Origin of the sequence: Streptomyces sp. NPDC059582, assembly GCF_042735715.1 — a bacterium.
In the GTDB taxonomy this organism is placed as follows: Bacteria; Actinomycetota; Actinomycetes; order Streptomycetales; family Streptomycetaceae; genus Streptomyces.
In genome coordinates this window covers 1-338,603 of the sequence record NZ_JBHWCC010000002.1, presented here as the reverse complement: position 1 = coordinate 338,603, position 338,603 = coordinate 1, and the positions used below count along the sequence as shown (strand labels likewise).

The window sequence follows — 338,603 nt, the reverse complement described above, 5'->3', positions numbered from 1 at the left end:
GCAACGGGGTGCGGCCCTTCGCCGTGTCCCTTCGCCGTGTCCCTTCGCCCGGGGCCGGCCGTTGCAGGCCGCCGAGGTGGACCTCGCGTCGCTGGTCGCCGAGGCGGTGTGGGGCGCGCGCCGCGGGCGACCGCCACCACCGGCGGCTGGGATCGCGCCTCGCCGCCTCGCCGCCTCGCCGCCTGGCCGCCTGGCCGCCTTGCCGCCACGCCCCTGGACCTCGGCGACGAGGCCCGCCTCCGCCAGGTTGCGGCCCGCCTGCCGGCCGACGCGCGGGCGCGCCCGCCCGTCGGCACGAGGGGCGTCGCCGGCGTGGAGAGCAGCGGCTCAGACTGCGTCGTCCGCGTCCGCGACGACGGCCCCGGCATCCCGGCCGACCTCCTCCCGTCGGTCTTCGAACGCCGCACGCGAGGCGACGCCTCCCGTGCCCGGGCCGCCGGCGCGGCGGGCGGCTCCGGACTCGGCCTCCCCGTCGCCGCGGCGATCACGGCCGCGCACGGGGGCCCCGTCGACGTACGCGGCGAGCCGGGCCGTACCGACTTCACGGTCGGGTTGCCGTCAGTGGTGCAGGACGTGGCACCACCGGGCGGCGACCGTCACGTCCTGCACCACTGATCCCCTCCTGCCGCGTCTCTCCCGCACTCCCGCGCACCCTCGCGGCCTCCTCGGCCGCCCCGGCCCTCAGTAGTTCAGCCAGTCCGCCCCCAGCGCCTCCCGCACCGCGTCCAAGGCCTCCTCCGTACGGCCCCGGACGTCGAGGAAGCAGCCGTCGACCTCGCGCAGCAGCACGTCGGGACCGCTGAACCAGCGCAACCCCGGCCCCACGCGGGGGAGTTCGCAAAACGCCTCGGCGAGGTCGAGGTCATCGTCGACGAGCGGGGCGTGGTCGGTGAGCCCGTCCTCCAGTTGCAGCAGCTCGGACATGACCATCGAGACGCCGGCCGAGGACAGACTCGGCTCCCAGGGTTCCCAGCGCTCCTGCGACTTGTCGGCGAGGTCCGTGCGGATCACCGTGCCGGGGTCCTCGCGCTCCAGGTCCGTCAAGGGCACTCCCCAGAAGGCACACCCCTGGTTCTCCACCCGGTACACCAGCGCCCCGTCGGACACGTACAGCCGGTCGGGTGCGAGCAGCGTGTCGTGATTGCTCGTCAGGTCGCGACGGCGCCCGAAGAGCAGATACGCCTCCCTCAGGGCAACCGGCAACGACACCCCCAACCGCCGCTCGGCCGCCGTCAATTCGTCCGGGCCGTACCCGTCGCCGGGCTCCAGGGGGCGCCCCCAGAACGCGGCGAAGTCCCGGACGAAATCCCAGGCCAGGTCGCGGTCGCGAAGCGCTCCGGCCAGCCTTTCCCCCATGTCGGACACTGTCTCCATGCCCGCACCCTACGGCGGCCCACCGACAACCCGGCGCGTCAGCCGTTTACATCCGCGTCATCCGGCGCTACCTTCCGCACCAGTGGGGTGGGAGCGCTCCCATAACGGTGGACCGGAACCCGCCCAGGAAGCGCTCCCACCCCATCCTCCGCGCGCGCGTTCCTCACGACCGCCGAGCGAGGGGACGAAGTTCACCAGCTCCCGCGACGTTCCGATGGCCGACCGGACAGTACCGGCCGGCCCGTCGGTGTCCGGCCTCCGAAACGGCGACGCCACCTACGGGCGGACAGGACGTGATGGTGCACAACGCCGACCGGAACGGCTCGCTGGGTCGCGGGTGGAGCGCGGCGTCCGGCCACGTCGCCTCCGGCTCGGGAGGTGACGGCGCGACGAGTCTTCCCTGTCGGGTCGGCTGACCGCCGCTCTGGGCGGACCCGGTGGACAGTGAGCCGATGTCCACCGGGTCCGCGAGCCGGTCGGTCCCAAGGGGGGGAGTGTGGGCGTGACCGGGTGGAACGTGGCTTGGGTGACGCTGCGGTGCGACAACGTTGTCTAATGGTCTGCACATGACTCTACCGCCTCAACGGACAACGATGTCAAGTGACTTGGACTGCTCCGGCCGGGTGAGTGCGGGGGCGTGCCCGGACGGCCGTACGCGCTCTTCCGTGGTACGGCTGGCGCACGCTACTGTCCCTGCGGCTTGTGCGACCTGTGGTGCGCGACCCGTCCGGAGGAGGAGGGGCCGCGTCATGCGTTTCCGTCCCGTGTCTCTGCTGCTGGCCGCCGCGCTCGCGGCCGGCGGCAGCACCCCCGCCCTCGCGGCGACCGCCGCGCCGCCACCCGTCCTGGTCAAGGACCCGACCCCGTACGTCGATCCGCTCATCGGCACGAAGAACGGCGGCAACGTCTTCCCTGGCGCCGTCACCCCGTTCGGCATGTTCTCGTTCAGCCCCGAGAACACCAGAGGCGACGCCACGCGCACCGCCGCGCCCGGCGGCTACCAGTACGACGCCACCCGCATCCGCGGCTTCAGCCTCACCCACATGTCCGGCACCGGCTGCGCGGGCGGCAGCGGCGACATCCCGCTCTTCCCGTACGCGGGCTCGGTCACCTCGTCCCCGGCCGCCGACACCAAGGACGCCGTGTACGCGGCCGACTTCAGCCACGCCGACGAGACCGCCGAGCCCGGTCACTACAAGGTGGGCCTCGCCTCCGGCGTCACCGCCGACCTCGCCGCGACCGCCCGCACCGGCTCGGCGCGCTTCACCTTCCCGGCCGACAAGCCCGCCTCCCTGCTGGTGCGAACCGCCAACTCCGAGGTGGGGTCGACGGATTCCACCGTGACCATCGACCCGGCCGCCCGTACGGTCTCCGGTTCGGTCACCTCCGGCAACTTCTGCGGCTATCTCGACCCCGAGGGCCAACGCGCCTACTACACCCTGTACTTCACCGCCCACTTCGACCGCCCCTTCAAGGCCAACGGCACCTGGCAGGACGACCGGCTGACCCCGGGAGCCACCTCGGCGAGCGGCGGCACCGGCGGCTTCTCCAACGGCGGCCGGCCCGTCGCCGGCAAGGGGGCCGGCGGCTACGTCGAGTTCGCCCCCGGCACCGGCCCGGTGAACGTCAAGGTCGGCATCTCCTACGTCAGCCGGGCGGGTGCCGAGGCCAACCTCAAGGCCGAGAACCCGCCTGGCCGTTCCTTCGACACGGTGCGCAAGGAGGCCGGCCGGGCCTGGCGGGACCGGCTCGCCGCGATCCGGGTGGGCGGGGGCACGGACGCCGAACGCACCACGTTCTACACCGCGCTCTACCACGCGCTCCTGCACCCGAACGTGATCAATGACGCCGACCGCCGCTACCGGGGCGACGACGGCAAGGTGCACCGGGTGGGCGGCGGCCACCGGGCGCAGTACGGCACGTTCTCCGGCTGGGACGTCTACCGTTCCCAGGTCCAGCTGCTCACCCTGCTCGATCCGCGCGCCGGCTCCGACATCGCGCAGTCGCTGTACGAACTCGCCCGCCAGAACGGCGGGGTCTGGGACCGCTGGCTGCACGGCGCGAGCGGCACCCACGTCATGAACGGCGACCCGTCGCCCACCGCGCTGGCCGGTATCCGCGCCTTCGGCGGCACGGACTTCGATCTGCGCGGTGCGCTCGCCTCGCTGGTGAAGGCGGCCACGGTGCCGACCGAGGCGGACCTGTCGGCGGCCGGGAAGCCGGTGCTCTCGGTCGGCCAGCGTCCGTCCCTCGACAAGTACCTGAAGCTGGACTACATGCCGTCCGTGTCCAACGCCTGGGGCGGCGCCGCCGAGACGCTGGAGATGTCCGGCGCCGACTTCGCGCTCTCTCAACTCGCCACGGCCGCAGGGCAGAAGGACACGGCTGTCGCCTTCTCCCGGCGCTCCCAGTGGTGGCAGAACAACTTCAACCTCGCCGCCGACCCCACCGGCGGCTACATCGCCAACCGCAAGGCCGACGGCAGCTGGGTCACCGGCTTCACCCCGGGCACCGGCAACGGTTTCGTCGAGGGCACGGCGGCCCAGTACACCTGGATGGTCCAGCACAACCCGGCCGGTCTGTTCGCCGCGATGGGGGGCCGGGACAAGGCGCTGGCCCGGCTGGACACGTTCTTCCACGACACCGACGGCGGCTGGGCCTTCACCGGCAGCGGCGGCGACAAGTCCGAGCTGGACAACGAGCCGTCGATCAACGTGCCCTACCTGTACGACTACGCCGGCGCGCCCTACAAGGCCCAGGAGACCGTCCGCGCGGCGATGAGCGCTCTGTGGTCGACCCGGCCCGGCGGGATCCCCGGCAACGACGACCTCGGCGAGATGTCGTCCTGGTACGTCTTCTCCGCGCTCGGCATGTACCCCCAGGTCCCGTCCCGGGCGGAACTCGTCCTCGGGTCACCGCTGTTCGAGCGGATCGAGATCCACCGGCCGCACGGCGACGACATCTCCATCCGGGCGAAGGGCGCGGCGGCGGACGCGCCGTACATCCGGTCCCTGAAGGTCGACGGCCGCGGCACCGACCGCCCGTGGTTGCCCGCCTCGCTGGTGCGGGACGGCGGCCGCCTGGACTACACCCTCTCGGCCACCCCCGACCGCACCTGGGGCAGCGACCCCGCCGACGCCCCGCCTTCCTTCCGGGACGGCGAACAGCCGTACCAGATCGGGGTCGGCCCGACCACGGCGACGCTCGCGCCGGGCGGCAGCACCGAGCTGAACATCCGGGCGCTGGCCCTGAACGGCGGCACCGGACCCGATGTGCGCTACCGCGTCGAGACGCCGGCGGGGGTCACGGCGACGCCCGCCGAGGGCACGGTGACCGACGGCTCCCAGGACATCACCCTGACCGCCGACGGCGCAGCGCACCAGGGTTTCTACGACGTGCGGGTCACCGTGACCTCGGGCGACACGTCCTACGGGCAGCCGGTGGCCCTGACGGTCGCCGCCCCCGGCACCCTGCTCGCCGCGTACAACAACACCGGTGTCTCGGACGACACCGGCGACCACGACGAGGCGGACTACGACGGCGGCGGCTGGAGCTACTCGCGCCAGGCCCTCGCCGCCGCCGGTCTCACCCCGGGCGGCCAGGGCACGGTGGACGGACTCACCTTCACCTGGCCCGACTCGCCGGCCGCCCGCCCGGACAACGTGTCGGCGGCCGGACAGACCATCGAACTGGCCCGGCCCGCCGGCCGGTTGTCGTTCATCGGCAGCGCCGTCAACGGCAACCAGCAGACCAGGGCGACCGTCACCTACACCGACGGCGGCACCGACACCGTCGACCTGGCCTTCACCGACTGGACCGTCGGCGGCGGGGCGGGCACCGTCCAGTACGGCAACGAGGTCGTGGCCAGGGCCGCGTACCGCAATGTGGCGGGCGCGGACCGGGATCCGGTGGCGACCTACGTCTTCGCCACCAGGACGTTCACGGCCCCGGCCGGCAAGGCCGTCGCTTCGGTCAGGCTCCCGGACGACACCGATCTCCACGTCTTCACCCTCGCGGTGGGCTGACGACGCCCGGAAGGTGTGCCCTCGCCCGTTTCGGTGGCGGGGGCACATCGCCGCGTGCGAGCATCTCCGAATGGGGAAACGGCCGCTGTTGCCCGAGGAGTTCCGGGCCGAAGCGCGTACGGCTTTCGCGTTCCTGGTGGACGGCGAGGGCTTCTGGCCTCCGGAGGACATCGACGGCGGACTGCGGTACCGGCGCGCGGACCTGATGGTGCGCGTCTGGTTCCTGGGCGGCGCCGAGTCCGAGGTGCTGACCAGACTGATACCGGTGGCGCCGGACGGCACCCGCGGGCGTGGTGCCTGGCTCGACGACCTGTACACGGCGGCGGAGTGCGGCCCGCCCCAGGACGTCCCCGTCTTCGCGGCCACCCGCAGAGCGGTGGTCCGGCGGGTCCATCAGCACGCGGACGCCCTGCGCAGACTGCTGCCCCGGCTGCCCGCCGTGCCGTGAGCCGCCCGCGCACCCGCGTCCAGACGTACGAAGGGGCGGGCCCGTCTCCGGACCCGCCCCTTCACCCGCGGTCATGCTGTCAGGGTCATGCCGCGGGTGTCATTCCGCCGGATTCACGCCAGCAACTCCACCTCCGACAGCGTCGACTCGCCGTCCAGGACCAGGCGGTAGTGCGCGTACGAACCCGGTGACCGGACCGAGAAGGCGCGGGTCTGCCGGTCCCAGGCGAAGGACTCGCCGGAGCGCCGGTCCAGAGTCCGCCAGGTCGTGCCGTCGGACGAACCCTGAAGGGTCCAGCCGGTCGGCGCCTTCGTGTGATCGGCGGACGAGGTGAGCGTGTACTGGACGCCCTTGGTGCCCGTGGTGACGGGCAGGTCCACCGAGGACACCGTGGCGTCGCTCGCCGAGGTGTTGTCGAACAGGGCGCCCGTACCCTTCAGGGCGTCCGCGCGGGGCGTCGGCACCTGGTCGTCCTGGGTGATCGACACGGGTGCCGCGTTCCTGCCGCTGCCCCAGGAGGACGGCTTCGACCCCATGGAGAAGTCCAGCACCCCGCCCTTGGCGAGCAGCGAGTGGGGCAGCGAGGTCGACGTCCAGGTACGGCCGTTGACCTTCAAGCCCTGTACGTACACGTTCTTCGTGCTGTTCTTCGGCGCCTTGACGACCAGGTCCCGCCCGTTCTCCAGGTGGACCGTCGCCTTCGTGAACAGCGGTGAGCCGACGGCGTACTCGCCGCTGCCCATCACGAGCGGGTAGAAGCCGAGCGCGGAGAACAGGTACCAGGCCGACTGCTCGCCGTTGTCCTCGTCGCCGTGGTAGCCCTGGCCGATCTCGCTGCCGGTGTAGAGGCGGGAGAGGACCTCGCGGACGTTCTTCTGGGTCTTCCATGGCCGGCCCGCCGCGTCGTACATGTAGTTGACGTGGTGCGCGACCTGGTTGGAGTGCCCGTACATGCCCATCCGCACGTCCCGGGCCTCGGTCATCTCGTGGATGACACCGCCGTAGGATCCCACGATGTCCGGCGAGGCCGTCTCGGGGGTCGCGAAGTAGGTGTCGAGCTTCTCCGCGAGGCCGCTGCGGCCGCCGTAGAGGTTGGCGAGACCGCGGGAGTCCTGCGGCGCGGTGAAGGCGTAGCCCCAGCCGTTGGTCTCCGTGTAGTCGTAGCCCCACACGCGCGGGTCGTACGTCGAGGAGTCGACCCGCCAGTCGCCCTTCTCGTCGCGGCCCTGGAAGAAGCCGGCCTTCGGGTCGAAGAGCTTCACATAGTCCTGGGCACGGTTGAGGAAGTACTCAGCTTCCTCCTGGTAGTGATTCTGGCCGGTCTTCTTGTAGAGGGCCTGGCCCATCTTCGCGATGCCGTAGTCGTTGAGGTAGCCCTCCAGCGCCCACGACAGGCCCTCGTGCGTGTCGGTGCTCGTGTAGCCGAGGAAGGGTGAGGTGGCCATGCCCTTGCGGCCCACGCCCGAGGACGGCGGCACGACGGTCGCGTTCTTCAGCGCGGCGTCGTAGGCCGCCTTGGCGTCGAAGTGGACGCCCTTGACGTACGCGTCCGCGAAGGCGACGTCCGAGGACGTGCCGGTCATGAGGTCCGCGTACCCGGGCGAGGACCAGCGCGAGGTCCAGCCGCCGTCCTTGTACTGCTGGACGAACCCGTCCACCATCTCGCCCGCCTGACTGGGCGTCAGCAGCGAGTAGGCGGGCCAGGTCGTGCGGTAGGTGTCCCAGAACCCGTTGTTGACGTACACCTTGCCGTCGACGATCTTCGCGCCGGTGTGGGTCGGGGTGTCGGGGCCGGGCATAGGCGAGAACGGGGAGGCGTACTTGTACGTGGAACCGACCTTCTCGAAGCCGGAGTTGGGGTAAAGGTACAGCCGGTACAGGCTGGAGTAGAGCGTGGTCAGCTGGTCCGGGGTGGCGCCCTCGACCTCGACCTTGCCGAGCACCCGGTCCCACTGGCCGCGGGCCCGGTCCCGGACCGTGTCGAAGGGAGTGCCGTCGGGGATCTCCTGGCGCAGGTTGTCCTTCGCCTGGTCGAGGCTGATGAGCGAGGTGGCCAGGCGCAGGGTCACCGTGCGGTCGGCGCCCGCGTCGAACCGCAGGTACCCCTTGACCCCGCTGGACGATCCGTCCTTCACCGGCTTGTCGAAGACGCCGTAGACGAACAGCCGGGTCGCGCCGGTCGACAGTCCGGACTTCACGTCCGAGTAGCCGGTGACGGTCCCGGTGGCCGGGTCGAGGGTCAGCCCCGCCTGGTCGGTGACGTTGTCGAAGAGGACGCTCGCGTCGTCCCCGGGGTAGGTGAAGCGCAGCGCCGCCGCGTGGTCGGTCGGCGCCATCTCCGCCTTCAGACCGTTCTCGAACCGCACCCCGTAGTAGTACGGTCGCGCGGTCTCGTTCTCGTGCCGGAAGGCCAGCTGGCGCGCCGTACGGCCGGTGTCCGGGGTGCCGGAGGCGGCCGAGGGCATCACCTGGAAGGTCTGCCGGTCGCCCATCCAGGGGCTCGGCTCGTGGCTCGCGCTGAACGCCTGGATCATCGGCAGGTTGTCGGCGTTGTTCGCCCGGGCGTAGTCGTACAGCCAGCTGAGCGAGGACGCGTTCGTCACCGGCGTCCAGAAGTTGAAGCCGTGCGGCACGGCGGTCGCGGGGAAGTTGTTGCCGCGGGAGAAGCCGCCGCTGGAGTTGGTGCCGCGGGTGGTCAGCGCGTAGTCCGAGAGATGGGCCCTCGGCTTCTCCGGCGCCACGGAGCGGATCTTCACGTCGTCCAGCCAGCCACGGAACTTCGCCGGGCCCGCGGGGGAGTCGTACGCCACCAGGATCCGGTCGACCGTCCGTCCGGCGGCCACCGACCCGATCCGCGAGGCGACGTTGTTCCACTGATTGACGTAGAGCGACTTGGCGGCGCCCTGCCCCCGCGGGGTGAGCGGGAAGCCGTGCTGGTCGGTCGCGCCCAGACCGCTCAGATAGGTGCCGTCGGTGAAGGCCAGGTCCACGGCGACGTTCGTGGCGTCGTAGTCGCGGTCACCGTCCGCCATGGACGGGAAGATCCGGTAGTCCAGCTCGGTGTCCCGGCCGACCGCCACGTTCACGTCGAAGACCTTGTTGTACGAGTACGCCCGGCCGTTCGCGGTGTGCCGTCCGGCGTAGCGCAGGGCCTTCTTCCCGGTGAAGCCGGCGCCCGACTTCGCGGTCGGCGAGCCGCTCGGGCCCCGGTCGACCAGCGACAGCATCTCCGGCGGCACGGGACCGCCGCTGCCGCCCGTGGAGAACTGGACGTCGGCGAGCTGGAGGATGCCGGAGGCGCCGTTGTTCTTCGTGATGTCCAGCCGGAAGTGCTGGTAGGCGGCGGCCGGTTCGGCCAGGTCGTACGACTTGGTCTGGAAGCGCTCGGGGAAGGTCTCGCCGGAGCGGGTGTCGAGGGTCTTCCAGTCCGTACCGTCGACGGAGCCCTGAAGGGTCCAGTCCTTCGGGTCGCGTTCGGCGAAGTCGTTCGCGGAGGTGAGGGCGTACGTCTTGATCGCGAGCGGCTTGTCGAGGTCGAACTCGGCCCAGCCGGTGGCCTCGAAGGCGAGCCACTTGGTGCCCGGCTCGCTGTCGGCGAGGTTCTCCTTCACCTCGCCGCCGCCGGTGTTCTCGGCGGAGGCCCGTACGTCGGTGACGTGGTCGGTCACACTGCCCGGGATACCGGTGCTGTAACCACCGTCGACGCCCGAGGCCCGGCCGCTGCCGTCCGGCGCGGTGTCGACGGTGTTGAGCCAGTCGGGAGCCGGGTCGCCCGCCTCGAACGAGGAGGCGAACTCCCGGTCCGCGGAGGCGGTCGCCGGTAGCGCGACCGCCGCTCCCTGCGCACCCACCGCCATGACGAAGGCGGCCGCGAAGGCGACCGCCGCACCCCATCTGTGCCGAGTTCTGTGCCGCATTCGAGGAGCCCTCCCTGCACTGGACAACGTTGTCAAAAACAGGCGCAGGGACCAGTAGTGGGTGAAGTGGCCTGTGATGTCAAGGGCGTTGACAGGGGCATTCGGGGTCTATGTCGCGGAATTTTCCGGCAAGGTACCCACAGGCGGCTCATATTTCCGGGAGGTCTCAACTCGGAAAAGACCCATGGCCAACGTTGCATTCGATCTTGCTCTGTTGGCGGGAAGTGGACTATACCTGTCGGCGATTCGATGAACTGCTGCACGTCCAGTACGACCCTGCTTGACCTGACCGCGGTGCCGGGAGGATCCGGTTCACCGCCTGAGTCCTGTTAGAAGGCGAGGACTTGAGCATGGGATCCACTTCCGCAGAGAACCACGGTTCCGAACGACCCGAAGGTGTCGGCCGGCGCGCTCTGATCCAGCGCTCCGCCGCGCTCGGCCTGATCTCCGTACCGACGATGAGCTTCCTGTCCGCCTGTGCCAGCGGTGGAGGCGACGATTCCGGAGATGACAACACGCAGGGGAAGGGGAAGACCAGCAAGGACAACCCCTTCGGCGTGGAGAAGGGCGGCAAGCTCGACGTCGTCATCTTCAAGGGCGGCTACGGCGACGACTACGCCAAGGCGTGGGAGGCGGCCTTCCAGAAGGCGGTCGGCGTCACCTCCACCCACACCGGTACCCAGGAGATCGGCGGCAAGCTCCAGCCCCGCTTCAACGGGGGCAACCCGCCGGACATCGTCGACGACTCCGGCGCGCAGCAGATCAAGGTCGACGTGCTCTACAAGAACGACCAGCTGCTCGACCTCGCCGAGGTGCTGGACTCGCCCTCGATCGACGACCCCTCCAAGAAGGTCCGCGACACCCTGATCCCGGGCACCACCGACCCGGGCCTCCAGGAGGGCAAGGTCGTCGCCCTCAACTACATCTACACGGTGTGGGGCCTGTGGTACTCCGGCAAGCTCTTCAAGGAGAAGGGCTGGGAGGAGCCCAAGACCTGGGACGACTTCCTCGCGATCAGCAAGGACGCCAAGTCCCAGGGCATCGGCGGACTGGCCCACCAGGGCAAGTACCCGTACTACATCAACGTCGCCATCATGGACCTGATCGCCAAGAAGGGCGGTCTGGACGCCATGAAGGCGATCGACAACCTCGACCCGAAGGCGTTCGTCGGTTCCGACGCCGCGCAGGCGGCCATCGAGGCGATCTACGAGGTCGTCGAGAAGGGCTATCTGCTGCCCGGTACGAACGGTCTGACCCACACCGAGTCCCAGACCCGCTGGAACCAGTACAAGGCCGCCTTCATCACCTGTGGCTCCTGGCTGGAGAACGAGCAGCTCAAGCAGACCCCGGACGACTTCGACATGAAGTTCATGCCGATGCCCCTGCTGCCCGACAGCGCGATGCCGTTCGAGGCGATCCGGGCCGGCTCCGGCGAGCCGTTCATCATCCCCAAGAAGGCCAAGAACCTGCCCGCCGCCAAGGAGTTCATGCGGCGGATGCTGTCCAAGGAGTGGTCGACGACGTTCGCCAAGGAGGCGAACTCGCTGACCATCCTCAAGGACGGCGTCGACGCAGGCGTCCAGCTGCGGCCCGGCACCCAGTCCACGGTCGAGGCGTCCAAGGCGGCCGGCGACAACACCTTCCGGTTCCTGTACACCGAGTGGTACAGCGAGATGGGCGCCTCCATCGAGGCCGCGTCCAACGAGCTCATGGCCAAGCGCATCCAGCCCAAGGAGTGGCTGAAGCGGGCCCAGGCGGCGGTCGACAAGGCGGCCAAGGACCCGGCGTCCAAGAAGAACCACCGCGACTGACCGCGCTCGACGAGGCGGAACCCGGGCCGGAATCCTCTCCGGCCCGGGGGAGGACACCAGGGGCAGGAACGCCATGCGCAAAGGGCAGTACAGGTTCGTCGCGGGATTTCTCTTCGTTCCCGTGGCGCTTTATCTGATCTTCGTCATCTGGCCGTACATCCAGACGTTCGGTTATTCGCTGACCGACTGGAAGGGGCAGTCGCAGTCCTTCAACTTCGTGGGCCTCGACAACTACAAGGCCCTGTTCCAGGACGACGTCTTCCTGAAGGCCATCTGGCACAACATCCAGTTCCTGGTGTTCATCCCGGTGATCACCATCCTGCTCTCGCTCTTCTTCGCCTTCATGGTGAACGCGGGCGGACGCAGCCGTTCCGGCGGTGTCAGCGGGGTCGCCGGATCCAAGTTCTACAAAATCGTCTACTTCTTCCCGCAGGTGCTGTCGCTGGCCATTCTCGCGGTGCTGTTCAACGCGGTGTACCGCAGCGACGGCGGCGGCATGCTCAACGGCCTGCTGATCAAACTGGGGCTGGTCGACCCCGACACCCCGGTGGAATGGCTCAACGAGCCCGGCATCGTCCGCTGGGCGCTGATCCTCGTCGTCGTCTGGCACGGGGTCGGCTTCTACCTGGTGCTGTTCTCGGCCGCCATGCAGTCGATCCCGAGGGACATCTACGAGGCCGCCCTCATCGACGGCGCCGGCCGCGGTCAGTCCTTCTTCCGCATCACCCTGCCGCTGCTGTGGGACACCGTCCAGACGGCCTGGGTGTACCTGGGCATCGTCGCGATGGACATGTTCGTGCTGGTGTCGTCCATGACGGCGAGCATGGGCGCGTACGGCGGCGGTCCCGATCACGAGAGCGACGTGATGTCGACCGTGATGATGCGCAACTTCCTCTACTTCGGCAAGAGCGGCTATGCCTGCGCCATGGGCGTGATCATGCTGCTGCTCACCCTGGTCCTGTCCGTGGTCACACTGCGCGCCACCCGCCGTGAGCGCATCGAGTTCTGAGCGGGAGAGACGACGACGATGAGCGCACCCATCAAGGAGACCGCACAGGTCCCCGCCCAACGGTCCGTGGGCAAGATCCCGGCCCGCCCCGACGGTCGGCGCGGCGAGGGCGTCGTACTGAACGCCTTCTCGCACGGGTTCCTCGCCCTGTGGGCCCTGCTGATCGTCCTGCCGCTGCTGTGGCTGGTGTTCAGCTCCTTCAAGACCGACGTCCAGATCGGCGGCTCGGCGTTCGGCTGGCCGCAGAACTGGTCGCTGGAGGTGTTCTCCCGAGCCTGGGACAAGGGCATCGGGGACTACTTCCTCAACACCCTGATCGTGCTGGTCTTCTCGGTGCCGCTGACGATGCTCTTCGGCTCGATGGCCGCGTACGTGCTGGCCCGCTACCAGTTCTGGGGCAACCGCTTCCTCTACTACTTCTTCGTCGCGGGCGCGATGTTCCCGGTGTTCCTGGCCCTGGTCCCGCTGTTCTTCATGGTCAAACGCCTGGACCTGCTCAACACCTACCAGGGACTGATCCTGGTGTACGTCGCCTACTCGATGCCGTTCACGGTGTTCTTCATGCACGCCTTCTTCCGGACCCTGCCGACGGCAGTCTTCGAGGCGGCGGTGCTCGACGGGGCCTCGCACACCCGGACGTTCTTCCAGGTCATGCTGCCGATGGCGAAGCCCGGCCTGATCAGCGTCGGGATCTTCAACACCCTCGGCCAGTGGAACCAGTTCATCCTGCCGACGGTCCTGATGCAGCCGCAGAGCGGCGACGATCCCGAGCGTTATGTGCTCACCCAGGGGCTGATCCAGCTCCAGCAGCAGGCGGGCTACGCCTCCGACCTGCCCGTGCTCTTCGCGGGCGTGACCATCGCGATGATCCCGATGCTGGTGGTCTACCTGTCCTTCCAGCGTCAGGTGCAGTCGGGTCTGACGTCGGCGACGTTGAAGTAGCCGTCCGGAAGTGGTCGCGCGCACACCGTTCCCGAGATCGGGAACGGTGTGCGTCGGCGTGTGCAAGACCCCGGATACTGTTCAACCTCTTGACGGGAGGCGACCCGAACGGCTCAGCTTAGAGTTCACTAGTTGGACATAGACGGGGCCTCATCGAGGCGGTCCCGCGCGCAGGAGGTCGTCGTGGAGACTCCGGGGTCGCAGTCGTCGCTGCACCGAGCCAACCTGGAACGGGTCGTGCGTGCCGTACGGCTGGCGGGATCGCTGACCCAGGCGGAGATCGCGAGGACGACGGGTCTGTCGGCGGCGACGGTCTCCAACATCGTCCGTGAGCTCAAGGACGGCGGAACGGTCGAGGTCACGCCCACGTCGGCGGGTGGCCGCCGGGCCCGCAGCGTCTCGCTGAGCGGTGATGCCGGCATCGTCATCGGTGTCGATTTCGGGCATACCCATCTACGGGTCGCGGTGGGCAATCTCGCCCACCAGGTGCTGGCCGAGGAGTCCGAGCCGCTGGACGTGGACTCCTCCTCCGCGCAGGGCTTCGACCGGGCGGAGGAGCTGGTCAACCGCCTGATCGCGGCCACCGGCGTCGACCGCTCCAAGATCGCCGGCGTGGGCCTCGGCGTACCCGGCCCGATCGACGTGGAGTCCGGCACCCTGGGCTCGACCGCCATCCTGCCCGGCTGGACCGGCTCCAGGCCCGCGGAGGAGATGCGGGGGCGGCTCGGCGTGCCCGTCCACGTGGACAACGACGCCAACCTCGGCGCCCTCGGTGAACTGGTCTGGGGCAGTGGCCGGGGGGTGCGTGATCTTGCTTACATCAAGGTGTCCAGCGGGGTCGGCGCGGGCCTGGTGATCGACGGGAAGATCTACCGCGGTCCGGGCGGAACCGCGGGGGAGATCGGGCACATCACGCTCGACGAGTCCGGCCCGGTCTGCCGCTGCGGGAACCGGGGCTGCCTGGAGACCTTCGCGGCGGCGCGCTACGTGCTGCCGCTCCTGCAGTCGAGCCATGGCACCGATCTGACCATGGAGGGCGTCGTACGGCTGGCCAGGGACGGGGACCCGGGCTGCCGTCGGGTGATCGGCGACGTGGGCCGCCATATCGGCAGCGGTGTGGCCAATCTCTGCAACCTGCTGAACCCGAGCCGGGTGGTGCTGGGCGGCGACCTCGCCGAGGCCGGTGAGCTGGTCCTGGGGCCGATCAGGGAGTCCGTGGGGCGCTACGCCATCCCCAGTGCGGCACGTCAACTGTCCGTGCTCCCAGGGGCACTTGGCGGCCGTGCGGAGGTGCTCGGCGCACTCGCGCTCGCCCTCAGCGAGATGGGCGATTCGACCCTTTTGGACGGCACGTTGTCCGCCGTTAGCCCTGCCTTCACTTAGAGAACGAAACACGCCGTTGCCAACCCGTTAAGTATTTACTTCTTGACGTCGCACGTGTGGCCGAGTTGACTTCCAGCCACCTCGGCCGCAGCGTTGCGGCCCTGTCAGGGAGGCACCCCCAATGAACGCAACGATGCGTAGAGTCGTGATCGGCACCGCCGCGGTTTCGATGGCCCTTTCCGTGGCCGCCTGTGGCAAGGCCGGTGACAAGGACTCGGACAGCAGCAGCAGCTCCTCCTCGGGCGGCGGCAAGACCATCGGTCTGCTGCTCCCCGACAGCGTCACCGCTCGCTACGAGAAGTTCGACAAGCCGCTCTTCGAGGCCAAGGTCAAGGAGCTGTGCTCGGACTGCAACGTCGAGTACGCGAACGCCGCCGGTGACGCGGCCAAGCAGGCCCAGCAGGTCAGCACCATGATCACCAAGGGTGTCAAGGTCCTCGTGATCAGCGCCCAGGACTCTGCCGCCATCAAGTCCTCGATCCAGACCGCGGTGGACAAGGGCATCAAGGTCATCGCGTACGACCGTCTCGCCCAGGGCCCGGTCTCGGCGTACGTCTCCTTCGACAACCAGAAGGTCGGCGAGCTCCAGGGTGAGGCCCTGCTCGCCTCGCTCGGCTCCAAGGCCACCCCGAAGTCGAAGATCGTCATGATCAACGGTGACGACGCCGACCCGAACGCCGGCCAGTTCAAGGCGGGTGCCCACAAGGCCCTCGACGGCAAGGTCGACATCGCCTACGAGCAGTCCGGCCTCTGGAAGGACACCGTCGCCGCCCAGAAGATGTCCGCTGCCATCACGCAGCTGGGCGCCAAGAACATCGCGGGCGTCTACTCCGCCAACGACGGCATGGCCGGTGGCATCGCGAACACCCTCAAGGGCGCGAAGATCAGCGGCATCCCGCTGACCGGTCAGGACGCGGAGCTCGCGGGTATCCAGCGCATCGTCGCCGGCACCCAGTCCTCCACCGTCTACAAGGCCTTCAAGCCGGAGGCGGACGCCGCCGCCCAGCTCGCGGTCAACCTGCTCCAGGGCAAGGACATCAAGTCCCTGGCCACCCAGGAGCTCACCAGCGGCTCCGGCGACAAGGTGCCCTCGCAGCTGCTGACCCCGGTCTCGGTCACCAAGGACAACATCAAGGACACGGTGATCAAGGACGGTCTGTACACGGCCGCCGACATCTGCACCGCGGACTACGCCGCGGCCTGCAAGACCGCCGGCCTGCAGTAAGCACGCTCCCCTCGGGCGACCACTCGGACCACGAGTGGCCGCCCGAGCAGTGACCGCTCGGCGGTCCCGCGAACCTGTCCGACGCCTGCCCCACCTTCACACCCCGCTGCGGGGCGGGCGTCGGACGGAACCGTTGCCAAGCGCAGCGGATACGCGCATGTTCGTTCTGTAATCCTCGTGCATTTCGCACATCCCTCCGCGCCTGTTCTCTTGCGCGGCATCCCCGCCGGTCAGGCGGCGAAGGAGATGGTTCACGTGTCCGCTACGCCCGTGCTGGCGTTGCGCGGAGTCTCCAAGCGATTCGGTGCGGTCCAGGCACTCACCGATGTCGAGTTGGAGGTCCACGCCGGAGAAGTGGTCGCCCTGGTGGGCGACAACGGCGCAGGAAAGTCGACCCTGGTCAAGACGATCGCGGGTGTCCACCCCATCGATGAGGGCGTCATCGAGTGGGAGGGCAAGCCGGTCAGCATCAACAAGCCGAACGACGCCCAGGGACTCGGCGTCGCGACGGTCTACCAGGACCTCGCCCTGTGCGACAACCTGGACGTGGTCGGCAACCTCTACCTCGGTCGCGAGCTGCTGCACCGGGGCGTCATCGACGAGGTGACGATGGAGCAGAAGGCGCGTGAGCTGCTGAGCACGCTCTCCATCCGCATCCCGAGCGTGCGCATCCCGATCGCGAGCCTCTCCGGTGGCCAGCGTCAGGTCGTGGCCATCGCCCGCGCCCTCATCGGCGACCCCAAGGTCGTCATCCTCGACGAGCCCACCGCCGCTCTCGGTGTCGAGCAGACCGCGCAGGTCCTCGACCTGGTCGAGCGGCTGCGCGAGCGTGACCTCGGCGTCATCCTCATCAGCCACAACATGGCCGACGTCAAGGCCGTCGCGGACACCGTCGCCGTGCTGCGCCTGGGCAAGAACAACGGCTCCTTCTCCGTGAAGGACACCAGCCACGAAGAGATCATCGCCGCGATCACCGGAGCCACGGAAAACGCCGTGACCCGTCGTGCGGGGCGTCGCAGCACGGAGGCCGCAAAGTGAGCGACACGTCCAAGGTTTCCAAGGCGGAGGCAGAGGTGGAGCAGCAGACCACGGTCGCTCCCGCCGACGACCCCACCGCCGCTCCGGTCGCCGTCGTCGACCCGCGTCTGCTGGTCCGTGAAGAGGGCCTCAAGGGCTACCTCACCGAGTTCAAGCGCAAGGTGAAGGGCGGCGAGCTGGGCTCGCTGCCGGTCTTCATCGGCCTGATCATCATCTGGACGATCTTCCAGGTGAAGAACGACCGCTTCCTGAGCGCCGACAACCTGTCGAACATCAGCTACTTCCTCTCGGCCACCGGCATGCTCGCCATCGGCCTGGTGTTCGTCCTGCTGCTCGGCGAGATCGACCTCTCCGTCGGCTCGGTCAGCGGTCTTGCGTCCACGGTCTTCGCGGTGTTCGTGGTCAACCACGGCATGAACGCCTGGTTGTCGGTGGTCCTGACCATCGTGACCGGTGTCCTCATCGGCGCGCTGCATGGTTGGTTCTTCGCCAAGATCGGTGTGCCGGCCTTCGTGGTCACACTGGCCGGCTTCCTGGGCTGGAACGGCCTGATGCTGTGGCTGCTCGGTTCGAGCGGCACCATCAACATCCCGGCCGAGGACGGCCCGGTGCACCTGCTCGGCCAGAGCTCGTTCTTCATGGACCAGGCCGTCATCGGCGCCTACATCCTGGCCGGCCTCGGTGTCGTGTCGATGCTCGCCGGTTCGTTCATGGACCAGCGCCGCCGCCGGGCCGCAGGGGTGCCCTTCCGGCCCACCAGCGAGATCCTGCTGCGCGTCGTGGCACTCGCCGTGGTCTCCTTCGCCGCCGCGGCCGTGCTGAACAACGCCTCCGGTGTCTCCAACGCCCTGGTGATCTTCCTCGCCTCCCTGGTTATCGTCGACTTCGTGCTGCGGCGCACCACGTACGGCCGCAAGATCTTCGCGGTCGGCGGCGGCATCGAGGCGGCTCGCCGGGCCGGTATCAGCGTGCCCATGGTCCGCATCACCGTCTTCGCCATCTCCGGCGGTTTCGCGGCGGTCGGCGGTATGTTCTTCGCCGGCCAGACCGCGAGCGCGACGCTGAACGCCGGTGGCGGCAACACCCTGATGCTCGCCATCGCGGCGGCCGTCATCGGTGGTACGAGCCTCTTCGGCGGACGCGGAAACGTCTGGTCGGCCCTGCTGGGCATGCTGGTCATCCAGTCGATCCAGACCGGCCTGGACCTGCTCAACATGAACACGTCCATCCAGTACATGATCACCGGTGCGGTGCTGCTGGGCGCGGTCGTCATCGACTCCGTCTCGCGCAAGAGCCAGAAGGCCGCGGGCCGCGCGTAACACTCAGCCGGGACCGACCGCGGGCAGTCGCGGCCGGTCCTGGTGCAAGACCCTGTGCCCGGCGCCAATGGCGGTGCCGGGCACAGGTATGTCCCCACCACGGCACTAACCGGGGCACTTCTTGGGTACGGCCGTTCGCGTGACCTACGACGCACAGCCCGGGCGTCGGCCGCAAAGGCGGAACATTAGACTCGACAAGCCCGGCAACAGCTCGATCAGCTCTACTGCAAGGAGGCACGGGTGCCGCTGCTGACCCACATCAGGGGACCGCGCGATCTGGACCGGCTCAGCCCGGAGGAGCTGGCCCAGCTGGCAGAGGAGATCCGGACCTTCCTCGTCGACGCCGTGTCCAAGACCGGCGGCCACCTCGGCCCCAACCTCGGTGTGGTCGAGCTCACCATCGCCCTGCACCGGGTCTTCGAGTCGCCGAAGGACAAGGTCCTGTGGGACACGGGCCACCAGTCCTACGTGCACAAGCTGCTCACCGGCCGCCAGGACTTCTCGAAGCTGAAGATGAAGGGCGGCCTCTCCGGCTACCCCTCGCAGGCCGAGTCCGAGCACGACGTCATCGAGAACAGCCACGCGTCCACGGTCCTCGGCTGGGCCGACGGCCTCGCGAAGGCCAACCAGCAGCGCAACCGGGACAGTCACGTCGTCGCGGTCATCGGTGACGGCGCGCTGACCGGCGGCATGGCCTGGGAGGCGCTGAACAACATCGCCGACGCCAAGGACCGCCCGCTGGTCATCGTCGTCAACGACAACGAGCGTTCGTACGCCCCCACCATCGGCGGCCTGGCCAACCACCTCGCCACCCTGCGCACGACCGACGGCTACGAGCGCTTCCTCGCCCGGACCAAGGAGGTGCTGGAGCGCACCCCCGTCCTCGGCAGGCCGCTGTACGAGACCCTGCACGGCGCCAAGAAGGGCCTGAAGGACTTCATCACCCCGCAGGGCATGTTCGAGGACCTGGGCCTGAAGTACGTCGGCCCCATCGACGGCCACGACATCGAGGCCCTGGAGTCCGCGCTCGCCCGCGCCAAGCGGTTCGGCGGCCCGGTGATCGTCCACTGTCTCACCGAGAAGGGCCGCGGCTACCAGCCCGCCCTCCAGGACGAGGCCGACCGCTTCCACGCGGTCGGCAAGATCCACCCCGACACGGGCCTGCCGATCGCCTCCTCCGGCGCCGACTGGACCTCCGTCTTCGGCGAGGAGATGGTCGCGCTCGGCAAGGAGCGCGAGGACATCGTCGCCATCACGGCGGCCATGCTCCAGCCGGTCGGCCTCGACCGGTTCGCCAAGGCCTTCCCCGAGCGGGTCTACGACGTCGGCATCGCCGAGCAGCACGCCGCCGTCTCGGCCGCCGGCCTCGCCACCGGCGGCGTCCACCCGGTCTTCGCGGTGTACGCCACCTTCCTCAACCGCGCCTTCGACCAGGTGCTGATGGACGTGGCCCTGCACAAGTGCGGTGTCACCTTCGTCCTGGACCGGGCCGGCATCACCGGCACCGACGGCGCCTCCCACAACGGCATGTGGGACATGTCGATCCTCCAGGTCGTCCCCGGCCTGCGGCTGGCCGCACCGCGCGACGCCGACCAGGTCCGCGCCCAACTGCGCGAGGCCGTCGCCGTCGAGGACGCGCCGACCGTGGTCCGCTTCTCGAAGGGCGCCGTCGGCCCCGCCGTACCCGCCGTCGGCCGGGTGGGCGGCATGGACGTGCTGCGCGAGCCGGGCACGGACACCCCCGACGTGCTCCTCGTCTCCGTCGGTGCCCTGGCCCCGATGTGCCTGGAGATCGCCGGTCTGCTCGACAAGCAGGGCATCACCACCACCGTCGTGGACCCGCGCTGGGTCAAGCCCGTCGACGAGGCCATGGCCCCGCTCGCCGAGCGGCACCGGGTGGTCGTCACCGTGGAGGACAACTCCCGGGTCGGCGGCGTCGGCTCGGCGGTCGCGCAGGCGCTGCGGGACGCGGGCGTCGATGTCCCGCTGCGCGACTTCGGCATCCCGCCACGCTTCCTCGACCACGCCTCCCGCGCCGAGGTCATGGCGGAGATCGGGCTCACCGCCCCCGACATCGCCCGCCAGGTCACCGGCCTGGTCTCGAAGCTGGACGGACGGTTCGACCGGCCCACCGCCGAGGTCGACTCGGTCGAGCCCGCCCGTGACTGACGGCTGACCAGGTACGCGGACTCGCCCGCATGGGCCGGTTTCTCCCCTGTGAAGGGTGGTGGAACCGGCCCATTCGCGTGAAAAGACCCACGCCGGGGCATACGCATGTCGCCCCCTCTCGATCATGTCGAGGACGACCAGCGTGGGAGGTACACCCGTGAGCAGCACCCTCTTCCGGACGAAGAAGGTCGAGCAGTCCATCCTCGATACCGAGGAGCCAGAGCACGCGCTCAAGAAATCCCTCTCCGCGCTGGACCTGACCGTCTTCGGCGTCGGCGTCATCATCGGCACCGGCATCTTCGTACTGACCGGCAAGGTCGCCAAGGAGACCGCGGGCCCCGCGGTCGCCCTGTCCTTCGTCGTGGCCGGCGTCGTCTGCGCCCTGGCCGCCCTGTGCTACGCGGAGTTCGCCTCCACCCTCCCGGTGGCGGGATCCGCGTACACCTTCTCGTACGCCTCCCTCGGTGAACTGCCGGCCTGGATCATCGGCTGGGACCTGGTGCTGGAGTTCGCGCTCGGCACCGCGGTGGTCGCCGTCGGCTGGTCCGGCTACATCCGCTCGCTGATGGACAACGCGGGCTGGCACCTGCCCGCCGCGCTCGGCAGCCGGGAGGGCGCCGACGGCTTCGGGTTCGACATCCTCGCCGCGGCGCTCGTCCTGGTGCTGACCGGGATCCTCGTGCTCGGCATGAAGCTCTCCGCGCGGGTCACCGAGGTCGTCGTCGCCATCAAGGTGGCCGTCGTCCTCATCGTGATCGTCGCGGGTGCCTTCTTCGTCAAGGCCGCCAACTACAGCCCGTTCGTCCCCGAGCCGCAGCCGGTCCCGGCGGGCGCCGGCCTCGAGGCCCCGCTGCTCCACCTGATCGCCGGCTGGGCCCCGTCCAACTTCGGTGTGCTGGGCATCTTCACCGCCGCCTCCGTCGTCTTCTTCGCCTTCATCGGCTTCGACGTGGTCGCCACCGCCGCCGAGGAGACCAAGAACCCGCAGCGGGACATGCCGCGCGGCATCCTCGGCTCCCTGATCGTCTGCACCACCCTCTACGTCGCCGTGTCGATCGTCGTGACCGGCATGCAGCACTACAGCAAGCTGTCCGTGGACGCCCCGCTCGCCGACGCCTTCAAGGCCACCGGGCACCCCTGGTTCGCGGGTGTGATCAGCCTGGGCGCCGCCGTCGGCCTGATCACGGTCTGCATGATCCTGCTGCTCGGCCAGACCCGGGTGTTCTTCGCGATGAGCCGTGACGGGCTGCTGCCCCGCTTCTTCTCCCGGGTCCACCCCCGCTTCAGGACCCCGCACCGGCCGACCATCCTGCTCGGCGGGATCATCGCCATCCTCGCGGGCTTCACCAGTCTCAGCGAGCTCGCCGAACTGGTGAACATCGGCACGCTGTTCGCCTTCGTGGTGGTCGCACTCGGGGTGATCATCCTCCGCCGCACCCGCCCCGACCTGCCCCGCTCCTTCCGCACCCCCTGGGTGCCGTTCCTCCCGATCGTCTCGGTCCTCGCCACGCTCTGGCTGATGCTGAACCTCCCCACCGAGACCTGGCTCCGCTTCGTGATCTGGATGGCGCTCGGCTGCGTCGTCTACTTCCTGTACGGACGTTCCCACAGCCGGCTCGGACGGCAGGAGGGGATGACGGCCGATCGGACCGTCCAGCACGGCGAGTAGTCGCACATCCGATCTCCCGGCCCCGTATGTCACTTTTCAGTGGGACATACGGGGCCGGATAGCGTGCTCCTCATGTCTGCCGCCCCGCTCGTCACGCCACGCTCCGTAGCCGCAGTCGGAGCGAGGGCGTCGTACTGGCGGCGGCTGCTGCCCCTGCTGGCGCTGCTGGCCTGCGCCACCCGCCTGCCGTCCTTCGCGCACCCGCTGTGGAACCCCGACGAGGGCTACCTCGCCGTCCAGGCCCGGCTGCTGGCGCACGGCGGCCGGTTGTACGAAACGGTCGTGGACCGCAAGCCGCCGCTGGTGCCATGGCTCTACGAGGCGGCGTTCGCCCTGTGCGGCTCGGACTCCCTCACCTCCGTACGCGTGCTCGCGGTGCTGGCCCAACTGCTCACCGCCGTACTGCTCGCCTCGCTGGCCCGGCGCCGCTGGGGCGACGGCGCGGGGCGCACCGCCGGCGTCCTGTATCTGCTGGTCTCGGTCGGGCTCAACCCCGAGGACGCGCAGGCCGCCGGGTTCGAGGTGTTCACGCTGCCCTGCTCGGCCGCCGCGATGTGGTGCGCGGACCGGCGCCGCTGGACCACGGCCGGGATCGCCGTGGCCTGTGCCTGCCTCACCAAACAGACCGGCGGTGCGGTGCTGCTGCCGGTGCTGTGGCTGTGCGGTCCCGCCCGGCCGGCCCTGCTGCGGCTGGCGGCCGGGGTGGCGGCCCCGGTGCTCTGCGCCGCCCTGGCCACCGACCCGGCGGGGTTCCTCTTCTGGACCGTCACCGGGTCCGCAGCGTACGCCTCCTTCACCGGCTCCGAACTGCACGTCCTGGCCCGGGGGCTGACCAACACGGCGATCCTCGCGGTGGCCTGCGCGGGCCTGCTCCCGCCCGTCGTACGGGTCCTGCGCACCGCCCGTACCGGCGCGGCGGACCTCTGGCTGTGGCTGGCCTCCTCGGCCGCGGCGGTACTGCTCGGTTTCCACTTCTTCGGCCACTACTACCTGCAACTCATCCCGCCGGTCGCCCTGCTGGCCACGGCCGCGCTCCAGATCCTCCCGCGCGAGCGCCGTGCGACCGCCCTGTTCGTCTCGTCCTGCTGCTGCGCCCTGTTCCTGACCTGGGGCCTGCTCGCCCCGCGCCCCGAACTCGCGCACGCGCAGCGCGTCGCCGCCGCCGTCGCGCACCGCACCGACCCCGCCGACCGCGTCCTGTTCTGGGGCATGCACCCGGAGACGTACTGGCTGGCCGACCGCGCCCCCGCGAGCCGCTACCTCACCGCGGGCCTCCTCACCAACTACAGCGGCGGCCGTGACGGCCCCCAGGTCGGCGAGAAGTACGCCGTCCCCGGCACCTGGACGGTCTTCCGCGCGGAACTGGCCCGCCGTCCCCCGTCCCTGATCGTCGACGACTCCCGCGGCAAGCCGTACGCCCCGGACCGGCTCCCCAGCCTGCGACGCCTGCTGGCGGCGGGATACGAGGAGGTGGGAACGGTGGACGGGGCGGTGCTGTACGGCCGGGTGGCGGGGGAGTGAACCGCCCGCCCCCGCCCGCCGTCAAGCCCGTACCGTCCGCGGACCCGTGACCTCCGCGCCCAGGTCCGTCACCCGGCGGCGGAGTTCACGGTCGGCCGTGACGACCAGGCGGGGGCGGTCCGGCGTGCGGGCGACGAGGGTGACGATGTGGTCGTCGCCGCTGCCGGGCGCGGACTCCACCGTCACGCCCGGCACGGACTCCACCCCGCGGGCCGCGCCCTCGACCACGAGGACGATCCGCACGGGGCCGTCGTGGCCCGGCAGGCCGTCCGCCGCCAGCCGGTCGCGCAGTCGTTCAGCGGCGCCGCGCCGGTCGCGCCACCAGCCGTCGGGCACCGACCCGACGACGTTCGCGGCGTCGACGATCAGAAGGAGGCTCCCGGCGGTGTCGTCCATGGGGCCAGGGTCGCACGGTGACCGCCCCGCATGGAGTGAGGAGGCCGACGGGGAATTAGAGTGATCCGGTGAACGGAGACTGGTTCATACGTGGCCGCGACGGCCGACTCGGTGTCTATCTGTCCTCGGGCGACGCCGCCCTGTGCCGTGCGGAGCACGGCCCCGGCGGCTCCTGGGCGCCCCCGCGCAAGGTCGGGGGTGACCAGAAACTGCATCCCGTCCTGGCGATCGGCCAGGGCGCCGACCGCTATGCCCACCTGGTCTCCTGGCGGCCCACCGCGCCCGGCGAGTCGGGCCTGGTGCACTCCGCCCACTTCCAGCCCCGGCTGGCGGCCCTGGACTGGACCTCGATCGGGCACCCCGACAAGAAGGGCGACCGCACGGGTGCCCCCGCGGTCGCCGTCGACGCCCAGGGGCGCGCGCACGTCTTCGTCCGCAACAAGGCCACCGGGGTGAGCATGCGCGCCCAGAAGGAGAAGGGCGGCTGGGACCCGTGGCGCGACCTCAAGGGATGTGACGTCGAGGGGGAGCTCGAGGCGGTGACGGGCGAGTCCGGCCGCGTCGAGCTGTACGCGGCCGTCCCGGGCGCCCTGCTGCACTGGCGGCAGGAGGAGCCGGCCGCCCAGCCCGTCCTGGAGGAGGCGATGGAGGCCACGGTCCGGCCGGGCACGCTGCGCGCCCTGGCCACCTCGCCGGAGAGCACCACCCTCTTCTACACCGACGACTCCGGTGACGTGTGCGCCTGGCGCCCCGGCGGCAAGCCCGTCGCCGTACTGGCAGCCGCCGGTTCGGGCCCCGTCGCCGCCGTGCGCTGCGAACTCGACGGGCACGACTGCACGGTGCTCGCGCAGCGCTCGGCCTCCGGCCGGGTCGCCTTCGCCGCCTACCCCACCCAGCAGGAGACGGCCGGCGCCTGGTGGACCGAGTCGGGTCCCCAACTGCCCGCGGACGCCGTGGTGTCCCTCGCGGTGGACGAGGACGGCCGGGTGGCCGCCGCGGCCCTCTCCCCGTCGACCGGCGACCTGCTCGTCACCCGGCGCAAGGACGAACCAGGGCTGGCACTGGAGGCCTGGCGCTCGGTCTGACGCGACGGACGCCGGGGGCACGGCGTCAGGTCTGCGACGGCGGGCGCCGGAGGACTGGCGTCCGGTCCGGCACCGCCCGGTGGTCCGGGCCTCGATCCGATCGACCGCGCGGTTCACCGAGGTCAGGCCGAGGCCGAGGCGCGGGCGCCGACGGCGGTGGGGACGACGGCGGTGGGGACGACCGGCGGGCCGCCGTCCGCCGCAGGTCCCTGGGACGGACGCGGCCCGCGGCCGGTGGGTCAGGAAGTCCCGCCGGTGGCCGGGGACTTCCTCGCCGACTCGGGGATCTCGGAGTCGGTGCGCAGCGCCTTCCACAGCGTCGAGGCCTGCGGCTCGGCGGCCACGACCCGGTTCGGGTCGATCGTGTCGTACGACACCGGAAGCATGATCGTGTCCATGGTGGACGGGTCGACGCCGTTCAGGCTGCGGCCGAACTCCGCCAGCTTGGCCAGCGAGGCGAGGTCGGAGTCGGTGGTGAGCGCCGCGGTGAGCTCGTCGGCGACCTTGTACGCCTTGGTGGGGCTGCCCAGCAGGTCCTGCTTCTTGATCTCGGAGAGCAGGGCGAGCATGAACTGCTGCTGGAGGCCGATGCGGCCGAGGTCGCTGCCGTCGCCGATGCCGTGCCGGGTGCGGACGAACTCCAGGGACCGGGTGCCGTCCAGCCGGTGCGTCCCGGCGGTCAGGTCGAGGCCGCTGGAGGAGTCGTGGATGTCCCGGTCGACGGTGACGGGCACCCCGCCGATCGCGTCCACCAGCCCCTTGAAGCCGGCGAAGTCGATCTCCACGTAGTGGTCCATCCGGATCCCGGACATCTGCTCCACGGTCTTCACCACGCAGGCCGAACCGACCTGCGAGTAGATGGAGTTGAACATCACGCGCTTCGCCGACGGGACCGTGGAACCGTGCGAGTCGGTGCACGCGGGACGGGTCACCAGGGTGTCGCGCGGGATGCTGATCGCGACGGCCTCGGTGCGGCCCTCGGGTATGTGCATCACCAGCGCGGTGTCGGAGCGCGCCCCGGAGACCTTGCCCGTCTTCAGGGCGGCGTTGGCGCCGGCGCGCGAGTCGGAGCCCAGGACCAGGATGTTCTGGCCGGAGGTGGGCAGCTTCTCCGGCCGGTCGTCGCCGATGGCCTGGGAGAGGTCGACGCCCTTGATGTTGCCGTCCAGGTCGTTGTAGAGCCAGTAGCCGGTGCCGACGGCGGCGAGGGCGAGGACGGCCAGCGAGAGCAGGATCCATCGGCCCGTGCGGCGCCGACGGCGTGGGGTGCCGCCCTCGGCGGAGCGGGACTTATCGCTCGGGCTCTCGACGGCTGGGGTGGTCATCGGATCGGTGTCCTCGTTTTCCTGGTCTTCTTCTCGCCACCCGTACCGGGAGTGCTCGGGTGATCGGACAGACCGGCGACAGGCGTCCGGCGTTGTACGCCAGTGATCCAAATCACCCCGGCGCCTACGTGTACTTCGCCCGGCCTCCCGCCGCCGGACGAGGTCCCGAGAGCACGAGGTGCCGAGAGCACGAGGTGCCGAGAGCACGAGGTGCCGAGAGCACGAGAGAGGGCCTCCGCCGGAAGCGGAGGCCCTCTTCGCGTGTCCCGTACGGGCTGTTACGCCGGAACCGACGCCACGCCCGGCGCCAGGAACTTCTTGCCGTTCGCGCGCTCGGAGACACCCTCACGGTCCAGGTACGGCGTGATGCCGCCCAGGTGGAAGGGCCAGCCGGCGCCGGTGATCAGGCAGAGGTCGACGTCCTGGGCCTCGGCGACGACACCCTCGTCGAGCATGAGCCCGATCTCCTGCGCCACCGCGTCCAGCACCCGCTCGCGCACCTGCTCCTCGGTCAGGACGACATCGCCCTGCTTGAGGAGAGCGGCGACCTCGGGGTCCAGCTCCGGCTTGAAACCGTTCTCGGCGGAGTAGACGTAGAAGCCGCGCTTGCCCGCCTTGACGACGGCGGCGAGGTTCGCGGAGACCGTGAAGCGGTCCGGGAACGCCCGGTTGAGGGTCTCCGACACATGCAGGCCGATGGCCGGGCCGACCAGTTCGAGCAGCACCAGCGGCGACATCGGCAGGCCCAGCGGCTCGACCGCCTTCTCCGCGACCTCGACCGGGGTGCCCTCGTCGATGACGTTCTGGATCTCGCCCATGAAGCGGGTGAGGATGCGGTTCACGACGAACGCCGGGGCGTCCTTCACCAGAACCGCGGTCTTCTTCAGCTTCTTGGCGACGGCGAAGGCCGTGGCCAGCGAGGCGTCGTCGGTCTGCTCGCCGCGGACGATCTCCAGCAGCGGCAGGATCGCGACCGGGTTGAAGAAGTGGAAGCCGACGACCCGCTCGGGGTTCTTCAGCTTCGACGCCATCTCCGTCACGGACAGGGAGGAGGTGTTGGTGGCGAGGATCGCGTGCGCCGGCGCGACCGCCTCGACCTCCGCGAACACCTGCTGCTTGACCCCGATCTCCTCGAACACGGCCTCGATGATGAAGTCCGCGTCCGCGAAGCCCTCGGCCTTGTCCAGCACACCGGACACCAGCGCCTTGAGGCGGTTGGCCTTGTCCTGGTTGACCCGGCCCTTGCCGAGCAGCTTGTCGATCTCGGCGTGGACGTAGCCCACGCCCTTGTCGACGCGCTCCTGGTCGATGTCGGTCAGCACGACCGGCACCTCGAGGCGGCGCAGGAACAGCAGCGCCAGCTGCGAGGCCATCAGGCCCGCGCCCACGACGCCCACCTTGGTGACCGGGCGAGCGAGCGACTTGTCCGGCGCACCCGCCGGACGCTTGCCGCGCTTCTGCACCAGGTTGAACGCGTAGATGCCGGCGCGCAGTTCGCCACCCATGATCAGGTCGGCGAGCGCCTTGTCCTCGGCGTCGTAGCCCTGCTGGAGGTCGCCGTTCTTGGCGGCGGCGATGATGTCCAGAGCGCGGTAGGCGGCCGGAGCCGCGCCGTGCACCTTGCCGTCGGCGATGGAGCGGCCGCGCGCGACCGCCTGGTCCCAGGCCTCGCCGCGGTCGATCACCGGGCGCTCGACCTCGATGTCGCCCTTCAGCACCTGGGCGGTCCAGATCAGCGACTGCTCCAGGAAGTCCGCACCCTCGAACAGGGCGTCGGCGATGCCCAGGTCGAAGACCTGCTGGCCCTTGAGCTGCTTGTTCTGGTTGAGCGAGTTCTCGATGACCACCGAGACGGCCTTGTCCGCGCCGATCAGGTTCGGCAGGATCGTGCAGCCGCCCCAGCCGGGGACCAGACCGAGGAAGACCTCGGGCAGCGAGAACGCCGGCAGCGACTTGGAGACCGTGCGGTACGCGCAGTGCAGGCCGACCTCGACGCCGCCGCCCATCGCCGCGCCGTTGTAGTACGCGAAGGTCGGGACCGCGAGGGCCGCCAGGCGCTTGAAGACCTCGTGACCGCCCTTGCCGATGGCGAGCGCGTCGTCGTGGTTCTTCAGGAGCTCGACGCCCTTGAGGTCCGCGCCGACCGCGAAGATGAACGGCTTGCCGGTGATGCCGACACCGACGATCTCGCCGGCCGCGGCCTCCTTCTCGACCTGGTCGATGGCGGCGCTGAGGTTGGCCAGCGACGCCGGGCCGAAGGTGGTCGGCTTGGTGTGGTCGAAGCCGTTGTCCAGCGTGACGAGCGCGAAGCGCCCGGCGCCGTACGGCAGGTCGAGGTGGCGTACGTGCGCGGACGTCACGACCTCGTCGGGGAACAGCTCGGCCGCACCCTTCAAAAGCTCAGCGGTGGTGCTCACTTGTCCCCCTCGAAGTGCGGGTTCTCCCAGATGACCGTCGCGCCCATGCCGAAGCCGACGCACATGGTCGTCAGGCCGTAGCGGACGTTCGGCTGTTCCTCGAACTGGCGGGCCAGCTGCGTCATCAGACGCACGCCCGAAGAGGCCAGCGGGTGGCCGTACGCGATGGCGCCGCCGTACTGGTTGACGCGCGCGTCGTCGTCGGCGATGCCGTAGTGCTCCAGGAAGGCGAGGACCTGGACGGCGAAGGCCTCGTTGATCTCGAAGAGGTTGATGTCCTCGATCGACAGGCCCGCCTGGGCGAGGGCCTTCTCCGTGGCGGGGATCGGACCGTAGCCCATGACCTCCGGCTCGACGCCGGCGAAGGCGTAGGAGACCAGGCGCATCTTCACCGGCAGGTTGTGCTCGCGGGCGAAGTCCTCGGACGCGAGGATCGAGGCGGTGGCGCCGTCGTTCAGACCGGCCGCGTTGCCGGCCGTGACGCGGCCGTGCACGCGGAACGGGGTCTTGAGGCTCGCCAGGTTCTCCAGCGTCGTGCCCGGACGCATCGGCTCGTCGGCGGTGACCAGGCCCCAGCCCGTCTCACCGACCTCCGCGTTGGTGTTGCGCACCGAGATCGGCACCAGGTCCTGCTGGATCTTGCCGTCGGCGTACGCCTTGGCGGCCTTCTCCTGCGAGCGCACGGCGTACTCGTCGGCGCGCTGCTTGGTGATGGTGGGGTAGCGGTCGTGCAGGTTCTCGGCGGTCATGCCCATGAACAGGGCGGACTCGTCGACCAGCTTGTCGCTGACGAACCGCGGGTTCGGGTCCACGCCCTCGCCCATGGGGTGGCGGCCCATGTGCTCGACACCGCCGGCGATGACGGCGTCGTACGCGCCGAAGGCGATGGAGCCGGCCGTGGTCGTCACGGCGGTCAGCGCGCCCGCGCACATGCGGTCGATCGAGTAGCCGGGGACCGACTGGGGCAGCCCGGCGAGGATGCCGGCCGTGCGGCCCAGCGTCAGACCCTGGTCGCCGATCTGCGTGGTCGCGGCGATGGCGACCTCGTCGATCTTCTTCGGGTCGAGGCCCGGGTTGCGGCGCAGCAGCTCCCGGATCGCCTTCACGACGAGGTCGTCGGCGCGGGTCTCGTGGTAGATGCCCTTCGGGCCCGCCTTGCCGAACGGGGTGCGGACGCCGTCGACGAAGACGACGTCCCTGACGGTACGAGGCACGATGGCTCTCCTCCAGATGCGGGATGGCACTGCTGCGCGGCACACGCGGCTGAGCGCGCGCTCACCTCACCATGCTACTTACGAGTAACCACGCTGCCCAGCCCCGGAGGCGGGAGCGGCGAAGGTCACATCCGAGGTCTCCGCACGCCCGCACCGGATCTTGGCGCGATCTCGACGTCCCCGCCCCGCGTGGGGGCCCCGCACCGCGCGACCGGCCCTCGAGAACCAGCCGTCGTGGTACGACGAAAAGGCCCCGCGCGGCGGCCAGGGCGTGTTTCGAAGGTCCCGTCCGGCCCGCGACGCCAGGCACCGCGCCTCGCCGTGTTATCCGTCCGCGTACGCCCAGTACGCGGACGACCCTCCGCCTCGCGACGCATCGCACCGGACGCCGCGGGCCCCGCCCTCCGGGCGGGTGACGCCACTTACGAAACCCGCCCTAGGCGCCCTCGACGGACAGTGCCTCCACCAGCACCGGCGTCACCTGCTCCACCTGCCACGGCCGCGCCCCGTACCCGGCGAGAGCACCGGCGACGGACTCGGCGTCCACGCCCTTGGGCGGCTCCCAGCACACGCGCCGCACGGTGTCCGGCGTGATCAGGTTCTCCTGCGGCATGGCGAGCTGTTCGGCCAGCGCCGACACCGCGGCCCGCGCGGCGGACAGCCGGGCCGCCGCGGCCGGATCCTTGTCCGCCCACGCGCGTGGCGGCGGCGGTCCCGTCACCTGCTGTCCCGGCTGCGGCAGCTGCGCGTCGGGAATCTCCTTGGCGCGGTCGACGGCCGCCTGCCACTGGTCCAGCTGCCGGCGGCCCATGCGGTGCCCGAACCCGCTCAGCGCGGCGAGGGCGTGCGCGTTGGCCGGCAGGGAGAGCGCGGCCTCGACGATGGCGGCGTCGCCCAGTACCTTGCCCGGCGAGATATCCCGGCGCTGTGCGATCCGGTCGCGGGTCTCCCACAGCTCGCGCACCACCGCGAGCTGGCGCCGCCGCCGTACCTTGTGCATTCCGGAGGTGCGCCGCCACGGGTCCTTGCGGGGCTCCGGCGGCGGGGCCGAGGCGATCGCGTCGAACTCCTGCCGGGCCCACTCAAGCTTGCCCTGCCGGTCCAGCTCCTTCTCCAGCGCGTCCCGCAGGTCGACCAGCAGCTCCACGTCCAGGGCCGCGTACCGCAGCCAGGGCTCGGGCAGCGGGCGGGTCGACCAGTCGACGGCGGAGTGGCCCTTCTCCAGGACGAAACCGAGGACGCTCTCGACCATGGCGCCCAGGCCCACCCGGGGGAACCCGGCGAGCCGGCCGGCCAGCTCGGTGTCGAACAGCAGAGTGGGAACCATGCCTATCTCGCGCAGGCAGGGCAGATCCTGGGTGGCCGCGTGCAGCACCCACTCCACTCCGGACAGCGCCTCGCCCAGGGCGGAGAGGTCCGGACAGGCCACGGGGTCGATCAGTGCGCTGCCGGCGCCCTCGCGGCGCAGCTGCACCAGATAGGCGCGCTGGCCGTAGCGGTAGCCGGACGCGCGCTCGGCGTCGACGGCGACGGGTCCGGACCCGGCGGCGAAGGCGGCGATCACCTCGGCGAGGGCGGCCTCGTCGGTGATCACCGGCGGAATGCCCTCGCGCGGCTCGAGCAAGGGGACCGGCGCCCCGGTAACAGAAGATCCGCCGTCGTCCGGAGGGGCGCCTCCGGTGGTTCGCAGTGACGTGGCTGCTGCGGTTTCTTGGGCGTCGGTCACATGTCAAGGGTATCCGTGTATGGACAGCGCCCGCCGACGGAACGTTCCGTCGGCGGGCGCTTGAGGGGCGTAAACCAGTCATGTGTCACACGTGTCAGTGAATCCGGTCGATGAATTCGGCCGAAGGTTTCGCTCCGCGGGGTCGGTCGGCGAGGTCGGTCGGCGGGGTCGGTCAGTGGATGATGCCGGTCCGCAGCGCCACCGCGACCATCCCGGCGCGGTCGCCCGTGCCGAGCTTGCGGGCGATGCGGGCGAGGTGGCTCTTGACGGTGAGCGCGGACAGGCCCATGGAGACGCCGATCGCCTTGTTCGACTGGCCCTCCGCGACCAGTCGCAGCACCTCGACCTCGCGGCCGGACAGTTCGCGGTAGCCGCCCGGGTGGCTCGGGGCACCCGGGGGGCGGCGGTGCAGGCGGGCGGCGGCGGAGCCGATGGGGGCGGCGCCGGGGCGGGTGGGGAGTCCGACGTTCGTACGGGTGCCGGTGACGACGTAGCCCTTCACACCGCCCGCGAGGGCGTTGCGCACGGCGCCGATGTCGTCGGCGGCGGACAGGGCGAGGCCGTTGGGCCAGCCCGCCGCGCGGGTTTCGGACAGGAGGGTGAGGCCGGAGCCGTCGGGCAGGTGGACGTCGGCGACGCAGATGTCGCGGGGGTTGCCGATGCGGGGACGAGCCTCCGCGATGGACGAGGCTTCGATGACATCACGCACACCGAGCGCCCACAGATGACGGGTGACGGTGGAGCGGACGCGCGGGTCGGCCACGACCACCATGGCGGTGGGCTTGTTCGGGCGGTAGGCGACCAGGCTTGCGGGCTGCTCGAGGAGAACGGACACCAGGCCTCCTGGGTGGGGGACGGTACCGGCTCGTGGGGAAGAAGCCGGGACGAACCGTGCTTTCAAGGTCACAGTCGTCTTCGGCAGCAAACCCGGTGGCCTTTAGAGAATGATCACGATCTAGTGAGTAACAATCTGTGCAATTCGGACATGCGATCGATCATCCGAAGATCGAATCGTTTCGGTCGGAGCCGATTGGGTGTCGGAAAGTGGCCGTATCGACAAAGAGATCGCCAAGACGGGCGGCCGAACGAGCCGAGCGGGGATCGAGAGGAGCGTCGAGAAGAGTTCGAGAACGGATCGTGGGCGGATCGAGGGCGGGGAGTCGTGGTCCGGAGCGGGCGGGAAACGCGCTGGAGGTGGGCTGGAGGTGGTCAGCAGCGTCGGGCGGGCGTCACTGCGACTGCGGCCCCCGCCGCTGCGGCAGCGTCACCACCGACGCGTCGCCCGGACCGGCCGGCGGCAGGCCCGCGACCTGGGCCAGCAGATCGCACCAGGACGCCAGGTGTCCCGCCGCGTCCGGCACCCCGCCCAGGCCCTCCCGGGGCGTCCACGAGGCACGGATCTCGATCTGCGAGGCCGCCGGGCGCGCGGACAGCCCGCCGAAGTAGTGGGAGCTCGCGCGTGTGACGGTGCCGCTCGGCTCGCCGTACGTCAGGCCCCGCGCCTGGAGCGCGCCGGTCAGCCACGACCAGCACACCTCGGGCAGCAGCGGGTCGGACGCCATCTCCGCCTCCAGCTCCGCGCGCACCAGCGTCACGAGCCGGAACGTGCCGTGCCAGGCGTCGTGCCCGGCCGGGTCGTGCAGCAGCACCAGCCGGCCGTCGGCCAGGTCCTGGTCGCCGTCGATGACCGCGGCCTCCAGCGCGTAGGCGAACGGCGCCAGCCGCTGCGGGGCCGGCGTCGGCTCCGCCTCGATCTGCGGTCGCAGCCGCGCGGTTCTCAGCGCCTCCACCGCGGCCCGGAAGGGCGGCGGAGCCGTGCTCGCATGCCGGGCGCCCTCCCCGGTGTCCTTCGCGTCGTCCATGTCGCCAGCGCCGTCCGACAGTCGTCCCTGAGCCGCAGCCATGCGGGGAAGATTAAGGGGAACCGAGGCTTCGTGCAGGGCAAGACACCCCCACGGCCCTCCGCACCCCGGCGCACGGCGCCGCGCCCCCGGCCTGGGGGCGCCCCCTCGCCGTGCGAGACTTGCCGTTGTGAGTGCCAACGGAAGCCCCACGGGCAAGCAGCCGACAGCAACGTACGACAGCCCCTTCCTGAAGGCGTGCAGGCGTGAGCCCGTGCCGCACACGCCTGTGTGGTTCATGCGGCAGGCCGGGCGCTCCCTGCCGGAGTACCGCAAGGTGCGCGAGGGCGTCGCGATGCTCGACTCCTGCATGCGCCCCGAGCTGGTCACCGAGATCACGCTCCAGCCGGTGCGCAGGCACGACGTGGACGCGGCGATCTTCTTCAGCGACATCGTCGTCCCGCTCAAGGCCATCGGCGTCGACCTCGACATCAAGCCCGGTGTCGGACCGGTCGTCGAGCACCCCGTCCGCACCCGCGCCGACCTGGCCCGACTGCGTGACCTGACCCCCGAGGACGTGCCCTACGTCACCGAGGCGATCGGCCTGCTCACCGCCGAGCTCGGCGCCACCCCCCTCATCGGTTTCGCGGGCGCGCCTTTCACCCTCGCGAGCTACCTCGTCGAGGGCGGCCCGTCGCGCACGTACGAGAACGCCAAGGCGATGATGTACGGCGACCCCGAGCTGTGGGCCGACCTGCTCGACCGGCTCGCGGACATCACGTCCGCGTTCCTGCGGGTCCAGATCGAGGCGGGCGCGAGCGCGGTCCAGCTGTTCGACTCCTGGGCCGGCGCGCTGGCCCCGGTGGACTACCGGCGCTCGGTGATGGCCGCCTCCGCGAAGGTGTTCCGCTCGGTCGAGGAGTACGGCGTCCCGCGCATCCACTTCGGCGTCGGCACCGGGGAACTGCTCGGCCTGATGGGCGAGGCGGGCGCGGACGTCGTCGGCGTCGACTGGCGGGTGCCGCTCGACGAGGCCGCCCGCCGGGTCGGGCCCGGCAAGGCGCTCCAGGGCAACCTCGACCCGACCGTCCTGTTCGCCACCCGCGAGGCCGTCGAGGCCAAGACGCGGGAGGTCCTGGACTCGGCCGCGCACCTGGAGGGTCACGTCTTCAACCTCGGTCACGGTGTCATGCCGTCCACCGACCCGGACGCGCTGACCCGCCTCGTGGAGTACGTCCACACCCGCACCGCCCGCTGAGCGGCCTCACCACGTGTGCCGGGGCCGCGCCCGCCTGCCGAACAGCAGGCCACGCGGCTCCGGAGGCGGTGGTGTTCCCGGCCGCAGCGGCCAGGCCAGCAGCATCCCGGCGAGGAAGCCGACGACGTGTGCCGCGTACGCCACCGTGCCCACCTCGGACACGCCCTCGCCGGACGAGTACAGCGCCTGCAGCACGAACCAGAAGCCCAGCACCAGCCAGGCCGGCAGCCGCAGCGGCAGGAAGACCAGGAACGGGACGAGCACCCACACCCGCGCCTTCGGATACAGCACCAGATAGGCGCCCAGCACACCGGCGATCGCCCCGGACGCGCCGATCAGCGGGTCGGTCGAGTCGTCGTTGAGCAGCGCGAAGCCGTACGAGGCCGCGTAGCCGCAGGCGACGTAGAACAGCGTGAACCGGATGTGTCCCATGCGGTCCTCGATGTTGTTCCCGAAGATCATCAGGAACAGCATGTTGCCCAGCAGGTGCAGCCAACTCCCGTGCAGGAACATCGCGGTGAACACGGACAGCGGCGGCGACTTGTCGTAGTCCGGCGCACCGGCCACACAGCCCGGGCCCTGCGCGCCGACCCCGATGTCGCCCGTCGGGACGGTCTGCGGCAGCTGATGGTGGATCAACTCCCGCGGCACCGCCGCGTAATGGTCCAGGAAGGCCTGGAGATGGCAGAGCTGGGCCAGATCGCTGCCGCCCGCCACCGAACCGGCTATGCCGGGTGTGGACAGGAACACGAGGAGGTTCGCGGCGATCAGCGCGTACGTCACCCAGGGGGTACGGCGCACGGGGTTCACGTCATGAACAGGGATGACCACAAGGGACTACTGCCCGCGACGGGCCCGTCGAACCGGTGAACGCGGGCCCGCAGGCGTGCGTATGTCACGTCGACCGCCCGCGGTGCGGGGAAGGCGTGACATGGGGACGACGTGAGGATCAGGCGATGAACGACCGAGTTACTCCTCAGGCGCTGCCTGCGATGCAGGCCATGCCGGACGGCGAGGCGGAGCTCTCACTGGTGGTGCGGCTGCCGTGGGAGGACGTCGCCCGGCTGGGCCAGGAGGCGGGGCGGCTGGCCGCCCAGATGCAGCGGCCGGTGACGCTCGACGAGGCGGTGAGCAACCGACTGAGGACCATGCGGCCGTCCGCCGCGCACGCCAGGCCCGCGGGCGAGCAGCCGACGGCCGGCACGGCCGCGGCCACGACCGCGTCCGTGGCCTCCCTGCCCAGGATCAGCGGAACGGCCTGAGGCCCGCGGTCCCGCTAGTACGCGGCCACCTTCGCCGCGGCCTTGCGGGCGGCCACCAGGACCGGGTCCCACACCGGTGAGAACGGCGGCGCGTACCCCAGGTCCAGGGCCGTCATCTGTTCCACCGTCAGGCCGGCGGTGAGGGCCACCGCCGCGATGTCGACCCGTTTCGCCGCGCCCTCCCTGCCGACGATCTGCGCGCCGAGCAGCCGCCCCGTGCGGCGCTCGGCGAGCATCTTCACGGTCATGAGGGAGGCTCCCGGGTAGTAGCCCGCGCGGCTGGTCGACTCGATCGTGACCGCCTCGAACCGCAGGCCGACGCGGTGCGCGTCCTTCTCGCGCAGCCCGGTGCGCGCGATCTCCAGGTCGCAGACCTTGCTCACCGCCGTGCCGACGACGCCCGGGAAGGTGGCGTAACCGCCGCCGACGTTGCTGCCGATGACCTGGCCGTGCTTGTTGGCGTGCGTGCCCAGCGCTATGTGGCGCTCCTGGCCGGAGACCAGGTCCCGCACCTCCACACAGTCGCCGCCGGCCCAGACGTTCTCATGCCCGCGCACCCGCATCGCCAGGTCGGTGAGCAGGCCGTGGTGGTGCCCCAGGGGCAGTCCGGCCGCCCGCGCGAGGGTCGTCTCCGGGCGTACGCCGATACCGAGCACGACCACGTCGGCCGGGTACTCGGCGTCCTCGGTGGCCACCGCCCGCACCCGGCCGTCGTCACCGGTGAGCACCTTGGTGACCTCGGTGTCGTTGACCATGGTGATGCCCAGGCCCTCCATGGCCCGGTGCACCAGACGGCCCATGTCGGGGTCCAGCGTCGACATGGGCTCCTTGCCGCGGTTGAGGACCGTCACCTCGTAGTCGCGGTTGATGAGCGCCTCGGCCATCTCCACGCCGATGTAGCCCGCGCCGACGACCACCGCGCGGCGGCCGCGCGTGCGTGCCAGGGTGTCCAGCAGAGCCTGGCCGTCGTCGAGGGTCTGCACACCGTGCACTCCCGGCGCGTCCACGCCCGGCATCTCGGGACGGATCGGCCGGGCACCGGTCGCGATCACCAGCTTGTCGTACGACGTCCAGTACTCCGCGCCGGTGTCGACCTCACGCGCGCGTACCCGCTGCCCGGCCACGTCGATCTCCGTGACCTCGGTGCGCAGCCGCAGGTCGATGTCCCGCTCACGGTGCTCCTGTGGCGTACGCGCGACCAGCTGGTCGCGGTCGCCGACGTCGCCGCCCACCCAGTAGGGGATGCCACACGCCGAGTAGGAGGTGAAGTGGCCGCGCTCGAAGGCCACGATCTCCAGCTCGGCGGGGCCCCTGAGACGGCGGGCCTGGGACGCCGCTGACATTCCCGCGGCGTCCCCGCCGATGACGACCAGTCGCTCTGCCCTAGGGCTCACACGGCTCATGCTCATACGAACACGCTACGGGGACAGGGCATTTCAGTCCCGCTCAGCCCTGCTGGACCTCGGTACCGCGCGACCCGGTGCCCTGCGACCCGGTGCCGTGCGACTCGGCCCTGCGCGACCGCCGGGGCCGCAGCAGGCGCAGCCACACCAGTACCAGCAGCGCCGCCACCGCCGCGAACGGCAGCACCGCGCCGAACGCCATCGCGATCCAGCGCAGCATCGTCACGAACGCGTCCCAGCCGCCCCCGAGCGCGTCCACGAACCCGGGGTCGTCCTTCTTCTCGACCTTCTTCACCGGCGTCCCGGCCAGCGAGAGCGTGATGGTGGCCATGCTCGTCCGGTCCTTCAGGGACGCCTGCTGGGCCAGCAGCGACTCCAGGTCCGCCTCGCGGGAACTCAGTTCACCCTCCAGGGTGACCACGTCGCTGAGCTTGGTCGCCCGGTCCATCAGCTCGCGGATCCGGGCCACGCTGACCCGCTGCGTCTTGACGCGGCTGTCCACGTCCACGACCTGGTCCGTGACGTCCTGGGCCTTCGCGGTGCGCTGCAGGAGCTTGCCCGTGCCCTCCAGGTCGGCGAGGACGTCGTCGTACCGCTCGACGGGCACCCGCAGGACGACCCGGGTCTGCTCGCCGCTCACCTCGTCCCGGGTGGTGGTCTCGTCGCCGACGTAGCCGCCCGCGTTCACGGTGGTGGTGCGGGCCGCGTCGAGGGCCTTCGGCACGTCCTTGACCCGCACGGTCAGGGAGGCGGTGCGGATGATGTGGCCGGCGGACAGCCGAGGCGGCGTCTCGGCCTTCGCGCCTGACCCCTGGCTGCTGTCCGCCGCCCCCTCCTGGGCCTGAGCCCCGGGGGCGACGGCGGCCTTGTCGGAGGAACTGCCGGCGCTCGAGTCGTCCCCGCCGGCGCTGCACCCCGCGAGGGCGAGGGACGAGGCGAGCAGCAGCCCGGCCAGGGCCTGGACGGGGCGCGGGACGGAACGGGATGTGGAACGAAGCGCGGGACGGTGTGCGGGCATGTGGGTCTCCCCCGGGTCGTGACGACTGACGTTCCTTCGACGCCCGGGCGGCCCGGGACGTTGGCGGCGGACGGTTCCGATGCGGTCACGGTCAGGACTCGCGCAGGACACCGGGGCCCGGCGGGAGTGTCGGCGGGGTCTGAGAGAGTGGACGACATGAGCGCAACGGGTACGGGCACCAGGCACGTCGTCGTCATCGGGGCCGGGATCGCGGGGCTGGCCGCCGCGCACCGGCTGCTGGAGCGTGGCGCGCGCGTGACCGTGCTCGAGGCGTCCGACCGGGTCGGCGGCAAGCTGCTGCCCGGCGAGATCGCGGGCGTGCGCGTGGACCTGGGCGCGGAGTCGATGCTCGCCCGCCGACCGGAAGCGGTGGCGCTCGCGCGCGAGGTGGGTCTCACGGACCTGCTGCGGCCGCCGGCCACCGCGACGGCCTCGATCTGGACCCGGGGCGCCCTGCGCCCGATGCCCAAGGGCCATGTGATGGGCGTCCCCGGCACCGCCTCCGCGCTGGCCGGGGTCCTGTCCGACGAGGGCCTCGCCCGCATCGACCGCGACGCCGACCTGCCGCGCACCGAGGTCGGCGACGACATGGCGGTGGGGGAGTACGTGGCGGCCCGGCTCGGCCGCGAGGTCGTCGACCGCCTGGTGGAACCCCTGCTGGGCGGGGTCTACGCGGGCGACGCCTACCGCATCTCGATGCGCTCGGCCGTCCCGCAGCTGTTCGAGGCCGCGCTGACGCACGACTCGCTGACGGAGGCGGTCCGCGAGATCCAGGCGAAGGCGGCGGCGAACCAGCAGACCGGGCCCGTCTTCATGGGCATCGTCGGCGGAGTGGGCCGGCTCCCGCTCGCCGTCGCCGACTCGGTGCGCTCCCGGGGCGGCGAGATCCGCCTGAACAGCCCGGTGCACGGCCTGCGCCGCACCGGCACCGGCTGGGAGATTTTGGTCGACGGCCGCACCGAGCGGGCCGACGCCGTGGTCGTCGCCGCGCCCGCCCCCGCCGCCGCCCGGCTGCTGCGCGCCGACGCCCCCGGGGCCGCCGCCGAACTGGACCGCGTGGACTACGCCTCCATGGCGTTGGTCACCCTCGCCTACCGACGCGGAGACACCGCCCTGCCCGAAGGCAGCGGTTTCCTCGTCCCGCCCGTCGACGGGCGCACCATCAAGGCGTCCACGTTCGCCTCCCGCAAGTGGGGCTGGATCGCCGACGAGGACCCGGAGGCCGTCGTGCTGCGCACCTCCGTCGGGCGGTACGGCGAGACGGAGATCCTGCAACGCGACGACGCCGGTCTCGTGGACGTCTCCCGGCGCGACCTGAAGGCCGCCACCGGCCTCGACGCCACCCCGCTCGAGACCCGCGTCACCCGCTGGACCGACGGCCTGCCCCAGTACCCGGTCGGCCACCACGCGCGCGTGGCCCGCATCCGCGAACACGTCGCCGGCCTCCCGGGGCTGGCCGTGTGCGGCGCGGTGTACGACGGTGTCGGCATCCCGGCCTGCATCGCGAGCGCGTACGCGGCGGTGGACCAGTTGCACGGTGACGCGCGCCGGACGCGGGAGCTCACCGCCAACCCGGTGCAGAGCCTGCACGGCGGAGCGGGAGAATAGCCCCATGAGTGACGACGCCCCCACCACCGAGTCCGGCAGGATCCCGAACAAGGGCAAGCTGGCCAAGGACCTCAACGAGGTCATCCGCTACACCCTGTGGTCCGTCTTCCGGCTGAAGGACGTGCTGCCCGAGGACCGCGCGGGTTACGCCGACGAGGTCCAGGAGCTGTTCGACCAGCTCGCCGCCAAGGACGTGACCGTCCGCGGCACCTACGACGTGTCCGGCCTGCGCGCCGACGCCGACGTCATGATCTGGTGGCACGCCGAGACCGCCGACCAGCTCCAGGAGGCGTACAACCTCTTCCGCCGGACGAAGCTGGGGCGGGCCCTGGAGCCGGTCTGGTCGAACATGGCGCTGCACCGCCCCGCCGAGTTCAACCGCTCGCACATCCCGGCGTTCCTCGCCGACGAGACGCCCCGCGACTACGTGAGCGTCTACCCCTTCGTGCGCTCCTACGACTGGTACCTGCTGGCCGACGAGGACCGCCGCCGGATGCTCGCCGACCACGGCAAGATGGCCCGCGGCTACCCGGACGTCCGCGCCAACACGGTCGCCTCGTTCTCCCTCGGCGACTACGAGTGGATCCTGGCCTTCGAGGCCGACGAGCTGTACCGCATCGTCGACCTCATGCGCCACCTGCGTGCCTCCGAGGCCCGTATGCACGTCCGCGAGGAGGTCCCGTTCTACACGGGCCGCCGCAAGGACCTGACCGAGCTGGTCGCGGGCCTCGCCTGATCAGTTCCCGCCGGACGCCCGGCCCTTCGGCGGCTGGGCCTTCGGCTCCTGGTGCGGCGCGCAGGACGCGTGCCGCACCGGAAGCCGGCCCTCCAGCAGATACGCGTCCAGGTAGCCGTTGACACAGCGGTTGGGCCCGCCGCCGACGCCGTGCGTGCCGGCGTCCCGCTCGGTCACCAGCACCGCGTCCGCCAGCCGCCGGTGCAGCTCCAGGGCGCCGTCGTACGGTGACGCCGCGTCCCGTTCGGCGGCCAGGATCAGCGTCGGCGGCAGTTCGCCCGGCCCGGTCCGCACGTCCAGCGGCTGCTGCCTGGGCACCGGCCAGAACGCGCACGGCAGGTTCGCCCACACGTTGTCCCAGGTCTCGAACGGCGCCACGCGCGCGAGCCGCGTGTTGTCCCGGTCCCACACCTTCCAGTCCGTCGGCCAGGGCGCGTCGTTGCACTCCACGGCCGTGTAGACGGCGTTCGCGTTCTCCGCCTCGGCCGCCGCGTCCGTGACCGGCGCCGCCTGGTCGATCAGCGGCTGCGGGTCGCCCTTCAGGTACGCCGACAGCGCCTCCGCGCGCGACGGCCAGTAGTCGTCGTAGTACCCCGCCTGGAGGAACGCGTTCTGCAACTGTCCGGGGCCGACCTTGCCGCCGGCCGGCTCCGCGGCCAGCCGGGCTCGCGCCCGCTCGTAGCTGTCCGCCACCGCGGCGGCCGTCGTGCCCAGCCCGTACACGTCGTCGTGCCGGGCCGTCCACTCCCGGAAATCCGCCCAGCGGCTCTCGAACGCCGCCGACTGGTCGAGGTTGTTGCGGTACCAGACCTTCTCGGGGGCGGGGTTCACCGCCGCGTCGAACACCATCCGGCGTACGTGCGAGGGAAAGAGGGTCGCGTACAGCGCCCCGAAGTAGGTGCCGTACGAGGCGCCCATGAACGTCAGCTTCGACTCGCCCAGCGCGGCGCGCAGGACGTCCAGGTCGCGGGCGTTGTTGAGCGAGGTGTAGTGGCGCAGCGCGCTGCCCGCCCGCTGCGCGCAGCCGTTCGCGTAGGCCCTCGCCTGGGCGACGCGCTCCAGCTTGTACGACTCGGAGGGGTGGATGGGCGCGGGCGAAGGTCCCTTGAAGAAGTGCCGGGCGTCCTGGCAGGACAGCGGCGCGGAACGGCCGACCCCGCGCGGGGCGTAACCGACCAGGTCGTAGGCCGCCGCGATGCGCTTCCACTCCGGGACCATGCCGATCAGCGGGAAGTACATGCCGGAGCCGCCGGGGCCGCCGGGGTTGTAGACCAGGGCGCCCTGCCGGGGCACCCGGCGCTTGCTGTTGTGCGGATCGCGGTGGGTGGCCGGCATCCGGCTCACGGTGAGCTCGATCTGCTTGCCGTTCGGATGCGCGTAGTCCAGCGGGACGCTCACCGTGCCGCACTGGAGGGTGCCCGGCGCGTCCTGCTCCTTGGTGCACGCGCCGAAGTCGACGCCGGCCGCGGCGGCGCGCGCCGCGGCCACCGCGGTGCCGCCACGCTCCGCCACCGCGCCCGAGGCGCCGGAGCTGCCCCCGGCCGGGCCGGCGGTGAGGGCGGTCAACAGCAACGACCCGGCGGCCGAGTAGACGACGGCTGCTCTCATCGCGGATCCCTTCAGTGCACACGGAGGTGACAAAAGGGATGGTTCGTGCGGGTGTGGGGGAAGGCAAGCACCATCCGCCGGTGTCGGCGCCAATGCCTCCGTGCGCCCCCGGCGGGGCGCGGGCGCCCGTCAGTCGGGCCAGTCCCGCGCACGCTGCTCGAAGGCCGCCCGCAGCTCGGGCTCCCCGATGGCGCGGACGCCGCGCACGGCGACGGACGTGAGATACGTACGGTCGTCGCCCGCGTCGCCGGTGTGCAGCGTCAGGGCGCCCAGCAGCCGCTGCCCGGCCGGGGAGGCCCAGCGCGAGTACGGGTGGACCTCTACCCGCGCTATGGCCAGGCAGCTCAGGGTGAGGGCGAGGGGCAGCGCGAACCAGAGCGCGACCAGGGTGCGCGGCAGGTCCGGCTGGCCGGGCATCGCCAGCGCGACGGCGCCCACCGCCGGCACGAACAACGCGGCGGCCCGCACCTGGCGGACCCCCGCCGCCACCGTCGTACGCGCCCCGTCGGGCACCGCCAGGCCCGCGTTCACCAGTCGGTCGGCGAGGGTGCGCACCGCGTCGGCGGCGGCCGCGCCGGCCCGTACGGGAGCGATGCGGGACTGCCCCTCGGGCCCGATGGCCCCGATGACGGACCGCTCGATGTCGTCCCGGCCGCGTGGATCGACGACGGTGGCCCACCCGGTGTGCGCGAGCAGCAGCCGCTGCTGACGGGCCATCGACACCAGCGTCAGGTCGGCGACCCGCGCGGGCCCGCCGGAGAGGAACGCGGCCTCGTAGAGCGTCAGATCGTGCGCCCGGGCCGTGCCCGCGTCGACGGCGGCCGCGCGTACGGCGGCCCGGCACAGCCGTGTGCACGCCGTGGCGGCCACGGCCCACGCCAACAGCAACAGAAGGACCCAGAACATGCCGCGTTTCTATGCCAAAGGCAGGGGGAGGCGCCACGCACTTTTCGCCATCCGGACGGAGTGTTGTCTGTCCGTGACGTTCCGTTTTGGCGGCCGTGGCGCCGCGCACCGGCCGACGCGGCCCGGTGCGCGGGCTCAGGAACCGTCCCGCGGCGGCGGACTGGAGGCGGCCGGCGGAAGGGAGTAGCTCGGGGAGGGCAGCGGTGTCGGCGTCGCGGGGACGGCCCGCACCGGGTCGGCCGTCGGGCCGGGCGGCGCCGGGGAGCGGGTGATCGGCGGCGTGCTCGTGGCGGCCATGTCCCGGGCCAGGGCGTCGAAGTCGACGTACCCGGTGGCCTCCAGGACCTTGATGTGGTCCAGCACCGTGGTGTTGGCGTCGTCGGCGAGGGCGCGCACCAGCGAGTTGCGGGTACCGGCCCGCACCTGGGCGACGACCGAGAACACCCTGCCGTGCGCGAGCCGCAGGATGTTGGCGAACCGGCGGTCGTAGTCCGTGCCCCGCGCCGCGTCCAGCTCCGTCAGCCAGCCCCGCTGCTGCTCGTTGGGCTCGTCGGGCAGCGCCAGACCCAGCCGTGAGGCGACGTCGCGCACCCGTGCGTCCAGGAACGTGTGTCCCTCGACGAGGTGCTCCCCGGCCGTCCGTACGGCCCGCGTGGTGCCCTTCCGCTGCGCCTGCTGCCCCGCGGGCAGCTCCCACAGACCGGCCAGCCGGACCTTCGTGACGAACTCCCGGTCCAGAGCGGACAGCGGCCCGTAGCGCGTCGGCACGGACTGGGCGTTGAGCACGTCCACGCCGGTCCCGGACCGGTCGGCGTACGACCAGATCGGGAAGACCAGCGCGATGAGGGTCGCGGTCAGTCCGGCGATGATGAGGCCGGTGCCACTGAACAGGCCTCTTCCGGTGACGGGGGGTCGGGGTCGCATGGTGCCTCCTGGTACGGCACCGCACGCTGATGGGCTTCGTGTGCGGAATGGGCATGCTACTGCGGGCTGCCCACCAACTGCCGTACGGGGGCGAAGCGTTGTATCGGCGGACATTGGGGGCGAATGGCGGAGCCGGGATGGGGTGCATAGCGGGCGGAAAGGGGGCCATCCGGCCGCCGTGGCCCAGCGCCGGGCGTGAGGTGTTAACCCCGGCACACTCGCGGACGTACGCGTCCCCCGCGGCGCACTCGTCGGCTCATCGCCGGCTCAGTGGTCCGCGCAGCACCTGACGCGTCGCGCGGGCGAGCCGCACCCCCGGCCGGGTGGAGCGCGGCGCCGGGCCCGACCGTTCCAGCCACCACTCCCGCAGCTCCCGCCGGGTCCGCCCGTCCGCCGGACCGTCGGCGAGCAGCAGCCGCTCGACGAAGTCCAGCGCGTCCCGCCGGTAGCCGCCCGTCATCGGATGCCGCTGGGCGTAGCCGAGGAACGCGGGCCGGTACCCCTCGCCCAGGATCTCCGGCAGCTCCGGCGCGACCTTCGCCACCACGTCGGCCCGCTTCCCGGCCAGCGACCGCGCCTGCACGCCCAGCCGGACCCGGTCGAACCCCTCGGGCGCGGGCGTCCCGGCGACCAGCGCGGACAGCAGCGCGGTCTGGGTGAGGGCCAGGCGCTGACGGGCGGGGCCGACGGAGGAGCAGCCCGGCGCTTCCCGCGCCGGCCCGACCGCCCCGACCGCCCCGTTCGCCTCGTTCGGCCCGTTCGGCCCGTTCGGCCCGTCCACGGGCGCGTCGGCCGGTGCGACCCCTCGCACCCGTCGCCCTCCCCGCTCCCGTCCCTGTTCCCGCTCGTCTTCCCGCTTCTGTCCCCGTCCCTGCTCCCGGCCCTGCTCCCGTCCCTCTTCCAGCGCGTCCCGGATCGCGCCCAGTTCCCGCTCCAGCTCCGTCGCCCCGGGAAAGTTCTCGTCCCGCTCCAGCAGCACGCCGGGTGGCGACACCCGGGACGCGAGGTCGGCCAGGATGTCGAGGACCGGCCGGGGCACCGGGTGGGCGTGGCTGTCGTGCCAGACGCCGTCCCGTTCGAAGCCGCCCGCGACATGGACGTAGGCGATGGCCTCCAGCGGCAGCTCGGAGAGCGCCTCGGCCGGGTCCTCGCCGCGGTTGACGTGGTTGGTGTGCAGGTTGGCCACGTCGATGAGGAGCCGTACGCCGGTGCGGTCGGCCAGCTCGTACAGGAACTGCCCCTCGGTCATCTCCTCGCCCGGCCAGGACAGCAGCGCGGCGATGTTCTCGACGGCGAGCGGCACGGGCAGCGCGTCCTGCGCGATACGGACGTTCTCGCACAGCACGTCGAGGGCGTCCCGGGTGCGCGGGACGGGCAGCAGGTGGCCGGCCTCCAGACGCGGGGAGGCCGTCAGCGGCCCCCCGGCCCGCACGAACGCGATGTGTTCGGTGACCAGCGGCGAGCCCAGCGCCTCGGCGCGCTCGGCGAGGGCGGTCAACCGTCCCTCGTCGGGACGGTCGGCGCCGCCGAGACCCAGCGAGACGCCGTGCGGGACCACCGTCACCCCGCGCTCGCGCAGCCGGCGCAGCGAGTCGGGGAGGTGGCCGGAGCACACGTTCTCCGCCACGGCCTCGACCCAGTCGATGCCCGGCATGCGCTCCACGTCGTCGGCGATCTCCGGCCGCCAGCCGATTCCCGTGCCGAGTCGCTCCATGGTCCCCCTCCTCCGTGCCCCCGGTCGGGACCGCGTCGTGGCCCCTCGGTGGTGACGGGGGTATGGCCCCGGCGCCCGGCGCCGAACCCCGCCGCACCCGGGTTCAGAGCAACATTTGAGGTTCTGCCGGGGCTGCCCGGTCGCCCGTGGAGCGGCGCGACGGTCCCGCCGAGGCCGTTCTCGGCCCGGCTAGCGCAGGGCGGGGTGCTCCGCGACCACCGTGCAGCTGCCCGGCGCGATCTCGGTGAAGCCCGCGTCCCGCACCAACGGCAGCCCGCTGCCCACCAGTTCGCGCCAGCGCACGGGATCCGCGGTGCGTACGGAGAGCGGGAACCCCGCGTCGCGCCAGGCACCGCGCTCCTCGTCCGACAGTTCCCACCAGGCGAGTTGCGCGCCGTGCCCGGCCTGGGCCATCGCCTTGCCCGCCGACATCTCCACGTCCGGGTTCAGCCACAGCACGGGCGTGCCGGGCTCGGCCGCGGCGGGCGGTCGCGGGTCGTCGAGGTCGGTGCCGGAGACCTGGAGCTTGGCCAGTTCCTTCGGCCAGCCGTCCAGCGGTACGGGCGGGAACACCCGTACCTCCGCGGACTTCCCGGTGACCGAGATGCCGGGCAGCGTCTCGGTCCGCCGCCATTCGGCGCCGCGCGCCCGCCGCACGACCTTGCGGATACGGGCGTCCTGCCAGTCCCGCATCACCTGCGCCCACTCGCCGTCGCCGACCGACCGCGCGTCGTCCAGCATCACCAGCACCGCTCGGGCGGCGGTCTCCAGCGCGTCCGTGCGGGCGGGCGGCTCGGCCCGCTCGATCCGCACGACGAGCGGCAGGACGAACTGGGGTACCTGGTCGCGCGCGCTGGGCTCGGACCGGAAGGGGCTGTCAGGGACGGGCGTCGGATCAAGGCTCACGACAGTCAACCTTAAGGGGCACGAGAAGATACCCCCATGGAACGTGATCTACGGCTGGACGACGTGGGCCGCCGCTACGGTTTACGCGGCCCCTGGATCCTGCGCGGCGTCGACCTGACCGTCGCCCCCGGCACCCTCGTCCGGCTGGAGGGCGCCAACGGCACCGGCAAGTCCACCCTGCTGCGCCTCCTCGCCGGCATCGACGCCCCCACCGAGGGCCGTGTCACCGGCCGCCCGCGCACGGCGTACGTTCCCGAGCGCTTCCCGCCCGCGCTGCCGTTCACCCCGGCCGGGTACCTCACCCACCTCGGCACCGTGCACGGCCTGTCCCGCGAGGCGGCCGCCCGGGCCGCGCGGCAGTGGCTGGAGCGGTTCGGCGCCGCCGCCCACGCCCTTACGCCGATGGCGCGGCTGTCGAAGGGCAGCAGCCAGAAGGTCGCGGTGGCGCAGGCGCTGCTCGCCGAACCGGGGCTCCTGGTGCTCGACGAGGCGTGGACCGGCCTGGACGCCGACGCCCGCACCGAACTGGAGCGGGCCGTCGCCGAGCGCACCGCCGCCGGAGCGGCCGTCGTCTTCGTCGACCACGACCCGCGCCGCCTCGCGGGTGCGCCCGACGCGACATACACGGTGCGCGACGGCGGGCTCGAGCGCCGTACCGAACGAGCCGTCCCGCCGGTGGGCGCGCAGGTGCTGGTCGAGGCGCGCGGACCCGCCGGCGCGGTCCCGCCCGCAGACGCCGCCCGGTGGATCACCGCCGCCGACGAGAGCGCGCCGGGCATCCACCTGCTGACCGTCCCCGCGTCCCACTCGGACGTCCTGCTCCGCGCCCTGCTGACCGCGCGCCCGCCGTGGCACGTGGTGAGCGTCGGTCCCACCGAGGGGAGCCGCCGATGACCGCGCTCGTCCGCTACCAGGCCGCCCTGCTGCTCCGCTCGCAGCGCTGGCTGCCGCCGTTCGTCCTGTACGCGGTGTTCCTGGGCATCGGGGTCCAGGGCGGGCAGCCGGTGCTGGACTCACTCGGCTGGGCGGCCGCGGCCCTGCTGCCCGTCGGCGCGTGGCTGGTGCGGATCTGCGTCGGCAACGAGCCGCCCGCCGCCCGTGGCGTGGTCGCGGCCGCGGCCGGCCCGGCCCGGGCGCACCTGGCCTGTCTGCTGGTGGCGCCGGCCTGCGCCACCGCGCTGGGCGTGGCCGCGACCGTCGTGGTGACGCTGATCAGCGATCCGGCGAGCGCCGACCACCGCACCCGGGTGCCCCCGCTGCCCGCGGCCGGTGCCGGGCTGCTCGCCGTCCTGGTCTGCGCCCTGCTCGGTACGGCCGTCGGCGCGCTCACCGCCTGGCCCGTGCTGCGCTCGCCCGGCCGCGCGGTCCCCGCGCTGCTGCTCGCGGCCCTGCTGGCGCTGGTGGTGACGGGTTCCCCGGCGCAGGCGGCGGTCGGCGGCCTGGTCACGGGCTCGCAGTCCGGCGAGGTGCCGGTGTCCGCGCTGCCGCTCGTCGCCGCCGTCCTGCTCGCGGCGGCGGCGACCGCCGTGGCCTGCGCGCTCACCTCACGCAGGGCGCCCTGAGGCGCCGGACCCGGCTCAGCCCGAGCACGCGGTGCGCTGCGCCTCCTGCCACTCGCAGACCGGGCAGAGCGTGATCCCCTTGTACGACTCCGAGTACTCCGTCGGCTTGCGGCACAGCACGCACTCCGCGTACGGCGGCCCGTCGGCCGTCGGCGGCCGGCCGGTCGCGTCGATGACGCAGTGCGCGTCGTGGCCGCCGTCGCTGCTCTCGCCGTGGTCGCTCATGTCCCCAGCGTACGAGCCGTCACCGCCGTCCGTCGGCGGCCCCGATCAGCTGGGACACCTTCACGAACCGAAACCCTTTCGCCCGCAGCTCCGGCACGATCGTGCGCACGGCCCGCTCGGTCACCGGGGCGGCGCTGCGCGTGCAGTGCATGACGACGACCGACCCCGCCTTCACCCCCTCCAGCACCTGCCGGGCCACCGCGTCGGCGTCCGTCGCGAACGCGTCCCCGCTCACCACGTCCCACTGCACCGCGGTGACACCGGTGGCGCTCACCGCGCGCAGCGCCCGCTGGTCGTAACAGCCGCCGGGGAAGCGGAAGTAGGGCATCGCGTTGGTCACGCCCGCCGCGCGGAAGGCGGTGTAGGCCCGCTCCACGTCCGTGCGCATCCGGTCCTCGGAGACGGTCGGCAGGCCGTAGCAGTCGCCGGTGAAGGCGTAGTGGCTGTAGGAGTGGTTGGCGATCTCGAACTGCGGGTCCCGTCCGATCGCCCGGGCCTGGTCCGGGTACTCCTCGGCCCACCGGCCCGTCATGAACACGGTGGCCGGCACCTTCAGCGAGCGCAGTGTCGTGATCAGCTGCGGATTGTCGAAGCGCTCGCCCGCCGCGGCTCGCGCCCCCTCGTCGGCGGTCATGTCCGCGTCGAAGGTGAGGGCGACCACCTTGTCCGGCGTGCGCGGACCGTTCTTGAAGACGGGCGTCAGTCCGGCGGGACCGGGGGCGAGGGTCGGCGGCCGGGAGACGGTGGCGGAGGGGGCCGGCTGGGCGGGACGGGGAGCGGTGGGGGCGGCGGGCGGCGCGGTGCCGCAGGCGGCGAGGGCGGCGCCCAGGGCACAGGCGACGGTGACGCGTCGTACCAGAGTGATCATAAATGTGACGATATGTCTGGAATCCTCATATTCCCTCCACCGGGCCCCGCGCCCGTCCCGTGCTCACCCGGCCAGGCCAATGCCGCCCGGGGGAGGCGGCGGTGGTGGTGGCGGTGGCGGTGCGGGCTGTTGTTGGGCCTTCTCCAGGAAGCGCAGCAGTTCCACCGGGAACGGCAGGACGAGGGTGGAGTTCTTCTCGGCGGCGACCGCCACCACCGTCTGGAGCAGCCGTAGTTGCAGCGCGGCGGGCTGCTCGGACATCACCCCGGCGGCCTCCGCCAGCTTCTTGGACGCCTGGAGTTCGGCGTCCGCGTTGATGATCCGGGCCCGCCGCTCGCGGTCCGCCTCGGCCTGCCGGGCCATGGAGCGCTTCATCGACTCCGGCAGGGACACGTCCTTGATCTCCACGCGGTCGATCTGCACGCCCCAGCCGACGGCCGGGCTGTCGATCATCAGCTCCAGCCCCTGGTTGAGCTTCTCCCGGTTGGACAGCAGATCGTCCAGGTCGCTCTTGCCGATGATGGACCGCAGTGAGGTCTGCGCCATCTGTGAGACCGCGAAGCGGTAGTCCTCGACGTTGATGATCGCGGCCGGCGCGTCGACGACCCGGAAGTACACGACCGCGTCGACCCGCACCGTCACGTTGTCGTGGGTGATGCCCTCCTGTGCCGGGATGGGCATCGTCACGATCTGCATGTTGACCTTGCGCAGTCGGTCCACCGCGGGGAGCACCATGGTGAACCCCGGCTCGCGCACCTCACGGATCACCCGCCCGAGCCGGAAGACCACTCCGCGCTCGTACTGTTTGACGACCCGCGCGGCCCCGGCGACGTACACCACACCGGCCGAACCGGCCACCGCCACAGCCGTCAGCAGCTCCTGGAGCATGTCGACCCCCTTCGGCGGAGGACCGGAATGTCTGCTCCTGTAACGATATGCCCGCCGTCCGGTCCGGGGCCACGCCCCGACCCCGGACCGGACGCCGCCCGCGGGTCAGGTCGCGGTCGTCCGCACCGGCTCCGGCCCGGCCGCGGTGGGGCTGCCGCCCGCTGCGAGCGAGGTCGAGACGTGGGGGAGCCGCCCGGCCCAGCTCTCCAGCGCCTTACGGCAGGCGTGGTCCATGTGGTGCAGCCCGGACAGGTCCAGCTCGACCGGGCGGTCCTGGGGGAGCGCCTCCAGGCTGTCGAGGATCTTCGGCAGCCGCAGGAAGGTCGCGTTGCCCGACAGGGACGCCTGGACGGGCCCCGTGCCCTTGTCGACGACGTCCAGCCTGACGTGCGAGGCCTCCAAGGCGGTCTTGGCGACGGCCAGGGCGAGCCCGATGAGGACGCCCTCGAACATGCCGACCACGACGATCGACACGGCGGTGACCATCAGCACCAGCGCCTCGCCGCGGTGCTCGCGCCACAGCCCGACGATCTCCCGAACGGGGATGAGCCGGGTACCGGCGTGCACCAGGATGCCCGCGAGGGCCGGGATCGGGAGGTGGGCGAGCACGTCGGGCAGCAGCGCGGCGAACAGCAGCAGCCACAGGCCGTGCAGCACCCGCGACAGCTTGGTCCGCGCGCCCCCCCGGACGTTGGCGGCGCTGCGCACGATCACGGCGGTCATCGGCAGCGCGCCGAGCGCACCGCACACCGCGTTGCCCGTGCCCTGCGCCATCAGTTCCTTGTCGTACGCGGTGCGCGGCCCGTCGTGCAGCCGGTCCACGGCCGCCGCGCAGAACAGCGACTCGGCGGACGCGATCAGGGTGAAGGCGACGACCGTGCCGAGCAGGCCGAGGTCCGCCAGGTCGCCGAAGGCGGCCGGGGACGGCGGCTGGATCGAGCCGAGCAGGCCCCGCACCTCGACGGTGGCCACCGGCAGGTCGAGGGCGAGGGCGGCGAGTGTCGCCAGGCCGACCGCGGCCAACGGGCCGGGAACCGCGCGCACCCGCCGGGGCAGCCGCCGCCACAGGACGAGTACGGCGACGGTTGCGGCGCCGAGCGCGAGCGAGGCGAGTGCCGTGGTGTTCCCCGGGGCGTCCGCGAACGCCCCGGGCAGCCCGGCCATCTTGCCGAGCCCGGACCCGGGGGCCTTGGCGCCGAGCGCCGAGTACAGCTGCCCGGCGATCAGCACCAGTCCGATACCGGCCAGTATGCCGTCGACGACCGAGACCGAGATGGCCCGGAACCAGCGGCCCAGTCTGAGGGCGCCCATCAGGATCTGGAGCGCGCCCGTGGTCAGCACGAGCACGCCGAGCGCGGGCAGTCCGAACTCCCGTACCGCCTCGTGGACCAGCACGGTCAGGCCCGCGGCCGGGCCCGACACCTGGAGGCTGCTGCCCCGCATCAGCCCGGTGACGATGCCGCCCACGATGCCGGTGACGAGCCCGAGCTCGGCCGGCACCCCGGAGGCGACGGCCACGCCGACGCACAGCGGCAGCGCGACCAGGAAGACGACGAGGGAGGCGGCGAAGTCCTGCCGGAGATGGGGGAACCGGGGTGACGGGTACGTGGCCGCGGCCACGCTCACAGCGCCTCGAAGGCGTCGGTGTCCGCTCGGTGTTCGCGCACGGCCCCGGTGTGCACCTCGTAGTACCAGCCGCGAAGCCGCAGCCGACCGTCCGTCAGCCGCTTCTCCACACACGGGTAGGAGCGCAGCCGCAGCAACTGGGCGAGCACGTGGTGCTGCACGGCCTCGGCGACGGTCGGGTCGGCCGGGTCCGCGGCCGCCGGGTGGCCGGCGGCATGCGCGAGCCAGTCGCGTACGGCGGGCACGGCGTCGAGGTCGTCGCCGCGTACCAGCGCGCCGACCGCGCCGCAGTGCGAGTGGCCGCAGACGACGACGTCCTGGACGCCGAGCACCTCCACGGCGTACTCGATGGTGGCCGCCTCGCCGGTGGGGCGGCCGGTGGCGTACGGGGGCACGATGTTGCCCGCGGTGCGCAGCTCGAAGAGCTCGCCGGGGCGGGCGCCCGTGATCAGGGCCGGTACGACCCGGGAGTCGGAGCAGGTGATGAACAGGACCTGGGGGGACTGGCCCTCGGCGAGCTCGGCGAACTCCTCAGGGCGCTGTCCGAACGTACGGGCGTTGTCGATGAGGGGCTGCATGCGGGGTGACTCCTCCTGGCGCGCGGCGGGGCGCGTCGGGCTTGCAGGACAGGGTGGGGGGACTGCTCTGCCGTGCTCAGCAGCGGAAGACCTGAAGTGCTGCCGGAGAGGGTGCCGTCGAGGTTCTCGACGGGCGGCGGTACGCGATGCCGGTCGTGGGTGGCCGGTGCGCGGGGTCGCGCGCCGGCTGTGCGCGCCCGGGTTCCTGGGGCGCCGGTTCCGCGCCGGTGGTCACGCGGGCCCGGTCGCGGGTGCGCAGGGGGCCGGCCGGGTTCCCGGACGGGGTGCAGTCGCGGAAGGTGACCGCTTCGTCGCGCGGTGCCAGGTCCGTGGGGGTGTGCTCGGGCCGGGCTTTGGCCTCGGCGTGACGGGCCGTGTGCGCGGGTGCGAAGGAAACGGTGGGCGCGAAGAAGGGGAGCGCCAGCAGGACGGCGGTGAGCAGCGAGATTCCGGCCCGGGCCGTCGCACCTCGGAACATGCGCCCCCCTTCCGGCGGTTCACACCTCTAGTCCGGACCAACGGTTGGTCAATGGCTGGTCAAGAAACACGGTAACCCTGCAAAGTTGTTTGCAGGGTCGACGCGACGTCGCGACGCGAAGAAGAGTGAAAAGCGCGGGTCGCCTGGCCTGAACTGACCCTTGACCCGGGAAGGCTGATCGGCTGTCAGGCCTCGACGAGGCGCTTGGCGTCGCGGGCCAGGGCGGTCAGCCGGGATATCGCCCGGAAGTACTTCTTGCGGTAGCCACCGTTCAGCATCTCCTCGCTGAACAGCCGGTCGAAGGGCTGACCCGAGGCGAGGACGGGCACCTCGCGGTCGTAGAGCCGGTCCGCGAGCACGACGAGCCGCAGGGCCGTCGACTGGTCCGGCACCGGGGTCACGTCGGTGAGGCACACCGCCTTCAGGCCGTCGGTGAGGGCGCCGTACCGGCTGGGGTGGACGCGCGCGAGGTGGGCGAGCAGATGCGGGAAGTCGTCGAGCGAGGCGCCGTCCGTGGCGTACGCGGCCTTCGTCACCTGTTCGTCGGAGTAGGGCGCCGGCGCCTCGGGCAGGCCGCGGTGGCGGTAGTCCTCGCCGTCGATGCGCAGCGGGCGGAAGCGGGCGGACAGGCCCTGGATCTCGCGCAGGAAGTCGGCGGCCGCGAACCGGCCCTCGCCGAGCTTGCCCGGCAGGGTGTTGGAGGTGGCGGCGAGCGCGACACCGGCGTCGACGAGCTTGCCGAGCAGGGTGGACACGAGGACCGTGTCGCCCGGGTCGTCCAGCTCGAACTCGTCGATGCACAGCAGACGGTGGCCGGAGAGGGTCTGCACCGTCTGCTGGAAGCCGAGCGCACCGACCAGGTTCGTCAGCTCGACGAAGGTGCCGAACGCCTTGAGCGCGGGCTCGGCCGGGGTGGCGTGCCAGAGGGAGGCCAGCAGGTGGGTCTTGCCGACGCCGTAGCCGCCGTCGAGGTAGACGCCGCGCGGGCCGGTCGGGGCCTTCGGCGCCCTGGCCTTCCCGAACCCCAGGAACCCCCGCTTGCCGACACCGGCGGTCCGCGCCCCGCCGAGCCCGCCGGCGAAGTCCTCGAGGACCCGTACGGCCTCGGTCTGGCTTGGCTGGTTCGGGTCCGGGATGTACGTGCTGAAGCGGACCGAGTCGAACCGCGGCGGCGGCACCATCTCGGCGACCAGTCGGTCCGCGGGGACACGCGGCTCACGGGCGCACAGGGACGGCGGGGCCGCGTCGGCTATCGGACTGAGACCGGGGGCGGGGGTGGAGGACGACACGGTTCAACTCTATGCGCCGTGCCAGACTGCTCGGCATGCGACGCCTGTTCCCTGTGACCGACCAGACAGCACCCCGGGCCTGCGGTGAGACGCAGGGGGCGCCTGATGCGGGTCCGGCCGGGGCCGACCGTGAGTGGGGCCTCGCCGAGCTGGCCGCCGCCTACGCCTATCCCGAGGCCGCCCCCGCGCCCGGAGCCGCGGCGCCGGGCCCGCAGCCCTGGCTGCGGGCCAACATGGTGTCCACGCTCGACGGGGCCGCCCAGCACGACGGCCGGTCGCAGCCCATCTCCCACGCGGCCGACATGCGGATCTTCGGCACGCTCCGGGCGCTGGCGGACGTGGTGCTGGTGGGTGCGGAAACGGTACGCCAGGAGGGTTACCGTCCGGCACGCGCGCGTGCCGAGTTCGCGGCGGCGCGCGAGGCGGCCGGGCAGGCCCCGGCGCCGGCGATCGCGGTGGTCACGGCCGCCCTGGACCTCGACTTCTCGCTCCCGCTCTTCACCGCCCCCGAGGTCCCCACCCTGATCATCACAGGCGCCGCCGCGGCCCCCGACCGGATCGCGGCCGCGGAGAAGGCCGGTGTCCGGGTGCTGATCGCCGGTGACGGCGTCGGCGTGGATCCGGCCCGCGCCGTCAGGGTGCTGGCCGGCCTCGGCCACACCCGGCTGCTGACCGAGGGCGGCCCGCGGCTGCTGGGCCAGCTGGTGGCCGCCGGAGTCCTCGACGAGCTGTGTCTGACCGTCGCCCCGATGCTCACCGCCGGCGGCGCGCAGCGCATCGCGGGCGGGCCCCCGGTCGTGGTTCCGCAGCGATTCGCGCTCGTGTCCCTACTGGAGGAGGACGGCTTCCTGTTCAGCCGGTACCGGCGGGTTTGACGGCCCTCGGCACGGGCGGTGACCACAACGGCGGAATGCGCCGTTCCGTTTAGCGTCCGGCGGGCACACTGATTCCGGCAGTACCCGTGCGATCACGGGGCAGGATGGTTTCCGCAGGGCCGGGTACGGCCCCACGGAGGACAGAGGGCCCGCCGGGCTCTCGAAGGAGAAGAGGCGCCTGGTGTTCACAAGCGTTCTGATGATCGAGAAGGCACTGACATCCGCCGACGTGGAGTTCGTGACCACGCTGCACGGGGACGAGGTGGTCTTCTTCCACGTCCTGCTGCAACCGCGCGGCGACCAGGCGGACCGCCTGCTGCGCGCCATCGACGACATCGCGCTCGGCGATCTCGACGACGCCGCCCGGGAGGGCGAGACGCCGGAGGGGGAGGCGGCGAAGGAGCCCGCCCAGCAGGCGCTGGCGGTGTCCCTGACGGCCCTGCGCGGGGCCGGCAGCGAGGCCGACGGCCGGCTGGTCGAGGACCATCCGCTGGACGCGCTGAAGGCCCTGGTCGACGAGGTCCAGGCCGACGAGGTGATCGTCCTGACCGATCCGCACTACGTGGAGGAGTTCTTCCACCGTGACTGGGCGTCCAGAGCCCGCCACAAGGTGGGGGTGCCGGTGCTGAAGCTGTTCTCGCACAGCAAGGCGTGAGGGGTACCGGTGACCGTGTCGGGCCTGCCATACGCTTAGGGCTCACGATCGCCGCACCACTCCAGGGAGACGCACATGGCCCCGGGCCTTCCTACCGCCATGGACCGACCGCACTTCATCGGCATCGGCGGCGCCGGAATGTCGGGCATCGCCAAGATCCTGGCCCAGCGCGGGGCGAAGGTGGCGGGCAGTGACGCCAAGGAGTCGGCGACCGCGCAGGCCCTGCGGGCGCTGGGCGCGACGGTGCACGTCGGGCACGCCGCCGAGCACCTCGCCGACGACGCCACCTGCGTGGTGGTGTCGTCGGCGATCCGCGCGGACAACCCGGAGCTGGCCCGCGCGGCGGAGCTGGGCATCCCGGTCGTCCACCGTTCGGACGCCCTCGCCCGGCTGATGGACGGCCTGCGCCCGATCGCGGTCGCCGGCACCCACGGCAAGACGACCACGACGTCGATGCTGGCCGTCTCGCTCACCACGCTGGGCCTGGACCCGTCGTACGCCATCGGCGGGGACCTGGACGTCCCCGGCTCCAACGCGCTGCACGGCGAGGGCGAGATCTTCGTCGCCGAGGCGGACGAGTCGGACCGCAGTTTCCACAAGTACGCGCCCGAGGTGGCGATCGTCCTCAACGTGGAGCTCGACCACCACGCCAACTACGCGTCGATCGAGGAGATCTACGAGTCCTTCGAGACGTTCGTCGCACGCGTCACCGAGGGCGGCACGCTGGTGGTCTCGGCGGACCACGAGGGCGCGCGGGAGCTGACCCGCCGGGTCGCGGCGAGCGGGGTGCGGGTGGTGACGTACGGCGAGGCCGAGGACGCGGACGTGCGGATCCTGTCCGTCGTGCCGCAGGGGCTGAAGAGCGAGGTCACGGTCCTGCTGGAGGGCCGGGAGCTCACCTTCGCCGTCTCCGTCCCCGGCCGGCACTACGCGAGCAACGCGGTGGCCGCGCTGGCGGCGGGCGTCGCGCTGGGCGTGCCGGCGGCCGAGCTGGCCCCGGCCCTGGCCGCCTACACCGGCGTCAAGCGGCGGCTCCAGCTGACGGGCGAGGCGGCCGGAGTCCAGGTCGTCGACTCCTACGCCCACCACCCCACGGAGATGACGGCCGACCTGGAGGCGATGCGGGCCGCCGCCGCGGGCGAGGCGCGCATCCTGGTGGTCTTCCAGCCCCACCTCTTCTCCCGGACCCAGGAGCTCGGCAAGGAGATGGGCCAGTCCCTGTCCCTGGCGGACGCCTCCGTCGTCCTCGACATCTACCCGGCCCGCGAGGACCCGATCCCCGGCATCACCAGCGAGCTGATCATCGAGGCGGCGCGGGCGGCCGGCGCCGACGTGACCGCGGTGCACGACAAGGCCGAGGTCCCGGAGGTCGTCGCGGGAATGGCCAGGCCCGGTGATCTCGTTCTCACCATGGGCGCGGGTGACGTGACGGACCTGGGCCCGCAGATCCTGGACCGCCTGTCGCGGGCCTGAACAGAACCGAAGGGGCTGAGCTTCATGTCGTACGACGTCGAAAAGCCGGACGAGCAGTGGCGTGCGGAGCTGACCCCGGCCGAATACGCCGTGCTGCGGCAGGCCGCCACCGAGCCCGCCTTCACCGGTGAGTACACCGACACCAAGGCCAAGGGCGTCTACTCCTGTCGCGCCTGCGGTGCCGAGCTGTTCACCTCGGACACGAAGTTCGAATCGCACTGCGGCTGGCCGTCCTTCTTCGACCCGAAGGACACGGACGCGGTCGAGCTGATCGCGGACCGCTCGCACGGGATGGTGCGGACCGAGGTGCGATGCGCCCGGTGCGGGTCCCACCTCGGCCATGTGTTCGAGGGGGAGGGGTACGCGACCCCCACGGACCAGCGGTACTGCATCAACAGCATCTCGCTGCGGATGGAGCCGGACGCGAGCTGAGACGGCGCGGGCGGGCCGCCGGATACGGGCGGCCCGCCCGCTTTTCGCGTAAGGGTCAACTGTCTTGAACCGCACGTCTGACGGGGCTCACAGCACCTTGCGTTGCACCAGTGCCGAGAGCACGAGCGCGCCCGGGACCAGCGGCAGCCAGACCGTCAGGACGCGGTAGCCGACCACGGTGGCCGTGGCCAGGCCCAGCGGGGCGCCGAACGCGGTCATGGCGAACACCGTGGCCGCGTCCACGGGTCCGATGCCGCCGGGCGCCGGTACCGCCCCGACCGCGGTGCCGGCGGCGAGGAACGCGAACACCACCTGCGCCCAGGACAGCGGCAGGCCCAGCGCGGAGCCGACCGAGGCGACCACACATCCCTGGAACACCGGCGCGACGGCCGCGCCGCCCCAGAGGGCGAGGACGCGGCTGGGCCGGGTGTGCAGCAGCCGTGCGTCGGACAGGGCGGTACGCACGAGGGTCAGCGCCGGCCGGCGCAGCGGACGTACGGCTGTCACGAGCAGTGCGCCGGCCAACGGGCCGAGCACCACGCATCCGGTGACCAGGAGGAGCGTCCCGTCGTCCGGGACGAGTGCGCCGAGCTCCAGCATGTCCGGGAAGGCCAGCACGAAGACGAGCAGGACCGGAATCTTCGCGATCGGCTTGACCAGCGAGTACAGGGCGATCGAGGCGGTTCCCCGGGCGAGCGACACTCCCTGGTTCTGAAGAAACCGCAGGGTGACGGCGTGCGCGCCGACGCTGGCCGGGAGCACATGGTTGGCGGCGCCGGCGGCGAACTGGGAGGCGAGCAGCAGCCCCGGGGGCAGCCGGTCAGGTACGGCACCCTGCCGTACGCACGCGGCGGTCACCCAGCCCAGGCAGGTGAAGAAGATCGCGAGCAGCAGCCACCAGGGGTCGGCCGAGGCCAGCCGGGCGGCACCGCCCCGCATGCCGGGCCAGTCGACCGCGGCCCACACCCCGATCAGCAGGATCGGGAGCAGGACCGCGGCCTGGTGGACGAGCCGGGCGGTCGCCGGGGAGCGGACGAGGGACACGGTGGTGGGGGAGGCCGGGGCGGGGAGCGGCCCGGGCGAGTCGTCGAGCGGGAGCAGGGACACAGCGGGAACGTTCCCGGCCGGTGTGACGGAAGGGTGTCCGGCAGCCGACGGAGCGCGGGCGCGCGAGCGTCACTGTCGGGGCGCCCCACGCCACGCCGCCGCGAGCACCCCTGACCTCGTCGCCTCACGGGGCTCGGCCACGGGGTGGCCACGGAGGGTGGCCATGGGTTCGGCCGCGGCGGCTCGTCCGGCGGAACTCGTGCCCGCCCGCGGCGGGCCGGTCGGTGGCCGATGCGGTTGGCGGTCGGGTTTGTCACGCTTTAGAGGTGTCCAGAGTCGCGCGATGGTTCCGGGTGCACCGCGAGCCCGGACAGCAGGACGGCGTCCGTCGCGCGATGACACCCGTCCCGGGGGACGACCCGGCGGCGCTGCTGGCGAAGCTGCGGGCGGTGGCGGCCAAGGTCGGTACGACGCTGGACGAGGAGGCCACCTGTGCCGAGCTGACCCGGGCCGCCGCCGGACACGCGGGTGGCAGCGCGGCCGTGATGCGTGTGGACGGCCCGGCCGTGGCGGGCTACGAGTCGATCGCCGGGGACGCGGACGTGCTGCCGGACGCCCGGTGGGCCACCGAGGTGGCGCGCGACATGGCGGCCCCGGAGCTCGGCGGGTGGGGTGAGCAGCGCGTCGGCGACCCGGCGACCGGCCGCTTCCACGCGGCGCTCTGCGTGCCCCTGGCGACCGGCGACCGCCGCTACGGAGTCCTGGTCTGTGCCCGGGACGGAGCGCCGTTCACGGACACCGAGACGGAGTTTCTCGCCCTCCTGGCCGAACGGGCCGCCTCGCACCTGTGGCACGCCCGTGAGCACGCCCGTGTCAGCCGCACCGCGGGCGACCTGCAACGCGCCCTGCGTGCCGAACCCGGCCGGCCGCACCCCAACCTGGACGTCGCCGTGCGCTACCTGCCCGCCGGTCAGCAGGCCCTGGTCGGCGGCGACTGGTGCGAGACCGTACGGCTGCACTTCGGACGTACGCTCCTGGTCGTCGGCGACGTCATGGGGCACGGCGTGGAGGCCGCCGTGGACATGGCCGCCTACCGCTCCGACCTGAGGGCGCTCGCCGCCACCGACCTCCCCCCGCACCGGGTGCTGCGCCAGCTGGACGCCCTCGCCGCCGACCTGCCCGAGCGCAGACCGGCGACCTGTCTGATCGCCCGGGTCGACCCCGTACGCGGACAGCTCACGGTGTCGGGTGCGGGCCATCTGCCACCCGCGGTGATCGACGGCGAGGGCGGCACCTCGCTGCTGCCGGTGTCGGTCGGGCCGCCCCTGGGCACCGGGTTCGGCGGCTACGAGCTCGCCACCTACCGACTGGCCGAGGACCAGACGCTGTTGCTGTTCACCGACGGGCTCGTCGAGCGGCGCGGCGAGGACATCGACCGGTCGCTGGACCGGCTCGCCGAACTCCGGTTCCCCGTCACGGCCGGGGTGGAGGACATCCTCGACTCGGTGCTCGGCCGACTGGACGCGAGGCACGCGGAGGACGACGTGGCCCTGCTGGCCGCCCGCCCGCGCCACGCCGCGCCGCACTGAACCGGGCTCACACGTCCGTGTCCCCCAGGCACTTCGCGCCCTGCGGGATCGGCTCGACCGCCCTGCTGAGCTCCACCAGTGCCGTGTCGGTCCCGGCGGCACGGTCGGTGAGGGTGAGCTCGACGGCCGGGTCGCGGCCGTAGGTGACGAGCACCTTGCGGCCGTCGCCGAACTCCGCGTCCAGCAGGATCCAGTCCACGCCGTCGACGTTCACGCACTTGTCGACCGTCGGCCCGGGCGGCCGCAGCCCGCAGCGCAGGACCACCGCGCCGTCACCCCAGGTCGTGACGCCCGCCGCTCCGGGGTCCGACCGCCGCTGCCCACCCAGGCTGGACGGATAGCCCCGGGCGATCGCCGCGCACCGCGGGTCGTCACCCCACTCGGCCGCCGTCACGACGGGCCCGGCCGAATCCACCTCGCGCACCACGAGCACCGACCCGGCGATCAGCCCGGCCGCGCCCAGACACACGGCGGCGCGCACCCGCCGAGAACGAACCCTCATCGTCCGGCGTCTCCTGTCCCCGGCGGCTTCGCACCGTCGGGCGGCACGCTACGCCACGGTTCCAGCGGGCCGGCGCCCCGGGCTCAGTCGCGGTCGTGGGTGAGCGGGAGGGTGACCGTGAACACCGTGGCGCCGGGCTCGTCGCCCAGTTCGATGGTGCCGCCGTGCGCACGGACCAGGGCGCCGGCGACCGACAGTCCGAGGCCGCTGCCGCCGCGGTCCCGGCTGCGGGCCTTGTCGACGCGGTAGAAGCGGTCGAAGACCCGTTCCCGGTCGGCGGCCGGAATGCCGGGGCCGGTGTCGGCGACCCGCACCAGCGCCCGGCCGGGGACGACGCGCAGTGCCATGGACACCGGTGTGCCGTCCGGGGTGTGCACGGCGGCGTTGGTGAGCAGGTTGTCCAGCACCTGCCGGATGCGCTGCGGGTCCAGGCGCGGCCGCACCGGCGCCGGACCGGCCGTCACGGTCAGCGGGTGGTCGGGATGGCTCGCGCGGAACGCGTCGGCCGCGTCCTCGACCAGTTCCACCAGGTCGGCGTCCCGCATCCGCAGCGGCGCCTCCACCTCGTCCGCGTCCAGCCGGGCGAGCAGCAGCAGATCGTCCAGCAGGAAGCCCATCCGGGCGGCCTCGGCACGCAGCCGGGCCAGGTGCCGGTCCCGTTCCTCGGGGGCGTTGGCGGCCGCGTACTGGAAGAGGTCGGCGTAGCCCCGTACCGACATCAGCGGCGTGCGCAGCTCGTGCGAGGCGTCCGCGACGAACCGGCGCAGCCGCTGCTCGGCCTGCGCGCGCACCGCGAGCGAGTCGTCGATGTGCTCCAGCATGGTGTTGAAGGCGGTGCGCAGCTCCTCCACCTCCGGGGCGCCGCCCGGGGCGTCCGCGCGCAGCGGCAGCCGGGCCGCCGACCCGGTCAGGTTGTGCGAGGCGATGCCGTGCGCGGTGTGCGCCATCTCGCTCAGCGGGCGCAGCCCGCGCCGCAGCAGCGCCCGCCCGGCCACCACCAGCGCGAGCAGCGCGAGCACGAAGGCCACCACCTGCACGGTGATCAGCTGCCGCATGGTGGCGTCGATGCCCTCCATGGGCGCGGCGGTCACCAGGACCACCCCGGGCCGGACCTCGCAGGCCCGCAGCCGGTAGGTACCGGCTCCGTCGATCCGCACGGTGCGCTGGATCTCGTAGTCCGCGTGCGCGCGGGTCCTGGCGAGGGCGGTCAGGGTGCGGCTGTCGGACGGCACCTCGGCCGGGGTGCGCAGCACGGCGGAGGCGTCCGTCACGTCGTACACCGCGGTGTACCAGCCGTAGTACGGCTGCCGGGTCACCGTGCCGTGCGCCGCCGCGTCCTTGGACTGCACGACCTGGACCAGTTTCATCTGGGCGGCCAGCTGATGGTCCAGGTAGTCGCGCATGTACATGGTCAGCACGGTGCCGACGACGGCGAACACCACCAGCGACAGCGCGCCCAGGCCGAGCGCCAGCCGGGTGCCGAGGCGCAGCCGGCGGTAGGTCCGCCGGAACCGTCCGATGGCCGCCCTCACTCCGCCGCCCGGCGTATCACGTACCCGAACCCGCGCACGGTGTGGATCAGCGGATCGCCCGTGGCGTCGAGCTTGCGGCGCAGCCGGCTGACCACCAGCTCCACCACGTTGGAGCGGCCGCCGAAGCCGTACTCCCACACGTGGTCGAGGATCTGCGCCTTGGTCAGGACGGTCGGCGACTTGCGCATCAGGAAGCGCAGCACCTCGTACTCGGTGGGGGTGAGGGTCAGCAGCCGGCCGTCGCGGCGCACCTCACGGGTGTCCTCGTCCATCGTCAGGTCCGCCACCCGCAGCACCGACCGCTGGAACCCGGGCCCGGCGCTGCGCCGCAGCACGGTGCGCAGCCCGGCCATGAGCTCCTCCACGGCGAACGGTTTGACCAGGTAGTCGTCCCCGCCCCGGGTCAGTCCCGCCACCCGGTCGGCGACCGTGTCGCGGGCGGTGAGGAACACCACCGGCACCATCGTGCCGGAGCCGCGCAGCCGGTCCAGCACACCGAAGCCGTCCACGTCGGGCAGCATCAGGTCGAGCACCACGATGTCCGGACGGAACTCGGCGGCCCGGCGCAGCGCCTCCTCGCCCGAGTTCGCGGTGACCGCGTCCCAGCCCTCGTAGCGCGCGACCGTCGCCACGAGGTCGGCGATCGGCGGGTCGTCGTCCACGACGAGAAGTCGTACCTTTTCCACCCGCTCATACTGCTTCACTCGGCCGTCCGCGCCAGAGCGGGGGCACCGCCGCGACCACTTCGATAACCACTTGAAAGATGAACGACAGCAGAACGACAGCTCCGTACGGACAAGCTCGGATACCCCGGACCCGATCTAGGAGCCATCGCCTGTGACGACCGTCCAATCGCCCCCTGCGCCCCCCACGGCGATACGCCCCAGGGTGGTGGCCCGCACCGGCCTGTACGCCGTGCTGGCCGCGAACGTGGCCGTGGTCGCCGCCTTCTTCGCGCAGGCGGGCTTCGCCTCGAACGCCCTGATCGTGCTGGGCCGGCTGGCCGGTCTCTACGGCGCGCTCCTGATGGCCTTCCAGCTGGTGCTGGTGGCCCGGCTGCCCTGGCTCGACCGCCGCATCGGCATGGACCGGCTGACCTCCTGGCACCGCTGGACCGGCTTCGGCATCCTGTGGACGCTGCTCGCGCACGCCGTGTTCATCACCTTCGGCTACGCCGAGTCCTCCGACCTGGACCCGGTGAGTCAGGTGGTCGACCTCGCCGAGACGGTCGAGGGCGTGCTGCGGGCCGTCGTCGCACTGGCGATCATCATCGTGATCGGCGCCGTCTCGGCCCGCTACGCGCGGCGCCGACTGGCCTACGAGACCTGGCACTTCATCCACCTGTACACCTATGTCGCGGTGGTGCTGGCCTTCACCCACCAGGTCGCGGTCGGTACGACCTTCACCTCGTCGTCCGCCGCCACGGCGTACTGGTACGGGGTGTGGGGCGTGGCGCTCGGCGCGGTCGTCGTCGGCCGGGCGGTGCTGCCGCTGTGGCGCAACCAGCGCCATCGGCTGCGGGTGTCCGCGGTCGTCCCCGAGTCCGACGACGTCGTCTCGATCCACGTCACCGGGCGCGACCTGGACCGACTGCCCGCGCGGGCCGGCCAGTTCTTCCTGTGGCGGTTCCTGACCCGGGACCGCTGGTGGCAGGCCAACCCGTTCTCCCTGTCGGCCGCCCCGGACGGCCGCACCCTGCGGCTCACCGCCAAGACCGCGGGCGACGGCACCGCGGCCCTGCGGCACCTGAAGGTCGGCACGCGCGTCTTCGCCGAGGGCCCCTACGGCGCCTTCACCACCCTGCACCGCACCCGGCCCGACGCCCTGCTCATCGCGGGCGGCGTCGGGGTCACCCCGATCCGGGCGCTGCTGGAGGAACTGCACGGCCACGCCGTGGTCATCTACCGCGTCGCCACCGACCGGGACGCGGTCCTCTACGACGAGCTGCGGGAGCTCGCCCGCGTCAAGGGCGCCGAACTGCACCTGGTCACCGGCCCGGTCAGCCCCGACAAGCTCGCGCCGGGCGAACTCGCGCGGCTCGTGCCGGACATCACCGACCAGGACGTCTTCCTGTGCGGACCGCCGCCCATGATGAACGCCGTGCTCGCCGGCCTGCGCGCGCTGGACGTGCCCAAACCGCAGATCCACTTCGAACGCTTCAGCCTCGCGGGATGAGGGAGACGAGGGAAACACCGTGAAACGAGCCGTACCCGTCCTGGTCCTGAGCATCGCCGGGCTGATCCCGGTGTGGCGCTACGAAGCGTCCACCGGCACGTCCTCCAGCGAGGTCGCCGCACCCGCGCCGACACCCTCCTCGACCTCCTCGTCGTCCTCGTCGTCCTCGTCGTCCACCTCGGGTGCCTCGTCGCAGGTCGTCGCGGGTTCGACGGTGACCACGGAGAAGGGGGTCGTGCAGGTGGAGGTGACGTTCGAGGGCGAGAGGATCGCCTCCGTACGGATGCTCCAGCAGCCGAACCATCCGCAGACGACCGCCGCGGTGCCGCGGCTGATAGAGGAGACGCTCCAGGCGCAGAACGCCGACATCGACACCGTGTCCGGCGCCACGATCACGACCGACGGCTACAAGGAGTCGCTCCAGGCCGCGATCGACGCGCGGGGCGCCTGACGTGCGCCGCGTCGAACACGTCATGGGGTTCCCCGTCTCGCTGCGGATCGACGACGAACGTGTCCCCGAGGGCATCGGGGACACGGTGTTCGCCTGGCTGCGCGAGGTCGACGAGCGGTTCAGCCCCTTCAAGGCGGACAGTGAGGTCTCCCGCCTCGACCGGGGCGAACTGTCCGCCGACACGGTGAGCGCCGACCTCGCGCGGGTGCTCGGCCTGTGCGAGGAGTACCGGGTCGCGACCGCGGGCGCGTTCGACGTACGGCTGCCGGGCCGGGGTCTGGATCCCTGCGCGGTCGTGAAGGGCTGGTCGGTGCAGCGGGCGGCGGAGCTGCTCACGGGCGCCGGTCTGACCCGGTTCTGTCTGAACGCCGGGGGAGACGTGGTGACGGCGGGCGGCCCATGGCGGGTCGGCGTACGGCACCCCGACACCGCCGACCGGCTCTGCACCGTCCTGGAGGTCACCGGCGGCGCGGTGGCGACCTCGGCGCGCTACGAGCGCGGCGACCACATCGTCGACGGCCGCACGGGCCGTCCGGCCACCGGTCTGCTCAGCGTCACCGTCGTGGCCCCGACCCTGACGGAGGCGGACGCCGTGGCCACGGCCGCCTTCGCGCTGGGCGAGGAGGGCGTCGAGTGGGCCGCCGCGCGGGCGGGCTGCGAGGTGTACGCGGTGGACGCCGGCCGACGGGTCCTGCGGACACCGGGACTTCCGGTGGCCGGAGCGAGGCCGGTACCGGCGTAGCGGCGGGCCGTCGGCCGGAGTCCGACGGCCCGCGCGCGAGGGGAATCAGCCAACTCGCGGGAAGCGGATGGCTGGTCCCGCCGGAGGGGCGGGAGTGTGCCGAAGCCGAGGCCGGGAACCCGCCTGCCGAAGTGCTGCAACAATCCCGGTCTAGACTCTCCCCGCAACGGCCTGCGCAACGACGACCGTGGCCGAAAAAGGGCAGTTTTCTGCCAAACCCGAAGGGTATTCGGCGTTTTGATACGGATAGATTCAGTCACCAAGCGGTACCCGGACGGCACGGTCGCGGTCGACCGGCTCTCGTTGGACATACCCGACCGCTCGATCACCGTCCTCGTCGGTCCGTCGGGCTGTGGGAAGACCACGACGTTGCGCATGATCAACCGGATGATCGAGCCCAGCGAGGGCACGATCCTCCTGGACGGCGTCGACATCCAGCAGCAGCCGGTCAACACCCTGCGCCGCTCGATGGGTTACGTCATCCAGAACGCCGGGCTCTTCCAGCACCGCACGATCGTCGACAACATCGCCACCGTGCCGCGGCTGCTCGGCTGGAGCAAGGACCGGGCGCGCTCGCGGGCCCGGGAGCTGATGGAGCGGGTCGGTCTGGACGCCGCGCTCGCCAAGCGCTATCCGTACCAGCTGTCCGGCGGACAGCAGCAGCGCGTCGGAGTGGCCCGGGCCCTCGCCGCCGACCCGCCGGTGCTGTTGATGGACGAGCCGTTCTCCGCCGTCGACCCCGTCGTGCGCAAGGGACTCCAGGACGAACTCCTGAGGATCCAGGAGGAGCTGGGCAAGACCATCGTCTTCGTCACGCACGACATCGACGAGGCCATCAAGCTCGGCACGATGGTCGCGGTGATGCGCACCGGTGGCCACCTCGCCCAGTACGCCCCGCCCGCCGAGCTGTTGTCCGACCCGGCCGACGCCTTCGTCGAGGACTTCCTCGGCGCCGACCGCGGCATCCGGCGGCTGTCCTTCTTCTCCGCCGCCGGGCTCGGCCTGCTGACCGCGCCGATCGTCGCGATCGACGCCACCGCCGAACAGATCGCCGCCCGCGCCACCGAGGAAGCCCCCTACCTGCTCGTCACCGGCCTGGACGGCCGGCCGCTCGGCTGGAGCGAGCCGAAGGCCCTCACCGCGGGCGAGATCCGGGCCGAGCAACTCCTGTCGTACGGGCGGCCCTTCGAGGCCGGCAAGGACTCGCTGCGCGCCGCGCTCGACGGCGCCGTGCTCTCGCCCACCGGCTGGGCCGTCGCCGTCGACCACGAGGGCCGGGCGACCGGAGTGGTCTCCCAGCAGACCATCGGGGAGGCGATCCGCAGCGCCCACGCCGAGGGACGTACGGCCCGCGAGGCCGGTACCGAGGCGGTCTCCGGCGCCGGCGGCCGCACCGCCGGGAAGGCCGTCGGATGAGCGGCCTCCTCGACATCCCGAGCGACCTCCAGCACAGCTACTTCGGCCTCGTCGGCCTGCATCTGCGCGAGGCCCTGCTGCCGGTTCTGGCCGGTCTGCTCGTCGCCCTGCCGATCGCCCAGATCTGTGTGCGCCTGCGCTGGCTGTACGCGCCCGTCCTGGGCGTGGCGACCGTGCTGTACGCCATCCCCTCCCTGGCCCTCTTCGTCATCCTCATCGACTTCACGGGCCAGAGCGAGCTCACCGTGATGATCCCGCTGGCCGTCTACAGCCTGGTGGTGTTCGTCCCGGCGATCGTGGACGGCGTCCGCTCGGTCCCCGAGGAGACCCTCGCCGCGGCCACCGCCATGGGCTTCGGGCCCGTACGCCGCTACCTGCTGGTGCAGTTGCCGATCGCGGCGCCCGCCATCATCGCCGGACTGCGGGTGGCGACCGTGTCGAGCATCTCCCTGGTCAGCGTCGGCATGCTGATCGGCAACCAGGGAGCCCTGGGCAACCTGCTCAACGACGGCATGATCTACCACCAGCCGCGCCTCATCTGGCTCTCGGTGACCGGCACCGCCGTCCTGGCCATCCTCGCGGACGCCGTCCTGGTCGTCGTCCGTCTGCTCCTGACGCCCTGGATGCCCCGCGGCACCCAGAAGGCCCGCCCCGCAGCCGAGGCCCGGCCCGAACCGGCCGCGCCCGTCCTGGAGGACGCCGTCCGATGAACGTCATCCACTTCATCAACGCGTTCTTCAGCGACAACGCCCACTGGCACGGCTACGACGGCATCCCCACCCGGCTGCGCGAGCACCTTCAGTACTCGCTGATCGCGCTCGCCGTCGCGGCCGCCGTCGGACTGCCGGTGGGTCTGCTGACCGGCCACACCGGCCGCGGCGGCAACGCGCTGGCGCTCATCGCCACCGCCGCCCGCGCGCTGCCCAGCTTCGGCCTGCTGGTGCTGATGTTCATCCTGCTCGGCTTCGGCCTGGTGCCGGTGATGATCCCGCTGGTCGTCCTCGCCATCCCGCCCATCCTGGTCACCACGTACGAGGCGGTCCGCTCCGTCGACCCCTCGCCCGTGGACGCCGCCCGGGGCATGGGCATGGCCGAGTCCCGAGTCCTGTTCCAGGTGGAACTGCCGGTCGCGCTCCCGCTGATCCTCAGCGGTCTGCGCTCGGCGGCCATCCAGATCGTCTCCACGGCCACCATCGCCGCGTACGTCAGCCTCGGCGGCCTCGGCCGCTACGTCATCGACGGCCTCTACCAGCGCAACTACGAGAAGGTGGTGGGCGGCGCCACCCTGGTCGCCGCCTTGGCGCTGACGACCCTCGCGCTGTTCTGGGCGGTCAACCGGATCACGGTCTCGCCGGGCGTGCGCAGGAGCGGCTGAGCCGGGCCGGAGTCAGCCCTCGGTGCGCGCCAGCGCCAGCTCCAGTACGACGAGCAGCGCGTCGCGCACCGAGCCGCGTTCCCGGGCGTCGAAGACGAGGACCGGGACGTGCGCGGCGACGTCGAGCGCCCAGCGGACCTCGTCCAGGGTGTGCTCGACCTTGCCGTCGAAGGCGTTGACGGCCACGGCGAACGGGATCTGCCGGTGCTCGAAGTAGTCGACGGCCGCATAGCAGTCGTCCAGGCGGCGGGTGTCGACGATGACCAGCCCGCCGACCGCGCCCTCGACGATGTCGTCCCACATGAACCCGAACCGCTCCTGGCCGGGCGTGCCGAACAGGTACAGCTTCAGGGTCGGGTCGATGGTGATGCAGCCGAAGTCCATCGCGACCGTGGTCGTGGTCTTCCGCGGGGTGTGGCTGAGGTCGTCCACCCCGGCCGCGACCTCGGTGATGGCGGCCTCGGTGGTCAGCGGCTCGATCTCGGAGATCGCGCCGACGGCGGTGGTCTTGCCCACGCCGAAGCCGCCCGCGATCACCATCTTCACCGGCAGCGGCGGCCGTACGGCGCTCTGCGCGGCCGCGCTCCGGGTGAGCGGTTCAGTCGGTGTCACGGAGTACCCCTCGGGAGTCGGGGATGGCCCGCAGGCCATCGATAACCCTGCGCAGGACGGACGCGTCGTGGGTGACGCCCACATCGGGCACGTGCACCGTCAGCTGCCCGGCGGAGCGCAGGTCCTCGGCGAGGACCCGCACCACGTTCAGATGCAGCCGCAGCCGGGCCGCGATCTCCGCGATGGACTGCGGCTGCCGGCAGGCGGCGACGATGTCGTGCCGTTCGAAGGAGAGCCGGTCGAGTCCGTCGAGCCCGGTGACGGTGGCCACCAACTGGGTCTCGACGGGCATCGCCCGTCCGGACTCGGCCTTCTCGCCCGCGCCCGCCACCCGGCCGGCGGTGACCAGGAACGGCCGTACGGCGGGGGCGGGCCCGACCGGAACCGGGGCCGGGTCCGGAGGAGGTGCGACGCCGTCCGCCATGAGTGGCTCTCTTTCCTCTCGCGACCGGGCGGCGACCGGGCGGCGGCCGGTCAGCGCCGGGACGCGGCGCCGACGCTGTTCTTGAGTTCGAGCACGAGCTGCGGGCTGAGCGCGGTGCCGGCCCGGTTGGCGAACACCGTCATCTCGTAGGCGATGTTGCCGAGCTTGGCCTCCTTGTCGGTGACCACGCCGAGCACGGCGCCGCTGCCGATCGCGGAGACCAGGACGTGGCCGCCCTCCAGGTCGATGATGACCTTGTTCAGGCCGCCCAGACCGTAGTTGCCGGAGGCCCCGGCGGCCAGGCTGGTGATGCCGGAGACGATCGCGGCCAGCCGTTCGGAGTCGGCGGGCTCGCGCAGCTCGGAGACGGCGATCAGCAGCCCGTCCGAGGACACCGCGATGGCGTCGACCACACCGGCGGTCTCCGTCGCGAAACGGTTGAGCAGCCAGGTGAAGTCGGCTGCGGCGGCCTGCAGATCGGTCGGCGCGGGGCCGCCGCCCGACGGCGTGTCACCTGTCGACGTGCTCACTGCTCGGCTCCTTCCGGGAGGTGGTTCGGGTCATGCGCCCCGCGCGGGGCGCGGGGGGTCTCTGCGGGTTCGGGCGGCGCGGGGTGCGAGGCGGTGTCCTGGTGGGCGCGTTCCACGGCCGCCTCGAACTCCTCCAGCGCGGAGCGGACCGCCTCCGCGTCGGACGGCCGGGGTGCCTGCCGGGCGGACTGCTGCGCCGCGTCCACGGTGGTGTGCAGGGTGGCACCGCGGACCCGGCGGCGCAGAGGGCGGGCCTCGGTCGCGGCGGTGCCGTCGTCGGACGTGGGGGCCTCGCCGCGTGCGCTCGGGACGAGGGGGGCCCGGTCGTGCGTCGGGTCGGGCTCGCGCCGGGGGACACGGCGGGGGAGGTGACCGGTCCGGTCGTCGTCCGGCGCGCTCGTCGTCGGCGCGGGCGCGGCGGGCGAGGGCCGGGGTCCCGAGGCGGGCGCGGGGGCGGTGCCGGACGGGTCGTCGGCGCGGGCCGTACCGGAGGGCGGGCCCGAAGGCGCACCGGAGAGCACATCTGACGGCATGCCGGACAGCGCGCCTGAGAGCGCGCCCGAAGGCGGGTCGGAAAGCTTGCTCGACAGCGCGTCGGACGGCGTGTCCGACGGCGGTCGCGAAGCCGTGCCCGCGACACCGGAGAGCACCGCGCTCATCGTCAGCAGCAGCGACGACGGAATCGTCACCTCGGCCGTCACCCCGCCGCCCTGGGTCCGGGAGAGGGTGACGCCGACCTCCCAGCGACGGGCCAGGCTGCCCACCACGAACAGGCCCAGCACCTTCGTCGGCACCAGGTCCAGACGCTCGCGGCGGATCAGGCGGCCGTTCTCCTCGGCGAGGCGATCGGCGCTCATGCCCAGGCCGTGGTCGGCGATCGTGATCGTCGCACCGGCGTCACCGGATCGTACGGTCACCTCCACCGGGCTGCCCACGGGCGAGAACGACACCGCGTTCTCCAGGAGTTCGGCCACCATCAGCGTCAGGTCGCCGATGATGTCCGGCTCCACCATGACCTCGGTGGCGGCGTGCAGCTCGACCCGCTGGAAGCCCTCGATCTGGCCGAGCGCGGCCCGTACGACGTTGGTGAGGGCGGTGGGGCCGGAGTCCAGCACGGTCTCGCGGATGCCGGCGAGCAGCATCAGGCTGTCGGAGTTGCGGCGCAGCCGGACCGCGATGTGGTCGATGGAGTAGAGGCGTTCGAGGAGCGCCGGGTCGGTCTCCCCCCGCTCGACCGAGTCGATCAGCGCCAGCTGGCGGGTGGTGAGGTTGCTGACCCGGCGGCCCACGTTGCCGAACATCTCGGCCACGTTGCGGCGGCTGAGCACCTGACGTTCCAGCAGGGCGACGGCGGTGGCCTGCACCCGGTTGAAGACCTCGGCCAGTTCGCCGATCTCGTCGCGGGCGGTGACGGGTATCGCGCGCAGCAGCGGCGCTCCGTCGTCCTCGGCGTCGTCGTCGGCCACCCGGGCGAGCTCGCGGCCGGCCACGTCGGCGACCTCCTGGGCCGCGCCGGTGAGCGCCTGCACCGGACGCACCACCGAGCGGCGGACCGCCACGGAGAAGGCGATCCACACGGCGAAACCGATCAGCGCGAGGTTCAGCAGCAGAGCGGCGCGCCACTGGGCGCTGGTGGAGGCGTCGTCGGCCCGGTCGGCGATCTGGTCGATGAGCGCGGCGGTGATCTTCAGCCGTGCCTCGGCCTGGTCGCGGTAGCCGGGGTAGGAGGCGATCGACGCCCGAAGGGCCGTACGGATCTCCGCGGGCGTCTGGACCTGGAGCGCGCTGGGGTCGACCTGGAGTTCGGCGTAGTGCTCGGTGATGCCGGCCTGCGCGGTGTTGTGCTCGATGGCGCCGAGCGCGTCGGCCTGTTCCTCGGAGGCGAACCGGGCGAACCGCTCGGCCTGGTAGGTGTACAGCTCGTAGGAGCCGACCGCGCCGGTGAACTCGATGAGCGCGTTGGCGTCACCGGTGCGCGCCGAGAACACACCGGTCTCGAAGGCACCGTGCGCCGCGTCGGCGCGCAGCAGGGAGTCGAGCAGGTTGCCGGTGAAGGTGGCCGCGAGAGCGGCGTTGCGGTCCAGGTCGAGCCCGCTGATGAGCCCCTGGGCGGCGCCCGCGTACGCCGGGTCGATGTTGTCAGCGGGCAGGTAGTCCTGCTCGACGGTGTCCCGCAGGCTCTCCAGGCCCTCGATCTCCTTGAGGGCCTGCGCCTCGGCCTGCGGCAACCGGTCCCCGAAGGTGGCGCGCACCTTCTCGACCTGGGCCTCGACGGCCAGCTGCGCCGTGCGGTAGGCCTCGGACGAGGGTGTACCGCCGTCGAAGGACGCCTGGTGCCGCACGGACAGCAGGATCGCCTGCTGGTGCTCCGCCTGTACCCGGGCCACGAGCTCCGCGACCTGGGTGCTGTCGCGGACCAACCGGGCCGCCGACGTCGCCTGGTCGGACTCCCGCACGAGGTTGGTGATCAGGTAGGCGAGCAGCACCGCGACCACGGTGAGCGGCACACCGACGAGGATGTTCAGCTTGCGCCGGAAGGGCCACCGGTCGGCGAAGTCCCGTACGCCCCTGCGCGGGGGCGGTGGCGGCCATGGGGATCCCCCCTGCTCGAGCGAGGCCGAGAGCGTGGGGGAGGGCGCGTCCACCTGGTTCGTGGACACCGGGCCTCCTTCGTCGGTGCTGCACGGTGCGTGACCTGGCACGTGACCGGATTCGTTCGATTCGGACAGATGGTATTGCGCCACGCGACGCCAACTGCCGCGACACTACCTTCTCTTTGATCGATCAAGGTCCTCGCTCTACGTCAAGAATCAGTCACAACCCGCCCCGTGCGGCCTATGTCCGCCTCGTTCATACGCCGTTCACAACAGGCCGTACATCGAAGCGAATCGGTGACCGGAATCCTCTTGACTGACCGAGAAGCCGCTGGATTGGATCAGGACAGAGTTCTGAACCGGCTTCTTCACCGAAGCTTTCGCCAACCTCCGAGCCCGGAACGGGAATCGTGACTTCCAACGCCCACAGCAGCAGGTCCATCCGGAGACACCCCGGCGCGGTGATCGTCGCGCTCGCCGCGACGACTGCCCTGCTCGCGGGATGTTCCTCCTCCGACAGCTCCGACGACCCGCTCGCGGGCGGCAAGCCGGACGGCAAGACGGTCGTCGTCGGCTCGAACAACTTCGCCGAGAGCATCCTCCTCGCCGACATCTACGGCGAGGCCCTGAAGGCCAAGGGCATCAAGGTCACCTACAAGCCGAACATCGGCAGCCGCGAGACGACCTACGGTCTGCTCAAGAACGGCTCCCTCACGGTGCTGCCCGAGTACAACGGCGCACTGCTGGCCTACCTCGACCCGAAGGCCACGCCGAAGACGATCGAGGCCACGACGGCCGCGATCGGCGCCAAGCTGGACGCCAAGCTGGAACTGCTGGACCCGGCACCGGCGCAGGACAAGGACTCCGTCACGGTCAACGCGGAGACCGCCAAGAAGTACCACCTGACGTCCGCGTCCAGCATCGCGGACCTCAAGAACATCGCGAAGGACCTGGTCATCGGCGCCTCGCCGGAGTTCCAGACCCGGCAGCAGGGCCTGGTGGGCCTGGAGGACGTGTACGGGCTCACGTTCAAGTCCTTCAAGGCGCTGGACGCGGGCGGTCCGCTGACCCAGGCGGCGCTGAAGAAGAACACCGTGCAGGCGGCGGACCTCTTCACCACCGACCCGACCATCGTCAAGGAGAAGCACGTCGTTCTCCAGGACCCGGAGAACCTCTTCGGATTCGAGAACGTGCAGCCGCTCGTCTACAAGGGCGGACTCTCCCAGGAGGGCGTCGCCGCGCTCAACGCGGTCGCGGCCAAGCTCGACACGAAGGCGCTGCTGGACCTGGACACGCAGGTGCAGCTGGAGAACAAGGACCCGCTGGACGTCGCGAAGGCGTGGCTGACGTCGGTCGGCCTGGACTGACCGCGCACGACGTCTGCCGGCCATGACGGACCCGACGCAGCCACCCGCGCGGCCGGGCCCCGTCGTCCTGGACGGCACCACCCTCACCGTCGGCGAGCTGATCCGGCTCGCCGACGGTGCGGCCGTGCCCGAGGTCGCCCCCGAGGCACGTGAACGGGCCGTGCGTTCCTGGCGCACCGCCCAGCACCTCGCCGCCACCGGCCGACTCTACGGCCGTGGCACCGGCGTCGGCGCAGCCCGCTCGGTGCTCGTCGACGAGGCCGACGAGGCGGCACACGGCCTGCGCCTGCTGCGCAGTCACGCGGGCGGCGCCGGCTCCCTCCTGCCCGCCCGTCAGATCCGCGCGATGCTCGCGATCCGCGCCAACCAGCTGCTCGCCGGCGGCTCCGGTGTGCAGCCCGCCTTCGCCGACGCCTTGGCCGAGGCCCTGCGCCTGGGCGTCCACCCCGCCGTCAACGAGTACGGCGGCCTCGGCACCGGCGACCTGACGGCCCTGGCCCAGACGGCCCTCACCCTGATCGGCGAACGTCCCTGGCTCAGCGACCCCCTGCCGGGGGCGACGGAAGAGCGGCCCGGCGGGGCGGCGGCCACCGCCCGCCCCGCGGCCGGGCAGCCGTGGGGTTCCGGACCGGACATCGCACCGCCGCCCGGCGCGGGGGACGGGCCGGCGTCGGCGACCCCGACCTCGGTCGGCCTTCAGCCGGCGGAGGGGACGAGGACCTCACCGGCGGCCGGGCAGGCCTGGACGGCCGGACCGTCGGACGGTGCGTCCGCCGCGGCGGTCGCCGTGCGCCACGGGGAGCCGGCCGCGGACCAGGCCCGGCGAGGGGCCGCGACGGCGGGCGTCGGCAGACTGCCCGCACCCGTCGTGCCGCAAGCCGGTGACGCGTTGGCGCTGCTCAGCAGCAACGCCCTCGCGCTCGCGCAGGCGGCGGTCGGCTGGCACGAGGTGGACGTACTGCTGCGGGCCACGCATGCCGTGGCGGCGCTGTCGCTCGCCGCGGTGTCCGGGTCGCTGGAGGCGTACGCCGAGCCGGTGCACGCGCTGCGCCCCTACCCCGGGGCCGCCAGGACGGCCGCGGAGGTGCTGCGGCTGCTGTCCGGGGCGGCGGACCGGCCACGGCCGGGCGACGGGCGACGCGTCCAGGACCCGTTCGGCTTCCGCGTCTTCCCTCAGGTGCACGGCTGTGCGCTGGACGCCGCCGACGGACTGCGCCGGGTCGTCGAGGTCGAGGTCAACTGCCCCTCGGAGAACCCGCTCGTGACACCCGGTGGCACTCGGGCCCACCACCACGGCGGCTTCTTCGCCGCGCCCCTGGGCCTCGCCCTGGACGGGCTGAACCTCGCCCTGCTGGGGACCGCGCGCCTGTCCGCCGCCCGGCTGACCGCACTCGGCGACGCCGACCTCACCGGCCTCCCCGCGTATCTCGCCGCTGGGGCCGCCGGCAGCTCGGGCATCATGATCCTGGAGTACACGGCCAACTCCGCGCTCGCCGAACTGCGTTCGTGCGCCGCACCGGCGTCCGCCGGGCACACCGTGGTCTCCCGCGGCCTGGAGGAGGCCGCCAGCTTCGCCACCCAGGCGGCCCGCCAGACCCTGCGCGCCGCGGACGCCCACCGCACCGTACTGGCCTGTGAACTCGTCGTCGCCGTACGGGCGTTGCGCATGCACCCGGTCCCGCCGCCGCTGCCCGCCTTGCTCCTGGCGGGCGCCGCCCTGCCCGCCGACACGGACGACCGCCCACTGACGGCGGATGTGACGGCGGCGACGGAACTGCTGCCGCTGCTGGCCGAGTTGTGAGAACCCGACAGTCTCGGTGGCCGACGTGAACGGTCGTGTCCCGCTGTTCGGCGGCCGTGGAGACGGGGTCGACGCGCGGCGTGCGGCCCGAGTGGCGGATGCGGCGCGTCGGGTAGTCGTACGAGCGGAACGACGACCAACTCGGGTCCGTCAGGCCTGCCGTTCGGTAGAACGCCGCATCCTGGGCGAACGTCGACGTGCCGTCGTCGATGTCCAGCCGCGGCTGGTGGTCGTGGTGCCGCAGACAGCGAAGCGGATGTGGCGAGTGGGCGTCGATCATGGAGTCCGGCTCGGCCGGATCCCGGCCGTCAGGGCCCGTCCTGCCGGGGACGGCCATCCCGCGTCCCCGGCAGGCGTGGTGTCAGAGGTCGAACTCGTGCGGCGGGAGGTCGAGCGTGAAGCACGCCTCGCGCACGACGGCCTGCTCCGTCTTGTCGAAGTCGCCGTCGGCGCCGCCGATGACGATGCCGATCTGGATCACGGCCCGCGCCTCGGCGGGCTTCTTCTTCGCCTTGGCGATCTCTTGCAGCACGCTCACCTTGCCGAAGGCGAAGTCGGCCGTCAGCTTGTTCAGGTTCTCCTCGAAGCGGCGCCGCAGGTCGTCGGCGGGGAAGTTCTGCAGCACCTCGTTGGTGGAGATCAGCTGGGCGACGCGCTGCCGCTCGGCCGGGTCGATGGTGCCGTCCGCCGCCGCGACCAGCGCGCACATCGCCATGCTCGCGTCGCGGAAGGCGCCGCTCTTGAGATCGTTCTTCTTCGCCACCAACTGGGTCTGCATCGTCGACGCGGACTCCTTGATGCGGTCCCACAGGGCCATGAGAACTCCAAGTGTTCGTAGCCATCAGTCTCTACAGCACCGTAGAAACTAACGAGCCGGACGATAAGTTCCGGTGACTTCAGGACACCTGGATCAGGGGGATCAGTACGCGCTCGGCCGCGTCCGACGCCGGCGAGGCTCGCCCGCCGGGCCCCGGTTCAGGCGGGCCGCCCGGCCCCGTTCAGCGGCGCGTCGCCGGGCCGGTGGAGTCGTTGCGCGGCCCGCGCCTCGCGTCGCCGTCGGCGGCGGCTGCGGCGCGGCTCCTGGTCGGGGAGCCAGCCGAAGGCCAGGCAGCTGCCGACGATCCCGAGGAGGAGACCGACGAAGAAGCCGCCCAGGTTCGAGGTGATCCAGGTGCCCAGGGTGAGCAGGACGCCGGTGATCGAGTAGAAGAGCCGCTGGGTGGGGTTGAAGAGGATCAGCAGCCCCAGCAGCACCATGAGGGCCGGGAGCAGATAGCCCGCCAGGCCCTGCATGCCGATGTGCATCACGACCTTCAGCGACGCCTTCTCGGTGAGCAGGATCTCCGCCCCGCCCAGGGTGAGCAGCAGCCCGCCCCAGAACGGCCGGCCCGCCCGCCAGCTCCTGAAGGCAGGCCTCAGTCCCTGCCGTGGACGGCTCGGCATCGGCTCAGCATGCCTTGTCGCTGAAGCTCAGGTGGAGGTTCGGCAGTTTGAACACACCGGCCGTGGTGGCGTAGTTGGTCTGCCGCAGGTTGCCGATGTGCACGGTGTCGGCCTGCTGGCTGAAGACGCCGATCGGGCCCTGCACCCCGGCCTTGTCCAGCGTGCTGGCGTCGTTGCCGATCTCGATGCCGTTGAACTCCGCGTTGCCGGACAGGACCGTCGAGTCGGTGGTGAGGTCGCTCGCGACCACCTTGTCCTCGCCGTCGCCCGCGGTGATGCGCAGGTTGATGCCACCGAGGTCGACGCTCTGGCACAGCTTGGTGAGCGTCGCGTCCTTGATGGCGGAGGTGACGACCAGCACCTGGCCGCCGGTGTCGCCCGTGTTCGGGCTGCCTTCCGCCATGGTGTCGAGGGCGCCGAACTGCTCGAAGCCGGTGCCGTCGAGGTCGGTCGCGGTGACCGTGAACGGCATGCCGGAGATCGCGAACTGCACACCCAGCGCGCCCTGGGCGGTGAGGACCGCGAGGCCGGCCGCGGCCAGAACGGCGGGAACCGCCATCACCGCGGCCCGGCGCATACGGACGCGACCGCGTCCGGCGGGGCCTTGCGGAACCTCGGGCGTTGCTGGTGCGGAACCGCTTTCCGGGTTCCCGGGGGTGTGGTCGGCGGACGAGGCCATGTCTGCTCCCGTGGGCATAGTCAGTGCGGGTCGGGCTTCGTGGCACGTTGTCCTGGCGCGGACAGCGGCTGCCGCGTGTGTCTCCTCGCAACTCCCGGCGTTCGCAAGGGCTTTCACGGTTACGCAGCAGTAGCCGCCGAGGAAGTTACCGATGGTTACAGTGGGGGGTCAAGAGAGATGTGGAAAAAGGGTGTCGGTTGTGTTTCGCCTGTGGATCAAGATGTCCTGAAGGCCACGCCCGAACCGTTGATTAACGCCAACTTCCTTGTTCTGTATTGACGTTGACGGACCATCAGGTCTACAACTGCCCCTGGCTCAGCCCGGATCCGTGGCGCCGGATCCGTGACGCGGCGAACGCCCGCGTTCCCGGCCTCCGTCCGCAGTGACCCACGAGTCCGATCCCTCCTCGGCGCCGCCACGGTCGCTTTCCCCGCGAACCGTGACCGGCCGCCCTTCCCTCCGGCCCGGCCGCAGGCTCCCCCCACGGTCGTCGGCCGCCGGCCGGTGGCTGCCGTTGCCGGCCCGTCACGTACGGAGAAGGCGTCACGGGCCGGCGATGGCGGACGCGTCCGCGCGTCCTCACGCACGCCACCACCCTCCCTCGACCACCCCCCTCAACCCCCCATCAGCCCCCCACCCGGAGAAGAGGCACCCGCTATGCGCACCCGCACCCTCCTCACCCTCGCCGGCGCCGTCGTCGCCCTGACGCTGCCCGCCGCCGTTCCCGCCTCCGCGGCCGACACCGCGGTCCTGACGACCGGCGGTGCCGGCGGCACCGCCGTCGCGAGCGGCGACACCCTCGTCGCGAACCTGGCGAGCGGTACCGCCGCCACCCTCTACTCGAGCGCGACCGGCACGAGCGGCGTCTCGTGCGCCTCGTCGCAGTTCACCGCCACCGTCGGGGACAACCCCACCGCGCCGGGCACGGCCACCGAGTCCCTGACGGCGCACACCTTCGACTCCGCCACCTGCACCAGCAACGTCATCGGCGTGATGGGCGTCACCAGCATCACGGTCGACAACCTGCCGTACACCACGGCCGTGGCCTCGGACGGCACGGTCACCGTGACCCCGGCGGCCGGCTCCACCATCCAGACCACGGTCAAGCTGCGCACCCTGCTGGGCAGCATCAACTGCGTCTACCAGACCGCGGCCCTCTCCGGCACGGCGAGCAACACCGACAACAGCATCACCTTCGCGAACCAGCGGTTCACGAAGACGTCCGGCTCGTCCCTGTGCTTCGCCAACGGCTTCTTCACCGCCAAGTACGCCCCGGTGACGGACGGGGGATCGCCGGTCTACGTCAACTGATCCGCCGTCGACGAGTGGTTCAGCGTCGACGCAGCCGCAGGAACAGGGCGGCGCCCCCGGTGAGCACCAGCACCGCGGCGGCGCCGCCCGCCACGAGCGGCGCGGAGGGACCGGAGCCCGGGGCGGTGCTGGAGGCCACCGGCGTGCTGTCGGCGGCCGACGTGGCCGCGGGCCGGGAGGTCTGCATCACCGGAGCCGTGGACGCGCTCGCCGAGGGCGCCTCGCTCTTGCGTGCCTCGGCGGTCGGGGACGGGCGGACGCTGCCCGCGCGGGCCGGTGCGCTCGCGGCCGGAGTGGATTTGGCCGCGGCCGGGAACACCACGTCCGAGCAGGAGTAGTAGGTGTCCGGCGTGCTGCTGTTCTGCCAGACCGTGTAAAGCACCTGACGTCCTGTCCGGTCCGAGGGCAGCCGGGCCGAGAGGTGGTAGGCGCCGTTGGTCAGCTTCGGGTCCTTGACCTGGGCGAACGGCTGGGTGGGAAGGTCGGACCAGGTCAGCGGCTTGGTCGGGTCGTAGCCGGGCTTGGTCAGGAACAGCTTGAACGTGCCGTTGTGCGGGATCGTCGAGGCGTACGTCATCGTCAGCGTCCCGCCCGGCGACAGCCGCGTCGACGGCCAGTCCGAGCGGGCGAGGTCGAGACCCCGGTAGGCGGCCAGGCCCGCGCTGCACAGCTTCCCGTCGGGGATGACCTGGCGGTCCCGGCCCGCCACGTTCGCGACCCGCAGGTTGTCCCAGGCGGCGAAGGACGTGCCGTTCGTGGCCACGGCCGCCCGGCAGGCCGCGGAGCCGGTCGAGCCGCCCTCGGGCGAGCAGGCGAACACCCGGCTGGCCGGATCCGTCGGTGCGCCGTGCGCCAGTGCCGGTGCCGCGGTCCACAGACCGAGCAGGAACGGACTCAGGGCGGTGGCCACCAGGGCGGTGCGGCGGTGTGTGCTCATCCGGGACATCCGGAACGTCTCCTCGGCCGAGGCGGGAACGGTCTGTTGAGTGCAGTACGGCGGCCGGGGCCCGCGCGTTCAGCCGACGACCGGTCCGCCGTGGGCGAGGAGGAGGCCGAGGTGCGGCGGTCGGCGGTCGGCGGTGGCGGGGGAAGGGGTTTGCGGACGGCGGGAGAAGGGGTCTGTGGACGGCGGTGGTGGGGGAGAGGGTCTGCGGACGGCGCTCGGGAGTCTTCGCTACCCGACCGGTACGTCGACCGCCGCCAGGATCCTGGCGCCGCGGTCGGCCCCGCTGTCCAGTGCGGGCAGCAGGCCCGGCACCGCGATGCTCGGCAGCATGTGCGCCCACAGCACCGACAGCCGGCCGCCCAGGTCCGTCCGGTCGGTCAGGGCCCGCGACATCAACTGGATGCCGGTGAACGCTCCGACCAGCAGCTCCACCGTGTCCCTCGACCGTACCGTGGGCAACAACTCGCCCTGTCCGCGGGCCTCTTCCATCAGCTCCGTCAGCCGCTCGGCCCACTGCCGGAACGGTTGCCCGTGATCGACACCGGACGGCGTCGCCTGGTCGACCGCGAGCCGCACGCTGCCCCGCAGCAGGGAGTTGCCCAGCAGCCGCACGCCGACCACGAAGGTCATGTCGATGATCTCCTGCAACTTGCAGGGATGCGGCGGCACCGCACCGAACGGCACCTGCTCGTCGAGCACCGCCTGCGCGAGAGATTCCTTGGAGGGGAAGTGGAAGTACAGGGCGCCCTTGGTGACTTCCGCACGCTCCAGCACCATGGCGATGGTGGTGGAGGTATAACCGTGCTCGTCGAAGACCGCGCCGGCGGCTTCCAGGATCACTCGGCGCGTCCTGATGGCGCGCTCCTGTCTTGCCATAAGAGCCCCTCCGCACCGCCGAGTCGGCCGACCCCCGCGATCTGGTGCCGGACCGGCCCGATCATCGGGCGTCGTCCACTGATCTCATTGAAAACAAACCGGTCGCCTCGTACTCTAACGCTTACTCGTGCGGACGTTTCGCCGTCTGCCGTGGCCTTCGGGGGACCGTAGGGAGGGACATGCAGCGACCTCGCCAGGGTGCCGGGACCCCGTCCATGACGGCGACGGTTCCCCGCGAACTCGTCCACCGCGCGGCGGTGGCGGAGACCCTTCTCACCGGCTGGAGCCGGACCGGGCCCGACCGGTTCCAGGTGTCGGCGCAATGGCCGCGAGCACACGAGTTACACGTGTCGTCCGACCGTACCTCGTACGATCCGCTCCTGGTCGTGGAGACCGTACGGCAGAGCGGGACGCTGATCGCGCACACCGAGTACGACGTGCCCCTGGGCCACCACTTCGTGCTCAACGAGTTCCAGGTCGAGACGTTTCGCCGACATCTGGCCGTCGAGGCGCTGCCCGCCGAACTGACCGTCGAGGTCGCGTTCACCGACGTCCGCTACCGCGGCACCCGCCCGTCGGCCGCCCGTTACACCGCGGACGTCCTGCGCGCGGGTGAACGCGTCGCGCGCGCGGACGTCGCCTTCACCTGTCTGAATGATGCCGTCTACCGGCGGCTGCGTGGCGAGCCGTCCCGTTCCTCCGCCGTGCCCCTGTGGCCCGGTCTGCCGGCCACCGGCGTGGAACGCGTCAGTGCGGCCGATGTCGTCCTCGCCCCGACGGACGCCTCGGACCGCTGGCAACTGCGAGTGGATACCGCACACCCCGTTTTCTTCGACCATCCACTCGACCATGTGCCCGGGATGCTGCTCCTGGAGGCGGCCCGGCAGGCCGCCTGGTGGTGGACCGACGGGAAGCGGGCCCCGGTGGCTTATCACGCCCGCTTCCATCGGTACGCCGAGCTGGACAGTCCCCTCTGGATCGGACTGACCAGCGAGGACGGGACCGAGCTGCAAGTCGTGGCCGAACAAGGGGAGTCGACGATCTTTGAGTGCCGGGTGGGGACGGCGGGACGGTGAGTTATCGTGTGCAGGGAGTCAAAACAAACGGCATGACCCGTTCTTTGCGGCCCCTGGGAGTGTCCAGCCGATGGCGAGGCAGTTACGCGCCGAACAGACCCGCGCGACGATCCTCACGGCCGCCGCCGACCTGTTCGACCGGCACGGCTACGAATCGACCAGCCTGAGCGACATCGTCGAGCACGCGCGGGTCACCAAGGGCGCCCTGTACTTCCACTTCGCGGCCAAGGAGGACCTGGCGCACGCGATCATGCAGCTCCAGTCGCAGGCCTCGCGGCAGGTGGCCGGCCAGGTCGACGGCCGGGGCTATCCGTCGCTCGAAGCGCTGATGCGGATCACCTTCGGCTTGGCGCGGCTGTCCGTCGAGGGCCCCATCACCCGGGCCGGGCTGCGGCTCGCCACCAGCGGGGTCGAGGTGCGACCACCGCTGCCGCACCCGTTCACCGAATGGCTGGACCTGGTCACGCGCCGCCTGCTCGGCGCGGTCCGGGAAGCCGACGTGCACCCGGACGTCGATGTCGACGCGGTCGCCCACTCCCTCGTCTCCTTCTTCGTCGGCACCCGCGTCGTGGGCCGCTCCCTGGAGCCCGTCGCCCGACTCCCGCGCAGAATGGCGGAGATGTGGCACGTGCTGATCCGGGGCCTGGTCCCGGTGCCGCGCCGCCCCCGGTACCTGACGCTCGTCACCCGGCTGGAGCGGGAGATCAGCGTCGTGTGATCAGGGTGAGCAGCTACGGTGAGCCGCATGCCCGACACCCCCGCCCCACCCGTGATCCTCGGTGACGAACCCGGCTCCTTCCCGCACAGTGTGCTCGCCGAGCGGCATCCGGCGATCATCCGGCAGGTACGGGACGCCGTCCCCTACGGCCCCCAGGTCGGCCGAGCGCTCGACGCGCTGCTGGTGAACTGCACCGAGGGTGTGCTGGAACCGCTTCCCGCCGAGGCGCACGACCGGGACCGCTGGCAGGCGTGGGGCCTCGGGGAGTACGCGGGCCGATCCTGGTTCGACGTGCCGTGGCTGTGGTCGGAGAGCTACTTCTACCGCCGACTTCTCGAAGCCGTCGGGTACTTCACGCCCGGTCCCTGGCAGGGCATCGACCCCTTCCGCCCCGCCAAGCTCGCCGAACTCGACGCCCCGGAGACCGACGCGGAACTGGCCGCCCTCGACGACCTCGCGATCCGTCCGGCCGACGAGCGGGCCAGGGCCCTGCTGCACGGCTCGCTGTGGGGCAACCGCGCGGACCTCGGCTTCCGCCTCTCCGCTCCCGGCGGTCACCCCGCCGACACCGTCCCGGCCCTGGTCGCCGACGACAGCGAGTCCCTCTGGTCGCTGCTCCCGCCCTCCGGCACCGGCACCCTCTGCCTGGTCGCCGACAACGCGGGCCGCGAACTCATCCCCGACCTGCTCCTCGTCGCCGAACTCCTCGAACAGGGACGGGTGGCGCGGGCGGTCCTGCACATCAAGCCGTACCCGTACTACGTCTCCGACGCCACCACCGCCGACGTGGTCGACGGGGTACGCCGGCTCGTCACGGCGCCGGGCGCGGCGGCCGCGTACGGGCGGCGCGTCCGGGACGCGATGGCCGACGGCCGGATCCAGCTCCGCGCACACCCCTTCGCCTGCGCCCCGCTGCCGTACGAGGCGATGCCCGCCGACCTGTACAAGGAGTTCGGCGCGGCCGGACTGACCGTCGTCAAGGGCGACCTCAACTACCGCCGCCTGGTGGGTGATCGCCGATGGCCGCCGACCACCCCGTTCCCGGACGCCACCGCCTACTTCCCGGGCCCGGTCGCCGCCCTGCGCACCCTGAAGTCCGACGTGATCACCGGCCTCGACGCCCGCACGGAGGCCACGCTCGACGCCGCGGAGGGACAGCGGTGGCGGACGAGCGGGACCCACGCGCTGATCCAGGCAAGGATGTGAAAGCGGCTCAGACGACCTCCATGGGGAGGGACTTGAGCCCGTTGATGAAATTCGACACCAGCCGTGCGGGCGGCCCGGCCGTCCGCAGCGCGGGCAGCAGGCGCAGCGCCTCCCGGTAGAGCACCCGCAGCTGCAACCGGGCGAAGTGCGCGCCCAGACAGACGTGCGGGCCGTCACCGAAGGACACCTGCGGATTCGGCGCCCGGGTCAGGTCCAGCCGGTCCGGGTCGACGAAGACGCGCTCGTCGCGGTTGGCGGAGGCGTGGAAGACGACCACCTTCTCACCGGCGCGGATCCGCCGCCCGGCCAGCTCCGTGTCCCGCGCGGCCGTACGCCGGAAGGTGAGCACCGGCGGATGCCATCGCAGCAACTCGTTCACGGCCGAGGAGAGTTCGGCCTTCCCCGTACGCAGCTCCGCGCACGCCGAGGGGTGTTCCGCCAGCGCCAGGAGCCCGCCCGGCGCCGCGCCGCGTACGGTGTCGTTGCCCGCGACCGTCAGCAGGAAGAAGAACATCTCCAGCTCACCGTAGGCGAGTTCGCCGTCGAGGGCCAGGGTGGTCAGCACGTCGTCGGCGGGGTGCCGCCGCTTGTGCGCGGCCAGTTGCCGCGCGTACGCGAACATGTCCCGCAGCATCGCGGGCGAACGCGGATCGACCGGTCTGCCGTCCGCGTCCAGGACGGGGGCGGCGGCCTCGTCGGGGTCCTGGTAGCCGATGACCCGCCGCGTCCAGTGCAACAGCAGCCCACGGTCGCTCTCCGGGACGCCCAGCAGGTCGGCGAGGTTGAGCAGCGCGTAGTCGTCGGTCACGGCGTCGACCAGGTCGACCGTGCCGTCCCCGCCCCGGGCCCGCTCGACGGCCCCGGTGAGCAGGACGCGGGCCCGTCGGCCGGCGAGCGCGGTGAACCGCTCCACGCGGCCGGGTGTGAACGCCCGGCTCACCAGCCGGCGCGGCCTCCCGTGCGCGGGCGGGTCCTGGTTGAGCATCATGCGCCGGATGAACGGCAGGTCGTCCGGGTCCGGGTCCCGGATCTGGGTCGCGCCGAGACAGGAGGAGTACGTCGTCGCGTCCTTCAGGACCCGCACGACGTCCGCGTGCCGGGTCACCGCCCAGAACCCGGGTCCCGCGGGCCAGCCCAGCACCTCGGACTCCCGCTGCCAGGCCACGGGGTGGTGGTCGCGCAGGACGCGGTAGGCGTCGTACGGCACGCCGACGGCGTACCGGCGGGGATCGAAGACGTCGGGGACGGGCGGCGTCTCACGCGGAGGCACCTCACGTGGGGTCCCCTCGTGCGGAGGCACCTCACGCGGGGTCCCCTCGTGCGGGGTCACGGCGGCCCGGGGCACCTCGCGCGGGGTCACGCCCGCCCGTCCTGGTCCGCCTGTCCGTCCCGGTCCGCGCGCTCGTCCTGATCCGTCCGTCCGTCCTCCTCCGCCCGCAGGAAGTCCTCCACCACCCGGAGCAGCTCCAACGGGGTCTCGTCCATGGGGTAATGGCCCGCGCAGGGGAGTTCGCGCAGTTCGGCGCGTGCATACCAGGCCAGCCAGGTCCGCCGCAACAGATCGGCGGACAGCGCCGGATCGAGGGCGCCGACCACGGCGAGCGCGGGTACGGTGGCGCCCTCGACCTGGTCGTGGAAGTCCTCGCCCGCCCACGAGTCCAGCCAGGCGCGGAACGCCTTCCGGTCGCTGCGCGCGAGGGAACCGGTGACCATCCGGTCCAGCCAGGCAGCGGGCCGACGGCCGCCGGTGGTCACGTCGATGATGGCCCGCCGGTTCTCCGGGCTGTCCGCCGCTTCCGCGAACAACGCCCACTGCTCCGGCGGCAGGGGCATCCCCGACGCGGGCACCGGGGAGACCCCCACCAGCCGCCGCAGCCGGTGCGGGGCCACGGCGAGGAGCCGTTGCCCGACCGTGCCGCCCATGGAGTGACCCACCACCGAGAACCGCTCCCAGCCGAGCCGGTCGGCCAGGGCCACCAGGTCGAGGGCCGCCTCGGCGGTGGTGTACGCACCCACCGCCTCCTTGGCCCGGCCGTAGCCGCGCAGGTCGACCAGGGCGTACTGGAAGGTCACGCGGTCGAGGTCCGGCAGCACGGCCGCGTACGCGGAACGGTCGGCGAACCAGCCGTGCACCGCGAACACCTTGTGGGCGCCGTCGCCGTGCAGCTCATGGGGGAGCAGGAAGGAGGTCATGCGACCACGGTGGCCCGGGGCGGGAGGCTCGGCAAGAGCGCGTACGGCGAAGCGATCCGATGGCGAAAACCCGGCGATTCGGCCCTGATTCACGCGATGGTGTGATCATGTCCGGGCCGGTGGATGGGGGTCGAGGGGCGCGGGTAGGGCCCGGCCATGACCCAACCGTTCCAACTCCCGCACTTCTACATGCCGTACCCCGCGAGGCTGAACCCGCACCTCGACGAGGCGCGCGCCCACTCGACGACGTGGGCCCGCGAGATGGGCATGCTGGAGGGATCCGGGATCTGGGAGCAGGCCGACCTCGACGCGCACGACTACGGCCTGCTCTGCGCCTACACCCACCCCGACTGCGACGGCCCCGCGCTGTCGCTGATCACCGACTGGTACGTGTGGGTGTTCTTCTTCGACGACCACTTCCTCGACATGTTCAAGCGCACCCCGGACCGCGCCGCGGGCAAGGCCCACCTGGACCGGCTGCCGCTGTTCATGCCGCTGGACCTGACGGCCGCCGTGCCGGAGCCGCAGAACCCGGTCGAGGCGGGGCTCGCCGACCTGTGGGCGCGCACGGTGCCGTCGATGTCGGCCGACTGGCGGCGCCGCTTCGCCGTCGCCACCGAGCACCTGCTGAACGAGTCGATGTGGGAGCTGTCCAACATCAACGAAGGGCGGATCGCCAACCCGGTCGAGTACATCGAGATGCGCCGCAAGGTGGGCGGCGCGCCCTGGTCGGCGGGGCTCGTGGAGTACGCCACCGCCGAAGTGCCCGCCTCCGTCGCCGGGTCGAGGCCGCTGCGGGTGCTGATGGAGACCTTCTCCGACGGCGTGCACCTGCGCAACGACCTGTTCTCCTATCAGCGCGAGGTCGAGGACGAGGGCGAACTCAGCAACGGCGTGCTGGTCCTGGAGACCTTCTTCGGCTGCACCACCCAGGAGGCCGCCGACACCGTCAACGACATCCTCACCTCCCGGCTCCACCAGTTCGAGCACACCGCCCTCACCGAAGTGCCCGCCCTCGCCCTGGAGCGAGGCCTCACCGCGGGCGAGGTCGCGGCGGTGGCGGCGTACACGAAGGGGCTCCAGGACTGGCAGTCCGGCGGCCACGAGTGGCACCTGCGTTCCAGCCGCTACATGAACAAGGGGGCGGTGTCCGAGGCGCCCTGGCGGAGCCTGGCCGGGCCCGGCACCTCCGCCTCCGACATCGGCGCGCTGCTCGCCTCCGCCGCCGCGGAACGCCTGCGGGCCTACTCCCACGTGCCCCACCAGAAGGTGGGCCCTTCGCTGCTGCCCGACTTCCACATGCCGTTCCGGCTGGAGCTCAGCCCGCACCTGGACGGCGCCCGGCACCGCCTCACCGGGTGGATGCACCGCATGGGCCTGCTGGAGGAGGGCGTCTGGGACGAGGACAAGCTCGCGGCGGCCGATCTGCCGCTGTGCGCGGCCGGCCTCGACCCGGACGCGACCCCCGACTCCCTCGACCTCAGCTCCCAGTGGCTCGCCTGGGGCACGTACGGCGACGACTACTACCCCCTCGTCTTCGGGCACCGCCGCGACCTGGCCGCCGCGCGCCTGGTCACACAGCGCCTGTCCGCCTGCATGCCCGTCGCCGGTGAGGCGGTCCCGGTCCCCGCCAACGGCATGGAACGCGGACTGATCGAGCTGTGGGCACGCACCACGGCCGGCATGACCCCCGAGGCGCGGACCACCTTCAAGAACTCGGTGAACGTGATGACCGGGAGCTGGGTGTGGGAACTGTCCAACCAGCTCCAGAACCGGGTCCCCGACCCCGTCGACTACCTCGAGATGCGGCGCGCCACCTTCGGCTCCGACCTCACCCTGAGCCTGTGCCGGCTGGGCCACGGCCCCGCCATCCCACCGGAGCTGTACCGCAGCGGCCCGATGCGCTCCCTGGAGAACGCCGCCGTCGACTACGCCTGCCTCCTCAACGACGTCTTCTCCTACCAGAAGGAGATCGAGTACGAGGGCGAGATCCACAACGCCGTCCTCGTCGTGCAGAACTTCTTCGGCTGCGACTACCCGAGCGCGGTGCGCGTGGTCGGCGACCTCATGAACCAGCGTATGCAGCAGTTCGAGCACGTCACCTCGCACGAACTGCCCGTCCTATGTGACGACTTCGACCTGTCGGAGGAGGCGCGGAAGGTCATGCGGGACTATGTGGGCGACCTCCAGAACTGGTTGGCGGGCATCCTGAACTGGCACCGGGCCGTCGACCGCTACAAGTCCGCGTATCTGGCCCGCCGAGCGCACGGGTTCGTCCCGGACCGTCCGCCCGCTCCCGCGCTGACCCTCAACTGAGGCCGCGCAGGCGCCGCGCGGTCTCCTCGGCGAGCTCTTCGGCGGCCTTCGCGCCGGCCTCCGAGAGTTCGCCGCGTATCGCGTCACCGGCCGCCAGGACCGCCTGGGCCCGCGCCCGACGGTCCGCGTCGGCCGGGGCGTCGGCGAGGGCGTCGGCCACGGCGTAGTGTTCCGCGGCGATGAACCGGCCGAGGTTCACCCGCTGCCAGTGCCGCAGCGAGTCGTCGCCGGGAGCCGCCAGCACACTCCGGACGGCCGCCAACGTGCGCTCCGCGTGGTCCGGCCGGCCGGTCTCCCGCTCCAGGCGGGCCTGGGCCAGCCGGGCCGAGACCCGGCCCCAGGCCGTCTCCTGGAGGGCGGCGAACAGGCGCTGGGCGCGCAGCGCCTGGACGAGGTCGCCGAGCCGCTCGAACGCGTGGGCGAGTGCGCCCAGCGGGGACGGGTTCAGCCGATCCGGTGCGTCGGGGCGCCGGAGCAGGCTCTGATCCATCTCCATCTCGTCCAGCCGGTGGATCAGCGCGACCCGGGCGAGCTCGGTCAGGCCCTGGTCCGCGGCCAGGTCGGTCCAGGTGAGCAGCGGTTCGTCGGCGGGGTCGGTGCCGAACAGCGACTCGTCGAGGTCGCGCGCCCAGGCCCGCAGCGCGGTCCCGTCCGCGGCCGGCTCGGGTATGCCGCCGAGCCCGCACCAGGTGTCGAAGTCCGTGTCCCGGGCCTCGTGCAACAGCGGCAGGTCCTCGGTCAGGCCGTGCAGACCCACCAGTACGGTGGCCAGCCGCAGTTCGTCCGTCATCGACGATCGCGTCTCGTGCCGCAGCAGGTGGCGCAGCAGTTCGAGGTCGCCGTCGGCGCGGTCGAACTGGGCGGCGCGCAGGGCGAGGCGACGCCGCACCCGGTCGTCGGCCACCGCGTCCCACGCCTCGCGGTCGCCTGCCCTCAGCAGTGCCAGGTCGGCTCTGCCTCGCGCGAGGACCGGTTCCCACAGGGGTGGGCGGACGAGCTCGGCGAGCGGCCGGTAGGCGTGGTGCTCCGCCCCGTTCAGCAGCACGAAGTCGGGTTCCGTACGCAGCAGCGCGGCATGCAGCGTGCCCACGAGCTCCACCGGGGACCGCTCGGGCAGCCCCAGCGCGGCCCGCAGTTCGGCCCGCTCCTCGTCGATGCCGTAATCCTCCCGGATCTCGTCCTCGACCTCCCTGACCCGTGCCAGGATCCGTTCCTCGCCGTCGTCCGGGGACAGCCGCAGACAGGCCCGCCAGCCGGGGAGCCCGATCAGCACCTCCAGGGCCTCGTCGGCACCGGACCCGATGATCCCGGCCGCGCCCTCGGAGTCGGCGTACAGCACGGAGCCGTCCGCGCACACGAAGTACGTACCGCCCGTGTCGTCCCCCGCCACCGGCTGCAGCGGTCCGCCCGAGGCGAGGCGGACGTCCTCGACATGGCCGTGGGCCGCGCGGGCGAGGTCGAAGCCGAAGGGGAAGGCGGCCAGGCCGGCCAGGTGCGGATGCCGCCGGAGCAGCTGCAGGGCGTGATCGGTCATGTCACAGAACGTAACAGCCGCCACTGACAACGGGACTTCGGGACCTTCGGTGCCTTCGGGACTCCTCCTGTTCGACTCGCAGGCCGCTGTGCCGCTGTGCCGCTGTGCCGCTGTGCCGCTGTGCCGCTCTGGCGTCGTGGCGTCGTGGCTCTTGCCGACGTGGCGTCGTGCCGTCAGGCCGGAACGAGGAAGGCCGGGTCGGCCCGTGCGGGCCGACCCGGCCTTCCTGTGTCAGGCGAGGTGATCGGAAGAGGTGATCAGGTGATCAGGTGATCAGGCGAGATCGAACCGATCGAGGTCCATGACCTTCGCCCAGGCCGCGACGAAGTCGTTCACGAACTTCTCCTTCGCGTCGTCGCTCGCGTAGACCTCGGCGACCGCACGCAGCTCGGAGTTGGACCCGAAGACCAGGTCGGCCCGGCTGCCGGTCCACTTGACCTGACCCGAGGCGTCGCGGCCCTCGAACGTGTGAGCGTCCTCGGACGTCGCCGTCCACGTCGTGTCCATGTCGAGCAGGTTGGCGAAGAAGTCGTTGGTCAGCGTGCCGGGGGCCGAGGTGAGGACGCCCTGCGACGACTGCCGGTGGTTCGCGCCCAGGACCCGGAGGCCACCGACGAGGACGGTCATCTCGGGCGCGCTCAGGTTCAGCAGGTTCGCCCGGTCGACCAGCAGGTACTCGGCCGGCAGCCGGTTGCCCTTGCCGTAGTAGTTGCGGAACCCGTCGGCGGTCGGCTCCAGCGCGGCGAACGACTCCACGTCGGTCTGCTCCTGCGACGCGTCCGCGCGACCCGGCGCGAAGGGCACCTCGACGTCGAAGCCGCCGTCCTTGGCGGCCTTCTCGACGCCCACGGCACCGGCGAGCACGATCAGGTCGGCGAGGGAGATCTGCTTGCCGCCGGACAGGGAGGCGTTGAAGGACTCCTGGATGCCCTCCAGGGTGCGCAGTACGGTCGCCAGCTCGTCGGGGTCGTTGACCTCCCAGCCGCTCTGCGGCTGGAGCCGGACGCGCGCGCCGTTGGCGCCGCCGCGCTTGTCGCTGCCGCGGAAGGACGAGGCCGACGCCCACGCGGTGGACACGAGCTGCGACACCGACAGGCCGGAGGCGAGGATCCGCTCCTTGAGGGAGTCGATGTCCTCGGCGCCGACGAGCTCGTGGGTGACCGCGGGGAGCGGGTCCTGCCAGATCAGCACCTCGGACGGGACCTCAGGGCCGAGGTAGCGCACGATCGGGCCCATGTCGCGGTGGGTCAGCTTGAACCACGCGCGAGCGAAGGCGTCCGCGAACTCCTCGGGGTTCTCCAGGAAGCGACGCGAGATCTGCTCGTAGGCCGGGTCGAGGCGGAGCGCGAGGTCGGTGGTCAGCATCGTCGGGGCCAGGCTCTTCGACGCGTCGTGGGCGTGCGGGATGGTGCCCGCGCCGGCCCCGTCCTTCGCCACCCACTGGTGGGCGCCGGCGGGGCTCGTCGTCAGCTCCCACTCGTAGCGGAACAGGTTCTCGAAGAAACCGTTGCCCCACTGGGTCGGCGTGCTGGTCCAGGTGACCTCGAGGCCGCTGGTGATCGCGTCGGCGCCCTTGCCGGTGCCGAAGGAGTTCTTCCAGCCGAGACCCTGCTCCTCGATGGAGGCGGCCTCGGGGTCGGCGCCGACGCTGTCCGCCGGGCCCGCGCCGTGGGTCTTGCCGAAGGTGTGACCGCCCGCGATCAGGGCGACCGTCTCCTCGTCGTTCATCGCCATCCGGTGGAACGTCTCACGGATGTCGCGGGCCGCGGCCAGCGGGTCCGGATTGCCGTTGGGGCCCTCCGGGTTGACGTAGATGAGGCCCATCTGGACGGCGCCGAGCGGGTTCTCCAGCTGGCGGTCGCCGGTGTAGCGCTGGTCGTCGAGCCAGGTGGTCTCGGGACCCCAGTACACGTCCTCGTCGGGCTCCCACACGTCGGCGCGACCGCCGGCGAAGCCGAAGGTCTTGAAGCCCATCGTCTCCAGGGCGACGTTGCCGGTGAGGATCATGAGGTCGGCCCACGAGATGTTCTGGCCGTACTTCTTCTTGACCGGCCACAGCAGACGGCGGGCCTTGTCGAGGTTGCCGTTGTCCGGCCAGCTGTTGAGCGGGGCGAACCGCTGCTGTCCGGCGCCGGCGCCGCCGCGGCCGTCGCTGATCCGGTAGGTGCCCGCGCTGTGCCAGGCCATACGGATCATGAGCGGGCCGTAGTTGCCGAAGTCGGCCGGCCACCAGTCCTGCGAGGTCGTCAGCACCTCGGCGATGTCCCGCTTCACGGCCGCCAGGTCGAGGTCGCCGAACGCCTCGGCGTAGTCGAAGTCCTCGCCGAGCGGGTTGGCCACGGCGGGGTTCTTGGCCAGGATCTTCAGGTTGAGGCGATTCGGCCACCACTGGCGGTTTCCGCCGCCCTGAGTCGGATGCGCGGCGCGGCCGTGCGCGACCGGGCAACCACCTGCGCCCTCCGATTTCGCGTCGGTGACGATTGCGTCGTGGTTCTCGGACATGGGAATCCTTCTTCCGGACGGGGCGGATCACGGTGCGCGGGTGCTGCTGCGTGTGGTGGAACAGCGTGGGGGACAGAACCCGAGGGGACGGTGGGGCGCGGGGAAGGCCGTGGCGGGCCTCGCGATCGCATCCTCGTCTCCCGTCGTACTGGAGCCTTCCTGTCCCTTGGCTATCGCCAGATCCGATCCTACGATGGACAGAGTCTTAGTCAAGAAGCATGCCAAACCCATATCCAATAGGAACCCGGATGTCCACTGGTAAAATCCGGTGACCCACCGAACCTGAAAAGGTGAAACCGATATGAGTGACCTGCTGGAGCGACTGCGAGGACGTGGCTGGCGGATGACCTCCCAGCGACGTGTCGTTGCGGAGGTCCTCGACGGCGACCACGTGCACCTCACGGCCGACGAGGTGCACGCCCGCGCGGCCCGGCGGCTGCCCGAGATCTCCCGGGCGACCGTCTACAACACCCTGGGCGAGATGGTCTCCCTCGGTGAGGTCATAGAGGTCTCCACCGACGGCCGCGCCAAGCGCTACGACCCCAACGCGCACCACCCGCACCAGCACCTCGTCTGCTCCCACTGCGGCACCGTCCGAGACGTCCACCCGACGGGTGACCTGCTGGCCGACCTCCCGGCGGTGGAGCGGTTCGGCTTCGTGGTGTCCGAGGTCGAGGTGACCTACCGGGGGCTGTGCCCTTCCTGCGCCTAGGCGCGGACGGCCGGGCGCGACCCCGGCGTCGTGGTGCGCTCGAAACGGATGCTTCCCGCTCCGGACCCCCTCGCAGTCTCACTCGTTCGTGTCTCGTTCCGTGCCGGTGCTCCGGGTAGAGCACCAGCCGGAGGCGATCCATGGAACAGACTGCGTTGCGTCCCAAGCCGATGCCCGGCCAGGAGCCGCCGGGCGGTGCGAGGTCCGGCGGCCAGTCCCGGCGTCCGCATGCCGCGCGACGCCGTGGCCGACGGCTCACGACTGTGTTGTTCGGCCTGTTCGTCGGGGCCGTGCTGGTGCTGTCCGGGGTGGGGCTCGGAACCGTGGGGGCCACGGTGATCGGCATGAGCAAGCTCGCGGAACTCCAGCGTCAGGCGGCGCAGCGGCACGGTCCGGGGGTGCCCGGAACCGCGTCCGCCCCGGGCCGCCCGGGCGCCGCCCCCTCCCCGGTGCCCTCCCCGTCGCCCGACGGCCCCGGCGCGACCCTCGGCGTGGAGGCGGTGGACGCCGAGAAGGCCGGGGCGATGGTCGTCGGCGTCCATGTTCCCGGGCCGGGCTACACGGCGGGACTGGTCCGCGGCGATGTCCTCCTCGCCTTCGGCCGGACCCGGGTCGACTCGGCCGCCGATCTCGCGCGCGCCGTCGCCCGGGCCCGCCCCGGCGCGGAGGTCACGCTGACGATCCGGCACCGCAGCGGCGGCTACCAGCAGCTGACGGCCGTCCCGGGGGTCGTGACCTGACCGTTCGCAAGGGCCGTTCCGGGGGGCGTCACCCGACCGCCCGCAAGGGCGGTCCCGGGGGCGTCACCCGACCGCCCGGAAGTGGCTCGTGAGCCGCCCCTCGTCGTCCAGCACGTGAAAGGCCAGCCCGACCGGCGCGTCCCGGTCCGCGACCTGCTCGCCCTCCCAGGGCAGCCGCAGCGTCCAGGTCACCCCGGGGCCGACGACCAGCGGCCGGCCGGCGAAGGAGGTGGCGGCCCCGGTGTGCGCGTGCCCGGTGACGAACCCGGCGATCTCGGGCCTGCGCTCCACCAGCGCCGCCAGTGCCGCGGCGTCCTCCAGCAGGTAGGAGTCGGGCAGCGGGTGGTGCAGCGTCACCGGCGGATGGTGGAAGGCGAGCAGGACCGGCAGGTCGCCACCGAGGTCGTCGAGCGTCTCCTCGATCCAGGCGTACGTGTCCTCGTCCAGGGCCCCTTCGTCGCTCCCCGGGATGCTGGAGTCGCACATCAGTACGGCGCCGCCGTCGAAGACGTGCACGCTGTCGACCGGCCCGTCGGCCGGGGGCAGTCCCAGCAGCGCCTTGCGGTACGGGGCACGGCTGTCGTGGTTTCCCGGGCAGGTCAGCACCGGGAACGGCGCGTCGGCGGCCCGCAGGCCGAGCAGCCGGGCGGCCTCCTCGTACTCCGCCTCCGTGCCGTGGTCCGCGATGTCCCCGGTGACCAGCAGAGCGTCCACCCGGCCCGGCAGGCCCCACAGCCGGTCGCGCACCCGCTGGGCACGCTCCGTCGCGCGAGCGCTGCCGTCCAGATGCAGATCGCTGATGTGTGCGAGTACCAGCACGGTCGTCACCCTCCCCTATCCGTTAATGGATAGCTGGAATCTAACCATTAGATCTGATGGTTGATCAATCCTTGTCCGCTCGGTGCTGTGGGGTGGCGACGGGCAGAGCCGCCGCACGTCCCGGCCCGTTCCCGGCGGCGGTCGGCGCGATGTGCCCGTTCGGCTCCGCCGACCGGCTCGCGCGGGCCCCTCCGGCCGGGCAGGATGCTGCCCGTAGTTCCTCTTCGCCCGCCCAGGGAGGCCCGGATGTCCGGCAGTACGGCCGCGCTCTTCACCGCCGACGACTACAGGACCCGGATGGACCGAGCCGCGCGCACCGCCGCGGACGCCGGGCTGGCCGGGCTCCTGGTGGCCCCTGGGCCTGACCTCGTCTGGCTCACCGGCTACGCGCCGCCCGCGGCCACCGAACGGCTCACGCTGCTGGTCCTCGCCGCCGGCCAGGACCCGGTCCTCGTCGTCCCGACGCTGGAGGCCCCCGACGCGGCCAAGGCCACCGGCGCCCCCGTCCTGACCCTGCGCGACTGGACCGACGGCAAGGACCCCTACGCCATGACCGCCGGCCTCCTCGACGTCTCCGGCCGGTTCGGGGTCAGCGACAACGCCTGGGCGATGCACCTGCTCGCCCTCCAGAGGGCGCTGCCCGGCACTTCCTACGCCTCCCTCACCGACGCCCTGCCGATGCTGCGCGCCGTCAAGGACGCGGCGGAACTGGAGCTGCTGGCGGCCGCGGGTGCCGCCGCGGACGCGGCCTTCGAGGAGATCCGCGACGTACGCTTCGCCGGCCGCCGGGAGTCCGACGTCGCCGCCGACCTGGCCGGCCTGCTGCGGCGCTTCGGGCACTCCCAGGTCGACTTCACCATCGTCGCCTCCGGCCCGAACGGCGCCAACCCGCACCACGAGGTGGGCGACCTCGTCATCGAACGCGGCGACATGGTCGTACTCGACTTCGGCGGCCTCAAGGAAGGTTACGGCTCCGACACCAGCCGCACGGTCCACGTGGGCGAGCCGACGGACGAGGAACGGACGGTCCACGACCTCGTGCGCGCGGCCCAGGAGGCGGGCTTCCGGGCCGTGCGCCCCGGCGTCGCCTGCCAGGAGGTCGACCGGGCCGCCCGCAAGGTCATCGAGGACGCCGGGTACGGCCCGTACTTCATCCACCGCACCGGCCACGGCATCGGCGTCACCACCCACGAGCCGCCCTACATGATCGAGGGCGAGGAACGGCCCCTCGTGCCCGGCATGTGCTTCTCCGTCGAACCCGGCGTCTATCTGCCCGGCCGGTTCGGGGTGCGCATCGAGGACATCGTGGCCGTGACCGAGGAGGGCGGCCGCCGCCTCAACGACACGACCCGCGAGATGGTCATAGTGGACTGAAGACGCGATCCGAAGGATCTCCAGGATCTCCAGGAGACCTCACCCTCGACCACACCACCGAGCGACGGCGCGACCCATGACCCAGGCACCGACACCCACCGCGGACATCGTCCGCCGACTGATCCGCTCCCTCACCGAGGGGGGCGAGGAGGACGGCTACGGCACGGCAGGCAGGACGACAGGCAGAAAAGGCAGGGCGGGCGCGGAGGGCGAAGGCGGCGGGGCCGGCCCGGACGGCACCGTCGCCGGACCCGACGTGCGGCCCGTCACCGAGGGCGGCGAGCACTCCACGTGGTGGGTCGGCGGTCGGCATGTGCTGCGCCTGGCCACCGACCGCGAGGCGACCACCCGCCGACGCCGTGAACTGCGGCTGCGCGAACTGGTCCGGCCCCATGTCCCCGTCGCCGTCCCGACGAGCGTGGCACGCGGCGACTGGGCGCCCGGACTCGCCTACACGCTCGACACCAAGCTGCCCGGCGGCTCGGCCGAGGAACACGACGTGTCCGCGTTGGGCGAGGCCGACCTGGCCGGACTGCTCACCGGGCTGCGTGAGGTGCCCGCCCGGCAGGCCGAGACGCTCGGCGTGCCGCGTACCGCCCCGCGTTCCCTGGAGGCGCTGCGCCGGATGGCCGTCCCGGCCGCGGAACTCCTCGGCGCGGCCGACGAGTTCGACCCCGCGCCGCTGCACCAGTTCACCCCGTCCGGCGCGGCCCAGCTCGTCGCCCAGCCCGGCGTGGCCGTCCTCGTGCACCACCACCTCAGGGGCGAGCACCTCGTGGTCAGCGCCGACGGCCGGGTGCGCGGCGTCCTGGACTGGACCGACGCGGTCGTCGGCGACCCCGCGGAGGACATCGCCGGGCTCGCGCTCGCCGTCGGGGCCCCCGCCGCCGTACGCGCCGCCACCCTCGCCGGCTACGGCGCCCGCCCGTGTCTGCGCGGCCTGTGGCTCGCCCGCTGCGACACGGTCATCCGCCTCGCCGAGCGCCTGGAGGGCCGCGACGACAGCCCGCTGCCGCTGCTGCGGACCCAGCTGCGCCGCGCCTGGGAGGCGATCCTGCTGGAGCGGGTGACGGAGATCCGGGAGGAGGACCCGGACGAGAAGGAGGACGACCTGTAGCTCCCGAGCCCGCTCACGGCTCCGGTGGGCGACCTCCCCGCCCTGCGGTCCGCCCCCCGTTCCGCCCCGCCGCCCCTCAGCCCTGTTCCAGCACCACGCACGACTCCCCGGGCACGAGCAGCACCCCGTCCGGCCCCGGCTGCTCGACCGGTTCCCAGGCGGCGAGCACCCGGGCCGGGCGGGTGCCCAGGGGGATCGACGCGGTCTCCTTGCCGAGGTTCACCGCCACGCGTACGTCGCCACGACGGAAGGCCAGCCAGCGGGCCCCCTCGTCGTACGCCACCTTCGTGTCGGCGAGATCGGGATCGGTGAGGTCGGGCTGGGTGTGCCGCAGCGCGAGGAGGCGGCGGTACCAGTCCAGTACGCGCGCGTGCGGCTCGCGCTCCGGCTCGGACCAGTCCAGACAGGAGCGGTCGCGCGTCGCCGGGTCCTGCGGATCCGGTACGTCCTCCTCGGCCCAGCCGTGCGCGGTGAACTCCCGGCGCCTGCCTCGGCGTACGGCGTCCGCGAGCTCCGGATCGGTGTGGTCGGTGAAGAACTGCCAGGGCGTGCCCGCGGCCCACTCCTCGCCCATGAACAGCATCGGCGTGAACGGAGCCGTCAGTGTCAGCGTGGCCGCGCAGGCCAGCAGTCCGGGGGAGAGGGTCGCGGCCAGCCGGTCGCCCTGGGCGCGGTTGCCGACCTGGTCGTGGGTCTGGCTGTAGCCGACGAGCCGGTGCGCGGCCACGCGGCTGCGGTCCAGGGCGCGGCCGTGACGCCGGCCCCGGAAACTCGAATACGTGCCGTCGTGGAAGTAGCCGCCCATCAGGGTCTTGGCGAGCGCCGCGAGAGGGGCGCGCGCGAAGTCCGCGTAATAACCCTGGGACTCCCCGGTCAGCGCGGTGTGCAGGGCGTGGTGGAAGTCGTCGCTCCACTGCGCGTGCAGGCCGAGACCGTTCTCCGCGCGCGCGGAGATCAGCCGCGGGTCGTTGAGGTCCGACTCGGCGATCAGGAACAGCGGTCGGCCCGTCTCCGCGGCCAGGGTGTCCACGGCCCTGGACAGCTCCTCCAGGAAGTGGCACGCGCGCGTGTCCGCCAGCGCGTGCACCGCGTCCAGCCGCAGCCCGTCGATCCAGTAGTCCCGCAGCCACGCCAGCGCGCTGCCCAGCAGGAACGCGCGCACCTCGTCCGAGCCGGGCGCGTCGAGGTTGACCGCGACGCCCCAGGGGGTGTGGTGCGTGTCGGTGAAGTACGGGCCGAACGCGGGCAGATGGTTGCCCGAGGGGCCCAGATGGTTGTGCACCACGTCCAGGACCACACCGAGGCCCAGCTCGTGCGCCCGGTCGACGAAGCGCCGCAGCGCCGCGGGGCCGCCGTACGGCTCGTGCACCGCCCACAGCGAGACCCCCTCGTACCCCCAGCCGTGTCGGCCGGGGAAGGGGCACAGGGGCATCAACTCGACGTGTGTGATGCCCAGTTCCACCAGATGGCCGAGTCGCTCGGCGGCCGCGTCGAGGGTGCCCTCGGGTGTGTACGTGCCCACGTGCAGCTCGTACAGCACCGCCCCGGGCAACGCACGGCCCGCCCACTCGGCGCGCCAGACGTGACGCCCGTGATCGACGACCGCGCTCGGTCCGTCCGGTCCGTCCGGCTGCCGCCGCGAGCGCGGATCGGGCCGCACGGGGCCGTCGTCCACCGCGAACCCGTACCGCGTGCCGTCTTCCGCCTCCGCCACACCGCTCCACCAGCCGGCCCGCGTCGGATCGCGCTCCAACGCGCGCGTGACGCCCTCGCAATGGAGCGTGACCCGGTCGGCCTGCGGTGCCCACACCTCGAACTGCACGGACGGTTCCCCTTCGTCTGCTGACCGTGATGTAGCCCGTCCATGGTCCTTCAAACGCGATCAATCCGCCGGTGAAAGCATCCTTTTGCGGCGGGTGTCGTAAGGTACGCGCGCGTGAAGACCGTTTTCGTGTTTTCTGGACACCCGGGGTTCGCTGACCGACAATCACGAGCGTGACGTCGTCTTTCGAGTTCCACACGTACCCCGCGCGGTTGTCCGACGCGGAGCGCGACCGGGCGCTGAAGGTGCTGCACGACGGCGTCGCCATGGGCCGTCTCTCCCACGACACGTTCATCCGTCGCATGGAACTGGCGCTGGCCGCCCGCCGGTCCGACGAACTCGCCGTGCTCACCGCCGACCTGGCCACGGAGAGCCGCTTCGCGCGCGCGGTGTTCGGCACCGTCGAGGCGGTCTCGGGTTTCACCGTACGACTGCGCCGGGCCTGGCAGGCCGAGAAGCTCCCCAAGCTGCTGCTGCCGCACCCGGGCGCCGGCCACGCGCTGCGCATAGGCAGGGACCCGGCCAGTGGACTGCGGCTCACCCACGAGACCGTCTCGCGCGTGCACGCCGAGCTCAGCCGCCAGGGCGGCATGTGGGTCCTGCGCGACCTCGGCTCGACCAACGGCACGACGGTGAACGGGCGCCGGGTGATCGGCGCGGCCGTCGTCCGGGAGGGCGACCAGATCGGCTTCGGGAGCATCGCGTTCCGCCTCGCCGTGGACTGAACGGCTCCGCACAGGCCCGCGCGGAGTCGAATTCCCTTGCGTACCGCGGTGTTGACGTACCCGTCGAGCCATGACTGACTGTGCGTACACCATGCACATCAGGTGAACCGACGGCACCACTTGTGGAGGTGTGCCCTGCCGCCACTCCTCCGCTATCCGACCGTGGACGAACTGGGCACCCGGGCGGCGGCACTGGTCGCCGGACGCCCCCAGGACGCCCGGCTGCGCCGGATCGGGACCTCACGCGCGGGAACACCGCTGTGGCTGCTGTCCGTCGGACACGGCACCCGGCAGGCCCTCGTGGTGGCCGGACCGCACGCGAACGAACCCGTGGGCGGCGCCACCGCCCTGCGGCTGGCCGAACGCGTCCTGGCCGACCCCGGGCTCGCCGACGGCGCCGACGCCACCTGGAACCTGCTGCTGTGCCTGGACCCCGACGGTCTGCGCCGCAACGAGGGCTGGCTGCCCGGCCCGTACACCCTCGGCCACTACTTCCGGAACTTCTTCCGTCCCGGCTTCCTCGAACAGCCCGAGTGGCTGCCCGACGGCGCGGACGCCGTCACGCTCCCGGAGACGCGGGCCCTGCTCGACCTCCAGGACGAACTGAAACCTTTCTTCCAGTGCTCGCTGCACGGCGTCGACGTCGGCGGCGGCTTCGTCGAGCTGACCCGTGACCTGCCGGGGCTCGCCGGACGCCTCGCCCACACCGCGGCCCGGCTCGGCATCCCGCGCGAACTCGGCCCCTACGACACCCTGTACTGGCCCAGCCTGGGTCCCGCCGTCTACCGGATCCCGCCCCCGCGCCGGGGCGACCTGGCCGCGGCCATCACCGAGGCCGCCGTCGAGTCCACCTGGTTCCACCCGCACCGGCACGGCACGGTCACCGCCGTCGTCGAGGCCCCCATGTGGGGTGTGCCCGCCGTGGAGGACGGCTCTTCGCCGGACGACCCGGACGACTCGCTGCGCACGGTGAGCCGCGTCCTGCGGCACGACACACGGCTCCTGGAGCTGCTCCTCGGCCGGATCCGGCCGCACCTCGACGACGCGCCGGACGTGGCGCGCCTGCTCGCGCCGGTCGACGACTATTTACTCGTCTGCCCCGGCCTGGCCGACGCCTGGGACCCCGACACCAGCGATCCCGGGCGTCCGCTGCCGCCCCTGCACTCCGCCCACCTCGCCGCCCTGCGGATCGCCGGACGGCGCCTCGCGCTGCGGACGGCGGGACTGCTGCACCAGCTCGTGCGCAACGCCGGCCGCGACCCGGCCGGCGCGCTGCCGGACCTGGACCGGCTCATCGACGAGTGGTGCGCCGACTACCGCGACGGCTGCGGGGCTCGCTGGATCCCGGTCGGGCGTCAGGTGGAGTACCAGTCCCGCGTGGTGCTCGCCGCGTTCGAACTGGCCGCGGGCCACCCCCGCGAGGACTCACCTTCGGGCGACCGGGGCCGGCGCACGGAGACAGCCGTGCCGATGCCGCTCGAATGACGCACCCGCGGCACCCACCACACCTGCGGCACCCGGCACATCAGCCGTACCCGGCACATCAGCCGTACCCGCGGCGCCTGGTGCAGGCGCATCCGGCGCAGGGGCCGGCGCCTCACGCGGCCTGGTCGCGTGCGTGGAGGGCGGCGGCGACGACGGTGCGGGACTGGTGTTCGACCTGGTGTTCCAGCGGGACCCAGCGGGCGCGGAAGCGGGCGGCGAACGCGTCGCTCCAGGTCGCCACGAGCCGTTCCAGCCGTGGTGCCGCGTGGTCGTCGCTCTCCTGGAGGACCCGCAGCAGCATCGCCGCCGCCCGCAGCGGCAGCCGCCGGGCGAACGCGTCGACGCTGCCGACGTACGCCATCGTGGTGTCGGCCGGAGGCGTGCGGATCCAGTCGTCGGCCAGCCCCGGCACCAGCTCCAGCACCCAGTTGGCGGCCCGCAGCAAGGGCCCGTCGACGCCCTCCAGGCGCGGCAGGGCGTCGGTGAGCACCCGCTCCACCTCCAGGGCGTCGCGGCGCAGCCGGTGCGCGAGACGGCGTATCGCGGCGGCGGGAGCAGGGTGCGGCGCGCGGTCGTCCACCAGGTCGCTCGCCCACATCGGCACCTCGACGACCGCGGTCAGACCGCCGTACCGGTGGGCGTGGTACCAGGTGCTGTGCCGAGCGTCGTCCGGCATGCTCGGGTACGCGGCGTCCGTGCCGGGCGCGGGCATCACGTGCACCCCGGGGCCGCTGGCCGGCCAGCCCGCGGCGTCGGAGGCGCCCGTCTCCACCGGGATGTGCAGCTCGGCCGCGGACTTGCCGAACGGCTCCGCCAGACCGGGGATGTCCTTCGTCAGCTGCACCCAGCTGCCACCCAGGTCGGTGCCGTGCAGGGTGACCTGGAGGTAGGGGCGCAGCTCGTCGATGACCCCGGTCAGGGCGCGGGTCTCGGGCGGCAGCCGGTCGGGCGGCAGCACGGACGGCGACCACTCGGGCTGCTCCGGACCCGCGGGACGGAAGAAGCCGAGGTGGTAGTCGAACAGGCTGCGCGGAGCCGGGGTCACATGCAGGCTGGCTCCGTCCGGGTCCGCGCACAGCAGGAAGTGCCAGGAGGTGTCGGCCCGCAACTCCCGCTGGTCCATGATTTGTTCGGCGAGGGCGAGGAGGGTGGAGCCGCCGGCCGGTTCGTTCGCGTGGGCGCCCGCGACGACGAGGACGGCACGTCGCGCGTGCCCCACGGACAGCAGGCGCAACGGCCGGCCGGCCCGGGAGAGGCCCACCTGACGCAGCGTGCACAGGCCGGGTACGCGAGCGGCCAACACCCTTGCGTGCATGACCATTTCGGGAACGCTGGGGTAACGCTGCTCCGGCAGGAGACTCACCCCCGATTGGTCCGCCCTGCTTCGCAACCGCAGTACCCCATGGACTCTGTGAACTGTCAAGGACACCGAGGGGGAGGCTCCAGGGGGCGCCCAGGAGCGTTTACCGCCGGCAGGCAGTGCGGTGGGCGCCGGCAGGGGGCCGGGGCCGTCCGGGCCCGACGCGGTGTCCGCCGCTCGGCGCGGTGCGGCGGCGCTCGGCGCACACCCCGCGCCGTGGCTCGTTCCCGTACGCCGGCCCGGTGAACGGCGCCCCGGGAGCGCATGTGGGCGCACGCCGGGCGCGAGGACGACTCCAGGGCACGCGGCGGCGACGGACACGCCGGGGCGGGCACCTCGGCGGACCACCACCGGGTCGTGAGGCCGGGCACCTCAGTCGACTGTCACCGGGTCGTGAGGCCGGGCACCTCAGTCGACTGTCACCGGGTCGTGCGGCCGGGCACCTCGGCGGACCGCCACCGGGTCGTGAGGCCTGGCACCTCGGCGGACCGCCACCGGGTCGTGCGGCCGGGCACCTCGGCCGACTGTCACCGGGTCGTGCGGCCGGGCACCTCAGTCGACTGTCACCGGGTCGTGAGGCCGGGCACCTCGGCCGACTGTCACCGGGTCGTGCGGTCGGGCAGCTCGGCCGACCGCAACCACGCCGTGCGGCCGGGCACCTCAGTCGACTGTCACCGGGTTCCTGCGCCGGGACGCGTCGGCGGTAGCCGCGCGTCACGCGTCGCCGGTGGCGTCCGTGTCCCCGGCCGGCCCGTCCGCGTCGACCCGTTCCAGCAGGGCCACCGGCAGCGGCCCCAGGAGCTCCGCAACGCGCGCGTGCCCCTCGAACTCCCGCCCGGGGTCCAGTACGTCGGCCCACCGCCCCGGCGGCAGCGGCAGCCGGGTGTCCTGCCAGCCGCCCGCCTCCGCCAGCCGCAGGGAGAGCCGGGTCACGGCCGTGACGACCGTCCCGGAGCGTACGAACGCCAGGCAGTGCGCCGCGGCCGGGCCCCCGGCGGGCAGGGGCGCGTACGCCGCCGCGTCCCCGAAGGCGGCGGGGCGTCGCCCGCGCAGCCGCAGGGCGGCCGTCGTCACCCTGCCCTTTTCGCCGGGGTCGTCCGGCGGGAACCGTACCGGCCGCCGGTTGTCCGGGTCGACCAGCGCCCGGTACTCGGCCTCGGTGCCCTGGTACAGGTCGGGGACGCCGGGCATCGTCAGCTGGACCAGGGCCGTTCCCAGCACGTTCGCCCGGATGTGCGGCCCCAGCGTGTCCCGGAAGGCGGCCACCCGCTCGCCCGGCGCCCCGCACGGCCCCGCCGCGACGAACCGCGCCACCGTCTCCTCGTACGGTGGCTCCTGCTCCGTCCAGCTGGTGTACAGGCCGGCCTCGCGCACATGCTTCAGCAGCGCGTCCTGGACGCGTTCCGGGTTCGCCGGACCGAGCCCGAACGCCGTCTGCCAGGCCGCCCACGCCAGCTGCGCGTCGGGCACGCCGTCACCGTCCCGGGTCACCTCGGCCAGTACGTCGGCCCACCGCTCGGGGCACTCGGTGAGCACGGCCAGGGCCGCGCGGACGTCGGCGCTGCGCTTGGTGTCGTGGGTCGACACGACGGTCCCGCCGAGCGGCCAGTCGCGCTGCAGGCGCGCGCAGTAGGAGTGGAAGTCCTCCGGGGAGACGGCGGGGTGCCCCGGGTTCCCGCCCACCTCGGTCGCCGACAGCAGCGGCACATAACGGTAGAACGCGGTGTCCTCAACGGACTTGGCCCGCAGCGCGGACGCCGTCTGCGCGAACCGCGTACGGAACTCCGTATGGCCGTCCGCGTCCCCGTGCCGCCCGAGCAGCAGCCCCCGTACGACATCGACCGCGGCGGCCTCCTCGGGGACTAGGAAGGCGAGCCGGGCCTCGGCCGCGGCCTCCTCGGTGACGACGGCGGCCGCGTCACCCGAGGTGTACGGCCGGTAGACCTCCATGCGGACGAGCAGCTCCTGCAACGCCGTACGCAGCGCCCAGGGCGCGCGGTCGCGCAGCGCCAGGTCCGGTGACGTCGCGCAAAGGCGGTCCGCCACCCGGGTCAACCGGTCGACCTCGGCGGCCAGTTCGTGCGAAAGAACCCGGTACGCCGCCCGCCGTACCGTCGCCGCCCAGTCGCCGCCGCGGTCCGTCTGCGGGGCCGCGAACCGCCGGTAGTGCCCGAGGAGTTCCCCGGCGCCCGCCGGATCCGTGAAGAGGCCGTCGACGTGCCGGAGGGCGTCGTAGCCGGTGGTGCCCGCGACCGGCCAGGAGGCGGGCAGCGGCTCCCCGTCCGCGAGGATCTTCTCCACGACCGTCCAGCGGCCCCCGGTCGCCTCGTGCAGCCGCCGCAGATAGGCGTCGGGGTCGGCGAGTCCGTCGGGATGGTCGACCCGCAGGCCGTCGATGACGCCCTCGTGGAGCAGCTGGAGGGTCTTGGCGTGGGTGGCGTCGAACACCTCCGGGTCCTCGACCCGCACCCCGATGAGTTCGGAGATGCTGAAGAAGCGCCGGTAGTTCAGCTCGGTACGGGCCAGCCGCCACCACACCGGCCGGTACCACTGGGCCTCCAGGAGCCGCGGCAACGGCAGCTCCGCGGTGCCCTCGCGCAGCGGCAGGACGTGGTCGTAGTAGCGCAGCACGTCGCCGTCGATCGTCAGATGTCCGAGCTCCGAGCCGAGCGGACCTCCCAGCACCGGCAGCAGCACCTGTCCGCCCTGCGCGTCCCAGTCGATGTCGAACCAACGCGCGTACGCCGACTTCGGTCCCTCCCGCAGCACCTCCCACAGGGCGCGGTTGTGCCGCGGGGCCATGGCCATGTGGTTCGGCACGATGTCCACCACCAGGCCGAGCCCGTGCTCGCGCGCGGTGCGCGCCAGCGCGCGCAGCCCCTCCTCGCCGCCCAGCTCGTCCCGTACGCGCGCGTGGTCCACGACGTCGTAGCCGTGCGCCGAGCCCGGTACGGCCTCCAGGACGGGGGACAGATGCACGTGCGAGACGCCGAGCGAGGCCAGGTACGGCAGGACCGCCGCCGCGGCCCCGAACGGGAACTCTGGCTGCAACTGCAGCCGGTAGGTGGCGGTGGGCACCGTCGGGTCAGGTCGCTCAGGTGTCATGGAAACCTACGTACCCGCCTCGCCGCCTTTCGTGTCATCCGCGCGCCCACCTCCGCCCGTACGCCCCCTCTCCGCCGCCGATACTGCCGCTGCCGCTGCCGCTGCCGCTGCCGCTGCCGCTGCCGCTGCCGCTGCCGCTGCCGCTGCCGCTGCCGCTGCCGCTGCCGCTGCCGCTGCCGCCGTCCCGCCCGTCGGCCGCGCGGCGCGCCTAGGTGGGCCGCCGCAGCACCGTCAGGCTTCGGTCCACCAGGGTCAGCCGGTCCCCGGCCTGCACCCTGGCGCTCGTCTCGGCCGGCACGCCCTCCGCGAGCGCCGTGTCGACCACGACCTGCCACTGCCGCCCGTGGTCGACCGGCACCACGAAGTCCAGCCGCTTCGGAGAGGCGTTGAACATCAGCAGGAAGGAGTCGTCGGCGATCCGTTCCCCACGCGGGCCGGGCTCGGAGATCGCGTTGCCGTTGAGGAACACCGTCAGCGCCGACGCCTGCGCCGAGTCCCAGTCCCGCTGGGTCATCTCCTTGCCCTCCGGAGTGAACCAGGCGATGTCCGACAGCTCGTCGTGGGTGCCCTCCACGGGCCGGCCGTGGAAGAAGCGCCGCCTGCGGAAGACCGGATGGTCCTTGCGCAGGCGCACGACCGCCCGGGTGAAGTCCAGCAGCTCGCTGCCCTCGGCGCCGGGCCACTGCACCCAGGCCAGCTCGCTGTCCTGACAGTAGGCGTTGTTGTTGCCGTGCTGGGTGCGCGCGACCTCGTCGCCGTGACTGATCATCGGCACGCCCTGGGAGAACATCAGGGTGGCGACGAAGTTCCGCATCTGGCGGGCCCGCAGCGCCAGGACGGCCGGGTCGTCGGTCTCGCCCTCCACACCGCAGTTCCAGGACCGGTTGTGGCTCTCGCCGTCCCGGTTGTCCTCGCCGTTGGCCTGGTTGTGCTTGGCGTCGTACGCCACCAGGTCGTGCAGCGTGAACCCGTCGTGGCAGGTCACGAAATTGATCGAGGCCAGCGGGCGGCGCCCGTCGTCCTGGTACAGGTCGGACGACCCCGTCAGCCGGGACGCGAACTCCCCGACCGCCCGCGGCTCGCCGCGCCACAGGTCCCGCACGGTGTCACGGTACTTGCCGTTCCACTCGGTCCACAGCGGCGGGAAGTTGCCCACCTGGTAGCCGCCCTCGCCGACGTCCCACGGCTCGGCGATCAGCTTCACCTGGGAGACCACCGGGTCCTGCTGCACCAGGTCGAAGAACGACGACAGCCGGTCCACCTCGTGGAACTGCCTCGCCAGGGTCGCCGCCAGATCGAAGCGGAACCCGTCGACGTGCATCTCGGTGACCCAGTAGCGCAGCGAGTCCATGATCATCTGAAGGACGTGCGGGGACCGCATGAGCAGCGAGTTCCCGGTGCCCGTGGTGTCCATGTAGTAGCGGGCGTCGTCGGCCAGCCGGTAGTACGACGGGTTGTCGAGACCCCGGAAGGACAGCGTCGGGCCCAGGTGGTTGCCCTCGGCGGTGTGGTTGTAGACCACGTCGAGGATGACCTCGATGCCCGCCTCGTGCAGCGCCCGCACCGCCGACTTGAACTCCAGGACCTGCTGGCCGCGGTCGCCCCAGGAGGCGTACGCGTTGTGCGGGGCGAAGAAGCCGATCGTGTTGTAGCCCCAGTAGTTGTTCAGCCCCATGTCCACCAGCCGGTGGTCGTTGACGAACTGGTGCACCGGCATGAGCTCCAGCGCGGTGACCCCGAGCGAGGTGAGGTGCTCGATGACCGCGGGATGGGCGAGCGCCGCGTAGGTGCCGCGCAGCTCCTCGGGCAGGTCGGGGTGACGCATCGTGAGGCCCTTCACGTGAGCCTCGTAGATCACCGTGTGGTGGTACTCGGTGCGCGGCCGCCGGTCGTCGCCCCAGTCGAAGTAGGGGTTGACCACGACCGACGTCATCGTGTGCGGCGCCGAGTCCAGATCGTTGCGCCGGTCCGGGCTGCCGAAGTGGTAGCCGTACACCTCCTCTCCCCAGCGGACCGAGCCGCTGACCGCCTTCGCGTAGGGGTCGAGCAGCAGCTTCGCCGAGTTGCAGCGCAGGCCGCGCTCGGGGGCGTACGGGCCGTGTGCCCGGAAGCCGTACCGCTGGCCCGGCATCACGCCAGGCACGTACGCGTGCCGTACGAAGGCGTCGCTCTCGCGCAGTTCGACCGCCGTCTCCGAGCCGTCGTCGTGCAGCAGACACAGCTCGACTCGGTCCGCGGCCTCCGTGAAGACCGCGAAGTTGGTGCCGGCGCCGTCGTAGGTGGCACCGAGTGGGTATGCCTCTCCAGGCCAGACCTGCATGGACACGACTCTTTCAGTTGTACGGCGACGCTGGGGGCGCCTTGGCGCCGAGTGTCCCCGAAAGTAATGGAACCACCTGTGACTTACGTCCCTCTTACCCAACGACCAGTGCATACGCGATATGCCGAACCAGTGGGGCAAACACATACTCCCGGGGATGTAGCGGGGAGTAGGGGGAAGATGTGCGCGAGACAGTGCACCGCCATCTGGGAAAGGTGGTGGCCGGTGCGGCCATGGCGGTGGCGGGGACCGCCGTCATGGTCGGGATCACTCTGCCGGGCACGGCGGGGGCCGACGAGACCGGAGCCGGCAAGGGAGGAAAGAGCGGACAGACGACCGGGCAGGCGGCCCAGGACCAGGGCGGCGGCGCGGTCGCGCCGGGTGTCGTGGCACAGGCCCCGGCCGAGGGCGAGAAGGGAACGGGCCGTGACCCGCTGACCGACGACGAGGTCGAGCAGGTCCAGCGGATCGCGCTGAACCGGCAGTTGCTCGTCAACGGGGAGAACGTCGAGGGCGCGCGCGGCCCGCAGCGCCTCGGCGTCGAACTCGCCGACCCGGAGACCGCGGAGCTGGACGACCCGAACGCGCCACGGCGCGCGGACGTCACGTTCTACGACTACCGGACCGACACGCTCGTCACCAGGACCGTGAACCTCGCCACCGGGAAGGTCGAGCGGACCAGCACACAGCACGGCGTCCAGCCGCCGCTCAGCCGTGACGAGCAGACCGAGGCCGCCCGGGTGCTGATCGCCGATCCCGCGGGCGCGGGCCTGAAGGCGGACTACAAGGACGCCACGGACGAGGAACTGACCTCACCGGACCAGTTGCAGCTCACGGGCATGGTGTACCTGGCGTCCCCGGGTGCCCAGCCGGCCGCCCTCGACAAGTGCGGCGAACACCGCTGCGTCCGGCTGTTCCCGAAAGTCAAGAACGGGCCGTGGATCGACGCCAGGACGCTCGTCATCGACCTGAGCACCCGCAAGGTCGGCAAGCTCGCCCACTGAGGTGCCCTCCGTTCGCATCGCCCACCCGTTCCTCCTGTAAGGGAGTCACTTCTTCATGCGCGTGAACAGAATCGGCCGGGCCCGGAAGGCGGCCGTGGGGCTGTCCCTGGCGGCGCTGGCGGCCGGCGTGACCACCGCCGCCGGACCGGCGGCCGCCCAGCCGAAGGCGGCGCCCGCGGCCACGGCGTCGTGCAGCACCACGTACCGCATCGAGCAGAAGCTCGCCGGCGGCACCACCTGGCGCATGTGCTGGCGCTTCGAGAGCAGGTCCGGGCTGGTCCTGGAGGACGTCTCCTACCAGCCGCCCGGCGAGGCCGCTCCGATCAAGGTCCTCAACAGCGCCGAACTCGCCCAGATCCATGTGCCCTACGACGACGGCAAGAACGAGTTCAACGACGTCACGGACTACAACTTCGGCTCCGGCCTGGTGAACCTGGACCCGGCCGAGTGCCCTGGCGGCACCCTCCGGGTGGTCAAGGTCCCCGACGGGATGGACCCCGCGCACCCCTTCGTCAAGGGCCTGTGCACCACGACCCGTTCGCGCGGACACGCCTACCGCATGCAGGCCGACACCGGCAACAAGGTCTACCAGGCCCAGGGCGAGGACCTGCTCGTCTACTCGGTCAACAAGGTCGGCTGGTACGAGTACATGACCGAGTGGCGCTTCCAGGACGACGGCACGATCAACATGAACGTCGGCGCCACCGGCAGCCTCTCGCCGTACGACTACGACGCCGGCGACGGCCGCGGCTGGCCGCTCGGCAAGGGCGCCAAGTCCTACGCCACCAGCCACAGCCACAACGTCTTCTGGCGGCTCGACTTCGGTCTCGACGGCTCCTCCAAGGGCCGTGTCGAGCAGTACGACTCGGTCGTCAGCCCGCCCAGGGCCGGCCAGCAGGGCCCGACCAACAAGACCACCCGCACCCAGATCACCAAGGAACTCGCGGGCGACGCCAAGAACATGCGCTGGTGGCGCATGGTCAGCGCGACCGGCAAGAACAAGGACGGGCACGCCCGTTCGTACGAGATCGTCTCCGGTCCCACCTCCAAGTACCCGGGCCGCCCGTTCACCAAGCACGACGTGTACTTCACCGAGTACAACAAGTGCGAGCAGTACGCGAGCAACAACCCGCTCGCCTGCGGCACCGGGCACGGGAAGTCGGTCGACACCTGGGTCGGCGGACAGACCCTCACCCACCCCGTGGTGTGGATGAACGTGGGCTTCCACCACATCGCGCGCGACGAGGACCAGCAGCCCATGCCGGTCCACTGGCAGGGCTTCTCGATCGCGCCCAGGGACGTGACGGCTATGAATCCGCTCACTCCGGCCGAACTCGCCGGGCAGAACGGTCAAGTGGATCCCACCAGTTGAGAAACGACCCTGTCCATCCGGCTGCACCGCCGACCGCTCCCGGAGTACCCTTCCTTGATCGTTGGGACGGGGAAGCTCGGGGGAGCGGAAGGCGGTGCGCGGGTGGGCTCGGGAGGGCTTGAGTTGCCCCCTGGTGACGAGGGTCACGAGGGGAACTCGGCAGACGTCCCGCCCGGCACGGTGTCGCTGGCGCGGCCGATGGAGACGAGTTCCATCGGGCCGGAGCTGGACTGGGACGCCGACGCCTGGCGTGAGGTGCGTACGCGCGCCCAGCGAGCCGGCCGGGCCTACATCTGGCTGAACCTCGTCGAACAGCGGCTGCGCGCGGTCGTGGCCGCTGTTCTGCGTCCCATCTACGAACCCGTCCACGGCGACGAGTGGGTGGTCGCCGCGGCCGGGCCCGCCGGCCAGGAGTGGGTGCAGCGCGCGGTCGCCGTGCGCGAGGTCAGCCGCCGCAAGGGCTATCTGCTCGACCCGGCCGACGACAACGTGATCAGCTTCCTCACCCTGCCGCAGCTGCGAGAGCTGATGGTGCAGCACTGGCCGTGCTTCGAGCCCTACTTCGACGAGCGCCGCGACGTCGAGCTCGCCCTGGACGAGCTGGAGGTCACCCGCAACGTCGTCTCCCGCAACCGGGCCCTGTCCGAGGCCGTCCTGAACCAGGCCGAGCGGGCCTCCGCGCGGCTCCTGGAGATGCTCGACGCCGGCGGTGACGTGCCCTCCGCGCGGCGGCTGCCCGTCGACGCGGTCGAGGACCTGGTCGGCGACCGGTACGCGGACGTGGTCGCCGTGCACTCCGACCGGGTGCGGCTGCTGCGCCGGTTCCCGGCCGAGGACATCTTCGGTGGCGCCCGCCGGCTCGACGCCATCGGCATCGGCCTCAACCTGCTCGTGCAGAACTTCTCCGGGCGACGCCTGGTGCGGCTGGCCGAGGCGGGCGCGCGGGTGCGGCTGCTGTTCCTGAACCCGGCCTCCAGCGCGGTCAAGCGCCGCGAGCGGGAACTCGGCCTCAAGCGCGGCGAGCTGAGCCGGGCCGTGGAGATGAACATCCTGCACATGCGCCGGGTGCGCTCCCGGCTGCGCGACCCGGACGCCTTCCAGATCCAGGTCTACGACGAGACCCCGCGGTTCACCGCCTACCTCGTCGACGGCGACGGCTCGGACGGCATCGCCGTCGTGCAGTCCTATCTGCGCCGGACCCGGGGCATGGAGGCACCGGTGCTGGTGCTGCGCAACGGCAGCCGGCTGGTCAAGTCGGACGAGGTGGACGAAGGCGGACTCTTCTCGGCATATCGCGAGGAGTTCGAACTCGCCTGGGCTGATTCGCGGCCCGTGTCCTGAACTGTCCGTTCCTGGTGCGGGTAAGCGGAACGCGGTCCTCGGATTGTCAGTGGCGCATGCGATCGTGGAGACCACTGGGGGAAAGCACCACCGAGAAGGGGGGCCATCATGGCCTGGCACCGCGAGCTGCTGATCGGCTTCGACCTGGAGACGACGGGGACGGACCCGAGTGAGGCGCGCATCGTCACGGGAGCCGTGATCGAGGTCAGAGGCGGGCAGCCGGCAGGACGCCGGGAGTGGCTGGCGGACCCGGGCGTGGAGATCCCGGCGGACGCGGTGGCCGTCCACGGCATCAGCAACGAACGCGCGACCGCCGAGGGCCGACCGGCCGACCAGGTCGCCGACGCGATCGCGGACGTCCTCACGACGTACTGGAAGACGGGCGTCCCGGTCGTCGCCTACAACGCGGCCTTCGACCTGAGCCTGCTCTCGGCCGAACTGCGCAGGCACGGCCTGCCGTCCCTGCGCGACCGCCTGGGCGGCCTCGACCCCGCCCCGGTCGTCGACCCGTACACCATCGACCGCTGGGCCGACCGCTACCGCCGCGGCAAGCGCAACCTGGAAGCGGTCTGCGCGGAGTACGGCGTCGTCCTCGACTCCGCGCACGACGCCGCCGCCGACGCCCTCGCCGCGGCCCGGCTCGCCTGCGCGATAGCCGACCGCCACCCCAAGGTCGCGGCCCTCGGCCCGGCGGAACTGCACCGCCGCCAGATCGAGTGGTACGCCGACTGGGCGGCGGACTTCCAGAGCTTCCTGCGCCGCAAGGGCGACGCGGACGCGGTGGTGGACGGCACCTGGCCGCTGCGCGAGCCGGCCGACGACCGGGTCTGAGCGGGGCGGACCCCGACCTGCCCTGTCCTGCCCGGCCCCGTCTGGCTCGGCCGGCCGGATCAGGCCGGTCCGGCGATGCGCGCCACGCGCGGAGCGGCGAGCCGGGCGTAGTCGGCGCCGGAGACGACCAGGGACCGGTCCAGCCGGGCGGCGTTGAAGTACAGCCGCTCCCGGGCCACCACGTCCGGGTCGGCGACGAGTTCGAGCCCGGGGTCGAAGGCGAACGGCAGCACGGTCCCGGGGACGGAGCGGGCCAGCCGCTCGGCGGTCTCCGCGTCGCTGAAGCCGACGTAGCGCGCCGCGAACAGCTCCCGCACGGCGTCCAGATCCACGCGCCGGTCGCCGGGGACCACCGCGAGCACATGGCGGGTGGTGCGCCGGTCCACCTTCACCCTGAGGACGATGCACTTGGCGGCCTCGGAAGCGGGATGACCGCGCAGCGCGCACACGGCCTCGGTGGCGCCCTCGGGCTCGTGGTCGATGAGGCGGTAGTCGGCGCCGGAGGCGTCGAGCAGGGAGATCAACCGGTCGTAGGTGTCGTGGTCGGACATGGGGAGTCCTTCTCTGGATGCGGGCCGGGGCGGCCGTCGGGGCCGGTTTCTGTGCGCGGGCCGACGCGGGCGGCGGTGTGCGCGTCGACCGGGGGGCCGGCGTGCGGGCCGGGGCGGCCTTTGCCGCCGCTGCCGGGCATGGGAAGGGGCACGGGGGCGGGTCCGGGCGATGTGCTCGGCGTTCTCGTGCGGTGGGCGCGTTCCACGGACTGCCCCCAGTAGGTGCCGGCGACCATCAGTGCCGCGCCGAGGCCGGTGAGCGGGCCGAAGCGTTCGCCGCCGAGCGCGACGCCCACCACCGCGGCCCAGACGGGTTCCGTCCCCAGGAGCAGGCTGGCCCGGCTGGCGGAGGTGCGCTGGACCGCCCAGGTCTGGGCGAGGAACGCGAACACGCTGCAGAACAGGGCGAGATACAGCAGCTGCGTCCAGGTCGCGGCGTCCGCCCGGGCGAGGCCGGACAGACCGGTCGCGGCGGCCGGCGGCAGGAACAGCGCCGTACCGATCAGGGTCTGGAGCACCGTCAGATGCAGGGGCCGGACCGCCCGGCGCGCGGTGAACCGGCCGACCAGCGCCACGTGCACCGCCCGCACACCGGCCGCGACGAGCATCAGCAGATCGCCCGGACGGGGCGCGTGGAAGCCATTGCCGGACATCAGCAGGCCGACGGCCAGCACACACACGCCGGCGGCGGCGTAGAAGGAGGGAGGCAGTCCGCCGGGATGACCGGAGCGGTCGAGCAGCGGGGTGAGGACGATGGTCAGGCTGATGATGAGGCCCGCGTTGGCGGCGCTGGTGTGGGCGACGCCGTACGTCTCCACCACCAGCACCGCGGCCTGGGTCATCCCCAGCGGCAGCCCCGCGCGGACCTCGTCGCGGGTCCATCCGCGCGGTCCGCCGCGGGCGGCGCACATGACGCCCAGACAGGCGACGGCGGAGAGCGCGTACCGCGCGAACAGGACGGTGAGCACGGGCAGCGCGGCGACGGCCGTCTGGGCGGACAGATAACTGGAACCCCAGACGAGCGCGACCACGAGGAGTACCGCGTCGGTACGGCGGGCGTCGGACACCCGCCCACCGTGCACCGACACGTCCCTGAAGCCCAGAACCAGTTTCTAAAACGATCTTTTAGCGTACCTACACTGTGCCCGTACACTGCGGAAATGGACGAACGGCAGTTGCGGATCCTGCGCGAGCTGGGCGAACTCGGCAGCGTCACCGCGGTCGCCGAGGCGCTGCTGGTGACGCCGTCGGCGATCTCACAGCAGCTGCGGCTGCTCCAGCGCTCCCTTCCGGTGCCGCTCACCGAGCGCCACGGGCGGCGGCTGGTGCTCACCGACGCCGGACAGGCGCTGGCGGGCGCGGCCGTCGAGGTGGAGACCGCGCTGGCCCGGGCCCGGCACACCGTGGCGGAGTTCGTCGGCCGGCCGGACGGCGAGGTGTCGGTGGCGGCGTTCCACAGCGCGGGCTCGGCCTTCTTCCCGCTCCTGCTGCGGGCCTGCGCGGGGTCCGGCGCGCCCGCACTCGGCCTCGCCGACGAGGACGTACCGCAGGAGGAGTTCCCCCGGCTGACCCGGGAGTACGACCTCGTGCTCGCGCACCGCCTCGACCACGCCCCGCCGTGGCCGCGCACGGTGACCGTGACCGGGCTGCTGCGCGAACCGCTCGACGTGGCGATGCCCGCCGGTCATCCGCTGGCCGCGAAACGGCGCGTGACCCCGCGGGACGTGGCCGACGAACCGTGGATCACCGCGCACGACGGGTTCCCCGTCCTGGCGACCGTCGAGGCGATCGCCGCCGCGGCCGGCCGCCGGGTGCGACTGGCCCACCGCATCAACGAGTTCACGGTGGTCGCCGAGGCCGTCGCCGCCGGGGGCGGCATCGCGCTGCTGCCCCGCTGGACCATGCGCCCGCACCCGGCGCTGGTCCTGCGGCCGCTGAGCGGCGTCCAGGCCAGACGCCATATCGACGCCCTGTGCCGTCCCGAGCGCACGGCCCGGGCGGCGGTCCGCACGGTCCTGACCGAACTCCGCCGCGCCGCCCGCACGATCCAGAACCGCGACACGAGGGCCGCGACCGGGGACACCCGGGACACCCGGGCCGCTCCGGGCACCCCGGAGAGCCAGGACGTCCCGGACACCTGACCGTGCCCCCGCCCGTCACGCACCACCCGATCCGCCCGCCCCCGAGGGGCACGGCAGGCTCACCGGATACCCGGTGCGACCCGCACGACCGGGGTGTCTCAGATCAGAACGGATACCACCGCACCGTCTCGTCCCCGTCCCGCAGGGACGCCACCCGGCGCCGGAACTCCTCCAGTGCCTTGGGGTTGCTCGGGGCGTGCTGGGCGACCCAGGCGCAGCTGGCGGTCTCGCGGGCGCCGCGCAGCACCGAACATCCCGCCCACTCGCGCACGTCCCAGCCGTAGGCGCCGATGAAGGAGTCGTAGGCCTCGGCCGGCAGGCCGTAGCGGTCGCGGGAGAGGGCCATCACCACCAGGTCGTGCTCGCGCAGGTCGGCGGAGAAGGTCTCCAGGTCGACCAGGACGGGCCCGTCCGGCCCGATGTGCACGTTGCGGGGCAGCGCGTCGCCGTGGATCGGTCCGGGCGGCAGCTGCGGGGTGAGCGCGGCCGCGGCCGTCGCGAAGCCGTCGCGGCGCTCGCGCAGATAGGCCGCGTCCGCCGGGTCGATCGCGGCACCGGCCAGCCGCAGCCAGCGCTCCACCCCGCCGAGCAGCTCGCGCGGCGGCAGGGCGAAGTCGGGGGCGGGCAGGGCGTGCACGACCCGTAGCAGTTCGGCCAGATCGCGGGGCTCGGCGGGTCGTACCGGATCGGGCAGCCGGTGCCACACGGTCACCGGGTGCCCCGCCACCAGGAGGGCCTCGGGTTCGGCGGCCCGCACCGCAGGGACACCCGCCTCGGCGAGCCAGGCCGCGATGGCCAGTTCGCGCCGGGCCCGGTCGAGGAGTTCGGCGTCGCGGCCCACCTTGACCACCAGGTCACCGGCGGCGAACACCGCGTTCTCGCCCAGGGCGAGCAGTGTCGCGTCCCCGGCCGGTGCCGGTGACACCCCTGCCGCGGCCAGTACCTCCCGGGCCCGTGCCTCGTCCATCGTCCGCCTCCGTGTCCGTACTAGCTGTCCCGACAGGTCGGCTCCCGCCGACCCGGTGTGCCGGATCCGGCCGGCCCGATGTGCGGGCGCACACACCGTCGGGATCCCGCCAATCGTCGGCCAGTCTCGCATCCCTACAGGTCGGGCCGTGTGCGCGGTGTCTTGACGGGACGCACCGCCTTCACGACCATGACGGGGCCCACCCGAGCCGCGCGAAGGGGCTGATGCAGTGACGTCGGTGCTGCAGGCGGGGCGCCGGCCGCGACGAGGGCCGGGCCCGGCACGGAACGAGCGGCGGCCGGCGGGCGGCCACGGCGCCTGGTTCCTGGTGCTGCCCGCGCTGATCCCGATCCTGGTGCTGAGCGTCGGACCGCTGCTGTACGGGATCCTGCTGGCGTTCACCGACGCGCAGTCGGGCCGCACCGCGCCCACGCAGTGGATCGGCGCCCTCAACTTCCGCGACCTGCTGCACGACACGCTGTTCTGGGAGTCGTTCCGGATCGGGCTGGTCTGGGCGGTCGGGGTGACCGTCCCGCAGTTCCTGCTGGCCCTCGGCCTCGCCCTGCTCCTCGACCAGGACCTGCGGCTGCGCTGGCTGGCCCGGGCCCTCGCGATCATCCCCTGGGCCATGCCCGAGGTCGTCGTCGGCGTCATGTGGCGGCTCGTCTACAACCCCGACGCGGGCATCCTCAACGAGACCCTGCGCGACCTCGGCCTGGGCGACGGCCGCGACTGGCTCAGCGGCCTGGCCACCGCCCTGCCCGCGGTGATCGTCGTCGGCGTCTGGGCGGGTCTGCCACAGACCACGGTCGCCCTGCTGGCCGGACTCCAGAACACCCCGCGGGAACTGCACGAGGCTGCGGCGGTGGACGGCGCGGGTGCCTGGCGCCGCTTCCGTACGGTCACCTGGCCGGCCCTGCGCCCGGTGGCCCTGGCGATCACCGCGCTCAACCTGATCTGGAACTTCAACTCCTTCGCCCTGGTCTATGTGCTGACCAACGGCGGCCCCGGCGGCCGCACCCGCCTGCCCATGCTCTTCGCCTACGAAGAGGCCTTCCGTTATGGCCAGTTCGGGTACGCGGCGGCGATGGGCTGTGTGATGGTCGCGGTGATCTCGGTGCTGCTGGCCGGCTTCCTCGTGGGCCGGCTGAGGGGAGACGCACGGTGATGAGGACCCGTCCGGTGGCCCGCGCCGGCCAGTACGCGGCCCTGCTGGCGTACCTCGTCTTCCTGGCCTTCCCGCTCGTCTGGCTGCTCTCCATCGCCTTCAAACCGCCGCGCGAGCTGGCCGACCTGCACCCCACCTGGATCCCGCGGCACCCCACCCTCGCCAACTTCCGACAGGCCTTCGACGAACAGCCCCTGCTGCACGCCGCGTTCAACTCGCTGCTGGCCGCGTCCGGGGCCGCGGTGATCGCCGTGTGCGTGGCGACCCCGATGGCGTACGTCATGGCCCGGCAGCGGGGCCGCCTCGCGCGGGCCGCGTCCGGGTGGGTCGTGGTCAGCCAGGCGTTCCCGTTCGTGCTGGTGATCATCCCGCTGTTCCTGGTGCTGAAGAACCTCCGCCTGATCGACTCGCTCGCCGGGCTGGTCATGGTGTACGTCGTCTGGGCGCTGCCGTTCGCGCTGTGGATGCTCGTCGGATACGTCCGTGCCGTGCCGGCCGAACTGGAGGAGGCGGCCGCGGTCGACGGGGCGGGACGGCTGCGGACGCTGGTGTCGGTGACCGCCCCGCTGCTCGCGCCGGGGATCGTGGCGACGGCGCTGTTCGCGTTCGTCACCGCGTGGAACGAGTTCTTCTTCGCGCTGGTCCTGCTCAAGTCCCCGGGGAAACAGACCCTGCCGGTCGTCCTCACCCACTTCATCGGCGCGGAGGGCGTCGCGGACCTCGGCCCGCTGGCCGCCGCCGCCTTCCTCGCCACCCTGCCCTCGCTGGTGGTCTTCGCGGTCGTGCAGCGGCGGATCACGGGCGGCATGCTCGCCGGGGCGGTGAAGAGCTGATGCGCGCACGCCTGCTGACCGTGGTCCTGCTGCTGCTTCTCGCGGGCTGCACCTCCGGGGGTGGTCACGACGACGGCCGGATCACGCTCCGGTTCCAGTCGCTGGCCTGGCAGCAGGAGTCGGTCGAGGCCAACAAGGAACTGGTCGCGGAGTGGAACGCGGCCCATCCGGACGTCAGCGTCGAGTACGTACAGGGCAGTTGGGACAGCGTCCACGACCAGCTCCTGACCGCCTTCGAGGGCGGCGAGGCGCCCGACGTGATCCACGACGCGTCGGACGACCTCGCGGACTTCGCCTACGGCGGCTACCTCGCCGACCTGACCGACCTGCTGTCCGCACGCCTGAAGTCCGACGTCCCGCAGCGGAGTTGGCGGACGACTACCTTCGGGGACGGGATCTACGGGGTGCCGTTCCTCCAGGAGCCGCGGGTGCTGATCGCCAACGCGGCCTGGCTGAAGCAGTCCGGAGTACGGATCCCGACCCCTGAGGATCCGTGGACCTGGACGGAGTTCAGAAGTGTCACCCGGAAGCTCGGTGACGGCGACGGCGGCAGGTACGGGGTGGCCTGGCCGCTGAAGGAGCCCGTCTCCGCCACGCTCAACCTGTCCCTCTCCGCGGGCGGGCAACTGTTCCACCGGGACGCCGACGGCAGGGTGACCGTCCGCTTCGGGGCGGCCGACGCGGTGGTGCCGAGCACGATCCACGACCAGGTCGACACCGACCACAGCGCCCCCGGTTCGACGCTGGGCAGCGGCGGCTCGGACACGCTGCCCGGGTTCTTCGGCGGCCGGTACGCGATGGTCCCGCTCGGCTTCTCCTACCGCCAGCAGATCGCGCAGCAGGCACCCGAGGGCTTCGACTGGCAGGTGCTGCCCGCCCCGGCCGGCGCCGACGGACTCGCCCAGGGCGTCAGCCCGCAGACGCTGTCCGTCGCCGAGGACAGCCCGCACAAGAAGGAGGCGGCCGCGTTCGTCGACTTCCTGCTGCGCCCGGAGAACATGGTGCGACTGGCCCTCGGCGACTGGATGCTGCCCACCGGCACCGAGGCGCTCGCGGACCCCGCCCTGCACACAGCGAAGGACGGCTGGTCCACCGGCACCGCCCTCGCCGCCCACCTCCGCCCCGCCCCCGCGCAGTCGGTGCGCGGCTACCCGGAGTGGAAGGACAAGGTCGCCACCCCCGCCTTCCAGGAGTACTACAGCGGAGCGATCGGCCTGGACGAGCTGCGCACCCGCCTGGAGCGGGACGGGAACCTCGTCCTGGCCCGCTACCAGCGCTGAGGCCGGCCACGAGCGCTGACGCCCGCTACCGGCGCTGACGAAGGGTTCCGGAGCCGAACGCACCGAACGCACGGTTCCGGCCGAACGCACCGCTCCGGCGCTGGACGCGTAGTGCCGCACTTGCCCCGCTCCCGTGCCGCACTTGCCCCGTGCCGCACTTGCCCCGCCCTCGTTCCGCACCTGCCCCGCTCCGTACCGGCCCCGCCCCCGCTCCGTGCGCATTCCAGTTGCACGAGACGTATCGTCTCGCTTACCGTCGACGGCATGACCACCCCCGCGCACATCGCCATGTTCTCCATCGCCGCCCACGGCCACGTGAACCCGAGCCTGGAGGTGATCCGTGAACTCGTCGCGCGCGGACACCGGGTCACCTACGCGGTTCCGCCCGTGTTCGCGGACAAGGTCGCCGCGACCGGCGCCGAGGTGAAGCCCTGGCACTCCACACTGCCCGGGCCCGACGACGACCCGGCCGCCTGGGGAAGCACGCTGCTCGACAACGTCGAGCCGTTCCTGGACGACGCCGTCCAGGCACTGCCCCGGCTGGCCGAGGCCTACGACGGCGACGAACCCGACCTCGTCGTGCACGACATCGCCGCCTACCCGGCCCGCGTCCTCGCGCACCGCTGGGGCGTGCCCGCGATCTCCCTCTCGCCCGCCATGGTCGCCTGGCAGGGCTACGAGGAGGAGGTCGCCGAGCCGATGTGGGCGGAGCCCCGCAAGACCGAGCGCGGACGGGCCTACTACGCCCGCTTCGGGGCCTGGTTGGAGGAGAACGGCATCACCCTGCACCCCGACGCCTTCGCCGGGCGTCCCGACCGCTCCCTCGTGCTCATCCCCAAGGCCCTCCAGCCGCACGCCGACCGGGTCGACGAGCGCGTGTACACCTTCGTGGGCGCCTGCCGTGCCGACCGGGCCGCCGAGGACGAGTGGCGGCGGCCCGCGGACGCCGGGAAGGTGGTGCTCGTGTCGCTCGGGTCGGCCTTCACCAAGCAGCCCGGCTTCTACCGGGAGTGCGTACGGGCCTTCGGCGACCTGCCCGGCTGGCACCTCGTGCTCCAGATCGGCAGGCATGTCGACCCGGCCGAGCTGGGCGACATACCGGCAGGCGTCGACGTACGGTCCTGGGTCCCGCAGCCCGCCATCCTGGAACAGGCCGACCTGTTCGTCACGCACGCGGGCGCGGGCGGCAGCCAGGAGGGACTGGCCACCGCCACGCCGATGATCGCCGTACCCCAGGCCGCCGACCAGTTCGGCAACGCGGAGCTGCTCCAGGCCCTCGGTGTCGCCCGGCGCCTGTCGACCGAGGAGGCCACCGCCGAGAACCTGCGCGCCACCGCCCTGTCCCTGGTCGACAACCCGGAGGTGGCCCGTCGGCTGAAGGACGTCCAGGCCGGGATGGCTCAGGAGGGCGGCACACGACGGGCGGCCGATCTCATCGAGGCCGAACTCCCCGCGCGGCGCGCATGAGTGAGGGCCCGTCGGTTCCCCCGGGATACCAACGGGCCCTCGGTCGGGGGCGTCAGACCTTCAGCGGCTCACCCTCGTCCCGCACCGGGGCGGCGGCCACGGCCTCCGTCGACTCGTCGTGCGTGAGGTCCGGCATCCGGTCGAGCCACTTCGGCAGGTACCAGTTGCGCTCGCCGAGCAGCGCCATCACCGCCGGGAGCAGCACACCCCGGATGACCGTCGCGTCGATGAGCACCGCGGCCGCGAGGCCGACGCCCATCTGCTTCATGGACTGCATGGACAGCGTTCCGAAGATCGCGAACACGGCGACCATGATGACGGCGGCACTGGTCACGACACCGGCCGTGGTGACCACACCGTGCTGGATCGCGTCCTTCGTCGTACGGCCGCGCAGCCGGGCCTCGCGGATCCGCGAGACCACGAACACGTGGTAGTCCATCGACAGGCCGAACAGGATGACGAAGAGGAACAGCGGCAGCCAGGTGACGATGGCTCCGACGCCCTCCGCGCCCACCAGCGAGGCGCCCCAGCCGTGCTGGAAGACGGCCACGAGGACGCCGTACGCCGCGCCCACCGAGAGCAGGTTCAGCGCGATCGACGTGATCGCGACGGTCAGCGAGCGGAACGACAGCAGCATCAGCAGGAAGGCGAAGACCACGACGAACGCGAAGACCGGGACGACCGAGCCGACCAACTGGTCGTTGAAGTCGTGGTTGCCCGCGACCTGTCCGGTGACCGGCGCCTGCACACCGGCGACCTTGCCGAGCGTGGCGGGCCGTACCTCGTCGCGCAGCTTCTCCAGGCTCGCGCTCGCCTTGTCCTGGTCGGAGCCGCCGACCAGCGGGACGTAGACGAAGGCGACGTTCTGCGCGTCGTGCAGCTTGATCTCGACCGGGCCGCGTGAGGCGCCCGAGCTGATCGCCCGCTCCTTGAACTGGGCGAGCGCGCTCTTCACCTCGGGAGCGTTGATGTCCCGCGCCTTGACGACGACCTCGGCCGGCTCGGAGCCGCCGGGGAAGGCGTCGTTGAGGCGGTCGTAGGTCTGCACGATGGACAGCGAGTCGCCGAACTCCTGGTCCAGGGTGAGGTTCTGGGTCTTCATGCCGACCGCGGGAGCCGCGATCGCCAGCAGGGCGCCGGTCGCGACGACGACGGAGACGACGGGCTTGGCCAGTACGCCCTTGAGGACCGCGGTCCAGAACCGGCTGTCTCCGCTGCCGCCCCGCCGACGTCGGCCCAGGAACGGGATCCTGCCCTTCTCGACCCGCCCGCCCAGCAGCGACAGCAGCGCGGGCAGCACGGTCACCGAACCGACCATGGCGACCGCCACGACCATCAGCGAGGCCAGACCCATCGCCTCGAACTCGGCGAGCCCGGTGAAGAGCATGCCGGCCATCGCCACGCACACCGTGACGCCGGAGACCACGATCGCCCGGCCGCTGGTCGCGGCGGCGATCCGCAGGGCCGTCTGCGCGTCCCGGCCGGCCTCGCGCTCCTCGCGCTCCCGGCGCAGGTAGAACAGGCAGTAGTCGACGCCGACGGCCAGACCGACCAGCAGCATCACGGAGTTGGCGGTGTCGCTCATCGGCATCACATGGCTGACGACGCCCATCAGGCCCATCGTCGCCATGATCGCGGTGATCGCCAGGGCCACCGGCAGCAGCGCGGCCACCAGCGCACCGAAGGCGATGAGCAGAATGCCGAGGGCCACCGGCACCGCGGAGAGCTCGGCCTTCTGGAAGTCGTCCCCGAACGCGTCGTCGAACGTCTTCATCATGCTGGCGCTGCCGATCTCCTCGACCCGCAGCGACGCGTGCTTCTTGCCGACGTCCTCGACGGCCTTCAGGACGGGCTCCACCCGCGTCCCGGCGGTCTCGGAGTCGCCGCGCATGTCGAACTGCACCAGCGCGCTGCGCCCGTCCTTCGAGATCGTCCGCGTGTCGTACGGCGAGGTCACGTCCGTGACGCGGCCGGTGGCCTCCACCGCCGCCACGACATCGGCGACCGCCGCCCGGAACTCGGTGTCCGTGGCCTTGACGCCGGCGTCCTTGCCCTGGATCAGGACCGTCTCGCCGGCCGGCTTCTCGATCCCCGCGTCCTCGATGATCCTGGCGGCGGTGTGCGTCTCGCCCTTGAGCTGGTCGCTCTCGTTGACGTCGACGCGGCCCGCGGCCGAGCCGAGCCCCATCGCCAGGACGACGAACAGCACCCAGATCCCGACGGCCGCCCATCGGTGCCGGGCGCTCCAGCCCCCGGCCCGGGCGGCGAGACCCCGCACCCGTACATCTCCGTTCCCCATGACGGGCCTGCCCCCTCGTCTGCGGTGACAGCCCCTGCCGCCACCTTTCGTTTCGAAGGTATGGGGCGGATAAAGGCATCTCGTCGTACTGCCCGGTGACGTGCGGCGGGCCCGGCTCATCCCCTCGGACCGCGCCGTCTCCGCACTGGGGACGACGACGGCCCCTTACACGCATCCGGGCCCGTCGGGGACGTGGATCAGGGGTGTGAGGTTGTGCCGCATGCTGACCAGTGAGTAACTTACGTTGCCCGGCCCGGGACCGGCCGGGTCCGAGCGGTCGTCGTGCCGACCCCCACGGGGCACGACGACCGCTCTAGGCTGTGCGGATGACGACGTACGCGGCACTGCTGCGCGGTATCAACGTGGGCGGCAGCAAGAAGGTCCCGATGGCGGACCTCCGCACCCTGATGACGGGCCTCGGGTACGACGGTGTGCGCACCCATCTCCAGAGCGGCCAGGCCGTGTTCACCTCCGGCGACGGCGACGAGGAATCCCTCGCGGCCGAGCTCGCGGGGGCGATCGAGCGGCACTTCGGCTTCCCGGTCGGCGTCATCGTGCGCGACCACGCCTACCTGAAGGCGGTCGCCGACGCCTGTCCGTTCCCGGCCGCCGAACTCCAGGCCAAGCAGCTGCACATCACGTACTTCTCCGAGCCCGTCGACGCGGCCCGTTTTGCCGGGGTCGAGCCGGCCGCGTACCTGCCGGAGGAGTTCCGCCTGGGTGACCGCGCCCTGTACCTGTACGCCCCGGACGGCCTGGGCCGCTCCAAGCTCGCCGAGCAGTTGTCCAGGCCGCGGCTCACCAAGGGCCTGACCGCCACCACGCGCAACTGGAACACCGTCGTCAAGCTGGTGGAGCTGACGGGCTGAGCGCCCGCGGGCCGGTGGCCGCCCGTTGCCCCCGGGACAAGGTCGACTCCGAGCGCCCGGACCCCCGCCCGTGCGAGGCTCCTTCCGTGCGCGACAGCCTCCTCGAACACCACGCCCCGCGCGGGCAGTTGCCGCAGGAGCTGGTCGCCCGTGTGCGAGCGGGCGCCGGCGGCCGGAACCCGCGGCAGGGCGCCACGTGGAGCGCTGAACCGGAACCGGGAAGAAACACCGGCCCGTCACGCGCGTGCGGCCCCGGGAATTCCCGGGGCCGCACGGTCATCACCTCACGTCGATGGAATCGAGGTGGGAAGTGGTCCAGGGGTTGCTGGAATTCCCGAAGAAGTTGTACCGGTAGTCACCGTCCGCGGTGGCCCTCACGGTCGTCCGCAGATTTCCCTTGCGGTCGGTCGTGACCGTCTTGAGCGTGGCGAAGGTGTCGGTCCCCTTCTTGCGGAACTGCAACTTCACCGGCTGTCCCGTGTAGGGGACGCTCCGTCCGTCGGTCCAACTGGCGTGCGTCAGGCGTCCGGTGACGGTGAGGGTCCTGCCCTTCTTCACCGGCTCGGGAGCGGCGTCGACGGTCAGCTGCGCGGAGCGCTGCACCCGGGCGGTGCTGAACGCCTCGCGCAGGATGTGGTCGCCGTCGTTGGCGACGGCCGCCGTCCACACCTTCCAGGTCCCGGCGAGGGAGTTGGAGAGGTCGGTCCTCGCGTCGACCACGATCTTGACCTCGCAGGTCGACATCGTGGCGGTGACCTTGGTGCAGTTGCCGACCTGCCCCCCGCCCAGGTTCGGCAGGAGCATGCCGTCGGCGTGGCGGAGGTCGGGCCCGTGCCACAGAGCGGCGTAGGCGTCCTGGATGCCGGAGTCGTCGGTGGCGGTCACGGAGATGGTGAACGTCTTCTTCTGGGTGGCGGCGACCACGACGTTGTTGGCACCGCCGACGCTGATGCCGTAGATCTTCGTGTCGCCCCGCGACTCGTCTCCCGAGGCGGCGGCGAACGCCGTGGTCTTCGAGGCGGAGACGCCCGGCTTCGGCTCGGCCTGGGCGGCCGGCACGGCGAGCGCGGAAAGGGCCAGCGCGGCGGTCACGATGCCGACGGAGGCGGATATGCGCATGTATTTCCCCACGTTGGAGCAGGGCCGGAACTCCCTTTTTCGAGACCCGGGTCCCTGTCGTGTTTCTGTAGTCGATCGACTCGACAGACGAGACAGGGGGAGGAAGCCAACGGTTGCCCGAAGATACGACATTTTTCCGGAGGGGAATCTTCTATTTCTTGGCGCCCTCCGCGCCTGAACCACAGGTGAACGAGGACCGGTCACCGAGGAAAGGCCGGCACGGCCAGGGGCAGGTCGGCGGTCACCGTCCCGCCCTCCGGTGTCGCCCGCAGGGTGAGCGTGCCGCCGATCTGTTCCACGCGCTCGTACATAGAACGGATCCCCACGCCGTGCGGCCACGGCCCGCGGTGGCAGCCGGTGTCCGTCACCGTCACCCGCAGACACGCCGTCCCCGTCAACTCCAGGGTGAGAGTGGCGCTGTCGGCGCCCGAGTGCCGGGCGACGTTGGTCACCGCCTCCACCGCGACCCGGTACGCGGCGACCTCGACCGCCGCGGGCAGCGGGGGCAGCTCCGGGGCGGTGACCGCCACGCGCAGCGGACGGCCGCCGGGTCCGCGCAACGGCGCGATGCGCTGGCGTACGGCGTCGACGAGGCCCAGTTCGTCGAGGGCTCCGGGGCGCAGACCGTAGACGATCCGGCGGATCTCGGTGATCGCGTCGCCGACGTCGGAGCGCAGCCCGCGCAGCATCTCCACGGCACGCTCCGGGTCCCGGGCGACCAGATTGACGGCCGCGTCGGCGGTGTAGGCGATGCCGGTGAGGGTCGGACCGAGACCGTCGTGCAGATCGCGGCGCATCCGGCGGCGCTCCTCCTCCAGCACGGTCACCAACCGGCCGCGGGAAACGCGCAGTTGCTCACTCAGCCGGGCCGCGTGCAGCGCCTGGGCCAGTGGCGCCGCCACCAGCTCCACCACCGCGGCCGCGGCCCGCGGCAGCCGCAGATGCCCGGGCGGCAGCCAGACCACCAGGTCGCCGACGTGCTCGCCGCCGGCCCGCAGCGCCGTGAGCGTGGTGTGGCCGTCGTCCGCGCTTCCCACGGCCCCCGCCGTGGCGATCGTCGAGCCGTCCTGCTGCAGGGCGATGCCCGGCACGCCGAGCGTGGCACGCAGGGTGTGCAGCCACAGTGGCGGCGGCGCCCCGGCGGTGAGGTCCGTACCCAGCCGGGTCAGCGTCTCGACCGGGTCGGCCGATCTGCCGAACAGCATCTCGTCCATGCTCGCCTCGATCCGTAGCCGTACCGGCTGGTACCCGGCCGCGATCACGGCCGCCAGCAGCGCCGGTGTCCCCTTGCCCGGTCGGGAGCCCAGCGCCAGTTCCCACACCGCCGCGACCCCCTCGTACACCGAGGCGCTCAGCGCGAGCATCACGATGAGGACGGCGGCACCGCGCATCACCGCACGCACGTCGGCCCGGCGCGGCGCGACCAGCGCCACCGTGATCGACAGCGGCAGGATCAGCGACAGCGCACCCGTCGCGACGACCGTGGTGACGGGCCCCATCGGCAGGGAGTTCTCCGCCGCGAAGAGCAGCATCCCGCCCAGGATCGACGCGGCGCCGCCGAGCACCACCCACAGCACGCGCCGCCGGTCGTCGCCCGAGGTCACCTCGAACAGCACCCAGATCCCCGCGCACACCGCGGTCCCGGCGGCGATGCCCGTCGTGACCAGAGCGGCCGGCTCGCCCCACACCGCCGCCGCCGCGCAGCCCGCCCCGGTGCCGACGACGGCTCCGTCCGCCCAGCGCAGCAGCCGAGAGGACGGTCGTACCTCGACCACCCGCAGGGCGGCCAGCGGCACCGTGACCGTCGAGGCGACCATGGCCGGCACCACGGCGAACCCCGGGGCCCCGGCGGCGAGGACGAGCGGCGCGCCCAGCAGCGCCACGGCGGACCCCGCCAGCAGCCGGGCGGCGGCGCGGCCCCCGCCGTGGGCGGCCACCGTGCCGGACGACACCGCGAGACCGCAGCCGAGCAGCACCGCCCAGATCACCCACCGGCCGGACGACGAAGGCGGCGCGAACCACAGGGACGCGATCGCCGTCGCGGCGAGCAGTACGAGACCGCTCCAGGGGACGAGCCGACGGCGGCGCGGGCTCATGTGCCGTCGCCCGGCACGGCATCGCCGCCCAGACCCTGCCGCCGGGCCAGGATCACGGCCTCGGTCCGGCCGTTCACCCGCAGCTTGGTGAAGATGGCGGACAGGTGGTTCGCCACGGTCTTGGCGGCCAGGGCCAGTTCGGCGGCGACCCTGCCGTTGCTGTGGCCTCGGGCGACGAGATCCAGCACCTCGCGCTCTCGGACGGTCAACTCCGGGAAGGGGAGGAGGGGTTCGGGTGCCGGGTCCAGCCGCCCGAGCAGCCGGGCCGCGACACCGGGGCCCATCACGAACTGGCCCGCCGCCACCGAACGCAGACTGGTGAGGATCTCCTCCTGCTCCGCCCCCTTGAGCAGATAGCCGCGGGCCCCGGCCCGCATCGCGGACACCACCGTCGCGTCGTCCTCGAACATCGTCACCACGAGCACCGCCACGCCGGGCAGCAGCGCGGCCAGCCGCCGGGTCGCCTCGACCCCGTCCATCGCCGGCATCTGGATGTCCATGACGACGACGTCGGGGCGGCTCAACTGTGCCTCACGCAGGGCCTCTTCACCGTTGCCCGCCTCCGCCACCACCTCCACGCCGGCCAGCGAGGCCAACAGGGCGCTCATGCCGCGCCGTACGACGGGATGGTCGTCGGCGACGAGGACCCGGATCGGGCGGGCAGCGGGGGACGTCATGTCCCGATGATGGCCGAGAAGCGTCCGTGCGGGGAGGGCGCCGATTCCCCCACGGCCCGGGAACTCCTCCCGGGCGAACGGGACGATGAGGTGATGCGCGGTGCGGGGTCCTTCCCCGATGCTCGGTTCACCGGGTCGCCATGGCGGCGGCCCCGAGGCCCGTACGGGGGGAACCGACATGAGTGGGACGGAGGCGGTGGGCGCGCTCACCCGCAAGAACAGGGTGGGCCTGGTGCTCGCCGGGCTGCTGGGGCTCCTCGACACGACGAACTTCCTCAGCATCCCGGCGGACGACTCGGGCGGCGACGGGCCGCCGTCGGGCGTGCTGTTCGCCGACGGCATCCTCGGCCTGATCACGGTGGTCGCCGTCGTCTACACCTGGCCCACCGCCGACCGCACCGGTTCGCGCGTCGTCGCGGGCTCCCGGATCATCTCGGCGATCACCTCCCTCCCCGCGCTGTTCGTCAGCGGGGTCCCGGCGTGGGTGGTGGCCGCGGTCGCGCTCTCCGTGATCGTCACCGTGTTCGTCACGGCCCTGGTCCTGTCCCGCCCGGCACCGACACCCGACCTGTCGACACCGTGAGGGCGACGAGTGAGGTGTGATGCGGGGAGGGGGTGACGTCACGACGCCGCGGGGACGGCGACGTGACCGCGGCTCGACTCCGGTATCCGGGGCCACGGGGGAGTGGCGGACACCGGAGCCGAGCCACGCCGTACGGAGAGGGACTTCGGTTCTGGAGCCGGCTTGCCCGTCGATGCCGGGCGGAGAGGGGCTTCGGTTCTGGAGCCGGCTTGCCCGTCGATGCCGGGCGGAGAGGGGCTTCGGTTCTGGAGCCGGCTTGCCCGTCGGCGCCGTAGGCAGAGGGACTTCGGTCCTGAAGCCGACCTCCCCGCCGATGCCGGGTGGACAGCGGCTTCGGTCCTGGAGCCGACTTCCCCGCCCACCCCGCCGGACAGGCACTCCGCTCCCCCCGGAGCCGTCGTTCCGCGCCGGGCAGGCGCTACGCCCCCATGGCCGCCAATGCCGGCGTACGTGCCGCGTCGTACCGTTCCAGCAGGACCCGCGCCACCTCCGGAGCCGGGCCGAGCGCCTCGGCCAGGACGTCCGCGTCCGCCGCGCCCCGCGCGATGCGGTCCGGCAGGAAACCGGGGGCCAGGACGTAGGGGGCGACGGCCACCCGCTCGCACCCCAGCGCCCGCAGCTCCCGAACCGCGTCCTCGGTGCGCGGAAGGGCCGCGGAGGCGAACGCGGGCCGCACGGCGCGCCAACCGGTGCGCCGCCACTCCCGCGCGATGTCCGCGATCACCGCGATCGCCTCCGGGTCGGTGGACCCCGCCGAGGCCAGGACCACCCCGGTCGAGGACTTGTCGGCGGGCGTCAGCCCCGCCTCGTACAGGCGGCGTTCCAGCGCGGAGAGCAGCAGCGGCGACGGGCCGAGCACCTCCGCCTGCCGGATCCGCAGCCGCGTCGGCGCCTCCCGCAGGACCGCCGGGATGTCCGCCTTCGCGTGGAACGCGCGGGTCAGCAGCAGCGGGAGGGCGACGACATCCCGTACGCCCTCCGCCGCCAGCGACTCCAACACGCCCCGCACGGAAGGGATGTTGAAGTCCAGGAAGCCGGTCTCCACACGCAGCCCCGGCCGCAGCGACCGTACCCGCCGGACGAGGGCGTGCACGGTCGCCGCATGCCGAGGATCGCGGCTGCCGTGGGCGATGACCACGAGAACGGGGCGGGGGACCGGACGGCGCATGGGGCGACTCAGCTCTTCACCAGCAGACCACGGCTGCGCAGCACCCACCGCTCCAGCGGGCTGAAGATCAGCAGGTCGATGGCGATACCGACGAACAGGATGAGCAGGATGGCCTCGAACACCATGGCCATGTCGCCGTTGGTGCGGGCGTTCTCCAACAGCTGGCCCAGACCGACGCCCAGGTCGGGGAAGACCGCGATGATCTCCGCCGCCATCAGCGAGCGCCACGAGAACGCCCAGCCCTGCTTCATGCCGGCCACATAGCCCGGCAGCGCGGCAGGCAGGGTGACGTGCCAGATCCCCTTCAGACCGGTCGCGCCCATCGTGCGGCCCGCGCGCAGGAACAGCGGCGGTACCTGGTCGACACCGGACACCAGACCGTTGGCGATGGAAGGGACCGCGCCGAGCAGGATCACCGCGTACATCATCGAGTTGTTCAGACCCAGCCAGATCACGGCCGGCGGCACCCACGCCACCGACGGCAGCGACTGGAGCCCGGACAGGATGGGTCCGATGGCCGCGCGGACGAACTTCACGCGCGCCACCAGCAGCCCCAGCGGGGTGCCGATGAGCAGCGCGAAGCAGAACCCCAGCAGACCGCGGGAGACGCTGGTCCAGATGTAGTCGAGCAGGTTGCCCTGGAGCCAGGCGTCCTGGACCGTCCGCCAGACCGCGGCCGGAGAGGGCAGCTTGGTGGGATCGTCGACGATCTTCAGGGTGATCAGACCCTGCCAGACCACCAGGACCACGAGGACCGCGGTGATCGGCGGCACGATCTTGTCGACGAAGGTCCGCCGCAACGACGTACGCCCGGTGGCCGTGGCCTCCAGCGCGTCCAGACCCGCCCCGATGCCGGGCAGGTCGGCAGGCTCCGCCGTCTTCGTGTCAGTGCTGGCCATGGCGGCGGATCTCCCCACGCAGGACTTCGGTGATCTCGACGGACAGTTCCGCCACGGGGGCGTCCTCGATGCGGCGCGGCTGCGGAATGTCGACCGTCCACTCGCGGGCCACCCGGCCCGGACGGGAGGACAGCAGGACCACGCGCTGCGCGAGCCGCACCGCCTCCCGCACGTTGTGCGTGACGAACAGGACGGAGACCCCGGTCTCCGCCCAGATGCGGGTCAGCTCGTCGTGCAGCACGTCCCGCGTGATCGCGTCCAGCGCCGCGAACGGCTCGTCCATCAGCAGCAGGCTGCTCTCCTGCGCCAGCGCGCGGGCCAGCGCCACCCGCTGCCGCATCCCGCCCGACAGCTCGTGCACCCGCTTGCCGTACGCGCCCTGCAGCCGGACCAGTTCGAGCAGCTCCTCGGCCTTGCCGCGCCGCTCGGGCTTCGCCACGCCCCTCATCTTCAGGGCGAGTTCGATGTTCTTGCCCGCGCTGAGCCACGGGAAGAGCGCGTGCTCCTGGAACATCAGGGCCGGGCGGCCGTCCGTCGTGATGGCGCCGACGGTGGGCCGGTCCAGGCCCGCCACCAGGTTCAGCAGCGTGGACTTGCCGCAGCCCGAGGCACCCAGGAGGGTGACGAACTCGCCCGGCGCGACATCGAGGCTGATGTCGTCCAGGACGAGCTGCTGCCCGCCCGGTACCGCGAAGGACTTCGAGACGTGCTCGAGGCGTGCCGCCTGTCCGACGGTCGCGTCGGCCTTGGCGAGGGTCGTGGCCATGGTCGTCACCTCCTGGGTACTCATCGTGGGCGGGTGTCAGCCGACGCCGAGACCGGCGTCGTCGACCGCGCTGCCACCCTGGGCCTTGAGGACCTTGTTGAGCAGAGTGAGGTCGTAGATGCCCGCGAGGTCGGGCTTCTCCAGCAGACCGGCCTTGACCGCGTGGTCCGCCTCGGTGCCGAGCGTGGCGGCGAGCGGGTCGTCGGTGAACTGGATCGAGGTCCACGCCGGGTCCAGGACCGCGGCCGGCAGTGCCTTGCCCGAGTCCGCCTCCAGCTGCTTGTTCGCCGCTGCCTTCGCCTTGTCCGGGTTGGCGTTGATCCACTTGTTGGCCTCGACGGAGCCCGTCAGCACGGCTTCGACGACCTTCGGGTGCTCCTTGAGGAACTTCTGCGACACGATGATGTTCGTGATCACGAACTTCTTGTCGGGCCACAGCGTGGCCTCGTCGAGGATCGCCTTGCCGCCCTCGGCGACCAGCTTCGAGGCCGTCGGCTCCGGCACCCACGCACCGTCGATGGAACCGGCCTTGAACGCGTCCGGGGTCACCTTGTTGTCGCTGCGGACGACCGTGACGTCACCCTTGCCGCTCTGCGCGTCGACCTTCCAGCCCTGCTCGGCGATCCAGTTGAGGAACGCCACGTCCTGGGTGTTGCCGAGCTGCGGAGTCGCTATTTTTTTGCCCTTGATGTCCTTGAGGGACTTGATCTTGTCCGGGTCGACGACCAGCTTCACCCCGCCGGACGCCGAACCGCCGACGATGCGCAGGCTCTTGCCGGCGGACTTGGTGTAACCGTTGATCGCCGGAGAGGGGCCGATCCAGCCGATGTCGATGGAACCGGCGTTGAGCGCCTCGATCTCGGACGGACCGGCGTTGAAGGTGGCGTACGAGGCCTTGGTGGCGCCGAGCTCCTTCTGGAAGATGCCCTGCTGGCGGCCGACCAGCGCGGTCGCGTGCGTCAGGTTGCCGAAGTAGCCGATCTTCACGGAGTCCAGGCCGTCGATCTTCTGCGACCCGGCGGCGACCTTCTCGTTCGCGTTCGTGTCCTTGGCGTCGGATCCGTAACCGCAGGCGGCGAGGGTCAGCAGGGGCAGCGCGGCGATGACCGCGAAGGCGGAGCGAAGAACTGATGTGGCAGGCACGGGAGGCTTTCCTCTCGTTGGCCCGGCGGTCACGTCTCTCAGGTCGTGGCCGGGAGTTCGGCGGACGGTCTTCGTCGTTTCCGAGACGGCGGGTGGGGGGACAGGGCGCGCAGGCGGTGCGCGTACGTCATCGCGCACATCGCGCGACTCCGCCCTGCCCGCTGCCGAGGGCGCCGCTGCCGACGCGGCCGCCCTCCTTCGCGAACGTCGAGTAGAAGTCGTTGGTCCGCATGCTCAGAAGTCCCAGCCTTCGTCGTCGGACTCGTCCTTGACGGGGTCCGGCGCGGCGAAGGACTCGCCGACCATGCCCGCGGTGAGCGTGGTGCCGTCGCTAGGGTCGATCAGGATGAACGAGCCGGTGCGGCGCGAGTCGGCGTAGGAGTCGACCGGCAGCGCCTCGGCGGTGCGGATCTTCACCCGGCCGATGTCGTTGGCGACGAGCTGTCCCGGGTGCGGGTGCAGGGACAGGTCGTCCAGCGTGAGGCGGGACGGGATGTCCTTGACGATCGCCTTGACCGTACGGGTGCCGTGCTTGAGCAGCACGCGGTGCCCGACGGACAGCGGCTGGTCGGCCACATGACAGACGGTCGCCTCGATGTCCTGCGTGGTGGGCGGCGCGTCCTTGCTGGGCACGATCAGGTCGCCGCGCGAGACGTCGATGTCGTCCTCCAGCAGGAGGGTCACCGACTGCGTCGTCCACGCCAGGTCCACCGGCGCACCGAGCAGGTCGATGCCGGAGATCCTCGTCGAACGGCCGGACGGCAGCACCGTCACCGACTCGCCGACCCGGAACGTACCGGCCGCGATCTGGCCCGCGTAACCCCGGTAGTCCGGGTGTTCGGCGGTCTGCGGCCGGATCACGTACTGCACGGGAAGGCGGGCGTGGCAGTGCGCCAGGTCGTGGCTGACCGGCACCGTCTCCAGGTGCTCCAGCACCGTCGGACCGCCGTACCAGTCCATGTTCGCGGACGGCTCGACCACGTTGTCCCCGGCGAGCGCCGAGATCGGGATCGCGGTGACCTCGGGGACGCCCAGCTCGGTCGCGTACGCCGTGAACTCCTCGGCGATCGCGGCGAACACGGACTCCTGGTACTCGACGAGGTCCATCTTGTTGACGGCGAGGACGGCGTGGGGCACGCGCAGCAGTGCGGCGATCGCGGCGTGGCGGCGGGTCTGTTCGACGACGCCGTTGCGGGCGTCGACGAGGATCACCGTCAGTTCGGCGGTGGAGGCGCCGGTCACCATGTTGCGGGTGTACTGCACGTGGCCGGGGGTGTCGGCGAGGATGAAGCGGCGTCGGGGTGTGGCGAAGTAGCGGTAGGCGACGTCGATGGTGATGCCCTGTTCGCGTTCGGCGCGCAGACCGTCGGTGAGGAGGGCGAGGTCGGGTGTGTCCTGTCCGCGGCTGGCCGAGGCGCGTTCGACGGCTTCGAGCTGGTCGGTGAGGACCGACTTCGAGTCGTGCAGCAGGCGTCCGACCAGGGTGGACTTGCCGTCGTCGACGGAGCCCGCGGTGGCGAAGCGCAGGAGGGTGGTGGCCGGGAGTGCCTCGGTCGTGGTGGCGCTCATGTCTAGAAGTACCCCTCGCGCTTGCGGTCTTCCATCGCGGCTTCGGACATCTTGTCGTCGGCGCGGGTGGCGCCGCGTTCGGTGAGCCGGGAGGCGGTGATCTCGGTGATGACCTGTTGCAGGGTCGCCGCGTCGGAGTCGACGGCGCCGGTGCAGGACATGTCGCCGACGGTGCGGTAGCGGACCTGCCGCTTCTCGACGTGTTCGCCGGCCTTGGGGCCGCCCCACTCGCCGGCGGTGAGCCACATGCCGTCGCGTCGGAACACTTCGCGTTCGTGGGCGAAGTAGATCGGGGGGAGTTCGATGTGTTCGCGGGCGATGTACTGCCAGACGTCGAGTTCGGTCCAGTTGGAGAGGGGGAAGACGCGGACGTGTTCGCCGGGTGCGTGGCGGCCGTTGTAGAGGTTCCAGAGTTCGGGGCGCTGGCGGCGGGGGTTCCATTGGGAGAAGGCGTCGCGCAGGGAGAAGACCCGTTCCTTGGCGCGGGCCTTTTCCTCGTCGCGGCGTCCGCCGCCGAAGACGGCGTCGAATTTCTCGGTCTGGATCTTTTCGGTGAGCGGGAGGGTCTGGAGGGGGTTGCGGGTGCCGTCGGGGCGTTCTTTGAGGGTGCCCCGGTCGATGTAGTCCTGGACGGACGCGATGTGCAGGCGGAGTTGGTGATTCTGGACGGTGCGGTCGCGGTAGTCGAGGACCTCGGGGAAGTTGTGTCCGGTGTCGACGTGGAGGAGGGAGAAGGGGACGGCGGCGGGGGCAAAGGCCTTGACGGCCAGGTGGAGCATGACGATGGAGTCCTTGCCGCCGGAGAAGAGGATCACCGGTCGTTCGAACTCGCCCGCCACCTCGCGGAAGATGTGCACCGCCTCGGACTCCAGCGCATCCAGGTGGCTGAGGGTGTACGGGCCGGCCGTGCCCTCTTGGCCCCCCCTGACCTCGGCTGCGGTCGTCATGCCAGTCCCCTCTCGCTGAGCAGCGCGTACAGCGACGCCGCGGACTCCTGCACGGTCTGGTTCTGGGACTCGATCCGCAGATCGGGTGACTCGGGCGCCTCGTACGGGTCGTCGACCCCGGTGAGCCCCGTGAGCTCGCCCGCGGCCTGCTTGGCGTACAGGCCCTTCACATCGCGTACCGAGCACACCTCGACGGGGGTCGCGACATGCACTTCGAGGTACGCGGCCCCGCTCTCCTGGTGCCGCCTGCGCACCGCGTCCCGGCTGTCCGCGTACGGCGCGATCACCGGCACCAGGGCCTTGACGCCGTTACGGGCGAGCAACTCGGCCAGGAAGCCGATGCGCTGCACGTTGGTGTGCCGGTCCTCGCGGCTGAAGCCGAGGCCCGCCGAGATGAACTCGCGGACCTCGTCGCCGTCGAGCACCTCGACGCGGTGGCCGTCCTCGCGCAGCCGGCCGGCCAGCTCGTACGCGATGGTGGTCTTGCCGGCGCTCGGCAGACCCGTGAGCCAGACGGTGGCTCCGGTCGTCACGTGTGTCTCCTGAATCTGTGTCATGGGGGTCAGCCGTGCAGCCCGCACTCGGTCTTGGCGCGTCCGGCCCAGCGTCCGGCGCGTGCGTCCTCGCCCTCCAGGACGCGACGGGTGCAGGGGGCGCAGCCGACGGAGGCGTAGCCGTCCGTCAGCAGCGGGTTGGTCAGTACGCCGTGTTCGGCGACGTACGCGTCGACGTCGTCCTGGGTCCAGCGGGCGATGGGCGAGATCTTGACCTTCCGCCGCTTCTCGTCCCAGCCGACGACCGGGGTGTTCGCCCGGGTCGGCGACTCGTCACGGCGCAGGCCGGTCGCCCAGGCCTGGTAGTCCTTCAGCCCCGCTTCCAGGGGCTGGACCTTGCGGAGCTTGCAGCACAGGTCGGGGTCGCGGTCGTGCAGCCGGGGACCGTGCTCGGCGTCCTGCTCGGCGACCGTCCGCCGCGGGGTGAGGGTGATGACATTGACGTCCATCACGGCCTCGACCGCGTCGCGGGTGCCGATGGTCTCCGGGAAGTGGTAGCCCGTGTCGAGGAACACGACGCCCACGCCCTTGCGGGCGCGGGACGCGAGGTGCGCGACCACCGCGTCCTCCATGGAGGAGGTCACGCAGAAGCGGCTGCCGAACGTGTCGACCGCCCACCGGAGGATCTCCAGCGCGGAGGCGTCCTCCAGGTCGCGGCCCGCCCGCTCGGCGAGGGCCTTGAGGTCTTCGGTCGTGCGGTCTTCCTGAGCGGTCGTCATATCTGCTCGTCCCCTCCGGCGTTGGAGTCCCGAAGTCCGCGGGCCAGCAGCCCGAGGAACTTCAGCTGGAATGCGCGGTTGCACGCCCCGCATTCCCAGGCGCCGTGCCCCTGCTCGCTCGGCCGCAGGTCCTCGTCGCCGCAGTAGGGGCAGTAGAAGGGGGCCGCGCGCTCGCTCATGAGGCCTCCTCCGTTTCGCTCGCCGCGGTCACGACAGCGACTCCTCGCCGGCGCGGGCGGCCCAGGTCGCGAACCGCTCGCCCTCCTCGCGTTCGGCCTGGAACCGCTTGAGCACACGCTCCACGTAGTCCGGCAGCTCCGCCGAAGTGACCTTCAGGCCACGGACCTTGCGGCCGAACCCGGCCTCCAGGCCCAGCGCGCCGCCCAGGTGCACCTGGAAGCCCTCCACCTGCTCGCCGTCGGCGTCCACGACGAGCTGCCCCTTGAGACCGATGTCCGCCACCTGGATACGGGCGCAGGCGTTCGGGCAGCCGTTGATGTTGATGGTGATCGGCTCGTCGAACTCGGGCATACGGCGCTCCAGTTCGTCGATGAGCGAGGCGCCGCGGGCCTTGGTCTCGACGATGGCGAGCTTGCAGTACTCGATGCCCGTGCAGGCCATGGTGCCGCGCCGGAACGGGGTGGGCCGGGCGGTCAGGTCCAGCGCCTCCAGGGCCTCGACCAGCGAGTCGACCTGCGCCTGCTCGACGTCGAGGACGACCATCTTCTGCTCGACGGTGGTGCGGACCCGGCCCGAGCCGTGCGCCTCGGCGACCTCGGCGATCTTCGTCAGGGTCGTACCGTCCACGCGGCCGACACGCGGCGCGAAACCGACGTAGAAACGGCCGTCCTTCTGGCGGTGCACGCCGACGTGGTCGCGCCAGCGGGCGACCGGCTGGTCGGGGGCGGGACCGTCGACGAGCTTGCGCTCCAGGTACTCGTCCTCCAGCACCTGGCGGAACTTCTCCGCGCCCCAGTCCGCGAGCAGGAACTTCAGCCGGGCCCGGGTGCGCAGCCGCCGGTAGCCGTAGTCGCGGAAGATCGAGATGACGCCCTCGTAGACGTCCGGGACCTCGTCCAGCGGGACCCAGGCGCCCAGGCGCTGGCCGATCTTCGGGTTGGTGGACAGGCCGCCGCCGACCCACAGGTCGAAGCCAGGGCCGTGCTCGGGGTGGTCGACGCCGACGAAGGCGACGTCGTTGATCTCGTGGGCCACGTCGAGGAGCGGTGAGCCGGAGATCGCGGACTTGAACTTGCGGGGCAGGTTCGAGAAGTCCGGATTGCCGATGATCCGGCGGTGGATCTCGTCGACGGCCGGGGTGCCGTCGATGATCTCGTCCGCGGCGATACCGGCGACGGGCGAGCCGAGGATGACGCGGGGCGTGTCACCGCACGCCTCGGTGGTGGACAGGCCGACCGCCTCCAGGCGGTTCCAGATCTCGGGCACGTCCTCGATCCGGATCCAGTGGTACTGGACGTTCTGCCGGTCGGTGAGGTCGGCGGTACCGCGGGCGAACTCCTGCGAGATCTCGCCGATCACCCGGAGCTGCTGCGTGCTCAGCCGGCCGCCGTCGATCCGGACGCGCAGCATGAAGTACTTGTCGTCCAGCTCCTCCGGCTCCAGGATCGCGGTCTTGCCGCCGTCGATCCCGGGCTTGCGCTGGGTGTACAGCCCCCACCAGCGCATCCGGCCGCGCAGGTCGTTGGGGTCGATCGAGTCGAACCCGCGCTTGGAGTAGATCGTCTCAATGCGTGTCCGCACATTGAGACCGTCGTCGTCCTTCTTGAACTGCTCGTTGCCGTTGAGCGGGGTGAAGTGACCCGCTGCCCACTGACCCTCACCGCGGTGACGGCTCACCTTGCGGCGGGGCGCTGCGGCAGCAGGATTCTCCGGGGTGGCGGCCATGGTTCTACGTCCTTCGGGACAGGCGGAAAGCGGCTCTAACCTGTGCGTGCGGGCGCACGGAAACGTGTTGCGCGTGGCTCGGCGCAGGGGGAGACCAGAGCGGGGACAACGGCGGTGCTGCGGCTCGTCAGCCCACCGGACAGATGGCGCTGGACATGCGGCCGAGGTCGACGTGCCGCCGACTCACCAAGGCGATTCCAGTTCCAGACATGACGGAAGCGTGTCACGGCGATCTGGACACAGTCCAGCTTCGTCCGTCATGTGGACACCCTGGTCCCACATGTCGGGACGTGGGTGTCTTCGGTCACATGGCGTGCGCGCTGCCTTGTCAGCCCAGGTCAGGCGGGGTAGGCGCCCGACCAGGGGCCCGGCGCGGCGACCTGCGGCTGTTCCTCGACCTTCGTGTCGAACAGCTTGAAGCCCCGGCGCAGGTAGTTGTCCATCGCGTGCTCGCCGTCCAGGCTGCACGTGTGCAGCCAGACCCGCTTGGTCACCGGCAGTCCCGGCCGGCGGTCCGCGAGGTCCCAGGCGCGGGCGGCGCCGTACGCGAGCAGGTGCCCGCCGATCCGCCGCCCGCGAAAGGCCGGGATGAGCCCGAAGTAGGCGATCTCCACGACCCCGTCGTCCTGCGGCTCCAGCTCCACGTACCCCGCCGGCGTACCCCGGTCGTAGGCGACCCAGGTCTCGACGCCCGGACGGTCCAGGTGCTCCTGCCACCGCGCGTACGGCCAGCCGAGCCGGTCGATCCAGTGGATGTCCCCGCCTACGGACGCGTACAGGAAGCGGCTCAGCTCGGGCGAGGGGACCTCGGCGCGCACGATCCGGACGTCGCCCTCGGGCGCGGCGGCCGGGAGGACGTCGGTCGGCGCGGTCTGCTCCAGGGACCAGGTGGTCACGGCGATGTTGGTCATGCCGGACAGGGAACCATCTAGTCCAGAGATCTGTCGATCGAGGCCAGCGGCAGCGCGAAGAGCACCCGCGCGGACTGGGACCAGACCTCGCCGGTCTCCTGCCAGTACGAGAGGGACTCCGTCTGCGGGCTCCAGCAGCGGCGCTTCCCCTCGGATCCGCACTTCGTGGCCTGGGCTCCGTCGGTGTCCTGCCGCCACAGACCGCCGGGTCCTTCCCCGTCGGCGGCCGCGCGGCTGACGTACCAGTGCGCCCCGTACGACAGCACGCCCCGGACGTCGGAGGTCCGCGTCGTGTAGGCCTCGGTCGCGTCCGCGCCGCCCGTGACATCGGTGGCGAGGAGTCCGGCGCGGCCGGGGGCGGTGTCGAACGAGTAGCGCCACAGGCGGGCGCGCCGGTCGCCGCCGTCCAGGGTCCACTCGCCGGCGACCAGGCTGTCCGGGGTCGTACTGCGGTCCAGGGAGATGCCGCCGGGACGCGGGGCTCCGTCGGCGCCGGTCAGCCGGTAGGAGCCGACGGCCGGCAGCACGTACCGGTCGCCGTGGGCCGACCAGCCGTCGGTCACCCGGCCGATCGCCTCGGCGTCCACCGTGGCGCGCTGGACGCGGTTCATGTCGTAGACGTACAGCGCGGCACGGTCGCCGTCGCCGGCGGTGACCAGCAGCTTGTCCTGGTACCAGACCATGCCGGAGACCGGGGAGGCGAGCCCGCGGTAGTCGCGGCCGCCGTCGACCGGGACGGCGAGCAGCGCCCAGGTGTAGCTGAGCTGGTCCAGGTCGTTCGCGTCCACGAAGGCGACCCGGGCCAGGCCCCGGTCGGCCGCCGAGCCGCCGCGGCTGGACCAGCCGGAGAGGATCACGCGGTTCGGGCCCCAGCGGCCGTCGTCGTCGGCGTCGCCGGAGGTGGTGACCGCCCCGGGCCGCCACGCGGCGGTGTCCGCGGCGTTCCAGCAGTAGGCGCGGGTGGCCGACGGTTCGACGGGCAGTGCCCGCTTCTCGTCGGAGGTGCAGTCGGCCGCGTCCCGCAGGGTGTGGTCGGCCCCGGCGAGCACGGCGCTGACCCCGACGGGCCGCCCCATCTCCCCGGCGAGCCGGTCCAGGTCCGCGCGCGGCACCAGGTTCTCCGTCAGCCGCAGCCGGGCCGTCTCGGCGGACGAGGTGAGCGGCTTCAGCGCACCGGGATCGTCGGCGACCGTGGCCTGCGAGGCGCTGATCATGGTCGCGGCGGCGGTGAGCGCCAAGGCCGTACCGGCCAGGAACGCCCGCGCCGCTTGGCCCCGCCTGCGCCGGCGGTGTCTGCCACGTTGCTTCATCCGACCTCCCGAGGCGAGCCAACTGCGCCTGACGATCAGTACGTTGACCGAGGAGCAGGTGGGGTGGCCCGTACAGGGGATGCTACGGCAGGTGGGCACTGCCGGGGACGAAGACCCCGCAAATATGCGGAAGATGCCACCGGTTGAGTCACTTACGGTAGGCCGGTCGGCGTGCGCCTACGGCCGGGCGGTCGACGCCCGCGTCCGCGTCACCGCCGGCGCGGTGGAGTGAGGGAGCAGGTCACGGGGGTCGTCCGGCAGCAGGACCTCGACGTCCGCGTCCTCGCAGAAACGATACGGCTGGTGTTCCAGCAGGCCCCCGAGGTACCTCCGCACCCGCGACATCTCGGCCCGCACCGTCACCGTACGGCCCGGGTCGCCGAACAGGTCCCCGGCCAGTCCCGCCGCACTGCGGCCCGAGGGGTGCACGGCCAGCAGATAGAGCAGTTCGGCGTGCCGGGGGCTCAGTTCACGGCTCCAGGAACCCGCGCCGCCCGACACCGTCACCGACCAGCTGCGCGACCGTCCCAGGTCCAGCACGACCCGGGTGGCCGCCCGCGGCAGCGGCTCGTCGGCCGCCCGCACCAGCCAGCCGTCGGCCAGCGGCTCCACCGAGCACAGCCCGATCTCCGGCAGCCACCGGCGGCTCGTCGACAGCGACTTGGGCAGCGCGATCCGGTTCGTGTACGGCATTCCGGTCACGGCCACGGTCCAGCCGTCCTGGTCCACCACCACCGCCCGCTCCCCGAGCCGCGCGAGCACCGGTGCCGCCACCGCGCGCAGCCGTTCCAGCGAACCCTGGTGCAACTCCCGCAGCCGGGCCTCGGCGAGCTTGGCCACCGCGTCGACCCAGGAGAGCGTGGCCGGATGCATCGTCTCCAGCGGGCCGCTGACATCCACCACCCCGAGCAGCCGGCCGTCCCGGGGGTCGGTGATCGGCGCGCCCGTACAGGTCCAGGAGACGAGACTGCGCGCGAAGTGCTCCGCGGCGAACACCTGGACGGGACGGCGCACCACCGCCGGAGTGCCCACCCCGTTGGTGCCGACGGCGTCCTCGCTCCAGTCCGCGCCGGGTTCGAACCCGAGCCCGTCCGCCTTGCGCAGCACCGGCGCGCAGCCCTCGCGCCACAGCACCCGGCCCTCCGGGTCGGCGATCACCATGATGTGGTGGGCTGCATCCGCCACCTGGAGCAGCCCCTCGCGCAGCACCGGCAGGACGTGCCGCAGCGGGGACTCCGCACGGCGCCGCAGGACCTCGTCCGGGGCGAGCAGCCCCGACCGGAACGCGTGCTCGGGATCCACGCCACCGCGCAGCACGCGCCCCCAGGACTGCTCGATCACCGGGCGGGGGGCCATCCGCGCGGGCCGGCCGGCGAGCGTGGCGTCGCGCACGTCGCTGAGCAGCCGGGCCGCGTGCGCCGCGTCGACGGGGGCCGATCGCGGTACGTTCTTCGGCGACTTCGCCACTGGGGCCTCCCGGAAACGGTCCTGCGACGACCGGAGAAGTCAAGCCCCGCGGCCGACGGTTTCCGGTCCTGTTCCGCCGGTTCGGGCGGTGCCTCACATACTGCCGTCCGCCGATGACGGAGGGGCACAGTCCGGACACAGAAACCGGCAAGTTGCAACCCCCTGCAACCCTGGTGAACCCCCGAGGGGTGGCTGAAACTTGAGCAACGCCGTCCCGAGCGGCGTTCCTGGCCTCGCAGGGCCAACTTCGCGGGGGTGGTGCCGTGTCGGCGCAGCACCACCCCCGCGTGGTCACCCGGGCGGCCCGTACCGGTCAGGACACCGGCCGGGCCCGCTCCACGACCGAGGCCAGATCGAGCGTGTGCGGCAGGGTCCCGAAGGCCGCGCCCCGGTCGCCGCCCAGCCGCGAGGCACAGAACGCGTCCGCCACCTCGGGTGTCGCGTACCGCACGAGCAGCGCGCCCTGGAGCACCAGCGCCAGCCGTTCGGCCAGCCGCCGGGCCCGCCCCTCGATGCCCTCCAGATCGGCGAGTTCGGTCAGCAGGTCCTTGATCGCCCCGTCCAGCCGGTGGTCGGCGCCACGCGCCCGCCCGACCTCCTGGAGGTAGGCGTTCAGCGCCTGCGGCTCCCGTTGCAGCGCCCGCAGCACATCCAGCGCCTGGACGTTGCCCGCGCCCTCCCAGACCGAGTTCAGCGGCGACTCGCGCACCAGCCGGGGCAGGCCCGACTCCTCGACGTACCCGTTGCCGCCCAGGCACTCCGCGGCCTCCACCGTCACCGGCGTGCACCGTTTGGTCACCCAGTACTTGGCCGCCGGCACCGCGATCCGCAGCAGTGCCCGCTCCTGCTCGCCGCCGTCGTCGTAGGCGGCCGCGAGGCGCAGCGCGAGGGTCGTCGCCGCCTCCGACTCCAGCGCGAGGTCGGCCAGCACATTGCGCATCAGCGGCTTGTCGAGGAGCCGGCCGCCGAACGCCTCCCGGTAGGTGCAGTGGTGCACCGCCTGCGCCACGGCCTGCCGCATCAGTCCCGCCGAACCCAGCACACAGTCCAGCCGGGTCGCCGCGACCATCTCGATGATGGTGCGCACCCCGCGCCCCTCCTCGCCGACCCGGCGCGCCCAGGTCCCGTCGAACTCCACCTCGGACGAGGCGTTCGACCGGTTGCCCAGCTTGTCCTTGAGGCGCTGGAGCCGGAACACGTTGCGCGAGCCGTCCTCCAGCACCCGCGGCACGAGGAGACACGTGAGGCCCTCCGGGGCCTGCGCCAGCACCAGGAACCCGTCGGACATCGGCGCCGAGCAGAACCACTTGTGCCCGGTCAGCGCATACGTCCCGGACTCCGAGAGCGCCACCGCGGCCGTCGAGTTGGCCCGTACGTCGCTGCCGCCCTGCTTCTCCGTCATGCCCATCCCGAACAGCGCCCCGGCCTTGGAGCCAGCGGGCCGCAGGTGACGGTCGTAGACGGTGGACGTCAGTCGGGGCTCCCACTCGGCGGCGAGTTCCGGCTCGTGCCGCAGGGCCGGCACCGCCGCGTGGGTCATCGACAGCGGGCAGCCGTTGCCGGCCTCGACCTGCGTCCACACCAGGAACCCGGCCGCCCGCCGGACATGCCCGCCCGGCCGGACCCACGCCCCGGTCAGCCCCGCCGCGACGCCCTTGCCCAGCAGCCGGTGCCAGGCCGGATGGAAGTCGACCTCGTCGATCCGCTCGCCGTAGCGGTCGTGCGTGCGCAGCCTCGGCGGATTCTCGTTGGCCTGAACCCCCCACTCCTGGACCTGAGCCGACCCGGCGGCCCGACCCAGCGCCGCGAGTTCGTCGCGTGCCTCGTCGAGCACCGCCGGGTCGACATGCCGTTCGACCGCCTCCGTCAGCGCCCGGTCGGCGGAGTAGACGTCGTATCCGGTCAGGGGCGGGGGCTGGTTGGTCACGGTGTGCGTACTGCCTGCCATGCCCCGGAACCTACCCCGTGCCGGGACGGTGATGACCGCGCTGACACGGCGGGCGGCATCTCCGGGTCAGCCCAGCGGGGAGAGGGCCGTCTCCAGTGGGTCCTCCGTCAGCACCTCCTCCGGCCAGCCGGGGCGGTAGACCGTGTCGAGATAGCGTTCGCCGAGGTCCGGGGCGACGGCGACCGCGGTGAGGCCGGGGCGGCCGTGGTGCGCCAGCCACTGGTCGGCGCCGCTGACGACCGTGCCGGTGGAGCCGCCGAACAGGAAACCCCGTCCGGCCAGCCGCCGACAGGTGCGGACGGTGTCCGGCTCCTCGACGCGGACCACGTCGTCGACGTAGGACGGGTCGAGCAGCGGTGGCGGCACGCTCGTGCCCAGACCGGGGATCATCCGGCGGCCCGGCGGGTCGCCGAAAGTCACCGAGCCGACGCTGTCGACGGCGACCACCCGCACCCGGCGCCGCCACTGCCAGAACCAGCGGGCGCAGCCCATCAGCGTCCCGGTCGTCCCGGCTCCGACGAACAGCACGTCCAGATGCGGGAACTGCCGGGCGATCGCGGGCGCCGTGGTGCGGTAGTGCGACCGCCAGTTGCCCGGGTTGGAGTACTGGTTGAGCCACACGTACCGCTCGTCCGAGGCGCACACCGCCCGCACGTACGCGATCCGGGCGCCGAGGAAGCCGCCGACCGGGTCGGGTTCGCGCACGATGTGCACCCGGCTGCCGAGCGACTGCATCAGCCGGACGGTCGGCTGGTTGCAGCGTTCGTCGGTCACGCACAGGAACCCGTAGCCCCGGCTCGCCGCGATCATGCTGAGCGCCACGCCCAGGTTCCCGGACGAGGACTCGACCAGGACCGAGCCCGGCCGCAGGACGCCGTCGCGCTCGGCGGCGTCCACCATCTCGCGAGCGGCCTTCAGTTTGATGGATCCGGCGAAGTTGAAACCCTCGCACTTGAGGAAGAGCGGCAGCCCCAGTGCGGCCCGCAGGTCGACGTAGAGCTGCTCCTCGTTGAACTCCGAGGGATCGGAGATGACGGGCATGGTGTCCCCCTGTTCCCGCTGCATGCCCCGCCGGTCATCCGTGCCGGCGCAGTTCGTGGAAGAAGTTGTCGACGACGTGCAGTTCGCCCCGCCGGGCCACCTCGTCGTGGACGTACCTGCCGACCGCGAGGTCGAGGACGCCCAGCCCGAAGGGCGAGAACACCACCGTCCGGTCCGTCGGGACGGACGCCCGTCCGGTCAGTACGTCGTGCAGGGTGCCGTCGAGGAAGTCCCGGTTCCCCGTGACCTGTTCGACGAGGTGCGGTGAGGTGTCCGCCTTCAGGCAGTGTTCGACGTCGTCGACGAAGTTCGCCGACGCGAGCAGGATCCTGGGATCGAGGTCGCGCAGCGACACATTGAGCACCAGCGGATGGTGCGCGAACCAGGCGGGGTCGTGGACGTGCGGCCGGGCGGCGACGGTGGCGAAGACCAGCAGGTCGCTCGACCGGACCAGCGCCTCCGCGCTGTCGTGCACCGTGATCCGGCCCTTGGTCCCCGATCTCTCCAGATAGCCGCGGAATCCGGCCGCGCTGTCCGCGGACAGGTCGTGCACGCCCGTCTCCTCGAACTCCCACCCGGTGGCCATGAGATGGGTGTGGATGTAGCGCGCGATCAGGCCGGTGCCGACGAACCCGACCCGGACCGGACGCGTCCGGGATCTGCTCAGCCGGTCCGCGGCCAGCACCGCCGAGGACGCCGTCCGCGTGGCGCTGATGACCGAACTCTCCAGACAGGCGAACGGATAGCCCGTGTCGTGGTCGTTGAGGATCAGCACCGCCGAGGCCCGCGGCAGGCCCGAGGCCGTGTTCTCCGGGAAGCTGGAGATCCACTTCAGCCCGTCCACCCGCAGCGGACCGCCGAGCGAGGCGGGCAGCGCGATGATCCGCGCCGACGGCCGGTCCGGGAAGCGCAGGAAGTACGACGGCGGGTTCACCGACTCGCCCTCGCCGTGCAGCCGGTAGACCGCCTCGACGAGTTCGGCGACCTCCCGCTCGCGGCCGTGCAGGGCTTGCTGGACCTGCTCTCCGGAGATGACCGCGAACGGCGGTGCGTCCCTCCGTGCCGATGTCGTCGTCATACCGTCCCCATCTCCGTCGCGGGCGTGCGGCCGGCCGGCCGGACCGGGTCACCGAGCGCGGCGAGCACCTCACGTGGACCGGTGAAGGGTTCTCTGCCATGTGCGGTACGGACGTTGTCGACGAGCAGCAGATCGCCGGAGCGCCACGGCTCGCGCACGGTGTGCGCCTCGTACACCTCGTTGATGCACTTCACGATGTCCTCGCCGATCGGGTCGCCGCCGCCGAACCGGGTGCTGAAGGGCAGCCCGTCCGGGCCGTAGACGTCGACCAGGTACTCGCGCACCTCGGGTTCCATCGTCCACTCGCTCAGGAACGCGATCTGGTTGAACCAGCAGCGCCCGCCGTCGACCGGATGCCGGAGCACGGCGCCGCGCCGCTGCCGGGTGCGCAGCGAGCCGTCGGCCTGCCAGGCGAACTCGATGGCGTGCGCGCGGCAGTAGCGCTCGACGGCGGCACGGTCGTCGGTGCCGAACGCCTCGGCGACCGAAGCGCCCAGCTCGTCGTGGTACGTCCGGGCCAGCATCCAGCCCTCCTTCTCGAACCGGTCGGTCAGCTCGGCGGGCAGCGCCGCCAGGACCGCCGCGGCGTCGGCGAGAACGGTCGCGCCGCCCTCGGCCGGCGCCTCCGGGCAGGCGAACAGCAACAGGCTGGGGAATTCGAGGGCGTAGCTCATCTCGTGGTGCATGCACATCTGCTGGCTCGGCGGCCACTTGGTGGAGGAGTACACGCCGTCCGTGTACGTGCGGCGGGGCGCGAACGGCTCCCGCTCCGGCATCAGGGTGTCCGTCAGCCGTCGGAAGACGGCCGCGCAGGTGTCCGGATCGCCCAGGCCGAGCCCGCGCACCAGGACACGGCCGTGCCCGGCGACGACCGTCCGCAGCGCATCGCGGTGCGCGCCCGCCCAGGCGACGGGGTCGCCGCCGGGATCGGCGTGCAGGAGCGGGGGACTGCCGGGGACCAGGACGGGGTCCGGGAGGAGGGTCGGAGACGAATGGGCCATCTCGGTTTTCCTTTCGGTGGTGCGGATGAGCTGTGGTGCTGGGTGAGGAGGGACAGGGTGAGGAGGGGGTCGGAGGAGGGTGGAGCTGGCGGCGGGCCGGGGGGAGTGGGGGGCGTCGGGGTCTCAGGCCGGTGGTTCCAGCAGGACCGCCAGGTCCGCGAGGACCGGGTGGCGGGTGACGTCCTTGAGGGTGATCGCGCGGTCCAGGGCGATCGCCAGCCGCACGGCGGCCAGCGAGGTGCCGCCCCGGTCGAAGAAGTGGTCCAGGCGGCCGATCCGGTCGGCCGGGATGCCGAGCACCTTCGACCAGGCGGCGGCCATCCGGTGCTCGCCCGGCGTGTCCGGGCCGCCCTCGACCGCACCGAGTTGCTCGGCGAGCGAGCCCAGGGTTCTGCGGTCGATCTTGCCGTTCGCCGTCAACGGCAGCCGCTCACGCCAGTGGACGGCCGACGGGACCATGTAGGCGGGCAGCGAGGCGGCCAGCCGCTCCCGCACGGCCCGCGCCTCCACCGGCTGCGACCCGGTGCAGAACGCCACCAGCCGCGTGCCCCGTACGACGACCACCGCGCCGTCCCGGACACCGGGCACCCGCAGCAGCGCGTTCTCGACCTCGCCGAGCTCGATCCGGAAGCCGCTCACCTTCACCTGGCTGTCGCGCCGTCCCAGGAACTCCAGCTTCCCGTCCGGCAGCCAGCGCCCGTGGTCACCGCTGCGGTACAGCCGCTCGCCCGGGCGGTGCGGGTCGTCCGTGAACGCGGCCGCGGTGCGCTCGGGGTCGTTGACGTACCCGCGTCCGACGCACACGCCCGAGAACACGATCTCGCCGGGCGCCCCGAGCGGCACGGGCGAGAGATTTCCGTCGACGACGTACACGCGCACGTTCGCGATCGGCGGCCCGAGCGGCACCCGCTCCCGCTCCGGCACACCGTGCATGACCTCGTGGTTGGTGTCGTCCGACGTCTCCGTCAGCCCGTACGCGTTGACCAGGCGGACCCCGGGCCGGGCCGCGAACCAGCGCTGCACCAGCTCCTTCTTGACGGCCTCCCCGGTCACCGACACGCAGGCCAGGTGCGGCAGTTCGCGCGGCCGCTCTTCCAACTCGGCGAGCACAGCGTCGAGATACGACGGCACGACCTGGAGCACCTCGACGCCGCCACGCTCGATGGTGTCCACGAACAGGGGCACGTCCAGGATCGTGTCCTGCCCGACCAGCAGCGTCCGCCCGCCGGCCGCCGGCCCCGCCAGCAGCTGCCAGAGCGAGATGTCGAAGCACTGCGGCGCGGTCTGCGCGACCGTCGTCCCCGGGCCGATCCCCAGGTCGTCGACCTTGGCGAGGATGTGGTTGAGGAAGCCCGCGTGCTCGCACATCGCGCCCTTGGGCTCGCCGGTGGAGCCGGACGTGAAATAGATGTAGGCGAGTTGACCGGCGGAGACGTCCACCCCGAGGGCGGTGTCGGCGTGGCCCTCGGCCCACGCGGTGTCGACCAGGAGGGTGGGGGCGTCGACCGCGGCCTTGTCGAGGGTGTCCGTGCTGCCCCGCTCACTGACGACGATCCGGCAGCCGGCGCGGGAGAGGACGGCCGCGATCCGCTCGGCCGGGAAATGCGGTTCGACGGGCAGATACACCCCGCCCGCCTTCAGCACCCCGAGGACGGCGGCCATCCAGTCCAGGTCGCGTTCCATGACGACGCCGACCACGTCCTCCCGGCGCAGGCCGCGGGCCAGCAGCGCCCGGCCGATCCGGTTGGCGCGGGAGTCGAGCTCCCGGTACGTCCACTGCCGCTCGCCCTCCACGGCGGCGATCGCGTCCGGGTGCAGCGCCACCCGCTCCTCGAACAACTCGTGCACCCGCCGGTCCGGGAGTTCGCGGTGCGGGCCCGCCATCTCGTCGAGCTGCACGCGCCGTTCGTCCCCGGAGAGCAGGCTCTGCCGGTCGTGGTCGGCGTCGGGATCGGCGGCGATCAGGCCGAGGGCGGTGAGGTGGTAGCCGGCGACGCGGGCGGCGGCCGGGGCGTCCAGGACGTCGGTGCGATAGCGCAGCCGCAGCATGCCGTCGCGCACGCTCACGTGCAGCACGGTGTCGTCGGCGGGTACGTGGGCGCCGTACGGGTCGAGTACCGTCTCGGCCCCCGGATCGCCGCCCGCGACCGCGGTGTCCATCAGCGTCCGCCATGCGCCGGGACCGGTGAACAGCCGGTACGGAAGCGGCTGTTCACCCCGGGCCGGGACCAACCCGGTCGTCACCTCGCGCTCGCCGGACAGTGCGGCGAGCACCTTGGCGTGCGCGGCGAGCAGTGCGCGCCAGGATGTCGGCACGCCTTGCGGCAGGGGTACTTCGTGGGTCGCCGTGCCCGGCACCGGGGCGGTCGTCCACCTGGGGATCGTGTCCATCGTTCCTTCTTCTCCGTCTCGTCAGGCGCGGCGCAGGGCCACCGCGGGATTGCCGCCCCAGTGCGCCCGCGGCGGTACCTCCTCGCCCTTCATCAGGAAGGAGTCGGCGGCGAGCATGGCGCCGTCGCCCAGCGCGACGCCGTAGTGCACGAGTGCGCCGGTGCCGAGGGTGCTGCCGGCGCCGATCGTGATGTGCTCGGACTTGAAGGTGCCGTCCTCCTGGGAGTGCGACTGCACCTTGCTGTGGGCGCCGAGCGTGCAGTCGTCGCCGATGGACGTCAGCGTGCGCTCGGTGATGTAGCAGCCGTCGTCGAAGACCCGGCGGCCGAGCCGGACGCCCAGCAGCCGCCAGACGACGTTCTTGAACGGCGTTCCGTTGAACACGGCGAGGTGGTGGTCCGGCACCTTCCACAGCCGCTCGTGCCACCAGAAGTACGGGTCGTAGATCGAGCACAGCCGCGGCCGCAGCGGCCGGAACCGGCCGATCACCCGCTCCACCAGGGCCCAGTAGCCGGTGGTGAACATCAGCGCCAGGATCATGGCGGCGCCGATCAGCAGGCCGCCCGCCTCGCCGTAGACGCCGGACAGGTCGACGGCGGCGAAGCCGAGCACGGTCAGCAGGCACCAGTGCAGCCACCGCAGGAACAGGAACAACCCCATCGAGCGCAGGTTGTAACGGTTCTTCGCGGCCAGCCGGCGGCGCAGTTCGGCGCCCTCGCGGAAGTGGTCGAAGCGGGTGTCGCGCTCCACCGTGCGCGGGATCTCGAAGCTCGGCGAGCCGAGCAGTCCGACGCCCTCGCGGACCTCGCCGTCGAGCGGGACCATCACCTTGGTCGCCAGCAGACAGTTGGCTCCGGTACGGCCGCCCGCCGGGTAGGCGATGTGGTTGCCGAGGAAGTTGTTCGGCCCGATGACGGCGCGCGAGACACGGAAGGACGTGGCGGAGAAGTCGGCGTTCACGACCGACAGCCCGTCGGCGACCATCGTGCCGCTGCCGACGGTGACCAGGTGCGGCGTCTCGTGCACCACCTCAGAACCGAAGTTGGAGCCGGTCTGTTCGACGTGCGACAGGTCGTAGCCGATGGCCCGCAGGTACCCCACGATGTACGAGCTGTCGCCGAACAGCCAGGTGAAGAACCGGGCGTTGGACGTCCGGGCGATCGCGCGCTGCACGGAGTAGTGCAGACCGTAGAGCGGATAGGTGCGGTCCGGTCGCAGCAGCGGGCTCAGCAGGCGGGGCACCAGGGACACGGTGGCGAAGCCGAGGACCACGAAGGCCACGAAGAGCGCCAGGGACAGGCCGAGGGCCTCCCCGTAGAAGCGGGCCGTGCCCAGGTCCTGGGTGTCGGGGTCGATCAGCCGGTCGAGCGCGGGCACCAGCGGCAACAGCAGGTACGTTCCGCCGACCGCGACCGGGATGTACACCAGGAGCAGCTGGAGCAGCCCCGCGAGGCCGTAGAGGGCCCGGCGCCCCTTGCGGACGGTTGCCGCGGGCACCCGTACGTAGTCCACGTCCGTGCGCTGGGCGGGCGAGCCGTGCCGGTGTTCGCCGGCCGGGACGTCGACCCCGCCGTAGAGCGCGGAGGCGTGGCCGAGCTGGGCGCCGTCGCCCATCGAGGTGCCGATGTCCAGGACGGTCTTCTCGCCGACGTACACGTCCCGGCCGAGGGTGACCGGGCCGGTGCGGATCCGGCCGGCGTGCGCCTGGTAGCAGAGGAAGAAGGAGTCCTTGCGGATCACCGTGCCGGAGCCGACGGTCAGCAGGTCGGTGCAGACCGGCACGGAGTGGGAGAGGACGGTGACGCCCTTGCCGATCCGCGCGCCGAGGGCCCGCAGATAGAGAACGTACAGCGGGCTGCCGGCGAACAGGACCATCGGGTTGGCGTGCAGCAGCGACTTGACGGTCCAGAAGCGGACGTAGGCCAGGCTCCAGACCGGGAACTCGGTCTCCTTCCACCGGCCGACGAGCACCCACTTGGCCACCACGGGCACCGTGCACACCCCGGCGAACACCGCACCGCCGAAGGTCACCGAGCGCAGATAGACCCCGATCACGGAGTCGGCGTCGGAGACCCAGGTGTAGCCGCGGGCGGTGACGAGACCGACGATGAGGCAGTACGCCGCGAAGACGACGAACTGGAACGCGCCGCACAGCAGATAGCGGCCGGTGCTTCCGGGCAGTGGAGCGGGGGCCTCGACCGGGGCGGGGGTGTCGGCCGGGGCGAGGGCGAGGGCGGCGGCCAGGCTGCGGATCGTCGGATGGCCGTAGACGTCCCGCATGGACACCGCGGGCAGGTCGGACCGTTTCCTGACCCGGGCGCAGAAGTGGGCCATGACCAGGGAGTTGGCTCCCAGGTCGTCGAAGAAGTGGCTGTCGACGGGGACATGATCTCTGCGGACGACCCCGGCCAGGACCTCGGCCAGGACGCCTTCGTCGACGGTGGCCCGGACGGTGCTGGGCTTGCTCACCACATGTGCTCCTTGCTGCTGCTTGCCTGATGCCGGTCGAGGACCGGGGGAGTGACCGCCGCGCGCGCCCGCCGGGCCGCCGCGGCGACCACGGTCTCCAGCGGCCCCCGCCCCCGGGCCTGGCGCCATACGACGGCGAAGAGCGGGGCGCCCGTGGCCAGCGCCGCGTACAGCGGGCCGGGCGAGTCGCCCAGCACGCCCGTGGCGAGGACCAGTACGTGGGCGCTGTAGAGAGTCAGGGGCATGCTGCCCGCCGCCGCGAGCGGCGCGAGCACTCGTGCGACCGGGGCGGACCGGGTCAGCAGCAGGACCCCGCCGAGCAGGGCCGCCGCCGAGCCGAGGGTGTGCAGCATGTCGAACGGTGAGGTGGAGTGCGGGGCGCGGGAGACGAGCGACCACCAGGTCGCGCCGTCGGGCGCGTCCCACAGCACCTCGTCGCGCGCCCGGTGCCAGGGGATGCCCGCGAACTCGGCCTGCCACAGGTGCCGCAGCCCGCCCAGGCGCAGCAGCCATACGGTCCCGGTCAGCCAGGCGGTGGCCGCCAGCGCCAGTCCGCCGGCGAGCAGCCGGGCCGCGACCCGCCGCGAGGTCAGGTCCAGTCGCCCGACGGCGAGCCCCGCGCAGACGTACGCCGTCCAGGCGAGCACCGGATAGTTGCCGTACACGAGCAGGTGGGAGAGCAGCCCCAGCGGATCGGTGCACAGGTCCACGAGCGTCGGGTCGCCGGCGAAGGCCGGTTCCGGCAGCGTCCCGTCCAGTCCCAGCACGGCGACCGGGCCGGTCACCGCCAGGGCGAGGGAGAGCGCGAGCAGGGTGCGCGGGCGCAGGCCCAGCAGGGGCAGGGCGAGCAGGAACATCAGGGCGTAGCAGGCGAGGATCACGTCCACGTCGAGGTCCGCGGCCCGGGAGACGAAGCCGAGCAGCAGTCCGATCAGGCCGACGACCGCCGCGCGGGCCGCCACCGCGGCGCGGGCGCCGCGGGCGGCCGGGCCGGTCACCGGGCGCGGGCCGCCCGTGGTGAACGCGAGGCCCACCCCCGCCATCAGCGCGAAGGCCGCCGACGACCGGCCGCCCGCGATCGTCCAGGCCCAGGTGGGCGAGCCGTCGTCCCCGAACGCGCCGAAGACGTGGACCGAGAACATGCCGAGCAGGGCGAGCCCCCGGGCGGTGTCGACCCCGGCGATCCGCGGCGCGGCGGAGCGCCGGCCGTCGCCCAGGAGTGGCGGCGGCGCGACAGGCGTCAACGGATGCGGTACCGGCATGGTGATTTCTCCGGAGCGGAATATGGCGGAAATGGCGCCGGGCGTCCACGGTGGCGCGAGAATTCGGGGCACCGGACATAGGTGTGCCCCAAGAATGTTCGAGTGGTAATCGTTCGCAAAGCATGTTCGGAAAATGTGTTCGATAACTATGTGGAGTGGCCGCGTGAAACAGGTCGTGCGTGAAATGGCGTGGTGCAGCACGGCATGACCCACGTGGTGTCACGTGGGTCACGGGTAACGCGGCTGAATCGGGTCCTGGTCAGAGACCCCACTTGTCCCCCGTGTCGTGTGCGCCGAGCCGTCCTCGGAGCGCGCAACGAATGCAATGAGAATTCTTTCGAGCCACTTAGAACGGGTCAAGGGCGTTTCAGTCATTGGCGATTTCGCATCGGCCATCCATTCGCTCGCCGAGTTGTGCGGATGACCCGTACACCGCTCCCACCGGGAAACTCACCGGACGGGCGGGACGTGTGCCGTGGCCGGTTCCGGTTCTCGCGGGGGTACAAAATCAGCCATCGCGGACATGACAGAAAAATGGTTCGATTTCACCTGGGGTATCTGGTGGGTTGCCCATCAATTTCTGCCGCATTGCGCTGCGGGAGGGAGCGCGAGGGAGGGGAGCGACACCACGGGCGCCGTCGGTCCGACCGTCAGACCAGGGGTGAGTGCAGCCTCGCGCGGCGGATACCGTTAGGACGTGCAGCCAGTAAGCCAGTCTCCCGAGCAACCCGAGAGCCCGTCCGGGCGCCTCCACCGGGCGCGTGCCCTCTACCGGAACGTCTCCAAGCGCAGGACCGCCTGGCTGCTTCTCAAGGACACCGTCAACTCCTGCATCGAGTACCGCATCCTCGGCCTCGCGGCGGAGGCGGCGTTCTTCTCGCTGCTGTCCGTCCCGCCGCTGCTGCTGAGCCTCATCGGCCTCCTCGGCTACGTCGACGACTGGACCGGCACCGACAGCATCAGCGGCCTGGAGAGCAACATCCTGGAGGCCTCGCGCACTGTGCTGTCCGACAAGGGCGTCACGGAGATCGCCCAGCCGATCCTGGACGACGTGATGAAGGGCGGCCGCCCCGACGTCATCTCCATCGGGTTCCTGTTCGCGCTCTGGTCCGGCTCCCGCGCGGTGAACGTCTTCATCGACACCATCACCGTCATGTACGGCCTCGACGGCGTCCGCGGGATCGTCAAGACCCGCCTGATGGCCTTCCTGCTCTTCATCGTGGCGCTGCTGATCGGCTCGGTCGCGCTGCCGCTGATGGTCGCGGGCCCGGACGCGGTGGTGCGGATCGTGCCCTGGTCGACCACGGTGGTGCAGGTCCTCTACTGGCCCGTGGTGATCGTCCTGTCCATCGCCTTCCTGACGACGCTGTACCACGTGTCCGTGCCGGTGCGCTCCCCGTGGATCGAGGACGTGCCGGGGGCCCTGGTGGCGCTCGCGATGTGGGTGCTCGGCAGCTTCCTGCTGCGGATCTACCTCCAGAGCACCATCGAGGGCGCGACGATCTACGGCTCCCTCGCCGCGGCCGTCGCCGTCCTGCTGTGGATCGGTGTGTCCGCGTTCGCCGTGCTCGTCGGGGCCGCGGTCAACGCCGCGATCGACCGTGTCTGGCCGGCCGCCGCGACCGCCGCCGCCCGCGCGGCCAACGAACGGCTGCGGGGGGAGGTGGCCGCGGAGTACGTCGCCCGTCTGACGGCCGCACGGACCTACGACGACGAGGCCTACGACGATCCCGACGACCCCGACATGCCGTCCGAGTTCCCCGAGCGCTGGTCCCGCTTCCTGCCCCCGGAGGACGTGACGGGACGACTCCGCACCCACGCGAAGACCCCCCCGAAGGGCAACAACGCCCACACGCAGGAACCGCCCGCGGAGAAGTGACGAGGAGGGCGGCCGCGTCCGCTCGTCGGGTCGGCCGCGTCCGCCCCGGCAGACCGACGCCGAGGGCGCGCCGGCCCGGCTGCGGTGGCGGGCCGGGCCCACCAAGGCGGCGCGGCTGCGGCGCCACCGGGCCCCGCTTCCCTCGTCGCGCGGCTGCGCGCCCGTCCACGGCGTCGGCGGCGGGACCGTCGCACCTGGCCCACCGGGCTCTGCTTCCCTCGTCGCGCGGCTGCGCGCCCGTCCACGGCTTCGGCCGCTCGTGGCGGGACCGTCGCACCCGTGGGCGGCGTAGCCTGGTCCACGTGTACGTGGAGCGGCCCGCACGGCTGAGCGGCGCGGTGGTGTGGACGAACACCCCGTCGGCGCCGGGCGCCCGACCCGTGCTGCCCGACGGTTGCATGGACCTGCTGTGGAGCGAGGGCCGGCTGCTGGTCGCCGGCCCCGACACACGGCCGTACGTCCCCGAAGGCGCCCCCGCGCGCTGGGCGGGGGTCCGCTTCGGCCCCGGCGCCGCGCCCGTCCTGCTCGGCGTCCCCGCGCACGAACTGCGCGACCGGCGCGTGGAGCTGGCCGACCTGTGGCCGACCGCGGCGGTACGGCGCCTGCGCGCGCGGGTCGACGCGGCGACCGACCCGGCGGCCGCGCTGGACGGGATCGTGTCGGAGCTGGCGGCGGCCACGGACCCGCCCGACCCCCTGCTGGCCCGGCTCGTCGCCGCCCTGGACGCGGGCCGCCCTGTCGCTGTGACCGCCGACGAACTCGGCCTCGGCGCCCGCCAGTTGCACCGCCGCTCGCTGGCCGCCTTCGGCTACGGGCCCAAGACGCTGGCCCGCATCCTGCGCCTGCAACGGGCCCTCGCCCTGGCCCGGGCCGGCGTCTCCCAGGCGGAGACCGCGTCCCGGGCCGGGTACGCCGACCAGGCCCATCTGGCCCGCGACGTAAGGGAGCTGACGGGTACGACGCTGGGCGAGCTACTGCGGTAGCGGTGCGAAAAGGTCGACGCCGTTGCCGTCCGGGTCGAGCACGACGGCGTAGCGCTGCCCCCAGAAGGCGTCCCACGGCTTCAGTTCGCCGCGGTACCCGGCGCCCACCAGCTCCTCGAACACGGCGTCGACCTCGCCCGGTTCGTCGCAGCGCAGCGCCAGCGAGGCCCGGCCCCCCCCGGACGGCGCCCGCCATTGCGGGTGGAAGGAGCGGACGGTGTCCTCGGTGTCGAGCAGCAGCCGTAGCCCGCCCGGCAGTTCGGCCTCGGCGTGCGGCTCCCGCTCGGCCCCTTCGGGGAACGCGAACCCGAGCCGGCGGTAGAAGGCGACGGAGGCGGCCAGGTCGGCGACGACCAGCCCGATGGCATCGAATCGTGGACTCATGAGGCCACCGTAGGCAGCGGCCGGGCCGCCGGTCTTGAACGAAACGGACGCGCCGCTCAGCCGAAGGTCACCGGCCCCTGGGGCGTGCGCACCGTGAACGAGATCCCGACCGGCCCCTTCGTGAGCGGGAGCTCCGTACCGAGGGCGGCCAGCAGCGGCCGGATCCCGTCCGGGTCGGGCGCCGTCGCGGACAGTGCCAGCAGAGGAGTGACCGGCAGACCCGACGCCGAGGGATGGACCGAGGCACCCCAGTCGATGAGGAACGGCACCGGGCCCGAGGGATGCGCCGCGGCCCCGTCGGTCAGACGCCACTCCAGCAGCGTGCCGTCGGGTCGGCGGCGGCTCATCGCCCGCACCTCACCGAGGTCGTGGCCACGGGCCCGCGCGGCCGCGACCGTCGCGTCCAGGTCGGACGGGGCGATCGCCCAGGTGACCGTCCGCGGGCCGGTCAGGCCGTCGACGCCGAAGGGACGCGGACCCGACGGTGCGGACTGCTCCGGGTCCGGACCGATGATCTCCAGATAACCGGTGCCGCCCAGACCGACCAGATGGTTGCGGGTGCCGAGCCCGACATGGACCCCGCCGGGAACGGGCGTCACACCGGTACGCCGGGTGAACTCGGCGACGGTCGCCGCCAGGTCGGGCGTCGCGAGGACGAGGTGGTCCAGCAGTGGGACGTGGACGTCGGCATTCATGGCGCCAGAGACTACGCGCCCCGGTGGACGACGCCCCGGGAGTCCCCGGCCGACCCGCATAGGGTCGGTTGCCATGACCACGCTGCCACGCCTGCTCGTGTACACCCGCACCACCGACTACCGTCACGACTCCATCCCCGACGCCGTCGCCGCCGTACGCGCCCTCGGCGGATTCGGGACGGACCACACCGAGGACCCCGCCGCCCTCGAACGGCCCCTGGACGCCTACGCGGCCGTCGTCTTCCTCTCCACCAGCGGCGAGGTCCTGACCCCGGCCGGCCGTGAGCGGTTGGCCGGGTACGTCGAGTCGGGCGGCGGCTTCGTGGGCGTGCACGCGGCCGCCTGCACCGAGTACGACTGGCCCTACTACGGCGAACTGCTCGGCGCCCGCTTCGCCCGCCACCCCGAGTACCAGCCGGGCAGGGTCGTCGTCGAGGACCGTGAACACCCCGCCACCCGACGGCTGCCCGCCGTCTGGGAGTTCACCGACGAGTGGTACGACTTCCGGACCAACCCGCGTGCCGCGGTACGGGTGCTGGCCCGCGCCGACGAGTCGTCGTACGCCGGGGGCGGCATGGGCGACGACCATCCGCTGGTCTGGTGCCGGGAGCAGGGGCTCGGCCGGGTCTTCTACACGGCCCTCGGCCACTCCTGTGCCGCCTGGCTCGACCCGGACTTCCGGGCCCAGTTGCGCGGCGGGATCGGCTGGGCGGCCCGGTTGGCGGACGCGTGACGTTTCTCCGGTGAACCGCTTGCGCCGATGGGGTGAGCAAAGCCCGTCCAAGGGAAGAGTCCTGGCTCGCTATAGAGATCCTCCTGTCTTGGCAAAGGGCGTCGTGTCACGACGATCCGCACGGCGCAACGTGTTCAACCACCATGGGAGGAAGCGGACCTTGACGTACGGGAAGAAGCTGCGGGAGCAGATCGCCGGGCCGGGGACCACACCGCTGATCGGCGTGTACGACATGTACTCGGCGTCGATCGCGGCCGACCACTACGACGGGATGTTCGTCTCCGGCTTCGGCTTCGCGGCCTCGCACTACGGGCTGCCGGACATCGGATTCATCGCCTGGCCGGACATGATGGCGTTCGTCCAGCGGCTGCGGGGCGCGTTCCCGCGGCACCACCTGCTCGTGGACATCGACGACGGGTACGTCGACCCCGAGGTCGCCTGTCACGTGGTGGAGGGGCTGGAGCGGATCGGAGCCTCCGGGGTGATCCTGGAGGACCAGAAGCGGCCGCGCCGGTGCGGGCACGCCGACGGCAAGCAGGTGCTGCCGTTGCACGAGTACCTGGCCAAGCTGGAGATGGTGCTGGCGACCCGCCGCGACATGGTCGTGGTGGCCCGCACCGACGCCACGGACGAGCACGACATCCTGAACCGGGCCAAGACGCTGGCGGCCACGGACGCGGACGTGGTCCTGGTGGACGGGGTGCGCAGCGTGGAGTGGATCCGGCGGATCCGTGACGTGGTGGGCGACAAGCCGCTGCTGTTCAACCAGATCGCGGGCGGCAAGTCCCCGCGGCTCTCGCTGACCGAGCTCGCGCAACTCTCCGTCGACGTCGCGATCTACAGCACGCCGTGTCTGTTCGCGGCCCACGAGGCGATGCACTCCGCGCTCGCCGCCCTCAAGGTGGCGGACGGCCGGTTGCCCGCGGTGGACTCCGCGAGCGGGGTCGGGGTGCAGGCCGCCACCGAGCTGCTGGAGCGCAACATCGCCCGGCTGCGGTCGGAACCCGAGGGCGTGGGCGTGTGAGCCCTGCCGGTCCGCCGCGACTGCGTACGGCCGCGGCACTGGCGGTGGCCCTGCTGGGAGCCGCGGCGGCGCCCGCCACGGCCGGCGGCGCTCTGATCACCGTGATCGACAACTCCCACGCCGACTCGATCCTCGAGGTCGACCGGGCCGCGAACGTCCAGCAGGGCAGCAGCGGCACCGCGGGCAGTGATCATGAAGGCAGTGCCGTCGACACGGTGGAGGCGCTCATCGGGGCGCAACGGCACGGGGACGACGACTGACGCACGCTCCGCAGGTGACGACGGCCGGGTACCGCACTCAGCGGGGCCCGGCCGTTCGGTGTCTGGTGCGCGGGGACTGACGCGCGGAGCGAGGCGGATCGTCTCCGCTGAGCGTCTGGGTCAGTCCTCGCGAAGATCCGGCCGCCCGGCCTCGTCGAGCTCGACGTCCTCGGGCTCGTCGACGGGGGCGGTGACGGAGATGCGGCTGTCGGCGTGGCCGACGGCGGCCCGGGCGGTGCCGGCGCTGGTGAGGGTGGTGAGAATCGCCGCCGCGAGGGCGAGCGCTGCGGTGATGCGGGGGGTGAGGTTCATGCCCGGGAAACGATCATGAACGGTCCGGGTCACATGACGGTGGCCGGCGTGGCCACCAGGTCGGAGCTAGCCGGCCTTGCGCCGAGCCGCACCCCTGCTCGGGACGGACGCGGGCGCATCCTCGAACAGGAAGGACTCGTCCTCTCCGAAGTCCGGGCTCTGGAAGGGGTTCGTCACCGGGCGCGGCGAGGCCGCGACGGCATGGCCGGGCGCCCCTTCCGGGGCGGAGAACAGCGAGGTCAGGTCGATGAGAGGTCTCCCAATCGGTACAGGGCCACGAAGGCGCCTGGCGTGCCGTGACCGGGCACGACGGTTCTACAGCTTGCTCATCTTGCTGTACGGGCTCAAGATCCGCTGCTGCGCCGAACCGAAGTCCACGAGCACTGCGATCCCGTCCTCGATGCCGATGACCCGGCCGAGTCCGTACATGTCGTGCGTGACCTGGTCACCCACGGCGAAATGCCTCGGCGGCGGCGCGACCGGGGCCTTGAAGGGGCTGGTGGGCAGATATCGCTTCGGTGCAGCTGGCTTCGTCATTGACTCCAGTATGCGCCTACGCATGCCCGTCCGCTGCGGCCGTCGGCATTCGTTGCTCGACAGAGACAGGACGTATGAGCCCCTTTGCGCGGGATCGCAGGGTGCGAAAGGCGTTGACCTGTGCTTTCCTCGGCGGCGACCCCAAAAATTCACCATGTGCCGCACGTCACGGTCCATTGACCCCGATCGGGTTTCGGCGCGACCGCAGCACCGTGACCGGTCTGCGACGGTCGAGGCGGACGGAGAGCGGACGGCGACAGGAGCCGCCGCGAGCCGGGACGTACCCGACAGCGGCGGTAGTTGACCGATGTCGCTCACCATTCCCGCCATCGGACCGTGAGCTCATACGGTTCGAGCCCGTGTCGGGCGGTCGACGCGTGGACATCGACGCCGTGCTCCGCGAGGGCCTCGCCGACGGAGCCGCACAACTGCTCGCGCTCGTCGGTCTCGAAGGCGTGATTGTCATGGGATCGGTCGACTCTGTGGAGGACGAGGACGAGGACGAGGACGAGGACGACGACACGCTCCACCACGGCGAACACCGGGGAGTCGTCTTCCCCGGCCGACGAGGGCAACTCGCGTCGGCCTGCCCGGCGGGCGCCTTCGCGGTGGGTGACGAGAACCTGCCCCCCGGGCTTGGCATCTCGGCTCCTCGGGTATCACCGGCGCATGTCGGCCTGGGACGCGAGCTTGTGGGTGGGGCGCCGGGTGGATGCCCTGCTGCCGGGCGTGGTGCGGCGGGTGTCGGCGGGGGGCCACCCGCAGCCGCGGTGGCTGCCGCGGCGGGTGCTGACGGTGGTGTCGGCCGATGTCGATGTCACCGTCGGCGCCGGGGCGGTCTGGTTCGTCCTGCGCCCCCGGTCGGCGCGGGCGCGCGAGCACACCGCGCTCCTGGAGTGGTACGGCGGGCAGTGGCGGCATCTGGGCGGCGGAAACGGCCCCCTGGACGATCCCGTGGGTCTCGACGTGATGGAGGTCCGTGCCGGTGGGGGAGTGCTCAGCCGCACCCGCCGGCACGACCCTCCGCGCTCCTCCGAGACGGCCCCCTGGATCGCCTGCGCCACGATCCACCTCGGCCGGGACGTCGGCCACCTTCTCGTCGGGAACCGGCGGTTCGACGTGGTCGGGAACCGGCGGTTCGACGCTCCCGAGCGGCGCGGGCTCGTCGTCGCCTGGATGTCGCCGCCGGGCAGCCGTGGCGTCCGGCCTGCCGTCGTGGCCTTCGGCCGCGACGGCACCGAGCTCTCCCGGCTGGGTCCCCACGACAGCCTCGACACCCACGCCTGGGCACGGTTGCGGGAGGAGGGTGTGTAGCCGGCGTCCTCAGCTCCTCGGCGGAGCCGTACTCGATCGTTCCACCAGACGGGTCGACAGTTCCGTGCGGATGGCCTCCGGGTGGTGTCCGTCCATCATCCGGATGACGCGCCGACTCACTCGCGGAGCTCCGTAGCCGTCGTGATCAGAAGGTTCGCCGCTGTCGCGGCCCGGTGCCGCTTCCCCGTCGCGGCCGGGGGCTCCCGTACCGGCGTGGTCCGGTCCCGGCCGTGGACATCAGGCGACCCTGGCCAGGTCCGCGAGCCGTACCTCGTGGGCCAGCGGAAGCCCCGTGGCCAGGCGTTCCAGCTCCGCCACGACGATGCGCCCGAGCCGCTCCAGCTCATTGCCCAGCGAGCCCGCGATGTGCGGGGTGAGGAAGACGTTGGGGAGCCGGTAGAGCGGGGAGGCGGCGGGCAGGGGTTCGGGTTCGGTGACGTCCAGGACCGCGTGCAGCCGGCCCGAGACCAGCTCGTCGGTGAGGGCGTCGGGGTCGACCAGCGCGCCCCGGGCCGTGTTGATCAGTACGCCGCCGTCCCGGATCAGGGCGAGCCGGGCGCGGTCGAGCATGCGGTAGGTCTCGGGGAGGTCGGGGGCGTTCAGGCTGACGATGTCGCTCCGGCGCAACAGCTCCTCCAGCGAGAGCGGCTCGGCGCCGAGCGCGTGGGCTTCGGCGGTGTCCACATAGGGGTCGTGTAGGAGGACCTCGAAGTCGAACGGACGGAGCAGTTCGAGCAGTCGGCGGCCGACGCGTGAGGCGCCGATGATCCCGATCCGGCGGCCGAGGTTGCCGGCGGCCGCGGTGTCGGCGGGGGAGGGCCGGGCGTGGGTGGCCCGGAAGCGGTCCCGGTGGGCGAACGCGTCCTTGCCGGCGAGCAGGATCATCGCGAGCGTGTACTCGGCGACCGGCAGGGCGTTGCCGGTGACCGCGCTGGAGACGGCGATCCCGCGCTCCCACAGGGCGTCGCCGACCAGCGGGCGCACGGAGCCGGCGGCGTGCAGCACCGTGCGCAGCCGGGGTGCCGCGGCCAGGGCGTCCGGGTCGAGGCGGGGGCAGCCCCAGCCGGTGATCAGTACCTCGGCGGCGGCGAGCGCCGGGGCGGTGACGGGGTCGGCGAAGTCCCGTACGACGAGACCGGGGTCGATCTCGGCCGTCTGCCGGAGCCGGGCCAGGAGGGGCGCCGGGAAGAGCGGCGGGAGGTGCACCGGATCCATGGCGAACACGGCCCGGGGCAGCGGGGCGCTGGGCATGACTCTCCTGGGAGACGCGGGAAACGTTGTCGGAAAGCGCCTTCTACGGTAGGTCGGGGCGGATAGCCGGTCAATCGACCGGAAGGGACGGAAGGGGGCCTGTGAAGCGGCCCATGAAGGGGGCTGCGGCACAGGGGTGCGCCCGCGAGCACGGAAACGGTTACCCACGCGGCCGCTGACGGTCACCGTGTACGCCGAACGGCCCCGGCGTACGCCGAACGGCTCTGTATCGGGCTCGTGCGACGGAATACCGCGCGCTGCTGTGGTGCTCTGTCCATACCAGTGCATCTGCGCGGCGAAGGGCTGGTGGGCACATGACGGCAGGCCGGGCGAACCCCGTGGTCAGGACCCCGTACGGGGCGGTACGCGGCAGATACGAGCGAGGCGTCGCGGTGTTCCGGGGCATCCCGTACGCGGCACCACCCTTCGGCCCCCGCAGGTTCCGCCCACCGGTACCGCCCGAGCCCTGGGACGGGGTGCGCGACGCGCTCGACTTCGGGCCCACGGCCCCGAAACCGCCGTACTCGGAGGCCTTCGCGCAGTACCTGTCCGACCCGGTCGTCCCGGGCGAGGACTGCCTCAACCTGAACGTCTGGACGCCGGAGCCGGACCCGGCCGCCAGGCTCCCGGTCCTGGTGTGGCTGCACGGCGGCGCGCTGACCCGCGGCTCGTCGGCCGTGCCCGTGTACGACGGACGGCCGTTCGCCCGGGACGGCGTCGTGTTCGTCTCCGTCAACTACCGGCTGGGGGTGGAAGGCTATGGGCTGTTCCCGGATGCCCCCGCCAACCCCGGCCTGCGTGATCAGCTCGCCGCCCTGGAATGGGTGCACGCGTCGATCGAGGCCTTCGGCGGTGACCCCGGCCGGGTGACCCTGTGCGGGCAGTCGGCGGGCGCCATCAGCATCGGCGCGCTGATCGCCGCCCCGCAGGCGCAGGGGCTCTTCAGGCGGGCGGTGTTGCAGAGCGGGCCGCCCGAGGCCCTCGACCGGGAGAAGGTGCGGCGGGTGGTGCGCCGGATGGCGACCCGGCTGAAGATCCCCGCCACCGCAGAGGCCTTCGCCGCGGTCGACCCCGCGCTGCTGCTCAGGATCCAGGCCGAGGTGGGCCGACTCAGCAGCCCGGTGCTGGGCGGGCCGGCCTTCGGGATCGTCGTCGACGGCGACCTCGTACCGCGCGACCCGTTGGAAGCGCTCTGTGACAGCGGGACGGGGGCCGCCGCCCCGGACGCCGACCTGCTGCTGGGCTGGACCCGTGACGAGTACCGGCTGTGGCTGGTGCCGGGCGGCCTGCTGGAACGCGTCGACCGGCTCGGACCGGTCGCGCTGGCCGGGGCCATGGCCCGTTGCCGCTGCGGCAGCGAGGTGGTGCGCGGCTACCGCGCGCTGCACCCCGACGCCGGCACCGCCGAGATCGTCGGCCAGCTCGTGACCGACCACCTGCTGCGGATCCCGCTGCACCGCCTGGCCGACGCCCGGCCGGGATCGGCGTACGTCTACGAGTTCGCCTGGCCGTCGCGGCGCGCCGGCCTCGGCGCCTGCCACGCCCTGGAGCTCGGCTTCGTGTTCGACACCGGAGATGTCCCGGAGGCGCGCAAGCTCGCCGGGGAGGGCGCCCCGTCGGAGCTGGCCGACGCGATGCACGCGGCCTGGGTGCGGTTCGCCGTCGAGGGCGACCCGGGGTGGCCCGCATGGGACGACACGCATCCGGTGCAGGTGTTCGGCGACGGCAGCCCGCGTATCGCCCACGGCCCACGGGATGCCGAGCGCGCCCTGTGGGCGGCGGACGTCAGCCCTGCGGAATCCACACCCGCATCGGACCCTCCTTCCGGTTGGCCCATCCGTAGTACGGAACTGCGGTCAGCGGTACGGCGGTTCCGTCGCTCCGGCGGCGTCCGTCGGCACTGATCACCCGCACCCCGCCCAGCAGGTCCGGATCGTGCCGGACGGCGAGGGCGGAGCCGGACGGCAGTGTCAGGTCGTCGAAGCGGACGCCGGACGGCTGGTCGACGCCTTCCAGGCAGTAGACGAGCGGCCCCCGCTCCAGGGCGACGCAGCCACGGGCGGCGTCCACGCGCGGGTCGGGGTGGACCAGCCGGGGGATGAGGTCCAGGTCGAGCGTGACCGTGTCCCCGGACCGCCAGCGGCGGCGCATCCGCAGCCATCCCGCGCCCACCCCGACGGCGGCCGGAACTCCACCGCCACTGCCACCGCCCCCGGTGACACCGATACCGCCGCCCGCGCGCACAGCGCCCTTCGCGGCGCCGTGCGATGTGGTTGTGACGCCGTCCGGGGTGGTCGCGCCGCCGTTCGACGTGGTCACGGTGCCGTCCGGTGCCGTCGCCGTGAAGTCGGCGCACCAGGACGGGATCCGCAGGGAGAGCGTCCAGTCGGTGTCCGCCGGTGCGTCCTCGACGGTGACGGCGATCCGGCCCTCCCACGGGTACTCGGTGGCCACCCGGACCCGGCCGCCGCCCGCCTCGTACACCCCCGTGGCGTACTGGTGCAGCTGGAGCCCGGCGCGGTCCCCGCTCGCCAGGTAGTGGGGCAGCGCGGCGAGCAGCCGCATCGCGTTCGGCGGACAGCAGGCGCAGCGGAACCACGGGGTACGGCGGGCCGTCCCGTCCGCCGCGCCCGCGCCCTCGTACTCGTCGCGCACCTGGAGCGGGTTGACGTACAGCCAGCGGGTGCCGTCCAGGCCGACGCCCGCGAGGAAGCCGTTGTAGAGGGTCCGTTCCACCAGATCGGAGTACTTCGCCTCACCGGTCAGCAGCGCCATCCGCCAGGACCACTGGACCGAGGCGATCGCCGCGCAGGTCTCCGCGTAGGCCCGGTCCGGCGGCAGCTCGTGCGGATCGCCGAACGCCTCGCCGTCGTGCCGGGCGCCGAGCCCGCCGGTCGGGTATGTCTTGGAGGACACCATCGCTTCCCACAACCGCTCGGCGGCCGACCGCAGTTCGGGGTCGCCCCGCTCGGCGGCCAGGTCGGCCACCCCGGCCAGCAGGTACAACTGCCGTACGGCGTGCCCGGAGACCGTGCGGGCCTCCCGCACCGGCACCTGGTCCTGCCAGTAGGCGTTGCCCAGCCGCGGGTCGGCGTCCGCGGCGAGCAGGCCGTGGCCGCGCCGGTCCACGAAGTACGCGGCGAGGTCCAGCCAGCGTTCCTCGAGGGTCTCCCGGTACAGCTCCACCAGCGCGGTCTCGACGCCCGGATGCCCGCACACCCCGTCGATGGCCCGGCCCGGGCCGAAGAGCGCCTCGACATGCACCGCGAACCGCACCGCGACCGCCAGGAGGCGGAGCTGCCCGGTCGCCCGGCGGTGCGCCACCGCGGCCTGGATGAGATGGCCCGCGCAGTACAGCTCGTGCCCCCGTCCCAGCTCCTGCCAGCGCTTGTCGGGCCGGGCCAGCTGGTAGTACGTCTGGAGGTAGCCGTCCGCCTCCTGCGCGGAGGCGAGCAGCCGGATCAACTCCTCCACCTGCGCGGCGACTTCCTTGTCGTCGGGCCGCTCGGCGAGCTGCCAGGACGCCGCCTCCAGCCACTTGTGCACATCCGAGTCCTGGAACGGGAAGTCCCCGGTGAAGTCCCCCCGGCCGCTCGCCGCGGCCCGGAGGTTGGCGAGATTCCCCGCCCGCTCCAGCTGCGCGGGCCCCCGCGGGATGCTCGTCTCGGCGTTGACCCGACGCCGTTCGGCCCAGAATCCGCCGGTGACGTGTGCGGCGGACGGTGGGCGCAGGGCGGTACGGGCCCGGCGGGTGAGGCGGATGGGGCCGGAGCTCATGCGGGCACTCCCGTGTCTGCCGGGCGGTCGGGGCGAGGCGACCGGTTCCTGTCCCGGGCAGCGGCGGAGGCGATCCGGGACGCGACAGGATCCTGCCCCGGTGCGGGACGGGGTTACCGTTCCTCGACCGAGTCCCGTACCCGCACATGTGTGCCCGAACACGGCCCGGTTGCCAAGGCACGCGGCATCCGCCCGTCCCGGCCGCCGCGCAAGTGCCCGGCGACTGTGCCGGGTTCGCCGCCACGCAAGTCCTCCGCGACTATGCCGGATTCAGGGTCCTCGCGATCGACGCGATCGCCTCGGGGCCCACCCGGCAGCAGCCGCCGATCAGACGGGCGCCCGAGTCCCGCCACCCCGTGACCTGTTCGGGGGCGAAGGTGGAGCGGCCCGTCCAGGCGCGGGCCTCGGCGTTCCAGCCCTCGCCGCTGTTGGGGTAGGCCACGACCGGCTTGCCGGTGACCTGCGCCGCCGTCGCGACGGCCGCGTCGACGTCCTCGGGGGCGCAGCAGTTCACACCGACCGCGATGACCTCGTCGACGTCGGCGGCCAGGGCGAAGGCCTCCGCCAGCGGCTGCCCGGCGCGCGTGCGGCCGTCCGCGACGGAGTACGACAGCCAGGCCGGCACGCCGAGCCCGCGCACCGCCCGCAGAAGCGCCCGGGCCTCGTCCGTGTCGGGGACCGTCTCCAGGGCCAGGACGTCGGGTCCGGCGGCGGCCAGGGTCTCCAGACGGGGCCGGTGGAAGCGCTCCAGCGCGTCGACGCTCAGGCCGTAACGGCCCCGGTACTCGGAGCCGTCCGCCAGCATCGCCCCGTACGGGCCGGCCGACGCGGCCACCCAGAGCGCGCGGGTCGCGCCCTCGGCGCGGGCCCGCCGGGCCGCCTCGCGGGCCAGCTCCACACTCAGCCCGAGCAGCCGGGCCGCCTCGTAGCGGCCGATTCCGCGCCGGGCGAAGCCCTCGAAGGTGGCCTGGTAGCCGGCCGTGATCGCCACGTCCGCGCCGGCCTCGAAGTAGGCGAGGTGCGCCTCGGTGATCGCCTCGGGCCGTTCGGCGAGCAGCCGGGCCGACCAGAGCTCGTCGCCGAGGTCGTGTCCGGCGGACTCCAGCTGGTTGGACATCCCGCCGTCGAGGACGACGACACCGCCGGCGAGGGCCTCGGCAAGGGTTTCGGCGGTGGCGGCGGGGGTGTCGCTGGTCATGCGACGACGCTAGTCGAAGAGGCCGGCGACAGCCGCACCCGTCCGCCGGGTGAACAGATCGACGTCCGATCCGTCGACCTCCTCCGGGCGTGCCCCCACCTTTTCGTGGCGAACCAGTCCCTCTGGCAGGGCGTCGCCGTCAGCCAGTGCACCTGCAACGGCGGCGGCAACCAGAAGTGGTGGTTCAAGGACCTGGGCGGCGGCTATTACTCCCTGGTGGGCCGGGGCAGCTCCCTGTGCCTGACGGAGAACGCCACCGACGTCACCCAGGAGGACCGCACCGGCGCCACCACACCCGGCAGTGGACGCACCCGAACCTGAGCACACGTCAGGGCGCGTCCCCGCCGGGACCGGGGCGCCCCGGTTCCCCGCCGAGAGGACGACACCCCTGATGCGGCTCCCCCCGCCCGACCGCACCCTCAGCCCCCGTACCGGCCTCACCCGCGCCCACTGGGAGGCGGCCGCCGACGCTCTGCTCGCCGCGGTGGAGCCGTACGCCACCGAGGACCGTGCCCTCTACCACCTGCCCGGCGACCACGAGAGCTGGTCGGGCCGTCTCTCCGACGGCCTGGAGGGCTACGCCCGTACGCTGCTGCTGGCCGCCTTCCGGCGCGACGAGAGCGTGCTCGGGCGCTACGCCGAGGGCCTCGCGGCAGGTGCCGCGGGCGGCTGGCCACGCATCGACGACCGTGGCCAGCCCCTGGTCGAGGCCGCCTCGATCGCGCTCGCCCTGCGGCTGACGCGCCCGCTGCTCTGGGACCGCCTGGACGACGCCGTGCGACAGCGGGCCGCCGACTGGCTGGCCGACGCGCTGACCGCCGAAGCCTGGCCCTGCAACTGGGAGTTGTTCCCGGTGACCGTCGGCGGATTCCTCCAGGAGATCGGTCACGAGCCGGACGCGGCCCGCAAGGCGATCGACCACGGACTGGAACGCATCGAGGAGTGGTACGTCGGCGGCGGCTGGTACACCGACGGTGACGGACGCAAGTTCGACTACTACAACGGCTGGGCGATGCACCTCTATCCGGTGCTGCACGCCTGGCTCGCGGACGACACCCGACTGCTCGACCACTACGGCGACCGCCTGGAACACCATCTCGAGGACTACGCCCGCCTGTTCGGCGCCGACGGCGCCCCGATGCGCCAGGGCCGGTCGCTGACCTACCGCTTCGCGGCGGCGGCCCCGCTGTGGCTGGGCGCGCTGACCGGCCGTACGCCGCTGTCGCCGGGCGAGACCCGCAGGCTGGCGTCGGGCGCGCTGACGTACTTCCTCGACCGGGGCGCGGTCGACGAGCGGGGACTGCTGACGCTGGGCTGGCACGGTCCCGACGAGAGCGTCCTGCAGGGCTATTCGGGCCCGGCGTCCCCGTACTGGGCGAGCAAGGGCTTCCTCGGCCTGCTCCTGCCGCCGGACCACGCCGTGTGGACGGCGGCCGAGGAGCCCGGGCCGACGGAGCGGACCGACGCGGTGACGCCGGTCGCCGCCCCGAACTGGCTGGTGCAGTCGACCCGTTCGGACGGCCTGGTCCGGCTGCACAACCACGGCAGCGAGGACGTCCGCTACGACCCGTACTACACGCGCCTCGCCTACTCGACCGTGACGGCGCCCTCGACGTCGTACGACAACAGCGTGGTCGTCGGCCACGATCCGAGCCGCACCGGCATCGAACCGCTGGGCGTGGGCGACGGCTGGGCCGCCTCGCGGCACACGACGGCCTCCGGCGCCCGGGTCACGAGCCTCGTGCTCGCGCACGGAGCCGCGGAGGTACGGGCCCACCTGGTGGCGGGCGCGGAACCCGGCACGCCGGTGCGGCTGACCGGGTGGTCGGCGCCCGAGGGGGTCCGAGCCGAGCTGCTGCCCGCCGTGGGCCTGACCGCCGGACTCACCGGCGTCACCGGCGTCACCGGCGACGGTGACAGCCTCTTCGTGGCCCTGGCCCGGCTCACCGCCGAGCCGGATCCGGATCCGCTGCCCGGCCTGGTGTCGGTACGGGGGAGCGGAGCGGGGGAGTGGGAGGTGCGCTGGAGCCAGGGGCCCGCGCTGCGGGTACGGCTGGACCGGGACGGGGTGGACGTCGCCCCGCTTCAGAGGCGTACCGGAGAATCCCCCGCATGACTTCCGCGATCCGTCACCTCACCATCGACTGCGCCGACGCCTACGCACTCGGCAGCTCCTGGTCCCAGGTTCTGGGCCGTCCCCTGCACGCCGACGACCACCCCGGCGACCCGGAGGCACTGATCGAGGACGCGGGTCTGCTGTTCGTCACCGTGCCCGACGCCAAGACCGTCAAGAACCGCGTCCACCTGGACCTCCAGCCGCAGGACCGCACCCGCGACGAGGAGGTCGAACGGCTGCTCGCGCTCGGCGCGCAGCTGGTCGACGACCGTCGCGACGAGGACGGCACGGGCTGGGCGGTGCTGGCCGACCCGGAGGGCAACGAGTTCTGCGTGGAGCGCAGCGCGCAGGAGCGCGCGACCTGAGACAGCGGTACGGGAGCGCGCCCCGGACACTTCGGCCGGCGCCGAAGTGACGCGCGCCTAGCGTGTCGGCATGACCGACAGTTCGCAGGACGGACCCGCTCGTGCCGACGGACCGAGGCCCCGCGCCGATCTCGCGGGGGACCGCCGATGACCGCCTTCGCCGCACTGCACCACGCCGACGAGCCCCTTTTCCTGCCCAACGCCTGGGACCACGCATCCGCGCGGGCCCTGGCCGCCCGCGGTTTCCCGGCGATCGGCACGACGAGCCTGGGGATCGCCGCGGCCGCCGGGCTGCCCGACGGCGCCGCGGCGACCCGCGACTAGACCACGCGGCTCGCCGTCGCGCTCGGCTCGGAGCCGTTCCTGCTGTCGGTCGACGCGGAGGGCGGGTTCAGCGCGGACCCCGACGAGGTGGGGGAGTTCGCCCGCGAGCTGGCGGCGGTCGGGGCGGTCGGCGTCAACCTGGAGGACGGACTCGGGCCCGCCGACCTGCACGCCGCGAAGATCGCCGCGGTGAAGAGGGCCGCTCCCGGACTCTTCGTCAACGCGCGCACGGACACCTACTGGCTGGGCGACGGCGACGCCCGGGAGACCGTCTCCCGGCTGGACGCCTACCGACAGGCGGGCGCCGACGGGGTGTTCGTGCCCGGCCTCACCGATCCCCGCCGGATCGGCGCGCTGCTGCGCGTTCTCGACGTCCCCCTCAACATCCTCTACTCACCCACCGGTCCCACCGTCGCCCACCTCGCCGCGCTCGGGGTGGCCCGGATCAGCCTCGGCTCACTGCTGTACCGGCGGGCGCTGGGCGCGGCCCTGGAGACGGTCGCGGACATCACGGCCGGCCGCGCGCCCCGGGGGACGACGCCGACGTACGACGAGGTGCAGGCGTTCGGCGGCGAACCGTCTCGGCCGGGGTCCGGGCCGTGAGCCCGGCGGCGCCGTACCCCGGGTCGGTCGCCGGGTCCGTCGGTCCTCGGGTCGGCCGTTCCCCGGGTCAGTCGGCGTGCCGCTCCTCGCGGGGCCAGTGCTCCAGCGCCACGTGCAGGGCGTCGACGGCGCGGTCCCAGGACTGCTGTACGTCACGGGGGGCGCCGAAGCCGCCGCCGGCCTCCAGGGCGCAGTAGCCGTGGAAGGTGCTGCGCAGCAGGCGGACGGCGTCGGTGAGGTCGGGTTCGTCGAGGCCGTAGGCACGGAGCATGCCGTAGGTGATCTCGGCGGTGCGCAGCAGGGCCGGGGAGCCGGCCAGGAGGGACTGGTCGACGCGGATCTGGGTGGCCGCGTACCGGCCCGGGTGCTCGAGGGCGTACGCGCGGTAGGCGTTCGCGAAGGCGGCGAGGGCGTCCTTGCCGGCCCGGCCGGCGACGGCCGCCGCGATCCGGTCGATCAGTTCGCCGCCCGCGCGCAGCGCGAGCCGGGTGCGCAGGTCCTGGAGGTTCTTGATGTGCGAGTACAGACTCGCGTCCTTCACCCCGAAGTGCCGGGCCAGCGCGGACACGGTGACGTTGTCGAAGCCGGCCTCGTCGGCGAGGTCGGCGGCCGCTGCGACGACCCGGTCGGTCGTGAGGCCGGCTCGGGCCATGGGGACTGCCTCCTCTAGGTCGCTGGGCTCCATCCTAGAGGGTCTAGGCTGGAGCCCGGCCTAGGCGGCAGGCGGTCGGAGTGTCAGCCGACCGGCGCGTACGGCACGCCGGGACAGGGTGCGGCCCTTGTCGGTGCCGAACGCGGCCGAGGAGATCCTCGTCCACCCGTTCTTCTGGCCCTCCGTCAGCGTCACCGACGTCAGGTGCTCGCCGGACTCGCCGGACTCGCCGGACTCGCCGGACTCGCCGAACTCGCCGTACACGGGAACACGGCCGGCCGGCTGGGGAATCGGCCGGCCGTGCGGGGACGGGGCGGGGTGGTCAGGGGGTCATCATGTCGCTGAGAAGACGAAGGAGAACTCCGTCGGCTCGGCCCGCAGGAAGTACTGCGGGAGCGGGCCCGGGCCGCAGGACTGGGAACCGATGCCGTGCTGGCCGTGGTCGAGGTTGACCCACACCGTGTCGCCGGACGTGAGGTCGGTCAGGTGCGCCGCCAGGTCCAGCTCTTCGGTCGTCCAGCGGCGGGCGGAGAACCAGAACTCCGGCTCCCCCTCGATCCGCAGGCCGCCGATCTCCACCCAGCGGACGTCGGCACGCGCGCCGTTCTCCTGGGGGCGGACGTAGGGCGTCTGGAGGTCGTCCACGACGGAGTCCCAACGGTGCAGCAAGGACGCCGACTTGGTGTCGGGGTACGCCTCGCCGGGACCGCCGCCGTACCAGCGCACCCGGTCCGCCGAACCCGGGAGTCCGAGGCGGACGCCGAGCCGGGGCAGCGGCAGCGTCCAGTGCCCCTCGGGGGTGACGGACACGGTCAGCCGCAGCCGGTCCCCGTCCGAGGTCCAGCGGTACACGGTGCGCAGGCCCAGGTCCCGGGCGGCCGGTGCCACCCGGGTCCGTACGGTGAGCGCGTCGTCGTCCGACTCCATTTCGTCCAGTCGGTGTTGCATGCGGTGCAGGCCCAGCTTGCGCCACAGCACGCCGTGACGGGCGTCCGACTGCCAGGCGGCGCCGTCGTCGTTGTCGGTGGTCGCCCGCCACACGTCCAGGCGCGGCCCGCCGACCTCCACCCCGCCGACCGATGTCAGCGTGCCGGTACGGGCGTCGAAGACACCCGGGCCGAGGGAGATCCGCTCCTCGGCGAGCACGGGCCGTCGGGTGGCCGCCAGGGACACGGCGGGGCGGGCCGTGACGGGGAACTGGCCCCAGGCGACCACATGGCCCTCGGGCGCCCACGGGGTGTCGGCCGCGAGCAGCGCCCGTACCGTGCACCGTGTCTCCGCGCCCCGCGCGCCCTCGGGCGGCCGCGGCAGCTTCACGTCGGCCGACTCGCCCGCCGCCAGCGCCGGCACGGACAGCGGGCCCGTCTCGACGTCCTCGCCGTCCACCTGGTAGGACCAGGTGAAGGCGAGCGCGGCGAGGTCGGCGAAGTCGTGCTTGTTGGTCACGCGCACGGTACCGTCCGAGCCGCCCTCGATGCGGACCGGCTCGATCACCTTCTTGTACTCGACGAGGCCGGGGGAGGGCTGCCGGTCGGGGAACACCAGCCCGTCACAGACGAAGTTGCCGTCGTGCAGCTCCTCACCGAAGTCGCCGCCGTAGGCGAAGCCCAGCTCCGGGTGCCGGATGCCATGGTCGATCCACTCCCACACGAAGCCGCCCTGCAACCGCTCGTACTTCTCGAACAGTTCCTGGTAGTCGGCGAGTCCGCCGGGGCCGTTGCCCATGGCGTGCGCGTACTCGCACTGGATGAAGGGGAGTTCGCGGCGCTTGCCCGGTCCGCCGTCGTCGCCCCGGCCGATCTCCTCGAGCTCGGCGTGGAAGACGTACATCCGTGAGTACAGGTCGGTGTCCCGGCAGGTGCGGTCGCCCTCGTAGTGCACGAGTCGCGAGGAGTCCCGGCCGTGGATCCACTCGGCCATCGCGCTCAGACCGCGCCCGGTGCCGGCCTCGTTGCCGAGGGACCAGACGACGACGGACGGGTGGTTCTTGTCCCGCTCGACCATGCGGGCCGCGCGGTCCAGCAGCGCCGGGGTCCACCGGTCGTCGTCGACCGGGTTGTTCCGCCAGCCCTGCTCGGTGAAGCCGTGGGTCTCCAGGTCGCACTCGTCGATCACCCACAGGCCGTACTCGTCGCACAGGTCGAGGAAGGCCGGGTGCGGCGGGTAGTGCGAGGTGCGGACGGCGTTGATGTTGTGCCGCTTCATCAGCAGCACGTCCGCCCGCATGGTCTCCAGGTCGAGGGCGCGGCCCCGCTCCGGGTGCCACTCGTGCCGGTTGACGCCCTTGAAGAGGACCGGCCGCCCGTTGACCTTGAGCAGGCCGTCCGCGAGCCGCACGGTCCGGAACCCGATCCGCAGCGGCACCCGTTCGCCCTCGGTGACCAGTACGCCGTCGTACAGCCGGGGTGTCTCCGCCGTCCACGGCCGCACCGGGACCGTCACCGGCTCGCCGGTGCTGACATCGATGTCGAGGTCGGGCACGGACACCCGGCCGTCGACGTCGGAGTCGACGCGCAGGGTGCCCTCGCCCGTGACGTGGTCGTAGGAGGCATGCACGAAGAAGTCGAGGGCGCTGCCCGCCGGACGGTGCAGCAGGGTGACGTCACGGAAGATGCCTGGCAGCCACCACTGGTCCTGGTCCTCCAGGTACGAGCCCGCCGACCACTGGTGGACGCGGACCGCGAGCACGTTCCCGGCGGGCTTCAGCAGGTGCCCGACCGCGAACTCGTGCGCCAGCCGGGAGCCCTTGAACTCGCCGATGTCCGTGCCGTTCAGCCAGACCCGGGCGCACGACTCCACGCCGTCGAAGCGCAGCACCGCACCGCCGTCCGCGGGGTCGGGCCAGTCCGCGGGCAGGTCGAAGAACCGCAGGTGGTCGCCGGTCGGGTTGTCCGTCGGGACGTGCGGCGGGTCGACCGGGAAGGGGTAGAGGTGGTTGGTGTAGACGGGCGAACCGTGCCCCTGGAGCACCCAGTGCCCCGGGACCGTCACCTCCGCCCAGTCCCCGTAGTCGTAGTCCTCCTCGGTGAAGGAGTCGTCCTGCGCGTCGGCGGTCGGCGACAGCCGCAGGCGCCAACTGCCGTTGAGGGAGAGTGACGAGGCGTCCGAGGACGCGTACCAGGCGCGGGGCGGCAGGAGCCCGCTGCCCGGTGCGACGTCCTCGACGTAGTCGATGGCGGAGGTGCGGAAAGACATCGTTCTCCAGATCTCGAGAAGCGCCGGGGCCCTGGCCGATGACCAGCGGCCAGAGGAAGGAGTTCCCCTCGTTGATGAAGGTGATGGCGGCGATCGCCGCGAAGAAGTTCAGCGAGTCGGGCACCACGACGCGCCAGTACGCGCCCCGGTAGCCGAGCCCGTCCACGCGCGCCGCCTCCTCCAGCTCCTTCGGGAACCCGAGGAAGTACTGCCGGAACAGGAAGCAGGTGAAACCACTGAAGAGGCGAGAGGAGGGCGGCGAGGCCGGTTGCGAGGTACAGGCCAGTGGAGCTCATGACCCCGCCGCGCCCCGCTGCGCCGTGCCGCACGCGCCGCGACCGGCCGGACGGCGGGGCCGTCCTCCTCGGCTCGGGTGCGATCCAGGTCACCTGGACTCCGCACGCCTTCCCAGTCGGACGACGTCTGTTCGAAGAGTTGCATCCGGTCCGGAGTCACGAACAGGGTTCTTTAGCACGGGAGTTGAAGACTCCCGGTCCAGTCCCCGCGGCCCTCGGTTCAGGCCCCCGCGGCCTCGGTCCGGAGTCGGCTACCGGATGGCCCGGCCCTGCTCGGTCCCGGCGTCGCAGGTGTACGGGACCGCCTCGCGCGACCGCGGCTGCCGCAGGACGGAACGGATCTGTCGGTGTGCGTCGACGTGCATCCCTTCCGTCGTCATGCAGGGGGCGCGGTACGGCTCCTTGCGGGCGTGGTGCGCCTGGTGAGCCGCTGGCCCACCGACTGCAGGGCCCCTTCGAGAGCGAAGGTCGCCGCTCCCAGGCACACCGGGTCGGTGGGGATGGGGGAGAGGACGATCTCGGTCGCGGCCAGCGGACGCCGCAGCGCGTGCCGGGCGACGGCCGCGCGTACCTCGCGGACCAGCGGTTCGCCGAGCCGGGCGGCGACCCAGCTGCTCAGCACGACCACCTCGGGGTTGAGGAGGTTGACCAGGTCGGCGACGGCGGCGGCGAGGTAACGGGCGGTGTCCCGGACCACCTTGACCGCGACCGGGTCGCCGTCGGCCACGCCCCGGGCCAGCGCGTCGACGGTGGCGGTCTGGTCCTCGGGGTGCAGCAGGGGGCTGCGCGGGCTCAACTCCCGCAGATTCAGCATGATTCCGGGCGCCCCGACGTACGTCTCCACGCAGCCGTGGTTGCCGCAGTGGCACAGCCGCCCGTCCAGCACGAGCGTGGTGTGACCCCACTCGCCGGCGCTGTTGCTGACGCCCCGGTGCAGTCCGCCGCCCAGGAGGAGCCCGGCGCCCACACCGGTGCCGAGGTTGACCACCACGGCGTCCCCGCGGCCCCGCGCGGCCCCGAACCACAGCTCGGCGACCGCGCAGGCGCGCAGCGGATTGTCCAGGTACAGCGGGTACGCGAGGTGTTCGCCGAGCAGGTCGAGCAACGGCACGTCGTGCCAGTCCCAGTTGGGCGCGTACTCCGAGACCCCGTTGTCGCGGTCCACCTGCCCCGGCACGCTCACCCCGACGCCGAGGACACGGGCCGCCTCGACCCCGGCCTGCGCGACCACCGAGCCGACGGCGGCGGCGACATGGCTGACCACCTGCTCCGGCAGGCTCTCACCGGGGCGCATGTCCTCCTCCGCGCGGGCCAGCACGTTCAGCGCGAGGTCGAACAGTTCGACATGGACGTACGTCTCGGCGATGTCGACGCCGATCAGCGCGCCGCCGGAGGTGTCGACGGCCACCAGACCCCGGGGACGCCCGCCCGCCGAGTCCTCGAAACCGACCTCCGTGATCATGCGCAGGTCGAGCAGCTCACCGACGAGGGTGGCGACCGTGGCGAGACTGAGCCCGGTCGCGCTCGCCAGCTCCTGCCGCGAGGTGGGGGACGCGGCGATGATCTGGCGCAGCACCTCGTAGCGGTTGGCGGTGCGGATGTCACGTGAGGTGCGCTTCACCGGAGCCCCTCCCTTCCGGTCCGGGGCCGGGGCCACCTCGGCACCGGCGCCGCGTCAGGCTATGGGGCCACCGAGGCTTTCGACAAGGGTTAGGAAAGGGGGTTTATTAAGTGCATCAAGTCAGTCGCCCAGAACGTCCCGCACGAAGGCGTTGGTGAACTTACCGGCCGGGTCCAGCTCCCGCGCCAGCGCCCGGAAGTCACCGAGCCGCGGGTAGCGGCCCCGCACCACGTCCGCCGGCACGGTGTGCACCTTGCCCCAGTGCGGCCGCGGCTCGAAGGCGTCCAGCGCCTCCTCCACCCGCCGCACCACCGGCAGCACCACGTCCGTGTCCTCGACCCAGGTGAAGTGCAGGGCCACGGTGTCCCGCCCGTACGCGGGGCTCAGCCACTGCTCGTCGGCGGCCACGGTGCGCACCTCGCAGGTCTGGAGCACGGGCGCCACGGCCGTCCGGATCGCGTCCAGCGCGTGCAGCGCGTCCAGGGCCCGGGCCCGCGGCAGCAGGTACTCCGACTGGAGCTCGGCACCGCTGCTGGGCGTGAACTCCGCACGGAAGTGCGGCAGCCGCTCGTGCCACGGCCCCGGCACCCCGAACTGCTGCGTGCAGTTGACCGCGGGCATCCCCGGCACCGGGTGCAGCGCCTCGGTGGCGGGCACGGCCCACGGGAAGTCGGCGAGCGGCTGGTCGGTGCGCCGCTTGAGCCACACCTGCCGGAAACCGGGCTCGCGCCAGTCGGTGAACAGGCTCACGCTGTACGCCGCCGCGGCCACCGTCTCGAAGTCCAGCCCGGCGAGCGGGAGTTCGGTGAACAGATGCTGCTCGACCTCGAAGGAGGGTGCCAGGTCGAGGGTGAGCGCGCTGACGACGCCCAGGGCGCCCAGCGAGGTGACGGACCCACCGAACCGCGCGTCCCCGCGCCCGATGACCGTCGTCGACCCGTCGGCCGTGACGATCTCCACCTCTCGCACGGGTGCGGCGAGCGGGCCGTTGCCGACCCCCGAGCCGTGGGTGCCGGTCGCCACGGATCCGGCCACGGAGATGTGCGGCAGCGACGCCATGTTCGGCAGCGCGAATCCGTGCCCGTGCACCTGACGGGCGAGCTCCGCGTACCGGACGCCGCCGCCGACCCGTACCGTGCGGGCGGTGGTGTCGACGTCGATCTCGACAGGCAGCGCGTCGAGCGAGAGCAGCACTCCGTCGGCCCCGGGCTCGGCGATCTCGTTGAACGAGTGCCCGCTGCCCAGCACCCGCACCCGCGCGCTCTCCGCCACGACCGCGCGCACCTCGTCCGACGAGCGCGGGCGGCGCACCTCCTTGGCGGCGTACGTGATGTTGCCCGCCCAGTTGCTGACGGTCTCGGCCATGCGGTCGTCCCTCCGGAGGAGATCGGGATCCAGGGTTCCTCGGTGAACCTACCGTGGCGACCTGGCCGGTCACGGCCGGGAAGGGGCCGCGTCGGCCGGAGTCGGAAATCGGCGTTGTGTCCGGTCTGCGCGCCACGCGGGGGGACCCGGCACCGGCTGCCCGGGACCGTGGGCATACCGTGAGGAGTCGTACACCCGAGCCGGAGGAGAAGTCGGGATGGACAGCCGTACCGCGCTGGTCGAGGATCTGATGGAGCGCTTTCCGCATGTGCCGCGGGAGGCGGTCTTCAAGGAGGACCTGCTCCGGGGCGGCGTCGCGTTCGACCCGTCGGCCCTGAGCGACAACGAGGACGGCGAGGTCAAGCCGAAGTCGTACTTCATCTTCTCGTTCGACCACGGCACCCTGCCCGAGCTGGGAGAGGCCGCGCTGCGGCGGCCGCCGGAGGAGATCATCCTCACCGGCGGACCGTACGGCCTGCGGCGGACCGTCGTCTCCGTGCGCGTGAACCCGGCTTCGCCGTACCGCGTGGCCGCCGACGAGGAGGGGCAGCTCGGGCTCTACCTCGACGGCGCGCGTGTGGCCGATGTCGGCGTGCCGCCCATGCCCGAGTACTACCGGCACACCCTCTCCAACGGGAAGTCCGTCATGGAGGTGGCGCCCACCATCCAGTGGGGCTACCTGATCTACCTGACCGTCTTCCGGGTCTGCCAGTATTTCGGCGCCAAGGAGGAGTGCCAGTACTGCGACATCAATCACAACTGGCGCCAGCACAAGGCGGCCGGGCGGCCGTACACGGGCGTCAAGGACGTGGAGGAGGTCCTGGAGGCGCTCGAGATCATCGACCGCTACGACACCCAGAAGGCGTCCACCGCGTACACCCTCACCGGCGGCGCGATCACCAAGACCGTCGCGGGCCGCGACGAGGCCGACTTCTACGGGCACTACGCCAAGGCCATCGAGGAGCGCTTCCCGGGGCGCTGGATCGGCAAGGTCGTGGCGCAGGCGCTGCCGAAGGACGACGTGCAGCGGTTCAAGGACTACGGAGTGCAGATCTACCACCCCAACTACGAGGTGTGGGACCGCCGGCTGTTCGAGCTGTACTGCCCGGGCAAGGAGCGCTACGTCGGCCGCGACGAGTGGCACAAGCGGATCCTCGACTCGGCGGAGATCTTCGGCGCGCGCAATGTGATCCCCAACTTCGTGGCCGGCGTGGAGATGGCCGAGCCCTTCGGGTTCACCACGGTCGACGAGGCCATCGCGTCCACCACCGAGGGCCTGCGCTTCTTCATGTCGCACGGCATCACGCCCCGCTTCACGACCTGGTGCCCGGAGCCCACGACTCCGCTCGGCAAGGCCAACCCGCAGGGCGCGCCGCTGGAGTACCACATCCGGCTGCTGGAGGCCTACCGCGCCACGATGGACGAGTTCGGCCTGTCCTCCCCGCCCGGCTACGGCCCTCCCGGCCCCGGCAACGCGGTGTTCTCCGTGAGTTCCTTCATGGACAGCCTGCCCGCGGCGGAATCCACCGGGGAATCCGTGCCGGAATCCACGGAGGGGATCGCGTCGGTGTGACGCGTGAGGCGAACGGTGAGTGGAAGCGCGGTCGCAATCCGTACAGTGGGACGGAGTTGAGGGTCCCCGTACCGGGCCGGCCGACCGCGCGACCGCACGTCATGACATCTGAACAGGGCGCTTGTCAGTTGTGACGGAGACGTGAAAGGCTCGGGCTCTGCCGCGAGGTTCCCCCCAACTCCTCTACCTCTATGGTGAGTTGACCTTGCTTGTGGATGCAGGAGACCCATGCCCGACCTGCCGACCCCCAAAGACGCCGCCGAGGCCGCACTGTTCTCGGAGTGCTGGGACGCGGTCCTTTCCTACGCCGACCTCTGCACGGCCGGTTCCACCGCGGCCCAGCAACTGGCCAGGGACGCGTTCGCACTCGGCATCCGCGAGGCCCGCGAGAGCGAGGCGGGGACCCGGCGCGGCGCCGGCCGCCGCCCCTCCGGCCTGCCCCGGATCCCCCTGCTGCTGACCGCCGTACGCACCACGGCGGCCGCCTGGGAGGTTGCCGGGCAGGGGCACAAACTCGACCCCGACCTGCGCCTGTGGCTCAACTCGGACAAGGCCGCCCGCTACACCGGACCGCCGCTGCGCCGCCCCGTCGCGCTGCGCGGCCTGCGCGACATGCAGGAGCCGGACGCGGCGCTGCTGTGGCTCGCGGAGGTGGAGGCGCTGCCGCTGCGGGCGGTGGCCCGCAGGCTCGGCCTCGACCCGGCCGCCGCGACCGAGGAACTCAACCAGGTGCGCGGCCTGTTCCGCGACCGCTGCCACCGCAACCACCTCGACACGCCGCTCGACACGGAGTGCCGCAGCTATGTCCGGCTGCTGGACGCGGTCACCCGCTCGCCCTCGGCCGACACCCCCGAGGACCTCTCCCGGCACCTCGCCACCTGCGTGGAGTGCGCCGAGGCCGCCGCCTGTCTGCGGCTGCACGGGGGCGGACTGCCCGCCGCCCTCGCCGGCGGAGTGATCGGCTGGGGCGGCCTCGCCTATCTGGAGCGCCGCCGCCGGGCCGTCGAGGTGCGCCTCGGCGCCCCCCGCCCCGACGACAAGGACACGGAGCGCGAGGAGCCCAAGGCCGGCGCCCACAAGGCGCGCGTGGTGCGCAACGGACTTCTCGTGGCCGCTGTCCTGGTCTCCGTGCTCGCGCTCGCCGTGTCGCTGATGCCCTTCGACGGCAACGGCGACGACATCGCCACGGCCGTCGGCGACGACCGTCAGCCGGTCGCCGACCCCCGCCCCTCCTCGCTGCCGTCCGCCGGCGCCACCGCGTCCGCCTCGGCGGCCCCCGGCTCCGACTCCCCGCGCCCCTCCGCCGGCGCCACGTCGGCCACGCCCCGCCACGACAAGCCCGACACGGAGCCCCAGGGCACCTCCACGTCCACCGCGGCCGGCAACGCGCCCGACCCCGGGGTGAGCCAGGCGCCGGTCTGCCACGTCCGGTACCACCTCGACACCGAGTGGCCCGACGGCTTCCAGTCCACGGTCACCGTGACCACCACCCAGGCCCTCGCCTCCTGGCAGGTCGCCTGGTCCTTCCGGGACGGGCAGCGGGTCGGCCAGATGTGGGACGCGACCGTCGCCCAGAACGGCTCCCGCGTCACCGCCACCGCCGCCGACTACAACAAGTCGGTCCCCGCGGACGGCACCCTCGCCTTCGGCTTCCTCGGCTCCTGGCAGGACAAGAACTCGGCCCCGTACGACTTCACGCTCAACGGCCACGACTGCGCCCGGTCCTGAGACGCGGGGGACGCCCTGTCCGGGGCGAGCGGATGACCGACGGCGGTGGTCGGCAGGGCTTCGCGCCGGACGACGAGGTGCGGGAACTCGCCTCGGCGGCACCGGCCGCACGGGCCGCGCTGCCGACGGACTGAGCGGCCTCCGCGGGGCCCCGTGGCCGAGGCGGCGGGCGTCCGCCCCGTGTGTTGCGTACGGCGCACGCTCCGGGACCCAGGACCGGCGACCTCGCCCGCGGCAGGACCCTGCGCCAACCGTGCGGACGCCGCCTCGCTCCTCCGGTTGAATACCTCTGTGGCAGCGGACTTGGACTTCGACGAGGACGACCTGCGGGCGCTGGCCGGGGCACGCTCCTTCGACCGGGGCCGGGGGTATCTGGCGGCGGTGACCGCCGTGGAGGTGGGCGACGGCTGGATCACGGCCACCGTCCACGGGACGGACGTCTACCAGGCGGAACTGACCCTCGACAGGCCCGACGGCCTCGCGGGGGAGTGCGACTGCCCGTACGGCGTGGAGGGCAACTTCTGCAAGCACCTGGTCGCCCTGGGGCTGACCGTGCTCGCCGAGCCGGAGGCGGTGCCGCGGCAGCGCGGGCGGGCCCGCGCCCGGGCCCAGGAGCTGGACGCGTGGCTGGCCGCGCTCACCGGGGACGAACTGCTCGCCCTGGTACGGGAACAGGTCGCCGGGGACCGGCAGTTGGCGCGCCGGCTGGAACTGCGGGCGGCGAGCGCCCGAGGCGACCTGGCCGAGGTCCGCACCCGGATCCGGGAACTGTTCGACACCGCCCCCTTCGCACGGTACGGCTATGTCGAGGACGCCGATGCCCGCGCCTACGGCGCACAGGCCGCGCAGGCGGTGGCGGCGATCGCCGCGCTGACCGCCGCCGGGCGGCCCGCGGAGGCGATCACCCTGTCCCGGGAGGCGATGCGACTGCTGAGCGAGGCGCAGGACGCGATCGACGACTCCGACGGCCACCTGGGCCGTATCGGATCCGCGCTCGCCGAGGCCCACCTCGACGCGTGCCGCGCGGGCCGCCCCGACCCGGACGAGACCGCGCGGTGGCTGGTCGGCCATCTGCTTGGCGAGCTGGACGACCTCACCGGCGTCGACCTCCCCGACTACGAGGACGTCCTCGGCGCGCAAGGCGCCCTGCGAGTGAAGGAGTTGGCGACTTCGGCCTGGCGCCGCAACCGCACCGGCTGGGCGGAGAAACACCTGATGGAGCTGCTGGCCCAGGCGGAAGGAGACATCGACGGATGGGTCGCCGTGCACGCGGCCGACCTCGCCCCGGACGGCAGCACCCACCTGGCCGTCGCCCGCGCGCTGGACAGCGCCGGCCGCCCGGACGAGGCCCTGCGCTGGGCCGAGCGCGGTGTCGAGGAGTCGCCCGCCGACAGCACCCCCGACCTCGCCCTGATCGACTACCTCTGCGACCGCTACACCCGCGCCGACCGGCTTCCCGACGCCGTCGCCCTGCGCCGCGTCCACTTCGCGGGCCACCGCACGCTGGCCGCGTACCGACAACTGCGAACGGCGGCCCGGGCGACCGGCCGCTGGCAGGCCGAGCGGGAACAGGCGCTCGCGCTGCTGCGCAAGGACGCCGGACAGCGCCGGCAGTCCTGGCACGGCGGCCCGGTCCTGGTCGACGCCCTGCTCGACGACGGTGACGTCGACGCCGCATGGCGGGCGGCGGCCGAGACCCGCGCGCACGACCGGCAGTGGCTCGCCCTCGCCGACCGGGCCCGCGCCGCTCGTCCCGCCGACGCGCTCACGGTCTACCTGCGGCTGGCCGAACCGCTCGGGAAACAGACCGGCAACGCCGTCTACGAGCAGCTGACCGGTCTGCTGCTCGGCATGCGTGACTGCCATCGGCTGCTGGGCACCGAGGCCGAGTTCACCGCGCACCTCGCCGCTCTGCGGGCCGGTCAGCGGCGCAAGCGGAACCTGATGCGGCTCCTCGACCAGCACGGCCTGTGACCGCCGACGCGGTCCTGCGCGCGGACACCGCGTTCGCCACCTCGCACGATCCGCCGCAGCGGCAGGCGGCGGTGTGGTGACAGCCGGCCCGGATCACCGAGAGCGGGGTGGCATGACCCTCGGTGATCAGGCGCTGTCTCGATCCGGCCGGGCCACGGGAGGCCCAGGGCGCGTCAGAGCTTCCCGCCGATCTCGCAGGCCTGGCACGGCGGCCGTCCGCAGGTGCACTGCATGAGGGCGTCGAGGACCTCGTGGTCGTGGTAGAGGCACTCGTCCTTGCAGGTGTGCCGCGGGATGAATCCTGCCGGGATCTCGCCGGGCCACGGCTCGTGGCCCTCCCGGCAGCGGACGAACCGCTCGGGATCGGCGGAGTGCAGTTCGTGCATGCTCGACCGTGCCTCGTCCTCCAGCTCACGCACTCGCTCCACCAGAGCCTTGAGCTCGGTGGCGATGCCGGAATACCGGTCGGCGCCGGTCCTCACGTGCGCGGCCCGCAGAGCCATCGCTGCGTTTCCCAAAAACCGGCCGGCATCCTGAAGGTCGGTCACGTGGTGCATCTGAATTCCGGTCACGCCCCGGACCCACACTGCGTCCATGCTCACTGATCCACCTTCCCGGCGTTCGCCTGGTTTTCTTACGAGAGATTAGGCGCGGCGCCGGTATCTCCGATAATGCAAAGCAACTATTAATGGACGCTAAAGCCCTGGCCCGTGCCCGTCCAGTAAATTGTTCGTGAATCGGCTCACAGCCGGGGTGATGGATCTTCTTGAATCTTCCGTCGAATTCCTGTCCGCCGGGCGCTCACCCCGCCCGTGCCGGTCGTCCGGCGACCGTGCATGAGCTCGCTCACGTGCCGGCGAACCCTCCGCCCCGGAACAGGGCGCGCCTGCACCGAGAGTGCCGACCCGGACACGTGCGGCGCTCAACCGGAGACGTGGACGGCGAACGCCGTCCACGGGAAATGTTTGCCCCGGCGCCCGGAACGCACCGCCGGAGCAGGTCGTGACCATTGCCGGCGTCGGTTTCCGCGGCGTCTGCGCGACGTTCTCCACATTCAGTTACGAGTTGTTCCACTGTGTGAGAAAGGGCAGGTCGGCAGTTCCTTGCTGTATGCCGTTCCGAGTCTCACGGCGGGTCTTTCGGCAGCGGCGGCGACGCTCGTCATCGGTTCGTTCCGAGAAGGTCCGTGCCCGGCCGCCCGGCACTTGACACGTGGATTTACGAGACGTCTCCTTGAAGGTAGGAAATGCGCTGTCGCGTGCGCTACTTGGGGCGCACCGCACGCACTCGGGTTGGCCCGTGTCCACCGGCGTCCGGAGGCTGCTGATGGCGACCTACGAATACCTGTGCAGTCGCTGTGGGGCGTTCGAGGTGAAATTGCCGATCGGTACAGCGCCCACTGGTTTCGGCTGTCCTGCTTGTGCAGGTAATGCGAAACGCGTCTACTCCTCGCCAGGCTTCGCGCGGACCTCACATGCGGTCGCCTCCCTCCATGCTCGGGAGGATCGGTCCCGTGAGGTGCCGGAAGTTGTCTCCGAAGTGCCGTCACGCGGGCGAGTGCAACAGCAGGCGCACCCTTCGCTCTCGCGGTTGCCGCGTCCCTGAGGGCGCCGGCCGACAGGAGTCGAGCCGTAGTCGGCGGCCCGGGTGCGCCGCGATATCGCTCCCTACGCGGACTTAGGAGGTGCGTCCCGTGGGAAATGTGGGGCTGCTCTTCGTCGGTGCGGTGCTCTACGTGAACGGGCTGTTGCTGCTGGGGAAGGTCGACGCCAAGTCCGCAGCAGTGTTCAACCTCTTCGTGGGTGGACTGCAGGTGTTGACGCCGACCTATCTCATCTTCACGGCAGGCGACGACTCCATGAAGATTCTGGCGGCATCAGGGATTTACCTGTTCGGATTCACCTACCTGTATGTGGGGATTGTGCTGCTCGCCGGAATCGACAACATCTGCGTCGGCTACTACTCCCTCTTCGTGGCGATCGTGGCCCTGGGGTATTCGTTCGCCAACTTCCACCTCTTCAAGGACTACCCGTTCGGAGTCATCTGGCTCTACTGGTCCTTCCTGTGGTTCCTGTTCTTCCTGCTGCTCGGTCTCAAGAAGACGGAGTTGTCCGACTATGTGGGCTGGGTGACGGCGATCGAGGGCTGGGTCACGGGTGTCATTCCCGCGGCGCTGCTGCTCTCCGGTTACTGGAAGCACACCACGGAGATCGCCATCGCCCTCGGTGTCTTCGGTGTCGTCGTGTTCGCGGCACTGTGGCCGCTCACCAGGAAATCGCGGCAGCCGGCCCCGGCCGGATCGGCCGGAAGCACGGGCACAACGTCCTGACCGGATCGAAAGTGAGAGGCTGTCATGCCCGAAGTCGTATTCAGTGTGGACCAGAGCAAGTCGATGCGAGAGCAGGACGTTCCCGGACACAACAGGTGGCACCCGGACGTCCCCGCCGCCGCCATGGTGAAGCCGGGATCGGAGTTCCGTATGGAATGCCGTGACTGGACCGACTGCCAGGTCGGGAACAACGACTCCGCCAACGACGTACGTGACATCGACCTGACCATCCCCCACATGCTCAGCGGCCCCATAGGCGTGGAGGGCGCCGAACCCGGCGACCTGCTCGTCCTCGACATCCTCGACCTGGGCCCCGTGCCGCAGCAGACAGGCGACGCGGCGGGCCAGGGCTGGGGCTACACCGGCATCTTCGCCAAGGCCAACGGAGGTGGCTTCCTGACCGACTATTTCCCGGACGCCTACAAGGCGGTATGGGACTTCCACGGACAGCAGGCCGTCTCCCGCCACCTTCCCGGGATCCGCTTCACCGGAATCACCCACCCCGGGCTGTTCGGAACAGCCCCGTCCGCCGAGATGCTCGCCCGCTGGAACGCCCGCGAGCAGGCGCTGATCGACACCGACCCGAACAGGGTCCCCCCGCTCGCCGTACCGCCCGACGCCGTCAACGCACTCGCCGGCACGGCCACCGGAGACGTCGCGCGGCGCATCGGCGCGGAAGGCGCGCGCACGGTGCCGGCCCGCGAGAACGGAGGAAACCACGACATCAAGAACTTCACGCGCGGTTCGCGGGTCTTCTACCCCGTACACGTCAAGGACGCCAAGCTGTCGGGAGGCGACCTGCACTTCAGCCAGGGCGACGGGGAGATCACCTTCTGCGGCGCCATCGAGATGGGCGGCTTCATCGACTTCCACGTCGACCTGATCAAGGGCGGCATGGAGACGTACGGCATCTCCACCAACCCGGTGTTCATTCCGGGCAACGTCGAGCCGAGGTACACGGAGTTCCTCACCTTCATCGGGATCTCCGTCGACCACGACACGGACACGAACTACTACCTGGACGCGACGCTGGCCTACCGCCGGGCCTGCCTCAACGCCGTCGAGTACTTCAAGAGGTTCGGCTACAGCGGAGAGCAGGCCTACCTGCTGCTCGGCTCGTCCCCCATAGAGGGACGTATCAGCGGCATCGTCGACATCCCCAATGCGTGCTGCTCGCTGTACGTACCCACCGCCATGTTCGATTTCGAGGTCCGGCCCAGCGCCGCCGGCCCGATGAAGGCCGACCGCGGTCGGTGCGCGCTGTCCACCTCCTGACCTGACCCCCGCCACGGCCCCGCGGTCCCGGTTGCGGCTCGGCCCTGCACGTCATCGCCGTTCGCCGGAGCCGAGACGGCGGGCTGCGGCCCGGAGCTCGTCCACGCAGGAAGACGTCCGCCGTGCAGCGTGAGTTCCGCCGCACGGCGGGCGCTTCGGCGAAAAAGAGTTGGTCTTCGGCCGAGACGTGCGGCTAGGGTTGCCCATGTCCCGCGACGGCCAGTGGCCGCCGCTGTCGACCGAGTGAGTGAGTAACGGGAGGTGTGACCGATGGCTGTCTCTGTGATGGGCGCTGCCCGCAACCAGAAGTTCATCAAGTCCACCTCCGTGGCCACCGGCTGACACACACTCACCTTTTCTCGCGCCTGAGCGCGCGACCGCCGGGGCCACCCTGTGAAGGGTCTCCCTTGACTTCCACCTCTGTTTTGACCGCTCTCGCTCCCTACGGCTGGGACGAGGCATGGGCGGACGAGTTCGCCCCCCACGGCTCCCAGGGGCTACTGCCCGGACGCGTGATCCGGGTCGACCGCGGGCAGTGCGACGTGGTCACCGCCGACGGGGTCCTGCGCGCGGACACCGCGTTCGTCACCCCGCACGACCCGCTGCGGGTCGTCTGCACCGGCGACTGGGTCGCCCTCGAACCCGTCGGCAACCCGCGCTACGTACGGACGTGTCTGCCGCGCCGTACCGCCTTCGTGCGCTCCACCTCCTCCAAGCGGTCCGAGGGGCAGATCCTCGCCGCCAACGTCGACCACGCCGTCATCGCCGTGTCCCTGGGCGTCGAACTCGACCTCGGCCGGATCGAGCGGTTCCTCGCGCTGGCCTGGGAGTCCGGGGCGCAGCCCGTGGTCGTGCTCACCAAGGCCGACCTCGTGCCGGACGCGGTGGGGCTGTCGTACCTCGTCCAGGACGTGGAGACGACGGCGCCCGGCGTGCCGGTGCTGACCGTCAGCGCCCTGGACGGCGACGGGCTCGACGTGCTCGTCGCCCTCGTCTCCGGTGGTACGTCCGTGCTGCTCGGGCAGTCCGGCGCGGGCAAGTCGACCCTCGCCAACGCGCTGCTCGGGGAGGACGTGATGGACGTACAGGCCACACGGGACATCGACGGGAAGGGCCGGCACACGACGACCACGCGCAACCTGCTCGCCCTGCCGGGCGGCGGCGTACTGATCGACACCCCGGGGCTGCGCGGGGTCGGACTGTGGGACGCCGGCAGCGGCGTCGGGCAGGTCTTCGCCGAGATCGAGGAGCTGGCGCGTGCGTGCCGGTTCCACGACTGCGCACACGAGAGCGAGCCGGGGTGCGCGGTGCTGGCCGCCGCCGAGACGGGGCAACTGCCCGAACGGCGACTGGAGAGCTACCGCAAGCTCGTCCGCGAGAACCAGTGGATCGTCGCCAAGACCGACGCCCGGCTCCGCGCGGAGATCCGCAAGGACTGGAAGCGCAAGGGTGCGGAGGGGCGGGCGGCGATGGAGGCGAAGCGGGGGCGGGTGCGGTAGGGCGGCCGGGGTGGTGGGCCGCGCGGCCCGGCGCCGAGTGCTGACGGTGCTGGGGGCGGGTGGGCCGCGCGGCCCGGCGCTGACGGGTGCGGTCCGCGCCCACCCGTGCCGCCCCAGGCGGCACGCATGCCCGCGGACGGACCGGACTGACGGCTGGGTGCGCCCGCGTGCCTGGGGCTGGAGCTGGAGCTGACGAGGCTGGGTGTGCCCGCGGGCCGGCGGGGGACGACGTCCGTGGGGCGGCGGGCCGGCGGGGGGCGGACGTCCGTGGGTCGGCGGTTACGGGTGTCGTGTCCGATTTCCGCCAGCCGCGTGTCCCGGGCGTCGCTCACACTGGACCCTGTGATGGACGAGGACACCAGGTACGAGGCCGTGCGCAGTCGGGACGCGCGTTTCGACGGCGAGTTCTTCTTCGCCGTCGAGACGACCGGCATCTACTGCCGGCCGAGCTGCCCGGCCGTCACTCCTCGGCGGCGCAACGTGCGGTTCTTCGCGACGGCCGCCGCCGCGCAGGGCTCGGGGTTCCGGGCCTGCCGGCGGTGCCGGCCGGACGCCGTGCCGGGCTCGGCCGCGTGGAACGTGCGGGCCGACGTCGTGGGCCGGGCCATGCGCCTGATCGGCGACGGCGTGGTCGACCGGGAGGGCGTCGGCGGGCTCGCCGCACGGCTGGGCTACAGCGCCCGGCAGGTACAGCGGCAGCTCACCACCGAGCTCGGCGCGGGGCCGGTCGCCCTCGCCCGGGCGCAGCGGGCGCACACCGCGCGCGTCCTGCTCCAGACGACCGAGCTGCCGGTCACCGAGATCGCCTTCGCCTCGGGGTTCGCCAGCGTGCGGCAGTTCAACGACACCGTCCGGGCCGTGTACGCCTCGACGCCGAGCGACCTGCGGGCCGCCGCGCCCCGGGGCGGACCGCGGACCAGGGCCACGCCCGCCGCCGGGATCCCGCTGCGGCTCGCCCACCGCGGGCCGTACCAGGCCGGTCCCGTCTTCGACCTGCTCGACCGCGAGGCCGTGCCCGGCATCGAGGAGGTAGGCGGCGCCCCCGGCGACCGTACCTACCGACGCACCCTGCGCCTTCCGCACGGCAGCGGGATCGTCGCCGTCCACGAGCGGACGGGAACGCAGCGGGGGAGGACGGTGGCCCACGCCGGCGGCTGGCTCGACGCCCGGCTGCACCTCACCGACCCTCGCGACCTCACCACCGCCGTACAACGGCTGCGGCGGCTGTTCGACCTCGACGCCGACCCGTACGCCGTCGACGAGCGGCTCGGCGCCGACCCGCGGCTCGCCCCGCTGGTCGCCGCCCGCCCGGGGCTGCGCTCACCGGGCACCGCCGATCCGGCGGAGCTGGCGGTACGGGTACTGGTGGGGCGGGCGGCGGCCGAGGCGCTCGTGCGCGACTGCGGCAAGGCGCTGGACGCGCCCTGCGGCACGCTCACCCACCTCTTCCCGGAACCCGCCGCCCTCGCCGAGGCCGAGCGGGACGGCGACGGCCCCCTGGGCGCGCTCGCCGCCGCCCTCGCCGACGGGACCGTACGGCTGGACGCGGGCGCCGACCGCGACGACGCGCAGCAGGCGCTGCTCGCCCTGCCCGGCATGGACGCCCGGACCGTCGCCGTCATCCGCACCCGTGCCCTCGGCGACCCGGACGTCGCGCCACCCGGCGTGGACGTCCCCGACACCTGGCGCCCCTGGCGCTCGTACGCACTGCACCACCTGCGCGCAGCGGGGGAGCGGGACGAAAGGGAGAAACGATGACCAGCCCGACCTACTGGACCAGCCTCGACAGCCCCCTCGGGCCGCTGCTGCTGACCGCCGACGCCGACGGCGTGCTGACCTCGCTGTCGCTGCCCGGCCAGAAGGGCGGACGCACCCTCGACGACCTGGACGTCGCCCGGCGGGACGGCGTGCCCTTCCGCGAGGCGGCGGCACAGCTCGCCGCCTACTTCGCCGGGGACCTCAAGGAGTTCCGGCTGCCGCTGCGCGCCGAGGGCACGGCCTTCCGCGAGCAGGTGTGGGACGCCCTCGACACAGTGCCCTACGGGGCGACCACCACGTACGGCGAGATCGCGGCGCGGATCGGGGCCTCCCGGGCCGCCGTGCGGGCGGTGGGCGGCGCGATCGGCGCGAATCCGCTGCTCGTCGTCCGCCCCTGCCACCGGGTGATCGGGGCCGACGGCTCGCTCACGGGATACGCGGCGGGCCTGGAACGCAAGGTGCGGCTGCTGACCCTCGAAGGCGCGCTGCACCAGGGGTAGGCCGTACTCCAGGGGCGGGCCCTACCCCCACAGCACCGCGCCCAGCCACGCCCCCATGATCAGCAGGCAGGTGAACAGCTCCGCCAGGACGCTCCAGCCGCCCGCCCGCATCGCCGTGCGCACGGCGGCCCGGGCCGCGCCGGAGCGCCCCAGACGGAGCCGCTCGCAGAGATAGATGCCGCCCAGGAAGCCGGGCACCGCGCCCAGCACGGGGATCAGGAAGAAGCCGGCGAAAGCCCCGGTCCCGGCGTACACCGCCATGCGCGGGGTGGCGCCGCTCTCGCGCAGCCGGCGGGGCGGCAGGGCGCAGCGCACCACCTGCAGGAGGGACAGCGCAGCGGTGGCCCCCACCAGGACGCCCCAGGCGAGCGGCTGCGGATCCTTCAGCGTCCACCACAGGATCCCGGCCCACACCAGCCACGACCCCGGCACCCCGGGCACCAGCACTCCGCACAGGCCGAGCAGGATGACGAGGCCGACCAGCAGGAGCTCCCACACCGCCATCTGCCCAGCCTGCATGAGTCCGAGGAGAACCGCAGGTCAGTCGCGTGCCACCCAGCCTCGCGCGTACGCGTGCCAGCCCAGCTGGAGCCGGGTCGTCGCCGCCGTCAGCTCCATCAGCCGCTTCACCCGGCGCTGGACCGTCCGCAGCCCCAGGTCGAGCTGTTTGGCGACACTCGCGTCGGTCAGCCCGGCCAGCAGCAGGGAGAGGATCTCCAGGTCGGCGGCGTCGGGGCCGTCCGGCTCCCGCTCCGTGACCCCGCCCGCCCCGAGCCGCAGCGGCAGGGCCTGCCGCCACACCGACTCGAACAGGCCCGACAGCAGCTCCAGCAGTCCGCTGGCGTGCACGACGAGCGCCGCGGGTTCGGAGGCCCGCGCGGTCAGCGGCACCAGGGCGAGGCTGCCGTCGGCGATCACCAGTTTCGTCGGCACCTTGTCCACGACCCGAACCTGTTCGTCGCGGCCCAGCGCGGCGGACAGCTCGGTGATGCCGTGCGGCTGGTCGAGCACCGCCCGCTCGAGCACCACGCGGTAGCGGACCCCGCGGTCGGTCGCCTGCTCCTCGGCGTCGTTGTCCATGCCGGTCACGGCGACCGGGCGGTCGGTGACCAGCGCGCACACCTCCTCGCTCGCCCCGAGCTGGAGCTGGAGGAAGCGCTGGGCGACGGCGGCCGCGCCGGTCACCACCTCGACCAGGTCGTGCACGGCGGGTTCGGCCACCGCCGCCCGGTACTCCTCGGCGAGCAGCGCCGCCGCGAGTTCCGCCTTCTCCAGTTCGTGCCGCCGCTGGGTGAGCAGCGCGCCGAGCGCCACCCCGGGCGGGGCTGCGACCCAGCGTCCGGGCCGGGCCGAGGACTGGGCCGCGAGTCCGTGCCGCTCCAGCCGGCGCAGGGCACGCTCGGTGTCGTGTTCCCCGAGCGTCAGCCGTCGGGCCAGATCGGGCACGTCGGCGGCGCCCACGGACACCAGCACGCGGTACGCCGACTCGTGCGTCTCGTCGAGACCTATCGCTCCCAGCATCAGGTGTTCGTCCCCTCCCGAAGACTTCGCGCGAGACTCCCCGGGCTCTCCGGGCTCCGGGCTCTCCGGGCTCCGGGCTCTCCGGGCTCCGGGCTCTCCGGATTCTCCGGGGCTCCCGGGCTTTCGCACGGCTTCCCGGACCCCGCCCCAGCACTTCCCGCAGGAAGGAACCGGCGGTCCGGCAAGTGGCGGAAACCGGCCACGGCGGAAACCCGCCTCGGCACATCATCGCGGTACCAACGGTCACTCTGCCAAGGTGGCGCCACGGCAGCGCAAGAAGATCATCGGACAGGGTGGTCTTCAGGAAAGTGGCGCACACTCCGGCCGGGGCGGGCCGAGGTGCCCGTACGCGGCCTTCCCGAACGTGGCCCGGGTCCGGGATCGCGCGCGAGCGCTCAGGGGACCGGCCCCGGGGCCACCGGACGTCGCCGGGCGGTTCTCCCGTGGGGGGTGGAACCGCCCGGCGACCGTCACGTACTGGCGTTCTATTTTAGAGTCGATCCACGCTCGCCCACTGTTCGCATCGCTGTCCGACACGCCGGTCCTCGCGGAGAGACAGTGCGGGATTTTCCTGATGCCCCGTTTTCATCAGGCCCCCGCGGTGGACAATTAGGGGCATGAGCCAGCAGGGGGGAAGGCCCACCGGTCATGAGGACGACTGGTGGAGGCAGCTGTACGACGACTCCACCGAGGACACGGGCCCCGCGGCCGCGCCCGCCGACTCCCTGGACGACCGGTTCGCCTCGGCTGCGGGGACGCTGGGCGACGGCGAGACGGCGCCCGAGGACGCGGCCGAGCGCGGTGCACCGCCACGCCCCCGCGCCTCCTGGGAATCTCCGCCCACCGCCGAAGGCGCGGTGCCCTTCCCGCCCGGCCCGATGCCGCCGGGCTTCGAGCAGCGGACCCCCCGGGACCGTACGAGCTCCACGACCGGCCCCGCCGCACCGGCCGGTCCGCCCGTCCCCACGACCCCGCCCGCCGTGCCGCCCGCCCCCACGGCCGCCCCCGCCGTGCCCGTCGGTGCACCCGTCCCGGAGACCGGTTCCGGCGACGGCGCCCTCACCGCCGCGGAAGGTGCCGTGGTGCCGCGCGTGCGCACCGCCACCCACCTCGACCTCCCCACCGTCGGTCACGTCGGCTCCGGCCCGCCCACCTACGACGCCGAGCCCACCACGCTGCCGCCCGCCGACCCCGACGACCTCGACGACCTGGTCGCGGACACCGTGCTCGACGGGGCCCGCTACGGCGTCTGCACCCTGCGCGCGGTCTCCGCGCGCGGAGACTCGGCGCGCTTCCGGGGCGAGCCGCGCCGCGACGCGCTGCTCACCGCGCGCTTCGGTCACGGCGAGACGGCACTGGTGCTGGTGGCCATGGCGACCGGCGCCCGCGCCACACCCGGCGCGCACCGGGCGGCCGCCGAAGCCTGCCAGTGGATCGGCCGGGCCGTGGGCCTCAGCCACGCCAGGCTCGCCGCGGACATCCGGGCCGGCCGGCGCGGCGACCTCAAGTCCGGGCTGCACCGCCTCACCGACCGCAGCCTCGGCAAGCTCCGCGCCAGCGCCGCCGAACAGGGCATCGAGCCCGACGAGTACGCGGCCGGCCTGCGCTGTCTCCTGCTCCCCGCCGACCCCGGCTGCCGTACGCGCGTCTTCTTCGGCGTCGGCGCGGGCGGCCTGTTCCGGCTGCGGGACGGCGAGTGGCAGGACATCGAACCCCGGGTCACCGACGCCTCGGGCGCACCGGTCGTCGGCTTCGGTTCGCTGCCCGCCGAGACCCCCGAGGGCGACCGGCTCACCATGGACCTGGGCATCCCGACCCCTCCGAGCCCGTACGAACCCGCCCCGGAACCACCCCGCGAACCCTTCCGCTTCCGCGCCTCGGTAGCCCGGCCGGGTGACACGCTGCTGGTGTGCACCGGCGGCCTCGCCGAGCCGCTGCGCGGCGAGCCCGAACTCTCCGGATACCTGGGCGGACGGTGGTCGGGCCCGGTGCCGCCCGGCCTCGCCGCCTTCCTCGCCGACACCCTGGTCCGGGTCAAGGGTTACGCGGACGACCGTACGGCGGCCGCCGTCTGGGAGGCGTGAGAGCAGCGGCTGTGTCTCCATGGAAGTCGGGCACGAGGCATTCGACGCCGACCGGAGGGCACCTGACAGCCATGGCCAAGCAGAACGTCGCCGAACAGTTCGTGGACATCCTCGCCCGCGCCGGGGTCGAACGCCTCTACGGCGTCGTCGGGGACAGCCTCAACCCAGTGGTCGACGCGGTCCGCCGCAACTCCGCCATCGACTGGATCCATGTACGCCACGAGGAGACGGCGGCCTTCGCGGCCGGCGCCGAAGCCCAGCTCACCGGGAAGCTGGCGGCCTGCGCCGGCTCCTGCGGACCGGGCAACCTGCACCTCATCAACGGGCTGTACGACGCCCACCGTTCCATGGCCCCGGTGCTGGCCCTCGCCTCGCAGATCCCGTCCAGCGAGATCGGTCTCGGCTACTTCCAGGAGACCCACCCCGACCAGCTGTTCCGGGAGTGCAGCCACTACAGCGAGCTGATCTCCAACCCGAAGCAGATGCCCCGGCTGCTCCAGACCGCCATCCAGCACGCGATCGGCCTCGGCGGGGTGAGCGTCGTCGCCCTCCCCGGCGACATCGCCGACCAGCCCGCGCCCGAGAAGACCGTCGAGACCGCGCTCGTCACCTCCCGCCCCACCGTCAGGCCCGGCGACGCCGAGATCGACCGGCTGGTCGAGATGATCGACCGGGCCGACAAGGTCACCCTGTTCTGCGGCAGCGGCACGGCGGGCGCGCACGCCGAGGTGATGGAGTTCGCCGGGAAGATCAAGTCCCCGGTCGGGCACGCGCTGCGCGGCAAGGAGTGGATCCAGTACGACAACCCGTACGACGTCGGCATGAGCGGACTGCTCGGCTACGGCGCCGCCTACGAGGCCACCCACGAGTGCGACCTGCTGATCCTGCTCGGCACGGACTTCCCGTACAACGCCTTCCTGCCCGACGACGTGCAGATCGCCCAGATCGACGTCCGGCCCGAACACCTCGGCCGGCGTTCGAAGCTGGACCTGGCGATCTGGGGCGATGTGAAGGAGACACTGCGCTGTCTCACCCCGCGCGTGCGCTCCAAGAACAACCGGCGCTTCCTCGACACCATGCTCAAGAAGCACGCGGACGCGCTGGAGGGCGTCGTCAAGGCGTACACACGCAAGGTGGAGAAGCACGTCCCGATCCACCCCGAGTACGTCGCCTCCGTACTGGACGAACTGGCGGACGACGACGCGGTCTTCACCGTCGACACCGGCATGTGCAACGTCTGGGCCGCCCGCTACATCTCGCCCAACGGCCGCCGCCGTGTGATCGGTTCCTTCTCCCACGGCTCGATGGCGAACGCGCTGCCGATGGCGATCGGCGCGCAGTTCACCGACCGCGGCCGGCAGGTCGTGTCGATGTCCGGCGACGGCGGATTCGCCATGCTGATGGGCGACTTCCTGACCCTGGTGCAGTACGACCTCCCGGTGAAGGTCGTCCTGTTCAACAACTCCGCCCTCAGCATGGTCGAGCTGGAGATGCTGGTCGCAGGCCTGCCCTCGTACGGCACCACCAACAAGAACCCCGACTTCGCCGCCGTCGCCCGCGCCTGCGGCGCCCACGGGGTGCGTGTGGAGAAGCCCAAGCAGCTCGCCGGTGCCCTGAAGGACGCGTTCCGGCACAAGGGGCCGGCCCTCGTCGACGTCGTCACCGACCCCAACGCCCTGTCCATCCCGCCCAAGATCAGCGCCGAGATGGTGACCGGCTTCGCGCTCTCCGCGTCGAAGATGGTGCTGGACGGCGGTGTCGGACGGATGGTCCAGATGGCCCGCTCCAACCTGCGCAACATGCCCCGGCCGTAAGGCCGGTTCAGCGGTACGGCGTCCACTCGCGCCCGGAGGTGTCGTACATGTACCGGGGCAGCCCGCCGATGCCGCTGGTGCGGAACGGGCGGCCGTGGTCGTCGATGCGGACCGTGCCGGTGCGGCCCTGCGAGGACCAGTCGAGCTCCAGGTACCACCGGCAGTCGCAGGTCTCCGTCCGCGCGGTGACCAGCAGCACCTCGGGGTCCTGCGCCGACACGCGGTAGGGGAGCTTCACGGCCGGGATCGGCGCGCCCATGTCGTCGCCGGGTACCGAGTGGGCGACGGGGCGGTCCTTGTCCAGGTCGACCGCGAAGTAGCGGGGGCTGATCGAGCCGCCGCAGCCCTGGTCCATGGCGTAGTCGGTACCCGGCGCGGGGGCGGCCCGGCCGACGACCCGCACCCGCAGCGCCTCCAGGACGACGGCCGTGGCGGACCGGCCCTGCACCGAGATCCGCACGTTGGTCTCCCGGCCGTGCACCGCACCCTGCGCCGCGGCCCAGGTCCCGGCGTCCTGCGCGGCCGGCGGCGGCGGAACCTGCGCCGGGGGCCGGTCGATGACGTAGTCGTGGCCGCACTCGAGCGCCCAGACCTGGGAGTCGGCGCTCCAGGCGAGGGGCACGGCGGCGCCCGGGGCCGAGCCCGAGCCCGAGCCCGGGGCGGATGCCGACGCGGTGGGGCTCCTGCCCGGCGTCTCGGAGGAGGTCGACGTACGGCCGGGTGCGGGGGAGGGGGAGCCGGCGTGCGGCGACGGGGAGTTGTGCGCGGTGGTCGGGGACGGGGTCGTACGGGGTCCGCCGGAGGAGTGGGCGGCGCCGGCCGACGGGGAGCGGTCGTTCGACAGGGCGGACAGGCCGCCCAGGGTGGCGAGCAGCGCGCAGGCGACGGCGGTGGAGACCATGAGCCGACGGCGGCGCAACCTCGGGCGGCGCAGCGCGGAAGCTCCCTGCGGAGGTGCCGCTTGCGCCGGGAACGCCGCTCCTGCCGACGGAGCAGCTTCCGATGAAGGTGCCGTCACCGCTGAGGATGGCGCTTCCGCCGAGGGCGCCGCTGCCGCGGAGGCATCCGCGTGGCTCTCCACGGATGACGGGGGGTGCTCGGCGGGCCGGGGCTCCGTCTCCCGATCCGCCGTCCCCTCCCGAGACTCCGCGGCCTCCGAAGCCTCCGCCGTCCGGCCACGCTGCCGTGCCGTCACCGCCGCGAGCCATCGCCGGTGCAGTTCGAGCCGTTCCCCGGGTGACGCTCCGCAGAAGACCGCGAGCCGTTCCACGGGGGCGAAGTCCACCGGGACCGCCTCCCCGGCGCAGTAGCGGTGCAGCGTGGAGGTGTTCATGTCCAGGCGGCGGGCCAGCGAGCCGTAACTCCGGTCCGTGCGCCCCTTCAGCTGCCGCAGCAGCGCCGCGAACTCCGCGACGTCGTCCTGCACCGTCACCGCTGCCCCCGTCCTCGTCATCCCAGGCACTCCATATACCTGCACGTCAGAAGGGATGGGATGGTTCCACCGTGGCCGATCGGGTGTCTGCTGTTGCGCCGGGTCGCCGGGACCGCCGATGCTCTTGGTGTCGCACCGACCAGGGCCGGACCGACCAACCGGTGTCGCGGCGACCTTCCACACTCATGCACTCACTCACGGGGACACCCATGCCCAGACACACCCGAGAAGGCGCGCTCAGCGCGCTGGCCGCCGCAGGCCTCGCTCTCTCCGCCGTGCTCGCCGCACCGGCGCACGCCGCGCCGAAGGCGCCCGGCTTCCTCTCGGCCGCGGACCTGCCGCCGCACCCCTCGTCGTCCTGGACGGCGGGCAGGGTCACCGCCGGCGTGCCGGAGGCCACAGACCGGGACACCTGTCTCCGGGCCCTGCCCGGTCACCAGCGGGCCTGGCACCGCGACTTCCGGACCGACCTCGACACGGGAGCCCGCCAGATCACCGTGGTGCTGCCCGACACCCGTTCGGCCCAGCACCTGGTCTCGGCGCTGAACAAGGACATCCGGTCCTGCCCGGTACGGGTCGAGGCGGCCGACCCGGAGCTCGACGTGACGATGAGGGACTACGGAAAGCTCTCCGTCGAGGAGGGCGCCCACGTCTACGGCCTGCACACCGAGACCTCCTGGGGCGCGAGCGACATCCGTCTGCTCTCGGCCGGCCGCGACGGCCGCACGGTCACGGTCGTCGACTGGGGTCAGCTGGGCGGTTTCGCGGGCGCCCCGGTGAAGGCCTTCAAGAAGACGACGACCACCGCCGTCAACAAGCTGAACTGACCGCACGACCCGGGCCGCCCTCTCGCCACGGGGGTCGGGAGGGCGGCCCCGCACCCACAGCACGACCACACGACGACGACCACAGTTCGACTCGAAAACGGGGAACACACATGAACCGCAAGAGCATCACCCGTCGGCGTACGGCCCTCGCCACCGGTCTCGCCCTTGCCCTGGGCCTCGGCGTCACCGCCCAGGCCTCCGCCGGCGCTCCGCGCAGCGTCAGCGGCAAGCCGTCCGACAACATCACCCGCATCGCCGACTTCTACGGCGCCTACATCGACGCCGTGACCGACGAGGGCGGCGGCGCGCTGGCCGACGCGCTCCGCAAGCACTACTTGACCCCCGCCTTCCAGAAGGAGCTGGCGGCCTGGGAGGCGAAGGAGCACGCGAACGGCGTCCTGCGCGCCCAGAACGTCCCGCTCGCCTGGAAGGTCACCGACAACGGCACCGCCGACCACACCGAGGCCGTCGTCACCCTCACGTGGAACTCCCAGGACACCACCACGCTGATCGTCGACATGACCCGCGGCAGCCACAAGATCTTCCACATCGGCGAGCGGGGCGTCGGCGGGAAGTAGCGGCGCCTACGCCGGCCGCAGCCGCACCGTGAGAATCTGGAACGGCCGTAGCTCGAAGGTCAGGTCGCTTTCGTGCAGCGGCCGTTCCAGCAGGTCCGTCACCTCGGCGCGGCTCACCGGGAACCCGGGCGTCAGCGTGGCCCGCGCCCGCCCGCCCCGGGACTCGTACAGCCGTACCACCACATCCCCGCCGCGGTCCTCCGCCCTCTTCACCGACTCGACGGTCACGGCGGGATGGTCGACGCGGACCAGGGGTCGCACGACCGGCGCCTGCGCCACTCGCAGCGGCAGGTTCAGCGCCAGTCCCTCGGCGACCGCGTCCCCGATGTCCGCCCCCGGCAGCAGCGCGTACGTGAAGCGGTGCGGGCCGAGGTCGGTCTCGGGGTCGGGGCTGTGCGGGGCACGCAGCAGCGTCAGAGGGTGCGGGTCACGTCGTGGCCGTACGTCGAGTCGTTGAGGACCGCCACGCCGTAGCCCTCCTCCGCGACCCGCAGCCAGCGGTGGGCGCAGATCTCGAAACGGGCCGCGTCCCAGGATGTGTTGGCGTGGGTGGGACGCTGGACGTGACCGAACTGGATCTCGGCGGCGGACCGTTCGGCGTGCACGTCGACCGGGAACGCGGCCTTGAGGACCTTCTCGGACTCCTGCCAGTCGACGTCCGTGACGATGTCGAGGCGGCGGCTCGCGGCCGTCAGGCGGATCTCCTGCGTGATCCGGGAGCGGCCGAACGTCCGGGTGACCCGCACGGTCGCCCGTAGCGGCCCGTCCTCCACCAGGTCCACCGCATCGGCGTCCGTCAGGTCCGTGTGCCGGCGCCGGTAGTGCCGGTCGATGTCCCAGGCGTCCCAGGCGTTGGGGTGGTCGGGATGCAGCTGGAGGAGGTTGCCCCGGCCGCACAGCACCTCCCGGTCGGCCCGCAGGTCCCGTACGGACTCGATCAGCCCGTCGGCGTCGACGCGGACCCGCAGCCACGCGTTCTCCAGCACGACCGTGTCGCCCGCCCGTTCGGCGCGGACGTGCCGGGTCGCCGGCGGCGCCGGGAGCGCCGTGCTCCCCAGCCCCGGCACCGTCACGACGCCGTCCTCGACCACCTCGGTCCGCTCGTACGGCGAGGCGTTGAGCACCGCCCGCTCGCCCGGCCCCAGCGCCCGCACCGCCTCCGCGGTGAGGTCCGCCAGCTCCGCCAGCACGCGCGCGTACGTCTCCCGGGCCTCCCGGTGCACCCACGCGATCGACGAGCCCGGCAGGATGTCGTGGAACTGGTGCAGCAGCACCGTCTTCCACAGCCGGTCCAGCGCGTCGTGCGGGTAGGCGTACGACGGACTGCGCACCGCCGCCGTCGTGCACCACAACTCCGCTTCGCGCAGGGCGTGTTCACTGCGCCGGTTGCCCTGTTTGGTCTTGGCCTGAGTGGTGTGGGTGGCCCGGTGCAGTTCGAGGTACAGCTCGCCCGACCACACCGGCGCCTGCGGCCCGTACTCCTCCTCGGCCGCCGCGAAGAAGGCGGCGGGCCTGTCGATCTCCACCCGTGGCGAGCCCTCCAGCGAGCGCAGGCGCCGCGCCTTCTCCAGCATCTCCCGGGTGGGACCGCCGCCGCCGTCGCCCCAGCCGAACGGGACCAGGGAGCGGGTCGCGCGGCCCTTGTCGGCGAAGTTGCGCTCCGCGTGGGCGAGTTCGCGGCCGTGCAACTGGGAGTTGTACGTGTCGACGGGCGGGAAGTGGGTGAAGACGCGTGTGCCGTCGATGCCCTCCCACCAGAACGAGTGGTGGGGCATGCGGTTGGACTGGTTCCAGCTGAGTTTCTGGGTCAGGAACCAGCGGATTCCGGCCAACTTCGCGAGCTGCGGGAAGGCGGCGGTGTAGCCGAAGGAGTCGGGCAGCCAGATCTCCTCGGTCCGCACGCCCAGCTCCTCGGCGAAGAAGCGGCTGCCGTGGACGATCTGCCGGGCCAGCGCCTCACCGCCCGGCATGTTGGCGTCCGACTCCACCCACATCGAGCCGACCGGCGCCCAGTTGCCGTCGCGCACCGCCTTCCTGATGCGTTCCCAGATGTGCGGCTGGTGCTCCTTCACCCACGCGTACTGCTGGGCCTGCGAACAGGAGAAGACCAGCTCCGGGTAGTCGGCGGCGAGCGCGGTGACGTTGGCGAAGGTGCGGGAGGCCTTGCGGACCGTCTCCCGCAGGGGCCACAGCCACGCCGAGTCGATGTGGGCGTGTCCGGTCGCCGAGACGCGGTGCGCGCTGGCCGACGCCGGACGGGACAGCACGTCCGTGAGGGCCGCGCGGGCGGCGGGCGCCGTGCCGGGCACGTCGTGCAAGTCCAGCGTGTCCAGCATGTCCTCCAGGGCACGCAGGATCTCGTGCCGTCGCGGACGGTCCGTCGGCAGCTCGTGCATCAGCTCCGACAGCACCTCGATATCGAGGACCAACTGCCACACGTGCTCGTCCAGTACAGCGAGTTCGGCAGCGCGGAATCGGTAGAGGGGCCGATCCCCGGCGGTCAGGACGTCTCCGAGGAGGGTCGGTTCGAAGCCGTGCAGTACGGCCGGGTTGGCCGCCGCCTCCAGGAGCAGATGGACCGGCTCCCCGCCCCGCGCGGGGTGGCCGACGGTGAGGTGGCGGTTGCGCGGGTGAATTCCCTTCAGCGGCACTCCGGCGGCGTCGTAGAGCAGTCCCTCCGCCTGGAAGCCGGGCCCGTCGCCGGTGAACCCGGGGTCGACGACCGCCTCCACCCGGCGGCCCGCCCACTCCTCGGGGACCTGCCCGGTGAGCCGGAACCAGCTCGTCGACCAGGGCTTTCCCCACTGGGTGCCGGCCGTGAAGGGCTCGTAGGCCGCCTGAAGTGCCTGGTCCACCGGCACCGGCTCTCCCGGCACGTGCCACACGGACAGGACCAGCGGCAGCCCGGGCCCGTACTGCGCGGGCCGCACGAACTGTCGCAGGGCGCGCTCCAGGCGCGCCTCCACCTGGGTTCGGTCGTCGTGCACGGCGCTCTCCTCGGCGGCTCGGACGGCAGTGTCGGATGTCCCCTACCCGTCCGGACGGCCGGGCGGACACCTGCCCCGGCATTTGCCCGGGGCGCCCGCGTACGTGGCCGAACACCCGGTCGTCGGGGATCCGGCATGACTGGCGCCGTGCCCGTGGGGCATGGATCCCCGTGAACGTGTTCGAGCTCGAGGGGAACCGACATCGGCACACGGGCGGGGGTCATGAAGAGGCAGGCACGAGGGAGCGGTCCCGTGGCGGTCGGGGCCACCTCGGCGGACACGGGGGCTGTGGGGGAAGAGGCCGACGGGCAGCGGGCGCCGCGGTCGCAGTTGCGGCGCAGACTGGGGCGGGCCGATCTCAGGGCGGTGCCCGAGACCCGCAGGGCGCTGCGCGAACTGCTGCGGCACTGGGGGAAGCCGGGGCGGTCGGAGATCGCGGAGCTGCTCGCCAGCGAGCTCGTCACCAACGCGCTCGTGCACACCGACCACGAGGCGCTGCTGACCGCGACCGTGGGTCCGGACGGGCTCCGGGTGGAGGTGCGGGACTTCGTGGCCCGCAGGCCTCGGCTGCGGGCGCCGGACACCGGCGACGGCACGCACGGCCGGGGGCTGATCCTGGTGCAGTCCCTCGCGGACGCGTGGGGCGTGCGGTCGCACGGGGTGGGCAAGGCGGTGTGGTTCGAGCTCGGCGCGGGGCCGGCGTAGCCCGACGCGCGGGCCGTGTGGCGCGACGCGCTGGCCGCTGGCCGCGGCCCGTGTGGTCGGGCCTGGTGACGTGTCACGTGTGGTCATGACGCACGGGAGGGGGGTGCGGCTCGCCGGAGCCGTACCCCCCTCCCGTGCTGCTTGCTACCGGGCCGTCGGCTCAGCCGAACTGCTGCTCCAGGTCCTTGAGTTTGCGCTCGAGGGAGTCGAGCCGCGGCAGGGCCATGGTGTCGTCCTCGGCGGTCAGATCGACGGTGATCGGGTCAGAACCGGTCCGGACGGGCTGGAGGGACGGACGTGAGCGCACGGGCAGCTCCAGCTCCGGTGTCGATATGGCAGGCTCCGCGGCGGCGCGCTCGGGACCCCGCTCCAGGGCCTGCGCCTCCAGCTGGCGGCCGCCCCGCCCGACGAACCCGCGGTGGCCCCGGCTGATCGCCTTGAGCTGCGCGCGCTCCACCCGCTCCTTGTCACGCCGCAGCAGCCGGGCCGCTTCCTTCTGGCGCTTGTCATCGCGTACCTCGTCGACCGCCTCGTCCAGGCTGCGCACACCCTCCAGCAGCATCAGCGACCATGCGCTGTACGTCTCGCGCGGGGCCCGCAGCCAGCGGACGATGCGGATCTGCGGCAGCGGACGCGGCACCAGACCCTGTTCGCGCAGCGCGGCCCGGCGGGTCTGCTTCAGCGCGCGGTCGAACAGGACCGCGGCGGACAGGGACATGCCGGAGAAGAACTGCGGCGCACCGTCGTGGCCGATGCCCCGGGGCGCGTGCACCCAGTTGAACCAGGCCGCGGCACCCGCGAAGGTCCACACGAGTATGCGGGAGCCGAGGGCCGCGTCACCGTGGCTGGCCTCGCGGACCGCGAGCACGGAGCAGAACATCGCCGCACCGTCCAGACCGAACGGCACCAGGTATTCCCAGCCGCCGGAGAGCCCGAGGTTCTGCTCACCGAAGCCCACCAGGCCGTGGAAGGAGAGCGCGGCGGCCACGGCCGCACAGCAGAACAGAAGGACGTAGGAGGCCGTGCCGTATATGGCCTCCTTGCGCCTGCGGCGCTCTTCGCTGCGCTCCCACGAGTCGTCCGCGCTCGTGTCCTTCCCCGAGGAGCGCTTACCGCGCGCGAGCACCGCAACCGCCGCCAGCATGCCCAGGAGCAGTACGGCGCCGGGAAGCAGCCAGTTCAGCGATATGTCGGTCAGTCTCATCTGGGGTCCCTTGCATTGGGATAGGGCGTAACGCCCGCCATAGTGGCCCAATTCCACCGGCCCTCAGGGGGTTTCGGGGCAAGAGGCCGCCAAGGAAGTGCAAGGGGATGCCCAGGGCGACGTTCTGCTCGAACTGCCGCGTGAGGGGCGGGAGTTGAGTTCGAATAAGACTACCCGTACGGGTGGTTCCACGGAAAGTTCCCGCGGCAAGTGAGGAAGTTGTGAATTACCTGTAACCGTAGGGGAGCCGGGTCCGCGGATGATCTTACGTCACGCGAGGGCGTGCTCCGCCCGTCCGGCCCTGAGGCCCGATCAACTCGCCGCGACTGCCGTCAGCTTGGTCACCCGGTCCGCGTCGCAGGTGCGCGGGCAGGTGGCGCAGGTGTCGTCCGGGTCCAGGGTGTAGAACATGCAGCAGCTCGCCCGGTCCCGGGTGGGCAGCGGCTCGCCGTCCGGACCGGTCAGCTCACGGAAGGCGGCCGCGCCGACGTACGGCTTGGTCGCGCCCGGCAGCAGCCGCTCCAGCTCGCGCGTCGCGCGCGGCTTCTCGTCGAGCAGCTCGGCGATGTACCAGAGGCCCTCGACGACCTCGTCGGTCACCATGCCCCACAGCGCGCGCCCGCGCCGCCGCATGCGGGGTCCGAACCCGGCGAGCACGGGCTCCATGTGCTCGGCGACCGCCGCGCGCACCTCCGCGCGCAGGGCCTCCTCGTCGGCGACCACCCGGGCACCGGGCAGCGCCGCCGCGGGATCGCCCGGCAGGCAGGCGAAGGAGTCGACACGGACCGCCGCGCGGCCGGCGACCCGGTCGTACGAGAGATGCGTCACGGGCAGGCGCGGCACCCGGCGGTGCAGGAACCACGGGACGGTGACCAGGAGACAGACCGGCCACGCGTACCGGTGCAGTCCGAAGCTCGCCACGACGTCCGGACGGGCCCGCTGTCCGTAGTCCCGCACCACCTGGGCGTCGTCCCAGGCGAGGAAGGCCTCCAGCTCCGCGCCGCCGTCCGCGAGGCCGGCGGCGCGGACCCAGCCGTCGCCCTCGGGGGCGGGCTCCCCGGCGCCCAGCTCGGTGACGGCCAGATCCGCGTAGACCTCGGTGAGGCGGCTGTACGCGTCCGTGAAGGCCGACGTGGGCAGGGGCATCGCGGGACCACCGATCCACGGTCGATTACGGATGATTAGAGGTAAGGGTTACCTTACCCCGCGGGGTCGGGATTTGAACGGGGCGGTTCTGCGCCTAAGGTGCTTGACGGACGAGTAACAACCCGTCGTAATGACCCCAAGTACCGACAAGCCCGGAGGAGGGCCCGTGGAGCAGAGCGCGCAGGGCTCCGCCCGGACGGGGAACCCCGAGCTGCGTCCCGGACAGGCCCGGGTGCCGGCGCAGCCGCGGGCCGCGGACCGCGGCCGCGAATGGGAGGCACCATCGGCCGGCGCGGCCCGTGGTGAGCACACCCACAGCGAGCAGCCGATCCCCCGGCCGCGACCCGTCGTCCAGCGGTCCTCGGTGCGGGGGCAGATCGTCGACGCGCTGCGCACGGCGCTGGCGGCGGGCGAACTGGCGCCGGGCGAGGTGTACTCGGCGCCCGCGCTGGGCGAGCGATTCGGGGTCTCGGCGACGCCGGTACGGGAGGCCATGCAACAGCTCGCGCTGGAGGGGGCCGTCGAGGTCGTCCCCAACCGCGGGTTCCGTGTGATCCAGCGCGACGCGCGCGAGTTGGCCGAGCTCGCCGAGGTCAGGGGGCTGATCGAGGTCCCGGTGATGCTGCGCCTCGCCCGCGCGGTGCCGGCCGCCCGGTGGGCCGAGCTGCGTCCCGTCGCCGAGGCGACGGTACGGGCCGCGTCGACCGGCTGCCGTGCCACGTACGCCGAGTCCGACCGTGCCTTCCACCGCGCGGTGCTGTCCCTCGCGGGCAACGAACAGCTGCTGCGCATCACCGACGACCTTCATCGCCGCGCGCAGTGGCCGCTCGTCGGGGGGCCGGCGCGGCAGCGGCGCGCGGAGCTGGTGGCCGACGCGGCGGAGCACATGGTGCTGCTGGACGCGCTGGCCGCGCAGGACCTGGACGTGGTCCGATCTCTGGTCCGCGAACACTTCGCGGGCGCATCCTGACCCGACGGCGAGCCGCGTCGCACCCCGCGCCCGCCGCCCGTACCGGGGGAACAGCCCGACCCGGCGCCGACAACGCACCGCCCGAGCCCACCCGCACCGCCCCAGCGACACACCTGCCCACCGAGGGGCTCCGCCGCCCCGGCCGTGCGACTGCCCGCTGTTCGGATCGCGGCCGTCCGCTGATCGGCCCCGCGGTACCGGCGGCGTGACCGTCCGCTGTTCGGCCCGCGCCCGTCCGCCGAGGGGCTCCGCCGCCCCGGCCGTGCGACTGCCCGCTGTTCGGATCGCAGCCGTCCGCTGATCGGCCCCGCGGTACCGGCGGCGAGACCGTCCGCTGATCGGCCCGCGACCGTCCGCCGAGGGGCTCCGCCGCCCCGGCCGTGCGACTGCCCGCTGTTCGGATCGCGGCCGTCCGCTGATCGGCCCTGCCGTACCGGCGGCGAGACCGTCCGCTGATCGGCCCGCGACCGTCCGCCGAGGGGCTCCGCCGCCCCGGCCGCGCGACTGCCCGCTGTTCGGCCCTGCCGTCCCGGCGGCGAGACCGTCCGCTGATCGGCCCGCGGCCGCCCGCCGATCGGCCCGCAGCCGTCCGCCGAGGGACCCCGCCGCCCCGGCCGCGCGACTGCCCGCGGATCGGCCCCGCGGTACCGGCGGCGCGGCCGCCCGCTGTTCGGCCCGCGACCGCCCGCTGATCGGCCCGCAGCCGTCCGCCGAGGGACCCCGCCGCCCCGGCCGCGCGACTGCCCGCTGATCGGCCCTGCCGTCCCGGCGGTGCGGCCGCCCGTCGACCGGCCCCGTCGTTACGCCGTCGCGGCCGGTGGAGGTGGGGTCAGTTGGTGGGACAGCCAGGTGGGGACGCCGCCGAGGAGGCGGTACAGGCGGCGAGCCTCCTCGCGCAGGCGGGACGCCTCCGGTTCCGTCTCCGCGTCCGCCAGCGAGGCCAGCGCGGGTGCCGTGCCGACGAGATAGCCCAACTCCTCGCGGATCCGCAGCGATTCGGCGAAGCCGTGCCGGGCCTCCGCCAGTTCGCCGTCCCGCAGGGCGAGGCCCGCGAGGTGGCGCCAGGTGAAGGACAACAGCAGCGCGTCGGAGTGCGCTGCGGCGCCCGCGTGAGCCCGGCGGTAGGCCGCGCGCGCCGCCTGCGGGGAACGGGACAGGTTCTCGGCGAGCAGCCCCCGCCGGAAGTCCAGCAGCGCCCGCGCCGCCACCCCCGGAGGGATCAGCGCCGCCGCCCGCCCCAGCGCGGCCCGCGCCTCGTCCGCCCGGTCACGCACCCCGTGCAGCGTGGCCGCGTAGGCGAGTTGCCCGCGTTCGCAGGCGGCCGCGCCGCGCTCCTCGTCACCCGCCGCCAGCGCCTCCGCAATGCGCAGCGCGTCCTCGGCGTCCTGCCAGCCCTGCTCGGTGTACAGACACCGCTCGACCAGCAGCCCGGCCCGCTGGAGCGCGGCTGCCGCGCTGTCCGGTGGGAGCAGGGCGGCCGCGTCGGCCCAGCAGGCGCGTGAGCGCAACCGCCATACCGCAATCTGGAGAGGATCGTCACCAGCGGTCGTTCCGTTACCAGACATGGCGGTATGCGCCACGTTGCCCTCCCCGAGCACGCCATCGAGCCTTGAGTGGTGGCGGCATTCCAGCACCAATTCCGGGGCCCGGCCAAGGGGGTAGGTGAAGGATTTCACAAAGTCGTGGGAAGGGAGGACACTTGATCCCCTTCCGTCCCACGGCCCGGTGACCTCAGCTCATGCGCAGGGCCAGGAAGAAGTCCAGCTTGTCCTCGAGCCGGGACAGGTCACGACTCGTCAACTGCTCGATCCGTCCGACCCGGTACCGCAGCGTGTTGACGTGCAGGTGCAGCCGCGAGGCGCACCGGGTCCAGGAGCCGTCGCATTCGAGGAAGGCCTCAAGGGTGGGGATCAGCTCGGCTCGGTGGCGCCGGTCGTACTCGCGCAGCGGGTCAAGGAGACGGGCGGTGAAGGCCCGGCGGACGTCGTCCGGCACGAACGGCAGCAGCAGCACGTGCGAGGCCAGTTCCTGGTGGCCCGCCGCGCAGACCCGGCCGGGCCGCGCCGCCGCCACCCGGCGGGCGTGCCGGGCCTCCTCCAGCGCCCCGCGCAGCCCCTCCGCCGAGTGCACGGACGCGCTGACGCCGAGCGTGAGCCGCCCGTCGTCGTCGAGGCCGGCCGCCAGCGGGTCCCGTACGGACTGCAGGAGCGCGTCGGCGAGGACCCCGGACTCCGAGCCGTCGTGCTCGCTGGACACGGCCGGCAGCGGTACGAGCGCGATCGCCTCGTCGCCGGTGTGGGCGACGGCGATGCGGTCGGAGGGCTCGGGGCCGGTGGCGAGCGGGTCGACCAGGATCTCCTCCAGGAGCGCCTGGGCGACCGGACCGCCCTCGACCGCGCCGCCCTCCCACTCGACCCGGGCCACGACCACCTGCCAGTGCGGGGCCGCCCCCAGGCCCGGCAGCAGCACCGGTGCCGCGACCCGCAGCCGTGCCGCGATCTCGGCCGGCGCGGCACCCGTCTGGACCAGTTCGAGGATCTCCTGCGCCAGCCGCCGCCGGACCGTACGCGCCGCGTCCCGCCGGTCCCGCTCCACCGCGATCAGCTGGGTGACGCCCTGGAGCAGGTCGAGCCGCTCCTCGGGCCAGTCCCCGGCGTCCGCCTCCACCGCCAGCACCCAGTCGGACAGCACGGTCTCGCGTACGTCCCGGGAGCCCTGCGCGGCACGGCCGCCGCTGCGGATCGGGAACAGCGAGTACGTGGCGGAGCCGAGCGTCACCCGGTGCGGTTTGCGCCGGCCGGTGCGGGTCGCGTTCAGGTGCTCGGCGGCGAGACCCGCGCACACCTCGGGGGGCAGCGCCGGGCCCGCCAGCTTGGAGCCCGCGATGAGCCGCCCGGCGGGGGAGAGCACCCAGGCCCGCAGGTCCAGGTCCGAGCCGAGCAGGTCCAGCACCACGTCCGGGCCGCCCCCCGCGGGGCCCGAGGTCATCAGCCGGCGGTGCCGGTCGACCACGGCCGCGAGGTCCCCGGCACGCTCGCCGGACACCTGCCGCACCACGTGCTCGGTGATCGTCGCGAACGCCACCGACTCGTGCACCGCGAACAGCGGCAGCCGGTGCCGGGCGCAGGCGACCACCAGGTCCTCCGGCACATATCCGAACTCGGCCGTACCGGCGGCGACGCCCGCCACCCCGGCCCCCGCCAAGGCCCGTACGAACGGCTCGGAGTCCTCGGCGTCCCGGCGCCAGGCCAGCCCCGTCAGCACCAGCTCACCGCCCGCCAGATAGCGGCTGGGGTCCTTGAGGTCGGTGGTCATCACACCGCGCACGGTGCGGTCCAGCTCGTCCTCGCCGCCGAGCAGCCGCAGACCCAGCGCATCGGTGTCCAGCAGTGCGCGCAGCCGCATTTCGTCGCCGCCGTTCTTTGTCTCGAAATCTACGATGAAGCGTGAAGGGTGTTGGGTGAGGGGACCCGGCGAGCGGGTCCTCGGCGCGGGAGGCCGCCGGTCCGGAGCGGCCGGGCCGAGTCTCACGTTTCCACAGGAAAACCAGGAGGTTACTGAGGACCTCCGTTCATACGAATCTACAAGATGCCCGCGTTGGCCAGCCAACTCCTTCATGGTTTCGGTGACTGACCCCGTCGGAGTACGGCGCGGTGTACTGAGCCCACTCTGCGTAAACAGCACATGAACGAGCCGGGGCCGCCGCACCCGATCCGGCTTGATCTGGACGACTGAGACGACTGGGACGACTCGACGACTCAGACGACTCACGAGACGAAGAAGAGAGCCGGTCATGGACTTCCTTCGCCCCGCCAGCTGGGAGGAGGCGCTCGCCGCCAAGGCCGAGCACCCCACCGCTGTGCCGATCGCGGGCGGCACCGATGTGATGGTCGAGATCAACTTCGACCATCGCCGGCCCGAGTACCTGCTCGACCTGAACCGCATCGACGACCTCTGCGCATGGGAGGTCGGCGAGGAGAGTGTGCGGCTGGGCGCCTCCGTCCCCTACTCGAAGATCATGGAGAACCTGCGGGGCGAGCTGCCGGGCCTGGCCCTCGCCTCGCACACGGTCGCCTCGCCGCAGATCCGCAACCGCGGCGGCGTAGGCGGCAACCTCGGCACCGCCTCCCCGGCCGGTGACGCCCACCCCGCCCTGCTCGCGGCGGGTGCCGAGGTCGAGGTGGAGTCGGTGCGCGGCACCCGGCTGATCCCGATCGACGCCTTCTACACCGGCGTGAAGCGCAACGCGCTCGCCCCCGACGAGCTGATCCGCGCCGTCCACGTCAGGAAGGCCGACGGCCCGCAGCAGTACTCCAAGGTCGGCACCCGCAACGCCATGGTCATCGCGGTCTGCGCCTTCGGCCTGGCCCTGCACCCCCGCACCCGTACGGTCCGCACCGGCATCGGCTCCGCCGCCCCCACCCCCGTCCGGGCGAAGGCCGCGGAGGAGTTCCTGAACGCGGCGCTCGACGAGGGCGGCTTCTGGGACAACGGAAAGATCATCACCCCGTCGGTCGCCAAGCAGTTCGCGGACCTGTGCGCCGCCGCCTGCAACCCGATCGACGACGTCCGGGGCACCGCGAGCTACCGCCGCCACGCGGTCGGCGTGATGGCCCGGCGCACGCTGACCTGGACCTGGGAGTCGTACCGCGGCACCGACGGCCGGACGTATCAGAAGGGGAGTGTCGCGTAATGCGCGTCAATTTCACGGTCAACGGCCGTCCGCAGGAAGCCGACGACGTCTGGGAGGGCGAGTCCCTGCTGTACGTGCTGCGCGAGCGCCTGGGCCTGCCCGGCTCCAAGAACGCCTGCGAGCAGGGCGAGTGCGGCTCCTGCACGGTTCGCCTGGACGGTGTGCCGGTCTGTTCGTGCCTGGTCGCCGCGGGCCAGGTGGAGGGCCGCGAGGTCGTCACGGTCGAGGGCCTCGCGGACTACGCCAGGCAGCGTTCCTGCGGGACCGGCGCGTGCGGCACCTCGCTCGACGCGGCGCAGCGCTGGGCCGCCAAGGGCACCGACTCCCTGACCGGCGAAGGCACCGGGCTCTCCCCGGTCCAGCAGGCGTTCATCGACGCCGGCGCCGTCCAGTGCGGCTTCTGCACCCCCGGCCTGCTGGTCGCGGCCGACGAGATGCTGGAGCACAACCCCGACCCGACCGACGCGGACATCCGCGAGGCGCTGTCGGGCAACCTGTGCCGCTGCACCGGCTACGAGAAGATCATGGATGCGGTCCGCCTGGCGGCCGCCCGGCAGGCAGAGGCGGTCTGACCGTGTCCTCCCCCAAGCGCTCGACTTCGCTCGAACAGGGCACCGCCCCCGTCGGCACCCCCACCAAGATCACCCAGGGCTCCCCGGCCAAGGGCGGCGTCGGCGAGTCCACGCTCCGCCCCGACGGCACCCTCAAGGTCACCGGCGAGTTCGCGTACTCGTCCGACATGTGGCACGAGGACATGCTCTGGGGCCAGATCCTGCGCTCCCCGGTCGCGCACGCCGAGATCGTCTCGATCGACACCGGCGAGGCCCTCGCCCAGCCAGGCGTCTACGCCGTCATGACCTACGACGACCTGCCGACCGACGTGAGGAACTACGGCCTGGAGATCCAGGACACCCCGGTCCTCGCGCACGGCAAGGTACGCCACCACGGCGAGCCGGTCGCGATCGTCGCCGCCGACCACCCGGAGACCGCGCGCCGCGCCGCCGCCAAGATCAAGGTGGAGTACCGCGAACTGCCGGTCGTCACCGACGAGGCGTCCGCGACCGCGCCCGACGCGATCCTGATCCACGAGGACCGCGACGACCACCACATCGGCCACGTCCCGCACCCCAACATCGTGCACCGCCAGCCGATCGTCCGCGGCGACGTCGAAGAGGCCGCCAGGAAGGCCGACTTCGTCGTCAGGGGCGAGTACACCTTCGGCATGCAGGACCAGGCGTTCCTGGGCCCCGAGTCCGGTCTCGCCGTGCCCGCCGAGGACGGTGGCGTCGACCTCTACATCGCCACCCAGTGGCTGCACTCCGACCTGCGCCAGATCGCGCCCGTGCTCGGCCTGCCCGAGGACAAGGTCCGTATGACGCTGTCCGGCGTCGGCGGTGCCTTCGGCGGCCGTGAGGACCTGTCGATGCAGATCCACGCCTGCCTGCTCGCCCTGCGCACCGGCAAGCCCGTCAAGATCGTCTACAACCGTTTCGAGTCCTTCTTCGGGCACGTCCACCGCCACCCCGCGAAGCTCTCCTACGAGCACGGGGCGACCAAGGACGGCAAGCTCACCCATCTCAAGGCCCGGATCGTCCTGGACGGCGGCGCCTACGCGTCGGCCTCCCCGGCGGTCGTCGGCAACGCCTCCTCGCTGGGCGCGGGACCGTACGTCGTCGACGACGTCGACATCGAGGCCATCGCCCTCTACACCAACAACCCGCCGTGCGGCGCCATGCGCGGCTTCGGCGCGGTCCAGGCGTGCTTCGCCTACGAGGCCCAGATGGACAAGCTCGCCGACAAGGTGGGCATGGACCGGGTCGAGTTCCGTCAGCTGAACGCGATGTCGCAGGGCGCGCTCCTGCCGACCGGGCAGCCGGTCGACTCCCCGGCCCCGGTCGCCGAACTCCTGCGCCGCGTCAAGGCGATGCCCCTGCCGCCGGAGCGCCAGTGGGAGAGCAGCGAGGGCGCGGACGTACGCCAGCTGCCCGGCGGCCTGTCCAACACCACGCACGGCGAAGGCGTCGTACGGGGGGTCGGCTACGCGGTCGGCATCAAGAACGTCGGCTTCTCCGAGGGCTTCGACGACTACTCGACGGCGAAGGTCCGGATGGAGGTCGTCGGCGGCGAGCCCGTCGCCACCGTGCACACCGCGATGGCGGAGGTCGGCCAGGGCGGTGTCACCGTGCACGCCCAGATCGCCCGCACCGAGCTGGGCGTCACCCAGGTGACGATCCACCCGGCGGACACCCAGGTGGGCAGCGCCGGTTCGACCTCGGCCTCGCGGCAGACGTACGTCACCGGCGGCGCCGTCAAGAACTCCTGCGAACTGGTCCGGGAGAAGGTCCTGGAGCTGGGCCGTCGCAAGTTCGGCACGTACCACCCCGCCTGGGCCACCGCCGAACTCCTGCTGGAGAGCGGCAAGGTCGTCACCGACGGCGGCGAGGTCCTCGCCAACCTGACGGACGTCCTGGAGGACGAGGCCGTCGAGGTCGAGGCCGAGTGGCGGCACCGCCCGACCGAGGCCTTCGACCTGCGCACCGGCCAGGGCAACGGCCATGTCCAGTACAGCTTCGCCGCGCACCGCGCCGTGGTCGAGGTCGACACCGAACTCGGCCTGGTCAAGGTCGTCGAACTGGCCTGCGCCCAGGACGTCGGCAAGGCGCTCAACCCGCTGTCCGTCATCGGCCAGATCCAGGGCGGTACGACCCAGGGTCTCGGTGTGGCGGTCATGGAAGAGATCATCGTCGACCCGAAGACGGCGAAGGTCAAAAACCCGTCCTTCACGGACTATCTGATCCCCACCATCCTCGACACGCCGACCATCCCGGTCGACGTGCTCGAACTCGCCGACGAGCACGCCCCGTACGGGCTGCGCGGCGTCGGCGAGGCCCCGACCCTGTCGTCCACCCCGGCGGTCCTCGCGGCCATCCGGAACGCGACGGGTCTGGAGCTCGACCGGACGCCGGTACGCCCGGAGCACCTCACCGGAACCGCGTAGCCCTGCACAGGGCCGACGTCCGCAGTACACCCAGTAGTTCGTCTCGGGCCGTCCCCCGGGTCGTGCACCTTCCCAAAACCCGCGCCCGCCACGGCGGTCGCGCGGGTGCCCCTATGAACCTTGGGAGACGGCCCATGACCCAGCAGTCAGTGGAGCCCAGGACCACCGCGGAGGAGGCGGGCGCGGGCAGCCGCGTCCCGGCCGGCCGGTCCTGGCTCGACCGCTACTTTCACATATCCCGGCGGGGATCCACGCTCGCGCGCGAAGTGCGCGGCGGCGTCACCACCTTCATGGCGATGGCGTACATCCTGCTGCTCAACCCCCTCATCCTGTCCGGCAAGGACGCGGCGGGGGACACACTCGGGCAGCAGCCGCTGATCACCGCCACCGCGTTCGCGGCGGCCCTGAGCACGCTGCTGATGGGCTTCCTCGGCAAGGTGCCGCTCGCCCTCGCCGCCGGACTCTCCGTCTCCGGCGTGCTGTCCTCGCAGGTCGCCCCGCAGATGACCTGGCCGCAGGCCATGGGCATGTGCGTGCTGTACGGCGTGGTCATCATGCTCCTGGTCGTCACCGGCCTACGCGAGATGATCATGAACGCGATCCCGTTGGCCCTCAAGCACGCGATCACCATGGGCATCGGCCTGTTCGTCGCCCTGATCGGCTTCTACAAGGCCGGGTTCGTGCAGCAGGGCGAGGCGACCCCGGTCACCCTCGGCCCGACCGGTGAACTCGCCGGCTGGCCGGTCCTGCTCTTCGCCGCGACCCTGCTGGCCATTTTCATGCTCCAGGCCCGCGGGGTACCCGGCGCGATCTTGATCGGCATCGTCGGCGGGACCGTGCTCGCCGTCGTCCTCAACGGACTCGGCGTCATCGACCCGAAGCAGTGGGCGAGCGGTGCACCCGAACTGCACGGCAGCGCGGTGTCGATGCCGGACTTCTCGATCTTCGGGAAGGTCGAGTTCGGCGGCTGGGGCCAGGTCGGCGCGATGACCGTCGGCATGATCGTCTTCACGCTCGTACTGGCCGGCTTCTTCGACGCGATGGCGACGATCATCGGGGTGGGCACCGAGGCCGGGCTCGCCGACGGTCAGGGCCGCATGCCGGGCCTGTCCAAGGCGCTGTTCATCGACGGCGCGGGTGGCGCGATCGGCGGCGTCGCCGGAGCCTCGGGCCAGACCGTGTTCGTGGAGTCGGCGACGGGCGTCGGCGAGGGAGCCCGCACGGGCCTGTCGTCCGTGGTCACCGGACTCTTCTTCGCGGCCTGCCTGTTCTTCACCCCGCTGACGGCGATCGTCCCGGGCGAGGTCGCCGCGGCGGCCCTGGTGGTCATCGGCGCCATGATGATGATGAACGCCCGCCACGTGGACTGGGCCGACCGCGCCACCGCGATCCCGGTCTTCCTCACCGTCGTGGTCATGCCGTTCACGTACTCCATCACCGCGGGCGTCGCGGCCGGAGTCATCAGTTACGTCGCCATCCGGATCGCCCAGGGCAAGGCCCGGGAGATCGGGGCCTTCATGTGGGGCCTGACGGTGATCTTCCTCGTCTACTACGCCCTCCACCCGATCGAGGGGTGGCTCGGCGTTCACTGAGCCGGCCGCCGGAAGTCCGGCCGAGGCCCGGTGCCTCGCCCGCGGGTCCCGGTGACCCGCGCCGAAGCCCTCCCCATCTCACCGCCAAGGAGACCGAGACATGCTGGACATCGCCGAAGAGCTGCACCGGTGGGTCGAGCAGGGCCGTGACTTCGCCGTCGCCACCGTGGTGGCCGTCGGCGGCAGCGCACCCCGCCGGCCCGGCGCCGCGCTCGCGGTGGACGCCGACGGCACGGCGATCGGCTCGGTCTCCGGCGGGTGTGTGGAGGGCGCGGTGTACGACCTGTGCCAACAGGCGCTGAACGACGGCGAAGTGGTACTCGAGCGCTACGGCTACAGCGACGAGGACGCGTTCGCCGTCGGGCTGACCTGCGGCGGTGTCATCGACATCCTCGTCACCCCGGTGCGGGCCGGCGACCCCGTCCGCCCGGTGGTGGCCGCCGCGCTGGCCACCGCCGGCGCGGGGCGGGCGGCGGCGCTGGCCCGGATCGTGCGGGGCCCGGCGCAACTCACCGGCCGCGCCCTGCTCGTCCGCCCCGACGGCTCCTACGACGGCGGCTTCGGCGCCCACCGGGAACTGGACCGCACGGTCGCGGCCGAGGCGGCGGCCCTCCTCGACGCCGGCCGCACCGGCACCCTGGAGATCGGAGAGCAGGGCTCACGCTGCGGAGCACCGCTCACGGTCCTGGTCGAGTCGTCGGTCCCACCGCCCCGGATGATCGTCTTCGGCGCGATCGACTTCGCGTCGGCACTGGTCAGGGTCGGCAAGTTCCTCGGCCACCACGTGACGGTGTGCGACGCCCGCCCGGTGTTCGCGACCCGCACCCGCTTCCCGGAGGCCGACGAGATCGTCGTCGAGTGGCCCCACCGGTACCTGGAGCGCACGGACGTCGACGCCCGTACCGTCCTGTGCGTCCTCACCCACGACGCCAAGTTCGACATACCCCTGCTGCGTCTCGCGCTGCGGCTGCCGGTCGCCTACGTCGGCGCGATGGGCTCCCGCCGCACCCACCTGGACCGCAACCGCCGGCTGCGGGACATCGGGGTGACGGAACGGGAACTGGCGCGCCTGCGCTCTCCCATCGGCCTCGACCTGGGCGCCCGCACGCCCGAGGAGACCGCCCTGTCGATCGCGGCCGAGATCGTCGCCGACCGGCGTGGCGGCAGCGGGATCTCCCTCACCGGCGCGCACACGCCGATCCATCACGACGTGACGTCGGTGCCCGCGGGCCGGATCGGTTCGGTCGCCTGAACCAGGTCTCCGCGCACCGCGGGACCCGTGCCCCGGCCCGCCGTCGGCCGGGTGGTCCGGCGGACCGTCGGCTGGTCCGGCCAGGCGAACGCGTATCCTGCCTCGCCGCCCCGGCTCACCCGCACCCAGCGCAGCAGTTCGCGGGCGATGCCCGCGTTGCCCATCGCCCAGCCGGTCTGCGGTTCGAGGTCGCTCGGTGCGGCCCGGTGCTCGACGTTCGACCAGCGGGCGCCGTCGGCGTCCCGGGTCGCCCGCGCGGCGAGGTCCTCGACCAGGAGCCGGGCGAAGTCCGGGGCGTCGCCCTGCTCGGCCAGCCGGTCGCAGGCCAGCGCCAGCACCCCCGAAGTGCCGCAGCAGCGCCCGTTGTTGTCCCAGAAGCCCGGACGCAGCCGGCGCGGCAGTCCGCAGTGGGTCACGGTGTGCCAGCAGCGGTCGGCGAGCTCCGACCAGACGGGCTCGGCGAGCGCGTCCCTGAGCAGCCGGAAGACCTGGGCGTCCCCGGCCGGTCCGTGGCACCAGCCGTAGCTGTACCGCTCGATCAGGTCGGGGAGGTACTGCGGGTCGGAGTGGGGGGCGAGGAAGCCGGCCGGTCCGGCCTCGTCGCGGGCCACGACGTCCGCGACACCGGCCCGCGCCAGCTCGACCAGGTCCGCCCGGCCGAGGTCCGAGCCGACGCGGGCCAGGGCGTGGGCGATGCCGAGGGTGCCGTGCGAGACGTGATGGAGGCGGGCCGGCGCGCCGCGGCGGAACTCCCAGGTGGCACCCGCCGAAGTCGCCTCGGCCGTACGGACGTAGGGCTCCAGGGCGAGGACGGCGAGGTCGGCGTCGCCCGCCGCCAGCGCGCCGAGGCCGATCCCCGCGTTGCCGCCCATCAGCTCGAACAGCTCACCCCAGCGCGTTCCGTCGAAACGGGACCGCACGCGCTGCAGGGCCCGGTCCGCCGCGGCGCCGGACGCGGGGTCGGCCAGGTCGCGCCCGACGGTCCGCAGCACCAGGGCCATGCCGGTGAGACCGAAGTACAGGGAGTCGTCGGGATGGTCGTCGACGGCGGCGGCGAGAGAGCGCGCCGCGCGCAGGGCGGCGTCGGCGTACCTGTCGTCGCCGAAGTGCCGCCAGGCCTCCAGGAGCGCGGGGACGACTCCGGCCGTCCCGTTGTAGAACATCGGGTCGGTCTCGGCGTCCGAGGGCCTGACCGGCCAGGCGAGGCCGCCGTCCCCGGTGTCCCGCGCGGCCCCGAGCAGCCACCGCAGGGCGTCCGCCGCGAGTGCCTCGGTCTCCTCCACCGTCCCTGTCCCTGTCCCTGTCCCCGTCCCCGCCGTCATGCGCCCACCCTGACATGCGACGGACCACCCGCACCAGGAGTTTCAGCCGCGCAGTACGAAGCAGCGCAGGTCACCCGGCTGCAGGTCGTACCAGTGGCCGCGCTGCCAGCCGTCGACGAGGGCGCCGACGTCGGCCGGGGTCAGTCCGATGCGCCGCCGCTCCTCGGGCAGACGGTCCGTCAGCGGAGTGGTCACCACCCAGGTCCCGCCCGGCGAAAGCAGTCCGCGGACACGCTCCACGGCCCCACGCCGGTCCGCGAGGAACGGCAGCACCAACCGGGTCGTCACCAGGTCGAAGGAGCGCGGTGGCAGCCGGGCCGCGACCTCGGCGGCGTCCTCGAAGTCCAGGCGGCGCGCCTCCAGAAGCGGTTCGAGGCCCTCGTACCGGTCGCGCGTCGCCGCCACCGCCGAGTCCGTCGCGTCGACGGCGAGGGTGCGGAAGCCGAGACCGGCGAGGGCGGCGGCGTAGCCGCCCAGGCCGCAGCCGACGTCCAGGGCCCGGGCGTCCGGGCCCGGCGGGACGGCCCGGGCGAGCAGCCCGATCTCCCGCGCGTCGGGGCGCCGGAAGCCGGACCCCGCCGCGAAGTGCGCCTCCCAGTGGAGCAGGGCCTCCGGCGTCATGGCCGCCGCAGCAGGCGGTTGACTGCCCGCCCGAAGACCGAGCGCGCCGCCGCGTGCAGCAGCGGGTCGAAGAGGGACGGCAGCGGGCGTACCCGCACCTCCTCGCGCCACACCACGCGGGCCCGCCCGCCCGGCCCCGGCCGCACCTCGATCTCGGCCCACCCCAGCACGAGCCGGCCCCGCTTCTCCAGCCGGCACCGGCCCGGCCCGTCACCGTCCGGCGGCTGCCAGCGGGTGACCTCCATCCGGTCGGCGAAGGAGAGTGGGCCGATGCCCGTACGCGCCACGATCAGGGTGCCCTCGTGGGTGGGCGGGGGTGTGACCACGGTGACTCGGGTCAGGGGGACCACGTCGCCATGCCGGGGCCACTCCGTGAGCCGGCGCCACGCCTCGTCGAGGGAGAGCGGTGCCGTGCGTTCGAGCTCGAAGTTGACCACGGGACGATCGTAAGCAAGCGATCAGGGCCACCTGCGTGTTCGTCCCCGAGTCACCCGTTTCGCCCAGTGCGGTGTCGACAAGGAGACGTACACAGGAACAGTGCGGGCGATGCGTCGCGTGGACGGGCCGGGACGGGCCCGGAGGCCTACCATTTTTCCCACGGGCGGGCAATCCGCCTTTCTCCAGGGGGAGTTGGTCGTCATGCCGCTGAAGACCCATGGCGTACTGGTCGCGCGGGCCGTCGACACCCGGCGCGAGGGTGCCGTCGACTCACCGCACTATCAGATCCACCTCACGGACGACGTCGGCACGCACTACCGCGCGTCGGTCAACGTCCTCTCGCAGGAGCGGCCCTCGGAACTGCTCTACCTGGTCGCCGACGACTTCCGGCATCCTGTCACCGACCGCCTGGCCGCTCTGCCGAGCGGCTGGAACACCCTGCCGTCCGGCCCGGGCGGCCCCCACCTCGACTTCGTGCGCGGCAACCTCTTCGATCCGGCGCTGATGCGGACGCTGCCCCCGGACGTCACGGGCCCCGACAACGACCTCGCCGACCTCCTCGACCACCAAGTGCTGCGCGCGGTCGGCGCTCCGGACGCCCGGCTGTACGTGTTCGGCGAGCGCTGGGGACCCGAGACCGCTGTCGAGGACAAGGTGTTCGGCTTCCTGCCGGGCAACGGCGTCCACGACATCCACATGAACCAGGGCAACAGCCGGCGCTTCCGCGGCGACGACGGGGTCTGGCAGGACGGCGGGCTGCTGCTGCACTTCCCGGACCGCTCGCGCTGGACCGGCGTCTTCCTCGCCTTCCAGAGCCAGTCCTGGCACACCGACGACGTCACCGGCCACGCGCTCGACGACGTCGACGGTTCGCGCGGCGAGCCGGGCGGGCAGCCGGTCCGGGTGGTGGCGGCGCTGGTCGACCCGCGCGGGCCCGCCCCGGAGGCGGAGAGCGTGACGCTGCTCAACGCCTCGCCCGACCCGGTCGACCTGACCGGCTGGCGGATCGTCGACCGGATCGGGCAGGGCTCCGCGGTGCCGCCCGGCGCGCTCGCCGCAGGCGCGGTCCTGCGGGTGGATCTGGCCGGCGGCGCCCGGCTGGGCAACCACGGCGGCGAGATCACCCTGCTCGACGCGGCCGGCCTGAAGGTGCACGGCGTCTCGTACACCGCCGAGCAGGCCGGACGGGAGGGCTGGACGGTCGTCTTCTGAGGCGCCCCCGCGCCGCCTCAGGGCCGGTACACCTTCCCGGGTTCCGCCGTGCCCGGCGCCAGCAGCTGCGGCACGGTCACGAAGACGTACCCCCGCTCCTTGAGCGCGTCGATGATCCCGGGTACCGCGGGCACGGTCCCCTGGTAGATGTCGTGCAGCAGGATGATCCCGTCCCGGGAGGCCTGGTCCAGGACGCGCTTCTGTATCAGGGCGGAGTCGGTCGTCGTGTAGTCCTTGGCGGTCACGCTCCACAGGACCTCCGACATGCCGAGTTCGCGGCAGATGTCGTGCACGGTGTCGTCGGTGCGGCCCTGGGGCGGGCGCATCAGCGTCGGCCGGTGGCCGGTGAGGCGCTCTATCTCCTTGTTGGGCCGCTCCAGTTCCGCGCGTATCTCGGCCGGCTTCAGCTCGGTGAGGATCTTGTGGTCCCAGGTGTGGCTGGCCACCTCGTGGCCCTCGTCGGCCATGCGCTGGACGAGCTCCGGGTACTTCTCGATGTGGCGCTTGCCGAGCAGGAAGAAGGTCGCCGGGACCTTCTTCTCCTTCAGGATGTCCAGCAGGCGGGCGGAGTTCTCGCTCGGTCCGGCGTCGAAGGTGAGCGCGATGCACTTGGCCTCGCGGCAGTCGACGGTCCCGTAGCGGGCCTGGGTGGTGGGATGGGCGCGGGCGGCGCTCGGCGCCGTGGTCTCGAGCCGGGTGCACCCGGTCAGAGCCAGCGCCAGGGAAGCGGCCGCCACCGAAATGGTGAGGGCACGCAACCCGGCCCCCGTTTTTTTCATCTTCATGGTCAGAGAAGGCATGCCGTGACTATACATAAGAGGTATACACGGGATTTATAGTGCCTTATCGGGCGCAAAGCGCCCGCATCCGCGTGATCCGTCGCCGTGCTCGGGGCCTGCGCCTGGAGCGGGTGGTCGTAGTGCCGGACGTGCCGACGGGGTGGTTGGGGCGACGCGTAGGGGATTCCAGGTGTCGGTCACGCTCTGACCCTGTCCTAGATTTCGAACATCGTTCGTGAAATCGATCGCGGGCGAGATATGGATGACATGTGACTGTCAACGATAAGGGCGCGAGATGGACAGTGGAAACCGATCGGTTTACGATGCTGGAAACCGATCGTTTTCCACTTCTTGGAGACTTACATGACCACGCTCAAGGACGCTTCTGTCCTCGTCACCGGCGGTAGCCGCGGTATCGGTCGCGCCCTGGTGGAGGAGCTGTACGCCCGCGGCGCCCGCACGGTCTACGCCACCGCCCGCGACCCGCGCACCGTGACCCACCCAGACGCCGTTCCGCTGGCGCTGGAAGTGACGGACCCCGCCTCCGTCGCGGCCGCCGCCGAAGCGGCCCAGGACGTCACCGTGCTGATCAACAACGCGGGCGTCGCGGCCGGCACCCGCTACCTCGACTCGCCGCTCGACGACGTGCGCCGCGAGTTCGAGATCAACTTCTACGGTCCGCTGCTGGTCACCCGCGCCTTCGTGCCGGTCATCGAGCGCAACGGCGGCGGCCATGTCCTCAACGTCCACTCCGTGCTGTCCTGGATCGCCAACAGCAACACCTACGGCGCCACCAAGGCGGCCATGTGGTCGCAGACCAACTCCCTGCGCCTGGAGCTGCGGCCGCGCGGCATCGACGTCACCGGGCTGCACATGGGCTACGTCGACACCGACATGACGGAGGGCATCGACGCGCCCAAGACCAGCCCCCACGACATCGCCGTCGCCGCACTCGACGGCGTCGAGGCGGGAGCGCACGAGGTACTGGCCGACGACCTCACCCGGTGGGTCAAGGCGCAGCTGTCCGGCGACGTGGACGCGATGTACCAGGAGCTCGCCGCGCGGTGACACCGACGCGGACGCGGACGGGGACGGGGACGCCTACGCCGACGCCGTCGTGCAGACCCGGGTGGGCGCGCGGCGGTTGCGGCCGGGTTCACCCTCCAGCTGGCCTGCGTTGCGCCGTTCGGGTCTCCCGAGTGGGCCGGCGCCGTCCCGGTCGGCCACCGTACTGCGGGTAGGGACAACAACCGCTCGCGCCGTCGCCCTACACCGCGCAGGGGCAAGGGGTGAACGATGGCCGGCAGCACGCACGCCACCCGGGACGCGCTGCGGCGACCCGGTCCGCCACCAGGGGCCGCCGTCACGCCGTGGGCCGGTGTCAGGCCGTGGGGAGCGGCCCTCGCACCCCGGCGGGCCGTCGGCACGTGGTGGCGGGCCGCCGTCAGGCCGTGGCGGGGGAGCGGTGTCGCGTGGCTCGGTGCGGTCGCGGCCGCCTTCACCCTCGCCCAACTGGTCCTCGTACGACCGGGCATGGGCCTCGGCTGGGACGAGACGGTGTACGTCAGCCAGGTCAGCGGCCACGCCCCCGCCGCCTTCTTCAGCGCGCCCCGCGCCCGTGGCGTCCCCCTCCTGGTCGCACCGATCGCCGCCTGGTCGGCGTCCACCCCGCTGCTGCGCGTCTTCCTGGCCGTGCTCTCCGGGCTCGCCCTCTTCCTGGCCCTGCGCGTCTGGCGCGGACTGTTCCCGGCCCGCGTACTCGCCCTGGGCGGCGCCCTGTTCGCCTCGCTGTGGGTGACGCTCTTCTACGGCCCGCAGGCCATGCCCAACTACTGGGTCGCGATCGGCGCCCTGATCTGCGTCGGCTGCTTCCTGCGGGCCGGGGCCGCCCCCGGCCCGCACGGCCGGGCGGCCGTGGGAGGCGTGCTCGCGGGCGCGGCCCTGATGGCGTGGATGCGTCCCATGGACGCCGTCTACGTTGTCCTGCCACTGCTCGCGCGCTGCCTGTGGCCGTGGCGGCGCGCGAGCGGCGGGTACCGCCCGGTGTTTCCCGCCGCCCTGCTCGCCGGCCTGGTCGCCGGGGCGGCGGAGTGGGTGGTCGAGGCCTACCTCGGCTACGGCGGCCTCGCCCAGCGCCTGTCCGACGCCTCCCGCCTCCAGGGCGGCCTCGGCGGGCACCTCGCCGTCGGCGACCAGTTGCGCAGCCTGGGCGGGCGCGTGCTGTGCCGCCCCTGCACCGGACCGATGCCCGGCCCGGCGGTGACGGCCTGGTGGTTCGCCCTGCCGCTGCTCGCCGTCCTCGCCGCGGTCGTCGCCCTGCGCGCCCGGCGCCCGGCACCCACCCTGCTGCCCCTGGGCTGCGCCGCGACTGCCGCCGTCCCCTACCTCTTCCTCATCGGCTACGCCGCTCCCCGCTTCCTCCTCCCCGCCTACGCCCTGCTCGCGATCCCCGTCGCCGACGGCCTCGCCCGCCTGGCCGCCGCACCGGGCCGGACCCGGCGGCCGGTCGCCGTCACCCTGTTGACGCTGGGACTGGCGGGCCACCTGGCCGTCCAGTACGCCGTTCTGGAGAGCACCGTGCACCGCACCACCGCCGCCCACCGCGACTGGTCCCGCACCGCGGCCGCGCTCCGCCTCCTCGGCGTACGGCCGCCCTGCCTGGTCACCGGCTACCAGGCGCCCCCGATCGCCTTCTACGCCGGGTGCGCCTCAGCGCCGGCCGTCGGGCACGACGCCCGCACCACCGCGTCCGCGGTCGCCCGCGCCGCCCGCACCACACCGGTCGCCGCCCTCGCCGCGCCCGGCGGGCCTCCACCGGCCTACGCCCGTTCCTGGCCGGCCGGGCACGCGGGCGGCCTGTCGGCGTACCTGGCCCCCTACGCGCAGCGGAGGCGGTGACGATGACCGCGACCGAGCCGGCGCCGGTCCGGGGCCGACGCCGGTACTGGCAGCTGGGCATCACCCTGGCCGTAGCCGTGGCGGCCTGCGCACTGCTCGCCGCCCACCGGGACACCCTGAACACCGGAGCCGACCGGCTCGCCGCCGCCGACCGGGAATGGCTCCTGGCGGCGGGCCTGGCCGCCCTCGCGACCTGGGTGTGCGCGGCCGTCGTCCAGCAGGGCGCGGTCGCCGAACGCCTCCCGCCCGGACGGCTCGTCGCCACGCAGTTCGCGGCGTCCGCGGCCAACCACCTGCTGCCGGCCGGCACCGGCGCGACCGCCGTCAACCTCCGCTTCCTGACCCGGTGCGGGCTGTCCACCACCCGCTCGGCGACCGCGCTCGCGGTGAAGGCGGCGGCCGGCGGGATCGTACGGCTCCTCCTCGGTATCGCTCTGTTGCTCACCTCGCCCGGCACACTGCGCCTCACGGCCCGGGTGCCGCACCTTCTCGTGCTGCTCCCCGTCGCCGGCTGCGTCGTCGCGGCCCTCGCGGCGCTCGCGCTGAACCGACGCCTGCGCGCCTGGGTGCGGCCGGCGGCCGGCAAGGTCCTCGCCGACGTGCGCGAGGTGCACCGGCGCGGGGCGCGGGCGTGCGCGCTGTGGGGTGGCTCGCTCGCGTTCGCGCTGCTGCACGCCACGGTGATCGTCGCGGTCGTCCACGCCCTCGACCTGCCGCTGTCCGAGGGCCGGGTCGTCATGGCGTACCTGGTCGCCAGCGGCGTGGCAGCCCTGCTGCCCACACCCGGCGGACTCGGCTCCCTGGACGCCGCACTCGCGCTCTCCCTCACCGCGGCGGGCGCTCCGAGCGCGGCGGCAGTCTCCGTGGTCTTCGGCTACCGCCTGCTGACCGCCTGGCTGCCGATGGCCCCCGGCCTCCTGGTCCTGGCAGTGCTGGCCCGCCGCTCGGCGGTGTGAGCGGTGCGGGACTACAATCCTGTAGACGATCTACGACACTGTGGACGAATGCGGGGGAGGATCGTTGCGATGACCGACGCGAAGGACGAACGCCGACCGGCAGGTGAGCTGGAGGCCGCCGTCATGGCCGTGCTGTGGGCCGCCGGCCTGCCGCTCACCGCGTCGCAGGTACAGCTCGAACTCGACTCCGGCCTGGCCCGTACGACCGTGACGACGATCCTGACCAGGCTGCACGAGAAGGGCGTCGTGGCGCGGCAGCGACAGGGCCGTGGCTTCGCCTATCGCCCGGCCCAGGATCCCCAGGGGCTGACCGCCCGCCGCATGCACAGCGAGCTCGACCGCGACAACGACCGCGAGAGGGTCCTCGCCCGCTTCGTCGCCCAGCTCGGCCCGGACGACGAGCGGGTCCTGCGCCAGCTCCTGGAAGGGGACGGGACATGACCGCCACCCTGCTGATCGCTCCTCTCCTGCTGCCCTTCGCGGTGCCACCGCTGGCCCGGCGCGCACTGCGGGGCGCGCGCCCCGTCGTCGCGCTGTGGACACTCACCGTCTGCGCGCTGGTGCTCGCGGGCGCCTGCGTCGCCTCGCTCGGGGCCCTGGTCCTGACCGGACTGCTGCGGCTGCCCGCTTTCGCCGCGCTCGGCGAACTGATCCACCCCCTGCGCGCCCCCTCCGACCTCGTCCTCGCCCCCGCCGCCGCACTGGCGATCGGCGCGCTGACGGTCGCGGTGGTGACGCTCGGGCGTTCCGCGCTGCGCCAGTCGAAGGCGCTGCGCCTCGCCCGCCGGCAGGCCGGCCGGCACCCCGCCGCGGGCGACCTCTGTGTCGTCGACTCCCCTCAGCCGGACGCCTACGCCCTGCCCGGCCGCCCGCACCGCATCGTCGTCACCACCGGCATGCTGCGCAGCCTCGGAGCCCGGGAGCGCGAGGTCCTCTTCGCGCACGAGCGCGCCCACAACGCCGGCGGACACCACTACTTCCTGGCCGCCGCCGAACTCGCCGCGCACTGCCATCCCGCGCTGCGCTCGGCCCGCGACGCGATCCGGCTGGCCGCGGAACGTGCCGCCGACGAGGCCGCGGCGACCGCAGTCGGCGACCGGCGCCTGACCGCCCGCGCCATCGCGCGCGCCGCCCTGGCGGGCCACGCCGCCGACTCGCCCCGTCCGTCCTTCGCGCCCGCGGTGTCGACCGGACCCGTCCCCCAGCGGGTCGCCGCCCTCCTCGCCCCGCCCTGCCGCCCCTCCCGCGTCCCGCGCGCCGTCGCCCTGCTCCTGGCCGTCTGCGCGCTGCTGTCCGGTGTCGCCGCGTCGACCGGCGTGGTGGACTTCCACCACGAGGTCGAGGTGGCCCAGGGGGAAGCCGCCCGCTGACCCGCGAGCGTGCCTGGTCGCCGGCCGCGGGGGCCCGGGTGGAGAGGGGCGGCTCGGCGCCGGGCCGGCCGATGTGGTCGGGACGCAGGTGGGCGAACGCCGCCGTCCCGATGCCCTGCGGGGACCGCCCGAGCACGGACGGGCCTCCCGGGGGGCGTGCCGCCGTGCGCAGCGCCCCGGTAGGGATGGCCGGGGTCTTCCGGTAGCACGCGGGCCGAGCCCGGCATCGATCGAGGCGAGCGTGCGTACGGGGCGCGGGGACGGCCGGGGAGCGGCGGTCGGGGTCATCGGTGGACGTATGCGGGTGGTCACCCGGCCCCGGTACGGAACAGCGGACCTGTGAGGGACAGGTCGCCGCCGAACTGCGTGAGCTGGGAGGCGGTGACGCCCGCGAAGGTGACGGTGCGGGTGGGGGCGGCAGCGTCCGACAGCCAGGGAGGTACGGCGTCGGGGGTGATGGTGACGGTGCGGTCCGGCGGGAGCGGGGCACCGTCCAGGGCCGTGACCTCGCCGGACAGCTCGTGGAGGTACACGGTCACCACGCCGTCGCCGCCCCGTCCCTTCAGCGTGGACGTGGTCGCGGGCCTGGTTCGCAGGCGTGCCGCCGCGCTTCCCCGGCCCGCGGTCACGTCGAGGTCGAGGGCTTCCACCGACCGTGCGGTGAACTTCAGCACCCGGGTGGCGCCGGCTCCGGTGCGTACGGTGACCACGCCGTGGAAGGTGAGGGCGCGCAGGACGAGCCGGTCGGCGCGCAGTGTCCACGAGGCGCTCGCGAGGCGCGTCGGCGGAGGGGCGGGTGGAGCGCTCGCGGCGGTCGGTGCGGCGCTCGCCGACGCCTGCGTGACATGTGTGGGCGCGGCCCGGGGGCCGACGACGGTGGGCGGGGCAACGGCCGGTCGGGAGGTGGTGCCCGTGGGGACCGGCGTGCCGCCCGGTGGCGTCGGCGCCGTGTCCGTAGGTGTCGTCGGTGCGCTCGCCGGTGCCACAGGGCTGCCGGGACCGGGGAGCGGGGACGACGGCCGGGGTGCGGGGAGGTGCAGGACCAGGGGTACGGCGGCCACGGCCAGCGCGCAGGCGATGGGCTGCGGTACCCGGCGGAGCACGAAACCGGGCGAGGGAACGCGGCCCAGGGGGTGAGGTCCGGGCTCGGACGGGGCCGTGGTCTGTTCGCTGCCGTTGTCAGTGGCCACCTGTCTCGTCTCCCGTGCCGGCGTTGTCGTCCGCCGCCGGAACGGCCGTGAACACGTGGTTCTCCGTTGCTGTTGCCGCTGTTGCCGCCCCCGCGGTCGGCTGCTCGGCGGTAGCGGTAGCGGTAGCCGTAGCGGTGGCGGCAGCGGCGGCCGGCGGCATCCAGGCGCAGGCCAGGGAGCCGCCGATCAGGCCGGAGATCAGCCCGAGGAGGAGGCCGCCGAAGTTCGCGACGGGCAAGGAGACGACGGCGAGCAGCAGGGTGACGATCCCCGCGAACACGCGATGGTGGGGGTGGTACCAGAGGGTGATCCCCAGGGTCATGAGCAGAGCTCCGATGATCAGGGAGCCGGCTCCGGACGTGGTGGACAGGGCCAGCGGGACGCCGCCCAGGTCCAGGTTCGCGTAGGGCCAGTACAGGATGGGCAGCGCCGCCGTGAAGGTGAAGAATCCGGCCCAGAAAGGGCGTTCACCACGCCAGGTCCTGAACCTGTCGCGGGCGCGCGCCACGGTGACGTGCGGCAGCGGCCGTCCGGCGAAGAATCTGGTGCTCATGTGTCGTCCTGATCGGCGGTCCGTCGTGCGCGTGGTCGTGCGAGGTGGGCGGCGGCCTGAACGCACGGTCCGCCCGCTGGAGTCAGGAGCACGAGTGCCGGCCCCGCTCGATCCGCAGGCGCAGGTTGGGAATGTTGAAGGTGGCGGCGGAGACCGCGACCGTGGTCACGCTCACGTCGTTCAGGGTGACCGACGTGGCCTGCTGCCCGAGGCCGCTGGGGTCGAAGAAGCGCGAGTCCCGGTCGCCCGGATCGATCGGTCCCTTGGTGATCGCCCCCTGCGCGATGCCGATGTCGACGTTCCGGAAATCCGCCTGCCCGGCCGCCACCAGGGTCGCGTCGATGAACAAGTTCGTGGCCTCGGCCGGACGTTCGTCGCCGCCGGTGAGCGTCACCGTGTACGTGCCCAGCACCGGCAGGTCGAGCGTGGCGGACTCGCACAGGCCGGAGACCGTCGCCTGCCGGGCCCCGGTGACCAGGACGGGCACGAGTTCGTGCTTCTTGGTCACGTCGACCATGGTGTAGATACTGAGTCCGCGAGCGGTCAGCGTGTCAGCGGTGACCTGGAATCGATAGCCGGAGATGAGGAACGACGCGGCCAGCGCCCCCTGTGCCATCGCGATGCCGAGGACCGCGCAGGCCGTGACGCCGGGTACCAGGACTGCCGCGAAACGCCGCCACCGGGTTCTGCCGACGCGGTGCGACATCCCGTCTCCTTCACTCGTGAGGTGGGTCCGGCGATGTCCGGGCACTACGAACTTCGCAATACGGATTTAAGTCCCCCTGTCCGGTGTCGGATCCTAGGCTTCTGGGCGCGGCAACCCCCTGCACGTCAGGCCCGCCGTACGGGTGACGCAACTTGTGCTGGGCCCTTCGGGTGACCAGCGACCCCCGGCCTTTCGAGTGCGTGCCGGACGGGACCACAGGAAGCCGGCCGGGCGGTCCTCGACCGAGTCCGAGGCATGGTGACGGGGGCGGCGGGCGGATCGCGGTCCGCCCGGGACAAAAGTGGCGGCGGGTGAGGCGCTGGCGTGGAATGGAAGGGCCGGGGGCGAAGACGTGGAGGCGTCGTGGGTGTGACACCGCTGACCGAGATCCTCGCCAAGCCGTTCGACGAGCGCTACGCCGTACCGGCCATCAACGTCTTCAACGACCTCACCCTGGAGGCCGTGCTGGCGGCAGCGGTGGAGAACAGGTCGCCGGTGATCGTGCAGACCTCCGTGAAGACGGTCAGGTCCATCGGCAGCGACGTGCTCTACGCCATGTGGACGTCGATGACCGCCGGCATCGAGGTGCCTGTCACCCTGCACCTGGATCACTGTCCGGAACGCGAGGTCATCACCGAGTGCCTGCGCCGGGGATGGAACTCCGTCCTCTTCGACGCCTCCAAGCTGCCGGTCGAGGAGAACATGCGGCAGACCGTCGAGGTCGTCGCGGAAGCCCGTGCGTTCGGCGCCGCGGTCGAGGGCGAGATCGAGTCGATCACCGGTGTGGAGGACGGCGTCGGCAGTGACACCGCCGCCGAGCAGCAGGATCTCGCGGTCGCGCTGGAGTTCCTGCGGACCACGCGGGTCGACGTCTTCGCTCCGGCGATCGGGAACGCGCACGGGTCGTACAAGCAGGCGCCGGTGCTCGACGCCCAGCGCGTGTCCGACCTCGTGGCCGCCTATCCGGTGCCGATCGCGCTGCACGGCGGCAGCGGACTGTCCGACGAACAGTTCCGCGACCTGATCTCCCGGGGGTGCGCGAAGGTCAACATCTCGACGGCGCTCAAGGAGACGTACATGAAGTCGAACCTGGCCTTCCTGCGGACGGCTCAGGAGCGGCAGAAGTGGGATCCGCCCTCGCTGTTCCGGGCCGTCCGGCAGGACGTCGTCGAGCTGGCCGGTTCGCTGATGCGTCTCTTCGGCAGCGCCGGGCGGGCGGCCTAGCCGTGCCGGCCCTCGTCTTCGACTGCGACGGCGTCCTCGCAGACACCGAACGCGACGGGCATCTGCCCGCCTTCAACCAGACGTTCGAGGAGTTCGGTCTGCCGGTGCGGTGGAGCGACGCGGAGTACGCGCAGAAGGTGAAGGTCGGCGGCGGCAAGGAGCGGATGCGGACGCTGCTGACCCCCGACTTCGTCGCCACCGCCGGTCTGCCCTCCGACCCGGCCGCACTCGACGAGCAGGTCGCCGCCTGGCACCGGCGCAAGACCGAGATCTACACCGGGATCATCAGCAGCGGACGTATTCCGCCCCGGCCCGGCGTGCGGCGGATCGCCGAGGCGGCATACGAGGCCGGGTGGCCGCTCGCGGTCGCGTCCACCTCGGCGGAGGCGTCCGTGCGCAGCGTGCTCGAACTCGCCATGGGCCCGGAACTGGCCGCCCGCTTCGCTGTCTTCGCCGGGGACGTGGTCCAGCGGAAGAAGCCCGCCCCGGACATCTACGCCTTCGCCGTGCGGCGGCTCGGTCTGGACCCCGCGGACGTCGTCGCGATCGAGGACAGCCGCAACGGGATGCTGGCCGCGCTCGGCGCCGGGCTCGCCTGCGCCGTCACGACCAGCGCCTACACCGGTGAGGAGGACTTCACAGGAGCCTCCCTGGTGGTCACCTCGCTCGGCGATCCGCCGCCGCGGGAGACCGTCGCCCGGGTACTGAGCGATCCGCGCGCAGTGCACCCGGGGCCGTATGTGGAGCTCGGGGACCTGACCGGTCTGCTCACCGCCGACGCCGATCCCGGTGTCCGCGGCGACACCGCTGCCGACTCCACCCCATCCGACCCCCGACCGCACTGACTTCGCGGCAGTCAGGAGAGACATGTCAGCGCCATCGTCATCGCCGTCGTCGGCGTCGCCCGGCGGCGACCTCACCTTCGTCGTACGGACGATCGCCCGCACCGCGGTGGACAACGAGCGGGACTTCGGCGACCTCGACTCCGTCGCGGGGGACGGGGACTTCGGGTACTCGCTCGCCCGCGGTTTCGAGATCGTGCTCGCCGACTGGGACGACCTCGTTTCTGACGCACCGGCCGAGTTCCTGAAGAAGGTCGCTCTGGTGATCTCCAAGCGGGTGGGCGGTACGTCGGGGCCGCTGTGGGGCACCGCCTTCCTGCGGGCCGCAGGCGCCGTGAAGGACCGGCCGGAGCTGAACGCGGCGGACGCGGTGGCCATGCTGCGGGCCGCCGCGGAGGGGATCAGGACGCGGGGCCGGTCGGACCTCGGCGACAAGACACTGCTGGACGCGCTGATCCCGATGACCGACGCACTGGAGCGGCGGCTGGCCGCGGGCGAACCGGCGCCCGGCGCCGCGGAACTGGCCGCCCTGGCCGCCTCGACCGCCCGTGCCGCGGCCGACGCGACGACATCCATGCAGGCCAGACGCGGCCGCCAGAGCTACACCGGGGAGCGCAGCATCGGCTCACCGGACCCGGGCGCGGTGGCGATCGCGGTCATGGCGGAGCGCGTCGCCGCCGAGTGGGACGCACGCGACTGACGCGACCGGCTGGACCAGGAGGAGTTACGGCATGAAGAAGTTCGTCAACGACCCGAAGGACTACGTCGCCGAGATGCTGGAGGGACTGGCCCTGGCCAACCCCGACACGCTGACGTACGTCCCCGAGTACAACCTGATCATGCGTTCCGACGTCCCGCAGCGGAACAAGGTCTCGATCGTGCAGGGCTCCGGATCCGGTCACGAGCCCGCGCATGTGATGACCGTGGGGAAGGGCATGCTCGACGCCGCCTGTCCCGGCGACGTGTTCGCCGCGCCGCCCGCCGACTTCGTCTACGAGACGGTCAAGCTGGTCGCCTCCCCGATGGGCGTGCTGCTGCTGGTCAACAACTACACCGGGGACCGGATGGCGTTCGAGATGGCCGAGGAGCTGTCCCAGGCCGACGGGGTGAACGTCCGTACGCTCTTCATCGACGACGACGTGGCCGTACAGGACTCGACGTACACCGTCGGCCGACGCGGGGTGGCCGGCAACTTCTTCGTGATGAAGGCCGTCGGCGCGGCCGCCGAGCGGGGCGCGGACCTCGACGAGGTGTACCGGATCGGCGAGAAGGTCAACTCCGTCACCCGCACCATGGGCATGGCGCTCACCGCCTGCACGCCGCCGGCGAAGGGTTCGCCGCTGTTCGACCTGCCCGAGGACTCCGTCGAGATGGGCGTGGGCATCCACGGTGAGCCGGGCCGTGAGCGCGAGAAGCTCCGGTCTGCGGACGCGATGGTGCGCGAGCTCGTCGACGCGGTCGTGGACGACCTGCCGTTCGCCTCCGGTGACCGCGTCGCGCTGATGGTCAACGGCCTCGGCGGCACCCCGATCGGCGAGCTGTACCTGGTGTACGGACTGGCCCACAAGCAGCTGGCCGAGCGCGGCATCGAGGTCGGGCGCAGCTATGTGGGTGAGTACTGCACCTCGCTCGACATGGCCGGCGCCTCGGTGACCCTGGTCCGGTTGGACGAGGAGATCTTCGAGCTGCTGACCGACCCGGCCGAGATCCCGATCCGGGTGTTCTGAACCGACCCCGGCCGGGCCGTCGAGCCGAGGTCCGGTGCGCTCGCGTGTGGTCGTGCCGTTCGTCTCGCGGGATGCCAGGTGGTCCCGTAGGGTCGCGGTGTCGCACGACAGGCCGAAGTCGCGGGCGCGTTGCGACTCGACCGATCAGGAGTGCCCATGTCAGGACAGTTCGAAGCAGTGGTCGAGGTCGATCGGCCGGTCGAAGAGGTGTTCGCCTACCTCGCCGACGGGCGCAACGATCCGCAGTTCAGCCCTCGGGTGCTCAGGATCGAGCGGGTCCCGGACGCCCCGACCGCCGTCGGCACGGTCTTCCGGAGCACGGTCAAGGACGCCGGGATGAAGAGTGCCCGGGAGTTCCGCATCACCGAATTCGAGGCCCCGGCGAAGCTGCGGTGGGCCGAGGTGTCGAAGAACAGCGTGATGGCGCGCGAGGGCGGCTACGACCTGGAGCCGCTGGCCGACGGCAGGACCCGGGTCCGTATCTTCAACGTCCTGGAAGGCCACGGGCTGGGCAAGCTGCTCGTCGGCCTGGGGCTCGCCGCCGCCCGCAAGGACGCCCCAGCCTTCGGCGTGCGCATCAAGACGGCGGCCGAGGCCGCGATCGCTCCCCGCTGACGCGACCCGGACGGCCGGACGGTCGCACGTCCGGGCCGATCCCGTCGGCCTTGACCGCGCATCGGCGGACATCGCGGAGGCGGAACCCCTCAGACGGGGAACTTCATCAGGGCCAGCGGTGCGGAGGTGGGCCGGCCCGAGCCGCCCACGGGCTCGACGGTGACGCCCATGCCCGAGGCCCCGTCGACGGTGCCCCGCATCAGGACCGCCTGGTCAGCGCGGCCGGGGTCCATCAGGCCGGCGGAGCGCATCGTGCCGCCGTCGTCGAACCACAGCTGGTAGACCTTGCCGGCGGGCGGACGCGCCATCCCGGAGACGACGAACACCGCCTTGTCCCGCTCGCGCGAGACGACCACCGTGCCGGTGGCGCCGTCGGCCAGCTTCGCGGCCCGGGTCGCGGCGTCCGGCGCGCTCAGGACGGCGGCGATCTGCTCCGCTCCCTGTTCGGCCCGGTGAGCGCGGCTCAGCGCGTCCTCCGCCTGCCGGTGCTGCCACACGGTGGTGCCGCCGAGCACGGTCGCTGCCGCGAGGCAGGCGGCCGGCGCCCAGCGCGACAGCAGGCGGGTGCGCCGGCCAACGCGGGCGGCGAGCGGCCGCGGGGCGGCGCCGGGTGCCTCCTGCCGGACGGTCGTGATCCGGCGCAGCACCTGCTCCCGCAACTCCCGGCGCGGCGGCACCGACACGGCGAGGCCCAGGCGGGCGGCGGTGGCGGCGAGTTCGGCGGTTTCCTGCGCGCACGGCTCACAGCCCGCGAGGTGCTTCTCGAACGCCTCTCGCTCGTCGCCGGACAGGGCGTGCAGGACGTAGGCCCCGGTCATCCGGTGCAGGTCGGCGGTGATCACGCGGTCACCCCCAGGCAGTCGCGCAGCCTGATGAGACCGTCCCGCAGCCGGGTCTTGACCGTGCCCAACGGCAGCGCCAACGCCTCCGCCACCTGGCGGTAGGTCAGCCCGCGGTAGTAGGCGAGGGTGACGGCCTGGCGCTGGATCTCGGTCAGCGTCCGCAGACAGCGCCGCACCTGCTCCCGCTCCAGCCGCGCCTCCACCTGCTCGGTCACCTCGTCGTACTCGGGTGTCCGTTCCAGCAATGCGGCTTTGTGGTCCCGGGCGGCCGCGGCCTCCGCCGAGCGCACCCGATCCACCGCCCGGCGGTGCGCCAGGGTGAGGATCCAGTTGATGGCCGTCCCGCGGTCGGAGCGGTAGCGGGGAGCGGTGCGCCACACCTCCACCAGGACCTCCTGGGCCACCTCCTCCGACTGCGCCTGATCGCGCAGGACCGCCCGCACGACACCCAGCACCGGCCCGACGACCGTGTCGTAGACCGAGGCGAACGCCGGCTCGTCACCGAGGGCCACCCGGCCCACCAGCTCCTGCAGGTCCGGAGCCTTCGACGGATTGCTGCCGATATACACGGCTTCCTTCACTGCGCGCCCTCCACGGCCGGGACATCTCCGGACGTAATCCGATCCTGCGCGGGCCGGGGATTGGTCGGGGCGACGATGTTGTCGAACCCGCCGTCCGACAGCTCCGCGCAGGTGGACGAGCGAGGGGAAGCGGCCGAGCTCGCGCGGACCGACCGCCGGGCGCGGTGGGGTGGCCACCGTCAGCGGCCGGGCAGGCTGACCACGAACCGTGCCCCCGGAGTGTGCCCGGGGTCGTAGGTCACCTCGCCTCCGACGGAGCGAGCGAGGCGGCGGGCCAGCGGCAGGCCCAGGCCCGCTCCGCCGTGCCCGTCGCCGGGGTCCGCCCGTCGGCCGGGCTCGAAGAGACGAGCCACGAACGGCGCCGGCACGCCGGGCCCGTCGTCGGTGACGTCGATGCGTACACCGTCGGACACCTGGCGTGCGCGGACGGCGACGCCGGACAGCGCGTATCGGCAGGCGTTGGCGAGGAGGGGGCTGACGATGCGGTCGAGGAGGGCGGGTGAGACGCCGACCATCGGGCAGGAGCCTTCGACGGTGACCGTCAGATGACCGGGCACGTGCAGAGCTTCGGCGAGTCGGCGCAGGGCGGGAAGGGGCTCGGTGGTGCCCGGAGCGGTGTTCGTGCCGTCGCGTGCGTCGTCCAGGAGGGTGTCGCAGATGGTGCGCATGGACTCGGCGGCATCGGCGATGACCTGGTGACTGGCGCGGGTCTGGTCGGGCGTGCGGGGACGGCTCTGCCACCACTCCAGTTCGGCGATGATCCGGCTCAGTGGCGTACGCAGCTCGTGCGAAAGTTCCCCGGTGAGCTGCTGCTCGTGGCGCAGCAGTGTGCGGATCCGGTCCAGTATGGCGTCCAGCGACGTCCCGAGGCGGGCGAGTTCGGCCGGGTGTCGCGTGCTGCCGAAGCGTTGGCCGGAGGCCACGGCGCTCCACTGGGTGGCCTGGTCGGTCATCGTGCGAACGGGACGCAGCGCGCGTCCGACGGCCAGCCGGGTCAGTGCGTAGGTACAGGCGAGCATGACGGCGTCCAGGGCGAGCGATCCCCGGAGCAGGGTGTCGGCGGAGCTCCGGTAGGGGGACAGGTCCAGAGCGGTGATCACGGTGGCGTCGCTCCTGCCCCGGGAGATCGGGTACGAGCACAGCCGGAACGGTCCGTGGACGTCGACGGTGACGCACCTCTGCCCGTCGCGCCCGGCGCCCCCGGCGAGTCGTGCGGCCACGTCGGCCAGCGGCCGGCCGGCCGGTGGTGCTTCCAGCAGGCGCGGACCGGCGTAGATCCACACGTTCGTGTCGAGGAGGTCGTCGTGCGAGGTCTCCAGCACTCGTACGGTCCCGCCCGTCGTGTCGACGGTGGTCGCGACGGCGGCGGCGTGGGTGCGCAGTTCGTCGTCCGCCTGGTGCTGAAGGCGTTGCTGGGCCGCGGTGTCGAAAGCGACGGTGAGGACCGTCATCAGCAGGGTGGCCGTGGTGAGTGCCACCAGCGACAGTCCGCCCCGCAACGTCTGGGGCGTCACGCGGCGCAGAAGTCCGGCCGCGGCTCGCCGTGGCCCGTGGCCCGTGCGTTTCATGACAGGCGGTGCCCGATGCCGCGGGCGGTGCCGATCGTCCGGTCGCTGCCCGCCTCGCGCAGCTTGCGGCGCAGCCGGGTCAGGTACTGGTCGAGGGTGTTGTCGTGGACCCGGGCGCCCTCGGGCCAGCCCGCCCGGACCAGTTCGCGGCGCCGTACGATCCCGCCGGAGGCCGCCATGAGCGCGGCCAGGATGCGGAACTCGGTCGGTGTGAGATCGACCTGGCCGCCGCGGACGCTCAGTACGTGCCGGACCGCGTCCAGGGCGAGATCGCCCGCCGTGACCGTGGCCGGTGGCGCGGCGCGTTTGACGGCCGCCCGCAGACGGGCCGCCAGTTCGGCGAGGTGGAACGGCTTGGGCAGGTAGTCGTCGCCCCCGGCGGAGAATCCGGCCAGCCGGTCGGGGAGCCGGTGACGGGCGGTCAGGAAGATGACGGGGGAGAGGAATCCGTTCGCCCGCATCGCCTGGCAGACGTCTCGCCCGTCGGCGTCGGGCAGCCCGACGTCGAGCACGGCGGCGGCGACGTCGTCGGTGGCCAGCCGCAGGGCGGTGGCGCCGTCCGGCGCCGGCACCGTGTCGAAGTCCTCGTCGCGCAGCCCGCGCATCAGGACGTCACGCAGGGCGTGATCGTCCTCGACGACCAGGATCGTGTGGCGCATGGTCCTCCCTCTGTGGGCGTGCGGTGATCCCCGTACCGGGGGTCAACCGTTCGGGCAGCCACCGGGCCACGGCGCACAGGCACGCGCCCAGCCAGCCCAGGGCGAACAGCCAGCCGCCGGCGACATCGGTGAACCAGTGGACGCCGAGGTAGACGCGTGTGAGTCCGACCAGGGCGCCCCAGCCGGCGACGGCCAGGACGACGGGAGTTCTGCCCCGGGGACCGCGCACGCAGACGGCGATGACGAGCAGTCCGGCGGTGAGGGCCGCCGTGGTGGTGTGACCGGACGGGAACGCCCATCCCGAGGCGGCCGTCTCCCAGTCGGCGCCGGGCGGCCGGGGCCGGGCGACGAGGGTCATCACCCAGTACCGCAGTGCCTGCCCCGTCCCGAGACAGGTCAGACAGAGCGCCACGGCCGTCACGCGCTGCCGCGTGGTGCGTCCCGCGATGATGCCGGCCAGCACGGCCAGCGCGTATGGGACGACACCCGTCCCGGTGTCCGTCACTCCGCGGGCGAACGCCACCGCCATGTCCGGCCGATGGGTGACGGACCAGGTCAGCAGGTCGCCGTCCGCGAACATCGGCACACCGTCGTGGCCCGCGACGACCAGGGCCAGCACGCCGAACGCCGTCCAGGCGCCCAGGCCGCAACTGCCGGCCAACTCGGTGACATCGCCCCGCCTCATGACGCCACCACCAGCGGACGCAGCCGTGTGGCCATGACGCGCAGGGCGAAGGGCTGCGAGACCCGACGCAGTACGGACCGGGCGAGGAGCGCGACCAGGGAGCCCACCAGCACCCCTGCCACCACGTCGTGGGGGTAGTGCACGCCGATCCACACCCGGGAGGCGGCCATCGCGCAGGCGGCCACCACCGCGACCGCGCCGAGCCGGCGGCGGACGAACAGCAGGGCGACGGCCGCCGCGGCGGCGATGGCCGCGTGATTGCTGGGGAAGGACCAGTCACCGGGCGCCGGACACGCCTCCAGCGTGCTCACGCGCAGGCCGTGGCAGGGACGGTCCTCGCGCACCAGCGCCTTGAGCGCCGTATCCACCCCGAAGGCCACGACCACGACGAACGGTACGGCGAGCGCCGTCACCGAGGCCGCGGCTCCCACCCGCCGGGCACGCCACCAGCCGATGGCCATGAGCACCGGGAACAGAGCGAGCCCGTACGTCGACCACGCCGACACGGCCGTGTCCAGCCAGGACGGAGAGCGCCCGGCGAGGTTCACCACATCGGTATAGGCCGAGCCGTCCAGGGACGAGCCGACGAGAGCGATGATCATCCCCGCGACTCCCTCGCCTTCGCGGCCCGGCGTGAGCGGAACACCTCGGACACGACCGGAATCAGTGACAGGACCACGATCGCCGCGACCATGGGCAGCAGATAGCGGTCCACGTTCGGCACGGAGGAGCCCAGCGCGCACCCCGCCAGCACCAGACCCAGGCTCCACACCAGGCCGCCCGTCACCTGCCAGAGGGTGAAGGTCCGCACCGGCACCCCCAGCGCACCCGCCATGGGGTTCACCACGGTGCGCACCACCGGAACGAAGCGGGCCAGTGTGATCGCCTTCGCGTACCCGTACCGCTCCAGCAACTCCCTCGTGCGGTCGGCACCCTCGTGCAGGCGGGCCGAGCGGCTGCGGGCGAGCAGCGCGCCGCCGGCTCTGCGGCCCAGGAGGTATCCGCACTGCGAGCCCGCCAGAGCTCCCACCGCCGCCGCCAGCAGCAGCGGAGCGAGCGACAGCTTCAGGCCGCGGTCGGCGGTGCCGGTGCACAGCAGGCCGGCGGTGAACAGCAGGGAGTCGCCCGGGAGGAAGAACCCGATCAGCAGGCCGGTCTCGGCGAACAGCACCACGGCCACGCCCAGCACTCCGAAAGCGGACAGCAGTGACTGGGCGTCGAGCACATTGACGGCGAGCTGTGCCGCCAGGTCCATGGAAGTGGTCATGATGGGGAGCCCCTTCGCACCGGCCGTCGGGCGAGGCGGAATGACGCCGACGGTCGACTACAGTTCTGTAGACGGTCTACTGAACTGTAGACGATGTTGTGGCGGCAAACGTTCCCCGCCGCGGCGCAATGAAGCGGACGTGTGCAGCGGGTCTGTGCAGCGGACCTGTGCGGCGGGTCTGTGCAGCGGACCTGTGCGGCGGGTCTGTCAGGTTGCCGTCTCCGGGCGGTAGCCGTGGCCACGCAGGGTGGTGATGCGGGGCAGCCGGGCGGTGGCGCCCCTCGCCCGCGATCTGGCCGTCTCCCTCGGCGGCAGGCTCTCCCTGCCGAGCGGGAGCCCGGCCACGTTCACCCTGCTCGTCCCCCGGTCCGCCAGGACACGGCGGACGAGGGCGCCGGCTGAGCCAGCGGTACCACCCGGCAGGGCTGCCGACAGCGCTGTTCAGGATGTGTTCAGGCGGTGATCGCCAGAATCTGATAACGCGTCAGTCGTCGTCGGGCGGCTGCCGTTCCCCCACCGCATCAGGGAGTGCCCGACCATGGAGAATCCGGAAGTCCACCCCGACCTCGACGAAGCCGCGAGCACGCACCGGGCGAGCGCATGCCCGACCCGGTCGGTGATGAAGAAACTGCCCGAGGTCACCCTGGCCTTCTGGGTCATGAAGATCGCCGCGACGACGCTGGGCGAGACAGCGGGTGACCTCTTCGCGCAGACCCTGAAGATCGGCTACTTCCTCACCACGATCGCCCTGTTCCTGCTGTTCGTGGTGACGCTGGTCGCGCAACTGCGCTCCCGCCGCTACAACCCGTTCTTCTACTGGACGGTGATCCTGTCGACCAGCATGGCCGGCACCACGATGTCCGACTTCATGAACCGCGATGCCAGTGCCGCGTTCCTCTCCGGCGACGCCACCTCACTGGGCTGGGGCCCGCAGGGCCTGGGCCTGGGGTATCCGACCGGCGCGGCGATCCTGATCTCGATCCTGGTGGCCGTCTTCGCGGTCTGGAAGCTCAGCGGCATGACCTTCCAGATCCGCGACATCGTCACCTTTCGCGGTGAGGCACTGTTCTGGTCGGCGATCCTCGTCTCCAACACCCTGGGCACCTCGATGGGCGACTTCCTGTCCGACAGCTCCGGCCTCGGCTACGCCGGCGGCGCGGCCCTGGTGACCGGCGCCCTGCTGGTACTGGTGGCCCTGATGAAGGTGCCCGGTGTGCCGAACGTGCTGCTGTTCTGGATCGCCTTCGTCCTCACCCGCCCGCTCGGCGCCACGGCCGGCGACTTCCTCACCAAGCCGGTCGCCAAGGGCGGACTGAACCTCGGCACCATCGGGTCCTCCGCCGTCCTGCTGGTCGTCCTGTGCGGCTTGATGGCCTACGCCCAGGCGCGGGAGAGGAAGAACACGCCGGTGCAACGGCAGGTGGTCTCTTCCTAGCGTGCCCGACGGGGAAGACCCACGGTCCGGACGGCAGTACCGCGGTACTGCCGTCCGCCCGCCATCGATCCCCGGGGTACCACGGTCTCCGGCCGTCCCACTCGTAGCGTCGTAGGTGACAGGACCGGACAGGTCCGGCATCACCACGCGAGGGAGCGGTGATGATCGAGGCGCGACAGCTGACGAAGCGGTACGGGGAGACGGCGGTCGCGCCTCGCTGAGACGCGCTCTCCAAAGGTGCCGTCGGCTGCGCGGGCCGCGCGCCTCAGCAACCGCACCGTGACGGCTGTGGCCGGGTGACGATCCGGCTCGCGGCCGCCTTCTGCAGCAGCCCGTAGGCGAGCACCGGCAGGAGGAGATGGGGCTTGCCGGGCAGCGAGGCGGTGATCAGGACCGCGCTCGCGCTGCTGTTGTTCATGCCGCATGCCAGCGTCAGCGACGAGGCCACCGCCGCCTCCAGTCGCAGGACGCGGGCGGCGACGCGACCCAGGGCGAACGAGAGCCCGCAGACCAGGCAGGCCACCCCGAGCGCGGCGGCGAACAGCAGTGGGCGGGGCCGGGCGAGCACGGCGCCCAGCGCACCGCAGGCGTTGACGTAGGTCAGGACCAGCGAACCGGCCAGGGCCGACGGCGCCACCGTCCCGCGGAGACGGCCGAGCCACCGCGCCGGCAGGACGAGCGCGCCCAGCAGGCCTCCGGCGCAGGGCAGGACCACGGCCGTGAGCGCGAACCCGCCCTCGGCCAGCCGGCCGGTGGCGGCGAGTGTGTCCGCGTAGCCGCCGCTGAGGAGCGGCGCCAGGGTCGCCAGCAGGAAGGGGGTGGTGAGCGGACTGGCGAGGGTGGAAGCCAGGACGAGGCCCACCATCGTCGGCTGGTCGCCCTCGCCCTTGTCGGTCCACACGGTGGCGCCGGCGGCGACGGGCATCGCCACGGTCAGGATCATCGCGGTCAGCAGCCCGCTGCCACCGTCGGTGTCCGGGGTGCGCCGCAGCAGGAAGGCGACGAGCGGCACCACCGCCAGCGGGATCGCGAGGTGCAGCATGAGCCCGGCGAGCAGGGCCGTCGGCCGCCGCAGCAGGTGGCCCAGCGCGCGCACCGGCACCTGGAGCCCGGCCGAGAACAGGACCAGGGACAGCAGGAGCGGTCCCGTGTGCACCGTCAAGTGCGTCAGGGGCAGGGCTTGGGGGCGGCGCAACCACAGCCCCGGGCCGGGCAGGAGGAGCGCGGTGGCGTAGGCGAGGACGACGGCACGGCCGAGCCGGACGCGCAGCCAGGACGCGGCGCGTTCCGTGGGAGGGCGGGGCTCAGTCGTGGGGCGGGCAGCGGTCGGAGGGGTCACAGCGGCCTTCTTCCGGCACGGGGGCGGGGGCGGGACGGACTCCCGGTATGCGCTGCTGTGAGGCGTCCACGGGCTCATGGTGAACGGACGGCGAGTGCCAGGGCGGCAGCACACCGCAGCGGTCAGGAAGCGTTCAGGCAACCGCTGGCACCGTCGGGTTCATGACCTACGAAATCTCCGAGACACCCGATGCCGAGCGCGGCGCCCCCGCCCGCGACGCGTGCCGGCCGCGCTGGAACAAGGTCCCCGAAGTCACCGCCTACTTCTGGGTCATCAAAGTGCTGTGCACCACGGTCGGCGAGACCGCGGCCGACCTGCTCGCCGACCAGGCCGGCCTGGGCCTGACGGGCGTGTCCGTGCTGATGAGCGCGCTGCTGGCCGTCGTCCTGGTGGTGCAGTTCCGTACGACCGCCTACCGCGCGGGCGTGTACTGGCTCGCCGTCGCCCTCATCAGCGTGGTCGGTACCCTGGTCAGCGACAACCTCACGGACAACATGGGCGTCCCGCTGGAGACGAGCACCACGGTCTTCGCGCTCCTGCTCGCGGTCGTCTTCGTCGCCTGGTACCGGCGCGAGCGGACCCTGTCGATCCACAGCATCGACACCACCGGCCGTGAGTCCTTCTACTGGTCGGCGGTCCTGTTCACGTTCGCCCTGGGAACGGCGGCCGGCGACCTGGTCGCCGAGCGCATGGCCCTCGGCTACCGGCTCTCCGCGGTGCTGTTCGCCCTGGCCATCGCCGCCGTGGCGATCGCGCACCGCACGCTGGGGCTGAGCGCGGTGTGGAGCTTCTGGATCGCCTACGTCCTCACCCGTCCCCTGGGCGCCTCGATGGGCGACTATCTCTCCCAGCCGACCGGCGACGGCGGGCTCGGCCTCGGCACGGTGGTGACGAGCGCGCTGTTCCTGGCGGTCATACTCGGCCTCGTCGTTCATCTGGCGGTGACGCGCAAGGACGTCGGGCAGCCGCGCTGAGGTGCCGGGCGGGCGGGCGGGCGGCCGCCGACCGGCCGCCCGCGCGCGCCGGTTCAGACGGTCGCCGCGGTGAGCGGCCGGGCGACGGCGAGGGCGGCGCTGTAGCGGCGCAGCAGGAGGGTGGCGGTGGCGGCGAGACCGGTGAGGAGGCCGAGCCAGATGCCGAGGGTGTCGAGGCCGAGGGCGTAGGCGAGAAGCCAAGCGGCGGGCAGTCCTACGGCCCAGTAGCCGATGAGGGTGATCCGGAAGCCGCTCCTGGTGTCGTCGAGCCCGCGCAGGAGTCCGACGCCGATGTTCTGCGCACAGTCGAAGAACTGCAGGAAGGCGGTGACGATCAGGAGGTGGGTGGCGAGGGTGAGGGCCTGGCCGGAACCGCTGTCGAGGAACGGCGCCAGCACCAGGCGCGGCACCGTCAGGTACAGCACGCCGACGCAGGTCATGACGGCGGCGGCACAGGCGAGCGCGGTGTTCTTGATGCGCCGGGCGCCGTCGTGGTCGCCGAGGGCGAGCTCCCGGCTGACGTTGATGGACGCCGCGTGGGACAGGCCGACGGCCACCTGGAAGACGATGTAGACGAGTTGGTTGACGGCCGTGTGCGCGGCCAGCGCGTCGGGGCCGAAGGAGCCTGCCATGAAGGCGGTGACGGAGAAGAACCCGGCCTCCGAGCCGTAGGTGGCGGCGATCGGCACACCGAGACCGAGGACGCGCTTGAGCACGGCCGGGTCGGTGTGGGTGATGTCGACCGTGAGGTGCGCGGAGAGCGCGGTGTCCTTCTTGGCGGCGAGGAACAGGGCCAGAAAGGACAGCAGGTAGACGGTCGAGGTGGCGATTCCGACGCCGGTCAGTCCTAGCCGGGGAAGGCCGAACGTGCCATGGATCAGGGCCCAGTTCAGGCCCGCGTTCACACCGATGGACACGAGGGTGATCCGGAGCAGTGCCTGCGGGCGGCGCATACCGACGGTGAACTGGCGTACGGCCTGGAACCACAGGCACGGCAGCAGACCGGGGGCGAGCGCGTAGAGCATGTTCCGGGTGAGGTGGACCACGTCGGCGTCCTGGCCGAGCCAGGCCAGCGCCTGCCCGATGAGGATCATCAGCAGGGCGCCGGCGATCCCGGCGAGGGTGGCGACGGCGAGACTGGCGCGCACGATGGCCCGTACCTCGTCGTGCGCCGACTCCCGCGCGCCGGCCGTGTCGTCGGCCGGCCGCTCGGCGCGGGCCGCGGCTGCGGCGACCTGGTTGCCGACCGAGGTGACGAGGCCGACGCCCATGGTGCGGATCTGGTTGAAGATCACGATGGCGAGGCCGCCGGCCGCGAGTTCGGTGGTGCCCAGCAGTCCCATCATCACCGTGTCGGTGGTCGTGAGGGCGACCTGGGCGAGCTGGGTGAGGACGAGCGGAACCGCGAGCACGCCGAGTGCGCGGCTGTCGCGGAGGAGGGTGGTCAGCATGTGGTCCACCGGTTCCCGCGCAGTTTGGTGAGCAGTTCGTCGATCTCCCGCTCGGTGTCGGGGCTCAGAAGGTTCCGTTCGCTCATCCAGTCGTCGTTGAAGACGGTGTCCATGTACTTCTCCCCGCCGTCGTTGACCAGGGCGACCATAGTCGTGCCCGGCGGCAGGTCGGGAAGGCGGGTCAGCGCCTCGTGGACGACACCGCCGGCCGAGCCGCCGATCAGCAGGCCGGTGCGGGCGACGGCCCGGCAGGTCGCGAAGGCTTCGACGTCCCCGACCTTGACGCCTTCGTCGATCAGGTCGAAGTCGACCAGGGCACCGATCTCGGCGCCCTCGGGGGTGCCGGTCCCGGACTGGTAGTAGTCGTGGGCGGGGCCGCCGAAGGCGATCGATCCCTTGGGTTCCACGCCGATGACGGTGAAGCCGGATATCAGCCTGCTCAGCTCGCGGCCGGTGCCGCAGAGGGCGCCGCCGGTGCCGACGGCGCCGATCAGGACGTCGATGGCGCCGTCGAGAGCAGGCCATGGCCAACGCGCTGCTCGCCGGACAGATCGACCTCGCCTCCAACGCCGGAGCCATCGCCGCCCGCACCGCCAAGACGCGCGGCGACATCCAGACCGTCCGGCGCCCCAACGACATGGCGATGCCGATCGTCATGCGTACCGCCGACGGCACCTTCGCCGATGCCAAGGTGCGAGAGGCCCTGTGCCTGGCCGTCGACCGCGAGGCCATGGTCAAGCAGGTCCTGTCCGGCTACGGCACCGTCGCCAACGACATCCTGGGCACCGGCGACCCCGCCTACGCCAAGGGCGTCCCGCGGCGCACCCGCGACCTCGCCAAGGCCAAGCAGCTGCTGAAGGAGGCGGGATTCGACACGTCCAAGACCTACGAGCTCAAGACCACCGAGGACATCTCGGGACTCGCCGAATCGGCCACCCTCTTCGCCGCCCAGGTCCGCGAGGCCGGCGTCAAGGTCGAGGTCGTCAAGCAGGAGTCCGCGGTCTTCTGGGACGCGACCTGGCTGAAGGGTGACCTCTACACCACGTACTGGGGCACCAACGACTCGGTGGTCTTCTTCGCCAGCAAGACCATGGTCTCCGACAGCGGGCAGAACGAGGCGGGGTGGCAGGACACCGCCTTCGACACGGCGTACGAGAAGGCCATCGGCACCGCCGACGAGGCCCGGCGCACCCAACTGCTCCAGCAGATGCAGCAGATCGAGTACGACAGCTCCGGCTACCTGCTGTGGGGCATGGCCGACGGCGTCGACCTGGCCGCCGCCAAGGTGCGCGGACTGCCGACGCTGCCCGGCTACGGCCGCGTCCAGCTCGAGACGGCATGGCTGGCCAGTTGATCCCGGGCCCCGCAGAGCCGGCCGTTCTCCCGGTGACGTCTGTCCGGGAACGACCGGCCCGGTCGGCGGTGGCGCGGATCGCGGCCCGCGTCGGCCTCGTCGTGCTGAAACGTGCCGTGCTCCTCGCGACGCTCCTCGCCGTCGTCTTCGTCGGCGTCGAGCTGCTCCCCGGCGACGCCGCGGGCGCCACCTCGGAACGCGGAGAGAGCGCCGCGGACCTGGCCCGACGGCGGGAGACGCTCGGCCTGGACAGACCCGTCCTGGTCCGGTTCTGGGACTGGATGTCCGGCCTGCCCACCGGCGACCTGGGGACCTCCGCACACGGTGGGCGCGTCACCGACCTGCTGACCACGGCGTTCCCCAACACCCTGGTGCTCAGCGGAACAGCCCTGGTTCTCACGGCGCTGCTCTCACTGACGTTCGCGTCCTGCGCCGCGCTGCGACCCGAAGGGCGCCTCGACCGGATCGTCACCGGCGCGTCGACGGCCGTGTTCGCCGTCCCGGAGTTCGTCGTCGCCGTCGCGCTCGTCCTGGTGCTGTCGCTGTGGACCGGATGGCTGCCCGCCGTCACCCTCACCGACGGCGACGGCGATCCCGCTTCCTGGACGATGCTCGTCCTTCCCGTCCTGGCCCTGACCATTCCGCAGACCGGCTGGAACACGCGCATCGCCCGTGCGGCCCTCGCCGACGAGGCCCGCGCCCCCTACGTCGAGGCAGCGGTCTTCGACGGCCTGTCGCCGCGCCGGGTGCTGCTGCTTCATGTGCTGCCGGGCGCCCTGCCGACCATCGCCACCGGGCTGGCCACCTCGTCAGGAGTGCTCCTGGGAGGAGCTGTCGCCGTGGAGACCATCTTCAACTATCCCGGGATCGGGTCCGTGTCGGCCTCCGCGGTGGCCGACCGCGACACCCCGGTGATCGCCGGCGTGACCGTGCTGGCCGGAGCGGCCATCACCGTCGTACTGCTGGTCGCCGACTTGCTGCGACCTGCTGGCAGTGGGCCGCAGATGACCGTCCGGAGCCCTGCCGACTTCCTCTCACCACCCCGACGTACCGATGGAGGCCGCAGTTGAAGCCGCTGACAGGCTCTCGCCGCCCCCACACCGCGCGGACGCGGCAGCGTTCCTTCTCGCCGGCGGTTGCGCTCCGGGTCCTGCCCGCCGCCGCGCTCGTCGTCCTCGCCCTCGTCGGGCCGTGGATCACTCCGCACGCGGTGGACGAACCCGTCGACATTCCCTTCGCCGAGTCCGGGAACGGAGCCCTCCTCGGCGGTGACCAGCTGGGCCGCGACGTCCTCAGCAGAGTGCTGGCGGGCGGTCGCGAACTCGTGCTGTCGGCGCTCTTCATCGCCGTGGTGGTCACGGCGGCTGCGGCCGTCATCGGGGCGGTCGGTGCTCTGCGGCCTGCCGTCGGCCGCGTCGTGGAGCGCGCCGCGGACGTGCTGATCCTCCTCCCCGCGGTGCTGGGCATCATGCTGGTGGCCCTGTCCTGGCCAGGCGGCGGCCGCCTCGCCGTGGTCGTCGCGGCGATCGTCCTGGGCCTGCCCTACGCCGTCCGCCTCACCGCCCACGCCGCCGCCCCCGTCGCCGCATCCGGCTACGTCGAGGCAGCCGCCGCCGGCGGCGAACGCCTCTGGTTCCTCGTGGTGCGGGAGGTACTGCCCAACCTGCGCGCCACCCTGCTGGCCGTGCTCGGCCTGAGGTTCGTCGAGGCGGTCTATGTCGTCTCCATGTCGGGATTCCTGCAAGTCGGTCCTCAACCACCCGCAGCGGACTGGGCGTTGATGATCCGGGAGAACTCACCGGGGATCCTCCTGAATCCCTGGGCCGTCCTCGCCCCCAGCGCGGCGGTCGGTCTGCTGGCGCTCACCGTCAACCTCGCGGCCGCCGCCCTGGCGCCGCAGACCGGCCGGAAAGCGGTGACCCTGCTGTGAACCACACCCCAGACCAGCACCTGGACACGGTCACCCGACTCGCCGCACCGGTGGCCGAGGTGAACACCCTCGGCGTCACGGCATCGGACGGCCGCCAGCTGCTCAAGAACGTGTCCCTCGGTCTGCGCCCGGGCCGGCTTGTCGCCGTCACCGGTCCGTCGGGCGCCGGCAAGACGACCCTGTTGCGCGCGCTGCTCGGACACCTGCCACCGGGTACGGCACGCTCGGACGGCAGTGTCCACGTGCTCGGCCACGACATGCTCGAGCTGGACGAACGCGAACGCCGTGTGATCCGCAGAACCGAGATCGCCTACGTCGGCCAGGACCCTGCGTCGGCACTCAATCCCCGGCTGCGTATCCGGACGCTCCTCAACGAGCTGAGCGCGGACCGCGCACCCACGGCGGCGCGCGAGCTGCTGGCGGCGGTCCGGCTGCCGGCCGAGCATCGATTTGCCTCGCGCCGCCCCGGGGAACTCTCGGGCGGCCAGCTGCGCCGGGTCGCCCTGGCTCGCGCCCTGTCCAAGCGACCGGCCCTGCTGCTCCTGGACGAGCCCACGGCCGGGCTCGACCCGGTGCTCCGACGAGATAGCCGAACTGCTGCGCCGCCTGGCCCACGAGCACCATCTCGCCGTGGCCTTCTCCTGCCACGACCCGGATGTCGTCGAACGGCTCGCGGACGACGTCGTGGAACTGGGTCTGGACGACGTGCGGGACGAGCGGGCGAAGCGACCGCCGGAGCCGGTCGTGGCAGCCCGACGGACGCCGGTGGCACCGGCCCCGGACACCGGCGCCGCGAGCGCCCCCCTCCTCGACGTCCAGGACCTCAGCGTGACGTTCGGCGGCAGGGGGGCGGGACGTCCGGCACTGGACGGCGTGTGCTTCTCCGTCGAGCGGGGCTCGGCCGCGGCCGTCGTCGGAGCGTCGGGCTCCGGCAAGACGACGCTGGCCCGTGCCCTCGTCGGGCTCCAGAAGAGCCGGTCCGGCACCGTGCGGCTGGTCGGCGTCACCCTGCCCACGGCCATGGGGCGCCGCAGCCGCGAGCAGCGCCGCCGCGTACAGCTGATCACCCAGAACCCTCTCGGCGCGCTCAATCCCAGTCGCACCGTCGGCTCTTCGGTGGCCAGACCCCTGCGTGTGCACCGCCGGACCGCCTCCGGCACCGTCGACCGGGCCGTCGAGGACCTCCTGCACCAGGTCGGGTTGCCGTCAGCCTTCGCCGGCCGCTATCCGCACGAGTTGTCGGGAGGTCAGCGCCAGAGAGTGGCGATCGCCAGAGCGCTCGCGGCCGAACCCGACGTCCTGGTCTGCGACGAGATCACGTCCGCACTCGACAGGGCCACCGGTGACGCGGTGATGGATCTGCTCCAGCAGCTGCGGCAGGACCGGTCCATGACGCTCGTCGTCATCAGCCACGATCTGACGCTGGTCCGGGACCGCACCGAGACGATCACCGTCCTCGCCGACGGACGAGTGGTGGAGTCCGGCCGCACGACAGGTGTCTTCGCCGATCCGCGGCACGCGGCCACGCAGGAGCTGCTGGGCTCCCGCCCCGTAGTCGCGTCCCTGCCGGCGGCGAGGGGGCGCCGCCGAGCCGGGCCGTCCCCGGAGGGGCGGGAGGACGAGGACGAGTGAGCGTCATCGTTCCCCCACACGCGTCAGCGCGGGATCAGACCCTGTGCCTCGCCCACCTCGTGGCGCAGATGCAGCACCGCCGCCACGGTCGCGCTCGCGGACGTGAGAACGGCCAGAGCCAGGAGGAACGCGAGAACCGGCGACACCCGGCGGGCCGTCGACGGCTTGAGGAGGGTGGCCACGCGACGCGAGACCGGACCGGTCGCCGCGCCGAGGGTGAGGTAGGGCCGTGTGCTGGGACCCGCTTCATGACTGGCCAACGCGGCCCGCGCCACGGCGACGGCGACCAGCTTGCGGTCCCCGACCGCTCTGGCCGCCGCTTCGTCGGCCGCGAGTTCCGCCGCGAGACGGATCTCCGAGCGCACTCTGCGCAGAGCGGGATGGCAGTGTGCCGCGATCTCGGCGGCCGTGAGGAAGTAGTGGTGCCGTTGGGCGTTGTGGGCACGCTCATGCGCGAACAGGGCCTCCCTCTCCGTCGCCTCGAGGCTGCGCAGCATGCCCGCGGTCACGACGATGCGGTGGGGGCGGCCGGGCAAGGCGTACGCGTCGGGCCTGGGTGAATCGACGACGCAGAGGTCTCCCACGACGGGAAGCCGCGCCACCTGGCGGTGGGCGGCCCGTAGCGTGCGGCCGTGCCGTACGGCGGCCTGTGCGAACCGCAGGCCGCCGACGGCGAGCGCGCAGGCGGCCAGGATCGCCAACCCGGCCGCCGCGTGGGCCGACGGCGTACACAGGTGGCGGACGAAGTGACTGAACCTCGCGAAGCCCGGGACGAGGAAGAGGCCGGTCAGGACCAAGGCGGCGAGCGAGACGACACAGGCCACGGCCGAGACGAGCGTGGTCGCCGTGAGAATCCACAGGGCCGCCGTCGGCCGCGCCCACACCGACACGCGGCTGGTGGCCAGACACAGCACGAACGGCAGTACCAGGGGCACGACGAACAGCGGAGTCAGCATGAGCCGCCCTTCGGCACGACGAGACGGCACACACTCATCGCGCATGCGTCCAACTGGGCAATCGGCACGGTATTTGTCGCCGGCCCGGCAAGTGAGTCAGCACGCCTTCCAGGGCAGGCCATCTACACACTCATCCTCGGCTTCGACTACAGTGTCGTAGACCGTTTACAGGGCCGCGGACAGCTTCCGTCGCCTCCTGTGGAGGTCGCATCAAGGTGCCCCGCTTGCACGGTCATTCGCTGCGGCCCACGGTACATGCGCTCGGGGGGTGCCGAAATCGGCGGGTTGCCATTCCGACATCGACGCGCTCGGCGGTGGCCGGGCGGCAGGTCGCGCCGAAGACGCGTGATGCACGTCAAGTGCCCTTTCGTCATCCCGGCGCATTAGTCGATTGATCAGTGAAGGTGTGGATGATGCTCCGTGTGCTGCTGGTCTACGGCCAGGCTTCTGTGCACTCCCGTGTTGAAGAGCTCGTCGGCAGTGCATCGGAAATCGAACTGATCGCAGCGGTCGAAAGCGGGATCGAGGGTGTCCGGCTGGCCCGCGACCTGCGACCGGACGTGGTCCTCGTCTACGCTCGCGCGACGGGAATCGACGGTATCGAGGTATCGCGTCAGATTATGCAGGCGCCATGGGCGTTCGCCGTCCGGGTGGTGATGTTGGCCGATGTCATCGCGGAGACCTGGGTGCTCGGGGCCTTGAATGCCGGAGTCAGCGGATTCCTCGAGATCGGGAATCAGGCGGAGGATCTCGTCGAGGCGATAAGGGCTGTCGGCCGCGGCGACGCGCACCTGTCCCCGGCCGCTACTCGCTGCGTCCTCGACAAGATATTCCCGTTGGCGCACACCGGTGCCAGTGACGAAATGGAGGAGAGGTTCGGTGACCTCACTCCGAGGGAACGGGAGGTGGTGTCCCTCGCGGCTCTCGGACTGGATAACAGGGAAATATCCATCCGCTTGATCGTCTCGCATCTCACCGTGAAAACGCACATAAATCGTGCCATGGTGAAGCTCGATGTCAGAAGCCGCGCCCAACTCGTCGCTGAGGCGCATCGAAATGGTCTCGTCAGTATGCGGGGCGAGGAGTAGAGCCCGCTTGCTGCCCGCGGACCGCTGCCGGATAACCCCGGGGTGCCGAACGCCGAGCAGCTCACCCTCGAGGGACGGCATCGGGGCCCTGGACGTTGCGGGAGGCGGTCTCCCCCGATAATGGGTCCGGGGCGGAACCGCTTCTGCTGTGCTGTGCACAGCCGACGAAGAGGGAGGGGTCATGATCGAGGGTGACGGTGAGCGCCGACCTGCCGGAGAGCTGGAGGCGAGCGTACTCGCCGCGCTGTGGGCGGCGGGGAGACCGCAGTCGGCCGCCGAGGTCAGGTCCGCGATGCCCCAGCCCCTGGCCCGGACGACGGTCGCGACACTGCTGGCCCGCCTCCACGACAAGGGCGTTGTCGACCGCAGCCCCGCGAAGCGTGGCTTCGTCTACTTCCCGGTCGAGGACTCCCATGGCCTGACCGCCCGCCGAATGCACCGCGAACTCGACCAGGACGGGGACCGGAACACGGTGCTGGCCCGGTTCATCGAAGGGCTCACGAGTGAGGATGAGGCTGAGCTGCGGCGGCTGCTGGACGAGGCCGGACACTGATCCGACCCCTGATCCGGGGTCTTCGCGAGACATCGGTGGTGTACTGCTCGGACCCGCAACTTCCCCATGACCGCGCGGCCTTCGGGTGATGTGCCCCCACGGCTTCGCGAGGCGGTTCGCCACACGGAGGCGGGACGTGCCTCTTTGCCGACCGGCTGCCACGGATCAGGTGTCCTGAGCGTGTGGGACCGGGAGCGCGGGATCGTCCAGCTGCACCAGACGGTAGTTGTACGCGTTCGCCGCCCAGCCCGCTCGCCTGGGCCAGTAGGCGGCCGGCACGTAACCCTTCGACTTACGCGGCCGTGTCCTGCGTGCCGCGTCCACGAGAGCGACGAGGACGGGCGAGGCCTTCCACAACTGTCGGAGCCGGTACGGGGTGAGCCCCGCAGCACGGGCGGCCGCCGGCCAGGTGACGCCTTGGCCGAGCGCGGCTATCACCACCCGCACCATGGCGGGGGTGGCTTCACCGCCGGGCCGGAGGCCATGGGCCGCCGACAGCGCGGCGGCCGACCGGACGGCGGAGGCGAAGGCGGGATCGCGCCGCAACCAGCTCTCCAGGACGCGGACTGGAACCCCCGCCCACACCGCGGCTGCCTCCTGCCCCAGGCCGTGCGCCGTCGCCTGTAGCACGTCGGCCATCCTCGCCAGCGTGTCGTCCCGGTGACTGGCCTGCCCGCCCACGGCGTCGCGCAGCTCGCGTTCGACTTGGTCGCGGGCGCCCAGCCACGCCACCACCCCGGCCGCCGCGGCTGCGGGATCCGTCTCGGTGACGGGCTCTCTCGATTCGTACACCGCTCTCCCGGCTCGGTTGCGTTCTGTTCCTGTGCGCGTTCACCGGCCGACCGGGCCGGACGTGCGTGCCGCGCGTGATCAGGAGGCGTCCGGCTCCGACTGCGACCGTGCCGAGGCCGAGTCGGTCGCGAGGGTGGACTGCCCGGCGGGGGACGCTTCGGACACCTTCGCGGGGCGTGGTGCGGTCCGGGAGCGTTCGGGTGCCAGGAAGAGGACCATCACAGGGATCAGGTAGAGCGCCCACACCGTGACCTGGAACACGGTCGGGTCGGGCTGGAAGTTGAGGACGCCCTTGAGGAGGGTGCCGTACCAACTGCTCGGGTCGATGGTGTCGCTGATGTCGAAGGCCAGGTTCCTGATCCCGGGCAGCCAGTCGGCCTCCTGGAGGTCGTGCACGCCGTAGGCCAGTACGCCCGCCGCGACCACGACGAGCATGCCGCCGGTCCAGGTGAAGAACTTGGCGAGGTTGATCTTCAGGGCCCCGCGGTAGAACAGCCAGCCGAGGAGGACGGCCGTGGCCAGGCCGAGTGCGACCCCGACCAGCGGGCGCGGGGTGCCGTCGCTGGCCGCGTGGACCGAGGCCCACACGAACAGGGCGGTCTCCAGGCCCTCGCGGCCGACGGCGAGGAACGCGGTGGCGACCAGCGCGCCCGTTCCCATCGCCAGGGCCGCGTCCAGCTTGCCGTGCAGCTCGGACCGCAGGTGGCGGGCGGTGCGCCGCATCCAGAAGACCATCCAGGTCACCAGGGCGACCGCGAGGATCGACAGCGACCCGCCGAGCGCCTCCTGCGCCTCGAACGTCAGCTCCTGGGAACCGAATTCGAGGGCGCAGCCGAAGCCCATGGCGATGAGGACGGCGACGGCGATGCCGATCCAGATCGGCTTCAGGGCGTCCCGGCGGCCGGTTTTGACCAGGTAGGCGATCAGGATGCAGACGACGAGAGAGGCCTCCAGGCCCTCGCGCAGTCCGATCAGGTAGTTGGAGAACACGGGCTACGCCTCCTCGGTGAACAGCGTGCGGCCCCACCAGTCGTCCGTGTCGTGGACGCCGGGCGGGATCGCGAACACTGCTGAACCCACGTGCTGGATGTACTCGTTGAGCGCGTCGGTGGACAGATTGCGCTGGACCCGGACGAACCCGGCGCGGACGTCACGCTGGTAGGCGAGGAAGAACAGACCGGCCTCCAGCCGGCCGAGGCCGTCGGTGCCGTCGGTGAAGGAGTAGCCGCGGCGCAGGATGGTCGCCCCGCCGTTGGAGTCGGGGTGGGCGAGCCGGACGTGCGCGTCGGGCTTCATCGCCTTCAGGAACGGCGGGTCGTGCTCCTTCGCCTTGCCGACCGCCGCGCCCTCGCCCTTGTCGCGGCCGAAGACGTCCTCCTGCTCCTGGAGCGAGGTCCGGTCCCAGGTCTCGATGTGCATCCGGATCCGCCGGGCGACGAGGTAGGAACCACCCACCATCCAGTCGGGGCCGTCCTTCTCCCCGACCCACACGAACCTGTTCAGCCGGTCGGCCTCGGTGCCCGCGATGTTGCGGGTGCCGTCCTTGAACCCCATGAGGTTGCGCGGGGTCTGGGCGTCGGGGGTCGTCGAGGAGGTCTTGCCGAAGCCGAGCTGGGACCAGCGGATGGCGACCTTGCCGAAGCCGATGCGAGCCAGGTTGCGGATCGCGTGCACGGCGACCTGCGGGTCGTCCGCGCACGCCTGCACACACAGATCACCGCCCGAGCGGGCCGCGTCGAGTGCCTCACCGGCGAACTTCGGCAGGTCGATCAGGGCCTCGGGGCGCTCGCCCGCCAGCCCGAACTTCCCGAACAGCGACGGGCCGAAGCCGATGGTGAGCGTCAGCCGGGACGGCTTCAGGCCCAGCGCCTCGCCGGTGTCGTCCGGCGGCGCCTCGGCGAGCCCGCCGTACGCGCCCTCGCCGACCGCCTTCCCGGCGGTCATCCGCCGCGCCGCCGCCGTCCAGTCCTTCAGCAGCTGCACGAACTCGGCGCGGTCGTCCGTCTTCACGTCGAACGCGGCGAAGTGCAGCCGGTCCTGCACGGGCGTCGAGATGCCCGCCTGATGCGCGCCGTGGAAGTCGATCCCGGCACCCGTTCCGGCGGCGGCCGGATCCAGGTCGTTGCCGGCGCGGGTCATGGCGACCGCGCCGCCGGCCGCGACGGCGCCGAGCGCGAGGCCCGCGCCGCCCCAGCCGAGCAGCGAACGCCGTGAACGAGCGGTCGGCGCGGCTTGCGCGGGGGGCGTGTCCGTCATGGTCGTCCTCTATTTCGCGACGGCTGCGGCGAGCTTGGACAGCGGCTCGGCGAGCGCGTTGACCGCGTCGGAGAGCTCCTTGCGCTGGTCCTTGGTGACCTTCTCGTAGGAGACGAAGTCGTACGACGTCTTGTCCGAGCGGTACTTGTCCAGCAGCGTGTCCAGCGCGGCGAACTGCTTGTCCAGTTCGGTCGTCAGAGCCTTGTCGCTCTCCTGCGCCACCGGCTTGAGCAGCTCGTACGCCTTCTGCGCGCCCTCGACGTTGCCCTTGAAGTCGACCAGGTCGGTGTGCGAGTAGCGGTCCTCCTCGCCGGTGACCTTGCCGGTGGCGACCTCGTCGAGGAGCTCCTTGGCGCCGTTGGCCATGGAGGTCGGGGTGATCTCGGCCTTGCCGACCCGCTTCTGCCAGTCCTCGAGGTCGGTGACCAGCTCGTCGGCGAGGGTCTTGTCCTCGTCGGTGATCTTCTTGTCCTGCCAGAGGGACTTCTCCAGCCGGTGCCAGCCGGTCCACTTCTGGCCGTCCTCGAGGCCGTCGGCGCGGGTGTCGGTCTTCGGGTCGATGTCGCCGAAGGACTCGGCGACCGGCTCGGTGCGCTCCCAGCCGAGGCGCGAGGGGGAGTACGCCTTCTTGGCGGCCTCCAGGTCGCCGGACTTGATCGCGCTCGCGAAGGTCTCGGCGAGCGGCACGGTGGCGTCGGCCTGCTCCTGCGCGTACTCACGGTAGTCGGCGACGGCCTTGTCCAGGCGTGGGTCGCGCTGGGCGGCCTTTCCACCGGTGGCCTCGACGGCCTGGCGGATGCCCTTGCCCTTCATCCCGGGCTTGCAGACGACGGTGTAGTCGCCCGCCTTCACCTCGGCGGTGACCGTCTGCTTGGTGCCGGGACCGATGTTCTCGCGCTCACTGACGATCCGGTCGTCCGGGAACAGGATGTAGACCTCGGTGACCTTGGATCCCTTGTTCTCGATGTCGAGTTCGACGTGTCCGGCCGGGAACTCCTTCCGGGACACCTCGCACGCGGTGTCGGTGGCCGTCACCTTGATCGCGTCACCCGTACCCGCGTTCTTTTGCGCGCACCCCGACAGCGAGACGACTGTCGACACGCACGCGATGGTGCCCACCAGCAGACGACGGGGTCTCCGGGACATGAGTGTGCCTCGATTCACGCAGGTGTCGGTGTGGGCGGGCAGTGGCCCGACCGCACGGAGTCTACGCAACTGTAGACACTTAAGGAAGGCTTCCCTAATTTCCGGATCGCCCGAGGTGGGCCGGCTGGCGTGTCCGTCAGGAATCGGTCGGTCGCCAGGCAGTTCGCCCCCGCGCCGCATCCATGCCGCCGCCCGGCTCCCGCGCCGGAGTCGTCCCGGTGCACCGCGGTCGGCGGTCCTCGGGGTGGTGGTACCCAGGTTCGCCGCTCAGAGCCAGTCCCGCTTCTTGAAGATGACGTACAGGCTGGTGCAGACGACCGCCATCAGCAGGACCGCGAAGGGGTATCCCAGCACCCAGTGCAACTCCGGCATGTGCGCGAAGTTCATGCCGTAGATCGTCCCCACGAGGGTGGGTGCGAACAGGATCGCCGCCCACGAGGAGATCTTCTTGATCTCCTCGTTCTGCTGGAAACCCGCCTCCGCCAACGTCCGCATCTCCGCGTTCTGTTGCTGGGTGACCAGGGTCGCGTTCACGGTGAGGATGTCCTGGAGGGCCTGGCGGAAGCTGTCGACGCGCTCGCTGGTGTGGGTGACGTGGTCGGCCACGTCGCGGAGGTAGCGCTGGAGTTCCTCGTCCGTGCCGTACTTGGCGAAGCCGGCCATCAAGGCGTGCAGCATGCCGACGAGCGGGCGGGTGGCGCGCTGGAACTCGACCATCTCGCGGGAGAGTTCGTAGATACGGCGGGAGACCTCGGGATCGCCGCGGAAGACCTCGGTCTCGATCTCGTCGACGTCGTTCTGGACGCCGACGACGACGGGGAGGTAGCCGTCGACCACCGCGTCGAGGATGGCGTACAGCACCGCCTCCGGGCCCAGCTTCAGCAGATCCGGTGTCTCCTCCATGCGGCGGCGGACGGCGGAGAGGTCCGGGGCCGCGCCGTGGCGGACCGTGATGACGAAGTCGGGGCCGACGAAGACGTGCAGTTCGCCGAAGTCGACCTCCTCGAGTGCGTCCAGGTAGCGGGCGGCGCGCAAAACGACGAACAGTGTGTCGCCGTAGCGTTCCAGCTTCGGGCGCTGATGTGCCTCCAGCGCGTCCTCGACCGACAGTGGATGCAGGTCGAACTCGGAGGCCAGTGAGTGGAGTTCGGCCTCTGTGGGGCGGGCCAGGCCGATCCAGGCCATGTTGGACGGCTGCTCACGCAGCTCCCGGAACGTCTCCGCGAGGGAGGCGGGGGAGGACACCCGGACGCCGTCGCGGTACAGGGCCGCCTGGACGATGCTGGCCGTGTCGGCGAGGCCGGAGTCCTCGGGGCCGGAGTCGGCGGGATCGGCGGGCGGCGCCGGGGGCGGCTCCGACGGCGGCAGATAGCGGTGCCAGACGGACTTCCTGGCGCTGTTCGAGGAGGGACGTCGCTCGGGCATCGCGGCTGCCTCTCGGTCGAGCCTACGGCTGCGTGATCCATGTGAATCGCGTGATCCCTATGATCCGTGTGATCCACGATATCGGTGCGGTCCGCGCGGCCGGCGTGGTCTGTCTGCTCTCCTTGCTCGTCCTGAGCTCGTAGCAGGATATACGGGACAAAGAGCGTGGGGTGTCGTACGAGGTCAGGATCCCGGGAGACTTGCGGACAGAAGGTGTCCGCAAGCGACACTAGCGTGCGGAACATGACGAAGACGACGACAGCCGCGCCGGCCCCGCTGCTCGGCACCCGCGCCCTCAACCGCGCGACCCTCTCCCGGCAGCTGCTCCTGCGCCGCTCGCCGCTGTCCGTCGGTGCGGCCGTCGAGCACCTGCTCGGCCTCCAGGCACAGAACGTGAAACCGCCGTACCACGCGCTCGCCGCCCGCCTCGACGGCTTCGCCCCGGCCACGCTCTCGGGGCTGATGGCCGACCGTGACGTCGTCCGGATCGTCACCATGCGCTCGACCATCCACACCCACACCGCCGACGACTGCCTCACCCTGCGCCCGTTCGTCCAGTCCGCCCGCGACCGCGAACTGACGAACTTCCGCACGGGGCTCACCGGCGTCGACCTCGACCGGCTGGCCGACCTCGCCCGCGAGCTCGTCGAGGAGAGCCCGCGCACCATGAAGCAGCTGCGCGAGGCGCTGCTGGTGCAGTGGCCCGACGCCGACCCGCAGGCCCTCGCCGTCGCCGCGCGCTGCCGGCTGCCGCTCGTCCAGGTCACCCCGCGCGGACTGTGGGGGCGCAGCGGCCAGGTCGAGCTCACCACCGCCGAGCGCTGGCTCGGCCGGGCCGCCGAGCCGGCTCCGGCGGCCGAGGCCGTCGTCCTGCGCTACCTCGCCGCCTTCGGACCGGCCTCCGTCAAGGACATGCAGACCTGGGCCGGCCTGACCCGGCTGCGTGCGGCCTTCGAGCGGCTGCGCCCCCGGCTCGTCACCTTCCGGGACGACAGCGGCGTCGAGCTCTTCGACCTCCCCGACGCGCCCCGGCCCGACCCGGACACCCCGGCCCCGCCGCGCTTCCTGCCCGAGTTCGACAACCTGCTCCTCTCCCACGCCGACCGCACCCGCGTCGTACCGAAGGAGCTCCGGGGGCGCAGCTGGCAGGGCAACCAGGCCCACCGCACCCTCCTCGTCGACGGCTTCCTCGCCGGGCTGTGGAAGCTGTCGGACGACGCCCTCGTCGTCGAGCCCTTCGGCCCGCTCGGCAGGGCACAGCGGGACGAGGTCGCCGCGGAGGGGGAGCGGATGCTCGCCGTCCTGTACCCGGGCGCCGCGTACGACATCCGGTTCGGGACCGTCGTAGGAGGGTGAGGGCTCGCGGATGTCGTACGACCTACGGACTCGTGGACGTCCTGAGCCCGGGCGGACGACCGGACCGGGCGCATGGAAAGGGGGCGTTGCGGGCTGCTCGTGGTAGCTCGCAACGCCCCCCGGTCTTCACCTGAGGCGACCTCGGTGGCCCGGCCGGGCTACGAGTTGACCTGCGCGGTCACCAGGCTCGAGAAGGTGGTCAGCCGGGTGTAGACACCCGGGTAACCCGCCTCGGCGCAGCCCTCGCCCCAAGAAGTGATCCCTGCCAGGACGCCCCCGATGAGCAGGGGACCGCCGCTGTCGCCCTGGCAGGTGTCGACGCCGCCGGAGCTGTATCCGGCGCAAACCATGTCGGTCCGGACGAAGTCCGAACCGTAGGAGCTCTGGCAGCTGGAGTCGGACACGATCGGGACGGTCGCGGTCCGCAGCTGGTTGGAGGAGCTGCCGTTCTCCGAGGTGGTGCCCCAGCCGATGATGCGGGCGGTGGCGCCGGCCGCGTACACGCTGGTCTGGGAGGAGGAGACGTAGGACGCCTTGGTGTACGGCATCGACGTCGAGAGGGTCAGGACGGCGACGTCGTCACCGTTGGTCGCGTCCGTGTAGCCCGGGTTGATCCAGATCTTGCTGACCCGGCTGACCGTGCCGTTCGTGCCGTTCAGGTAGGTGCGTCCGCCGACCACCCTGACGCTGCCGGTGGTCTCGCCGACCATGCAGTGCGCGGCAGTGACGACCTTGGTCGCCGACACCAGGGTTCCGCCGCAGAACTGGTTCTGTGAGGCGTCGGTGATCTGCATCATGAACGGATACGTGGTCGTCGTGGTCGTCGTGCCGCCGACGATCGGCTGGGGGGCGGCTGCAGCGGTGGGGGCGCTGAGCAACGCGGTCGCGGCGGTGGCGGCGGTCGCCGCGACGACGGCGGCGGTTCTCTTGGCGCGGTTGAGCCCGAACATGAGTCTCCTCAGTGGGGGATGCCGGTGGGGGGCGCGCGGGTGTGGGGGGTGCTGCACGGAGGCCGCGGGACCGACCCCCGTGTGCCCGGGCCGGCGGCACACCCCAAAAACTAGGACCCGGAGCGGCCGCCTCCCAATGAGGGAACCCCCTAAGGGAGTTGGGCAGGGAAAACCCTCGGTGGCCGCTCGGCAAACCCGCCAGTGCAGTAAACCCGCGAGAGGCTCACTTCGCGCGGCGCCCCGCCGCCAACCGGACGATGTCCACCCGCGAGCGGATGCCCAGCTTGCGGTAGACGCGGGTCAGCGTCGCCTCGACCGTCTTGACGCTGATGTACAGTCGCGCGGCGATCTCCCGGTTGGTCGCGCCCTCCATCACCAGCGCGGCGACCTGACGCTCCATCGCGGCGAGCCCCTCCAGCGCGTCGAGCGCCGGATCCCGCGGGGCGGCGACGACCGGCTCCACCGGCTCCTGCGCGGCCGCCGCGTCCACCTGCCGCAGCCAGGGCAGCGCACGACAGCGCCGGAACAGCCGCGCCGCCTCGTCGTACGACGTCGGCCCCGGCCGCCCGGTGCGCAGCCGGGCCAGGGCGAACGCGGCCCGCGCCTCCTCCAGGCCGTACCCCAGCTTGGCGAGCCGGTCCTGAACGGACGTCAGCTGCGAGAGCGCGGCGTCCTGGTCGCCGCGGGCCGCCCGCACGAGCGCCTCCGACCGGTCCAGTACGGCCAGCACGCTCTCCCGGCCCAGCCGCAGCGCGTGCTCGCGCGCGACGTCGATCACGTCCTGCGCCTCGCCCGGCTCCCCGATCCGTACGAGGGCCTCGGCGAGGTCGCTCTGCCAGCGGCCGCGCGCCGGGTCGATGATGCCGAGCCCGAGCTCCAGTTCACGCACCCGGCGCAGCGAACGGACCGTGCCCGCCGCGTCCCCCGCCACCAACTGGGCGTAGCCGAAGGCCGCCAGGGCCCGGGAGAGGTACATCTGGTCGCCGTCCTCCTCGGCACGCTCCGCCGCCTCCCGGGCCAGCTCCAGCGCCCGGTCCACCTCGCCGCCGGAGGACTCCGCGAGGGAGGTGAGCATGGCCGAGGCACCCAGCCCGATGCCGGAGTCCCGGGCCAGCCGCAGGCTCTCGCGGGCCAGGTCCAGGGCCCGCCCGCAGTGGCCTGAGCGCAACTCGGTCTCGGCCAGGAAGCGTTGGAAGTGCACCTCGCTCTCGACCATGCCGCGCCGCTGCACCTCGCGCAGCAGCGCGGTGATGGTCGTGCGGGCCTCGGGCAGTTGGTCGCTCATCATCAGCCAGCGGAATCGGGCCGCGCCCGCGCCGTTGTGATGACACGCCACATACGGGTCCTGCGGCTCCTTGAGCGCCCGTTTGATGGTCGCCGGCGCGTCCGCGTGGCCCATCAGGGTCTCGGTCGAGGCCTGGAAGGACAGCGCCATCAGCTCGGTGCGCCGGTCGCCGCCGCGCGCGGCCAGTTCCGCCGCGTGCGCGGCCTCCTGCCGGGCCTCGCCGAAGTCGCCCTCGACGACCAGCCCGCGCCAGGCCAGCTGGTAGTGGACCAGGGCGAGCAGCCGCGGGTCGTCGCCCGCGTCGGCGAGCATCTGCGGGAACGCCGCGTCGACGTCGCCCAGGGCCTGACCGGCCGACTCGATGACCACCATCCAGGCCCGCACCCGTTCGGCGGGCGACGTGGCCCGGGTCAGCACGTCGTGCGCGATGTCCCGGGCGAGCTCCACCTCGCCCGCGGTGATCGCGTCCTCCGCGGCCTGCAACCGCCGGTCGTCCGGGCCGGGCGTCCGGCCCACCGGGGTGTGCCGGGCCGCGAGCAGCCCGAGGGACGCGGCGACCGACGGGGCACCGCGGTCCCGGGCCAGCGCGGCGGCACCGGCCAGCCGGGCGGCGACGTCCGGGTCGGTGCCGGTGGTCGCCAGGGCCAGGTGCCGGGCCCGTTCGATCGGGTCGGACGCCGCCGTGGACAGGGCCACGTGCGCGGCCCGACGCTCCTGCGCGGGCGCCTCCGCGTACAGCGCGGCGGAGATCAGCGGGTGCGCGAACCGGACGGCCGGGCCCTCCGGCTCCGTCGCCAGCAGCCCGAGCCGGGCCGCCTGGGCCGTCTCCGCCTCGGCGTTCTCACGGCCGGCCGCGAGCAGCAGCGAGAGGGTGGGGCGCGCGCCCGCGCTGGCCACGAGCAGAGTGCGGCGGACGTCGTCCGACAGCATGTCGAGGCGGCTGAGGACCAGGGCCCGAAGCGAGGTGGGCACCGGCAGCGGTTCGCCCGGTCCGGGCGGGGTGGGGTTCTCGCCGAGGGCGCGGCCCAGTTCGAGCGCGAACAGCGGGTTGCCGCCGCTGGTGCGGTGGATCTCGCGGACCGTGGAGCGGGGCAGGTCGGTGTAGCCGCGGTCGTCGAGCAGCGCGGAGACGTGGGCGCGGGAAAGGGGGTCGAGGCGTACGGCGAGGGTGTCCGGCGGCGACGCGCGTAGCTGGCGGTCGTACTCCTGGCCCTCGGTCCGCACCGCGCACAGCATCTGCACCGGGGTGTCGCCGAGGCGGCGGGCGGCGAACCCGAGAAGCTCCGCGCTGGCCGAATCCAGCCACTGGAGATCGTCGGCGACGATCAGGACGGGTCCCGCGGCGGCGAGGGCGCGCAGGGCCGACAGCACGGCGAGGCGCAGGGCGAGACCGTCGCGCTGGAGGGAGGACTCGCCGCGGCCGGTGATCGCCGACTCCAGCGCGGTGCGCTGGGCGGTGGGCAGCTTGTCGGAGACCTCGTCGAGGGCCAGGCCGAGGAGGTCGGCCAGGGCGAGGAACGGAAGGTGGGATTCGGACTCGGTCGCGGAGCAGCGCAAGACGGTACGGGCCACCTGGGCGTATTCCGCGGCCAATGCCCGCAGCACGGTCGACTTTCCTATTCCGGCGGGGCCGTGCAGCAGCACACTGCCGCCCCGGCCGAGCTGCTCGCGGGCCGCCGTGAACAACTCCTCCCTGCCGATGACCAGGTCGGGGCGGCATCGGGCAGGCTCCTGGAAGTCCCGTTGCACGGTTACCGCTCCCTCCGTGTGTCGTGTCCGGACCAAATTCTAGGCAACGTCTCTTTGAAATTCGGACGGACGGCGTGGTGAGGGATATAACAACGATGATGCATATAGAAATTCATGGCTCGGGCAGATGAATGGAGAACCTTCATTCTGTCCGAAAGTGGCCGATTTCAAGACCGCTGGCGTAGACCATCCGGCCTTGGTCCACGTCCGGTTCCCTGGTTCACGGTCGGATCCTTCTGTTCACGTCCGGTTCCCCGGTTCATACCCGGTTCCCCGGTTCACGTCCGGTTCCCCGGTTCATACCCGGTTCTCCGGTTCACGTCCGGTTCCCCGGTTCATACCCGGTTCTCCGGTTCACGTCGGTTCCCCGGTTCACGGCCGACCGCGGTCCACGGGCCGGGGAGCTACGGCAGTACTCCCGTCCGGCGCGCCGCCGCCACGGCCTCCCCGCGCGTACGGGCGCCGAACTTGCGCATCGCCGACCTGAGGTAGGCCTTCACCGTCTCCGGCCGCAGCCCCAGCCGCTCCGCGGCCACCGCGTTCGTCGCCCCGGCCGCCACCCACGACAGCACGTCCACCTCACGCGGCGTCAGACCCGCCGCGCCCGCCGGAGCCGTCGGCGTGAGCAGCCCGCACGCCGCGAGCAGTTCGGCGCGCAGCCCCGCGTCCGTGATCCTCGGCGCCAGCGCGCGCAGCGCCGCGTGCGCCTCCCGCACCTGCTCCCAGGAGGCCGCGGCACCCGGATCGGCGGCCGGGGCCGGCCGGGCCGCCGTCAGCAGGTCCCGCACCTCGTCGCGCACCACCAGCGCCTGCTCCACGTCCCGTGCCGCCTCGACGGCCGCCGTCAGCGCCCGGTCGCCCAACGGCTGGGCGGTACGCAGCGCCCCGTACAGCACACCGCGCACCCGGCGCCGCACGACGACCGGCACCGCCAGCACCGAGCGCAGCCCCTCCGCGGCGACCGCCGTGTCGTACTCGTGGCTGATCTGCCGGGAGGAGGAGTAGTCCGTCACCGCGCAGGCGCGGGCGAGGGCCACCGCCTTGCCGCCCAGGCCGCTGCCCGCGGTCACCGCGAGCGCGCTGAGCGCGGGGGTCGCGTTGCCGCTCAGTTCGCTGATGCGCATCTGCCGCCGTCCGACGTCGACCAGACCGCCGAAGGCCACCGGCAGCCCCGTCGTACGGCGCAGCCGGGCCAGCGCGCCGCGGATCTCCGTCACTCCGTTCGCGTCTGCTGCCACGCTCTCGCCCCTCTCGCCCCTTCATCGCGGCCTCCGTGCGGCGCACACCCCCGTTCGGGGGTAGTGAGACCTGCATCACGGATTACACGATGGCAGAGAGCGGCCCGGCAATGGCCCGGCCCCGAGGAGGACACATGACGACGGCGACGGACCTCTTCCGCAGTGCGCGGAACTTCCTGCTGGAACACCGCGAGGACTACGCCACCGCCTACGACGGCTTCGCCTGGCCGCGCCCGGAGCACTTCAACTGGGCGCTCGACTGGTTCGACGTGATCGCGTACGGCAACGCCGGCATCGCGCTGCACATCGTCGAGGAGGACGGCTCCGAGACCCGGATGTCCTTCGCCGAGCTGTCCGTGCTCTCCGACCAGGCCGCGAACTGGCTGCGCGGGCAGGGGGTGGGTGCCGAGGACCGGATCCTGGTCATGCTCGGCAACCAGGCCGAGCTGTGGGTGACGGCGCTGGCCGCCATGAAGCTGCGCGCCGTCGTCATCCCGGCCACCCCGCTGCTCGGCCCCGCCGACCTGCGCGACCGCGTCGAGCGCGGCCGGGTCCGGCACGTGGTCGTACGTGCCGAGGACACCGGCAAGTTCGACGAGGTGCCCGGCGCGTACACCCGGATCGCGGTCGGCGACACAACCGAGGGCTGGCTGTCGTACGAGGACCTGTACCGGACCGACCCCGCCTTCACCCCCGACGGTCCGACCCTCGCCGGCGACCCGCTGATGCTCTACTTCACCTCGGGCACCACCGCTCACCCCAAGCTGGTCGAGCACACCCACATCTCGTACCCGGTCGGGCATCTGGCCACCATGTACTGGATCGGCCTCAAACCCGGCGACGTGCACCTGAACATCTCCTCGCCCGGCTGGGCCAAGCACGCCTGGTCGAACCTGTTCGCGCCGTGGAACGCCGAGGCGACCGTCTTCATCCACAACTACAGCCGCTTCGACCCGACCCGGCTGATGGCGGAGATGGACCGGGCCGGCGTGACGACCTTCTGCGCCCCGCCCACCGTCTGGCGCATGCTCATCCAGGCCGACCTGACCCTGCTGCGCACCCCGCCGCGCGAGGTCGTCGCCGCGGGCGAGCCGCTCAACCCCGAGGTCATCGAGCAGATCCGGCGGGCCTGGGGCGTGACCATCCGGGACGGCTTCGGCCAGACCGAGACCGCCGTGCAGGTCGCCAACAGCCCCGGGCAGCCGCTGAAGACGGGCTCCATGGGCCGCCCGAGCCCCGGCTACCGCGTCGAACTCCTCGACCCGGTGTCCGGCGCGCCCGGCGTGGCCGAGGGCGAGATCGCACTCGACCTGTCGGCGCGGCCGGTGGGCCTGATGACCGGCTACCACGGCGACCCGGACCGCACGGCGGAGGCGATGGCGGGCGGCTACTACCGCACCGGCGACATCGGCGCCCGGGACGAGGACGGATACATCGTCTACGTCGGGCGGTCCGACGACGTGTTCAAGGCCTCCGACTACAAGATCTCCCCCTTCGAGCTGGAGAGCGCCCTGCTGGAGCACGAGGCGGTGGCCGAGGCGGCCGTCGTGCCCGCGCCGGACGATCTGCGGCTGGCCGTGCCCAAGGCGTACGTCGTGCTCGCCGAGGGCTGGACACCCGGCCCCGACACGGCGAAGGTGCTGTTCGAGCACGCGCGTGAGGTCCTCGCGCCCTACAAGCGCATCCGCCGCCTGGAGTTCGCCCCGCTGCCCAAGACGGTCTCCGGCAAGATCCGCCGGATCGAGCTGCGCGAGGCCACGGCGGCCGGCTCGGTGGACGAGTACCGCGAGGAGGACTTCCGGTGACCGCACTCTCCTACGCCCACGGGACCAGCGAGGTCCCGCTGCTCGGCGACACCATCGGCGCCGACCTCGACCGGACGGTCGCCGCGTGTGCCGACCGTGAGGCACTGGTCGACGTGGCGTCCGGACGGCGGTGGACCTACGCCGAGTTCGGCGCGGCGGTCGACGAGGTGGCGCGCGCCCTGCTCGACCTGGGAGCGGCCAAGGGTGACCGGGTGGGCATCTGGGCGGTCAACTGTCCCGAGTGGGTGCTCGTCCAGTACGCCACCGCCCGCATCGGCGTCATCCTGGTGAACATCAACCCGGCCTACCGCGCGCACGAGTTGGAGTACGTGCTGAAACAGGCCGGGATCTCGGTGCTGTTCGCCTCCCTCGCGCACAAGGGAAGCGACTACCGGGCGCTCGTCGGCCAGGTCCGCGGCAGGTGCCCGGAGTTGCGGGACGTCGTCCACATCGGCGATCCCTCCTGGGCGGCGTTCACGGCGCGCGCCGCGCGGGTGCCGCACGACCGACCCGCTCGGATCCAGGCGGAGTTGAGCTGCGACGACCCGGTCAACATCCAGTACACCTCGGGCACGACCGGCTTCCCGAAGGGTGCCACGCTCTCCCACCACAACATCCTCAACAACGGCTACTGGGTGGGACGTACGGTCGGCTACACGGAACAGGACCGGGTCTGCCTGCCCGTCCCGTTCTACCACTGCTTCGGCATGGTGATGGGGAACCTGGGAGCCACGTCCCACGGCGCGTGCATCGTCATCCCGGCGCCGTCCTTCGAGCCGAAGGCCACCCTGGAGGCGGTCCAGCGGGAGCGCTGCACCTCCCTGTACGGCGTCCCCACCATGTTCATCGCGGAGCTGAACCTCCCCGACTTCGCGGACTACGACCTCTCGTCGCTGCGGACCGGCATCATGGCGGGCTCGCCCTGCCCGGTCGAGGTGATGAAGCGGGTCGTCGCCGAGATGCACATGGAGGAGGTCTCCATCTGCTACGGCATGACCGAGACGTCCCCGGTCTCGCTCCAGACGCGCAGGGACGACGACCTGGAGCACCGCACCGGCACCGTCGGCCGCGTCCTGCCGCACATCGAGGTCAAGGTCGTCGACCCGGCGACCGGGGTGACCCGACCGCGAGGCACCGCGGGCGAGTTGTGCACTCGCGGCTACAGCGTGATGCTCGGCTACTGGAGCGAGCCGGAGAAGACCGCCGAGGCCGTCGACCCCGGGCGCTGGATGCACACCGGTGACCTGGCCGTGATGCGGGACGACGGGTACGTCGAGATCGTCGGCCGCATCAAGGACATGATCATCCGGGGCGGGGAGAACATCTACCCGCGCGAGATCGAGGAGTTCCTCTACGCCCACCCGAGGATCCGCGACGTCCAGGTCGTCGGGGTGCCGCACGAACGGTACGGCGAGGAGGTCCTCGCCTGTGTCATCCCGGCCGACCCGGCCGACCCGCTCACGCTGGCGGAACTGCGCGCCTTCTGCGCGGACCGGTTGGCCCACTACAAGGTCCCGAGCAGACTCCAGATCCTGGACGGCTTCCCGATGACGGTGTCCGGGAAGGTCCGCAAGGTCGAACTGCGGGAGAAGTGGGCCGTACGGGACGCGCCCGAGGCCTGACGGCCCGCGTGCCGGAGCGGGAGCCGGAGCCGCGCCCGTGGTGTGGTGGCGGCGCGACGGAGCGCCGCGCCGCCCCGGCGCCGGTCAGGACGCCCCCGACGCGTGCAACCGGTCCGCCGAGCCGTTCACCGGGCGCGGGGTGCCCATGAGGTCGAGGACGAAGAGGGGGACGCCCAGGGTGTCGGCGCGGGTGCGGGCGTCCCGGGTGTAGCCGGCGAGGGAGAAGTAGGCGCAGGTCGAGGAGTCCGTCATCGCGGTCAGCCACAGGCACTCCACGTCTCGTACGGAGGCCGGGCGGACCGTCGGATCCACCTGCGCGAGGATGCCGCGGGCGGCCAGGCCGATGCCGGACGGCTGCCGCTGGTCGGCCCGGCGCACGTCCGGATAGCCGAGCCCGCGCAGATAGCGGGCGGCGGCCGTGACCGCGTCCACGGCGGTACGGATGGGGACGGGGCGGAAGGCGGGCCGCGCCGCCCGGGGTAGGGGTGCGCCGGTTTTTGGGGGCGTGGACGCGTCCGCTGTTCGGGGCACAGGTGCGTCCGCCGAGGGGGGCGTGGGGCCGTTCGCCGACGGTGGCACGGGCTCGCTCGTCGTCGGAGGCATGGGGCCGCTCGTCGACGGGGGCATCGGGCCGCTGGGCGCCGGGAGTTCGGGCCCGCCCGCTGCCGGGCGCACGGGTGTGCCCGCCGGCGGAGGTACGGGTGCGCTCTCCCACGGGGGTACGGGTGCGCCTGTCAGCGGGTGTACGGGTGTGCCCGCCGGCGGAGGTACGGGTGCGCCTGTCAGCGGGGGCATGGGTGCGCCTGCCGCCGGGTGCTCGGGGCCGCCCGCGACCGGGATGCGCAGCAGTGTGCCGCACGGGCAGCCCAGTTCCGGTGCGGGCCACTGGGTCCGGCGCCCGCAGGAGACGCAGCCGAGGGTGACCCACTGCTCCTCCCAGACGTGGTGGGCGGGGGCCGTCGGCGCCCCGCGCGGGTCCAGGCGCGGGGCCACGGGCGCACCGCACGCGCACGGATAGGACGGCGCCGCGTAGCGGTGCTCGCGCCGGCAGGCCGGGCAGCGCACCGGCACGCTCTCGGACATGGCCCGCTCCTGGACGACGTCACGTGGGGACAGCGCCCCCATCGTCCTCCACGCGGGCCCCGCTTGTCCGTCCCTTGACCGCCTTCGCTCGTCCCACCTACAGTGCTTCCAGATAGTAGAAGTTAGTTTCCATTATGCGGAAGTCTGAACGCCGCAAGGACGTAGTTCTCACGCGGGGCGCGACGGGAGAGCGAAGCCGACAGCCGAAGCAGGAGTACTCCATGGCTCGTATGACCGCTGCCCGCGCGGCAGTCGAGATCCTCAAGCGCGAGGGCGTCACCGACGCGTTCGGTGTCCCCGGCGCGGCGATCAACCCCTTCTACGCGGCGCTCAAGGCCGCCGGGGGCGTCCACCACACCCTGGCCCGCCATGTCGAGGGCGCCTCGCACATGGCCGAGGGCTACACCCGCACCCGACCGGGCAACATCGGCGTCTGCGTCGGCACCTCGGGCCCGGCGGGCACGGACATGATCACCGGGCTCTACTCCGCCATCGGCGACTCGATCCCGATCCTCTGCATCACCGGCCAGGCCCCGACCTCCGTGATCCACAAGGAGGACTTCCAGGCCGTCGACATCGCCGCCATCGCCAGGCCGGTGACCAAGATGGCGGTCACCGTGCTGGAGGCCGCCCAGGTCCCCGGCGTCTTCCAGCAGGCCTTCCACCTCATGCGCTCCGGCCGCCCCGGTCCGGTGCTCATCGACCTCCCGATCGACGTCCAGCTCACCGAGATCGAGTTCGACCCGGAGACGTACGCGCCGCTCCCGGTCTACAAGCCGGCCGCGACCCGCGCCCAGATCAAGAAGGCGATCGGACTGCTCAACGCGTCCGAGCGGCCGCTGATCGTCGCGGGCGGCGGGGTCATCAACGCCGACGCCGCCGAACTCCTCGTCGAGTTCGCCGAGTTGACGGGCATCCCGGTCGTGCCGACCTTGATGGGCTGGGGCGTCCTGGCCGACGACCACGAGCTGAACGCCGGCATGGTCGGCCTCCAGACCTCGCACCGCTACGGCAACGCGACCTTCCTGGAGTCCGACTTCGTCCTCGGCATCGGCAACCGCTGGGCCAACCGCCACACCGGCAGGCTGGACGTCTACACCGCCGGGCGGACGTTCGTCCACGTCGACATCGAACCCACCCAGATCGGCCGGATCTTCGCCCCGGACTACGGCATCGCCTCCGACGCGAAGGCCGCCCTGGAACTCTTCGTCGAGGTGGCGCGGGAGCTGAAGGCGGCCGGTGAGCTGCCCGACCGCTCCGGCTGGGCCGCCGCCGCCCAGGAGAAGAGGGCGCGGTTGCAGCGCCGTACGCACTTCGACGACATCCCGATCAAGCCGCAGCGCGTCTACGAGGAGATGAACAAGGCCTTCGGCCCGGAGACCCGGTACGTCTCCACCATCGGCCTCTCGCAGATCGCGGGCGCCCAGATGCTGCACGTCCACCGGCCGCGCCACTGGATCAACTGCGGCCAGGCGGGACCGCTCGGCTGGACCGTCCCGGCCGCGCTGGGCGTGGCCAAGGCCGACCCGCAGGCGCCGGTCGTCGCCCTGTCCGGCGACTACGACTTCCAGTTCATGATCGAGGAGCTGGCCGTCGGCGCGCAGCACCGCATCCCGTACGTCCACGTCCTGGTGAACAACGCCTACCTGGGCCTGATCCGGCAGGCGCAGCGGGCGTTCGACATCGACTTCCAGGTCAATCTGGAGTTCGAGAACATCAACTCGCCCGAGCTGGGCGTCTACGGCGTCGACCATGTGAAGGTCGCCGAGGGGCTGGGCTGCAGGGCCATCCGGGTCACCGACCCGAACGAGCTGGCCGCAGCCTTCGAGCAGGCCAAGAAGCTCGCCGCCGAGCACCAGGTGCCCGTCGTCGTCGAGGCGATCCTGGAGCGCGTCACCAACATCTCCATGTCGACCACCAACGACATCGGCGACGTCGTGGAGTTCGAGGAGCTCGCCACCGAGCCCGGTCACGCGCCGACCTCGATCAGGACACTGAAGGTCTGACCCGCCCGTCGGCACGGCACGACGAGGGGGCGGCCCGGCCGGGGAGGCGGGGCCGCCCCCTCGTCCCGTCTCCGGGCCCGCGGGCGGCTCGCGGGTTCAGGCCGTCCCGCACCCGGCGCCTCCGCCGCCGCCTCCGCCCCCGCTCCAGGACTGCGGCAGGTCCCATTCGGTGCTCCCGCCCCGGCCGACCAACCCCGCCTCGCGTGCGAAGCGGGGCACCAGCCCGGTCAGAGCTCGGTCGCCGTACAGGGCGACCGCCAGCAGCTTGTCCCGTGTCGACAGACCGGACCCGTCGGCGGGCAGCGGGTGCTCCGCGCGCAAGGTCCTCAGGGTGCGGCGGCCCGCGCGGGTGCGGCCGGGCGGGAACGCCCTGAGCAGGCCGGCCGCCCCGAGTTCGCCGCGCAGGTCGGTGAGCGCCCGCCGGACCACCGGCCGGTCCAGCAACTGCCGCAGGCCCGCGGGCCGGTGGAGCGCGGCGTGCACGGCCTTGGCGAGCGGCGCCAGGGGCTGCCCCGTCGCCGGGCCCGCACTGCGCATGGTGCCCGGCCGGCCCGCGGCGGCGGCACCACGCAGATGCAGGTCCAGTACGGCGACCGTGACGGCGGCGCGCGGACCTCCCCGCAGCCGTGCGATCTCGTGCGGCTCCAGCCGGCTCGTCGCGTCGCTGCTCATGACACACCCCCCGTGCGAGGCCCGCCGCCCCCGTGCCGACGGGCCCCGCGTGACAAGAATGTGCCCGCCCACGGGGGCGGGTGAAGCCTCGGCGGGCCGGTTCAGAGCATGATTTGAGGATTGCGTAGACCGGATACGCCCGGCGCCGTAGGGGCCGTCAGCGGGCCTCGTGCTCCGACAGTCCCGGCCAGTCGTCCGGGCCCCCGCCCTGCCACTCGATGAGGTCGCTCTGCTCGACCTCGATCCGGTCCAGGTCGGCCATGCGCAGGATCTCGACGACGTCGTCCAGGTGGCTGGCGATGCCGAGGGTCTGGTCGCCCGTGGTGACCCGCCGGGAGCCGTCCAGTGCCGGGGCGTGCACCACGATGTGCGGGAACTCGGTCGGTGGAATCGTCATGCCTTCAGGCTCCTGCGGGCGGGACGGATCCGCACCCCGGACAACGCGGGGGAGCGCCGGATGCGGGACCGTCCGCATCCGGCGCTCCCGGCCGGTGGGGTTCAGGTGGGTTCAGGTGAGGCTTCGCGTGGAGTGGTGGCCGTCCGGCGGCGCGAGGCTGGGCGCGACAGGACATTCGCGCCGCCGGACGGGGTACGGGGGTTCGGTGCTTCGGTGGCCCGGTGCTTCGGTGGCCCGGTGCTCGGTGGCCCCCTGCCTCCCCTGCCTCCCCGTGAGGCAGATGGCTGGGACCGCGGCGGCGACGACGGCACCGGGGCTCCTCCCCTCAGGTCGAGAAGGAGCCTCGGGACCTTCACCACCGCACTGGCTCGCACGCCGCCGCGGTCCTCGCCCGCCCGCCGGTCCGGCGACCACCCCTCATTCGGGTCGCTCGGCCCCGGCGGGCTGCGCGTCCGGTGCGTGACCTCCCGTCAGGCCCCGGACGCCGTCTCGTGGTCAGTCCGCGCGCAGTGCGCGGCTGTCGAAGTGGGTTCCGGGCCGCGGCACCGCCTGGGCGCGACAGGACAGATGTCAGCGGTGCCGCGGCCCGGAAGTCTCAGACCCGCGCGCCGGAGAGGCGCTCGACGGCCCGCAGCAGGGCCGAGTGGTCCAGGCCGCCGTCGCCCTGGGCGCGCAGGGCGGCGACCAGTTGGGCGACCACGGCGCCGACGGGCAGGGCGGCGCCGACGTTGCGGGCCGCGTCCGTGACGATGCCCATGTCCTTGTGGTGCAGGTCGATCCGGAAGCCCGGCTTGAAGTCGCGGGTCAGGAAGTTGTCCTTCTTGCGGGTCAGCACGGTGGAGCCGGCCAGGCCGCCGTTGAGGACGTCCAGCGCCGCCGCGAGGTCCACGCCGGACTTCTCCAGGAAGACCACGGCCTCGGCGCACGCCTGGATGTTCACGGCCACGATCAGCTGGTTGGCCGCCTTCACGGTCTGGCCGCAGCCGTGCGGTCCGCAGAGCACGATGGTCCTGCCCAACGCCTCGAAGACCGGCCGGGCCTCGTCGAAGTCGGCCTGCTCGCCGCCGACCATGATGGACAGCACGGCCTCCACGGCACCGGCCTCGCCGCCGGACACCGGGGCGTCCAGCACGCGCACGCCCTTGTCCCTCGCCGCCTTCGCCAGGTCGACCGAGGTCTGCGGGGTGATCGACGACATGTCGATGAGCAGGGCGCCGGACCTGGCGTTCTCCAGGATGCCGTCGGGGCCGTAGGCGATGGCCTCGACCTGCGGGGAGGCCGGGACCATCGTGATGATCACGTCGGCGTCCTGGACGGCCCCGGCGATCGAGCCGGCCGCCGTGCCGCCGGCCGCGGCCAGGCGGTCCAGCTTCTCCTGCTCCAGGGTGAAGCCGGTGACGTCGTACCCCGCCTTGATCAGGTTCTCGGACATGGGGGAGCCCATGATGCCGAGGCCTATCCAGGCGACCTTGGGAAGACTGCTCATGGTGAGGGTGCCTCTCTGACTGCTCTGCTACGTCTGTGTGGGGGCGCTCAGCCGGCCGCTCGGGCCTCGGCCGGCAGCCACGCGAAGGCCTCGGCGCCGGTTCGTCCGCCCGGCTTGTACTCCAGGCCGACCCAGCCCTCGTAACCGGCCTTGCGCAGCTGGGCGAGGAGGTCGTCGAGGGGGAGGGTGCCCGTGCCGGGCGCGCCGCGGCCGGGGTTGTCGGCGATCTGCACGTGGCCGGTCTTCGACGCGTACCGCTCGATCACCCGCGGCAGGTCCTCGCCGTTCATGGACAGGTGGTACAGGTCCATCAGGAAGCGGGCGTTGTCCAGGCCGGTGGCCTCGTTGACCCTGTCGACCACGCCGACCCCGGCCGGCGCGGACACCAGCGGATAGCGCGGCGACTCCGGCGCGTTGAGGGTCTCGATCAGCAGGACCGCCCCGATCCGGTCGGCCGCCCGCGCCGCGAGCACCAGGTTCTCCAGCGCCAGCGCGTCCTGCTCGGCCGGGTCCACGCCCTCGACCCGGTTGCCGTAGAGGGCGTTGAGCGCCCCGCAGCCGAGCGACCCGGCGAAGTCGGCGGCCACGTCGACGTTGGCGCGGAACCGCTCCGACTCCGCACCGGGGATCGACAGCGCGCCGCGGTCCGGTCCTGGTAGCTGCCCGGCGTAGAAGTTCAGTCCGATCAGCCGGACGCCCGCGTCCTCGATCGCCTTCCGCAGGGCGTCGAGCGCGGACTGCTCGGGGGTGGCGGAGTCGACCCAGGGCCACCACAGCTCGACCGCGCCGAAGCCGGCCGCGGCGGCGGCCGCGGGGCGCTCCAGGAGCGGGAGTTCCGTGAAGAGGATCGACAGGTTGACGTCGAAGCGCTGCTCGGAGGCTGTGCTCGGTTCAGAACCCGGCATGAGGCTCGGCGCTCCCTTCCGTGGTTGCGATTTCCGTATTACGGAAGTTCGTTTCTGCTTAATGGAAGATTGCCGTCGCTCGTCGTCGCTTGTCAAGAGGGGCTCGGCGGAAGCCGGTGCCGGGCGTTAGGTTGAGCGCGTGCGATTGAGAGTGGAGTTCACGACCGAGCCCTTCGACCTCGAGGAGGCCCCCGCGCACGCGCTGGTGGCCCGCGAGGTCGTCGAGGGTGCCGCGCTGGACGCCGTGGACGTCGGCCCGTTCGGCAACACGGCGGAGGGCGGCGCCGACGCGGTGCTCACGGCCGTGGACGCCCTGCTGCGCCGTACCCTGGCGGCCGGTGCCACCCGGATCTCGCTCCAGGTCAACGTGGTCGGGGAGGACGGCAGATGACCGGCGGCGGGGACGAGTCCTTCATCACGGCCGTGAAGCCGCTGGTCGACGCCATGGGCGGCGAGATACTCCCGCCCGACGAGGCCGGCCCCGACGACGTCGTGCTCGCCTGGCAGGGGGTCGACGTCGTCGCCGTGCGTCTGCCGCAGCTCGCCGACTCCCTCGATCACATCCTGGCCGCCATGGAGCGCAAGAAGGGCAAGCCGCTCGCCGATCTCGACCGCAAGGCCAAGCAGGAGGTCGTGCGGATGCTGGAGGCGCGCGGCGCCTTCTCCGTGCGGCACGGCGTGGAGACCGTGGCGAGCGCGCTCGGCGTCAGCCGCTTCACTGTCTACAACTACCTCAACCGGGAGAAGGGGAGCTGAGCGCCGCCGGGCCAGTCACCCAGAATTTTCAACAAAGTGTTGACGCCGTCTTTCGGAGGGCGTTAGCTAACGGCAGCCCGTTCAGCACGAAGGCCGTATCAGGCCATGAAGGCCGCATCCGGCCACGGAGGCTCCCGTGACTTCGACTTCCACGTCCCCGGGTCTGGCCCGGTTCAACGTCCTCGAGGAACACGCGGCCTCCGCCGCCCTCCACGAGGCCTGTGCCGCCACGGCGTGGGTCGCCCGGCTGCTCGCCGCCCGCCCCTACGCCACCGTCGACGACCTCTACGCGACCAGTGACGCGGCCATGGCCGAGCTGACCGCCGCGGACCTCGCGCAGGCCATGGCCGGCCACCCGCCGATCGGCCGCCCGAAGCCGGGCGACCCGGCCTCGGCCCGTGAGCAGCGCGGCATGGCCGGCGCCTCCGAGGAACTCAGGGCGGAGATGCTCGAACTCAACCTGGCCTACCAGGACACGTTCGGCCATGTCTTCCTGATCTGCGCCACCGGACGCACCGGCGAGCAGATGCGGGACGCGGCCAGGGAGCGGATCGGCAACTCGCCCGAGCGGGAGCGGGAGATCGTCCGCGCAGAGCTGGGCAAGATCAACCGTATCCGACTGGCCCGACTCGTCGAAGAGGACTGACCCAGCATGAGCACCAGCACCACGGCCTCGGTGTCCACGCACATCCTGGACACCAGCATCGGCCGCCCCGCCGAGGCCGTCGCCGTCCGGGTCGCCGCCCGCGCCGGGCACGCGGCGGACTGGCAGGCGCTCGGCGGCTCCGCGACCGACGCGGACGGGCGGTGCAAGGACCTGCCGGCGCTGCCGGAGGGAACGACCCACGTACGGCTCGACTTCGCCGTGGAGCCGTACTTCGAGACAACCGCGAAGAAGCAAGCCGATGCGCAGCAGGACGCCCCCGCGAATCGGGACAGCGGTGCGTTCTTCCCCGAGGTGGCGATCACCTTCGCCGTGAAGCCCGGCGAGCATTACCACGTACCGCTGCTGCTCAACCCGTTCGGCTACTCCGTATACCGAGGGAGCTAGCAGAAGATGGCAGACAATGCCCGCCCGGGCCGCCCTGTGATCCTGGGACAGAACCAGTACGGCAAGGCCGAGAACCGCGTCGTGAAGATCACGCGGGACGGCGCCACCCACCACATCAAGGACCTCAACGTCTCCGTCGCGCTCTCCGGCGACATGGACGAGGTCCACTACTCCGGCTCCAACGCCAGCGTGCTGCCGACCGACACCACCAAGAACACGGTCTACGCGTTCGCCAAGGAACACGGCATCGAGTCGGCCGAGCAGTTCGGCATCCACCTGGCCCGGCACTTCGTCACCAGCCAGGAACCGATCACGACGGCTCGCATCCGCATCGAGGAGTACGCCTGGGAGCGGATCGAGACCTCCGACGCCGACTCGCGGTTCATCGGCGCCGACGAGGCCAAGCACTCCTTCGTGCGCAAGGGCCAGGAGACGCGCCTGACCCAGATCACGTACGACGGCTCGTCGTGGGAGGTCGTCTCGGGGCTGAAGGACCTCGTCGTGATGAACTCGACCGACTCCGAGTTCTGGGGCTTCGTCAAGGACAAGTACACGACCCTGCCCGAGGCCCACGACCGTATCCTCGCCACCCAGGTCTCCGCCCGCTGGCGGTTCAACTGGACCGACGACGCGGACCGCATGCCGAACTGGGAGAAGTCCTACGAGCAGGCGCGCAAGCACATGCTCCAGGCCTTCGCGGAGACGTACTCGCTCTCCCTCCAGCAGACCCTGTACCAGATGGGTTCGCGGATCATCGACAGCCGCAGCGAGATCGACGAGGTCCGCTTCTCGCTGCCGAACAAGCACCACTTCCTGGTGGACCTGGAGCCGTTCGGCCTCAAGAACGACACCGCCGACGGAGCCGTCTACTTCGCGGCCGACCGCCCGTACGGCCTGATCGAGGCCACCGTCCTGCGCGACGGCTGCGAGCCGCGCATCCCGGTGGACCTCACCAACCTCTGACCGACCCTTGACCGATCACTGACGTATCCAGGTGCCCCCAGGGGGCTGGGGGCACCCGTCGCACTCTCGGCACCCGCGGCTCCCGGACACGGCCACCGGACATGGCACCGGACATGGGCACCGGAGACGACCTTCGGACCTGGCCTTCGGACCTGACCTCGGACATGGCTCCCGGCCGCGGCACTCAAAACTCCCGGGGTCCTGCCGTGCCCTCTCCACAGAGCGAAAAGGACGCACCATGGCAGCAGCCCAGCGCATCGTCATCGAGAACTGTTCGATCGCCACCGTCGACGCGCGCGACACCGAGTTCACCGCCGGGCACGTGGTCATCGCCGGCAACCGCGTCGAGGCGGTGGGCGCGGGCGGTGCCCCCGAGGGCCTGGAGAACGTCGTACGCCGGATCGACGCGACCGGTCACCTGGTCACCCCCGGCCTGGTCAACACCCACCACCACTTCTACCAGTGGATCACCCGTGGTCTGGCCACGGACCACAACCTCTTCGACTGGCTTGTCGCGCTCTACCCGACCTGGGCGCGCATCGACGAGCGGATGGTGCACGCGGCGGCCCGGGGCTCGCTCGCCATGATGGCCCGCGGCGGCGTCACCACCGCCATGGACCACCACTACGTCTTCCCGCGGGGCTCCGGCGACCTCGCCGGCGCCATCATCGGCGCCGCCCGCGAGATGGGCGTCCGCTTCACCCTCGCCCGCGGCTCCATGGACCGCAGCCAGAAGGACGGCGGACTGCCGCCGGACTTCGCCGTCGAGACCCTCGACGGCGCGCTCGCCGCCACCGCCGCGACGGTCGACGAGCACCACGACCCTTCCTTCGACGCCATGACCCAGGTCGCCGTGGCCCCCTGCTCCCCGTTCTCCGTCTCCACCGAACTCATGCGCCAGGGCGCGGAGCTGGCCCGGAGCAAGGGGGTGCGACTGCACACCCACGGCTCGGAGACCGTCGAGGAGGAGAAGTTCTGCCACGAGCTGTTCGGCATGGGCCCGACCGACTACTTCGAGTCCACCGGCTGGCTCGGCGAGGACGTCTGGATGGCGCACTGCGTCCACATGAACGACTCCGACATCGCGGCCTTCGCCCGAACGGGAACCGGCGTGGCACACTGCCCGTCCTCCAACGCCCGGCTGGCGGCCGGCATCGCCCGGGTCCCCGACATGCTCGCGGCCGGCGTCCCGGTCGGCCTCGGCGTCGACGGCACCGCGTCGAACGAGTCCGGCGAACTCCACACCGAGCTGCGCAACGCGCTGCTCATCAACCGCCTCGGCGCGCACCGCGAGGCCGCCCTGAACGCCCGTCAGGCGCTGCGCCTGGGCACCTACGGCGGTGCGCAGGTCCTGGGCCGGGCGGCCGAGACCGGCTCCCTGGAACCGGGCAAGCTGGCCGACCTGGTGCTGTGGAAACTCGACACCATCGCCCACGCCTCCATCGCCGACCCGGTGACCGCGCTGGTCTTCGGCGCCGCGGCCCCGGTGACGGCCTCGTTCGTGAACGGCCGCCAGATCGTGGAGAACGGACGCCTGCTCACCGCCGACGAGGACGAGATCGCCCGCTCCACGCGGGCCGAGGCACAGCGCCTGGCGCGGATCGCCGCCCAGGGCTGAGCCGCCGAGGAACTCCGGCCGGGAGGGACGGCTCCCGGCCGGCGGCCGTGGACCCGGACAGGGTGCGCGCCGGCCGTCACCGGGGCGCGCGTGGACGCGCGCGCCCCGGCACGGTCACCGTCCCCGGACCCGGTCCCGCACGACCCCACGCATCACCCCACCACCGCACCACCGCACCACCTCCATGAACCCCACGTCAGAGCCGACGTGTAACCGACCGGAGGAGAGCCGCTGTGTCCGTCCACCCCGCCGACGAGAAACTCCCCGCCCTGAAGATGGCGACTACAGGCCTGCAACACGTGGCCGCCATGTACGCGGGAGTCGTCGCCCCACCCCTGATCGTCGGCGCGGCCATCGGCCTGACCGGCGCCGAACTGACCTTCCTCACCGGAGCCTGCCTGTTCACCGCGGGACTCGCCACCTTCCTCCAGACCCTCGGCTTCTGGAAGGTCGGCGCCCGTCTGCCGTTCGTCAACGGCGTCACCTTCGCCGGGGTCGCCCCCATGACGGCGATCGTCGCCTCGACCGAGGACAAGTCCGACGCCCTGCCGGTCATCTTCGGCGCGGTCGTCGTGGCCGGTGTCCTCGGCTTCCTCGCGGCCCCCTTCTTCAGCAAGGCGGTCCGCTTCTTCCCGCCGGTCGTCACCGGTACCGTCATCACGCTCATCGGCGTCTCGCTGCTGCCCGTCGCCTTCGGCTGGGCGCAGGGCCCGAATCCCGCCGCCGACGACTACGGTTCGACGACCTACCTCGCCCTCGCGGCCGCGACCCTCGTGATCGTCCTCCTGCTGCGCCGCTTCACCCGCGGCTTCGTCAAACAGATCGCCGTCCTGCTCGGCCTGGTCGCCGGCACGCTCCTCGCGATTCCCTTCGGCGTCACGGACTTCTCCCCGGTCGCGGACGCGGACGTGGTCGGCTTCCCGACCCCGTTCCACTTCGGCGCACCGCAGTTCCAGGCCGCCGCGATCCTGTCGATGATCGTGGTGATGGTCGTCTCGATGACCGAGTCGACCGCGGACATGCTCGCGCTGGGCGAGATCGTCGAACGCCCGGCGGACGAGCGGACCATCGCGGCCGGCCTGCGCGCCGACACCCTCGGCTCCGCGATCAGCCCCCTCTTCAACGGCTTCATGTGCAGCGCCTTCGCGCAGAACATCGGCCTCGTCGCCATGACCCGCATCCGCAGCCGGTTCGTGGTCGCCGTCGGCGGCGGCTTCCTCGTCCTGATGGGTCTGTGCCCGACGGCCGCCTCGCTCATCGCCGTCGTGCCGCGCCCGGTGCTCGGCGGCGCGGGCGTGGTGCTGTTCGGCTCGGTCGCCGCCAGCGGCATCCAGACCCTGGTCAGGGCGGGTCTGGAGAAGGACAACAACATCCTGGTCGTGGCCGTCTCGCTGGCCGTCGGCATCATCCCGATCACGGCGCCGGAGTTCTACCACGCCTTCCCGGAGACGGCGAGGATCGTCCTGGACTCGGGCATCTCCATGGGTTGCGTGAGCGCGGTGGTCCTGAACCTGGTCTTCAACCACCTGGGCGCGGGCCGCGAGGCCGACGACGTCACGGCGCCCATGGAGCCGGGCGAGGAGATCGCGGACGCCCGCACGGCGCCCGCGCATTGACCGGCGCCCGCACCGGCGCGCGCACTGACGACGCCCGCACGGCGCCCGCACATTGACCGGCGCCCGCACGGCGCCTGCGCATTGACCGGCGCGCGCACTGACGACGCCCGCACGGCGCCTGCGCATTGACCGGCGCCCGCACGGCGCCCGCGCATTGACCGGCGCCCGCACGGCGCCCGCGCACTGACGACGCCCGCACGGCGCCCGCGCATTGACCGGCGCCCGCACGGCGCCTGCGCATTGACCGGCGCCCGCACGGCGCCCGCGCACTGACGACGCCCGCACGGCGCCCGCGCATTGACCGGCGCCCGCACGGCTCCCGTGTACTGATCGGCGCCGGTAAGACGCTCACACGCTGATCGGCGCCCGCACACCTTCCTCGGCGCCGGTCGGCGGCGCGCGGGAACCGGCGGCCGCCGAGGTGCAGGCGGCCGCCGGCCGACGTGGCGCCGCGTGCCTACAGTCCGAACAGGCCCGGATCCGCGGCCAGTTCCTTGAAGTGCTTGCGCGGGTCCGGCACCATTCTGCGCTCCTTGAGGTCCAGCAGACCGCCGACCGCGGTGAGTTCGGCCGCCACCGTGCCGTCCGCCTTGCGGATCGTCTGCTCGATCCGGAACGTCTTGCCGTCGCCCCAGACGAAGACACAGGTCACGTCGACCTCGTCACCGGCGACCAGTTCCCGTTTGTAGCGGATGGTCGTCTCCAGGGAGACCGGGCCCACGCCCTGGCCGACGAGGCGGGTCTGGGTGATCCCCGCCGCCTGCAGCAGCGACCAGCGGGCGTGCTCCGCGTAGTTGAGGTACACGCTCTGGTTGAGATGGCCCTGCGCGTCCGTCTCGTAGCCGCGGACGGTCACCCGGACGGAAAACGGCTCGCTCACTGCTTCCCCTTCTCGTCGCTCGTGGTCATGCTCTTCGGTGCACTGCCCACCGATCTTGGCATGGCGCGGCCGTCACGCCCGGCGCGGGGATGCCAGCAGATAGCGGTCCCTGGTGCGCGGCTCGCTGTGCTCGCCGACCTGCCAGCCCGCCCGCTCCAGGGTGAGCGCGCAGGCCCGCAGCGCCTCGCCGTCCGGCTCGCGCACGGCGACGGCCTCCGGCTGCGGGGTCGCGCGCACCCGGTAGCCGTCCGTGTCACGGCCCGCGGGGCGGTGCCCGGCCGCTTCCAGGGCGAGCGCCGCGGCCCGCACCAGATGGGTCCGTTCCCAGCCGCACGGCAGGTCGGTGGCACCTGACGGGTTGGTCATCCGGCGCAGCTCCAGCAGGCCCTGCCAGGCACTGTGCACCTCACGGCTCCGGGCGGGCCCGGAGCCCGTCTCCGGCTCGTCCTCGCCGCCGACGCGCGCGGCGAACACCCCGGCGGTCGCGGGCGCCCCGGCGGCCGGCTCCGGGGGCGGCCGGTCGACCGTCTCCCGTATCCGGTGTCCTGCCGGGGTCAGGAAGTGGTCGTGCGGCGGTCTCGGGTGCCGGAAGGCCAGTCCCCGCCCCACCAGCGCCGCGAGCTGTGCCTCCGTGCCCCGCAGCCGCCCGGTCACGGGGTCGGCGGCATCGATCACCCGCCGCTGCGCGGCGGTCGGCGGTCGTGTCACGGCATGCCTCCCTCCCGGGCCCACCGGCCGCCGGACGACCCGGACAGCCCATCCGAAGGCTACGTCCGGGCTCTGACATTCCAGCCGGCGATCACCGGCCGCCCGTGCTCCGTGCCCAGCCGGCCCAGCGATCCGGTGGCCAGCTGGAACAGCGCCCCGTCCTGCGGGGGCAGCCCCAGCCGGCGGGCGGTGAGGACCCGCAGGAAGTGACCGTGCGCCACCAGCACCACGACGCCCTCGGTGTTGGCGAGCGCCGCGTCCACCTTGGCCAGCACCCGGTCGGCGCGCTCCCCGACCTGCTCCGGCGTCTCCCCGGGGCGGTCGGGCGGCCCGGGCGCGACACCGTCCGTGAACAGGAACCAGCCCGGTCGGGTGCGCTGGATCTCGACGGTCGTGACGCCCTCGTACCCGCCGTAGTCCCACTCCTGGAGGTCCACGTCGATCCGCGCGTCGCGCAACCCGATGAGCTGCGCCGTCTCCCGCGCCCGCTGGAGGGGGCTGACGAACGCGGCGCCGACACGGTGCGAGCGGATCAGCGGCACCAGGCTGCGCGCCTCCTCCCGGCCGTGCTCGGTCAGCGGGACGTCCGTCCGCCCGGTGTGCCGTCCGGACCGCGACCACTCGGTCTCACCGTGCCGGACGATGAAGAGATCACCCATGCCCCCAGGCTAGGAGCCCGCTACTGCCGGTACCCGCTCAGGAACCGCCCGATCCGTCCGATGGCCGCCTCCAGGTCGTCCGCGTGGGGGAGCGTGAGGATACGGAAGTGGTCGGGGGTGGGCCAGTTGAATCCGGTGCCCTGGACCACCTGGATCTTCTCCCGCAGCAGCAGGTCCAGGACGAACTTCTCGTCGTCGTGGATCCTGTGCACCTTGGGGTCGAGGCGCGGGAACGCGTACAGCGCGCCCTTCGGCCGAACGCAGGACACGCCCGGGATCTCGTTCAGTTTCTCCCAGGCCACATTGCGCTGTTCGTGCAGCCGGCCGCCAGGCGCGGTGAGTTCGCGGATGGACTGACGGCCGCCGAGCGCCGCCTGGATGGCGTACTGGGCGGGCGCGTTGGCGCACAGCCGCATGGAGGCCAGCATGGTCAGGCCCTCCAGGTAGTCCTTCGCGTGCTGCCTGGGGCCGGTGACGACCAGCCAGCCCGAGCGGAACCCGGCCACCCGGTACGTCTTCGACAGGCCGCAGAAGGTGAGGACCACCAGGTCGGGGGCGAGGGCGGCGGCCGAGTGGTGCACGGCGTCGTCGTACAGGATCTGGTCGTAGATCTCGTCGGCGAAGACCATCAGGCCGTGTCGGCGGGCCAGGTCGAGGATGCCCTCGATGATCTCCTTGGGGTACACCGCGCCGGTCGGGTTGTTCGGGTTGATGATCACGACCGCCTTCGTGCGGTCGGTGATCTTCGACGCCATGTCGTCCAGGTCCGGGTACCAATCGGCCTGCTCGTCGCACAGGTAGTGCACCGCCTTGCCGCCGGCCAGCGTCGTGACGGCCGTCCACAGCGGGAAGTCCGGGGCGGGGACGAGGATTTCGTCGCCGTCCTCCACCAGGGCCTGGACGGCCATCGAGACCAGTTCGGAGACGCCGTTGCCGAGGAAGACGTCGTCGACGTCCACCTCGAGGCCGCGGTCCTGGTAACGCTGGGCCACCGCGCGGCGGGCGGAGAGGATGCCACGCGAGTCCGTGTAGCCGTGCGCCTGGGGGAGCATGCGGATCATGTCCTGGAGGATCTCCTCCGGCGCCTCGAAGCCGAACAGCGCGGGGTTGCCGGTGTTCAGGCGCAGCACGCTGTGACCCGCCTCCTCCAGCGCGTCGGCGTGCTCGATCACCGTGCCGCGGATCTCGTAACAGACCTCGCTGAGCTTGTTCGACTGCCGGAACTCCATGCGCTGCGCCCTCCGGTTCGCGATGTTGCGTACTTGGTTTTACCAAGTGGCAGCTTGGAAAGTCCAACAACATGTCTAGACTGCGCCGCATGTCACCTCGCCGAAGCTACGACCAGTACTGTTCCGTCGCCCGCGCGCTCGACGCCGTCGGCGACCGCTGGACCCTGCTGATCGTCCGGGAGCTGCTCGCCGGCCCGCGCCGCTACACGGACCTGCACGCCGACCTGCCGGGCGTGAGCACGGACGTATTGGCCTCCCGGCTGAAGGACATGGAACGCGACGGCCTGGCCACCCGGCGCCGGCTTCCGCCGCCCGGCGCGGCCAACGTCTATGAACTCAGCGGACGCGGGCGGGAGTTGATTCACGCGCTGCAGGCCCTGGGTGAGTGGGGGCAGGCCGAACTGGGGGAGCGGAGGCCCACGGACGCCGTACGCGCGCACTGGTTCGCGTTGCCGCTGTTGCGCGGCCTGGAGGGCGAGGGGCTCGTCGAAGTCGTCCTGGAGGAAGGCGACTTCCATCTGTATGTCGGTGCCGGGGGCGGCCCGGTCCACGGCGACGGGCCCGCGCCCCGCGAGCCGGACGCCCGACTGGTGCTGGACACCGACACCTGTACGGCCATCGGACGGGGGGAGCTGACCGTGACGGACGCCGTCCGCGACGGACGGATCCACGTGACCGGAGAGGGCACGCTCGCCAAGGCCTTGCGCGAGGCGTGAGCGAGGCGTGAGCGAGGCGCGAGCCAGACGGGGCGGGGCGGACGGACACGCGGACACGCGGACACGCGGAAGGCCCGCCGCGCGAACGCGACGGGCCTTCCGCCCGTGTGTCGTAGGCCGTTCCGGCGGTGTGACGGACGGGCCTTGCCCCGACGTGGTCAGACGGCCGGGGGCACCCGGGACGGCCGCCCCGAACCGCGTGTCAGCCGGTACCCGCCGATGCCCGCGAGCGCGGCCAGCACGCCGCCCAGCCCGGTCCACACCCAGCGGTCGGACCACCAGCCGGAGGACCAGCCGTCGTCGGGCTCGATGCTGGACAGCACCGCCGACTTCGTCGAGCCGTCGGAATCACCGGAATCGTCCGACTCGGCGGACTCCGTGCGGGACTTGACCGCGATCCCCGGCACCAGCGGCTCCGACAGCGAGCCGTCCACCGCCGCCGAGCCGCCGATGTCCTTGGACTCCACCCGCACTTCGGCGTTCACCGGCAGGCCCAGGTCGGCGGTCTTCAGGCCGACGACCGTGAGCCGCAGGTAATAGGTGCCCGGCAGCGGGTCGTTGGCCCATGCCTCCGACCAGGCCCGGACCGTGCGCAGGGTGCAGGCCAGCTCGACGGAGGCCGCGTCCTGGGCGGCGGTGCGCGTCTGCGCCCCGTACTGGCAGGCCTGACGGCGGCGCAGACCGTCGTACACGTCGATCTGCCAGGACTGGCCGGCGTGCGCGTCCGGCAGCTTCACCGTCGCCTCGACGGTCGGCCGCTGTCCGGCGTCCGCCGGGAACGACCAGTACAGGTAGTCGCCCGCGGAGCCGCTCGCCGTCGCCGTCTGACCCTGCTCGATCTCGGTCGCCGTACGGAACGAGGTGCCCGCCGAGGTGGGCGCACCGCTGTCGTCTGAGGGGCTCGCCGAGGGCGACGAATCGGCCGCCGCGGGGCCCGCGGCCAGCCCGAGGGCCAGCAAGGACAGGCTCAACACTCGTGTGATTCGCATCAGTTGGTCCTCCAGACCGCGAGGCGCCAGCGCGACAGCCAGCCCCACAGCACACCGGCGAGGAAACCGGCCACGATCAGCGCACCGAGCAGCCACCAGCCGCGACCGAGGCCGAACGAGGCCACGTCGCTCGCCTGGGACGGGCCGTCCACCACGTCGACCGTCAGCTCCAGCGGCAGCCCGGGCGTGGTCTTCACGCCGGCGGCCGCGGAGAAGGAGTCGGTCACCTGGAGGCACACCGTCTCGGCGGGCGCGTCCTCCTCGTCGCTCTCGGCCTTCGGGTAGCGCAGCCCGGTCGAGATGACGTCCGTACGGCCGTTGCCGGCCGCCTCGCCGCGCACGATCTCGCGGCTGTGCACGGTGGCCGCCCGCAGCAGCACCCCGTAGTCGGGGTTCACGGCCCGGTCGGCGCTCACGCTCACCGAGGCGCGCAGTTCCTGGCCGGGCTTCACGTCCACCCGGTACCAGCGCTCCTGGCCGAACTCCGCGCGGTCGGTGAACAGACCGGACTTCAGGGTCGGCGCCTGGGAGCACGCGGCCGCGCCCTCCGTCGCGACCGGCGTCACCACCGGGTCGGCCGCCCGGTCCACCAACTGGTTGACCTTGTCGGTCAGTTCGTCGGTGTGCTCGACCGAGGTGTAGGTACCGCCGGTCGCCTCGGCGATGCAGCTCAGCTGCTGGCGCAGCTTCGTGCTCGGCACCAGACCGAGCGTGTCGATGGTCAGGCCGATGCCCTTGGCCGCTATCTCGCGGGCCACTTCGCACGGGTCGAGCGGGGCGCAGGTGTCCTCGCCGTCGCTGATCAGCACGATGCGTTTGGAACCGGTGCCGCCGTCGAGGTCGTCGGCGGCCTTCAGCAGGGCGGGGCCGATCGGCGTCCAGCCGGTGGGCGTGAGGGTCGCCACCGCCGTCTTCGCCTCGGTCCGGTCCAGCGGGCCGACCGGATAGAGCTGCGCGGTGTCCTTGCAGCCCGTCTTGCGGTCGTCGCCGGGGTAGTTGGCGCCCAGGGTGCGGATCCCGAGTCGGACCTCCTCGGGAGTGGCGTCCAGCACCTCGTTGAACGCCTGCTTCGCCGCGGCCATCCGCGACGTGCCGTCCATGTCGTTCGCGCGCATCGACCCGCTCACATCGAGGACGAGGTCGACCTTCGGTGCGTCGGCGGTGGTCTCGTCGGCGAGCGCCCCGGCCGGGAACGCGATCCCGGCCGTGAACGCGGCGAGCAGGGAGCAGATCCCCACCGCCAGCCGTTGTGTTCTGATCATCGCCGGATCCTATTGATCGGACCGGGCGCGCCGCACAGCGGGGTTCGCTCAGTGGCCGCGCGGGACCGGGCCGAGCGGACGGGGCAACTGCGCCCACTGGTCACCCGCGACCCCCGGCGACAGCCGCATCAGCGTCAACGCCTTCGTCGGCAGCGGCTCCTCCAGCAGTGCCACCAGGTCAGGGGTGCGCGGCAGATCCCGTACGGCCGTCTCCAGCGCGGCGCACAGTGCCGCCGCCGACCCGGCCGTTCCGGCCAGCGCGCCCGCCACCAGCGAACCGAACAGCTTGCGCCGCAGGGTCGTCACCTCGTCCGTGACGATCCGTCCGGTCAGCGCGGGCACCGGGACGCCGTGCCGGGCCAGCCGCCGCGGACTGACCCGGATGTCGGCGAGGTCGCGGTAGACCAGACGCAGTGGGGCGCCCGTCTTTGACAGCACCACCAGCAGGTTCTGGCCGTGCGCCTCCAGGGCGACGCCCAGCTCCAGCAGCCGCAGCCCGACCGTGAGCGCCAGCCGGGTGAACCCGGCCAGCCAGTCGGCGGACCGGGGCAGTTCGGTGGTGGCGAGGGCCGCCACCGGCACCACACGCTCCCCGGCCGACCCGTACTCCTGCGGCGACTCCCGCAGCACGGCCGCCAGGTCGGGCGAGTCGGCGGTGGCCGCGCCCAGTGTGCGGGTGACGTGCAGCAGGCCGTCCGTGTACGCCGTCAGCGACTCCGCGAACGCCGACAGGGTCGCGGAAAGGGAGACCGAGTAGACGGAGATGTCCCGCACCGAGGACGTCAGCCGGGCGCTGAGCGCAGTCTTCACGTGCGGCCCCGTCGGCAGGGCCAGCGTCCGCAGGGACATCAGCGGTCGCGCGCCCACACCGGTGTCGCCCGTCCGCTTCAGCACATGCGCCGCCTGCCAGGGATGCACCGGCAGCACCACCCGCCCCCCGTCCCGCAGCCACCGCGGCCACTCGCCCGTCACCAGACACTCGTCCGCCGCCACCGGCACCAGCCCGAGCTCCACCAGCGGTCGGTGCTCGGGCCCGTACGCGAGCTGCTCGGCGACCGAGAAACCCGGACGGGAACGGCAGTTGGGGTGGTACGGATGCCCGTCGACCACCCGCTGCTCCCACTCCCAGTCGGTCGCCGGCCACTCGTCCGGGTGATCCGGCTGCCCGGCCCGGGACAGCGCCGACGACGCGACGCTGTGGCCGAGTTCAGCCGCGAAGGCGGCACCGTGCGGCACGGCGAGCGCCGTCAGCAGCAGTTCGGGACGGTCGTACTCCACCGCTTCCAGCCGTACGGCGGTGACGTACGCGGCGGTGGCGTACGGGTCCGGGGCCGGGCCGTGCAGCCGGCGGCCGTCGGACAGGTGCAGGGTGAGCCCGTCGCCGGCCGGCTCGCGGCGCGTGATCCACGGCAGCGGCTCATGGGCCAGCGCGCGCCACAGCCGGGTCAGGACGGCCGCCCGGGCACCGGGCAGCTCGGCCGAGAACCGCGACACGAGGTCGGGGCGTACGGCGGCCAGTTCGGCGGCGACCTCGGCCTCGGCGCTGGGGGGTCGGTACACGGTCGGGCTCCTCGGGTACGAGTCGGTTACGACTGGACGGTCACCGCGTGCGGTGACGACAGCGATACTGATCGTCTCCGCCCGGAACGGACCGTAGGGAACGAGTGGATCGCGTGGACCTCCTGCCCCTGCCCGACGGCGACGACGCCGCACCGCACGACGTTGCACCAGCATGCGCCGCCGTGCCGGTCGGCGACATCGCGGAGCTGGCCGACGCGTACGCGGCCGCGCCGCTGCTCAACTGCCTGCTGCGTGAGGTGGGCCGCCCGCTGGGGGACCCGGCCGACCCCGCCGATCCCGGCGAGCGACCGGTCCACCGGCTCCCCGGCGGGGACCGCCTGCTGCGGGTGCGCGGGACACGACGGCCCGCCGAGCCGGAGGTGTACGCGGCGGGCGCCTGGCACCGGCTCGGCCACACCGAGCTCGTCAAGCTCGTCGCCGAGGAACTGCGCGGGCACACCGGCCTGTCCAATCACGAACTGCCCGCCGAGATGATCGACAGCCGGGACGCGGTGGCCGCGCTGCTCACCGCCCGGGACCGGGCCGTCCCGCCCGACGACCTCTACCTGCGCTCCGAGCAGTGCCTCATCACCGGGCACCCCCACCACCCCGCCCCGAAGGCCCGCGGCGGCGGCCCGGTAGCGGGCTGGCTGCCGTACGCCCCCGAGGCGCACGCCCACTTCCCGCTGGTGCTGCTCGGCGTGCGTGAGGACACGGTCGTCGAGGAGGGCGACACCTCGGCCCTCGACGCCCTCTTCCACGGCGAGGTCCCGCCCGGCTACCGGGTGCTGCCCGCCCACCCCTGGCAACTCGACCTCGTCGGCCGCGACCTCGCCCCGGCCTTCGCCGACGGCCGGCTGATCCGGCTGGGCACGACGGCGTCCGACACCTGGCCCACGGCCGCGATCCGCACGCTGTACGCCCCCGACCACGACCTTTTCCTGAAGTTCAGCCTGGACGTCCGCATCACGAACGACATCCGCCGCCTCTGGCGCCACGACCTGCTGAAACTGCGCCGGACGGACGCGGCGGCGACGCGTGCCCTCGCGCCGGGAGCCGACGCCCGCACGTCGGTCGGCGCTCCCGCCCCCGCGGCCTGGCTGAGCGACCGCGGCTACCGCACAGCCGACTTCGCCTTCGAGGAGCTGGCGGTCCTGGTCCGCGACGGACTGCGTGACCACGTCGGCCCCGGCGCGACCCCCCTGCTCGCGGCGGGCCTGGTGGAGGGCTTCGCGGGCAGCCCGCTGGACCGTACGAAGGATCCGGCGGCCTGGTGGGCGGCGTATCTGCGGGTGGTCGTCCCGCCGGCCCTCGCGGCCTTCGCCGACCACGGCGTCGTACTGGAGGCGCACGTCCAGAACACGCTGGTGGCCGTCGACGCCGACGGCACACCGGTGCAGGCGCTGTTCCGTGACGCCGAGGGCGTCAAGCTGCTGCCGGAGGTGTCCCGGGAGGCCGGCTGGGAACGGCTCGTGTACTGCCTGCTCGTCAACCACCTCACCGAGATCGCCGGAACCCTCGCGGAACGCCACCCCGGACTCGACCCCTGGCCCGCCGTCCGCCGGGAACTCATCCGGCACGACCTCCCCGAGATCCCCGCGCTCCTCTCCTCACCCACCCTGCCCGGCAAGACGAACCTGCTGCTGCGCTGGACGGGAGCGGACGGTGCGGACGCGCGCTACCTGCCGCTGCCGAACCCACTGACGAGGTGAACGGCGGGGCCGGCGTGCGCGGATCACGCCCGTCGCCGGGGTGCGGTGTCCCACCCGCCGCACGCGGGGCCTGGACTCCCGTTCTCCGCCGGGTTTGCGCGCGGGGTGCGGCAGCCGTCGTCGTCCGGCCCGCGATGCGCGACCCCGGTCTCGGTCGAACCCCGCCCGCGGGCGGGAAGTCAGTCGTCGCGACCCCACGACGTGGTGAGGCGACCCTCTAAACTGAAGGCCGGGACGGGGGAGTTCCGCGGCGGGGGCCGAGGTGCTCGCAGTGCCCGCGCCGGAGGGGCGAGATGGGGGAGTCATGAAGCCACTCGAAGAGGGTGATCCCGCATCTGTCGGGGACGGCAGATACCGGCTGGTGGGACGGCTCGGCCAAGGGGGCATGGGCGTCGTCTACTTCGGCCGCTCGCGGTCGGGCCGGGCGGTGGCCGTCAAGGTCGTACGGCCCGAACTGAGCACGGATCCGGGCTTCCGGCGTAGGTTCGCCGACGAAGTGGCCGCGGCCCGCCGCGTCGGCGGCTTCCACACCGCGCCGGTCGTGGACGCCGACCCGCAGGGCGCGCCGGCCTGGCTGGTGACGGCCTACGTGCCCGGACCCACGCTGCAGGCCGTGCTCGACCGGGTGGGGCCCCTGCCCGAGGACACGCTCACCGTGCTGGCCGCCGGCCTCGCCGAGGCGCTGGCTGCCATCCACCAGGCCGGGGTCATCCACCGCGACCTGAAGCCCGCCAACATCATCATCGCGGAGGACGGCCCCCGGGTCATCGACTTCGGCATCGCGCGGGCCCTCGACGGTACGGCCCTCACCCAGACCGGGTTCCAGATCGGTACCCCCGGCTTCCTCGCGCCGGAGCAGCTCACCGGGGGCACGCTCACCCCCGCGGTGGACATGTTCGCCCTGGGCGTGGTGCTCGGCCAGGCGGCGGGCGGCGCTCCCTTCGGCGACGGGGCGTCGGCGGCCCGGCACTACCGCGTCGTCCATGAACAGCCGGACCTCACGGGCGTTCCCGACCCACTGCGCGAGCTCGTCGCGGCCTGCCTGGCCAAGGATCCGCGGGACCGCCCCGGCCCGTCGGAGTTCCTCGATCACCTGACGGTCCGCCATCCGTCGGACGCCTGGCTGCCGGCCGAGGCGACCGCGCTCCTACGGAGCCAGGACCCCGTGGCGTCCGTCGCGACGCCGGATCGCCCGTCAGCCGCGCCCACCGACCCTCGCACGGCCCTGTCCGCCCCGTCGGCGGTTGCCGAGGGGCCGGGGACGGCCGTGGCCTCCCACCCCCCGACCGTCCCGTCGCCGCCAGGCCCCGGCTTCGGGCCCGCCCCGGACTTCGCACCCGCCCCCACACCGCCGCCCGGGGCCCCCCTTCGGCTCGGCGCTCCCGTCCCGCCCCGCGGCTCTGTCCCACCTGACGGTCCCGCATCGGTGGGTGAAGGCCCCGGACCGCTCGGCAGCCCGGGATCGGTGGGTGGCGTCAGACCGCCGCGCGGGCGCCGTAGGACGGTCGCCGTCGCGGCGCTGCTGGCCGCGGCGGCCATCGCGGGTCTGCTCGTGTGGCATCCCTGGACCGGCTCCGGCGAAGGCGGCGACGACGCCGGGGGAGCCTCGCCGTCGCCCCGGCGGTCGACCCCCGCGGCGTTTCCCGACGCCCCGCTGCTGGTCCGGATGGACACGGACCCCGGATCCTCGACATGCCACAGCGTGATCGGCCGCCGCGATTCCACCACGGACAACCCGAGACAGCTGATCGAGGGGACCTGCGACGCCCTCCCGCAGTGGTCCCCCGATCATGAGTCGTTCGCGTTCACCCGCAAGACGTCGCAGGAGTCGGCCGTCTGGACGGCGAACGCGGACGGCACCGGCGTCCGCCGGATCGCCGCCATCGCGGGCGGCCGGGTGTCCTGGTCCCCGGACGGCAGGCGACTGGCCGTGCTGCGCCGGCAGGACGGCGTGCAGCAGCTTTTCGTCGTGAACGTCTCGGACGGCTCCGCGCAGCAACTGACCACCGGTACCGCGAAGGTGGAGGACCCGGCGTGGTCCCCCGACGGCAGGTACATAGCCATCTGCCTGCAGAAGGCGTCGGGCTGGCAGATCCACGTCGTCGATCCGTCACAGCCGGGCGGCGAAGTCCGGCAGGTGACCCACCAGTCCCGGCGGGCGCTCGATCCCGTCTGGTCCCCGGACGGCCGCTCCTTCGCCTACACCGCCGGGGCGCCGGGCGTGGGGACGGGCGGAGACATCCGACTCGTCAGGACCGACGGCACCGACGACAGGCCACTGGTGGAGACCGCCGCTCAGGAGATGGACCCGGTCTGGGCACCGGGCGGCAAGTGGGTGGCCTTCGTACGGGGGCCCTTCGACGAACCGGCGCTCTGGGCCGTCCGCGCGGACGGTACGGGCGAACGCAGGCTCACCACCGGCAGCACCCCGGAGGGGCATCCGTCCTGGCGCTGAGTCGCCGCCCTCCGCCCCGGCCGTCACGCCTGGTTACTATCGTCATGCTGGAGGCAGTGCGCACCGCGTAGGAGCTGACCATGGAATACGAGGTAAACAAGCTGCGGGGCTTTGGAAGATGCTGAGAGAGGTTGCCGTAACCCGCTACATCGAGCCCCTGCGGTCCGGGGGGTCCGTGCCCGCTGTCGTCGAGGCCGACGACCTGGGGACGTACGTCGTGAAGTTCACCGCTTCCGCGCAGGGACGCAAGGCGCTGGTGGCCGAGGTGATCGTGGGGGAGCTGGCCCGCGCCCTCGGGCTGCGGTTCCCCGAGCTGGTCCTGGTGGACTTCGATCCGCAGCTCGGCGCGCACGAGCCGCACCAGGAGGTGCGGGACCTGATGGAGGCCAGCGCGGGCGTCAACCTCGGTATGGACTACCTGCCGGGCGCGAAGGACTTCACTCCCGAGGTGGCCAGGAGGTTCGACGTCGACCCGCTGGAGGCGGGCCGGATCGTCTGGCTGGACGCCCTGACCGTGAACGTCGACCGCACCGTCCACAGCTCCAACCTGATGATCTGGCCCACGTTCGGAACCGTGCCCCCACGGCTGTGGCTGATCGACCACGGGGCCGCGCTCGTCTTCCATCACCGCTGGGACGCGTCGCAACCGGAGAAGGCCTACGACTTCCGTCACCACGCCCTCGGCCAGTACGCGCCGGACACCCGCGCCGCCGACGCCGAGCTCGCCCCCAGGGTGACCGAGGAACTGCTGCGCCGGGTCGTCGCCGAGGTGCCCGACGCCTGGCTCGCGGACGACCCGGACTTCGCCACGCCCGACGAGGCCCGGACGGCGTACGTGGACCATCTCCACGCACGCGTGCGGGCCTCCGGGGCCTGGCTGCCCACCGACTTCCCCGGCCGGGAGGAGCTCGCCGCCGAGGAGGCCCGGCGGGCGGCGAAGAACCAGGAAGGCCGGCCGAACTGGCTCAAGCGGGTCCCCGACCTGCACGGCAAACCGGCCGCGGAACAGGATTGGTCGGTGCACCTGCAATGACGGACGTCCAGCGCGTGGAGATCGAGTACTGCACGCAGTGCCGCTGGCTGCCGCGGGCCGCCTGGCTCGCTCAGGAGCTGCTGACCACCTTCGAGGCCGAGCTGACCGAGCTGGCGCTGAAGCCGGGCAAGGGCGGCGTGTTCGTCGTGCGCGTGAACGACGAGGTGGTGTGGGACCGGCGCGAGCAGGGCTTCCCGGAACCCACGGAGGTCAAGAAGGCCGTACGCGACCGAGTGGCCCCGGGGAGGTCCCTGGGCCACTCGGACAGGTGACGGCCTGGTCGCGGACCGGCCGGGTTCAGCCCTTGAGCTGCTCGTAGGCGGGCAGCGTCAGGAAGTCCGCGTAGTCCTCGTCCAGGGAGACCGTCAGCAGCAGGTCGTGGGCCTGCTGCCAGTGACCGGCCGCGAAGGCCTCCTCGCCGATCTCCGCGCGGATGTTCGACAGCTCCTCCGCCGCGACCTTGCGGGCCAGCTCCGGCGTGGCCTTCTCGCCGTTCTCGAACTCGACGCCCGCGTTGATCCACTGCCAGATCTGCGAGCGGGAGATCTCGGCGGTGGCCGCGTCCTCCATGAGGTTGAAGATGGCGACCGCGCCCAGGCCGCGCAGCCAGGCCTCGATGTAACGGATGCCGACCTGGACGGCGTTGACCAGCCCGCTGTACGTCGGCTTGGCGTCGAGGGAGTCGATCGCGATCAGGTCGGCCGCCCGCACGTCGACGTCCTCGCGCAGCCGGTCCTTCTGGTGGGGGCGGTCGCCGAGCACGGCGTCGAAGGAGGCCAGGGCGATCGGCACCAGGTCCGGATGGGCCACCCACGACCCGTCGAAACCGTCGTTCGCCTCGCGGTCCTTGTCGGCCTTGACCTTCTCGAAGGCGACCTTGTTGACCTCCTCGTCACGCCGTGACGGAATGAACGCCGCCATGCCGCCGATCGCGTGTGCGCCGCGCTTGTGGCACGTGCGGACGAGGAGTTCGGTGTACGCCCGCATGAACGGGGCCGTCATCGTCACGGAGTTGCGGTCCGGCAGTACGAACCTGGGACCGCCGTCGCGGAAGTTCTTGATGATGGAGAACAGGTAGTCCCAGCGGCCGGCGTTCAACCCGGAGGCGTGGTCGCGGAGTTCGTAGAGGATCTCCTCCATCTCGTACGCCGCCGTGATCGTCTCGATGAGGACGGTGGCGCGGACGGTGCCCTGGGGGATGCCGACGTGGTCCTGCGCGAAGACGAACACGTCGTTCCAGAGGCGGGCCTCGAGGTGGGACTCCGTCTTCGGGAGGTAGAAGTACGGGCCCTTGCCGAGGTCGAGCAGCCGCTGGGCGTTGTGGAAGAAGTACAGGCCGAAGTCGACGAGGGCGCCGGGGACCGGGTGGCCGTCGGCGTCCACGAGATGACGCTCGTTCAGATGCCAGCCGCGCGGGCGCATGACGACGGTGGCGAGTTCACCACCGGCCTTCAGGGCGTACGACTTTCCGCTGCGCTCGTCCGTGAAGTCGATGTTCCGGGTGTAGGCGTCGGTCAGGTTGAGCTGGCCGAGGACGACGTTCTCCCAGGTGGGCGCGGAGGCGTCCTCGAAGTCCGCGAGCCACACCCGGGCGCCGGAGTTGAGGGCGTTGATCGTCATCTTGCGGTCGGTGGGACCGGTGATCTCCACCCGGCGGTCGTTCAGGGCCGCCGGGGCCGGGGCCACCTGCCAGGAGTCGTCCGCGCGCACGGCGGCGGTCTCCGGGAGGAAGTCGAGCGTGGAGGTGCGGGCGATCTCGGCGCGGCGCTCCGCCCGGCGGGCGAGGAGTTCGTCCCGGCGCGGCGTGAACCGCCGGTGCAGCTCGGCCACGAAGGCGAGCGCTGCGTCGGTGAGGACCTCCTCCTGCCGGGGCAGGGGCTCGGCGTCGACGATGGCCAGCGGGGACGGCGCTGGTGCGGACATGAGCTGTCACTTCCTTCAGCGAGCGTGGCACGGCGGGCGTGGCACCGGGTGCCGGTCGCCCCGGGCGGGGCGAGGAGCTCCCGGGGAGCGGCGGGTGCTTCTGATCAGTGGATACTAGTTTCCTCATGGTGGAAGTTCAATGATTTGTTGACGTCGAGATTCTCTGAGTCGAGGCAACGTGGCTCTCGGTGCCACCCCGCTCACTCAAGGTGGACCAGGTCGGCCTCCGTGTCGATGTCGTACGGCCGGGCCACATCCCCGCACTCCACGAGCGTGACCGCCCGCGCGTGCTCCTTCAGATAGGCGCGTGCCCCCCGGTCCCCGGTCGCGGTCGCGGCGATGCCCGCCCAGTGGCCGGCGCCGAACAGCACGGGGTGGCCGCGTACGCCCGCGTAGGCGGCCGAGACCAGGGACGTCTCGTCCCGGTAGGCGGCCAGCACCCGGCCCACCGCCTCCGGGCCGATGCCGGGCTGGTCGACGAGCGAGACCAGCGCCGCCCGTACGCCCGTTCCGGTGAGGGAGTCGATCCCGGCCCGCAGCGAGGTGCCCATGCCCTGCTCCCACGCCGGGTTGTCCACCAGCACGCAGCCGCCGAGTTCCGCCCGCTCCCGCACGGCGGCGGCCTCGGCTCCCAGCACCACGTGCACGCGCTCGCAGCCCGCCGCCCGCAGCACCGCCACGGCATGCTCCACCAGCGGCCGGCCCCGATGGACGAGCAGCGCCTTGGGCCGGCCGCCGAGCCGCCGTCCGCCGCCCGCGGCGAGCAGCAGCCCCGCAACCGCGGGCGTCTCCCGCGTCGTCTGAGGTATCGTCATGGACCCTGCATACCGCACGGTGCGGCGGGAGGCCGGGGCGGACCATGGGGTTGGACGGCCGCCGTACGAGGGCCGGGACGAAGGACGGGGCGAAGTGAGCACCGCGGAGGGCGAGTTGGACGGGCAGGGCGAGCGGCGGCGAACGCGGGAGTCTTCGAGCCGCTGGAGGCGGGCGACCCCGACGCGGTCGCCGGGTACCGGATCTCCGCGCGGCTCGGCGCGGGCGGCATGGGCAAGGTCTACCTGTCCTACACGCCCGGCGGCAGGGCCGTCGCGGTCAAGGTGATCCGGCCGGAGTTCAGTGAGGACCCCGAGTTCCGGCGCCGTTTCAAGCACGAGGTCGACGCCGCCCAGCGGGTCCAGGGCCTCTACACCGCGCCGGTGATCGACGCCGAAACGGAGGGACCCCGGCCCTGGCTCGCCACGACCTACGTGCCCGGCCCCTCGCTCGCCGACGCGGTCGCCGCGCACGGGCGGCTGCCGGTGCCCACCGTGCTGCTGCTCGTCGCCGGGATCGCGGAGCGCTGCACGTCATCCACCGCGCCGGCTCGTGCCCCGCGACCTCAAGCCGTCGAACGTGCTGCTCGCCTCGGACGGCCCCCGGGTGATCGATACCACCTGACGTTCACCGACGACGCGCTCAGGCCGGTCGGGGACGACTCGGAGAGCGACGTCGGCTACAGGTGGAACTCGGACTCGATCCAGACGGACGGGCGGCTCATCCCGCTCTCCCGCTCGGAGGCCGGCACGCCGGCGACCTGCCTCGCGGAGACCCGTTATGCCTCCGGCGTGAGCACCAACAGCCTCTCCAAGGGCCGGCAGATCTGCGTCCTCACCGACGCCGGTGACGTGGGCCTCGTCACCTGTCAGGGGCTCTCGCCCGAGTTCGATCCGAGCCGCTACGTCACGTTCGACGTGAAGGTCTGGCGCGGCGCCCTCTAGGTGTGCTGCCCGGGGAGGTCGGTGACGCGGCACGGCTGGACCCGGCCGCAACCCGCCGATCACGCGGAAGCCTTACGGAGCAAGGAAGTTGACGACGCACCGGACTGGCGTACGCGGGTCCGCGTGGCGTTAACTGGGCGCCCGCACCGACCGACCGGGGGCCCGACCAGCGCCGGGCGCGGGGCATCCGGCAGAGCAGGACGCGCACAACGACGTGCGAGGGGGAAGACCGTGTTGCGGAGTGTGGAGCAGAGGGCTGTGACCGGGAGCGTCGAGGACCCACGGGTGACGGAGCTGCGCTCCGCCGTGTCCCGGCTGCGCCGGGAACTCGCCGCCCATCCGGCGGAGTTCCCCGACCGGGGCATCGCCGAGGACGAACTCGCCGCGCTGAACGCGATGGCCCTGGGGGGTGCCCCCGAGATCCCCCACCTGCGCCGCTCGTTGCTGCTGGTCGCGGGCGCCATCGGCTCGGTCAGCGCCTTGGCGCAAGGGTTGTCGGACGTCCGTGCGGCGGTGGAGCTCTTCGGCGAACCCCGCCCCCGCTGACCCGCGGCGGCCGTCACGCGATGCGGGCGCGCCATGTCCCGCTGTGGCGGCGCGCGTCACGCCCCGCCGTGGGCGCCACCCGAGGTGGCGAGGGCCTCGGACAGTTCGTCGGCGACCTGCCGGAGGACCGGCACGATCTTCTCCGTCGCCGCCTCGGTGACCCGGCCCGCCGGGCCGGAGATGGAGATCGCGGCGGCGGTGGGGGAGTCCGGTACGGAGACCGCGAGGCAACGCACGCCGATCTCCTGCTCGTTGTCGTCCACCGCGTACCCGGTGCGCCGTACGTCCTCCAGCGCCGCGAGGAAGCCGTCGGGCGTGACGATCGTCTTCTCCGTCGCCGCGGGCATGCCGGTGCGGCCGAGCAGCGCGCGCACCTCGTTGTCCGGGAAGCCGGCGAGCAGCGCCTTTCCGACGCCCGTGGAGTGCGGCAGGACGCGTCGGCCGACCTCGGTGAACATGCGCATCGAGTGCTTCGACGGCACCTGTGCCACGTACACGATCTCGTCCCCGTCGAGCAGTGCCATGTTCGCCGTCTCGCCGGTCTCCTCGACCAGTCGGGCGAGGTAGGGGCGGGCCCAGGTGCCCAGCAGTCGTGAGGCGGACTCGCCGAGGCGGATCAGGCGCGGGCCGAGCGCGTACCGGCGGTTGGGCTGCTGACGCACGTATCCGCAGGCCACCAGGGTGCGCATGAGGCGGTGGATGGTCGGCAACGGCAGCCCGCTGCTCGCGGAGAGCTCGCTCAGTCCGACCTCGCCACCCGCGTCCGCCATCCGCTCCAGCAGATCGAAGGCGCGCTCCAGTGACTGGACCCCGCCGCTGGCGGACTTGGCGGAGTCGGTGGCGCTGGCGCTGGACGTCGGCACGGCACGTTCCTTTCGGGGTGGCAGGAGGATCAGCAGCCTACCCGGCGGTCGGTCGACACCCCGTTTGTGCGGAGCTACGTTCTGCTTGATGGAATGATAATTCCGCTTTATGGAAAAGTCTAGAGCGTCCCGTCTGGGGCGCACCGTGGAGGAGTGTGCCCTTGACGGCGCGGGGGCGGGAGTGAAGACTCCTTCAACAGAACGTTGAATTTCGTTACGTGGAAGTGAATCCCGCGTCTCGGAAGGGAACGGCGGCAGAGAGAGGGGTCCGGGTGTCCGACGCTGAACTGGTGCTGCGCTCGACGCGAGTCATCACTCCGGAAGGGACGCGGGCCGCCTCGGTCGCGGTCTCCGCCGGGAAGATCACGGCGGTACTGCCGTACGACGCCGAGGTGCCGTCCGGGGCCCGCCTGGAGGACGTCGGCGACCACGTCCTGCTGCCCGGCCTGGTCGACACGCATGTGCACGTCAACGACCCCGGCCGCACCGAGTGGGAGGGTTTCTGGACCGCCACGCGCGCGGCGGCGGCCGGCGGCATCACCACCCTCGTCGACATGCCGCTCAACTCCCTGCCGCCGACGACGACCGTCGACCACCTCCGGACGAAGCGGCGGGTGGCCGCCGACAAGGCGCACGTCGACATCGGCTTCTGGGGCGGCGCCCTGCCCGACAACGTCAAGGACCTGGGCCCGCTGCACGACGCCGGCGTCTTCGGCTTCAAGGCGTTCCTGTCGCCGTCCGGCGTGGACGAGTTCCCGCACCTCGACCAGGACGGCCTCGCGCGCTCGCTCGCGGAGATCGCCGGGTTCGGCGGCCTGCTGATCGTGCACGCCGAGGACCCGCACCACCTCGACGCCGCCCCACGGCACGGCGGCCCCCGGTACGCCGACTTCCTCGCCTCCCGGCCGCGCGACGCCGAGGACACCGCCGTCGCCTCGCTCGTCGCGCAGGCGAAGCGCCTCCACGCGCGCGTGCACGTCCTGCACCTGTCGTCGAGCGACGCGCTGCCGCTGATCGCCGCCGCCAAGGCCGACGGCGTGCGCATCACGGTCGAGACCTGCCCGCACTACCTGACCCTGACCGCGGAGGAGGTCCCCGACGGCGCCAGCGAGTTCAAGTGCTGCCCGCCGATCCGCGAGGCGGCCAACCAGGACCTGCTGTGGCAGGCACTGGCGGACGGCACGATCGACTGCGTGGTCACCGACCACTCGCCGTCGACGGCGGACCTGAAGACGGACGACTTCGCCACCGCCTGGGGCGGCATCTCCGGCCTCCAGCTGAGTCTGGCGGCGGTGTGGACCGCGGCCCGCGAACGCGGGCACGGCCTGGAGGACGTCGTCCGCTGGATGTCCACGCACACGGCACGACTGGTCGGGCTGGACGCCCGCAAGGGCGCCATCGAGGCGGGCCGCGACGCCGACTTCGCCGTGCTCGCGCCCGACGAGACGTTCACCGTGGACCCGGCGGCCCTCCAGCACCGCAACCGCGTCACCGCGTACGCGGGCCGCACCCTGTACGGCGTCGTGAAGTCCACCTGGCTGCGCGGCGAACGCATCGTGAGCGACGGTGAGTTCACCGAACCGAAGGGCCGGCTCCTCACCCGCACCCCCTGAACCACGGCAGCCCCTTGCACCACCGCACCCTTTGAACCACCGCACCCGCGGCGATTCACCGCACGCGCAGCGATCCCTCGCCGCGCGCAGCGGTCCCCGAGCCCGTGGCGAACCCCCGCACCCGCAGCGGCCGACTCCCGAAAGGAACACCTGATCACCGTGACGGCGACTCCGACTTTCACCGGCGACGCGAACCCCTACGGAGGCGGTGACCCGTACGCGGACTACCGCACCGCCGACTTCCCCTTCACCCACCACGCCGACCTCGCCGACCGGCGGCTCGGCGCCGCCGTCATCGCCGCCAACGACGAGTTCTTCGCCCAGCGCGAGAACCTGCTGCTGCCCGGCCCGGCCGAGTTCGACCCCGAGCATTTCGGACACAAGGGCAAGATCATGGACGGCTGGGAGACCCGCCGCCGGCGCGGCGCCTCGGCCGAGCACCCCTGGCCGACGGCCCAGGACCACGACTGGGCGCTGGTCCGCCTCGGCGCGCCCGGCGTCGTGCGGGGCATCGTCGTCGACACGGCCCACTTCCGCGGCAACTACCCCCAGGCGGTCTCGGTCGAGGGCGCCGCGGTGCCCGGCTCCCCGTCCCCGGCGGAGCTCCTGGCCGACGACGTGAAGTGGACCACGCTGGTCCCGCGCACCCCGGTCGGCGGCCACGCCGCCAACGGCTTCGCCGTCTCGGTCGAACAGCGCTTCACCCACCTGCGCGTCAACCAGCACCCCGACGGCGGCATCGCGCGCCTACGGGTGTACGGCGAGGTCGTGCCCGACCCCGCGTGGCTGGAAGTACTCGGCACCTTCGACGTGGTCGCGCTGGAGAACGGCGGCCGGGCCGAGGACGCCTCGAACCTCTTCTACTCCCCGGCGACGAACACCATCCGGCCGGGCCGCTCCCACAAGATGGACGACGGCTGGGAGACGCGCCGCCGCCGCGACCAGGGAAACGACTGGATCCGCTACCGGCTGGCGGCCCAGTCCGTGATCCGCGCGATCGAGATCGACACCGCGTACCTGAAGGGGAACGCGGCGGGCTGGGCGTCGGTGTCGGTGAAGGACGGCGACGACGGCGCCTGGACCGAGATCCTCCCGCGCACCCGCCTCCAGCCCGACTCCGACCACCGCTTCGTCCTGCCGGACCCCGCGGTCGGCACGCACGCACGCGTGGACATCTTCCCCGACGGCGGCATCTCCCGCCTGCGCCTGTTCGGCTCCCTGACGGAGGCGGGCGCGGCGGTTCTGACCGCGAGGCACCAGGAGCTCGGCGGCTGAGGTGAGGGCGGTCGAGGCGGGGGCGGGGTGGCGCCGCGCGGCCCTGTGCTGCGACGTGGTCAGAGCTGTTCGTCGACGGCGTCACGGTCCCGGCTGAGCCGGAGCTGGCGCCAGTGCGTGCGGTACAGCACGTAGTACATGGCGACGGCCACGGCCCCCACCTGGAGCCCCAGGCCGAGTGTCAGGAACGAGTGCTCGCTCTCGAGGCCGTTGGTCAGGTAGGCGAAGTTCATGCCGAAGAACCCGGTCAGGAACGACAGCGGCAGGAAGACCATCGACACGATGGTGAGCCGGTTGATCACGACGTTCTGCTGGTCGGCGATGAGCGACGCGTAGCTGCCGGCGGCCCGCCGGGTGGCGTCCCGCAGCGACTCGATCTCCAGGAGCACCAGCTGCACGGTGTGCTCGTGCAAGGTGTTCATCGCCTTCCGCTCGTCGGAGATGCCCTGGTTCGCCACGCGGCGACGTACGAGGATCTCCTGTGCGAGGGCGGCGTAGGGCAGGAACGCACGATGCAGACGCGCCGCTCGCCGTCGCAGCCGGGCCAGCTGCTGCACCTGCTCCGGCTCGCGTTGCGCGAACATCTCCTCCTCGAGGTCCTCGACCTCGAGGTGGGCCTCCGTGACGGCGCGGCGAAAGCTCTCCAGCACACCTTGCAGAAACAGGAACAGCGCGGTCACCGGGTCCGCGGGCGCGTCCAGCGGCAACCGCTCGATGAAGGTGTCGACCAGCGCGACGGGCCCCTGGTGGACGGTGACGAGGTAGCGCCGGTCGACCAGTACGTGCACGTAGGAGACCTGGCCGCCACAGGCCACCGGTACGACGCACGCGGCCGAGTCGCCGCGGTAGTCGGCCCGTACCTCTTCCTGCGGTGTGCCGAACCACTCCCAGCCCTCGCCCTCCAGCCCGAGCCGCTGCCAGAGTGGCGTGACGTCGTGCGGGGGGTCACCTTCCCGGTCGATGTCCACGATCACGAAACCGGAGGCCCCGAGACGCTCCCGCGCCTCCGCGAGTTCTGTGCGAGCGACGACGCCCTCCGGCATCGACACCACCGATACGATCATCGTCCCTCACCGTGGATGGCGTGCTGCGGGCAGGGGAGCCGGGTACGTCCGGCTCGTCGTCCGCGGCTTCCGGCCGCGCTCCGAGCGCGGCACCGCACGCCTCGGCATGTGCAAACTGCAACGTCCTTCGGCACCCTACCGTCGAAGGTCCCGCGCACGACCGACCACGAAAAGCGCCGTGTCCCCGGCCTGCCGGGTGTGCGGGCGGCCGGGAGCGAGGGCGGCCCGGCCGGCCGGTGTGAAGGCCGCTGAGCCATGGCTGGAATCTTTCCCTGCGTCTCCCGCGTTCTCAGGTCGTGACTCTTCAGCAAGAAATCGTCGGTAACGCCATGCAGATGGCGGTCGTCAGCCTGGGTCCCGGCCAGACCGTGTACTGCGAGGCCGGGAAGTTCCTCTTCAAGACCACGAACGTGACCATGGAGACCCGGCTCTCCGGGCCGTCGGGAAGCGGTGGCGGGGCACAGCAGCCGGGCGCGGGCGGAGGCATGGGCGGCATGCTGCGCCAGGCCATGGGCACGGCCATGCAGGTCGGCCAGCGCGCCCTCGCGGGCGAGTCGCTGGCGTTCCAGTACTTCACGTCGACGGGCGGTGAGGGCACCGTCGGGTTCGCGGGCGTGCTGCCCGGCGAGATGCGCGCCCTGGAGCTCGACGGCACGCGCGCGTGGTTCGCGGAGAAGGACGCCTTCGTGGCCGCCGAGTCCACGGTCGACTTCGGCATCGCCTTCCGGGGCGGTCGCACCGGCATGAGCGGCGGCGAGGGCTTCGTCCTGGAGAAGTTCACCGGCCGCGGCACGGTGATCATCGCCGGCGCGGGCAACTTCATCGACCTGAACCCGGCCGACTTCGGTGGCCGCATCGAGGTCGACACCGGCTGCGTGGTCGCCTTCGAGGAGGGCATCCGGTACGGCGTCCAGCGCGTCGGCGGCCTCAACCGCCAGGGGATCATGAACGCCGTCTTCGGCGGCGAGGGCCTGTCCCTGGCCACGCTGGAGGGCGACGGCCGTGTCATCCTCCAGTCCCTGACCATCGAGAGCCTCGCCAACGCCCTGAAGAAGGCCCAGGGCGGCGACAAGCAGGGCCCGACGGGCGGACTGTTCTCGACCCACACCGGGTGAGGCGAGGGTTCGCACGCGTTTCCGGACAGCGTCCGGTGGCAGGTTAACTTCCCGAAAACTCATCGGACTTGCCGGGAAAATCTACAAACTTGTCATTGACATGCCACTGTCTACGCGCGTCATCCTGTGGGGCATGAGATTCCCCCCACGAATCACCCGCATCGGCGCCTCGGCCGCCGTGCTGTCCGCCCTGCTCGTCGGCGGTACCGTCTCCGCCACGACGGCGCACGCCGCGGTCGGCAGCGTCTGCTACTCCAAGCTGCCGTCCCAGGCGTACGACACCCTCGAACTGATCGAGGAGGGCGGTCCGTTCCCCTACTCGCAGGACGGGGCGGTCTTCCAGAACCGTGAGGGTGTCCTGCCCTCGCAGTCGACCGGCTACTACCACGAGTACACGGTGAAGACCCCCGGGTCGTCGACGCGCGGAGCGCGCCGCATCGTGACCGGGAAGAAGACCGACGAGGACTACTACACCGCGGACCACTACGTCACGTTCAACCTGGTCAACTACGGCTGCTGAGCCTGTTGTCCGATCATGGTCGACCGTGCAGGAACGGCGCGACGAGCCGGAGGTCCACCCCCACTCATCGGGACTTCCGGCTCTCCGCGGCGGCGAACAGCGCGAACGCCAGCACGACCAGTACGACGCTCGCGTAGACCTCGTAGCCGTCGAGGAGGCCGAGCCGCTGCACGAGACCCACGTGCCAGTGGGCGAACTCGTGCACCAGGCCCAGCACGCCCTGAACCAGGGCGATGAATCCGAGCAACTCCAGAACCTGTTTCATGCCCCAGACCCTCGCCCCGCGGTCCCCCCACACGCATCGGCCGCGGGGCGAGGCACTCGGGACGGAAGTCTCCGCTCGCATCGGCCGGCCGCGCCGAAAGTCTGCGCCGCAGTGACTTTGGTCGCCCGTGGCGTGCGAGGAGCGGTGCCCCGGTCCGGCACTGCGTAGATTTGTCGACCATGGAGAGTGACAGTCCGGCGCAGACACCGCCGGTGTTCGAGAGGCGCCGGTGGCTGCTGCCGTCCGCCCTGGCCGACGAGCTCGACCCCGACGCGCGCCGCCGGGGGCGCGTGCGGCGTACCGCCCGGGACTGGGCGGTCGACTTCTCCTGCTTCCTCCTGGCCGTCGGCATCGGCCTGGCCGGGGCGGACGCCCTGTCACACGAACCGGGCACCCCGCACGCCCTCGTCGCCCTCGACCAGCTGCTGGGCGCCCTCGCCTGCGCCGCGATCTGGCTGCGCCGCCGCTGGCCCGTCGGGCTCGCCGTGGCGCTGGTTCCCGTCGGCTTCCTCTCGAACACCGCCGGCGGAGCGTGCCTGCTCGCCCTGTTCACACTCGCCGTACACCGCCCCTTCCGCTACGTGGCCTGGGTCGGCGGCACCTCCCTCGTCCTGATGCCGGTCTTCTTCTGGCTGCGCCCGGACCCCGACCTGCCCTACCTGGGCGCCGTCGCGTTCACCGGACTGCTCACCCTCACGGTCATCGGCTGGGGCATGTTCGTACGGTCCAAGCGACAGCTCATGCTGACCCTGCGCGACCGCGCCCGGCGCGCGGAGACCGAGGCGCGGTTGCGCGCGGAGCAGGCCCAGCGGCTGGCCCGCGAGGCCATCGCGCGCGAGATGCACGACGTCCTCGCCCACCGGCTGACGCTGCTCAGCGTGCACGCGGGCGCCCTGGAGTTCCGGCCGGACGCACCCCGTGAGGAGATCGAGCGAGCGGCCGGCGTCATCCGGGAGAGCGCCCACGAGGCCCTCCAGGACCTGCGCGAGATCATCGGCGTGCTGCGCGCGGCGGAGCCCGACGACACGGGCCGCCCCCAGCCGACGCTCGCCGCGCTCGACGCGTTGGTCACCGAGTCCCGCGAGGCCGGTACGAAGGTCACTCTCGACAACCGGGTCACCGCCCCCGCCGACGTCCCCGCCTCCGTCGGCCGCACCGCCTACCGCATCGCCCAGGAGGGCCTGACCAACGCCCGCAAGCACGCCCCCGGCGCGGAGGTCGCCGTGACCGTCACCGGCGCACCGGGCGACGGACTCGTCGTGACGGTGCGCAACCCCCCGCCCGACGGCGAGGTGCCCCCTGTTCCCGGCTCCGGCCAGGGCCTGATCGGCCTGACGGAACGCGCGACGCTGGCCGGGGGAGGACTGGAGCACGGCCCGGAGGCCGACGGAGGTTTCCTGGTACGGGCCTGGCTGCCGTGGGCATGACCGCGACCGCCGCACCGGCGCCCGATCCGGCAGCCAACTCCGCTGTCCCACCCGCGCGTTGGCCCCGGAGGCCGGCCGGACCGGCCGTCGCGCTCGCCGACGTCGTGGCGGGCCCGGCATTCGTGATTACGTACGCCTCATGACTGCCATCAGACTGCTCCTCGTCGACGACGACCCCCTGGTGCGGGCCGGCCTGTCCTTCATGATGGGCGGAGCCGCTGACATCGAGATCGTCGGGGAGGCCGCCGACGGCGGCGAGGTCGAGGCGCTCGTCGACCGCACCCGCCCCGACGTGGTCCTCATGGACATCCGGATGCCGTCGGTGGACGGCCTCACGGCCACCCAGCGGCTGCGCCGCCGCGAGGACGCCCCGCAGGTCGTGGTCCTGACCACGTTCCACGCCGACGACCAGGTCCTGCGCGCCCTGCGGGCGGGCGCCGCCGGGTTCGTCCTCAAGGACACCCCGCCCGCCGAGATCCTCGACGCGGTGCGCCGGGTCGCGGCGGGTGACCCCGTGCTGTCGCCCGCCGTCACCCGGCAGCTGATGGCGCACGCGGCGGGCTCCGCCGCCGACAACCGACGCACACGCGCGCGTGAGCGCATTACGGCCCTGGCCGAACGGGAGCGCGAGGTCGCCGTCGCGGTCGGCCGGGGGCTGTCCAACGCCGAGATCGCCGGCACGCTCTTCATGAGCGTCGCCACCGTCAAGGCCCACGTCTCCCGCATCCTGGCCAGGCTCGGCCTCAACAACCGTGTACAGATCGCCCTGTTGGCGTACGACGCGGGACTGCTGGAGGAAGAGGACGGCCACGACGGGCACTAGCCGCCGCGCCCGCACGTTCTGAGTGCAACGGCCCGCAATGTCCTGGAGGGGGAGACAGTGACGGACGCGACACCAGTGATCGATCTGGGGGAGTTCGGCGACCGGTTCCGGACCGACCCGCACCCCGTGTACGCGCGACTGCGTGAGCGCGGCCCGGTGCACCGGGTGCGGCTGCCCGCGCCGGAGGCGTACGAGACCTGGCTCGTGGTGGGGTACGAGGAGGCACGCGCGGCGCTCGCCGACCCACGGCTGGCGAAGGACGGCAACAAGATCGGAATGACGTTCCACGACGATGAGCAGATCGGCAGGCACCTGCTGATCGCCGACCCGCCCGAGCACACCCGGCTCCGCAGGCTGGTGTCCCGCGCGTTCACCATGCGCCGGGTGGAGCTGTTGCGGCCGAGGATCCAGCAGATCACCGACGAACTGCTCGACGCGATGCTCCCGCACGGCTCCGCCGACCTCGTGGAGTCCCTCTCCTTCCCCTTGCCGATCACGGTGATCTGCGAGCTGCTCGGCGTCCCCGAGATCGACCGCATGGACTTCCGCAAGCTGTCCACGGAGGCGGTCGCGCCCGCCGGCACGGAGAGCGAGCACGACGTCTTCGCCCGACTCGGCCAGTACCTCGACGGGCTGATCGAGGACAAGCGCCGCACGGGACGGGGCGAGGACCTGCTCAGCGACCTGATGTGGGCGACCGCCGAGGACGGCGACCGGCTCTCGCCGTCCGAACTGCGCGGCATGGCCTTCATCCTGCTCGTCGCCGGCCACGAGACCACCGTCAACCTCATCACCAACGCCGTCCACGCGCTGCTGCGGCACCCCGGCCAACTCGCCGCCGTGCGCGCCGACACGAGCCTCGTCGACGGCGTGGTCGAGGAGACCCTGCGTCACGAGGGGCCGGTGGAGAACGCGACGTTCCGGTTCGCCGCCGAGCCCGTGGTGATCGGCGGGACGCCCATAGCGGCGGGCGAGGCCGTGATGATCGGGCTCGTCGCCGCCGATCGCGACCCGGACCGCTTCCCCGCCCCGGACCGCTTCGACATCCACCGCGACACCCGCGGCCACCTCGCCTTCGGGCACGGCGTCCACTTCTGCCTGGGCGCCCCACTGGCCCGCCTCGAAGCCCGTACGGCGATCCGCTCCCTGCTGGAGCGCGCGCCCGGCCTCGCTCTCGCCGGCCCGGCCGGGGAGTGGCTGCCGGGGATGCTCATGCGGGGGGTCCGCAGCCTGCCGGTGCGCTGGTAGCGGGGCGCGCGGCCAGCGATCGGCGGGTCGACGACGGGCGCGTCGGTGACCCGCGACGGGGGTGGCCTGTGGGTCGGTGACCCGTGCAGGGGTGGCCTGTGGGTCGGTGGTCTGCGCGGGGTGACTCGCGGGGGTGACTTGCGGGTCGGTGGTCTGCGCGGGGTGGCCTGTGCGGGCGGGACTTGCGCGGGGGCGACCGACCGGCGGGTGATCCGTCGGCCCGTTCACCTGAAGGCCGAAGTCACCCCGCCCGGGATCTCCGCCAGGCTCACCGCTCTGTGCTCCCGTCGGGACACATCGCACGCCTCCGCGATCCTGAGAGCCTGCAGCGCCTCTCGCCCGTCGCACGGATTGGCCAGCTGACCCCGCACCACCTCGACGAACGCGCACAGCTCGGCCTCGTAGGCGGGTCCGAAACGCTCCAGGAAGCCGCTCCACGGCTTGTCCGCGGCAGGCGGCCCGGTCGGCTCCGTGGACGCGATCGGTGTGCGGTCGTCGAGGCCGACCACGATCTGGTCCAGCTCCCCGGCCAGCTCCATGCGGACGTCGTAACCGGCGCCGTTCAGCCGCGTAGCCGTCGCCGTGGCGAGCGTGCCGTCGTCGAGGGTGAGGACGGCCGCGGCCGTGTCGACGTCGCCCGCCGCGCGGAACATCGCGGGACCGGCGTCGGACCCGGCGGCGTAGACGTCCACGACGTCGTGACCCGTCACCCAGCGCAGGGCGTCGAAGTCGTGGATCAGCGCGTCCCGGTACAGCCCGCCGGACTGCGGCAGCCAGGCCGCCGGCGGCGGGGTCTGGTCGGACGTCACGGTCCGGACCGTGTGCAGCCGGCCCAGACGGCCCGAGCGGACCGCCTCGCGGGCACCCGCGTAACCCGCGTCGAAGCGGCGCTGGTAGCCCATCTGAAGAACCGTTCCCGCGGCCTCGACCTCGGCGAGGGCCTGCAGCGTGCCGGGCAGGTCGAGGGCGATGGGCTGCTCGCAGAACACCGGCAGCCCCGAGCGCGCTGCCCGACCGATCAGTTCGGCGTGGGCCGACGTCGTCGCCGTGATCACCACGGCGTCCACGCCCCAGGTGAAGATCTCGTCCACCCCGGGTGCCGCCGTCTCGCCCAGCCGGTTCGCCAGCTCCTGGGCGCGCGAGGGATCGACATCCGTGAGGATCAGCGATCCGACCTCGCGATGGCGACTGAGTGTGTTCGCATGGATCCTGCCGATGCGACCCGTACCGATGACGCCGATGCGCATGGGAACAAACTGAGGGCAGACCAGGCGTGCTGTCAATGCGCATGTCCGGACAACCGAACTACACAACTTCCCGTCAACCGGTCGCAAGGCTACGCTCGCCACGTGCCGAAACCAGAAGTGGACCCCACCGTGCGGCTCGAGCTCAGTGTGGACCGGAACTCCCCCGTACCGCTGTATTTCCAGCTGTCCCAGCAGCTGGAGGCCGCGATCGAGCACGGCACGCTCACTCCCGGCAGCCTGCTCGGCAACGAGATCGAGCTCGCCGCGCGGCTCGGCCTGTCCCGGCCCACCGTCCGCCAGGCCATCCAGTCGCTCGTCGACAAGGGGCTGCTGGTGCGCCGCCGGGGCGTCGGCACGCAGGTCGTGCACAGTCAGGTCAAGCGTCCGCTGGAGCTCAGCAGCCTCTTCGACGACCTGGAGGCGGCCGGACAGCGTCCCGCGACCAAGGTCCTCGTCAACACCGTCCTCCCGGCCTCGGCGCAGGTCGCCGCGGCGCTCGCCGTACCCGAGGGCAGCGAGGTGCACCGGGTGGAGCGGCTGCGGCTCGCGCACGGGGAGCCGATGGCGTACCTGTGCAACCACCTGCCGCCCGGACTGCTCGACCTGGACACCGCGCAGCTGGAGGCCACCGGTCTGTACCGGCTGATGCGCGCCGCCGGTATCACCCTGCACAGCGCCCGCCAGTCCATCGGCGCCCGGGCCGCGACCGCGGGCGAGGCCGAGCGGCTCGCCGAACCCGTGGGTGCCCCGCTGCTCACCATGCAGCGCACGACCTTCGACGACACCGGCCGCGCGGTCGAGTTCGGCGACCACATCTACCGTCCGAGCCGCTACTCGTTCGAGTTCCAGTTGCTCGTACGGCCTTGATCTCGGCCTGGCACCGGCTGATCTCAAGCCTGACTCCGCCTGACTCCGCCTGACTCCGCCTGGTCTCGGTCCGACTCCGCCTGATTGCGACCCGGCAGCGACCGATTTCGTCCCGGCGTCGACGTGATTCGGCTCTCTCTTTTCAGCTCCGCTTCAGCTCTTCTTCCGGTCTGTTTCCGGTCTGATTCGGACCAGAATCCGGCGCGAGTCCGATCTGAATCCGATCTCGGGACGGCCCGAATTCGGCCAGGATTCGGCCAGGATTCGGCTTGATCTCGGCTTGTTCTCGGCCCTCGATCGCCGTCCATTTCCCCCGCCGTATTCGTCGCATTGTCAGGACAATGCGACCGACTCGTGGTCCCCGGTCACCGCACGTGTGAGCGGTGTGTTCGATACTGGGGCTTTTGGGGTTGATGACTGTCACCGTCGGTGAGGCTCGTCCGCCCCGTGCGAACCACTGAACACAGCAAGAAGGGCACCGCCTCGTGGCACGGTTTCGGACCTGGGCAGGGATCGCGTTGGCGGGGGCACTGTGCGTCTCCCTGGCCGGGTGCAGCAGCACCGGCGGAAAGCGCGCCGAGGACGCCCGCAAAGCTGCGGCGGCACAGGGCAGAGCGGCGGTGAACACGCCCCGCTGGACCTTCGCGATGATCACGCACTCGGGAGACGGCGACACCTTCTGGGACATCGTCCAGAGCGGCGCCGAGCAGGCCGCCCGCAAGGACAACATCAACTTCCTGTACTCCCACGACGACGAGGCCCAGCAGCAGGCCCAGCTCGTGGACGCGGCCGTGGACAAGAAGGTCGACGGCATCATCGTCACGCTCGCCAAGCCCGACGCGATGAAGGCCGCCGTGGCGCGCGCGGAGAAGGCCGGCATCCCGGTGATCACCGTGAACTCCGGCTCGGCCGAGTCCAAGGCCTTCGGCGCGCTCGCCCACATCGGCCAGGACGAGACCGTGGCCGGCGAGGCCGTCGGCGAGGAGCTGAACGAGCGCGGCCGCAAGAAGGCCGTCTGCGTCCTGCACGAACAGGGCAACGTCGGCCACGAGCAGCGCTGCGCGGGCGTGAAGAAGACCTTCGGCGGACAGGTGGAGAACCTCTACGTCAACGGCACCAACATGCCGGACGTGCAGTCCGCGATCAGCGCCAAGCTCCAGGCCGACCCGGACGTCGACACGGTCGTCACCCTCGGCGCGCCGTACGCCGACACCGCCGTGAAGGCCAAGCAGGACGCGGGCAGCAAGGCCGAGGTCGACACCTTCGACCTCAACGCCAAGGTGGCCGCCGAGTTGCGGGACGACACCCTCGGCTTCGCCGTGGACCAGCAGCCGTACCTCCAGGGCTACGAGGCCGTGGACCTGCTGTGGCTGTACCGCTACAACGCCAACATGCTCGGCGGCGGCAAGCCCGTGCTCACCGGACCGCAGATCATCACCAAGGACCAGGCGGCCAAGCTCCAGGAGTACACCGAGCGGGGCACCCGATGAGCGCGACGGCGGACGACAGGCTCCTGCACACCTCGCCGCTGCGCAGACTGCTGAGCCGTCCCGAGCTCGGCTCGGTCGTCGGCGCGATCGCCGTCTTCGTCTTCTTCGCGTTCGTCGCGGACAGCTTCCTTCGCGCCTCCAGCCTCAGCACGGTCCTGTACGCGTCCTCGACGATCGGCATCATGGCCGTCCCGGTCGCGCTGTTGATGATCGGCGGCGAGTTCGACCTGTCGGCCGGCGTCATGGTGACGTCGTCCGCGCTGATCTCGTCGATGTTCAGCTACCAGATGACGGCGAACGTCTGGGTCGGCGTCGGGGTCTCCCTGCTCGCCACCCTGGCGATCGGCGCCTTCAACGGCTTCATGCTCACCCGCACCAACCTGCCGAGCTTCATCATCACGCTCGGCACCTTCCTGATGCTGACCGGCATGAACCTCGGCTTCACCAAGCTGATCGACAGCACGGTCTCGACGAAGACGATCGCCGACATGGAGGGCTTCGCGTCGGCGCACGACGTCTTCGCCTCGACCCTCACCGTCGGCGGCGTCGCCTTCAAGATCACCATCCTCTGGTGGTTCGGCCTGGTCGCCGTCGCCTCCTGGATCCTGCTGCGCACCCGTGTGGGCAACTGGATCTTCGCGGTCGGCGGCAACAAGGACGCGGCCCGCGCGGTCGGTGTCCCCGTGAACAGGACCAAGATCGGCCTCTACATGGGCGTGGCGTTCGGCGCCTGGATCTCGGGTCAGCACCTGCTCTTCTCGTACGACGTCGTCCAGTCCGGCGAGGGCGTCGGCAACGAGCTGATCTACATCATCGCGGCGGTCATCGGCGGCTGTCTGATCACCGGCGGCTACGGCAGCGCGATCGGCTCGGCGGTCGGCGCGTTCATCTTCGGCATGACCAGCAAGGGCATCGTCTTCGCCGAGTGGAACCCCGACTGGTTCAAGTTCTTCCTCGGAGCGATGCTGCTCCTCGCGACCCTGCTCAACGCCTGGGTCCGCAAGCGCGCGGAGGCCACCAAGTGACGCAGACCACGCAGACCACGGATCGTACGGCGCTCGTGGAGCTGTCCGACGTGAGCAAGCAGTACGGCAACGTGCGCGCACTCGAAGACGTCTCCCTGGAGGTGCACGCGGGGGACATCACCTGCGTCCTGGGCGACAACGGCGCGGGCAAGTCCACCCTCATCAAGATCATCGCGGGACTGCACCAGCACGACGGGGGCGTCCTGCGCATCGAGGGCGAGGAGACCCGCCTGTCCTCCCCGCGCGAGGCACTGGACCGCGGCATCGCCACCGTCTACCAGGACCTGGCCGTCGTGGGACTCATGCCGGTGTGGCGCAACTTCTTCCTCGGCTCCGAACCCCGCAAGGGCAGCGGCCCCTTCAAGCGGCTGGACGTCGACCACATGCGCAGGACCACCCACGCCGAACTGCTGCGCATGGGCATCGACCTGCGGGACGTCGACCAGCCCATCGGCACCCTGTCCGGCGGCGAACGCCAGTGCGTGGCGATCGCCCGCGCCGTCCACTTCGGCGCGAAGGTCCTGGTCCTCGACGAACCGACGGCGGCGCTCGGCGTGAAGCAGTCGGGCATGGTCCTGAAGTATGTGGCGGCGGCACGCGACGAGGGCCTGGGTGTTGTCTTCATCACCCACAACCCGCACCACGCGTACTTGGTGGGGGACAGGTTCGTGCTCCTGAAGCGGGGGGCGATGGTCGGCAACCACCTCCGGGACGACATCACCCTGGACGAGCTGACCCGGCAGATGGCGGGCGGGGACGAGCTCGATGATCTGCGGCACGAGTTGGAACGCGCCGGTTGAGGACCTGTCCCGGGAGGCGCCGGGCCGTGTCGCTCAAGCGGTTCCCGCCGCCCGGGCGCGACCGGCCGGGACGGCGCCGCACCGGGCCACGCTCCGCCCTCCCCGTCGTCGCCCGGTACAGCACCGCGCGGAGCGGTGAGGCAGAATCGGGCCTGATGAGCACCTACCGCGACCTCACCGCCCCCATCGGCTCCCGCCGCGCCACCGTGCTGCGTACCGTGGGTACCCGCGAGCGCCGCTCGCACCTCACCGCACCCCGTGTGCCCACGGTCGGCATCGACATCGGCGGTACGAAGGTGATGGCGGGCGTCGTCGACGCCGACGGCAACATCCTGGAGAAGCTCCGCACGGAGACCCCGGACAAGTCCAAGAGCCCGAAGGTCGTCGAGGACACGATCGTCGAACTGGTCCTGGACCTGTCCGACCGGCACGACGTGCACGCGGTCGGTATCGGCGCGGCGGGCTGGGTCGACGCCGAACGCAACCGCGTCCTGTTCGCCCCCCACCTCTCCTGGCGGAACGAGCCGCTGCGTGACCGCCTCTCGGGCCGTCTGTCGGTGCCCGTGCTCGTCGACAACGACGCCAACACCGCAGCCTGGGCCGAGTGGCGCTTCGGCGCGGGCCGCGGCGAGGACCACCTCGTCATGATCACCCTCGGCACCGGCATCGGCGGCGCGATCCTGGAGGACGGGCAGGTCAAGCGCGGCAAGTTCGGCGTCGCGGGCGAGTTCGGCCATATGCAGGTCCTGCCCGGCGGCCACCGCTGCCCGTGCGGCAACCGCGGCTGCTGGGAGCAGTACAGCTCCGGCAACGCGCTGGTCCGGGAGGCCAGGGAGCTGGCCGCGGCCGACTCCCCGGTGGCGTACGGGATCATCGAGCACGTCAAGGGCAACATCGCCGACATCACCGGCCCGATGATCACAGAGCTGGCCCGCGAGGGCGATGCCATGTGCATCGAGCTGCTCCAGGACATCGGCCAGTGGCTCGGCGTCGGCATCGCCAACCTGGCGGCGGCGCTCGACCCGTCCTGCTTCGTGATCGGCGGCGGTGTCTCCGCGGCCGACGACCTGCTGATCGGCCCCGCGCGGGACGCCTTCCGACGCCAGCTGACCGGCCGCGGCTACCGCCCCGAGGCCCGTATCGCCCGCGCTCAGCTCGGCCCCGAGGCCGGCATGGTCGGCGCCGCCGACCTCGCCCGCCTGGTCGCCCGCCGCTTCCGGCGCGCCAAGCGACGCCGGGTGGAGCGACACGAGCGCTACGAGCGGTACGCCGAGTCCCGCCGCACCCAGGACACCGCATGACCGCCTCGCTGCCCCGCCAGGCCGCGCCCCCGGACGAGCCGCCCCGCCCGACCGAGAACCGACGGCACCGCAACCGCCGCAGGGCGCTCACCCTGCTGATCATCGTGCTGCTCATCGGCGTCCCGGCCGGATATCTGGTGATCTCCGCCAACCAGAGCCGCAACAGCGGCAAGGACAAGGAGGAGAAGTACTCGGCGACGGGCCTGAGCGAGGGCTGGCCCTCGAAGGTGCAGCGCCGCCTGTACCAGGTGCCGATCCCGCACCCGGCGAACAAGGTCGCGTACTACGAGACGAACAACTGGAAGACCAGCCGTCTCTACGTGCAGTTCCAGACCACCAACGACGGTCTGGACGCCTTCCTCGAGGAGCTGGGCGTCGGCCGCGACCAGCTGAAGGAGGACCACATCGCCATCGGCGCGCGCGACCAGAAGGTCACCGGCTGGAGCTTCTCGGGTCCCGGCGCCCGCCCCGGCCCGTACTGGGGATTCGTCCATCAGCAGAAGGAGCCGAAGCCGACGCAGGACGTGGTCGTGAACGGAGCGAACCCCACGTACCCCATGGTCTACGTCGTCTCGCGCACGGTTCCCTGATCCCGAGGACCCCGACGGACCCCACCGACCCCGACGGACCCCGACGGACCCCGACCGACCCCGACGGACCTCGGCAGGCCGTCGGAGCCGAATGTCAGACCCCGCCCGTAGAGTCGAAGACGTCTGATCCGACACACGGGCGGGAGGTGAACAGAGCGTATGAGCGACATGGCTGTGGCGGCCGAGCGGGCGGGAGAGCTCGCGGCGCCCGAGGGACCCGTCGGGGCGTCCGCGGACGTTCCCCTCCGCCTCGCGGCCGTCTTCCTGCCCGCCCCCCTCCCGCGCGACGGACGGGTCGCCTTCTGGGACCCGGCGGACGGACCACTGCCCGTCGACCCGGCCGGACCACCCACCGAACTCACCGTCGTACGACGCCACGGCGCCTCCGTGCGCCGCCGGCGGGCCCCCGCGCTGTCCCTGCCGCTCGACCGGGCACTGCCCCTGCTGATGCGCGCCCGCCGCGACCCGGCCGCCCATCCCGCCACCGCCTGCTGGGGCGCGGCCACCCTGCACGCGCTGCGGCTCGCCGCCCGCGGACGGCTGCTGCCCGGTCTGACCCCCACCGGCCACGACGCCTGGCGGGCCGGCCCCCTCGACCCCGAGGACATCGCCCACCTGCGGGCGATCGCCGAGGCCCTTCCGTACGAGGGGCACGCCGTCCCGCTGCCCGGCTCCGGACCGCTGCGCCTGCCACAGCCGCAAGCACTGATGCGTTCCTTCCTGGACGCGGTCGCCGACACCCTGCCCCGCACCCCCGCCGCGCCGTACGCGGCCGGGAAGCCGTTCGCCGACCGCCGGCCGCAGCGGCTGCCCGGCGCCCACGACTGGGCCGCCGAGGTCGCCGCCGGCATGGACGCGGGCGTCCGGATCTCCCTGCGCCTGGACCTGTCGGCGTCCGACCTGTTCGACGGCGGCGACCTGGCGCGCAGCGCGGGCGCGGCCATCGTCCAGGTGCACAGCCTCGCCGACCCGACCCTCGTCGCCGACGCGGCGGCCCTGTGGGCGGGCGACGCGGACGCCGCCTTCGGGCCACGCGCCCGCGTGGACGCTGCCCTCGCCGTCCGGCGTGCCGCCCGGGTCTGGCCGCCGCTGGACCGGCTGGCCGAGCAGGACGCACCCGACGTCCTGGCCCTGTCCGAGGAGGAGCTCGGCGATCTCCTCGGCGTGGCGGCCGCCCGGCTCGCGGCGGCGGGCGTCGCCGTGCACTGGCCACGCGACCTGGCCCAGGACCTGTCCGCGACGGCGGTCGTGCGATCGGCGCCCGGCTCGGCGACCGACGGCACCGGCTTCTTCGAGAGCGAGGACCTGCTCCAGTTCCGCTGGCAGCTGGCCCTCGGCGGCGACCCGCTCAGCGAGGCCGAGATGGACCTGCTGGCCGAGGCCCACCGCCCGGTCGTGCGGCTGCGTGACCAGTGGGTGCTCGTCGACCCGGCCCTCGTCCGCAAGGCCCGCCGCCGCGAACTGGGCCTGCTGGACCCGGTGGACGCGCTGTCCGTCGCGCTCACCGGCAGCGCCGAGGTCGACGGCGAGACCGTCGAGGCGGTCCCGGTCGGCGCGCTGGCCGCCCTGCGCGACCGGCTGACGGCCGGGGTGCGGCCCGCCGAGCCGCCCGCGGGCCTGCACGCCACCCTCCGCGACTACCAGCTGCGCGGCCTGGCCTGGCTCGACCTCATGACCAGCCTCGGCCTCGGCGGCTGCCTCGCCGACGACATGGGGCTCGGCAAGACGATCACCCTCATCGCCCTGCACCTCAAGCGTGCCCGCAGCGAACCCACCCTGGTCGTCTGCCCGGCCTCACTGCTCGGCAACTGGCAGCGGGAGATCACCCGGTTCGCCCCTGGCGTTCCCGTCCGCCGCTACCACGGCTCGGACCGCACCCTGGAAGGTCTGGCCGACGGCTTCGTCCTGACCACGTACGGCACCATGCGCTCCACCGCGGCCACCCTGGCCCGACAGCGCTGGGGCATGGTCGTCGCGGACGAGGCACAGCACGTCAAGAACCCCTACTCGGCGACGGCGAAGGCACTGCGCACCATCCCGTCCCCCGCGCGCGTCGCCCTCACCGGCACACCGGTCGAGAACAACCTCTCCGAACTCTGGGCCCTGCTGGACTGGACGACACCGGGGCTGCTCGGTCCGCTGAAATCCTTCCGCGCCCGCCACGCGCGCGCGGTGGAGAACGGCGAGGACGACGAGGCGGTGACCCGGCTGGCCGGCCTCGTGCGCCCCTTCCTGCTCCGCCGCAAGAAGTCCGATCCCGGCATCGTGCCCGAACTGCCGCCCAAGACGGAGACCGACCACCCGGTCCCGCTCACCCGCGAACAGGCCGCGCTCTACGAGGCGGTGGTGCGCGAGTCGCTGCTCGCCATCGAGACCGCGGACGGCATCGCCCGCCGGGGACTGGTCCTGAAACTGCTGGGCGCCCTCAAGCAGATCTGCGACCACCCGGCGCTCTACCTCAAGGAGAGCACCCCGGCCGGCGACGGCCTCGCCGCCCGCTCCGGCAAACTCGCCCTCCTGGACGAGCTGTTGGACACCCTGCTGGCCGAGGACGGCTCGGCCCTCGTCTTCACGCAGTACGTCGGCATGGCCCGTCTGATCGCCGCCCACCTCGCCGCCCGCGCGATCCCGATGGAGCTCCTGCACGGGGGTACGCCCGTCCCGGAGCGCGAGCGCATGGTGGACCGTTTCCAGAGCGGCGCGACCCCCGTGCTCGTCCTGTCGCTGAAGGCCGCCGGCACCGGCCTCAACCTCACCCGCGCGGGCCATGTCGTCCACTTCGACCGCTGGTGGAACCCGGCCGTCGAGGAACAGGCCACCGACCGCGCCTACCGCATCGGCCAGACCCAGCCGGTCCAGGTCCACCGCCTGATCACCGAGGGCACGGTCGAGGACCGCATCGCGCAGATGCTGGAGTCCAAGCGCGCCCTCGCCGACGCGATCCTCGGCTCCGGCGAGTCGGCTCTCACGGAACTGACGGTCCGTGAACTGACCGACCTGGTGTCGCTGCGGAGGGAGGCGTGATGGACACGGAGGACACACCGGCGACCTCGGTGAACCCGGCGGCCCCGGTGCATCCGGTGATCCCGGCGGACCCGGTGACGCCGGTGGAAGAGGACCGGTCTGCGGACGCGTCACCGCGGCCGCCCTCCGAGGCCCGTCCCGCCGACGCGGCCCGCCGGGCCTTGCGAGCCGCCCGCGAGCGCGCGGTCGAGGCGTCCGACGCGGACGCGGCGACCGAGCGGTCCACCGGCCGCCCCGCCCGACCGGCCGACGCGGCCCGCGCGGCCCTGCGCCGGGCGGTGTCGGCGGCCCGCGACACGGACACGCTCCCGGACACCGACACCGATGCCGGCCGCGACTCCGACAGCGACTCCGACACCGACTCCGACACCGATGCCGGCCGCGACTCCGACAGCGACTCCGGCCGCGATACCGACCCCGACTCCGTGTCCGGCACTGACATCGACAGCGGCACGGGACCGAAGACCCCTGAGGAGACGGCGGCCACGCTTCCGGAGAACCCCGGGGAGGACGACGCGGCGAACGCCGGTGCCCCGGCCGGTGGGGGAGTAACTGGTCCGCGAGGCACGCGCCCCGCGGATGTCGCCCGCGAGGCGTTGCGCGCCGCCCGCGCCGAGGCACGACAGGCCCGCACGGACACCGGAGCGCCCCGCGCGGACACCGCGGCGCCCCGAAAGGAGGCCGCGCCCCCGGCTGCCCGGTCCGAGTCCCGGCCCGCCGGGTCCGAGCGCGCCGCTCCCCGGCGCCGAGGTGACGCACTCGGTCGCACCCCGGGTGCCAGAGCCCGTGAACTACGGGAACTGCTCGCCGACGCCTTCCGCATGCCGTCCGACGCACCCGAGCCCCCGGACGCCGGATTCCCGGAGCCCGGATTCCCGGACCCCGGCCGTCCCTCCGGGACCCGTCCCTCGGTCACTCATCCGCCGGACACCCAGCCCATGGCTTCCGCCCCCGCCTCCACTCCCGCCTCCGCCGCCGCAGGTCCCTCCGCCGCGCGCCCCACCCGGCCGACGGCCGTCGGTCCCCCGGCCACCCCTCACGTCCCCACCTCCATGGCCTCCCCCCGCCGGGACAGCGACCTGCGCCGTACCTTCCCCGCCTTTCCTCCCCTGGCCTGCGAAGACGACGGCCGGTTCGCCGAGAGCTGGTGGGGCAACGCCTGGGTGGCCGCGCTGGAGGAGGGGGCGCTGGACGCCAAACGGCTCGCGCGCGGGCGGGGTTACGCGGAGCAGGGGTACGTGGACGCCATCACGGTGACACCCGGGCTCGTGCTCGCGTACGTGCAGGGCAGCCGCCCCCGCCCTTACCGCGTCCAGGTACGGCTGCGCACGCTCGACGACGCCGACTGGGAACGCTTCCTGGACGTCGCCGCCGACCGCCCGGGGCATATCGCCGCGCTGCTCGACGGGGAGATGCCCCAGTCCCTCGCCGACTGCGGGGTCCGGCTGCTCCCCGGCCCCGGTGACCTGGACCCGCAGTGCAGTTGCCCCGACCGCGGCCACCCCTGCAAGCACGCGGCGGCCCTCTGCTACCAGACCGCCCGCCTGCTGGACGCCGACCCCTTCGTCCTGCTCCTGCTGCGCGGCCGCGGCGAACGCGAGGTGATCGACGCGCTGTCCCGGCTGAGCGCCGCCCGCGCGGCCCGCGCCGCCCAGGAGAAGGAGCCCGAGCCGCTCCCCGGCGTCCGAGCCACCGACGCCCTGGCGGACCGGCGGCTCCCCCCTCTCCCACTCCCGTCGCCCGTGCCGCCGCACCCCGAGCAGCCCCCCGTCTACCCCTCGGCGCCGGGCGGCCCGGACCCGTTCGCGCTGGACCAGCTCGCCACCGACGCCGCCGCCCGCGCCCACGCCCTGCTGAGCACGGGACGCGACGAAGCGGGTGAACTGACGCTGTGGCAGGACGCGGTGCGGCTCGCCGCGGCCCGCCCCGGTTCCGGACTCACGGCCGGCACCCGCGCCCTCTACGCCTCGCTCGCCTCCGCGGCCGGCCGTACCCCGGCCGAACTGGCCCGCGCGGTCGCCGCCTGGCGACAGGGCGGGATCGACGGCCTCGCCGTCCTCGAAGAACCCTGGGACCCGCCCGCCGGACGGTTCGACCGCGCCCGCCCGCTCCTGCTCGCCGCCGACCTGCCCGCTTTCCGCCCCGCCCGCAACCGGCTCACCCACCCCCGGGGTCAGGTCCAACTCCGCCTCGGCCGCGACGGCTTGTGGTACGCCTACGAATCCGAACCCGGCGACGACGACTGGTGGCCGCGCGGCACCCCCGACCTCGACCCGGTCGGCGCGCTGACGGGCCTGGGCGGCACCGGCGATTTCTGAACCGCCGGTCGACGGAGCCCGCCGGTCCACCGATCGGCGTAGACCGGCCACGGGACCGTGCGCCACGCGGGTGAAGGTGGCGTGAGGGTTCGCCGGTGAAATGGGGTGGCCGGGTGGGGGGACCGGGGGCCCCTGGGCCGGACGCATGGATTCGGCGGTTGGCGTGGAGCGGTGAGCCAGACGAACACCCCCGCCCTCCAGTACCGCTTCGACGGACCCGAAGACGCCCCGGTCCTCATCCTCGGCCCCTCGCTCGGGACGAACTGGCACAGGTCGTAACGACCGTCCGTGAAGTGGCCATCCGGTCCCGGTGGAGACGCTGACGTGGGCCGCTATCCGCAACCTCTGGGGAGGGCCATGCTGTTGATGCGGGCCCCAGCCCCCGGCAGTGATGCCCTTGTTCCGCTCCGGGGAGGCCCACAGTGTTCGTTTGCTTCTCATCGTGATCTTGTTCGGCCTCGGCTTCGTCAACTCCGTCCGGTGGGTGGCCGCGGCGGTGTTGGTCCTCGGCGCCACCCGCCACGGTCGAGACCGCGGGGGAGGCTGGATCCGTGGCGACGGGTCCGATCTCGGGGAGTACCGGGACTACGCGAACCGCCGGGACTTCGCGGTACTGGGCGGCGCGTCGGTCACCAACACCGGCCCCTCCGAAGTCACCGGTGATCTCGGGGTGAGTACGGGAACGTCCGTCACCGGATTCCCGCCCGGTCAGGTGCACGGCACATCCACATCAGCGACGCCGATGCCCTTCAGGCTCACCCCGATCTCATCGCCACCTACGACACCGCCGTCGCCCAGCCCCCGGACTTCGACGTTCCCGGAGACCTCGGCGGCCTGACGCTGACTCCCGGCGTCTACAACGCCCCCACGTCCCTCGCTCTCACCGGCACGCTCACCCTGGACGCCCAGGGCGACCGCAACGCCGAATGGGTTTTCCGCATCGGATCCACGTTGACCACGGCAACGGCCAGTCGCGTGCTCCTCATCAACGGTGCCACGGCCAGGAACGTGATCTGGCAAATCGGAAGCTCAGCCACTCTCGGCACCGACACCGCCTTCGCGGGCAGGATCCTGGCCCTGACCTCCATCACCGTGAACGCCGGCGTCACCATCCACGGACAGGCTCTGGCCATCAATGGCTCGGTCACCCTCGACACCAACACCATCACCCGCCCCTGGTAATGACCAGGCCTGGCGGGGTGCCCGCCGTAGACACGTCACCCTCGGGCTGCGCCACTGCGCCACTGCGCCACTGCGCCACTGCGCCACTGGGGCTGGAGCAGGCGGATGCTGTGCCACGAGACAGGTCACGGCTTCGCGGTCGGCTGGACAGCATGGTCAACCCCGCCGCGACCGACGAGGAGGGTTCCGCATGAACCGCACACGTACGAACGCCCGCACCGCTGGACAGCGTGCCGAGCCCCGCCAGCCGCTGGGGCTGATGCGCGTACCGACGCGTGAGCCGGCGCAACAGGTGACCGACGCGCTCACACCGTACGCCCGCTCCGTCAGGCTGCGACTGGCCACGGACCGCAGGTCTGTGACGACATGAGCGTCGAGGCGGCACTGTCCGTCATGGCCGCCGCCCGCACGGGCCGACTGGTCGTCTGCGACCAGGACGGCCAGTGCACCGGCCTGGTCACCCAGACCGAACTCGCCGCCGTCCGGACGGCTCCGACCACACGGACCGCGTCCGCCTGCGCGACCTCCTCGGCGACTGCGAGTCGTTCACCTCACCGGTCACCACGATGGCCGAAGCCGAGCACGCGATGCGCACGCGTCGGCCCGGTGCCCTGCCGGTGGTCGACGAGCAGGACAGCGCCCTGGGCGTCCTCGCCCTCTCCCGCTGAAACGCCTCTCCCTGATCGGACCGTTCCCCCCCCCCCGCCCTGTGAGGCCACCTGCGCCGCTTCATCGCCGACCGGTACCGGAACCGGGACCGTGCTGCCCGGCTGTGGCTCAGGCGTCGATGATGACGGGGATGATGAGGGGCCTGCGGCGGTGGGTGCGAAACGCCCAGTTCGCCACGGCGCGGGCGAGGAGCTGTTCGAGTTGGTGCGCGTCCCCGACGCCTTCCTCGGCCGCGGTGGCCAGGGTCTTCTCGATGACGGGGATGACCGGTTCGAAGGTGGTGTCGTCGTGGACGAAGCCGCGGGCCAGGAAGTCCGGGGCCTCGGCGAGGGCGCCGGTGTCGGCGTCGACGATCGCCACCACCGTGACCACACCTTCGGCGGCGAGGGTGAGGCGGTCCTTGAGGGACGCTTCGGTGGCGCCGCCGACCTCCATGCCGTCCACGTAGACGTTGCCGGCGGGGACCTTGCCGGTGATGGACGCGCGCCCGTCGACGAGGTCGACGACGACGCCGTCCTCGGCGATGACGACCCGGTCGGGGTCGACGCCGGTACGGATGGCGAGGTCGCCGTTGGCCCGCAGGTGGCGCCATTCGCCGTGCACGGGCATGACGTTGCGGGGCTTGACGATGTTGTAGCAGTAGACGAGTTCGCCGGCGCTGGCATGCCCGGAGACGTGCACCTTGGCGTTGCCCTTGTGGACCACGTGGGCGCCCCACCGGGTGAGTCCGTTGATCACCCGGTAGATGGCGTTCTCGTTGCCGGGGATGAGGGAACTGGCGAGCAGGACCGTGTCGCCCTTGCCGATGCGGATCATGTGGTCGCGGTTGGCCATCCGTGACAGCGCGGCCATCGGTTCGCCCTGGGAGCCGGTGCACACCAGAGTGATCTTGTGGTCCGGGAGCTTCTCCAGCTCCTTCGTGCTCACGACCAGACCGGACGGGACCTTCAGATAGCCCAGGTCACGGGCGATGCCCATGTTGCGGACCATCGACCGGCCGACGAAGGCGACCTTGCGGCCGTGCTGATGGGCGGCGTCCAGGACCTGCTGGATGCGGTGCACATGGCTGGCGAAGCTGGAGACGATGACTCGACGCGGCGCGGTGCGCATCACCTGCTCGATCGCCGGGTTCAGCTCACGCTCGGAGGTGGTGAAGCCGGGTACTTCGGCGTTGGTGGAGTCGGTGAGGAACAGGTCCACGCCCTCCTCACCGAGGCGGGCGAAGGCCCGCAGATCGGTGATGCGGTCGTCCAGCGGGAACTGGTCCATCTTGAAGTCACCCGTGTGCAGCACCATCCCGGCGCCGGTGCGGATCGCGACCGCGAGGCCGTCAGGGATGGAGTGGTTGACCGCCACGAACTCGCAGTCGAAGGGCCCGAAGCCGCGCCGGTCGCCCTCCCGCACCCGCACCGTGCGCGGCCGGATGCCGTGTTCCTTGAGCTTGGCCTCCAGGAACGCCAGCGTCAGCTTGGAGCCGACGACGGGAATGTCGGACCGCTCGCGCAGCAGGTACGGCACGCCGCCGATATGGTCCTCGTGGCCGTGGGTGAGCACCACGGCCACGATGTCGTCCAGCCGGTCCCGGATCGAGGTGAAGTCCGGCAGGATCACATCCACGCCGGGCTGGGTCTCCTCGGGGAACAGCACGCCGCAGTCGACGATCAGCAACTTGCCGGCATGCTCGAAGACCGTCATGTTGCGGCCGATCTCACCCAGACCGCCCAGGGCGACGACCCTCAGCCCTCCCTCGGGAAGGGGCGGGGCGGCTTTCAGTTCGGGGTGTGGATGACTCATACCTTGACGTTACCCGGAGATTGGGACGGGGTGATCCACTGCCTGTGGTGCCGTCTCGACCGCTTCCCCGAACGGTCCGGGCGCCGTGCACCGGTACGTACTGTTCCGCACCTGATCCGGCGTCGCGTAAGCCAGTGCCACCGGGTCGTGTCCGGCGCCCCGCGGCTGGGCGTCAGCGTGGAGTCGGCCCGGTACGAGTGGGCCGCGTGCTCGGCGACCAGCGCCGGCAGCAGCTCGGAAGCGTACCGCCGGTCCGTCACCAGTCCGTCGAAGTACACCATGTGGGTCCGTCCGAGCAGGCGGCGTATCCGGTCGCCAGAGGTGACCGACGTAACCGGTCCGATCGTGCGGCTCGCCGTAGGAAGGGGAGTCGGACCCGGTCGATGCGCAGGAGGCGGTGGGGGCGGTCCTGAGTGGCCGGGCGCGCGTTCGGGCCAAGGCCGGCGACGGGCCGGTACGGAGCGCCCGGATGTTCGAACTGCGAAGGCCTCCGCGCTCAAGGCGCGCACGCAAGCGGTCAATCAGCTCAAGGCCGTGCTGGTCACCGCGGATCCCGTCCCGCGGGAGGAGTTGGCGGGGCAGGGCAACCCGGCGCGCTTCGGCGGCGTCGAGGACGATGACGGTGCGGGGCACGACGTGCTCCAGGCCACCCGTATCACGCTGTGCCTGCCGGCCCAACGCGTCGAACAATTGACCGGACGGATCCGTGCACTCGGCCGGCGCTTGGCCGGGTCATGGAGCAGCACGTCCTTCCACGCGCCGTGCGCTTGCTGATCGAGAAGCCGCTGCTCGGCGCCTCCCTCTACGAGGGCGACCTGCTCCTCGCTGCCGTCGATGCCCCTGCTTCGGCCGGGGCTTCGCTGCCAGAGCTCGGCGCGCGGCTGCGGGCCGAGATCACGCCTTCGCCGGAGGCGGTGGTCGCCGGTCTGCGCCGCGACGCCGCCGAGGACCTTGCCCGCTTCGTCGCGCGGCCCGAGACAGCTTCGCCGACCTGATAGCCGACCGTGGCGCTACACGTCGCCCGGCGCCGAGCGCTGTGCTCAGCCGGGACGTGACCTGTGCCGTTTCGGCCCTGGTGGCACGATGTGGTACGCCTTCATGCAGGCCCCCGCTATAGGGGCTTCCGTGAGAGATGAGAGGCTCAGACGGGTGAGCGAGACACCACCGAACACCCTGCAATACCGCTTTGACGGGCCAGAAGAGGCTCCCGTCCTGATCCTGGGTCCCTCTCTGGGTACCACATGGCACATGTGGGACCGCCAGGTCCCGGAGTTGACCAGGCAGTGGAGGGTCTTCCGGTTCGATCTGCCGGGGCACGGCGGGGCGCCCGCGTACCCGGCCGGTGCGGTGTCCGAGCTGACCGCCCGGCTGCTCGCCACGCTCGACGCGGTCGGCGTGCAGCGCTTCGCGTACGCGGGCTGCGCGCTCGGCGGCGCGATCGGTGTCGAGCTGGCCCTGCGGCACCCGGGGCGGCTGGCCTCGCTCGTGGTGATGGCCGCCTCGCCCCGGTTCGGGACGGCCGACGAGTTCCGGCAGCGCGGGGTGATAGTCCGCACGAACGGCCTCGACCCCATCGCCCGCACCTCCCCGGACCGCTGGTTCACCGGCGGCTTCGCGGCCGCCCAGCCCGCGATCACCGAGTGGGCGGTGCAGATGGTGCGCACCACCGACCCCGGCTGCTACATCGCGGCCTGTGAGGCGCTCGCCGCGTTCGACGTGCGGCACGAACTGGCCCGGGTCGGTGTGCCGACCCTGGTCCTGGTCGGCTCCGAGGACCAGGTCACCGGTCCCGCCGAGGCCCGTACCCTGGTCGCCGGCATTCCGGACGCCCGGCTGGCGGTCGTCCCCGGCGCGTCCCATCTGGTGCCCGTGGAACAGCCGGCCGCTGTCACGGACCTGCTCGTCCACCACTTCTCGACCGCCTGGCAGCCCGCCTTCGACTCGGCCACCGGCCAGGTCGCCATCCCGCCCGTCCCGGTCAAGCCGGCGCTGTCCGCGCCCCAGCCCACCGCGCCCATCGCCGCGATCGCGCCGGCCGTCGTGCCGCCGCGGTCCGGCGGGAGCTCGGACCGGTACGAGACCGGGCTCAAGGTGCGCCGAGAGGTGCTCGGCGACGCGCATGTCGACCGGGCGCTGTCGCAGGCCGACGAGTTCTCGGGGGACTTCCAGGAGTTCATCACCCGCTACGCGTGGGGCGAGATCTGGGACCGGCCCGGTCTCGACCGGCGCTCGCGCAGCTGTGTCACGCTCACCGCCCTGGTCGCGGGCGGCCATCTCGACGAGCTGGCCTTCCACACCCGGGCCGCGCTGCGCAACGGCCTCACCCCGGACGAGATCAAGGAAGTGCTGCTCCAGGCCGCGGTCTACTGCGGGGTGCCGGCGGCGAACAGCGCGTTCAGGGTGGCCCAGCGGGTCATCCGGGAGGAGACCACTCCCGCCGAGTGATCGGCTGCCGGGTGGTGGAAGCACGGGCCTGAGCGGCCCGCCGCCGGGCCGGCGGGGGCAGGATGGGAATCATGAAGCTCACGAAGAAGTCGCACGCCTGCGTCCGTCTCGAGAAGGACGGGCGGACGCTCGTCCTCGACCCCGGGGGATACAGCGAGGAGGACGCCGCGGTCGGCGCGGACGCCATCCTCGTCACGCACGAGCACCCGGACCACTTCGACGAGGGGCGGCTGCGGGCCGCCCTGGAGGCGAACGCGGCCGCCGAGATCTGGACGCTGAGGTCCGTCGCGGAGCAGATCGCGGCCGCGTTCCCGGGCCGGGTGCACACCGTCGGCCACGGCGACACGTTCACCGCGGCGGGCTTCGACGTGCAGGTCCACGGTGAGCTGCACGCGGTGATCCACCCGGACATCCCGCGCATCACCAACGTCGGCTACCTCGTCGACGGCGGACGCGTCTTCCACCCCGGCGACGCGCTCACCGTCCCGGACCACCCGGTGGAGACGCTGATGCTCCCGGTGATGGCCCCGTGGAACAAGATCTCCGAGGTCATCGAGTACGTCCGCGAGGTCAAGCCGCAGCGTGCCTACGACATCCACGACGCGCTGCTCACCGACCTCGCCCGTCCGATCTACGACCGCCAGATCGGCGCCCTGGGCGGCGCGGAGCACCTGCGGCTGACGCCGGGCGCCTCGGCGGAGGTCTAGTGCCGCAGCGGGCGACGTTCGCCCCGTCGCGATGCCCGGCGCGCCCTCTCGCCGCACCGGCCGAAAGCCCGAGTACGACCAGTACGAGGACGTCCGGCCGGCCCGCCGGGAGCACGCACCGGATGCCGCTCCTGCACGGGCCAACGTTGCCTGCCACGGCACTGGCGGGCGCGCGACGAGCGGGTGGGCGGCCGGGGAGCGGGTGAGCGGGGCCGTTGTCGTACCCGCCCGGTAGGTTGTGGGACATGCGCATCGCCACCTGGAACGTGAACTCGATCACCGCCCGCCTGCCGAGGCTGCTGGCCTGGCTGGAGAGCAGCGGCACGGACGTGCTGTGCCTCCAGGAGGCCAAGATCGCCGAGGCGCAGTTCCCGTTCGACCAGCTGCGCGAGCTGGGCTACGAGGCGGCGGTGAACGCGACCGGCCGGTGGAACGGCGTCGCGGTGATCTCGCGTGTCGGCCTGGAGGACGTGGTCAAGGGCCTGCCAGGCGACCCCGGTTACGAGGGTGCGGTGGAGCCCCGCGCGGTCTCGGCGACCTGCGGCCCGGTCCGCGTCTGGTCGGTGTACGTGCCGAACGGGCGGGAGGTCGGGCACCCGCACTACGCGTACAAGCTCCAGTGGTTCGAGGCCCTGAGGGCGGCCGTGGCGGGCGACGCGGGCGGCAGCCGTCCGTTCGCCGTCCTCGGTGACTACAACGTGGCGCCGACGGACGACGACGTCTTCGACGTGGCCGTCTTCGAGGGCCTCACCCATGTCACGCCCGCCGAGCGTGCCGCGCTGGCCGAACTGCGCGGGACGGGTCTGTCCGACGTGGTGCCGCGGCCCCTGAAGTACGACCGCCCGTACACGTACTGGGACTACCGCCAGCTCGGCTTCCCCAAGAACCGCGGCATGCGCATCGACCTGGTGTACGGCAACGAGCCGTTCGCGAAGGCGGTCGGTGACGCGTACGTGGACCGCGAGGAGCGCAAGGGCAAGGGCGCATCGGACCACGCGCCGGTGGTCGTCGACCTGGACGTGTAGCCCCACAGCCGCCCCCGCCCCCAGCCGTTTGCTGCCGCCCGCCCGCCCGCCCGCCCGCCCGCCCGCCCGCCCGCCACCTGCTGCCGGCCGTCCCGGTCACAGCAGCGTCAGGTCCACCGAGTCCGCCAGGGCCGCCAGCCCGGCGTCCCCGGGATGCAGGTGGTCCCCGCTGTCGTACACGGGCAGCATGCGTGTGGGGGCGGCCGGGTCGCGCAGCACGGCGTCGAAGTCGAGGACGCCGTCGAACACCCCGGAACCCCGGATCCAGGCGTTGACCGCGGTCCGCTCGGCGTCGACCGCCGCCGGGCAGCGGGAGGTTCCCCCGCAGGGCAGGATCGTCGCCGCCAGCACCCGCAGCCCGCGCGCGTGGACCCGGTCCGCGATCTCCCGCAGCCCGGCGATGACCTGCGGTGCGTCCGCGCCCGCGATCAGGTCGTTCACGCCCTCGAACACGACCGCCGTACGCGCCGAGGTCTGGGCGAACACGTCCCGGTCGAGGCGGTGCAGCGCGCTCACTCCGGCCGCGTCCGTGGAGATCCCGTCCCCGGGGTAGCGGTCGCTGACCACACGGTTGCCGGAGATGCCCTGGTTGAGGACGCCGTAGTGGGGGACCGCGCTCTGCCGCAGCAGCCGGGCGGCGAGCACGTCGGGCCAGCGCCGGTTGGCGTCCGGTGTCGACCGGTCCCCGTCGGTGATCGAGTCGCCCAGCGCGACCACGGACCCCGGCCCTCCGCTCACGTCCACCCCGGTCAGCAGCGGCCAGGTCGTCAGTGCCGAGGTGTAGGACACCGCCGAGCCGTCCGCCGTGTGGTCGCCCGGCGCGCTCAGGTACGACTGCTGGACCGCGAGCCGGTGCACGGGGACCGCCGTCACCGTGCCGGGGAGGTGGAAGCTCACCAGCAGTTCGGCGTCGGCGGGCACCTGGAAGCCGAGCGGATCGCTGACCGCCTGTGTCCCCGCCGGGACGTCGACGCCCGCCGCGCCCCGGAAGGTCAGCCGCACCGGCACCTCCCGGGCCGCCGCGCCCGCCCCGCGCACCGCCACCGTCGCGGCGCCGATCCGCACCGCGGTGGCGGCGAAGGTGTTGTCGAAGCGCAGCCGCACCCGTGGGCCGCCCACCGAGGTGTGCACCACGAGCCGCAGTGTGCGGTCGGTCCACGGCCCCACGGCGGTGTAGCCGGACGTCGCCGTGGCCCAGGTGCCGGTCCACCGGTTCCCCGGGCGGCCGTGGTGCCAGGCCGCCCGCACCGACAGCGCGAAGACGTGCAGTCCGTCCGCGCAGGGCAGCCGGACCGAGGCGACCGTGTGGCCCGGCGCGATCGGGACGGTCACGACGTACAGCCGTGCCTTCTCGTCGAGCCGGCCGCCGGGTGTGTTGACGTGCGGGAGCGCGACCGCCTTCGTGGCGAGCGGGCCGGTGCGCCAGTCGGGGGCGGTGAGCAGGTACGAGGAGCGGGTGCCGTCCTTGTACGCGACCGTGCCCGTGCCGCTCACCTCGGTGCCGCGGGTGCCGGCCACCAGGAAGGCGAGGGCGTCGCCGCGCCCGCCGAGACGCACCTCCTGCCCGGCGGCCCGGACGTTGTCCGGCTCGCCGGGCGCGCCTCGCGGCCGGCTCAGCCGGGCCCCCTGCACGGTGATCGAGCCGCCGGGCGTCCAGCCCGCCGCCGTGAGATCCCGCGCGGACAGGGAGGCGCCCGAGCCGTCGAAGTCCGCCTCGCCGGGGCGGTCGTCGTCACTCACGGCCGTGTTGTCGAAGAGCCGCTCCAGCGGCAGCGGGAGGGACGGGGGCGACGCGTTGGCCCGCGCGGCGGACGCCGGCACCAGTGCCGTGGCCGACAGGGCGAGCGCCAGCGGGAGACTGCGGACACCTCGGGGCACGTACGGACTCCTCCCGCTCACCCGTCGCACGCATACGCACCGCGAAGGTAGGGACGCTCCGGGCCCCGGTCAACGAGCCATGCGCGAACGCCGGGTGAAATCCACCGGACACGACCATCCGCGCGCGCCTGTGGTGCGTACGCCGATACGAATGACAGGCTGGACGTATGAACATCCCTTTCCTGGGCCACCGGCGCAAGAAGAGCGACGGCGCGGCGTTCTCCGCCGACCCCGAGGGTGTCGCCGAACTCCTCTCCGAGTGTGAGCTGCTGCGCTCACAGGCGTCCCAGGAGGGCGTCCGACTCGACGATTCCGCCGCCTCGTTGGAGGCGCTCGACCAGTTGGTACCGCGCTGGCGCGACGACGCGGAGGTGCTGCCCTGGCTCGGCAACGACGCGGGGCTCTACCTCGGGACGGTCATCGTGCGCACCGTCGTGGGCGCCGTCTGGGAGGTCTGGCCCGGCGGACAGCCCGTCGTGCGGCTCGCCTCCGGCCGGGAGTTCGACGTCGTCGCCGCCGGGCACGAGTGGGCCGCGAGCGGAGTTCCCGAGCTGTCGCAGCTGTACGCGGAGGTGGCCGAGGCGTGAACCCGTAGACCCGGTGACCTCGTAAGTCCTCAGGTCCGTGACCCCGTGAGCCGCCCTGGGCCCAGGTGCTCGTACCCCCATGAAGCCATGAACCCCTGAACCACGGAACACCCGTTCGCCGTAAATACGGCTAATGCCCGGAAAGTGCGTGTCGTGCGGGACCTCGATCCCCGGCTGGATAGTTTGCGGCGACCACGACACAGCTGAGGGTGAGTGACGGTGGGCATGGCTGTCGATCCGTTGATCGAGCTGAAGGACGTCAACAAGCACTTCGGGGAGTTGCATGTCCTGCAGGACATCAACCTCACGGTCGGCAAGGGGGAGGTGGTCGTGGTCATCGGCCCGTCCGGGTCGGGCAAGTCGACGCTGTGCAGGGCGATCAACCGGCTGGAGCCGATCGAGTCCGGCACGATCAGACTCGACGGCAGGCTGCTGCCCGAGGAGGGCAGGGATCTCGCCCGCCTCCGCGCCGACGTCGGCATGGTCTTCCAGTCCTTCAACCTCTTCGCCCACAAGACCGTCCTGCAGAACGTCTCCCTGGGACAGATCAAGGTCCGCAAGCACCGCAGGGAGGACGCCGACAAGCGCTCCCTCGAACTCCTCGACCGCGTGGGACTCGCCTCCCAGGCGCCCAAGTACCCCGCCCAGCTCTCCGGGGGCCAGCAGCAGCGCGTGGCCATCGCCCGCGCCCTCGCCATGGAGCCGAAGGCGCTGCTGTTCGACGAGCCGACCTCGGCCCTCGACCCCGAGATGATCAACGAGGTCCTCGAGGTCATGCGGCAGCTCGCCCGGGAGGGCATGACCATGGTCGTCGTCACCCACGAGATGGGCTTCGCCCGCTCGGCGGCCAACCGCGTGGTGTTCATGGCCGACGGCCGGGTCATCGAGGACCGCGCTCCGGAGGAGTTCTTCACCAACCCGCGCACCGACCGCGCCAAGGACTTCCTCTCCAAGATCCTCAAGCACTGAGCGGGGAGTGCGACCCATGTTCCGTACCCCACGTGTGTCCGCCGCCCCGGCCGTGCTGCTCGCCCTCGTCCTCGCCGTCGCCTGCGGCAAGGAGGGCAGCCCGCCCGGCAAGGGACCCGCGGCCGAGAAGCTCCCCCACTACCAGGTGGACGAGGGGTTCAAGCTCCCCGAGTCCAAGACCTGGACCCGGGCGAAGAAGCGCGGACACCTGGTCGTCGGCGTCAAGGAGGACCAGCCGTACCTGGGCGAGAAGGACCCGGCGAGCGGCGGCTACTCCGGCTTCGACATCGAGATCGCCAGGATGATGGCCGCCTCCCTCGGCTTCGGCCCGAAGTCGATCCGCTTCAAGACGATCGCCTCCGCGAACCGCGAGACCGCCCTCCAGAACGGCCAGATCGACTTCTACGTCGGCACCTACACCATCAACGACAACCGCAAGAAGCTCGTCGGCTTCGCCGGTCCCTACTACCTGGCCGGACAGTCGCTGCTGGTGCGCGCCGACGAGAACGACATCCACGGCCCGCAGGACCTCGACGGCAGACGGGTGTGCTCGGTGACCGGTTCGACGCCGTACCAGCGCATCAAGGACGAGTTCCCGAAAGCGGTCCTGGTCGCCTACGACACCTACTCCGTCTGTGTCGACAACCTGCTCACCTACCAGGTCGACGCCGTCACCACCGACGACGCCATCCTCATCGGCTACGCGGCGAAACTTCCCCACGAGCTCAAGGTCGTCGGCAGACCCTTCTCGAAGGAGCCGTACGGCATCGGCGTCCCGAACGGCGACAACGCCCTGCGGTTCGCCCTCGACGACGCGTTGGAGGCCCGTGAGAAGAACGGCGACTGGAAGAAGGCGTACGAGGCCACTCTCGGCCTGTCCGGCGTGCCCGCGCCGACCCCGCCCCCGATCGACCGCTACCAGGGCGGCTCATGAACGTACTGACAGACAACTTCTCCCTCTATGCCGAGGGTTTTCTCGGCACGGTCGAACTCACCGTCTACGCCTCCGTGCTGGCCCTCGTCCTCGGCTTCCTGATGGCCTCCTTCCGCGTCGCCCCGGTCCGCTCGCTGCGGGTCTTCGGCACCGCGTGGGTGACCGTGCTGCGCAACACCCCGCTGACCCTGCTGTTCTTCGCGGTGCTGCTCGGACTGCCCAGGTTCGGACTGGTCCTGCCCTTCCAGCTGTTCGCCGTCCTGGCCCTGGGCTGCTACACCTCGGCGTTCATCTGCGAGGCCCTGCGATCCGGCATCAACACCGTGCCCAAGGGGCAGGGCGAGGCGGCCCGCAGCCTCGGGATGAACTTCGCGCAGACCCTGAACCTGGTCGTCCTGCCGCAGGCGTTCCGCTCCGTGATCCCGCCGGTCGGCTCGACCCTCATCGCGCTCGCCAAGAACTCCGCGATCGCGGGCGCGTTCAGCGTCACCGAGCTGCTCGGCACGTACAAGACCCTCAGCGAACTCGGCTACAACATCGTCTGGACGTTCGTCTGGATCGCCGTCGGATACCTGATCATCACGCTCGCCATCAGCGCGCTGTTCAACGTGCTGGAGAAGAAGTGGGGAGTCGCCCGTTGACACCCGCAACCGCCACCGCCCTCTACGACGTGCCGGGTCCCCGGACCCGGCAGCGGCACCGGATCTACGGTGTCCTGTCCACCGTGGTGATCCTCGCCCTGCTCGGCTGGATCGTCTATCTCCTGTTCGCCACCGACCAGTTCACCTACACGAAGTGGATGCCCTTCGAGTACAAGGGCATCCAGGAACTCCTGCTGCGCGGCCTCGGCAACACGCTGAAGGCCTTCGCCATCGCGGCGGTCCTGTCGCTGGCGCTGGGCGGTGCGCTGGCGACCGGGCGGCTGTCGGACCACCGGTGGGTGCGCTGGCCGGCCACGGTCGTCGTGGAGTTCTTCCGCGCCATGCCCGTACTGGTGATGATCTTCTTCGTGTTCGTGGCGCTGAAGGTGCAGCCGCTGCCCGCCCTGGTCGCCGGACTGACCCTCTACAACGGCTCCGTGCTCGCCGAGGTGTTCCGCTCGGGTGTCAACTCCGTCGAACGCGGCCAGCGGGAGGCCGCGTTCGCGCTCGGCATGCGCAAGTCGCAGGTCATGTCGTACGTCCTGCTGCCCCAAGCGGTGCGGGCCATGCTGCCCGCCATCATCAGCCAGCTGGTGGTGGCCCTGAAGGACACCTCGCTCGGCTTCCTTATCACCTACGAGGAGTTCCTCCACGCCGGGAAGCTCATCGCCTCGAACCTCGACTACGATTTGCCGTTCATCCCCGTGGTGATGGTGATCTCACCGATCTACATCGGGATGTGCATGCTGCTCTCCTGGTTCGCCGGCTGGGTGTCCCGGCGGGAGCAGCGCAGTCCCAAGACCGAAGCCGCGCACGTCGCCGCGGCCGAACCGGGGACGCTGCTGCCGGGTGGGGAACCGCCCACGGCCCCTCGACCGTAGGGGCGGCAGCTCACAGAGCCATACCCGCCCGGCCGCGGCCGGAGATCACTGCTCGCGCAGCGGAACCGTCACGTACGACGGGTCGTCCGCCGGCGAGGAGAAGGTCAGCTGCGCGCCGGACGGGTTGTGCTCGATGTAGAGCGGGTCGACCGTGTCGACGACCAGGGCGAGCCGGTGTCCGGCCGGAACGTCGTACGCCGTGGAGAAGAGGTCCAGGTCGAGGCCGAACGGCCGGCCGGGCGTGACTGCGTGGAAGGTGTACGGCGCGTTGCTGATCAGCTTGCCGAGGCCGAGCGGCCCTACGTCGTACAGATAGGCGACGAGGGTGCCGCTCTCCTTGGTCGGGGTGACCGTCGTGTGCAGGCGGGCGGTGCCGCGCACCCGTTGAGCGGTGGCGTACTGCTGCGACTGCCAGACGGCCGCCCAGCGGCGGGGGAGCAGCGGGATCGACGCCACCGGGGGGACCCGGGCGATCTGGTCGAGAATGCTCGACAGGAAGACGATCCCGCCGTCCGCGCCGGAGTCGACGTTGGCGCGGATCGTGGTGGTGCCGGCCAGGTCGAACTTCCGGGTGGCGGCGCCGACCGACTTCCAGTCCGGGTAGCCCTCGTAGCCGCCCGTGGAGCGGGACTTGAGCTGGACCGGCTGTTCGCGGTCGATGCCGTTGTCCTCGCCCTTGAGGTAGTGGTCGAACCAGCGCCCGGTGTCCGTCCACACGTCGTTGGGCAGGCCGAACAGTCCGGGGATCTCGGCGGTCGCGTGGTCGCCGGGGCGGAACTCCAGGCGCTTGGGGCCGGTCAGCTTCTCGTAGAAGTCCGCGTACTGGTTGGGCGGGAAGATCGTGTCGCCCCAGGTGTTGGCGAGCAGCACGGCCGGGTTGTTGTCGTTGAGCCGGTCGACGTAGGTCCCGGCGGAACGGGTCTTCCCCCAGTCGATGATCTCCTGTTCCCGGGACAGGTCGGAGGCGAAGAAGTCCGAGAAGACCTGTGCGACCTCGGGGCTCTCGTGGCCGGTGACCTTGCCCGCGACGTCCAGCAGGGCGGCGGCCTGGGCGTGCTGGGTGCGGCCGGAGTAGATGGAGCCGATCAGGTCCGCCCAGCCGCTGAGCGCGGCGACGGCCTTGATCCGCTTGTCGTGCGCGGCGGCGAGCAGGCTGATGCCGGCGCCGTAGGAGACGCCCGCCATGCCGATGTGCCGGGCGTCGGCGGGGGTGTTGGCGAGTGCCCAGTCGACGACCTTGGACGCGTCGGCCATGTCGAGAGGCCCCGCCACCTCGATCTCGCCGCCCGACTGCCAGAAGCCGCGCACGTTGTAGGTGAGCACGATGTAGCCGGAGTCGGCGAGCTTGCGCGCCTGCGCGAGGTACTGCACCTGGGGCAGGCCCCAGCTCGTGGGCAGCACGATCAGCGGGTAGCGGCGGGTGCCGTCCGAGCCCGCCGGTGTGACGACGTTCGCCTTGAGGACGGCGCCGTCGCCGCCGGTGATGTCGACGAAGCGGACGCCGGGGGCGGCCGCCTGCGCGGCGGGGGCGTACCCGAGGACGCCGCCGGCGATCAGGGTCGCGGAGACGGCGCCCACGGCGGTCGTACGCAGGGCCTTGCGATGCTGTCCCACGGCTCACTCCTCACGCGCGCCCACTGCAAAGTGACCCGACGGTAACCTCCGCTCTTTACCGTAGGTAACCCGTCGGTAAGTTACGTGCCAGTAACGATTGTTGGGCGGTGCGTGAACTCAGGAGGCGCGGTGTGAGGTCTTGGCCGACCTGGCGGGCTTGGCGGCCTTGGCGGGCTCGGCTTCGGGCTCCGGGGACGGCAGAGGCGCCTGGGCCGCGCGCGTCACGTCGGCGACGAGTTCGACGACGTCGGGGCCGTACGCCTGCGAGTTGACCACCTTCAGCAGCAGGGCGAAGGAGGCGTTGCCGTGCTTGCGGGCCAGCCGCTCGTGATTGCGCGCGAGATAGCGGGTGGCGGCCTGGTTGGTGATGGCCCGCTGACCGCAGAAGAGGAACACCGGGCGGGATTCCTTGCGCTGGCCCGCCGTGAGCCGGGCGAGGATCACGTACTCGCTCTTGCCCGGCTCCAGCCGGTGGAGCTCGCTGCCTATCTGGAACGCGCCACGGTCGGGACCGGCCTCGGCGTCGACATTGACCCGCACCCCGGGCAGCAGGGAGGCGAGATGGGCGGCCATGCGACGGTTGGAGGCCGGTCCCCCCACGCAGAACTCGGTGCGCTCGCCGAACCCCTGCTGGGCCGCGTCGTGCGCGACGACCTGGGCGTTCGCGTTGCAGTTCTTGATGAGCGCGGCCAGCTCCAGCAGGGCGAACACGTCGTGCCGCAGCACCGTCAGCTCGGGTCCGCCCGCCTCGCGGTTGACCACCAGCAGCGACTCGGAGTTGTCGGGCAGCCCGAAGAAGGCCTGCTTGCGCCGCAGCCGCCGCTGCCACAGATGGGTACGGGCCAGCCAGCCGAGAGCGGCGCCGAGGCCGGCCGGCGCCACACCCAGGACGATGAAGAACACGAGGTCGGTCATGGGCGCGCATGCTAGCGGGCCCGGGTGACTGGTACGTACCGATGTTCGAAGCGTGGCGGGCGTGGAGATCGCGCCACAGCAGCCGGAATGAGACTGTTGAGGTCAGGTCAATGTCGTTACGCTGCGCGAACGGTCCCTTGACTGGAGGTGCGGATGCGTCGCCCTGTCGCGAGGAAACTGACGGTCCTGGTGGTCTCGGCCGCCGTGGTGTCGGTGGGAGCGGCGGCGCCGCCCGCCCCCGGCGGCCCGGCCGCCGGAAAGGTCCCGGTCGCCGTCGGCTACGGCGGCGCGGTCGCCAGCGTCGACGCGGACGCCTCGGCCGCCGGTATCGAGGTGCTGAAGAAGGGCGGCAACGCGGTCGACGCGGCCGTCGCCACCGCCGCCGCCCTCGGCGTCACCGAGCCCTACTCCTCCGGGATCGGCGGAGGCGGCTACTTCGTCTACTACGACGCCAGGTCCCGCACCGTGCACACCATCGACGGCCGCGAGACCGCCCCGCTGACCGCCGACTCCGGCCTCTTCGTGGAGAACGGCAAGCCGCTCGCCTTCGCCGACGCCGTCAGCAGCGGCCTGAGCGTCGGCACCCCGGGCACCCCCGCCACCTGGGCCACGGCGCTGGACAAGTGGGGCAGCAGGAAGCTCGGCACGGTGCTGCGGCCCGCCGAGCGCCTGGCCCGTGACGGCTTCACCGTGGACGACACCTTCCGCAGCCAGACCGCGTCCAACGAGACCCGGTTCCGCTACTTCCCCGACACCGCCGACCTGTTCCTTCCCGGCGGCCGGCTGCCCGTCGTCGGCTCGACGTTCAAGAACCCGGACCTCGCGCGCACCTACGAGGAGCTGGGCCGCAGGGGCGTCGACGCGATCTACCGGGGTGACCTCGGCAAGGACATCCTCAGGACGGTCGACAACCCGCCCGTGGACGAGGCGTCCGGCTGGAACGCCCGTCCCGGCAAGCTGTCGACCGACGACCTCGCGGTCTACCGCGCCAAGCTCCAGGCACCCACCAGGACCGACTACCGCGGCCTCGGCGTCTACTCCATCGCGCCCTCCTCCTCCGGCGGCACCACGGTCGGCGAGGCCCTCAACATCCTGGAGCGCACGAACCTGTCCAAGGCGAGCGAGGCGCAGTACCTGCACCACTTCGTCGAAGCCAGCAGGATCGCGTTCGCGGACCGCGGGCGCTGGGTCGGCGACCCCGCCTTCGAGGACGTGCCGACGAAGGACCTGCTCTCGCAGCGGTACGCCGACTCGCGCGCCTGCCTCATCAAGGACGACGCCGTCCTCACCAGCCCCGTCGCACCCGGCGACCCCCGTCACCCGGCGGCCTGCGCCACCGGCGGCACGGCGGCCCCGACGACGTACGAGGGCGAGAACACCACGCATCTGACGGTCGCCGACAAGTGGGGCGACGTCGTCTCGTACACCCTCACCATCGAGCAGACCGGCGGCAGCGGCATCACCGTCCCCGGCCGCGGCTTCCTCCTCAACAACGAGCTGACGGACTTCTCCTTCACCCCGGCGAACCCGGCCGTGCCCGACCCGAACCTGCCGGGGCCCGGCAAGCGGCCGCGGTCGTCGATCTCCCCGACGATCGTGCTCGACCGGCACGACAAGCCGGTGGTCGCGCTCGGTTCACCGGGCGGCGCGACCATCATCACCACCGTGCTCCAGACCCTCACCGAGTTCCTCGACCGGCGCATGCCGCTCGTCGACGCGATCGCCGCCCCCCGCGCCAGCCAGCGCAACGCGGCCCAGACCGAACTCGAACCGGGGCTCTACGACAGCCCCCTCAGGGCACAGCTCGAAGCCCTCGGGCACAGTTTCAAGCCGAACCCGGAGATCGGCGCCGCGACCGGCATCCAGCGGCTGCCGAACGGCAAGTGGCTGGCCGCCGCCGAGACGGTACGCCGGGGCGGCGGCTCGGCGATGGTGGTGCGTCCGGTGTCCTAGTGCCGTGGCG

At 72.2% G+C, this 338,603-nt stretch carries 292 protein-coding genes and 11 pseudogenes; 156 read left to right on the top strand and 147 right to left on the bottom strand.

Annotation, left to right across the window (positions count from 1 at the left end; translation table 11 throughout):
* Positions 1–108 precede the first annotated feature (108 nt).
* Positions 109–615, top strand: coding sequence for a sensor histidine kinase (locus ACFV0T_RS03580; protein WP_385773971.1), 507 nt, complete (start codon positions 109–111; stop codon positions 613–615).
* A gap of 66 nt (positions 616–681) precedes the next feature.
* On the opposite strand, the gene ACFV0T_RS03575 is transcribed toward ACFV0T_RS03580, so the two are convergent.
* Complete coding sequence (locus ACFV0T_RS03575; RefSeq protein ID WP_385773969.1) at positions 682–1,374, bottom strand: SMI1/KNR4 family protein; 693 nt, start codon at positions 1,372–1,374, stop codon at positions 682–684.
* A gap of 749 nt (positions 1,375–2,123) precedes the next feature.
* Here ACFV0T_RS03575 and ACFV0T_RS03570 point away from each other — a divergent pair.
* Together ACFV0T_RS03570 and ACFV0T_RS03565 are read left to right on the top strand one after the other, a co-directional pair.
* Complete coding sequence (locus tag ACFV0T_RS03570) at positions 2,124–5,399, top strand: GH92 family glycosyl hydrolase (protein ID WP_385773967.1); 3,276 nt, start codon at positions 2,124–2,126, stop codon at positions 5,397–5,399.
* 70 nt (positions 5,400–5,469) lie between these two features.
* Positions 5,470–5,847, top strand: a complete 378-nt coding sequence (locus tag ACFV0T_RS03565; RefSeq protein WP_385773965.1) for a hypothetical protein — start codon at positions 5,470–5,472, stop codon at positions 5,845–5,847.
* Positions 5,848–5,960: 113 nt separating this feature from the next.
* Here ACFV0T_RS03565 and ACFV0T_RS03560 read toward each other — a convergent pair whose 3' ends face one another.
* Positions 5,961–9,764 carry a GH92 family glycosyl hydrolase gene (locus tag ACFV0T_RS03560; protein WP_385773963.1) on the bottom strand — a complete coding sequence of 1,268 codons (3,804 nt, stop codon included), beginning with the start codon at positions 9,762–9,764 and terminating at the stop codon, positions 5,961–5,963.
* A 350-nt stretch (positions 9,765–10,114) separates the two neighbouring features.
* Here ACFV0T_RS03560 and ngcE point away from each other — a divergent pair, with 350 nt between their 5' ends.
* The 10 genes from ngcE (at position 10,115) to ACFV0T_RS03510 (ending at position 23,850) form a co-directional block, all read left to right on the top strand.
* Positions 10,115–11,575 carry an N-acetylglucosamine/diacetylchitobiose ABC transporter substrate-binding protein gene (gene ngcE / locus ACFV0T_RS03555; protein WP_385773961.1) on the top strand — a complete coding sequence of 487 codons (1,461 nt, stop codon included), beginning with the start codon at positions 10,115–10,117 and terminating at the stop codon, positions 11,573–11,575.
* 73 nt (positions 11,576–11,648) lie between these two features.
* Positions 11,649–12,584: a carbohydrate ABC transporter permease gene (locus tag ACFV0T_RS03550; RefSeq protein WP_385773957.1), complete on the top strand. Its 936-nt coding sequence runs from the start codon at positions 11,649–11,651 to the stop codon at positions 12,582–12,584.
* A gap of 18 nt (positions 12,585–12,602) precedes the next feature.
* Positions 12,603–13,526, top strand: coding sequence for a carbohydrate ABC transporter permease (locus ACFV0T_RS03545; RefSeq protein ID WP_385773955.1), 924 nt, complete (start codon positions 12,603–12,605; stop codon positions 13,524–13,526).
* Between the two features lie 183 nt (positions 13,527–13,709).
* Entirely contained in the window at positions 13,710–14,909 is a 1,200-nt protein-coding gene (locus ACFV0T_RS03540; RefSeq protein ID WP_385773953.1) for an ROK family transcriptional regulator, read from the top strand.
* Positions 14,910–15,030: 121 nt separating this feature from the next.
* The gene (locus ACFV0T_RS03535) at positions 15,031–16,134 is read left to right on the top strand and encodes a sugar ABC transporter substrate-binding protein (protein WP_385773951.1); all 1,104 of its coding nucleotides are present in this window, start codon (positions 15,031–15,033) and stop codon (positions 16,132–16,134) included.
* A 246-nt stretch (positions 16,135–16,380) separates the two neighbouring features.
* Entirely contained in the window at positions 16,381–17,172 is a 792-nt protein-coding gene (locus ACFV0T_RS03530; RefSeq protein WP_385773949.1) for an ATP-binding cassette domain-containing protein, read from the top strand.
* On the top strand, positions 17,169–18,491 hold the full coding sequence (locus tag ACFV0T_RS03525; RefSeq protein WP_385773947.1) for a sugar ABC transporter permease: 1,323 nt from the start codon (positions 17,169–17,171) through the stop codon (positions 18,489–18,491). The genes ACFV0T_RS03530 and ACFV0T_RS03525 overlap by 4 nt, the downstream gene beginning before the upstream one ends.
* A gap of 240 nt (positions 18,492–18,731) precedes the next feature.
* Positions 18,732–20,660, top strand: a complete 1,929-nt coding sequence (dxs, locus tag ACFV0T_RS03520) for a 1-deoxy-D-xylulose-5-phosphate synthase (RefSeq protein WP_385773946.1) — start codon at positions 18,732–18,734, stop codon at positions 20,658–20,660.
* Positions 20,661–20,817: 157 nt separating this feature from the next.
* Complete coding sequence (locus ACFV0T_RS03515) at positions 20,818–22,329, top strand: amino acid permease (RefSeq protein ID WP_385773944.1); 1,512 nt, start codon at positions 20,818–20,820, stop codon at positions 22,327–22,329.
* Between the two features lie 72 nt (positions 22,330–22,401).
* Positions 22,402–23,850, top strand: coding sequence for an ArnT family glycosyltransferase (locus tag ACFV0T_RS03510; protein WP_385773942.1), 1,449 nt, complete (start codon positions 22,402–22,404; stop codon positions 23,848–23,850).
* 21 nt (positions 23,851–23,871) lie between these two features.
* On the opposite strand, the gene ACFV0T_RS03505 is transcribed toward ACFV0T_RS03510, so the two are convergent.
* Positions 23,872–24,246: an NTP pyrophosphohydrolase gene (locus ACFV0T_RS03505; protein ID WP_385773940.1), complete on the bottom strand. Its 375-nt coding sequence runs from the start codon at positions 24,244–24,246 to the stop codon at positions 23,872–23,874.
* A gap of 68 nt (positions 24,247–24,314) precedes the next feature.
* Here ACFV0T_RS03505 and ACFV0T_RS03500 point away from each other — a divergent pair, with 68 nt between their 5' ends.
* On the top strand, positions 24,315–25,331 hold the full coding sequence (locus ACFV0T_RS03500; protein WP_385773938.1) for a hypothetical protein: 1,017 nt from the start codon (positions 24,315–24,317) through the stop codon (positions 25,329–25,331).
* A 239-nt stretch (positions 25,332–25,570) separates the two neighbouring features.
* On the opposite strand, the gene ACFV0T_RS03495 is transcribed toward ACFV0T_RS03500, so the two are convergent.
* From ACFV0T_RS03495 to ACFV0T_RS03470, 6 genes are all read right to left on the bottom strand, one after another.
* Complete coding sequence (locus ACFV0T_RS03495) at positions 25,571–26,656, bottom strand: LCP family protein (RefSeq protein WP_385773936.1); 1,086 nt, start codon at positions 26,654–26,656, stop codon at positions 25,571–25,573.
* 278 nt (positions 26,657–26,934) lie between these two features.
* Entirely contained in the window at positions 26,935–29,073 is a 2,139-nt protein-coding gene (locus tag ACFV0T_RS03490; RefSeq protein WP_385773934.1) for a 3-hydroxyacyl-CoA dehydrogenase NAD-binding domain-containing protein, read from the bottom strand.
* Complete coding sequence (locus ACFV0T_RS03485; protein WP_385773932.1) at positions 29,070–30,287, bottom strand: thiolase family protein; 1,218 nt, start codon at positions 30,285–30,287, stop codon at positions 29,070–29,072. Before ACFV0T_RS03485 ends, ACFV0T_RS03490 begins: the two co-directional genes overlap by 4 nt.
* A gap of 436 nt (positions 30,288–30,723) precedes the next feature.
* Positions 30,724–32,013 carry an HRDC domain-containing protein gene (locus tag ACFV0T_RS03480; protein ID WP_385773930.1) on the bottom strand — a complete coding sequence of 430 codons (1,290 nt, stop codon included), beginning with the start codon at positions 32,011–32,013 and terminating at the stop codon, positions 30,724–30,726.
* Positions 32,014–32,185: 172 nt separating this feature from the next.
* Positions 32,186–32,848, bottom strand: a complete 663-nt coding sequence (locus ACFV0T_RS03475; protein ID WP_189715754.1) for a response regulator transcription factor — start codon at positions 32,846–32,848, stop codon at positions 32,186–32,188.
* A gap of 394 nt (positions 32,849–33,242) precedes the next feature.
* Complete coding sequence (locus ACFV0T_RS03470) at positions 33,243–33,917, bottom strand: DUF3000 domain-containing protein (RefSeq protein ID WP_385773928.1); 675 nt, start codon at positions 33,915–33,917, stop codon at positions 33,243–33,245.
* A gap of 127 nt (positions 33,918–34,044) precedes the next feature.
* On the opposite strand from ACFV0T_RS03470, the gene hemE reads away from it, so the two are divergent.
* Positions 34,045–35,112, top strand: a complete 1,068-nt coding sequence (hemE, locus tag ACFV0T_RS03465) for a uroporphyrinogen decarboxylase (RefSeq protein WP_385773926.1) — start codon at positions 34,045–34,047, stop codon at positions 35,110–35,112.
* A 6-nt stretch (positions 35,113–35,118) separates the two neighbouring features.
* Here hemE and ACFV0T_RS03460 read toward each other — a convergent pair whose 3' ends face one another.
* Positions 35,119–35,943 carry a rhomboid family intramembrane serine protease gene (locus tag ACFV0T_RS03460; protein WP_385773924.1) on the bottom strand — a complete coding sequence of 275 codons (825 nt, stop codon included), beginning with the start codon at positions 35,941–35,943 and terminating at the stop codon, positions 35,119–35,121.
* Between the two features lie 125 nt (positions 35,944–36,068).
* Between ACFV0T_RS03460 and ACFV0T_RS03455 the strand changes: the two genes are divergently transcribed.
* Positions 36,069–36,374: a hypothetical protein gene (locus tag ACFV0T_RS03455; protein WP_385773922.1), complete on the top strand. Its 306-nt coding sequence runs from the start codon at positions 36,069–36,071 to the stop codon at positions 36,372–36,374.
* A 14-nt stretch (positions 36,375–36,388) separates the two neighbouring features.
* Here ACFV0T_RS03455 and ACFV0T_RS03450 read toward each other — a convergent pair whose 3' ends face one another.
* Complete coding sequence (locus ACFV0T_RS03450) at positions 36,389–37,777, bottom strand: FAD-dependent oxidoreductase (RefSeq protein WP_385773990.1); 1,389 nt, start codon at positions 37,775–37,777, stop codon at positions 36,389–36,391.
* 43 nt (positions 37,778–37,820) lie between these two features.
* Positions 37,821–38,795 (bottom strand): DUF4349 domain-containing protein, encoded by a 975-nt coding sequence (locus ACFV0T_RS03445; protein WP_385773920.1) that lies wholly within the window; start codon positions 38,793–38,795, stop codon positions 37,821–37,823.
* 156 nt (positions 38,796–38,951) lie between these two features.
* Between ACFV0T_RS03445 and hemG the strand changes: the two genes are divergently transcribed.
* On the top strand, positions 38,952–40,403 hold the full coding sequence (hemG, locus tag ACFV0T_RS03440) for a protoporphyrinogen oxidase (RefSeq protein ID WP_385773918.1): 1,452 nt from the start codon (positions 38,952–38,954) through the stop codon (positions 40,401–40,403).
* Positions 40,404–40,407: 4 nt separating this feature from the next.
* Positions 40,408–41,139: a hydrogen peroxide-dependent heme synthase gene (hemQ, locus tag ACFV0T_RS03435; RefSeq protein WP_385773916.1), complete on the top strand. Its 732-nt coding sequence runs from the start codon at positions 40,408–40,410 to the stop codon at positions 41,137–41,139.
* On the opposite strand, the gene ACFV0T_RS03430 is transcribed toward hemQ, so the two are convergent.
* The 5 genes from ACFV0T_RS03430 to ACFV0T_RS03410 all read right to left on the bottom strand — a co-directional run bounded on the left by ACFV0T_RS03430 (position 41,140) and on the right by ACFV0T_RS03410 (position 47,197).
* Positions 41,140–42,747 (bottom strand): alpha/beta hydrolase, encoded by a 1,608-nt coding sequence (locus ACFV0T_RS03430; protein WP_385773914.1) that lies wholly within the window; start codon positions 42,745–42,747, stop codon positions 41,140–41,142.
* Positions 42,748–42,876: 129 nt separating this feature from the next.
* Positions 42,877–43,653, bottom strand: a complete 777-nt coding sequence (locus ACFV0T_RS03425) for a TIGR04222 domain-containing membrane protein (RefSeq protein ID WP_385773912.1) — start codon at positions 43,651–43,653, stop codon at positions 42,877–42,879.
* A gap of 135 nt (positions 43,654–43,788) precedes the next feature.
* Positions 43,789–44,577 carry a DUF4142 domain-containing protein gene (locus ACFV0T_RS03420; protein ID WP_385773910.1) on the bottom strand — a complete coding sequence of 263 codons (789 nt, stop codon included), beginning with the start codon at positions 44,575–44,577 and terminating at the stop codon, positions 43,789–43,791.
* Between the two features lie 256 nt (positions 44,578–44,833).
* Positions 44,834–46,291, bottom strand: coding sequence for a DUF692 domain-containing protein (locus ACFV0T_RS03415; protein WP_385773908.1), 1,458 nt, complete (start codon positions 46,289–46,291; stop codon positions 44,834–44,836).
* A gap of 189 nt (positions 46,292–46,480) precedes the next feature.
* Positions 46,481–47,197, bottom strand: coding sequence for an aminoacyl-tRNA hydrolase (locus tag ACFV0T_RS03410; protein WP_385773906.1), 717 nt, complete (start codon positions 47,195–47,197; stop codon positions 46,481–46,483).
* Positions 47,198–47,233: 36 nt separating this feature from the next.
* Here ACFV0T_RS03410 and ACFV0T_RS03405 point away from each other — a divergent pair, with 36 nt between their 5' ends.
* Together ACFV0T_RS03405 and ACFV0T_RS03400 are read left to right on the top strand one after the other, a co-directional pair.
* Positions 47,234–48,091: an ATP-binding cassette domain-containing protein gene (locus tag ACFV0T_RS03405; protein WP_385773904.1), complete on the top strand. Its 858-nt coding sequence runs from the start codon at positions 47,234–47,236 to the stop codon at positions 48,089–48,091.
* The gene (locus ACFV0T_RS03400; protein ID WP_385773902.1) at positions 48,088–48,759 is read left to right on the top strand and encodes an ABC transporter; all 672 of its coding nucleotides are present in this window, start codon (positions 48,088–48,090) and stop codon (positions 48,757–48,759) included. The genes ACFV0T_RS03405 and ACFV0T_RS03400 overlap by 4 nt, the downstream gene beginning before the upstream one ends.
* A gap of 15 nt (positions 48,760–48,774) precedes the next feature.
* Here the strand turns inward: ACFV0T_RS03400 and ACFV0T_RS03395 are convergent, their stop codons facing one another.
* The 7 genes from ACFV0T_RS03395 to zapE form a co-directional block, all read right to left on the bottom strand.
* Positions 48,775–48,984 (bottom strand): hypothetical protein, encoded by a 210-nt coding sequence (locus ACFV0T_RS03395; RefSeq protein WP_385773900.1) that lies wholly within the window; start codon positions 48,982–48,984, stop codon positions 48,775–48,777.
* Positions 48,985–49,003: 19 nt separating this feature from the next.
* A complete protein-coding gene (locus tag ACFV0T_RS03390; protein ID WP_385773898.1) occupies positions 49,004–49,852 on the bottom strand; it encodes a polysaccharide deacetylase family protein in 849 nt (282 codons plus the stop codon).
* A gap of 63 nt (positions 49,853–49,915) precedes the next feature.
* Positions 49,916–50,740 carry a slipin family protein gene (locus ACFV0T_RS03385; protein WP_385773896.1) on the bottom strand — a complete coding sequence of 275 codons (825 nt, stop codon included), beginning with the start codon at positions 50,738–50,740 and terminating at the stop codon, positions 49,916–49,918.
* Between the two features lie 105 nt (positions 50,741–50,845).
* The gene (locus tag ACFV0T_RS03380; protein WP_385773894.1) at positions 50,846–52,360 is read right to left on the bottom strand and encodes a SulP family inorganic anion transporter; all 1,515 of its coding nucleotides are present in this window, start codon (positions 52,358–52,360) and stop codon (positions 50,846–50,848) included.
* A 2-nt stretch (positions 52,361–52,362) separates the two neighbouring features.
* On the bottom strand, positions 52,363–52,944 hold the full coding sequence (locus tag ACFV0T_RS03375) for a carbonic anhydrase (RefSeq protein WP_385773892.1): 582 nt from the start codon (positions 52,942–52,944) through the stop codon (positions 52,363–52,365).
* A gap of 76 nt (positions 52,945–53,020) precedes the next feature.
* Complete coding sequence (locus ACFV0T_RS03370) at positions 53,021–53,422, bottom strand: hypothetical protein (protein ID WP_385773890.1); 402 nt, start codon at positions 53,420–53,422, stop codon at positions 53,021–53,023.
* 185 nt (positions 53,423–53,607) lie between these two features.
* Positions 53,608–54,711, bottom strand: coding sequence for a cell division protein ZapE (zapE, locus tag ACFV0T_RS03365; RefSeq protein WP_385773888.1), 1,104 nt, complete (start codon positions 54,709–54,711; stop codon positions 53,608–53,610).
* Between the two features lie 35 nt (positions 54,712–54,746).
* Here zapE and ACFV0T_RS03360 point away from each other — a divergent pair, with 35 nt between their 5' ends.
* The 4 genes from ACFV0T_RS03360 to msrB all read left to right on the top strand — a co-directional run bounded on the left by ACFV0T_RS03360 (position 54,747) and on the right by msrB (position 58,146).
* Entirely contained in the window at positions 54,747–55,586 is an 840-nt protein-coding gene (locus ACFV0T_RS03360) for a pyrimidine reductase family protein (protein WP_385773886.1), read from the top strand.
* A gap of 181 nt (positions 55,587–55,767) precedes the next feature.
* On the top strand, positions 55,768–56,241 hold the full coding sequence (locus ACFV0T_RS03355; RefSeq protein WP_385773884.1) for an indole-3-glycerol phosphate synthase: 474 nt from the start codon (positions 55,768–55,770) through the stop codon (positions 56,239–56,241).
* 75 nt (positions 56,242–56,316) lie between these two features.
* Positions 56,317–57,714: a UDP-N-acetylmuramate--L-alanine ligase gene (gene murC / locus ACFV0T_RS03350; protein WP_385773882.1), complete on the top strand. Its 1,398-nt coding sequence runs from the start codon at positions 56,317–56,319 to the stop codon at positions 57,712–57,714.
* Between the two features lie 24 nt (positions 57,715–57,738).
* On the top strand, positions 57,739–58,146 hold the full coding sequence (msrB, locus tag ACFV0T_RS03345; protein WP_385773880.1) for a peptide-methionine (R)-S-oxide reductase MsrB: 408 nt from the start codon (positions 57,739–57,741) through the stop codon (positions 58,144–58,146).
* A gap of 87 nt (positions 58,147–58,233) precedes the next feature.
* On the opposite strand, the gene ACFV0T_RS03340 is transcribed toward msrB, so the two are convergent.
* Positions 58,234–59,253 carry a YbhN family protein gene (locus ACFV0T_RS03340; protein ID WP_385773878.1) on the bottom strand — a complete coding sequence of 340 codons (1,020 nt, stop codon included), beginning with the start codon at positions 59,251–59,253 and terminating at the stop codon, positions 58,234–58,236.
* Positions 59,254–59,519: 266 nt separating this feature from the next.
* Here ACFV0T_RS03340 and ACFV0T_RS03335 point away from each other — a divergent pair, with 266 nt between their 5' ends.
* Entirely contained in the window at positions 59,520–60,782 is a 1,263-nt protein-coding gene (locus ACFV0T_RS03335) for a PP2C family protein-serine/threonine phosphatase (protein ID WP_385773876.1), read from the top strand.
* A gap of 7 nt (positions 60,783–60,789) precedes the next feature.
* Here ACFV0T_RS03335 and ACFV0T_RS03330 read toward each other — a convergent pair whose 3' ends face one another.
* The 3 genes from ACFV0T_RS03330 to ACFV0T_RS03320 form a co-directional block, all read right to left on the bottom strand.
* Positions 60,790–61,284, bottom strand: a complete 495-nt coding sequence (locus ACFV0T_RS03330; RefSeq protein ID WP_385773874.1) for a DUF3515 domain-containing protein — start codon at positions 61,282–61,284, stop codon at positions 60,790–60,792.
* A gap of 83 nt (positions 61,285–61,367) precedes the next feature.
* Positions 61,368–62,816 (bottom strand): sensor histidine kinase, encoded by a 1,449-nt coding sequence (locus tag ACFV0T_RS03325; protein ID WP_385773873.1) that lies wholly within the window; start codon positions 62,814–62,816, stop codon positions 61,368–61,370.
* Positions 62,813–63,502 carry a response regulator transcription factor gene (locus ACFV0T_RS03320; protein ID WP_385773871.1) on the bottom strand — a complete coding sequence of 230 codons (690 nt, stop codon included), beginning with the start codon at positions 63,500–63,502 and terminating at the stop codon, positions 62,813–62,815. The genes ACFV0T_RS03325 and ACFV0T_RS03320 overlap by 4 nt, the downstream gene beginning before the upstream one ends.
* 151 nt (positions 63,503–63,653) lie before the next feature.
* On the opposite strand from ACFV0T_RS03320, the gene ACFV0T_RS03315 reads away from it, so the two are divergent.
* The 6 genes from ACFV0T_RS03315 (at position 63,654) to ACFV0T_RS03290 (ending at position 68,975) form a co-directional block, all read left to right on the top strand.
* Entirely contained in the window at positions 63,654–64,991 is a 1,338-nt protein-coding gene (locus ACFV0T_RS03315; protein WP_385773869.1) for a ferric reductase-like transmembrane domain-containing protein, read from the top strand.
* Between the two features lie 19 nt (positions 64,992–65,010).
* Entirely contained in the window at positions 65,011–65,442 is a 432-nt protein-coding gene (locus tag ACFV0T_RS03310; protein WP_385773867.1) for an FMN-binding protein, read from the top strand.
* A 1-nt stretch (position 65,443) separates the two neighbouring features.
* Positions 65,444–66,184 carry an FAD:protein FMN transferase gene (locus tag ACFV0T_RS03305; RefSeq protein ID WP_385773865.1) on the top strand — a complete coding sequence of 247 codons (741 nt, stop codon included), beginning with the start codon at positions 65,444–65,446 and terminating at the stop codon, positions 66,182–66,184.
* A gap of 237 nt (positions 66,185–66,421) precedes the next feature.
* On the top strand, positions 66,422–67,600 hold the full coding sequence (locus ACFV0T_RS03300) for an ABC transporter ATP-binding protein (protein WP_385773863.1): 1,179 nt from the start codon (positions 66,422–66,424) through the stop codon (positions 67,598–67,600).
* Entirely contained in the window at positions 67,597–68,310 is a 714-nt protein-coding gene (locus tag ACFV0T_RS03295) for an ABC transporter permease (RefSeq protein ID WP_385773861.1), read from the top strand. Before ACFV0T_RS03300 ends, ACFV0T_RS03295 begins: the two co-directional genes overlap by 4 nt.
* Positions 68,307–68,975 (top strand): ABC transporter permease, encoded by a 669-nt coding sequence (locus ACFV0T_RS03290; protein ID WP_385773860.1) that lies wholly within the window; start codon positions 68,307–68,309, stop codon positions 68,973–68,975. The genes ACFV0T_RS03295 and ACFV0T_RS03290 overlap by 4 nt, the downstream gene beginning before the upstream one ends.
* Before the next feature lie 12 nt (positions 68,976–68,987).
* Here ACFV0T_RS03290 and ACFV0T_RS03285 read toward each other — a convergent pair whose 3' ends face one another.
* Genes ACFV0T_RS03285 through ACFV0T_RS03270 form a run of 4 tightly spaced genes read right to left on the bottom strand, consistent with a single transcriptional unit; the run spans position 68,988 to position 73,201 of the window.
* Positions 68,988–69,587, bottom strand: a complete 600-nt coding sequence (locus ACFV0T_RS03285; RefSeq protein ID WP_385773859.1) for an ATP/GTP-binding protein — start codon at positions 69,585–69,587, stop codon at positions 68,988–68,990.
* A complete protein-coding gene (locus ACFV0T_RS03280) occupies positions 69,574–70,011 on the bottom strand; it encodes a DUF742 domain-containing protein (RefSeq protein ID WP_385773857.1) in 438 nt (145 codons plus the stop codon). Before ACFV0T_RS03280 ends, ACFV0T_RS03285 begins: the two co-directional genes overlap by 14 nt.
* Positions 70,012–70,061: 50 nt before the next feature.
* Positions 70,062–70,541 carry a roadblock/LC7 domain-containing protein gene (locus tag ACFV0T_RS03275; protein WP_385773855.1) on the bottom strand — a complete coding sequence of 160 codons (480 nt, stop codon included), beginning with the start codon at positions 70,539–70,541 and terminating at the stop codon, positions 70,062–70,064.
* A complete protein-coding gene (locus ACFV0T_RS03270) occupies positions 70,538–73,201 on the bottom strand; it encodes an ATP-binding protein (protein ID WP_385773853.1) in 2,664 nt (887 codons plus the stop codon). The genes ACFV0T_RS03275 and ACFV0T_RS03270 overlap by 4 nt, the downstream gene beginning before the upstream one ends.
* A gap of 344 nt (positions 73,202–73,545) precedes the next feature.
* Here ACFV0T_RS03270 and ACFV0T_RS03265 point away from each other — a divergent pair, with 344 nt between their 5' ends.
* Complete coding sequence (locus tag ACFV0T_RS03265) at positions 73,546–74,502, top strand: ABC transporter substrate-binding protein (protein WP_385773851.1); 957 nt, start codon at positions 73,546–73,548, stop codon at positions 74,500–74,502.
* Positions 74,503–74,524: 22 nt separating this feature from the next.
* The gene (locus ACFV0T_RS03260; RefSeq protein WP_385773849.1) at positions 74,525–76,303 is read left to right on the top strand and encodes an aromatic amino acid ammonia-lyase; all 1,779 of its coding nucleotides are present in this window, start codon (positions 74,525–74,527) and stop codon (positions 76,301–76,303) included.
* Positions 76,304–76,346: 43 nt separating this feature from the next.
* On the opposite strand, the pseudogene ACFV0T_RS03255 reads toward ACFV0T_RS03260, so the two are convergent.
* The 4 genes and pseudogenes from ACFV0T_RS03255 to ACFV0T_RS03240 all read right to left on the bottom strand — a co-directional run.
* Positions 76,347–76,583 (bottom strand): annotated as a pseudogene (locus tag ACFV0T_RS03255) (AbfB domain-containing protein); the annotation flags it as partial.
* Between the two features lie 81 nt (positions 76,584–76,664).
* On the bottom strand, positions 76,665–77,120 hold the full coding sequence (locus ACFV0T_RS03250; RefSeq protein WP_385773847.1) for a tellurite resistance TerB family protein: 456 nt from the start codon (positions 77,118–77,120) through the stop codon (positions 76,665–76,667).
* A gap of 158 nt (positions 77,121–77,278) precedes the next feature.
* The gene (locus ACFV0T_RS03245) at positions 77,279–77,746 is read right to left on the bottom strand and encodes a DUF6114 domain-containing protein (protein WP_385773845.1); all 468 of its coding nucleotides are present in this window, start codon (positions 77,744–77,746) and stop codon (positions 77,279–77,281) included.
* Positions 77,747–77,750: 4 nt separating this feature from the next.
* A complete protein-coding gene (locus ACFV0T_RS03240; protein WP_385773843.1) occupies positions 77,751–78,425 on the bottom strand; it encodes a DUF6230 family protein in 675 nt (224 codons plus the stop codon).
* 657 nt (positions 78,426–79,082) lie between these two features.
* Here ACFV0T_RS03240 and ACFV0T_RS03235 point away from each other — a divergent pair.
* Entirely contained in the window at positions 79,083–79,736 is a 654-nt protein-coding gene (locus tag ACFV0T_RS03235) for a Tat pathway signal sequence domain protein (RefSeq protein ID WP_385773841.1), read from the top strand.
* A 19-nt stretch (positions 79,737–79,755) separates the two neighbouring features.
* Here ACFV0T_RS03235 and ACFV0T_RS03230 read toward each other — a convergent pair whose 3' ends face one another.
* Together ACFV0T_RS03230 and ACFV0T_RS03225 are read right to left on the bottom strand one after the other, a co-directional pair.
* Positions 79,756–80,682, bottom strand: a complete 927-nt coding sequence (locus tag ACFV0T_RS03230) for a lytic polysaccharide monooxygenase (RefSeq protein WP_385773839.1) — start codon at positions 80,680–80,682, stop codon at positions 79,756–79,758.
* A 228-nt stretch (positions 80,683–80,910) separates the two neighbouring features.
* On the bottom strand, positions 80,911–81,558 hold the full coding sequence (locus ACFV0T_RS03225; protein ID WP_385773837.1) for a ScbR family autoregulator-binding transcription factor: 648 nt from the start codon (positions 81,556–81,558) through the stop codon (positions 80,911–80,913).
* A 179-nt stretch (positions 81,559–81,737) separates the two neighbouring features.
* On the opposite strand from ACFV0T_RS03225, the gene ACFV0T_RS03220 reads away from it, so the two are divergent.
* The 3 genes from ACFV0T_RS03220 (at position 81,738) to ACFV0T_RS03210 (ending at position 84,558) form a co-directional block, all read left to right on the top strand.
* On the top strand, positions 81,738–82,634 hold the full coding sequence (locus ACFV0T_RS03220; protein ID WP_385773835.1) for a ScbA/BarX family gamma-butyrolactone biosynthesis protein: 897 nt from the start codon (positions 81,738–81,740) through the stop codon (positions 82,632–82,634).
* Positions 82,635–82,704: 70 nt separating this feature from the next.
* A complete protein-coding gene (locus tag ACFV0T_RS03215; protein WP_385773833.1) occupies positions 82,705–83,352 on the top strand; it encodes a ScbR family autoregulator-binding transcription factor in 648 nt (215 codons plus the stop codon).
* Between the two features lie 27 nt (positions 83,353–83,379).
* Positions 83,380–84,558, top strand: coding sequence for a damage-control phosphatase ARMT1 family protein (locus ACFV0T_RS03210; protein WP_385773831.1), 1,179 nt, complete (start codon positions 83,380–83,382; stop codon positions 84,556–84,558).
* A gap of 7 nt (positions 84,559–84,565) precedes the next feature.
* Here ACFV0T_RS03210 and ACFV0T_RS03205 read toward each other — a convergent pair whose 3' ends face one another.
* Together ACFV0T_RS03205 and ACFV0T_RS03200 are read right to left on the bottom strand one after the other, a co-directional pair.
* Positions 84,566–85,828, bottom strand: coding sequence for a cytochrome P450 (locus ACFV0T_RS03205; RefSeq protein WP_385773988.1), 1,263 nt, complete (start codon positions 85,826–85,828; stop codon positions 84,566–84,568).
* Between the two features lie 86 nt (positions 85,829–85,914).
* Entirely contained in the window at positions 85,915–86,751 is an 837-nt protein-coding gene (locus tag ACFV0T_RS03200) for an alpha/beta fold hydrolase (RefSeq protein ID WP_385773829.1), read from the bottom strand.
* 156 nt (positions 86,752–86,907) lie between these two features.
* Here ACFV0T_RS03200 and cyc2 point away from each other — a divergent pair, with 156 nt between their 5' ends.
* The gene (gene cyc2 / locus ACFV0T_RS03195) at positions 86,908–89,067 is read left to right on the top strand and encodes a germacradienol/geosmin synthase Cyc2 (RefSeq protein WP_385773827.1); all 2,160 of its coding nucleotides are present in this window, start codon (positions 86,908–86,910) and stop codon (positions 89,065–89,067) included.
* On the opposite strand, the gene ACFV0T_RS03190 is transcribed toward cyc2, so the two are convergent.
* Together ACFV0T_RS03190 and katG are read right to left on the bottom strand one after the other, a co-directional pair.
* Positions 89,060–90,601, bottom strand: coding sequence for a hypothetical protein (locus tag ACFV0T_RS03190; RefSeq protein ID WP_385773825.1), 1,542 nt, complete (start codon positions 90,599–90,601; stop codon positions 89,060–89,062). The two genes, cyc2 and ACFV0T_RS03190, sit on opposite strands and share 8 nt — an antisense overlap.
* A gap of 273 nt (positions 90,602–90,874) precedes the next feature.
* Positions 90,875–93,103 carry a catalase/peroxidase HPI gene (katG, locus tag ACFV0T_RS03185; protein WP_385773823.1) on the bottom strand — a complete coding sequence of 743 codons (2,229 nt, stop codon included), beginning with the start codon at positions 93,101–93,103 and terminating at the stop codon, positions 90,875–90,877.
* Positions 93,104–93,404: 301 nt separating this feature from the next.
* Here katG and ACFV0T_RS03180 point away from each other — a divergent pair, with 301 nt between their 5' ends.
* Both ACFV0T_RS03180 and ACFV0T_RS03175 read left to right on the top strand, forming a co-directional pair.
* Positions 93,405–93,815, top strand: coding sequence for a Fur family transcriptional regulator (locus ACFV0T_RS03180; protein WP_385773821.1), 411 nt, complete (start codon positions 93,405–93,407; stop codon positions 93,813–93,815).
* Between the two features lie 140 nt (positions 93,816–93,955).
* Positions 93,956–94,555, top strand: a complete 600-nt coding sequence (locus ACFV0T_RS03175; protein WP_385773819.1) for a PDZ domain-containing protein — start codon at positions 93,956–93,958, stop codon at positions 94,553–94,555.
* A gap of 63 nt (positions 94,556–94,618) precedes the next feature.
* Here ACFV0T_RS03175 and ACFV0T_RS03170 read toward each other — a convergent pair whose 3' ends face one another.
* The gene (locus tag ACFV0T_RS03170; protein WP_385773817.1) at positions 94,619–95,374 is read right to left on the bottom strand and encodes a metallophosphoesterase; all 756 of its coding nucleotides are present in this window, start codon (positions 95,372–95,374) and stop codon (positions 94,619–94,621) included.
* 246 nt (positions 95,375–95,620) lie between these two features.
* On the opposite strand from ACFV0T_RS03170, the gene ACFV0T_RS03165 reads away from it, so the two are divergent.
* The gene (locus ACFV0T_RS03165) at positions 95,621–96,748 is read left to right on the top strand and encodes an aminopeptidase P family protein (protein ID WP_385773815.1); all 1,128 of its coding nucleotides are present in this window, start codon (positions 95,621–95,623) and stop codon (positions 96,746–96,748) included.
* A gap of 76 nt (positions 96,749–96,824) precedes the next feature.
* A complete protein-coding gene (locus ACFV0T_RS03160; RefSeq protein ID WP_385773813.1) occupies positions 96,825–97,865 on the top strand; it encodes an aminoglycoside phosphotransferase family protein in 1,041 nt (346 codons plus the stop codon).
* A 76-nt stretch (positions 97,866–97,941) separates the two neighbouring features.
* On the opposite strand, the gene treZ is transcribed toward ACFV0T_RS03160, so the two are convergent.
* Positions 97,942–99,687 (bottom strand): malto-oligosyltrehalose trehalohydrolase, encoded by a 1,746-nt coding sequence (gene treZ, locus ACFV0T_RS03155; protein ID WP_385773811.1) that lies wholly within the window; start codon positions 99,685–99,687, stop codon positions 97,942–97,944.
* 173 nt (positions 99,688–99,860) lie between these two features.
* Between treZ and ACFV0T_RS03150 the strand changes: the two genes are divergently transcribed.
* Together ACFV0T_RS03150 and ACFV0T_RS03145 are read left to right on the top strand one after the other, a co-directional pair.
* The gene (locus tag ACFV0T_RS03150; protein WP_385773809.1) at positions 99,861–100,412 is read left to right on the top strand and encodes an FHA domain-containing protein; all 552 of its coding nucleotides are present in this window, start codon (positions 99,861–99,863) and stop codon (positions 100,410–100,412) included.
* A gap of 120 nt (positions 100,413–100,532) precedes the next feature.
* Positions 100,533–101,897, top strand: coding sequence for a M14 family zinc carboxypeptidase (locus ACFV0T_RS03145; protein WP_385773986.1), 1,365 nt, complete (start codon positions 100,533–100,535; stop codon positions 101,895–101,897).
* 112 nt (positions 101,898–102,009) lie between these two features.
* On the opposite strand, the gene ACFV0T_RS03140 is transcribed toward ACFV0T_RS03145, so the two are convergent.
* Positions 102,010–103,260, bottom strand: coding sequence for a M14 family zinc carboxypeptidase (locus ACFV0T_RS03140; RefSeq protein WP_385773807.1), 1,251 nt, complete (start codon positions 103,258–103,260; stop codon positions 102,010–102,012).
* A gap of 711 nt (positions 103,261–103,971) precedes the next feature.
* The gene (gene treY / locus ACFV0T_RS03135; RefSeq protein WP_385773805.1) at positions 103,972–106,362 is read right to left on the bottom strand and encodes a malto-oligosyltrehalose synthase; all 2,391 of its coding nucleotides are present in this window, start codon (positions 106,360–106,362) and stop codon (positions 103,972–103,974) included.
* Between treY and ACFV0T_RS03130 the strand changes: the two genes are divergently transcribed.
* Positions 106,356–106,574 carry a hypothetical protein gene (locus ACFV0T_RS03130; protein ID WP_385773803.1) on the top strand — a complete coding sequence of 73 codons (219 nt, stop codon included), beginning with the start codon at positions 106,356–106,358 and terminating at the stop codon, positions 106,572–106,574. The two genes, treY and ACFV0T_RS03130, sit on opposite strands and share 7 nt — an antisense overlap.
* Here ACFV0T_RS03130 and glgX read toward each other — a convergent pair.
* Entirely contained in the window at positions 106,571–108,682 is a 2,112-nt protein-coding gene (gene glgX / locus ACFV0T_RS03125) for a glycogen debranching protein GlgX (protein ID WP_385773801.1), read from the bottom strand. The genes ACFV0T_RS03130 and glgX overlap by 4 nt on opposite strands.
* Before the next feature lie 182 nt (positions 108,683–108,864).
* Between glgX and ACFV0T_RS03120 the strand changes: the two genes are divergently transcribed.
* The 4 genes from ACFV0T_RS03120 to ACFV0T_RS03105 all read left to right on the top strand — a co-directional run bounded on the left by ACFV0T_RS03120 (position 108,865) and on the right by ACFV0T_RS03105 (position 113,230).
* Complete coding sequence (locus ACFV0T_RS03120) at positions 108,865–109,686, top strand: Tat pathway signal sequence domain protein (protein WP_385773799.1); 822 nt, start codon at positions 108,865–108,867, stop codon at positions 109,684–109,686.
* A gap of 55 nt (positions 109,687–109,741) precedes the next feature.
* Entirely contained in the window at positions 109,742–111,058 is a 1,317-nt protein-coding gene (locus ACFV0T_RS03115) for a copper amine oxidase (RefSeq protein ID WP_385773797.1), read from the top strand.
* A gap of 102 nt (positions 111,059–111,160) precedes the next feature.
* Complete coding sequence (locus ACFV0T_RS03110) at positions 111,161–112,399, top strand: SAV2148 family HEPN domain-containing protein (RefSeq protein WP_385773795.1); 1,239 nt, start codon at positions 111,161–111,163, stop codon at positions 112,397–112,399.
* A 108-nt stretch (positions 112,400–112,507) separates the two neighbouring features.
* Entirely contained in the window at positions 112,508–113,230 is a 723-nt protein-coding gene (locus tag ACFV0T_RS03105) for a 3'-5' exonuclease (RefSeq protein WP_385773793.1), read from the top strand.
* A gap of 59 nt (positions 113,231–113,289) precedes the next feature.
* Here the strand turns inward: ACFV0T_RS03105 and ACFV0T_RS03100 are convergent, their stop codons facing one another.
* Both ACFV0T_RS03100 and ACFV0T_RS03095 read right to left on the bottom strand, forming a co-directional pair.
* Complete coding sequence (locus ACFV0T_RS03100; protein ID WP_385773791.1) at positions 113,290–113,781, bottom strand: YbaK/EbsC family protein; 492 nt, start codon at positions 113,779–113,781, stop codon at positions 113,290–113,292.
* Positions 113,751–114,848: a DMT family transporter gene (locus ACFV0T_RS03095; RefSeq protein WP_385773790.1), complete on the bottom strand. Its 1,098-nt coding sequence runs from the start codon at positions 114,846–114,848 to the stop codon at positions 113,751–113,753. The genes ACFV0T_RS03100 and ACFV0T_RS03095 overlap by 31 nt, the downstream gene beginning before the upstream one ends.
* A gap of 93 nt (positions 114,849–114,941) precedes the next feature.
* Between ACFV0T_RS03095 and ACFV0T_RS03090 the strand changes: the two genes are divergently transcribed.
* Positions 114,942–115,922: a LysR family transcriptional regulator gene (locus ACFV0T_RS03090; RefSeq protein ID WP_385773788.1), complete on the top strand. Its 981-nt coding sequence runs from the start codon at positions 114,942–114,944 to the stop codon at positions 115,920–115,922.
* Positions 115,923–116,025: 103 nt separating this feature from the next.
* On the opposite strand, the gene ACFV0T_RS03085 is transcribed toward ACFV0T_RS03090, so the two are convergent.
* Positions 116,026–116,889 (bottom strand): phosphotransferase enzyme family protein, encoded by an 864-nt coding sequence (locus ACFV0T_RS03085; protein WP_385773786.1) that lies wholly within the window; start codon positions 116,887–116,889, stop codon positions 116,026–116,028.
* Between the two features lie 229 nt (positions 116,890–117,118).
* Between ACFV0T_RS03085 and ACFV0T_RS03080 the strand changes: the two genes are divergently transcribed.
* The 4 genes and pseudogenes from ACFV0T_RS03080 to mgt all read left to right on the top strand — a co-directional run bounded on the left by ACFV0T_RS03080 (position 117,119) and on the right by mgt (position 121,637).
* Positions 117,119–118,057: a carbohydrate ABC transporter permease gene (locus ACFV0T_RS03080; protein WP_385773784.1), complete on the top strand. Its 939-nt coding sequence runs from the start codon at positions 117,119–117,121 to the stop codon at positions 118,055–118,057.
* Positions 118,057–118,890 carry a carbohydrate ABC transporter permease gene (locus tag ACFV0T_RS03075; protein ID WP_385773782.1) on the top strand — a complete coding sequence of 278 codons (834 nt, stop codon included), beginning with the start codon at positions 118,057–118,059 and terminating at the stop codon, positions 118,888–118,890. Before ACFV0T_RS03080 ends, ACFV0T_RS03075 begins: the two co-directional genes overlap by 1 nt.
* Positions 118,890–120,170, top strand: a complete 1,281-nt coding sequence (locus ACFV0T_RS03070) for an ABC transporter substrate-binding protein (RefSeq protein WP_385773780.1) — start codon at positions 118,890–118,892, stop codon at positions 120,168–120,170. Before ACFV0T_RS03075 ends, ACFV0T_RS03070 begins: the two co-directional genes overlap by 1 nt.
* Positions 120,171–120,397: 227 nt before the next feature.
* Positions 120,398–121,637 (top strand): annotated as a pseudogene (gene mgt, locus ACFV0T_RS03065) (macrolide-inactivating glycosyltransferase).
* A 52-nt stretch (positions 121,638–121,689) separates the two neighbouring features.
* Here the strand turns inward: mgt and ACFV0T_RS03060 are convergent.
* Positions 121,690–123,936 (bottom strand): MMPL family transporter, encoded by a 2,247-nt coding sequence (locus tag ACFV0T_RS03060; protein ID WP_385773778.1) that lies wholly within the window; start codon positions 123,934–123,936, stop codon positions 121,690–121,692.
* A 326-nt stretch (positions 123,937–124,262) separates the two neighbouring features.
* On the opposite strand from ACFV0T_RS03060, the gene ACFV0T_RS03055 reads away from it, so the two are divergent.
* Complete coding sequence (locus ACFV0T_RS03055; protein WP_385773776.1) at positions 124,263–124,805, top strand: DUF1697 domain-containing protein; 543 nt, start codon at positions 124,263–124,265, stop codon at positions 124,803–124,805.
* Positions 124,806–125,084: 279 nt separating this feature from the next.
* On the opposite strand, the gene ACFV0T_RS03050 is transcribed toward ACFV0T_RS03055, so the two are convergent.
* From ACFV0T_RS03050 to ACFV0T_RS03040, 3 genes are all read right to left on the bottom strand, one after another.
* Positions 125,085–125,924, bottom strand: coding sequence for a DUF5707 domain-containing protein (locus ACFV0T_RS03050; protein WP_385773774.1), 840 nt, complete (start codon positions 125,922–125,924; stop codon positions 125,085–125,087).
* 200 nt (positions 125,925–126,124) lie between these two features.
* Entirely contained in the window at positions 126,125–128,020 is a 1,896-nt protein-coding gene (locus ACFV0T_RS03045; RefSeq protein WP_385773772.1) for a sensor histidine kinase, read from the bottom strand.
* The gene (locus tag ACFV0T_RS03040; protein ID WP_385773770.1) at positions 128,017–128,697 is read right to left on the bottom strand and encodes a response regulator; all 681 of its coding nucleotides are present in this window, start codon (positions 128,695–128,697) and stop codon (positions 128,017–128,019) included. Before ACFV0T_RS03040 ends, ACFV0T_RS03045 begins: the two co-directional genes overlap by 4 nt.
* 178 nt (positions 128,698–128,875) lie before the next feature.
* Here ACFV0T_RS03040 and ACFV0T_RS03035 point away from each other — a divergent pair, with 178 nt between their 5' ends.
* Entirely contained in the window at positions 128,876–129,280 is a 405-nt protein-coding gene (locus tag ACFV0T_RS03035) for a hypothetical protein (RefSeq protein ID WP_385773768.1), read from the top strand.
* A gap of 418 nt (positions 129,281–129,698) precedes the next feature.
* On the opposite strand, the gene ACFV0T_RS03030 is transcribed toward ACFV0T_RS03035, so the two are convergent.
* From ACFV0T_RS03030 to ACFV0T_RS02930, 21 genes are all read right to left on the bottom strand, one after another.
* A complete protein-coding gene (locus ACFV0T_RS03030) occupies positions 129,699–130,448 on the bottom strand; it encodes a sirohydrochlorin chelatase (RefSeq protein ID WP_385773766.1) in 750 nt (249 codons plus the stop codon).
* Positions 130,449–130,456: 8 nt separating this feature from the next.
* The gene (locus ACFV0T_RS03025) at positions 130,457–131,347 is read right to left on the bottom strand and encodes an ABC transporter permease (RefSeq protein ID WP_385773764.1); all 891 of its coding nucleotides are present in this window, start codon (positions 131,345–131,347) and stop codon (positions 130,457–130,459) included.
* On the bottom strand, positions 131,334–132,137 hold the full coding sequence (locus tag ACFV0T_RS03020) for an ABC transporter ATP-binding protein (protein WP_385773762.1): 804 nt from the start codon (positions 132,135–132,137) through the stop codon (positions 131,334–131,336). The genes ACFV0T_RS03025 and ACFV0T_RS03020 overlap by 14 nt, the downstream gene beginning before the upstream one ends.
* Positions 132,138–132,149: 12 nt before the next feature.
* A complete protein-coding gene (locus tag ACFV0T_RS03015; RefSeq protein ID WP_385773760.1) occupies positions 132,150–133,256 on the bottom strand; it encodes an aliphatic sulfonate ABC transporter substrate-binding protein in 1,107 nt (368 codons plus the stop codon).
* 234 nt (positions 133,257–133,490) lie between these two features.
* Positions 133,491–134,825, bottom strand: coding sequence for a sulfate adenylyltransferase subunit 1 (locus tag ACFV0T_RS03010; protein WP_385773758.1), 1,335 nt, complete (start codon positions 134,823–134,825; stop codon positions 133,491–133,493).
* A gap of 2 nt (positions 134,826–134,827) precedes the next feature.
* Positions 134,828–135,772 (bottom strand): sulfate adenylyltransferase subunit CysD, encoded by a 945-nt coding sequence (cysD, locus tag ACFV0T_RS03005; protein ID WP_385773756.1) that lies wholly within the window; start codon positions 135,770–135,772, stop codon positions 134,828–134,830.
* Positions 135,769–136,305, bottom strand: coding sequence for an adenylyl-sulfate kinase (gene cysC / locus ACFV0T_RS03000; RefSeq protein WP_385773754.1), 537 nt, complete (start codon positions 136,303–136,305; stop codon positions 135,769–135,771). Before cysC ends, cysD begins: the two co-directional genes overlap by 4 nt.
* Before the next feature lie 29 nt (positions 136,306–136,334).
* On the bottom strand, positions 136,335–137,045 hold the full coding sequence (locus ACFV0T_RS02995) for a phosphoadenylyl-sulfate reductase (protein WP_385773752.1): 711 nt from the start codon (positions 137,043–137,045) through the stop codon (positions 136,335–136,337).
* Positions 137,042–137,224, bottom strand: a complete 183-nt coding sequence (locus ACFV0T_RS02990) for a hypothetical protein (RefSeq protein WP_385773750.1) — start codon at positions 137,222–137,224, stop codon at positions 137,042–137,044. The genes ACFV0T_RS02995 and ACFV0T_RS02990 overlap by 4 nt, the downstream gene beginning before the upstream one ends.
* 28 nt (positions 137,225–137,252) lie before the next feature.
* The gene (locus tag ACFV0T_RS02985; RefSeq protein WP_385773748.1) at positions 137,253–138,950 is read right to left on the bottom strand and encodes a nitrite/sulfite reductase; all 1,698 of its coding nucleotides are present in this window, start codon (positions 138,948–138,950) and stop codon (positions 137,253–137,255) included.
* A gap of 127 nt (positions 138,951–139,077) precedes the next feature.
* Positions 139,078–139,161: a putative leader peptide gene (locus ACFV0T_RS02980; RefSeq protein ID WP_350969053.1), complete on the bottom strand. Its 84-nt coding sequence runs from the start codon at positions 139,159–139,161 to the stop codon at positions 139,078–139,080.
* Positions 139,162–139,288: 127 nt separating this feature from the next.
* Complete coding sequence (locus ACFV0T_RS02975; RefSeq protein WP_385773746.1) at positions 139,289–139,861, bottom strand: GNAT family N-acetyltransferase; 573 nt, start codon at positions 139,859–139,861, stop codon at positions 139,289–139,291.
* A gap of 17 nt (positions 139,862–139,878) precedes the next feature.
* Positions 139,879–141,171, bottom strand: a complete 1,293-nt coding sequence (locus tag ACFV0T_RS02970) for a hypothetical protein (protein ID WP_385773745.1) — start codon at positions 141,169–141,171, stop codon at positions 139,879–139,881.
* A gap of 177 nt (positions 141,172–141,348) precedes the next feature.
* Positions 141,349–142,638 carry a GAF domain-containing protein gene (locus ACFV0T_RS02965; RefSeq protein ID WP_385773743.1) on the bottom strand — a complete coding sequence of 430 codons (1,290 nt, stop codon included), beginning with the start codon at positions 142,636–142,638 and terminating at the stop codon, positions 141,349–141,351.
* A 313-nt stretch (positions 142,639–142,951) separates the two neighbouring features.
* Positions 142,952–144,586 (bottom strand): acyl-CoA dehydrogenase family protein, encoded by a 1,635-nt coding sequence (locus tag ACFV0T_RS02960; RefSeq protein ID WP_385773741.1) that lies wholly within the window; start codon positions 144,584–144,586, stop codon positions 142,952–142,954.
* 66 nt (positions 144,587–144,652) lie between these two features.
* Entirely contained in the window at positions 144,653–145,627 is a 975-nt protein-coding gene (gene sbnA, locus ACFV0T_RS02955; protein WP_385773739.1) for a 2,3-diaminopropionate biosynthesis protein SbnA, read from the bottom strand.
* A 34-nt stretch (positions 145,628–145,661) separates the two neighbouring features.
* The gene (gene sbnB, locus ACFV0T_RS02950; protein ID WP_385773737.1) at positions 145,662–146,705 is read right to left on the bottom strand and encodes a 2,3-diaminopropionate biosynthesis protein SbnB; all 1,044 of its coding nucleotides are present in this window, start codon (positions 146,703–146,705) and stop codon (positions 145,662–145,664) included.
* Positions 146,702–147,706, bottom strand: a complete 1,005-nt coding sequence (locus ACFV0T_RS02945) for a TauD/TfdA family dioxygenase (protein WP_385773735.1) — start codon at positions 147,704–147,706, stop codon at positions 146,702–146,704. The genes sbnB and ACFV0T_RS02945 overlap by 4 nt, the downstream gene beginning before the upstream one ends.
* 123 nt (positions 147,707–147,829) lie before the next feature.
* Positions 147,830–150,097: an amino acid adenylation domain-containing protein gene (locus ACFV0T_RS02940; RefSeq protein ID WP_385773733.1), complete on the bottom strand. Its 2,268-nt coding sequence runs from the start codon at positions 150,095–150,097 to the stop codon at positions 147,830–147,832.
* A gap of 21 nt (positions 150,098–150,118) precedes the next feature.
* The gene (locus tag ACFV0T_RS02935; protein ID WP_385773731.1) at positions 150,119–152,566 is read right to left on the bottom strand and encodes a Pls/PosA family non-ribosomal peptide synthetase; all 2,448 of its coding nucleotides are present in this window, start codon (positions 152,564–152,566) and stop codon (positions 150,119–150,121) included.
* Entirely contained in the window at positions 152,563–153,828 is a 1,266-nt protein-coding gene (locus ACFV0T_RS02930) for a heparan-alpha-glucosaminide N-acetyltransferase domain-containing protein (protein WP_385773730.1), read from the bottom strand. The genes ACFV0T_RS02935 and ACFV0T_RS02930 overlap by 4 nt, the downstream gene beginning before the upstream one ends.
* 697 nt (positions 153,829–154,525) lie before the next feature.
* Here ACFV0T_RS02930 and ACFV0T_RS02925 point away from each other — a divergent pair.
* A complete protein-coding gene (locus ACFV0T_RS02925) occupies positions 154,526–155,707 on the top strand; it encodes a YihY/virulence factor BrkB family protein (protein ID WP_385773728.1) in 1,182 nt (393 codons plus the stop codon).
* A gap of 302 nt (positions 155,708–156,009) precedes the next feature.
* On the top strand, positions 156,010–156,690 hold the full coding sequence (locus ACFV0T_RS02920) for a helix-turn-helix domain-containing protein (RefSeq protein WP_385773726.1): 681 nt from the start codon (positions 156,010–156,012) through the stop codon (positions 156,688–156,690).
* Here the strand turns inward: ACFV0T_RS02920 and ACFV0T_RS02915 are convergent.
* On the bottom strand, positions 156,679–157,074 hold the full coding sequence (locus tag ACFV0T_RS02915; protein WP_385773724.1) for a VOC family protein: 396 nt from the start codon (positions 157,072–157,074) through the stop codon (positions 156,679–156,681). The genes ACFV0T_RS02920 and ACFV0T_RS02915 overlap by 12 nt on opposite strands.
* Positions 157,075–157,130: 56 nt before the next feature.
* Entirely contained in the window at positions 157,131–157,769 is a 639-nt protein-coding gene (locus tag ACFV0T_RS02910; protein ID WP_385773722.1) for a VOC family protein, read from the bottom strand.
* Positions 157,770–157,842: 73 nt separating this feature from the next.
* On the opposite strand from ACFV0T_RS02910, the gene ACFV0T_RS02905 reads away from it, so the two are divergent.
* The 3 genes from ACFV0T_RS02905 to ACFV0T_RS02895 all read left to right on the top strand — a co-directional run bounded on the left by ACFV0T_RS02905 (position 157,843) and on the right by ACFV0T_RS02895 (position 159,786).
* The gene (locus tag ACFV0T_RS02905; RefSeq protein WP_385773720.1) at positions 157,843–158,502 is read left to right on the top strand and encodes a ThuA domain-containing protein; all 660 of its coding nucleotides are present in this window, start codon (positions 157,843–157,845) and stop codon (positions 158,500–158,502) included.
* A 160-nt stretch (positions 158,503–158,662) separates the two neighbouring features.
* Positions 158,663–159,526 (top strand): oxaloacetate decarboxylase, encoded by an 864-nt coding sequence (locus tag ACFV0T_RS02900; RefSeq protein WP_385773718.1) that lies wholly within the window; start codon positions 158,663–158,665, stop codon positions 159,524–159,526.
* Positions 159,523–159,786: a hypothetical protein gene (locus tag ACFV0T_RS02895; protein WP_385773716.1), complete on the top strand. Its 264-nt coding sequence runs from the start codon at positions 159,523–159,525 to the stop codon at positions 159,784–159,786. Before ACFV0T_RS02900 ends, ACFV0T_RS02895 begins: the two co-directional genes overlap by 4 nt.
* A gap of 120 nt (positions 159,787–159,906) precedes the next feature.
* Here ACFV0T_RS02895 and ACFV0T_RS02890 read toward each other — a convergent pair whose 3' ends face one another.
* The 3 genes from ACFV0T_RS02890 to ACFV0T_RS02880 form a co-directional block, all read right to left on the bottom strand.
* Positions 159,907–160,098: a hypothetical protein gene (locus ACFV0T_RS02890; protein ID WP_385773714.1), complete on the bottom strand. Its 192-nt coding sequence runs from the start codon at positions 160,096–160,098 to the stop codon at positions 159,907–159,909.
* A 315-nt stretch (positions 160,099–160,413) separates the two neighbouring features.
* Positions 160,414–160,635 (bottom strand): hypothetical protein, encoded by a 222-nt coding sequence (locus ACFV0T_RS02885; protein WP_385773712.1) that lies wholly within the window; start codon positions 160,633–160,635, stop codon positions 160,414–160,416.
* Positions 160,636–160,949: 314 nt separating this feature from the next.
* On the bottom strand, positions 160,950–161,168 hold the full coding sequence (locus ACFV0T_RS02880) for a hypothetical protein (protein ID WP_385773710.1): 219 nt from the start codon (positions 161,166–161,168) through the stop codon (positions 160,950–160,952).
* 136 nt (positions 161,169–161,304) lie between these two features.
* Here ACFV0T_RS02880 and ACFV0T_RS02875 point away from each other — a divergent pair, with 136 nt between their 5' ends.
* Positions 161,305–161,949 (top strand): hypothetical protein, encoded by a 645-nt coding sequence (locus ACFV0T_RS02875; RefSeq protein ID WP_385773708.1) that lies wholly within the window; start codon positions 161,305–161,307, stop codon positions 161,947–161,949.
* A gap of 237 nt (positions 161,950–162,186) precedes the next feature.
* Here the strand turns inward: ACFV0T_RS02875 and ACFV0T_RS02870 are convergent, their stop codons facing one another.
* Positions 162,187–163,200: a hydroxyacid dehydrogenase gene (locus tag ACFV0T_RS02870; RefSeq protein WP_385773706.1), complete on the bottom strand. Its 1,014-nt coding sequence runs from the start codon at positions 163,198–163,200 to the stop codon at positions 162,187–162,189.
* A 314-nt stretch (positions 163,201–163,514) separates the two neighbouring features.
* Here ACFV0T_RS02870 and ACFV0T_RS02865 point away from each other — a divergent pair, with 314 nt between their 5' ends.
* Complete coding sequence (locus tag ACFV0T_RS02865; protein WP_385773705.1) at positions 163,515–165,104, top strand: carboxylesterase/lipase family protein; 1,590 nt, start codon at positions 163,515–163,517, stop codon at positions 165,102–165,104.
* On the opposite strand, the gene ACFV0T_RS02860 is transcribed toward ACFV0T_RS02865, so the two are convergent.
* Positions 164,986–166,977 (bottom strand): glycoside hydrolase family 127 protein, encoded by a 1,992-nt coding sequence (locus ACFV0T_RS02860; protein ID WP_385773703.1) that lies wholly within the window; start codon positions 166,975–166,977, stop codon positions 164,986–164,988. The two genes, ACFV0T_RS02865 and ACFV0T_RS02860, sit on opposite strands and share 119 nt — an antisense overlap.
* Positions 166,978–167,236: 259 nt before the next feature.
* Positions 167,237–168,175, bottom strand: coding sequence for a homocysteine S-methyltransferase (gene mmuM, locus ACFV0T_RS02855; RefSeq protein WP_385773701.1), 939 nt, complete (start codon positions 168,173–168,175; stop codon positions 167,237–167,239).
* A gap of 105 nt (positions 168,176–168,280) precedes the next feature.
* Here mmuM and ACFV0T_RS02850 point away from each other — a divergent pair, with 105 nt between their 5' ends.
* The 4 genes and pseudogenes from ACFV0T_RS02850 (at position 168,281) to ACFV0T_RS02835 (ending at position 171,583) form a co-directional block, all read left to right on the top strand.
* Positions 168,281–168,496, top strand: coding sequence for an RICIN domain-containing protein (locus ACFV0T_RS02850; protein WP_385773699.1), 216 nt, complete (start codon positions 168,281–168,283; stop codon positions 168,494–168,496).
* A gap of 70 nt (positions 168,497–168,566) precedes the next feature.
* Complete coding sequence (locus tag ACFV0T_RS02845) at positions 168,567–170,291, top strand: DUF2264 domain-containing protein (RefSeq protein ID WP_385773697.1); 1,725 nt, start codon at positions 168,567–168,569, stop codon at positions 170,289–170,291.
* Positions 170,288–170,656, top strand: a complete 369-nt coding sequence (locus ACFV0T_RS02840) for a VOC family protein (protein WP_385773695.1) — start codon at positions 170,288–170,290, stop codon at positions 170,654–170,656. The genes ACFV0T_RS02845 and ACFV0T_RS02840 overlap by 4 nt, the downstream gene beginning before the upstream one ends.
* A gap of 147 nt (positions 170,657–170,803) precedes the next feature.
* A pseudogene (locus ACFV0T_RS02835) lies at positions 170,804–171,583 on the top strand (isocitrate lyase/phosphoenolpyruvate mutase family protein).
* 67 nt (positions 171,584–171,650) lie between these two features.
* On the opposite strand, the gene ACFV0T_RS02830 reads toward ACFV0T_RS02835, so the two are convergent.
* From ACFV0T_RS02830 to ACFV0T_RS02805, 6 genes and pseudogenes are all read right to left on the bottom strand, one after another.
* Complete coding sequence (locus ACFV0T_RS02830) at positions 171,651–172,235, bottom strand: TetR/AcrR family transcriptional regulator (protein ID WP_385773693.1); 585 nt, start codon at positions 172,233–172,235, stop codon at positions 171,651–171,653.
* 60 nt (positions 172,236–172,295) lie between these two features.
* A complete protein-coding gene (locus tag ACFV0T_RS02825; RefSeq protein ID WP_385773691.1) occupies positions 172,296–172,499 on the bottom strand; it encodes a hypothetical protein in 204 nt (67 codons plus the stop codon).
* Between the two features lie 69 nt (positions 172,500–172,568).
* Positions 172,569–175,430, bottom strand: a complete 2,862-nt coding sequence (locus ACFV0T_RS02820) for a glycoside hydrolase family 2 TIM barrel-domain containing protein (RefSeq protein WP_385773689.1) — start codon at positions 175,428–175,430, stop codon at positions 172,569–172,571.
* Between the two features lie 19 nt (positions 175,431–175,449).
* Positions 175,450–175,674, bottom strand: a pseudogene (locus ACFV0T_RS02815) (ABC transporter permease subunit); the annotation flags it as partial.
* Positions 175,675–176,102: 428 nt separating this feature from the next.
* Positions 176,103–177,347, bottom strand: coding sequence for an ROK family protein (locus ACFV0T_RS02810; RefSeq protein ID WP_385773687.1), 1,245 nt, complete (start codon positions 177,345–177,347; stop codon positions 176,103–176,105).
* 120 nt (positions 177,348–177,467) lie between these two features.
* Positions 177,468–178,712 (bottom strand): FAD-binding protein, encoded by a 1,245-nt coding sequence (locus tag ACFV0T_RS02805; RefSeq protein WP_385773685.1) that lies wholly within the window; start codon positions 178,710–178,712, stop codon positions 177,468–177,470.
* Positions 178,713–178,929: 217 nt separating this feature from the next.
* Between ACFV0T_RS02805 and ACFV0T_RS02800 the strand changes: the two genes are divergently transcribed.
* The 3 genes from ACFV0T_RS02800 (at position 178,930) to ACFV0T_RS02790 (ending at position 183,987) form a co-directional block, all read left to right on the top strand.
* Entirely contained in the window at positions 178,930–180,285 is a 1,356-nt protein-coding gene (locus ACFV0T_RS02800; protein WP_385773683.1) for a radical SAM protein, read from the top strand.
* A 228-nt stretch (positions 180,286–180,513) separates the two neighbouring features.
* A complete protein-coding gene (locus ACFV0T_RS02795) occupies positions 180,514–182,013 on the top strand; it encodes a cellulose binding domain-containing protein (RefSeq protein WP_385773681.1) in 1,500 nt (499 codons plus the stop codon).
* 291 nt (positions 182,014–182,304) lie between these two features.
* Positions 182,305–183,987: an SWIM zinc finger domain-containing protein gene (locus ACFV0T_RS02790; RefSeq protein ID WP_385773679.1), complete on the top strand. Its 1,683-nt coding sequence runs from the start codon at positions 182,305–182,307 to the stop codon at positions 183,985–183,987.
* A 173-nt stretch (positions 183,988–184,160) separates the two neighbouring features.
* Here ACFV0T_RS02790 and ACFV0T_RS02785 read toward each other — a convergent pair whose 3' ends face one another.
* The gene (locus tag ACFV0T_RS02785) at positions 184,161–184,583 is read right to left on the bottom strand and encodes a hypothetical protein (RefSeq protein ID WP_385773677.1); all 423 of its coding nucleotides are present in this window, start codon (positions 184,581–184,583) and stop codon (positions 184,161–184,163) included.
* A 730-nt stretch (positions 184,584–185,313) separates the two neighbouring features.
* On the opposite strand from ACFV0T_RS02785, the gene ACFV0T_RS02780 reads away from it, so the two are divergent.
* The 6 genes from ACFV0T_RS02780 (at position 185,314) to ACFV0T_RS02755 (ending at position 191,348) form a co-directional block, all read left to right on the top strand.
* Positions 185,314–185,592 (top strand): FmdB family zinc ribbon protein, encoded by a 279-nt coding sequence (locus tag ACFV0T_RS02780; protein ID WP_385773675.1) that lies wholly within the window; start codon positions 185,314–185,316, stop codon positions 185,590–185,592.
* An 88-nt stretch (positions 185,593–185,680) separates the two neighbouring features.
* Positions 185,681–186,316 (top strand): AmiS/UreI family transporter, encoded by a 636-nt coding sequence (locus tag ACFV0T_RS02775; protein ID WP_385773673.1) that lies wholly within the window; start codon positions 185,681–185,683, stop codon positions 186,314–186,316.
* A gap of 24 nt (positions 186,317–186,340) precedes the next feature.
* Positions 186,341–187,591 carry a formamidase gene (fmdA, locus tag ACFV0T_RS02770; RefSeq protein WP_385773672.1) on the top strand — a complete coding sequence of 417 codons (1,251 nt, stop codon included), beginning with the start codon at positions 186,341–186,343 and terminating at the stop codon, positions 187,589–187,591.
* Positions 187,592–187,998: 407 nt separating this feature from the next.
* Positions 187,999–189,090, top strand: a complete 1,092-nt coding sequence (gene rsgA / locus ACFV0T_RS02765; RefSeq protein WP_385773670.1) for a ribosome small subunit-dependent GTPase A — start codon at positions 187,999–188,001, stop codon at positions 189,088–189,090.
* A gap of 345 nt (positions 189,091–189,435) precedes the next feature.
* Positions 189,436–190,848 (top strand): bifunctional transcriptional activator/DNA repair enzyme AdaA, encoded by a 1,413-nt coding sequence (locus ACFV0T_RS02760; RefSeq protein WP_385773668.1) that lies wholly within the window; start codon positions 189,436–189,438, stop codon positions 190,846–190,848.
* Positions 190,845–191,348, top strand: a complete 504-nt coding sequence (locus ACFV0T_RS02755; RefSeq protein ID WP_385773666.1) for a methylated-DNA--[protein]-cysteine S-methyltransferase — start codon at positions 190,845–190,847, stop codon at positions 191,346–191,348. The genes ACFV0T_RS02760 and ACFV0T_RS02755 overlap by 4 nt, the downstream gene beginning before the upstream one ends.
* A 21-nt stretch (positions 191,349–191,369) precedes the next feature.
* Here the strand turns inward: ACFV0T_RS02755 and ACFV0T_RS02750 are convergent, their stop codons facing one another.
* Together ACFV0T_RS02750 and ACFV0T_RS02745 are read right to left on the bottom strand one after the other, a co-directional pair.
* Positions 191,370–191,852, bottom strand: a complete 483-nt coding sequence (locus ACFV0T_RS02750; protein WP_385773984.1) for a DUF456 domain-containing protein — start codon at positions 191,850–191,852, stop codon at positions 191,370–191,372.
* A 36-nt stretch (positions 191,853–191,888) separates the two neighbouring features.
* A complete protein-coding gene (locus ACFV0T_RS02745) occupies positions 191,889–192,869 on the bottom strand; it encodes a helix-turn-helix transcriptional regulator (protein WP_385773664.1) in 981 nt (326 codons plus the stop codon).
* Positions 192,870–193,486: 617 nt separating this feature from the next.
* On the opposite strand from ACFV0T_RS02745, the gene ACFV0T_RS02740 reads away from it, so the two are divergent.
* Both ACFV0T_RS02740 and ACFV0T_RS02735 read left to right on the top strand, forming a co-directional pair.
* Positions 193,487–194,953, top strand: a complete 1,467-nt coding sequence (locus tag ACFV0T_RS02740; RefSeq protein WP_385773662.1) for a protein phosphatase 2C domain-containing protein — start codon at positions 193,487–193,489, stop codon at positions 194,951–194,953.
* Positions 194,954–195,024: 71 nt separating this feature from the next.
* Entirely contained in the window at positions 195,025–196,767 is a 1,743-nt protein-coding gene (locus ACFV0T_RS02735; RefSeq protein WP_385773660.1) for a pyruvate dehydrogenase, read from the top strand.
* 7 nt (positions 196,768–196,774) lie between these two features.
* Here ACFV0T_RS02735 and ACFV0T_RS02730 read toward each other — a convergent pair whose 3' ends face one another.
* Positions 196,775–198,220, bottom strand: a complete 1,446-nt coding sequence (locus tag ACFV0T_RS02730) for a helix-turn-helix domain-containing protein (protein ID WP_385773658.1) — start codon at positions 198,218–198,220, stop codon at positions 196,775–196,777.
* 188 nt (positions 198,221–198,408) lie between these two features.
* Between ACFV0T_RS02730 and ACFV0T_RS02725 the strand changes: the two genes are divergently transcribed.
* Both ACFV0T_RS02725 and ACFV0T_RS02720 read left to right on the top strand, forming a co-directional pair.
* Positions 198,409–199,026 carry a hypothetical protein gene (locus ACFV0T_RS02725; protein ID WP_385773656.1) on the top strand — a complete coding sequence of 206 codons (618 nt, stop codon included), beginning with the start codon at positions 198,409–198,411 and terminating at the stop codon, positions 199,024–199,026.
* A 110-nt stretch (positions 199,027–199,136) separates the two neighbouring features.
* On the top strand, positions 199,137–199,604 hold the full coding sequence (locus ACFV0T_RS02720) for a hypothetical protein (protein WP_385773654.1): 468 nt from the start codon (positions 199,137–199,139) through the stop codon (positions 199,602–199,604).
* A 6-nt stretch (positions 199,605–199,610) separates the two neighbouring features.
* On the opposite strand, the pseudogene ACFV0T_RS02715 reads toward ACFV0T_RS02720, so the two are convergent.
* A pseudogene (locus tag ACFV0T_RS02715) lies at positions 199,611–202,591 on the bottom strand (alpha-mannosidase).
* A 252-nt stretch (positions 202,592–202,843) separates the two neighbouring features.
* Between ACFV0T_RS02715 and ACFV0T_RS02710 the strand changes: the two are divergent.
* Positions 202,844–203,296, top strand: a complete 453-nt coding sequence (locus ACFV0T_RS02710; protein ID WP_385773652.1) for an ATP-binding protein — start codon at positions 202,844–202,846, stop codon at positions 203,294–203,296.
* 160 nt (positions 203,297–203,456) lie between these two features.
* Here the strand turns inward: ACFV0T_RS02710 and ACFV0T_RS02705 are convergent, their stop codons facing one another.
* Both ACFV0T_RS02705 and ACFV0T_RS02700 read right to left on the bottom strand, forming a co-directional pair.
* Positions 203,457–204,500, bottom strand: a complete 1,044-nt coding sequence (locus ACFV0T_RS02705; RefSeq protein ID WP_385773650.1) for a DUF2637 domain-containing protein — start codon at positions 204,498–204,500, stop codon at positions 203,457–203,459.
* Positions 204,501–204,812: 312 nt separating this feature from the next.
* On the bottom strand, positions 204,813–205,646 hold the full coding sequence (locus ACFV0T_RS02700; RefSeq protein WP_385773648.1) for a (2Fe-2S)-binding protein: 834 nt from the start codon (positions 205,644–205,646) through the stop codon (positions 204,813–204,815).
* Positions 205,647–205,812: 166 nt separating this feature from the next.
* Here ACFV0T_RS02700 and ACFV0T_RS02695 point away from each other — a divergent pair, with 166 nt between their 5' ends.
* Positions 205,813–206,616: a GntR family transcriptional regulator gene (locus tag ACFV0T_RS02695; protein WP_385773646.1), complete on the top strand. Its 804-nt coding sequence runs from the start codon at positions 205,813–205,815 to the stop codon at positions 206,614–206,616.
* An 800-nt stretch (positions 206,617–207,416) separates the two neighbouring features.
* On the opposite strand, the gene ACFV0T_RS02690 is transcribed toward ACFV0T_RS02695, so the two are convergent.
* Together ACFV0T_RS02690 and ACFV0T_RS02685 are read right to left on the bottom strand one after the other, a co-directional pair.
* Positions 207,417–208,196 (bottom strand): hypothetical protein, encoded by a 780-nt coding sequence (locus ACFV0T_RS02690; RefSeq protein WP_385773644.1) that lies wholly within the window; start codon positions 208,194–208,196, stop codon positions 207,417–207,419.
* Positions 208,197–208,347: 151 nt separating this feature from the next.
* Positions 208,348–210,021, bottom strand: coding sequence for a PucR family transcriptional regulator (locus tag ACFV0T_RS02685; protein WP_385773642.1), 1,674 nt, complete (start codon positions 210,019–210,021; stop codon positions 208,348–208,350).
* Between the two features lie 388 nt (positions 210,022–210,409).
* Between ACFV0T_RS02685 and ACFV0T_RS02680 the strand changes: the two genes are divergently transcribed.
* The 5 genes from ACFV0T_RS02680 (at position 210,410) to ACFV0T_RS02660 (ending at position 217,151) form a co-directional block, all read left to right on the top strand.
* The gene (locus ACFV0T_RS02680; RefSeq protein WP_385773640.1) at positions 210,410–211,309 is read left to right on the top strand and encodes an FAD binding domain-containing protein; all 900 of its coding nucleotides are present in this window, start codon (positions 210,410–210,412) and stop codon (positions 211,307–211,309) included.
* A complete protein-coding gene (locus tag ACFV0T_RS02675; protein ID WP_385773638.1) occupies positions 211,309–211,881 on the top strand; it encodes a (2Fe-2S)-binding protein in 573 nt (190 codons plus the stop codon). The genes ACFV0T_RS02680 and ACFV0T_RS02675 overlap by 1 nt, the downstream gene beginning before the upstream one ends.
* Before the next feature lie 2 nt (positions 211,882–211,883).
* Positions 211,884–214,307 (top strand): xanthine dehydrogenase family protein molybdopterin-binding subunit, encoded by a 2,424-nt coding sequence (locus ACFV0T_RS02670; protein ID WP_385773636.1) that lies wholly within the window; start codon positions 211,884–211,886, stop codon positions 214,305–214,307.
* Positions 214,308–214,441: 134 nt separating this feature from the next.
* Entirely contained in the window at positions 214,442–215,899 is a 1,458-nt protein-coding gene (locus ACFV0T_RS02665) for an NCS2 family permease (protein ID WP_385773634.1), read from the top strand.
* Between the two features lie 100 nt (positions 215,900–215,999).
* Positions 216,000–217,151 carry an XdhC family protein gene (locus ACFV0T_RS02660; protein ID WP_385773632.1) on the top strand — a complete coding sequence of 384 codons (1,152 nt, stop codon included), beginning with the start codon at positions 216,000–216,002 and terminating at the stop codon, positions 217,149–217,151.
* On the opposite strand, the gene ACFV0T_RS02655 is transcribed toward ACFV0T_RS02660, so the two are convergent.
* The 3 genes from ACFV0T_RS02655 to ACFV0T_RS02645 are packed head-to-tail and all read right to left on the bottom strand — an operon-like array spanning position 217,103 to position 219,531.
* A complete protein-coding gene (locus ACFV0T_RS02655) occupies positions 217,103–218,473 on the bottom strand; it encodes a lanthionine synthetase LanC family protein (protein WP_385773630.1) in 1,371 nt (456 codons plus the stop codon). The two genes, ACFV0T_RS02660 and ACFV0T_RS02655, sit on opposite strands and share 49 nt — an antisense overlap.
* A 42-nt stretch (positions 218,474–218,515) precedes the next feature.
* Positions 218,516–219,094, bottom strand: coding sequence for a class I SAM-dependent methyltransferase (locus tag ACFV0T_RS02650; RefSeq protein WP_385773628.1), 579 nt, complete (start codon positions 219,092–219,094; stop codon positions 218,516–218,518).
* Positions 219,091–219,531, bottom strand: a complete 441-nt coding sequence (locus tag ACFV0T_RS02645) for an SRPBCC family protein (RefSeq protein WP_385773626.1) — start codon at positions 219,529–219,531, stop codon at positions 219,091–219,093. The genes ACFV0T_RS02650 and ACFV0T_RS02645 overlap by 4 nt, the downstream gene beginning before the upstream one ends.
* Before the next feature lie 202 nt (positions 219,532–219,733).
* Between ACFV0T_RS02645 and ACFV0T_RS02640 the strand changes: the two genes are divergently transcribed.
* Positions 219,734–220,744: a DUF2278 family protein gene (locus ACFV0T_RS02640; protein WP_385773624.1), complete on the top strand. Its 1,011-nt coding sequence runs from the start codon at positions 219,734–219,736 to the stop codon at positions 220,742–220,744.
* Positions 220,745–220,761: 17 nt separating this feature from the next.
* On the opposite strand, the gene ACFV0T_RS02635 is transcribed toward ACFV0T_RS02640, so the two are convergent.
* Entirely contained in the window at positions 220,762–221,523 is a 762-nt protein-coding gene (locus ACFV0T_RS02635; RefSeq protein ID WP_385773982.1) for a polysaccharide deacetylase family protein, read from the bottom strand.
* 363 nt (positions 221,524–221,886) lie between these two features.
* On the opposite strand from ACFV0T_RS02635, the gene ACFV0T_RS02630 reads away from it, so the two are divergent.
* The 5 genes from ACFV0T_RS02630 (at position 221,887) to ACFV0T_RS02610 (ending at position 226,747) form a co-directional block, all read left to right on the top strand.
* The gene (locus ACFV0T_RS02630; protein ID WP_385773622.1) at positions 221,887–222,591 is read left to right on the top strand and encodes an SDR family oxidoreductase; all 705 of its coding nucleotides are present in this window, start codon (positions 221,887–221,889) and stop codon (positions 222,589–222,591) included.
* A gap of 228 nt (positions 222,592–222,819) precedes the next feature.
* On the top strand, positions 222,820–224,421 hold the full coding sequence (locus tag ACFV0T_RS02625; protein WP_385773620.1) for a hypothetical protein: 1,602 nt from the start codon (positions 222,820–222,822) through the stop codon (positions 224,419–224,421).
* A 2-nt stretch (positions 224,422–224,423) separates the two neighbouring features.
* On the top strand, positions 224,424–225,377 hold the full coding sequence (locus ACFV0T_RS02620) for a YbhN family protein (RefSeq protein WP_385773618.1): 954 nt from the start codon (positions 224,424–224,426) through the stop codon (positions 225,375–225,377).
* A 69-nt stretch (positions 225,378–225,446) separates the two neighbouring features.
* Positions 225,447–225,818 carry a BlaI/MecI/CopY family transcriptional regulator gene (locus ACFV0T_RS02615; RefSeq protein ID WP_385773616.1) on the top strand — a complete coding sequence of 124 codons (372 nt, stop codon included), beginning with the start codon at positions 225,447–225,449 and terminating at the stop codon, positions 225,816–225,818.
* Complete coding sequence (locus tag ACFV0T_RS02610; protein ID WP_385773614.1) at positions 225,815–226,747, top strand: M48 family metalloprotease; 933 nt, start codon at positions 225,815–225,817, stop codon at positions 226,745–226,747. Before ACFV0T_RS02615 ends, ACFV0T_RS02610 begins: the two co-directional genes overlap by 4 nt.
* A gap of 308 nt (positions 226,748–227,055) precedes the next feature.
* Here the strand turns inward: ACFV0T_RS02610 and ACFV0T_RS02605 are convergent, their stop codons facing one another.
* The 3 genes from ACFV0T_RS02605 to ACFV0T_RS02595 form a co-directional block, all read right to left on the bottom strand.
* The gene (locus ACFV0T_RS02605; RefSeq protein ID WP_385773612.1) at positions 227,056–227,937 is read right to left on the bottom strand and encodes a hypothetical protein; all 882 of its coding nucleotides are present in this window, start codon (positions 227,935–227,937) and stop codon (positions 227,056–227,058) included.
* Complete coding sequence (locus ACFV0T_RS02600; protein WP_385773610.1) at positions 227,927–228,490, bottom strand: DUF6114 domain-containing protein; 564 nt, start codon at positions 228,488–228,490, stop codon at positions 227,927–227,929. The genes ACFV0T_RS02605 and ACFV0T_RS02600 overlap by 11 nt, the downstream gene beginning before the upstream one ends.
* A gap of 82 nt (positions 228,491–228,572) precedes the next feature.
* Entirely contained in the window at positions 228,573–229,196 is a 624-nt protein-coding gene (locus ACFV0T_RS02595) for a DUF6230 family protein (protein ID WP_385773608.1), read from the bottom strand.
* A gap of 363 nt (positions 229,197–229,559) precedes the next feature.
* Between ACFV0T_RS02595 and ACFV0T_RS02590 the strand changes: the two genes are divergently transcribed.
* From ACFV0T_RS02590 to ACFV0T_RS02570, 5 genes are all read left to right on the top strand, one after another.
* A complete protein-coding gene (locus tag ACFV0T_RS02590) occupies positions 229,560–230,420 on the top strand; it encodes a ketose-bisphosphate aldolase (RefSeq protein WP_385773606.1) in 861 nt (286 codons plus the stop codon).
* A gap of 2 nt (positions 230,421–230,422) precedes the next feature.
* Positions 230,423–231,265, top strand: a complete 843-nt coding sequence (locus tag ACFV0T_RS02585) for an HAD-IA family hydrolase (protein ID WP_385773604.1) — start codon at positions 230,423–230,425, stop codon at positions 231,263–231,265.
* A gap of 22 nt (positions 231,266–231,287) precedes the next feature.
* Entirely contained in the window at positions 231,288–231,962 is a 675-nt protein-coding gene (gene dhaL, locus ACFV0T_RS02580; protein ID WP_385773602.1) for a dihydroxyacetone kinase subunit DhaL, read from the top strand.
* 31 nt (positions 231,963–231,993) lie between these two features.
* Complete coding sequence (gene dhaK / locus ACFV0T_RS02575; RefSeq protein ID WP_385773600.1) at positions 231,994–232,989, top strand: dihydroxyacetone kinase subunit DhaK; 996 nt, start codon at positions 231,994–231,996, stop codon at positions 232,987–232,989.
* Between the two features lie 156 nt (positions 232,990–233,145).
* Positions 233,146–233,604: an SRPBCC family protein gene (locus ACFV0T_RS02570; RefSeq protein ID WP_385773599.1), complete on the top strand. Its 459-nt coding sequence runs from the start codon at positions 233,146–233,148 to the stop codon at positions 233,602–233,604.
* A gap of 89 nt (positions 233,605–233,693) precedes the next feature.
* On the opposite strand, the gene ACFV0T_RS02565 is transcribed toward ACFV0T_RS02570, so the two are convergent.
* From ACFV0T_RS02565 to ACFV0T_RS02535, 7 genes are all read right to left on the bottom strand, one after another.
* A complete protein-coding gene (locus tag ACFV0T_RS02565; RefSeq protein ID WP_385773597.1) occupies positions 233,694–234,446 on the bottom strand; it encodes an anti-sigma factor domain-containing protein in 753 nt (250 codons plus the stop codon).
* Entirely contained in the window at positions 234,443–235,027 is a 585-nt protein-coding gene (locus tag ACFV0T_RS02560; RefSeq protein ID WP_385773595.1) for a sigma-70 family RNA polymerase sigma factor, read from the bottom strand. Before ACFV0T_RS02560 ends, ACFV0T_RS02565 begins: the two co-directional genes overlap by 4 nt.
* Positions 235,028–235,206: 179 nt before the next feature.
* The gene (locus ACFV0T_RS02555) at positions 235,207–236,595 is read right to left on the bottom strand and encodes a sensor histidine kinase (RefSeq protein WP_385773593.1); all 1,389 of its coding nucleotides are present in this window, start codon (positions 236,593–236,595) and stop codon (positions 235,207–235,209) included.
* On the bottom strand, positions 236,592–237,254 hold the full coding sequence (locus ACFV0T_RS02550; RefSeq protein ID WP_385773591.1) for a response regulator transcription factor: 663 nt from the start codon (positions 237,252–237,254) through the stop codon (positions 236,592–236,594). Before ACFV0T_RS02550 ends, ACFV0T_RS02555 begins: the two co-directional genes overlap by 4 nt.
* Positions 237,208–237,939: a phosphatase PAP2 family protein gene (locus tag ACFV0T_RS02545; protein ID WP_385773589.1), complete on the bottom strand. Its 732-nt coding sequence runs from the start codon at positions 237,937–237,939 to the stop codon at positions 237,208–237,210. Before ACFV0T_RS02545 ends, ACFV0T_RS02550 begins: the two co-directional genes overlap by 47 nt.
* Positions 237,936–238,541 (bottom strand): phosphatase PAP2 family protein, encoded by a 606-nt coding sequence (locus tag ACFV0T_RS02540; protein WP_385773587.1) that lies wholly within the window; start codon positions 238,539–238,541, stop codon positions 237,936–237,938. The genes ACFV0T_RS02545 and ACFV0T_RS02540 overlap by 4 nt, the downstream gene beginning before the upstream one ends.
* Complete coding sequence (locus tag ACFV0T_RS02535; RefSeq protein ID WP_385773585.1) at positions 238,538–239,206, bottom strand: DedA family protein; 669 nt, start codon at positions 239,204–239,206, stop codon at positions 238,538–238,540. The genes ACFV0T_RS02540 and ACFV0T_RS02535 overlap by 4 nt, the downstream gene beginning before the upstream one ends.
* A 538-nt stretch (positions 239,207–239,744) precedes the next feature.
* On the opposite strand from ACFV0T_RS02535, the gene ACFV0T_RS02530 reads away from it, so the two are divergent.
* On the top strand, positions 239,745–240,641 hold the full coding sequence (locus ACFV0T_RS02530; protein WP_385773583.1) for a hypothetical protein: 897 nt from the start codon (positions 239,745–239,747) through the stop codon (positions 240,639–240,641).
* Between the two features lie 265 nt (positions 240,642–240,906).
* Here the strand turns inward: ACFV0T_RS02530 and ACFV0T_RS02525 are convergent, their stop codons facing one another.
* A complete protein-coding gene (locus tag ACFV0T_RS02525; RefSeq protein WP_385773581.1) occupies positions 240,907–241,980 on the bottom strand; it encodes a sodium-dependent transporter in 1,074 nt (357 codons plus the stop codon).
* A gap of 161 nt (positions 241,981–242,141) precedes the next feature.
* Here ACFV0T_RS02525 and ACFV0T_RS02520 point away from each other — a divergent pair, with 161 nt between their 5' ends.
* Positions 242,142–242,954 carry a hypothetical protein gene (locus ACFV0T_RS02520; protein WP_385773579.1) on the top strand — a complete coding sequence of 271 codons (813 nt, stop codon included), beginning with the start codon at positions 242,142–242,144 and terminating at the stop codon, positions 242,952–242,954.
* Positions 242,955–243,007: 53 nt separating this feature from the next.
* Here ACFV0T_RS02520 and ACFV0T_RS02515 read toward each other — a convergent pair whose 3' ends face one another.
* On the bottom strand, positions 243,008–244,405 hold the full coding sequence (locus ACFV0T_RS02515) for an MATE family efflux transporter (RefSeq protein ID WP_385773577.1): 1,398 nt from the start codon (positions 244,403–244,405) through the stop codon (positions 243,008–243,010).
* Positions 244,399–244,923, bottom strand: a pseudogene (locus ACFV0T_RS02510) (pyridoxal-phosphate dependent enzyme); the annotation flags it as partial. The gene ACFV0T_RS02515 and the pseudogene ACFV0T_RS02510, both read right to left, overlap by 7 nt.
* Here ACFV0T_RS02510 and ACFV0T_RS02505 point away from each other — a divergent pair.
* From ACFV0T_RS02505 to ACFV0T_RS02485, 5 genes and pseudogenes are all read left to right on the top strand, one after another.
* Positions 244,923–245,759, top strand: a pseudogene (locus tag ACFV0T_RS02505) (ABC transporter substrate-binding protein); the annotation flags it as partial. The pseudogenes ACFV0T_RS02510 and ACFV0T_RS02505 overlap by 1 nt on opposite strands.
* Positions 245,744–246,829, top strand: coding sequence for an ABC transporter permease (locus ACFV0T_RS02500; protein ID WP_385773575.1), 1,086 nt, complete (start codon positions 245,744–245,746; stop codon positions 246,827–246,829). The pseudogene ACFV0T_RS02505 and the gene ACFV0T_RS02500, both read left to right, overlap by 16 nt.
* A 5-nt stretch (positions 246,830–246,834) precedes the next feature.
* A complete protein-coding gene (locus ACFV0T_RS02495) occupies positions 246,835–247,689 on the top strand; it encodes an ABC transporter permease (protein ID WP_385773979.1) in 855 nt (284 codons plus the stop codon).
* A pseudogene (locus tag ACFV0T_RS02490) lies at positions 247,686–248,189 on the top strand (ATP-binding cassette domain-containing protein); the annotation flags it as partial. The gene ACFV0T_RS02495 and the pseudogene ACFV0T_RS02490, both read left to right, overlap by 4 nt.
* Before the next feature lie 130 nt (positions 248,190–248,319).
* Positions 248,320–249,321: an ABC transporter ATP-binding protein gene (locus ACFV0T_RS02485; protein WP_385773573.1), complete on the top strand. Its 1,002-nt coding sequence runs from the start codon at positions 248,320–248,322 to the stop codon at positions 249,319–249,321.
* Between the two features lie 23 nt (positions 249,322–249,344).
* Here the strand turns inward: ACFV0T_RS02485 and ACFV0T_RS02480 are convergent, their stop codons facing one another.
* Entirely contained in the window at positions 249,345–250,277 is a 933-nt protein-coding gene (locus ACFV0T_RS02480) for a M48 family metalloprotease (protein WP_385773571.1), read from the bottom strand.
* A gap of 422 nt (positions 250,278–250,699) precedes the next feature.
* Here ACFV0T_RS02480 and ACFV0T_RS02475 point away from each other — a divergent pair, with 422 nt between their 5' ends.
* Entirely contained in the window at positions 250,700–251,365 is a 666-nt protein-coding gene (locus ACFV0T_RS02475; RefSeq protein WP_385773569.1) for a LuxR C-terminal-related transcriptional regulator, read from the top strand.
* A 181-nt stretch (positions 251,366–251,546) separates the two neighbouring features.
* Positions 251,547–251,918: a BlaI/MecI/CopY family transcriptional regulator gene (locus ACFV0T_RS02470; protein WP_385773568.1), complete on the top strand. Its 372-nt coding sequence runs from the start codon at positions 251,547–251,549 to the stop codon at positions 251,916–251,918.
* A 165-nt stretch (positions 251,919–252,083) separates the two neighbouring features.
* Here ACFV0T_RS02470 and ACFV0T_RS02465 read toward each other — a convergent pair whose 3' ends face one another.
* The 5 genes from ACFV0T_RS02465 to ACFV0T_RS02445 form a co-directional block, all read right to left on the bottom strand.
* The gene (locus tag ACFV0T_RS02465) at positions 252,084–252,710 is read right to left on the bottom strand and encodes a hypothetical protein (protein ID WP_385773566.1); all 627 of its coding nucleotides are present in this window, start codon (positions 252,708–252,710) and stop codon (positions 252,084–252,086) included.
* Between the two features lie 78 nt (positions 252,711–252,788).
* Complete coding sequence (efeU, locus tag ACFV0T_RS02460) at positions 252,789–253,700, bottom strand: iron uptake transporter permease EfeU (RefSeq protein WP_385773564.1); 912 nt, start codon at positions 253,698–253,700, stop codon at positions 252,789–252,791.
* Positions 253,701–253,703: 3 nt separating this feature from the next.
* The gene (gene efeB / locus ACFV0T_RS02455) at positions 253,704–254,966 is read right to left on the bottom strand and encodes an iron uptake transporter deferrochelatase/peroxidase subunit (RefSeq protein ID WP_385773563.1); all 1,263 of its coding nucleotides are present in this window, start codon (positions 254,964–254,966) and stop codon (positions 253,704–253,706) included.
* Between the two features lie 9 nt (positions 254,967–254,975).
* Positions 254,976–256,112: an iron uptake system protein EfeO gene (gene efeO, locus ACFV0T_RS02450; protein WP_385773561.1), complete on the bottom strand. Its 1,137-nt coding sequence runs from the start codon at positions 256,110–256,112 to the stop codon at positions 254,976–254,978.
* Positions 256,113–256,379: 267 nt separating this feature from the next.
* The gene (locus ACFV0T_RS02445; RefSeq protein ID WP_385773559.1) at positions 256,380–257,537 is read right to left on the bottom strand and encodes a magnesium and cobalt transport protein CorA; all 1,158 of its coding nucleotides are present in this window, start codon (positions 257,535–257,537) and stop codon (positions 256,380–256,382) included.
* A gap of 243 nt (positions 257,538–257,780) precedes the next feature.
* On the opposite strand from ACFV0T_RS02445, the gene ACFV0T_RS02440 reads away from it, so the two are divergent.
* On the top strand, positions 257,781–258,893 hold the full coding sequence (locus ACFV0T_RS02440) for a winged helix DNA-binding domain-containing protein (RefSeq protein WP_385773557.1): 1,113 nt from the start codon (positions 257,781–257,783) through the stop codon (positions 258,891–258,893).
* 158 nt (positions 258,894–259,051) lie between these two features.
* On the opposite strand, the gene ACFV0T_RS02435 is transcribed toward ACFV0T_RS02440, so the two are convergent.
* The 3 genes from ACFV0T_RS02435 to ACFV0T_RS02425 all read right to left on the bottom strand — a co-directional run bounded on the left by ACFV0T_RS02435 (position 259,052) and on the right by ACFV0T_RS02425 (position 264,115).
* Complete coding sequence (locus ACFV0T_RS02435) at positions 259,052–259,843, bottom strand: S1 family peptidase (RefSeq protein ID WP_385773556.1); 792 nt, start codon at positions 259,841–259,843, stop codon at positions 259,052–259,054.
* Positions 259,844–260,066: 223 nt separating this feature from the next.
* Positions 260,067–262,877, bottom strand: a complete 2,811-nt coding sequence (locus ACFV0T_RS02430) for an AAA family ATPase (protein ID WP_385773555.1) — start codon at positions 262,875–262,877, stop codon at positions 260,067–260,069.
* Positions 262,878–263,281: 404 nt separating this feature from the next.
* Complete coding sequence (locus tag ACFV0T_RS02425) at positions 263,282–264,115, bottom strand: response regulator transcription factor (protein WP_385773553.1); 834 nt, start codon at positions 264,113–264,115, stop codon at positions 263,282–263,284.
* 134 nt (positions 264,116–264,249) lie between these two features.
* Between ACFV0T_RS02425 and ACFV0T_RS02420 the strand changes: the two genes are divergently transcribed.
* Both ACFV0T_RS02420 and ACFV0T_RS02415 read left to right on the top strand, forming a co-directional pair.
* Positions 264,250–265,920, top strand: a complete 1,671-nt coding sequence (locus tag ACFV0T_RS02420) for an AMP-binding protein (protein ID WP_385773551.1) — start codon at positions 264,250–264,252, stop codon at positions 265,918–265,920.
* Positions 265,917–267,542, top strand: a complete 1,626-nt coding sequence (locus ACFV0T_RS02415; RefSeq protein ID WP_385773549.1) for an AMP-binding protein — start codon at positions 265,917–265,919, stop codon at positions 267,540–267,542. The genes ACFV0T_RS02420 and ACFV0T_RS02415 overlap by 4 nt, the downstream gene beginning before the upstream one ends.
* A gap of 84 nt (positions 267,543–267,626) precedes the next feature.
* On the opposite strand, the gene ACFV0T_RS02410 is transcribed toward ACFV0T_RS02415, so the two are convergent.
* A complete protein-coding gene (locus ACFV0T_RS02410) occupies positions 267,627–268,625 on the bottom strand; it encodes a hypothetical protein (RefSeq protein WP_385773547.1) in 999 nt (332 codons plus the stop codon).
* 221 nt (positions 268,626–268,846) lie between these two features.
* Here ACFV0T_RS02410 and gcl point away from each other — a divergent pair, with 221 nt between their 5' ends.
* Positions 268,847–270,631 (top strand): glyoxylate carboligase, encoded by a 1,785-nt coding sequence (gene gcl / locus ACFV0T_RS02405; protein ID WP_385773545.1) that lies wholly within the window; start codon positions 268,847–268,849, stop codon positions 270,629–270,631.
* A gap of 96 nt (positions 270,632–270,727) precedes the next feature.
* Here gcl and ACFV0T_RS02400 read toward each other — a convergent pair whose 3' ends face one another.
* From ACFV0T_RS02400 to ACFV0T_RS02385, 4 genes are all read right to left on the bottom strand, one after another.
* On the bottom strand, positions 270,728–271,303 hold the full coding sequence (locus ACFV0T_RS02400; RefSeq protein ID WP_385773543.1) for a TIGR04222 domain-containing membrane protein: 576 nt from the start codon (positions 271,301–271,303) through the stop codon (positions 270,728–270,730).
* Positions 271,304–271,460: 157 nt separating this feature from the next.
* Positions 271,461–271,700, bottom strand: coding sequence for a hypothetical protein (locus tag ACFV0T_RS02395; RefSeq protein ID WP_385773541.1), 240 nt, complete (start codon positions 271,698–271,700; stop codon positions 271,461–271,463).
* A gap of 595 nt (positions 271,701–272,295) precedes the next feature.
* Positions 272,296–273,186, bottom strand: coding sequence for a 2-hydroxy-3-oxopropionate reductase (locus tag ACFV0T_RS02390; RefSeq protein ID WP_385773539.1), 891 nt, complete (start codon positions 273,184–273,186; stop codon positions 272,296–272,298).
* A 47-nt stretch (positions 273,187–273,233) separates the two neighbouring features.
* The gene (locus tag ACFV0T_RS02385) at positions 273,234–274,091 is read right to left on the bottom strand and encodes a TIM barrel protein (RefSeq protein ID WP_385773538.1); all 858 of its coding nucleotides are present in this window, start codon (positions 274,089–274,091) and stop codon (positions 273,234–273,236) included.
* A gap of 139 nt (positions 274,092–274,230) precedes the next feature.
* On the opposite strand from ACFV0T_RS02385, the gene ACFV0T_RS02380 reads away from it, so the two are divergent.
* From ACFV0T_RS02380 to ACFV0T_RS02350, 7 genes are all read left to right on the top strand, one after another.
* The gene (locus ACFV0T_RS02380; RefSeq protein WP_385773536.1) at positions 274,231–274,482 is read left to right on the top strand and encodes a hypothetical protein; all 252 of its coding nucleotides are present in this window, start codon (positions 274,231–274,233) and stop codon (positions 274,480–274,482) included.
* On the top strand, positions 274,479–274,847 hold the full coding sequence (locus ACFV0T_RS02375) for a helix-turn-helix domain-containing protein (protein WP_385773535.1): 369 nt from the start codon (positions 274,479–274,481) through the stop codon (positions 274,845–274,847). The genes ACFV0T_RS02380 and ACFV0T_RS02375 overlap by 4 nt, the downstream gene beginning before the upstream one ends.
* A 136-nt stretch (positions 274,848–274,983) precedes the next feature.
* Positions 274,984–275,493, top strand: a complete 510-nt coding sequence (gene uraD / locus ACFV0T_RS02370; RefSeq protein WP_385773533.1) for a 2-oxo-4-hydroxy-4-carboxy-5-ureidoimidazoline decarboxylase — start codon at positions 274,984–274,986, stop codon at positions 275,491–275,493.
* 6 nt (positions 275,494–275,499) lie between these two features.
* Positions 275,500–275,898, top strand: coding sequence for a hydroxyisourate hydrolase (uraH, locus tag ACFV0T_RS02365; RefSeq protein WP_385773531.1), 399 nt, complete (start codon positions 275,500–275,502; stop codon positions 275,896–275,898).
* 6 nt (positions 275,899–275,904) lie between these two features.
* Positions 275,905–276,861 carry a factor-independent urate hydroxylase gene (gene pucL, locus ACFV0T_RS02360; protein WP_385773529.1) on the top strand — a complete coding sequence of 319 codons (957 nt, stop codon included), beginning with the start codon at positions 275,905–275,907 and terminating at the stop codon, positions 276,859–276,861.
* A 238-nt stretch (positions 276,862–277,099) separates the two neighbouring features.
* Positions 277,100–278,479 (top strand): 8-oxoguanine deaminase, encoded by a 1,380-nt coding sequence (locus tag ACFV0T_RS02355; RefSeq protein ID WP_385773527.1) that lies wholly within the window; start codon positions 277,100–277,102, stop codon positions 278,477–278,479.
* Between the two features lie 233 nt (positions 278,480–278,712).
* Complete coding sequence (locus ACFV0T_RS02350) at positions 278,713–280,095, top strand: nucleobase:cation symporter-2 family protein (protein ID WP_385773525.1); 1,383 nt, start codon at positions 278,713–278,715, stop codon at positions 280,093–280,095.
* 457 nt (positions 280,096–280,552) lie between these two features.
* Here ACFV0T_RS02350 and ACFV0T_RS02345 read toward each other — a convergent pair whose 3' ends face one another.
* From ACFV0T_RS02345 to ACFV0T_RS02330, 4 genes are all read right to left on the bottom strand, one after another.
* Positions 280,553–280,975, bottom strand: coding sequence for an acyl-CoA thioesterase (locus tag ACFV0T_RS02345; RefSeq protein ID WP_385773523.1), 423 nt, complete (start codon positions 280,973–280,975; stop codon positions 280,553–280,555).
* 72 nt (positions 280,976–281,047) lie between these two features.
* Positions 281,048–281,683: a hypothetical protein gene (locus ACFV0T_RS02340; protein ID WP_385773521.1), complete on the bottom strand. Its 636-nt coding sequence runs from the start codon at positions 281,681–281,683 to the stop codon at positions 281,048–281,050.
* Between the two features lie 59 nt (positions 281,684–281,742).
* A complete protein-coding gene (locus tag ACFV0T_RS02335) occupies positions 281,743–282,342 on the bottom strand; it encodes a histidine phosphatase family protein (RefSeq protein WP_385773520.1) in 600 nt (199 codons plus the stop codon).
* 20 nt (positions 282,343–282,362) lie between these two features.
* On the bottom strand, positions 282,363–283,571 hold the full coding sequence (locus ACFV0T_RS02330) for a pyridoxal phosphate-dependent aminotransferase (protein ID WP_385773518.1): 1,209 nt from the start codon (positions 283,569–283,571) through the stop codon (positions 282,363–282,365).
* Between the two features lie 89 nt (positions 283,572–283,660).
* Here ACFV0T_RS02330 and ACFV0T_RS02325 point away from each other — a divergent pair, with 89 nt between their 5' ends.
* A complete protein-coding gene (locus ACFV0T_RS02325) occupies positions 283,661–284,287 on the top strand; it encodes a winged helix-turn-helix transcriptional regulator (protein WP_385773516.1) in 627 nt (208 codons plus the stop codon).
* Positions 284,288–284,445: 158 nt separating this feature from the next.
* On the opposite strand, the gene ACFV0T_RS02320 is transcribed toward ACFV0T_RS02325, so the two are convergent.
* Genes ACFV0T_RS02320 through ACFV0T_RS02310 form a run of 3 tightly spaced genes read right to left on the bottom strand, consistent with a single transcriptional unit; the run spans position 284,446 to position 288,098 of the window.
* The gene (locus ACFV0T_RS02320) at positions 284,446–285,276 is read right to left on the bottom strand and encodes a hypothetical protein (protein WP_385773515.1); all 831 of its coding nucleotides are present in this window, start codon (positions 285,274–285,276) and stop codon (positions 284,446–284,448) included.
* Positions 285,276–286,538 carry a VWA domain-containing protein gene (locus tag ACFV0T_RS02315; protein ID WP_385773513.1) on the bottom strand — a complete coding sequence of 421 codons (1,263 nt, stop codon included), beginning with the start codon at positions 286,536–286,538 and terminating at the stop codon, positions 285,276–285,278. Before ACFV0T_RS02315 ends, ACFV0T_RS02320 begins: the two co-directional genes overlap by 1 nt.
* A 48-nt stretch (positions 286,539–286,586) precedes the next feature.
* Positions 286,587–288,098, bottom strand: coding sequence for an IucA/IucC family protein (locus ACFV0T_RS02310; protein WP_385773511.1), 1,512 nt, complete (start codon positions 288,096–288,098; stop codon positions 286,587–286,589).
* Positions 288,099–288,202: 104 nt separating this feature from the next.
* Between ACFV0T_RS02310 and ACFV0T_RS02305 the strand changes: the two genes are divergently transcribed.
* The 4 genes from ACFV0T_RS02305 to ACFV0T_RS02290 all read left to right on the top strand — a co-directional run bounded on the left by ACFV0T_RS02305 (position 288,203) and on the right by ACFV0T_RS02290 (position 293,570).
* Positions 288,203–289,810 (top strand): IucA/IucC family protein, encoded by a 1,608-nt coding sequence (locus ACFV0T_RS02305; RefSeq protein WP_385773509.1) that lies wholly within the window; start codon positions 288,203–288,205, stop codon positions 289,808–289,810.
* Between the two features lie 304 nt (positions 289,811–290,114).
* Complete coding sequence (locus ACFV0T_RS02300; protein ID WP_385773507.1) at positions 290,115–292,265, top strand: protein kinase; 2,151 nt, start codon at positions 290,115–290,117, stop codon at positions 292,263–292,265.
* Between the two features lie 118 nt (positions 292,266–292,383).
* Positions 292,384–293,298, top strand: a complete 915-nt coding sequence (locus ACFV0T_RS02295) for a HipA family kinase (protein ID WP_385773505.1) — start codon at positions 292,384–292,386, stop codon at positions 293,296–293,298.
* On the top strand, positions 293,295–293,570 hold the full coding sequence (locus ACFV0T_RS02290) for a SelT/SelW/SelH family protein (protein WP_385773503.1): 276 nt from the start codon (positions 293,295–293,297) through the stop codon (positions 293,568–293,570). The genes ACFV0T_RS02295 and ACFV0T_RS02290 overlap by 4 nt, the downstream gene beginning before the upstream one ends.
* A gap of 25 nt (positions 293,571–293,595) precedes the next feature.
* Here ACFV0T_RS02290 and aceB read toward each other — a convergent pair whose 3' ends face one another.
* Both aceB and ACFV0T_RS02280 read right to left on the bottom strand, forming a co-directional pair.
* A complete protein-coding gene (gene aceB / locus ACFV0T_RS02285) occupies positions 293,596–295,221 on the bottom strand; it encodes a malate synthase A (protein WP_385773501.1) in 1,626 nt (541 codons plus the stop codon).
* 200 nt (positions 295,222–295,421) lie between these two features.
* On the bottom strand, positions 295,422–296,036 hold the full coding sequence (locus ACFV0T_RS02280) for an NTP transferase domain-containing protein (RefSeq protein ID WP_385773499.1): 615 nt from the start codon (positions 296,034–296,036) through the stop codon (positions 295,422–295,424).
* A gap of 162 nt (positions 296,037–296,198) precedes the next feature.
* Between ACFV0T_RS02280 and ACFV0T_RS02275 the strand changes: the two are divergent.
* The 3 genes and pseudogenes from ACFV0T_RS02275 to ACFV0T_RS02265 all read left to right on the top strand — a co-directional run.
* Positions 296,199–296,649 (top strand): annotated as a pseudogene (locus ACFV0T_RS02275) (serine/threonine-protein kinase); the annotation flags it as partial.
* Positions 296,650–296,825: 176 nt separating this feature from the next.
* Positions 296,826–296,978 carry a hypothetical protein gene (locus ACFV0T_RS02270; protein WP_385773497.1) on the top strand — a complete coding sequence of 51 codons (153 nt, stop codon included), beginning with the start codon at positions 296,826–296,828 and terminating at the stop codon, positions 296,976–296,978.
* A gap of 231 nt (positions 296,979–297,209) precedes the next feature.
* Positions 297,210–297,524, top strand: a complete 315-nt coding sequence (locus tag ACFV0T_RS02265; RefSeq protein WP_385773495.1) for a DUF5955 family protein — start codon at positions 297,210–297,212, stop codon at positions 297,522–297,524.
* A 56-nt stretch (positions 297,525–297,580) separates the two neighbouring features.
* Here ACFV0T_RS02265 and ACFV0T_RS02260 read toward each other — a convergent pair whose 3' ends face one another.
* Positions 297,581–298,387 (bottom strand): IclR family transcriptional regulator, encoded by an 807-nt coding sequence (locus ACFV0T_RS02260; protein ID WP_385773493.1) that lies wholly within the window; start codon positions 298,385–298,387, stop codon positions 297,581–297,583.
* Positions 298,388–298,659: 272 nt separating this feature from the next.
* On the opposite strand from ACFV0T_RS02260, the gene allB reads away from it, so the two are divergent.
* Entirely contained in the window at positions 298,660–300,000 is a 1,341-nt protein-coding gene (gene allB / locus ACFV0T_RS02255; RefSeq protein ID WP_385773491.1) for an allantoinase AllB, read from the top strand.
* Between the two features lie 159 nt (positions 300,001–300,159).
* Positions 300,160–301,275 (top strand): allantoicase, encoded by a 1,116-nt coding sequence (gene alc / locus ACFV0T_RS02250; RefSeq protein ID WP_385773489.1) that lies wholly within the window; start codon positions 300,160–300,162, stop codon positions 301,273–301,275.
* 59 nt (positions 301,276–301,334) lie between these two features.
* Here the strand turns inward: alc and ACFV0T_RS02245 are convergent, their stop codons facing one another.
* Positions 301,335–302,339, bottom strand: coding sequence for a CorA family divalent cation transporter (locus ACFV0T_RS02245; protein WP_385773488.1), 1,005 nt, complete (start codon positions 302,337–302,339; stop codon positions 301,335–301,337).
* Positions 302,340–302,635: 296 nt separating this feature from the next.
* Between ACFV0T_RS02245 and ACFV0T_RS02240 the strand changes: the two genes are divergently transcribed.
* Complete coding sequence (locus ACFV0T_RS02240; RefSeq protein WP_385773486.1) at positions 302,636–303,454, top strand: AIM24 family protein; 819 nt, start codon at positions 302,636–302,638, stop codon at positions 303,452–303,454.
* Between the two features lie 133 nt (positions 303,455–303,587).
* A complete protein-coding gene (locus tag ACFV0T_RS02235; protein WP_385773484.1) occupies positions 303,588–303,974 on the top strand; it encodes a ribonuclease domain-containing protein in 387 nt (128 codons plus the stop codon).
* Positions 303,975–304,038: 64 nt separating this feature from the next.
* Here ACFV0T_RS02235 and ACFV0T_RS02230 read toward each other — a convergent pair whose 3' ends face one another.
* A complete protein-coding gene (locus ACFV0T_RS02230) occupies positions 304,039–304,239 on the bottom strand; it encodes a hypothetical protein (protein WP_385773483.1) in 201 nt (66 codons plus the stop codon).
* A 179-nt stretch (positions 304,240–304,418) separates the two neighbouring features.
* Between ACFV0T_RS02230 and ACFV0T_RS02225 the strand changes: the two genes are divergently transcribed.
* The 3 genes from ACFV0T_RS02225 (at position 304,419) to ACFV0T_RS02215 (ending at position 307,737) form a co-directional block, all read left to right on the top strand.
* Entirely contained in the window at positions 304,419–305,666 is a 1,248-nt protein-coding gene (locus ACFV0T_RS02225; protein ID WP_385773481.1) for a histidine kinase, read from the top strand.
* Between the two features lie 139 nt (positions 305,667–305,805).
* Entirely contained in the window at positions 305,806–306,489 is a 684-nt protein-coding gene (locus ACFV0T_RS02220) for a response regulator (RefSeq protein ID WP_385773479.1), read from the top strand.
* A gap of 57 nt (positions 306,490–306,546) precedes the next feature.
* Positions 306,547–307,737 carry a cytochrome P450 gene (locus ACFV0T_RS02215; protein WP_385773477.1) on the top strand — a complete coding sequence of 397 codons (1,191 nt, stop codon included), beginning with the start codon at positions 306,547–306,549 and terminating at the stop codon, positions 307,735–307,737.
* A 224-nt stretch (positions 307,738–307,961) separates the two neighbouring features.
* Here ACFV0T_RS02215 and ACFV0T_RS02210 read toward each other — a convergent pair whose 3' ends face one another.
* Positions 307,962–308,984 carry a Gfo/Idh/MocA family oxidoreductase gene (locus tag ACFV0T_RS02210; protein ID WP_385773475.1) on the bottom strand — a complete coding sequence of 341 codons (1,023 nt, stop codon included), beginning with the start codon at positions 308,982–308,984 and terminating at the stop codon, positions 307,962–307,964.
* A gap of 129 nt (positions 308,985–309,113) precedes the next feature.
* Here ACFV0T_RS02210 and ACFV0T_RS02205 point away from each other — a divergent pair, with 129 nt between their 5' ends.
* The 12 genes and pseudogenes from ACFV0T_RS02205 (at position 309,114) to ACFV0T_RS02150 (ending at position 322,249) form a co-directional block, all read left to right on the top strand.
* Positions 309,114–309,851, top strand: a complete 738-nt coding sequence (locus ACFV0T_RS02205; protein WP_385773977.1) for a GntR family transcriptional regulator — start codon at positions 309,114–309,116, stop codon at positions 309,849–309,851.
* A gap of 485 nt (positions 309,852–310,336) precedes the next feature.
* Positions 310,337–311,341 (top strand): sugar ABC transporter substrate-binding protein, encoded by a 1,005-nt coding sequence (locus tag ACFV0T_RS02200; protein ID WP_385773473.1) that lies wholly within the window; start codon positions 310,337–310,339, stop codon positions 311,339–311,341.
* Positions 311,338–312,366 carry an ABC transporter permease gene (locus tag ACFV0T_RS02195; protein WP_385773471.1) on the top strand — a complete coding sequence of 343 codons (1,029 nt, stop codon included), beginning with the start codon at positions 311,338–311,340 and terminating at the stop codon, positions 312,364–312,366. The genes ACFV0T_RS02200 and ACFV0T_RS02195 overlap by 4 nt, the downstream gene beginning before the upstream one ends.
* Positions 312,333–313,166 carry an ATP-binding cassette domain-containing protein gene (locus ACFV0T_RS02190; RefSeq protein ID WP_385773975.1) on the top strand — a complete coding sequence of 278 codons (834 nt, stop codon included), beginning with the start codon at positions 312,333–312,335 and terminating at the stop codon, positions 313,164–313,166. Before ACFV0T_RS02195 ends, ACFV0T_RS02190 begins: the two co-directional genes overlap by 34 nt.
* A 155-nt stretch (positions 313,167–313,321) precedes the next feature.
* The gene (locus ACFV0T_RS02185; RefSeq protein WP_385773469.1) at positions 313,322–314,467 is read left to right on the top strand and encodes an ROK family glucokinase; all 1,146 of its coding nucleotides are present in this window, start codon (positions 313,322–313,324) and stop codon (positions 314,465–314,467) included.
* On the top strand, positions 314,464–315,057 hold the full coding sequence (locus tag ACFV0T_RS02180) for a sugar kinase (protein WP_385773468.1): 594 nt from the start codon (positions 314,464–314,466) through the stop codon (positions 315,055–315,057). Before ACFV0T_RS02185 ends, ACFV0T_RS02180 begins: the two co-directional genes overlap by 4 nt.
* 159 nt (positions 315,058–315,216) lie before the next feature.
* Positions 315,217–318,081: an SNF2-related protein gene (locus ACFV0T_RS02175; RefSeq protein ID WP_385773466.1), complete on the top strand. Its 2,865-nt coding sequence runs from the start codon at positions 315,217–315,219 to the stop codon at positions 318,079–318,081.
* A complete protein-coding gene (locus tag ACFV0T_RS02170; protein WP_385773464.1) occupies positions 318,081–320,399 on the top strand; it encodes an SWIM zinc finger family protein in 2,319 nt (772 codons plus the stop codon). Before ACFV0T_RS02175 ends, ACFV0T_RS02170 begins: the two co-directional genes overlap by 1 nt.
* A 442-nt stretch (positions 320,400–320,841) precedes the next feature.
* On the top strand, positions 320,842–321,237 hold the full coding sequence (locus ACFV0T_RS02165; protein WP_385773462.1) for a hypothetical protein: 396 nt from the start codon (positions 320,842–320,844) through the stop codon (positions 321,235–321,237).
* A complete protein-coding gene (locus tag ACFV0T_RS02160; RefSeq protein WP_385773973.1) occupies positions 321,123–321,581 on the top strand; it encodes an ice-binding family protein in 459 nt (152 codons plus the stop codon). The genes ACFV0T_RS02165 and ACFV0T_RS02160 overlap by 115 nt, the downstream gene beginning before the upstream one ends.
* Positions 321,582–321,771: 190 nt before the next feature.
* Entirely contained in the window at positions 321,772–321,951 is a 180-nt protein-coding gene (locus tag ACFV0T_RS02155; RefSeq protein WP_385773992.1) for a hypothetical protein, read from the top strand.
* Positions 321,948–322,249, top strand: a pseudogene (locus tag ACFV0T_RS02150) (CBS domain-containing protein). The gene ACFV0T_RS02155 and the pseudogene ACFV0T_RS02150 overlap by 4 nt, the downstream one beginning before the upstream one ends.
* Positions 322,250–322,358: 109 nt before the next feature.
* On the opposite strand, the gene ACFV0T_RS02145 reads toward ACFV0T_RS02150, so the two are convergent.
* Together ACFV0T_RS02145 and ACFV0T_RS02140 are read right to left on the bottom strand one after the other, a co-directional pair.
* Positions 322,359–324,044 carry a ribonuclease J gene (locus ACFV0T_RS02145; RefSeq protein ID WP_385773460.1) on the bottom strand — a complete coding sequence of 562 codons (1,686 nt, stop codon included), beginning with the start codon at positions 324,042–324,044 and terminating at the stop codon, positions 322,359–322,361.
* 48 nt (positions 324,045–324,092) lie between these two features.
* A pseudogene (locus ACFV0T_RS02140) lies at positions 324,093–324,361 on the bottom strand (SMI1/KNR4 family protein); the annotation flags it as partial.
* 217 nt (positions 324,362–324,578) lie between these two features.
* On the opposite strand from ACFV0T_RS02140, the gene ACFV0T_RS02135 reads away from it, so the two are divergent.
* The 5 genes from ACFV0T_RS02135 (at position 324,579) to ACFV0T_RS02115 (ending at position 328,221) form a co-directional block, all read left to right on the top strand.
* On the top strand, positions 324,579–324,818 hold the full coding sequence (locus ACFV0T_RS02135; protein ID WP_385773458.1) for a hypothetical protein: 240 nt from the start codon (positions 324,579–324,581) through the stop codon (positions 324,816–324,818).
* Positions 324,812–325,039 carry a hypothetical protein gene (locus tag ACFV0T_RS02130; protein WP_385773456.1) on the top strand — a complete coding sequence of 76 codons (228 nt, stop codon included), beginning with the start codon at positions 324,812–324,814 and terminating at the stop codon, positions 325,037–325,039. The genes ACFV0T_RS02135 and ACFV0T_RS02130 overlap by 7 nt, the downstream gene beginning before the upstream one ends.
* 154 nt (positions 325,040–325,193) lie before the next feature.
* The gene (pcaC, locus tag ACFV0T_RS02125) at positions 325,194–326,489 is read left to right on the top strand and encodes a 4-carboxymuconolactone decarboxylase (RefSeq protein ID WP_385773454.1); all 1,296 of its coding nucleotides are present in this window, start codon (positions 325,194–325,196) and stop codon (positions 326,487–326,489) included.
* A 71-nt stretch (positions 326,490–326,560) separates the two neighbouring features.
* Complete coding sequence (locus ACFV0T_RS02120; protein WP_385773452.1) at positions 326,561–327,196, top strand: MBL fold metallo-hydrolase; 636 nt, start codon at positions 326,561–326,563, stop codon at positions 327,194–327,196.
* Between the two features lie 245 nt (positions 327,197–327,441).
* Entirely contained in the window at positions 327,442–328,221 is a 780-nt protein-coding gene (locus ACFV0T_RS02115; RefSeq protein WP_385773450.1) for an exodeoxyribonuclease III, read from the top strand.
* Positions 328,222–328,317: 96 nt separating this feature from the next.
* Here the strand turns inward: ACFV0T_RS02115 and ACFV0T_RS02110 are convergent, their stop codons facing one another.
* On the bottom strand, positions 328,318–330,099 hold the full coding sequence (locus ACFV0T_RS02110) for an SGNH/GDSL hydrolase family protein (RefSeq protein WP_385773448.1): 1,782 nt from the start codon (positions 330,097–330,099) through the stop codon (positions 328,318–328,320).
* Positions 330,100–330,266: 167 nt separating this feature from the next.
* Between ACFV0T_RS02110 and ACFV0T_RS02105 the strand changes: the two genes are divergently transcribed.
* The 5 genes from ACFV0T_RS02105 to ACFV0T_RS02085 all read left to right on the top strand — a co-directional run bounded on the left by ACFV0T_RS02105 (position 330,267) and on the right by ACFV0T_RS02085 (position 334,111).
* Entirely contained in the window at positions 330,267–330,686 is a 420-nt protein-coding gene (locus ACFV0T_RS02105; protein ID WP_385773447.1) for a DUF6278 family protein, read from the top strand.
* 225 nt (positions 330,687–330,911) lie between these two features.
* The gene (locus ACFV0T_RS02100; protein WP_385773445.1) at positions 330,912–331,655 is read left to right on the top strand and encodes an amino acid ABC transporter ATP-binding protein; all 744 of its coding nucleotides are present in this window, start codon (positions 330,912–330,914) and stop codon (positions 331,653–331,655) included.
* A 16-nt stretch (positions 331,656–331,671) separates the two neighbouring features.
* Positions 331,672–332,589 carry a glutamate ABC transporter substrate-binding protein gene (locus ACFV0T_RS02095; RefSeq protein WP_385773443.1) on the top strand — a complete coding sequence of 306 codons (918 nt, stop codon included), beginning with the start codon at positions 331,672–331,674 and terminating at the stop codon, positions 332,587–332,589.
* Positions 332,586–333,230, top strand: coding sequence for an amino acid ABC transporter permease (locus ACFV0T_RS02090; RefSeq protein WP_385773441.1), 645 nt, complete (start codon positions 332,586–332,588; stop codon positions 333,228–333,230). The genes ACFV0T_RS02095 and ACFV0T_RS02090 overlap by 4 nt, the downstream gene beginning before the upstream one ends.
* Entirely contained in the window at positions 333,227–334,111 is an 885-nt protein-coding gene (locus ACFV0T_RS02085) for an amino acid ABC transporter permease (RefSeq protein WP_385773439.1), read from the top strand. The genes ACFV0T_RS02090 and ACFV0T_RS02085 overlap by 4 nt, the downstream gene beginning before the upstream one ends.
* A 45-nt stretch (positions 334,112–334,156) precedes the next feature.
* Here ACFV0T_RS02085 and ACFV0T_RS02080 read toward each other — a convergent pair whose 3' ends face one another.
* Together ACFV0T_RS02080 and ACFV0T_RS02075 are read right to left on the bottom strand one after the other, a co-directional pair.
* Positions 334,157–335,725 carry an alpha/beta fold hydrolase gene (locus ACFV0T_RS02080; protein ID WP_385773437.1) on the bottom strand — a complete coding sequence of 523 codons (1,569 nt, stop codon included), beginning with the start codon at positions 335,723–335,725 and terminating at the stop codon, positions 334,157–334,159.
* A gap of 117 nt (positions 335,726–335,842) precedes the next feature.
* Positions 335,843–336,640: a hypothetical protein gene (locus tag ACFV0T_RS02075; protein ID WP_385773435.1), complete on the bottom strand. Its 798-nt coding sequence runs from the start codon at positions 336,638–336,640 to the stop codon at positions 335,843–335,845.
* Positions 336,641–336,793: 153 nt separating this feature from the next.
* Here ACFV0T_RS02075 and ggt point away from each other — a divergent pair, with 153 nt between their 5' ends.
* A complete protein-coding gene (gene ggt, locus ACFV0T_RS02070; protein ID WP_385773433.1) occupies positions 336,794–338,593 on the top strand; it encodes a gamma-glutamyltransferase in 1,800 nt (599 codons plus the stop codon).
* The last annotated feature ends 10 nt before the right edge of the window (positions 338,594–338,603 follow it).

Excerpts from the sequence above, each read along its gene's own strand:
- ACFV0T_RS03575 (WP_385773969.1), bottom strand. The coding sequence starts at position 1,374 with ATGGAGACAGTGTCCGACATGGGGGAAAGGCTGGCCGGAGCGCTTCGC.
- ACFV0T_RS03570 (WP_385773967.1), top strand. The coding sequence starts at position 2,124 with ATGCGTTTCCGTCCCGTGTCTCTGCTGCTGGCCGCCGCGCTCGCGGCC.
- ACFV0T_RS03565 (WP_385773965.1), top strand. The coding sequence starts at position 5,470 with ATGGGGAAACGGCCGCTGTTGCCCGAGGAGTTCCGGGCCGAAGCGCGT.
- ACFV0T_RS03560 (WP_385773963.1), bottom strand. The coding sequence starts at position 9,764 with ATGCGGCACAGAACTCGGCACAGATGGGGTGCGGCGGTCGCCTTCGCG.
- ngcE (WP_385773961.1), top strand. The coding sequence starts at position 10,115 with ATGGGATCCACTTCCGCAGAGAACCACGGTTCCGAACGACCCGAAGGT.
- ACFV0T_RS03550 (WP_385773957.1), top strand. The coding sequence starts at position 11,649 with ATGCGCAAAGGGCAGTACAGGTTCGTCGCGGGATTTCTCTTCGTTCCC.
- ACFV0T_RS03545 (WP_385773955.1), top strand. The coding sequence starts at position 12,603 with ATGAGCGCACCCATCAAGGAGACCGCACAGGTCCCCGCCCAACGGTCC.
- ACFV0T_RS03535 (WP_385773951.1), top strand. The coding sequence starts at position 15,031 with ATGAACGCAACGATGCGTAGAGTCGTGATCGGCACCGCCGCGGTTTCG.
- ACFV0T_RS03530 (WP_385773949.1), top strand. The coding sequence starts at position 16,381 with ATGGTTCACGTGTCCGCTACGCCCGTGCTGGCGTTGCGCGGAGTCTCC.
- ACFV0T_RS03510 (WP_385773942.1), top strand. The coding sequence starts at position 22,402 with ATGTCTGCCGCCCCGCTCGTCACGCCACGCTCCGTAGCCGCAGTCGGA.
- ACFV0T_RS03505 (WP_385773940.1), bottom strand. The coding sequence starts at position 24,246 with ATGGACGACACCGCCGGGAGCCTCCTTCTGATCGTCGACGCCGCGAAC.
- ACFV0T_RS03495 (WP_385773936.1), bottom strand. The coding sequence starts at position 26,656 with ATGACCACCCCAGCCGTCGAGAGCCCGAGCGATAAGTCCCGCTCCGCC.
- ACFV0T_RS03470 (WP_385773928.1), bottom strand. The coding sequence starts at position 33,917 with ATGGCTGCGGCTCAGGGACGACTGTCGGACGGCGCTGGCGACATGGAC.
- ACFV0T_RS03455 (WP_385773922.1), top strand. The coding sequence starts at position 36,069 with ATGAACGACCGAGTTACTCCTCAGGCGCTGCCTGCGATGCAGGCCATG.
- ACFV0T_RS03450 (WP_385773990.1), bottom strand. The coding sequence starts at position 37,777 with ATGAGCCGTGTGAGCCCTAGGGCAGAGCGACTGGTCGTCATCGGCGGG.
- ACFV0T_RS03445 (WP_385773920.1), bottom strand. The coding sequence starts at position 38,795 with ATGCCCGCACACCGTCCCGCGCTTCGTTCCACATCCCGTTCCGTCCCG.
- hemG (WP_385773918.1), top strand. The coding sequence starts at position 38,952 with ATGAGCGCAACGGGTACGGGCACCAGGCACGTCGTCGTCATCGGGGCC.
- hemQ (WP_385773916.1), top strand. The coding sequence starts at position 40,408 with ATGAGTGACGACGCCCCCACCACCGAGTCCGGCAGGATCCCGAACAAG.
- ACFV0T_RS03430 (WP_385773914.1), bottom strand. The coding sequence starts at position 42,747 with ATGAGAGCAGCCGTCGTCTACTCGGCCGCCGGGTCGTTGCTGTTGACC.
- ACFV0T_RS03425 (WP_385773912.1), bottom strand. The coding sequence starts at position 43,653 with ATGTTCTGGGTCCTTCTGTTGCTGTTGGCGTGGGCCGTGGCCGCCACG.
- ACFV0T_RS03420 (WP_385773910.1), bottom strand. The coding sequence starts at position 44,577 with ATGCGACCCCGACCCCCCGTCACCGGAAGAGGCCTGTTCAGTGGCACC.
- ACFV0T_RS03415 (WP_385773908.1), bottom strand. The coding sequence starts at position 46,291 with ATGGAGCGACTCGGCACGGGAATCGGCTGGCGGCCGGAGATCGCCGAC.
- ACFV0T_RS03405 (WP_385773904.1), top strand. The coding sequence starts at position 47,234 with ATGGAACGTGATCTACGGCTGGACGACGTGGGCCGCCGCTACGGTTTA.
- ACFV0T_RS03400 (WP_385773902.1), top strand. The coding sequence starts at position 48,088 with ATGACCGCGCTCGTCCGCTACCAGGCCGCCCTGCTGCTCCGCTCGCAG.
- ACFV0T_RS03395 (WP_385773900.1), bottom strand. The coding sequence starts at position 48,984 with ATGAGCGACCACGGCGAGAGCAGCGACGGCGGCCACGACGCGCACTGC.
- ACFV0T_RS03390 (WP_385773898.1), bottom strand. The coding sequence starts at position 49,852 with ATGATCACTCTGGTACGACGCGTCACCGTCGCCTGTGCCCTGGGCGCC.
- ACFV0T_RS03385 (WP_385773896.1), bottom strand. The coding sequence starts at position 50,740 with ATGCTCCAGGAGCTGCTGACGGCTGTGGCGGTGGCCGGTTCGGCCGGT.
- ACFV0T_RS03375 (WP_385773892.1), bottom strand. The coding sequence starts at position 52,944 with ATGCAGCCCCTCATCGACAACGCCCGTACGTTCGGACAGCGCCCTGAG.
- ACFV0T_RS03370 (WP_385773890.1), bottom strand. The coding sequence starts at position 53,422 with ATGTTCCGAGGTGCGACGGCCCGGGCCGGAATCTCGCTGCTCACCGCC.
- ACFV0T_RS03360 (WP_385773886.1), top strand. The coding sequence starts at position 54,747 with ATGCGACGCCTGTTCCCTGTGACCGACCAGACAGCACCCCGGGCCTGC.
- murC (WP_385773882.1), top strand. The coding sequence starts at position 56,317 with ATGGCCCCGGGCCTTCCTACCGCCATGGACCGACCGCACTTCATCGGC.
- msrB (WP_385773880.1), top strand. The coding sequence starts at position 57,739 with ATGTCGTACGACGTCGAAAAGCCGGACGAGCAGTGGCGTGCGGAGCTG.
- ACFV0T_RS03330 (WP_385773874.1), bottom strand. The coding sequence starts at position 61,284 with ATGAGGGTTCGTTCTCGGCGGGTGCGCGCCGCCGTGTGTCTGGGCGCG.
- ACFV0T_RS03295 (WP_385773861.1), top strand. The coding sequence starts at position 67,597 with ATGAGCGGCCTCCTCGACATCCCGAGCGACCTCCAGCACAGCTACTTC.
- ACFV0T_RS03290 (WP_385773860.1), top strand. The coding sequence starts at position 68,307 with ATGAACGTCATCCACTTCATCAACGCGTTCTTCAGCGACAACGCCCAC.
- ACFV0T_RS03280 (WP_385773857.1), bottom strand. The coding sequence starts at position 70,011 with ATGGCGGACGGCGTCGCACCTCCTCCGGACCCGGCCCCGGTTCCGGTC.
- ACFV0T_RS03260 (WP_385773849.1), top strand. The coding sequence starts at position 74,525 with ATGACGGACCCGACGCAGCCACCCGCGCGGCCGGGCCCCGTCGTCCTG.
- ACFV0T_RS03250 (WP_385773847.1), bottom strand. The coding sequence starts at position 77,120 with ATGGCCCTGTGGGACCGCATCAAGGAGTCCGCGTCGACGATGCAGACC.
- ACFV0T_RS03245 (WP_385773845.1), bottom strand. The coding sequence starts at position 77,746 with ATGCCGAGCCGTCCACGGCAGGGACTGAGGCCTGCCTTCAGGAGCTGG.
- ACFV0T_RS03240 (WP_385773843.1), bottom strand. The coding sequence starts at position 78,425 with ATGGCCTCGTCCGCCGACCACACCCCCGGGAACCCGGAAAGCGGTTCC.
- ACFV0T_RS03235 (WP_385773841.1), top strand. The coding sequence starts at position 79,083 with ATGCGCACCCGCACCCTCCTCACCCTCGCCGGCGCCGTCGTCGCCCTG.
- ACFV0T_RS03230 (WP_385773839.1), bottom strand. The coding sequence starts at position 80,682 with ATGTCCCGGATGAGCACACACCGCCGCACCGCCCTGGTGGCCACCGCC.
- ACFV0T_RS03225 (WP_385773837.1), bottom strand. The coding sequence starts at position 81,558 with ATGGCAAGACAGGAGCGCGCCATCAGGACGCGCCGAGTGATCCTGGAA.
- ACFV0T_RS03220 (WP_385773835.1), top strand. The coding sequence starts at position 81,738 with ATGCAGCGACCTCGCCAGGGTGCCGGGACCCCGTCCATGACGGCGACG.
- ACFV0T_RS03215 (WP_385773833.1), top strand. The coding sequence starts at position 82,705 with ATGGCGAGGCAGTTACGCGCCGAACAGACCCGCGCGACGATCCTCACG.
- ACFV0T_RS03210 (WP_385773831.1), top strand. The coding sequence starts at position 83,380 with ATGCCCGACACCCCCGCCCCACCCGTGATCCTCGGTGACGAACCCGGC.
- ACFV0T_RS03200 (WP_385773829.1), bottom strand. The coding sequence starts at position 86,751 with ATGACCTCCTTCCTGCTCCCCCATGAGCTGCACGGCGACGGCGCCCAC.
- cyc2 (WP_385773827.1), top strand. The coding sequence starts at position 86,908 with ATGACCCAACCGTTCCAACTCCCGCACTTCTACATGCCGTACCCCGCG.
- ACFV0T_RS03190 (WP_385773825.1), bottom strand. The coding sequence starts at position 90,601 with ATGACCGATCACGCCCTGCAGCTGCTCCGGCGGCATCCGCACCTGGCC.
- katG (WP_385773823.1), bottom strand. The coding sequence starts at position 93,103 with ATGTCCGAGAACCACGACGCAATCGTCACCGACGCGAAATCGGAGGGC.
- ACFV0T_RS03180 (WP_385773821.1), top strand. The coding sequence starts at position 93,405 with ATGAGTGACCTGCTGGAGCGACTGCGAGGACGTGGCTGGCGGATGACC.
- ACFV0T_RS03175 (WP_385773819.1), top strand. The coding sequence starts at position 93,956 with ATGGAACAGACTGCGTTGCGTCCCAAGCCGATGCCCGGCCAGGAGCCG.
- ACFV0T_RS03165 (WP_385773815.1), top strand. The coding sequence starts at position 95,621 with ATGTCCGGCAGTACGGCCGCGCTCTTCACCGCCGACGACTACAGGACC.
- ACFV0T_RS03160 (WP_385773813.1), top strand. The coding sequence starts at position 96,825 with ATGACCCAGGCACCGACACCCACCGCGGACATCGTCCGCCGACTGATC.
- treY (WP_385773805.1), bottom strand. The coding sequence starts at position 106,362 with ATGACACCTGAGCGACCTGACCCGACGGTGCCCACCGCCACCTACCGG.
- glgX (WP_385773801.1), bottom strand. The coding sequence starts at position 108,682 with ATGCAGGTCTGGCCTGGAGAGGCATACCCACTCGGTGCCACCTACGAC.
- ACFV0T_RS03115 (WP_385773797.1), top strand. The coding sequence starts at position 109,742 with ATGCGCGTGAACAGAATCGGCCGGGCCCGGAAGGCGGCCGTGGGGCTG.
- ACFV0T_RS03105 (WP_385773793.1), top strand. The coding sequence starts at position 112,508 with ATGGCCTGGCACCGCGAGCTGCTGATCGGCTTCGACCTGGAGACGACG.
- ACFV0T_RS03100 (WP_385773791.1), bottom strand. The coding sequence starts at position 113,781 with ATGTCCGACCACGACACCTACGACCGGTTGATCTCCCTGCTCGACGCC.
- ACFV0T_RS03090 (WP_385773788.1), top strand. The coding sequence starts at position 114,942 with ATGGACGAACGGCAGTTGCGGATCCTGCGCGAGCTGGGCGAACTCGGC.
- ACFV0T_RS03085 (WP_385773786.1), bottom strand. The coding sequence starts at position 116,889 with ATGGACGAGGCACGGGCCCGGGAGGTACTGGCCGCGGCAGGGGTGTCA.
- ACFV0T_RS03075 (WP_385773782.1), top strand. The coding sequence starts at position 118,057 with ATGAGGACCCGTCCGGTGGCCCGCGCCGGCCAGTACGCGGCCCTGCTG.
- ACFV0T_RS03070 (WP_385773780.1), top strand. The coding sequence starts at position 118,890 with ATGCGCGCACGCCTGCTGACCGTGGTCCTGCTGCTGCTTCTCGCGGGC.
- ACFV0T_RS03060 (WP_385773778.1), bottom strand. The coding sequence starts at position 123,936 with ATGGGGAACGGAGATGTACGGGTGCGGGGTCTCGCCGCCCGGGCCGGG.
- ACFV0T_RS03055 (WP_385773776.1), top strand. The coding sequence starts at position 124,263 with ATGACGACGTACGCGGCACTGCTGCGCGGTATCAACGTGGGCGGCAGC.
- ACFV0T_RS03050 (WP_385773774.1), bottom strand. The coding sequence starts at position 125,924 with ATGCGCATATCCGCCTCCGTCGGCATCGTGACCGCCGCGCTGGCCCTT.
- ACFV0T_RS03045 (WP_385773772.1), bottom strand. The coding sequence starts at position 128,020 with ATGAGCCCGCGCCGCCGTCGGCTCGTCCCCTGGAGCGGTCTCGTACTG.
- ACFV0T_RS03040 (WP_385773770.1), bottom strand. The coding sequence starts at position 128,697 with ATGACGTCCCCCGCTGCCCGCCCGATCCGGGTCCTCGTCGCCGACGAC.
- ACFV0T_RS03035 (WP_385773768.1), top strand. The coding sequence starts at position 128,876 with ATGAGTGGGACGGAGGCGGTGGGCGCGCTCACCCGCAAGAACAGGGTG.
- ACFV0T_RS03030 (WP_385773766.1), bottom strand. The coding sequence starts at position 130,448 with ATGCGCCGTCCGGTCCCCCGCCCCGTTCTCGTGGTCATCGCCCACGGC.
- ACFV0T_RS03025 (WP_385773764.1), bottom strand. The coding sequence starts at position 131,347 with ATGGCCAGCACTGACACGAAGACGGCGGAGCCTGCCGACCTGCCCGGC.
- ACFV0T_RS03020 (WP_385773762.1), bottom strand. The coding sequence starts at position 132,137 with ATGAGTACCCAGGAGGTGACGACCATGGCCACGACCCTCGCCAAGGCC.
- ACFV0T_RS03010 (WP_385773758.1), bottom strand. The coding sequence starts at position 134,825 with ATGAGCGCCACCACGACCGAGGCACTCCCGGCCACCACCCTCCTGCGC.
- cysD (WP_385773756.1), bottom strand. The coding sequence starts at position 135,772 with ATGACGACCGCAGCCGAGGTCAGGGGGGGCCAAGAGGGCACGGCCGGC.
- ACFV0T_RS02995 (WP_385773752.1), bottom strand. The coding sequence starts at position 137,045 with ATGACGACCGCTCAGGAAGACCGCACGACCGAAGACCTCAAGGCCCTC.
- ACFV0T_RS02990 (WP_385773750.1), bottom strand. The coding sequence starts at position 137,224 with ATGAGCGAGCGCGCGGCCCCCTTCTACTGCCCCTACTGCGGCGACGAG.
- ACFV0T_RS02985 (WP_385773748.1), bottom strand. The coding sequence starts at position 138,950 with ATGGCCGCCACCCCGGAGAATCCTGCTGCCGCAGCGCCCCGCCGCAAG.
- ACFV0T_RS02980 (WP_350969053.1), bottom strand. The coding sequence starts at position 139,161 with ATGTCTGGAACTGGAATCGCCTTGGTGAGTCGGCGGCACGTCGACCTC.
- ACFV0T_RS02975 (WP_385773746.1), bottom strand. The coding sequence starts at position 139,861 with ATGACCAACATCGCCGTGACCACCTGGTCCCTGGAGCAGACCGCGCCG.
- ACFV0T_RS02970 (WP_385773745.1), bottom strand. The coding sequence starts at position 141,171 with ATGAAGCAACGTGGCAGACACCGCCGGCGCAGGCGGGGCCAAGCGGCG.
- ACFV0T_RS02960 (WP_385773741.1), bottom strand. The coding sequence starts at position 144,586 with ATGGCAGGCAGTACGCACACCGTGACCAACCAGCCCCCGCCCCTGACC.
- sbnA (WP_385773739.1), bottom strand. The coding sequence starts at position 145,627 with ATGCCCGTCATCTCCGATCCCTCGGAGTTCAACGAGGAGCAGCTCTAC.
- sbnB (WP_385773737.1), bottom strand. The coding sequence starts at position 146,705 with ATGACGACGACATCGGCACGGAGGGACGCACCGCCGTTCGCGGTCATC.
- ACFV0T_RS02945 (WP_385773735.1), bottom strand. The coding sequence starts at position 147,706 with ATGGCCCATTCGTCTCCGACCCTCCTCCCGGACCCCGTCCTGGTCCCC.
- ACFV0T_RS02940 (WP_385773733.1), bottom strand. The coding sequence starts at position 150,097 with ATGGACACGATCCCCAGGTGGACGACCGCCCCGGTGCCGGGCACGGCG.
- ACFV0T_RS02930 (WP_385773730.1), bottom strand. The coding sequence starts at position 153,828 with ATGCCGGTACCGCATCCGTTGACGCCTGTCGCGCCGCCGCCACTCCTG.
- ACFV0T_RS02915 (WP_385773724.1), bottom strand. The coding sequence starts at position 157,074 with ATGAGTCCACGATTCGATGCCATCGGGCTGGTCGTCGCCGACCTGGCC.
- ACFV0T_RS02910 (WP_385773722.1), bottom strand. The coding sequence starts at position 157,769 with ATGAATGCCGACGTCCACGTCCCACTGCTGGACCACCTCGTCCTCGCG.
- ACFV0T_RS02905 (WP_385773720.1), top strand. The coding sequence starts at position 157,843 with ATGACCACGCTGCCACGCCTGCTCGTGTACACCCGCACCACCGACTAC.
- ACFV0T_RS02890 (WP_385773714.1), bottom strand. The coding sequence starts at position 160,098 with ATGAACCTCACCCCCCGCATCACCGCAGCGCTCGCCCTCGCGGCGGCG.
- ACFV0T_RS02885 (WP_385773712.1), bottom strand. The coding sequence starts at position 160,635 with ATGACGAAGCCAGCTGCACCGAAGCGATATCTGCCCACCAGCCCCTTC.
- ACFV0T_RS02875 (WP_385773708.1), top strand. The coding sequence starts at position 161,305 with ATGTCGGCCTGGGACGCGAGCTTGTGGGTGGGGCGCCGGGTGGATGCC.
- ACFV0T_RS02870 (WP_385773706.1), bottom strand. The coding sequence starts at position 163,200 with ATGCCCAGCGCCCCGCTGCCCCGGGCCGTGTTCGCCATGGATCCGGTG.
- ACFV0T_RS02865 (WP_385773705.1), top strand. The coding sequence starts at position 163,515 with ATGACGGCAGGCCGGGCGAACCCCGTGGTCAGGACCCCGTACGGGGCG.
- ACFV0T_RS02860 (WP_385773703.1), bottom strand. The coding sequence starts at position 166,977 with ATGAGCTCCGGCCCCATCCGCCTCACCCGCCGGGCCCGTACCGCCCTG.
- mmuM (WP_385773701.1), bottom strand. The coding sequence starts at position 168,175 with ATGACCAGCGACACCCCCGCCGCCACCGCCGAAACCCTTGCCGAGGCC.
- ACFV0T_RS02845 (WP_385773697.1), top strand. The coding sequence starts at position 168,567 with ATGCGGCTCCCCCCGCCCGACCGCACCCTCAGCCCCCGTACCGGCCTC.
- ACFV0T_RS02840 (WP_385773695.1), top strand. The coding sequence starts at position 170,288 with ATGACTTCCGCGATCCGTCACCTCACCATCGACTGCGCCGACGCCTAC.
- ACFV0T_RS02830 (WP_385773693.1), bottom strand. The coding sequence starts at position 172,235 with ATGGCCCGAGCCGGCCTCACGACCGACCGGGTCGTCGCAGCGGCCGCC.
- ACFV0T_RS02820 (WP_385773689.1), bottom strand. The coding sequence starts at position 175,430 with ATGTCTTTCCGCACCTCCGCCATCGACTACGTCGAGGACGTCGCACCG.
- ACFV0T_RS02805 (WP_385773685.1), bottom strand. The coding sequence starts at position 178,712 with ATGGCCGAGACCGTCAGCAACTGGGCGGGCAACATCACGTACGCCGCC.
- ACFV0T_RS02800 (WP_385773683.1), top strand. The coding sequence starts at position 178,930 with ATGGACAGCCGTACCGCGCTGGTCGAGGATCTGATGGAGCGCTTTCCG.
- ACFV0T_RS02795 (WP_385773681.1), top strand. The coding sequence starts at position 180,514 with ATGCCCGACCTGCCGACCCCCAAAGACGCCGCCGAGGCCGCACTGTTC.
- ACFV0T_RS02785 (WP_385773677.1), bottom strand. The coding sequence starts at position 184,583 with ATGGACGCAGTGTGGGTCCGGGGCGTGACCGGAATTCAGATGCACCAC.
- ACFV0T_RS02780 (WP_385773675.1), top strand. The coding sequence starts at position 185,314 with ATGGCGACCTACGAATACCTGTGCAGTCGCTGTGGGGCGTTCGAGGTG.
- fmdA (WP_385773672.1), top strand. The coding sequence starts at position 186,341 with ATGCCCGAAGTCGTATTCAGTGTGGACCAGAGCAAGTCGATGCGAGAG.
- ACFV0T_RS02760 (WP_385773668.1), top strand. The coding sequence starts at position 189,436 with ATGGACGAGGACACCAGGTACGAGGCCGTGCGCAGTCGGGACGCGCGT.
- ACFV0T_RS02755 (WP_385773666.1), top strand. The coding sequence starts at position 190,845 with ATGACCAGCCCGACCTACTGGACCAGCCTCGACAGCCCCCTCGGGCCG.
- ACFV0T_RS02750 (WP_385773984.1), bottom strand. The coding sequence starts at position 191,852 with ATGGCGGTGTGGGAGCTCCTGCTGGTCGGCCTCGTCATCCTGCTCGGC.
- ACFV0T_RS02745 (WP_385773664.1), bottom strand. The coding sequence starts at position 192,869 with ATGCTGGGAGCGATAGGTCTCGACGAGACGCACGAGTCGGCGTACCGC.
- ACFV0T_RS02740 (WP_385773662.1), top strand. The coding sequence starts at position 193,487 with ATGAGCCAGCAGGGGGGAAGGCCCACCGGTCATGAGGACGACTGGTGG.
- ACFV0T_RS02735 (WP_385773660.1), top strand. The coding sequence starts at position 195,025 with ATGGCCAAGCAGAACGTCGCCGAACAGTTCGTGGACATCCTCGCCCGC.
- ACFV0T_RS02730 (WP_385773658.1), bottom strand. The coding sequence starts at position 198,220 with ATGACGAGGACGGGGGCAGCGGTGACGGTGCAGGACGACGTCGCGGAG.
- ACFV0T_RS02725 (WP_385773656.1), top strand. The coding sequence starts at position 198,409 with ATGCCCAGACACACCCGAGAAGGCGCGCTCAGCGCGCTGGCCGCCGCA.
- ACFV0T_RS02720 (WP_385773654.1), top strand. The coding sequence starts at position 199,137 with ATGAACCGCAAGAGCATCACCCGTCGGCGTACGGCCCTCGCCACCGGT.
- ACFV0T_RS02705 (WP_385773650.1), bottom strand. The coding sequence starts at position 204,500 with ATGAGACTGACCGACATATCGCTGAACTGGCTGCTTCCCGGCGCCGTA.
- ACFV0T_RS02700 (WP_385773648.1), bottom strand. The coding sequence starts at position 205,646 with ATGCCCCTGCCCACGTCGGCCTTCACGGACGCGTACAGCCGCCTCACC.
- ACFV0T_RS02685 (WP_385773642.1), bottom strand. The coding sequence starts at position 210,021 with ATGCGGCTGCGCGCACTGCTGGACACCGATGCGCTGGGTCTGCGGCTG.
- ACFV0T_RS02680 (WP_385773640.1), top strand. The coding sequence starts at position 210,410 with ATGGACTTCCTTCGCCCCGCCAGCTGGGAGGAGGCGCTCGCCGCCAAG.
- ACFV0T_RS02675 (WP_385773638.1), top strand. The coding sequence starts at position 211,309 with ATGCGCGTCAATTTCACGGTCAACGGCCGTCCGCAGGAAGCCGACGAC.
- ACFV0T_RS02665 (WP_385773634.1), top strand. The coding sequence starts at position 214,442 with ATGACCCAGCAGTCAGTGGAGCCCAGGACCACCGCGGAGGAGGCGGGC.
- ACFV0T_RS02660 (WP_385773632.1), top strand. The coding sequence starts at position 216,000 with ATGCTGGACATCGCCGAAGAGCTGCACCGGTGGGTCGAGCAGGGCCGT.
- ACFV0T_RS02655 (WP_385773630.1), bottom strand. The coding sequence starts at position 218,473 with ATGACGGCGGGGACGGGGACAGGGACAGGGACAGGGACGGTGGAGGAG.
- ACFV0T_RS02650 (WP_385773628.1), bottom strand. The coding sequence starts at position 219,094 with ATGACGCCGGAGGCCCTGCTCCACTGGGAGGCGCACTTCGCGGCGGGG.
- ACFV0T_RS02640 (WP_385773624.1), top strand. The coding sequence starts at position 219,734 with ATGCCGCTGAAGACCCATGGCGTACTGGTCGCGCGGGCCGTCGACACC.
- ACFV0T_RS02635 (WP_385773982.1), bottom strand. The coding sequence starts at position 221,523 with ATGAAAAAAACGGGGGCCGGGTTGCGTGCCCTCACCATTTCGGTGGCG.
- ACFV0T_RS02630 (WP_385773622.1), top strand. The coding sequence starts at position 221,887 with ATGACCACGCTCAAGGACGCTTCTGTCCTCGTCACCGGCGGTAGCCGC.
- ACFV0T_RS02625 (WP_385773620.1), top strand. The coding sequence starts at position 222,820 with ATGGCCGGCAGCACGCACGCCACCCGGGACGCGCTGCGGCGACCCGGT.
- ACFV0T_RS02620 (WP_385773618.1), top strand. The coding sequence starts at position 224,424 with ATGACCGCGACCGAGCCGGCGCCGGTCCGGGGCCGACGCCGGTACTGG.
- ACFV0T_RS02615 (WP_385773616.1), top strand. The coding sequence starts at position 225,447 with ATGACCGACGCGAAGGACGAACGCCGACCGGCAGGTGAGCTGGAGGCC.
- ACFV0T_RS02610 (WP_385773614.1), top strand. The coding sequence starts at position 225,815 with ATGACCGCCACCCTGCTGATCGCTCCTCTCCTGCTGCCCTTCGCGGTG.
- ACFV0T_RS02600 (WP_385773610.1), bottom strand. The coding sequence starts at position 228,490 with ATGAGCACCAGATTCTTCGCCGGACGGCCGCTGCCGCACGTCACCGTG.
- ACFV0T_RS02595 (WP_385773608.1), bottom strand. The coding sequence starts at position 229,196 with ATGTCGCACCGCGTCGGCAGAACCCGGTGGCGGCGTTTCGCGGCAGTC.
- dhaL (WP_385773602.1), top strand. The coding sequence starts at position 231,288 with ATGTCAGCGCCATCGTCATCGCCGTCGTCGGCGTCGCCCGGCGGCGAC.
- dhaK (WP_385773600.1), top strand. The coding sequence starts at position 231,994 with ATGAAGAAGTTCGTCAACGACCCGAAGGACTACGTCGCCGAGATGCTG.
- ACFV0T_RS02570 (WP_385773599.1), top strand. The coding sequence starts at position 233,146 with ATGTCAGGACAGTTCGAAGCAGTGGTCGAGGTCGATCGGCCGGTCGAA.
- ACFV0T_RS02555 (WP_385773593.1), bottom strand. The coding sequence starts at position 236,595 with ATGAAACGCACGGGCCACGGGCCACGGCGAGCCGCGGCCGGACTTCTG.
- ACFV0T_RS02550 (WP_385773591.1), bottom strand. The coding sequence starts at position 237,254 with ATGCGCCACACGATCCTGGTCGTCGAGGACGATCACGCCCTGCGTGAC.
- ACFV0T_RS02545 (WP_385773589.1), bottom strand. The coding sequence starts at position 237,939 with ATGAGGCGGGGCGATGTCACCGAGTTGGCCGGCAGTTGCGGCCTGGGC.
- ACFV0T_RS02540 (WP_385773587.1), bottom strand. The coding sequence starts at position 238,541 with ATGATCATCGCTCTCGTCGGCTCGTCCCTGGACGGCTCGGCCTATACC.
- ACFV0T_RS02535 (WP_385773585.1), bottom strand. The coding sequence starts at position 239,206 with ATGACCACTTCCATGGACCTGGCGGCACAGCTCGCCGTCAATGTGCTC.
- ACFV0T_RS02530 (WP_385773583.1), top strand. The coding sequence starts at position 239,745 with ATGGAGAATCCGGAAGTCCACCCCGACCTCGACGAAGCCGCGAGCACG.
- ACFV0T_RS02520 (WP_385773579.1), top strand. The coding sequence starts at position 242,142 with ATGACCTACGAAATCTCCGAGACACCCGATGCCGAGCGCGGCGCCCCC.
- ACFV0T_RS02515 (WP_385773577.1), bottom strand. The coding sequence starts at position 244,405 with ATGCTGACCACCCTCCTCCGCGACAGCCGCGCACTCGGCGTGCTCGCG.
- ACFV0T_RS02500 (WP_385773575.1), top strand. The coding sequence starts at position 245,744 with ATGGCTGGCCAGTTGATCCCGGGCCCCGCAGAGCCGGCCGTTCTCCCG.
- ACFV0T_RS02480 (WP_385773571.1), bottom strand. The coding sequence starts at position 250,277 with ATGCTGACTCCGCTGTTCGTCGTGCCCCTGGTACTGCCGTTCGTGCTG.
- ACFV0T_RS02470 (WP_385773568.1), top strand. The coding sequence starts at position 251,547 with ATGATCGAGGGTGACGGTGAGCGCCGACCTGCCGGAGAGCTGGAGGCG.
- efeB (WP_385773563.1), bottom strand. The coding sequence starts at position 254,966 with ATGACGGACACGCCCCCCGCGCAAGCCGCGCCGACCGCTCGTTCACGG.
- efeO (WP_385773561.1), bottom strand. The coding sequence starts at position 256,112 with ATGTCCCGGAGACCCCGTCGTCTGCTGGTGGGCACCATCGCGTGCGTG.
- ACFV0T_RS02445 (WP_385773559.1), bottom strand. The coding sequence starts at position 257,537 with ATGCCCGAGCGACGTCCCTCCTCGAACAGCGCCAGGAAGTCCGTCTGG.
- ACFV0T_RS02440 (WP_385773557.1), top strand. The coding sequence starts at position 257,781 with ATGACGAAGACGACGACAGCCGCGCCGGCCCCGCTGCTCGGCACCCGC.
- ACFV0T_RS02435 (WP_385773556.1), bottom strand. The coding sequence starts at position 259,843 with ATGTTCGGGCTCAACCGCGCCAAGAGAACCGCCGCCGTCGTCGCGGCG.
- ACFV0T_RS02420 (WP_385773551.1), top strand. The coding sequence starts at position 264,250 with ATGACGACGGCGACGGACCTCTTCCGCAGTGCGCGGAACTTCCTGCTG.
- ACFV0T_RS02410 (WP_385773547.1), bottom strand. The coding sequence starts at position 268,625 with ATGTCCGAGAGCGTGCCGGTGCGCTGCCCGGCCTGCCGGCGCGAGCAC.
- gcl (WP_385773545.1), top strand. The coding sequence starts at position 268,847 with ATGGCTCGTATGACCGCTGCCCGCGCGGCAGTCGAGATCCTCAAGCGC.
- ACFV0T_RS02400 (WP_385773543.1), bottom strand. The coding sequence starts at position 271,303 with ATGAGCAGCGACGCGACGAGCCGGCTGGAGCCGCACGAGATCGCACGG.
- ACFV0T_RS02395 (WP_385773541.1), bottom strand. The coding sequence starts at position 271,700 with ATGACGATTCCACCGACCGAGTTCCCGCACATCGTGGTGCACGCCCCG.
- ACFV0T_RS02390 (WP_385773539.1), bottom strand. The coding sequence starts at position 273,186 with ATGAGCAGTCTTCCCAAGGTCGCCTGGATAGGCCTCGGCATCATGGGC.
- ACFV0T_RS02385 (WP_385773538.1), bottom strand. The coding sequence starts at position 274,091 with ATGCCGGGTTCTGAACCGAGCACAGCCTCCGAGCAGCGCTTCGACGTC.
- ACFV0T_RS02375 (WP_385773535.1), top strand. The coding sequence starts at position 274,479 with ATGACCGGCGGCGGGGACGAGTCCTTCATCACGGCCGTGAAGCCGCTG.
- uraH (WP_385773531.1), top strand. The coding sequence starts at position 275,500 with ATGAGCACCAGCACCACGGCCTCGGTGTCCACGCACATCCTGGACACC.
- pucL (WP_385773529.1), top strand. The coding sequence starts at position 275,905 with ATGGCAGACAATGCCCGCCCGGGCCGCCCTGTGATCCTGGGACAGAAC.
- ACFV0T_RS02355 (WP_385773527.1), top strand. The coding sequence starts at position 277,100 with ATGGCAGCAGCCCAGCGCATCGTCATCGAGAACTGTTCGATCGCCACC.
- ACFV0T_RS02335 (WP_385773520.1), bottom strand. The coding sequence starts at position 282,342 with ATGGGTGATCTCTTCATCGTCCGGCACGGTGAGACCGAGTGGTCGCGG.
- ACFV0T_RS02330 (WP_385773518.1), bottom strand. The coding sequence starts at position 283,571 with ATGGAGTTCCGGCAGTCGAACAAGCTCAGCGAGGTCTGTTACGAGATC.
- ACFV0T_RS02325 (WP_385773516.1), top strand. The coding sequence starts at position 283,661 with ATGTCACCTCGCCGAAGCTACGACCAGTACTGTTCCGTCGCCCGCGCG.
- ACFV0T_RS02320 (WP_385773515.1), bottom strand. The coding sequence starts at position 285,276 with ATGCGAATCACACGAGTGTTGAGCCTGTCCTTGCTGGCCCTCGGGCTG.
- ACFV0T_RS02315 (WP_385773513.1), bottom strand. The coding sequence starts at position 286,538 with ATGATCAGAACACAACGGCTGGCGGTGGGGATCTGCTCCCTGCTCGCC.
- ACFV0T_RS02300 (WP_385773507.1), top strand. The coding sequence starts at position 290,115 with ATGAAGCCACTCGAAGAGGGTGATCCCGCATCTGTCGGGGACGGCAGA.
- ACFV0T_RS02295 (WP_385773505.1), top strand. The coding sequence starts at position 292,384 with ATGCTGAGAGAGGTTGCCGTAACCCGCTACATCGAGCCCCTGCGGTCC.
- ACFV0T_RS02290 (WP_385773503.1), top strand. The coding sequence starts at position 293,295 with ATGACGGACGTCCAGCGCGTGGAGATCGAGTACTGCACGCAGTGCCGC.
- aceB (WP_385773501.1), bottom strand. The coding sequence starts at position 295,221 with ATGTCCGCACCAGCGCCGTCCCCGCTGGCCATCGTCGACGCCGAGCCC.
- ACFV0T_RS02280 (WP_385773499.1), bottom strand. The coding sequence starts at position 296,036 with ATGACGATACCTCAGACGACGCGGGAGACGCCCGCGGTTGCGGGGCTG.
- ACFV0T_RS02245 (WP_385773488.1), bottom strand. The coding sequence starts at position 302,339 with ATGATCGTATCGGTGGTGTCGATGCCGGAGGGCGTCGTCGCTCGCACA.
- ACFV0T_RS02235 (WP_385773484.1), top strand. The coding sequence starts at position 303,588 with ATGAGATTCCCCCCACGAATCACCCGCATCGGCGCCTCGGCCGCCGTG.
- ACFV0T_RS02230 (WP_385773483.1), bottom strand. The coding sequence starts at position 304,239 with ATGAAACAGGTTCTGGAGTTGCTCGGATTCATCGCCCTGGTTCAGGGC.
- ACFV0T_RS02225 (WP_385773481.1), top strand. The coding sequence starts at position 304,419 with ATGGAGAGTGACAGTCCGGCGCAGACACCGCCGGTGTTCGAGAGGCGC.
- ACFV0T_RS02220 (WP_385773479.1), top strand. The coding sequence starts at position 305,806 with ATGACTGCCATCAGACTGCTCCTCGTCGACGACGACCCCCTGGTGCGG.
- ACFV0T_RS02210 (WP_385773475.1), bottom strand. The coding sequence starts at position 308,984 with ATGCGCATCGGCGTCATCGGTACGGGTCGCATCGGCAGGATCCATGCG.
- ACFV0T_RS02195 (WP_385773471.1), top strand. The coding sequence starts at position 311,338 with ATGAGCGCGACGGCGGACGACAGGCTCCTGCACACCTCGCCGCTGCGC.
- ACFV0T_RS02185 (WP_385773469.1), top strand. The coding sequence starts at position 313,322 with ATGAGCACCTACCGCGACCTCACCGCCCCCATCGGCTCCCGCCGCGCC.
- ACFV0T_RS02180 (WP_385773468.1), top strand. The coding sequence starts at position 314,464 with ATGACCGCCTCGCTGCCCCGCCAGGCCGCGCCCCCGGACGAGCCGCCC.
- ACFV0T_RS02175 (WP_385773466.1), top strand. The coding sequence starts at position 315,217 with ATGAGCGACATGGCTGTGGCGGCCGAGCGGGCGGGAGAGCTCGCGGCG.
- ACFV0T_RS02170 (WP_385773464.1), top strand. The coding sequence starts at position 318,081 with ATGGACACGGAGGACACACCGGCGACCTCGGTGAACCCGGCGGCCCCG.
- ACFV0T_RS02155 (WP_385773992.1), top strand. The coding sequence starts at position 321,772 with ATGAACCGCACACGTACGAACGCCCGCACCGCTGGACAGCGTGCCGAG.
- ACFV0T_RS02145 (WP_385773460.1), bottom strand. The coding sequence starts at position 324,044 with ATGAGTCATCCACACCCCGAACTGAAAGCCGCCCCGCCCCTTCCCGAG.
- ACFV0T_RS02120 (WP_385773452.1), top strand. The coding sequence starts at position 326,561 with ATGAAGCTCACGAAGAAGTCGCACGCCTGCGTCCGTCTCGAGAAGGAC.
- ACFV0T_RS02115 (WP_385773450.1), top strand. The coding sequence starts at position 327,442 with ATGCGCATCGCCACCTGGAACGTGAACTCGATCACCGCCCGCCTGCCG.
- ACFV0T_RS02105 (WP_385773447.1), top strand. The coding sequence starts at position 330,267 with ATGAACATCCCTTTCCTGGGCCACCGGCGCAAGAAGAGCGACGGCGCG.
- ACFV0T_RS02100 (WP_385773445.1), top strand. The coding sequence starts at position 330,912 with ATGGCTGTCGATCCGTTGATCGAGCTGAAGGACGTCAACAAGCACTTC.
- ACFV0T_RS02095 (WP_385773443.1), top strand. The coding sequence starts at position 331,672 with ATGTTCCGTACCCCACGTGTGTCCGCCGCCCCGGCCGTGCTGCTCGCC.
- ACFV0T_RS02090 (WP_385773441.1), top strand. The coding sequence starts at position 332,586 with ATGAACGTACTGACAGACAACTTCTCCCTCTATGCCGAGGGTTTTCTC.
- ACFV0T_RS02075 (WP_385773435.1), bottom strand. The coding sequence starts at position 336,640 with ATGACCGACCTCGTGTTCTTCATCGTCCTGGGTGTGGCGCCGGCCGGC.
- ggt (WP_385773433.1), top strand. The coding sequence starts at position 336,794 with ATGCGTCGCCCTGTCGCGAGGAAACTGACGGTCCTGGTGGTCTCGGCC.